The following is a 461,373-nucleotide window of genomic DNA, read 5'->3' on the forward strand; positions in this document are numbered from 1 at the left end:
GGGCCGGGCCCCGCCCGCGGAGCGCTCGGAGTGGTCGGTGAACTCGACCGGCAGCGCGAGGAGGAATGCCGTGAACGCCGCAGCGAGAGCATGTGGTTGCCGGCAGCCGCGGTCGATGCGCACGGCGGGGACTGGGGGCTGACCCCCGCGCTGACCACCTCCGGCGGCTGCAAGGCCTGGGCATTACTCCACCGATGACTTCCTCCGCACCGATCATCCCCCGGACACCCCTCTCCGGCGGTGATGCCGCGCGGCCGTGATGCCGCCACGAAAGCCGCCCCTGCCGGAAGCCCCGTCAGCAGGTTCCGCCGAACAGCTCGGTCAGGCTCCGGTCGAGATCCAGGAACCGGTGCTCTTCGCCGGCCGGTACCAGTTCCTGCGCCCGCGCCAGAAAGCGGCGCAGCTCCGCGGTGTGGACATGCACCATCGCGATCCCCTCGGCGGCATGGAACTCCAGGACCGTACGGTCGTACCCGAACGGCCTGATGCGTACGTCGCCGACACCGGCGGCTCCGTCCACTCCCGCCGCGAGCAGCTCGCGGGAGAACTCCCAGGACACATCGGTGCCCTCCAAGGTCGCCGTCGCGGGGAACGCCATGCGTACGGCGAACGGATCTCCCCGGTCGTACATCAGGGTGGCAGGAAGGGTCTCCATCCGCGGTGCGGACGCGACCATGCGGGCTTGCACGGACTGCTCGATAACGGTGGACAAGACCTGCTCCCTTTCTCGGCCGGACGAACGGTTCGCAGCACTGATGGAGACGACGGAATTCCCTCATCCGTGCACTGGTTGGTGGCGTGAGCTGTATCACCGCACGCCACCGCACCGATCGTGTGCCCGCTGTGCGCCGGTGCACCCTGACGGAGTGCAACGCGTGGGCTGGCTTCCATGCCATGAGGGCCAAGGGGAAGACGAGACGACTGATGTCATGGGGGCTCTGTGCGGCGGCGCTGACCGCGACACCGGCCGCACCGGCAACCGTGGCGACATCGGGGGAGCGAAACCGACCGGGCGAACGACCGTCCTGGACGCCCACCGTGACGGGAACCGACACCCGCTTCCGCGGCCCCGCCGCCGTCAGCCGTCGTACCGCCTGGGTCGCGGGTTCCGGGGGCACGGGTGCTGCACTCCGCCGACCGCGGGCTGACCTGGACCGCGACCGAATCGAAGATCCCGGCCGGAGACCCGGCGCGCGGCGTCTTCGGCCCGGCCTTCCGCGACCGCCTGCACCGCATCGCCGTCGGCGGCGACTACCGGACCGGCCGGCCGTCGCCGAATGCCGCGGCGGTGACGGGCGACGCGGGCCGCAGCCGGCAACAGTCCACAACAGTCCGCCAATCCGCCGGCCGCCTACCGCTCGGGCGTCGCCCGGCTGCCGCACAGCAGGTCGGGCGCGCTGGCGGTCGGCCCGACCGGCACGGACCAGCGGCCCTAGACACGTGGCCGGTATCCCAGCGCCCTGGCGATCTCTCCGGCGTTCGCATACCGGTCGTCCGCGGGAAGTTCTCGCACCGCGTCGACCAGCGTGTCCGGAGCGTACTCATCGGAGAGGGTCCGCACGAGGGACGTGCGGTCCGCAGGGAAGGCCGTGCGGCTCAGGCGACGTGCGAGTTCAGCTCTGACTTCCGCGGCCGCGGCCTCGGCGCGCGCCCGTTCCCGTGCTGCACCGGGTGGCGGGACGGGGCCGCCCGGGTCCACACGAACGTCGTCGTCGGCGGGTGGCTCGGGGTCGTACGCCTCGGTCGTGCGGGTGGTGTGGCCGGACCGGAGGAAGCCCAGCAGTTCGTGTTTCCGCTGGTCGTCCTCATGGGGGCTGACACGGCTGCTTCCTCGCTCCATGGTCGGAACACCTCCTTGTCGGGCGAGTGCGCACCCGCCCGGAGCTGCCGCGGGAGCCCGATGCACCGACGCGCGACCAGGAACCCCGGCCGCCCTCTTCGTAGGGCCGCTCAACGAATACGGCAGATATCCATCGAAACCCGAACGGATACGTCTGTCCAGCGGCGAAGACCCGGGCTGCGCAGGTATTCCCGGAGGCGGACTCCGCCGGGACCCGCAACAGTTGCAGCAGGTGGCCGACGGTGAACGCAGGAGGAATCCGTACCGGGCGGCTGCCTCGGGAGTACCGCGACATCGAGGGAGAGGACATGGCGCGGGTGGTGGTGCAGGGCACCGATATCGTCGTGCGCCTGACCTGGCGCGAGAAGGTGGTGGCACGCCACCGCGATGTGCGGGTTCCGGTGTCGGCGCTGCGCCGGCTGTATGTCGAGCCCGACTGGTGGCGGGCGCTTCGCGGTGGGCGCGGTCGGGGCACCTGGATTCCCGCACGGCTGTGCGCGGGCATTCGCCTGCTTCAGGAGGGACAGGACTTCGAGTGGGTACGGGCCGGCAGGCCGGTGCTGTGCGTGGAACTGCGCAGGGGTGCACCGTTCAGCCGGCTGGCGATCTCTGTTTCCGACCCCGAGGAGACCATGCGGGCGCTGCTGCCGCTGGTCCCTCGGGACCGTCCGGGACGGACGTGAGCGGGCCCGGCGTTCGCTACAGCTGTCCGGGCAACTACTGGCGGTACGGGGCGAGTTCGTCCGAGGTCTTCGTCGCGATGAACTCCGTGATCCGGTATGCGCACACGCCCTGCTCCGTGAACGGATCCTGCGCCACGATCCGCTCGATCCGCCCGCGGTCGTCCCCGACGGCAAGGATCACGCCGCCGTCGCGCGGGTTTTTGCGGCCCGACGCGATGAACACCCCGGCCGCGTACTGCGCGTCCAGCCAGGCGACATGGTCCTGCAGCAGCGCGTCGACGCGCTCGACGGGGGCGGTGTAGGTCAATTCGAGTACGAACATGATCGCCAGGCTACGGGATGAGGGCGAACCGGCCCCGGGCGGATTCCGGCAGGCCCGCCGCCGTCGACGCAACCGTCCCCCAACCATCCCCGCAATCGTCATCGTCCTCGTCATCGCCGAGTCGGCCGTCGTACCCGTTGCCTAGACTTGACTGCACTATGACAACGCTCCCGATGCCTGCCGACGAGGCCGAAGCCCGAGCTGTTCAGGACGCCTTGCGTTCCCGCGTGGTGCTCGACGAGCCCGGCCCGCCGCCCGGCACCGGCCGGGTCACCGGGGTCGATGTCGCCTACGACGACGAGCGCGATGTCGTCGTGGCGGCAGCCGTCGTCCTGGACGAGGCGACGCTCGACGTGGTCGCCGAGACCACCGCCGTCGGCCGGATCAGCTTCCCGTACATCCCCGGCCTCCTCGCCTTCCGGGAGATCCCGACCGTGCTGGCCGCGCTGGAGTCGCTGCCGGTCGACCCCGGACTGGTGATCTGCGACGGATACGGCCTGGCGCACCCGCGCCGCTTCGGGCTCGCCAGCCACCTCGGAGTGCTCACCGGACGCCCGGTGATCGGCGTCGCCAAGAACCCGTTCAGCTTCTCGTACGAGCAACCGGGCCCCCGCCGGGGCGACTGGTCGCCGCTGCTCGACGGCGAGGAGGAGGTGGGCCGGGCACTGCGTACCCAGGACGGCGTCAAGCCGGTGTTCGTCTCCGTCGGACACCGGACCGGCCTGGACAACGCCTGCGCCCACACCCTGCTGCTGGCCCGCGACTTCCGTCAGCCGGAGACCACCCGCAGGGCCGACGCACTCTGCCGCCGGGCCCTGCGGGAAGCGACCGCCTGAGCGATCACCTGAGTATGTGTACGGATAACGTTTGCCGATCACGACCGGCAAACTGGTACGCATGAACGAACACCGAACGTCTACGCGACCTGGAACCGTCTATCTCGCCCAGCGCCGGGTCGCGGTGGGAATGACGCTCGGCATTCTCGCGGGAGCGGCCTGGGTCGTCTCGATGATCTGCACGCTGGTGGCCTGGGCGTTCTGACCCGTCGGGCACCTTCGCCCCGAGAGCGTGCGCCGCCCCGTCACCGACACTACTTGTGCTGGTCCGGGCCCTGGGCGTTGAGCAGCGCGCGCCAGGTGTCCTCGTCCCCGATGCCTGGTCCGGGCAGTTTCCGGGAGGCCTGGAACTTCTTCACCGCCTCCGCCGTGGCCGGTCCGTAGTCCGCGTCGACCTTCACGTCGAAGCCGTTCGCCCGGAGCAGATACTGCACGGTACGGGCCTTCCAGAGCACATGGCCCGTGCGGGCCAACGGCCATTCCGTGCTTTCCGACCGACGGTCCGACACTTTCGCGGTGGCCTTGGCATCGCCCTCTCCCGCGGTCGGAACCACCCACCACGCAAGGCAGCCGAGGACGAGGAGGAGAAACGCCGAGACGGCCAGGGTCGGGGACGCGATGGGGGAGCGGTCCCGCCAACGGGTCCTCGAACTCCGCTCGTCGTTCCGCTCCGAGGCGCGTGCGGCGGGCACGGCGGGCGCGGCGGGTGCGCCGGATCCGGCGGGTTCTGTGGACCCGACACGTTCTGCGGTTACGGGTGGTGGCGTGGCTGCCGGGCGTTTCCGGACCGTCGAGGCCCCCGCCGCGGCGTCGGCCAGGGCGCACGCCCGGACCAGGTCGTCGGCCGGTGCCCGCAGCACGGCATGCAAGTGCTCGACGATCCTGCGCGGCGCGGTGGAGGCGTGAGCGGGATTCAGATAGCGCGACAGGGTGGTCTGGTCGACCCCCAGCCGCTTGGCGAGGGACTGCTGAGTGGGCTTGTCGCGGCCGCCGCGCGCGGACGACTCCCACCAGTTCCTCAGTAACTCGGCGAGCGCTCGCCCCGGATGCTCCTCGTGGCCTGCCACGGTGCTTCCCGTCATCGTTCCTCCCGGACTTGCTGAGTGCATATCCGCAGGTCAGAACCGTGCATTGTGGAAGTGCACAGGTGCATCGACCTGCGGGACGCAGAGCGTAGTGAAAGTCCCGTTCCGTGCTGCACAGTTGAGGAGCGGCGGACCCGTCGGACCGCGCGAACCCACCCCGCTCCCACCCCTTCGAAGGGGGCGCTCCTGCCTGCGCATTCGCGGCGGACGGGGATGCCCGCGTTCCTCTCAGCCGAGGAACAAGGAGAACTGAATATGCCTCAGACATCACCCGTACGAGTGCGCGTCGCCCTGACCGGCACCGTCGTGGGAGCCGCCCTGGTCGCGCTGGGGGTGATCGCTCCTACCGTCGTGGCCGCGCCGCCCTCGTCGTCCGGGGTCAGCGGTGTGGACACCAGTCGCTACAACCACGAGTCGGGGGAGGGGAAGGAGGAGGACACGGCGATCGACCGGAACCATGCTGGTCCCGCTGACCAGAGTCGCAGGAGAAATGACAGAGAAATGACAGGTGCCGGCCACCCCGCCCGGGGCGGCCGGCACCGCCACCCCGACGGCACCGCCCCGTCACGCCGTCGGCACCGCACGCCGTACGCCTTACCGCACGCCCAACCCGCCCGGGCGTCCGAACGCCCGGCGGCCCCGCCCGCTCAGCGCGTCGCCGCGACCCGGAAGCGCAGTCCCGCCGCGCGCAGCCGCTCCAGGAGCGCGTCGCCCATCGCGACGGCAGTGGTGACCTGCCCCGATGTCGCCGGCAGCTCGTCCAGGGCGAGGCAGAGCGCGGACTCGGCCAGCATCTTCGCCGATTCGTCGTAACCGGGGTCGCCGCCCGACACCTCGGTGAAGACCCGTCGCCCGCCGCCCTCGCCGACGAAACGCACGGCGAACCAGCTGCGCCCCCGGCGCTCGGCGCCCGGGCCCTCGCCCGGCTCGTACCGGTCCATCAGCCAGGACCGCGCAGCCGGTACCTGCGCGGCACCCAGAAGAGCGCCCATCGCGGCCGTTCCGCCCAGCGCCACAGGCAGATGCCGCACCGAGGCGAAGTGGCGGTAGCGGAAGTCGGGGCCGTACCGGGCGAGCACCCGCGCCGAACGCTCGACGATCCGCGGGTCCAGCGTGGGCAGTGGCAGCGCCCAGGTACCGGTCTGCGTACTGAAGTGCGGAGCGCCGAGCGGTGCGCGGGCGCGGCGGGCCACCAGACGGGGCTCGTGCAGGCGGCGTTCCCGCGCGGCGCGCAGCATCCGGGGGCCGCGGCCCATCGCGATGAGCGCGGTGGCGAACGTACCGCCGGAGAAGGCGGCGTTGCTGCGGACGAACCCGTCGATGCTCAGCGGCACGTCCCGCGGCAGCTGCCGGACGGTGAAGTACACCCCGAGGTCGTGCGGTACGGAGTCGAATCCGCAGGCGTGCACGAGCCGCGCCCCGGTCTCGCGGGCCCGTGCGTCGTGCTCCAGATACATCCGGTCCACGAACTCCGCCTCGCCGGTGAGGTCCGCGTAGTCCGTTCCGGCCTCGGCGCAGGCCGCGACCAGCTGTTCGCCGTACCAGACGTAGGGGCCCACCGTCGTCGCCACCACATGGGCGGATTCGGCGAGTTCGCGCAGCGCGTGTGCGTCGTCGGCGTCGGCACGCAGCAGCGGGAGATCCGCGCAGCGCGGATCGATCGCGGTGAGGCGTTCGCGCAGCTGTTCCAGTTTGGTCCGGTTGCGTCCGGCCACGGCCCAGCGGAAGCCGGCGGGTGCGTGGGCGGCGAGATATTCGGCGGTGAGGGTGCCCACGAAGCCGGTGGCACCGAAGAGGACCACGTCATAGGGGCGTTGTGCCCCGTTCTGCCTGTTCACGAGTGCCTCCGCAGGGCCCGGCGCCGACATAGCAGGCAGAGGTTAGCGGAGGGGGCCGTGGCGGTATGCGGCCGGGCGGCGATCGTGAGGGAGGATCCGGGAGAAAGTGCTAAGCGCTTGCTCGGCCAAAGGGGTTGCGGAGCGCGGTGCATTCTTAGCATCATCACTGTTACATCAGTTGTGTCATACCGCTGGGGGCTTGATGGCAACGACAGAGCACGGCCCGCTGGCAGGCGTGCGCGTGGTCGAACTGGCAGGCATCGGACCCGGCCCGTTCGCCGCGATGCTCCTCGCGGACCTCGGCGCCGATGTCGTCAGGGTCGACCGGCCCGGCGGCTCCGGGCTCGGCATCGACCCCGCGTACGACCTCACCAACCGCAACAAACGTTCCGTGCTCATCGACCTCAAGGCCGAGGACGGGCCCGCCAAGGCGCTCGATCTGGCCGAGCGCGCCGACATCCTGATCGAGGGCTACCGGCCGGGCGTCGCCGAACGCCTCGGCGTCGGCCCCGACGCCGCCCTCGCCCGTAACCCGCGGCTCGTCTACGGACGGATGACCGGCTGGGGCCAGGACGGACCGCTCGCCGAACGAGCCGGCCACGACATCGCCTACATCGCCCTCACCGGCACCCTTTCCATGATCGGAAAACCCGGGGAGCCGCCCACCGTCCCGGCCAATCTGGTCGGTGACTACGCGGGCGGCTCGCTCTATCTGGTCGTCGGCGTCCTCGCCGCCCTCCAGCACGCCCGCACCCCCGGCGGCCGGGGCCAGGTCGTGGACGCGGCGATCGTCGACGGAGCCGCCCACCTCGCCACGATGATCCACGGAATGCTGGCGGCGGGCGGCTGGCAGGACCGGCGCGGCTCCAACCTCCTGGACGGCGGCTGCCCGTTCTACGGTTCGTACGAGACCGCCGACGGCCAGTACATGGCGGTCGGCCCGCTGGAGCAGCGGTTCTACGACGAGTTCAGCATGCTCCTCGGCATCGGGGAAGGGGCCCCGGACCGGCGCGACATCACCCGCTGGGAGGAGTTGCGCGCGCTCGTCGCCGACCGGTTCAGGACCCGTACGCGCGCGGAATGGACCGAGGTGTTCGAGGGTACGGACGCCTGCGTGGCCCCCGTCCTCTCGCTCCGTGAGGCGCCTCACCATCCGCACATCGCCGCCCGTTCCACCTTCGTCGAGCACGGCGGACTCACCCAGCCCGCCCCCGCACCGCGCTTCTCGGCCACCCCCGTCTCCGTGCGCAGCGGGCCCGCGCGGCCCGGCGCGGACACCGAGGCCGTCGCCGCCGACTGGGACGTACCCGGCATCACCAGGGCCCGGAAGGATGCCACCGGCTGATGGGAGAACCTGCTCGGCGAGCGCGACGGCGCCTTCATCCATCTGATGACCAATCTCGCCCAGGAACGGATGGGCATAGCGGTCGCCGGAATCGCCGCCGCCGAACATCTGCTGGAGATCACCACGCGGTACGTCAAGGAGCGCGAGGCGTTCGGACGGCCGCTCTCCAAGCTCCAGCACATCCGGTTCGAGATCGCCGAGATGGCCACCGAGTGCACCGTCACCCGCACCTTCATCGACCGCTGCATCGTCGACCACTCCGACGGAACCCTCGACGCCGTACACGCCTCGATGGCCAAGTGGTGGGCCACCGAACTGCAGAAGCGCGTCGCCGACCGCTGCCTCCAACTCCATTGCGGCTACGGCTATATGGCGGAGTATCCGGTCGCCAAGGCGTTCACCGACGGCCGTATCCAGACCATCTACGGCGGCACGACCGAGATCATGAAGGAGATCATCGGCCGCTCGCTGCTCGCCTGACCCCTGACGCACCACCACCCTCGAAAGGCTGCTGACTTGAGTACCGAAGCGTTCGTCTACGACGCGATCCGCACCCCGCGCGGCCGCGGTAAGGCCAACGGCGCCCTGCACGGCACCAAGCCGATCGACCTCGTCGTCGGCCTCATCCACGAAATCCGCAGCCGCTTCCCCGGCCTGGACCCGGCGGCCATCGACGACATCGTCCTCGGCGTGGTCAGCCCGCTCGGCGACCAGGGATCCGACATCGCCCGGATCGCCGCCATCGCCGCCGGTCTCCCCGACTCCGTAGCGGGCGTCCAGGAGAACCGCTTCTGCGCGTCGGGCCTGGAAGCCGTCAACCTGGCCGCCGCCAAGGTCCGTTCGGGCTGGGAGGACCTCGTCCTCGCAGGCGGCGTCGAGTCGATGTCCCGCGTCCCGATGGGCTCCGACGGCGGCGCCTGGGCGATGGACCCGATGACCAACTTCGACACCGGATTCGCCCCGCAGGGCGTCGGCGCCGACCTCATCGCCACCATCGAGGGCTTCTCCCGCCGCGACGTCGACGAATTCGCCGCACTCTCCCAGGAACGCGCCGCCGAAGCGTGGAAGGACGGCCGTTTCGCGCGTTCCGTCGTCCCCGTCAAGGACCGCAACGGCCTCGTCGTCCTCGACCACGACGAACACCTGCGGCCCGGCACCACCGCCGACTCGCTCGCCGCGCTCAAGCCGTCCTTCGCCACGATCGGCGAAATGGGCGGCTTCGACGCCGTCGCGCTGCAGAAGTACCACTGGGTCGAGAAGATCGACCACGTCCACCACGCGGGCAACTCCTCCGGCATCGTCGACGGGGCGGCGCTCGTCGCGATCGGCAACAAGGAGACCGGCGAGCGGTACGGACTCACGCCACGCGCCCGGATCGTCTCCGCCGCCGTCTCCGGCTCCGAGCCCACCATCATGCTCACCGGTCCCGCGCCCGCCACCCGCAAGGCCCTCGCCAAGGCCGGGCTGACCATCGACGACATCGACCTCGTCGAGATCAACGAGGCGTTCGCCGGCGTCGTGCTGCGGTTCGCCAGGGACATGGGGCTCTCCCTCGACAAGATCAACGTCAACGGCGGCGCCATCGCGCTCGGCCACCCGCTCGGCGCCACCGGCGCGATGATCCTCGGCACCCTCATCGACGAATTGGAGCGGCGCGACAAGCGGTACGGCCTCGCCACCCTCTGCGTCGGCGGCGGCATGGGCATCGCCACCGTCATCGAGCGTCTCTGACCGTTCCCCGGCCACCCGGGAGGGGCCGGCGGTGGGTGGCGTGGCGTCGCGGGGCCGGGGCACGCGCCTCGCGGCGTTGTCGTCCCTCACCATGTTCCCCGAGCTCTCGGCTTCGCTGGAGCAGGGGAGGCCCCATGCGCCATGGATCGGTCCTCCGCCTTGCGATCCACGCACCCCGGCCCCGCTCCTTCACCCACGCCACCCACCGCCGGCCCCTCACTTACGGAGAAGAAGAGCAATGACCGAGAGCACCACCATCCGCTGGGAACAGGACGAGACCGGCGTCGTCACCCTCGTACTCGACGACCCCGACCAGTCCGCCAACACGATGAACCAGGCATTCAAGGACTCCATCGCGGCCATCGCCGACCGCGCCGAGGCCGAGAAGGACTCCATCCGCGGCATCATCTACACCTCCGCGAAGAAGACCTTCTTCGCGGGCGGCGACCTCAAGGACATGATCAAGGTCGGTCCTTCGAGCGCCCAGCAGGCCTTCGACACCGGCACCGCCATCAAGAACGCGCTGCGCCGCATCGAGACCCTGGGCAAGCCCGTCGTCGCCGCCATCAACGGGGCGGCGCTCGGTGGCGGTTACGAGATCGCCCTCGCCTCGCACCACCGCGTCGCCCTCGACGCACCCGGCTCCCGGATCGGCCTGCCCGAGGTCACCCTCGGTCTGCTGCCCGCGGGCGGCGGCGTCACCCGCACCGTACGCCTCATGGGCATCGCCGACGCGCTGCTGAAGGTCCTCCTCCAGGGCACCCAGTACACCCCGCGGCGCGCCCTGGAGAACGGCCTGGTCCACGAGGTCGCCGCCACCCGGGAGGAGATGCTCGACAAGGCCCGCGCCTTCATCGACGCCAACCCGGAGTCCCAGCAGCCCTGGGACGTCAAGGGATACCGGATCCCCGGCGGCACCCCGTCGAACCCGAAGTTCGCCGCGAATCTGCCCGCCTTCCCGGCCAATCTGAAGAAGCAGATCGCCGGCGCCCCGATGCCCGCGCCCCGCAACATCCTGGCCGCCGCCGTCGAGGGCTCACAGGTCGACTTCGAGACCGCGCTGACCATCGAAGCCCGCTACTTCACCGAACTGGTCACCGGCCAGGTCGCGAAGAACATGATCCAGGCGTTCTTCTTCGACCTCCAGGCCGTCAACTCCGGCGCCGGCCGCCCCAAGGGCATCGAACAGCGCCAGGTCCGCAAGGTCGCCGTGCTCGGCGCCGGGATGATGGGCGCGGGCATCGCCTACTCCTGCGCCCGCGCCGGCATCGAGGTCGTCCTCAAGGACGTCTCGCAGGAGGCCGCAGCCAAGGGCAAGGCGTACAGCGAGAAACTCCTCGACAAGGCGCTCTCCCGGGGCCGTACCACCGAGGCCGAGCGCGACGAGCTGCTGGCCCGCATCACCCCGACCGGCGACCCGGCCGACCTGGCGGGCTGCGACGCCGTCATCGAGGCCGTCTTCGAGGACACCGCGCTCAAGCACAAGGTGTTCCAGGAGGTCCAGGACATCATCGAGCCGGACGCGCTGCTCTGCTCCAACACCTCGACCCTGCCCATCACGGTCCTCGCCGAGGGCGTCTCGCGTCCGGCCGACTTCATCGGGCTGCACTTCTTCTCGCCCGTGGACAAGATGCCGCTCGTCGAGATCATCAAGGGCGAGAAGACCGGCGACGAGGCCCTGGCCCGCGCCTTCGACCTGGTGCGACGGATCAAGAAGACCCCGATCGTCGTCAACGACTCCCGTGGCTTCTTCACCTCGCGCGTCATCGGCCAGTTCATCAACGAGGGCGTCGCCATGGTCGGTGAGGGCGTCGAGCCCGCATCGGTCGAGCAGGCCGCGGCGCAGTCCGGCTACCCGGCCAAGGTGCTCTCCCTGATGGACGAGCTGACCCTCACCCTGCCCCGCAAGATCCGCAACGAGACCAGGCGTGCCGTGGAAGCGGCCGGCGGCACCTGGGCCGAACACCCGGCGGACGCGGTCATCGACCGCATGGTCGACGACTTCGACCGCCCGGGACGCAGCGGCGGCGCGGGCTTCTACGAGTACGACGAGGCGGGCAAGCGCACCCGTCTCTGGCCGGGGCTGCGGGAGCACTTCACGAAGCCGGACACGGACATCCCCTTCATCGACATGAAGGAGCGGATGCTGTTCTCCGAGGCGCTGGACAGCGTCCGCTGCCTGGAGGAGAACGTCCTCGTCTCCGTCGCCGACGCCAACATCGGCTCCATCATGGGCATCGGCTTCCCGCCGTGGACCGGCGGCGTACTCCAGTACATCAACGGCTACGAGGGCGGTCTGCCCGGCTTCGTCGCCCGCGCCCGGGAGCTCGCCGAGCGCTACGGCGACCGGTTCCTGCCGCCCGCGCTGCTCGTGGAGAAGGCCGAGAAGAGCGAGACCTTCCACGACTGACGGCAAGCCCCGCGGGCCGCGTTCACTCCGCCGTGAACGCGGCCCGCAGCTCCTCCTTCAACGACCGCTGGAACGCGGTCACCAGCGCCTGCAGCACCATCGGCTGCATATGGGCCGACAGCGACTTCATCGCCGCCACGTGCTCCGGGTCCGACTCCCGTTCCCGGTACGGACCCCACACCTCGTCCCGGAACAGCCGGGTCAGCTCCTGCGCGGCCGACCGGGAGTGGTCCAGCAAAACCGTGCGCGCGGCCAGAATCGTCTCGTGCGCGATCGGTACGTCGAGCAGTTCGACCCCGAGCCGCAGCAGCCCCGGGTCCACCCGGTAGGTGCCGTCGACCGGCTCCGCGCGCTCCAGCACACCCATCGCGGCCAGCCGCGCCATGTCCTGCCCGGTCAGCGCCCGGCCCGCCCGCCGCTCCAGTTCCGCCCGCGTCGCGTCCTCCGCCGCATCGGGCGCCCAGGACGCCACCAGCGCCCGGTGGATCGCCAGGTCGTGGGCGCTCAGGTCCGGCGGCAGCTGTACCAGATAGCGTTCGATCGCGGCCAGCGTCATGCCCTGGTGCTGAAGCTCCTCGATGAGCGCGAGCCGGGACAGATGTTCATGCCCGTAATGCCCGACACGACGGGGACCGATCACCGGCGGCGGCAGCAGACCCCGGGTGCTGTAGAAACGCACGGTGCGTACGGTGACACCGGCGCGCGCCGCCAGCTCGTCGACGGTGAGCGTCGGGTCCTCGGTCCCGGTCGTCATGTCTGCTCCTCGCGTTCCGACCAGCGGTGAACTGCTGCGTCTGCATCAGTCAGGTGCACCAGTATTGCTGTCTCACCAATGCTGTGAAAGCTCCCGGCGCGGTCCCGCTGTCAGTGGTGGCTCCTACGCTGGTGTCATGTCGGAGATCACGTACGTACGGGGAGACGCGACCACCCCACAGGGCAAGGGCGTCAAGCTGATCGCGCATGTCTGCAACGACCTGGGCGGCTGGGGCAAGGGCTTCGTCCTGGCCGTTTCGCGTCGCTGGCCCGAACCGGAGAAGGCCTACCGTCACTGGCACCGGGAGCGCGCGGACAACGACTTCGGCCTCGGCGCGGCCCAGTTCGTCCAGGTGAGTCCGTACCTCTGGGTGGCGAACATGGTGGGCCAGCGGGGGATGCGTACGGGCAGCAAGGGGGTCCCGGTGCGCTACGAGGCGATCGACACGGCCCTGGGCTCCGTGGCCGACCGGGCGGTCGAGCTGGGGGCTTCGGTCCACATGCCGCGGATCGGCTGCGGACTGGCGGGCGGCACCTGGTCCCGAATCGAGCCGCTGATAGCGAAGCGGCTGCTGAGCCGTGGCATAGCAGTGACGGTGTACGACTACGACCAGGAGGCCTCGCCTGCGCCACCGTCAGGGCGCCCCGGAACGTGAGGCCGCACGCCGCACGGAACTCGCCGAATAGTCTTACTTCCGTCAACGACGTACCAGGAAGGGGTGGGCTCGGTGGCGGGTGTCCAGGCAGCGCGCAAGGTGCGCGAACGTTACGGCGCGGACGGCGGCTGGACGGCGGTGACCGCGCCGGTCAACGGTGTGCGGGACTGCGGCAACGTCCGGCCCGCGTCGTCCGACGCGTTCGCACCCCACCTGAACAGGGCTTGAGCCCTGCACCCCGACGACCGGACGCGCGACCCGATGGACGCGTCGACGAGCACTTCGAGAAGGGATGGCGGCTGAGCGTCTCCGGCGTCGCCGTCGAGGACGAGCCCCCCGTCGCGGCAGTCGACCGGGAGATCGTCGCCCTCCTCCACGTCGGGCTGACCGATGCCGCCATCGCCCGTCAACTGGGCATGGGTCATCGCACCGTTCAGCGACGCCTGCACGCCCTGATGGACGAGGTCGGCGCCGCGACCCGCTTCCAACTCGGGTGGTACGCGGCCCGCGCGGGCTGGCTGGACGACGAATCCGGCAACTCGGTTCCCTCGCAGGTTCCTTGAGGCGTATTTACGCCACGGCATGTTCGCGCCATGCTCACCTCTTGTTAGCGGAACCCCACGTACCGAAACATCGACCCCGTCAACCGGACGGGCGTGCGCGTCTCTCCGGAGAGGTGTGTGATGGGGAGGGTTCTGTGAAGAGAACGAGGATACGGCGGATGCTGGCGACCGGTGTGGTCGTCGCCGCCACCGGATCGGCACTGATGACCGCGCCGGCCTGGGCGGACGACACCACCGCCGCGGCCACCACGGCGACGAGCCCGGTGCCGGTCGCTCCCGCGATGACCCAGGGGCTGGACAAGTCCGCCCGCGCGGGCACGCCCGCCGAGGCCGCCCGGGCCCACCTGAAGGCCCACAAGGACACGTACAAGGTGCCCGTCTCCGACCTGAAGACGGTGCAGACGACCAAGGACGGCAAGCAGTCCTCGGTCCGCTTCCAGCAGAAGCACGACGGCGTCCCGGTCTTCGGCGCCGAGTACGCGGTGCAGACGGAGGCGGCCGACGGCGGCCAGCAGGTCACCTCCGCGACCGGCACGCTCTACACGGACCTCACGGTCTCCACCACACCGAAGGTCGCCGAAGCCACCGCGAAGCAGCGGATGTTCACGCTCGACCGCGGCCTGCGCGGCGTGCAGGGCGCGAAGACCGAGGCGCACGGCCTGTCCGTGCTGCCCGACGCCCACGGCGGCAGGCTGGCCTGGCACTTCACCGTCACCGGCGGCAAGGCGGACGGCAGCCCGGTGCGCCAGGAGGTGTACGTCGACGCGCGCGTGGGCGGCATCGCGCTCTCGTACAACAACATCGACGCGGCCGACGCGTCGCCCGCGGAGGGGACGGGCGTACGCGTCGACGGCGGCGAGGCGAAGCTGAACGTCAACAAGGAGGCGGACGGCTCGTACACGCTCGTCGACTCCACCCGCTCCATGTACGCGCAGACCGGCGGCCAGATCCGCACGTACGACGCCAACCGCAAGCAGTACACGGCCGTCGCGGGAGGTCCGGTCACCGACGACATCCGGCTGGGCACGTCGGCGAGCGACCGCTTCGACGGCGCGAACACCTCGTCGGGCGCGGTCGACGCGCACCTGAACGCGGCGAAGGTCTACGAGTACTACAAGGACCAGATCGGCCGCGACGGTGTCGACGGCAAGGGCGGCACGATCTACTCCGTCGTCAACGTCGCCGCCAACGGCAAGGACTACGCCAACGCCTTCTGGGACGGTTCCAAGATGGTCTACGGCCACATGGACGGCGTGCCGCTGTCCGTGGGCCTGGACGTCGTCGGCCACGAGATGACTCACGGCGTCACCGAGCACTCCGCCGGGCTCGTCTACCTCAATCAGTCGGGTGCGCTCAACGAGGCGATATCCGACTACTTCGGCAACGCCATGGAGACCGCCGACAAGGGCATCGCGATGAGCGACCCGACGTCCGGCCTCATCGGGGAGTACCTCTGCAACGGCACGAAGCCGCTGGAGGACTGCGCCCTGCGCGACCTGAACGACGGACGCAACGCGCAGAAGGACTACCAGCCCATCACGCTCGACATCGACAACGGCGGAGTGCACCACAACTCCACCATCGTCGGCGGTGCGCTGTGGGACATGCGCAAGAACATCGACAGCAAGCTCGCCGACCGGATCATCTACCGGTCCGCGCAGAACTACCTCACACCGCTGTCCGGCTTCACCGACATGCGTAACGCGGTCACCCTCGCGGCCAAGTCCCTGAACGTCTCGAAGGCCGATCTCGCCGTCATCGACAAGGCCTTCGACGACCACGGCATCGAGACCGGCTGGGAGCAGAAGGGCGGCACGCACGACGGCACCACCATCGGCACCGACATCCTGCCCGCGTACGAGGTCTACGGCGGGATCGACGAGCAGGCCGCCCAGATCAACGGCGACGTCTACGCGATCAGCCACGGCGACGCCATCGCCTGGGACCAGGGCAGCGCCGCCTTCGGCATCACCGTGGGCCGCTTCGACAAGAAGCCGCAGCACGAACTGGCCCAGCAGGATGCCTACCTGCTCGACCCGTCCCTGGACGACGACCGGATCGTCTTCACCCGGATCGCCGCCGACGGCATCGGGATCTACCAGGCCGGTGACAAGGGCCAGGGCGCGATCAAGAAGCTGGCCGACCGGCCGGACGCCGACGAGACCGAGCCGGTGACCGACCACGGCGCGCTCGCCTACATCAGCACCACCGCCGACGGCGAGCAGGACGTCATGCTCCGCAAGGCCGACGGCACGACGGTCAACGTCACCCCGGAGGCAGGCACCAAGGCAGCCCGCCTCGCGATGAAGAACGGCACGATCGCCTGGGCCGGCGGCGACGGCACGTACGTCTACGTCTACGACATCGCGAAGGGCACCACGCAGACCAAGCGGATCACCGGCTTCCTCTTCAACTGGGTCTCCGACATCCAGATCACCTCGGACCGCGTCTTCTGGCGCGAGACGGGCGGCTTCCTGATCCCGAGCACGACGTTCATGTCGGCGCCGCTCGACGACCTGTCCAAGGCCGCGAAGCTGCGCTACCCGTCGAGCGCCTACGTCGCCCAGTTCTCGGTGAACGACGACTACTTCGCCTACTCCACCTACGACCTCTGGGGCGCGCTCGGCGCCTGGAACGGTCCGGTGAAGGCGATGGTCTCCAAGACCGCCGACGTGCTCGACGGTCTCAACAACTACACCCGCGTCTCCTGCTCCTCCGGCTCCCAGCTGGCCCCGTCCCTCGGTGACGGCCAGCGCGTCGCGTGGCTCGACACGAGCGCCGCTGCCACCGATGTGGTGACCCGCGAGACGTTCGCCGGGACCTGCGAGTAGTCCTGGGCCGTCCCGCACAGCCGGGCGGGGTGCCCACCGGAGTCCCGCGGACTCCGGTGGGCACCCCGCCCGCGCCCGTGCCGGGGCACTCGAGCCCGGCGTGATCCAGAAGCGGGGCCCCGGGCCTCCCGGGGGTCCTGCGTACCGGCCCGGCAGCGATCGCATACTGGATCACACAAGGGTCGGGCACCGAGCCGCACGCCCCGCCGACCGCCGGGAGCGTCATGAGTACCGAAGCAGTCAGAGGCGAGACCCCCGTCCCGCCGCCGCCCGGCGGCGTGCTCTGGAGCATCTCCGGCGACATCCGGGCCCTGCTTATGCTGCCCGCCGCCCTCACCCTCCAGGTCGCGCACCCGGCGGTCGGCGCGGGCGTCGACGAACACTCCGTGTTCCGTACGGACCCGTGGGGGCGCGGCGAGAGGTCCCTGCGCTCGCTCCAGCTCTGGGTGTACGGGGGTGACGCGGCCACCGAGGAGGGGCGCAGGCTCCGCAGGCTGCACCGCACCATCCAGGGCACCGACACCCGAGGGCGCCGCTACCATGCGCTGTCGCCCGCGAACTACGCGTGGGTGCACGCCACGGGCTTCCCCGTCTATCAGCACGCCGCGCGGTATCTCATCCGGCCGCTCACCGACGCGCAGGAACGGGCCCTGTACCAGGAGTGGCTCCAGGTCGGCCGGGTTCTCGGCATCCACGACCGGGACATGCCGCAGACGATCGAGGAGTTCTGGCCGTGCTTCCGCAAGGTGCTCGCCGACGAGATCGAGCTGACCGTCGTCGTCGAGGAGCTGATCGCCACCGACCGCCCGGTACCGCCGCCGGACCGGGGACCGCTGCCGGTACGGCTGCTGCTGAAGGCGCTCTGGCCGGTGTTGTTCCCGCCGCTGGCCCGGTTCCGCCGCTTCGTCACCATTGGCCTGATGCCGCCGGAGGCGCGGGAGGCGATCGGGCTGGAGTGGACGGACGCGCAGGAGCGGAAGCTGCGACGGTTCTGCGCAGCGGTGCGGCGCGTCGTTCCCGTGCTCCCGGAGCGGCTGCGCTACCTGCCGTACGCGCGCCGGGCGCGGGCGGCGCGTCGCGAGGCCGTCCGGGGCGACGCGCAGCCCGGGCGGACGGGAGGCGCGCCGGCGCGGCCGGCGTGATCACCGATCCGACGTGACCGCCGACGTTGCGGACGCGGCGCCCGGCCGTCCACCGGGCACCGTCGCCCCGCCGAGGAGAGGGGCGACGGCACCGGGAGCCGATCCGCGGACCCGTCAGCGGTGGTCGTGAATCGTGTTCGTCGCCGCGATCTGCTTCCACGACGCGGGCTGCGCGGGCCGAGCGGGAGCGCGCAACGCGTGCGCGTCGGCCGCTGCCGGGGCCTGGGGCCGCGTCGGTTGGTACAGCCAGGTGTCGAAGAAACCGGCGAGCGGCTTGTGCGAGACCCGTTCCGCGTACGTCACGAAGTCCGCCACGCTCGCGTTCCCGTACGCGTGCTCGGCCGGCCAGCCCTTCAGCAACGCGAAGAACGTCTCGTCACCCACCTCGTTGCGCAGCGCCTGGAGCGCCAGCGCACCCCGGTCGTAGACGGCCGCGTCGAACTGGTTGTCCGGGCCGGGGTCGCCGGGCTTCACCGTCCAGAAGGCGTCGTCCGCCGGGTGCTGGGCGTATGTGTAGTCCGCCAGCTCCTGCGCGGTGCCCTCGCCCTCCTTCTCCGACCAGAGCCACTGGCTGTACCGGGCGAAGCCCTCGTTGATCCAGATGTCCTTCCAGCCCTTGAGGGACACGCTGTCGCCGTACCACTGGTGCGCCAGCTCATGGACGACGACGGAGACGTTCGCACCGTTCGCGAACTGCTTCGGGCTGTAGAACGGCCTGGTCTGGGTCTCCAGCGCGAACCCGCTCGTCACATTGGGGGAGTACCCGCCGAGCGCGTCGAAGGGATACGGTCCGAAGACCTCCGTCAGCCACTCGGCGACCTCGGTGGTCCGCTCGATGCTGGCGCGTGCCGCACCGCCGTTGGCGCCGAGATCCCTGCTGTACGCATTGACGACCGGCAGCCCGTCCGACGTGGTGTCGGTGGTGATGTCGAACTTGCCGATGGCCAGCGTCGTCAGATATGTCGCCTGCGGCTTCGTGGAGCGCCAGTTGTAGCGGGTCCAGCCGAGCTTCGAACTCTGCGACTGGAGCGTGCCGTTGCTGATCGCCTGGGTGCCGTCCGGCACGGACACCGAGATGTCGTACGTCGCCTTGTCGAGCGGGTGGTCGTTGCTGGGGAACCACCACGCGGCCGACTCCGGCTCCTGCGCGGCCACCGCGCCGTCCGGCGTACGGACCCAGGAGGTCCAGCCGTTGATCTTCACCTCCGACGGCTTTCCGGCGTACCGCACGACCACCGAGACGGCCTTGCCCTTGGCCAGCGCCGCCGCCGGGGTGATTTCGAGTTCCTGCTCGCCGCTCCTGGCGTAACCGGCCTTCTTGCCGTTCACCCGCACCTCGGAGACGTCCAGCCCGAAGTCGAGGTTGAATCGGGTGAGTTCCTGGGTGGCCGTGGCGAGGATCGTCGCCGTGCCCTCCAGCAGGTCGGTGGCGGGCTGGTACGTCAGCCGCAGGTCGTAGTGGGACACGTCGTAGCCGCCGTTGCCGCTGGCCGGGTAGTAGGGATCGCCGATGCCCGGGGCGCCCGCGGTGCCTTCGGCGGCCGAGGCCGGGATCGCCAGCAGCAGGGAGGCCGCGAGTGCGCTCGGGACGATGAATCTGCGGTGCACGAATGCTCCAATTCGTCGGGGCGAAGGATCTTTCGAACCGTCACGTAGAGACTATTCAGCGACCCCCGCATCAGTCGTGTCCATGACGGCTCCTGTCACACGATCGCCATTCGGCCGACATGACACAGGACAGTCCTTCCCGCATGGACACGTCATATGCATAGGCGATCGCCCCCTGTTGCACAGGAGTTGACCGGGGTACCTTCCGCCCATGCCGACACGTACGCGGGGCACCCGCTTGACGTACAGATCGCTGGTGGTGGCGGCCGTCGCCGCCCTGATGGCAGTCCTGCTTTTACCAGTAGGTGCACAGGGCGCGAGCCCTCGGAAGAGCGGGCCCGTGGCGAGCGGGCCCCTGGAGAGCAGCCCGGTCTATTCGTACGAGAACGCCGTGCGCGAATCCGTCTGGGTCGACACCGGACTGGACGGCGACGGGAACGGCAGGAGCGACCGCGTCGCCGTCGACATCGTCCGGCCGGGCGAACCCGCCCAGCAGGGCCGGAAGATCCCCGTGATCATGGACGCCAGCCCGTACTACTCCTGCTGCGGCCGCGGCAACGAGAGCCAGCTCAAGACGTACGACGCCGACGGCCGGCCGGTCCGGTTCCCCCTGTACTACGACAACTACTTCGTGCCGCGCGGCTACGCGTTCGTCGCCGTCGATCTGGCCGGAACCAATCGCTCCGACGGCTGCGTCGACGTCGGCGGCCGCTCCGACGTGCAGTCCGCCAAGGCCGTCATCGACTGGCTGAACGGCCGCGCCCGCGCTTACACCACCCGCACCGGCGGTGAACGCGCCACAGCCGGCTGGTCCGACGGGCGCACCGGAATGATCGGCAAGAGCTACGACGGCACCATTGCCAACGGTGTGGCCGCGACCGGTGTGGACGGGCTGCGGACCATCGTGCCGATCGGCGCCATCTCCTCCTGGTACGACTACTACTTCGCCCAGGGCGCGCCCCTCTACGACAGCGGCCCCGACTGGCTCTCCGGCTACGTGGAGAGCCCCGGGGCACGCGACCGCTGCGCAGCCGTGCAGCAGCAACTCGTCGACCAGGCGCCGCGCACCGGCGACCTCACGAAGCTGTGGAACGACCGCGACTACGTGAAGGACGCCCGAAAGGTGCGGGCCAGCGTCTTCGCCGTCCACGGCATGCAGGACCTCAACGTCCGCACCAAGCACCTCGGCCAGTGGTGGGACGCCCTCGCGGACCAGGGCGTGGAGCGCAAGATCTGGCTCTCGCAGACCGGACACGTCGACCCGTTCGACTACCGGCGCGCCGAGTGGGTGAAGACGCTGCACCGCTGGTTCGACCACTATCTCCTCGGCTACGACAACGGCATCGACCGCGAACCGATGGCCGACGTCGAACGGCACCCCGATCAGTGGTCCACCGACAGGGTCTGGCCGCCCCGCACCACGCACACCGCTACCGTGCGCCCCGGCCCCGGCGACGCGCCCGGCGTCGGCAGTCTCGGCCTGAAGCCCGCCCGCCCGGGCGCCACCGAGACGTTCACCGACGACCCGGCGCAGAGCGAGACGGAGTGGGCCGCAGACCTGGACCGGGCCACGAGCGCCAAGACGGGATTCCGCACCGCGCCGCTCACCCAGGACCTGCGACTGGCCGGATCCTCCACGGTGACCGTCACCGCCACCCCGACCACATCGACCGCCCATCTCTCCGCGGTCCTCGTGGACATCGGCCCCGACACCATCCGCGACTACGGCTCGTCCGGCGAAGGCATCACCACCCTCACCGACCGCACCTGCTGGGGCGCGAGCACCGCCGGGGACAGCTCCTGCTTCAAGGAGACCCGGGCCGAGGCGGCCGACGTCGACCGAACCGTCCTCAGCCGCGGCTGGGCCGACCTCGGCACCTACGCCTCCGCCGGACACGGCCGCCCCCTCACGCCGGGCAGGGCCTACACGATCACCATCGACCTCGCGGCCACCGACCACGTCGTCCCGGCCGGCCACCGCCTCGCCCTGGTCGTCGCCGGCACCGACCGGGACCTCATCGACCCGCCGGACTCCACGCCGACGCTCACCCTCGACCTGGCCCGTACGTCCGCGAAGCTGCCGTTCACCGGCGGCACCGGAGCCTTCGTACGAGCCACCGCGGGTTCCGCACCCGCGACAGCCACCCCCCGCGCAGTCCACTCCGAGGGCGTGACGCCGCCGCGTCCCGCCCACCGCATCCCGGGAGGCAGCCGCTCATGACACCCCGTATCCCGACCGCCCGCGGCCCGGTCCGCCGCAACCTCGTCCTGACGGCAGCCGCCGCCGTCCTGGCCGTACCCCTGATCACCATGCCCGCCCAGGCCGCGCACACCGAGCCCCGGCCCCGTACCGGCTTCGAGACCAGCAACGGGGCCCGGTGGACCGGCCAGCCGGAGGAACAGTCCTTCCTGGCCGCCGTCGACCGGGGCAGCGACCGGGTCTCCGTCGACCGGATCGGCACGACGAAACAGGGCCGCCCGCTCCAGCTCGTCCGGATCGGAAACCAACACGCCAACGCGAACACGATGCTGCTGATCTGCAGTCAGCACGGCAACGAACCGTCGGGCCGCGAAGCGTGCCTGACGACCATTCGCGATCTGGCCTACGCCCAGGACCCCTCGACTCGCGCCTTCCTCTCCCGTACGAACGTCCTCGTCGTGCCCACCGCCAACCCCGACGGACGCGCCGCGAACACCCGCGGCAACTCCGACGGCGTCGACATCAACCGCGACCACATCGCGCTGCAGACCGCCGAGGGCCGCGCCATGGCGGCGGTCGTCCGCGACCGGAAGCCCGATGTGATCTACGACCTGCACGAGTACGGCGCCACCCCGCCGTACTACGACAAGGACCTCTTCGTCCTGTGGCCCCGTAACCTCAACGTCTCCGACCGGGTGCACGGCGAATCGCAGACCCTCGCCCAGAGCTATGTGCGGCCCACCGCCGCGGAGGCCGGCTACAGCAGTGGCCTCTACGGCATCTGGACCGACCCCGTCACCGGCGACCCGATCAAGCAGACCGCGGGCGACGGACAGGAACGCATCCTGCGCAACACCTCCGGCATCAAGCACGCCGTCGGCCTGCTCATCGAATCCCGCGTCGACGCACTCACCGCCGCCGAGAAGGCCGACCCGGCACTCAACAGCCGACGCCGAGTCAATTCCCAACTCGTCGCGCTCGACGGCCTGTTCGCCTTCACCGACGAACACCGCGGCGCGATCGTCGCCGCCACCGCCGCATCCCGGGCCGCGGGATTCAAGGACCGCGGCCCGGTCTTTCTCGGCGGCGCCGACAACGAGGCACCCGAAGCCGGCCAAGTCCTTCAGGACCCGCCGTGCGGATACCGGCTCACCAAGGACCAGTTCGACGACGTCAAGGACGAACTCGCCCTGCACGGTGTCACCTCCCGGCGCGACGGTGACGGAGCGTACGTACCGCTGCGGCAGTCGGCCCGCAATCTGATCCCGCTCCTCCTGGACGAGCGGGCGACCTATCACCTCACAAGCGGGCAGGCCGATACCTCTTGCTGATTTCATGAGGCGAGCGCCACGTACGGCACCGGCTACGGAGAGTGATGCATCGGTTCCGTGGAAGGTGCCGTCCGTGCCGCTGGCCGCACAGAGAACGGGCGGCCGGGGAGATCTGCCGGTGACGGCGGACCTCCCCTGCCACCCGACGCGGTACCGGTACCAGCGCTGGGCCCGGGACCGCCGCTGGGCCCGGTACCCGCGCCGGTGCTGGTACCGGTGCCGGGCTGATCCCAGGCCGGTCCCGGCGGCCGATTAGGATCGGCACCCTGATGACTGCCACTCTCGTTGCCAAGGACCTCGCCGCCGGACACGGCGACCGCACACTCTTCGCCGGACTCGACCTCGTCGTCGCGCCCGGTGACGTGATCGGTCTCGTCGGAGTCAACGGGGCCGGTAAATCGTCCCTGCTCCGGCTGCTCGCCGGGCTCGACCGGCCGGAGGAGGGCGAGCTGCGGCTCTCCCCGCCCACCGCCACCGTCGGCCACCTCCCGCAGGAGCCGGAGCGGCGTCCGCGGGAGACCGTGCGCGAATTCTTGGCCCGCCGTACCGGCGTCGCCGACGCCCAGTCCGCGATGGACACCGCCACGCAGGCTCTCGTCGACGGGGCGCCGGGCGCGGACGACGCGTACTCCGAGACGCTGGAGCGCTGGCTGGCGCTCGGCGGCGCGGACCTGGACGAGCGCGCCGAGGAGGTTGCCGCCGACCTCGGCCTGACCGTCGGCCTCGACCTGCCGATGACCGCGCTCTCCGGCGGCCAGGCGGCCCGCGCGGGCCTGGCTTCCCTCCTGCTCTCCCGCTACGACGTCTTCCTGCTCGACGAGCCCACCAACGACCTCGACCTGGACGGCCTCGAGCGGCTGGAGCGCTACGTCTGCGGACTGCGCGCGGGCACGGTCGTCATCAGTCACGACCGCGAATTCCTGATGCGTACGGTCACCAAGGTCCTCGAACTGGACCTGGCCCAGCAGCAGATCAACCTCTACGGCGGTGGGTACGCCGCCTACCTGGAGGAGCGAGACAGGGCGCGCAGGCATGCCCGCGAGGACTTCGAGGAGTACGCCGACAAGCGCGCCGCCCTCGAAGGGCGCGCCCACATGCAGCGCTCCTGGATGGACAAGGGTGTCAAGAACGCCCGCCGCAAGGCGACCGACAACGACAAGAACAGCCGCAAGCTCCGCAGCGAGTCCAGCGAGAAACAGGCCGCGAAGGCCAGGCAGACCCAGCGCATGATCGAGCGGCTCGATGTCGTCGACGAGCCGCGCAAGGAGTGGGAACTGCGGATGGAGATCGCCACCGCACCCCGCTCCGGCTCGGTCGTCGCCACCCTGCGCGAAGCCAGGGTCACACGCGGTGACTTCGGCTTCGGCCCGGCCTCGCTGCAGATCGACTGGGCGGACCGGGTCGCCATCACCGGCGCCAACGGTGCGGGCAAGTCCACCCTCCTCGCCGCACTCCTGGGCCGCCTCCCGCTGGACGCCGGGCAGGCGACGCTCGGCTCGGGCGTCGTGGTCGGAGAGGTGGACCAGGCGCGCAAGCTGTTCCACGGCTCCGAATCGCTCCTGGAGGCGTTCTGCGCGGCCGTCCCCGACACCGAACCGGCCGAAGTCCGCACACTGCTCGCCAAGTTCGGCCTGCGCGCGGACCATGTGATGCGTCCCGCGACCACGCTCTCGCCCGGCGAACGCACCAGGGCCGCGCTCGCCCTGCTCCAGGGCCGGGGCGTCAACCTCCTCGTCCTCGACGAGCCGACGAACCACCTCGATCTGCCCGCGATCGAGCAGCTGGAATCGGCGCTGGACTCGTACACGGGGACGCTGCTGCTGGTCACGCACGACCGGCGCATGCTGGAGGCGGTACGGACGACACGGCGCGTCGAGGTGGCGGACGGCAAGGTTACGGAGCTGTGAGGGTGCCGGGGCAGCGCCCCGGACTCCTTCCGGCATGTCCGGCCCGTCCGGCGTTCGAGGACGTCTTTTGAGCCTCTCCGGCGCGTGAGGAGCGGGTTCCGGGGGCGGGGCCCCCGGAACCCGCTCCCGCCCCGACATCAGCCCCTCTTGCCGCCCTGCTTCGGATCCGTCAGCCCGGCCCGCCGCAACGCATCCGCCATCGCACTGTTCACCGGTGCGGGCGCCGGACGAGCGGAGCCGCCCCCACCGCCGCCACCGCGCCGGTCACGCTCCTGACCACCCTGCCCCTGCCCCTGGCGCTGCCGCGGCGGCCGGCCGGCCTTGCCATTTCCTTGACCGCCCCGCTCGCCCCGTTCGGACCGCTCCCGCCTTGGCCCGCCGCCCTGGGGCGTGTCCCCCGTCGACGCCTCGTCGTCCAGCCGCAGCGTGAGCGAGATCCGCTTCCGCGGAATGTCGACGTCCATGACCTTGACCTTCACGATGTCGCCCGGCTTCACGACATCCCTCGGGTCCTTCACGAACGTGCGCGACATCGCCGACACGTGCACCAGACCGTCCTGGTGCACACCGATGTCCACGAACGCGCCGAACGCCGCGACATTGGTGACGACACCCTCCAGGACCATCCCGGACGCCAGATCACCGATCTTCTCGACGCCCTCCTTGAAGGTGGCGGTCTTGAACGCGGGACGCGGGTCGCGTCCCGGCTTCTCCAGCTCCTTCAGGATGTCGGTGACCGTCGGCAGACCGAACTTCTCGTTCACGAACTCGTCGGCCCGCAGCGACCGCAGCACGCTCGTGTTGCCGATCAGTGAGGCGACGTCACCGCCCGTCCGCTTCACCATCGCCCGCACCACCGGGTACGCCTCCGGGTGCACGCTCGACGCGTCCAGCGGGTCGTCGCCCCGGATGCGCAGAAAGCCCGCGCACTGCTCGTACGCCTTCGGGCCCAGCCGCGCCACGTCCTTGAGCGACTTCCGCGAACGGAAGGGCCCGTTCGCGTCACGGTGCGCCACGATGTTCTCGGCGAGCCCCGAGCCGATCCCCGAAACCCGCGAAAGCAGCGGCGCCGACGCGGTGTTGACGTCCACGCCGACACCGTTCACGCAGTCCTCGACGACCGCGTCCAGCGAGCGCGACAGCTTCACCTCGGACAGGTCGTGCTGGTACTGGCCCACACCGATCGACTTCGGGTCGATCTTCACCAGCTCGGCGAGAGGGTCCTGAAGGCGTCGCGCGATCGAGACGGCGCCGCGCAACGACACGTCCATGTCGGGGAGTTCCTGCGACGCGAACGCCGAAGCCGAGTACACCGACGCGCCCGCCTCCGACACCATCACCTTGGTGAGCTTCAACTCGGGGTGTTTGTCGATGAGTTCACCGGCGAGCTTGTCGGTCTCGCGGGAGGCCGTGCCATTGCCGATCGCGATCAGGTCGACGTCGTGGGCCTTCGACAGTTGCTCCAGCCTGGCCAGCGCCTGGTCCCATTTGTTCGCCGGGACGTGCGGGTGGATGACATCCGTCGCGACGACCTTGCCGGTCGCGTCGACGACGGCGACCTTCACACCCGTACGGAAACCGGGGTCGAGCCCCAGCGTGGCCCGCGTCCCGGCCGGCGCGGCGAGCAGCAGATCGCGCAGGTTCGACGCGAAGACCCGTACCGCCTCGTCCTCCGCCGCCGTGCGCAGCCGCAGCCGCAGATCGATGCCGAGATGCACCAGGATCCGGGTCCGCCAGGCCCAGCGCACCGTGTCGGCGAGCCATTTGTCGCCGGGGCGGCCTCGGTCGCTCACCCCGAAGCGCCGGGCGACCATGTTCTCGTACGCCGACGGGCCGGGAGTCTCGGACGGCTCCTCCGGCTCCAGGACCAGGTCGAGGACGTCCTCCTTCTCGCCCCGAAGCATCGCGAGCACCCGGTGCGAGGGCAGCGCGGTGAACGGCTCGGCGAAGTCGAAGTAGTCGGCGAACTTCGCCCCCGCCTCCTCCTTGCCGTCCCGTACCTTGGCGGCCAGCCGCCCGCGCGACCACATGCGTTCACGCAGCTCACCGATCAGATCGGCGTCCTCCGAGAACCGCTCGGTGAGGATGGCGCGGGCCCCCTCCAGCGCCGCCGCACCGTCCGCGACGCCCTTGTCGGCGCCGACGAAGTCGGCGGCAGCGGCCAGCGGTTCCACCGAGGGGTCGCCGAGCAGACCGTCCGCAAGCGGTTCGAGCCCCGCCTCCCTGGCGATCTGCGCCTTCGTGCGCCGCTTGGGCTTGAACGGCAGATAGACGTCCTCAAGGCGCGCCTTCGTGTCGGCGGCCCGGATCTGCGCCTCCAGCGCGTCGTCGAGCTTGCCCTGCTCGCGTACCGAGTCGAGGATCGCCGTACGGCGGTCCTCCAGCTCCCGCAGATACCGCAGCCGCTCCTCGAGCGTGCGCAGCTGCGCGTCGTCGAGCATCTCGGTCGCTTCCTTGCGGTAGCGGGCGATGAACGGCACGGTCGACCCGCCGTCGAGCAGCTCGACGGCCGCCTTCACCTGCCGCTCGCGTACGCCGAGTTCCTCGGCGATCCTGCCTTCGATGGACGTCGTCACGGTTCTACCGACTCGCCTTCTCGTACTGGCTGTACTGGCTCTACTGGCTGTGCTTGCCGGGGCGGGGCCCCTTCGCCTGCATTGTGCCGGGTGGTCGGGCGCCGTGTCGCCCGGCCACCCCACCCGACCGCGAACCGGTGTCGCTCAGCCCTTGCCGATCAGATCGGCCGGGAACGCGCCCGCCGAGGCGGCCGTGAACAGGAATCCGCGCGCCAGTTCGGTCAGCCGTTCCACGCCCTCCGCGCCCAGATGCTCGTACGGGGCACTGTCCATCCGGTCCGTGGCCTCCTCCAGATCCGCCCGCAGCGCCACGCCCGTCTCGGTCAACTCGCCCTCGCCGTCGAGGAGTCCACGCCCGCGCAGCCGCTCGGAAGCCTCCTCCCAGTCACCGCGGAGCCAGCCCCGGGTGGCGAGGACCCAGCGCGGGTTCATCCCCTTGCCGGTCGCGGTGTGGCTGACCAGGGCCTCCACCGGATCGAGACCGGCCGCGAGGAGCGCCGCGAGATGGCCGTCGCCGCGGTGCTCGCGCAGCAGCGTCCCGGCGTGCCAGTACGCCAGGTGCGGCTGCTCGGGCACCGGCAGATCGGCGTGGGCGGCGTAGAGCGGCCGGGCGTGTCGGGTGCACGCCTCGGCGGCGCGCAGCGCCAGCCCGGCCGCCTCGGCCATTTCCGGGGAGGTGATGATCTCCTCACCCAGGAGCCGGCGCAACGTGGCGTCGGCGGCGCGCAGCCGGGCGTCCAGGACCGCCTGCGGCGTGGCGACGGACCACACGGCGGGCAGATGCCGGGCGACGAGATCGTGGTTGAAGTTGTAGAAGGCCGCGGTGACCGTGCCGGGGCCGACGGCGCCCAGCGCCGCCGCGCGCGCGACGAGGTAGGCGGCGTTCGTGTCGTCGATGCCGAGTTTCCCGAGCTCCTCGCCGAGATCGGGGGAGAAGTAGACCGTCGAGTGCAACGGGTTGATGGCGTTGTGGCAGCGGCGTCCGGCGCGCGGCGGCAGAGTACTCATGCAGGCACGTTACCGACTGGTTGGTACGTTCCGTAACCCCGGGACGGCATCCATTCCGCGCGGACCCCGGCATGGCGGAAAAGGTGGGTTCTTCGTCATTGCGGCCATGCTCCCGGCTGCCCAGGATGGAAGCCATGACGCAGCGATCCGTACTCGTCGTCCTCTTCGACGGCGTTCAGAGCCTCGATGTGACCGGCCCCGTGGAGGTCTTCGCCGGGGCCTCCCACTTCCCCGGGGCCGCGTACGGACTGCGCACCGCCTCCCTCGACGGCGCGCCGGTCCGTACGAGCAGCGGTCTGACGCTCGTCCCCGACGGGAGTCTCGCCGACGCCGCGCCGCCGCACACTCTCCTCGTCCCCGGCGGTCAGGGCACCCGCGCCCCCGACCTGGCGCTGATCGACTGGCTGCGCGGCCACGCCCCGCACGCCGAGCGGCTCGTCTCCGTCTGCACGGGGGCGCTGCTGCTCGCCGCGGCCGGCCTGCTGGACGGCCACCGGGTGACCACGCACTGGACGGTCTGCGACCACCTCGCCCGCAGCCACCCGGCCGTCGAGGTCGACCCGGACCCGATTTTCGTACGCGACGGCAGGCTGGCCACCTCCGCCGGCGTCACCGCCGGTATCGATCTCGCCCTCGCCCTTGTCGAGGAGGACCACGGCCGGGACATCGCGCTCACGATCGCACGTCACCTCGTGGTCTTTCTGCGCAGGCCCGGGAACCAGGCGCAGTTCAGCGCCCAGCTCACCGCACAGACCGCCCGCCGCGAACCGCTGCGCGAGGTCCAGCACTGGATCACCGAACACCCCGGCGAGGACCTCACCGTCGAGGCGCTCGCCGCCCGCGCCCGGCTCTCGCCCCGCCACTTCGCCCGCGCCTTCCAGGCCGAGACGGGCCTCACCCCGGGCCGATACGTCGACCGCGTACGTCTCGAACACGCCCGCCGGCTGCTGGAGGACACCACCGACGGCGTCACCGGCATCTCGCGCGCCTGCGGCTACGGCACCCCCGAGGCCATGCGCCGCGCGTTCATCAAGGCCCTCGGCACGGCACCCGCCGAATACCGGCGCCGCTTCCGCGCCCAGCCGGCCACCCACTGACCGGCCGACCCGTAACCCATCGACGACCGACCGAAAGGCAACGCCGTGCAGATCGCCATCGTCCTCTTCGAGCGCTTCACCTCACTCGACGCCGTGGGCCCCTACGAAATGCTCGCCCGCACCCCCGGCGCCGAGACCGTGTTCGTCGCTGAACGGACCGGGCCCGTGCGCAATGACAACGGCAGCCTCGCGCTGGTCGCTGACAGGACCTTCGCCGACGTACCGGCGCCGGACGTGCTGGTCGTCCCCGGCGGCCCCGGCCAGAGCGACCAGATGGAGAACGAGGCGCTGCTCGGCTGGCTGCGCACCGCCGACGCCACCAGCACCTGGACCACCTCCGTCTGCACCGGGTCCCTGCTGCTCGCCGCGGCCGGACTGCTGACGGGTCGGCGCGCCACCTCGCACTGGCTCGCGCTGGACCGCCTGAAGGACTTCGGCGCCGAACCGACCGGTGAACGCGTCGTCGTCGACGGCAAGTACGTCACGGCGGCCGGCGTCTCTTCCGGCATCGACATGGGACTCACCCTGCTCGGCCGCATCGCGGACGACGAGCACGCCATGTCCGTACAGCTGCTGTCCGAGTACGACCCGCAGCCGCCGTACGACGCGGGTTCACCCGCGAAGGCCCCGGCAGCGCTGGTCGAGAAGCTCCGCGCCGGGAGCCGCTTCATCCTCCAGTAGCCGCAGGGGCGTTACGGCCCGGTCGTCCAGGTGAAGCGCGGCGCGCGCCGCTCCAGGAAGGCGGCGACCCCCTCCGCGGTGTCGCCGCTGCGGCGCGCCTGCTCCGCCCAGTGGGCGTCCCGGTCCGCACGCCCGGCGGCGAACTCCTTCGCTGCCGCCTGCGTCAGCTGCGAGCGCGCCGCCAGCGTGCGTACGTACGCGTCGACCCGCTTGTCCAGCTCACCGGCCGGCAGCACCTCGTCCACCAGACCGGTCCGCAGCGCCCGCGCGGTGTCGATCAGCTCGCCGGAGAACAGCAGATGCTTCGCCGTGGCCGGGCCGGTCAGCGCCACCAGCCGCCGGGTCGACGACGCCGGGTACACGATCCCGAGCTTGGCAGGCGTGACGCCGAACGACGCGCCCTCCTCGGCGAACCGCAGATCGCAGGCGGCCGCGAGCTGGCTGCCGCCGCCCACGCAGTAGCCGCGGATCGCCGCGAGTGTCGGACGGGGGAATGCCGCGAGGGACTCCTCGGCGGCCACGGCGAGCGCCTGCGGATCGCCCGCCGGGTCCCGGAGCGAGGAGATGTCCGCCCCGGCGCAGAAGGTGTTCCCGGCGCCCGTCAGCACCAGCACCCGGACCGCGGGGTCGACGGCCAGCCGCTCCAGCAGACCGGGCAGCGCGCTCCACATCGGGGCCGTCATCGCATTGCGCTTGGCGGGATTGCTGATGACGACCGTCGCCACACCGTCCGCGACGGTGTGCTCCAGCCGGGGTTCCGTACGGTCCATGCGCCGGATGCTATCCGTACGGTTCGAACCTATGATCAAGAAGGGGTCGCCGAACAGGCACGCACCGTGAGGAGCATCCCGTGGCCGTTCCCGTAGCCGAGGGCAAGAAGCTGAGCCGCAGTTTCGGCTGGCTGGCACTGCTCGGCACCCTTCTCGTCGTGGCCGGTCTGGTCGGCCTCGTGTACACCGGTGTCGCGACGCTCACCTCGATGCTCCTGTTCGGCTGGCTGCTGCTCATCGGCGGCATCGTCGGGCTGCTCCACGCCGTCGAGTCCCGCGGCACCAACTTCTTCTGGCTGGGCGTCGTGGTCGCCGCGCTGAACATCGCCGCCGGAGTCGTCGTCATCCACCATCCGCACGGCACGGCCGAGGCGCTGACCATGTTCGCCGCGCTGCTCTTCCTGACCGGTGGGTTGTTCCGGCTGGTCGGCAGCGTCGTGGTGCGTGGCCCGCAGTTCGGCTGGACGCTCCTGCAAGGAGCCTTCGGCCTGCTCCTGGGGCTGCTGGTGCTCTTCGACTGGCCGCACAGCAGCCTCTACGTACTCGGCCTGTTCTTCTCGCTGGCGCTGCTCTTCGACGGGCTCGGCCTGATCGCGATCGGGGTCGGCGGCCGCCAAGTGGTCTCCATGGTCTCGGACCAGCAGGCGAGCGGTCAGCCGCCGGGGGCACCCGGCGGAGAGCACCCGAAACGCTCCAGGAGCTGACGCATTCGTCCGTGTCCGGTCAAATCCTGTCGATAGAAGTCGATAGAAGTCGACTTCTGTTCAGTACCACGAGCCGGACCGACTACGCCGCGCACTCTGTACTCGACGTGCAGTCACCACCGAGTGGAGAGCGGGTACCGGACTATGGAGAGCCGCGGGAGTGTCCCCGCCCGGCCCGTGTCGTACGAGGGAGTCTGGCGGTTCACCGCCCCGGCCGTGGACGTCTCCGTACCGCAGGCCAGGCATGCCGTACGCGACCTGCTGAACCGCCAGGGCGTGCCGCTGGACGAGGATGTCGCAGAGGGCCTGCTGCTCATCGTCTCGGAGCTGGTCACCAATGCCGTGAAGCATGCCGCGCTGCTCTCGCCGGAACTCGCCGTCGAGGTGGCCGTCGGAGCGGAATGGGTCAGAGTGTCCGTCGAGGACAACCACCCCTACCGGCCGACGGCCCTGGAGACGGACTACGCGCAGACCGGCGGCCGCGGCCTGCTGCTGGTCCGGGAGATCACCCGGGAAGCGGGCGGCGCCTGCGATGTGGAACACACCGCAGGCGGCGGAAAGATCATCTGGGCGGTGCTGCCGCTGAGCCGGCGGCTCTGAGCACCCGTAACCGCTGCGGCATCCGCTGCCGCCCGCCCGCTACCAGCCGGCGGACGTTCCCGTCAGCTCCCTGATCGCCGGCCGCGCGGCGTCCAGCACCGTCATGAACCAGGCCGAGAACGGCGCCTGTGCGTGCCGCTCGGCCAGTTCGCCGGCCGTCACGAACGCGGTCTCGCCGACCTCGTCCGGGTCCGGGTGCGGCCTGTCCTGTGCCATGCCCACGAAGAGGTGGTTGAACTCCTGCTCCACCAGGCCGGAGGCCGGGTCGGGGTGGTTGTAGCGGACCGTGCCCGCCTCGGCCATCAGCGAGGGCGAGATCCCCAGCTCCTCGTACGTACGCCGGGCGGCGGCGGCGAAGGGCGCCTCGCCCGGGTAGGGGTGGCCGCAGCAGGTGTTCGACCAGACGCCGGGGGAGTGGTACTTGCCGAGCGCCCGGCGCTGCAGGAGCAGTCTGCCCTGCTCGTCGAAGAGGAACACCGAGAAGGCCCGGTGCAGTTGACCGGGCGGCTGATGGGCGGCGAGCTTCTCCGCCGTACCGATGGTGGTGCCGTTCTCATCGACCAGTTCGAGCATGATCGCTTCTGCTGTGCCGTTCGACGAGCTGTTCGCCGCGGTGGCTGGTGTGGTCGGCATACCCATCCTTCGCTATGGTCCCGGCCCCGTGCGCCGGTCCCGTCGAGTCCGTCAAGTCTGCCGTACAAAAGCCGCTTGTCCGCACCTCGGGTCCTGCATGTCCGGTCCCGCCGTGCCTCGTGGCGCGAAGGGACCGGATGGCACGTCAGACGCCGAAGGCCGCCGGGTAGCGGATCGTGCCGTGTGGCACCGGCACGGAGTCGTCGAGCACCAGGGCCATCATCGCCTCGTCCGGGACCTCGAAGCCCGGCCGGATCCCGTAGCGGGACGCCGGTACGAACCCGAACTCCGGGTAGTACTCGGGATGACCGAGTACCAGGACGAGTGACTCGCCGCGCAGCCTGGCCGCGTCGAGCGCGGCCCGCACCACGGCCCGGCCGGCGCCCTGCCGCTGGTGCTCCGGGGCCGTCGCCACCGGGGCCAGCGCGAGCGCCGGTGCGTCCCCTACCCGGCACCGGGTCAGCAGCGCGTACGCAGCCACGGCGCCGTCCGGACCGGCCGCGACGTGACCGAGGCCCGGCAGCCAGGCCTCCGGATCGGTGCGCAACGCGTCGACGAGAGCGGCTTCGTCCGGCGTCGGGAACGCGGCGGTGTTGACCGCGCGCACGGCCGCCACGTCCGCCGCCGTCTCCGGCCGGGTCGGCCAGCGGGGGTCGGCGGGGCGCAGTACATAGCCGGCGCAGCCGTACTCCGTACCGTGATCGCGCCGCATGGCCAACTCCTCGCGGGCCGCCGCGAGCGCCCACTCCATGCCGGGAGCCGACGCGTCGGCGGCCTCGACGCGCTCGGCGAGCGGGACGTCGTACCCGTCCCGGTCGGCGTCGGGCTGCACGCGCACCCCGAGGACGTGATAGCCGGCCGCCACGGCCGCCGCCGCGTTGGCCGCCACAGGGCGCTTCGATGTCTCCTGCCCCCGGAAGGCGCGGGCCACGTCGGTCGGCGCGTCCGTCGTCCGGACGCACTCGGAGACGACGAGGGTGCCGCCCGGCGCGAGCAGCCGCTTCCCGTCACGCAGCGCGGTGTCGAAACCGATGATGTGCGCGGCCCCCTCGGCCCAGACGAGATCGAACGCCCCGGCCGGGAAGCCGGGGCCGGTGAGCTCGGCCATGTCGGCCCGGACCGTACGGATACGGTCGCCGAGTCCGCGAGCAGCCGCCGCTTCGCGCAGTTCGCCGAGGAACGGCTCGTGGAGATCGACGGCGGTCACCTCGGCGCCCGCCTCGGCGGCGAGCAGCAGCGCGGCGCGGCCGGGCCCGCAGCCCAGATCCAGGACGCGCGGACGGCGCGGCAGCGGGCCGGCGAGCTCCAGCAGCTGCCGGGTGGTGGCATCGGAACCGGGACTCTGCCGGGGAAGATCGTGGTAAAGGGAGAAGAACGCCTCGGAACGGACGGCGTGATCGTTGTCGGTCACCGTGGGAAACCCTTGGGTACGAGGGCTCCGGCCGACGTGTCGGCCCGGTGTGAGCCGGCGTGCTAGCCGAGGGCCCGGAAGCTGAGGACGGACCGGATGCTGCGCCGGATGGGCGCCGTCGCGACGGTCATCGGCCTCAGCTCCTCTCGCGCGCACGGGGAGGCCCTCGCCTCGCCGGACACCCTACACGGCGGCGCTGAACCTCGGTTCAGTGGCAGAGCCTGGCCTCGTGCTCGGCATGGCCGCTCGGCTCCAGCTGGAAGGTGCAGTGCTCCACGTCGAAGTGGACCCCGAGGCAGCCCTGCAGCTCATGGAGCAGCTTTTCGTGGCCGATCGAGTCCAGCACGTCCTGGCGCACCACCACATGGGCGGAGAGCACCGGCATCCCCGACGTGATCGTCCAGGCGTGCAGGTCATGGACGTCCAGCACCCCGGGCAGGGCGGTGATGTGGGCCCGTACCTCACCCATGTCGACGCCCTTGGGCGCCGCCTCCAGCAGCACATTGAGGGTCTCCCGGAGCAGCTTCACCGTACGGGGGACGATCATCAGGCCGATCACCAGCGAGGCGATCGGGTCGGCGGCCTGCCAGCCGGTGGCCAGGATGATCCCCGCCGAGATCAGCACGGCGAAGGAGCCGAGTGTGTCCGCGAGCACCTCCAGATAGGCGCCGCGCACATTGATGCTGTCCTTCTGCCCGCGGAGCAGCAGCGACAGGGAGACCATGTTGGCCACCAGGCCGACCAGGGCGAAGACGATCGTCAGCCCGCCCCTCGTCTCGGCCGGGGTGATGAAGCGCTGGACCGCCTCGAAGAGCAGATAGCCGCCCACTCCGAGCAGCAGCAGACAGTTGGCCAGCGCGGCGAGGATCTCGGCGCGTGCGAAGCCGAAGGTGAGGTTGAGCCCGGCCGGCCGGTTGGCGAAGTGGATCGCCAGCAGCGCCATGCCCAGGCCCAGGGCGTCGGTCGCCATGTGGGCCGCGTCGGCGATGAGGGCGAGGGAGCCGGAGAGCAGTCCGCCGGCAACCTCCAGGAGCGTCACGGTGAGCGTGATGCACAGCGCGATCCGCAGCCGTCCCTTGTACGCGGCGGCTGCCGTGCCGGTGGGCGGCGGTCCGCCGTGTGTGTGCCCGTGGTCGTGCCCTGCCCCCATGGGGACGCCTCCCGGTCGTCGCGCGGACTCGGACGCGATCCGCCCGAGCACTGTCAGTCAACTACGGGTGGGGGGTATCGGGCAACACGGCACTGAACACCGTTGTCATATGCTCTGACCTGCGGAAATGGTCGCAGGTCAGAGCGGTGGGGAGCTCACTGACGGCGCAGTCGCCGGGTGCCGGGACGGTGCGGGCACCAGCCTCTGCAGGCCGGTTCGGCCCTCTCCCGCCTCCTGCGCCGGGCCGCCTACCCCTGGAACACCGCAGCCCTCCGGTCCCGATCCGGCCGGAAGGCCCGGGCCCGCGCCTCGCGTTTTGTCAGGTGAGGCCGGGATCGACGATGATGATCGCGGGCGGCGCCGCATCATGCCCGTCCACCCCGAACGGAGCACAAACGGGCAGTGAACTCCCACTTCCGTTCATCCGATAGCCTCTGCCGATGCGCCGACGTGCCGCCGGCCCGTTTCCGGGCCGCACTGTCGCGCGCCGACCCCGTCAGCACCAAGGAGTGAGTTCGTCTGCCGACCGCCATCCTCACCGGTGCACCGGTACCCGGATCGTCGCTCGCGGACGATCTGCGGTCGCTGGGCTTCGACGTACAGATCGCCGCCGATGCGACCGAGGCCGCACGGCTGCTCGCCGACATCCCCGCCGACCGCCGCGTCGCACTGGTCGACCCCCGTTTCGTCGGTCACGTCCACGCCCTGCGGCTCGGACTCACCGACCCGCGCTTCCCCGCCGCCACGGTGCCCGGCGCGCTCACCGCGCAGCCGGAGGCGCGCCCCGCGCTCGTCCGCGCCCTGAGCACCACCGCCGCGGCCGTCGGCGCGGGCGTCCCGGCCGGTCCGGGCGTCACGGCGACGGTCACCGACCGCACCGTCCCGGGCCGCCTCGCCGTCACCATGGACGCCGAAGGCACCCCCGTGCAACGCCCCGAGCTCGGCTCGCTGGTCGCCGCCGTGCCGGCCGGCGAGTCCGCGCGCGCCACCGCGCAGAGCGCCGTTGCCGCGGTCGACGACGAGGCGGTACGACTGCGCAGCGCCGTGAAGGCCCGCGACGGATTCTTCACCACGTTCTTCATCAGCCCGTACTCCCGCTACATCGCCCGCTGGTGCGCCCGCCGCGGCCTCACCCCGAACCAGGTCACCACAGCGTCCCTGCTCATCGCGCTGATCGCGGCGGGCAGCGCGGCCACCGGCACCCGCGACGGCTACATCGCCGCCGGACTGCTGCTGCTCTTCTCGTTCGTCCTGGACTGCACCGACGGGCAGCTCGCCCGCTATTCGCTGCAGTACTCGACGATGGGCGCCTGGCTGGACGCCACCTTCGACCGGGCCAAGGAGTACGCGTACTACGCGGGCCTCGCACTCGGCGCCGCCCGCGGCGGCGACGACGTCTGGGCACTGGCCCTCGGCGCGATGGTGCTCCAGGCCTGCCGCCATGTCATCGACTTCTCGTTCAACGAGGCGAACCACGACGCGGTGGCCAATTCGAGCCCCACGGCAGCCCTCTCCGACCGGCTCGACAGCGTCGGCTGGACGGTGTGGCTGCGCCGGATGATAGTGCTGCCGATCGGCGAGCGCTGGGTGATGATCGCCGTACTGACCGCGGTGACCACGCCCCGGATCGTCTTCTACGCCCTGCTCATCGGCTGCGCCTTCGCCGCCTGCTACACCACGGCGGGCCGTCTGCTGCGCTCGCTGACCCGCAAGGCGGAGCGCACCGACCGAGCGACCCGCGCACTCGCGGACCTGACCGACTCCGGTCCCCTCGCACGGTTCGTGGCGGCACATGGCCCCCGGATCGGGGGTGCCTGGAGCGCACCCGTGATCGCGTTCGTCGGCGCGGGGGCCCTGATCGCCGCCGCGTTGCAGCAGCCGTTCGGCAGCAAGCAGATGATCTTCGCCGCGGTGTTCTACGCGATCTGCTCGGGCATGGCGGTCGCTCACCCCCTCAAGGGCGCCCTCGACTGGCTCGTATCCCCGATATTCAGGGCGGCGGAGTACTGCACCGTCCTCGTCCTCGCCGCCCGCAGCGATGTCCCGGGAGCCCTTCCGGCAGCCTTCGGCCTCGTCTCGGCCGTCGCCTACCATCACTACGACACCGTGTACCGCATCCGCGGCGGCACCGGCGCGCCGCCCCAGTGGCTGGTACGCGCGATCGGTGGGCACGAGGGCCGCACCCTGGTGGTGGCCGTACTCGCCGCCGTATTCACCCGGCATTCAGCTTTCACCCTGGCACTGACCGCGCTCGCAGCGGCTGTGGCACTGGTGGTCCTCGCGGAGTCCATCCGCTTCTGGGTGTCCTCCGGAGCACCCGCCGTTCACGACGAAGGAGAACCCGCATGATCGGCCTCGTACTGGCAGCCGGTGCAGGACGGCGTCTGCGCCCCTATACCGACACGCTCCCTAAGGCCCTCGTGCCGGTCGACGGCGAGAAGACAGTGCTGGACCTCACCTTGGCGAACTTCGCGGAGATCGGTCTCACCGAGGTCGCCGTCGTCGTCGGGTACCGCAAGGAAGCCGTGTACGACCGCAAGGCCGAGCTGGAGGCCAAGTACGGCGTCACCCTCACCCTGATCGACAACGACAAGGCCGAGGAGTGGAACAACGCCTACTCCCTGTGGTGCGCCCGTGACGTCCTGACGCGCGGTGTGATCCTGGCCAACGGCGACACCGTCCACCCGGTCTCCGTCGAGAAGACCCTCCTCGCCGCCCGCGGTGACGGCCGGAAGATAATCCTCGCCCTCGACACGGTGAAGCACCTCGCCGACGAGGAGATGAAGGTCATCACCGAGGGCGACAAGGGTGTGCGGCGCATCACGAAGCTGATGGACCCGGCCACCGCGACCGGTGAGTACATCGGTGTCACCCTCATCGAGCCGGAGGCCGCCGCCGAGCTCGCCGACGCGCTGAAGACCACGTATCTGCGCGACCCCGACCTCTACTACGAGGACGGCTACCAGGAGCTCGTGAACCGCGGCTTCACCGTCGACGTGGCCCCCATCGGCGACGTGACGTGGGTGGAGATCGACAACCACGACGACCTCGCGAAGGGCCGTGAGATCGCGTGCCAGTACTGACCCGTCTCATTCCGTCCCCGGTCGTCGTCGACATCCGTCGCGGCGCCCTGGACGATCTGGCCGGCCTCCTCGCCGACCAGCGGATCTCCGCCTCCGGCATACTCGCCGTCGCGATCAGCGACGGTTCGGGGCGGGCGCTGCGCGAGCGGCTGGCCCCCGCGCTGCCCGGCGCCCACTGGTACCCGGTCACCGACGGCACCCTCGACTCGGCCGTCAAGCTCGCCGACGACATCAGGGGCAACCGTTACGACGCGGTGGTCGGCCTCGGTGGCGGCAAGATCGTCGACGTGGCGAAGTACGCCGCGGCACGCGTCGGCCTGCCCATGGTCGCGGTGGCGACGAACCTCGCGCACGACGGTCTCTGCTCGCCCGTCGCGACCCTGGACAACGACAACGGCCGGGGCTCCTACGGGGTCCCCACTCCGATCGCCGTCGTCATCGACCTCGACGTCGTCCGCGACGCACCGGCCCGTTTCGTGCGCTCCGGCATCGGCGACGCGGTGTCCAACATCTCCTGCGTGGCCGACTGGGAACTCGCCCACGAGGTCAAGGGCGAGGAGATCGACGGACTCGCCGCGGCCATGGCCCGGCAGGCCGGCGAGGCCGTGCTGCGCCACCCCGGCGGGATCGGTGACGACGCCTTCCTCAAGGTGCTGGCCGAGGGCCTTGTGCTGACCGGCATCTCGATGTCGGTCGCCGGGGACTCCCGGCCCGCCTCGGGCGCCTGCCACGAGATCAACCACGCCTTCGACCTGCTGTACCCCAGGCGTGCGGCGAGCCACGGCGAGCAGGTCGGCCTCGGTGCCTGCTTCGCCATGCATCTGCGCGGTGCGCGCGAGGAGTCGCTGCTCATGGTGGCCACCCTGCGCCGCCACGGTCTGCCCGTCCTGCCCGAAGAGATCGGCTTCACCGCCGACGAGTTCGTCCAGGCCGTCGACTACGCCCCGCAGACCCGCCCGGGACGCTTCACGATCCTGGAACACCTCAACCTGTCCACAGACCAGATCAGGGACGCGTACGCCGACTATGCAAAAGCCATCCATAGCTGAACTCCGTCCCGTCGTGCACCCGCCGGGCGTGAAGGACCGGCGCAGCGGCGAACACTGGGCGGGTCGGCTCTACATGCGCGAGATCTCCCTGCGCGTGGACCGGCACCTGGTGAACACCAGGATCACGCCCAACCAGCTGACCTACGTGATGACCGTCGCGGGCGCGCTCGCCGCGCCGGCGCTGCTCGTTCCCGGCATTCCCGGAGCGCTGCTCGGCGTCCTCATGGTCCAGCTCTACCTGCTGTTCGACTGTGTCGACGGCGAGGTGGCCCGCTGGAAGAAGCAGTTCTCACTGGCCGGGGTCTACATGGACCGCGTCGCCGCGTATCTCTGCGACGCCGCCGTGCTGGTCGGCTTCGGCCTGCGCGCCGCCGATCTGTGGGGCTCCGGACGGATCGACTGGCTGTGGGCCTTCCTGGGCACTCTCGCGGCCCTCGGCGCCATCCTGATCAAGGCCGAGACCGACCTCGTCGGCGTCGCACGCCACCAGGGCGGTCTGCCGCCGGTCAAGGAGGCCGCCTCCGAGCCGCGCTCGTCCGGCATGGCGCTCGCCCGCCGGGCCGCCGGCGCGCTCAAGTTCCACCGGCTGATCCTCGGCGTCGAGGCGTCACTGGTGATCCTGGTGGCGGCCGTCCTCGACGCGGTCAGGGACGATCTGTTCTTCACCCGTCTCATGGTCGCGGTGCTGGCCGGCATCGCCCTGCTGCAGACCCTGCTGCACCTCGTGTCGATCCTGGCGTCGAGCAGGCTGAAGTGAGCAATCCGATGAAGCTCGGCGCGGTCGTCATCACGATGGGAAACCGCCCCGCGGAGCTGCGTGCCCTTCTCGATTCGGTCGCCAAGCAGGACGGCGACCGGATCGAAGTGGTGGTCGTCGGCAACGGCGCCCCCGTACCGGACGTCCCCGCGGGCGTACGCACCGTCGAGCTGCCCGAGAACCTGGGCATCCCCGGCGGCCGCAACGTCGGGATCGAGGCTTTCGGCCCGTCCGGTGCCGATGTGGACGCCCTGCTCTTCCTCGACGACGACGGACTGCTGCCGCTCACCGACACCGCCGAGCTGTGCCGACAGGCCTTCGACGCCGATCCCGAGCTGGGCATCATCAGTTTCCGCATCGCCGACCCCGACACCGGTGTCACGCAGCGCCGCCACGTGCCACGGCTGCGGGCCTCCGACCCGATGCGCTCCTCGCGGGTGACGACCTTCCTCGGCGGCGCCAACGCCGTACGCACCAAGGTCATCGCCGACGTCGGACCGCTGCCGGGCCAGTTCTTCTACGCGCACGAGGAGACCGACCTCGCCTGGCGGGCACTGGACGCCGGCTGGATGATCGACTACCGCGCGGACATGGTCCTCGACCACCCGACCACCGCCCCGTCACGGCACGCGGTGTACCACCGCATGGTGGCCCGCAACCGGGTGTGGCTGGCCCGGCGCAACCTGCCCGCCCCGCTGGTCCCCGTCTACCTCGGCGTGTGGCTGCTGCTGACCCTGCTTCGCAAGCCCTCCGGCCCGGCCCTGAAGGCATGGTTCGGCGGCTTCCGGGAAGGCTGGTCCACGCCCTGCGGCACCCGCCGTCCGATGCGATGGCGCACTGTATGGCGGCTGACCAGACTGGGTCGGCCTCCCGTGATCTGAGAGGCTCTCCTCTGAGAGCATGAGACGTACATCTTCTCCACGGGACCTGTCCGCTCCGAGCCGCGCCCGCGACTGGCTGCGCATCTTGAATACGAGAGTTTTATCTGGTGAGTGACACAACCCATGATGGTGCGGTCGCACTGAGCACCCCACCATCCGCCGACGACGGCCTGAGCGCGGCCGAGAGGGCCGCCAAGTACGGCCTGACGGTGAGCGGCGCCCGGCCAGGGCTCTTCGAGTACATCCGGCAGCTCTGGGGCCGACGCCACTTCATCCTGGCGTTCTCCCGAGCGAAGCTGACCGCCCAGTACAGCCAGGCGAAGCTCGGCCAGCTGTGGCAGGTGGCCACGCCGCTGCTCAACGCTCTCGTCTACTACCTGATCTTCGGGCTGATCCTGGGAACCCGGAGGGGAATGACCCAGGAGGTCTTCATCCCTTTCCTGGTGACCGGCGTCTTCGTCTTCACCTTCACCCAGAGCTCGGTGATGGCGGGTGTGCGGGCCATCTCCGGCAACCTGGGGCTGGTCCGTGCGCTGCACTTCCCGCGCGCCTCACTGCCGATCTCGTTCTCGTTGCAGCAGCTCCAGCAGCTGCTGTACTCGATGCTCGTGCTCGCGGTCGTGGCCGTCGCCTTCGGCAGCTACCCGAGTCTCTCCTGGCTGCTGATCATTCCGGCGCTGACCATGCAGTTCTTCTTCAACACCGGGCTGGCGCTGATCATGGCCAGGCTGGGCAGCAAGACCCCCGACCTCGCCCAGCTCATGCCCTTCATCATGCGGACCTGGATGTACGCGTCGGGCGTCATGTTCTCCATCCCGGTGATGCTCGAGAAGAAGCCGGCCTGGATCGCCGATGTGCTGCAGTACAACCCGGCGGCCATCTACATGGACCTGATCCGCTTCGCGCTGATCGACGGCTACGGCTCGGGCAACCTGCCGGCGCACGTCTGGATCGTGGCGCTGGCCTGGGCGGTCCTCATCGGCCTGGTGGGCTTCGTGTACTTCTGGAAGGCAGAGGAACGGTACGGCCGTGGCTGACGACAACACTTCGGGACGCGTCCCCACCGTCATCGCCGACGACGTGCACATCGTGTACCGGGTCAACGGCGCCGGCGGAGGCAAGGGCAGCGCCACCGCGGCGCTGAGCCGGATACTGCGCCGCGGCAAGGGCGAGGCGCGCGGTGTACGGAAGGTGCACGCCGTCCGCGGCGTCTCCTTCACCGCCTACCGCGGCGAGGCCATCGGCCTCATCGGGACGAACGGCTCCGGCAAGTCGACCCTGCTGCGGGCCATCGCCGGACTGCTGCCGACCGAGCAGGGCAAGGTGTACACGGACGGCCAGCCGTCGCTGCTCGGGGTCAACGCGGCGTTGATGAGCGATCTGACCGGCGAGCGCAACGTCGTGCTCGGCGGCCTCGCGATGGGCATGTCGCGCGAGGAGATCCACGAGCGCTACCAGGGGATCGTCGACTTCTCCGGCATCAACGAGAAGGGTGACTTCATCACCCTGCCGATGCGGACGTACTCCTCCGGCATGGCCGCCCGGCTGCGCTTCTCCATCGCGGCCGCGAAGAACCACGACGTCCTCATGATCGACGAGGCGCTGGCCACCGGTGACCGCAAGTTCCAGATCCGCTCCGAGAAGCGCATCAGGGAACTCCGCAAGGAGGCGGGGACCGTCTTCCTGGTCAGCCACAGCAACAAGTCCATCAGGGACACCTGCGACCGGGTGCTCTGGCTGGAAAAGGGTGAGTTGCTGATGGACGGCCCGACGGACGAGGTCCTCAAGGCGTACGAGCGCGAGACCGGCAAGTAGCGCGTCCTTCGGTCCCGTGGCACGGACGCGGCCCCCGCCGGAGAGTTCCGGTGGAGGCCGCGTCCGTGTCCGGACTACGGACCCCGCCGGGCGGCCTGCACGCGCGGCGGTACGCCCCGGACAAGATCTCCTCCCGGCGGATGACGTCAATTTCCTTGCGCACGGGGAAGGTTGGCGGGGCAGGACGCGTTGTTCCTGTGCGCGCAACACCCCGACGTATCGATGAGCGTTGTACAACGTAAGCTGTAGCGGTGCTGATTCGTTGCAAGTGGGGCGATACCGCCTGGCCACACGGCCTGACGGCGCGCTCCGCACTCGGCAGAGCGGGCGGCGTGTCCGGAATGGGATGTTTTGGGTCAGCAGTGTAGAACGGGAGATGTGACGGCTATGACGGAAAATCTCCAGCTCCGAGGTGCTCACGCCGTCCCCGCGCCGGGCGGTCGGTGGTGACCCCTACCCGGCAGGCGCACCACGATGCCGCCGCGCCCAGCACCCTCGACAAGGCCGCTGACGAGAATTTTCCGGTAGCCCCCTTCTTTCTGCCGCGCGCCTGGCGCGACGACCTGATGGCCGTCTACGGCTACGCCCGTCTCGTCGACGACATCGGCGACGGAGACCTCACGCCCGGCGGCGCGGACGCCCGCCATCTCGGCCTCGATCCCGAGCAGACCGACGATCGGCTCGCCATGCTCGATGCCTTCGAGGCCGATCTGCACCGGGTCTTCGACATCGCGGGCGAGGGGCCGCAGCACCCCCTGCTGCGCGCGCTGCGCCCCACCGTGCGGCGCCGCTCGCTCACCCCCGAACCCTTCCTCGGCCTCATCGAGGCGAACCGGCAGGACCAGAAGATCCGCCGCTACGGAACGTACGAGGAGCTCGCCGCCTACTGCGAGCTCTCCGCCAATCCCGTGGGCCGGCTGGTCCTGCAGATCACCGGAACCGCCAGCCCCGAACGCATCCGCCGCTCCGACGCCGTCTGCACGGCCCTGCAGATCGTCGAGCACCTCCAGGACGTCGCCGAGGACCTCGCGGCCGACCGGATCTACCTGCCCGCGGACGACATGGCCCGGTTCCACGTCCGCGAAACCGATCTGACCGCCCCCTCGGGGGGCGCATCGGTGCGTTCGCTGGTTGCGTACGAAGCGGAACGCGCTCGGGAACTGCTGAATGAAGGCACCCCCCTGGTGGGTAGCGTCCACGGCAGGCTCAAGCTGCTTCTCGCCGGATTCGTGGGAGGGGGGCGTGCCGCCCTCACCGCGATCGCGGCCGCCGGGTTCGACGTACTGCCCGGACCGCCCAAGCCCACCAAGCCCAGCCTGCTGCGCGAGGTGGGAGTTGTCTTGCGAAGAGCGCGTAGAGAGGGGTGAGCCGGACCGTGGAGGGACAGACGACGTACATGTCGGCACCGGTACAGGCCGCATACAGTTACTGCGAGGCGGTCACCGGACAGCAGGCGCGTAACTTCGCGTACGGCATCAGACTGCTGCCGGCCGAGAAGCGACAGGCCATGTCGGCGCTGTACGCCTTCTCCCGTCGCGTCGACGACATCGGTGACGGCGAGTTGGAGCCGGAGACCAAGCGGACCCGGCTGGAGAGCACCCGCACCGTCCTGGACCGGATCCGTGACGGCGCGATCGACGAGGACGACACCGACCCGGTGGCCGTCGCGCTCGCCGACGCCGCGCGCAGATTCCCACTCCCGCTCGGCGGACTCGACGAACTCATCGACGGCGTGCTGATGGATGTGCGCGGTGCGACGTACGAGACCTGGGACGACCTCAAGGTCTACTGCCGCTGTGTCGCGGGCGCCATCGGCCGCCTCAGCCTGGGCGTCTTCGGTACGGAACCGGGCGCTCCGGGCGCCGACCGGGCGGCGGAGTACGCCGACACGCTCGGCCTCGCGCTCCAGCTGACCAACATCCTGCGCGACGTCCGCGAGGACGCCGGCAACGGGCGTACGTATCTGCCCGCCGACGACCTCGCCAAGTTCGGCTGCTCGGCCGGGTTCCACCGGGCCACTCCGCCGCCCGGAGCGGACTTCGCGGGACTGGTCCACTTCGAGGTACGGCGCGCCCGCACCCTGTTCGCCGAGGGGTACCGGCTGCTGCCGATGCTGGACCGGCGCAGCGGTGCCTGTGTCGCGGCCATGGCGGGCATCTACCGCCGGCTGCTGGACCGGATCGAGCGCGATCCCGAGGCGGTGCTGCGCGGCCGGGTCTCGCTGCCGGGCCACGAGAAGGCGTACGTCGCGGTGCGCGGACTCTCGGGTCTCGACGCGCGCTACGTGTCCCGCCGGACGGCCAGGGGGCGTGTCTGATGCGCCGTTGGGATATCTCACGCATCATGTGCGGCACGGAAACGCGCTTCCATCGGTGGTCAACCCTCTGGTGTACTGACGCGTCCCTGACTGAAGTGACCCGGCGAAAGGAGGGCGCATGACGAACGACGCCCCGCGTCCCTCCCACGCGGTCGTGATCGGCGGCGGACTCGCCGGCATCACCGCGGCCCTGCGGCTCGCCGACGCCAGGCTTGACGTGACCCTGCTCGAAGGGCGGCCCCGGCTCGGCGGACTCGCCTTCTCCTTCCGGCGCGGCGAACTGACGGTCGACAACGGACAACACGTCTACCTGCGCTGCTGCACCGCCTACCGCTGGTTCCTCGACCGCGTCGACGGAACGCGCCTGGCGCCCCTGCAAAACCGTTTGGACGTGCCCGTTCTCGATGTCGGACGCCCCGCGGGCCCCCGGCTGGGACGGCTGCGCCGCAACGCGCTGCCGGTGCCTTTCCATCTCGCCGCCGGGCTCGTCGGCTACCCGCATCTCTCGCTCAGCGAGCGGGCGAGCGTCGGACGCGCCGCACTGGCGCTGGGCCGCCTGGACCCGGACGACCCCGCGCTCGACGCCGTCGACTTCGGCAGCTGGCTCACCCGGCACGGCCAGTCGCCGCGCACCATCGAGGCCCTCTGGGACCTGGTCGGCGTCGCCACGCTCAACGCCACCGCGCCGAACTCCTCGCTGGCCCTCGCCGCGAAGGTGTTCAAGACCGGACTCCTCTCCGAGCCCGGCGCCGCCGACATCGGCTGGGCGAGCGTGCCGCTCGGCGACATCCACGACACGCTGGCCCGCAAGGCACTCGACTCCGCCGGAGTACGCACCGAGCTGCGCACCAGAGCGTCCTCCGTCACCCGCACGGAGGACGGCCGCTGGGCCGTCGAGGCCGGCGGCGAACGGATCGAGGCGGACACCGTCGTCCTCGCCGTCCCGCAGCGCGAGACCCACGACCTGCTGCCCGCGGGCGCGCTCGACGCGCCGGAGCGGCTGCTCGACATCGGCACCTCGCCGATCCTCAACGTGCACGTCGTCTACGACCGCAAGGTGCTGCGCCGCCCGTTCTTCACCGCGCTCGGTTCCCCGGTCCAGTGGGTCTTCGACCGTACGGACGCCTCGGGCCTCACCGGCCCCGGGCAGTACCTCGCGGTGTCCCAGTCCGCCGCGGACGAGGAGATCGACCTCCCCGTCGCCGAGCTGCGAAGGCGCTACCTGCCCGAGCTGGAGCGGCTCCTTCCGGCCGCCCGCGGGGCCGGGATCAGAGACTTCTTCGTCACCCGGGAGCGCACGGCGACCTTCGCCCCCGCCCCCGGCGTCGGCCGACTGCGGCCCGGAGCCGGCACCCGTGCCCCCGGCCTCAGCCTGGCCGGAGCGTGGACGGCCACCGGCTGGCCCGCGACGATGGAAGGTGCCGTCCGCAGCGGGTTCAGCGCGGCGGACGCCGCGCTCCGGGCGCTCGGCCGCTCCCATGAACATCCGCTGCAGGAGGCGGCATGAGCAGTACCACCGGAACAAGAGGAGAGTCAGTGACCCCGGCGAATCCGGCTTTCGACACCGTGGCCGACACGGACGTCACCGCGCTTCTGGAGCGCGGACGGGCCCTTTCCACGCCGGTGCTACGGGCCGCCGTTGACCGGCTCGCACCGCCCATGGACACCGTCGCCGCTTACCACTTCGGCTGGATCGACGCCCAGGGACGGCCCTCCGTCGGCGACGGCGGCAAGGCCGTCCGCCCGGCGCTCGCCCTGCTGTCCGCGGAGGCGGCCGGCGCCACCGCCGAGGCAGGCGTCCCCGGCGCCGTGGCCGTCGAACTCGTGCACAACTTCTCGCTGCTGCACGACGACCTGATGGACGGCGACGAACAGCGCCGCCACCGCGACACCGTCTGGAAGGTGCACGGCCCCGCCCAGGCGATCCTCGTCGGCGACGCGCTCTTCGCGCTCGCCAACGAGATCCTGCTGGAGCTCGGCACCGTCGAGGCGGGCCGGGCGGCCCGCCGGCTGACCGTCGCCACCCGCAAGCTCATCGACGGTCAGGCCCAGGACATCTCCTACGAGCACCGTGAGCGGGTCACCGTCGAGGAGTGCCTGGAGATGGAGGGCAACAAGACCGGCGCCCTGCTCGCCTGCGCCTGCTCCATCGGCGCGGTCCTCGGCGGCGCCGACGACCGTACCGCCGACACCCTGGAGGCGTACGGTCACCACCTCGGCCTCGCCTTCCAGGCCGTCGATGATCTGCTCGGCATCTGGGGCGACCCCGAGTCCACCGGCAAGCAGACCTGGAGCGATCTGCGCCAGCGCAAGAAGTCGCTGCCGGTCGTCGCCGCGCTCGCCGCGGGCGGACCGGCCTCGGAGCGTCTCGGTGAACTGCTCGCCGCCGACGCCAAGAGCAGTGATTTCGACAGCTTCTCCGAAGAGGAGTTCGCCGCCCGCGCGGCGCTCATCGAGGAGGCGGGCGGCCGTGAATGGACCGCCCAGGAGGCCCGCCGACAGCATGCGGTCGCCATCGAGGCACTGCACCGCGTCGACATGCCGCCCACCGTGCGGGCGCAGCTCACAGCGCTCGCTGACTTCGTCGTCGTACGAAAGAGATGATCACTATCTCCTCCATATGACTCGCAGTCGCCGGCCGGCGCCCGTCCGGGCGCCGGCCGACGGAGACCCCAGCACAGCAGAGGACCAAACTGCACGAAGGGGAAGCCATGACAGCGACGACCGACGGAAGCACCGGGGCTGTGAACCCCCGCGCAGCCTCGGCCAGCAATCCGACCGACACAACCATCGCCGCGGACGACGTACAGGCCGCCGCGCGGCGGGCCGCGGAACGCTCGGTGGAGCATCTCCTCGGCAGGCAGGACGAGCAGGGCTGGTGGAAGGGCGACCTCGCCACCAACGTCACCATGGACGCCGAAGACCTGATGCTCCGGCAATTCCTGGGCATCCAGGACCAGACCGTCGTCCAGGCGGCGGGCCGCTTCATCCGCGGCGAACAGCTCGGCGACGGCACCTGGGCGACTTTCCACGGCGGCCCCGGCGAGCTCTCCACCACCATCGAGGCGTATGTGGCGCTGCGGCTGGCCGGGGACCGACCGGACGAACCGCACATGGCCCGGGCCTCGGGGTGGATCAGGGAACAGGGCGGAATCGCGGCGAGCCGTGTCTTCACCCGGATCTGGCTCGCCCTCTTCGGCTGGTGGAAGTGGGACGACCTGCCTCAGATGCCGCCCGAGCTGATGTTCTTTCCCAAATGGGCTCCCCTCAACATCTATGACTTCGGCTGCTGGGCCCGCCAGACCATCGTGCCGCTCACCATCGTCTCGGCGAAGCGGCCGGTGCGCCCGGCCCCCTTCGCACTCGATGAACTGCACACCGATCCACATCATCCGAACCCGCCCGGACGTACCGCTCCGGCGGTGAGCTGGGACGGTGTCTTCCAGCGCCTCGACAAGGCGCTGCACCTCTACCACCGGATCGCACCGCGCAAGCTGCGCAGGTCCGCCATGAACGCCGCGGCCCGCTGGATCATCGAACGCCAGGAGAACGACGGCTGCTGGGGCGGGATCCAGCCGCCCGCCGTGTACTCCGTCATCGCGCTGCACCTGCTCGGCTACGACCTGGACCACCCGGTGATGCGGGCCGGACTCGAATCGCTCGACCGGTTCGCCGTCTGGCGCGAGGACGGCGCCCGGATGATCGAGGCCTGCCAGTCCCCGGTCTGGGACACCTGCCTCGCCACCATCGCCCTCGCCGACGCCGGGGTCCGCCCCGACCACCCGGCGCTCGTGAAGGCCGCGGACTGGATGCTCGGCGAGGAGATCGTCCGGCCCGGCGACTGGTCCGTACGCCGCCCCCGACTCGCCCCGGGCGGCTGGGCGTTCGAGTTCCACAACGACAACTACCCCGACATCGACGACACCGCGGAAGTGGTCCTCGCGCTGCGCCGGGTCCACCACCCCGACATGGCACGCGTCGAGGCCGCCATCAAGCGCGGAGTGCGCTGGAACCTCGGCATGCAGTCCCGCAACGGGGCCTGGGGAGCCTTCGACGCGGACAACACCAGTCCGTTCCCCAACCGGCTGCCCTTCTCCGACTTCGGTGAGGTCATCGACCCGCCGTCCGCTGACGTCACCGGGCACGTGGTGGAGATGCTCGCCGTCGAGGGGCGGTCCGCGCACCCCGCCACCCGGCGCGGCATCGAGTGGCTGCTGGCCGAACAGGACCCGAACGGCGGCTGGTTCGGCCGCTGGGGCGTCAACTACGTGTACGGGACAGGGTCGGTGGTGCCCGCGCTGGTGGCCGCCGGGCTGCCCGGCACCCATCCGGCGATCCACCGGGCGGTCGGCTGGCTGGAGTCCGTACAGAACGACGACGGTGGCTGGGGCGAGGACCTGCGTTCGTACCACGAGGAGAAGTGGATCGGGCACGGTACCTCGACCGCCTCCCAGACCGCGTGGGCACTGCTCGCGCTGCTCGCCGCGGGGCGACGGGACAGTGTGGCGGTGCAGCGGGGGGTGCGCTGGCTCACCGAGACCCAGCAGGCCGACGGCTCCTGGGACGAGCCGTACTTCACCGGCACCGGCTTCCCCTGGGACTTCTCCATCAATTACCACCTCTACCGGCAGGTCTTCCCGCTCACCGCACTCGGGCGGTACGTGTACGGCGAACCCTTCGCCGATCGCACGGCCACCCGCAAGGGGGCCTGATGGGCGATGGTCCGGGGCCGGCCGGCCCCGCTGCGCCGCTGCTGATCGCCTGTGCGCTCGGCATCGAGCAATTCGCCCTGCGCAGTGGCAAGGGCGCGGCCGGCGCGGCTCCGGGCCCGGTGACCGTACTGCGTACGGGCATGGGCCCCAAGGCCGCCGAGGCGGCCGTGGCACAGGCACTCGGTCGGGACCGGGCACCCGCCATGGCCGTCCTCGCCTCGGGTTTCTGCGCCGGGCTGTCACCCGGCATGCACCCCGGGGACCTGGTGGTCGCCGACGAGACCCGGGGAGCCGGGGATCCGACGGCCTGCACCGGCACGGACCTGCTCGCCGAGGCCCTTGCCCGGACGGTGCCCGGCCGCACCGTCCACACCGGTCCGCTGACCGGCTCCGCCCATGTCGTACGCGGACATGAGCGGGCCGAGCTGCGGGCCACCGGAGCGATCGCGGTGGATATGGAGTCCGCCGCCACCCTTCGCGCCGCCCTGTGGTCCGGGCCGCGCCCGGTTGCCGCCGTACGGGTGGTCGTGGACGCTCCGGAGCACGAGCTCGTCCGCATCGGGACGATACGCGGTGGAATATCAGCTTTCCGTGTTCTCCGTGCCGTCCTACCGGCATTCTATGAATGGCACCGATCTCTGCTGCTCCCCAGGAGGTGAGCTAGATGGCCATGCCGCTCCGTCAGACCATCAAGGTTGCGACGTACCTCATTGAACAGAAGCTCCGCAAGCGGGACAAGTTCCCGCTCATTGTCGAGCTGGAGCCTTTGTTCGCCTGCAATCTGGCGTGCGAGGGCTGCGGGAAGATCCAGCATCCGGCCGGAGTTCTGAAGCAGCGCATGCCGGTTGCCCAGGCTGTCGGCGCGGTACTGGAATCGGGCGCCCCGATGGTTTCCATCGCGGGTGGCGAACCCCTGATGCACCCGCAGATCGACGAAATCGTACGGCAGTTGGTGGCGAGGAAGAAGTTCGTCTTCCTCTGCACCAACGCGATGCTGCTGCGGAAGAAAATCGAGAAATTCACGCCTTCGCCGTACTTCGCCTTTGCTGTGCACATCGACGGGCTGCGGGAGCGGCACGATGAATCCGTTGCCAAGGAAGGCGTGTTCGACGAGGCGGTGGCGGCGATCAAGGAGGCCAAGCGACGCGGCTTCCGGGTCACTACGAACTCCACCTTCTTCAACACCGACACCCCGCAGACCGTCATCGAGGTCCTCAACTACCTCAACGACGACCTGAAGGTCGACGAGATGATGATCTCGCCCGCCTACGCGTACGAGAAGGCACCCGACCAGGAGCACTTCCTCGGCGTCGAGCAGACCCGGGAACTCTTCAAGAAGTCGTTCGCGGGCGGCAACCGGTCCCGCTGGCGGCTGAACCACTCGCCGCTCTTCCTGGACTTCCTGGAGGGCAAGGCGGACTTCCCGTGCACCGCGTGGGCGATCCCGAACTACTCGCTCTTCGGCTGGCAGCGGCCCTGCTACCTGATGAGCGACGGGTACGTCCCCACGTACCGGGAACTCATCGAGGAGACCGACTGGGACAAGTACGGCCGCGGCAAGGACCCGCGCTGCGCCAACTGCATGGCGCACTGCGGCTACGAGCCCACCGCCGTCCTCGCCACCATGGGATCGCTGAAGGAATCCTTGCGCGCCGCACGCGAGACCGTCTCCGGGACCCGGTGACGTCATGACCGCTGGAGAGCCGGTCGCACTGGGTCTCCCCGAGTTGCCGGCCCGGCCGCTCGCGATGCGCCGCCACTCGCGGCGCATCCAGGTCGGGTCGGTTGCGGTGGGCGGGGATGCGCCGGTGTCGGTGCAGTCGATGACGACGACGCGTACGTCGGACATCGGTGCGACGTTGCAGCAGATCGCGGAGTTGACGGCGTCGGGCTGTCAGATCGTGCGGGTGGCGTGTCCGACGCAGGATGACGCGGACGCGTTGGCGACGATTGCGAAGAAGTCGCAGATTCCGGTGATCGCGGATATTCATTTCCAGCCGAAGTATGTGTTCGCGGCGATCGATGCGGGTTGTGCCGCGGTGCGGGTGAATCCGGGGAACATCAAGCAGTTCGACGACAAGGTGAAGGAGATCGCGCGGGCGGCGAAGGATGCGGGTACGCCGATCCGGATCGGTGTGAACGCGGGTTCGCTGGATGCGCGGTTGCTGAAGAAGTACGGGAAGGCGACTCCGGAGGCGTTGGTGGAGTCGGCGCTGTGGGAGGCGTCGCTCTTCGAGGAGCATGACTTCCGGGAGATCAAGATCTCGGTGAAGCACAACGATCCGGTGGTGATGGTCAATGCGTACCGTCAGCTGGCTGCTCGGTGTGACTACCCGTTGCATCTGGGGGTGACGGAGGCGGGGCCGGCGTTCCAGGGGACGATCAAGTCGGCTGTGGCTTTTGGTGCGTTGCTGTCGGAGGGGATCGGGGACACGATCCGGGTGTCGTTGTCGGCGCCGCCGGCGGAGGAGGTCAAGGTCGGTCTGCAGATTCTGGAGTCGTTGAATCTGAAGCAGCGTCGGCTGGAGATCGTTTCGTGTCCGTCGTGCGGGCGGGCGCAGGTGGATGTGTACAAGCTGGCGGATCAGGTCAGTGCGGGGCTTGAGGGCATGGAAGTGCCGTTGCGGGTGGCCGTGATGGGCTGTGTCGTCAATGGTCCGGGTGAGGCCCGTGAGGCGGATCTGGGTGTCGCGTCCGGCAATGGCAAGGGGCAGATCTTCGTGAAGGGCGAGGTCATCAAGACCGTGCCCGAGTCGAAGATCGTCGAGACGCTGATCGAAGAAGCCCAGAAGATCGCCGAGGGCATGGACGGCGCGGGGACACCATCGGGGGTTCCCGCCGTCACCGTGAGCTGAAACAGAACCAGAGAGGGGGCCCGAGCGTGACGATTCTGGAGAGCATCCGGGGGCCGCACGATCTCAAGGCGCTGAGCGGCGCGCAACTCGACGAACTGGCCGAGGACATCAGGCAGTTCCTCGTCCGGGCAGTGGCGAGGACCGGCGGTCATCTGGGCCCGAACCTGGGGGTGGTGGAGCTCTCCATCGCCCTGCACCGGGCCTTCGACTCGCCGGTGGACCGCATCCTGTGGGACACCGGGCACCAGAGTTATGTGCACAAGCTGCTCACCGGGCGGCAGGACTTCTCCAAGCTCCGCGGCAAGGGGGGCCTGTCCGGCTACCCCTCCCGGGAGGAGTCCGAGCACGACGTCATCGAGAACTCGCATGCCTCGACCGTTCTCGGCTGGGCCGACGGCCTCGCCAAGGCCCACCAGGTGCTGGGGCGGAGCGACCATGTGGTGGCCGTCATCGGCGACGGTGCCCTCACCGGCGGCATGGCCTGGGAGGCACTCAACAACATCGCGGCCGCACGGGACCGGCCGCTGATCATCGTCGTCAACGACAACGAGCGTTCGTACGGCCCGACGACCGGCGGCCTCGCCAACCACCTCGCCACCCTCCGTACCACCGACGGATACGAACGCTTCCTCTCCTGGGGCAAGGGAGTGCTCCAGCAGACGCCCGTCATCGGGCAGCCGTTGTACGAGTCGCTGCACGGTGCGAAGAAGGGGTTCAAGGACGCCTTCGCCCCGCAGGGCATGTTCGAGGACCTCGGGCTCAAGTACGTCGGGCCGATCGACGGGCACGACATCGCGGCCGTCGAGTCCGCACTGCACCGGGCGAAGCGCTTCCACGGCCCGGTGCTGGTGCACTGCCTCACCGAGAAGGGCCGCGGCTACCCGCCCGCGCTCCGGGACGAGGCCGACCGCTTCCACACCGTGGGCGCGATGGACCCGCTGACCTGCGCACCGCTCGTCCCGACGGAAGCGCCCTCCTGGACCTCGGTGTTCGGGGACGAGATCGCCGAGATCGGCGCGGAGCGGCCGGATGTCGTGGCCATCACCGCGGCGATGCTGCACCCCGTCGGACTGACCAGGTTCGCCGAGGCGTTCCCCGGCCGGGTCTGGGACGTCGGGATCGCCGAGCAGCACGCCGCGGTCTGTGCGGCGGGACTCGCCACCGCAGGACTGCATCCGGTCGTCGCCGTGTACGCCACCTTCCTCAACCGGGCCTTCGACCCATTGCTGATGGACGTCGCGCTGCACAAGTGCGGGGTGACGTTCGTCCTCGACCGGGCCGGGATCACCGGACCCGACGGGCCCTCGCACAACGGCATGTGGGACATGTCCCTGCTACAGGTCGTCCCCGGACTGCGGATCGCCGCCCCGCGCGACGCCGACGAATTCCGGGCCGAACTCCGCGAGGCCGTCGACATCGACGACGCCCCTACCGTGATCAGGTTCCCCAAGGAGTCGGTGGGGGAGTCGATCCCGGCCATCGACCGGATCGGCGGTATGGACGTACTGCACCGGGCGGACGATCCCGATGTGCTGCTCGTGGCCGTCGGGGTGCTCGCCCCGGTCTGTCTGAAGGCCGCAGACCTGCTGGCGGGCGGCGGCATCCGCTGCACGGTCGTCGACCCGCGCTGGGTCAAGCCCGTCGACGAACAACTGGCCCCACTTGCCGAACGGCACCGGCTCGTCGCCGTCGTCGAGGACAACAGCCGTGCCGGGGGCGTCGGTTCGGCGGTTGGACAGGCGCTGCGGGATGCCGGGGTCGACGTACCGCTGCGTACCTTCGGCATCCCCGAGCAGTTCCTCGCCCACGGCAAGCGCGCCGAGGTGCTGGCCGACATCGGGCTCACCCCGGTCGAGATCGCCGGGCGGATCAGCGCCGCACTGGCCGGCAAGGAAGCAGCGAAAAGGACCGAGGAGAGCGGGGCATGAAGGACGACGGGCCCAAGGGCTTCGATCTGGCGCAGCTCCTCGCGGAGCGCGGCGCGGAACGCTACGAGCTGCACGCGAAACACCTCAATCACCAACTGCCGCGCATGCTGCACACCATTGGCTTCGACAAGGTCTACGAACGGGCCGAGGGCGCACACTTCTGGGACGCGGAAGGCAACGACTACCTCGACATGCTCGCCGGATTCGGCGTGATGGGTCTCGGCCGGCACCACCCCGTCGTACGCAAGGCCCTGCACGACGTCCTCGACGCCTCGCTCGCCGACCTCACCCGCTTCGACTGCCAGCCGCTGCCCGGACTGCTGGCCGAGAAGCTGCTCGTCCACAGCCCGCATCTGGACCGGGTGTTCTTCGGCAACAGCGGTACGGAGGCCGTCGAGACCGCGCTGAAGTTCGCCCGGTACGCCACCGGCAGGCCGAGGATCCTCTACTGCACCCACGCCTTCCACGGGCTGACGACCGGCTCGCTCTCGGTCAACGGGGAGAGCGGCTTCCGGGACGGCTTCGCCCCGCTGCTGCCGGACACCGCCATCGCACTCGGTGATCTCGACGCACTGAGGCGTGAGCTGAAGCGCGGCGATGTGGCGGCACTGGTCGTCGAGCCGATCCAGGGCAAGGGCGTCCACGCCGCGCCGCCCGGCTTCCTTCGCGCCGCGCAGGAGCTGCTGCACAAGCACAAGGCGCTCCTCATCGCCGACGAGGTGCAGACCGGCCTCGGCAGGACCGGGGACTTCTACGCGTACCAGCACGAGGAGGATGTCGAACCCGATCTGGTCTGTGTCGCCAAGGCCCTCTCCGGCGGCTATGTGCCGGTCGGGGCGACCCTCGGCAAGGACTGGATCTTCAGACGCGTCTACTCGTCGATGGACCGGGTCCTGGTCCACTCCGCGAGCTTCGGCTCCAACGCCCAGGCGATGGCTGCCGGGCTCGCGGTCCTCGCCGTGATGGAGGACGAGGAGATCGTCGCGAACGCGCGCCGCACCGGCGATCTGCTGCGCGGGCGGCTGGCCGCACTGGTCGACCGCTACGAACTCCTCCACGAGGTGCGCGGGCGCGGGCTGATGATCGGCATCGAGTTCGGCCGGCCGTCGTCACTGAAGCTGCGCAGCCGCTGGGCCATGCTGCAGGCGGCCCGTAAGGGGCTCTTCGCGCAGATGGTGGTGGTGCCCCTGCTCCAGAAGCACCGCATCCTCACGCAGGTCTCGGGTGACCACCTCGAAGTGATCAAGCTGATTCCGCCGCTGATGATCGGGGAGCCGGAGGCCGACCGGTTCGTCACGGCGTTCACCGCCGTGATGGACGACGCACACAGCGGGGGTGGACTGGTGTGGGACTTCGGCAGGACCCTGGTGAAACAGGCCGTCGCCAACCGCTGATCCGCGGGGCGTGAGGTTTGCCTTTGAGGCAATAAATTTGCCTCAAAGGAAAACTCCTGGCCCAATGGGTACATGAACACTCCAGACGGAGGGGTGGCCGACGAGCTGCCCGGGGTCGCGCCACGTCTGCGCGATCTGCGCCGCAGCCGTGGTCTCACCCTGGAGACCGCCGCTCAACGGGCGGAGCTGTCGCCCGCCCACCTCTCCCGGCTCGAAACGGGCCGTCGGCAGCCCTCGCTGCCGATGCTCCTCGGTCTGGCCAGGATCTACGGTACGACGGTCTCCGAACTGCTCGGCGAGACGCCCCCGGAACGGGAGGCGATCATCCGCGGCGGGAAGTTCGAGGGGGCCGAGGCCGACGGCTGGATGTACCAGCAGGCCGGCGGTTCCGGCCGGGCGATGCAGGCGCTGCGCGTCCGTGTTCCGTACGGCACGCAGGGCGATCTCGTGCGGGTCCATCCCGGCGAGGAGTGGCTGTACGTGCTCCTCGGACACCTCCGGGTCACGCTCGGGGACACCGTGCACGATCTCGCGCCCGGTGACAGCGCGCACTTCGACTCGCTCACCCCGCACCGGATCGCGGCCGTCGACCGCGACGGCGCCGAGCTGCTCTTCGTCCACACCCTGCTGCAGAGCCCCGCCGCCGAGCTGTGTCTCGGCGGCGGCATCCACCGTCGCTGACCGGCCCGTCCGGTCGCCAGAGAGAGGACTGTCATGTCCGATTCCGAGAACTACGACCCGCTCGGGTCCAACAAGAAGTACGAGGCCCAGGAGCGGAAGTTTCCGCGCGGCGTGGTGATCAGGCTGTTCGCCTACCTCATCGCCGGACACATCGTCGCGGGCTTCCTCTACCTGCTCTTCGAGGTGGCCGGCAAGGGCTGACCACCGCGACCGAGCGGTTCGCGCTACGCCTCGTCGAGGAGCCGGCCGCGCAGCCGCTCACGGGTCTCGGGAGCGAGCTTCAGCCCCTCGGAGAAATAGCGGTCCGTGTCGCCCCAGGTCTCGTCGATGGTGGCGAAGGCAGCCGCCAGATAGTCGGCATGGGCGCCGAAGAGCGGATTGAGCAGCTCCATCACCTCGGCCGACATGCCGTCCGCCGAGGTGTCGCTGCGGCGCACCTTGTAGCGGCGGTGGGCGTCGTTGGACTTCAGGTAGTCGGCCTCGATGGCGTCGCGCTCGACGCCGACCGCGAGCAGCGACACCGCGATCGACAGACCGGCCCGGTCCTTGCCCGCGGCGCAGTGCATCAACGCCGGAACGCTGTCCTCGGCCAGGGCGTGCAGGACCCGGCTGTGCTCGGCGGTACGGTCCAGGATGATCGAGCGGTACGAGGCGATCATCCGGTTCGTACCCTTGCCGTCGGCCAGGATCGAGCGCAGCTGGTCGAGGTCGCCGTCGCGGACGAGGCGCCAGAACTCGGCGCCTTCGGCGGGGTCGGAGAGCGGGATGCCGACATTCCGCACGCCGGGCAGCTCGATGTCCGCGCCGTCGAGCCGGTGGTCGGCCTCATTGCGGAAGTCGAAGACCGTGTGCAGACCGAGACCGCTGAGAAAGGCGGAGTCCTCGGCGGTGGCGTGCGCGAGGTGACCACTGCGAAAGAGCCGCCCGTACCGCACCCGCCGGCCGTCGACGGTGGGCAGGCCGCCCACATCGCGGAAGTTCCGGACGCCCGCCAGCTCGGGTTCCGTCGACGGGATCTGCGGCAACTGCTGCGTCACAGTCTCTCCTGGAGTGTCTGGCGTCGACGCGAGTCGCCGACTGGGCCACTTCCGCGACGATACGACATTGGTTCCCCAGGCAATCATCTCGGTCATTCCTTGTCGATACCCCGGCGAACAGCCTTGCTCCGGCGGCGAATCCGTCTGGTGAATTCTTCGTCCGGACCGTTGCCCGCCCGCCCGGCAACGGTCGATGATGTGCGGAACTGTTGGAATGTGGGGGGCGCAATGATCGAGACTGGCGGCAAGGGCCGGACCTGGCTTCTCACCGGGGCGGGCAGCTGCTACGCGCTGCGGCTCACGGAGCGGGACGAGCTGGTCCATCTGCACTGGGGTCCGCGGATCTCCCTGGCCGCGGCACAGGCGCTGGCGGCGGCGCCGGAGCAGTCCGTCCGGAGCTTCGAGTCCCCGCTCGACGGCCGTGAGGAGTACCCGGTGGAGGGCGGCCCCCGGTTCGTCCGCCCGGCGCTCTCGGTACGGACCCCGGAGGTCCGTGGTACCGAGTGGGCCTTCGCCGACGCCACGGTGGACGGGGACGAACTCCGGATCGGCTTCACCGACTCCCTGCACCGGCTCGCCCTGACCCTGCACTACCGGATGCGGGACTCTTCCGACGTCATCGAGCGGTGGGCCACCGTCGCCCACGCCGGGCCGGACGGTGCGCCGCTGGAGCTGCTGCGCGCCGACGCGGCCGCCTGGGCGCTGCCCGCCCGCGACGGCTGGCGGCTGAGCCGGCTGCACGGCCGCTGGGCGGCGGAGTCGCAACTCGCCCGGGCGGAGCTGATGTACGGCGAGAGCGTCATCTCCAGCAGGCGTGGTCACACCGGGCACCAGTCCCTGCCGTGGGTCGCACTCGACGCCGACGGCGCGGCGACCGAGGAGAGCGGCGAGGTGTACGGCTGTGCGCTCGGCTGGTCCGGGTCGTGGCGGATCTCCGTGCAGCGGCTGCCCGACGGGCTCGTGCAGATCACCGGCGGTGCCGGGCACGACGACGCGGGGCTGCTGCTGCTCGCACCGGGAGAGTCGTACGTCACACCCGTCTTCGCCGGTCTGTGGAGCGCGGAGGGGTTCGGCGGGGCGAGCCGGGCCTGGCACGCCTGGCAGCTGGCCCAGGTGATTCCGGACGCGGGGAGTCTGCGGCCGGTGCTCTACAACTCCTGGGAGGCGACGGGCTTCGGCATCGCGCAGGAGCAGCAGCGCGCCCTCGCCGAGCGCGCCGCCGCGATGGGCGTCGAGCTGTTCGTCGTGGACGACGCGTGGTTCGGGCAACGCACCAGCGACCGGGCGGGGCTCGGTGACTGGACGCCGAATCCGGACCGATTTCCCGGCGGGCTGGGGCCGCTCGCCGACGAAGTGCACGGTCTCGGCATGCAGTTCGGTATCTGGGTCGAGCCGGAAATGGTCAATGCCGACAGTGATCTCTATCGTGCGCACCCCGATTGGGTGCAGCACTTCCCCGGGCGGACACGGACCGAGTTCCGTAATCAACTGGTGCTCAATCTGGCCCGCGCCGATGTGCGGGAATATCTCTGGGAACAGCTGGACGCACTGCTCTCCAGTGCGCGCATCGACTATGTGAAATGGGACTTCAACCGCTCCTTCACCGACGCGGGCTGGCCGGGCGAGGGGTATCCGCAGAAGCTCTGGACCGAGCATGTCGACGCCCTGTACGCGCTGATCGACCGGCTCCGGGCCGCGCACCCCGCGGTCGCCTTCGAGTCCTGCTCGGGCGGCGGCGGCCGGATCGATCTGGGGATTCTGTCCCGTACGGACCAGGTGTGGACCTCGGACAACACCGACCCGCTCGACCGCCTCGCCATCCAGGAGGGCTTCGGCCAGATCCATCCGGCCCGGGTGATGGCCGCCTGGGTCACCGACAGCCCCAACGTCCAGCTCAACGGCAGGGTCAGCTCACTGCGCTTCCGTTTCGTGAGCGCGATGGCCGGTGTACTCGGGGTCGGTGGTGACCTCACCGAGTGGAGCGAGGAGGAACTGGCCGAGGCGCGGACCTGGGTGAATCTCTACAAGGAGATCCGGCCGGTGGTGCAGCAGGGCTCGCTGTACCGGCTGCGCGCCCCGCGCGGCGGGCTCAGCGCGGTCCAGTACGTCCACGGGGACGAGGCCGTGGTCCTGATGTGGCTGGAGGCGCAGCGGTACGGGGAGCGGCCCCCGGCCCTGCGGCTGCGCGGACTCGACCCCGCGGCGACGTACGCCTGCCTGGATACGGGGGCGGTGCACCACGGTTCGGTACTGCTTCATCAGGGGCTGCACACCGGGCTTCGGGGGGACCTCGACGCAGGGGTGCTGAGGCTCCGCCGCGAACGATGAGCATGACATGTCCGGAATGGCATGATTTGGAATAACTTGCCCCATGTGTACGGCAGATGGTCGTCCGTTCGTGAGCGGGATCATATCCGTGACGGTGCGTACCGGCGGGGCGGTCGGGTATTCCGTGCGCGGCGCGGAAAGCCAAGATCCTTAATCCACGGAGTGTGACGGGAATTCCGCGCCGAATTCCTGGCGGGGATTCCGGTACGGAACCAGTGGCTTGTTCTCGCCGTCCCGACTCGCTTACGGTCGCCGTCAATCCGGACGGACCGCCTAATCCTGCCGCCGCCCGGAATTCGCATCCACTCATCGTGTGGCAGGAGCGGGGGAACCAGGTAGGCCGCCGATCGGAGAAATCTGGCCGGCTCGGGGTGAAGTCGCGCTCAGCGCGTCCGGGCATCTCCAGCCCGAACCCGACAGCTCACCTCGTAGGCGCCGGAGAGGAAGCACTTCATGCCCATATCGGGTAAGCACCGTCGTACGAAGACCCGCACCATCGCCCGTGGCATTGCCGCCGCAGGCGCCGGCGGCGCTGTCATCGCGCTGCCGCTGCTCGGCGCCACCGGTGCCAACGCCGCCCCGGCCGCCGCCCCGCAGTCGGTCTCCGCCGCCACCACGCACGCCGCTCCGGCCAAGCCGGTCGCGCAGAAGCAGGCCGCCACCACGACGTACTCCGTCGTCTCCGGCGACTGGCTGTCGAAGATCGCCGCCGAGCACAAGATCGAGGGCGGCTGGCAGAAGCTGTACCAGGACAACCGCGAGGTCGTCGGCGACGACCCCAGCCTGATCTTCCCGGGCATGAAGCTGACCCTCGGCGGCAAGGCCTCGGGTGACTCCGCGCCCACCGGCGCCGGTGCGGGCGCGGCCCTCCCGTCGAAGGCCCCCGAGGTTCCCTCGACCGCGAAGAAGTCCGCCCCGGCCAAGTCCGCCCCGGCCAAGGTGTCGACCGTCACGGAGTCCAAGACCTCCGCCCCGGCCGCTCAGAGCAATAGCTCCGGCTACGCCCACCCGGTCCCCGGCAACCACACCACCGGCTACCGCGCCTCCGGCTCCAACTGGTCCAGCGGCAGCCACACCGGGATCGACTTCCCCGTCTTCACCGGCACCAGCGTGAAGTCCATCACCTCCGGCACCGTCGTCGCCGCCGGCTGGGGTGGCGCGTACGGCAACCAGGTCGTCATCAAGCACGCCGACGGCCACTACTCGCAGTACGGCCACCTGTCCTCGATCTCCGTCTCAGCGGGTCAGTCCGTGAGCACCGGTCAGCAGATCGGTCTCTCCGGCGCCACTGGCAACGCCACCGGACCGCACCTGCACTTCGAGGTCCGCACGGGCCCGGCGTACGGCTCGGACATCGACCCGATCGCCTTCCTGGCTTCGCACGGCGTCTACGTCTGAGCCGAACGGACAGGCAGTTGAGCAACACGGCATGACCTGAGTCACACAGTAGGGGCGGTGCGCCGGCGGCGCACCGCCCCTACTGCTTATTCCTCCTTTACCAAAACCTGACCGGGTGGTCTATCTCACCACCCGTCAACCCCTTATTACGGTCGCGTAGGTCACATTCGGCGGTGCAGGATAAGCGTTTGTGGCAGACGATTCGAGAAAAAATCAACGTGGCGTCAACAACCGACACGGCGTCATCGGGTCGTACGCAGCGATTGGCGACAGCTTCACCGAGGGAGTGGGCGACCCCGGTCCGGACGGGACCTTCGTCGGCTGGGCGGACCGGTTCGCGGTACTTCTTGCGGACCAGCTCCCGGACCATGATGCGGAATCGAGCACCGACGGCTCCGCGCACGGGAATTTCAGGTATGCCAATCTCGCCGTACGCGGACGCCTCCTCGACCAGATCGTCGAGGAGCAGGTGCCGCGCGCCAAGGAGCTCGCACCCGACCTGGTGAGCTTCTGCGCGGGCGGCAACGACATCATCAGGCCCGGTACCGACCCCGACGACGTGGCCGAGCGCTTCGAGCGCGCGGTCGCCGAGCTGACCGAATCGGTCGGCGCCGTGATGGTCACCACCGGCTTCGACACCCGTGGCGTTCCCGTGTTGCGCCATCTGCGCGGCAAGATCGCCACCTACACCGCCCATGTGCGGTCCATCGCCGACCGCTACGACTGCCCGGTCCTCGACCTGTGGTCGCTGCGGTCCGTCCAGGACAGGCGCGCCTGGGACGACGACCGGCTCCATCTGTCGCCCGAGGGACACACCAGGGTCGCGTTGCGCGCCGCCCAGGTCCTCGGTCTCGATGTGCCGGCCGACCCCGACCAGGAATGGCCCCCGCAGGCACAGCGCGGCACGCTCGAAGTACGGCGCGACGACATCCACTGGGCGCGCGAGTACCTGGTGCCGTGGATCGGCCGACGGCTGCGTGGTGAGTCCTCCGGCGACCATGTCGAGGCCAAGCGGCCCGACCTGCTGCCGCTCTGACCCTGCCGCCCCGCCAGAGCCTGTCCGGTGACCCACGACCGGAGCCGCGACCGTGGCATCCTCGCCCGCCGGACGGGCCCGAGTGTCAGGCCCGTCCGGCGGATCGCGGCCGTTCGGCGGATGCGGCTTGGGCAGCGGATCCGGCTTGTCCGGCGAGCGACGACAGCGGCGGCGCCGGTATCCGCTCCAGCACGCCGCCCGCGAAGACGTCGTACAGCGGCAGCGTCTCCAGATGCACATAGCCGATGTGGCAGTCGCAGACGGCCAGCGGGCAGGCGCGCGGGCCCAGCGAGCGCCGGTAACTGCCGTCGTAGAGGTTGCCGAGTTCCGCCGGGACGAAATGGCAGCGCCGCACCGTGCCGTCACCGTCCACCGAGACGACCGACTCGCCCGTCCGGCACGGCAGTCCGGCCGAGCGGTGCGGATGCCGGCTGTACGGGAAGAGCGGGTCCAGGGCCGTCCAGCGGTCCGCCTCCTCGTCCGTGTAGGTGTGCCCCTCCGCGGCGTTCACCCAGAGATAGACCTTGTCGGACAGTGCTGCCCGCAGCCGCCGGGCCTCTTCGAGATGGTCGTCGAGCCCGACGACACCGACGCTGTGGCGAATGCCGAGCGCGGTGAGCTCTCCGCACTTGCCGAGGAACCGCTCGTACGGCGTCTGCCCCGGGTGGTACGTGCACCACAGGGCGATCTTCTCGCGGCCGGCCTCACCCGCCTCCGCCAGCCAGCCCGTTCGGCCGCTGAGGTTGGTCTGGATCGCGACCCGGCCGATGTGCGGCAGTCGCGCCAGCTCGACCAGCGCGCGCCGGTACCAGGAGCGGACCAGACCCTCGCCCCAGGGCGTGAACAGGACCGAGATCCGGTCACCGGTCTGCGCCGCGGCCCACGCGGTGAACCGCTCCAGCGCGGCACGGTCGGCACGCAACTGCTCCCGGCTGTCGCGCCGCTTCGCGAACGGGCAGTACGGGCAGTCGTAGTCGCAGGACGCGAGCGGGCCGCGGTAGAGGATGGTCAGGTCCATGGGCGCGCTCACTTCAGTTCGTACGCGGCCATTGCGGCTCGCACACCGGGGGAGAAGAGTTCCGGGCCGAGCGCGTCGGAGTGGGCCAGGCCCTCGGGGGAGAGCCGCAGCAGTCCGGACGCCCCGGCCGTCGCGTCGAGCCAGCCGCGCGCCTCGAACCGGGCCAGTTCGACGGGGAAGTCATCGGCCGGGGAGGTACCGAAGCGCTCCCGGTAGTCGGCCTGCCGCAGCCCCTCGGCCTGGAGGACGGACTGCAGGAGGTGGCGTCGGCGCGCCTCGTCGCCGTCCACGTACCGCCCGACCTCGGCGCGCGAGAAGTCCTCGGTGGCGGTGTAGCCGTCGATGATGGCCCGAACCTCCCGCATCTCCACCGCGTAGTCGAAGGAGTAGTGCAGCTTCGTCGTGTACGAGCGGGCGCCGCAGCCCAGGCCGATCATGCCGTCGGTCTGGCAGGCGTAGTCGTCGGGGCCGTCCGTCCGCGGGGCGTCAGCGCGGCGGAACATCCGCATGGACACCTGCTCGTAGCCGTGGGCGAGGAGATGGTCGCGGCCCGCGCGGTACAGCCGCAGCCGCTGCTCGTCCCAGGCGGCGTCCGCCGCGGTCTCGCCGTCGGCGCCGAGCCGGCCGAGACCGGTCAACGGGCGGACGTACAGCGGGTAGAGGTACAGCTCCTCCGGCCGCCAGCCGAGCGCCGCGTCCAGCGAGGTGCGCCAGCTCTCCTCGGTCTGCCCGTCGATGCCGTAGATCAGGTCGATGTTGAGGACCGGGATGCGGGCATCGCGTATCCGGTCCAGGGCCGCCTCCACGTCGGCGCGCCGCTGCGGTCGCACCGCCGCACGCGCCTCGGCCTCGACGAAGCTCTGCACCCCGATGCTGATCCTGGTCGTACCGCGGTCGGCGAGGACGGCCAGCCGGTCGGCCGTCGCGGTCGACGGCGACGTCTCGACCGACAGTGCAACGGCCCGCAGATCGGCGCCCATCCGCTTCTCCGCGATGTCGCAGAGCCGTTCCAGCTCCGCCGCGGTCAGGAACGTGGGAGTGCCCCCGCCGAACGCCGCCGCGGCGAACCGCACCGGCTCCGCGTCGCCCAGCGCGTCGCGGACGGCGGTGGCCTGCCGGTCCAGCGCGTCGAGATAGCGGGTCGTCAGCTCGTCGGGAGCGCCGATCCGGGTGAAGAGATTGCAGAAGCCGCAGCGGACCTCGCAGAACGGTATGTGGAGATAGAGGGAGAGCGCGTCCTTGCGCTCGGCCGCCCACAACTCGCGCAGCACCGGCCGCTCGGCGAGCGGCCGGTAGGCCGTCTTGTGCGGATAGGCGTACACATAGCTCTGGTACGGGCGGGTGGACCGCGCGACGGTCGTGGTGCGGCTCATGATGCGGTGGCCCCCGGTTCCAGGAAGAAGTGCGCGTACGGAACGGTCCAGACGGACTCGTGGCCGAGCCGGTGACCGGTGTAGCCGTCGTCCCCGTACGCCGTTCCGTGGTCGGAGCAGACGATGGCGAAGCAACGGCGACGGCTGCTCGCGGCGGCGAAGAGCCGGCCGATGTGCGCGTCGACGTACTCCAGGGCGGCGGCATGGGTGGCGCGGGAATCGCCCGCCTCGCGGGTGGCACCCGGCTGGTGGAACCAGTTCGGCTGGTGCAGGGCGGACACATTGACGAAGAGGAACAGCCGCTGCTCGGCGGAGAGGTCGGCGACGACCTGCTCGGCGCGGGCCACCTGCGCCTCGAACGAGGTGGGCGACGCGACACCGAACTCCGGTTCCCAGTGGCTCTCCTGGAACAAGCCGGGCAGTACCGAGCCCAGCGGGCCCTGCCGGTTGAAGAAGCCGACACCGCCGACGCACACCGTGCGGTACCCCGCACCGGCCAGTGCGGACAGCAGATCGGGGGTGTCGAAGACGAAGGTCCCCGAAGCGGTGGACTCGCTGCCCGCGAAACGTGCCGCGAACAGCCGGGGGTGCGGCCCCGGGCCGGCCGGGGTGGGCAGGAACCCCGCGAAGATCGCCTGGTGCGAGGCGTACGTGAAGCTGCCGGGCGCATGCCGCTTCTCCCAGACACCACCCGGCAGATGGCGTGCCAGATGCGGGATGCGACCGGCTGCGGCGAGCTCCGCCGCCACGTCGTAGCGCAGCGTGTCGAGGGTGACGAGCAGCAGGTCGTGGGTGCCCACGATCTCGCTCATGTCCGGGTTCCGGGCCCCCACGAGGGCGGGCGCGGTGTCAGGGAGTGGCGGTTGCACGGTGGTTCCTTGCTCTGTTCAGTACGGCGGCGACCTGCGCCGCGTAGGTGTCCTGGCCCTCGGCGCCGCTGCCGGGGAGTCCGGTCAGTCGCGGAAGCAGATCGCCGAAGGCGTTGACCTCGCCGACGGCGAAGCGCCGCCAGCCGGTCGAGGGCAGCAGATCGACGCCCACGCACAGCGTGTCCGGGAAGCACGCCGCGGCCCGTTCGCACAGGGCCAGGGCCTCGGTCCAGCTGCTGCCCGCGGCCTCGACGGCCGCACGGACGTCGTCGAGGTCTCCGCGCGTGCCGCCGAGGTGAAGATTGGTCATGGGGGAGTCGCTGGTGCGCACGACGGCATGGGTGGCCCGGCCCGCCACCACCACGACCCGCAGATCCGCCGCCCGGCCGCACTGGGTGGCCTTGGGCAGCCAGCGCTCGATGTGCAGCCCGTCCGGCGCGAGGGCGTCGACGATCGCCGCGACCTCCCGCTCCGTCGTGCAGCGACGCACCCGCAATGAGTTGAAGAGCCGGCCGGCCGTGTCCCGCTCCACCGATGTGGTGGCCCTGACCCGGCCGGGCCCGGCCGTCTCGACGGCCAGGACCCCCGAGGCGGACGATCCGTGCGCGAGCTTCACGAAGGCCCTGGGCATGTTGTGGGCCGTCATCCGCTCGCGTACGTCCGCCCAGTCGCGCACCTCGGGCGCCGCGGCGCCCGAGGTCGGCGAGGCAGGTACACGCACTCCGGCGTCGTCCAGCACGGCATGGCAGAGCCGTTTGTCGAAGAGCACCGCGACATCGCCCGGGTCGTCCAGCAACGCGGCACCGGAAGCGGCGGCCGCCTGAGCCACCGCCCGTACGGCATCGGTGAACCGGGCGTACCACAGGGCGGTCCCCTCGACCCTGGTCGGATCGCCGACCGCCCTCAGTAGCCGCTCCACCTCGGCGTCCTCACCGGGCGAGTCCATCCGTACGGTCTCGCCCGGCCGGAAGGCGGCCTCGCCGCGCAGGACGTCCAGCCAGGACACCACACGCGCCGCGGGCAGCCCGGCGGCGCGCACGGCGTCCTGGAAGAGCGCGACCCGGCGGTTCCCGGGCACCCCCACGACGGCGAAGCGCGGCGCCGGGCCGGCCGTATTACTCGCTGACGGCGACATAGCGCTCGTCGTCCTCTTCCGGATCCCAGTACTCGACCTCGTCGATCTCACTGTTCACCCGGTCGGAACCGAGCAGGTTCCCAAGACGCTCCACCAGCGCGTCGCTGATGTAGTGGTGGTGCAGATCCAGCGAGGTGAGATGGGTGAGCGGCTGGCCCGAGAGCAGCGCTTCGGCGCCCGCGTCGCTCAGGGTCCCCATCGCGAGGGAGAGCGACTCCAACTGGGCGACGACCGGTGCGGAGGCCACGGCGGCCGCGATCTCGTCCTGGATCTCGCTGTTCTGCAGCCCCAGATGGCGCAGCGCGGGGAACGCCGCACCGGACAGCAGCGGAGCGAGGTCGTCGACCGTCGCTTCCCCGCCGTACTCGGTGACGCCGAGCCAGAGTTCCAGGTGTTCCAGCGCGGGCAGCTCCGAAGCCCCGACCGCCCGTACGACGCTGGACGGCAGACCGCCGGACTCGAACCGCAGCTTCTTCAACGACGTGTGCCGAACCGGCCGCAGATCGAGTGTCGTCCGGCCCTCGATCCGCTCGCCGCCCCCGCGTACCGTCAGCTCCTCCAGCTGACCGAACGCCTCGATCAGCGGGGTGATATCGGACATGATCAGCCACGACACCTCGCACTCCTCGCTGACCACATCGGCGAGGAAGAGTGCCCGCAAGGCCGGGAAGCGGTCCGCATGACCGGTCAGCAGATCAATGACGGGAGCGACGGACTCGTAGTCCCCCTGCCACCAGGGACCGATCAGCAGGGCCCGGACACGTGAAGTGTCGACCGTGTCCAGGAAGTGCTGCCAGAGCGTGGCGAACGTCGGATCGCCCTCCCAGTCGCTCTCCAGCCGCCACGCGACCGCGTCGGTGGCCGGGAGGGGCTCGGCGCGGGCACCGTCAGGTCCCGGCAGGGTCAGGACCGGAAGACCATGAAACGTCTCGGGGTGTTCGATGTCGGTCATCGCCCATCACTCCGAAACCGCGGGGTAGCGGCCTTCGACGCCGCGGTTGCCCCAGGGCTCCTCGCGTTCCGACAGATCGACGCGCACGCCATGCGGCTCCAGCGCCTGAGCGATCCGGCGCTCCATCTGCTCGGTCATGAAGTGGTGGTGCAGATCGAGCCGTTCGAGATGGGTGAGCGGCTGGCCGTCCAGCAACGCCGCCCCGCCCTCGTCGCCCAGCGTGCCGTTCGACAGGTCGAGGACGCGCAGCTGGGCCACGACCGGGGCGCCCGCGACGGCCGTCGCGATCTCGTTCTGCAGCTCGCTGTTGCGCAGACCGAGGTGGGTGAGCCTGGGGAAACGGGAGCCGGAGAGGAGCGGCGCCAGGTCCGCCACATCGGCGTCGCCCCCGTACGCGGAGACGCCGAGCCAGAGATCGAGCCGCTCCAGCGCGGGCAGCTCGCTGTCCAGAATGCCGCGGATCACACCGACCGGCAGACCACCGGTCTCGATGGTCAGCGAACGCAGCCTCTCGTGCTTCGAGGGTGGGAAGACCAGCTCCGAGCCGCCGCGCACACCCAGTTCCAGCAGTCCTGGGAAGGCCGTCAACAGCGCCGTGACGTCCGACTGCTCGATCCAGGAGATCTCGTTCTGCTCCAGGACCATGTCGCCGACGAACACGGCTTCCAGCGACGTGAACCGGTCGGCCGCGCCGATGACCAGATCGATCGGGTAGGACGAGGTCTCCTCGTACGCCTCGCCCCACTGACCGATGATCAGCGCACGGACTCCGGCCGGGTCGACCGCCGCGAGGAACGCCTGGAACGCCTCTTCCCAGGTCATCTCGGACTCGTCGTCGTACGGATCGACCGAGATGCGCCAGGCCGCCGCATCGGCGGCCTGGGTGGGCACTTCACCCGTCGCGTGCTGGAAGTCGACCACGGGAAGGCCGAGCAACTCGTGCAGATGGTCCACACCGGACATGACCCTGAGCTCCTGGTACTGGGGGACGGCTGATGTCTGCAAGGTGTATCAAGCCGCACTGACAACGGCGCCACCGGGACGGGTCGCACGTGCCCGCCGACTTCAGCGGGAGCCGGTCGCCGGGAACCCGCTACGAGTATCAATGTCAGACCCTTCCCTTAGCGTTTTTCTCGTGGCCGGCACAACGGGTGCGGTCATCGAGGGGAGACGTCTGTGTACCGGCAGGGCGATGTACTGATCGTGTCGTTGGAGGAGTCGGCGGTGCCCGCGCATCTTGTGGACGCGCCGGGCGAACCGAGGGACGGCCGGGGGCGCATGATCCTCGCGCTGGGCGAGGTCACCGGACATGCGCACGCGGTTCAGGGACCTGGCCGGCTGATGCGCGAGGCGGGAGCCTTCGGGCCGATGCTGCTTCACCTTCCCGACGGCGGGCGGGTGGTGCACGAGGAGCACGCGGCGATACCCCTGTCGAAGGGCTGGTACCGCGTGGTGCGCCAGCGGGAGTACGCGCCGGGAGCGGTCCGCATCGTGGCGGACTGAGGCGGGCCGAGGCGAACTGAGTGGGCCTCGGTGAGCCGGAGGGCGCCGGATCGGCGACGCACGCGAACGCTCCGGATCGCTGAAGGGCACAACGCGCAACGCGCAACGCACAACGCGCGAACGCAAGACGCGCGAGCGCACCACACCGAAACGCAGAACGCGCGAGCGCAGACCACCGAACACCGAACACCGAACACCGAATTCAGGGACGGGGAAGACCGATGCAGTACGTGGACTCATGGCGGGGCGTGGCAGCGGCGACCGGCGCGGCGGACCGGGCCGCGGCCGAGGACGGGCTCCGGCTCGCCTACCGCAGCGCAGGACTTGCCGAGCCGGAGCGAATCCTCTGGGTCGACTCACCCAGGGCCGCCGTGGAGGCCGTGGAGAAACTCGTCGACGCCGGACGCTCGGTGCGTGACGAGGTACGGACCCGGCCCTGGGCGGAGGAGCGGCGCAGGATGTACGACGAGCTGGGCCCGGCGGGCTGGTCCGCCCTGTGGTCCGCCACGGGGGCGCAGCTCTGGGAGACCACGGCGGCGCTCGCCGAGCGGATCAGGGCCGGTGTCGTCGCGGAACTCGCGGAGCGCCCCGAGGACGAGTCAGATGTCCGGCTGGTGCTGCTCGACGCGGTCCTCGGCCAGCACGACGCGGCCTGGCTCGCCGCGTTCGACGGCCGGGGTGACCGGCTGGACGGCCTGGCCGAGGTGGCCAGGCACGCGGGCTGGTGGTGGCCCTACGAGCGCGTCGTGGTGATCAGCGAGCGACCGGAAGCGCTGCACCGGGACGAGGCGGGCCGGCTGGACCGCGGGGACGGCCCGGCGCTCGCCTACCGCGACGGCTTCGCGCTCCACGCCTGGCGTGGCATGCCCGTGCCCGCCGAATTCCTCGCGGAACTGAACTCCCTGACTCCCGAACGGATACGTGAGGAGGAGAACGCGGAACTGCGCCGCGTCATGCTGGAGTTCTACGGCTACGACCGATACCTCACCGAGGCGGGCGCCGAGCCGGTCCACCGGGACGAGACGGGAGTCCTGTGGCGGATCGCGCTGGACGGCGACGAGGACGTGGTCATGGTCGAGGTGGTCAACTCCACCCCGGAGCCGGACGGAACCCACCGCACCTACTGGCTGCGGGTCCCGCCGGCCACGAGGACCGCGAAGGAGGGTGTGGCCTGGACGTTCGGACTCCAGGAAGAGGTGTACGCGCCCCTGCGCCAGACCTGACCGTCGTCGGCCGGCCGGGTGGAGCGGCCCTTCGGCCGCCACCTCCCGGCCGGTACCCGAAGAGGAGGCGTTTCAGGCCGTCAGCGTCGCGTGATCGATGCCGAGTTCGCGGGCGAGGGCCTCATCGGTCCAGGTCAGCATCGTGGCCCGGGAGAGCGGGCCCGCGTACGACGTCATCTGCACGGCCAGGCCGTCCAGCAGGGCAGTCAGCCGCCAGGCCACGGACATCGGGTCGTCGCAGTGGAATTCACCGGCGGCCGCGCCCTCCTCGATGACCTCGGCCAGTTCGGCCTTCCACTGCTGGTCGAGATCGCCGGCCACGTTGCGCAGCGCCGGGTCGCGCAGCGAGGCCGCCCAGCCCTCGATCCAGAGCCGCCAGCCCTTGGCCTGGCCCGTCGGCGCGTACCAGCGGACGGCGGTGCGCAGCCGCCGTACCGCACTCGTGCGGCGGCTCAGCAGCTTGCGCAGGTGGGCGAGGTCGGCTTCGGCGGCATGCGCGAAGGCGGCCGCGACCAGCTTCTCCTTGGTCGAGAAGTGGTAGAGGACAAGCGCGTTGCTCACGCCGAGCACGGAGGCCACGTCCGCGATCCGTACCGCCGCGACCCCGCGCACCTCGATCTGCTCGACGGCAGCCCGCAGAAGTTCCTCGCGTCGTTCCGCCACGCTCAGCCGTACTCTCGCCACGGCGTCACCCTAACGAATGCGCGGGGTCCGGACAGGCTCGGGGCGGAGGTTCCTGGGGCCCCTGGCCGCCGCCGTCCCCGGCGAAGACCTGCGCGGCGACCGCGGCACTCTTCGGGGCGGGGGCCCGGTGGTGACCGGTGTGGGGAGCGACGGCGGTGCGGAAGCGGGTGAAGCCGCACGCAGCAGAGGCGAGTGTCGGTTGTCGGCCGTCGGCCGGAACTGCCGTGATCCGGTACGCAGTCGGGATCAGCGGTACCAGCCAAAGCGTTCCGCCATCACCGGCAGCCGGTCCGCGACGATGGCATGTGCGGCGGCCCGCGGCGTGCAGTCGTCGGCCTCGGCGCGGGCCAGCATCAGATCGATCAGGGACCGCATCGAGCGGCGGGTGCGGCCGAACGCCTCGTCGGCGTCCGCGCCGATGTCACCGAACAGGGTCCACCACCACCAGGCGTTCGTACCGGAGTTGACCACCACATCCGGCAACACCGTGATCCCGCGCGCCGCGAGCAGCGCCTCCGCCTCGGGGAGCACCGGCATGTTGGCCGCCTCCACGATCCAACGAGACCGTATCCGGGTCTGGTTGGTGGCATCGATCGTGTACGAGACGGCCGCCGGTACCAGTATCTCGGCGTCCTGCGCCAGCCAGGCTTCGGCGGGCAGCTCCCGGTCCGCGTCCCGGAGCGCGCGGCGGTCCACCGTTCCGTACCCGTCCCTGGCGGCCAGCAGCGCCTCGACGTCCAGGCCGGCCGGATTGGCGATCGTGCCCTTGATGTCGGCCACGGCCACCACCTTCAGCCCGGCCCGTGCCAGGAAGCGCGCCGTCGCCCCGCCCATGGTGCCGAGCCCCTGTACGGAGGCCGTCGCCTCCCGGTACGGAACGCCCGCCCGGTCCAGTGCCGCGAGCGCCGACTCGGCGACCCCGCAGCCGCCGACCAGTTCGTCGAGCCCGATGCCGTCCACCTCGACGGCGAACGCGTCGGCGAGCCGCCGCCGGGCCGCCGTCTCGTCGTCGAGCAGCGGATAGACGGCTTGGACCGTGGAGATCAACCCGGCCTCGGCCGCCGCCCGGTCCACGAGGTCCTGGGTGAGCCCCAGGTCCTCGCCCATCGTCCACACGTTCTCGATGTACGGGCGCACGGCCCGCAGATAGCGCACGAGAATGCCGTACGCCTCCGGGTCGCGCGGGTCGCAGTCGATGCCGCCCTTGGCGCCGCCCAGCGGTATACAGCGGGCGTCCGTGTCATCGGCGTCGAAGTGGAGGGCCTCCTTCATCGTCATGACACGGGCCAGTCCCGTCACCTCGTCCAGCGTGCAGCCCGCCCGCATCCGCAGCCCACCGCTGGCCACCCCCCGCACCAGCCGGTCCACGACCAGATGCCCCTGACGGCCGGTGACGTGATCGGTCCAGGTAAGCGATATCAGCGGCGCCGTGGGTGCGGCGGAGGGGGACACCGGAGGTGTCGTCATGGGGGGCTCTCCTCGGTCACGGTGATCATGGTGGGCCCGGGGTGGGGGCGGGGCATTGCCTCCCGCTTCGGACGGGTCGACACCAACGGGTCGGTCTACTGAATCGCCGGTCAGTATCGGGAGGCGGAGCCACTCATGTCAATGCGGCCACTGCTGAATCGTCGTTCAGTGGCTGGACCGCATCGGTCAGGGGCTCGCGGGGCGCTCCACCTCGCACCGGTCCTTGAAGCCCTGGCTGGTCAGACCAAGGGCGGAATTGGTGCGGGAACGCATGTTCTCCACCGCGACCATGGTCGTCAGCTCGACGAGCGCCGCCTCGCCGAGTGTGGTGCGCAGCCGCTCCACCAGCTCGTCCCCGACTTCGGGCGGGGTGAGGCTCATCGCCTCCGCGTACGCCATGACGTCACGCTCCAGCGGGCTGTACGCCTCGCTCTCGCGCCACACCGGTACGTCACGCAGCTTGCGCGGGTCCATGCCGTGCCGGTGGTTCTCCCAGTAGCCGAAGTCCATGCACCAGCTGCAGCCGATGGTGGTCGCGGACGCCATGACGGCCAGGGCCTTGAGCTGCGGGTCCAGCTTCTTCCAGCGTCCCACCGCCAGTTCGAAGCGGCTCCCGGCCCACAGCACTCCGGTGTGGTGGGCGGTGGCCCGCAGGGGATCGATGACCTTGCCGTATGTACGGTTCGAGTACCACGAAGCGGCGCGGAAGAGGAGGCTGCGGGGCGGGTCGAGCGAGATGCGGGCGGTCATGGCCGGTCTCCTTCGTTACGGCTCGGATGCCGTCCGGCGGTGTCGTGGGACGCCGTCGGCGGGCTGTGTTCACGGGTGTGACGGACGGGGATCTCTCGGATGTGACACGGGAGTACGGCGGATCCGGAATCCTGCGGCGGGTACGGACGTTGGATCCGGCATGACGGGAATCGACGCACAGCAGGAAGCGCTGCTCGGGCTGCTCGGCGAGGAGAGCGGTGGCGTGCTCGTGACGCTCAAGCGCGACGGCAGGCCCCAGCTGTCCAATGTCAACCACTCCTACTATCCCGGGGAGCGCGTCGTCCGCGTCTCGATCACCGAGGACCGCGCGAAGACGAAGAACCTCCGCCGCGACCCACGGGCGAGCTACCACGTCACCAGCGCGGACCGCTGGGCGTGGACGGTGGTGGACGGCACGGCCGAGCTGTCCCCGGTCGCCGCCGATCCGCACGACGCGACGGTGGAGGAGCTGATCACGCTCTACCGCGACGTCCAGGGCGAACACCCCGACTGGGACGACTACCGCAGAGCCATGGTCCGTGACCGCCGGGTCGTGCTGCGACTGCGCATCGAGCACGCGTACGGGCAGCCGCGTGGCTGACGGAGAGCGGTCCGGCGGCCGGTCCGGCGGCCGCTCCGCTCGCACTGTCGTACCCCCCACCCATAATGAGACGACATCGACTCCCTCTGGAGATGCTGTGAACGGCGCTGACTCCTTGCCTCCGCTCCGCACCCGGCTGCGTTCGCTGCGCCCCGCCGCATTCGGCGCCGATCCGGGCGGTGCCCGCATGGAGCGCATCCGCCGCTCACCCAACTTCGCCGACGGCGTCTTTCAGAACCCCGTGGGGGCACGGACCAGACCGTCCGGATCCACCCTGGAGTTCGCGAAGGTCTACTTCCGCAAGGACGAGCGGGCGCGCCGGGCCCCGGCCGGCACCGTGCCGGTGCACGCCACCACCTACGCCGACCTCGCCGAGCCGCCCGCCACCGGGCTGCGGCTCACCTGGATGGGTCATTCCAGCGTGCTCGCCGAGATCGACGGCCGGCGGGTGCTTTTCGACCCGGTGTGGGGCGAGCGTTGTTCGCCCTTCGCCTTCGCCGGTCCCAAGCGGTTGCACCCCGTGCCGCTGCCGCTGGCCGCGCTCGGCCCCGTCGACGCGGTGGTGATCTCTCACGATCATTACGACCACCTCGATCTGCCGACGATCAAGGCCCTCGCGGGCACGGACACGGTGTTCGCCGTCCCGCTCGGCGTCGGCGCCCACCTGGAGCGGTGGGGCGTGCCCACCGACCGGATGCGCGAACTGGACTGGAACGAGACGGCGAAGATCGCCGGGATCAGTCTCACCGCCACCCCGGCCCGGCACTTCTGCGGCCGCGGCCTGCGCAACCAGCAGCACACGCTCTGGGCGTCCTGGGCCGTCGCGGGACCCGAACACCGGATCTACCACAGCGGCGACACCGGCTATTTCCCCGGCTTCAAGGACATCGGCGCCGAACACGGCCCGTTCGACGCGACGATGATCCAGATCGGGGCTTATTCCGAGTACTGGCCCAAGAACCACACGGACTGTACCCCACTCCCCGGTGGGTGGCCCGACATACATATGACGCCCGCTCAGGGGATCCAGGCACACCTTGACCTGCAAGGTGGCAAGCCGCACGGGGTCATGATGCCCATCCACTGGGGCACCTTCACCCTCTCCATGCACCCGTGGGCAGAGCCCGGCGAGTGGACCAAGGATGCCGCCGAGGAGGCCGAGCAGCCGGCCGCATTTCCCCGGCCGGGCGAGCCCTTCGAACCCGCGGGAACGCTTCCTCTCGATCCCTGGTGGCGGTCCGTGGCTGCCCCGATTGCACACCCCTGGCGCCGCAGCGAGGCAACGGACGTTGCTCAGGGTCAGGACAATCGCGATCTTGATCTTGCGGGTGAGCGGTGACTCGGGGAAGGGATGAAAGCCTGAACGCAATGACGCATTCGTTCGCCAAGGTGACGGAGGCCGAACAGAAGCAGGCGATCCAGGCGCTCGACGGTCCCCCTCGACGGGGGGAGGGCTACTGAGGCACGGCGGTCCATCCGTGATCCAGCAAGGGGACGCCCCGCTTTAGCGACCTCCAGGCTGCCCCGGCCGCAGCACCGGGCCGCCCCGTCCCGGGCGTTGCGGAGGTTGCGATCGGACAGATCCGCCCCAGCGCCGGCCGGGCAGCGCAGCGCGGCACGCTCTCCGGCTTGGTGCGGCAGACGCCTATAGCCGCCACACCGGAATGTCTCGACTGCGATCGCGTCCCGTACTTCTTCACCGACCAGTACGACCTGGGCATGGAGTACGCGGGCTACGCCGAGCAAGGTAGTTACGGGGACGTGGTGGTGCGCGGCGATCTCGCAAGCCGGGAGTTTATCGCCTTCTGGCTGGCCGGCGGTCGCGTCCTGGCCGGCATGAACGTCAACATCTGGCACGTCAACGGCGCGATCCAGCACCTGGTCCGCTCCGGCGAGGAGATCAACCGGGACAGGCTAGCCGACCCGGATTTGCCGCTGGAACAGCACGTACAGCCGTGGGCCGGCTCACGGGCTCGTCGGGCGCCCGCCCGCAGGGATGGGCGAGCCGGCGATGCCCCAGCGAGGCTGAGTCCCCTGTTTCATGCCCTCTCGCTCCGGCAGGTCGCAGTGCCTCAGCCAGGTCCGCATCGGTCAGGCCCGACGGATACCGGCGTGCCGATACGGACGGTTGCCCGCGTTCCCCTACACATGCGCGAGGCAATCACGCGATCGGGCAACCGAGTTGGCCCCCACCCGCAGCGGCACGGAGGGCTTCGACACCAGGGTCTCCTGGAACCTCGAACGGCTTCAACAACCTTGAGCTACCAAGACGCCCTTCCTCTATGCGCCGGTCGTCCCACGACCACCCGATCAGAACCGCCTTTCGATCCGCAGCCTCCTCGATCGACACAAAACGGCTTCTTACCGGATCCATTCCCCAACCGATCAAAAGGCGTGAGCGTGCCGAACCGCGTGGCACCTTCCACCCGTGAAAGTAAACAAGCGCTGGTATTCACGAGATCTCCTCCCCCCTCCCCTCCCCACCCGCAAGGAGTGAGCTGACATGACACAGCTACTCCCGACAGACGGCCGCGGCGTCCGCGACGCTCGTCTCCACGCCACATGCCGAAGCGCCCGGCGGACCACGGCCATCAGACTCCGGCGACAACGTCGCAGCCGCGACCCGCACTTTTCGCCGCTCCCCTCGCCCTGCGTTCCGCCGCCAGGTTCACCCTGCCGCCTCCGCGCCTCCGAAGAAGAGCAGAAGCCCATGTTTGCGACCAACTCAACCATCACGAGTCCGCTGCCCCCGCGAGGCTGCCCCCGCGAGGCTGCCGCCGCGAGGCGCTGCTCACCCTGCCGGCGCAGGAAGCACATGTCTCCGCCGCCCGTCACTTCACGGCGGACCTGTTGGAGAACTGGAGCATCCCCCAAAACGAGCGGGACTCCGCCGTCCTCATCGTCGACGAACTCGCCGCCAATGCCGCCCGGTACGGCCACGAGTACATGACGGTGCAGCTGGCCGTCGACCACCACACGCTGCACATCGTGGTCGTCGACTCCGGAACTGCCACAGAACGCCCCCACCATGACGTCGCCCCGGACGAGCACGGCCGCGGCAACGGCATCGTCGAGTGCCTCGCACAATCGACCGAGGTTCATCAAGCTCTGGACGGCCGCGAAGTCCACGCCTGCCTTCAGTGCTCGGCATGACCGAACCCAGTGAGGCTTCGGCTACTACGTCAGCGCGTCGCTCACCTGCCGACCGCGACGATCCGCAGGTCACGACCGTGATCCAGCGGATGCTTCCCACGGACCCCTGGTCATGCGGCCCAGGCGTTTCTGCCAGCGAGAACTCGAAGGTGAAATGCGATCCGTGTGTGTCGAGCAGTGGCCGGGCGACCGCCGGTCCGAGCGTGCACAGCCGCCGTGACCTGCGCATCGTCGTGGAACGTCGTCAGGGTGATCACGCGCGGCGGGGGAGTGTCAGCGCCCCGGTGGCGGCCAGACCGTCCATGCCGGGCGTCCGGATGTCGACCTGGGCGACGTCGGGTGCGGTCTCAGCGGCCCGCCCGTCCGCTACCTGGGTGCATACCGTGATGTCCGGGGTGGAGTAGATGCTCCACGCCAGTCCCCGCCGCGTGATCTCGTTGCCAAGGACGCGGCCCCGGAGCAGCCTTCACGGCCCTGCACGCCTCGACCGAAGGCCAGTCCCTCTTCGCCCGCGCCCTCACGAGCCACGTCATCGACGTCGTCACCCGCGCGCCCGCCTCCCTGACGAACCCGCCTGCCAGGGCACGGGTCGCATCGTTGGACACATACCAGTCCGATGTACTGCGGCTTCTCACCCAGGGGCTCTCCGACACCGACGTCGCCGCCGCGTCCCACGTGACCGAGGGCACCGTCAAAGGCCATCCAATCCAGGTAGTCGTCAGGCTCGGAGCGGAGCGCTGAACGCGCCGAAGCCGTACACATCGCCTTCCGCTCGGGGCTCGGTGGCGACGAGCGCTGACGCGGGCCATCAACGCCGGCCACGTGGGGCCGGCCGGTCGAGGCCTCACGCCGGGATGGTGAGGAGCTTCTGGCCGTTGCCGGCGTAGATGTCGAAGTGACTGATCGTTCCTGGGGACATGGGTACCGTCCCGGAAATCATGGCACCACTCGGGTACCTGCCCGCCTGCCAGGTGGCGGCGGTCGCCGTGGCGCCCGTGACCCCGACCGCTTGCAGCCTGCACGTGATTCCGGGGGGCGCTCCCTTGGCCGAGACCTGCAGGGCGCTGCCCCAGGCAGCGGGCGAGACCTTCACCGAGGCGGAAACGCCGGTGGCGGGGTCGCTTGCGGACAAGGTGCGGGACGGGGCCGGTGACGTCGCTGCGGGCTGTGCCACCTGGCTGCTCGTGGACGCGATGGTAGCCAGCCACGTGCCGCCCGACGCCGCCGCCGCGATGAGCGTCGTGGCCGCGGCGACCGCAGCCAGTTGCCTCCGCCAGACGGTACGACGCCGGGACGCGGCCTGCTGGAGCAACCGGTCGAGCCGGCTTCGCTGCGGTACGGCAGCGGCTGCAGGCTGCGGCTGCGCGGTCGCGGCGGCCCGCCGTACGAGCCGGTCGGCCAGTTCCTCGCTCGCTGCGGGCGCAGCCTCGCCCGCCGCCTCGACCTCGGCCTCGCTGACCTTGGCGAGCAGTGCGGGCAACCCCGCCAGTTCGGCATGCTCGGCCCGGCACTCGTCGCATTCCGCAAGGTGGGCGCGTACCTGCTCCGTCTCCGCCGGGGACAGCGTGCCCAGCACGTACCCGCCCAGGGAGAACCGGATGGCGTCACAGTCGGCATTCATGTTCCGCACCTCCTCCACGCCGCTGTCACGGCTCGATGCCCCGTTCCTGCAGCGCCAGCCGCAGCGCCTTCAAGGCGTAGTACGTCCGCGACTTCGCGGTGCCTACCGGAATGTCGAGCACCTTCGCGGCCTCGACCATCGTCCGGCCCCTGTAGTACGTCTCCAGCAGCACGGCCCGGTGTTCCGGGGACAGGGTCCGGATGGCGTCGGCCACCGCCCAGCTCTGCAGCGCCTGCTCGATCTCGTCTTCCCCGGGCGTCCGCTCCGCGACCCGTTCCAGCGCCTCGCCACCGACCTCGGTCGGCCTGGCCCGGCGGGCCCGGTGGGCGTCGACGACCAGATGCCGGGCAACCGTACACAGCCATGCCCGGGCGGGACCGCGTTCGGGATCGAACGCCGCAGGGTGCTGCCAGGCCCGCAGCAGTGTCTCCTGCACGACATCCTCGGCCCATTGCCAGTCCCCTGAGGTCAATCGCAGGACGAAATGGAACAGCGGCCCGGCATGCTCGGCGTACAGCGTGCGGAGCAGTTCCTCGTCCGCGCGGGAAAGGGTCCCCGTATCAGAGACACGATTCCCGGAGCGGTCCGGTTCACTCGTTGGACCGCGCTTCGGAAGACTCCACGGCATAGCGCGATCATCGCATAGTCCGCAAATCTTGCAAATCTCACAAAAGGTGCTTACGCACCGAACCGCGCGACCCTCGGCGCCCGTGGAACCCGACAAGGACTGATCCCCAGGAACCCTCCTCCATCCCACAGGAGTGAGCCGAGATGACCGAGATGGTTCCACTGCCCCTCGGGGCCTCCCCCGCCGTGCTGAAGATCAAGGCGGGTACGACGGTGACCTGGACCAACAAGGACACCGACGCCCACACCGTGACCAGCTCCGGATCGGGCGGGCCTGTGCGCTCGACACCGCTGACGACCGGCGCCACCTTCCGTCACACGTTCACCAGAGCCGGCACCTATGCCTACTTCTGCTCCATCCATCCCTTCATGACCGCGACCGTAGAGGTGACCCCATGAACCAGTACCCGGACAAGCACGGCGAGGCGCCGGGCGCCGTCCTCGATCAGCCGGCCGGCGACCACGGCATGACAGGACTCGCCTCCGCGAGGCGTCCGGCCTTCGTCATACGCCTGGTCATCGCCGCCACACTCGCCGGGAGCGGCTACATCCATGCCCAGCTCTACCTGGACGGGTATCGCTTCATCCACATCGTCGGCGACCTGTTCCTGCTCCAGGCGAGCGCCGCCTTCGCGGTCGCCGCGCTGATGCTGTTCGCAGCACCGGTGCTGCTCAGGGCCGCGGCTGCCGGCGTCGCGCTCGGTGCTCTCGCCGGGTTCACCGCCTCCCGCACGATCGGTGTGTTCGGGTTCACCGAACACGGTCTGCAGCCTGCCCCGCAAGCCCTGCTCAGCGTCCTGCTGGAATCCGGCACTCTGCTGATCCTTGCAGCCTGGCAGGCAGCCGCGACGGCCCGTCGTCCCGTAGCACCCAACGTCCCGTAGATCTCGACAAAGGGCTCCTCGCCCGTCGGGGCTGAGGGCCTGTCAGGAGCACCGATGAAAGAGTTGTTCACCGCAAAGTGGAGCCACGTCACACGCACAGTGCCCGATGTGAGGCAGTGCCGACTCGGCGCACCGTCCGTGCCGCTCCGCCTCGGCGATCTGGTGGTGACTCAGGTCACCGGCGTCGGAGCCCACGAGCACCTGGAGGACGCACACGGCCGCAGGTTGAAGCTTCACAGGGGCGACCTCGTGGTGGGCGCCTGTGGCAACCGGTATGCAACCGACGTCTACCTCTGATCTTGGCCAGTGCTCCGCCCTTCAGGACTCTGCTGAGGAATGCGTGATTCGGGTGGTCAGGCCGCGAGCATCAGGGCTTCGAGGTGGGAGGTGCGGGTGCCGCCGAGTGGGGTGCCGGTCAGCCATCGGTTGATGCGGATGAGGTTGAGTGCGGTGGCGGCGAAGACGTGGCCGAGGCGGGTCGCGGGTAGATCGCGGTAGCGGGTACGGCGCAGGCCGGTGACACGGACGGCCTGTCGGGTAGCGGCGGCGCGTTGCCGCGCCGCCGCCCCCTGAGAACCGTGCGGGCGGGTTGGCCCCGCACACGGCTCAAGCAGGCCCTATGGCTCACGGGCGGGCAGAAGGCTGGGCCCCTTGCCGGTGGCGGTGACAAGCCGTTGTCGGCAGTGGGCGTGCAGGAGTTGGGCGGGTGGGGCGTCCGGTGTGCCCGGCCCGGTGATGACGATCGCCTTGAGGCTGATCGCTTTGCGGGTCGCCCGCAGCCACTGCTCCCACGCGATGGGGCTGGACGGCGGATGGTCAGCGTGCAGCAGAAGAGCCCCGCAGAGCGGACAGCGGCCGTTCTGGCGGTTGAGCAGGTGCCAGTCGGCCTTGTCGATCAGCGGGATCACGTCCTTGCGCCGCCGCCGGGCCCAGTACTCGGTCAGTGCCGGGTCATCCGGAGACGCCCCGAACTTGACGAGCTGGTGCCGGACGATCTTCGTCCACGCGAACTTGGTGAGGAACCGTCCGCTGCCGCGGTCTCCGAAGACCCACCGGTCACCCCGGCGGGGGTTGAACTCTCCGAAGTAGCGGTGCACGATCCAGTCCTTTGGCTTGTTCGCGTGTTCGTGCTTGGCCCACTTGTAGGCGAGCTGCCACACGTAGAAGTCCAGCGAGCTGAAGACCCTGCTGGACACCCCGATCCGGAAGTAGGCGGACCAGCCCCGGATGATCGGGTTGAGGGTCCTGATCACCGCCTCGGCATTGGACCCGCGCAGGTCCCACATCTCGGCGGCGAGCCGTTTCCGGATCCGTTTCACGGACGCCTTGCTGGGTTTGATCAGCAGTTTCCGGTTGCGATACAGCCGGACGTGGAAGCCCAGGAAGCAGAAGCCCTCGGTGAGGCGCACGATGCGCGTCTTGTCCTCGTTGAAGGCGAGCCCTCTGGGTTCCAGCCAGGCGGCGAGCCGCTGCTTGACCTCCTCGGCCTGCTCACGGCTGTGGCACATCGCCACCAGATCGTCTGCGTACCTCACCAGCACGGGGCTCTTGCGCATCACGCTCCCGGCGTGGATGCCGCTCGCGTGATACCGCACCCCGGCGGCCTCCTCCATTCCGTGCAGAGCCACGTTCATCAGCGCGGGGCTGATCACACCGCCCTGGGGAGTTCCCTCCCCGGTCTCGGTGAGCCGACCGTCCTCGACCACACCGGCCCGCAGCCACTGCGCGACCAGTTCCCGCGCGGGAAACGTGCCGAGCCGCCGGAGCAAGTGATCATGGTCGATCCGGTCGAATGCCGCCGCCAGGTCCGCGTCAAGTACCCATGGCCGACCAGGGTTGGGGCCCCGGCAGGTCAGAAAGATGGACTCGATCGCGTCATGACAGCCACGGCCGGGCCTGAATCCGTAGGACCTCGGCTCGAACCGTGCCTCCCACTCGGGCTCCAGAGCACCAAGGACCACAGCCTGAAGACAGCGGTCCAAGATCACGGGAATGCCGAGCGGACGCCGACGCCCGTCGGGCTTCGGCACATACACCCGTCTGACGGGCCGGGCCGTCCACGACTCGGAGCGGTGCTGCACCCAGTCGGCCACCTCGGCCTTGCCGGGCGCGGTCAGCACCACCTTGCCGTCGACGCCCGCCGTCTCGCGGCCAGCGTTGACCTCCGTCACCCGCCGCACCGCATGCAGTGCGTTGGCGCGGGAACGGAGCATCAGCTTCTGCAAATTGCGGACCCTCTTCAGGTCCCCTGCCTGTGACGCCGTGAAGATCCTCTGCCGCAGCCGCCGTACGTCGTCATCCACCCGCTGCCAGTCGATCGACAGCCAGTCGGTGACATCGTCCTCGGGTCCGTTCACCACCGCGATCACAGCCGGAGCGGCATCTGCCATCCCGGCCTCCTTCACCGCCTTGGTGTCCAACTTGTCCCTCGGTTCCATCGCCTTCGGTCATCGTCACTTCACAGGCCCACCAGACCCACGTCAGCACCCTTTCGGGTCCGGGCAGCTGCCCGTATCCGGCCGGTTATACGAGACGACCGGCGGAGGGGCCGGTCATCGTGTCCCGCTTTCCCGCTGCCTTTCGGCCGCCGGCGTTCGCTTCTTGGGTCCTCCTGTTCCCGCCGGGGAGTTGAGCTCTCCTCGCGGTCGGCCAACCGGGCACCGGATAACCGGCCCCGGACCCCGACGGGGTTTCCGCGTTGCACACGTACGAGATCCGACTGGGGTGGGCGCCCCCTATGCCCCGGGAACAGCGGTGTCCTACGACTGCAACTCACCTCTTACAGTCGCCGCTTGCCGCCTCTCAACGGCCGGTTCCTGGACTCCGGCAGAGCGATCCATCATCCGGAGCTGATACCTGACGAGACATCAACCAGGGGTTCACTCGTCGTTCGCCCGTCCAGTCTTCCCCTTCGCCTGTGGTCCCCGGATGGCACGGGCACCCTTGGGCTTGACCCCCTGAGCTCCGCACCCCGCGGTTACCCGCAACGCACGTCAGGGTGGGGACAGACCCTGGACACTGGCCCGGAACTACACCTTCAACATCGAACCTCCACTCGGTGTGTTCACTCGTATCGTGCGCCCTCGTGTCGCACGGGAGATCGTTCCTTCGACCCCGGCCCGGATCGCGTAACGGTTCTTTCAATTGTCGGTCTCCTGGGCCTGGCGGACGGCTTCGAGGGCCTCGTGCCGTTCGCGGGGCAGGAAGGTGATGCCCCTGCCCCGGCGGCCGGACGGGGGCTTGGTGCATGCCGTCTGCTTCGGGCAGGGGCGGCAGTGCTCGGCGGAGAAGAACACCTTGAGGACCGGAGTGCCGTTGCGGTGGTGTTTCTGTTCCCACCACTCGAAACTTTGGTGCCCGCCTGGACAGGTGGCGCTCTCGTTGTCCCAGTCGATGGTGAAGTCGGCGCGGGAGAAGCCCTGATCCTCTCGGGACTGGCGGCTGCTGTCGTGCGGGGCCGGGCCGAGCAGTTCCATACCCCGCTCGGTCGCGGACAGGAACAGGGCGGCAGTGGTGTAGCCGGCATCCACGACATGCACGTCCGGCAGCAACTCCCGTTCTGCGAGCGTTTGGTGGACCGGTTCGGTCATCTCCGTGTCGGCCACCACGGCATCGGTGGTGGCCACCTGCGTGATCACGTGCGGCGCATCCGGCTCGCAGGTCTCGGTCAGATGCGCCTTGTAGCCGGTCCAGCCCGAGCCGCGCTTGATCCCGTAACGGGCATCGGTGTCATAGGGCGAGCACAACCGGTGATGAACCGGCGGGAGATCCTTGCCCTCCCGCCAGCGCACCCCCTTCTCGTCGCGGTGGTACTGCTGGACCCAGGAGACCCGCAGGACCTGCACCGCCTCGATCTCGCGCAGCCAGTCCGGAGCCGCGGGGGCGTAGACCGCGTCCAGCAGGACGAACCCGTCCCGTCCGACCTGCTCAGACCACTGTTCACGGACCTCTTCGCCCTTGGGGAAGCGGTAGGCGTCCACGCGCGGCCCGTAGCGCTCGGCCCACTCGGGTGTGACCAGGCCGGACAGCCATGCCGGGGCGGCGACCGCCAGCGCTTCCAGTGCGGCCCGCAGCGTCTCGCCGACGAACTCCATCCTGTTCAGCGTCCGCACCGCCGCCAGCACGTGCGTGGAATCGGTCCGCTGCCGGCCACCGGCCTTCAGCAGGTCCAGCCCGCGCAGGCGTTCCAGCACCAGCTCCAGCGTCGTCTGTTCCAGTCCGTGCTCGATGAGACGGGAACGGAATAGGCTCAGCACGGAGGCTTCGAACCCGGGATCGTCCAGCTCCAGGCCGAGCAGAAACTTCCAGTCCATCCGGGCCCGCACCTGGTCAGCGGCCTGCCGATCGGTCAGCCCCTCCGCGTACTGCAACACCGACACCAAAGCCAACGCCCCCGGCGAGACAGCCGGGCGTCCCCGGACGGCGAACGCCTCTGCGAACGCCTCGTCCTCAAACAGCGGGCCCAACGCCTCCCGGATCCGCACCGCCATCGTCCCCTTCGGGAACGCTGCCCGCACCACCCGGGCCGTCAGCTCCGGCACCCCATGATCAGCCCGTGGCTCCAGTGACATCTCTCGGCCCTCCCGCTCACGCCATAACAATCGTGGAGGACCAACGACCCAGCCCTGCTCGAATCACGCATTCCTCAGCAGAGTCCTTCAGGGCGGGGGTGAAGGCCATCTTTGGCCCGGAGGCGCGGAGTGCCGGAGTGCTCTTCGTCTCCGGGGTGAGGGTCAGACGGGACGCTGCTGGTTTTCGATGTACTGCTTGACGACGGTCAGGGGTGCCCCGCCGCATGATCCTGCGAAGTAGGAGCCGGACCAGAAGTGTCCGCCCCACAGGTACCGGCGGACGTGGCTGTCGTACTCCTGGCGGAGCCTGCGGGAACTGACGCCCTTGAGCGAGTTGACCAGTTTGGAGAGCTGGACCTTCGGCGGGTAGTGCACGAGCAGGTGGACGTGGTCCTGTTCGCCGTTGAACTGTTTCAGCTCGGCCTCGAAGTCGGCGCAGACCTCCCGCATGATCTCTTCGGTGCGGGTCAGCATGGCGTCGGTGAACGCTTCACGCCGGTACTTTGTGACAAAAACCAAATGAACATGCAGGTTGTAGACAACATGGCGACCGGTTCTGACATCGGGATGAGGGTTCCAGCGCGGTGACATAAACCAATGCTATGGTCTCGATCGTGAGTCAAGACACCATGGTCAAGCGGCAGTTCGGGCATCGTGCCCGGCTTGCGCTGTCGCCTGCCGAGGCGTTGAGGACTGATAGCCAGGCGCACGCGGCCCGCACCCTGTGGAACCTGCTGCACGCCTGGTGGCAGATGATGCCGAAGGAAAAGCGGACTCTCGGACACGCGGATGCCGCCGTACGACAGGCCCGCAAGGACATCGACTTCCTTGCTGTCCTTCCCGCGCAGGCCGCGCAAGCAGTACTCAAGACGTACTTCCTGGCGTGGAAGAACTGCTGGGACGGCCGCGCCGACGCCCCGAACTTCAAGGGCCGGTTCCGCACGGTGATGTCCGTGGACGTCCCTCAGGGCCGGGACCTGAACATCGTGCGCGTGCACCGCCGCTGGGGCATGGCCAACATTCCCAAGGTGGGCCGGGTCCGCTTCCGGTGGACCAAAGACCTTCCGGTCGGCAAGCGTGCAGGCGCGGAGAACCGGATCACCGGGGCACGGCTGGTCAAGGACGCGCTCGGCTGGCACATCGCCTTCCGCGTCCAGACCTTGGAGGTCAAGCCCGAGCCCCACCAGGGGCCGGAAGTCGGCATCGACGTGGGCGTCACCGTGCCCATCGCCCTCTCAGACGGCGAGACGTACGAGCACGGCGAATGGCTGACGGAGAAGGAGAAGGCCAGGCTTCTGCACCTGGAGCGGCGCGCCGCGCAGCGCAAGCGGCACCGCAAGCCCGGCGAGCGCACCAGCCGCCGGCTGCACCGCACCTACGACCAGATCGCAGGACTCCGCGCGAAAGCCAAGCGCAGGGCCCTGGACTGGCAGCACCAGACGACCACCGCCATCGCCCGCACATACGGCACCGTCGTGGTCGAAGCACTCACCATCACGAACATGGTCAAATCCGCCAGAGGAACCATCGAGGAGCCAGGGAAGAACGTCGCCCAGAAGTCCGGGCTGAACCGCTCCATCAGCAAGGAGACATGGGGCCGCACGGTCACCATGCTGACGTACAAGACCGCCCGGCTCGGCGGCACCCTGCACAAGGTCCCCGCCCCCGGCACCTCCCAACGCTGCTCAGCGTGCGGCTTCACCACGCCCGGCAACCGGGAGAGCCAGGCCGTGTTCGTGTGCAAGAACCCCGACTGCGGCTGGTCGGGCAATGCCGACCACAACGCAGCCCGGAACGTCTTGCACCTGTACCGGATGGGCCTCGCGCTCATCCCGGCTGCCGGGAGGGCAGTCGTCAGACGTGCGAAGCGCGTCAAGCCCGCTGCCGCAAGGTAAGCAGGAATCTCCCGGCTTCAGCCGGGAGAGCACTTCAAGAGGGCTACCACCGGCAGGGGCCGAAGGCGCACCTGCTTACCGCAGGCGGGGTGATCGGCGTCGCCGTCTCCCGGCACACCGGCTGCTCGCCGCCGACCGAGCTCGATGTCCTCGGACCGCTGACGGATGACCACGGGCGTCCCCTGTCACTGGAGCACTTCGCGCGGCCGTGGACGCCGCCTGCGCCGCAGTCGCAGCCACCCATGCAACCGCCGACGGTAGCGGTCGTCGGCTCGTCGATGAACTCGGGGAAGACCACCACAGCGGCCGGGTTGGTCAGCGGCTGGACGCGCGCAGGTCTGGTCGCCGGAGCGGCGAAGGTCACCGGCTCCGGCAGCGGCAAGGACCGCTGGGCCTACATCGACGCCGGTGCCCGGCATGTCGTGGACTTCCTCGACTTCGGGATGTCCTCGACCTTCGGCTATCCGCCCGAGCGGCTGCTGAAGACCATGGGGGCGATGCGCGACGCGCTCGGCCACGACGGTGCCGAAGCGATCGTGCTGGAGATCGCCGACGGCCTGCTGCAGGAGGAGACACGCCGATTGGCCGGCCAACTGTCGACCATCTGTCGTGGGGCGGTACTCGCGGTCGGTGATGCGCTCGCGGCTCGTGCCGGAGTCGATCTGCTCGATGCGGTGCCGGTGCTGGCGGTCAGCGGGCTGATCACGGCAAGCCCCCTGGCATCCCGGGAGGCGGCGGCGGCCACCGGTCTGCCGGTGCTGTCGCCCAGCCAGTTGGCCGACGGCGCGGCTGTGGATCTGCTCGCCGAGAGGATTCCCGCACCATGATAAGGGTCACTGCGTATCTGACGGATCATCACCTCGGCCCGGGCGGTCTTGCCGGACCGGGACGGCCGACCGAAGTCGACCTCGACGCCACCGTGACCGGACCCGCCGAGCTGAGCCTGGCCGGACTGACGGTACGGGACGAGCGCGGCGGCGACCTCTTCCGCCGTCCCGGTGAGCACGGGTACCTCTTCGACCCGGCGGCGGGCGGCGGTCCGCTCGCCGGGCCGGAGGCCCAGTACCAGGCGCGCGGCTTCGGGGTGACCAACACCGCGTACCACGCTGCCCGTGTCCTGGACCTCGCCGCCCGGCTGCTGGACCGGCCGCTGCCGCCCCTGGTGATCCGGATCGGCCCGCACTCCGTACCGGGCCGCGGCTGGGGCGGAGGGCACTACCGGCTGCCCGGAGAAGCATCACCGCCGGAGCCCGAGCCCCCGGCCCGGTCGGGCGAGATCCATCTGGGCGCCGGTCGCCGCTTCACCGAGCGCCCTGATCCCGGGTGTTCCCGCTACTTCCACGCGCCCGCGCACAACCCGGCGATCATCTACCACGAAGTCGGCCACCACATCTGCCACCACACCGCCGACTTCCGGGCGAACCGGCTGCGCCCGCCGCTCGACCAGCACAACGGGAAGGTCGCCCTCGACGAGGGCACGGCCGATTTCCTCGCCGCCGTCCTCCTCGGCACCCCTGACATCTACGGCTGGCACCGCGGCCTCATACCGCCGTGGGACCCGCGCCGCCGACAGCTCGACGCTCGCTGGACCACCGCCTGCATGTGCCCGGGCAACGGCCGGGCACACGCCAACGGCACCGTGTGGGCGTCCGCCTTGTGGACGGCGCACGAGCGCGTACGACAGGCCGGTGGTGCCGGCATCACCCGCACCTTGCTCACCGCGATGACCCGATTCGGCAGCCACGGAGCCGATGCGGCCGAGGAACAGCAACGGCGGAACCGCTTCTCCGAGTTGCTGCGCGAGCTCCTCGCCGCCGATCCGGCCATCGCCCCGGTCGTGGCCGGCGCGATGGCCGACCACGGCATTCTCCCCTACGGCCGCAACTGGGAACTGCGGGCGCGGATGCAGGCCCGAGCCGCATCGCCGGACGCGCAGACGACAGCGCCTGGGACGTCGGAGACCGGACGGTGGCCGAGGACGGCGGCGGTCCGGCCGTGACGGGCACCCGGGGCAGACGGCGCGCGGACCAGCGGCAGGTTCTGTGGCGGTTCCGCGGCTACGGCCTGCTGTACCTAGGCATGCTCTGCCTCGGCCTGGGCCTGCGGATCTGCGAGATGGCCGCCGACCTCGCGGCGCCGTGGCCGATCGCCGCCGTGATCGACCGGGTTCTCGGCGTGGCCTCCGCACACAACCCGCTTGCCCACCTGATCGGCATCTTCGGCGCCGGAAAAGCGACGATGCTCGCCACCGCGGCCGGGGCGGTCATACTGACCGCCGCCGTCTCCGGCGCGTTCGACTACGCCGGCGACCGGGTGATGAACGGGGTCGGCGAACGAATGAGCGTGGCGATCCGCGCGGACGCCTACGGCCATCTGCAGCGGCTGCCGATGAGCTATCACGACCGGCAGGCCGTGGGCGAGTCGACCAGCCGGATCATCACCGACTGCGCCCGTATCAAGGACAGCCTGGTCGCCCTGTTCGCGACGCTCCTCCCCGGCATGCTCTCGGTCGGCAGCTTCGCCATCGCACTGCTGTGGCTGGACTGGCGGTTCGGCCTGATAGGCATCGGCTGTATCCCGCTCGTCTACGTGATCGGGGCGCACAACCGCAGGCTCGGCCACCAGACGGCACGCCGTGAACGCGAGGCCGAGGGCCGGCTTGCCGCACTGGTCACCGAAACCCTGCACGGCATTCGCACGGTGCACTCCTTCGGCCGCCAGGACCTGCACGACCACCGCTTCGCAGCGGAGAGCGAGAGCGCGCTGCAGGCAGGGCTGGCCACGACCCGGGTACAGGCGCTCCGGGTGCCGTTGCTGGAGCTGGCGACGGCGGGCGGCATCGCGCTGCTGGTGTGGATCGGCGGATCGGGGGTGCTGAATCACTGGTGGAGCGTCGGCCAGCTGGTGGTCGCGGTCAGCTACCTCAACAGCATGGTCTCGCCAATCAAGTCGCTCTCCCGTCTCTCCGTCACCTTCGCCCAGGGCCAGGCCTCCGGCGAGCGCATCCTGGGCATCCTCGACGAGCCGCGCAGCCCGGCGCGGAGCGAGGCCGGGCTGCCCGTTCGAGCGGCCGGCCGGATCGACTTCCGGTGCGTCTCGATGGCCTACGGGTCCCGGCCCGCGCTGGGCGCCCTGGACCTGACCGTCCTGCCCGGCGAACGGGTCGCGTTGACCGGCCCGAACGGCGCCGGCAAGTCCACCTCACTTGCTCTGATCGCGGGCCTGTATCCGCCCACCCTCGGTTCGGTGGCGATCGACGGCCGTGCGACCACCGAGCTCCCGGAGCCCTGGCTGCACCGGCAGGTCTCGGTCGTACTCCAGGACACCTACCTGTTCCCCGGCACCCTGGCCGAGAACATCCGCTACGCGCGACCGGACGCCGGCGACGCCGATGTGGCCGTGGCGGCCCGGGCCGCGCTCGTCACCGACTTCGCGCAGCACCTTCCGGACGGTCTCGCCACCCGGGTCGGTGACCGCGGGACCGGCCTGTCGGGTGGCCAGCGCCAGCGGGTGGGCATTGCCCGCGCGCTGCTCGCCGACGCGCCCATCGTCCTGCTGGACGAACCGACGTCCGGCCTGGACGCCGACGCCGAACTGCTGGTGATCGGTGCTCTGCGGCGGCTGGTCGCAAGCCGGACGGTGGTCATGACCACGCACCGCCCAGCACTGCTGGGCATGGCGACCCGCACGGTCCGGCTCACTGCGACGCCGCCCACGTCAGGAGGCCGGAACGAAGTCCCGTGCCGGACGGCCGTCCGCGTCGTCGGCCAGGGGCGCGGCATCGGTGGCACCGCCCCCACCAGTCGCTCCACCAACGACCTCCCCGAGCCGCGGAAACCGGCCGGGGAGCCCCCGTAGCTCCGCTCGGCAACCGCTTCCTGCGCACCCAACAGCCGGGAGGGTGGCACGCCGCGGCTTCCCCGGCGTCGCGGTCGATCGACGCAGTGGATTCGGTTTCGAGAGCGTAGTACGCGCTACTGGTTCGCCCAGCGGCACCACCCGGTCCCTACCCGATGTGAGCCACCGAGTCCTCGGGTCACATGACCGGGGGTGCGTCGGACCGACAGGCGATCGGGGTTCCGGTGCGCATGACGCCACCGGTGCGGGCGTCGGCTGACGGTGCAGCAGGTCTTCGGTCGGGTCGAAGTGCAGTGCTTGTCCGCCTTCGCCTGCGGTCCATTACGGACACCGCGGAAAATCTCCTGACTCCAGGCGTACCGCTACCCGCCGTCACAGTGAAACAACGAAAACTTCGCTGTGGGATTCGTTTTGCTGAATGGAATTACTGTCCGCCCACCTAAAGTAACCCACCGGGTTGCGCCCCTTCAAATACCCCCCCGGGGGGGGCATGACCCGGTCGTCTGTCTGCCTGAAACAGGCCGATCCCGGATCGGTCTTGGATCACACCCGCCCGCGCGGCGAGGAATGCGTAGAAGGAACGATGGCCATGAATGCGAACTCCTCTGTGCTGGTCCGGCGGTCGCGCACGTGCCTGGCCGCTGTCGCCGTTGCCGGAGCACTGGGACTGCTCAGTGCGTGCGGCGGATCATCACAAACCAAACCATCGGGCGCACTGAGTCCCGGCACTGGCCAGACCCTGCCTGGAACGCCCGGTGTCTCCGGAACGGGCGGTACGGTCACCCCACCACCAAGCACGCCCTCGACCTCACCAACCGCCGGCCAATCGTCCGCTCCGGCGGCCGCCAACGCGGTGACGATCAAGAACTTTGCCTTCTCCCCGGCGAAACTGACGGTCAAGGCGGGCACGAAGGTGACCTGGACCAACACCGACCCCGACACGCACACCGTCACCAGCAAACAAGGATCGGGCGGGCCGCTGAAGTCGAAAGGCCTGGCCACCAACGACACCTACAGCTACACCTTCACCAAACCCGGCACCTACGCCTACTACTGCACCATCCACCCGTTCATGACCGCCACCGTGGAGGTGACCCCATGACCGAACCGACACACGACTCCCACGGCGACGGCGAGCACGGTATGACCCGCCGACAGCTCATGCGGCACTCCGCCTGGTTCGGTGGCGCCGTCATCCTGACAGTCACCGGGGGAGAGGTGATCAGCCACATCCCCGGTTCGTCGGACCCCACCCCGGCAGGCAGCGCAGACCTGCGGTTCGTGCAGGTCTCCGACAGCCACATCGGCTTCCATGGCCCGCCCAACATGAATGTCACCGGAACGTTCACCGCAGCGCTCAACCAGGTCAACTCACTCGGATTCCGCCCCGACTTCGTCATGCACAGCGGCGACCTGACACACCTTTCCACCCCCGCCCAGTTCGACCAGGTCAAGCAGATGCTGTCGCAGCTGCGCACCGACCGGATCTTCACCGTTCCGGGCGAACACGACTCGATCGGGGACAACGGACGCGCATATCGACAGGCTTTCGCCAAAAACACTCTCGGCGACGGCTGGTACAGCTTCGACACCCATGGTGTGCACTTCATCGCGCTGGTCAATACTCTGCACCTTGAGCGACTCGGCCACCTGGGCAGCGATCAGATCGACTTCGTCCGCAAGGACATCGCCGGCCTGTCATCGGACACCCCGATCGTCGTCTTCAGCCACATCCCGCTCTTCGCGATGTATCCGAAGTGGGGCTGGGGCACCGACGATGCGGTGAAGGTGCTGTCGATGCTGCGCCGTTTCTCCTCAGTCACGTGCCTCAACGGGCACGTCCACCAGCTGTTCACCAAGACCGAGGGAAACATCACCTTCCACTCGGCCGCCCCCACCTGCTACCCGTTTCCCAAACCCGGCCACGGCCCAGGCCCCATTCCACAGGTGCTGCCCGCCGGACGCCTCAAGGACGCACTCGGCATCCGCACCGTCAACTACCGGCAAGGCGGCCACGCACTGGCGGTCAAGGACGAGAAACTCACATGAACCCCCGGAGCCTGCCCGCCCTCGCACTGCGCTTGGTGCTCGCCGCCACGCTCGCGGCAAGCTGATACATCCACGCCCAGCTCTACATCGACGGATACCGCTTCATCCACGTCATCGGCCCGTTGTTCCATCTGCAGGCCGCCGCCGCCTTCGCAGTTGCCGCCGCCGCACCACGACGAGACCAGCCGAGTGCGACCCGGGCTCCGCACCACTGCACCGGACAGATGAACCAGACGCCGACGCGCCTCCCACACGGCGGACACCACCCGGCGCAGCGGCCCACCCGCGGGCCGACAAGTGGCAGGCCGGCTACGAAGAGGGATGATGGACAGGGATCGTGCGCTTCATGCGCTCGCCGCGTGTCCGCGCGAACGGTAAAATTTTTTAGGAAAGCGCACCTGGCTGAATTACTGGGCTCGAATTTCTTGCACGGGCCACGGGATGCGCGCAGTTTCGGGCTGGCGTGATTTTGTTACCCTGAGACGCGCCCTGACGGTTCGCGAGGCCGACACAATGGGTGGTCACGAGCGAGACCGTGCGTGTCGGTCTAAAACCTGAGCGGTTATCGAGGTTTTGTTTTCGATCGAAGGGCGGACACGTCGATCCCAGGGGACCCCTCGAGGTTTAAGTGCCGGCTGCCGCACTTCGCCACTCCACCTGTAGGGACAGCCGGGACATTCGATCAGAAATGGGGCCTGCGCATGGGATGGCTCACCTTCGGCTACTTCATATCGTATGTTCCGTACGCCATGCTGGTGAAGGCACTGGCCAGCGGAGTGACTCCGCTGTCGGGGAAGCCGGTCAACGGCTTTGAGTTGCTGCCCGCAGCCGTCCTCGGACAGCTCCTGGTGATGCCTGTGTTCGTAGCCCTGTCGGGTTGGTGGCGGCACATGCGACGGGGTGGGATCGGGGGGCGTCGGATTCCAGTGGCGGGTCGGGAAACGTTGGCATCCGGCTTCTTTGCTTCGCTCATTATCGGTGCTACCACGATGAACTACACCTTTTCCGGCGTCTCGATCCTCTTCATGCTGTTGTTGATGCGCGGGGGAGTTCTGGTTGTTTCCCCGTTGGTCGACAAGGCGCGCAAACGGCGGGTGACGGCATCTTCCTGGGTGGGGTTGTGCCTCAGCCTGATCGCGGTTTCAGTGGCACTCGGTGATGTGAACAGCTACCACCTCACGCTGGCTGCCGTGCTGAGCGTCCTGATCTATCTCGTCGGCTACATGGGCCGGTTCGAAATCATGAGCCGGGTGGCCAAGTCGGGAGTTCTCGCAACAGACCGCCGCTTCTTCGTGGAGGAGCATGTCGCCGCACCGGTTTGGCTGGCTCTGCTGCTGGCGGCAGGGGCACTGGCCGGGCAAGCGCAGTTGCGTGCGGGCTTCACCACATTCCTCGGTACCCCTGGCGCGTTGGCGGCGGCGGGCATAGGCGTGGCGTACGAGGTGCTGTTCGTCTTCGCTTCGCTGATCTACCTGGACCGGCGCGAGTACACCTGGGGCGTGCCGGCATGGGCGTTCGCCAGCCTGATGTCCGGTCTGGCCGCCTCCTTCTCGCTGGCGTGGGTGGCCGGGCTCCAAGCTCCGGGGGCCGCTCAGCTCCTCGCGCTCGTCTTCGGCGTCGGCGCGGCGGCGGCGCTGTCCTACCCGTCGGCCGTCACCTGGTGGCGGGTACGCGCCACCGGGGCGGTGTGCCGCGTGCTGTTCGTCTGCGGCGGGAACGCCTCCCGTTCGCCCATGGCCGAGGTCATCGCGTGGGCCCAGGCCGCGGAGGCGGGAGTCGCGTACGCCTTCCGGTTCTCCAGCGCGGGTGTTGCGACGACGCGGCCTGGGGACCCGATGGCTCCCGGCGCCATGTCCGCGCTCGCTGAGCTCGGACTGGACCGAGTGCCGGGCCGGGGGAATCCCCGGCTTCACCGAGCACGCCCGGTCACCCCTGAGCTCTGCCGGGACAGCTCCGTCATCTACTGCATGACCCGGGCCCATCGACATGGGGTGATCGCCATGGCACCCGAGGCCGAGGGCCGCACCCTGTGTCTGGATCCGCGCTGTGACATCCCTAATCCGGAGGGGCAGTCCTCGGAGGTGTACGGCCGGTGCGCCAGGCACATCCAGCGGTCCGTCCGCGTGCGCCTGGACGAACTCCTTCGCTCCGACCTCTTCGCGGCGCACCGTCGAGCCGCAATACCCGGATGTGGCAGGTGAACGCGGTGATCGGCAGATTCCCGGAGGCGTTGGTGGACGCCCTGTGCGAGGCGTTCGACCGCGGTGATCGTCCCACGCCTGATTACGCCAACCGGCCGCCGTCGCTCGACGACGTCGTCGAACGCCGTGCCCGCGCCGCCAGGTCGGGAGCGCTGCCGGCCACGGGGGAAGCCGCCGCGGACACCGCATCCGCACGGGCCCACTTCCGCGACGACCTGCGCTTCTACGGGCCGCCGACCGCCGGCTACGCGGATGTCCTGCGCCTGTGGCTGGGCATCGACTCCGACCGTCCCATCGTATGCACCCCGGCTGTTAATCGGATCGTCCTGCCGCGGGCCCCTCTCGAGGAGTGCGTCCAATGGAGCGGCTGACGAGCAGGTGCGATGACGCCGTCACGCGGCGGGCTCATATCGTCGCAGTGGTCGCCCGACCTGAGGATCTCACCACGCCTTGCCTGCGCGGCCTCGCAGGGGTGGCCGACGCGCTGGAGGTGCGTGCCGACCTGGTCGGCGACCCCGATCCCCACCGGCTGCGCCGACACTTCACCGGGCCGGTGACCTACAGCCTGCGCTCCTCGCGCCACGGCGGTCGCTCGACTGCCGGCCCGGTCGAACGCCGCACCCGGCTCCTGCGCGCGGCGGACCACTATGACGTGGTCGACATGGAGGCCGTGGACGACCTGGTCCCGGAACTGCTGGCGGGCATCCCCGCCCGGCAGCGGCGCGTCTCCTGGCACCAGCCCGAATCCGCACGCCCCGAGCGGAGCGCCGACCGCGGGGCCGGCGTGCTGGGGGCAGCCGCCGAGCTGCGGGAGCGGTTCGCCGCGATGGCCACCACTCCTGCGCTGCTGTACCTCCTCGTGCCGCAGTCGGGAACCCAGTACGGGTCGGCCGCGCCCCTGCTGCTCACCGGGCTCGGGCGCTCCGATGTGACGGCGTTCGCGTCCGGTCCGGCCGGCACCTGGACCCGGGTGCTGGCGCCGTGGCTGGGCGCGCCCCTCGCCTTCGGCCGGGCCGATGCCCCGGGGGCGGACGGAATGCCGAGCGTCGGCCAACTCCTGACTGACTACGGACTGCCCGCGCTGCCACCGATCAGTGCCCTGTTCGGCATTGCCGGCCATGCCCCGGGACGCTCGCTGTCACCGCGGCTGCACAATGCGGCGTTGCGGAAGTTGCAGTTGCCCGCGCTCTACCTGCCCTTCCAGGTGGACACGTTCCCCCGCTTCTGGCACTGGGCCAACGGCTTCGGGACGCTGGCCGGGCTGCCGCTACGCGGGCTGACCGTGACCGCTCCCCACAAGCAGAGCGCGGTCGAAGAGGCCGACATCGTCGGCCCGCAGGCGCTGCGGTGCGGCGCGGCCAACGTTCTGTGGCTCGACGCCGGGCGCTGGCGGGCGGCCACCACCGACACCGCCGCTGCCCTGCACATCCTTGCCCGGGCCGGGGTCGACCCCAGCGGCCGCAGGGCCGCCGTCATAGGTTGCGGCAGCACCGGGCAGGCCGTCGCGCTGGCCCTGCTCCAGGCCGGAGCCCGGGTGACCCTGGTCAACCGGGGGCATGCGCGTGGCCGGGAAGCCTCCTCACGCCTCGGGGCTCCCTACGTACCGCTCTCCCGGTTCTCCCCGGCAGGACACGCTGTGCTCGTCCACGCCACACCCCTGGCGGAAAGGCAACCGTTTCCGGTTGCCGCCGTCGACCCGGACGCGGCGGTGTTGGAAATGGTCTACCGCGATCCTCCGACCGCGCTCATGAGCGCCACCCGCGCCCGCGGGCTGATCGGCATCGACGGCTGGGACGTCCTGCTCGTCGAAGTGAGCGAACAGTTCCAGCTGTTGACAGGCCATCCGTTCCCCGATGCGCTGCCCCTGCGCTCCCTCGGCTTCAGCCAGGCCGAGCGCGCCGACGTCCACGGCCTCACCGAGCCGGGGGAATCGCCCCCGGCGCAACCCACGAGCGGAGAGCAACCATGACGCCCCGGTCGGCCTCCCCCGCCGGACCGGACGCGCCGCGGCCGCCGGACGCCCCCGACGTCTCGGCGCTGCTGGGCGACTGGGTCAACACCGACCAGGACAGTTCGAAGGGCGCCCTACGGCTGAGCGTGACGTGGCACGAGAAGGGCCTGTTCGTCAGAGCTTTCGGCACCGGCAGCCCGCAGCCGCGCGACTGGGGTGAGGTGTCGGCGGTCGTGTACACCGCGCCAGGAACCCCATCGACCGCCTGGTCGTTCTCGGCGATCTACCACTTCGGCTCGCTGCGCACTGTCCTGTGCGCCTACCACAAGACGGGCATCCTGGTGGCCACCACGAGCAGCATCTTCAGCGATGACGGCGGGGGAGCCGACCACTGGGCCCGCTCGTTCTTCCACAGGGCGGAGGGGCGGGCATGACGGCGCGGACGGTCGATCCGGCGCCACTGACCGGTGGCTGGGTCAACTTCGACACCACCGCCACGGGTATCCACCTGGTCGATGCCGCGGTCGACGGCAGCCGGCTCCTGCTGCGGATCACCGAGCGCGGCGATCCGGACCCGTCACAAGAGGCGCTCGTACCGACCGCAACGCCCGTCACCGGCGCCACCCTGCCCGCCGTCCCGCTGGCCGATGACATGGACGCCCCCGAGGCCGTTGCCTTCCTCGCCGAAGGTCCGCTCGGCTCCCGCCAGGTCATCCTCTGCGGCTACCTCAACCGCGGCCTGCTGACCATCGATGTCCACACCGTCCATACCGTCGATCCGCAGATACCGAACGTGATGTACCGCGCCCACTTCTACCGTTCGGAAGGGGCCGTCCTCCTATGACCGACGACCTGGGCCACGGTCCGGCCCGCGATCCGGTGGCCGGGGGCGACCGAACCGTTCTCGACGCCTTGGCGAAGCTGGCCGCGGACAACTTCGCCCCCCGCGCCGAGGAATACGACCGCAGGGCCGCGTTCCCCGCCGAGGACTTCGACGATCTGTTCTCCGGCGGGTTCCTGGCCGCCCCTGTGCCGCGGGAGCACGGCGGCCTGGGCTACGGCCCCCAGCAGCGCAACACCCTGCCCCTGTGGGAGATGACCACCACGCTGGCCAAGGCCGATCTGTCACTGGCCCGCTGCTGGGAGGGGCACGCCAACGCACTCGTCCTCATCGACGCCCTGGCCAGGCCTGAGCAGAAGCGACACTGGTTCACCGGCGTGGTCGAACACGGAGAGAAATGGGCCGCCTGGAGCGGCGAACCCCAGACCCCCAAGCCGGGCGAGAGCGGTCGCTTCGGCACCATGCTGACACCCGTCCGCAGCGGCTGGACCCTCCGCGGAAGCAAGGCGTTCGCCACCAGCGCCACCGGAGCCCAGTGGGCGATCCTGCTCGTCGATCCGGCCGGCCCCGGCGGAGCCCGGCACAGCCGAGAGGCCCACGGAAAACTCCTGCTGCTCGCCTGCGACCTGTCCGACCCGACTGTGACTGTGGACAGTTCGTGGTGGGACCCGATCGGCATGCGCGCGACGGTCAGCCATGTGGTGCGGTTCCACGACACCTTCGTGCCGCGCGAGCATCTCATCGGCCGCCCCGGCGGCTACTTCGAAGGGCACTGGCAGACCGCTTTCATCCCGCACTACGCTGCCAGCTTCCTCGGCGGCGCTCTGGCCGCGAACGAATACGGGCTCGGGTATCTGATGCGGCAGGGCAAGGGCGATGATCCCTTTGTGCAGCAGCGGGTGGGCAGCATGGCGGTCAACATCGACACCGCCCGCCTCTGGTTGCGCTACGTCGCCGGTCTGTGGGACGAAGGCAGGGTCGAGGAGGCGCGGATCGCCGGCAGCAGGGCCTGGCATGTGATCGAGCATGTGGCGGAAGAGACAGTGCACCACGTCATCCGCGCGTGCGGTGCCCGCAGCCTGATCCGCCCGAGCCCCGTGGAGCGGATCCTGCGCGACCTGACCTTCTACGAGCTCCATGACAACGACGACCACGTCCTGGCGACCATCGGGCGGGCCGTACTCGGCGAGCAGCACGACCCGTCGTTCCACAGACCATGACTCCGAACCCTCGAGCCAGGTAAGGGAACACGTCGTCGCGGGGTATCCATCGGCGACGATGCACGGACATGCGAGACCAGCGACCTACGAGTGCTTGGGCGCGCAGCCGTCGCGGCTGAGGCCGGGTCGGCGTGCGGGGCACGTATGGCTCCCGACGGCCTGCGCGCAGGTCACCAGGCTGCGGGCGACGAGCATGGCCGCGTCGGCAGGGGCGTCCGGCGGCGCACCCAAGGGTGACCGATCGTCCGCGCCGGGGGCCCGCTTCGAACGCGGCTGCTTCCCCACCCCTCCTTCAGCTGGGTCGGCATGTCGCTCTCATCGGCCGTCCGGCCCAACCGCTCTCCTTGAATTGCGTGCCTGCTGGCGCGCCGACTGGACCCGGCAGGGAATCTTCGGACGTACTGGCGAGATCGGCCCGCAATTCCTGGAGAACCTGTTGAGAAACCCTCGCCTCGCGACCGCCTGGGTCGCCGTTGACGCCATGCGTGCCATGGTGCACAACGGTTGCTCCGGCGGCAGAAGGACGACGATCGCCGTGAGCCCGCAGCCCGCACCGGCGGCGGTCGCATCCGCCCGCACCGAACCTCACTTTGTCTCCGGGCCGTCGGCCCGAACCGCCCGCACTCCCAGCGCCGCGCTCGGCACCACGTGGTATGCCGTCCAGCTCCAGGGCGGCAAAATCGAGAGCGGGGGCGGCTGATCACGTGGACGGCCTCGCTCCCCCTGCCAACCACCGACGGCTCCACGGCGTCCTGTGGATGCTCCTGCCCGTGGCGGTCACGGTCGGCCTCTACTGGTACGGCCGGGTACACACCCCCGCCTACGAGAACAGCCTCTTCGGGCAGCGCGGCGACGACGCCAGACTACTCAAAGCCCAACTCGGCTCCGCACTGCTGGGTCTGGCGCTGATTCAGCTACTTCTCGCCCTCTGGATGTACGGCCGCCTGCCCGCACTGCGAACCGCACCGCACCGGGTCAACACGACGCACCGCCTCATCGGTCTGACCGCCTTCCTCCTCTCCCTCCCCATCGCTCAGCACTGCATCACCGCCTACGGCGTCCAGCTGACCGACACCCGCCTGGCGCTGCACTCGCTCACCGGCTGCTTCCTCTACGGGGCCTTCGTCGCCAAGGTCATCGTGGTCCGCCACCGCCACTGGCCCGGCTGGGCACTCCCACTGGCTGGAGGCACCCTCGTCACCGCGATCGCCCTGATCTGGTACGCCGCCGCCTTCTGGTACCTGAACGGCTTCCAGGCCCCCGGCCTGTGAGCAGAGCGCGAGACGCCCGACGGCCAATGGCGGCCCCGGCCGGACCGACAACACCGCGGTGAGCGACACCCTGCACCTGGGCGGTGCCTCCCGGTTCGGGCGAGGTCAGGCAGGGCTGGGGACATGAAGTCAGCCCTGCCCGTTGTGCAACGGCGGCTTCGGCTTCCATCCGCTGCTGTGTTTCCGATCGCATTGCGGTGTTGGGCGACGCCCTCGCGCAGATCCCCGACGCTCACCGGCATGGCACCGCAATCCTGGCCCGCGCCGACAGCGCCGGATCCGCGAAAGCCTTCCTGGCCCACATCCGAACCTTGCGCGAGGCTTCGCCGCCTACGCCACCTCCCGCGGCCACGCCCGGGTCGGCCCCGAGCTCTACCTGCCCAGGTCTTGGACCGACGACCGCGAACGCTGTCGGGCCGCCCGTGTCCCCGACGACCGCACCTTCGCCACCAAAAGCGAACTGGTGCAGGCCGTGATCCTGCGGGCCCTCGCCTCATCCCTGCCGCGGCGTAGCGCTCGTAGTCCCAGCCCTTCTTGGCGAGGCGGCGAGGCGAGCCTGAGCCATGGTGCCGTCGCGCCAGGGACATGGGAAAGCGGCCGCAACGGGGATGTCAGAGGCCCGACCACGCCAAGGGCCCGTGGTGACCTGCGCGAATTCCCGGGCGTCAGCTTGGTGAGGGCAACCAATGTCGAATAGCTGGTGCACCCGTAGACGCAACCTCTGGTGCACGAGATGGTGCCACCATTCGGGTAGCGGTGAGGTGTCCAGCGGTCTGTGTCAATCGCTGAATCGTTCGAGCGAGGTGTCCGGGTCAGGGACGGCATGTGACGTGCACGCGAGCCGCGGCGTTGTTGGCGTACCCCCTGGGGTTCCAGACGGTCGCCGGGGACTCAGGCTGCACAGCCGCCGTGGAGTCCCAGGCACGGGCGATGAGCTCGGCCTCGCCCGGGGGCAGCGTAAGCGTGGCGCGCCAGTGCTGCCACGTCCAGGGGTTCTCCGGCGGGTCCAGGTCGGCGTGGGCCCAGGTGACGCCGTCGTCGGCGGAGACATCCACGCGTTCCACGGTTCTGTCGTCCCCGGCGAAGGCGAAGCCGGCGACCTCGGTCGGCCCGGACGGCAGCTGGGCGTTCTTGCCGGGCTGCAGGATGGCACAGTGGATGGCGATCGGGCCGAGGGTGATGCCGTCTGCCTGCCTGGCCTGGTGAGGGTCGGCTTCGGCGGGCAGGATGCTGTATTCGATCTGGAAGTAGTTGTCGGACGGCTCGGCCTGAGCGGTAATGCGCTTGAGCCACTTGACGCTGCGGGCGCCGATCCACCCGGGGACGACCACGCGCAGCGGCGCGCCGTGCGCGGTGGGCAGTGCCTGATCGTTCATGGCCCAGGCCAGCAACACCTCGCTGGAGGTTGCCTTCGCCACCGGTATCGAGCCGCCGAAGGGCTGCGGTGGCTCGGCCTGCTGTGACACGTCGGCACCGGTGAAGGCGATGTGCGCCGCCTCCGGCTGCACTCCGGCCTCGGCCAGCACATCCGCGAGGCTTGCCCCGCTCCAGCACGCGGTGGAGATGGCTCCGGGGCCCCAGGAGACCTGGCCGGGTATCTCGCGGACCTCGATGAGGTCCGCGCGGCGGTTGCCCGCGCACTGCAGTGTTGCCACCACGCTCCGCTCGGGGAAGCGGCGCCGCAGTTCGTCCATCGACAGCTCCAGTGGGCGATCGACCAGACCGTCTACTCGCAGCCGCCAGCTCTCCGGGTCGATGCGGGGGATGGGCGCGTGATTGCGGCCGTAGAAGCTCTCCAGGGGGGTGATCTGACTTGCGAGGGCGCCGGGAGGCGTTTCGGCGTTGTACGGCTCGGTCTGGTGTACTAGCACATTGTTCCACTTGCCCCATATAGCCATATAACTACTGTTCATCATGTCAGGCGCTTACGCCAAGCCGCCCACGAGGAGCGCCTGCGGATGGCTAGTTGTCCTGTCCATAGAGGTTGGTGACAGTGATCGCGGCCGGCGTCGAGAAGTGCACCACCTACAGCGCCACCAAAGCCGCCGTGCGCGCTCGCGGAGAACCGAACCCGCGGCATACGCGGAACATTCCGACGGCTCGGCCCGTCCGGTATGACCGGACGGGCCGAGCCGCTCGCTGTGTCGAGGAGTCGCTTCCGTGGGCCGTTCGGGTGTCCGTCGACCAGGTATCAATGCGGCGCAATCGTCCTCTAGTGCGATGGTTCATACCAGAGCGGGACGGATGGTGGGCAAGTTCGACAACTGCCCGTCGCACCTGCGTGATGGACGACTACCGTGTGTGCGCGGCGATCAACGGTGAGCTCATGTCTTGCGAGCCTGCCGGACCGATGAACCGAGCCTGACCAGAACCGTAGGTGCCACCGCGGGAACGCCGATTCCTGGTGCGCCACGTACCGAGGACACTGATGTCTCAACTTCGCGCACCCGAAGCGCGACCGGAACGCCGAGAGGGCGGACGGCACGGCCGGCCGGGTGCCCGTTCCCACGCGGCCACGGCCAGGCCGCGCGCTGCCCAACCGTCCCCCGAGGCGCGTATCCGCCCCCAACTCCTGCGCACCGCGGTGCTGCCGGCCGTCGCCGCGGTGCTGAGCGGAGCCGCAGCGGTCATCTTCACCGTCCGCTCCACCGGAGCCCGGCCGTCCAGTGAACTGTGGATCGGGCTGGGCGGGGCCGGTGCGCTGGCCCTCGCCGCCGTGCTGGCCGCGTATCTCGCGGCCAACCGCGTCGCCACCACCGTCTTCGGCCGCTGTCTGGCGCTTCGCCGCGCCAGCGTCCACGGCCAGGCCGAACTGCAACGGGTGGTGGAACAGCTCCGCAACGGCGAGTCCGTGCCCGCGCGGCGGCCCGCGCAGCCCGTCGTTCCCGGCAGCGACGCCTTCGAACTGCTCGGGCAGGAACTCAGCCGCCAGCAGGAAGTCGCCGTGGCCGCGATCGTGCAGGCGTCCCGGCTCTCCGACCACACCGGGGAGGACCAGAAGGTCGAAGTCTTCGTCAACCTCGCCCGCCGGCTCCAGTCGCTCGTCCACCGCGAGATCCAACTGCTCGACGAGCTGGAGCACGAGGTCGAGGACCCCGATCTGCTCAAGGGCCTCTTCCACGTCGACCACCTCGCCACCCGCATCCGCAGACACGCGGAGAATCTCGCCGTCCTCGGTGGCGCCGTCTCCAGGCGGCAGTGGAGCAATCCGGTCACCATGACCGAGGTCCTGCGCTCGGCGATCGCCGAGGTCGAGCAGTACCCACGGGTCAAACTGGTTCCGCCGATCGACGGCACACTGCGCGGACACGCCGTCGCCGATGTGATCCATCTGCTGGCCGAACTGGTCGAGAACGCCACGGTGTTCTCGGCCCCGCACACCCAAGTGCTGCTGCGCGCCCAGCAGGTCACCGCCGGGCTGGCCCTGGAGGTCGAGGACCGGGGCCTCGGCATGCCGGGCAACGAGCAGAGGCGGATGAACGCCCTGCTCGCCGACCCCGACCAGGTCAACGTGGCCCATCTGCTCCAGGACGGCCGGATCGGCCTGTTCGTCGTCGCGTCACTGGCCCGACGGCACGGCATCGCCGTCCAGCTGCAGAGCAACATCTACGGCGGTACGCAGGCCGTACTCGTCCTCCCCCAGTCCCTCCTGGGCCTGGACGGTGACGTTCCCGCCGGAGGCGACGCGGCCCCGGTCCCGCCCCCTGGTCCCGTGCACCGGCCACCGGCCGAGGACGCCACCGGGGTCCACCGCAGGCCGAACCCGGACCGGGGACTCGGTCCCGGACCCGACCGGGGCCCCGCCCCGAGTCCGCAGCCGAGCACCAACCGCCAGCCCTACGTCCCCAGCCAGCCGCTGCACCTGCATCAGCCGGCCCAGCAGACAGGACACCAGGGCGAAGCCCCACCGCTCCCCCTGCGCGCGGAGCGCCTCGACCGCTCCGCCCCCGCCGAGGCCGGTCGCGGGAACCGGGGCACCGACGACGCACCCGAAGCGCTTCACCCCGAAGCACTTCACCCCGAGGCGCTTCACCCCGAGCCCGGCGTGGTGCGCGGCACCCTGGGGCGGCCCCAACTCCCGAGGCGGGCCAACCAGGAGCACCTCGTCCCACAGCTCAGGGAGGCACCGGCCCCACGCAGCGACGACGAACAGGCCCTGCACGACCCGGGACTCATGGCGGCATTCCGGCGTGGCATCGAACTCGCGGAGGCCCGTGCCGAATCCGGGGCGGACACCGCCCAGGCGGCGGGCACGAGCCTGGGAACGGCGTCCGCCCCGCAGGCCCGGCAGCCCCGGGCCCCGCTCGAACCGCTGCCGGTACGTGGACTCACGGCAACCGCCGCCCCGCACACCCAGGCCCCGGCCCCGGACACGAACGTGGGCGGGACCACCGACCCCCTCGAATCGAACACCTCCAAGGAGTAGATGCACCATGTCGACCGATATGTCATCCGGTCAGGTCTCGGACCTCGACTGGCTGCTGAGCGGACTGGTCCAGCGCGTCCCGTACACACGCAGTGCAGTCCTTCTCTCCGCCGACGGGCTGGTGAAATCCCTCCACGGCATGGACGCCGACAGCGCCGACCACATGGCAGCGCTGGCCGCCGGCCTGTACTCGCTCGGCCGCAGCGCCGGCGCGCGCTTCGGTGACAGCGGCGACGTACGCCAGGTGGTCGTCGAGCTCGACACGACGCTGCTGTTCGTCTCCACCGCGGGCTCGGGCACCTGCCTCGCCGTCCTCGCCGGCCGGGAGGCGGACGCGGCGGTACTGGGCTACGAGATGACGATGCTGGTCAAGAGCGTCCGGCCCTACCTGATGACTCCGGCAAGACAGGCGGCCGGGGCCCCGAGCACCACGGGGCTGTGAGGGTGTCGGTTCCGCAGGACGCGCCGTTGCTCGACGACGCGGCCGGCCGGCTCATCCGCCCGTACACCGTGAGCAACGGCCGGACCCGTCCGACGGCCGTGCTCGATCTGCTCTCTCTGGTGATGGCCACGGGGACCGAGCCACAGGTCCATCTCGGTCCCGAGCACTCCGTCGCGCTGGGGCTGTGCGGCGGCCCCACCTCGGTGGCCGAGATCGCCGCCCATCTTCGGTTGCCCGCAGTCGTCACCAAGGTGCTCGTCTCCGACCTGGTGGACTGCGGAGCAGTCACCGCGCACGCGCCCGCCTTCCATGACATGCCCACCGACCGATCTCTGCTGGAGGCAGTGCTCGATGGCTTACGACGACAGCTCTGACGGCTTCGGCAGCCCAGCCGCGTACGAGAACAGCGCACGCCACGAAGGCTTCGAAAGTCTCGGAAGCCATGGAGAGCGTGGAAGCCCTGGACGCCCTGGAAGCCCTGGAAGCCGTGGAAGCGACGGAAGCCACGAGAGCCATGGAGACCGCGGCTATCCGGAAGGCTTTGGCGGCTCCGGCGATGCCCACAGCTCCAGCGATGGCTACAGCTCCGGCGGTGCGTACGGCTCCGGCGGTGCGTACGGCTCCGATACTTCCTACGGTTCCGATACTTCCTATGGCTCCGATAGTTCCTATGCCTCGGATGGTTCTCATGATGCCGACGGTTCCTACGGATCCGGCGGGTCCTATGACGTCGGCGGGTCCTATGACGTCGGCGGCGGCTACGACTCCGCCGGGCCCGATGCCTCAGAAGGCTTTCCCGTCGCGCTCAAGGTGCTGGTGGCAGGTGGGTTCGGCGTCGGCAAGACGACCTTCGTCGGCGCGGTCAGCGAAATCGCGCCGCTCAGCACGGAAGAGCTGCTGACCCAGGTCAGCGCCGCGACCGACAGCCTCGACGGCATCGAGTCCAAGACGTCCACCACCGTGGCGATGGACTTCGGCCGCATCACCCTCGACGAGCAGCACGTTCTCTATCTGTTCGGCACCCCCGGCCAGGAACGCTTCTGGTTCATGTGGGACGAGCTCTCCCAGGGCGCGCTGGGAGCGGTCGTGATCGCCGACACCCGCAGGCTCGCGGAGTGCTTCGCCGCCGTCGACTTCTTCGAGCGGCGCGGTATCGGTTTCATCGTCGCGGTGAATGAGTTCGACGGGGCCTACCGCTACGCCCCGGAGGAGGTACGGACCGCACTCGATCTGGGACCGGACGTGCCGGTCGTGCTCTGCGACGCCCGGATCGCCAGCTCCGGTACCGGGGCCCTGGTCACCCTGGTTCAGCACCTGATCAACGTCACCTCCGCCCCGGCCCCGCTGACCGCCTTCGGATCCCACACGTGACCGGGCACGCCGCCGGCCGGCTGCTGCTCACGCCCGTCGACCGGGACGCCCTCGTCCGTACCCAACGGCTGCGGACCCTGGGTCTGGGGGAACGCGCCGATGCCTCGTTCGACAACTTCGACGCATTCGCCGACCGGGTCGCCGAAGTGACCGACGTGCCCTTCTCGATGGTCAACTTCATCGACGGGAACCGGCAGTTCTTCGCCGGTCTGCACACCCCGGCCGGCACGCACAAGGGATCCCACCTGGGCGCCACGGCCGCGGGCAGCGGCCGCGCAAGCCGCTACGTGGCCCTCGACCGCGGCTACTGCCCACATGTCGTCGTACGGCGCAAGGCGCTCGTCCTGGAGGACGTCTGCGACTACCCGCGGTTCGCCGGGAATCCGGTGGTCGACGACATAGGCATCCGCTCCTATCTCGGCGCGCCCCTCATCGACCGCACGGGCATCGCCCTGGGCGCCGTCTGCGCGGTCGACACCGTGCCCCGCCCATGGGGCAGGGCGGGGCTCGACATGATCAAGTCCCTGGCGCGAGAACTGGTCGGGCACATCGACCGGCGGGAGGAGAACAGCATCGGCGGCTGACCGCGGTCAGACCTCGACCGTCGTACCGTCCAGGAACGTCAGCACCACCGACTCCGATCCCGCCCGCACCCGCACCGAGTCGCGCAACGCCGCCGGATGCACGGTGTCCCGGGAGAGGGCGACCAGCGAGACATGGACGCTCCGCCCGCCCGGGTGCGGTCGGCTGCGCAGATACGGGATCGCGGAGCGCGGCCCGTACGCGTTGGACTGGACGTCACGCGCCACAGCGGCCCCTTCGGGACCACCGTCCCAGCCGTGCAGCGCGACCAGGGCGCTGCTCAGACCGTCGGCGGTACGGGCCAGCGCCCAGTCGGGACCCGACAGGGCGAACGGACTCTCCGTGTGAGCGACCGCGTGACCGCCCTCCCGCAGCACCGCACCCTCGGGCGCCTCGACCCGGTGCACCCGGATCTCCCACGGGCCGTGCAGCACACTCGTCGTCTCGATCCGGTACGGATGATCGTCGCCGGGCAGCCGGGCCGCGTACCAGGAGGAGGCCACGCGGTCCTCGCAGCGCAGCGGATGGATCCGGCGGCGCAGCGACGGCGTGCCGTCCGGGGCCACGAGTGCCAGATGGCCGTCGATGGAGCGTGCCACGGCATGCGGAGCGGCTTCGGGGGCCGTCGCCGTCGAGTAGGCCAACTTGGCGTAGTGCGGGTCCTCCGTGCCCTCGGACGGGTCGGCCGTCTCGTCGTACGGCGGATTGTGGTCGCTGCCGTGATTGATCAGCCGCACGATGCCGTCGTCACGGGTGCCGTGCAGCAGCCAGCCGGGGGCCGGCAGCGCGGTGTACCGGTCGGACTCCTCGATGGGCAGCGGGAGTTCGCGCGCCGTCCACACCGGATGGTCCGCCGGGAGCAGCAGCCCGAGGAAACCCTTGCTCGCCCAGTACGGCGAGGCGGGACCGGAGTACGGCTGGGTGCTCGGCAGGAACGTGTCGTACCAGCCCAGTGTCAGCAGCCCCCGCTCGTCCGGCACACCGCGCTCCGCGAAGTGCCGCATCGTGCCCGAGGCGAGCCGGCGCGTCAGCCCCGGTGCGAGCGGGGTGCAGTCGGCCAGTGCCCCCATCCACACCGGTGCGAGCGCGGCGAACCGGTACGTCAGTGAGCGGCCCTGGTGGACCGGTGCCCCGTCGGAGCCGAAGAAGTGCGGGTAGTCCTCCAGAAACCGGCTGAGCCGCTCCCGGTAGACCTCGGTGCGGCCCCCGTCGTCGGGGCCCGCGATCCGGGACCACAGCAGCGGGTACAGATGCATGGCCCAGCCGATGTAGTAGTCGAAGTTCCGGCCGTCCCCGTCGGTGTACCAGCCGTCGCCGACGTACCAGTCCTCGATCCTGTCCAGATTGCTCTCGATGTCGGAGCGGCTGTACGGGGCACCGACCGAGGCGAGGAACTGCTCGGACACCACCTGGAAGAGCCGCCAGTTGTTGTCCCAGGTACGCCCACCGACGAACCCGGAGAACCAGTCGACGACCCGCTCCTGCACCCGGGCGTCCAGCCGGTCCCAGATCCACGGCCGGGTCTCGTGCAGCGCGACCGCGACCGAGGCCGCCTCCACCATCTGCTGCGAACAGTCCGTCAGCCGCGGCCACGCCTCCCCGCTGCCGGGATCCGTGCCCGCGGCCAGGCCCGCCGTGTACCGCTCGATCAGTGCGGGGTCGACCGCCCCGCCCGCGCCCGCTATCCGGCAGGCGGCGAGCAGGAACGACCGCGCGAACCCTTCGAGACCGTCCGAGACGACACCCGACCAGCTGGTGCGGCCCGGCAGCCGGTACTGCGCGAAGCCGGGTGTCGCGTACGGCACCAGTGCGTCCAGCATCCGGTCGGCCGTCGCCTCCCAGTGGGCCCGGGTCCAGCCGGTACGGGACGACAGGAGCCGGTCGGGCGGCGGCAGTTGCAGATGCGGTGTGACGGACATGGTGGTGCTGCTCCTCGGAGGGGGTGCGGAGTGTGGGTTACTGGATGAGTTCGGCTCGGTGGGTGTGGCCGCGGGAGCCGCCGACGGTGACGGTGAGGACGGGCCTTCGGCCCGGGACGAGGCTCACCGTGTCATCGGCGTCCACGACGGACCGTACGTGGAAAGGCAGCTCGACCGAGAGCGTGGTGAGCGTCCGGCCCGGGTCGGCGACCGCGACGCTCACGCGCGCGCCGTGCCGCCGTACGAGCACCGACGCGGGGCCCGATGCGGTGATCCCGGCCGCTGTTCCGGCGCCCCAGAAGTTCACCGCGGTCAGTCCGGCCCGGCGTACCTCCACGGCCTGTGCGGTGGTGTCGTTGGCGACGATCCGGACCGGCCGGGACCGCGACCAGGTGGCGGTCGCCGCCGCCGACGCGCCGGGCAGCAGCACGTAGGCGTAGTGGGCGTCGGTGGGGGAGGAGCCGTGGTCCACCCAGAGCGTCAGATAGCGGCGGGTGACCGGATCGGCGCTGCCGCCCGTGTCCGACCCGGAGTTGATGTCCTGCCAGGTGCCGGTGCGCTGTTCACGCAGGGCGTGCAGGGTGGTCCCGCCGGGGAACACATAGCCGCCCACGCCGTCCGTGTGCGCCCACCGGGCTCCGTCGAACTCATGGGTCCAGCCCTGGTCGACGGGCTGCCGGACGCCGTCGATCAACAGCCGGTGCCCGCCGTCGGCGCCCAGGTTCCGGTTCTCCACGATCGTCTCGACCCGGCGGCCGTCGCCCGCCGTGATGCCGGCACCGAGCGCGATCACCGCGTTGTCCAGCAGGAACCACGACTTCCTGGCCCGCAGGGTGGTGCCCTGCGCACCGGTCACCTCCATCGCGGCCGCCACGTACCTGCCGTCCAGCACGGCACCGCCCGCGACGGCATTGGACGGACAGTAGGTGGACGTGCCCGCGCTCGTGCCGAGATCGGTGCGCTGCCGGGTGTCGACCGTGGTGCCGGGGAGCCGGTACGGGTCGACGGTCGGCCAGAAGCCGTCGTTGTACTGCCGCAGATCGTCGCCGTCGTACAGATACGTCATGCCGTCGCCGGTGTACCAGCCGTGCAGGTTCTCGCCGTTGCCCGCCTCGTACGCCGAGATCCGCTTCGACGACAGCGACAGCGCGCAGGCCCAGCCGGGGCGGCGGTGCACGACGCGGTCCATGTCGGCGAAGACGAGACTGCCGGTCGTACGCGCCTCGGCGGGGACGGTCCCGTCGTTCAGGACGGCCTTGGCCAGGGCGAGTCGGGGCAGGCTCGCGAGGGTCTCGAAAGGGGTGGTGCGGTTGCGGATCAGCCAGCCCTTGACCAGTGCCCGCCAGCGCTTCGCGTACTCGGCGGGTGCACCGGACGCGAGGAGCAGGATCGCCGCGACGGCCGCCGCGCCGTCGCGGTGGTCACCGGCGGCTTGCCGGGAGATCGCCCGGCCGCGCACCGAGTCCATCATCAGTCCGTCGAAGATCACCGGGGTGAAGGTCCGCTCGACGGCCTCGTACATCACCGACACCTCCGGGTCGGCCACCGCCCACTCGGACCCCGCCAGCAGCGCCAGCAGATAGGCGGTGCCGCTGAGCAGCACGACGCCGTACGTACCGGTGTAGGCGACCACATCGTGCTGGACGAACGACCCGTCCTGGTAGAAGCCGTCACCCGACGTCGCGTACCGGAAAAGGCTGTTGCGGCCCACGTCGCGTACGTCGGAGAGTGCGTCACGGGCCGAGACCAGCTTGGCGGCGTCCCGCCCCAGCAGCCCGCGCAGCGCCACGATGACGGCCTTGTCGGTGCGGTTCGCGCCGGTCTCGGACAGTGTGGGGGAGTTGGTACGGCGGTCCGCGTCCGGGCAGAACCGGTCGACGACCGCGAGATAGTCCGTCAGATCGGCTGCGGGCAGCCGGTCGCGCAGGATGACGGCGCAGTCCATCAGCGCGCGCGGGGCGCCGATCTCCCAGAACCACCAGTTGCCCGTCTCGGGCTTGGCTGGGTTGTACGCGATGTCGTGGCTGAAGCGCAGCGCGGCGACGAGGGCGTCCGCCACCTGGATGCTGCCGGTGAGGGAGGTGCCCTCGGTGGCCCAGGCGGTCGCGAGGGTGCGCAGCCGCGTGTAGCTCTGGCCGAAGTTGCCCGGGTCGGTGAGGGGCGCGAGGTCCGGCCAGAGCGCGGTGCGTCCGGCGCCGCGGTCGAGGGTGTCCCACAGGCCGGTGGCCGTGGCGTCCAGTGCCGCGACCGCGGCCGTGAAGTCGGCGTCGGCGGGGTCGAACCCGCCGCCGGTGAGCAGCGTTTCGGCCCGCTGGAGCAGCGTGTCGAAGTCGGCGGTGGCCGCGGCTCCCGCCGATGCGGCCGCGACCGGACGGGCCTGCGCGCCGCCGGCCGATGTCAGGAGTGTTGTCGTGGCCGTGACAGCGGTGGCGCTGCTCGCCGCGAGGAGGGTTCTTCTGCTGAGGTTCACGGTGGACTTTCTTTCGTCGCGGTCAGTCGGCCAGCGCGGACGGGTCGACGGGCGGCTTCGGCAGGTTCAGCGCGGCCAACTCGGCCCTGCCCGTGGCATCGATCGGGAACGCCCAGGTGTTCACGAAGAAGTCCGTGAGGTCGTAGCCCGCGATACGGCTGGAGTACGTGGCGAGGGCCCGGTAGCGCTTGTCGTCCTCCGTGTACTGCGACTGCGGGTTCTCCTCGCGCACCAGCTTGTGCAGTCGGGGCCAGAAGTCGTCGCCGAAGGCCAGCTCCAACTGGCGCAGCGGGACGAGCTTCTCGTACGCGCCGAACGACTTCTCGTAACTCAGCCCGGCCGTACCGAACTTGAGCTGCGCGGACTGGAAGTAGGTGAGCCCCGTCGTCGCATCGACGGTGAGCAGGTTGGACGGTTGCTTCAGGGTGCGCTGTGCAGCCAGCGAGTAGATGTTGACCGTGACCTCGGTCAGACCGCCGGGCTTGTACGCGAACTGCTGGTGCAGATGCCCGAGTTCGTGGTAGAGCCCCCAACCGCGGGTCCGTAGCCCCTCCACCGTCGTGGCCCGGTCGAGATAGGCCCGCGGGAAGCCGTTGTAGCCGTGGGTGGCGTAGGCGCCGACACCGGTCGGCACCTTGCTGACCTCGGTGAAGTGGTACGGCCCCGCCTTGCGCCGGTGTACCGGCTTCGAACCGTCGAGGCCGCTGATCCGGGCATGCGAGTCGGTGATCGTCTCGACCAGACCGAGCAGAGCGGCATGGTCCTCGCCGCGGTACAGCAGCGCACCCTCGCGAGTGAGCGTCATGATCGTGTTCGGGGCGTGCAGTTCGACGTACGGGGAAGCGGTGAGCGTGTCCAGTTGGTTCTGGAAATCGGCCTCCGAGGTGCGGCCCAGGGCGAAGACCGGCATGGGGAGGGCACCGGAGCGGACCAGCACACCGGCCCGCTCGCCGCGGCCCGTCAGGGTGAGATAGACCGGGCCGCCGTGCGGGTCCGTCACGGTGTTCGCGCCCGCGGTCAGTGGATAGCTGCGCGGCTCGGTGATCTCGCCGTAGTAGTCCCAGGCGCCGATCCACAGGGTGGGCAGCAGACCGTCGTGCGGCTGGACGGTGAGGGAGAGGGGTGCGCCGGCCGGCACGTACAGGCCGGTGGGCTGGAACTCCGAGCCGCGCAGGGCCTGTCCGAGCCGCAGCCGCTCGGCCTCGGCGGCGGGCCGGGCCGTCAGGGCCAGCTTGACCGGGCGGGCACCCGGCGCGGCGGTGGCACCGGCCGTCGCGGCCCGGGCCGGGCCGGCACCGGCGCCGAGGGCGAGCGCCGCTCCGGCTCCGGCCGCGGCGGCGAGAACGGAACGCCTGCCCACGGGGGAGGCGTGGGCGGAACGGGCGGTGGAGGAGCCGGCGGAGTCTGCGGAGTCGATGGGCATACGCATGCGGAACTCTCCCTGCGGAAGCGATGAGGGGCGGAAGCGTGCGGAACGGTGCTGCTCGGCGTCAGCATGTAAGCGGTTGCTATCGACCCGCAAGGGGAGTCGGGAAGTTACTGTGATTTTCTATGGCCAACTGTGGACAGGCGGGAAGTAACCGGTCACATGCGGGTGGGGCGTCCCGGCCGTGGCGCAACGGAATCGCGTACCACGATGTGCGTACCGAGCCGCAGCACACCCGTCGTCGGCTCGCGCCAGTCGTCCTCGTCGCCGCCGGTCACGGCGAGCCGTACCGCCTGACGCCCCATCTCCTCCAGCGGCACATGGACGGTGGTCAGCCGAGGCCGCAGCTCCTGGGCCACCGGGATGTCGTCGTACCCCACCAGGGACACGTCCTTCGGTATCTGTACCCCGGCCTCCTCCAGGGCCTGCGCCGCGCCCGCCGCGACCATGTCGTTGGCAGCGAAGACCGCGGTGAAGTCCGGTCCGTCCCGCAGTAGTTCCACCATCCGCCGGTATCCGAAGTTGCGGCTGAAGGCGCCGGACTGGACCAGCTCGGGGGCCGGGGCGATACCGCGCAGCCGCAGGGCTCGTTGGTGCCCGGCCAGCCGGTCGCGGGTGGTGGAGAGCTTGGGCGGGCCGCCGAGATAGAGGATCCGCTCGTGCCCCTGCATCAGCAGGTGGTCGGTGATGGCGAAGGCGCCGCCCTCGTTGTCGTACTCGACCGCGACGGTCGGGGCCTGTTCGCCCAGCGGTGGCCTGCCGCACAGCACGAGTTTCGATCCGCCCGCGTCCAGCTCGCGCGCCCTGCGGGCCAGTTCGCTCATGTAGCCGCGGTCCGCGAGGGAGCCGCCGACCACGACCACCGCGTCCGCCCTGCGCTCGTGCATCAGATCGATGAACGCCAGCTCGCGCTGCGGGTCGCCCTGGGTGCAGCAGACCAGGCAGAGCCGGCCGCCGAGCGCCGCCTCTCGCTCCACGCCGCGCGCGATGTACGCGTAGAACGGGTCGATGACCTCGTTGACGATGATGCCGACGGTGCGGTTGGACACCCCGGCCAGCGCACGGGCGTGGGCGTTGACGACATAGCCGAGCTCGCGCATCGCGGACTCGACACGCTCCCGGGTCGCCTCGGCGACCGGGTAGTTGCGGTTCAGTACGCGGGAGACCGTGGCCGTAGAGACGCCCGCGCGCCGCGCGACATCGGTGACCGTCGCGCGCCGTTGTCCGTCCGCGGCCGTGCTCTGCCGGCGCATCCGGCTCACCCCCTGGTGGCTGTTGTGTGACGCCGAGCCTAGTGCCCCTCCCGGCAAGCTCTGCCCCGTCGCGCCGCCCATCACGCACGCTCGCCGCGTTGGCCAAGAGCCCTGGTGGCTCGGCTACCAGGACGTCCGGCCGCCTTGCGATCGCACGCACCGGACGACGCTCCTTCCGGGCAGGCACGGCCGGCCGCGGCACTGGCCTGTGCCGGGACGGGGCTCATGCGATCCTCCCCAGGTCGGCCCGGTGCACCGGATGGTCGAACGGTGTGCCGTGCGCGTACCGCGTCAGCTCGTCCACGGCGAGCGCCCCGAGTCGCCCCACCTCGTTGCCCTGAGCGCCCGCCAGATGGGGGCTGAGGAAGACGTTCGGGAGGTCCCACAGGGGGTGACCGTCCGGCAGCGGCTCGGGCGAGGTCACATCGAGGACGGCGTCCAGCCGGCCGCTGACCAGGTGCTCGGTCAGCGCCTCGGTGTCCACCAGAGGGCCGCGCGCCGTATTGACGAGCAGGGTGCCGGGGCGCATCAGGCCGATCCGCCGGGCATCGATGATCCCGCGGGTTTCAGGCGTGTCGGGGGCGTGGACGGTCACCACGTCGCAGGTCGCCACCAGGGTGTCCAGGTCGGTCGGGGTGACGCCGAGGAGTTCCGCCTCGGCTTCACCGACATACGGGTCGTACAGCAGGACTTCCGCATCGAGCACCCGGAGCAGCTCGATGACCCGGCGGCCGATCCGGGACGCCCCGACGACGCCGATGGTCAGGCCGTGCGTACCGAGCCAGTGCTGGCGGTCGAGGTCGGCGGCGGTGCGGTGGGTGCGCCGGGCGCGGAAGAGCCCGGCCAGCGGAAAGACGCGTTTGGCGCCCATGATGATCGCCGCCAGGGTGAACTCGGCGACCGGCACGGCATTGGCGGCGGCGGCCGAGGAGACGACGATCCCCCGGTCGAACGCGGCCGGGGTCAGAAACGTCTTCACCGTGCCGGCCGCATGGATGACGGCACGGAGCGCGGGCGCCCGGTCCAGCAGTTCGGCGTCGACGGGTGGGCAGCCCCAGCCGGTGAGCAGGACCTCGGCGGCACTCAGCGCCGCGGCGGCTTCCGGGGAGTCGAACTCGCTGATCACGAACGGGCTGAGGAGGTCGGCCGTCTCCTCCAGACGCGCCCGCACCGGTGGCGGAAAAACGTCGTCGAGCAGTCCGGGGCTCATGGCCAGGACTGTGCGCGGCCGTTGCGGGGGCGGTGCCGCAGCATCGCTACCGGAATGAGCCGGTGCCTCTTCGGTGGTTCGCACCCTGCCTCCGGATAGTAATCGCGTTCTATGGAATGACCGGCACGCTAAGGAGCGCGATGGCCGACCGTCAAGCTCACAGGTGACCCAACCGTCCGCTTGATCAGCTTTTTTGATGTTTCGTTGGGTCTGATTTGATGCGCCGGATGTCGCATCTCAAGGACATTCACCCAGATCTCTTGACGCTTGGGTTAACCGCTTACTAACTTGCGGCCTCAGAAGGCTCAAGTCGCGCCACCCAGCCGAACAGGAAAGACCATGGCTGAAACAGCACCCCCGTTGCCGCGGGAGAAGCGGCGGCAGAAGGCTGAAATACCCTCTCCGCCCGCTGCCCAGGCCGCCGTCGCACAGCACCGGCTGACGCTCTGGCAGCGGATCAAGCGGGACCGGATGATGCTGCTGCTCACTTTGCCCGGTCTGCTGTACTTCGTCGTCTTCCACTACGTACCGCTGCTCGGCTACGTGGTGGCGTTCCAGGACTACCAGCCGTACCTCGGCTACATGCACAGCGTCTGGGTGGGGTTCGCCAACTTCTCCGCGGCGTTCAGTGAGCCGGCCTTCTGGTCCGCGACGTTCAACACCCTGAAGATCGCCCTCGTCCAGCTGGTGTTCTTCTTCCCGATCCCGGTCGCGCTGGCCCTGTTGCTCAACAGCATCGCGAGCGACCGCGTCAGGCGGTTCGTGCAGAGCGTCGTCTACCTGCCGCACTTCATCGGCTGGGTCATCATCGTCTCGATCTTCCAGCAGATCCTGGGCGGCGCGGGCCTCCTGCCCGACGTGCTCGACGGTCTGGGGCTGCCGCGCTACGACATGATGAGCGACCCCGACGCCTTCCCGTGGCTGCTGACCCTCCAGGTGGCCTGGAAGGACGCCGGCTGGGGCACGATCATCATCCTCGCCGCGCTGCTGAACATCGACAAGCAGCAGTACGAGGCCGCCGCGATCGACGGCGCGGGCCCGCGACGCCGCCTGTGGCACGTGACCCTGCCGGGCATCGCCCCCGTACTCATTCTGCTGCTGATCCTCAATCTCGGGCAGATCCTGTCCGTCGGCTTCGAGCAGATCCTGCTCCAGCGCGACGCGGTCGGCCCGGACGCCGGTGAGGTCCTCGACACCTACGTCTACTACCACGGCATCAAGGACAACGACTGGGGCGTCGCAGCCGCCGTCGGTCTCGTCAAGGCGGTCATCGGCACCGCACTCGTCCTGGGCGCGAACAAGTTCGCCCACCGACTCGGCCACGAAGGGGTGTACCGCGGTGCTGATCGCTGAGAAGACGCGCGCCACAACGGAATCCGCCGCACCGGAACCCCCGCCCGCTCCTGCCCGGAAGTCCGACGGCAGGCCCCCGTGGATGGAACGGCCGACCCGTGTCGGGCAGATCGCCAAGGTGGTCGCCATCGTCGTGGTCGTCCTCGCCGTTGCCTACCCGCTGGTCGGCGTCATCGGCACGAGCTTCGCCTCGCAGACCGACATCATCAAGAGCTCCGGTCTCGTCCTGTGGCCGGACCACCCCACCCTGGATGCCTACCGCACCATCTTCACCGGCGGAGTCGTCACCCGGGCGCTGATCGTCTCCGTGGGCATCACCGTCCTCGGCACCCTCGCCAGCCTGCTGGTGACCGTCGGCATGGCGTACGGACTGTCCCGTCGCGACGTCACCGGCTCCCGCTTCATCCTGATGACGGCCCTCTTCACGATGCTCTTCAACGCGGGCATCATCCCGAACTTCCTGCTGGTCAAGGGGCTCGGCCTGTACGACACCTACGCGGCGCTCGTCATGCCCACCCTGGTCAGCGCCTTCAACCTGGTCGTCCTGCGGTCGTTCTTCATGAGCCTTCCGGAGGAGCTGTACGACGCCGCGAAGGTCGACGGCGCCGGAGACTTCCGCATCCTGGTGCGGATCGTCCTGCCACTGTCCAAGGCCGTTCTCGCCGTCATCAGCCTCTTCTACGCGGTGACGTACTGGAACGCGTTCTTCAACTCGCTCCTGTACCTCAACGACTCCGACAAGTGGCCGCTGCCGATGGTGCTGCGCACCTACGTCCTGCAGGGCCAGAGCCTGAACGCGGCCTCGGCCGGTGAGGTGCTCGCCCCACAGCAGGCCGTCCAGATGGCGGTCCTGGTGATCGCCGTCGTACCGATCCTCTGCGTCTACCCGTTCCTCCAGCGCTACTTCACCAAGGGCGTGCTCACAGGCGCCGTCAAGGGCTGAGCGCAGCCACAGACCCCACAGACCCCCACTCCTTCCTTCCCCTTCTCCCAAGGAGATTCAGGTGTCGAGCTCCACCCCCATCAACCGCAGAGCACTGTTCCGCATGGGAGCGGGCGTCGGTCTGGGACTGGCCGCCGCCCCGCTGCTCGCCGCCTGCGGCGACGGCGGCACGACCGCCAAGGCAGAGGTCAAGAGCGCCTCGCTGCTCCCCAACTCCGCGATCCGCAACATCGGCCTCAAGCCCGACCTGCCCGGCACCGCGGCCGGCGTTCCGCAGGGTTTCTTCCGCTATCCGGCCAAGCCGCTGCGCGCCACGAAGAACACCCCGCTCAAGGGTGCCCAGCCGATCAGCGCGACGATGGAGACCTTCTCCCCGCCGCCGCCCGCGCGCGGCAAGAACATCGCCTGGCAGGAGATCGAGAAGCTCCTCGGCGGTCAGGTGAACATCACCGCCGTCCCCGCCGACGACTACGGCACAAAGTTCTCCACCATGGTCGCCAGCGACAGCCTGCCCGACCTCTTCATGTACCCCGAGGCCGGAGGCGTCGACAACAAGGCGGCCTTCCTCCAGGCCAAGTGCGCCGACCTGACCCCGTACCTCGCCGGGGACAAGATCAAGGACTACCCGAACCTGGCCGCGATCCCGAAGGGCGCCTGGCAGGCCGCGATCTTCGGCGGGAAGCTGTTCGGCATCCCGATCGCCCGCACCGGCACCGGCGGCGCCGGCTTCTACCGCCACGACCTGTTCGAGGAGGTCGGCGTCACCAGCCTCGACCAGATCACCGACCTCGACCGGTTCGTCGAGGTCTGCAAGGAACTGACCCGGCCGAAGAAGGACCAGTACGCGATCATCGCGGGCGCCACCACGATGCTCGCGATGTCCGCGGGCGCTCCCTACGCCTGGCGGCTGGACGAGAAGACCGGCAAGTTCACCTCCGACCTGGAGACGCCGGAGTACCGCAAGGCCGTGGAGACCGCCCGGGAGCTGTACAAGGCCGGCTGCTACTACCCGGGCACCCTTCAGATGTCCGGGGCGCAGAAGGCCCAGTACACGGACATGTTCAAGAACGGCAAGGGCGCGTTCGTCTACGACGGCATGCCCACCTACCTGGCCCCCGGCGTCGGGTACATCGCCTCCATGGGAGCGATCGACAAGAAGTACGACCCGCGCCCCTTCGTCCCGATCGGCAAGGACGCCATCTCCTGGATGGACAACCTCAAGCTGGAGAACACCCACGTCAAGAAGGCGTCCGCGGAACGGGTCAAGCAGATCCTCGCACTCGCCGACTTCGCCGCCTCGCCGTTCGGCAGCCAGGAGTACACGCTCATCAACTACGGCGTGGAGGGCAAGGACTTCACCCGCGACGACAAGGGCAACCCGGCGCTCACCAAGCAGGGCACCCAGGACGTCACCGTGCCGTGGAAGTTCATGGCCTCCGCCGTCCCCGCCATCTTCAGCGCCGACTCGGAGCAGGGCGTCCGTCACGTCCACGACGCCTTCACGAAGCTGATTCCGATGATGGAGCCCGACCCGACGCTCCAGTACTCCTCGCCCACCTGGGACTCGAAGGGCTACGGCAGCCTCTACACCCTCAAGCAGGACGCGCTGAAGGACATCGTCGCGGGCCGCAAGCCCATGTCCGCCTACGACCAGCTCGTCAAGGACTACCTGGCCAAGGGCGGCGAGCAGGCCCGCGGCGAATTCGAGGACGCCTTCCAGAAGGGGAAGAAGTGACGACGCGACGCACAGCCCTCAGACTCGGCGGCGCGGCGGTGGCCGCGGCCGTCGTCGTACCCGCCCTCGGCTCGCCCGCCGGAGCGCAGCCGCGCCGCTTCGACCCGAAACCGGGCTCCGACGGCGTCGGCGACCCGCTGTTCCCGACCCTCGGCAACGGTGGTTACCAGGTCGTCCACTACGACCTCACCTTCGACTTCACCCCGGTCACCTACGACTTCACCGCCGTCGTGAAGATCAACGCCAAGGCGACCCAGGACATCTCCGCCTTCAACCTGGACACCGACGGCCACATCATCGAGTCCGTCGCCGTGGCCGGCCGCCCCGCCACCTGGGAGCTCTCGCCGGGCCAGAGCGGCCAGGAGTTGACCGTCACCCCTGCCCGCCCGCTCCACGACAACCAGGCCTTCACCGTCGAGATCCGCTACCGGGGCAACGGCAAGGCGCCCCGACTCGGCCTGAGCGGCTGGAAGTTCGGCACCGACGGCGGCTTCGCGTCTGCCGCCCAGTCCTCCCGCGCCGATACCTTCCTGCCCTGCAACGACACCCCGTCCGACAAGGCGACGTGGACCTTCCACATCAGCGCACCGCAGGGCTACGTCGCCACCGCCAACGGCGAGCTGCTCCACAAGACCCCACGCGCCGACGGCTCCACTGTCTGGCACTTCGCCCTCCGTGAGCGCATGGCGACCGAACTCATCGGCATCGCCGTCGTCAAGGGCACCTATCTGTACGGCACCAGCCACCGCGGACTGCCACTGCGCCACATCGTCCCGCAGGGCCAGGAGGAGAAGTACGCTCCGATCGTCGCCCGTACCGCGGACCATCTCGCGTGGGCGGAGGCGAAGTTCGGCCGCTACCCGTTCTCCGTCTACGGCCTCCACATCTACGACGGCTACACCGACGCCCTGGAGAACCAGACCCTCTCCCTGTTCTCCACCAACTGGTTCAAGCCCGACGCCAACGGCCGGCCCGGCTACGAGACCACCATGGTCCACGAGCTCGTCCACCAGTGGTTCGGCGACTCCGTCACCCCGAACGACTGGCAGCAGGCCTGGCTCAACGAGGGCCCCGCCGTGTACTACGCCGGCCTGTACGGAGACGAACGCGGCTGGTCGGTCTTCGAGGACAAGATGAAGGCCACCTACGAGAAGCTCGACGCCGTCCGCGCCACCGACGGCCCGCCCGGACTCCCGAAGGCGCTCGGCGGCACCAACATCTACGACGGCGGCGCACTCGTCCTGTACGCCCTCAGTCTTCAGATCGGGCAGCGGCAGTTCGACAGGGTCATGCGTGAGTGGGTGAAGCGCTTCAAGGACTCCACGTACACCAGCGAGGCCTTCATCCGGCACACGGTCGACGTCACCGGCGACAAGTCCCTCGACCCGTTCCTGCGCGACTGGCTCTTCGGGGCCGTGAACCCGCCCATGCCCGGCCACCCCGACTGGAAGGCCTCCGCGTGAACCGCCGCAGCGTGGCGCTCTCCCAGGTGCTCGTCCACCCGTAGGGCCGCTCCCCAGGGCCCTACGGCCCCACCCCCCGGACGCCGCCGGTCATCCGACCGGCGGCGTTCCCGTACTCGCCCGCACCACCACCTCGCCCGCCACCCGCACGACCCGGGCCCGCTGCCCCGCCGACCGTTCCCGCAGCGCCAGCGCGATCACGTCCTCGCCCATCGAAGTAAGCGGCAACGCCACCGTGGTGAGCGCCGGTGACAACTCCCGGACCAGCGGGATGTCGTCGAAGCCCGCCAGCGAGACATCCTCCGGCACCCGTAACCCCGCCTCCCGCAGCGCGGCGAGCGCACCGACCGCCATCACATCGGTGACCGCGAACACGCAGGTCGGCCGCGGACGGCCACAGGCCAGCAGCCGGCGGGTCGCCGCGTACCCGCCCTCGCGGGTGAACGCGCCCTCCACGACCCGGTCGAGCCCGATCCCCGCCTCCGCGAGCCCTTCCCGGAAGCCCGCGAGCCGGTCGGAGACCGTGGTCAGCGCGGGCGGCCCGGTGAGCACCGCGAACGTCCGGTGCCCGAGCCGCACCAGCGTCCGGGCGAGCGCGGCCGCCCCCGCCCGGTTCTCCGGCTGTACGGTGTCCACCCGCAGGCTGCGGTGCCGGCTGACGACCGCGACCCGTCCGCCGCCCCGTACGTACGGCGCCAGTTCGGCATCCATGGCCCGCTCCCACGCCCGGTCCTGGAACCCGGAGCCGATGAGCAGGATCGCCCGGGCGCGCTGGGCCCGCAGCATCGAGACGTAGGCGATCTCCCGGGCGGGCTCCCGGAACGTGGAGGCCAGCATCACCAACAGATCCTGTTCGGCGGCGGCCCGCATCACACCACTGGACACGGCGGCGAAGTAGGGGTCGCTGACATCATGGCAGATCACGCCCACCGTGCGGTTGTTGGTGGCGTTCGCGAGTGCCTGTGCGTGAGCGTTGGGGATGTAGCCGAGCCGGTCCGCCGCCGCCCGTACCCGCTCGCGCAGATCGTCGCGCACCCTGGCCGTGCCATTGAGGGCGCGCGAGGCGGTGGCGGGGGAGACGCCGGCCTCCCGGGCCACGGCGTCGAGCGTCACATGCGCCGCCGCGCGAGGGGCGTGGCGCGGTCCGCGGTGGTGCGGTTCCGGGTGGTGCGGTGTTCCCCATTCACTCAAGTCGACCCCCAAGGGCGCGGTGGTGGAAGGCGCGAAACTTGTCGACGACCTATTGACCTTGCGTGCAGGCAGTCATTAGCGTGGCGAAAACCTTATCAGAAAGCGCTTTCTGAAAGCGTCTTCTGAAAGCGCCTTCTCGTCATCGCAGGATCGTACAGCTCTCCACAACTGCTCAAGAAGTGCAGGGAGTTACCAGTGAGTCAGAGTGTGTTGGCCAAAAGCCCACCCGAAGCGGCGGGAGTCGTCCGGCGGGCCGGGCCCTCGGCGGGGGAGCGGTTCGCACGGGCGGCCGAGCAGAGCTGGCGGCCCCTCGCCCTGCTGCTGGCCTGTTTCGCCGTCTGGTGGGTGATCTCGGCGGCGGAGTTGGTGAAGCCCTACCTCGTACCGTCGCCCGGGGCGACCCTCGACGTCCTCACCGGCAAGGCGGGCTATCTCTGGCAGCACACCTGGGTGACCACGTACGAGACGCTGCTCGGCTTCCTGATCGCCGTGGCCGTCGGTGTCCTCGCGGCCGTCGTCATGGTGTACTCCTCGACCGTCGAGCGCACGCTCTATCCGATCCTGCTGTTCGCCCAGGTCGTACCGAAGATCGCGATCGCGCCGCTGTTCATCGTCTGGCTCGGCTTCGGAATCGGACCGAAGATCCTCATCGCCGTGCTCATCGCCTTCTTCCCCGTGGTGATCTCCATGGTCACCGGCCTCAAGGCGGTCGACCCGGAGATGCTCCAACTCTCGGCGACGATGGGCGCCAAGCCGTGGCAGACCTTTCTCAAGATCCGCTTCCCGGCCTCGCTCCCGCATCTCTTCTCGGGACTCAAGGTCGCCGTCACCCTCGCGGTGACCGGCGCGGTCGTCGGCGAGTTCGTCGGCGCCAACGAGGGCCTGGGCTATGTGATCCTCCAGGCCAACGGCAACCTCGACACCCCGATGCTCTTCGCCGGGCTGCTCGTGATGTCACTCATCGGCGTCGTCCTCTTCGTCGCCGTCGAGATCGCGGAAATCCTGCTGCTCCCGTGGCACGCCAGCCGCCGGGACACCTCCGCCACCACCACGTACTGATTCCGTCCGACCGACTCCTTTTTTACTTCGTCGCGGGAAGGCCCAGCCCATGTATGCGCGCAGACTCCTGATCGGTGTCGTACCTCTCGTCCTGGTGGCCACGGCCTGCGGTGGCAACGACGCGTCGACCACCACGAGCCAATCGGGCAAGAAGCTGGACAAGGTCACGCTGACCCTCAACTGGTATCCGTACGGCGAACACGCGCCGTTCTACTACGGCAAGCAGCAGAAGATCTTCGAGAAGCACGGCATCGACCTGAAGATCCAGGCGGGCCAGGGCTCGCAGAAGACGGTGCAGGCCACCGCGGCGGGCCAGACCGACTTCGGTTGGGCCGACACCCCCGCGCTGCTCGCCGGTGTCGACCAGGGCGTTCAGGTGAAGAGCCTCGGAGTCTTCCTCCAGACCACCCCGGCGTCGGTGCAGTCCTTCGACGCCGCGGGCATCCGATCGCCCGCCGACCTCAAGGGCAAGACCATCGCGGGGACCGCGGGGGACGCGCTCTCCAAGACCTTCCCGATCTTCCTGAAGAAGAACGGCCTGGCCGAGTCGGACGTCAAGGTGCAGAACACCGACCCGGCGGGCAAGATCGCCGCGGTGATCTCCGGGAAGACCGACGGACTGCTCGGCTACGCCAGCGACCAGGGCCCCACCATGCAGGACAAGGCGAAGAAGCCCGTCTCGTACCTGCGCTTCTCCGAGAACGGGCTGAACTTCTACTCCAACGGTCTGCTCGCCGGCCAGCAGATCCTCTCCTCGAAGTCCGAACTCGCCGAACGCATGGTGCGGGCGGTCAGCGAGTCGTGGGCGGCCGCCGAGAAGGCCCCCGGACCGGCGGTCGCGGCGATGGACGGAGCCTCGGAGCAACTGCCGCCGGCCACGGTCCTGGCCGAGCAGTTCAAGACGACCCTCACTCTGCTGCACACCACCTCGACCCAGGGCAAGGCGCCCGGCGTGAACGACGAGGCCGACTGGCAGCAGACCATCGACGTCTTCGCCGAGGCCGGCATGGTGAGCAAGCCGAAGGCCGTCGCCGAGTACTGGGACGAGAAGACGGCACTGAAGGGATGACCATGCCGAAGCAGGACACGACACGGACCGAGGTGCCGGTCCCCGCCGCCACGGCGGCAGCAGCGGTCGAATTGTCCGACGTGGCGGTCCGGTTCCGCAGCAGGAAGCGCGATGTCACCGCGTTGCACGAGGTGTCGCTCGATGTGGCCCCCGGTGAGTTCGTGGCCATCGTCGGACCGTCCGGATGCGGCAAGTCGACCCTGCTCAAACTGGTCGCGGGACTGCTGAAGCCGTCCTCGGGCGAGGTCCGGATCGGTGGCGAGCAGGTCAACGGGGTGCGCCACGACATCGGTTACGTGTTCCAGCGCGCCGCCCTCCTGGAGTGGCGCTCGGCGCGCCGCAACATCCTGCTCCAGGCCGAGATCCGGAAGATGCCTCCCGCGCAGGCGCGCGGCCGGGCCGACGAACTGATCCGGATGACGGGACTGGACGGCTTCGAGGACGCGTATCCGCACGAGCTGTCCGGCGGAATGCAACAGCGCGTGGCACTGTGCCGGGCGCTGCTGCACGAACCGCCGGTGCTGTTGATGGACGAGCCGTTCGGCGCGCTCGACGCCCTCACCCGCGAGCAGATGAACATGGAGCTGAACCGCATCTGGCGGGAGACCCGCACCACCGTCCTGCTGGTCACCCACTCCATCTCGGAGGCCGTCTATCTGGCCGACCGGGTGGTGGTGATGAGCCCGCGCCCCGGCAGGGTCTCCGAGATCATCGAGGTGGGGCTGGGCGCGGAACGGGAGTACGGCGAGACGCTCGGCCGCCCGGAGTTCCGGGAGGCGGCCGCCCGTATCCGCGACCTGCTGGGGGCGGCGTCGGCGCACGACTGAAGGTGTCGCCGGCCGCTGGGAACGCAACGGCCCCGGGCTGCGGTTCACGCAACCCGGGGCCGCTCCACGCACCCGCCCGGTCAGTAGCGCAGCCGGGACGGATACGTGTAGCTCGCGAGCGCCGAGGCGAACGGATCGGCCGGTGAGTCGTGCTCCACCAGCCACTGCTTCACACCGCCCCGCCGGTCCGTGTCGTACATCGCCGGGAAGTCCAGCACCTCCGAACCCCGCGCGAGGGCTCCTGCTCCGCTCGGCGACGGTGGAACGCGCCGATGCGCGTCAGCTGTCGGGCGACCTCCGGTCGGAAGGCGTGCGTGCCAGGGCGTGGCCGCCCGACCGGAGGTCGCCCGACCGCCTCTCAGCCGCCGAGGAACGCACCGATGAGTTCCCGCAGCCCCCGCGGATCCAGGCCGTGGGCGGTGAGGTGCTCGTCGATCTCCCCGTACTTGCGCAGCTCGGCCCGCCCCACCCCGAGGCCCAGCACTCGGTGCGGCAGCTCGATGAGCGCGTCATTGGCGACGGCCGTGGAGGTGCCCGCCAGGTAGGGCTCGACGATCACCACATCGGCCGCCCCGCCGCCGACCGCCCGTCGCAGCCCGGCCCCGTCGAACGGGCGCACCGTTGTTGCGTACAGCACGGTCACATCGAGGCCGTCGGTCGCCGCGAGGACGTTGTCGAGCATCGGTCCGACCGCGATCACCACCCCGCCCTTCCCCTCCCGCACCACGGTGAACCCGCTCCCCGCGCCGACCGGCCGCGCCCGCGTGTTCGACTGGAGCGACAGCCGTACGTACACCCGGCCGTCCTCGGCCGCAGCCTGCCGCAACAGCTCCTCGGCCTCGTCGGGATGGCCCGGCACATGGACCGTCCAGTCGTCGAGGGTGTCCATGAGGGCGACATCGCCCGGTGACATGTGGGTGAAGCCGCCGGCGGGCCAGTCGTACGAGCCTCCGGCGCTCACGAGCACCCCGCCCACCCCCTGATGGCCGAAGTCCAGCTTGACCTGCTCGAACGGCCGCTCCACCAGAAAGCTGGCGAAGGTGTGCACGAGGGGCCGCAGTCCGGCGAGCGCCATCCCGGCGCCCGCGCCGATCAGCAGCTGTTCCCTGATCCCCACATTGATGACCCGGTCCGGATGGGCCCGCGCGGCCCGTTCGAAACCGTCCCGGCTGATCTCGGCCAGCACCAGGGCGAGGCGGGGGTCCTCGTCCAGCAGCTGCGACGTGGTCGAGATGAAGCGGTCACGCATCGTGTCCATGTGTCTCTCTCCGTTCCGTTGCCTTCGTCCGTGGGTTCAGTGCTTCGGAGCGACGTGCGCGATCACGGCACGCGGGCGTCCGCCGTGTGGTGCGGTGAAGGCCGCGTACAACGCCTCGTGGTCCCGTCCGTCGACGGAGTCGACCGACCAGCCGGCGGTCTCGAACCGGGCCGCGATCCCGCCGGGCCGGCCGTGCGACGCCGACGCGTTGTCGATCACCACGGTGTGCAGCTGCTCCAGACCGGCCGGGCCCGCGTAGGCGAGCGCCTCGTGATTGCTGCCCTCGTCCAGCTCGGCATCCCCGATCAGCACCCATACCCTCGGGTCGGTCAGCCCCCGCGCCCGCAGACCGAGCGCGGTCCCCACGGCCAGCGGCAGCCCGTGTCCCAGCGACCCGCTGCCGATCTCGACCCCCGGCACCAGGGTCCGGTCCGGGTGGTGCCCGAGCGGGGAGTCGTACGCCCCGAACCCCGACAGCAGCTCCTCGCCGAAGAAGCCGTGCGCGGCCAGGACCGCGTAGTACGCCATCGGCCCGTGCCCCTTGGACAGCAGGAACCGGTCGCGGTCCGGCGCGTCCACGGTGCCGGGCGTCACCCGCAGCACCCGGTCGTACAGCACCCAGAGCGCGTCCAGCGTGGAGGTCGCGGCGGGGCCGTGCTTCTCGTCCCCCGTCATCAGGCTCATCAGGCGGTTCATGTCGCGGTAGCCGCCCGTCGGCGGGGTTGTCGTGTTCGTCATGACCCCAGCGTTGAACATCAACTTTGGTTGAGGTCAAGCCACGGGAAAGGCGTTCGTGACCACCCGTCCGAGTGCGGTATTGTTCTCTTGCGCCGTTCGGCCAGGGGAAGCCCCAGGTCAGGCGGGCATCGGGACGTGGCGCAGCTTGGTAGCGCACTTGACTGGGGGTCAAGGGGTCGCAGGTTCAAATCCTGTCGTCCCGACTCGTGAGAGTCGCAGGTCAAAGGCCGGTTTCGGAGCAATCCGAAACCGGCCTTTGATCATTCTTGGGGACCAGTTGGGGACCGGCGTGCTTGACCGGCGTCATGACGTCGACGACACCCGTCACCTGCCGTCACCACCAACTACGTAACAGAGCCGTTCGTTCGTCCGACAGGCCACTGGTACAGGCCGGGGGCTCCGCCGCATCGATGCTGCGGCGGAGCCCCCGGCAGGGCGGCTTACTACTTCTGCCAGCCGATCAGATCGGGCTGGCCGAAGTTGCCGTAGCTGCCGTAGAACTGGGCCGCCCCATAGTTGGCGAGGCCCTTCTTGACGGCCCAGATGGTGGAGCCGTTGTGGGTCGGCATGATGCCGTAGGTCTTCATGGCTTCCAGCTCGACCTTGTTACCGGCGTCGATTTGCTGGTCCAAGGTCGGCAGGTTGGTGACGGCCTTGGTCTCCTTGTCCATGCTCTTCGGCACCGAGCGGGAGACGTTGAGAGTGGAGTCGGAGCAGTACATCTGGCAGATGAAGAGCATTCCGTTCGGGTCGCTCGAAATGAAGCCCATCCCGAAGATGTCGAAGGCGCGCTTGGTGAACACCTTGTTGAAGTCGGCGGAGGGGTGAGCCTCGATGTCCAGCTTGACGCCGATGTCCTTCATCATCTGGGCGAGGGCAGTGGCACGGGCCTTGGTGGTAGCCCTGTCACCGATGGTGGGGAAGGTCAGCTCCAGCTTCTTGCCGTCCTTGGCACGCACACCGTCCGAGCCGGCCTTCCAGCCGGCGGCGTCCAGGTCCTTCTTCGCCTTCTCGGCGTCGAACTTCACGAGCTTGCCGAAGGTGTCCTGGTACCCCTTCTGGAAGGGGAAGAGGGTGAAGGAGCCGGGCAGTGGCTCGGTGTACCCGAGTCCCTGGAAGGTGATCTTCGCGAGCTGAGCGCGGTCGATCCCTTCCATCACGGCCTTGCGCACCGCCGGGTCCTTCAGCTGCGGCGAGGTGCTGTTGAAGACGAGGAGGTTGTTGGAGGTGGTCGTGCCGCGGCGAAGCTCGGTCCCCTTCACCGACTTCACCTGGTTGACCTGCTCGGCGTCACTTGCCTGTACAGCGTCGATCTGGCCGTTCTTGAAGGCGTTGATACTGGCGGCTTCCTCCATCTGTACGAAGGTGAGCTCGTCCAGATGCGGCGTGGCGCCCCACCACTTGGGGTTGGGCTTGAAGGAGACGGTGCCGCCCTTGGCGTCGAACTTGGAGATGGTGTAAGGACCGGCACCCCACTCCGGGTGGGGGTTGTTCACGTAAGCCTTGTTGAAGGCCTCGGCCTTGGCGATGTGCGGGTTGACGATCTCGTAGAAGAGGGACTTCCAGTACACGAACGGGCCGTCGAAGGTGACGATCGCCTGCTTGGCGTCCTTGCCCTTCTTGACCGAGGCGATGCTGGAGTAGCCGTCGGTGGAGCTGACGTCGTACGCCTTGTCCTTCCCGTTGAGCGCGTTCCAGGTGTCCCGGAACATCGTCCAGTCCATGTCCTGGCCGTCGTTCCACTTGGCCTTCGGGTTGATGTCGTACGTGACCTGAGTGTTGCCGCCCACCGTCGCCTGCTTGACGTCGGTGAGGTAGTCCTCGTTGTAGGTGATGTTGCCCTTGGGGTCGTTGAAGGACAGCTGCGGCGTGTAGAACCAGGCGAGCTTCGCTGTGTACAGCGAAGCGTTGCCCTGCATGTGGTTGAGCTGATCGGGAATCTCCACGATGGGAAGCGTCAGCTTGCCCCCCTGCTGCAGGTTGCTCGCAGGCTGGGGGTTGTACGAGGTCAGCACCTGGTTCTCCGAGGTGGCGCCCTTGGACTTCTCCTGCCCGGAGTCGCCGGAGTCGCTGCTGCACCCGGAGAGGACGAGGGAAGAGGCGGCGGCGAGCGCCACCAGGCTCAGGGAGATCTTTCTCATGACGGCCTTGGCCTTTCTAACTTAGTTGTCGACAGACGTGGTCGTGCCCGCGAAATGGCATGCGTCGCGGTGGTCCGGGTCCCCCCTCTCGGTGAGCAGAGGAGTGACCCCGCGACACTGCTCCTTCTGCGGCTCCGACAACGTCGTGTGGAGCGGACACCTGGAGACGAACCGGCAACCGGGCCGTTCGTCGGTGGGACTGGGAAGGTCGCCTTCCAGGAGGACGCGTTCCCGGGTGCGCTCGGCCACCGGATCGGGCAGGGGGATCGCGGAGAGGAGCGCCTTGGTGTAGGGGTGCCTGGGGTTGTCGAAGACGGAGTCGGTGGCCCCGATTTCGACGATCCGGCCCAGATACATCACCGCCACACGGTCGGAGATGTGGCACACCACCGACAGGTCGTGGGCGACGAAGAGGTAGGACAGGCCCAGCTCGGCCTTGAGGTCGTTGAGCAGGTTGATGACGCCGGCCTGCACCGAGACGTCGAGAGCCGAGACCGGCTCGTCGAGCACGAGCAGCTGGGGCTTGGTGGAGAGCGCCCGGGCGATGCCGATGCGCTGCCGCTGTCCGCCGGAGAATGCGGAGGGGAAGCGGTCACGGTGCTCGGGGTCGAGCCCCACCAGCTCCATGAGGTCCGCGACCTTGGTGCTGAGCACCTTCTTGTCGCGTTCGCCGACCGCGCGGAGCGGTTCCTCGAGGATGTCGAAGACCGTCATACGGGGGTCCAGCGCGCCCATGGGGTCCTGGAACACCATCTGGATGTTGCGGCGGACGGCGCTGATGTCCTGCTTCCGCTTCAGGTCGGCCGTGTCCTGGCCGCAGACGGCGATGCTGCCCTGCTCGGGCGGGTTCAGCCCCATGATCTCCAGCAGAGTGGTGGTCTTCCCGCACCCCGACTCGCCGACCAGCCCGAGCGTCTCTCCCTCGCGGATGTCCAGGTCGATGCCGTTGACCGCGAAGACCGTGCCCACCTTGCGCTTGAGCAGGCCGCCCTTGGCGAGCGGGAAGGTCTTCGTGACACCGGAGAGTTCCAGGACCTTCGGCCGGTCCTCACGGGGGACGTCCGCGACGCGGCTCTCCCGCTCGGCCGGGACGGGGTAGATCGGCTCACCGCCGATGGCGCCGTCACGGATCTCCGCGGCACGCCGGCAGGCCGTCGAGTGCCCCGCACCGGTGTCACTCCCGGCGATGGCCAGCAGCGGCGGCTCGGCCTCCCGGCAGGCGTCCTCGACCGCGGGGCAGCGCGCCGCGAACGGACAGGCGTCGGGAAGGTCCACCAGGAGCGGCGGAGTACCCGGAACCGGGGTCAGCGCTTCCCTGTCGCGGTCGTCCAGGCGGGGGATCGCGCCCATCAGGCCGATGGTGTACGGCATCCGGGGCTGCGCGAAGAGCTCGTCCACCCCGGCGTGCTCGACCGGGCGACCGGCGTACATCACCATGACGTCGTCGGCGGAGCCGGCCACCACCCCGAGGTCGTGGGTGATCATGATGACCGCGGCGCCGGTCTCGCGCTGGGCCGTCTTGAGGACGTCGAGGATCTGGGCCTGCACGGTGACGTCCAGGGCGGTCGTCGGCTCGTCGGCGATGATCAGGTCGGGGTCGTTCGCGATGGCCATGGCGATCACGGCCCGCTGCCGCATGCCGCCCGAGAACTCGTGCGGGAACCCCTTGGCGCGGCGGTCCGGGTTGGGGATGCCGACCAGGTCCAGCAGCTCGACGGCCCGCTTCCAGGCGGCTGCGGACGAGATCTCCTGGTGGATCTGGAGGGACTCGACGATCTGGGCCCCGATGCTGAAGATCGGAGTGAGCGACGAGAGCGGGTCCTGGAAGATCATGCCGATCCGCTGACCGCGGACCTTGGACATCCGCCGGTCGTCCAGGTCGAGGAGGTTCTTCCCGTCGAGCATGATCTCGCCCGTGACCGAGGCGTACTCGGGAAGCAGCCCCATGACGGCCATCGACGTGACGGACTTGCCCGAACCGGATTCGCCCACGATGCCGAGGGTCTTGCCGCGGTGCAGGTCGAAGGAGACACCGCGAACGGCGTCCACCCGGCCGGCCTCCGAGGGGAAGGCGACCTTCAGGTCACGCACGGACAGCAGGGCCCGCTGGGTGCCGGGCTCGGTCGTGACAGCGCGCTGCTCGATCATGCGCGGCCTCCAGACTGCGATGTGGGGTCCAGGGCGTCGCGCAGACCGTCACCGATGAGGGCCATGGCCACGGTGAGCAGCACCACCAGTGCCGCCGGCAGGTAGAACAGCCAGGGAGCGGTGGACAGCGTGTTCTGCCCGTCGGCAAGCATGGAACCCAGGGACACGTCGGGCTGCTTGACGCCGAATCCGATGAAGGAGAGTGCCGTCTCGGACTGCACGGTCGAGGCGACACCGAGGGTGAACGTCACGATCAGCAGGGACCCGATGTTCGGTACGAGGTGGCGGATGATGGTGCGGATCGGGCTGACGCCCATGAAGCGGGCCGCCATCACGTACTCGCGCTCCCGGAGGGACGTGGCCAGGGACCAGATCACCCGGGCGGTGAGCATCCAGCCGAACAGCGTGAGGACCACGACCAGAACCTGCCACTCACCCCGGTAGTGCGTACCGACCAGGGCGATGATGAGGAACGAGGGCAGGATGAGCAGGAAGTGCACGAAACCGAGCATCGCCCGCTCGATCTTCCCGCCGAAGTAGGCGGCGGTGGTGCCGAACAGACCGGCGATGGCGGTGGTCAGGAGCGACACCGTCACGGCGATGATCAGCGACCTGCCGAGGCCGTGCACGAGCTGGGCGTAGACGTCGTTGCCCGCGCCGTTGGTGCCCAGGAGATGGCCCCCGACCCCGGGGGCGACGGAGAGCGCGGTGAAGTCCGCCTCCATGTGGTCCCAGTGGGTCAGATACCGGCCGAACACCGAGAAGAACACGAGCAGGACGAAGAGGATCAGACCGCCGAGCGCGGGCTTGTTGCGCGCGAAGCGCCGCATGTAGAGCCGGGAGGGGGAGAGGCGCTTGCCACCGGTTCCGGTCTTTCCCGGTTCCAGTGCTTCGGCGGTCTCGGGGCGCGCCTCTTCGGGGGCGGTTCCGGCGCCGGGCATGTTGATGGCCACGTCAGCTCACCCTGATCCTGGGGTCGAGGGCCACGACGACGAGGTCGGCCAGGATCGCGCCGATGGCCGTCATGAGGGCACCGAAGGCTGCGACAGCGACGACGCCGTGCACGTCGTTCGTGCTGATGGTCTTGGTGAAGTACTCACCCATGCCGTGCCACGCGAAGACCGTTTCCGTGATGACCGCGCCGGTGAAGAGCGCGGGCATCGCGAACGCGACCTGAGTGGCGACGGGAATGATCGAGGTCCGCAGCCCGTGCCGGTAGATGGCCTGCTTCCGCGTCAGCCCCTTGGACCGTGCGGTACGCACGTAGTCGGAGTTGATGTGGTCCAGCAGCAGAGAGCGCTGCAACAGGTGGTATCCGGCGTACGAGATGAACGTCAGCGAGATCGTGGGAAGAATCGCGTGCATCGCCCGTGACCCCAGGACCGGCCAGAACCCGACGACATCGGGGCTCTGCGCTCCGGCGACGGGCAGCAGCGTGCTGCCGAGGGACTGGTTGAGCGCGATGGCCGCGAGCACCACGCCGAGCGAGGCCACCGCGGAGGGCGTGTTGAAGGAGATCACGGAGATGCCCTGCCACACCCGGTCGCCGGCCTTGTACTGGCGCGACGCGGTGTAGACGCCCAGCCCGACACCGATGATGATGGACAGGATCGTCGAGGCCAGGACGAGTTGGCCGCTGACGAAGATCCGGTAGGAGACCTGGTCGTTGACGCTGCCCCCGGTTGGCGACTGGCCCCAGTCGAAATGAGTCACGATCTGAGTGATCCAGTGCCACCACCGATCCATGATCGGTTTGTCTGGATTGAGATTGTAAAGCGCCAGCGAATGGTTGATCTGGGCTGGAGTTCGAGGCGGTCGCAACGCGGTGTAGTTCGACGCAGGTTTGAGGAATGCGTTAGCGAGGAAGTACGTGAGGTTGGTCGCGATGGCGATCATCAAAAACCAGCCGACTGCTTTGCGGGCGATGTAACGCAGCACTGGTAGCCGGCCTTTCGTGATGTGGGGCGTATCGGCCCGCAAATCCGGTGAGTGACCGGACGCTTGGCCGCGTTGACCGGGCACCGGGTCGCGAGCGCTCGGACAGGACGTGCGGATCCTCGGGGATCAGAAAATGATTTGCGTGAAGCCGTTCCGATGTACGAGCCTGAGGTGTGCTGATGGAGCTGCACAGACGGGCGAAGGTGGAGTGAGCAGTGCGCCGGGCATGAAGCGACAACCTCGCGTGGGGGTAAGCCAATTCAAGGCGGCCGCATGATTCAGCAGCGCCGCTGCTGACGATTTCAACTGCCCGTGTGGCACGTCAAGGCTGGTCAGGTCGCGATCCGGTTAAGCTGAAGCCGCATATCGGTCATTCTTCGCGAAAGTTTTCAACGTCGTGGTGGACGCGCGGTGAACGATGGAGCTCTGGAGGCTCCAAAAGATGCAAAACCAACCTATCGCGCGCATTCGCCGCGTTGTGTTTGATCCAGGACCAGGGTTTCTTCTGTGAAGTCTCGTTCTGGGAGCGGTGTTGGCGGTCTTCGGTGTGACGACGGAGCGTGCCGTGCAGGTGTGGGTGGGTAGTTCGACGACTTCTCCGCCTGTCTGGCGGGGGTGTTCGGGCGGGTCGAGCCGCGTCGGGTGACGATGGCCCACATCAAGGCGTTGATCGCTCCGGTGGAGCGGAAAAAGGGATGGCAGATCGCGGAGCACGCCGCGCATGTCACGCTGGACCGGGTGCAATGGTCCCTGGCCCGCTCCGTGCGGCGTGCGGACCATCTCCATGACCGTGTAGGGAAGTTCGTCGTTGCCCACCTCGGACGGGCGGACTGGTCGTGGACGAGACCGCCTTCCTCAAGAAGGGCGTGAAATCGGCCGGGATGGCAAGGCAGTACGCCGGCAGCACCGGGCCCCTCTCTGTCAGCCTTGGGTGAGACGTCCCGTTCTGCGGGGTTAGGGTGCAGTCCTGCGCCGGGAACGGCTCTACCACTCGCATGTCAAGGAATGGCGGGCCGCCCGGGACGCCGGGGCCCTGGAAAACCTGGTCGACCGCCGGACCAGCCCGGCCCGTGCGAAGAAGTCCGCCGCAGAGGTGGAGAACGAAAAGCTGCGGCAGCAGGTGGAGCGGTTGCAGAAGGACCTGGCACGGAACAAGGCCGCACTCGAGGTGATGGGAAAAGCTTCCGCGCTCTTGGAAATGATCTCCGAGAGCGCGGACTGAAGCCTGCCGCCGACCCTGTCGTAGACGAGGCGTTCACCAGCGTCGAGGCTCAGCTGGGCATCACGGCCGCCTGCCGGCTGACCGGCCGCTCCCGCGCCACGCACTACCGTCCGCTCCGGCCGGCACCACCACGCAGAACCCGTGTAATACGCGATGAACGCGTCGAACCACTCGCGGGCGTGGGCCAGCGAATCGAACCGTTCGGGATAGTCCGACATGTACTTCGTGGTCTTGAACTGGGCTTCGCTGTAAGGGTTGTCGTTGGAGACCTTCGGCCTCGAGTGCGACCGCGTCACCCCCAGATCGATCAGTAGTTGGGAGACCTTCTTCGACGTCATCGAGGTGCCGCGGTCCGCGTGCACGGTCTGGGGCACGATGCCGTTGCGGGCGATGGTCTCGCGGATCAACTCCTCTGCCCCCAGCGCCGACTCGGCTCGCTCGACGGTGTGGCCGACGATGTAGCGGCTGAAGATGTCGATGATCACGTAGGCGTGATACCAGAGGCCCTTGATCGGTCCGGCAGCCTTGGTGATGTCCCAGGTGAACACCTGCGAGGGCCCGGTGGCGACCAGTTCGGGCACCGTCTTGGCGGGATGGGTGGCCTGCCGTCGGCGTTCACCGGACTGGTCCTGCTCGCGCAGGATCCGGTACATCGTCGAGACGGAGCAGTGATAGCGCCCGGCATCCAGCTCGCGGGCCCAGATCTGCGCGGGCGCCAGTTCGGCGTACTCGTCGCCGTTCATCAACTCGAGTACCGCAGCCCGCTCTTCGGCCGTCAGGGCCGACGGCTGCATCTGCGGGGCACGGCCATGAGCACCGGCACTCGGGTATCGGCTGGCACACCCCCGCCTCCGTCCACTTCGGGACCGCCGAGGAAGTCCGCGACCAGCGCGCGGTCACCCTCGCCGAGGCATACGCCAGCCACCCCGAACGCTTCGGCCGCCGCCCCAGACCACCCGAGATACCCCAGACGGCCTGGATCAACAACCCGGCCAAACGCAGGGAACCCACACCAACCCCATAGCGTCACGACCGTCTCACTGGACTTGAAATCTTCCGGTGCCCGACGAGCCCCGCCTTTCGCACTGGGTACGACGGCGAGGTCAAAGCCCTCGGCCCAAACCCCAGCGCCATCGCTGAACAGACCGGACACTGACCCGTAGATGCCTGGCGATCACCGCGTTCGTCTCACCCCGCCCGAACCGTTCGGCCGCCTCCAGCCGTAACCGCCCCCGGAACTCCTGACGTTCAGCGGTCAGCCCGCCCCCTTGTGGATCGGTCGGCCTGCACCCTCTCCTGGGCATCCGCCCGGTCTGGGACGACGCGTCGCGCCGCGTCACCGGTCTGGGGGCGATCCCGGCGGCCGAACCCGGCCGCCCGCGCATCGACGTCATCCTCCGCATCAGCGGCTTCTTCCACGATGCCTTCCCGCACACCATCGGTCTCCTCGATTATGCGGTCCGCCTTGCCGCCTCGCTGGACGAACCCCGCCAAGCGGAACCACGTACGCGCCCACACCCAGGCCGACCTGGCGGTCCACGGCGACGAACGCCGCGCCACCACCCGCATCTTCGGCTCCCGCCCCGGAACGTACGGAGCGGGACTCCTCCAGCTCATCGGCTCCCGCGACTTGCGCACCGACGCCGACCTTGCCGAGGTCTATACCGTCTGGGGCGGCTACGCCTCCGGCCGCGAACTCGACGGACGCTCGTCACGCGTGCGGGCGCGGCCAGCGTCGGTGGTCTTCGCCATGGACACGGGCGCCAGCCGGGACACCACCGTCAATCCGGCCGTGCGCGTCACCGTCATCGACGACGACACCGACGAGGTGGTGGCGGTCGATCTGCTCACCGGTCGGCCGGCACGGCCGCTGGTGACCTGAGCCGAAGTGGGGCGGGGGTGCGCGGGGTGGGGAACCGTGCGTTCCCGCCGCGGTCCGGTGTGCGACCGTGCCCAGGGTTCGCACGCGCACAGGATCATTCTCGCGGCGACTCACGGTGGCCGGAATCCGGTCGGCGATCATCCAGCGGGGCCTTGACCGTCACGGCCGATCGATGCGGCTCCACGACGATACCCCCTTCACAGTCTGACCAGCGTGGACGAGGTTTCTGACGCATAGAGGATCACGCCCGGAATCGTGTTTGCGGGCGGGTCGGGCGCAAGCTGACGAGGACACTGTCCGACATGGGACGAAGTCGACGGAATAAATTATGCTTCGTCAACTGGGACCTGCTGAACACACGAAGGGTTCGGCTGTGTTTCTCCCGAGGGTTGTGCTTTGTTCGCCGAACCGAGGCCAGTTGTGGCCCGATGAGTCCCGGAATGCTCCCCTGGCGGAGCGCGATAATTCCGCAGGTGCAGTGACATGTCGGTCCTGATGCTCCGTCGGCCGGTGGTGAGCCGAAAGTGATCGAATTGCACCTCGTTCGTTGAAGTTGGTACGGAGTATTGACGCCGTCGTTACAGGGGCGACACAATCCTCCCCGGTGGACGCGGGTAGCGATGCCCCACCGTCGATAGGCGTTCGATCCTGTGAAGGGGCGATATGCAAATGATCGACAGTGCACCTCTGATGGAGATAAGACCCCGGTTGCGTAATGACGTGGTATTCCTTCGTGTCGACACCGGTATCTATCTCAGGAGTTCAGAGACTTCTTGCGTCCTCAAAGGCGCCGGCGCATATGAGTGGATGTCCGTCCTCGGTCCTCAAATGACCGGCGAATCCACCATGGCGGAATTATGTGAAGGTCTGGATGAGAGTCGACGCAAAACCGCCGTCGGTCTGATGCGCACCCTGCTCGCCAGAGGTTTCGCCCGTGCCGTCTTGCGCCCTGACGTGCGGATGTTGCCGGCCGGTGTATCGGATCTGTTCGCGCCGCAGATCAACTTCGTAGAACATTTCATGCACACGGACCAGCGGACGCCACAGGAACTCTTCGCCCGATTCCGCTCTTCCCGGGTCCTGGTCAGCGGCCCACCGGGGGGCGTCGCGGCGGCAGCGGTGCGCGGTCTCCTGCGCAACGGGCTGGCCGAGATATCGCTGGAGGATGCCGAGTGGGGACGGGAATTCGACGCGGAGACAGTTCGGCTGGCCGACGCGGACGCGCCGGCGCAGATCGTCGTACTGCCGTCGGCTCCCGAGGACCTGACCCCGTTCGACGTCGTGGTGGCTGTGGTCGACGGCTCCGGCAGTGGTGCGCTGCTCGAATTGACCAGACGACTGCACGGCGTTGCTCAAGGCCCGCGACTGGTCCCGGTGGTGGCCGACCCGAACCGCATGGTGGTGGGTCCCATCTCCGGACCCGCGGAGCAGCCGTGCTGGGTGTGCGCGCAGCTTCGGCTGTCCACCAACTCCGACCCCCGGCTCATGACCGACTTCTGGCGCGGACTGGCCATCGGCCCGACCGGTGCCGAGGCCCCGAGCGGCAGCCAGGTCGCGCAGTCCATGGTCGGCAACGCCGTGGCGTTCGAGATCTTCCGGCTGCGCACCGGCCAGTTGCAGCCGGACGACGAGCGGCACGCCGTGATCCAGGATCTGACCACGCTGGAGTCCCGCCGCGAACGGGTGTTGCCCCACCCCGGATGCCCGATGCGGCACCAGCGGGTGGAACCCGACGAGGCCGTGCGGCCGCCCGCGAACGACAGCGACGCCTACGGGCGCGCGGCTGCTCTGGTCTCTCCGGAATTCGGCGTGCTGTCCGGATGGATCGACGACTCGATCCGGCAGATCCCGCTCAAGACGGGCCGGGTGCGGCTGGGTCCGGCCGGCTCCACGGCCGACGGGCCGCGCGAGATCGTCGGGTTCGACATCGACACGGTCCTGGTCGCTCGCACTCGCGCGGTGGAGGCGGCGGTCGCCTGTTACGTGGGCCGGCTCGGCCCCGTCGGGTTGCCGGACGGGGCACTCCCGGAAGACGCCGAAGTGGTTGCGGCCGAGCAGCTCACCCTGTTCAGCGGCCTGCCCGCATCCGATGAGCGGCCGGCGGGCGGAGGCTTGCCCGCGGTGTCGCTGCACGACGGCAGCCAGTGGCAGGTGCCGGCCGCGGCCGTCCACCCCCTGTCGCCCGCCAACTCCCGGCTGGAGTTCGAGCCGAGCCCGGCGGGTGCGGCGGCCGGCTGGACCGTAGAGGACGTACAGGAACGCGGGCTGTGCTCGGCGCTGGCGCATCGCGGGCTCGTCCGCGCGATACGCGGCGACGAACCGGCCCTCACGCTCACCGAGGAATGGCTGGCCGGCGACGACGTGACGGCGTTCGCGCTGGGCAGCCTGCGGCACATCGGCCGCAGCACCCGGGTCTACGCGCTGCCCGGCGCCGCACCGTCCTTCGCGGTCCTTGCCGTGGTCGAGGGCGCCGACGGCGGGGCGATCGACTGGGCGGCAGGCTCAGCGCTGTCGGTGCGCGACGCGGTATGCGAGGCGGTACGGGGCGCCGTCGGCCTCGCGGTCGGCCGGCACTACGAGGGCGCGCCCCTGGACCTCGGCGACCCGCTGGTGGCGGACTTCGACCCCAGGACTCTCGCCGAGGGCGACGCGAAGGCCGAGTGGTCCTTCGACCAGCCTGGGGTGCCGATGTCCGAAGCGCTCGGCCTGCTGGATGCCAACGGCACGCGCGCCCTGTTCGTCGACACGACCACCATCGACCTGCGCGCGATCCGCGCGATGGTCACAGGAACGATCCTGCTCGCTGAGAAATAGCGGGGCAGCGGGCCGGTCCGTGCCCTTGAGGCGCGCCACGGTTCTCGGAACACCCGTTCCGGGGTGCACATCCGACCAAATGGGAGGATCGCCATGTCCGTTGAGCTCAAGGACGAACTGAGCGTTCTGGAGAGCGCGACGTTCGAGATCGAGGAAATGACGGACGAGTCGGTCGAGTTGGCGTGGTCCAGCTCCTCCTGCTCATGCTCCAGCTGCTGCTCGTGCTCCACCAGCAGCTGCTGCTCCTGCAGCAGCAGCACCAGCTGACGGCTGGTGGCTGATCGGGCCGGTGGGCACCTGCCACCGGCCCGGTTGTCAGGCTGAAAAGTGCGGCTGCCTGGCGCGACGGTCCCCGTGGAACACCGCGGTTCCCGTCGACAAGGCAGGCAGCCGCACCCCCCATCTTCGGAGCGACTGGGTGGACGGATGAATGTGGTGTCGAACGCGGTGACCACCGCGACGGTCTTGGACGAACCTCGGGTGATCGACGTCCTCCGCGGCCATCTGGCCGGGCGCGTCGGCCCGGGCGTCACGGTTGACGTCGGGGTGCTCGGCTTGCCGGCGCGAACCGCGCCGAGCGGGGCGCCGGCGGCCGACGGACTGGTCTACCCGGTGCGCCTGTACGGCGGGACGGTGCTGATGGGGCCGCTGTACCGGGCCGACGGCACGAGTCAGCCGTGCGGACGCTGCCTGGACCGTCGCTGGCTGGCGCTGCGCCCGGTCGAGGAGCGTCGGCCGATCGAGGAGGGCGCGGACGTGTGGATGGCGGGTGACGAATCCTCGCTCACCCCCTTCGCCCTGGAACAGATCGCCCAGATTGTGCACGTGGAGACGGCCGACGGCGACGTCGCCCCCGGCGAACGGCGGGTCGGACGGATCGTGGAACTGCGGACCCGCGACCTGACCGTCAGCCGCCATGACCTGATCGCCGACTCCGAGTGCGAATGGTGCGCCACCCCGGTACCCGACACCGCCGAGGGCGCGACGCTGCCCCTGAGCCCGCGACCGAAGCCGAGTCCGATCACCTACCGGGGCGCGTCGGCGGCGGATCTGACGCTGCCGACCACCGGCCTGGTCAACGAGGTGTGCGGAGCGCTGGCGAGTGCGGCCCGCCGCGTCTACCAGTGCAGCGCCACCCTGCCGGTCAGCGGGTACTTCCGGGTGCGCAGCAAGTACGACTACCACGAGATGTGGTGGAGCGGGCAGTCACAGAGCTCGGCGAGCAGCGAGCGGTACGGCATCCTGGAGGGGTTGGAGCGCTACGCGGGACAGTTCCCACGGGCCAAGCAGCCGAAAGCGTACGCCAGTTACAGCGAGCTGGCGCCGGACGCCCTCGACCCCACGAGCATGGGCTCGTACCGTCCAGAGTTCTACATCGGGCACAACGACTATTACCAGCCCTACCATCCGGACACCCCCACCCACTGGGTGTGGGGCTATTCGTTCAGCGAGCAGCGGCCGCTCCTTGTGCCCGAGCAGTTCGTCTTCTACCTGGACCGCCGCCCGGACCGGAAGTTCGTCCAGGAGTGCTCCAACGGCTGCGCCAGCGGCAGCAGCGTCGAAGAGGCGCTGCTGCACGGCATGCTCGAACTCATCGAGCGCGACGCGTTCTTGCTGTGCTGGTACGGCAGCGCCAAGCTGCCGGAGATCGATCAGGCGACCGTCGTCGACGAGGAGGTCCAGTTCGTACTGGACCGGGTGGCGAGACTCGGCTACCGGATGCGGCTGTTCGATATGCGGGTGGACATCCCAGTGCCCGCCGTGATGGCGGTGGCCGAGCGGCTGGACGGCGGTCTCGGCAGGCTGTGCTTCGCGGCGGGCGCGAGCCTGGACCCCGTGGAGGCGGTGCGCGCGGCGATCGCGGAGACGGCCTCCTACATCCCGGGCATGGACGAACGGGTGGAGGCGAAGCTACCCGACCTGCGCGCGATGGTCACCGACTACAACCGGGTGCACGAACTCACCCACCACGCGCTGCTGTACGGCCTGCCGGAGATGGCGTCGGCGTGCGACTTCCTGCTGGACGCGGCGCCGCCCCGGTCGGTGGACGAGCTGTACGGCTCTTGGCTCGCGCAGCGACCCGAGAGCCTGGACCTCGCGGATGACGCGCGGTTCGTGATGGAGCGGCTGCGCGATGCCGGCAGCGACGTCGTCGCGGTGGACCAGACCTGCCCGGAGCAGGACGGCACCGGCATTCGCACCCTGAGCGTGCTGGCGCCGGGACTCGTGCCGATCGACTTCGGCTGGGAGCGGCAGCGCGCGCTGGCCCACCCCCGGCTGCGGGCCTACCTCGACGGCGAACTGGCCGAGATCCACGCCCGCGACGAGGGGTTCGGTCCCACAGGGCTGAACCGACGGCCGCACCCGTTCCCGTAAGCGTCTGCCCCGTCAGCGCAAGACCCGGCCGTCCATCCCGCCCGCGAGGTCGGCCGCTCCCGGCCGAAGGAGGAGATCCCGTGTCCGAGGACCGAACGCAGGTCGTGAGCGACTATGTGGGGTCGGTGTTCCGGCGCGGCCGGGAGCCGATGGAGCCGATCGGCTTCAGCCCCGACTGGGAGGACCAGCCGTCCCGGCACAAAACCTACCTGGGGGTACGGCGCTTCCCGCTGCCACCGGGCATCGGTCTGCCGCTGGCCGGCGCCGCGGACGTACTCTTCGGCGAACCGCCCGCCGACCAGGGCCCTCCCTGGACCATCGATTCGCTCGCCGCGTTGCTGCGCCTGTCCTACGGCGTTCTCGACCGCAGGCTGCGGGTGAGCTGGAACCAGGACAGCCATGTGCGGGTGCTGTATCCGGAGGCGCTGTGGGGGAGAGGCACTGCCTCCGGGGGCGGAATGTATCCGCTGGAGGTGTACTGGGTCGCGGGAGCGGGCGGCCCGCTGACCCCCGGCGTCTACCACTACTCGACGGCGCACCACAGCTTCGAGCGGCTGCTGGCCGGCGATCTCACCGACGAGGTGCGCGCGGCCTGCGAGTCCGGGGCCGGAGCTGGGGCCGGGCTCGGTGAGGCGGATGGCTTCCTCGTGGTTACCGTGCGCTTCTGGAAGAACTCCTTCAAATACAACAGCTTCTGCTACCACGTGGTGACCCAGGACGCCGGTGCCCTGCTGGGCAGTTGGGAGCTTATCGCACGGGGCATGGGCCGACGCGTCAACCGCGTGCTGTGGTTCGACGACGAGCGGCTCAATCGGCTGCTGGGGCTCGACACCGAGGAGGAGTGCGCGCTGGCCGTGGTTCCGCTGTCCTTCGGGCTGCCGGTCGAGCGTCGGACCGACTCGGCCGATCCGGTGGACCGCGGCGGACTGATCGACCGGCCGAGCTTCGAGAGGTCGGCGCGTACCCGCACCTTCGAGCAGATCGAGCAGGTGCACCGGGCGGTCCTGGCCGACCGCCGCGAGCGCCCGGAACCCGCAGTGGCGCGCGGTCTCGTACCGGTCGCGCGCGCGGGGGGCGAGGATGTCGTACTGCCCGAGCCGCTGATGGACCGGCTGGGCCCGGACGTCGGCGAGACCCTGCGCTCCCGGCGCACCAGCTTCGGCTCGTTCACCCGCTCCCGCCCCCTGCGCCTCGACGAGTTGGCCACCGTACTGGCGGGCACGGTCTCGGGACAGCGGTACTTCTCGGACGTGGTGCCCGAGGAGATCGGGCTGACGGGGCTGTACGTACTGGCGAACCGGGTCAGCGGGCTGCCGAGCGGGACGTACCGCTACGACGGCAGCGGTCACCGGCTGCGGGTGGTGAGCGAGATGCCGCTCGCCGAGAAGCTGCAACGCAGTTACTACCTGAGCAACTACAACCTGGAGCAGGTCGGCGCCGTGCTGGCGATCTCGGGGCGCTGGCGGAGCACGCTCGACGCCTATGGCAGCCGCGGCTATCGGGTGCTCAACTCCGAGGTGGGCGCGGTGGCGCAGACGGCCTACACGGCCGCTGCCGCGCTCGGCGTCGGCTGCGGGGCGGTACTCGGCTTCGACAACATCGCCATCGACGAGTGGGCCGGCCTCGAGGACGGTGACGAGCGAACCTTCCTCTTCGTGCTGCTCGGCCATGAACGCGCGGACAGCGCGGACTTCGACTATCGGCTGGACTGAGAGGGCTGATCCGTGAAATCCAGCGCGATGCAATCCGCGATGCCATCGATGACGCCACGTGCGACGTCGGCCGCGACCCTGCCCGAGCAGCACGAGACCGCGGAGCGCGTGAAGTGGCACCTGGTGCCGAGGTTCATGCTGCGCGTCGGTGGTCTGCCCTTCGAATCCGCCGACGCGCTGGCCACTTCGGCGAGCGCGTCATGGGCGGACGACGTGCTCGGCGCGCGGCTGCGGCTGCGTGAGCGAGGGGCCCGGCTCGCCGACTCCCTGCAGGAACGCGTGGCACGCAGTCTCGACGATCCGGCGGCGCGCCGCACGTTGATCAATCTGCGCCGTGACGTTTTCAACGTCCGCGCTCCGCGAGGCCTGGCGGCGGCCGAGCCGCTGCTGTCAGCCGGCGAACTCGCCGAGCTGCGCGCGTGGTTCGCCGACTGGCAGCGTTACGAGGCGCTGCTGCGGACCGGCTCCGGCATCCTGGCCGAGGAGATCGCCGCGGGCCGACGGGAACTGCGTCGTGCGGCGACGAAGACGGACCTGCGGTACGGCATCCAGCTCTCGTCCCCCTCGCTCGACGAGTATCTAGACGGTTACCTGGAGCGCGCCGACGGCCCGCTCAGCAAGAAGGAACGGCGGATCGAGCGGTCGCTGCTGGAGTACCTGCTGCGCACGGCATGCAAGACCAGCCCGTTCAGCACCCTGACGGCAGTCTCCGCGGGCGCCTTCGCCGAGGCCGACGGGCGGCCGCTCGCCGCGACCGTCAGGGGATGGGACAAGCGGGGCAGCACGCGGCTGAACATCGCCGTACTTGCCAGGCTCTCGGAAATGCTGACCGCCAGCCCTCAGGTCCGCCATGATCTTCCCCTCCGGGCCACCAGCGGACTCCAGGTGCACCGCGACCAGGTCCGCTACCTGCGCAAGCTGCGCGGCGCCGACGGCAACGCGGACGCGGCGGTCACTCTGGACGCGGTGCACGAGAGCCTGTTCTTCCTGCCCGGCGGGGACGCCCTCGCCGATGTGCTCACGCTGTTCGGCGATGGCACGACGCTGCGGTTCGCCGACGCCGTACAGCGGCTGTGCGCGATGGACGCGAAGCGACCGGAACCGGAAGTGGAGCGATATCTCGCCCAGTTGATCAGGCTGGGCCTGCTCGTCGTTCCAGATCTGCACATCGACATCCACGACCCGGACCCGGTCGGCACCTACCGCAGCGGTTTGCGGAAACTGGGAGCGGACTGGACCGACGACATCGCCGTGCTCGTGGAGCGGATGGGCGCGGACGTCACGCGATTCGCCGGAGCCGGACTGCGGCGCAGGCGTGAACTGCTCACGCAGGTCAAGGAGTCCGTGACCGAGACACACCGCCTGCTGGGCCACGACGACATCCCGGTTCTGCGCACCCTGGTCTACGAGGACACCACACTGCCGGGACTCTCGGTGACCGGCGACGCCTCGACCTGGACTCGGCAACTAACCCCGGTGCTGCGCCAACTGGCCCGAATCCTCCCGGCGTTCGATGGAAACGCCGTACGCAGGCTCGTCACCAAGGGGTTCTTCCGGGCGCGTTACGGGGAAGGCGGACGCTGCGAGGACTTCCTCTCCTTCGCCCACCAGTTCAACCAGGACTTCTACGACAACTACAACAAGCGGCTGATGCGTCATCAACGCTTCGACGGCACCGACTTCCGTACGTACGACAACTGGTTCCGGCAGGAGGAGATCGCGGAGATCGATCGCGCCCGGGTCGCCGTGGCCGAAGAAATGAAGCGCCGGTACCTGAGCGCCTCCGCCACCGGAGCCGACGTGGAACTGGACGAGGGCTTCCTGACCACCGTGGAGGATCTGCTGCCGCGGTCGGAGGGCCTGCGGTCGCTGTCGTTCTTCCTCCAACTGGCCGAGAACGGCACCGAGGACCCCCTGGTGGTCGTCAACCGGGTCTACTCCGGACTCACCCTGCTCTTCTCCCGGTTCGCGCACTGCCTCGACGACGGTCTCACCGCATCACTGCGCCGCTCGCTGGACGACGTCGTTCCGGAGGGAGCCGTGTTCGCCGAGCTCAAGGGCGGCTACGACGCGACCAACCTGAACCTGCACCCGGTTGTCACCCCCTACGAGGTGGTCTGCCCCGGAGAGACCAGCTTCCGGCCGCCGCACGAGCAGATCCCGGTGGAGGACCTGGTCGTCGAGCACGACGCGGCGACCGACCGGCTGCGCCTGCGCTCACGCCGGCTGGGCGTCGAGGTGATCCCCGTCTACCTCGGCTTCCTGCTGCCGATGGCGCTGCCCGAGGTGCAGCAGGTGCTGCTGAACTTCTCCTACACCACCATGGTCCAGCTCGACCTGTGGGAAGGCACCGGCATACCGGAGGGCGACAGCGGCGTTCTGCCGCGCGTCCGGCTCGGCAACGTGGTCCTGCAGCGCAAGACGTGGCGGTTCGCCGCCGGTCAGCTGCCGCCGGCGGTGGCCGGACAGGCGGATCACGACTGGTTCCTGGCATGGCGGGAATGGCAGCGCGCCGCTGGGCTGCCGCGCCATGTGTTCGCCTCCCTCGGCGGTGAACACAAGCCGCAGTACGTGGACTTCGACTCGTACGCCTGCGTCCGGCTGCTGGAGACCGCGGTCCGCAAGAGCGAATCAACGGTGGTGCTCACCGAGATGCTGCCGGGGCCCGACCAGCTGTGGCTGCGCGACGGCGGCCACCGGTACGTCACCGAACTCACGGTCCAGCTCGACGGATTCGAGAGACACGACGGGTTCGAGGGACACGACGGACTCGACAGAACGGAGGCGGAGCGGTGATGGACGGCAATGGCGGTGCGAACGACGGCGAGCGCGTCGATACGGATCGGCACGGGGACAGCGGGCGCATCGAGACGCAGTGGGACGGCGACGGCTGGATCAGCCTGCACGTCTTCTACGCCGCGAACGCCAACCCGGTGCTGGTGCACTGCGTGCGGCCGCTGGTGGCCCGACTGCGCGAACAGGGGCTGCTGCGCTCGTGGTTCTTCATCCGCTACTGGCTGGAGGGTCCCCACGTCCGGCTGCGTCTGCTACCGGCCGACGCGTCGGCGGCCGCCGAGGTCGCGCGGACCGCGCGGGGAACGCTCGAGGAGTACCTGCGCGAGCGCCCCGCCCTGTACGAGGAGGACCGCAACTCCAGCGGGGACCTGTACAAGAACATGTTCCTCGCCGAGTACAGCGAGGAGCACTGGAACGAGCTGTACGGGGCGGACGGCGCGATGCCGTTCCGGGACAACAACAGCGTCGCCCACATCCCCTACGAGCGGGAGCTGGACCGCTACGGCGGCCCGGCCGGCATGGAACTGGCCGAATGGCACTTCCAGGAGTCCAGCGAACTGGTGGTCACCCTGCTGGAGACCACCAATGTGCACGTGCGGACCGTCCTGCTCGGCCAGGCCGCGCAGTTGACCGCCTGGCTGTGCTTCGCGCTGCTGCGGGACGAGGAAGCGGTGGCCCAGTTCCTGGTCCGCTACCGCACGATGTGGGAGACCTCGTACCAGGAGCCGAGCGAAAGCCAGCACGAACGCTTCGACCGGAGCTACAAGCGGATGAAGGAACGCCTGGTGCCCCGGCTACGGCATGTGCGCGACAGCACCAGGGACGACTCCGCCGCCTCGCCCACCCCACTGGAGCGGTCCTGGCTCGCCCACTGCACCGAACTCCGCGACAGAGCGCTGAAACTGGCCGATGCGGGAGCCCTCTCCTTCCACGAGGGAGCCGTACCCGACCCGCAGGCCGCGTTGGCCATCGTGCTCAGCTCCTACGTCCACATGACCAACAACCGGATCGGTGTCAGCATCCTCGACGAGATCTACCTGTCCTACGTCATCTGCAAGGCGCTGTCCGACATGGCCCCTCAGGAGGCGCTGCGGTGACCGAAACGGCCTACGACCGGCCCCGGCTCCGGCCGGAGGTAGTACTCGGCCCCGCCCTGCGGTCCGGCCCGAAGACCGTGCACCACGTCAAGGACGCACGCACCGGCTGTTACTACCGCGTCGGCCCCCGGGAGCACTTCATCATGGGCCTGATGGACGGCAGCCACACCCTCACGGACATCGGCCGCAAGTACACCGACACCTACGACCGCAGACTCGGGCCCGCGCACTGGCAGCAGATGTTCACCCTGCTCGGCCGTTACCAACTGCTCGACGGATACGCCGAGGACGCGGCCCTGGACAAGCTCAGACAGGCCCACGAGGCCAAGCAGGCGGCGCGGCAGGGCTGGCTGCGCCGACGGTGGGTGATACTGCGCCCCGACCAGCTGTGCGCCGACCTGGCGGCACGACTCGCGTTCGCCTTTCGGGCGGCCTTCCTGATACCCGCACTCCTCCTGGTCGCCGCTGTCCAGGTGCTCGTCTGGACGCATGTCGCCACCCTGACCCACGAGGCGACGGATCAGAGATCCTGGGCGCTCACCCTGCCACTGTCGGTGGTGCTGCTGTGGGGAATCACCGTGCTGCACGAGTTCGCACACGGTGTGACCTGCCGTCACTTCGGCGGCACAGTGACCGAGATCGGGCTCAGCTGGCGGTTTCCGATGCTGACCCCCTACTGCCGCACGGACGACATCGTGCTGTTCCACCGGCGCAGGGCCCGGGTGGGCACAGCGTTCGCCGGCGTCTTCGTCAGCCTGTTGGCCCTGGTGCCGGTGATGGTCTGGTGGTGGCTGGCCGGTGACGGCGGGCTCGGGCGCTCGCTCGCCGCGGGCCTCCTGCTGTTCGGCAGCGGTGGCGCCGCGATGAGTCTGCTGCCGATTCTGCGATCGGATGGATATGTGATGCTCACGCATGCGCTGAATATTGTTGACCTGCGCCGCGAGTCCTACCGGTTCTGGCGGCTGCGACTGCGCCGGCGCGACCCCACCGTCCGGGAACGGCTCAGCGCCTACCCACCCCGCGACACCCGTGCCTACGCTCTCTACGGAATCGTCGCGCTGCTCCTTCTCGGGCTGGGCTACTGCGCGTTGATGTGGGTGTGGTTCGGCAGCCTGCAGCGCTGGACGGGCCCGGTGTGGGCGGTGGTGATCCTCGCCGCGGAGTCCGCGGTCCTGGTCGGCGTCCTGTTGCTGGCCGCGCGAGGCCGCTCCGGCGAACGGGAGGCCACCGATGCCTGACAGCGGCGACGACATCGCGATCCGCACCAGCGGACTGACCAAACGGTACGGCCCGGAAACCGGCGTGTTCGACCTCGACCTGCTGATCCGCCGGGGGGAGGTCTACGGCTTCCTCGGTCCGAACGGGGCCGGAAAGAGCACCGCCATGCGGATGCTGGTGGGGCTGATCCGGCCCACCTCGGGGACCGCCACGGTGCTGGGTCACCGGGCCGGGACCCGGAGCAGCCTGCGCGGGGTGGGGGCACTGATCGAGTCCCCGGCCCTGTACCCGCATCTGTCCGGCCGGGACAACCTGCGCATCCTCGCCGGATACGCCTCCGTGCCCGCCGCCCGCGTCGAGAAGGCTCTCGAAGAAGTGAGGATGACAGCCAAGGCGGACGTCGCCTTCCGGGCGTACTCGCTCGGCATGAAACAGCGCATCGCGGTGGGCGCCGCACTGCTGAAGGACCCCGCGCTGCTCATCCTCGACGAGCCGACCAACGGCCTCGACCCGGAAGGCGTGGCGAGCATGCGCGACCTGATCACCGGTCTGCGCCGCTCCAACCGCACCGTGCTGCTGTCCAGCCATCAGCTGCCCGAAGTGGAGCACCTGTGCGACCGGGTGGGGGTGATCCGCCAGGGCCGGCTCGTCGCCGACGGCACCGTGGCCGAGCTGCGCCGAGGCATCGGCGAGGGCGAGGTGTCGGTGACCGTGGACTCGCCCGAGCGCGCCGCCGAACTCGTACGGCAGTTGCCGGCCGTCCGCTCGGCGACGGTCGTCGACGGGGAGCTGCGCGTGGCCGTCGACCCGAGCGAGGCGGCCGCCGTCAACCGGCTGCTCGTGGTGAACGGGCTGGAAGTCAGCGAACTGCGCAGACAGGTCCTCTCCCTGGAGGACGTGTTCTTCGACCTAGTCGAGGGCCAACGGCCCACCGGACCGGAACCCGTGGAGGTGGTCAACCGTTGAACGGCGTCCTTCAGGCAGAGCTTCTGTCGACCCGCAAGCGCCCCGGCGTCTGGATCGTCGGCGGGGCGTGGGCCGGCCTGGCAGTGGTCTTCGGCATGGTGGTGCCGTACATCGTCTGGCTGGCCATCAGGAACAAGCCGGTCGGCTCGTCGGGTGATCCCGAGCAACTGATCAATGGCGTGCTGCCGGACAAGTTCCTCTCCGGCACGGTGGACCTGTACCCGATGTTCGGCAGCGCGCTGATGCTGATTCTCGGCGCCGTCCTCGTCGGCGGGGAGTACCGGTGGGGGACCTGGGGCACGCTGCTGGTCCAAGGGCCCGGCCGGATTTCGGCGGTTCTCGGAAAGGCCATGGCGACAGCGGTGGCGGTGCTGTGCGTAACGGTGCTGGTGGTGACGGCGAGCGCGGGGGCGAGCGCGCTCGTCGCGGCGCTCACCGGTCGGCCCGCGCACTGGCCGGGCGCGGCGACGCTGCTCGGCGGAATCGGCGCCGTCTGGCTGATCAGTATGGCCGCGGCGAGCCTCGGCATCCTCCTGTCGATCTTGCTGAGGGGCACCGGGGCCGCCATCGGGGTGGGCCTGCTCTGGCTGCTGGCGGTGGAGAACCTGGTCTCCGGACTGGCCGGCACGCTGCCCGCGCTGAAGTGGTTGCAGCGGTTGCTGATCGGACCGAGCGCGGGATCGCTCGCCACCGCCCTCGACCCGTCGGGCAAGCCGAACACCTCGGTCCCCGGGGTCGTCTCCGTCTCCGGGCCGCTGACCGCGAGCCTGGTGCTGGTGGCGTACGTGGTGGTGTGCCTCGGCCTGTCCTCGCTGCTCGTCTCGCGCCGTGACGTGACGTGACGTGTCCGCGATCCGGTGACCCTGACCCGCGTGACCGGGCGATGCTCCGCTGTCCGTCAGGAGTCCTGTCGTGCGCCCTGTCCACTTCGCGGCCGCTCGCCGCACCCCCATCGGCAAGTTGCGCGGAGCCCTGTCCTCCGTGCGGCCCGACGACCTCGCCGCCACCGTCATCCGCGGCCTGGTCGCCGAACTGCCCGCGCTCGACCCGGCGCGTATCGACGACGTCTACTGGGGCGCCGCCAACCAGGCGGGCGAGGACAACCGCAACGTCGCCCGCATGGCCGCCCTCCTCGCCGGGCTGCCCGAGTCCGTGCCCGGCGCCACCGTCAACCGGCTGTGCGCCTCCGGCCTGGAGGCGGTCACGACGGCGACCTGCGCCATCGCCTCCGGCGAGGCCGACATCGTGCTCGCCGGCGGCTCCGAGTCGATGAGCCGGGCACCCTTCGTACTGGCCCGCCCCGACGAGGCCCTGCCGCACCGCGTCGAGACCGTGGACATCCGGCTCGGCTGGCGCCTGGTCAACCCCGCGATGAAGGAGTTGCACGGGCTGCTGTCGATGGGGGAGACCGCCGAGGAGGTCGCCGAGCGGTCCGGCGTCTCACGCGAGTGCCAGGACCGTGGCGGTGCATGCGGCGAAGAGGACAACCTCTCCCCAGCCCCGGTATTGGTCGTAGGAGGCGGCCACGAGTGCGTCGGCCGGCTCGACGAGCGTCTCCCAGTCGGGAAGGGCCGGCGCTCGCGGGTCAGGGAGCTCGTCCTCGGCCTGCTTGTAGAGCTTCTGCCACCCCGTCACACGGGCCGGGTTGACCTCGGTGATGCCGTCTCGGACCGCCTGCTTCATGACGCGGACAAGGACGGCGATGGTGTTCTTGACGGTCGAACGGCCATGTTCGTCGGCGATCCAGTTCTGGACGGTGCGATCGACGGCGGCATGGGTGATCACCCGGACGGGCAGGTGTCTTTTCGAGACAGCACTCGCCCGCCCGCAGCAGGATCGGCATCCAGCCCGCCCGGGCCAGCCCGAGGGTTGCGTGGGTCAGCATATGGCTCTTGCCCGTCCCTGAATCCCCGGCTACCTGAACATGCCGCCCCGGGCCGCAGCCACGCCGCCAGATCCGCAGGTTCAGAGCAATCTGGAACGGCCTTTTGATCATTTCAAGAGCTTGGCCGTGACACCGAGGCAGACGGAACGGCCAGGTCGCTGAACTCCCGGAGAGGGAGAGCTTCTTCGCGGCTGCGTGGTGGCGCCCAGGGGGCGCCGCCCATCAGGACCCCGCCCGGCAAGGGCTGTTCGACGCCCTGATGCGTCGCCCGCGACCGGACTTGAGGCCGCCGGCGGGCTCTGTGGTCTCCGGGTCGCGTCGGCCGTGCCGGGTCCTGGTGTGCCGGCCGCGGCGCAGGCGCCCCCGTTCGACAGGCCCCGGCGGCGCTCCTCGTCGCGATCCGCCATCTGGACGGCGATGCGCCGGGGTCGCAGATCTCCCCGTGTACGAGGGTTCCCCCTACCTCGTACCGCTGTTACATTCCGGAAAACAAGAATTCATTTCAGTTTACCTGGAGGATTCGCCATGACGGTTGTCGATGTCGCTGCTGCCGTGGACATGCCCGCTCGCCGGGAGCTCCCGCCGTCGATGGTCGAACGCATGACGTTGATCATGGACGCGTTCGAATGCCGCACCGCGCGGCTGTCCCTGGAGGAGGTGGCCCGCAGCACGCGCCTCCCGCGCTCCACGGCCCATCGGATCCTCGACCAGCTCGTACGGCTCCAGTGGCTCGAGCACACCGGGTTCGGCTACGGCCTCGGGCGGCGGGCACTCGGGCTCGGCGGTGGGGACGGCACGAACAGTGAGATCCGTGAAGCCGCCGCGCCCAGACTGCACAGCGTGCAGATCCGCACCGGGCTGGTCGTCCACCTCGCCGTGCTCGACGGCGCCGACGTCCACTACCTCGACAAGGCCGGCGGCCGGTTCGCCGCGTCGGTCCCCTCGCGGGTCGGCGGGCGCGCGCCGGCCCACTCGACGGCACTGGGCAAGGCGATGCTGGCCTGGCTCGAACCGGAGGAGGTCGAGGCCCGGGTGGGTGGCGCCATCGCCCGGCTGACCCACCGCACGATCGCCGACCTGGACACCCTGCACCAGGAGCTCAACCGGATCCGGCAGCGTCGCGGCCTGGCGTTCGAGCGGGGTGAGTGCTTCCCCGGCATCGCCTGCGCCGCGGCGGCGATCCGGGGCCCCGAGGGGCCGGTGGCCGCCATTTCGCTGATCGGCGACGCGCAGACCCCGCTGGAGAAGGTGGCCCCGTTGGTGGTCGACGCCGCGCGACAGGTCTCGTTGGAACTGTTCCCCGGCCTGGAGACCCCTGGGCGGGGGCACCGCGCGCCCGCCTTCCCGGAGCAGACCTGGTCTCCGCAGGCCATGGACCGGCTGCTCGTCGCCGGCCAGAGCGGCGACTGGCTGTAGAGCGTGTCCGGGGGAGCGCAGCCGGACAGGCCCTGGAGCCCGGGGCCGGTCGCCGAACCGTGGTCCGCCGTGCGACGCCCGGCAGTTCGGCGACCGGCGCTCAGCCCCAATGGTCGCCCCAGCCCCAGGGGTCGGGCATGGTGACCGGCTGCTCCTCGACGCCGAACCGTCCGCGGAAGAAGAGCATCGGCCGCCGTTCGGTCACCGTCTCGAGTTCCAGGACCCGCCCGATCACCACATCGTGGTCACCGGCGACGTGCACGTCGTCCACCTCGGCATGGACCCTGATCAGCACGCCGCGCAGGGACGGGGTGTCCCAGCGCGAGAGGTCCCAGTCCAGCCCGTCGAACTTGCTTCCCCTGCTGGAGCCGAAGCGGCCGCAGACATCGGTCTGGTCCTCGGCGAGCACGTTGACGCAGAACCGGCCCGATTCCCTGATCCTCGGCCAGGCACGGCCCTTGTGGTCGGCGCAGAACAGGACGAGGGGCGGCTCCAGCGAAACGGAGGCGAAGGACTGGCACGCGAACCCGACCGGATCTCCCCGGTCCATCCCGGTGACGACGGTGACACCCGTCGCGAACGCTCCCATGGCGCGCCGCATCTCCTGGGGGGTGGGCGCCGTGACCTCACCTGTCGGGGGTGCGGTCAAGGACTCTGCTGACATCGGATTCACCTCGACGGGTCCGGCACTGTGACGTGCTCCTGGCAGGGCATGCCCCGACGGTAGGACCGTCGCACGCGGCACCGGACGGCACGCTCCCGATGAGTGGAACACGACAGGCCGCAGGTCCGCCCCGTACTGCTCCGGCTGTCAGGAACACCCGCGTCCCGCTGATCGGGATGAGTGCGGCGCCCCTGCGGGGGCCCTGGCTACGTTCCAGGAACCGTTGACCACAGGGACGTCGAAGACAGGGATGATGATGGAGCTGAGCCACGACTCCACATTGCGTGAACTCGCAACCGATCAGGGGGTTCTGCGCTATCACGAGGCCGGGGACGGTCCGCCTCTGCTGATGTTGCACGGCTCGGGCCCAGGTGTCACGGGCTGGCGCAACTTCCGCGGCAATCTGGGCCGGTTCTCCGAGCACTTCCGCTGCCTGGTACTGGAGTTCCCCGGGTTCGGGGTCAGCGACCCGGCCGACGGGCACCCCATGGCCACCGCCACCGATGCCGTCGGCCGGTTCCTCGACGGACTCGGGCTGCACCAGGTCGACGTGGTCGGCAACTCCATGGGCGGCTTCGTCGCCACCCGGTTCGCGTTGGACAACCCCGACCGGGTACGCCGCCTGGTGACGATCGGCGGCATGGGCCGGAACCTCTTCAGCCCCGGCCCCGGCGAGGGCATCAACCTGCTGATGGAGTTCACCGAGAACCCCACGCGTGAACGTCTGGTCCAGTGGCTGTACTCCATGGTGTACGACCCGGCCATGGTCACCGAGGAACTGATCGAGGAGCGGTGGGCCCAGGCCACCGAGCCGGACACGCTCGCCGCCGCGCGCAGGATGTACGGGAAGGCCGCGTTCGCCGCCGGCGCCGCCACCGCGGCGACGTCCGAGGATGCGCCGCTCTGGGCGATGCTCCACAGACTGCGGGCCAAGACCCTGATCACCTGGGGCCGGGACGACCGGGTCAGCCCGGTCGACATGTCCATCGTGCCGATGCGGACCATTCCCGACGCCGAACTGCACGTGTTCCCCAACTGCGGTCACTGGGTGATGATCGAACAGAAGGCGGCCTGGGAAAGTGCCGTGCTCGCCTTCCTGACCCGTAAGGACGCGGCATGAGCGCCGGTATGAACGCGGGCGCGAGCACGTCCTGGGACCACGAGTTCGACTTCGTCGTCGTCGGCAGTGGCGGTGGCGGTATGGCGGCCGCACTGACCGCCGTGGACAGCGGCCTGTCCACCGTCGTGATCGAGAAGGGGAAGATGTACGGCGGTTCGACCGGCATCTCCGGCGGCGGCATCTGGATCCCCAACAACCCCACGCTGCGCGCCAAGGGCCACAACGACAGCCGTGCGTCGATCCGGCAGTACCTCGACCGCCTCACCGGGGGCCGCGTCCCGGCCGCCCGCCTCGACACCTACGTCGACCAGGGTCCGGCCGCCATGGAACTGCTCGGCAAGAGCCGGTGGATGCGCTTCTTCTGGGTCAAGGGATACGCCGACTACCACCCCGAGTACGACGGCGGCCGTCCGATGGGCCGCTCCGTCGAGGCGCTCCCCTTCGACACCCGCAAGCTCGGCGAGGACGAGCGGCACCAGCGGCCCAACAACATGAAGGGCCCGCTCGGTCTGTGGATCACCGCCAAGGACTACCGCGACCTCGCGATGGTCAAGCGCACCTGGCGCGGACGCCGGGCGTCCGTCGTCGCCGCCTGGCGGGTCTCGACCAACGTGGTCCGCCGCCGCCACATGGCCACCGGCGGTCGCGCGCTGGTGGCACGGCTCAGGATGGCCCTGAAGGACGCCGGAGTCCCCGTGTGGCTGCGGACCCCGATGACCGGCCTGGTCGTCGGCGACGACGGCACGGTGACCGGCATCGTCGCGCAGCGCGACGGCAAGCAGGTGCGCATCGGGGCACGGCGCGGTGTGCTGCTCGCGACCGGTGGCTTCGACCACAACCAGGAGATGCGCGAGAAGTACCTGCCCGACGGCGGCCGGGAGAACCACAGCGCCGGCGCCCGGGAGAACGTCGGCGACGGCATCGTCGCCGGGCTGGAACTCGGAGCCGCTCTGGACTTCATGGACGACGCGTGGTGGATGCCCTCGGTGCGCCACCCGTCCGGCGCCACGATCCCCCTGGTGTCCGAGCGGTGCATCCCGCCGTCGGTGATCGTCGACTCCCGCGGCAGCCGCTTCACCAACGAGTCCTCCCCGTACGTGAACTTCGTCCACGACCAGTTGGCGGGCAGTCACGTACCGGCCTGGTTCGTGATGGACGCCAAGGCCCGCGCCCGCTACCCGTTCGCGCAGATCCTGCCCGGAATGCCGTTCCCCAAGGAATTCTACGAGAGCGGCCTGGCACACCGGGCGGACGGCATCGCCGAACTCGCCGTCGCCATCGGCGTTCCCCCCGAGGAACTCACCGCGACCGTCGAGCGGTTCAACGGCTTCGCCCGCACCGGCAAGGACACCGAGTTCGGCCGCGGCGACAGCGCCTACGACCGCTACTACGGCGACCCGACCCTGAAGAACCCCAACCTGGACGAGATCGTCAAGGCGCCCTTCTACGCCGTACGCATCGAGGTCGGTGACCTCGGGACGAAGGGCGGGCTGGTCTGCGACGAGCACGGCAGGGTTCTGAGGGAGGACGGTTCGCTCATCGACGGCCTCTACGCGACCGGCAACACCTCCGCGCCGGTGATGGGAGGCGAGTACGCCGGACCAGGCGCCACCATCGGCCCGTCCATCGTCTTCGGCTACGTCGCCGCCCGGCACGCCGCCGGCGAGACGACCGGGGGAGCATCGTGACACCGCCCGGCCCGCTCACCGTCCGCGTCGTCGAAGTCATCCGCGAGACGTCCGACGCCCACTCGCTCGTCCTGGAACCCGCCGACGGGGCGCACGACAAGTTCCGCTACAAGCCCGGCCAGTTCCTCACCGTCAAGGTGCCCTCCGACCGCGAGGGCGGGGCCGCCCGCTGCTACTCGCTGTGCAGCTCCCCGCTGCGCGACGAGAAGCTGAAGGTCACCGTCAAACGCACGGTGAACGGATACGGCTCCAACTGGATCTGCGACAACGTCGTCGAAGGCGACACCCTGGAAGTGCTGCGCCCCGCGGGCACCTTCACCCCGGACTCGCTGGACGAGGACTTCCTGCTCCTCGCCGCGGGCAGCGGGATCACGCCCGTGATGTCGATCCTCACCTCCTGCCTGCACGGCGGGAGCGGATCCGCCACCCTGATCTACGCCAACCGGGACGAGAACTCCGTCATCTTCCGTGACGAACTCGCCACACTGGCCCGGGAGTACGGCGGCCGACTGACGGTCATCCACTGGCTGGAGTCCGTACAGGGCCTGCCGGCGGGTCCCGGTCTGCGGGCGCTGGCCGAGCCGTACGCCGGACGCCAGGCGTTCATCTGCGGCCCGGGTCCCTTCATGGACCTCGCCGCCACGACGCTCAGCGACCTCGGTGTGCCGCCGGGGCGCGTGCACGTCGAACGGTTCACCTCCCTGACCAACGATCCGTTCGCCGCCCCGCAGACCGTCGCCGACCCCACGGGCCCGTCCGGCACGGTGGAGGTCGAGCTCGACGCGCGGACCACGACCGTGCCCTGGCCCCAGGGCAGCAAGCTGCTCGACGTGCTCCTCGCGGCAGGCCTGGACGCGCCGTTCTCCTGCCGGGAGGGCAGCTGCAGCGCGTGCGCCTGTGTGCTGACCGAGGGCGAGGTGGTCATGGAGCGCAACGAGGTCCTCGACGAGCAGGACCTCGCCGACGGACTCATCCTCTCCTGCCAGGCGCTCCCGGTCAGCGAACGCATCAAGGTCACCTACGACGGGTGATCGCCCCCCCAACCCCCTCGATTCGGATGAGGTTTCAACAGTGACCAAGGCGACCGCCGCGATCGTCGGCTCCGGAAACATCGGAACCGACCTGATGTACAAACTGCTCCGGTCCGCAGTGATAGAGCCACGCTGGTTGATCGGGATCGACCCGCAGAGCCCCGGCCTCAAGCGGGCGGCCGAGGAGGGCCTGCTCGCCAGTGCCGAGGGCGTGGACCGGCTGCTCGCCCAGGACGAGCGCCCGGACCTGGTCTTCGAGGCCACCTCGGCGTACGTGCACAAGGTGAACGCCCCCAAATACGCCGAACTCGGCATCCAGGCCGTCGACCTGACGCCCGCCGCGCTGGGCCCCGCCGTCGTCCCGGCCGTCAACCTGGGCGAACATCTGGACGCGCCCAACGTCAGCCTGATCACCTGCGGGGGACAGGCCACCATTCCCGTGGTCCACGCCGTCTCCCGGGTCACCGAGGTGGCCTACGCGGAGATCGTGGCCAGTGTCGCCTCGCCGTCCGCCGGTCCGGGGACCCGGGCCAACATCGACGAGTTCACGATCACCACCAGCCGGGGCATCGAGACCATCGGCGGCGCGGCCAAGGGCAAGGCCATCATCATCCTCAACCCGGCCGAACCGCCCATGCTGATGCGGGACACGGTCTTCTGTTCCATCCCGGCCGACGCCGACCGTGCCGCGATCACCGCGTCGATCCACGAGATCGTCGGACAGGTCGCGTCGTACGTACCCGGCTACCGGCTGCGCGCCGAGCCGCAGTTCGACGAGCCGACCGAGGTGAGCGGTGGCCTCGCCCGTGTCGCGGTGTTCCTCGAAGTGGAGGGCGCGGGGGACTTCCTGCCGCCCTACTCCGGGAACCTCGACATCATGACCGCCGCGGCCACCGAGGTCGGTGAGGGCTTCGCCCGGCGGATCGTCTCCCAGCGCGCCGGATCCTGAGCACCCAAGGAGTTCACCAGCCATGCCCTACAGCGCCGACCTCGACATCCGCGTCACCGACTCGTCCCTGAGAGACGGATCGCACGCCAAGCAGCACCAGTTCACCATCGAGCACGTCCGGTCGATCGTCGGGGCGCTCGACGAGGCCGGGGTCCCGGTCATCGAGGTGACCCACGGCGACGGCCTCGGCGGCTCGTCGTTCAACTACGGCTTCAGCCACACGCCGGAGCAGGAGCTGATCAAGGCGGCCGTGCAGACCGCCCGCCGGGCGAAGATCGCGTTTCTGATGCTGCCCGGTCTCGGCGTCCAGGACGACATCCGCGAGGCGGCCGACAACGGTGCCGCCGTCTGCCGGATCGCCACCCACTGCACCGAGGCCGACATCGCGGTCCAGCACTTCGGGCTGGCCCGCGATCTGGGCCTGGAGACCGTCGGCTTCCTGATGATGTCGCACAGCCAGTCCCCGGAGGTGCTCGCCCGGCAGGCCCGGATCATGGCCGACGCCGGCTGCCAGTGCGTGTACGTCGTCGACTCCGCCGGAGCGCTGGTCATGGAGCAGACCAGCGACCGGATCGCGGCGCTCGTCGCCGAACTCGGCGACGACGCGCAGGTCGGCTTCCACGGCCACGAGAACCTGGGACTCGGCGTCGCCAACTCCGTGCTCGCCGTGCGGGCCGGCGCACAGCAGATCGACGGCTCGACCCGCCGCTTCGGCGCGGGCGCGGGCAACACCCCGGTCGAGGCCTTCGCCGCGGTCGCGGAGAAGCTCGGTATCCGTACCGGAATCGACACCCGGAAGATCATCGACGCCGCCGAGGACGTCGTACGGCCGGTCATGGACGGCGAGTGCCTCCTCGACCGGATGTCGCTGACCATGGGGTACGCCGGGGTCTACTCCAGCTTCCTCAAGCACGCCGACCGGCAGGCCGCGAAGTACGGCGTGTCCGGCGCCGAAATCCTCCTGGAGGCCGGCCGCCGCAAGCTCGTCGGGGGCCAGGAGGACCAGCTCATCGAAATCGCCGTCGCCCTCGCCGAGAACGCCTCCGCACGGAAGTGAGAACAGCCATGCCCAATCCGGTACTTGACGCGATCACCGAGCGTGCGGAGGAGATCCGTGCGCTGGGACCGGCGAACGAGTCGCTCGGCCGACTGGACGACCAGACGGCCAAGGTGCTGCGGGAGACCGGGGCGATCCGGATGCTCCAGCCGAAGACGTACGGCGGCCTGGAACTGCACCCGCGCGAGTTCGCCGAGACCATCATGCGGATCGCCGCCTGCGACGGCGCGACCGGCTGGGTCGCCGGGGTCGTCGGCGTCCACCCGTGGGAAATGGCGATGGCCGACCCCCGGGTCCAGGAGGAGGTGTGGGGCGAGGACAACGACACCTGGATCGCCTCTCCCTACGCGCCGATGGGGGTGCTCCGCCCCGTGGACGGGGGTTACGTCTTCAACGGCCACTGGCAGTTCTCCTCCGGCACCGACCACTGCGACTGGATCTTCCTCGGCGCGTTCCTGGCCGACCAGGACGGCAACAGGCTGAACCCCCCGCGGTCGGTGCACGTCGTCCTGCCGCGCTCGGACTACGAGATCGTCGAGGACTCGTGGGACGTGGTCGGCCTGCGCGGCACCGGCAGCAAGGACATCGTCGTCAAGGACGCGTTCGTCCCGGAGTACCGGGTCATCGAGTACTCCAAGGTGGTGGACGGCACCCTGGCGAAGGAGGCCGGGCTGACCAACCCCACGTACCGCCTGCCGTTCTCCGCCGCCTTCCCGCTCGGCATCACCGCGGCCGTCATCGGCATCTGCGAGGGGGCCCTGGCCCATCACATGGCCTATCAGCGCCACCGCGTCCAGATCACCGGCACGGCCGTCAAGGACGACCCGTACGTCCTCTACGCCGTCAGTGAGGCGGCGGCGGAGATCGCGGCCTCGCGCTCGGCGCTGCTGGACAACATCTCGCAGCTCCACGACATGGTGGCGGCCGGCCGGGAGGTCACCTTCGACCGCAGGGCCGTGGGCCGGCGTACCCAGGCCCGGGCGGCGTGGCGCGCGGTGCGGGCCGTCGACGAGATCGTCGCGCGCTCCGGCGGGAACGCCATGCGGATGGACAACCCGATCCAGCGCTTCTGGCGCGATGCCCACACCGGCCTCGCCCACGCCATCCACGTGCCCGGTTCGGTCTTCCACGCCGCCGCACTGACGCAGCTCGACATCGAGCCGCCGCACGGACCGATGCGCTCGATGATCTGACGACCGTCACGGCACCAGCGCCCGTCCGACGAAGGACCGGCAGACCGAAAGACCGACAGATGAGGGAGGAACACATGACGCAGATACGAGGGCTGGGCTATCTCAGGGTCCAGACGCGCGACATCGAACGCTGGCGCGAACTCACCATTGACGGCCTCGGTTTCGCCGAAGGGTCCGGGCCGGATCCCGACGGTCTCTACCTGCGGATGGACGAGCGTCGGGCACGACTGGCCGTTCTGCCCGGTGACACCGACCGGGTACTGGCCGTCGGGTGGGAGGTGCGCGACCAGTTCGCCATGGCGGCGGTCGGGCGTGCCGTCGAGGCGTCGGGCAGAGCGGTCAAGGAGCTGACGCAGAAGGAGGCCGACGAACGCGGGGTGGAAGCGGGCATCACCTTCGACGACCCCGCCGGCGTCCCCGTCGAGGTCTTCTTCGCGCCGATCCTCGACCACAGCCCCGTGCTCACCGGCTTCGGCCAGGCCTTCGTCACCGGCGGCCAGGGCATGGGCCATGTCGTCCTGCCCACGACCTGCATGGAGGAGACCGTCTCCTTCTACACCGAGGTCCTCGGCTTCCTGCCGCGCGGAGCGATCAGGCTCGCCGGCACGGATCCCGACACCCCGCCCCGCCGCGTGCGCTTCATGGGCGTCAACCAGCGGCACCACAGTCTGGCCGTCTGCCCCGCGCCGCACGGGCAGGAACCGGGCCTGATCCACCTCATGGCCGAGGTCGACAGCCTGGACGCGGTGGGCCGCGCGCTCGACAGCGTGGGGCGGCTCGGCTTCTCGATCTCCTCCACCCTGGGCCGGCACACCAACGACAAGATGGTCTCCTTCTACGTGCGCGCGCCCGGCGGCTGGGACATCGAGTACGGCTGCGAGGGCATGCTCGTCGACGAGACGTACTACACCGCGGAGGAGATCACCGCGGACAGCTACTGGGGCCACGACTGGTCCGGTTCGGAGCCGCTCGCGGCCTTCACCCCGCCCGAGGCGGGGCGGTGAGCACCTCCCGGCCAGGCGGGCCGGTGAGCGCCTCCCGGCCTGTGACACCGGTCCCCGCCTCGTCCGTGTCCCGGTACGACGCCGAGACGGACGTACTCGTCGTCGGCTTCGGCTGCGCGGGCGCCGCCGCGGCCTTCGAAGCGGCTTCGGCCGGCGCCGAGGTCCTCGTACTGGAACGGGCCGGCGGGCCGGGCGGCTCCTCGGCCCTGTCCGGCGGCGAGCTCTACCTCGGCGGCGGCACGCCGGTACAGACCGCGTGCGGCTTCCAGGACACCCCGGACGACATGTTCGCCTATCTGAAGGCGGCGCTGGGCCCGCACGCCGACGAGGAGAAGCTGCGGGTCTACTGCGACGAGAGCACCGGGCACTTTCAGTGGTTCGTCGACCGCGGCCTCACCTTCGAGAAGAGCCTGTGGGACGCCCCCACCTGGATGCCGCTGTCGAAGGACGGCCTCATGTGGCTGGGCGAGAACGCCTGGCCGTACAACACCGTCGCCCGCCCCGCGCCCCGCGGCCACCGCTGCGCCACCGAGTCCTACGGCGGCTGGCTGATCATGGAGAAGCTCGTTGCGGCCGCCGGGGCCGCGGGGGCGCTCACCCACACCGACACCCTGGCCACGGCGTTGATCGTGGACGACGACGGCCGGGTCGTCGGCGTCACCGCCCGGAGTTACGGCGAGGAGCGGGCCTACCGCGCCCGTAAGGGAGTGGTGCTCACCACCGGCGGCTTCGTCGACAACGAGGAGATGCTGGCCGACCACGCGCCGCACCTCGTCGGGCACGGCAGGATCAGCGACGGGCTGGACGACGGCAGCGGCATCCGGATGGCGTCCGCGACCGGCGCGGCCACCCGGCGGATGTCGGTGACCGAGATTGCGCTCACCGCCCTCCCGGCCATGGCCACCCGAGGCATGCTGGTCAACGGCCACGGGCAGCGCTTCATCAACGAGGACGTCTACCCGGGCCTGTACAGCGTGGCCGCGGTGCTGACCCAGCCGGGCCCGTACTGGGTGATCGTCGACGAGGAGGGCTACGAGTCCGTACCCGAGGCGGAACGCTGGGGGGTGCTCCCGCAGTTCGTCGGGGAGACCCTGGCCGAGCTGGAGGAGGAGCTCGGGATGCCGGCGGGCGCGCTGGAGTCGACGGTGGGCACGTACAACACGTACGCCGCGAAGGGCCAGGACCCGTACTTCCACAAGGACGCCCGGTGGCTGCGGCCGCTGAAGGCGCCCTTCGCGGCGATCGACCCCCGCCTCGGCTTCAACCCCGGGGAGAGCGGGAACACGGGCGCCGGTACGGGCATCGCCGGATTCACCCTCGGCGGGCTCCGCACGACCGTCGACGGCGCGGTGCTGAACGTCTCCGGCACCGCCGTTCCCGGGCTGTTCGCGGCCGGCCGGGCGGCCTCCGGCATCCATGGCGAGGGATACATCAGCGGTACGTCGCTGGGTGACGGCACGTTCTTCGGCCGCAGGGCCGGTGTGGCCGCAGCCCGCGGATAGTTCTCCCGTGCAACGGTGAAGGGGTGGTCCTCCCACTCACATGAGCGGGCGGACCACCCCTTCACCGTTGCATGGGGGCGACCCGCTCCCTCACTCCTGGAGCACGGTGATCGCACCGATCAGGGCGGCCTCCCGGATCGTGTCACCGAGCGAACGGCAGCCTTCGAAGGCGCCGCCGTTCGGCCCCTCGCCGGATCCACCGGCCTGCCGCTCCGGGCAGCCCAGCATGGCCTTCGCGTCCCACTGCACGCTCGTCTGCTGCCAGCTGCTCTTGCGCACCCGCACCTGGTTGCCGCACCGCAGGCAGGACAGCGGACGCATCGGCGCACCGTCGGTCAGCCGGTTGTCCTCGCGCGGCATCAGACGGGCCGGCTCTCGGCCGCGGCCTTGCGGGCGAGGTTGGCCTCGACCTCCTTCTGCCAGGCCAAGACGGGACGGGTGGTGTCGAGCTCGAACTCGAAGCGATCCACCATCTCCGGCCCGACGTCGGCGACATCGACGTAGAACTGCTCGTACCAGCGGCGCAGTTGGTAGACCGGGCCGTCCTCCTCGCACAGCAGGGGGTTGTCGATGCGGGTCTTGTTCTTCCAGATCGCGATGTCCTGTTCGAAGCCCAGCCTGATGAAATCGGCCATGTTCGTGGCCAGCTCGTCGGCTTCCGCGCCCTCCAGGCTGTCCGAGCGCTTGACGATGATGCCGTACTGCAGGACGAATCGGTCGGCGCTCACCGGGTAGTGACAGTTGATCAGGACCGACTGCACATCGCCCGTGTCGTAGTGGTAGGTGAGGTCGTCGATCATGAACGACGGGCCGTGGTAGGCCGCCACCGACGTGCTGCCGGTCGTCTTCGGCTGACCGTCCTGCGCCTGCGGGCGCGCGTCCGGTCGGCCCGTGCCCCGCATGAACTGGGTGGCGGTGTGACCCTCGAAGACGTTCTTGAAGAACGTCGGGAACGAGTAGTGCACATAGAAGAAGTGCGCCATGTCCACGACGTTGTCGACGACTTCGCGGCAATTGGCGTCCACGACGGTCTCGTACCAGATCCAGTCGGTCCACGCGTCGCTCGTCGCCCCCTCGATGCGGGGGATCGTGACGTCCGCCGGCGGCGGGTTCCCCTCCGGGTCGTTCCAGACGAAGAGCATCCCGTCCTGGTCCCGTGTCGGCCAGGCCGCCGTGCGGGCCCGGAGCGGCACGCGCCGGGCGTACGGGATCTGCTTGCAGCGGCCGTCCCCGCCCCAGCGCCAGTCGTGGAAGGGGCAGGCCACCTCGTTGCCCTTGACGGTGCCCTGGGAGAGATCGCCTCCCATGTGGCGGCAGTAGGCGTCGAGGACACTGAGCTCGCCGTCGCTGCCGCGGAACACCACGAGCTTCTGGCCGAAGGCCTGAACGGAGTGGGGCTTGCCGTCCTTGAACTTCTCCGACAGCCCCAGGCAGTGCCATCCACGGGCAAACCGGGCCGGTGCGGCCGCTGCCTCGATGGCGCGGACTCCGTCGTGTTCTGACTCGACTGCGGTCACGTTGTTCCCATCCCCTCAAGGACGCAGGGTCTCCAGTGTTCGGACGGTAGGACGGGGCGTTGTCGGCCCACCGGGGCAGTCCCACTGACCGGAACGACGCGCGGCGGATCCCTGGTGAAGGGCGGTTCCGGTGAGCGGGACGGCGCCGACGCCGGTCATCGGAGCCGGGTAACGTCCGCCGCCCTGCCTGCGGTTGTCCGGGAGAAGGGCCGTGATGAAGCGTTTCGAGGGTGTCGATGTCCTGCTCACCGGAGCGGGGTCCGGCATCGGTCGGGCCACGGCGATCCGCCTGGTGCCGAGGGAGCGGCCGTGTTCGCCGTCGACCTCTCGGGCGACGGTCTGCGGGAGACCGCCGAGGCGGCCTCCGGGCCCGGGCGGATCGTGACCCAAGTCACCGATGTCGCCGAGGAGAGCGCCGTCGTGGACGCCGTACGGGCGGCTGCCGGGGAGCTCGGCGGCATCGATGTCCTGATCAATGTGGCGGGCATCCACCGGACGACTCCCATCGACCGGCTGACCGTCGCCGACATGCAGCAGCTGTTCTTCGTCAACGCCGTCGGAACGGCCCTGTTCTGCCGGGAGGCGCTGCGGCACCTGCCCGACCGGACGGGCGTCATCGTCAACGTGGCCTCGTCGTCGGCCGCGCACGGGAATCCGTACATGAGCGCCTACGCGGCGTCGAAGGGCGCGGTGCTGGCGTTCTCCTTGTCCCTGGCCGCCGAGGTGGTGCACCGGGGCATCCGCGTCGTGCCCGTCTCACCCGGCACGGTCGCCACGCCGCTGGTGGGGCCGCACGTCCTGCCGCCGGAACTGGACGCCAGTTACTACGGGCGGATCCGGTCGCTGCTGGGCGCCGCCGAACCGGAGCAGATCGCCGGCGTCATCGCCTTCGCGGCCTCGCGGGACGGGAGCTACCTCACAGGAGCGGAGATCAGGGTCGACGGAGGCTCACACACCTGAGGGGCCGCCCGTCCTGGCCGGCCGGCGACGCGGAGCCATTCAGTGGGACTGGGTATTGCACCGCACGAGAACGAATTCTAGTTTTTGGGTGTGGTGCTGAACGCCGCGAGCCTCCCCGAGGCCGCGGCAGGCGCCGCGACCGACGGACCAGGCCGGTCCGCCGAGCCGTCCGCCAACCGACCCGGCCCGCCAGGGGCCGCCTCACACCCTACGGAGAACCATGCCCGAGGCCGTCATCGTCGAAGCCGCGCGCACACCGGTCGGGCGGCGTCGCGGAGCGCTGTCGGGGCTGCACCCGGCCGAGCTGCTGGGCCTGGCCCAGAAAGGCCTGCTGGACCGCGCCGGAATCGCCCCCGACACGGTGGACCAGGTGATCGGAGGCTGCGTCACCCAGGCCGGCGAGCAGTCCAACAACGTCACCCGCAGCGCCTGGCTGCACACCGGACTGCCGCACGCCACCGCCTGCACCACCATCGACTGCGCCTGCGGCTCGTCCCAGCAGGCCGTGCACCTGATCGCCGGGCTGATCGCCTCCGGTGCGATCGACGCCGGGATCGGCTGCGGCGTCGAGTCGATGAGCCGGGTCTTCCTCGGACAGGCGCTCACCCCCGGCACCGGCAGGCCGGTACCGGAGGACTTCGCGCTGGACATGCCGGACCAGTTCACCGCCGCCGAGCGGATCGCACGGAAACGCGGCATCACACGGGCCGACGCGGACGCCCTCGCTCTCGCCTCCCAGCGCAACGCCGCCCGGGCGTGGGCGGAAGGCCGCTTCGACCGACAGATCATCGAGGCCGAGGCACCGGTGCCCGGCCCCGAGGGCCCGACCGGGCAGACCGCCTCCGTGACCCGCGACGAGGGCCTCCGGGACACCACGACCGAGGGTCTCGCCCAGCTGAAGACGGTGCTGCCCGACGGCATCCACACCGCCGGCAATTCCTCCCAGATCAGCGACGGCGCCGCCGCCGTCCTCCTGATGAGCGCGGAGCGCGCCGACCGCCTCGGACTGCGCCCGCGGGCCCGGATCGTCGCCTCCGGCATGGTCGGCTCCGACCCGTACTACCACCTCGACGGGCCCATCGAGGCGACCGACCACGTGCTGCGCAAGGCCGGCATGACGCTGGCCGACATCGACGTGGTCGAGATCAACGAGGCGTTCGCCTCCGTCGTGCTGTCGTGGGCGCAGGTCCACCGCGCCGACATGGACAAGGTGAACGTCAACGGGGGAGCCATCGCCCTCGGCCACGCGGTGGGCTCGACCGGCGCCCGGCTGATCACCCAGGCCCTCCATGAGCTGGAGCGCGGCGACAAGTCCACCGCGCTGATCACCATGTGTGCCGGCGGAGCGCACTCCACGGCGACGATCATCGAACGGATCTGAGGGACGCCATGACCATCGGACTGACCGAAGAGCACCGCGACCTGCGCGACACCGTACGCACGTTCGCGAACCGGCACATCACCCAGGACGTCGTCCGCAAGGCGGTGAGTGCCGAGCAGGAGATGCTCCCACCGTTCTGGCAGACCCTCGCCGGACAAGGGCTGCTCGGCCTGCACCTGCCCGAAGAGGCGGGCGGCGGCGGATACGGGCTCCTCGAACTCGCCGTCGTCATCGAGGAGCTCGGCCGGGCCATGGCCCCGGGCCCCTTCCTGCCGACGACCCTCGCCGCCGCGGTCCTGCAACGGGCGGGACACCAGGAGCATCTGGCCCGGCTCGCCGACGGCACCACGATCGGCGCGGTGGGCCTGGGAGCCGGCAGCCTCACGCTCTCCCGCGGCGACGACGGCGCCGCGACGGTCTCCGGCGAGTCCGAACTCGTCATCGGCGGCCACCTCGCCGACCTGTTCGTACTGCCCGCCCGCGAGGGCGAGCGCACGACGTGGTTCGTGCTGCCGCGCGCCTCGGCGGACACCACCGACGTGGCCGGCCACGACCTGGCCCGCCGCCCGTCCCGGGTGCGCCTGCGGAACACGGCCGTCCCGGCCACCGCCGTACTGGCGGTCGACCAGCAGCTCCCGCTCGACCTGGCCGCGGTCCTGTTCGCGGCGGAGGCCTCCGGCATCGCCGACCGGGCCGTCGCCGTCTCGGCCGAATACGCCCGGGTGCGCGAGCAGTTCGGCCGCCCCATCGGCCAGTTCCAGGGCGTCAAACACCGCTGCGCACGGATGCTCGCGCTTGCCGAACAGGCCCGCGCCTGCGCCTGGGACGCCGCCCGCGCGGGCGAACCGGGTGCCGTCCAGGACCCGGCGGAGGCGTCCCTCGCCGCCGCCGTCGCCGGGGCGACCAGCGTCGAAGCGGCGTTCACCACCACGAAGGACGCCATCCAGGTCCTCGGCGGCATCGGCTTCACCTGGGAGCACGACGCCCACCTCTGGCTGCGCCGGGTCCAGACCCTGCGCCTCACCCTCGGCCCGACCGCCCGGTGGCGCCGCCGGGTGGCCCGGCTCACCCTGGACGGCGCCCGCCGCCATCTGGGCGTCGAACTGCCGCCCGAGGCAGAAGAGATACGCGCCGGCGTCCGCGCCGAACTGAGCTCCGCGGCCGCCCTGGAAGGCCGGAAACGGCTCGTCCACCTCGCCGACCACGGCTACACCGCACCGCACCTGCCCGCACCCTGGGGGAAGGGCGCCGACGCCGTGACCCAGCTGGTCATCGCGCAGGAGATCCGCACGGCGGGCCTGACCCCCGTCGACATGATCATCGGCGGCTGGGTCGTCCCCACCATCATCACCCACGGCAACGCCGCCCAGCAGGAAAGGTTCCTCGCACCGACCCTGCGCGGCGACATCGTCTGGTGCCAGCTCTTCAGCGAGCCCGGAGCCGGTTCCGACCTCGCGGCCCTGAGCACCCGCGCCCAGAAGACCGACGGCGGGTGGCGGATCACCGGACAGAAGGTGTGGACCTCCATGGCCCGCGACGCCCACTGGGGCATCCTGCTGGCCCGGACCGACGCCGCCGCACCCCAGCACAAGGGACTGTCGTACTTCCTGCTGGACATGACCGCCCCCGGCCTGGACATCCGCCCGCTGCGGCAGATCACCGGCGAGTCGGAGTTCAACGAGATCTTCCTCGACGACGTGTTCGTCCCCGACGACATGCTCGTCGCACAGCCGGGCGACGGCTGGAAACTCGCCCGCACCACGCTCGCCAACGAGCGGGTCGCCCTCTCCCACGACTCGTCGCTGGGGTCCGGCGGCGAGGCGCTGCTCGACATCGCCGCCGCTGCACCCCACGAGATGGACGACGAACGGCTCACCACCCTCGGCGGGATCCTCTGCGACGCGCAGTCCGGCGGCCTGCTCGGCCTGCGCACCACGCTGCGCTCGGTCTCCGGACACCAGCCGGGCGCGGAGGCCAGCATCGCCAAACTCCTCGGCGTCGAGCATCAGCAGCAGGTCTGGGAGACCGCCATGGACTGGCAGGGCAGCGCCGCGCTGACCGGCGAGGGCCGGCGTCACGACGCCACCTGGATGTTCCTCAACTCCCGCTGTCTGTCGATCGCGGGCGGTACGACGGAGGTCCAGCTGAACATCATCGGCGAACGCCTGCTGGGCCTGGACCGCGACCCGAGGCCCACCCCGAAGCGTGCCTGAAGACGCGACCGCGGCGCGGCCGGCCGGGCCGTCCGCGCCACCGGGCCGAAACCCCTCGTGAAGGAAGAACCACCATGCCCATCGACCGCCACAAGGCGCTGAGCGCGGACCCGTCCGTGCGCGAGATCAGCTGGAGCACCCGCGACGTGCTCCTGTACCACCTCAGCCTCGGGGCCGGTTCGGACGCCGCCACCGATCCGGAACTGCACCTGACCTTCGAGCGCGGCCTCCAGGTGCTGCCCACCTTCGCTCTGGTGGCCGGCTCCGGCATCTCGGCCGGAGAGGTGCCCACGATGTCCGTGAACATGCCCGGCATCGATACCGACCTTCGCTCGATCCTCCACGCGGGCCAGGGACTTGAGATCCACCGGCCGCTGCCGCCCTCGGGCTCGGCCACGGTCACCTCGCGAGTCGCCGAGGTGTGGGACAAGGGGAAGGCGGCGGTGATCGTGCTGGAGTCGGCCGCGGCCGGCCCCGACGGCGAGCCGCTGTGGACCACCAACGTGCAGATCTGGGCCCGCGGGGAGGGCGGCTTCGGGGGAGAGGCCGGACCGGAGACCTCCTGGACGGCGCCGCAGCGCCCGGCCGACATCGTGCTCGAAACGCCCACCACCCCGCAGCAGGCGCTGCTGTACCGGCTCAACGGAGACCTCAACCCGCTCCACGCCGACCCCGAGTTCGCCCGGACGGCGGGCTTCGACCGGCCGATCCTGCACGGGCTGGCCTCGTACGGACTCGTCTGCAAGGCGCTCGTCGACGGAGCGCTCGACGGTGACGTGACGCGGCTGAACGGTTTCTCCGTACGGTTCGCGGGCTCGCTGTTCCCGGGCGAGACCATCCGCACCTCGGTGTGGCGAGAAGGAGAACGGCTGGTGCTGCACTCCACCTGCCCCGAACGCGACAACGCCCCGGTACTCACCCACGCGACGGCGAAGGTCACCTCATGAGCACCGGAACCGACACCCGTACCGACGGCGAGGCCGCCGCACGGCCGCCGCTGGTGGCCGAGACCCACGACACCGGACTGGACGCGGCCGTCACCGCGGCCCGCCGGGTGATCGCCGCGCTGCTGCTGGCCGGCGACCGGTCGGACGCCGACATGTCGTGCGTCGCCAAGCAACTTCACGCGGTCGCGGACCACTTGGAGGAGCACGCTCCTGCCCGCGAGGAGCGCCTGGTCGACATGTGGAACGGTGAGGGCGTGACCAGGCACGACCCGGCGACCGGCCCCGAGAACGCCCTCGCGCCCCCGTTGAAGCTGTACGGCCGGGACGACGGCTCCATCGAGGGCACCGTCACCCTCGGCCTGCCCTACCAGGGGCCGCCCGGACACGTGCACGGCGGCATTTCGGCGCTGCTCCTGGACCACACCCTCGGCGTCGCGAACCACTGGGGCGGCCCCTCCGGCATGACGGCGGAACTCACCCTGCGCTACCACCGTCCCACCCCGCTGTTCGAACCGCTGATGGTCACCGGCCGCCAGGTCCATGTGGACGGCGCGAAGATCCGCACCGTCGGGACCATCTCGGCCGGCGGCCGGGACTGCGTGAGCGCGGAGGGACTGTTCATCGCCAAGCACCTGGCCCGCCCGCGCTGAACACCCGGGCCGCAGCACACCAGCACCCGAAGAGCCGGAGCACACCCGCACACGAAGAGAGGCAGACCGGTGGGAAGTCTTGAGGACAAGGTCGCGGTCGTCACCGGGGCCGGACAAGGAGTGGGCCAGGGCATCGCCCTCGCGCTCGCGACCGAGGGCGCGTCGATCGCCGTCCTCGGGCGGACACCGCAGAAGCTCGAAGCGACCTGCGAACTGCTGCGTGCCCGTGGCGTCCGGGCCGAACCCTTCGTCTGCGACGTCAGCGACACCGACCACGTTCCCGAGGTGGTGGACGCGGTCGCCGACCGGTTCGGCGGCATCGACATCCTGGTCAACAACGCGTACACGGGCGCCTACGGCCCGCTGCTGTCGATGAGCGACGCGCAGTTCCGCAAGGGCTTCCACAGCGGCCCCTTCGCGACCTTCGCCTTCATGAAGGCCGCCCACCCGCATCTGAAGCGACGGGGCGGCGGCGTCGTCGTCAACCTGGTCACCTCGGCCATGGTCCGCTGGGACCTGCGCAACTACGGCGCGTACGCCGCCGCCAAGGTGGCCGTCCGCTCCCTGACCCGCAGCGCCGCCGGCGAGTGGGGGCCCGACAACATCCGCGTCAACGCGGTGGCACCGCACGCCACATCGCCCGCCTACGAGAAATGGCAGACCGCCCATCCGGAGGAGGCCGCCGCGTTCTGCGAGTCCATCCCGCTCGGCTACGTCGGCGACTGCGAGCAGGACATCGGACGGGCCGTGGTGATGCTCTGCGGACCGGACGCCCGCTATCTCACCGGCGCGACCGTGCCGCTCGACGGCGGCCAGGCCAACTTCGACTGACGGACCGCTCGTTCTCCCCATCCGCCGGCCTCCCGGTCAGCGGGACGGCCCGCACCAGGGGAAACCCTCCGGGCTAACGTCGCGGTCAGCACCTTGACCGGTGCGCCGGAGGAGGCTCGGAGCGAGGACCGGCCGACGGTTCAGGACCACGCGAACTCTCCGTCGTGCCACGTCCATCGAGGCATCAGCGCAGCACCATTCACGGCGGGCGGCCCGGCGCGCACATCTGCACGCGTCGACGCCCGCACCGACAGCGGGAAACCCCGGTCAACGGGTGAGAGGGACCGACGTTGCCACACGAGACGATTGCCGACCTGCTGCTTGCCCGGGCCGGGGACGACCACGTGGGTCTGCGCACCCGCGAGCGCAGCTGGACCTGGGACGAGGTCGTCCGGGAGAGCGCGGCGCGCGCATCCTGGGCCGGGTCGCTCCGCACCGAGGGGCCGTTCCACATCGGTGTACTGCTGGACAACGTGCCCGAGTTCATCTTCTGGCTGGGCGGTGCCGCCCTCAGCGGCGCGACCGTCGTCGGCATCAACTCCACCCGCCGCGGCGCCCAGCTCGAACAGGAGGTGCGGCATGCCGACTGCGGGCTGCTCGTCACCGACCGCGCCGGCCTCGCACTGCTCGCCGGCCTCGACACCGGCGTGGACCGGGACCGGATCCTGGTCGTCGACGAGCCGGGATTCGCACAGAAGGCGGCCGGGTACGCCGCCGACCCGGTCCGGGACCCGGCCGTCACCGCGGACACCCGGATGCTGCTGCTGTTCACCTCCGGTACGACGGGCGCCTCCAAGGCGGCAATCTGCTCGCAGGGCCGGCTGACCGCGCTCGCCCGCGCCAACTGCGCCAAGTACGACATCGGCCGCGACGCCATCTGCTACTGCCCCATGCCGCTGTTCCACGGGAACGCGCTGATGATGCTGTGGGCTCCCGCCCTGACCGCCGGCGCCACCATCGCCCTCACCCCCAAGTTCTCGGCCTCCGGCTTCCTCCCGGACGTCAAGCACTTCGGAGCAACCTTCTTCACCTACGTCGGCAAGGCGATCGGTTACGTCCTGGCGACACCCGAGCAGGCCGGCGACGGCGACAACCGGCTGACCCACGCCTTCGGCACGGAAGCCTCCCCGGAGGACCAGGCCGCCTTCCTGCGCCGCTTCGGGTGCCGGCTCATCGAGGGCTACGGTTCGAGCGAGGGCGGCGGCATGCTCAAACAGGCACCCGGCGGCCCGGTGGGGGCGCTCGGTGTGCCCGCCCGCGACAGCGTCAGGATCGTCCACCCGGAGAGCCGCGAGCAGTGCCCGCCCGCCGTCCTCGACGAGCACGGCAGGGTGCAGAACCCGGAAGAGGCCATCGGGGAGATCGTCGACACCGAGGGCGCCGCCAGGTTCGAGGGCTACTACAAGAACGACGCCGCGAACGCCGAACGCGTACGCCACGGCTGGTACTGGACCGGTGACCTCGGATACGTCGACGAGTCCGGCTGGTTCTACTTCGCGGGCCGTTCCGGCGACTGGATCCGCGTCGACGGGGAGAACACCTCGGCGCTGCTGACCGAACGGATCCTGCGCAGGCACCCGGCCATCGTCGCCGCCGGAGTCTTCGGTGTGCCCGACCCCCGCTCCGGCGACCAGGTGATGGCCGCGGTCGAGATCCCCGAGGGCACACGCTTCGAGGAGCTGCGGCTGCCGGAGTTCCTGACCCGGCAGGAGGACCTCGGCACCAAGGGCGCACCGCGCTTCGTCCGGGTCTCCCACGCCCTCCCGAGCACCGGCTCCAACAAGCTGCGCAAGAAGGAGATGCAGCTCCAGGGCTGGCGCACAAAGGACCCGGTCTACCGCTGGGCCGGACGCGGGGAGCCGGACTACGTACCCATGACCGACGAGGACAAGACGGCACTGCGTGGCGAGTTCCTCGCCAACGGGCGTGCGCGCTTCCTTCCCTGACCACGCCCGCCGGCGACAACGACAGGAGAACCACATGCAACTGCGCGAGAGTGCCGCACAGCGCGAGCTGCGCAAGGAGTTGCGCAGGTACTTCTCGGGCCTGATGCCCGAGGAGGAGCGCCGCCGGGTCGGCGAGGAGGGCGTAGGCGGTGACCGCTTCCGTGAGGTGGTCAAGCGGCTCGGCTCCGACGGCTGGCTGGGCATCGGCTGGCCGAAGGAGTACGGGGGCCAGGGCCGCTCGATCGAGGAACAGTACGTGTTCTTCGACGAGGTCCAGCGGGCCGGTCTCCCGTTCCCGTTCGTCACCGTGAACACCGTCGGCCCCACGCTCATGGCGTACGGGTCGCAAGAGCACAAGGAACGCTTCCTTCCGGGCATCCTCTCCGGCGACATCGTCTTCGCGATCGGCTACACCGAGCCCGAGGCCGGCACGGACCTGGCGTCGCTGACGACGCGGGCCGTCCGTGACGGCGACGGCTTCGTCGTCGACGGCAGCAAGATCTTCACCAGTGGCGCCAACACCGCCGACCACATCTGGCTGGCCGTCCGGACCGACGCCGACGCCCCCAAGCACCAGGGCATCTCGATCCTGGTCGTCCCGACCGACGCCGAGGGGTTCTCCTGGAGCCCCATCCGGACCGTGGGCGGCATGGTCGTCACCGCCACCTACTACAGCGGTGTCCGGGTGCCGGCCACCGAGGTGGTGGGCGAGGTGAACGGCGGCTGGCGGCTGATCACGGCTCAGCTCAACCACGAGCGCATCGGCCTGGCGGCGCTGGGCGGCCGGATGATCCAGCTGTGGGAGCGCGTCCTGGAGTGGGCCAAGGCCAACGGCACCATCGAACTGCCGTGGGTCCGCCAGGAGTTCGCACGCACCCACGCCCGGCTGGAGGCGATGCGGCTGATGAACTGGAAGATGACCGGCGCGGTCGCCCAGGGCACCCTGACCGGAGCCGAGGCCGGCGCGGCCAAGACGTACGGCACCGAGACCCATATCGAGGTACAGCGGAGCCTGACCCAGATTTTGGGAGCGGCGGGGCGCGTCCGGCCCGAGTCGCCGGGCGCGGTGCTGGCCGGACAGGTGGAGCAGCTCTCGCGCCAGGGCATCGTGAACACCTTCGGCGGCGGCGTCAACGAGGTCCTCCGCGACATGGTCGCCACCCAGGGCCTGGGCCTTCCCCGCAAGGGGCGTGGCGCGTGAACGAGGAGTACGAGGAGCAGCTGCGGGCCTTCGTCGGCCGCGAACTGAAGCCGCTCGCCCCGGGCCAGGACCCCGTCAACCGGCCGATGATCCGGCACTGGGCGGAGGCGATGGGGGACGGCAATCCGGTGTACGTCGACGACGAGGCGGCCCGCGCCACGGGACGCGCCGGTGTGGTGGCCCCTGCGTCGATGGTCCAGGCGTGGACGATGCGGGGCTATGCCGCCACGACGGCCCCGCCGGGTGCGTACAGCGGGTTCGACGAGCTGGTCGAGCTGCTGGACGCGGGCGGTTACACCTCCGTGGTGGCGACCGACTCCGAGCTGGAGTTCCTGCGCGAACTGGAGCCGGGGGACCACGTCGGCGTGCAGGAGGTGGTCGAGTCGATCTCACCGGAGAAACGGACCGGGCTCGGCGTCGGACGGTTCGTCACCACCGTGAAGACCTACCGGGACCAGGACGGGCAGCCGGTCGCCACCCAGCGCTGGCGCACCCTGCGGTTCCGTCCCGCGCAGTCGCAGTCGCAGTCGCAGTCGCAGCCGGAGCCGGAGCCGGAGCGGGAGGCGGTCGCGGAACCGGCCGCGGCGCCGGGGCGGGAACCGGCGGCGCTGCGGCCACGGCCCGCCCTCAACCGCGACAACGTCTTCTGGTTCGAGGCGGCCAAGGAGCACCGCCTGCTGATCCAGCGCTGTTCCTCCTGCGCGACCCTGCGGCACCCGCCGGGGCCCTGCTGCCCGCGGTGCAACTCCCCGGACCGGGACACCGTCGAGGCATCGGGGCGCGGCCACGTCTACAGCTTCACGGTGAACCACCACCCGCGGCATCCGGCCTTCGCGTTCCCGGTGGTCGTCGCGGTCGTCGAACTGGCCGAGGGCACCCGGCTCATCACCAACCTGGCCGGCATCGCGCCCGAGGACGTCGCCATCGGCATGCCCGTCGTCCTCGACTGGCTGGACGCCGACCCCGACCTTTCACTGCCGGTGTTCCGGCCTGTCGCGACGGAGGACCACTAGTGGATTTCTCGCTGGGAGAAGAGCTCGAAGCAGTCCGGGACCTGGCACGTGAGATCTTCACCGACCGGGCCACCCCCGAACGGCTGCGCGAGATCGAGACGTCCGAAACCCGTGTCGACCGTAAGCTCTGGGCCGACCTGGCCGCTGCCGGGCTGCTCGGCACGGCCCTGCCCGAGGAGGCCGGCGGCGCCGGACTCGGGACGGCCGCGCTGTGCGTCCTGCTGGAGGAACAGGGGCGGTGCGTGGCACCTGTCCCGATCTGGCCGGCCGTCGTCGCCGCCCTCGCGGTCGACGCGCACGGCTCCGAGCGGCAGCGCGGTACGCTCCTGCCGGCCGTGGCCGACGGCACGGCCCGGCCGACGCTCGCGCTGGAGGAGTTCGGCCCGGCCGATCCGCTCGCACCGCTGACGACCGCCACGGCCGACGGGGACGACTGGCGGCTCAGCGGCACCAAGGCCGTGGTGCCCTCGCCCGCGGGCGCCGGGCAGGTGCTCGTCACCGCCACGACCGAAGCGGGCACCGGTCTCTTCCTCGTCGCCGCGGACGCCGCCGGGGTCATCTGGGACCACGCCGAGACCACCAGCCACGACCTTGCCGGGCAGCTCACGCTCGACGGTGCGCTCGCCGAGGCGGTCGGCGCCCCGGGCACCGGAACCGTGGAGTGGACCGTCGAACGCGCCGCCGTCGCGCTGGCCGCCGTACAGCTCGGGGTCGCCGAGGGCGCGCTGCGGCACGCCGCGGGCTATCTGGGCGAGCGCCGGCAGTTCGGCCGTCCGCTGGCCACCTTCCAGGCCGTGCAGCACCAGCTCGCCGACTGCTGGATCGACATCGAGGCGATGCGGGTGGCGCTGTGGCAGGCGGTGACCGCGCTCGACGACGGCGAAGGCGCGGCCCGGGCGGCGCTGGTCGCCAAGTGGTGGGCCACCGAGGGCGGACTGAACGTCGTCCACCGGGTCCAGCACGTGCACGGCGGCATCGGCGTGGACACCGACTATCCGGTGCACCGCCACTTCCTGTGGGGCAAACAGATCTCGACGACCCTGGGCGGGGCGGGCGCCGACCTCTCCCGGCTCGGCGCGCTCCTGGCCCGCGAGGCGGTGGCCTCATGACGGCACCGGCCCGAAGCACACCACCGGCCCGAAGCACACCACCGGCCACACGGACGGCGCCGGCCACGCGGACGTACGAGGAGGTGGCCATCGGCGACACTCTCCCCGAGCTGTCGATCCGGCTCACCCGCACGCTCATCGTCGCCACCGCCCTCGCGAGCCGCGACTACCAGGACGTGCACCACGACCCCGAACTGGCGCGGCAGCGCGGCTCGAAGGACATCTTCATGAACATCCTGACCAGCAACGGACTGGTCGACCGGTACATCACGGGATGGGCCGGCCCGGCCGCGGTCGTCAAGGCGATCCGGATCCGGCTCGGCGCGCCCAACCACCCCGGCGACACGATGGTGCTCAGCGGCACCGTCACGGCCAGGACCGACGAGGACCGCGGGCTGGAGATCTCCGTGCGGGGCACCAACAGCCTGGGCACCCATGTCACCGGCACGGTGACCGTGCGACTTCCGGAGGGGGCGGGGCACCGATGACCGTCAGCGCCCTGTCCGGTGCCGCCGCCGTGGTGGGCATCGGGGCCACCGAGTTCTCCAAGTTTTCCGGGCGCAGCGAGCTCCAACTGGCCTGCGAGGCTGTGCTCGCCGCCCTCGCCGACGCCGGGCTGAAGCCGTCCGACGTCGACGGCCTGGTCACCTTCACCGCCGAGACCAACTCCGAGATCCACCTGGCCCGCAACACCGGTATGGGGGAGCTGACGTTCTTCTCCCGCATCGGCTACGGCGGCGGCGCCGGCTGCGGGACCGTGCAGCAGGCGGCCATGGCCGTCGCCACGGGCGCCGCGGAGGTGGTCGTCTGCTACCGCGCGTTCAACGAGCGCTCCGGCGAACGGTACGGGCTCGGGCAGGCCGACCGGCCGATGGACACCACCGCCGACCGTGCCGCGTACGCCTGGATGACCCCGTTCGGACTGAGCACCCCCGCCCAGTGGGTCGCCATGTTCGCCCGCCGGTACATGCATGAATACGGCGCCACCAGTGAGGACTTCGGCCGGGTTGCCGTTGTCGACCGCAAGCACGCCGCGAACAATCCCGCCGCGTGGTTCCACGGGCGGCCCATCACCCTGGAGGACCACCAGAACTCGCGCTGGATCGCCGAACCGCTGCGCCTGCTGGACTGCTGCCAGGAGACCGACGGCGGCCAGGCCCTGGTCGTCGTGTCGGCGGAGCGGGCCCGCGACCTGCCCCACCCGCCCGCGGTGATCCGCGCCGCGGCCCAGGGACTGGGAGCCGACCAGCACATGATGACCAGCTACTACCGGCCGACGATCAGCGGCATTCCGGAAATGGGCCTGGTCGGGCGGCAGTTGTACGGTCAGAGCGGCCTCGGGCCCGACGACATCGACGCCGCGATCCTGTACGACCACTTCACCCCGCTGGTGCTGCCGCAGCTGGAGGAGCTGGGCTTCTGCGGGACGGGCGAGGCCAAGGACTTCATCGCGGAGGGGAACCTGGAGATCGGCGGCCGGCTTCCGGTGAACACCCACGGCGGTCAGCTCGGCGAGGCCTATCTGCACGGCATGAACGGCATCGCGGAGGGCGTCCGGCTGGTCCGCGGCACCTCGGTGAACCAGCCCGACGGAGTCGGCAACGTCCTCGTCACCGCGGGGACCGGGGTACCGACCAGCGGACTCGTCCTGGGAACCGCCCGATGACCGCCTCCCCGTGGCGCGGCCGCGATCTCGGCACCCGTACCGTCTCGTACACCGAACGCGACGCGATCCTGTACGCGCTCGCGGTCGGAGCGCGGGCGAGCGACCTCGATCTGGTGTTCGAGGAACGGTTGCGGGTATTGCCCACGTTCGCGCTGACGCTGGCGCAGTGGGCTCCCGACGCCCTCGGCGCGCTGGGCGCCTTCGACATCAGGACCGCCGTCCACGGAGCCCAGCGGCTGAGGGTGCTGGCTCCGCTGGCGAGGAGCGGCGAGGTGGCGATGACGGCCCGGGTCGCCGAGGTGTGGGACAAGGGTTCCGCCGCCGTCTTCGACGTCGAGGTGGCGAGCGAGTGCTTCGTGGCGACGTGGTCGCTGTTCGCCCCCGGCTGCGGCGGCTTCGGCGGCGGCCGGGGTGCCGGCGCCCCGAAACGGCCGGAGAAACCCGCCGACCAGCGGCTGGCCGTGACCACGCACCCCGACCAGGCGGCGCTCTACCGGCTGCTCGGCGACCGGCACCACATGCACATCGACCCGGAGGCCGCCCGGGCCGCGGGCATGCCCCGGCCGTTCCTGCACGGTCTGTGCACGCTCGCCGCGGTCACCCTTCCCGTGGCCGAGACGCTGGGAGCCCACCCGGCCGACGTGGTGGAGCTCGAAGCCCGGTTCGCCGCGCCGGTGTTCCCGGGCGAGCGGCTCGACGTCCACGGATGGCAGGACGGCGACGCGGGCCTGCGGTTCGAGACGTCGGCACACGAACGCACGGCGATCTCCGGTGGCCGTATCCGTTTCCGTTCCACCCGCCCGACGGGCGGACCCCCGATCCAGGAGGAGGACCACGATGCTTGAGCCGTCGCAGCGTGCCGGAGCCGCAGACCTGTTGTGGGCGGCACAGCGGGACCGGGTACCGGTGGCCCCGCTCACCGAGACGTTCCCCGGTATCGATGTGGTCGATGCCTACGAGATCCAACTGGCGAACATCCGCAGGCAGTTGGCGACGGGGGTCACCGTGAGCGGCCACAAGGTGGGGCTCTCCTCGAAGGTCATGCAGCAGATGATGGGGGTCGACGAGCCGGACTACGGCCATCTGCTCTCGGACATGGTGCTGTCGGAAGAGACCCCCGTCGACACCGGCCGTTACTGCTTCCCCCGGATCGAGGTCGAGATCGGCTACGTACTCGGCGAGAGCCTCCCCGGAGAGGGGTGCACGGGCGAGGACGTCCTCGCCGCGACGGAGTACGTCGTCGCGAGCATCGAACTCATCGACAGCCGCATCCAGGACTGGAAGATCGGACTCGCGGACACCATCGCCGACAACGCCTCCTCGGCGGGAGTGGTCCTGGGGGCCGCCCGGGTCGCCCCGCGCGACCTGGACCTCACCGACATCGGCGCCGTGCTGTACCGGGGCGGCGAGGAGATCGCGCGCGGCAACACCAGTGCGGTGCTCGGGGATCCGACGGAGGCCGTCGCCTGGCTGGCCCGCAAGGTGGCGTCGTTCGGCGTCCGGCTGGAGGCCGGTCACATCGTGCTGCCCGGCTCCTGCACCCGGGCGGTCGACGTGCGGCCCGGAGACGACTTCCGTGCCGAGTTCGCCGGGCTGGGCCCGGTGTCGGTCCGCTTCGCATAGCGACGGGGCCCGCACCGCTCAGCGGGACACCCCATCGGGCGGAACTAGAATTCATACTAGTTTCGGACTCTCGGAACGCATGTCGCACGAGAGGAATGAGGCAGCATGAGCTCGACGAACAGCCTGGTGGGGCGTACCGCCGTCGTCACCGGCGCCGGTGCCGGCCTCGGCCGGAGCGAGGCGCTGGCGCTCGCGGCCCGGGGCGCCAACGTGGTGGTGAACGACGTGGGGCCGGCCGCCGAGGAGGTCGTCGCGGAGATCAAGGCCCTGGGCCGCGAGGCCGTCGCGGTGACCGGCGACGTCGGCGAGTGGTCCATGGGCGACCGGCTGGTGCGGGCCGCGGTGGAGACCTTCGGCAGCCTGGACATCCTCGTCAACAACGCGGGTGTGCTGCGCGACAAGATGCTCTTCAACCTCACCGAGTCCGACTGGGACGACGTCATCCGCGTCCACCTCAAGGGGCACGCCGCCGTCTCGCGCGCGGCGGCGGCGCACTGGCGGGCGGCTGCCAAGGCGGTCGGCGGCCCCGTCTACGGGCGGGTGGTCAACACCTCCTCCGAGGCCTTCCTCTTCGGGGCCCCGGGCCAGCCGAACTACTCCGCGGCCAAGGCCGGCATCACCGCGCTGACCCTGGCCACCGCCCAAGGGCTGTCCCGTTACGGCGTGCGCGCCAACGCGATCTGCCCGCGGGCCCGCACCGGCATGACGGAGGCGGTCTTCGGCGCCGGGGCGAACGCCGACGACGGACTGGACATCCTCGCCCCCGAGCGGGTCGGGACGTTCGTGAGCTATCTGGCCTCACCCGCCGCGGAAGAGATCAACGGCCAGGTGTTCGTCGTCTACGGCGACATGGTGGCTCTCATGGCGGCCCCCACCGTGGAACGGAAGTTCACCGCGGCCGACGGGACCTTCACCCCGGAGGAGCTCGACTCCCAGCTGACGCCCTACTTCAGCGGGCGCAACCCGTACCACAACTACGCGGCCTTCAGCGTCGCCGAACTCGACACCACCGGGGTCGAGAACGTGGCAGCCGCGAACTGACCCCTCGCGGGGCACACGAAGCGGGGGCCGTCTCCTTCCCGGAGACAGCCCCCGCTTCGTGTGCCCCGTACCAGCGCGCTCCGCCCGGACCGGTGCGGATCAACCCGAGCGCGTCTCCAGGGGCGTGGGGCCGGGCGCGAGCAGCAGCTCGCACGCCATGCGCAGGTCGGACTCCGCGTCGGCGGCGGAGATCCGCCCGTTGAGCCGCGACTGCAGGACGCCGTACCAGAGCAGCGTCAGCAACCGGACGCGGGTGAGGTGCTGCTCCGCGGGGTGCTCCACACCCCAGGCTTTCAGCATGAGATCGCGGAAGCCGGTGTCGACGCGCGTCACGTCGGTGACGGTCGCGGCGCTCGCGGAGTTCGCCGACTGGATCATCGCGGTGGCGAGCGTCGGATGGCGCAGCAGGTTGTGCGTGGCGCTGGCCAGCGTCTCGAAGACGGCGTCCACCGCAGAGGTGTCGGCGCCGCGCTCGGGCAGCCGTGCGCCGAAGCCTTCGATCTGCTCGGCCATGACCGCGGTGAACAGGTGGGTCTTCGAAGGGAAGTAGCGGTAGAGCGTGCCGATCGCCACTCCGGCGGCCTTGGCCACCTCATGCATCTGCACCCGGTCCAGGTCCTGCTCGGCGGCGAGCTCCGCGGCCGCGCGGAGGATGCGCAGCTGACGCGCCCGCTGACCGGGAGAGCTGGGTTCGGCACCTGCCCTGGCCTCGGCGATTCTCGGCACCATTCCCCCAAACCCGGCCGGATACAAGAACGACAGCCGAGGATACGCGGCAAGGCGCCGGGACGGGCGGACCGGCATCCCACTCAGTGCGACCGGGCCCGCACCCGGTGGCGGCTTCCCCGGCGGAACCCGGTTCGTTTCCGTACGCAACGGCCTGCCCGAGCAGGGGAGCCGGTCCGTTCAGGCGTCCGGCCGGGCCCTTCTCCTCCCGGTGAACGGGACTGGGCGTACCCGCGACAACGGCACTTGTTCCTACGCTGACCGGCACATCGACGACCGGCCAGGAGGAAACCCCATGTCCATTGCCACAAGCAGCCCGCCCCCAGCCGGAAGTTGGGACGCCGAGTGCGACGTCCTCGTGGTCGGTTCGGGAGGCGGCGGCTGTACCGGCGCCTACACGGCCGCAGCCCATGGACTGGACACGATGCTCATCGAGAAGACGCCGCTCTTCGGCGGCACCACCGCCTACTCCGGCGCCTCCCTGTGGCTGCCGGGCAACCAGGCGCAGCAAAGGTCCGGACTCGACGACAGCGCACAGCAGGCTCTCGGCTACCTGCGCGCCACAGTCGGCGAACGCACCAGGACGTCGCTGCAGGAGTCCTACGTCAACCACAGCGGGGACCTGGTCGCGTTCCTGGAGGAGAGCCGTCACCTGTGCTTTTGCTACGCGGCGTTCCCGGACTACTACGACGCTCCGGGAAGGTTCGACCGGGGACGCTCGATAGTGCCGGAGGAGATCGACGCCGCGGAACTCGGAGACCTGCTGGACCTCCTGCGCCCCTCCTGGGCGGCCGACCGCCTGGGCGCGGACCTGCCCCGGACCCGCCTGGGGGGCGGACAGGCTCTGATCGGGCGCTTCCTGCTGGCCCTGCGGGAGACGTCCCGGGTGCGGCTGAGCCACAGCACCGCCCTGGACGGACTGATCCAGGAGAACGGCCGGGTCGTCGGCGTCCACGCGCTGCGAGACGGCCGCCGGCTGCGTATCCGGGCCCGTGCGGGCGTCATCCTCGCCGCCGGCGGCTTCGAGGGCAGCGACGAACTGCGCCGGACGTATCAGGCCCCCCGGGACGCCCGATGGACCATGGGGCCGACGGGAGCCAACACCGGCGACGCGCTGCGGGCAGGTCTCTCGGCCGGCGCGGGCACCGACCTGCTGGGCGAATGCTGGTGGTGCCCCAGCGTGGCGCTGGACGAATCGACCGCGTCTTTCACCCTCGGTGCCAGGGGCGGCATCTTCGTCAACGCCCAAGGACGCCGGTTCGCCAACGAGTCCCTTCCCTACGACCGGATGGGCCGCGCCCTGCTCGCCCAGGAGGCCACCGGCAACCCCCTGCCCTGCTACTGGATCTACGACGGCACGACCGAGGGCCTGCCGCCCGGTATCGTCAGCGCGAACCCCAAAGATGCCCAGCCGTACCTCGACAGCGGCGTGTGGAAGAGGGCCGACACCCTGGCCGGCCTCGCGGAGCGGATCGGCGTCCCGGCCGCGGAGCTCGCGGCAACGGTCGAGCGGTTCAACGGCTTCGCGGCGGCCGGCGTGGACGAGGACTTCCACCGCGGGGAAGACCCCTACGACCGCTTCTTCGCTACGGGTGAGGGCCCGAACCCCAATCTTGTGCCGCTGGAGAAGGGGCCGTTCCACGCCGTTCCCGTCGTACTCGGCGACCTCGGTACCAAGGGCGGCCTGACCACCGACGACCAGGCCCGCGTGACGACACCCGACGGCGACGTCATCCCGGGCCTGTACGCGGCGGGCAACACCATGGCGTCCGTGAGCGGCCCGGTCTACCCGGGTCCGGGTGTGCCCATCGGCTCGGCGATGGTCTTCGCCTACCTGGCGGCCATGGACATCGCCCGGCAGCAGACGGACTGACCGGACCGCGGCACCGGCCCGCTGCCGGCCGCGAGCAGCCCCCACCCGAGGAAGATCCCGACCAGTGGGATCGTGACAGCCGCGCCCCCGGTGCCCCGGCCTATCGTCCCCGGCACACCGCGTTCCGAAGGACGGCCGTCGCGCCGGGGCAGGAAGGAAGCCGATGATCGACAAGAGCGTGTACGGGCCGTGGGCGGTCGTCGCCGGAGGATCCGAAGGCGTGGGGGCCTCCTTCGCGCACCGGCTCGCCGACGCCGGAATCAACCTGGTCCTCGTCGCACGCAAGCCGGGACCGCTGCGGCAGACCGCCGACGAGGTCCGCGCGAAGGGCGTCGAGGTGCGCACCCTCGAACTCGACCTCCTCGACCCCGGCGCACTGGCGTCGATCCGCAAGGCGACCGATGACGTCGAGGTCGGGCTGCTGATCTTCAACGCGGGCGCCAACAGCTACGGCCACGAGTTCGTGAGCAGCGACCTCGACCGGGTCCAGGGCGTCATCGACCTCAACATCACCGCCCAGCTCGCCCTCTCGCACCACTTCGGCGCGAGCATGAAGGAGCGCGGCCGGGGCGGCATCATGCTGGTCGGCTCGCTCTCCGGCTACCTGGGCCAGGCACAGATCAGCATCTACTCCGCCGCCAAGGCGTTCAGCCGGGTCTTCGTCGAGGGGCTCTGGCTGGAGTTGGAGCCGTACGGCGTGCACGTCCTCGAACTGGTCCTCGGCGTGACCCGCACCCCCGCGATGGAGCGGGCCGGCCTGCGCATGGACCTGCCCGGACTGCGGGTGGCCGAGCCCGACGACGTCGCGGAGGAGGGCCTGGCCCATCTCGCCGACGGACCCGTGTGGGTCGCCGGAGGCAACCAGACGGCGGCCGAGAAGCGCAGCGGCTTCCCCCGCGCCGGACTCGTACGCGGCGCCCACGAGGCGTCCCGGCGCCTGCTCCCCGGCTCATGAGGGGCCCGCTGACGATTCCCGGCGCACTGGACCTCGCCGCGACCACCCATCCGTGGACGGAAGCGGTCGTGGACGACGAAGTGCGGCTGACCTACGCGCAGCTGCGCCACGAGGCCCTTACGGTCACGAGGTCGCTGCTGGCGCTCGGCGTCCGGCGCGGCGACCGGATCGCCCTGTGGGCGCCCAACAGCCACCGCTGGGTGGTGACCGCCCTCGCCGCCGCAGGTGCCGGCGCGATCCTGGTTCCCGTCAACACGCGGTACAAGGGCGACGAGGCGCGCGGGGTGCTCGAAAAGAGCCGGACGCGGCTCCTGCTGGTCGAGAACGGCTTCCTGGGCAACGACTACCTGGCCATGCTCGGCACGGACGCCACCGGGGAGACACCGGTCCCGGGGCTGCCCGATCTCCTCGACGTGGTGACGCTCGGCGGCCCGGCGCATTCCGCCGCGCGGCCGTGGGAGGCGTTCGTGGAGCTCGGCAGCCGGGTCCCGGAGGACGAGGCGGTCGCGCAGTGGGCGTCCGTACGGCCCGACGACGTGTCGGATCTGCTGTTCACCTCCGGGACGACCGGCAGACCCAAGGGAGTGCTGACGAGCCATCAGCAGAATCTCTCGACGTACCGGGCCTGGTGCGGCCGGACCGGCGTCACCGGCGACGACCGCTACCTGATCATCAATCCGCTGTTCCACTGCTTCGGCTACAAGGCAGGGGTCCTGGCCTGCCTGCTGCAGGGCGCGACGATGGTCCTGCAAGCCGTGTTCGACGTGACGAAGGCGATGACCGCCGTCGAGGCGGAGCGTGTCACCGTCCTGCCGGGCCCGCCCACGATCTACACCTCGATCCTGGACGCGCCGGATCGGACCCGGTACGACCTGACCTCCCTGCGCCTGGCCGTGACGGGCTCCGCCGTGGTGCCGATCGCCCTGGTGCAGCGGATGAGAGCCGAACTGTTTCCCGTCGTCCTCACCGCGTACGGACTGACCGAGTGCTGCGGCACCGTGACCGCGTGCGCCGTCGAGGACGACGACGAGACCGTGGCGCTGACTGCCGGCCGGCCGATCGACGGCGTGGAACTGGCCGTCGTCGACGGCGAAGGACGGACCGTGCCCGTGGGGCAGGACGGCGAGGTCCTGGTCCGCGGTTACAACGTCATGCTCGGCTACCTCGACGATCCGCGGGCGAGCGCCGGGACCGTCGACGCTGACGGTTGGCTGGCCACCGGAGACGTGGGACGCGTCGACGAACGCGGCAACCTGACCATCACCGGCCGGTCGAAGGACATGTTCACCGTCGGAGGCTTCAACGTCTACCCGGCGGAGATCGAGCAGGTGCTCAGCCGGCACGACGCCGTCGCCGAGGCCGCGGTCGTCGGCGTCCCGGACGGCCGGCTGGGCGAGGTCGGACGGGCCTATGTGACCCTGCGGCCGGGTGCGGAGGCCGCAGCCGCCGAGCTGATCGGCTTCTGCCGCGACAGGCTGGCGAACTTCAAGGTCCCGCGCGAGGTCGTCGTGCTCCAGGAGTTCCCGCGCAACGCCTCCGGCAAGGTCCACAAGGCCGGGCTCCAGAGCACATGACGACGCACGGACATGGAGGACTGCACGATGGGCAACGAGGTTCTGGAGTCGGTACGCGCCCTGCTCCCCGCGATCGCGGAGCGGGCGCGGAACACCGACGAGTCGCGGCAGGTGCCTGAGAAGACGATCCGCGAACTCGTCGACGCCGGGGTCTTCCGGATGCTCCAGCCCCGGCGCTACGGCGGGCTGGAGGGCGACCCGGTGGACTTCTACGAGGTGGTCCGGGCGATCTCCGCCGTCTGCTGCTCGACCGGCTGGGTGGCCTCGGTTCTGGGCGTGCACCCCTGGCAGCTGGGGCTGTTCGACCGGCAGGCGCAGGACGAGGTGTGGGGCGAGGACCAGGACACCCTGGTCTCGTCGGCCTACGCCCCGGTGGGCAGGCTGACCCCCGTCGAGGGCGGCTACCGGCTCTCCGGCCGGTGGAGTTTCTCCTCCGGCTGCGGGCACGCCGCATGGGCGCTGCTGGGGGCCCTGGTCGTCGGGGCGCACGGCCGTCCCGTCGACTTCATGACGGTGCTGGTACCCCGCTGCGACTACCGGATCGAGGACGTCTGGGACGTGGTGGGACTGCGCGGCACCGCCAGCAACGACATCGTCGTCGAGCCGGTGTTCGTCCCGGCCCACCGGGTGATCCGCAACTACGAGCAGGCGCAGCTGAAGGGACCCGGCCAGAAGGTCAACCCCGGGCCCCTGTACCGGCTGCCGTTCGGGGCCGTCTTCACCAGCGCGATCACCGCTCCGGTCATCGGCGCCGTGGCGGGCGGCTACGACGCGTACATCTCCTCGATGAAGGAGCGGGTCCGGCTCAGCCTGGGCGGCGGCAGGTTCGTCGAGGACCCCTTCGCCCAGGTCGCGATCGCGCGGGCGGCCTCCGACCTCGACGCGACACTGCTGCAGATGGACCGCAACCTGCGCGAGCTGTCGGCCCTGGCGGAGGAGGGGCGCGAGATTCCCATGGAACTGCGCCTGCGCACGCGCCGGGACCAGGTGCGGGGCACCGAGCGGGCCGTCGCCGCGATGGACCTGCTGTTCAAGACGGCGGGCGGCAACTCGCTGCGCCGGGGCAACCCCATCGAGCGCGCCTGGCGGGACGCCCACGCCGGCAGCGTGCACGTGGCCAACGACGTCGAACGGGCGCTGGCGATGTACGGCCGCGGCGCATTCGGGCTCACCGTCGAGGACAATCTGGTCTGAGCTGACGAGGGGCCGCTGCCGGAGTCCGGCAGTGGCCCCTCGTCGCGTCAGGACGCGATGGAAAGTCGCTCACGGCATACGGAAGGTCCGGTCACGGCATACGGAAGGTCCGGTCACGGCGTGACGGAAATCGGGTCACGGCGGTTCGGAAATGAGAAACGGCCGCGCGGCATCCGCGCGGCCGTTTCCGTGCGGGCCCCCTCGGGCCCGCACACAGACCTCAACGGGCCCGTCCGCCCGGCCTCACCCGGTCCCGCCGGACTTCGCGGCGAGATAGCGGGAAGGGAACTCGCCCCCGCCGTGCACCGCCAGGTCGGCGCCGTTGACGTAGGAGGCGAGGCCACCGGCGAGATACAGACAGGCGCCCGCGACATCCTCCGGGAGGGCCATCCGCTCCATCGGGACGACCCGCGCCACCGCGGCCCCGCCGTCCTCGCCGTAGACGGCCGCGGCGCTCTCGGTGCGGATCAGACCGGTGGTGATGTGGTTGACCCGGACCTTCGGCGCCCACTCCAGGGCCAGTGCCCTGGTCAGGGTGAGCAGACCGGCCTTGGCGGCCGAGTAGGCGGCCGTGCCGGGCTGTGGGTCGTGGGCGGAGACACTGCCGATGTTGATGACCGAGCCACCACCGCTCTGGGTCCGCATGACCCGGTTGGCGGCCTGCGCCACGTAGAACGGCGCCAGCAGGTTGAGGGCGACGATCTTCTCGACGAACCGCGGGGAGACCGTGGCCGCTTCGGCGTCGGGGGAGCCGCCCGCGTTGTTCACGAGGACGTCCAGCCGGCCGAAGCGGTCCACGGCGCCGTCGACGAGCCGCGCAGCCGCTGCGGGGTCGCGGACATCGGCCGGGAGGAACACGGCGTGCCGGCCGTTCGCGCCGGGCAGCGCCCCTGGTTCGTTGCGGCCGCAGACGACGACATCCGCGCCCGCGCCGAGGAACGCCTCGGCGATCGCCGCACCGATGCCCTTGGTGCCCCCGGTGACCACCACGACTCGTCCGGTGAAGTCCATCGGGTTGTTGCTGTCCATGCTTCCGCCTTCTGTCAGGCTCCGGTAGGGCTCACTGGAATCCGTGGGTGGAACCACGGACCCGGGTGACCGGGCTGCCGTCCGGCCGGTCACGCCGCGGTCAGCCCCAGGCCGGTGGCGAGCCGGCCCCGGTGCCACGACGGCGGGCCGAAGAGCCGGCCGGAGCCGTGCGCGCGTTTGAAGTAGCGGTGGGCGGTGTGTTCCCAGGTGATGCCGATACCGCCGTGCAGCTGGATCATCTCGCCCGCCACCGCGGAGAACGCCTCCGAGCAGGCGGATTTGGCGACGGCCGCGGACCGGCTCAGCTCCGGTGAGCCCTCGACGGCCGCGAGGGCCGCACCGAGGGCGGCCGAGCGCGCCGACTCCACCAGCACGTACGCGTCCGCGAGCCGGTGCTTCACCGCCTGGAAGGAGCCGATGGGCCGGCCGAACTGGACGCGGTCCTTGGCGTACGCGACCGTGAGTTCGAGACAGCGTTCGGCCGCGCCGACCTGCTCCGCGGCGAGCGCCGCGCACGCCAGGTCCAGTACGTGCCGCAGCACCCGGTCGCCCTCGCCGTCGGCGCCGATGAGCCGGCCCTCGGCACCGTCGAGGACCACGCGCGCCTGTGACCGCGTCAGGTCCATCGTCACCACCGCTTCGCGACGTACTCCCACACCGTCCGGGGCCACCTCGAGGAGCGAGACTCCGGCCGCCGTGCGGGCCGCCACGAGCAGCACATCCGCCTCGGTGCCGTCCAGCACGTGCTCTTTGGTCCCGGTGATCCGCCAGGCACCGCCTCCGGGCCCGGCGACGGCCTCGGCGCGGATCGCCGCCGGGTCCCAGGAACCTTGCTCGGCCCACGCCAGCGTCCCCACCGTGCGGCCTTCGGCGAGCCGCGGAAGCAACCGGGCGCAGGCCGCCCCGTCACCGGAGGCGAGCAGCGCCTGCACCGTGAGCACCGCGGAACCGAGACAGGGGACCGGGCTCAGCTCCCGCCCCAATTCCTCCATCACCACGTGGACTTCCGCCGCTCCGCAGCCCGCGCCGCCGTACTCCTCGGGGACGGCGAGCCCCGCGACGCCGATCTGCCCGGTCAGCGGTCGCCAGGCCGCCGCGCCCTCATGGCGTGCCAGCAACGATCTGACGGCGGACCGCAGTTCCTCCTGTTCCTCCGTCAGTCTCATACGTCTGCGCCCTGGAGAACGCGGGCCCGGCATGCCGCGGGGGTGCCCCAGGCGTCGCGCAGGGGACGGGCCTTGCGGATCCACAACGAGAGGTCGAGTTCGTCGGTGTAGCCGAGGGCGCCGTGCAGTTGCAGGGCCGTGCGGGACGCGGCGTACGCGGCCTCGCCCGCCGTGACCTTGGCCGCAGCTGTCTCGCGGGCCGACGCCCGGCCCGAGGCCAGGGCGAGGGCGGCGGAGTGGACCAGCGGCTGGGCGAATTCGAGGGCGAGGAGGGTGTCCGCCAGGCGGTGCTTCACCGCCTGGAAGGAACCGATGGCCACCCCGAACTGGGTGCGCTGCCGGACGTATTCGATCGTACGTGCCAGCAGGGCGCGGCCCAGCCCGAGGGCCTGGGCGGCGGTGGCCAGCGCCGCGATATCGGCGGCGTACGCGGCTGCGGCGACCACCTCGGGCCCCCGCGCCAGCACGGTTCCCCCGACCGGCCGGGCCGGCCGTCGGGCCGGGTCGGCGGACGGCTGGACGGGGCCCGCCGACGCCGCCAGGCGCAGGGTGTCGCCGTCCACGACGAAGACGGCGTCGGCGGCGTCGGCGTCCAGGGCGTAGGGGCTGTCGGGGGAGAGCAGGCAGAGCGAGGCGACCGTCTTGCCGGAGGCGATCACGGGCAGCCAATCGGCGGCAGCGGCCTCGTCGCCGAGCCGGTCCAGGAGCGCGGCGGCGGCCACGGTCTCGACCAGCGGTCCGGGGACGGCGTGCCGTCCCAGTTCCGTGAAGGCGACGGCCAGTTCGAGCGGGAGCGGGCCGAGGCCGTCGTGCTGCTCCGGTACGGCGAGGGCGAAGACCCCGGCCTGCGCGAGCCGGTCCCACAGCGCGCGCCCGGGTCCGTGGTCGCCGGACGCCCAGGCCCGTACGGCACCCGTGGTGTCGTACGAGCCGAGCATGCCGTCCAGGGTGCGGGCGAACTCCCGCTGTTCGTCGTCCAGGAGGAACCGCATCACCGGCGTCCCTTCGGCAGGCCGAGCAGCCGCTCGGCGATGATGTCGCGCTGGATCTCGTTCGTGCCGGCGTAGATCGGCCCGGCGAGGGAGAAGGTGTAGCCCTCGGCCCAACTGCCGTGTCCGGGCGCCTCCTCGGCGCCGTCGGCCAGCTCGCCGTACGGACCGAGGAGGTCCAGGGCGGTCTCGTGCAGGGCGATGTCGAGCTCGGACCAGAAGATCTTGTTGAGGCTGGACTCGGCGCCGATCGAGCCGCCGCGGGCCAGGCGCGAGGCGCCCGCGTATGTGAACAGCTGGTAGGCGCGGGCACCGATCACCGCATCGGCGACCCGGTCGCGCAGAGCCGTGTCGGCCGGGTCGGCCCGCTCTCGCCACAGCGCGGTCAGGCGGTCGGCGGCCGCGGTGAAGCGGCCGGGGCTGCGCAGGGTCAGGCCGCGCTCGTTGCCTGCGGTGCTCATGGCCACCCGCCAGCCCTGTCCGGGCTCGCCGATGACGTCCTCGTCGGGCACGAACACGTCGTCGAGGAAGAGTTCGGCGAAGGCGGGCTTGCCGTCGAGCCGGCCGATGGGGCGTACGGTCACGCCGTCGGCGTCCAGCGGGAACATCAGATACGTCAGGCCCTGGTGCGGCCTGCCGGCGTCCGGGTCGCTGCGGAAGAGGCCGAAGGCCCGGTCGGCGAAGGCGGCCCGCGAGGACCAGGCCTTCTGGCCGCCCAGCAGCCAGCCGCCGTCGGTGCGCACGGCCGTCGCGTTCAGCGAGGCGAGGTCGGAGCCGGACTCCGGCTCCGACCAGGCCTGGGCCCAGATGACCTCGCCGCTCGCCATGCGGGGCAGGATGCGGGTGCACTGCTCCTGCGTACCGTGCTCGAAGAGGGTGGGGGCGAGCAGGTTGATGCCGTTCTGGCTGACCCGGCCGGGCGCGCCGGCCGCGTAGTACTCCTCCTCGAAGATCAGCCATCGAAGGATCGAACTGCCGCGTCCGCCGTACTCCTCGGGCCAGGAGACCACCGACCAGCGGTCCGTGAAGAGGGTGCGTTCCCACTGCCGGTGGGCGGCGAAGCCCTCGGCGGTCTCCAGGGAGGGCAGCGGAGTGCCGGGGACGTGCGCGGCGAGCCAGTCCCTGGCCTCGGCGCGGAAGGCGTCCTCCTGCTCGGTGAAATCGAGGTCCATCAGGATCCCGCCTTCTTCATCGCGCGGATGTCCATGCCGCCCAGCGCGTCGGGGGCGGTCTCGGCGTTGTGCGCGTGTGCGAGGTGATGCAGTCCGAAGACCGAGTCCATGCCGGTGTGCAGACCCTGCAGGTCCTCGGCCTGGTTGACCGCGCGTTTGGTCAGGGCGAGCCCCATGCGCGGCATCTCGGCGATCCGGGTCGCCAACTCCGTGACCCGTTCGGCCAGTTCGGCGCGCGGGACGATACGGTTGATCATGCCGACCTCGTACGCCCGCTGGGCGCTCATCCGGTCGCCGGTGTACAGGAACTCCTTGGCGATGCGCGGCGGCATCACCCAGGGGTGCGCGAAGTACTCGACGCCCGGGATGCCCATGCGGACCACCGGGTCGGCGAAGAACGCGTCGTCGGAGGCGATGATCAGGTCGCAGACCCAGGCGAGCATCAGCCCGCCCGCGACGCAGGCACCCTGCACCGAGGCGATGACGGGCTTGGGCAGTTCGCGCCAGCGGCGGCACATGCCCAGGTAGACCTCGGACTCGCGGGCGAAGCGGCTTTCGGCTCCGGCCTTGTCCGAGTGGTCCCACCACAGTCCGGCCTTGCGGTCGAACGGCAGGTGGGCGTCCCGTTCCGGCGTGCCGATGTCGTGGCCCGCGGAGAAGTGCTTCCCCGCTCCGGCCAGGACGACGACCTTGACCTCGTCGTCGGCGGCGGCGCGGTAGAAGGCCCGGTCCAGGGCGTAGGTCATCGCGGAGTTCTGGGCGTTGCGGTAGTCGGGCCGGTTCATGGTGACGGTCGCGACCGGGCCTTGCCTCTCATAGCGCACCGGTTCGTCGTGGGCAGTGGTCATCGAGCCCCCTCCTTCCCTAACAAGTGTTTGGTAGACTACCGTACGGCCATGAGCAGCGTCGAGGAGTTCCGCACCGAGTTCCGTAACTGGCTGGCCGCCCACCTCACGGGAGAGTTCGCGAGCCTGCGTGGCCGCGGCGGCCCGGGCCGGGAGCACGAGGCATTCGCCGAACGGCTCGGCTGGGAACGGCACATGGCGGCCGAGGGCTGGACGTGCGTGGGCTGGCCGAAGGAGTACGGCGGCCGGGGCGCGACCCTGGAGCAACAGGTCGCCTTCCACGAGGAGTACGCCCTGGCCGACGCCCCCGCCCGGGTGGGCCACATCGGGGAACAACTGCTCGGCCCCACCCTCATCGCCTTCGGCACGCCCCAGCAGCAGGAGCGGTTCCTGCCACCGATCGTGGCGGCCCGGGAGCTGTGGTGCCAGGGCTACAGCGAGCCGGACGCCGGTTCCGACCTGGCGAACGTACGCACCCGCGCCGAGCGGGACGAGGGGGGCACCTCCCGCTCGAGCGGAGCCGGGAGTGGGGGAGACTGGGTCGTCACCGGGCAGAAGATCTGGACCTCACTGGCCCACGAGTCCGACTGGTGCTTCGTCGTCGCCCGCACCGAAGCCGGATCGACCCGCCACCAGGGCCTGTCCTACCTCCTGGTGCCGCTGGACCAGCCCGGCGTCGAGATCCGGCCGATCAACCAGCTGACCGGCACCTCGGAGTTCAACGAGGTGTTCTTCGACGGTGCGCGCACCCGCGCGGAACACGTCGTCGGCGCCCCCGGAGAGGGCTGGAAGGTGGCCATGGCCACCCTCGGCTTCGAGCGCGGGGTCTCCACCCTCGGCCAGCAGGTCGGCTTCCGCCGCGAACTGGAGTCCCTCATCGAACTGGCCCGGCACAACGGCGCCGCCGACGACCCGCTGATCCGCGACCGGCTCGCCCGCGCCTGGGTCGGCCTGGAGACCATCCGCTGCAACGCCCTGCGGATGCTCGACCAGGTCGCCGCGGGCGCCCCCGGCCCCGAGGCCTCCATCGGCAAGATCTTCTGGGCGACCTGGCACCGGGAACTGGGCGAGCTCGCCATGGACGTCTGCGGCGCCGACGGAATGCTGGCCGCCGGGCAGCCGTACGACCTCACCGACTGGCAGCGGCTGTTCCTCTTCTCCCGCTCCGACACCATCTACGCCGGCTCCAACGAGATCCAGCGCAACATCATCGCCGAGCGCGTCCTCGGCCTGCCCAAGGAGGCCCGCCCATGACCACACCGCCGCCCTACGTGCCCGGTCACGCCCTGCTCGACGGACGCACCGCCGTGATCACCGCCGCCGCCGGTGCGGGCATCGGCGGGGCCACCGCCCGCCGATTCCTGGAGGAAGGCGCCCGGATCGTCATCGGCGACGCCCACGCGCGCCGGCTGAAGGAGAGCGCCGAAGCGCTCGCCGAGGAGTTCGGCGCCGACCGGGTCGCCGCACTCCCGTGCGACGTCACGGACGAACAGCAGGTCGCGGCCCTCTTCGACCTCGCTCAGGAGCAGCACGGCCACCTCGACATCGTCGTCAACAACGCCGGACTCGGCGGCACCGCCGACCTGGTCGAGATGACCGACGAGCAGTGGTCCGCGGTTCTCGACGTCACCCTGAACGGCACCTTCCGCTGCACCCGCGCCGCGCTGCGGCGCATGAAGGAGCGGGAGCGCGGGGGCATCGTCGTCAACAACGCCTCGGTGATCGGCTGGCGCGCCCAGCGCGGCCAGGCGCACTACGCCGCCGCCAAGGCCGGCGTGATGGCGCTCACCCGCTGCGCGGCCGTCGAGGCCGCCGAGTACGGCGTGCGCGTCAACGCCGTCGCGCCGAGCCTCGCAATGCACCCGCACCTGGTGAAGGTGACCACCCCCGAACTGCTGGCCGAGCTCACCGAGCGCGAGGCGTTCGGCCGGTACGCCGAGCCCTGGGAGGTCGCCAACGTGATCGTCTTCCTGGCCAGTGGCTACTCCTCCTACATGACGGGCGAGACGGTCTCGGTCAGCAGCCAGCGGGCGTGACGAGTGATGACCGGATACCGAAGCGCAGCGCGCCGGGCAAAGGCGAGAAGACCACGATGAGCCCGTCCCCCGAGCGGCACAGCGAACTCCTGGCCACCGCCGCGGAGGTGTTCGCCGCACAGGGATACAACGCCACCACCGTCCGCAAGATCGCCGACGCCGCCGGAATGCTCGCGGGAAGCCTCTACTACCACTTCGACTCCAAGGAGTCGATGGTCGACGAGATCCTCTCCACCTTCCTGGACGAGCTGTGGGCCGGGTACGACGCCGTACTCGCCGCCGGACTCGGCCCGCGGGAGACCATCGAGGCCCTCGTCACCGAATCCTTCCGGGAGATCGACCGGCACCGCGCCGCGGTCGACATCTACCAGAAGGAGTCCAAGCACCTCTCCTCCCAGCCCCGGTTCCACTATCTCGCCGACTCGCAGGTGAAATTCGAGAAGGCGTGGCTGGCAACCCTTGAACGCGGCGTCGCCGCCGAGATCTTCCGTGCCGACCTGGACATCCGGCTCACCTACCGCTTCGTGCGCGACACCGTCTGGGTCGCCGCGTCGTGGTACCGGCCGGGCGGACAGCACAGCCCCGAGGAGATCGCCCGCCAGTACCTGTCCATGGTGCTGGAGGGCATCGCCCTGCGGGGCTGACATGTCACTGTGAATACAGAGAAGGAGCAGTCATGGCCGAGGCCTATATCGTCGAAGCAGTCCGCACCCCGGTGGGCAGGCGCAACGGCGGGCTCGCCGCCGCACACCCGGCCGACCTGGGGGCGCATGTGCTCACCGCCCTCGTCGAGCGCACGGGTATCGACCCGGCGGCCGTCGAGGACGTCGTCTTCGGCTGCCTGGACACCGTCGGCCCGCAGGCCGGGGACATCGCCCGCACCTGCTGGCTGGCCGCCGGGCTGCCGGAGGAAGTGCCGGGCGTCACCGTGGACCGGCAGTGCGGTTCCTCCCAGCAGGCCGTGCACTTCGCGGCCCAGGGGGTGCTCTCCGGCACCCAGGACCTGGTCGTCGCCGGCGGCACCCAGAACATGTCGCAGATCCCGATCGCCTTCGCCAGCCGCCAGGCCGCCGAACCGCTCGGACTCACCGAGGGGCCGTACGCCGGCTCCGCGGGCTGGCGGGCGCGCTACGGCGACCAGCCGGTCAACCAATTCCACGGCGCCGAGCTGATCGCCGAGAAGTGGGGCATCACCCGGGAGCAGATGGAGGAGTTCGCGCTGCGCTCGCACCAGCGGGCGATCCGGGCCATCGACGAGGGCCGTTTCGACCGGGAGACCGTCGCCTACGGCGACGTGACGTGCGACGAGGGCCCACGCCGGGACACCTCGCTGGAGAAGATGGCAGGCCTGAAGCCGCTGGTCGAGGGCGGCCGGCTGACCGCCGCCGTCTCCTCGCAGGTCTCGGACGGCGCCGCCGCGATGCTCATCGCCTCCGAACGGGCCGTCCGCGAGCACGGCCTGACCCCGCGGGCCCGCATCCACCACCTCTCGGTGCGTGGCGAGGACCCGATCCGGATGCTGTCCGCGCCGATCCCGGCGACGGCGTACGCGCTGAAGAAGACCGGGCTCTGCCTCGACGACATCGACCTGGTCGAGATCAACGAGGCGTTCGCCTCGGTCGTCCTGGCCTGGCTGAAGGAGACCGGAGCCGACCCGGAGAAGGTCAATGTCAACGGCGGTGCCATCGCCCTCGGCCACCCCCTGGGCGCCACCGGCACGAAGCTGATGACCACACTGCTGCACGAACTCGACCGCACCGGCGGCCGGTACGGCCTGCAGACCATGTGCGAGGGCGGCGGCCAGGCCAACGTCACCATCATCGAGCGCCTCTGACGCATCGCCGGGTAACCATCCGTGCGGGGTGCGGTTCCCGGTCCGGGACGCCGCACCCCGCACGGCGTCGCCCAGGGGTCCGGCGCACCGAAGCGCGAGTGCCCGCGGCCGTCAAGGCCGCGGGCACTCGCGCTTCGGTACGCGCGCCTCAGCGCGCCAGGGGAAGGGGCAGGGCACGGAGCGTGGCGTCCGCCTCAGCCATGACGCGGTCGACGAGTTCGGCGCACGACGGCAGATCGTCGATCAGCCCCGCGACCTGGCCGGACGCCATCACCCCGAGATCGGTGCGTCCTTCGACCATCGAGGCCTTGAGCAGCATCGGGGTGTTGGCGGCCAGCAGGACCTGGCTCCACGTCAGTTCCTTGCCGTGCTTCATCGCCAGGCCGTCGCGGATCATCCGCGCCCAGCCCAGGCCCGATTCCTTCTTGAAGGCCGCGGCGTGCCGGACCGCCCGCAGCAGCGAGGCGGACCGGCCCGACCGCTCCAGCGCGTCCACCAGCTCGGTGCGCAGCATCCGGTGCGGGAGGCCGTCCACGGCGGTGGTGACGGTCACGTCCGTCACGGCTGCGGCCAGGTACTTCGCCTTGACCGCCGCGGGGACGGTGCTGTCGGAGGTGAGCAGGAAGCGGGTGCCCATGGCGATCCCGGCCGCGCCGTAGGACAGCGCGGCGACCAGACCGCGACCGTCGTGGAAGCCGCCCGCCGCGATGACCGGGATGTCCACCGCGTCGACGACCTGGGGGAGCAGGACGGTGGTCGCGATGTTCCCGGTGTGGCCGCCCCCCTCGCCGCCCTGTACCACCACCGCGTCGGCGCCCCACGCAGCGACCTTCTCCGCATGCCTTCTGGCGCCGACGGACGGGATGACCACCACCCCGGCGTCCTTCAGCCGCGCGATCAGCTCGCGGGAGGGCGCCAGCGCGAACGAGGCGACCTTGACGCCCTCGTCGATGATGATCCGTACCCGCTCGGCCGCGTCCCCCGCGTCCGCCCGCAGATTGACGCCGAACGGCGCGTCCGTACGGGAGGTGACCTCACGGACGGCGGAGCGGAGCTGCTCGACGGTCATCGTGGCAGAGGCGAGGATGCCGAGCGCGCCCGCGTCGGCGGCCGCCGTGACCAGACGGGGGCCCGCCACCCACCCCATGCCGGTCTGCACGATGGGGTGGCGGACTCCGACCAACTCGGTGAGGGGGGTGGCGATCGTGACGCCGCTCACGCGGGGACCTCGCGGTCGCGCAGGCCCTTCGGGTCGATGACCTCGCGGATCAGCCGCAGCTCCTCGGCGGTGGGCTCACGGGTGTACGGCACCTCGTCGGGGATCGGGAGCGCGAACCCGGTGGCCTCGGCGACCTCTTCGGGCGTGACGCCGGGGTGCAGGGAGCGCAGCCGCATCGTACGGTCCGGGGTCTCGAAGTCGAAGACGCCGAGGTTGCTGATGACGTCCGGGATGCGGTGGTACCGGGCCGCGGCGGGACCGGCCGCCGCGGCGCGGTCGTAGCCGACGCCGCAGACCATGTCGACCCGCTCGACGAACACCCGCGCCGAGTGCCTGGGGATCCAGTAACTCGTCGGGTTGTTCAGCGTGTTGTTCGGGGCGCCGCGCACCCCCAGCAGCTGCCGCTTGGGGGCGGCCCAGTCACCGATGCAGGAGATGTTCTGATTGCCGTGGCGGTCGATCTGGGTGGCGCCCATCATCACGTGCCGCCGTCCCGTGGCGGTCATGGACAGATGCTGACGGTACGGCAGCCATCCCTCCACCACCTGGGACTTCGCACCGACCGCCGGCACGTCGCCGATGAGCAGGGCCTCGCCGTCGGTCAGCAGCAGATCGGGGGAGAAGCTGAGCTTCGCCAGCCGGGCCCCGATGGTGGGGACGGTACCCATCGGGCTGGCCAGGACCTCGCTCGCGCCCCGCCATGCCTCGGCGCAGGCCACCACGCAGTATTCGGCCCGCGTCGCCGTCGTCGTCCCGGTGCTGCCGCTCATTTTTCCTCCTCGTGGAACGCCGCCACCGCGGCCTGGTACGCGGCCTCGTCCCCGGACAGGTACCGCTCGGTGAACGCCTGCCACGCCTCGGGGTCGCGGGCGGCCTGGGCGTAGGCCCGTTGGAACGTCTCGTCGCGGTCGTGGTCGGGCACGCAGGACGTGAAGTGCGCTCCGTTCGGCGTCTCGACGACACCGTTCACGAACGCGCGCTTGACCAGCAGCGTCTGCGGTCCGTTCTCCTTGAGCAGGTCCGCGGTGTCCACGATCCGCTCGCAGGAGACGTACGCGGTGTCGGCGGCCTCGCAGAAGAGGTCGTCGAAGTACGGGTCGGGGCCGAGGTACTGGGCGTTGCCGTGCACATCGGCGCGGTTGAGGTGGACGAGCGCGGCGTCCAGCCGCAGCGCCGGGACCGCGACGAGCTCCTCGCCGTCCTCGTACGGTGAAGTGACCGTCCGCAGCTGCGGGTTGACGCGCATCACGTCCGAGGCGAGCCCCGCCCGCACCGGCATGAAGGGCAGCCGCTGCCCGGCGGCCGTCAGCCCCCACATGAACATGGCCTCGTCCAGCTCCACCATCTGGAACGCGCCCCGCTGCCGTGCCGCACCGAAGTGCGGTTCGAGGGGGATGGAGTCGAGCGTGGCGAAGGCCGCGACCAGCTTGCGGATCCGTCCGGCGGCGGCGAGCAGCCCGACGTCGGGACCGCCGTAGGAGACGACGGTCAGGTCGGTGACGTCCGAGCGCAGCAGCGCGCGGACCAGGGCCATCGGCTTGCGCCGGGAGCCCCAGCCGCCGATGCCGATCGTCATGCCGCTCTCCAGCCGGCCGACGACCTCGTCGGCGGTCATGGTTTTGTCCCTGCTCACGACTGCTGCTCCTTTTCCGTGCCGAAGGTGTCGCGGACGCGGTCGGCCACGCCGCTGAGGTTGGCCTCGAAGGTGAAGCCCTGCTCGAAGCGGTAGCTGCGGCGTACGTCGACCGGATCGATGCCGTTGATCGCGGCCTTGGCGAGGCGGATCAGCGTCCCGTCCTTGGCGGCGATCTCGCGGGCCAGCTCCAGCGCCGCGTCCGGCAGTTGCTCGCGCGGTACGACCCGCCACACGGAGCCGTGCTGGTGCAGCTCCTGCGCGGTGGCGGTCCGCGAGGTGTAGTACAGGGCCCGCATCAGGTGCTGGGGGACCAGTCGGGCCAGGTGGGTGGCCGCGCCGAGCGCGCCGCGGTCCAGCTCGGGCAGGCCGAAGGTCGCGTCGTCGCTGGCGACGATGGCGTCCGCGTTGCCGACCAGGCCGATACCGCCGCCCAGACAGAAGCCGTGCACGGCGGCGACCACCGGGACCTCGCAGTCGTAGACCGCGGCGAACGCCTCGTAGCAGCCGCGGTTGGCGCCGATGAGGGCGTCGTGGCCGGCCGTGCGCTGCATCTCCTTGATGTCGACGCCGGCGTTGAAGCCGCGGCCCGTGGCGCTGAGCACCACGCATCGCACCGACGGATCGGCCCCCGCGGCGCGTACCGCGGCGGCCAGGTCGTACCAGCCCTGCACGGGGAGGGCGTTGACCGGGGGATAGTCCACGGAGACGAGGGCGATGCCCTCTTCCGGGGCGGAGGTGGAGACACCCATGAGCAGATCAGCTACCTTTCCACCAAGCGTTTGTTAGGTTGCAAGCTAGCAGTGATCGGTGTGCGGCGGGAGATGTCCATGGGCAGCGATCGCCGAACCGACCGGATGCGCCGCTTCCGACACGGCCGGCGGGTTCTGGCCGCAGACCTCGATTCGCTCACCGAAAGGACACACACCCATGACCGGACTGTGCACGGGACGCGTCGCCGTCATCACCGGGGCGGGCCGCGGGCTCGGGCGCGCGCACGCCCTCGCCCACGCCGCCGAGGGCGCCAAGGTCGTCGTCAACGACCTCGGAGTGGGCCTCGACGGCACCGGAGGGGCCACCGGGCCCGCCCAGCAGGTCGTCGAGGAGATCCGCGCACTCGGCGGCGAGGCGGTGGCACACGGCGGCGACATCACCACCACCGAGGGCGCGGCCTCACTGATCGCCACCGCCCTCGATGCCTTCGGCCGCCTCGACACCCTCGTCAACAACGCCGGATTCCTGCGCGACCGCATGCTCGTCAACCTGGACGACGACGACTGGGACGCGGTGATGCGCGTCCACCTCAAGGGCCACTTCCTGCCGCTCAAGCACGCCGCCGCGCACTGGCGCGCCGAGGCGAAGGCCGGCCGTACGCCCGAGGCGCGGGTCGTCAACACCAGCTCCGGGGCGGGCCTCCTGGGCAGCGTCGGGCAGGGCAACTACTCCGCCGCCAAGGCAGGGATCATCGGTCTGACCCTGGTCGCCGCCGCCGAGATGGGCCGCTACGGCGTCCAGGTCAACGCCATCGCCCCGGCCGCCCGGACCCGGATGACCGAACAGACCTTCGCCGAAACCATGGCGGCCCCCGAGGACAGCGGATTCGACGCCATGGCCCCGGAGAACGTCTCGCCCCTCGTTGTCTGGCTGGGCTCCGCCGCCTCCGCCGGGGTGAGCGGCCGGGTCTTCGAGGCCGAGGCCGGCCGGATCACCGTCATGGAGGGCTGGCGGCCGGGGCCCACCGCGGACAAGGGAGCCCGCTGGACGCCGGCGGAGGCGGGGGAGGCCACGCTCAAGCTGCTCGCCGACTCCGAGCCCCCGCAGCCGGTGTACGGGGCACGCTGACACACTGTCCGCTCCGCGGCGCGGTGCCACCTGTCCGGCCGGACGGGTGGCACCGCGCCGCGGAGCTGCTCGTCCGGATCACGGGATCACGAGGCGTCGATGCCGTCACCGGAGCCGGTGACGGCATCGACGCGTACGTTCAGCCGTGTGCCTTCTCGCCCCGCACGCCGTTGTTCAGCAGTTCGGGGGAGTCGGGGCGCCCGTCGAGGATGCGGTTGGTGCGGGTGGTGACCCGCCAGCCGGTCCCGGTGCGCCGCAGCTGCCAGTGATTGGCCGTGGCCCGGCGGACGACGTACCGGCCCTCCTCGTGCACGACCATCAGTGAGTGGCACACCGCGACCGCCTCGTCGCCGTCGACCGTGATGTGCGGGGGACCCACCACGTGCGCGCAACCTCCTCGGATCCAGCTCCGGTGGGCATCGGAGCGGACCATCGCCCGGATCTGCTCCTGACCGGCGAGGTACACCTCGTCGATGTCGTACACGCCGTCCGGCTCCCAGAGCGCGGCGACCTCGTCCGCCGCCCCGCTGTCGACGAGCGGCCCGTACGACGCCATCAGGCGGGCGATCTCCCGTTCGTCCTCCAGCTGCCGCAGCCGTGCCTCGAGCGTGGCGATCCGGTCATCCATCATGTTTCTCCTGTCGGAACGGGGGCGGAGATCCGCGGAGTTCAGGTGAGATCGGCGGCGATCGCGGCCAGCGCCTCGACCTGCTCGACGTAATGGGCCGCCGACCCGGCGGCGAGGGAGACGCTCACCAGCGTGGCGCCGGCTTCGGCGACCTTCCGCAGTGCCACCGCCGTACGCTCCCCGTCCCCGGCCGGATCGAGCGGACGGCCGGCGCTGAGGACGACCTCGAAGCCCTCGGGCAGATCGGCCGCGTCGACCATCTCCCGCAGCTTCTCCAGCGAGAGACCGAAGGGGACCCATCCGTCGCCGTACGTCGTGGCACGGCGCAGCGAGCGCGGTGTGCGGCCACCGATCCACAGCGGCACCCGCTCCTGCACGGCATGCGGCTCCACCATGAAGCCCTCGAAGTCGAAGTGCTTGCCGTGGTACGCCGGTTCGCGATGCGACAGACCGGCCCGCAGCGCCGCGATGGCGTCGTCGGCGATCGCGCCCCGGCCTTCGAAGGCCGCGCCGAGAAGGGCGAACTCCTCCTCCAGGCTGCCGACACCGAGCCCCAGGACGAGGCGGCCGCCCGAGATCCGGTCGAGCGTGCCGTAGCGCTTCGCGATGGCCAGCGGATGGTGGTAGCCGAGCACCAGGACCTGGGTGGCGAAGCGGATGCGGCTGGTGCGGGCGGCGAGGTAGCCGAACGTGGCGAGCGGGTCCCAGTAGGTCCCCCCGCGCTGCTCGGCGATGCCGGTGGGGACGGCCACGTGCTCGGAACAGGTCAGGTGGTGAAAGCCGAAGCGGTCCGCGGCCTCGGCGATCGCCCCGAGCTCCTCGATGCCGGCGGTGCGCTCCCAGGGGGAGTGGGCGCCGGGGACGGCCGTGACGACGGGACTGGTGATTCCGAGTCGCATGGGCACCTCTTTCGTACGGTACGGGAGCTCACATCCAAACCGGTGAGGCGGGAACCGGGCGGGCCTCGTCCCGGTGGGCGGGAGGCGTTCGCCGCCGTCCCGCCCGCTTCCCGGTCACCGGGAACGGGTGTCCCCGCTCCCGCACGCTCCCCGTAGCGTCGGATGCGGACCCGAGTCCCGGACGAACGGTTCCTCCGGTCCGGCCCGCTCCGGTCGGACGGCGGTCCGCACGTCCGACCCTGCGATCTTTCGATGTGAGGAGATGCCATGACCCGCTGCGTCGTCGTGACCGGAGCCGGCTCCGGGATCGGAGCGGCCCTCGCCGCACTGCTACGGGCGCGGGGCGACCGTGTGATCGGGGTCGACCTGCGGGGTGCGGAGATCGAGGCCGACCTGGCCACGCCGGACGGCCGCGCCGCGGCGGCCGAGGCCGCGGCTCGGGCGGCCGGCGGAGTCGTGGACGCCGTGGTCACCTGCGCCGGCACCTCGGTGCCCGGCGAGGCCATGGTGACCGTGAACTACTTCGGCAGCACCGGGTTCGTGACGGCCATGCGGCCCGCCCTCACCGCATCATCGGCCCCGCGCGTGGTGCTGATCGGGTCCATCTCCGGCACCCAGCCGGCGGACCCGGCCGTCGTGGCGGCCTGCCTCGCCGACGACGAGGAGACCGCCCTGGTCCACGCCCGGGCAGCGATCGCGGACGGGCGGGAGCGGCAGCTCTACCCCTCGTCGAAGTCGGCACTGGCCCAGTGGGCCCGGCGGACCGCCGTCGCCGAAGGGTGGGCCGATGCCGGAATCCCGCTGAACGTGGTGGCCCCCGGCGTGGTGCTCACCCCGATGAGCGCGGGACTCTTCGACGATCCGGCGATGAAGCGGGCGATGGACACCGCCGTCCCGATGCCGCTGGGCGGCTACATGGAACCCGAGGCCGTGGCCCGGACGGTGGCGTTCCTGGCCTCGGCCGAGAACACCCACATCACCGGACAGGTGCTCTACACCGACGGCGGAGCCGAGGCGACGCTGCGCGGACCGTCGGTGTTCTGAGCGCCCACGTCGCCGAGGCCCCGCGCCGCCCCGGACCGTGCGGGACCGGGACGGCGGGCAGACCCCGGCGCCGGAGCCGGCCGGGTCAGGGCCGCACGGACGCGCGGATCACCTTGCCCGTCGCGTTACGGGGCAGGCTCTCGGTGGTGAGCCGCCAGCGCGTCGGGACCTTGAAGTAGGCCAGCTCGCCGGCGGCGTACGCGCGCAGGGCCTCCTCGGTGACCGCGGACCCGGCCCTGGTCACCACGACGGCCGCCACTTCCTGGCCCAGGTCGGGGTGCGGGGCGCCGAGCACGATGCACTCCAAGACGTCGGGGTACGCGCTCAGCACCCCCTCGATCTCGGCGGGGTAGACGTTCTCCCCACCGCGGATGATCAGGTCGGATCGGCGCGTGGTCAGATACAGCCGCCCCTCCCGCAGGCAGCCGATGTCGCCGGTGCGCAGCCAGCGGTCCTCGCCGATCGCGTTCCCGGTGGCCTCCGCGTCGCCCCAGTACCCCAGCATGTTGAAGGCGCTGCGGACGCACACCTCGCCCTCCTCCCCCTCCGGGAGCGCTTCGCCGAGGGGGTCGCGGATCTCCAACTGGACACCGGTGACCGGCCGGCCGAGCGATCCGGGTGCCTCCACGAGATCCTGGGAGGTGGCCACGGCGATCGCGGTACAGGACTCCGTCAGGCCGTAACTGTCCACGAGCGAGTCCTTCGCGAACGGCAGTTGCTTGCGCAGCTGCTCCTTGAACCGGGTCGAGGAGGGTGCGGAGGCCAGCGAGAATGCGGTCAGCGAGGACGTGTCGTACGCGCTGACGTCGCCGTGTTCCAGGAGCCGGTTGGCCATCGTGGGGACGGCGCCCCAGTTCGTGATCCGCTCACGCTCCACCATGCGCAGCACGGTATCCGCCTCGAAGGCGCCTTCGTACAGGGCGATCTTGCTGCCCGTCGCCAGGCGCGGCACGACCAGATTGTGCAGGCCGGCGATGTGGAAAAGCGGCAGCGCGAGAAGGTGGACACGGTCCATCGGGTCCAGCGGATCGCCGAACGTCGTCAGCAGGGCGTCGTTCAGCCGGTGGTACTCCACGACGGACAGCAGGTTGCGGTGGGTGTGGACCGCGCCCTTGGGACGGCCGGACGTGCCGGAGGTGTAGAGGATGACGGCCGGGTCGTCCTCGGCGACGTCCACGGAGGGCAGCGGCTCGTCGCCGTACGCGGTGGCGAAGCGGGAGATGTCCTTGGTGACCGAGAGCACGGGCACCTCGACCCCGGCGAGCAGGGCGGCCCGCTTGGCGTCGGCCACGACCAGGGAGGGGGCCGCGTGCCCGACGCCGTACTCCAGCTCGCGCGCCGACCACCAGGCGTTGAAACCGACCACCACGGCGCCGATCGACACGGTGGCCCAGAACGTCTGGATCCACTCGACCGAGTTGGCGGCGGCGATGGCGACCCGGTCGCCCTTGGCGACGCCGTGCTCCTCGCGCAGCACCCGTGCCAGCGAGGCCACCTGGGCGGCGTGCTCGGCGAACGTCAGCCTTCGGTCCGCCGTGACGACGTACTCCCGGTCGGCGAACCGGACGGACTCGTGGAGCACCTCGTGCAGCGCACGGCGGCGATGAGTGAAGACCGGGAGACGGGTGCCCAGGACGTCGTCCTCGGCGAGTTCGAACCGGCCACCGGGGGCGGTGAGCCCGGCCATCACGGCGAGGGCGTCGGAGCGGGCGTCGGTGTCGCTGGTCATCGGGGACTCCTCCGGGGGCATCGGGACTCCACTGGGATCGCGGTCGGGCCAGTGTCGGCCAGAGTTCGGCCTCCGTTGCCCGTGTGGTTCCGGTCACTGGGACACCTCGACACGACTATGCGGGAACTGCTGACGACGGCCCGGTCGGGCATCGGAGCAGAGCGACCTGCATCTCCACCAGTTCCCGGACGGTCCGGGCGAGCGCCCCGGGTTGCGACCCGTCGTCGTGGTGACGGCGCTTGTGCTCCGCGAGCAGGCGCACGCTGACCATCGCGGACCACTCCAGGCGGCGCTCGACGTCGTCGCGGGGGAGATCCCCGAGCAGGGCATGGATCCGGCGGTGCACGAGATGGACCGAGGCGGGGGTGGTGGCGGTAGCGCCAGGCCGCGCGCACGGACGGCTCGTCGAGGGCCCGCGCCAGGAAACGCAGATAGTACGCGCTGCCCCCGGCGCCCTCGATGGTCTCGGCCAGCGGCCGGCCGAGCAGGGTGACCAGGGTCCGCAGGTCCGGAGGGGGGCGTGGCGCCCTGCGCCCGTGCTACGAGCTCGGCCGGCCGCGCGTCCACCGGCCCCGAGCGCGCCGCGATGATGGCGTCGAGAAGGCCCATGCCGGGAATCGAAGTGGTACTGCGCCGCCGACTTGTTGCGCTGCCTCGCCTCCGCACCCACGGTCCGCAGGGAGACGGCGTCGATCCCGCGCTCGGCGAAGAGCCGCTCGGCGACGTCGATGAGAAGGGCGCGGGTATGCGCCCTGGGGTCTGCCACGGGCTCCTCCGGTGAGTGGCACGGATCGTCGACCACGTCAAGGCGTGCCCAAGAAGGTCCAGCGGTACGCCGAGGAATGGGCCGACGCGGCCGAGGAGACGGCCGCGCTGCGCCCCTCGGCGATCACCCCGGCCACGGTGACCCGGGCACCGGGACGGAAGCCGTCGCTCGTGGCGCGGGCCCGGGAGCCGGCCGCCACGGACCTGCGACTGGCCTGCCACGTCGCGGAGTAGGCCTTCCTCGCCGACCGGTCCGACGAGGACGCCCGGACCTGCTACCGCGAGGTGCTGGAGGCGCGGGCCGCGAGCGAGCCCTCGCTGATGGCGCAGGTGAACCTCAGAATCAGCGCCCGCTGGGTGCGTGCCGCTGAAGGTGCGGAATGAGCCCCCGCCCGAACGTCGTCGTCGTACATCGGTCTCAACACCGGTTCCCCGGTCGGCGACTACCCGGTGATCCACCCGTTCCGGGGCGGCACCCTCGCACGCGTCGGCATCGAACTCGACGGCTGACCCGGGCCCACTGGCCCGCCGGACCGAGGTCTGGCGACACCCGCGAGCCGGCACACCGGAACCCCTGATTCCGGAGTGCCGGCGGCGCCGCTTCCGACGGTTCCCGGTGAGTGGGATGCGTCACGTCGGGCGGATTTCGCGAACCGTAGCCTCCCCCCACCCCGATCCGCTCCCCGCTCCCCGCTCTCCGCTCCACCCGAAAACTGGAGGAAGAAATGAAGCGAGCACCACGGGTTCGCACCCGCCTCGCGGTCGCCCTGATTGCCGGAGCGATGCTCACTTCGGCCTGCGCGTCCGCTGACGACAGCGACAGCGGCAGCGGCAAGAACACGGCGGCCGAGCGCGGCCGTTACCAGTTCGGGCTCATCGGCAAGCAGTCCGACGCGGGGGAGCCGGTCAGCGGTGGCACGCTGAACTTCGCCGACTACGCCGAGGCCCGCAGTCTCAGCCCGGCGGTCACCTACGCCACGGGTGCTTCGGGCGGCTCCGCGATGGCGGCCGTCTACGACGTGCTGGTGCGCTACAACACCGAGACCAGGAAGTACGAGCCCTGGCTCGCCCAGTCGCTGGAGAGCAACAAGGACGCCACGACCTGGACGCTCAAGCTCCGCAAGGGCGTCAACTTCTCCGACGGCACGCCGCTGAACGCGAAAGCCGTCGTCGACAGCATCACCTGGTACCAGAAGAACAAGGGCGCGGACACCGCGCTGCTCGCGCCGAACATCGCGGGGATGAAGGCGGCCGACGACCTCACCGTGGTCTTCACCATGCGCACCTCCTGGGCCAAGTTCCCCGCGATGCTCGCCCAGGCCGCCGGCATGATCGTGGCCCCGGCCGCCTACGCGGGCAAGGAGTTCAAGCCGATCGGCGCCGGTCCCTTCACCCTCGACCGGTACGCGCCCCAGGAGGAGATGATCCTCAAGGCCAACACGAAGTACTGGAAGGGCAGGCCGCACCTCGACGCGCTCCGGTTCTACTGGCCGCAGTCGGACGAGGCCAAGCTCGACGCCCTCAACGACGGCACCGCGGACGTGACCTACATGCGCGGCCCCGACGTGGTCGACAAGGCCGTCAAGCAGGGTCACCCGGGCGAGTTGACGCTGACCGCCATGGGCAACGTGATCAACATCAACAGCAGCGCGGGCCGCCCCGGGCACGACGTCCGGGTGCGCAAGGCGATCGCCCTGGCCCTCGACCCGCAACTCGACGCCCAGCGGAGCTACAACGGCAAGGGCCTTCCGGGCAAGGAGCTGTTCCCGCCCGAGTCGCAGTGGCACTCGACGGTCAAGCCCCTCGGCGTCGACCTCGACGAGGCGAAGAAACTCGTGACGGAGGCGAAGAAGGACGGCTTCGACGGCACCGTCAGCTACATGGACGGCACCGACCCCGTCTCCCGGGCCAAGGCGGTCACCCTCAAGGCCATGCTCGAACGCGTCGGGTTCACCGTGAAGCTCGACCTCGAGGCCTCGATCGCGGACCGGGTGAAGAAGACCTACGTCGACCACGACTTCGACCTCAGCCGCGGGGCACTCAGCGTCTCCGAGGGCAACCCGTACCACCGCCTCCAGAGCGCCCTGAACTCGAAGAGCTTCGGGAACCCCGGAAGCTACGCCGACCCGAAGATGGACGCACTGCTCGCGGAACTGCACGCCGCGGTGACCGACGAGCAGACGCAGAAGGCCCTCGACGGCATCCAGACCCTCGTCAACGAGACGGTGCCGCTGGCGAATCTGGGCGCCAGCGCCGGGTTCACCGCCTGGGGCAAGAAGGTGCACGGCATCGTGCCCACCGAGGAGTACATGGCGCTGTTCGGCGAGGCCTGGATCAGCAAGTGATCCCCGCGCCACGCCAGTGGGCGGGCCGCGGGGCCACGACGGCCTCCCGGCCCGCCCGTACCACCGACGCACCCGTCGACGACGGCCGGACCGGGCCCGGCGGACGGTCCCTGACCGGGCGACGGCCACAGGATCCCGGTCACCGGGACGCGCCCCGATCCGCCGGCCACCGCGCCCCTAGCGTCACCTTGATGTGGTGCGGCTCTCATCGGCCGGGCCGCAGGCACCACGCAGATCAGGAGGAAGTATGAGTCTCGCCGCGGTGTGCAGGCTGGCCGTGAGGGCCGCCGAGCTGGTGGGCGTACTGCTCATCGTGAGCATCGGGGTCTTCTCCCTGGTGACCCTGCTGCCCGGTGACCCCGCGGTCGACATCCTCGGAGCCGGGCACCCGCCCTCGGCCTACGCCGAGCTTCGCCACGACCTCGGCCTCGACCAGCCGCTCCTCACCCGCTACTTCGACTGGCTGGGCGGTGTCCTCCACGGAGACCTGGGCCGGTCGGTCGTACCGCCGCAGAGCGAGGTGGCCTCCCGGGTGATCTCCGCGCTGCCCGTGAGCGTCGAGATCGCGGTGCTGGGGCTGCTGATCGCGCTTGTCGTCGCCGTCCCGCTGGCCATGTGGTCGGCCTACCGCGAAGGCGGCCGGGCCGACCGGATCATCAGCGCCGGTACGTTCGGTGTGCTGTCGGTGCCCAGCTTCCTGGCCGGACTCCTGCTGGTCCTGGTGATGGTCACCTCGCTCGGCTGGTTCCCGCGGTCCGAATGGGTGCGGCTGGGCGACGGGGACCTCCTCGGTAATCTGCACCACGCCTTCCTCCCGGCACTGACCGTCGCCCTGGCGGAGCTCGCGATGTTCACCCGGGTCCTGCGCGGGGACCTGATCGTCACCCTGCGCGAGGAGTACATCCTCGCGGCCCGGGCCAAGGGGATGGCGCCGCTGCGCATCCTGGTCTCCGACGCCCTGCGCCCCTCGTCGTTCTCCCTGGTGACCCTGCTCGGCCTGAGCCTGGGCCGGCTGATCGGCAGCACCGTGATCGTGGAGTACCTCTTCTCCCTGCCCGGCATGGGGTCCCTCGTGGTCAACGCCGCGAACCAGGGCGACTACCCGATGGTGCAGGGTGCCGTACTCGTCATCGCCGCCATCTACGTGGTGATCAACGCCGGCATCGACTTCTCCTACGGCTATCTCGACCCGAGGACGCGACGTGTCCATGTCTGACATCGTTCCGCGCACGCGGACCGCCTTCCCGCTGCCCCTGCTGCCCGCGGTGGCGCTCGTCGTCATCGGCCTCGGCCTGACGGTGTTCGGCGCCACGACCACCACACTGATCGCACCCGTGAAGGCGGTGCTGGCGCTGGCAGGCGTCGGCCTCCTGCTGAACGGTGTCTCACGCCTGGGCAAGGCCTGGGCCGGGCCGCAATTCGACGTGGTGTTCTGGTCCGCCGCGAGCTGGCTCGTACTGCTCGGCCTGGCGATCCTCCTCACCCCCTGGCTGCCGCTCGCCGAGAACCGGGACGTGGCGGCCACCGTCGCCGAACCGACCTTCGCGACCCCGGCGTTCACCGGACCCCACCCGCTCGGCACCAACGGTTTCGGGCTCGACCTGCTCGCCCGGTCCCTCTACGGCGCCCGGTCCTCGCTGCTGATCTCCCTGTCCGCGGTCCTCGTCGGTACCGTCGTCGGCGCCGTGATCGGGCTGGTGGCCGGATACTTCCAGAAGACGGTGGACCGGGTGGTCGCCATCGCGACCAACTCGCTGCTCGCCGTGCCCCCGCTCATCCTGCTCATCGCGCTGGCGACCGTGCTGGAACCGAGCCTGCGCAACGTCGCGCTCTCCCTGGCCCTGCTCACCGTGCCGGGCATGGTGCGGCTCAGCCGCGCCACCACGGTGGCCTACACCAACAGGGAGTTCGTGATCGCGGCACGCGCGATGGGCGCGAAGCATTCGCGGATCATGGTGCGCGAGCTGCTGCCCAACGTACTGCTGCCGATCATGTCCCTGGCCATCGTGATGATCTCGGTCCTGATCGTCGCCGAGGCATCCCTCAGCTTCCTCGGGCTGGGCATCCAGCCGCCCGAGCCGACCTGGGGAAACATGATCGCCGAGGGTGAGGGGCACGTCTTCGAAGATCATCCGCACATCGTGCTGGTGCCCGGGGTCTTCCTGTTCCTCACCGTTTTCGCCTTCAACATCGTCGGTGAGAAGGCTCGCCGGCGGTGGGACCCCCGGAGCGTGAAGCTGTGACCACCCCACCCCTGCTCGACGTCACCGACCTGCGCACGGTCTTCCACACCCCGCACGGAGAGATGCGGGCCGTCGACGGCGTCTCCCTGTCCCTGTCCCCGGGGGAGACCCTCGGCATCATCGGGGAGTCCGGATCGGGCAAGTCCGTCCTCGGACGCACCGTCATGGGCCTGATCAGCAACGGGCCCGCCACCTCGGTCTCCGGATCCGTGCTCATCGGCGGCAAGGACGTCCACGCGCTCACGCCGCAGCGGCGGCGTGAGCTGTGGGGCACCGAGGTGGCCATGGTCTTCCAGGACCCGATGACATCGCTGAACCCGGTGAAGAAGGTCGGTACGCATCTGTCCGAGAGCGTGCGCCTGCACCTCGGCCTGAGCCGCGCCTACGCCCGGGACCGGGCCGTCGACCTGCTCCGGCAGGTCGGCATCCCCGAACCCTCCCGGCGTGCCGGGCAGTACCCGCACGAACTCTCGGGCGGCATGCGGCAGCGGGTCGTCATCGCGATGGCGCTGGCCTGCGGTCCGCGCCTGCTCATCGCCGACGAGCCGACCACGGCACTCGACGTCACGGTCCAGAAGCAGATCCTCGACCTGCTGCAGGCGCTCGGCGAGCAGCTGCGCATGGCGACGATCCTGATCAGCCACGACCTCGGCACCGTCGCCGGACGGGCGGACCGGGTCGCGGTGATGTACGCCGGCCGCATCGTCGAGCACTCCGGCACCGCGTCGGTGTTCGAGAGCCCCCGACACCCGTACAGCCAGGCCCTGATCGCCTCGATCCCGCAGCTGGACACGCCCCCGCACACCCTGTTGCCGACCATCGAGGGCCGGCCCCCGAACCTGTTGAGTCCGCCGGCCGGCTGCCGCTTCGCCGCCCGGTGCGGCTTCGCCACCGACCGGTGCGCAAACGAGGCCCCCGAACTCGTCCCGCACAAAAGCACCGACGGCGTCGGCGTCGTCGCCTGCCATTACCCGCTGGGTGTCGCCACTGCCGAGGAGGCCACGGTATGACCGCGAACGGTGCCGTCGTGGAGACGCCGCGGCGGCGCGCGCTCACCGCCGAGAACCTGGTCGTGGAGTTCCCGGTCGGCGGCGGTCAGAAGGTGCACGCCGTCTCCGGGGTCAGCCTCGAACTGGCGGCGGGGGAGACGCTCGGGATCCTCGGCGAGTCCGGCTGCGGCAAATCCACCGTCGGCCGCGCCCTGATCCAGCTCCCGCCCCCCGATTCGGGCACCGTCAGCCTCGGGGACGTCCGGCTCGGCGGGCTCCGGCCGGAGGAGCTGCGCAAGGCACGGGCCCGGATGCAGATCATCATGCAGGACCCGGTTTCCGCGCTGAACCCGCGCCGGAAGGTGAAGGACCTGGTGTGGGAGGGCCCCGCCATCTGGGGACACGACGGCTCCGACAAGGACGCCAGGGTCGACGAGGCGCTGCGGGCCGTCGGACTGGATCCGGAGACCGTGCGGGACCGCCGGCCCCACGAGCTCTCCGGCGGACAGTGCCAGCGGGTGTGCATCGCCCGCGCGCTGATGCTGGACCCGGAGGTCCTGATCTGCGACGAACCCGTCTCCAGCCTGGACGTCTCCGTGCAGGCCCAGATCCTCAACCTGCTGGAAACAACCACCCGACGCCACGGTCTGAGCATGGTGTTCATCGCCCACGACGTCTCCGTCGTGAAGAACATCAGTGACCGGGTGATGGTGATGTACCTCGGCAGGACGTGCGAGGTCCTGCCGTCGGACGGGATGCACCTGGAAGCCGTCCATCCCTACACCCGCCTTCTGCTCGCGTCCCTTCCCGAGGCACAGCGCAGCGCCCACACTGGCGACGCGGTCGAGGTGAAGGGGGCGGCCGAGCTGCCCTCGCCGCTCGACCCGCCATCGGGTTGTCGGTTCCGTACCCGGTGTCCGCTCGCCACCGGGCAGTGCGCGGACGAGGTGCCCCGGCTGCGGGAGATCGGGACCGGGCACCGGGTCGCCTGCCACCACGTCGAGTCAAGGAGGAACACCAAGTGACGAACACCGAGACCACCGGGGCCGAGGCCCCCGAGGCCCCCGAGGTTCTCGCCCCTGCCACTCTGGGGCCCATCCAGCTGCGCAACCGGATCATCAAGGCCGCGACGTACGAAGGTCTCAGCCACAAGTCCCTGGTCACGCGGGACCTGGTGGACTTCCATGTCGCTTACGCCCGCGGCGGCGTCGGCATGACCACCGTGGCCTACTGCGCGGTCGCCCGGGAGGGACGCACCGACCGGCACCAGATCCACTGGACCGACGAGGCGATGCCCGGCCTGCGCAAGCTCACCGACGCGGTGCACGCCGAGGGCGCCGCGGTGTCGGCCCAGATCGGCCACGGCGGTCCCGTTGCCAGCCCCAAGGGGAACGGGCTGCCGGCCCTGGCACCGACGAAGCACTTCCACGCCACGACGCTGAGCTGGGCCAAGGAGACGACGCTCGACGACATCGCGCGCATCACCGAGGCCCACGCCGAGGCCGCCCGCCGCGCCATCCAGGCCGGCTTCGACGCCGTCGAGGTGCACCTGGGCCACAACTACCTGGCCAGTTCGTTCCTCAGCCCCCGGATCAACAAGCGCACGGACACCTACGGCGGCAACCTGGAGAACCGTGCCCGGTTCGCCCGGGAGATCATGCGGGCGGTCCGCGACGCGGTCGGCGACCGCATCGCGATCATCGCCAAGATGAACATGGACGACGGCGTGCCCGGCGGATTCTGGCTCGACGAGGCGATCCCGGTGGCCCAGTGGCTCGAACAGGACGGCACCGTCGACGCCCTGGAGATGACCGCCGGCAGCTCGCTGCTCAACCCGATGTACCTCTTCAAGGGAGACGCACCGCTCAAGGAGTTCGCCGACGTCATGCCGCAGCCGATCAAGCTCGGTGTCAAGCTGGTCGGCAAGCAGAAGCTGCGCAGTTACCCCTACACCGACGCGTATCTGCTGGAGGACGCCCGCTAGATCCGGGCCGCGGTGAAACTGCCGATGATCCTGCTCGGCGGGATCACCGGCAAGCCGGTCATGGACCTCGCGATGCGGGAGGGCTTCGAGTTCGTGGCGATGGCCCGGGCACTGCTGCGGGAGCCCGACCTGGTGAACCGCATCCAGGCCGACGCCACCACCCCGTCCCTGTGCATCCACTGCAACAAGTGCATGCCGACCAACTTCACGGGCACCCGCTGCGTCCTGGTCGACCGCAGCACCACCCGGCGTCAGGACTGGGGCCGGCCCGCCGGTTACGTGTCGTAAGGCGCGCCGCCCGGGGACGGGCGCCTTGACCGGCGAGCGCGAGGGCTCGGACGAACAACAGCTGAGGAGAGGCCGATGACCGGCAGTCGGGACGCCGTGGGGACCGCAGCGGCGGTCAGGAGCGGTGAGGTGGACGCCCGCGCCGTGGTGGAGGACGCGATCGCGTGCATCGAGCGGCTCAACCCCGAGTACAACGCGGTGATCCACACCCGGTTCGACCGGGCCCTGGAGGAAGTGGACGCGGGATTGCCCGACGGGCCGCTGCGCGGCGTGCCGGTCCTGATCAAGGATCTCGGCACGGACGTCGCCGGCCTGCCGTCGACCGGCGGCAGCCGCCTCTTCGCCGAGGGCCTCGCCGCCCGCGACAGCGAGCTCGTGACCCGGTACCGGCGCGCCGGGATGGTCGTGCTCGGCTCCACCAACACCCCCGAACTGGGGCTCAACGCCAGTACCGAGCCCGCGTTGTTCGGCCCGACCCGCAATCCGTGGAGCACCGCCCACTCGCCGGGCGGCTCCAGCGGCGGTTCGGCCGTCGCGGTGGCCTCGGGGATGGTCCCGGTCGCGCACGCCAGCGACGGCGGAGGGTCCATCCGCATCCCGTCGGCGGCCTGCGGTCTGTTCGGTCTCAAGCCCAGCCGTGGCCGGGTGTCCCCCGCGCCGCGGCCCACCACGCTGTCGGGGCTGGTCTCCGTGCACCACGCCGTCACCACCACGGTGCGGGACAGCGCCCTGCTCCTCGACATCGCCGCGGGACCGCTCCCGGGGGACGCCTATGCCGCCCCCACGCCCGCCGACTCCTTCGCCGCCCTCGCACGGCGGGAGCCCGGACGTCTGCGGATCGGACTGATCACCGCCCTGCCGGACGGCCCCGAGGTGCATCCGGAGCCGGCCGCCGCAGCGATCGCGGCGGCCCGGCTGTGCGAGAGCCTCGGACACGAGGTCGAGGAGGCGACGGCCGCCTACCGGCCGGCGGATGTCGCCGGTGCCTCGGCCGTGCTGATGGGCAGCGGCCTGGTCGCCCAGATCGACGCCCGCCTCGAACAGCTCGGCCGGCCGCTGGCCGACGACGACCTCGAACCGTTCACACGGGTGCTCTACGACAGCTACCGGGCCCTCACCGCCGCGGACGTCAGCCGGGCCCTCGGACGCATGCAGGAGATCGGCTGGGCAGTCGGCGCGGCGTTCTCGACGTACGACGTGCTGCTGAGCCCGACGCTCGCCCGGCCGACGCCCCGGCTCGGCACGCTCGACACCAACCGGCCGGAATCGATCTACGAACACGCCTCGGTCTACTCCGCGTTCACCAGCGTCCACAACGTCACCGGCATGCCGGCGATGTCCGTCCCGCTCGGCCGGGACGGCGACGGGCTGCCGCTGGGCGTCCAGTTCGCCGCCGATCTCGGGGGCGAGGGGCTGCTGCTCTCCCTGGCCGCGCAACTGGAACAGGCCGCGCCCTGGCCGGCGGCGCGGGTCCAGGAGGGGCCGGTCACCTGACGACCCGGTATCGAGACAAACAAAAGCAATACGTCACACATCCCTACCGTTTCCGGCTCGGACGGCACCGTTTGATTGATCAAAAAGGCGGCGGGTTAGCATATGAGCGCCGCCTAGCTCGAAAGATAAATCTGTGACTGTCAATGACGACTCGTTCACCAATTGGAACAACCGCGAGGAGATTGCGGAGTCGATGATCCCGATCATCGGGAAGATGCACCGGGAGCGGGACGTGACGGTCCTGCTGCACAGCCGCTCCTTGGTGAACAAGTCGGTGGTCAGCATCCTCAAGACCCACCGGTTCGCCCGGCAGATCGCCGGTGAGGAGCTCTCGGTCACCGAGACCATGCCCTTCCTGCAGGCCCTCACCACGCTGGATCTCGGCCCCTCCCAGATCGACATCGGCATGCTCGCCGCGACCTTCAAGAGCGACGACCGCGGTCTCTCGGTCGAGGAGTTCACCGCCAAGGCCGTCGCCGGCGCCACGGGTGCCAACAAGATCGAGCGTCCCCAGGGCCGCGACGTCGTCCTCTACGGCTTCGGCCGCATCGGCCGCCTCGTCGCCCGCCTGCTCATCGAGAAGGCCGGCTCCGGCAACGGGCTGCGGCTGCGCGCCATCGTCGTCCGCGGGGGCGGCGGCCGGGCCGACGAGGACCTCGTCAAGCGTGCCTCGCTGCTGCGCCGCGACTCGATCCACGGCCAGTTCCAGGGCACGATCACCGTCGACGAGGCGACCAGCACCATCGTCGCCAACGGCAACGAGATCAAGGTGATCTACGCCAACGACCCGTCGGAGGTCGACTACACGGCGTACGGCATCAAGGACGCCATCCTCATTGACAACACCGGCAAGTGGCGCGACCGCGAGGGCCTGTCGCAGCACCTGCGCCCCGGCATCGACAAGGTCGTCCTGACCGCTCCGGGCAAGGGCGACGTCCCCAACATCGTGCACGGCGTCAACCACGATGCGATCAAGCCGGACGAGCAGATCCTGTCCTGCGCCTCCTGCACCACCAACGCGATCGTCCCGCCGCTGAAGGCGATGGCGGACGAGTACGGCGTGCTCCGCGGCCACGTGGAGACCGTCCACTCGTTCACCAACGACCAGAACCTGCTGGACAATTACCACAAGGCCGACCGGCGCGGCCGCTCGGCGCCGCTCAACATGGTCATCACCGAGACCGGTGCAGCGTCCGCCGTCGCCAAGGCGCTGCCCGACCTCAAGGCGCCGATCACCGGCAGCTCGATCCGCGTCCCGGTGCCGGACGTCTCGATCGCGATCCTCAGCCTGCGGCTGGGCCGTGAGGCCACCCGCGAAGAGGTCCTCGACTACCTCCGCGATGTGTCGCTGACCTCGCCGCTCAAGCGCCAGATCGACTTCACCACCGCCCCCGACGCGGTGTCGAGCGACTTCATCGGCTCGCGACACGCCTCGATCGTCGATGCCGGTGCCACCAAGGTCGAGGGCGACAACGCGATCCTCTACCTCTGGTACGACAACGAGTTCGGCTACTCCTGCCAGGTCATCCGGGTCGTCCAGCACGTGTCCGGCGTGGAGTACCCGACCTACCCGGTCCCGCGGGTCTGATCCCGACGTGTAGGTTCCGCGTTCTGATGGACACTGTCCATGCAAGATGGACAGCGATTGGGCACTTTCGCCATTCCGTGGGCACTGACTGCGGTCAGTGAGGTCTTCTCGGCAACGTGACAGTTGCGGAGTGTGACGGGGTGCGGGTGCCCGCTCGCGGCCTAGTTCTGCGGTGCCAGGGTGCGCAGGACGTCGAACTCGTTGCCCTCGGGGTCTGCCATGACCACCCAGTTTCGGTCTGAGCCCTGGCCCACATCAGTCTTGGTGGCGCCGAGGCCGAGCAATCTGGTCACCTCGTCCTCGGTGCTACCGTCGATCGGGCTGACGTCGAGGTGAAGCCGGTTCTTCACGGTCTTGCCCTCGGGCACCTGGATGAACAGCAGGGTGGGCGGCATCTGGCGGGCCCGAACATCCTCGACGGTCGGCACCCAGGAGCCGATCTCGACCTTGCCCTCGCTCCGGTCGATCACCTTGAAGTCCAGGACCTCGCACCAAAAGGCCGCGAGCCTCTCCGGATCGTGGCAGTCAACGGCCAACTCGGTGAACCTACTTGTCATGACTCTCCCAGATAGTGCGGACAGGGCTCAGAGTATGCCGCCCGTCCGACAGATCCGAGATCTTCCTGACTAGGGTGCGTTTCAGAAGTGGATCTCGATGTGTCAAGATCCACTTCATGGGGAGGCATGATCTGACGAATGCACAGTGGGCGAAGCTGGAGCCGCTGCTCCCGGTCGGAAGCAAGCCTGGACGGCCGCCGGTCCGCACCAAGCGACAGTTGATAGACGGCATACGCTGGCGCACTCGCGCCGGTGCTCCCTGGCGGGACGTGCCTGAGCGGTATGGCCCGTGGGAGACGGTGTACGGACTGTTCCGGCGTTGGCAGCGGGACGGCACCTGGCATCGCATCTTCGAGCAACTGCAGGCCCGGGCCGACGCCGAGGGGCTGATCACCTGGGACGTCTCGGTGGACTCGACTATCGCCCGTGCCCACCAGCATGCGGCGGGTGCCCGCAAAAAGGGGATCTGCAGGTCGAGCCGCCGGGTGGCGTCTTCACCGAGCCTGACGACCATGGGCTCGGACGTTCCCGGGGCGGCCTGACGACCAAGCTCCACCTGGCGGTCGAGCAGGCGCAGAAGCCGATGTCACTGGTGATCACGGCCGGGCAGCGCGGTGACTCCCCGCAGTTCCAGGTGGTCCTGGACCGTATCCGGGTGCCCAGGCTCGGGCCGGGCCGGCCTCGCACCCGGCCGGACAAGGTTCGTGCCGACAAGGCGTACGGCTCCCGCGCGAACCGCGCCTACCTGCGCAAGCGCGGTATCCGCTGCACGATCCCGGAGAAGCGTGACCAGATCGCCAACCGCAAGAAACGCGGCCCTCACGGCGGTCGGCCGCCGAAGTTCGACAAGGCCGACTACAAAGAGCGCCACGCGGTGGAGTGCGGAATCAACCGCCTCAAGCGGCACCGCGCGGTCGCCACGAGATACGACAAGCTCGCCGTCCGCTACGAAGCGACCGTTCTGGTCGCAGCTATCAACGAGTGGCTGTGACCAGCATCCTCATGCTCGTCCTGGTGGCTTTCACTGGTCTTCGGTGTCGAATGCCTGGGCCACGGCGAGGCTGTCCTCGTAGATATGGTGCCGGGTGACCAAGCCGTCTTCGAAGGTGAGGTGCATAGCAAACCGCGCGCGATACGCACGTCCGGTGGACCGAGCGGTCTGGCGAATCTCGCCGATCACGACTGCGTCGTTTCCGTCGATGAGGATGCGCTCAACCTCAGTCGCCACCTGCTCCGGCACGTGGTGCTCGGCAAGTTCGCGATAGTGGGCGGCCGCGTCGGCCCGGGTGGACCGATGACGGATCCAGGGCGTGGCAGTACGACCGTGCTCGGCCTCCGGCCAGTTCAGCTTCCAATCGCCCCGCTCGGCGTACAGCTCGGCGATGCGCTCGGGGTCGCCCTCACCAATCCTGCGCAGTAACTCCTCAACCGCGGTCCGTGTGTTCGTAGATGTGGCTACGCACATGATTGGCCCCTCCGTATGGTCCGCGTCCTGCTCACGCGGCGAGATCACCAACCTAGCCCGCACAGTCCGGGCGAGACGATTACCTCCTGAGTAAGGCAACGCATCATAAAGATCCACTTTCGAAACGCACCCTAGGGACATCAGACGGGCTTGACCCGGCATCAGATACGCGAGAAGCCCGTGGTAGGAACAGGTCTGCGGAGAACAGGTTCCGGGGTCCGAGAGGCTTCACGCGTTGACCAGTGTCACCTACACCGGCGTGCTCGATGTCAGCCGGGCCACTGCTGAGGCCCTCGCGAAGCTGCTGCTCGAACACCGTGAGCGTCTCGGGACCCGCAAGGGCACCCGCGCCCTGGGTCCGTTCAAACAGAGCGTGTTGATCCTGCGCTGGTTCCTGGACGGTGCCCGGCTGACTCAACTTGCCCGCGACAACCGGATCTCCGTCCCGACGGCCTACCGCTACCTCCACGAAGGGCTGACCGTGCTCGCCGACCAAGCCCCGGACCTGTCCACCGCACTGGAGCGCGCGGCCGCAGCCGGCTTTACACACCTCAACCTCGACGGCACCGTCATCCGTACCGATCGCGTCGCCGCCCCCGGCCCGAACAAGGCCGACCTGTGGTGGTCGGGCAAGCACAAGCACCACGGCGGCAACGTCCAGGTCATTTCCGCACCCGACGGCTGGCCGCTCTGGGTCTCGCCGGTCCGGCCCGGCCGCGAGCACGACACCACCTGCGCCCGTACCCACGGCCTGATCGCCGCCCTGAACCGGCTCGCCGACACCCTCGACATCCCCACCCTGACCGACCTCGGCTACCAGAACGCCGGGGCCGGCCTCCGCCACCCGGTCAAAAAGCCCAAGGGCGGCGAACTCACCGATGACGCCAAGGCGTTCAACTCCGTCATCCGAGGCGTCCACGGCGTGGCCGAACGCGCCAACGCCCTGCTCAAGGTGACCTTCAAGGCTCTGCGCAGGGTCAGCCTCGACCCCAAGGCGATCACCCGGATCACCCGCGCTGCCCTCGTCCTGCTCCAGATGGAACACGGCCGCACCATCTGAACGAAGATCACGAACCGTCACGAGACGTTACCGAGAAGGGCTCAATCTCGGACATCTCTGGTTTCGCAGCGCTGCAACCTCACCGTCGGCGAACTCGCCTACTACCGCGTTGCTGCTCACCTGAGCCGCCACCTCTGACAGCCTTGAGTCGAGATGGGGTGCGGAACCCACATGGAGGGTCGAATGGTGGACAAGTCCAGCAGGATAGAGCCGCCTCTCTTGTCACTCGCCGTGACGGCGAACCTTCAGCCATTGCGGCGATTGCTCACGGAAGCACTACGCATCCGGTGCTCATTTCGCGCGGAAGACCCTGTTTCTGCAGGTCTCTGTGCTCACGAGGTCGCGGATCCTACACCGGTGTAGGTTCCGCGTTTCGATGGACAAGGTCCCATGAAATGGGCAACGGATGAGCAATTTCACGGTTCTGCGGTCACTGACTACTCTCAGTAACTGCTGTCGTCCATATGGCGATCAAGAGTCCAGCCGCTTCCAGCAGGAAGCGCGCGTTGGCCATGACATCGATCCGGTACGACGATGCCTCGGTGCGTGAAGTCACGTGAATCGTCGCCGGGCTGACGACCGCCGCGGCGAAGAAGGCATCCGGGATGTCTACGCCCCGATCCTGGAGGCACGGGAGCCTGACGGCTACCGCGCATCCGACGTGTGACATAGGCGGTTAGAGGGTTACAGCACAGATCTGGTTGCCTGCCTGAGACAGGTTGTGTCTGGAAACACCCCAACCCTCTTGTCGCGTGAGGTAGATCACCGCTCACACCGGGTAACTGGCGCCTACTTTCTCACAGTTGCCCCGAGTTTGGGCTTTCCTCCCTCGATGTGTTCATGACTTCACCATCACTTGGTGTAGCTGTGAATAATGGGAGGGGAAACCGTGACCGATCCTTTGTCCGTGCCGCGGCGCGGGCGGGTGCGGCCCGTAGGAAGAACCCTGCGCTGGGTAGCGGGAACTCTCAGCCTGGCGGTGTCCGCCGCTCTGCTCAACGGCGTGAGCTCCGCGGCTGAAGCGCCGGACCATCCTGCTGCTGAGAACGAAGCTCCGGTGACGCAGGCGGCAGACCTCGCTTCCGCGCGTGCTGCTGCGCGTCTGTCGGGAAAGCGAGTGGAGGCCCTGTCGGAGCGCACGGAGGCGTCTACGACGTGGGTGAACAAGGACGGGTCGCTGACAACTGAGGTTTCCGCGGGTCCTGTTCGGTTCTATGACCAGGATGCCGGCTCGTGGCGTGGCATCGATGTGAATCTTGCCCGCGGTTCCGATGGTTCCGTTGAGGCCAAGGCGCACCCCCACGGTCTGAAGCTTTCAGGGGGAGCCGGCCGTCCGGCTGCGTCGCTCGAGGCGGCGCAGCAGGCCGCGGCCACGGACCTGGTGACGCTGGGCGAGGATGATCAGCGGATCACCCTGCAGTGGAAGGGCGGGCTGCCTGCGCCGGACCCGTGCCGAGTACGTGAACGCGGTGCCGGGCGCGGACGTGGTGGTCGAGGCGACACGTACCGGGTTCGAGCAGTTCGTCGAGATCAAGCAGCGTCCCGAGGTCGACAACTACAGCTACACGTTGCCGTTGAAGGCCAAGGGTCTGAAGGCGAAGCAACTCACTGACGGCAGCGTGCTGTTCACCGACAACAAGAACAAGAAGCGGGCCGTCATGCCAGCCCCGGTGATGTGGGACGCCGGCGTCGACCAGCGGTCGGGTGAGCACACGCACACGGCCAGGGTCGGTCTGACGGTGGTGCAGAAGGGCTCGTCCGTCGACCTGCTGGTCACCCCGGACGTCGAGTTCCTCTCCGACCCCGCAACCCAGTACCCGGTCACCATTGACCCGTCCACATCGGCGCTGTCCAACGTCTTCGCCACCTATGTGCAGCAGGGGGTGACGGTCGACCAGTCGACAGACAAGGAGCTGGACTTCGGCAACCCGGGCACGAAGAACGCGGACGGCACCCCGCGCACCGCGCAGACCTTCATCTCCTGGAACACCACGCCGTTTCAGGACGCGCTGGTCCTGAACGCGAAGCTGTCCTTGTACAACTTCCACTCGGGCAACACCGACTGCAAGGCCTACCCGTGGGAGGTGTGGGCCTCCGGGGCCGCTTCCACCTCCAGCCGGTGGACCAACCGCCCGACGATGACGGCGAAGAAGGCTACCTCCACCGAGACGCGCGGCAATTCGGCGTGCACGAGCACCCAGCCGACGGGCTGGATCAACGCCGATGTGACCACGCTGGCGCAGGAATGGGCGTCGGCCAAGGCCACCCGCGGCCACATGGGCATCAGGGCCTCCGACGAGTCGGTGGTGGCGCAGTGGAAGCGCGTCAACTCCGCCAACGCGGCCTCGAACCCGCCGAAGCTGGTGGTCAACTACAACTACCGGCCTCGTACGGGCACCAAGCAGCAGGCGGGCCCGCCGTACACGCAGGACAAGACGGGCACCTGGCGCGTCGACACGACGACCCCCACCTTGAGGGACACGTTCACCGACCCGGACGGTGACAAGGTCAACGGCACCTTCCAGATCTTCGATGACGCGACCAACAAACAGGTCGGAGAAGTCCTGGTCTCCCCGTTCGTGGCCAGCGGAACGCCGGCAGAAGTCAAGGTGCCGGCCGGGCAGCTCCAGCACGGGCGCACTTACCGGTTCCGGACGAATCCCTACGACGGTACGCACTACAACCTGGAATGGTCGCCGTGGGCGAAATTCAGTGTGAGTCCTCTGCCCGGTATCCCGCAGGACCTGCAGGCCGGGGCCGAGCAGACACTGACCCCGATCCTGTCGGCCGTGGTCACCGACCCCGCCCAGGGAAGGGTGAGCAGTGAGTTCACGCTGAAGGATGCTGCGGGGGCTCCGATTCCGGGGCTCACCCTGAAGCCGGTGTGGACGGACAGCGGATACCGGTCCGCCGTGCAGATCCCCGACGGGGTACTCACCGACGGTGCCACGTACTACTGGAACGTCCGAGCCTGCACATCGGTCGGCTGCTCACCATGGTCGGCGCTGCAGAAGCTCACCGTGCGTGTGCGGACCCTGCCCGTCCCCGAGTCCAAGACCCTGACCCTCACCGATGGCCGGCTCGCCGCCTCATCCGCTGCTACGGACTGCGACGACGCGTGCCCTGCCATCCTTGATGGGAAGATCCTCGCTGGCCGGGCCGACGGGCACGACTGGGCCACGTGGATCAAGGCGGACCTGTCGTCCCTGCCCCGCGGGTCCTTTGTGACCGCGGCCAAGCTGTCCCTCACACGCGCCGACTGCACCACCGGGTGCACGGCCCAGAAGTTCGACCTGTTCGAGCTCGCCACTGCGTGGTCTCCGTCGCAGAGCGGGAAGGAGCTGCTCGCCGCCGCAAGCGTCGACAGCTACAGCTCCGGTGAAGAACTCACCGCCACCGAACTGGGCCCCCTGGTGCAGTCATGGACCGAACTGGAGGACAACACCGGTCTGCTGCTACGAGCAGTAGGCGAAGCACCGGGTGCGGCTTACTACTCGGCCTCGGCCGGCGACGCGACGAAGCGGCCTCAGCTCACCATCGAGTACGTCCTGCCGTCCGCTCCGGGCCCGGTCGAGGACATCGCCGTCAGTGCCGGCGACAAGGGGCTGCTGGCCCGGTGGAACCCGCCGCTCAGCGGTGGGGCCGCTGGTGAGGAGACCGGCTACACGGTGAAGGTGGAGACAACGGAGGGCTGGTCGTGGCCGAGGTCGAGAGCACCGTGCCCCGCGCGGTAGTCACCGGCCTGGACAACTCCCGCGCCTACCGGGTCGCGGTCACGGCACACAACACCTTCGGCAACGGGCCTGTTTCGCGCTCCGCGCTCTCCCAGCCGACTGCGGTCTCCGGCGGCCCGGACCTATACAAGACGTACGTGCAGGACTACCTCAAGGCACGCGGGCGAATCAAGACCGGGGCAAGCCTCAGGGCCGGGGACGCCGCTGCCGAGTCCGCCCACGGCGGAGCCTTCCGTGAGCTCCTCCAGGCCCAGGAGGAAGGCCTCGTCGGCGCACGAGAGGCCCTGGAGAAGCGCGGCCAGAGCTACAGCTCGGCGTCCGCCGAACTGAGCGACGTGCTGGTGCGCCGTGGCGAGAACACCGCCGAAGTGATCGTGCATGCGACCGTGACGGAGTCGGAGACGGTACGCACGGACGGCGTCGACGACAAAACCGAGGCCCGCAGTGACAAGCGGTTCACCTTCGCCGTCAAGGACGGTGCCGTCGTGCTGCTTACGGAAGCCGATGACGCCTCTGCTGGTCTGACGCTGTCCCCGACCGCCGCCGCCGAGGCTCAGGTGGAATCAGAGGGACCGGAAGATGCCGATCTTCCGGCTGACGACGACGCCCTGGACCTGGACGACGACGGGTTCCCGGTCACCGACGGCGTACCGCTGGTTACCGCTCTCGCCAGCGTCGTCGACGGGAACGGAACCGCGAACTGGGCGTACAAGAACCGTGGTACCAAGTGGGAGTACAAGCAGGACTGCACCAACTTCGTCTCCAAGGCCCTCTACTACGGTGGCCACATGAAGTTCCGGAATGGTGGCCGCAAGGCCGACCACTCCTGGTGGCAGGAGTACTACCTCTTCGGCACGATCAAGAACAAGACCTACACATGGTCCGGGGCTGAAAATCTGCGCCGCCACGTCACCAAGTACCGCCACTCGCAGACCATCTCGAAGGCGAGCTCGGCCAAGGTCGGTGACGTCATCTTCTTCAAGTGGAAGTCGGAGAAGGTCTACAACCATGCTGCGGTGGTACGGGCCAACTCACGCGGTGAGCTCCACCTCGTCCAGCACGGGATCAAGACGTTGACTACGCTCAGCGACGTGATCGCTCGCTACAAGAAGAAGGATCCGATCGAGAAGATCCTGATCGTTCGCGTCAAGGACAGGTGACAGTGTGAGACGCAAGGTCATATGCGGATCCGTGGCAGCCCTGCTGCTGAGCTTGTCGGCGTGCTCGCTGCTCGGACCCGACCTCCAGTACGAAACGGATTACGCCAACCACGAACCGCTGCACGTGTTCGGCTATCCGTCCACCGGCTCCCTGCAGGTGGTCCAGGAGGTCGTGTGGCGCATCGCCGACGGCAAGGCCGGGGATCTGGAGAAGCTGGCGACCAGCGACAGCACCGACAGCGAGACCCGGAAGACGGCCGCAAACTGGATCAAGAGCTTCCAGAAAGGGGCCACGGGAAAGGTCGCGGCCGACTTCTACGACGAGGCATCCGAACGCCAGGTCGTGGTGCTGTACTTCCAGGACACCCGCCAGGTCAAGGAGATCAACGTTCGGCCCGACGGCCTCGCCGGTGAGGACGGTTGGCGAGTCCTGATGAACGAAACCAGCTTGAAGGAAGCCACCAGCGCGCCTACTTGGGCTCCTAAGGAGCCCGGCGGGGATGGATCGGTCTCCACAGGCTGAGCCCGGATCCGGGTACAGCAGGCAAGGGGCCCGGCAACGCCGGGCCCCTTCGCCGTGGTTCGCCGCCAGAGACAGCCGGGCCTGATCCGGGGCGTGTGTCGCGGGCCGCGACCGGGGTTCGGACTAGCCGTTTGGTCGCGGCTGCGAACTCCGCCCTCACAGCGTTCGACTGTTTCCCCATCACGCCCTCTCTGAGCTGGAATCCTGGTAGGACGCCCAGGTCTTGGCGGCGTCTCTTACGATCCCGCGACAACCCGAGACCCGGCGGAGGCACCACCGCCGGGATCGGCACCGCCGGGCATCGGTCAAGACTCCCACGCTGCACTGCCAGGCCCCTGCGGCTATCACGGGTACCTCACTCGCTGTTACCGACCCGATCGTGGAGAATCAGCGATTGCTCAAATTTCCCCGACACTCTCACTGCTCAGCGCGCCCGGATTCTGGCATTGGCGCAGGGGCCAGTGCTCACGAAGTCAAGGACCCTACACGACGGGAACCTCCGGTCCGGCGTTCCGGCAGGCGGGGCGGCGGTGGGGCGGCCACCGGTTCCGATCGGTATCCGGCAGCACTCCCACCGCCACCCGCCACCGCTGCTGACCGCGTTGCTCCGGCGGTCGGCAGTGCCGTCGGCGCGAACTGTCCGGTGTGTGCGTGACGCGGCCCCGCCCGCGTACGGACGGGGCCGCGCCCCGGGGCTACCGGCCCGTCGTCCCGTGGGGTACCGCGGCCGGCGCCGGGGCGTAACCGGTGGCCCGGGTGGTGAAGGTTCCCCGGCCCTGCGTCCGGCTGCGCAGCCGGGTCGCGTAGCCGAAGAGCTCCGCCAGCGGCACGGTCGCGGTGACCACCGACGTGCCGGCCCGCGCGGTCGAGCCCGAGACCCGGCCGCGCCGTGCCGCCAGGTCGCCGAGCACTCCGCCCACGGCGTCGTCGGGCACGGTGACGGTGACCTCCACCACCGGCTCCAGCAGCACCATCGCGCTGTTGCGCAGCGCCTCACGCAGCGCGAGCCGCCCGGCCGTCCGGAACGCCATCTCCGAGGAGTCCTTGGAGTGGGTCGCCCCGTCGGTCAGCGTGACCCGCAGCCCGGTCACCGGGTGACCGCCGAGCGGGCCCTCGGTCAGGGCGTCCCGGCAGCCGGCCTCGACCGCCCGCACGTACTCCTGCGGCACCCGGCCCCCGACGACGGACGACCGGAACACGAAGTCTGCCCCGCCGCCGGCATCGTGGTCACCGGCGGCCTCCAACGGCTCCACGTCGACGACGACATGAGCGAACTGCCCGGCGCCGCCGTCCTGCTTGACATGCCGGTACACCAGTCCGGACACGCCACGGACGACCGTCTCCCGGTGGGCCACCTGCGGCCGGCCGACGCCGACCTCCAGCCCGTGAGCACGACGGATCTTCTCCACCGCGACCTCCAGATGCAGTTCCCCCATCCCCGAAAGCACCGTCTGACCCGTTTCGGGGTCGGTCCGGACCGTCAACGAAGGATCCTCCTCGACCAGCCGCGCCAGCGCCGGCACCAACCGGTCGGTGTCGATGCTCCTGCGGGTCTCGACCGCCACGGAGACGACCGGATCGGCCACGGAAGGCGGTTCGAGAACCAAGGGCGCCGCCGGTGCGCACAGCGTCGCCCCGGCACGTGCCGCCTTGAGCCCGATCACCGCGACGATGTCCCCGGCCACCGCCCGGTCCACGTCCGAGTGCTGTCCGGCCCGGACCCGCAGGATCCGGCCGATCCGCTCGCTGCGCCGCGCGCCCACGTCCAGCACCGCGTCCCCCTTCCGGATCGTTCCCGAGTACACACGCAGGTACGTCAGCCGCCCCGTCGCGGTCGCGTTCACCTTGAACACCAGCGCGGCGAACGGCGCGGCCGGGTCGGCGGGCCGCTCCTGCTCCGCGCCGTCCAGGGTGCCGCGCACTGCCGGCACATCCAGCGGCGAGGGCAGATAGGCAACGACGGCCTCCAGCAGCGGCTCGATCCCGCGGTTGCGGTAGGCCGAACCGCACAGCACCACGACGCCCTCACCGGCACGGGTCAGGTCACGCAGCGCGGCGGCCAGCGTCCCTGCGGAGACCGTCGACTGCGCGCAGAACTCCTCCAACGCCACCGGATGGAGTTCCGCCACGGTCTCCGCCAGCAGCCGACGACGCCGAAGTGCCTCTTCCCGCAGGTCGTCCGGCACCTCGCCCTCCTCGTACGTGCCCTGACCGTCGGCCCAGACCAGCGACCGCATACGCAGCAGATCCACCACTCCGGTGAACCCGTCCTCCTTCCCGATGGGCAACTGCACCACCAGCGGGACCGCGTGCAGCCTCTCGCGTATCGACGCGACCGCCGCGTCGAGGTCGGCCCCGGCACGGTCCAGCTTGTTGACGAAGGCGATCCGGGGAACCCCGTGCCGATCGGCCTGCCGCCACACCGACTCGCTCTGCGGCTCGACCCCCGCGACGGCGTCGAACACCGCGATCGCGCCGTCGAGCACCCGCAGCGAGCGCTCCACCTCGTCGGAGAAGTCGACGTGGCCCGGGGTGTCGATCAGGTTGATCCGGTGACCGTCCCAGTCACAACTCACCGCCGCGGCAAAGATGGTGATGCCGCGGTCGCGTTCCTGGGGATCGAAGTCGGTGACGGTCGTGCCGTCATGGACCTCGCCCCGCTTGTGGGTGGTGCCGGTGAGGTAGAGGATCCGTTCGGTGACGGTGGTCTTGCCGGCATCGACGTGGGCGAGGATGCCCAGATTGCGAACGCCGGTCAGTGCACTGGTGAGTTGACGGTGCAGTTCGGTACGCACGGCCCATGGCCTTTCGGGGTGATCCGGATGCGGGACGGCGCGATTCCCGGACGAACAGGCCTGCGCTCAGGCCACGCATGAACCCCTTATGCGGCGGACCGCATCGGTGCACGGTCGCACCGAAGGCCCAACACTGCGGGAAAGAGGGTCAGTTGCTCGTCGCGGCAATCCGGTACCGGCCGCGCGGCGGGCACCGGAAGCACGAAGACACCAGGATCACCTCGTACCGTGACCGGGGGGCGACGACGGCGGTGCGGTAACGCATGGCCGGTCTCCCCTCACTCGTCGCGGTGCACGCCGCGATGATGTCGCTGCGGGCGGTTCGTGGCGAGTGTAGTGATCCCGGTGCGGGCAGGTCACCGGATTTTCCGCCTGACGCCGTGTCCGGCGACGGCCCCGTGCGTCGGCCGCCGCGGGCACCACCCCCGGCGCCGACAGGGCCGTACTCGACGGCGCGATCGCCATGGCATGGACGGCGGTCGGACTCGCCACCGACCCGGGCCGGCGCCACCGGCTCCTGGCCGGGGTCCGTGACCGGGCCACGGCGGTCACCCGGCACCGGGGACGTTGCTCCTCGCTCGTCCACACCGGGTGCCCCGATTCCCCATGTGGCGGGCCCGGGTGGGGCGTTGAAGGCCGCAGCGAATGGTGAAACGATCCCGGGGACCTGCCGGGACATGGGAAGGATGCGCATCGATGGACGAAGAGCACGGCCTTCCGGCCGCGAGGGTGTTCGATGCTCTGGGCGCCGAGTACGAGCGGGCGTTCGCCGACTCGATCCCCCACCACGCCTCGTTGCTCCGGCTGTTGGAGCACATCCCACCGCACAGCCGAGTCCTGGACGTGGGCAGCGGAACGGGCCGTCCCACTGCGCAGACCCTGGCCGACGCCGGTCATCAGGTGCTGGGCGTCGATGTCTCGCCCGTCATGGTCGACCTGGCGGCCCGGCACGTGCCCGGTGCGACCTTCGTATGCGCCGATATCCGCGAACTTCCCCTGGAAGAGCGGAGTTTCGACGTGGTGTGCTCGTACTTCTCGTTGCTGCAGATGTCCCGCGACGATCAGTCCCGGCTCCTGCGGAGACTGGGACGACTGCTGCTCCCCGGCGGAGTCCTGGCCGTCGCCACAGTTCCGCTGGACGTGGAGGACGCCGATGTCGTCTTCATGGGGCAGAAGGTGCAGGCGACCAGTTTCGGTGCCGAAGCGTTCACCGAATTGGTCGCCGGGGCCGGATTCACGATCCTGTGGGAGCAGAGCGGTCCGTTCACCCCGGCGTACGAAGGAGCGGTGGCCGAACCCCAGTTGTTCCTGCACTGCGAGCGGGTCTGACGCGGCGGGCCGGCCCGGTACTCAGCGCTCGCGCAGCAACGCCCCGGGCCGGCGCGGCCGACGTACCGCAGCGCGCCGCGGCACCAGAGTGCCCGGGTGTCTGCAGGCGTTCAGCGGGGCCTTCCAACTGCGAAGCGCCTGTCTGCCGCAGCGGCGCCACTGCGCGGGCGAGATCGGCACGGGCTGCCCGCCCCTGGTGACCATCGCGTTGACCGGACCCATCGGATCCGCCGCCATGGTCTTGGCCAGCAGTACGCCGATCACCAGCGGCGCCAATGTCACGGCCAGGGCCGTACCGGCGGTGGTGACGTGCTGCATGCGGGGGCGGGGAGACGCGTCAGGAACCATGGTTGTCATTCGACCATCCATGGCCCGATGAGGAATCGGACCACGTACTCAGTCCGGTCGTCCTCTCGTACTCACACCGGTGCTGGGCGTCCTCCCCGCAGACGCGATCGTCCGCCACGCTCCTATGCGGTGGTGCCCGGACCGGAGCCCGTTCCCGACGCCGCCTTGATGCCCTTGGTGATCTCGTCCATGACGGAGAGCTCCGGCGCCTTGGAGTTGATGTCGAAGCCGGAACGGACGACGACCAGCATGTCCTTGGAACGGGGGGACGGGAAGGCCAGCGACTGGACGTACCCGTCGTCGCCGTTCTTCGTCACCACCTTCCAGCGCACCAGATAGCCCTGCTGTCCGGCCACGGTGACGGGCCCGGACCTGAGCTCCTGGTGCGAGGTGATGCCTCCGTAGATCTTTTCGCCGTAGGACTCCGTCGCGTTGGCGGAGATGTCCTTCGTCGCCGTGGCCTTCGCCGTCGTGGTGTCGAGCTTCAGGGCCTTCGCGGGTGTGGACGACACCCCGCCGCGCACGCACTGCTCGGACGTGGCGCCGGGGCACGCGTACTCGCCCGTGCTCACCCACGCGCCCGTGATCCCCGAGTTGCCCGTCCATCCGTCGGGCACCGGGAGACTGATTCCACTGGTCAGGTCCGTGGCGTAGCCGTCTTCGGTCCCCGGCAGCCGCTGCTCGGGTGCCCCGCTCCCGCCGCCCTCGCGGCCACCGCCTCCGGGCGCCCCCGGCCCGCGCCCGGGCGCGCCGGAAGGTGCGGGTGACGGGGCTGCGGCCGCGCCCTTCACCGAGCCGGAGGAATCGTCCGACAGCAGGAAGAGACCGCCGCCGACGGCGGCGAGCACCACCACACCGGCGGTGACGCCGATGCCGATACGCAGCCGGCGGCGCCGGGCCGCGGCCGGCGGCACGCGGAGGTGGTCGGTCCACCGGTCCCCGTCCCACCAGCGCTCGTGAACGGGGCCAATTCCTGTATACCCGGGGTCTGGATGCCAGCCGGGCGGGCTCGTCTGGGTCACGCGGCTCAGAGTAGAACAGCTGCGTGAGAATCAGATGAATCCACCGACCGGGCCGGGCGTCTCACGGGGCGATCGCGTCGGGCTGCCGCACGTGGTGTGCGGCGGCGCGGCCGTCGTCCTCGACGGCATCGACCCGGCTTCTGCAACCCCCTGTGGGAGGGCGAACGATGAACGAGGAACCAGCGGTACGGATCGAGCGCGACGGCCCCGTGTTCACGGTGATCCTCAGCCGCCCCGGGGTCCGTAACGCCGTGGACGGTCCAACAGCCGCCCGACTCGCCGACGCCTTCCGCGAGTTCGATGCCGACGCCGATGCGGCCGTCGCCGTGCTGTGGGGCGAGGGCGGTACGTTCTGTGCCGGTGCCGACCTGAACGGCATCGGTACGGAACGCGGCAACAAGGTCCTGCCCGAGGGCGACGGGCCGATGGGGCCGACCCGGATGAGCCTGAGCAAGCCCGTCATCGCGGCGGTCTCGGGTCACGCGGTGGCCGGGGGGCTGGAGCTGGCCATCTGGTGCGATCTGCGGGTGGCCGAGGACGACGCGGTGTTCGGTGTGTACTGCCGCCGCTGGGGAGTGCCGCTGGTCGACGGCGGAACCGTACGGCTGCCGCGCCTGATCGGCGAGAGCAGGGCCATGGACATGATCCTCACCGGGCGCCCCGTCCCGGCCCCGGAGGCGTACGCCATGGGGCTCGCCAACCGGATCGTTCCGACCGGTGAGGCTCGGCGCGCGGCGGAGCAACTCGCCCGGGAAATCGCCGCGTTCCCGCAACTGTGCCTGCGCCACGACCGGCTCTCGGCGCGCGAGCAGCACGGCCTGAGCGAGCTGGACGCCCTGGCTGCGGAGTACCACCACGGCCTGGTGCCGCTCACCGCGGGAGAGACGCAGGCGGGTGCCGACCGCTTCGGGGGCGGTGCGGGCCGTCACGGGTCCTTCGACGACTGAACGATCCATCCTTTGGTCCGACCATACGTGTTGTGTGACATAGTGGAAGATCGGGCAGCGGACACTACGGCAACCAGGCGATTCCGGCCGAGGCAGGGGGTGACGGATGCCCGTCGAATGGCAACCCGTACGGCAGTCCCGTACGCATGAACTCGTGCTCCAGAGCATCGAGGAGCGGGTGTTCTCCGGTGAGCTGAGGGCGGGCGACCGATTGCCGCCCGAGCGTGAGCTCGCGCCGGTGCTCGGGGTCAGCCGGTCCGCGCTGCGCGAGGCGCTGCGGGTGCTGGAGACCATCGGTGTGCTGGTCGCACAGCCGGGCCGGGGGCCGGATGCCGGGGCGCGGATCGTACGCAACCCCGACGACGCGCTCGGGCGGCTGCTGCGACTCCACTTCGCGCTGGGCAGCTACAGCCTGGAGGACGTCCTGGAGGCGCGCGTCGTGCTGGAGAGGTCCAGTTTCGAGGCGGCCGCACGGCATGCATCCCCGGAGGGCCTCGACGAGGCGGAGGCGCTGGTCGTGCGGATGGGGGAGCCCGATGTCGGGGTGTCGGAGTTCAACGACCTGGACACCCGGTTCCATGTGCACATCGCCCGAAGCTCCGGCAATGAACTGACCTCCACGCTCACCTCCGCCGTTCGCGAGTCGGTGCGACCGCTGATCCTGCGGGCGCTGGAGGAGGCCGAGGACTGGCCGGCCACGGCCGCCGCGCTCAACGCGGAGCACACCGGGCTGCTCGGGCTGGTACGCGCCGGCGAGGGCGTGAAGGCCGCAGACCTCGTCGAGCGGCACATTCGCAGCCTCCACGGCACGCTGGTCGATGAGAACTCCGACCGCGCGCGAGGGGATTCCTGACAGGTGGGCGCGGGCTCCGGCCGGTTGGGCCGGGGTCTGGGGTGTAGATCGATCTGACCTTGTCAGGTGCATGCCTATACGGCTCGTGGTGTCGCAGCCTTCACGTTCCGGACCGAGGCTAGTATGGTCAGACCATTAAATGGAGAATCGATCGGAGAGACCCATGCGCATCGGACTCTTCGCCACCTGTCTGGGAGACACGCTCTTCCCCGAGGCGGTGAAATCGACCGCGGTCCTGCTCGCCCGACTGGGCCACGACGTGGTGTTCCCGCCCGGGCAGACCTGCTGCGGCCAGATGCACGTCAACACCGGATACCAGCGCGAACCCGTGCCCCTGGTGCGGAACTTCGCCGAGCAGTTCGGTGACGCGTCGATCGACGCCGTCGTCATGCCGTCCGGCTCGTGCGCGGGCTCGGTCCGGCATCAGCACGAGATCGTCGCCGAGCGGTACGGGGACGCGGCGCTGCGCGCGGGGGTCGCCACCGTCAAGGCCAAGACGTACGAGTTGTCGGAGCTCCTCGTCGACGTCCTGGACGTCACCGATGTCGGCGCGTACTTCCCGCACCGTGTGACGTACCACCCCACCTGCCACTCCCTGCGCATGCTCCGCGTCGGTGAGAAGCCACTGAAGCTGCTCCGCGCCGTCGAATCCATCGACCTCGTCGAGCTCCCCGAGGCCGACGCCTGCTGCGGATTCGGCGGCACCTTCGCCATCAAGAATGCCGAGACGTCGACGGCGATGCTCCAGGACAAGATGCGCAACATCGCCACCACGGGAGCCGAGGTCTGCACCGCGGGCGACTCGTCCTGTCTGATGCACATCGGCGGCGGACTCTCCCGTATCTCTTCGGGCACCCGCACCCTGCACCTCGCGCAGATCCTCTCCTCCACCCGCACCTCGCCGTACGTCCCGACGGAGGCCGTCCGATGAGCAGCACCTTCCTCGGCATGCCCGCCACCCCGCCCCGTTCCCCGTACGGGACCGGCAATCTGCGCGGCGACCGGACGTTCCCCGCCGCCGCCCACGACGAACTCCGCAACGAACAACTGCGCCGCAATCTCGGCAGGGCGACCCACACGATCCGCGCCAAACGCCTGAACGTCACCGGCGAACTGCCCGACTGGGAGCAGCTGCGCGACGCAGGTTCGGCCATCAAGACCGACACCATGAACCGGCTCCCCGAACTCCTGGAACAACTGGAGCGGAAAGTCACCGAGCACGGCGGCACCGTCCACTGGGCGCGCGACGGAGTCGAGGCCAACGAGATCGTCACGCGGCTCGTCAAGGCGACGGGCAGCACCGACGTCATCAAGGTCAAGTCGATGGCCACCCAGGAGATCGGCCTCAACGAGCATCTCGAATCGGCCGGCATCACCCCGTACGAGACGGACCTCGCCGAACTGATCGTGCAGCTCGCGCACGACAAGCCGTCGCACATCCTGGTCCCTGCGATCCACCGCAACCGCGACGAGATCCGGCAGATCTTCCTCAAGGAGATCCCGGGCGTCGACCCGGGCCTCGACAACGTCCCCGCGCATCTCGCCGCCGCGGCCCGCACCTATCTGCGCGAGAAGTTCATGACGACCAAGGTGGCGGTCTCCGGCGCCAACTTCGGCATCGCCGAGACCGGCACCCTCTGTGTCGTCGAGTCGGAGGGCAACGGGCGCATGTGCCTGACCCTGCCCGACACCCTGATCACCGTCATGGGTATCGAGAAGGTGCTGCCGCACCATCAGGACCTCGAAGTCTTCCTGCAGTTGCTGCCGCGCTCCTCCACCGGCGAACGGATGAACCCGTACACCTCGATGTGGACCGGGGTGACACCCGGCGACGGACCACAGGACTTCCACCTGGTCCTGCTCGACAACGGGCGCACCGCGGCGCTCGCCGACCGGATCGGGCGCGAGGCCCTCAACTGCATCCGCTGCTCGGCCTGCCTCAACGTCTGTCCGGTGTACGAACGGGCGGGCGGCCATGCGTACGGATCGACGTACCCCGGACCGATCGGTGCGGTCCTCACCCCGCAGCTCGCCGGGATGCACGCGGCCAAGGACGATCCCAACAGCTCGCTGCCGTACGCCTCCAGCCTCTGCGGCGCCTGCTTCGACGCCTGCCCGGTCAAGATCGACATTCCGTCGCTGCTGGTCGAGCTGCGCCACCAGCACACCGAGCAGTCCGGCACGACGGCGGAGAAACTGGTGATGAAGGCGGCGGCCGGAGTGATGAAGCGACCGAAGCTGTTCACGGCCGCACAGAAGGGGGCGGCGATCGGCCGCGTCATCGCCGGGCGGGACGGGAAGATCTCGCATCTGCCACCGCCGTTCAACGGCTGGAGCGACAGCCGCGACACAGCCGCCCCGCCGAAGCAGTCCTTCCGCTCCTGGCTGGCGTCGGCCGAGGGCGCCGCGACGATGCGCGCCGCCGCCGACGAGCACAAGAAGAACGCCGCCGACGAGCACGAGAAGAGCAAGAAGAACGAGAAGGAGGGGAAGTGACGACCGCTCGCGACACGGTACTGGGCAGGATCAAGGACGCCCTGGCCCTCGCCCCCACCCCGGACACCACCGTCCCGCGCACCTACCGCACCGGCCGTACCCTCCCCGACGACGAACGACTGGCCCTCTTCACCGACCGGCTCGTCGACTACAAGGCACACGTCCACACCTGCACCGCCGACCGCACGGCCGCGACCGTCGCCGAAGTGCTGCGGGAGCGCGGCGCCCGGCGGATCGGAGTGCCGGCCGGACTCGACCCGGCGTGGCTCGGCGTCTACGACGGTGAGGTCCAGCAGGACTCCGACACCATCCCGGCGCCCCGGCTCGACGCTTTGGACGGGGTCGTCACCGCCTCGGCCGTCAGCTGCGCCGAGACCGGGACGATCTTCCTGGACGGCTCGCCCGACCAGGGGCGGCGGGCGCTGTCCCTCGTCCCCGATCTGCATGTGTGCGTCGTCGACCTGTCGAGCGTCGAGGTCGGGGTACCGGAGGCGGTGGCCCGGCTCGTTCCGGAGCGTCCTACGACGTTGATCAGCGGCCCCTCGGCCACGTCCGACATCGAGTTGGAACGAGTGGAGGGTGTGCACGGTCCGCGCACTCTGGTGGTGGTGATCCGGACCGACGCGTAGGGGCGGGGCGGGGTCGCGCGACCTCCCGGCCGCGCGACCCCGGTGCTCAGCCGTGCGTGACCGTCACCGTCGGCGCGAAGCCGATACGTGTCGTCGCCGCGTCCTGCGCCCAGCGGACGTCCACCGAGTTCCCGTCCACCTGAACCCCACTCACCACCGCGTCCAGCGGCGGTGCGGCGGGCTCCGCGGTCAGCGAGGCGAGCGCCACCAGCACCACCGTGCCCTCCGCGGCCGTGGACAGCCGGGGCACCACCGCCCAGCGCGTGTACGCCGTACCCTGCGGGGCCCGTACCGCATCCCGCGTCTCCCAGCCGTGCAGGCCGTGCAGCTCGGACGTCACGGTGCCGTCCGGGCCGGTCGCCCAGCCCGTCTGCTCCACCCGGGCCCCGGCCGGCGCGCCGACCACCCGGTGCACCCGCAGCTCGTAACGGCCACGCACCACGGTGACGCTCTCCACCCGCATCCCCGGCACCATCGGTGCACCGGACGTGAACACCGGGCGGTGCCAGGACGCGGCCCACCCCCACCCGTCGCCGCCACCCGCGCCCAGCGCGCGGACCACTCGGCGTCCGCTGCGCACCCCGGCGACGACCACCGCCAGATGGTTGTCCGCCGTGTTCGCGCTCGACGTCGGGCCGGTCACGGTGGAGTACGACTGACGGCTGTACAGCGGATCGTCCGTCACCCCCGACTCGCCCTCGTGCGGGCGCACGTGATCGCTGCCGTGGTTGTGCAGCCGTACGATCCCGTCCGCCCGGGTGGACTGGACGAGCAGACCGGGCGCGGGCAGCGCGAGCACCCGGTCGGGACCCTCGCTGGGCGCGTGCTCCTCGGCCGCCGTCCACAGCGGATGGCCCTCGGGGGCGAGCAGCGAGACGAAGGCCTTGGACGCCCAGTACGGCGAGGCGGGGGCCGAGTAGTTCTGCAGCGTCGCCTCGTGCGGACCGTGCCAGCCCAGGTTCAGCAGCCCGTCCGTACCCGTCGCCCCACGGTCCAGGAAGTAGCGCAGCGACCCGTTGATCACCCGACGCGAGGCGCCCGGCGTGAGCGGGGTGTGCCCGGTGACGGCGCCGAGCGCGACCGACGAGGCGGCCGCGAAGCGGTACGTGAGCGAGCGCCCGAAGTGGATCGGTGCACCGTCGCCGCCGAACAGCAGCGAGAAGCCCTCCAGGTGCTCGCGCAGCCGGCCGCCGTAGTGCGCGGACAGCTCGGCGTCGCCCGACAGATGCGCGTCCAGGACGGGATAGAGGTGCAGCGCCCAGCCGTTGTAGTGGTCGAAGGCCCGGCCGTCGCCGTCCGCGTACCAGCCGTCCCCGCGGTACCAGCCCTCCAGCAGGTCGAGGGCACGCTCCTTCGCGCGTGCCGTCTCCGCGTCGCCGCGGCCCACGGATTCGAGGAACGCGGCCACGGAGTAGGGGAACAGGTACCAGTTGTTGGGGGAGGGGATGTGCCGCAGCGCGTCGCGCAGCCACTCCTCGGTGCGGTCCCGCACACCGGACTCCAGGCGGTCCCAGAGCCACGGCCGGGTGAGCCGCAGTCCGATGGCGACCGACGCGGACTCGACCATCGGCTGGCCGAAGACGGAGTGGTCGCGGATCAGCGGCCATGATTCGGCATCGTCCCGGCCGGGCGTACGGGTGCCGGCCGTGAGGCCGTCGGCGTACCGGTCGAGCCAGCCGTGCGGGTCCTCGCCGTCCGCGCCCGCCACCCGGAAGGCGGCGGCGAGGAAGGTGCGCGCGTACCCCTCCAGACCGTCGGAGCGCACCCCGGACGCGGACGGCCTGCCCGGCAGGTCCAGCAGCGCACCGCCCGGAGTGGCCCACTTCCAGGCGGCCTTGAGCAGCCCGTCGGCCGCGGCCTCCCAGTGCGCCCGGGTGTAGCCGGTTTGCGGGCTCAACACCCGGTCTTCGGCGGGGAGTTCGAGGGATGAGGTCGGGTGGGGTGCGGTCATGCGAGGAATGCCGGCCTTTCGCGTCGTACGGGATGGGCGAATCCGTCACCCGCGGCCCAGCGGCCGGTCTCGCCGACCGCCAGATCGACCAGCCGCCGCCGTTCGTTGCCCTGGGAGCCTGCGAGGTGCGGGGTGATCAATGCGTTGTCGCACTCCCGGAGCGGGCGTGCGGCGGGCAGTGTGCCGGGTTCCGTGACGTCGAGGATCGCCCGGATCCGGTGCTGCCGTCGCAGGCGCCGAGCGCGCCGGTCAGAGGCAGGGCGGCGATCGTGGCGAGCACGGAACGACGGCTCCGGCGACCGGGCATGTGTGCCTCCCGCGGCTCCTGAATCGGGTCACGGGGAATCATGATCGACTGATCGGTTCTGGTCAATAGATCGCTTAGAGGAAAATCAAAGCGGTCAAACGCTCACTCGGTGGCAGGGGTCGCCCCCTGTGCCGATCCGCGCACCTCAAGCGTGGGCAGCAGCTCCGTCCGGCGCACCGGGCCGCTCGCTCCGGCGGCCCCGGAAAGCCGGTGGAGCAGCAGCTCGGCGGCGGCCCGGCCGATCTCCGCCTTCGGCGGCGCCACGGCCGTCAGCGGTGTGCTGCCGAGGGCCGCGACCACGTCGTCGTACGCCACCACCGAGCAGTCCCGCGGCACGTCGACACCGTTCTCCGCCAGCCGCTGCACCAGCATCAGCGCGTCCACGTCTCCGTGCAGCACGGCCGCCGTCGCGCCCCTCTCCCGCAGGACAGCGGCGAGATCGAGTGCGGTGCGGGCGTCGGACGCGGGGAAGGCCGGGCCGGCGGCTCCCGCGGCCGGCGCGTCGGGAGCGGGGCCGGGAACCGCGTCCGGGGAGCTCAGCACGACCGTCCAGTCCTCCACCTCGGGACGGGCCGCGGCGATCTCGGCGAACGCCGTCCGGATGCTGCGCGCCGTCGGACTGTCGTCGCGGGCGGCCAGCACGATGCGCCGGTGCCCCAGCGACACCAGATGCTCCACGGCCAGATGCGTCCCGTACCAGTGATCGGAACAGACGGAATCCAGGGCGTGCAGCGCGCTGCCCGGCCGGGGGCGTCGTTCCATCAGTACGGTCGGCACCCCCAGGCCCGCCAGCCAGCCGTAATCCAGCTCCTCCGAGCGCGCGTTGCGCCAGCGGGGTGCGATCAGCAGCCCGCGCGCCCCATCCGCCAGGGCCCGCTCCACCAGCGCACGTTCCGCGCCGGCCGACTGGTGCGCGATGTGCAGCGCGATCCGTATCCCGGACTCCTCCAGGACGGTCCGGGCACCGTGCAGCGTCTCGTGCAGGTACGTGTGGCGGTCCGGGACGACCAGGGCGACCGCCCCGCCCCTCCCGGCGGGTTCGTCGCCCCGCGGCGCCGGGACGACGGTGGCCGGCCGCGCCTCCCTCCATGGCCGGGCCACCCCGTGCCCGCGCCGCAGCCGTCCGACCCGGGCCAGTTCCTCGACGTCCCGCCGGACCGTGACCACCGAGACGTCCAGCTCGGCCGCGAGCGCACTGACCTTGACGGCGCCGCGCGACTCCACCACCGCCAGGATTCGCTGTCGCCTGATCTCGACCGGCTCCCGCATCGCTGTGGCCCCCTCGCCGTACCGCCGCGTGTTGTGCGTTTGAACGCTTCCTGTGAGCGCTTGGGCCGCAGCATAGCGATCACCGCTCCGCTCGCCGTCTTCCTCGTTCCCGGCGCCTGGCTGGGATTCGGCTTTCCGGCGCTGCTCGCGTACCAGTTCCTCTTCGGCCTTTCGGTCACGATCCGGTCCGTCTCCATGCCCTTCGCCTTGCCCTCACCAGTTCGCCGAGGGAGTCCCGCTCCGCGGAGCAGCTTCCCGGGATCTTCGAGGGTCACGGGGCGCGCGTAACCGAGCCTGCTGTGGAATCCGATGCTTGCAATGCCGCCTGTATGGTCAAGACTTCAGGCGCCTCGACTTTCGCTGTTCTGACCAACTGTCAGGTAGGTAGCTCGCGCGGGTGACCTGTGGCCGTTGTTCCGCCTTGGGAGTGGACAGCAAGGAAGCATCGGCGGTGCTTGTGTCGCCTGCTGTGAGGGACCCGCCGATGCTTCCGGATCCGACCGTACCCGCATCTCTGCTCGCCGTGTTGGGTGCTTTGCGCGGCAGTTTCACCTCGCCGACCTTCTCCACGTTCGCCGCGCTGGTCACCGGGCTGATCGCGAACACCGGCCGGGGCACGGTCACCGGGATGCTGTTGGGCGCGAACTTGACGCATCACTGGTCCCACGACCGGGCGCACTCCTTCTTCGCTCGCGCCCGCTGGGACCCGCAGACGCTTGGCGCGTCGCTGTCCCACCTCGTGGTGCGCTCGCTGGTGCCCGACGGCGCCGTCTTGACGGTGGCGGTGGACGACACGCTGTTCAAACGGCGCGGGAAGAAGGTCTTCGGCGCCGCCTGGCAGCACGACGGCTCCGCCGCCGGCCGCGACGGAATCGGCTACGGCACCTGCTTCGTCGTGATCGGCCTGATCGTGGACCTGCCGTTCCTGTCCCGGCCGGTGTGCCTGCCGGTGGCCGCCCGGCTGCACCGCCCGAAGGGCGAGAAGACCAAGGTCGAGTTGGCCGCGGCGATGATCCGGTTCCTGGCCGCCTGTCACTGGGGTCGGCGTATCGATGTGGTCGCCGACGCTGCCTACCACGGCCGTGCGCTGCGTGACCTGCCGGTATCCGTCACCTTCACCACCCGGGTGCCGTCCAACGCCGTGCTCTACGCTCTCGCCCCGCCGCCGACCGGGCGGCGTGGGCGGCCCCGCCTGAAGGGCGACCGGCTCGGCACGCCGGCCGAGCTGGCCGCCACGCTGGTGTTCACCCCGCAGGCGGTGACCCGCTACGGCCGCACCGAAACCGTGTTCGCCACCGAGACCACCTGCCTGTGGTACGGCTCCTTCCACACCCAGCCGGTGAAGGTGGTACTGCTGCGTGAGGACACCACCGATACCGGCTACGACCTGGCGCTGATATCCACCGATCTGACCGCGTCGGCCGGGCAGTTGGTGGCCCGCTATGCCGCGCGGTGGTCGATCGAGGTGACCTTCGGCGAAGCCCGCAGCGTCCTCGGCGTCGGGCAGGCCCACCACCGGACCCGGCACGCAGTCCAGCGAGGGGTGCCGTTCGGCCTGTACTGCTACACGATCACCGTCATCTGGTACGCGCTGCACGGTCACCACCCCGCCGATGCCGCCGAACGCCGCGAGCGAGCCCCGTGGTACACCACCAAGACCACCCCGGCATTCGCCGACATGACCGCCAAGCTCCGCCGCACCATCATCGCGGCCCGATTTACGCCCACCACCCCAGGTCGGCCCACGGATGCAGAAATCCGGGAGGTCCAGCACGCCTGGGCCGCCGCCGACGGTGACCAGGCAGCCTGACCCCGGAACAGGCACTGACGACTGGTCAGGACAGCGAAACTCGAGAGGCGCACAACTGGGCATTAAATATAAGGCACTTGAAGGTGATTCGATCTGTTGTCATGCCAATTCATCCGATGATTTGGTGAAATGGTGGCTACCTGGAGGCGGGCGCGACGCAGGCTTGGTAACACGTGGGTCTACCATCTGTTCCTGGCATGGACACCCTCGCACTCTGGCAACTGGCCGCGCTCGCCGCGGCATCCGCACTCGTCGGCTTTTCGAAGTCGGCCGTCAGCGGCGCCAATACGATCAGTCTGGCAGTCTTCGCGGCCGTACTCCCGGCCCGCGAGTCCACCGGAGTACTGCTCCCGATCCTCATCGCAGGCGACGTACTCGCCGTTCTCATCTACCGGCGGCACGCCCACTGGCCGACTCTGCTGCGGCTCTTCCCCGCCGTGGCCGTCGGCGTGGTGGCGGGAACGGCCTTCATGATGTGGGCCGACGACGCGGCCGTACGGACATCGATCGGCGCGATCCTGCTGTTCATGGCAGGTGTGACCATCTGGCGGCGCAGGCCCGCGGTCACGGGCGGGGAGAAGCGTGAGGAGTCCGGTGAACCCTCGGTGAGTGGCAGGATCAAGGCCCGCTCGTACGGGGTGCTGGGTGGCTTCACCACCATGGTCGCCAACGCGGGCGGTCCCGTCATGTCGCTCTATCTGCTTTCCGCCGGCTTCCGGAAACTCGGCTTCCTGGGGACGTCGGCGTGGTTCTTCCTCATCGTCAACACGTCCAAGGTGCCGTTCAGTGTGGGCCTGGGCCTCATCGACGCGCAGTCGCTGCTGCTGGACGCCTGCATGCTGCTGTTCGTCCTCCCCGGCGCCTACATCGGCCGCATGTGCGTGGACCGCATCAACCAGAAGCTCTTCGAGCGGCTGGTGATCGGCGCGACGGTCCTCGGCGGACTCCAGCTGCTGCTGGGCTGATCGCACACGGTGTTCCGTACCGCCACCGCACCGCCCGCCTCGTACCCGGCACGCGCCCACCCGGCGTCTACACCACCGGCGAACTCCAGCAGGCCGTCCATCTCCACCGGCAGCCGATCGGCACCCGCGCTGTCGTCATCGGCAACGAACCCGTCAGCCGCGCTGCTCGTCGTCCGTCAGGACGGCCGGGTGCCCCACCGGCAGCGGCTGCTTCTGCCGGCCGTACCGGGCCGCCCGTTCCGGCTGCGCGCCGACTGGCTCGACCGGGTCGATCCGCACGGTGCGACCGCGCGGATCCGGATGCGCTGACCGTACGTCAGGGAATCAGTAGCCAGTCGGAACCGATCGCCGCCAGCAGACCGATCCCCAACAGCCAACTGCCCAGCCGCGTACGGCCGTTCCTGCTGAGTTCGATCACGATCCCGCACAGGATCAGCGCGAGCCCGTACACCCCGACCACGAGCACGGACGACCGGCTGGCGATCCGCAACGCGAGGACGACCGCCATCGCCGCCATGCCGACGGACGAGAGGACGATGCGCAGCCGTCTCGCCTGACGCGGCGTCAATCGTCTTTCGTCGGCCTCGGAGTCGGCCTGGGAGCCGGCCTTGGGGGCGGTCTGGGAGTCGGCCTCGTGGGCGGTCTCCGGAACTGCCGCGGGCGCGGTCTCGGGAGTGGCCCCGGAAGCGGCCTCGGAGGTGGTCTCCGCGACGGCATCGGTGCCGCCCTCGGCCTCGGAAGCCGCCTTGGGAACCATCGCGGAAGCCGCCTCGGAAGCGGCCTCGGGAGCGGCTATCGGGGTGTCCACGGCCTGGTCCTGGTCAGAAGTGCTCATGACGCCGGATCGTAATGGCTGCGAGCGGCCCTGTTCACCGCTCCGTACGTCCGGTGGCGAAAGTGACGTAGATGGTGACGGAGGCGGTGACATAGGTTCGGGTCATGCCCGGCCACCTTTTGATCCTCGGCGGAACGACCGAGGCCCGACAGCTCGCCGCCGAGCTGACCGGGCCCGGCGGCGACGCGACGACGCGCGTCACCACCTCGCTGGCCGGCCGGGTCGCCCGGCCCCGGATGCCCGCCGGCGACGTACGCGTCGGCGGCTTCGGCGGGCCCGAGGGCCTCGCCGACTGGCTGCGCACCCACGGCGTGGACACCGTCATCGACGCCACCCACCCGTTCGCCGACACCATCAGCGCCAACGCCGCCATGGCCGCGAAGGCCACCGGCACCCGGTTGTTCGCGCTGCGCCGCCCGGGCTGGACGGCGGGCCCCGGCGACCGCTGGCACCCGGCCGACGACCTCACGCACGCCGCCGCACGACTGCCCGCCCTGGGCCGCCGGATCTTCCTTACCACCGGCCGCCTGGGCCTGGCCGCCTTCGTCACCGCCCCCGGAGCGGACCGGCTCCACTTCCTCGTACGGTCCGTGGAACCCCCCGAGCCCCCGCTGCCCCGGCACACCGACGTCCTCCTCGACCGAGGCCCGTACACCGTCGAAGGGGAGACGGCGCTGCTGCGTGACCACGCCATCGGCGTCCTCGTCACCAAGGACAGCGGAGGCCCCGCCACCGCGGCGAAACTCACCGCGGCCAGGAACCTCGGTCTGCCCGTGGTCGTGGTCCGCCGCCCGCCGCCGCCCGACGGTGTGCCCGTCGTGCACGACGTGCCGTCCGCGCTCCAACTGCTGGGCCGGGAAAGCCTACTCAGCCGCGACGCAGCAGATAAGTATCCATGATCCAGCCCTTGCGGGCGCGCGCCTCGGCCCGCAGCTCCTCGATCCGGTCCGACACTTCGGCGAGGCGACCGGAGACCAGGATCTCGTCCTCGGTCCCCACGTACGCGCCCCAGTAGATGAAGAGGTCCTGATCGAGATGGCGGGTGAACGCCTGCCGCGCGTCGAGCATCACCACCACGTCGTCGACCCCCTCGGGCCAGCCCTCGGCCAGCCGCCGGCCCGTCGTGATCTGCACCGGACGCGCCACCCGGTTCAGCCCCGTCCGGTGCTTGGCCAGCAGCGCGGAGACACTGCTGATCCCGGGAACCACCTCGTGGTCGAAGGCGACCGCACCCCGGTCGAGGATCTCCTCGAGGATGCCCAGCGTGGAGTCGTACAGCGCGGGATCGCCCCACACGAGGAACGCCCCGCACTCGTCCTCGCCGAGGTCCTCCGCGATGAACCGCTCGTACAGATTCGCGCGGCGCCGACGCCAGTCGTCCACCGCGGGTGAGTAGTCCGACGTCCTGCGGTCCCGCTCCGGATCCCGCGCCTCGACGAGCCGGTACGCGGAGTTGGCCACGTGCACATCGAGGATGTCCCGCCGCAGCCCGGTCAGATCGGACTTCTCCTCACCCTTGTCGAGGATGAAGAACGCATCCGCCCTGTTCAGCGCCTTGACGGCCTGCAAGGTCAGATGGCCGGGGTCGCCCGCGCCGATGCCGATGACATAGATCTTTCTCACCGCACCGAGTCTGCCCCACCGCCCCCACCGCCCCCGGCGCCGGGGGCGGTGGGGGCGGTGGGGCCTCACCCGGCGGACCGGCCCTACCGGTCCCCGGGCCGCAGACAGGGCGCCTCCTCGGCCGCGTCGACGGGCCGCACACCGGGCACCGGTCCGCCGGCCGCGCTCCGGCCCCCGCCGCGTGCCACTGAGCCGTCGGTTGTGCGTCCGCCCCCGCCGTGTGTCACCGATCCGTCGGCCGCGCTCCCGTCTCGGGGCTGCTCCACCCGCGCCGCCAGCTCCCGGGCCCAGGAGATCAGCCCGTCGACCCCGATCCCATGGGGCCGGGTGGCAGCGAACGCCGTGAGCGCCGCTGCGCCCCGCCGCAACAGCCGGGCCCCGCCCGTCGCGTTGCCCCGGGCCGCATGCGTGAGCCCGACGGCCAGCTGCGCAAGCCCGCGCCACAACTCCCGTTCCGCCACCGGCCCCGACTTCCACGCGTCCTCGAACACCTCGTGCGCGTGGAACGGCATCCCCGCGTCCAGCAGCCGCTGCGCCTCCCGCAAGGTCTCCTCGGGGGTACGGACCACCCCCTCCGGCTGCCGCTCCACTCCCGGTGTCCCGTACGGCAGCGGGCGTCCCAGCCCGTCACGGGGACGCGCGTTGCGCGCCCGGCCCTCCGCGTCGCGATCCCTGCGAGTCTCGTCCACCCCTCGATTGTGCCCCGCACCTGCGGCGAACCGTCCGAACCACTGTCCGTCGACCCCCGTGCCCGACTAGTGTCGACAGGCATCCGCACCACTTTGGGGAGGGCAGGGATGAAGCAGTCCCGGCCGCTGTACGAGCGCGAACCGGAACTCGCCGCTGCCGCACACGCCGTGGCCGCCCTGTGCGACGCCCAGGCATTCGGCGGGCTGCTGATCTTCAGCGGCGAGGCGGGCATCGGCAAGACGGCGCTGCTCGCCGAGATCCGGGCGATGGCCGCCGACCGCTGCTCGGTCTGGTCCGCACGCGGCGGTGAAACGGTCACATCCGTGCCGTTCCACGTCGTGCGCCAACTGCTGCAACCCGCCCTCGACCAGTTCCCGCCCGACGAGGTGCGGACCCTGTTCGGGCCCTGGTACGAAATTGCCGCGCCCGCACTCGGACTCGCCGAACCGAGCGGTCCCCAGCCGGATCCGCAAGGTGTACGGGACGGCCTCGACTTCGTCGTCTCCCGGCTCGCGTCCCGACTGAGCCACCGCCCGCTGCTGCTCGTCATCGACGACGCACACTGGGCGGACGGCGAATCCCTCGCCTGGCTCGCCTCGTTCACCGCCCGCCTCGGCGAACTGCCCGTCCTGGTCGTCCAGGCCCACCGGCCGGAAGAACTGGCGGCGCGGCAGGAGGGGAGCGGATCGGGCGGCGCCAACCCCTCCCAGGTCCGGGTGGCCCTGCGCGCCCTCACTCCGGACGCCACCGCGGTACTGGTCCGCGCGGCCCTCGGCGAACACGCCGACGACCCGTTCTGCCGCGAGGTGTGGGCCGTCACGGGAGGCAACCCCTACGAGGCGGTCGAACTCGTCGCCAAGGTCCAGGACCGCGAACTGGTGCCGCTGGAGGAGTCGGCCGGGCTGCTGCGCGAACTCGGCGAGTCCGCCCGCGGCAGCGGCCTCGTCGCCCGGCTCGAACGGCTCGGCACCCATGCCACCCGGTTCGCCTGGGCCGCCGCCGTCCTCGGCACGGACATCTCGCAGGATCTCGCCGCCACCCTCGCCGGAATGAGCCCCGCCGAGGCCGCCGACTGCACGGCGCGGCTACGCGAAGCCCGTATCGTCACCGGCTCCGACCCGCTGGAGTTCGTCCACCCGCTGATCGCCACCGCGGTGTACCGCTCCATCCCGCCGGCCACCCGCACCGCCTTTCACGGCCGGGCGGCGTGGGCGATCACCCGCGCGGGACTCGGCCCCGCGGCAGCCTCTCGCCACCTCCTCGAAGTGCACCGGGACAACGACCAGGATCTGGTCGGCCAACTCCGCGAAGCAGCCGGACAACACCTCGCGGTCGGTGCCCCGGAGGCCGCCCGCCGCTGCCTCGAACGCGCGCTGGAAGAACCACCGAGCCAACGCGACAAGGCCACCCTGCTGTACGAACTGGGCTGCGCCACTCTCCTCAGCTCGCCCGCCACCACCGTCCGGCATCTGCGCGCCGCCCTCGACATGCCCGGACTCTCCGACGACCAGCGCGTCGATGCCACCTACCGGCTCGCGGCCGCGCATTCCCACAACAACCAGCTGAAGGAAGCGGCGCGCGCCCTCGCCGCGGAGGCCGCGCGCACCGCCCCGGGCCCCGGCCTGATGCGGCTTCAGGCCGCCCACTTCCTCTGGGAGGGCATGCAGGCGTCCGAGGACGATGGACCCGCCCGTTCCGACCGGCTCGCCCGGAACGCCGACCACCTGTCCGGCCGCGACAACGCCGAGCGCGCCCTGCTCACCATTCGCGCCTTCGACGCCATGATGCGGGGCGAGAACTCCCAGCTCGTCGTCGACCTCTGCGAACGCGCCCTGATCGACGGCCATCCCGCACGCGGACTCGGCTGGACCGATACCGAGTGGGGCTTCGAACTCCCGACGCTCGTCGGCATCACCTACGCCTTCACCGACCAGCTCGACCACGCCGAGGAACTGTTCGGCGAGGCCGTCCGCGCCTTCGAGATCTCCGGCTGGAGCGGTGCGCACCTGGCGTTCGCGCACACCCTGCTCGGGCTGGTCCACCGCCGCCGCGGCCGGCTCGCCGAGGCGGAGGGCTTCCTCCGCGAAGGGCTGCGCCTCGCCGACCGTGTCGGCAGCGGACTGCCCGTCCACTGGGACGCGGCCTGTCTGCTCATCGACACCCTGGTCGCCCGCGGCCGGGTCACCGAGGCCCGTCAGATCGCCGACCGCTACGACTTCGGCTCGCCCTACCCCAGCGCGATGGTGCTGCCCGACGCCCCGTGCGTACGCGGCCGGCTGCTGCTGGCCGAAGGCCGCACCGAGGAAGCGGTCACGGAACTCGAAGCGGCCGGTCAGGCACTTGAACCCCGTGGCAGGTTCAACGGCGTCTGGGCTCCCTGGGCGGGCGACCTCGCCCACGCCCTGGCCGAGGAGGACCCGGACCGTGCGGCCCAGCTCGCCGCCTCGGCCCGGGCACATGCCGAACGCTTCGGTACGGACACCGCGATCGGTGAGGCCCTGCGCTGTGTCGCCTTGTTCGCGCGCTCCGAGGACGCCACGCATCTGCTCGCCGAGTCGGTCCGCCACCTGGAGGCGTCCCCGTCCGCGTACGAACACGCCCTGGCCCTCGTCGACTACGGCATCGCGATCCGCTCCCCGCGCGAACTCGCCAGGGCCCACAAACTGGCCACCGCCTGCGGCGCCGAATCCCTGGCAAACCGCGCCCACCAGGCACGGGCGTCGATCAGGGCCGCGGAGTGAGGTAATGTTTGTCCTGCACAGCCACCCGGGAACACCGGGAGGAATTGCATCGGGACGTGGCGCAGCTTGGTAGCGCACTTGACTGGGGGTCAAGGGGTCGCAGGTTCAAATCCTGTCGTCCCGACTGGAGACAGTCGCAGGTCAGGGCCGGTTTCGGAGAAATTCGAAACCGGCCCTTGGCCATTCTTGGGGAGCAGTTGGGGACCGGCGCCCTTGACTGGCCTCAGCGGGTCATGACGATCGGGCTCGGCAGGGAACGCGGTGCGCGGAGCACACTGAGGTGGGCGGAGAGCGTTGCCCCGGCGGGCATCCGGAGACCTCGCCGATCCGTGCGGCGGTGCATGCGGCAAAGAGAACGACGTCTCCCCAGCCGCGGTAGTGCTCGTGGGAGGCGGCCACGAGCGCGTCGGCCGGACGGACAAGGGTTTTCCAGTCGGGCAAGGCCAGGGCGCGTGGGTCGAGGAGTTCGTCTTCGGCTTGTTTGCAGAGCTTCTGCCGGCCGGTGACCCGGGCGGAGTTGACCTTGACGATGCCGTCCCGGACCGCCTGTTCCATGACGCGGACCAGGACGGCGACAGTGTTCTTCACCGTCGAGCGGCTGTACTCGTCGGCGATCCAGTTCTGCACGGTGCGGTCGACGACGCCGTTGGTGATCACCCGCGATGTGAGGTGGCTGCGTGTGGCGATGGGCCGTACCGTGCGGTGTTCCACGACACGACGAAGCCCCGCCCGGCGCTCTCCTCTTGGCGGGGCTTCGTCGTGCCGGGCACGGGAGCAGCTCTGGGCTCCCTGTTCGTCACCCGCTTTGCTCTGCCGTACTGCCCTGCGGCTAGTTTGTGTACAGGACAGGTACGCAGACCCGTGACGGCAGAGGTGCACGGGGGACGGGAGGTCGGGAAGAGTGTCGCTGCGCGGAGGTGATCCAGCCGAGATCGGCGGTTATCCGCTTGAGGCGCGGCTTGGCTCGGGGGGCATGGGCACGGTCTTTCTGGCCCGTACGAGCTCGGGGCGACCTGTCGCTATCAAACTGATCCACCAGCAGTTCGCGGGGGACGACGAGTTCCGCATCCGTTTCCGGCAGGAGGTGGCGGCGGCGAGGCGGGTGAGCGGCGCGTTCACCGCCGCCGTGGTCGACGCTGCCCCTGAGGCCGAGCAGCCGTGGATGGCGACGACCTATATCGAGGGGCACACGCTCGCCCAGCGCATCGCGGCTGAAGGCCCGCTGAACGGAACGGAGCTGAGGAGGCTCGCCATCGGGCTGGCGGAGGCACTGCGCGACATCCACCGGGTGGGGGTCGTCCACCGTGACCTGAAGCCCTCGAACGTCGTGCTCTCGCCCGAGGGCCCACGCGTCATCGACTTCGGCATTTCGCGCGCCGTGGACCAGCAGACGCTGACGATGACAGGGCGGGTCATCGGTACGCCGCCCTTCATGTCGCCGGAGCAGTTGCAGGCGCCGCGTGGTGTGGGGCCGCGGTCCGATGTCTTCTCGCTGGGGACGCTGCTGGTGTACGCAGCGACGGGCCACGGGCCCTTCGACGCGGACAGCCCATACATGACGGCGTATCAGGTGGTGCACGAGGAGCCGTCGCTGGGTGCCGTGCCGGTGGCATTGCGCGCGGTCGTCGAGTCGTGCCTGGACAAGGAGCCGAAGGGGCGCCCCTCGGCGGACGAACTCCTCGTGCTGCTGCGGGACCTGCCGGCCGACCTCGGTGGGACCGACGCGAACAGGGTCGCAGCGGGCCGCACCCGCGACGTGATCACCCAGCATCACTTCGCGACGCGGGCCACCCCGGCGCCGACCACCGCCCCGGCCGGTCCCGATACAGGGAGCGCCGGCACCATCGGCCGCCGTCTGCGTCGTCGATGGCGTCCTGTGCTCGCGGCCGCGGTCGCGGTGGCAGCGATCGGCGGGGGAGCCGCCGCACTGAAGGCGGGCGGCCTCGGGGGGAACAGCGGCAGCGACAAGGGCAACAGCGTTGCGGCGCCGGGTGCCGCACTTCCGGACGGCTTCGAGCCGTGGCGCAGGACTGTGCAGGGCGGTAGCGAGGACATCTCCGACGAGCTGCGTTGCGTCGCGCGCGGCGACGCGCTGTTCTGCGGGGGCGGCGGCGTTGTCGCGACCCGTATCAGGGCCCTGGACGGCTCGCGGGTGTGGACGGCGAAGAGTCCGGGCGTCCCCGTCCAGGGCATGCACCTGGTGGGCGCCACCGACGATACGGTGCTCGGTTACCGCTTCGCCGCCCAGAACGCTCCGCAGGACCCTCCCAGCGAGGTGGTGGCCATCGACGCGAACAACGGCCGGGAGCTGTGGTCCGTGCCGTCCGGCGCCCAGTCGCAGGCCGTCACGGGTCGGACTCAGGACGCCCTTGTGGTCGGCTCCGCCGTCGTGACGGTCGACGCTTCCAACTCCCGCTTCGAGGCCCGGGACGCGCACAGCGGTGAGGTCACCTGGACGACGTCGTTCCCCGCGGGTTCGCAGTGCGCTCCCGTCCCGGTGGGCCCGCAGCTCTTCGCGATGTGCGCGACGGATGCGGAGGTGGATGCCTCAGAGGTGCGCCACCCCACCCTGTATACGGTCGACCGCGCCTCGGGGACACTGGGCAGGCCCGTCGCGGTTGACGGCCCCGCCGTGCCGATGGGCGTCGCCAACGGCAAACTCGTACTCTTTCAGGGGCACATGGAGGGAACGGCGCTGGCCGGCTACGACGGGGTGGCGCGGGTCGACCTGGCCTCGCGGAAGGTCACGTACTCCCGGCTGGCCAAGACATACGCGGGGACGCCCGGCATGGCGGACGGCACCCTCTACGTGAGCAGGCAGACCGGTCTCGTCACAGCGCTCGACCCCGCGACCGGCCGGATGAAGTGGTCCCGGCAGACGGGCGTGGAGGGCGCGTCGGGTCCCGTGGCGGGAGCCGACGCGCTGTATTTCAGCTCGGCCACCGGCCGGGTGGTCGCGCTGTCGCCGTACAATGGCAAACCCCTGTGGACAACAGATCCGCAGGCCGATGGTTTGACGGGCGAGCAGGGCGCAAGCCCGCGCGTGACCGTCGCGGGGCGTGCAGTGATCGTGGCCGCGGCCAAGAACACTCTCTTCGCCTTCGACGCGCAGAAGCCGCCGAAGTCGGGCTGACCCGGCCGGAACCGGCCGCCGGCCGCCTTCTTTGCCGTGCGGACACTTCAGCGGCCCACTCGGTCGCCCGCGCAGCGAGGCCGCGTCTTGTGCGAGTGCGCCGCGCCCGTAGCGTTTCTGGTGCTGGAGCCGCATCAGGCAACGTGTGCCCTGTCGACGACGGCTTGTAGGCACTGGTCGTCGGCATGCCGGTTTCGCCAGACATCCGATGCAGTTGATCTGTCAAGCTGCCTCGGCGCGAACGGGTTCGGTGTGTGTGCCGGCGCTGCCACCGCTGGAGGTGGCGACCGCGAAAGGGCACCCGGAGGGGGTTGCCGGTGCCCTGATACGCCTTGTCGGCCCAGCACTTGAGGCCGGTCTCGGTGAGTGCTTCGACAATGCCGTGGGCGCGGCCCGGCGCGGGCAGGTCGTGGCGGAGCCGGGCAGCGCGGGTGAGGCCCAGAGCCGCCGTCCGAAGGGACTGGTGAGGACTTGGACGTTCATGCCGCGACGCCGGCCTCCAGTCGCACCTGTTCACGAAACGCCCGCCGCTCGCAGATGTTCCACGAGGAGGCCGACTATGTCGGCCGTGTGGTCGTTCAGGAAGAAGTGGCCTCCCGGGTAGACGGTGAGCGAGTGCGAGCCGGTGGTGTGGTGCCGCCAGTCCATCAGCTCGTCCGTCGTGGTGCGGGCGTCGTCCCGGCCCGCGAGAACAGCGATGGGGCAACTCGGTTCGGGGCCGGAGCGGTGGCGGTACGTCTCGATCGCCCGGTAGTCGCCGCGGATGGCGGGCAGCACGGTCCGCATCAGGTGCTTGTCGGCGAGGATCTCGGCGTCCGTGCCGTCGAGGGTGCGCAGGTCGTCGATGAGCCCCGCGTCGTCCTTGAGGTGCGTCCACTCGTCGCGCAGCCTGGACGGTGCTCTGCGACCGGAGGCGAAGAGCACCGCCGGCACCGTGGCCGAGTCGTGTTCGAGCAGCCGGGCCACCTCGTAGGCGACGACCGCGCCCATGCTGTGGCCGAACAGGGCGAGCGGCCGGCCGTCCAGGACGGGCAGCAGTTCCCGGTGGACCTGTGCGGCGAGCGCGTGCACGTCGTCGATCAGCGGCTCGTTCCTGCGGTCCTGGCGGCCCGGGTACTGGACGGCGAGTACGTTCAATGATGGTTCCAGACACGTGAGTTGCCGTGAGAGGGGGAAGTATGTCGTGGCTGAGCCGCCTGCGTGCGGGAAGCAGACGAGGTGGGCGCGGTGGTCCGGCGTCGGGTGGAAGCGCTTGAAGCAGCGGGAGCCGGTGGCGAGGTCGAGCACGTTCATCGGGCGACCTCCGGCAGCTGCTCGGGCGAGGCGATCCGCGGGGGACGTGACCAGCTGTCCGGTTGAGCGGCCAGCTCCTCCAGAAGCGCCCCGTAGGCGTCGAGCATGGTGTCGATGAGCCCCTCGGGAAACAGTTCGTCGACCGCGTCCCAGGCGAGCACCACCTCGTCGCCGACCTTGTACACCTGGTGGTCGAGCCAGACCTGCGGCGTCTGCGACAGCATCCAGGTCCACTCCCCGAGGGCCGCCTCGAACTCGGGGCCGACCCACTGCGAGTCGAGGTTGCAGGCGAACACCACGGGGGCACCGACCCGCTTGTCGCGGCGGGCTCTGCGCAGGTCCCGCAGCACGTTGAGGGTGGAGTACTCGGCGTGCGAGGCGTTCTGCTGAAGCTGGCGCTGCAAGACGCGGGCCCGATCGGCGAACGGCATCGGGTGTGCCGCGTCCACCCGCAGCAGTACGAGATTGGTGAAGTCGGCGACCATGCCGGGCACTTCGGGGGCGAGGGGCTGCCGGTCGAAGAGCGGCACGTTGAGCAGGAAGTCGTCCGTCTCGCTCCAGGCGGCGAGCACCTGCGCGTACGCGGTCGCGAGGACCATCGCGGGGGTCAGGCTGTATTCCCTGGCCCGCTCAGTGATCGACTCCCACGTGGCCTTGCCGAGGGTGAGGCGACGGCGGCTGAACCGCGACCGCGTCACCTGCTCGGGCCGCACCGCGAGGGGCAGCGCGGGCCCTTGCGCGGGCAGCTGCGGCAACTGCTCCTGCCAGTAGGCGCGCGCCCGGCCCGCCGGGCTGTCCGGGGCGGTGAGCGGACCGCACCAGGACCGGTGGTCCTCCAGGTACTGGCCGAAGTCGTAGGCGGGGGCGGCGGGCAGCGGCGTCCCGGTGTAGGCCGTCGCCAGGTCGGCGAGGACGAGCTCGATGCTCGCTACGTCCGCCACCAGCAGATCGATGTTGAAGTGGATCCGGGTGCGGCCCGCGGGCAGCAGGGACAGCTGCACGTCCAGCGTCTCGGCGGCGGCGACGTCGAGCACGCGGTGCGACAGCCCCTCGCGCACCTCCTCGGCCCGGCGCCGCGCGTCCTTGTCCTCGTACGAGGTGAAGTCGTGCACGGTCAGCCCGGTCCACCCGCTGTCGGCGAGGATCTGCTGGCGTCCGTCGTCGAGGAAGCGGGCCCGCAGCATCGGGTGCCGGGCGATCACCGCGCGCACGGCCGACTCCAGGCGGCCGCGGTCCACGCCCTGACCGTCGAACTCCAGGTACGCGTGGCAGGCGACGGACCCGAGGGTCATGCCCTGGCCCCGGCCGATCCAGTACGCCTGCTGCACGGGGGTCAGCGCGAACGGGTCCCCGGCCGAGCGCCGTGCCGGCCGCTGCGCGGGCACCACGGACGCCGGCGTCGCCGGTCCCGCGGTGAGCAGCGCGTGCCAGCGCTCCACCGTGGGCTCCTCCGCGAGATCGCGGAACGTGGTGGTGGCACCGGCCTTACGCCAGGCCCCGGCGAGGCGCATCATGCGCATCGAGTCCATGCCGTACGAGATCAGGTTCCGCTCGTGGTCGATGGCCTCGGGCGTCATGCCGAGGATGTCAGCGACGGCCTGGCGGACGTCGTCTGGGGTGAGGCCGAGGACCGCGGCGTCGGTGGCGGTGTGGGTCACGGCAGCTCCTTGGTGAGGGGGGTGCGGGCGGCGAGTGCGCCCGCCCACGCCTGGACGCGTTCGGCGACGGCGGTGAGCCGGTCGCCCGCGACGATCGAGTAGTGGTCCTCGGGGTGGACGTCCGCCTCCAGGCGGGGGCAGAGGTTCAGCCAGGCCGGTACCGGATCCGGGCGCTCCACCTGTCCTGCCACAAACAGCAGGACCGGTGCGTCGAGCTTCTGCGGCCGATGGGCGTCGAGGGTCGCCAGATGGTGAGCGTGGACGTTCTTCAGCAGTGCGTACTGGTCGGCGCCCGACTCCGGCGGCAGCAACCCGTGTTCGACCGCCGCCCGCACGGCCGCCTCCGCCAGGTCGTCCTCCGGCGCGGCGCGCACGACCGCTTCGAGGGAGGCCGGCAGACGCCCCCCGGCCAGGTCGGTCAGGAACTCCGTGTGCCGCTCGCGCTCGGTGCGGGTGCCGCGGACCTCGGTGAGGTCGCTGTCGATCATGAACGCCGCGACCTCGTGGCCCTGTTCGGCAAGTTGCGCCGCGACCTCGTGGGCCAGGATGCCGCCCATCGACCAGCCGCCGAGCAGATACGGCCCTTCGGGACGCAGCGCCTGCAGTTCCGCACGGTAGGCCCGCGCCATCTCCGGCACGCCGGCCGGCAGCGCCCGTGCCGTGCCCCGCGCGAGGGCCGCGCTCTGGAAGGCGTGCACGGGGCCGTCCCAGGCCCGGGCGAGCGGCGTGTAGGCCGCCACCGAGCCGCCCACCGGATGGAACAGGAACAGCTCCCGCCCACCGGACCGGCCGCCGCCGGGCAGCGGGACGAGACTTCCGGTCCCCTCGCCCGGGCTCTCGTCCTGTGCGATGCGTGCCGCGAGCGCCCGCACCGTCGGCGCCTCGAAGACCTGGCCGAAGGAGAGCCCGGCGCCGAGATCGGTCCGGATCCGGTTGACGAGGCGCAGGGCGAGCAGCGAATTGCCGCCCAGCGAGAAGAAGTCGCTGTCCGCGTCCACCGACGGCACCTCGAGCAGCTCCGACCACAGGGCGCAGAGCCGCTGCACCGGACCGTCGTCGCGCGGTGTCGCGGGCTGTGCGTCGTCCGCGGCCGTCGGGGCCGTGGCGGCGAGTGCGGCGAGGGCGCCCTGGACGTCCACCTTGCCGTTCGGGGTCAGCGGCAGGGAGTCGACCACCTGGAGCCGGCCGGGTACCAGATAGTGCGGCAGCCGCGCCCGCAGATGGGCGAGCAGCTCCCGGGGCTCGGGCCGTGCGCCCTCGGCCGGGACGACCAGGGCGGCCAGGCGCCGCTGACCACCGGCCGTGCTCACCGCGTCGACCGCGCTGCGCCGCACCGCCGGGTGGTCGAGGAGCGCCGCCTCGACCTCGCCGGGTTCCACGCGAAATCCCTGGATCTTCAGCTGCCGGTCCTCACGGCCCAGGAACTCGATGGTGCCGTCCGGCCGGTAGCAGCCCAGGTCCCCGGTCGCGTAGAGCCGCTCGCCGGTGACCGGGTGCGGTACGAAGCGGTCGGCGGTGCGGTCCGCGTCCCGCCAGTAGCCCCGGCTCAGGCCGGCCCCGCCGATGTGGATGCGGCCCACGGCCCAGGGCGGGCGCACGTCGTAGCGGTGGTCGAGCACCCGCATCGTCTGGTTGCGCAGCGGCACACCGTACGGGACGCTGCGCCACGCGGGGTCCGGCTCCTCGATCTCGTGGATGTTCGACCAGATCGAGGCCTCGGTGGCGCCGCCCAACGCGATGAGCCGCACCTGGGGCCACCGTTCCCGCAGCAGGTCCGGCAGGGTAGTCGGGATCCAGTCGCCGCTCATCAGGAACGCCCGGATCGGTGGCGTGCCCGCCCAGGGGGCCGCGCCGTCCGCTTCGGCCATCATCTGCGCCAGGGCGGGCACGGAATTCCACACCGTCGCGCCGAACGCGGCGGCCGTTTCGGCCCAGCCCAGCGGGTCAGGATGGGCGCTCGCCCGCGGCAGCACCAGGGCGGCCCCCGCGGCGAGGGTGCCGAACACGTCCCACACGGACAGGTCGAAGCTGAGCGAGGAGATACAGAAGACCCGGTCGTCCGGGCCGAGTCCGACCCGCTCGTTGATGTCCACCACCGTGTTGAGGGCGGGGCCGTGCTCGATCATCACGCCCTTGGGCAGCCCGGTGGAGCCCGAGGTGTAGATGATGTACGCGAGATCCTCCGGCCCGCTCCCGGGCGCGGTGGACGGCGCCGGTGCCACCGGGGCCGCGTCGACGCACAGCACCGGCCGGTCCCCGAGTTCGCTCATCCGCTCCACAGCCGCGGGCTGCACCAGAACGGCGGGCGCGGAGCAGCCGTCCAGCAGATGGGCGATGCGCTCGTCCGGCAGGGCCGAATCGATCGGGCAGTACGCGGCCCCGGTGCGCAGCACGCCGAGCACGCCGACGATCTGCTCCCAGCCCTTGGCCATGACGACCGGCACGACGTCACCGCTGCCGACGCCGTGCCCGGTGAGCGCGTGCGCCAACGACCTTGAGCGCAGCTCCAGTTCGCCGTAGGTCAGGGTCCGTTCGGTGGTCAGGACGGCGGGCGCGTCGGGGCGCAGCGCCGCCTGCTTCAGGAATCCGTCCTCCAGACGCCCGGCCGGGGGGTCCGAAGGCGCCGGGTTGAGGGCCGCGACGACGGCCCGGTGGGCCTCGGGCACCGGGTCGGGCCGTGCCGCGGCACCGTCGGGGGCCGTCAGGGTGTCGAGCATCCGGGCGTACGCCGCGAACATGAGGTCCGGCAGGCCGGGCGGGAACGCGTCGTCGACGGTGTCCCAGATGCAGTCGACACCGCCGTCGGCCCCGTCGTGCAGCTGGTTGTCGATCAGGACCTGCGGCGTGCGCAGATCGCTGTGCACCTCGCGGCAGGCGAGGCGTCCGTGCCGGGCCTCGGGTGTCTCGCCGCGCTGCCGTCCGTGGGCGGATGCCGGCGAGAGCATGCTCGTGAACACGTACGGCAGCGCGGCGCGCGAGGTCCAGCCGCGGCGTGCGGCCAGCTCACGGGTGATGCGCACGCCGGCCACATCGGAGTTCTGGAGGTCCTTGACCACCTGACGCTGCAGGTTCTGGGCGCGGGCGAAGAAGTCGTCGCCGGCCTGCAGGTCGACCTCGACCGGGAGCGTGGCACCGAACTGGCCCATGACCCCGGCCGCCTCCGGCCGGGCGGACGCCCAGTTCTGGTGCAGCATGTTCAGGCAGAAGTGCGGAGCCGACGCCCATGCGCCGATCGCTTCCGCGAACACGTGCAGCATCGCCGAGGTGGCGAGCACGCGGTGCTTGCGGAACGTCGCGGACAGGGCCGTCCACTGGGCGCGGCTGAGCCGGTGGACGCGCCGGGTGAAGCGCACCGGGCGGATGGCCGACGTCTGGACGGCGAGGGGCAGTCGGGGCGCGTCCGGCAGGGTGTCGAGGCGCTGTTCCCAGTACTGCCACTGGGTGCGGTAGGCGTCGCTGTTCTCGTGGTCGAGCAGGGCGAGGAGGCAGTCGCGGTAGGTGTGCTCCGGGCGGTCCGGCGTCAGGTCCGGATCGTGGTAGTACGCGCGCCACTCGTCCATCGTCTGCCGGATGCCGCGCCCGTCGAGCAGCAGTAGGCTCATGGCGATGTGAGCGCGCACCCGGCCGGGCCGCAGCCGCTGCACGACCACGTCGAACAGGGGCCAGCGCGTCGGGTCGACGCCCTCCTCGCACATCCGCCGCCGCGTCCGGGCGAGCGCGTCCTCCTGCTGCGGCACGTCGAGGCCGGTCAGATCCGTGACCGTGAACCGGTACGGGCCGGTCTCCCCCTCGGTGAGCACCCGCTGTGTCCCGGACGCGTCCACCACCACCCGCAGGTGGTTGTGGCGGCGGATCAGCCGGTCGACGGCAGCCTGGGCACGGGCCACATCGAGGTCGACCAGGTCGAGTTCGACGTAGTAGCCGGGTTGGAAGCCACCGAGTTCCACCAGGTCGGACGTGCCCACCAGATACGCCTCCTGAAGAGGCGTGAGCGGGAACGGCGCGTGCCGGCTCATGCGCCGATCTCCGCGCGCGCGGCCAGCACCCGGGCGAGTTCGGCGATCGTGGGGGCGTCGAAGAACATGTCGATGGCCTCGTCGCCCACCTCGTTCAGGCCCAGTTCGGTACGGAACCTGCCGACGATGCGGACCGCGTGCAGCGAGTCGCCGCCCAGGTCGAAGAAGTTGTCGTCGATGCCGAAGTCGTCCCTGCCGAGCGCGTCGCTCCAGATTTCGTGCAGGCGGCGCTCCAGATCGGTGTGCGGCGCCGTGTGGTCCTGCGTGGACGACTCGCGCCACGGTGAGGGCAGTGCCGCGCGGTCCACCTTGCCGTTGGCGCTCAGCGGCAGCGCGTCGAGGGTGACGAAGTGGTGCGGGACCATGTACTCCGGCAGCAGCTCGCCGAGCGCCTCGCCGAGCCGTGACACGTCGAGGACGTTGCCGTCGTCCGGTGCCCTCGCGACGATCACGTGCTGGGCGAGCGCGTCCACGGCCGGGGGACCGTCCGGCACCGACGCGGCCCGCCGGAATCCGGCGGCCGCCAGCTCCTCGCGCCACTCGCGTACCGAGAGCAGGGTCGCGGACCGCTGGTCCTGGTAGTTCCCGAACCCTTCCAGGAACGCGAAACTGATCATGTTCAGGGGGGAGTTGACCGTGCCCTCGACGAGGACGAGCAGGCCGCCGGGGGCGAGCAGGGAGCGCACGTGCTTCAGGGTCCGGCCGAGGTTCTTCGCGTCGTGCAGCACGTTCGCGGCGACGACGACGTCGAACGCGCCCAACGCCAGGCCCTGTTCCACCGGGACGCCGTCGATGTCGTACAGGCCGTAGTCGACGAAGGGGTGCGCGGACGCGTACCGGCTGCGGGCCGACTCGGTGAACGCCGTGGACAGGTCCGTGAAGAGGTACTCGACACGGTCGGCGGGGAGCGCGGGCAGCACCTGGTCCGCGGTGGCGCCCGTGCCCGCGCCGAGTTCGACGATGCGCACCTTGCGCCCGCCGGTGAATTCGTCGACGAAGCGGCGCACGGCCTTCGCCGCGACGCGGTTCTGCAGCAGGGCCGCGGGATTGTCCGCGTACAGGGCCTTGGTGACGCGCCAGTCGCCGTCGGGCAGCAGCAGCTGCAGCGGCCGCACGGCGCCGGTCAGCAGATCGAGCTGGCGGCGGATGCAGCCGGTGAAGTACGCGCTCAGCTGCCGGTCCGCGTCGGCCGGTGACAGGGCGTCGAGTTCCGCGTCGATCCGGGCGTCGAGCGCATCGGCGTCGAGCGCGTCGGCGCAGCGGTACTCGCCCGGTCGGGCGGTGCGGCCGAGGACGCCGGCGTCGGCGAGCACGGCCAGCCACTGGTCGACCAGTCCGCGGTAGTGCGGGCGTACGCCGCACCCCTCGACGACCGAGTCGGCGGTGGCCGTGGCGCCGGCCGCGGTGAGGACGCCGAGCCGGGCCAGGTTGCGGGCCATCACGGTGGGCGCGAGTGCCGCGAGACGGTGCCACATGTCCCGGAACGTCGCGACGGCGGGCGCGAGTTCACCGGTCGCGGCCGTCAGCTCCTGGCCCGCCGCGTCGAGGGCCCCGGTCCAGGCGCGGTCCGCGTCGAAGTCGGGGGCGGGCCGCTCGGCGGTGTGCTGTTCGCCGCCGCCGGGCTGCTCGGGCACCACGTAGGCGACGAGCTGGCCCCGGTCCGTGACGGGGTTGGTGGCGACGGTGACGAGGGCCTCGTGGACGCCGGGGCGGCGGCGAAGCACGGCGGCGATCTCGTCGAGCTCGATGCGGTACCCGTTGACCTTGACCTGGGTGTCCTCACGGCCGAGGAACTCGATGTCGGCGCCCGGCAGGTACCGGCCCACGTCGCCGGTCCGGTACAGGCGCTCCCCGGTCACCGGGTGGGTGACGAACCGCTCGCGCGTCTTGTCCGCGTCCGCCCAGTAGCCCTTGGCCACGCCGACGCCGCCGATCCAGATCTCGCCGGTGGCCCACACCGGGCACGGGTCGAGGCGGTCGTCGAGCACATGCATCGTCTGGTTGGCCAGGGGCTTGCCGTACGGAATGCGGCTCCACTCTGCAGGGACCTCCTCGATGGGGTGGTGGATCGACCAGACCGACGCCTCGGTCGCACCTCCCAGGCTGATCACACGCGCCGTCGGGAACACCGAGCGCAGCGCGTCGGGCAGCGTCACCGGGATCCAGTCCCCGCTGAGCATCACCAGGCGCAGCGGAGCCGTGGCGGGCACGGGCGCGGGGGCCTCCAGCCAGACGCGCAGCAGCGCGGGCACCGAGTTCCACACGCTCACGTCGTGCCGCCGGACCAGTTCCGACCAGTGCTCCGGGTCGTGGGCGCGGCCCGGCGCGGGCATCACCACGGCGGCACCGGCGGCCAGCGCGCCGAAGACGTCGTACACGGACAGGTCGAAGCTGAGCGAGGACAGGGCGAGGATCCGGTCGTCGGGGCCGACGCCGAAGCGTTCGTTGATGTCCTGGATGGTGTTGACGGCGCCGCGGTGGTCGATCACCACGCCCTTGGGCCGGCCCGTCGAACCCGAGGTGAAGATGACGTACGCGAGGTCGGCGGGGCCGGGCCGGGTGGCGAGGGGGCCGTTGGCCTCGGCGCGGACCTCGGCGTCATCGAGGGTGATGAGACGGATGTCCTCGGGCCACTCCAGTTCGTCGCGCAGGCGGGGCGTGGTGACCACGGTCCGCACGAGGCCCTGCTCGATGATCTGGGCGCGGCGCGCGGCCGGCCACTGCGGGTCGATCGGCAGATAGGCGGCGCCGGCGAGGGTTACGCCGAGGACCGCGGGGACCTGGGCGAGGCCCTTGTCGATCACCACGGCGACCAGCCGGCCCGGCGGCGTGCCGAGAGCGGTCAGGCGGCGGGCGAGGCGGCGGGCGTCGGAGACGACCTCGCGGTAGGTGAGCCGGGTGCCGTCGTGGGCGATCACGGCGGGGGCGTCGGGGCACTGGACGGCACGGTCCTCGACGAGTCCGCACAGGGTGGCCGCGGGCAGGTCGGCAGTGGTGTCGTTGGCGGCGGCGCGCTCGGCGAGCTGCCAGGCCGGAAGGTCGGCGATCCGTCCGGTGCGGTCCCAGGCGGTGGGGTCGTCCGCGAGGAGTTCGAGCAGCCGCTCGCAGACGGAGGTGAGTTCGGCGTCGATTCCGTGCGGGAGCGACCCCTTGGGTATCTCCCATACGACGGTCAGGCCGGCCTCGCCCACGGCCGTGTGCCAGACGGGGCCGGTGCGCAGCGCCGGGTCGCCGGCCTCGTCCGCCTCGCGGCCCAGCTGCTCGTGCATGTGTTGTGCGCGGTCGGCGAACGAGGCGCCGTCCGGCAGGTCGCACAGGACCTCGCGGGGCGTGGCGGTGCCGGGGCGGGTGACGGCGAGTGCGAAGGCGCAGTGGCGGGCCCACAGCCGCACCGCGTCGGCCGTCGCGGTGATCAGGACGGCCGACACGCCGATACATCGCTCGGCCGCACTCCGCTCGATGCGGTCAAGCGCTGCGGACGTTATTCGGGACTCGATCTGCACCCGGGGGGCATCGCTGGGGGACGCCGTTCCGACGACGGGAATTTCCGGAGCAGAGTTCTTTGAAAAGTGAATTACTAGGCCGTTTGCTGTGACACTTCTCTGCGTCACGTCAAGGCGGTATTCAGTCATGATGAATCTCCTTGGGGAGCTGTTTCCGCGTAACGGTGAGCCGCCCTTCGGCCTGTGGGGCGGGCCGGGGCAGGTGGGGCGGAAATGGGGCAGAGGTGGTGTCAGACGGCCGCGCTGTCGGTGCTGTCGAGATCGAGCAGCCCGCTGCGCAGTGCGACGGCTACCGCGGAGGCGCGGTTCTGGCAGTTCAACTTGCTCATAACATTGGCCAGATGCCGTTTCACGCCGTGCTCGGTGATGCCCATACGACGGGCGATACGGCGGTTGCTCAGTCCCTGGGACACCGCCCGGAGCGTCTCGTGTTCCCGTTCCGTCAGGCGCGGACGTGCGGCCTCGTTGCCCGAAACCCCTGATGCGAGGCGGACGACCTGGTGAAACGCCTCGGAGGACACGGTGATCGTCCCGCGGGAGCGCGGCGTGAGCACCTCGCGCGCCGAGGTCTCCTTGAGGTCCTCCAGGCGCAGTACCGCATGGGCGAGCACCCACTGCGCGGTGTCGAGCTGATCCTGCATCAGCGAGCGCAGGACCAGGACGACATGGGTCGCCGGGTGGAGCAGGAGCGGGCTGAGCAGCGGCAGGTCGCGCACACCCAGCGATGACGGCAGCACCAGGGTGACCGGACCGGTCACCGAGTCCGACGGGATGTCAGCGGCGCAGGCGGCCGCGAGTACGGACTGGGACAGCCCGCTGTCCAGGGCGAACTGCCTGAGCAGCAGTCTGGAAGAGGGGTCGGGATCGATGATCAGAATGCGTCGACAGTCCGCATCCTCTGTTTCGGCCTCCCCCTCGGCTCTACCGATTTTCTCGAACCCCTTCTGCAAGTGCCCTCCCCGTGTCGTCGCTTTCAGTCAAACGGCGGCCATAACTATTCGACAGAGAAGTGACGGAGTCAAGTGGGTATCGAAATGAGAGTTTGCTCCTTTGTTCATCAAAAAGGCATGTCAAATCGCCCCACCGGATTTTCTCCGGAAGGGCGATTTTCGCGACTCATGGGGCCGCGCCTGGCGGGCGCGGCGTCTTGGGTCAGTGGGCCATAATCGGTCCCGCCGACGGGTCGGGGCGCTCCTTGGGCAGCAGCGTCAGACCGCCCACGGCCGCGACGGCCGAGATGACCGCACAGGCCACGAAGGCGTTGTCGAAGCCGTCGAGCGAGGGGGCGCCGGCGCCTTCCAGGCCGGCCCCCGCGACGGCCGCGACCACTGCGATGCCCAGCGAGGCGCCGAGTTCGTGCGCGGTGTTCACCAGGCCGGAACCGAGTCCCGCGTCCAAGTGACCCACGCCGTGCATGGCGCTGGTGATGGCGCAGACGAAGCCGATCCCGAGGCCGAAGGAGAGCAGGGCGAACCCGGGCAGCACCTCGGCCCAGGCGTTCCCGCGGTCGACGCCGGACAGCAGCAGACCGCCGACCGCAGCGATGACCAGGCCCGAGGCGGACGTCACGCGCCAGCCGATCCGGGCCACCGCCTGGGAGGCCAGGTGCGCGCCGATGGTGGTGGCCAGCGCCGCCGGGAGGAACATCAGACCGGTGCGCAGGGCGCTGTAGCCCAGCACGTGCTGGAGGTAGAGCGAGCACAGGAAGAACCCGGAGATCAGCACGCCCGCAGAGGCCAGCATGACCAGGCAGCCACCGGCCATGGAGCGCCGTGCCAGGAAGGACAGCCGCACGAGGGGGGAGGCCGTGGAGCGCTCCGCCAGCACGAACAGGGCCGCGCAGAGCGCCGCGGCGAGCAGCGGGCCCCAGGCGGCGGCGTCGCCGAAGCCGTGGTCGCGCGCCTGCACCAGGCCGTAGATGAGCAGAGCGGGCGCCGCCGTCATGGTGAGCGCGCCGGGCAGGTCGATGCCCTTGTGGCGGCCGCCGGGCCCGGTGGTCGGACCGTCCTCCTTGACCAGGACGGGCACCAGGAGGAGCACGATGAGGCCGATCGGCACGTTGATGAAGAACGCCCACTCCCAGCCCGGCCCCGAGGTCAGCACGCCGCCGAGGAGCACGCCGAACGCCGCGCCCGTGCCGCCGATCGCCGCCCAGACGCCCAGGGCGCGATTGCGCTCGGGGCCCTGGAACGTGGCCATCACCGTGGCCATGGCGGCCGGGGAGAGGAAGGCGGCGCCGACACCCTGGGCGGCGCGGGCGGCGATCAGGGTGCCGCTGCTTTCGGCCAGTCCTGAGAACAGCGACGCCACGGTGAACAGGGCGAGGCCGCCGAGGAACGTACGCCGGCGGCCGAGGAAGTCGCCCAGCCGCCCCCCGAGCAGCAGCAGACTGCCGAAGAGCAGCGTGTACGCGGTGACCACCCAGGTCATCGCGGCCGGCGAGAGGGTGAGGTCGTCACCGATCGACGGCAGCGCGACGTTCACCACGGTCACGTCGACGATGAGCATGAACTGGGCCATGCACAGGAGCGTCAGGATCACCCAGCGGCGCGGGTTCGGCGCTGGTGGGGCCGGGTGTCCGTGCCCGTGGCCCTCGGGCTCCTCCGCGTGTTGGGCGTGCGGCTCGTCGCTCGGCTGCCCGTGTGCAGTGATCCGGGCTTGGCTCTCCGGTGTCACCGGACGCTCCTTAAGTTGAACACCACTGTCATGGTTACTGTAGGGCTTCAACTCGAATTTGAACAGCGGTGTTCAATTTATGTGGTGGGCGAGGCGGCGCGCGGTGGGGTGCTCGAAGACGTCCTTGGGGCGCAGGATCAGGCCATGTGTGCGGGCCTGTGCCGCCACCTGGTTGGCGAGCACCGAGTCGCCGCCGAGGTCGAAGAACCCGTCGTCGGGCCCGACGTGGGGAACGCCGAGCACCGCTGTGAGGATGCCGGTCAGGATGCGTACGGCGTCGGGTGTGGCGGCCGGATCGTCCTGCACCGGGGGCACCGCCGCCCCCGGCGTGTCCGCCTCGTCCTGCACCGGGGGCACCGCCGCCCCCGGCGTGTCCGCCTCGTCCTGCACCGGGGGCGCCGCCGCCCCCGGCGTGTCCGCCTCGTCGGTGAAGTCGTCCCGCGTCCAGGCGGCTTCCGTCCAGTGCCGCACACGTCGGAACGGATACCCGGGGAGCGGGACGGGGCCCTCGGCGCCGTGGCGGGCCGGCGTCCAGTCGACGTCCACGCCGGACTCCCACAGCAGGCCCAGCGCCCGTCCCCACGTCTCGGCCGCCGCCGCGGACTCCCGCGCATGCGGCAGCATGCTCACCGCGCGGTGCTGCCGCGACCACCGGTCGCTGCCCCGCAAGGTCGGGCCGAGCACGCGGCCGGGGCCGGCCTCGGCCACCATGCGCCCCTCCCCGGTGAGCAGGGTTCGGACGCAGTCCGCCCAGCGCACCGTGGCACGCAACTGCCTTGCCCAGTACAGCGGATCGACCGCCTCGGCGTCCGACAGCCAGGTGCCGGACACATTCGACACGAGGGGCAGCGACGGCACGTGGAAGGCGACCGTGCGGGCCACGTCGGCGAACCGCTCGGCGGCCTCGTCCATGGCGGCGCTGTGGAAGGCGTGCGCCGTGCGCACCGCGGTCACCCGCACTCCGCTCTCTTCCAGCCGCCGGGCGAGACGGCCGGCCGCGTTGTGCGGGCCAGCCACGACGCACGCCTCGGGGGAATTCACCGCGGCCAACTCCAGGCCGCTGCCGACCAGGTGCTCGCGCGTGCGCTCCTCGTTGAGCGGCACCGCCAGCATCGTGCCCGGCGGTGCGGAGTGCATCAGGCGGCCACGTGTCGCCACGAGCCGTACCGCGTCGGCGAGTTCGACCACACCGGCCAGGCAGGCCGCAGCGTACTCGCCGATGCTGTGACCGCCCACGGCGTCCGGTCGCACCCCGTACCGTTCCAGCGTGCGGGCCAGGGCGTACTCGACGGCGAACAGCGCGGGCTGCGCCCTGTCCGTACGGCGCAGCTCCGCCTCGTCGGAGCCGAACAGGACGTCCCGGATGTCCGAGCCCGCCGGCTCCGCCGCGAACAGCCATGCGCATCGGTCGAGTTCACTCCGGAACACCTCGTCGTCGCGGTACAGGTCCGCACCCATCCCGGGGTACTGCGCGCCTTGCCCCGGAAACACCAGGACAGGGCTCAGCGGGCGGCGCGGCACGGGCAGCACCGTACGGTCCTCCCGCAGGAGCCGGGCGGCGTGGTCGGGCGTGCGCGCCGCCACCGCCGCCCGGTACGCGAACCGGGCCCGGCCCTCGGTGAGCGTGTAGGCGACGTCGCCGAGGCCGGGGGTGCGGCCTTGCCGCCCGTCGAGGGCGTCGGCGAGCTGGAGCCGGGCATCGCGCAAGGCCTCCGCGGTGCGGGCGCTCAGCGTCAGCACCGGCACCGCGCCCGTACCGTCGGCGGGCGCGGACCGGGCCGGAGCGGGCGGCGCCTGCTCGACGATCACGTGGGCGTTGGTGCCGCCGACGCCGAGCGAGCTGACACCCGCGATACGCGGCCCGGGGGCCGGCCACGGCCGGGTGCGTACCGCCACCTCGAACGGGGTTCCCGCCAGGCCGAGTTCGGGGTTCGGGGCGGTGAAGTGGGCGGTGCCCGGGACTGTGGCCGACTCGAGCGCGAGCACCGTCTTGATCAGGCCGACGACACCCGAAGCGGCCTCCAGGTGACCGATGTTGCCCTTGACCGAGCCGATCAGACAGGGGGACGTGCGGTTGCCGTGCGGGTCGAGGGCCTGCCGCAGGGCGGCCATCTCCATCGGATCACCCAGCGCCGTCCCCGTGCCGTGCGCCTCGACGTGGCCCACCGCGTGCGGATCGACACCGGCCACGGAGAGGGCCTCCGCGACTACCGCCGCCTGCATCTTCACACTGGGAGCGGTGAACCCCATCTTCAAGGAGCCGTCGTTGTTCACCGCGGTGCCCCGCACCACGGCGCGGATCCGGTCACCGTCCGCCAGCGCGTCCGTGAGCCGCTTGAGGACGACGACCCCACCGCCGCTGCCGAACACCGTGCCGCCGGCCGCCGCGTCGAACGGGCGGCACCGCCCGTCCGCGGACATCATCGAGTCCGGCTCGTACAGATAGCCCGTGCGGTGCGGCACCTTCACCGTCATGCCACCCGCCAGTGCCACGTCGGACTCCCCGCACAGCAGGCTCTGGCAGGCGAGATGCACCGCCACCAGGGAACCGGAGCATGCCGTCTGCACAGTCAGGGCGGGCCCGCGCAGATCGAGCGCGTGGGCGACCCGGGTGGCGAAGAAGTTCGGGTCGGTCAGGGTCAACGCGTGGATGAGCGCGGGCGACGTGCCCGCCCCCAGGAACTCCTGGGGGCGGTGCCGGGAGAGCAGGTTGTACCCGAAGTAGCCGCTGAACGACGGCGCGCCGAACACGCCGACCGAGCCGTCCCGCCGGGCCGGGTCGTGCCCGGCGTCCTCGAGGGCGTGCCAGCAGCACTCCAGGAACAGGCGCTGCTGCGGGTCCATGGCCGCGGCGGTGGCGGGCGGCAGCCCGAAGAACGCCGCGTCGAACTCCTGGTACCCGTCGAGCACCCCCGCCCGGCGGACGTACCCCGGGTGGTCGAGCACCGACCTCGGTACGCCACCGGCCAGCAGCTCCTCGTCCGAGAGGTCGACCAGGCCCTCTCGCCCCGCGCAGATGTCCGCCCAGAACGCGTCGAGGTCCGCGGCGCCGGGGAACCGCCCCGCGATGCCGACAACGGCCACCGCCTCGTCGTCCGGACGCCCGTCCTGTGATGTGCTCACTGGTCTGTCCCCCTCTGTCGTCCCTTGCCCCGCCGGGCTCGTGCGGCGTGCAGCCGGGCGGCCCGTCCGTCGGTCCGGAGCGCAGCGTCGCGCACGCCGTCGGCGACGACCAGGCGCGGCCCGGCGCCCGCGGCCCGCGGCCACAGCGCGGCCGCCACCTGCTCGGCCAGCTCGTCGGCGCTCGCGCCCTGCAGCAGCCGGGTCACCGGGATGTCCACGGCGAAGTCCGCGCGCAGCGTGTTCTTGATCCGTACCGCTGTCAGCGAGTCGAGGCCGAGATGGACCAACGGCCGTCCGGCGACGTGCTCCGCCTCGGTGAAGCCGAGGACGCGCGCCACGCCCAGCAGCGTCCTCGCGCGCACGGCGGCGGCCCGCTGCCGCGGCTCCAGGGCGTCGAGGGCCGCCCGGTCGAACGCGTCCGGCCCGCCCTCGGCCCCGGCGAACAGTTCACCGAAGAACGATGAGGTGCGCGCCTGCGGATGGACGCGGGCGAACTCGGCGCCGCTGAGCCGGACCACACCGGTCCGCGGCGCGTCCCGCGTGAGCAGGACCTCCAGCGCGGCGAACCCCTCGCGCGCGGTGAGCGCGCCGACGCCCTCCACGGCCTTGCCGCGCACCGCGCCGATGTCGCTCCACGGGCCCCAGTTGACGGCGAGGGCCCGCTGCCCCGAGGCCCGGCGCAGGGAGACGACGCCGTCGAGGAACGCGTTGGCCGCGGCGTACGCGCTCTGCCCGGCCGAGCCCACCAGCGAGGCGAGCGACGAGTAGCCGACCCACCAGTCGAGGTCTGTCGCCACGGTCGCCTCGTGCAGCCGCCAGGCGCCCATGGCCTTGGGCGCCCACACCCCGTCGAGACGCTCGGCGTCCTCCTCGGTGACCAGGGCGTCGTCGAGCACGGCTGCCGCGTGCACCACACCGCGCAGCCTGGCCCCGGTCGCCTCGACCGCCGCGACCAGGCGCGCGGCCGTGCCGGGCTGCGCCACGTCGCCGTTGACCAGCTCGACGCGGGTGCCCATGGCGCGCAGCGCCGCGAGTTCCCGCTGCGCCTTGTCGCCGAGCGGACCGCGGCCGCCGAGCACCACGGCGCCCGCCCCGCGTTCGGCGAGCCAGCGGGCGGTGGCCAGGCCCAGGCCCCGGGTGCCGCCGCTGACGAGGTAGCCGCCGCCGGGCCTGACCGCGATGTGCGGCCGGGCGTCGGGAGCGTCGGGAGCCACGACGAGCCGTGCCGCGTACCGTTGCCCGGCGCGCCAGGCCACCTCGTCCGGGCCGTCGGTGGCGAGGATTTCGGCGGCCGTCCGGTGCGGATCGGTGGCCTCGTCCACGTCCACGGTCCTGGGCCGCAGTTCGGGCCGCTCCTGGTGCAGCGAGCGCACCGCGCCGCGCAGCGCGGTCTGCGCCGGGTCCGGCCGGTCGCCGGCGAGCACGGCCTGGGCGCCGGCCGTCACCACGGTCAGTGCGGGCGGCGCCGTGCCCGACTCCTCGTGGGTGCGTAGCAGAGCGGCGGCGGTCCGCAGCAGCGCCGCCACCGCGCGCCTGCCCGCGTCCGGCACCGGCTCGGCGTCACCTCTGGCGGGCCACGCCGAGAGGACCACCAGGTCCGCCGTGCCGGCGGGGGGCGGCGGGCCGCTGTCGGGCCGCACCGTGCAGCGCGCTCCGGCGGCGGTGAGGGCGGCGACGAGGGCGGTCAGGCGCGGGTCGCCGTCGGCGGGCGCGTCGGGGTGCAGTACCAGCACGCTGCATCCGTCGCCGAACGGGGCGTGGGGCGCGGGCAGTTGATCCCACCGCACCTCGTGCAGCAGCGGTGCGACATCGACCGGCAACGTGTCCTCGCCGACCGGGCTGAGTCGTACCCCCGTCAGGGACGCCACTTCGGTGCCGTCCTCGGCGTACACCCGTACGTCGGCGAGCAGCCCGCCGTGCACGGGTCCCGGGCTCAGCCGGGCCCGGCTCACGAGCGTGTCACCCGGAGTGCCGGTCACCCTCAACTCGCCCACTCCAGTGGGTAGATGAGTGCCTTCGATGTCAGGCGGCAGGAGCGCGCCGAGCCCGTGCAGACACGCGTCGAGGAGCGCCGGGTGGAACACGAACCGTCGGTCGCGCGGCAGCCCGGCGGGCCGCTCCACCCGACAGACGACCGTGCCGTCGGCCACTTCCACCTCGGTGACCGCCGCGAAGGCCGGGCCGTGTTCCTGGCCGAGGGCGCGCAGCGCCGCGTACACGTCGGCGGGCTCGCGGCGCTCGCCTTCGCCGGGGGCCGGTGCGCCGGGCGCGGGGACCGGGGCGGTGGCGTGGCGGACCCGGGCGGTGGCGACGACGTGCGCGGACGAGGCGGCGCCCGCGGAGACGGTGACCGTCCCGGCGTCGGCGTCCGGGTCCTCGTCGAATGCGGTCGTGACCGTTGCCACCGGCGCCAGCGGCAGCACCCGCCGGAACTCCAGGTCGCTCACCGCTACCTGCCCGGGTGCGGCGCCGAAAGCCTCGCAGGCGGCGGCCAGCACCAGCTCCGCGTAGCCCGTGCCGGGCAGCACCGGGGCTCCGTGCACCTGGTGGTCCGCCGCCCACGGCACCGTGTCGCGGCTGATGCGGCTCTGCCACACATGGCGCACCGGCACGCCCGGCAGCACGATGTGCCGTCCGAGCAGCGGGTGCTCGGCGGGTGCGGGCAGGGTGCGGCGGCGCGGCGGGAAGTCCTGGCGCTGCCAGGCGTACGAGGGCAGGTCGGCCAGGCGTCCGGTGGGCACCGTCTGCCGCGGCAGCGGGAAGCCGGCGCAGTGCAGTGCGGCGAGCGCCTCGCCGAACGCGGTGGACAACTGCGCACCGCGCTGCAGCGTGCCGATCACGGTGCTGCCGTCCGGGCGGCCCCCGCCGGCGTCGAGCAGTGTCTCCAGGACCGACTGGGCCACGACCGGGTGCGGCGACACCTCGAGGAACACCCGCAGTCCGTCGTCGGCGGCGGCGCGCACGGCCTCCGTGAGCCGCACGGGCCTGCGCAGGTTCTGTGCCCAGTACGCGGCGTCGAGCGCGGGCCGCTGACGGGGGTCCTCCGAGGTGGCGCTGTAGTACGGGAGCCGGAGTTCACCCGCCACCAGGTCGGCGAGGCCCTCGTGCAGATCCGCGAGCAGCGGATCGACCAGGGGGCTGTGCGCCCCGATCCGGACCCCCGGCACCAAGCGGGCAAGGAGTTCCTCGGACTGGCACTCGGTCACGAACTCCGCGACCGCGTCGGGGCGCCCCGCCACGACGCAGGCGCGGGGCGACGAGTGGACCGCCACGGAGATCCCGGTGCGGCCCGCGAGCCTGGCGCGGGCGGTCGCGGCATCCAGCTCCACGAGGGCGGTGGCCCCGGTCCCGGCGAGCCGCCGCTCCATCAGCCGGGAGCGGCGGCAGATCACGCGCGCGCCGTCCTCGGCGCTCAGGGCGCCCGCGACGACGGCAGCGGCGACCTCGCCCATCGAGTGGCCGATCACTGCGGCGGGCTCGACGCACGCCCCGCGCCACATCTCGGCGAGCCCCACCTGCATCGCATACACGGCCGGCTGTACGTGGTCCATGCCCGAGCCCACGAGGCCCGGTGCTGCCAGCAGGGACCGCAGCGAGATGCCGCTCTCGGCCCGGACCACGGGTTCGATGCGGTCCACGAGTGCGGCGAACTCCTGGTTCCCGGCCAGGAGTTGGCGACCCATGCCGTCCCATTGCGAGCCGTGCCCGGAGAACACGAAGACCGGGGCGCTGGCGGCCCCTTCGGCCGCCCGGCCGCGCTGCGCGCGCGGCCCGGTCCCCGCCCCGTCGGCCACGGCGCGCAGCAGCCCGACGAGGGTCGTCCGGTCCGGTGCGCGGAGCACCAGGCGCTCCCTGAGGTGCGCGCGGCGCAGCGCCAGGGTGTGCGCCACATCGGTGAGCGGAGTCTGTGCGCCCCCGTCGGTCAGCCAGTCGGCGAGCCGGCCCGCGCCCGCGCGCAGCGCGTCGGCCGAACGGGCCGAGAGTGCGAACAGCAGGTCTTCTCCGTGTACTTCGGTGTCCAGGGCTGAGTGGTTCATACGAAGCTGTGCTCCTGCTCGGTGGCCGGTGCCTCGACCAGTACGGCGTGGGCGTTGGTGCCGCCGAAGCCGAACGAGCTGACACCGGCCGTGCGCGGCTGTGCGCCGCGCGGCCATGGGGTGGGGTGGTCCACCACGGAAAGGCCCAACTCGTCCAGGCGAATACGGTCGTTGGGCTCGGTGTGGTGCAGGGTCGGCGGAATGAGTCCGTGGTGCAGGGCGAGCACGCACTTGGCGAACCCGGCGAGCCCCGCGGCGCCCTCCAGGTGACCGAGGTTGGACTTGACCGAGCCGATGCGCAGCGGATCGCCGGGGGCACGGTGCCGGCCGAGCGCCGCGCCGAGCGCGGACGCCTCGATGGGGTCACCGAGCGGTGTGCCGGTGCCGTGCGCCTCCACGTACCCGCTCTGCGCCGGGTCGAGCCCGCACTCGCGCCACACGGAGCCGATCAGCTCCTCCTGGGCGGCGGGGTTGGGCGCCATGAGGCCGTTGGAGCGGCCGTCCTGGTTGACACCGGTGGCCCGCACCACGGCGAGGATCCGGTCCCCGTCGCGCTGTGCGTCGGCGAGCCGGCGCACCACGGCCACCACACAACCCTCGCCTCGTACATAGCCGTTGGCTCCTGCCGAGAACGGGCGGCAGCGTCCGTCCGGGGACAGCGCCCCGCTCTCCATGAAGTTGAGCGTCACGCCCGGCGACAGGAGCAGGTTGACGCCGCCGACCAGGGCCGTGTCGCACTCCCCGGACAGCAGCCCCTGCCGCGCCAGGTGCAGTGCGACCAGCGACGAGGAGCACGCGGTGTCCACCGTCAGGCTGGGCCCGCGCAGGTCGAGCACGTACGACAGGCGGGCCGCGAGGACGCTCAGGGCCGCGCCGGTGCCGGTGCGGGCGGTGATCGAGGGCAGGTCCTCCAGGGCGCCGCGGCCGTGGTCCTCGCTGCAGGCGCCGACGTACACGCCGGTGCGTCCGAGCGCCCCGGATGCGGGCGGCAGGCCCGCGTGTTCCAGCGCCTCCCAGGACACTTCGAGCAGCAGCCGCTGCTGCGGGTCCATCTCGGCGGCCTCGGCCGGGGCGATCCCGAAGAACTCGGTGTCGAACCCGGTGACATCGGACAGGAACCCGCCGTGCGGATTGACCCGGTCGACGACCTCGGCATGCGCCGGGGACAGCGCGCGGTACGTGTCCCAGCGCCCCTGCGGGACCGTGCCCACCGCGTCGGTGCCGGTGCTGAGCAGGTGCCACAGGCCGGCGGCGGAGTTGGCGCCGCCGGGCAGTCGGCAGCCGAGGCCCACGACGGCGAGGTCGTCCGACGGTGCGGCGGCCCCCGTCGTGGCGTTCAACTGCTCGGCCCCATCTTCCATATGTGCCCCGTCCGACGTGGAACGGCCGAGGAACGAAACCAGTTGACGGATCGTCGGATACTGCCACAGCAGGGTCGGTGCGAGCGTGCGGTCGAGCAGTTCCTCCAGTTCGCCCGAGAGAGCCACGGCGTCGCGCGAGGCGAATCCGTACGCGTCGAACGGCGCGTCGGGGTCCACGGCGGTGTCGGGGATGCCGGCCCGCTGAGCGACGCGCCGGATCAACAGACGGGTCAGGTCCTCGGTCACCGCGCACCGTCCACGGTGGCGCCGGAGAGCGCGCCCGACAGGTACAGCTCGCGGCAGGCGGCCCGGCGGATCTTTCCGCTGGTCGTCTTCGGGATGGTGCCGCGGCGTACCAGGAACACGTCCGGCACGTCCAGGGAGTGCCGGCTGAGCAGGGCCGTCCGTACGGCGGCGCGCACCTGCCGCGGGTCCTCGACCTCCCGGGGCCGGTCCAGCTCCGCGATGACGACGGCGCGTTCGGCGCCGTCGCCGGGCAGGGTCGCGCAGAACGCGGCGACATGCCCGCGCCGCACGGCCAAGTCGGCCTCCTGCACGGTCAGTTCGAGATCGGGTGGGTGATGGTTGCGCCCGTCCACCACGATCAGGTCCTTCAGCCGGCCCGTCAGATACAGCTCGCCGCCGTGCAGGAAACCCAGGTCACCGGTGCGCAGCCAGGAGCCCCCGGCGTCGCCCGACCCGTCGGCGAGGGCCGCGCCGAACACCTCCGCGGTGCGCTCCGGGCGGCCCCAGTACCCGTCGCACACATTGGCGCCGCGCACCCACACCTCCCCGGTGCGGCCGTCCGGCACTGTCGTACGGGTCTGTGGCGCGACGATCCGTACGTCCTGGTCGGCGGGGACGCCGCATGCCACCACGGGATATCCGGCGGCGTCGGACTCCGGCAGGATCTGCACGCGCTCCTCGGCGAGCGCGGCCCGGTCCAGAGTGAGCACGCGGGGCGCGGCGGGCGTGCCAATGGTCACGGCGAGCGTCGCCTCGGCCAGCCCGTAGCTGGGGCAGTGCGCCTCGTGCCGGAAGCCGTGCACGGCGAATCGGTCGGTGAAGCGGCGCAGGGACGAGCCGCGCACCGGCTCCGAGCCGTTGACGACGGTGCGCAGCGCGGAGAGGTCGAGGCCCTCGCTGCCGCGCTCGGTGACGCGGTCCACACACAGATCGAGTCCGAAGTTGGGTGAGACGGTGTGGGTGCTTTGATGCGCCGACATCAGGCGCAGCCAGCGCGCGGGCTGCTGCACGAAGGCGAACGGCGGCATCAGCACGGCGGGCACCTGCGCGATCAGCGGCACGGCGATCATCAGCAGGAGGCCCATGTCGTGGAAGAACGGCAGCCACCCGGCGATCCGCGCCCCCTCGTCGATGCCGAGCCCGGCCCGCAGCTGGGCGGCCCCGGTGGCGAGATTGCGGTGCGTGACCTCGATGCCCGCCGGGCTCCGGGTGGAGCCCGACGTGTACTGGAGGTACGCCGTGGCGTCGGGGTGCTCCACGACGGGCAGCAGCACCGAGCGGACCAGGGCGGGCTCGACGCGGTCCACGCACACCACCCGGGGCGCCCGGTCGCCGGGCAGCTTGCCGCTCAGGGCCCGCGTCTCCTCCTCGTAGGGCGTGGTGGTCAGGACCACGGCGGGCGCGCAGTCGGCCATGGCGAGCTGGAGCCGCTCGTCGGTGCGGAAGCCGTCCGGCGCGTACAGCGGCACGGCGAGCATCCCGGTGTACAGACAGCCGAGCAGCGCCGCGACATAGTCCGCGGTGTGCGGGCACAGGATCGCGGCGCGGTCGCCCGGTGTGCCGAAGGCGCTGAGCGCTCCGGCCACGGCCCTGGCCCGGGTGTGGAGTTGGCCGTACGTCAGCTCCTGCCGGGTGCCGGCGCGGTCGGTGGAGTAGTCGACGAAGGTCATCGCCACGGTGTCCGGGCGGTGCCGTGCGGCCTCACGGACCGCGGCCACCAGACCCGGCGGGGCGCTCGGGGTACTCACTCGCCTGTCACCTGCTGTTCCTTCGGCCGCGCGCTGCCGCGCGCGTACGGCGTGTTGGTGGGGTAGCGCGGCCAGGGGCGGACGAACTCGTGCACCTGGACGTCGTATCCGGCGTCGCGCAGCGCGCTGAGCAGCCTGCGGTTGGCGTGGCAGCCGCCCGCGACCCGGCGCCACAGCGGCGCGAGCACGTCCTGGAGCAGTCCCACCGCCCCGTGCGCCCGTACGTGCTCGAAGAAGATCAGCCGGCCGCCGGGCCTGAGGACGCGTCGGATCTCGGCGAGCGCGGCGTCCAGGTCGACGACCGTGCACAGCACGAGCGTGCACACGGCGGTGTCGAACTCATCGTCGGGCAGCGGAAGTTGCTCGGCCCAGGCGTCCACGACGGTCACGTCGAGGGGGAGCGCGGCGGCCTGACGCTCCAGCTTGGCCCGCATCTCGCTGGCGGGTTCCACCGCGACGAGCGAGTCGGCCGACGTGTAGTAGGGAAGGTTGGCACCGGTGCCGGCACCGATCTCCAGGACCCGGCCGGTGAGGCCGCCGCACATCAGGGTGCGCAGCGGCCGGCCCCAGGTCTCCTCGGCGCGGCGGGTCATGGCGTCGTAGTAGCGGGCGAAGAACCGGCCGCTGCGGCTCTCCAACTGTGGATTGAGGTCCGTGGTGGTGCTCATGATCGAAATCTCCTGCGGAGGTCGTAAGCCGTAAGGGGAGGGAGCCGTGGGAGCGCAGGGCTCAGGGGCACGAGGGCTCGGGGACGCGGGCGTCCTCGTGGGCGAGCCAGCGCTCGAAGGCGGCGAGGTCCGGGACGATGGCGTCGGAGCAGGACAGCACCGCGAGGTTCTGCCGCATGCCGGTGACAGCGACGACGGTGCGGCCGGCCCGGTGCGCGCTCAGCATCTCCGCAGCCGTGCCCATGCTCGGCTCATGGCCGGGAAGCCAGGCCACGCACACGTCGCTGTCCCCGGCGAGCACGGTCAGCCGGTGGAAGGTCTCGGTGAGCAGCCGGACCGCCGGGTCCAGGCTCGCCCGCCGCACTTCGGGCGTGGCGGCCAGCGCCGCGTGGCCGGTGAGGATCGCCGTCTCGTGCTCGCCGATCCACTCCCGCATCAGGAGCCCGGGGTCGTGCACGACGGCGTCGGGCCGGTGGGCGAGGATCGCGCGACGCAGCACGTCCCGGTACCCCTGGTCGGCGAGGTCGGCCCCGCCCCTGGCACCCTGCATCAGTCCGGCGAGGAAGTACGAGCGCGGTCGCGCCGCCGCGGTGGTGGTGGTCACGCGTCCTCCAGGGAGTACTCGGGTACGTCCAGACCGGTGGGAGCCGCGGCGTCGTACAGGGCGGCGGCGGAGAGCAGGTGGTCGACGATCTCCTCCGTGGTGGCGAGCAGCGCGTCGGCGACGCGCTCGAGCTCACCGTCGAAGGCGGCCTCGCCCCAGCGGCTCACCACGCCCTGGTTGTCGCGGGTGATCAGGGCCTGCGGGTCGGCGAGGCGGCTGCGCCGGTCCGCGGTGAACGGCAGGGCGATCTCGCACAGGCCGTCGTCGGGGTGCACGGCCCGGATCGACAGGTTGTTCTGCTCGGGGTGCAGCAGCAGTTCGCGCACCAGCGGCGCGGGCACGGGGAGTTCACCGACGGTCTCCTCGGGCCGCATCGTGTACGCGCGGTGCGTGACGGTCTCGCCCAGGCGCGGGCTGTAGCGCAGGTACTGCAGGCGCAGCACCCCGCTGTCGGGCTCCCACGCGGCGCGCAGCGTGGACGGCGCGGGCGAACCGTCCGGGCGGCGGCGTACCGGATAGGCGTCGGCGTCGGCGTGGACGGTGCCGTCCACCGCGTCGCCCCGGTCCAGGCGCAGCGGGGCGCGGTGCATCAGATACGGGTCGAGGACGGTCAGGGCGTCGCCGTCGTCGTGCAGCGCGCACACGTGCCGCCCGCCGACGCGGTACTCGACCTCGACGCCCGTGCGGTGGCCGACGCGCTCGCCGATGGCGAAGGTCTGCCAGGCGCAGGCCGTGCCGAAGCGCTCCGGCGACGAGCCTTCCCCGTAGTGGATGTGGTACTGCGCGGCACTGTTGTAGGGGATCTGGGTGAGGACCTCCGTGTGGACTTCCTGGAGCATCTGCGGGTCCAGGGGTGTGCGGTGCGGGGCGGGCGCCGTCATGGGCTGCCTCCTCGGATCCGAGTGGGAGTGGTCGTGGGGCTCGTCGCGGTGGGCGGGCTCAGCGGGCGGCACCGGCCAGGCCGAGGCCGGTGAGCAGGAAGGCGATCAGCTCGGTGCTGCGCATGAGGGCCGGCCCGTCGCCCCGCAGGGCGCGCAGGGTGAACGGGCCGGTGGTGCACGGCCGCCAGCCCTGCGCGTGCCACGTGGTGACGATCCGGTCGTGGGCGCCCACGAGAGCGGTCACGGGGCACCGCAACGGTGGGCCCGGCCGGTAGCGGGCCCGGTACCGCTCCGCGAGCCGGATGTCGGCCTGTGCCGTGGCGAGCGGCACCCCGTGCGCGGGGCTTGCCGCGCCCTCGTCGGGAGGGCCGGGAGGGGGGTCCTGGTGCGTGGGCGCGGCTTGCGCGCAGACGTACAGGGCGCGCGGCGCCGCGCGGTGCGCGGTCTGGAGCAGACGGGCCGTCTCAAAGGCGACGCAGGCTCCCATGCCGTGCCCGAAGAGCACCACGGGCGGGTCCGTGGCGTCGGCTGCGGTCAGTTCGGCGGCGATCGGCTCTGCGAGTTCCCCGAGATGCCGCGGCAGCGGATCGCCGAGGCGCTCGGCGCGCCCCGGGTACTGCACGCGCGTCAGCGCGACGGAGCGGGGCAGCAGATTCGGCCACTGTGCGAAGAGCTCCGTCGTGCCGCCCGCGCCGGGGAAGCACACCAGGCGGAGGGCCGGGCTGTGCTGGAACAAGGGAACGCGCCCCCTGGCGATGGTGGGATGTCCGGATACGAGGCCGACGGATCGTCGTACAGAAAATGATGCCCGCGGAATTAATGTCGAGATATCTCTCGTTGCCTCTTCCGTGGCGCCGATATTGGGCGGTCCATCGCCTTCGCCCACAGAATTTACGCCGGTCGGCGCCGCCCATAAAGGGGTGATAGTCGAACGGGTAATACCCCTCCCGGGTAATGGGATGCATTTCCCTATATGTCCCCTTCTGGGGAGCTGCGGGAGAAGGCTGTCTCGTGTCATGATGCCCGAGAAAATAAACAGGAAAGTCAATTGCGGTGTCCTCGTCGATTTTCCTGCGCGTCGTGAACCTATCGATGAGCGGAGCCCTTCGTGGATGTTATTGGGTGGCCCGATGCGTATGCCCGGCGATATCGGGAGGCCGGTTACTGGCAGGATCGTCCGCTGGGCGACTTCCTCGCGGAGCACGCCCGCACACTGGGCGACAGAACGGCACTCGTGACGGAGCGCGGCAGCGTCGGCTATGCCGAACTCGACCGTCGGGCCGCCGTGCTCGCCCGCGGTCTTGCGGACCTGGGCCTTGCGCGAGGCGACCGCGTCGTCGTCCAACTGCCCAACACTGAGGACTTCTTCGCCGTTCTGTTCGCGGTGGTGCGGATCGGCGCCGTGCCCGTCCTCGGACTGCCCGCCTACCGCCGCAGCGAGGCCGTGCACCTGGCGCGGCACAGCTCGGCCGCGGCCTACGTGCTGCCCGATACCGACCCCTCGTCCGGCTACGACTACCGCAAGCTCGCCGACGAGGTGACCGCCGAGGTCCCCACGCTGCGCCACGTTCTGGTGGCCGGCGCCCCGGGGCCGCACACCGCCCTCGCCGACGTGGAGCGGGCGGGCGAGCAGGCACCGGAGCCGACCGGTGCCGGAGCCGACCCGACGGCGCCCGCGGTCCTCCTGGTTTCCGGCGGCACCACGGGCCTGCCCAAGCTGATCCCGCGGACGCACAACGACTACGCGTACAACATCCGGGCCAGTGTGCAGGTGTGCGGCTTCGGTCCCGACACTGTCTATCTGGCGGCACTGCCCGTCGCGCACAACTTCGCGCTCGCCTGCCCCGGCGCCCTCGGCACGCTCCTGGCCGGCGGCACCGTGGTGCTCGCGCCGTCACCCGACCCGGACACCGTGTTCCCGCTCATCGAACGCCACAAGGTGACGGCCACGGCCGTCGTGCCCCCGCTGGCCGCGCTGTGGTCACAGGCCGCCGAGTGGGCCCCCGAGGACCTCGGTAGCCTGGCGCTGCTCCAGGTCGGCGGCGCCAGGCTCAGCCCGGACGTCGCGCGCCGGGTCCGGACCGGGCTCGGCTGCGAACTCCAGCAAGTGTTCGGTATGGCCGAGGGCCTGCTGTGCCTGACCCGCCCCGGCTACGCGCCCGAACGCGTCGACACCACCCAGGGCCGGCCGTTGTGCCCGGACGACGAACTGAGGGTCGTCGACGAGGACGACCACGACGTTCTGCCCGGCGGGACCGGCGAGCTGCTGACCCGTGGGCCCTACACGCTGCGCGGCTACTACCGTGCGCCGGAGCACAACAGAACTGCCTTCACCGCCGACGGCTTCTACCGGACCGGCGACCTGGTCCGGCTCACCGCCGACGGCGACATCGTCGTCGAAGGACGCAAGAAGGACCTCGTGAACCGGGGCGGTGACAAGGTGTCCGCGGACGAGCTCGAAGGGCATCTGCGCGCCCACCCCGACATCCTCGACGCCGCGGTCGTGCCCGTGCCCGACGAGTACCTGGGCGAGCGCACCTGCGCCTGGGTCGTCCCGCGCGGGGGCCGCGCGGACCTCGAGGTGGGCACGCTCGATGCCTTCCTGGAGGAGCGCGGCGTCGCCCAGTACAAGAAACCGGACCTCGTCCGCCTCGTCGACGCCCTGCCCGTGACCAGCGTGGGCAAGGTCGACAAGCGGTCGCTCGCCCGCCGTGCGGCCGAAGCCGGTGACCGTCCACAGCTCTGAGACCCCCCGGGCCGCACCCCTCGCCCCGGGCCCGCTCCTGCGTTCCACCGTGATCCCGCGCACACCACGCGCGCGCCGCACCGAGGAGACAGCCATGCCCACGGCTCTGCCGTCGCACACCCGCGCCCCGTTCACCGGAACCCCCGTCCAGGCCGCTGTCCGGCTCGCCGAACACGGACCGCACGACCAGTACGTGGTCTACGAGCAGGAAGGCGCCTGGTGGTACGCGGGTGGGGTACGCGCCTCGCTCGTGGTCGACCGGGAGCACGTCACGCTCGACCGCGGCGACGAGCGGATACGCGTTCCGTGGCAGGGCGATCCGCTGGCGGCGGTGAGAGAGCTGCTCGCCCAGCTGCCGCAGCAGGAGTGGCGGGTCTACGGCTGGGCGGCCTTCGAGCTGTCGTACGCCCTGGCCGGTGAGACGGAGGGGCTGGGCGAGGCCCCGCTGATGCACCTGGTCCTGCCGTGCAGCGAGGTGCGGATCGGGGAGGACGGCGCCCGGTTGCGATGTACGGACGAGGCGGACGCGGCCGCGATCGGCGCGCTCCTCGCGGCCGAGCCCGCCGCGCCCACCGCCGAACACGTCCCGCTCGGCGTCGATCTCGCCGAGCCGGTCGGCGAGTCGTACCAAGAAGGGGTCAAGCGGGCCGTGGCCGCCATCCGGGACGGCGACCTGCAGAAGGTGATCCTTTCGCGCGCTGTACCCGTCGCCGCCGAACTCGACCTGCCCGCGACCTACCTGGCGGGTCGCGCGGCCAACTCCCCGGCCCGCTCCTTCCTGTTGCGGATCGCCGGAGTCGAGGCCGCGGGCTTCAGCCCCGAGACCGTCGTCGAGGTCGCCGCGGACGGCAACGTCTCCACGCAGCCGCTGGCCGGGACCCGGGCGCTGACCGGGGACGGCGCCGCGGACGCGGCACGCCGGGCCGAACTGCTCGTGGACCCCAAAGAAATCTACGAGCATGCCATCTCCGTCCAGGTGGCCTGGGACGAGATGACCGCCGTGTGTGCCGAGGGCTCGGTGCGGGTCGATGAGTTCATGACCGTCAAGGCGCGCGGCAGCGTGCAGCACCTGGCGTCCCGGGTCGCGGGGCGGCTGCCGCAGGGCGAGCACGGGCCGTGGCCGGCGCTTGCGGCCGTCTTCCCCGCCGTCACCGCGTCCGGCGTGCCCAAGGCCGCCGCCTACCGCGCCATCCGGGAGCTGGAGGACGGGCCGCGCGGCCTGTACAGCGGCGCGGTCCTCGCGGTGGGCAGCGACGGCTCGCTGGACGCGGCGCTCACGCTGCGCACGGTGTTCCGCGCGCAGGGCCGCACCTGGCTGCGGGCCGGCGCGGGCATCGTCGGACAGTCCACGCCGGAGCGGGAGTTCGAGGAGACCTGCGAGAAGATGCGCAGCGTTTCGCGCACCCTCGTGCAGGCGCGCACGGCCGGCCAGAGCGAGTGAATCTTTACAGACGTGTTCGACTTATGGGGGTGGCCCGGGATACGCTCGCCCTTGACAGTGTTGTTCAATTTTAGGAGTGCTCCGTGCCGTCCCCGCCTCGCACCGCCGCTCCCCGCTCTCCAGGCGGACACCCCATGCGTTGGCCGATCCTGGCCGTGCTCTGCCTGAGCCTGCTCATCGTCGGCCTCGACGTCACCGTGCTGAACGTCGCCCTGCCGACGCTCGTCGACGAACTCGGCGCCTCCACCAGCCAGTTGCAGTGGTTGGTCGACATCTACAGCCTGATGGCGGCCGGCCTGATGCTCTTCGCGGGCAGCGTGGCCGACCGGTTCGGCCGCAAACCCCTCTTCCTCTGCGGACTGCTGCTGTTCACGGGCGCGTCGGCGGCCGCCGCGTACTCCGGCTCCGCCACGCAGCTCATGGTGGCCCGGGGGGTCATGGGTGTCGGCGAGGCGCTGATCATGCCCGCGACCCTCTCCATCATCGGCGTGGTGTTCACGGAGCCGGCCGAGCGGATGAAGGCGATCGGCCTGTGGTCCGCGATGATCGGCGTCGGGCTCGCGCTCGGCCCGCTCATCGGCGGCTGGCTCCTCGGCAACTTCTGGTGGGGATCGGTCTTCCTGATCAACGTGCCCATCGGCGTCATCGCCCTGATCGTCGCCCTGAAGATCGTGCCCGACTCCCGAGCGGCTGCCCGCGGTCTGGACCTCGTCGGAGCGGTGCTGTCCGTCCTCGGCGTCGGCGCGCTGCTCTGGGCCATCATCGAAGGACCGGTCAAGGGCTGGACGAGCGGCCCGGTACTGATCGCGTTCGGCGCGGCCGTCGTGCTCCTTGCCGCCTTCCTGGTCCGGGAGCGGACGGCCCGCGATCCCATGCTGCCGCTCGGCATCTTCGCCCACCGCCGGCTCGCCGTCGGCAACATCCTGGTCTTCCTCGGTCTGCTGTCGCTGCTCGGCGCCCTGTTCGTCATGGTGCAGTACCTCCAGTTCGTCCTGGGATACGACGCCGGGGAGACGGGTCTGCGGATCGCGCCGACCGCGCTCATCATCCTGGTCGCGGCACCGCTCGCCTCCTTCCTCGGGCAGCACCTCGACACGCGTTGGCTCGCCGCGATCGGCCTCGCGTTCGCCACGGCGTCCCTGCTCATCCTGGCCACTACCCAGGACCAGGACGGGTACGGGCAGGTGCTCGCCGCGATGCTCTGCCTCGGCGTCGGCGCCGGATTCATCATCGGCCCCACGAGCGACGCGATCGTCGGCTCGCTCTCCGACGACGACCTCGGCGTCGGCTCGGCCACCAACAGTGCCTCCGTGCAGCTCGGCTCGGCGCTCGGCGTGGCCGTCCTCGGCAGCCTGCTCTCCGGCGCCTACCGCGACGACCTCGCGGACAGCGCGTCCGCCGCGCACCTTCCCGAGGGGGCCCTCGACGCCGCGGGCGACTCCGTCGGCGCGGCCCTCGCCGTTGCGGGGGAGCTGCCGGGGCAGGCCGGGCAGGCGTTCGCCGAAGCGGCGCGCTCGGCGTACGTCTCGGGGATGGCGCCTGCCATGTTCACCGGGGCCGCGGTCGCCGCGACGGGCATCCTCGTGGCCGTCCTGCTGTTCCCCAAGGGGAAGGCCGGCGACACCGCGGCACCGGCGGGGGGCGACGCCGCGCGCCCCCTGGCCGAGCGCCCCGATTCCACGGTCGTCGGCCGGTGATCACGTTCCCCGGGCGGCCGTGCCACGTCGGCGACGTCGCCTCGGCGTCTGGCACCACGGCTAGGAGGTGACATACGCTCCGCTCCATGCCCACGTCGCCACAACGAGTCCGCAAGTCTCCGACCGCAACGTCAGCGACCAAGGCCCCGGCGAAGACCGCCGGCACCAGGCGTCGCGCCGACGCGGAGCGGAGCATCGCCGCCATCGTCACCGCCGCGCTCGACTGCTTGCGCAAGGATCCAGGAGTGAGCCTGACCGCGGTGGCGAGCGCCGCCGGGGTCAGCCGCGTGACGCTGTACGCGCACTTTCCGTCCCGGGAGACCCTCCTCGAGGCCGTGCTGGCGCATTCCCTCGAACGCGCCGACGCGGCCCTGGCCGCACAGCGGCTCGAGGAGGGGCACGCGGGCGAGGCGTTCTCGCGGCTGGTGCAGTCCAGTTGGGGCATTTTGGAACAGCATGCGTTTCTGCTCGCCATCTCAGAGGGCACCGTTCCGGCGGGCCAGTTGCGCAAGTACCACGCCAAGGTTCTCGGCCGCGTCGAAGCCGTCCTCAGGCGCGGCCAGGAGGAGGGCGCCTTCCGTACCGACCTCCCCACGAGCTGGCTGGTCACCACGTTCTACAGCCTGCTGCACGCGGCGGCGCTCGAAGGCCAGCAACGGCACCTGAAGAAGAAGGACATCCCCGGGATCCTCGACCGCACACTCGCCTCGATCCTCAGAGCGGACACTGCCTGACGGTGGTGTGCGGCCCGGCTCTCGCCCCCCGGGGCCGCACACCACGAGAAAGCAGTCAGACATGCATGCTCACGAATCGCTCGTCCGCCGCTGCCTGTCGGCGATCAGCACCGCCGACGCGGACGGTTGGCTGGCGTGCTACACGCCCGACGCCGTCTCGCAGGACGTTCCCCTCGGTTCGGTCTGGAAGGGGCACGCGGAGCTCGCCGTGGGAGTCCGCGGCTGGGTCACGGCGATCCCCGACACGCGCATGGAGATACGTTCCCTGTTCGCCGACGACCGGCACGGCACCTGCGAGTGGACCATGGCGGGCACCCTGAAAGGAGCCATGGACGGACTCCCCGCGCCGATCGTCGAGGCGGCGCGCGGCAAGAGCTTCACCATCCAGGGGGTGACCGTCTACGAGTTCTCCGCCGACGGCCGCATCAGCCGCGAGGCCCTCTACTGGGATCTGGCCCTCGTGCTCGGCCAGTTCGGGCTTCTCCCTCCCCTGTGACGTGCCTTTGTGACAGGCCCGTCGGCCGGAAGGGAAAATGATGCCAGCTGTCCATGTGTACCTTGAACGATCCTGCTCCGTCGAAGGAGAGCGGGTGATAGCGCACAGGGTCGCCGCGGTGGTCGCCCGGGTCGTGGGGTGCGCTGTCAACGACGTACGCCTCACCTTCACGGACAGCGGTCCGGTGGGCCGGCCTGCAGCGGACCCTTCCGCCGTGCCGACCCCTGTGCCTACGAGCTGAGGAATGCCAGGACTGTGAGGACGCGGCGGTGGGTGTCGTCGGTCCGGGGGCAGGTCGAGTTCTCGGCCCAACCGGAGCGGCGAGGTCAACGCCGCCGCGCTCACCACACAGATTGTTGGCCGGCTCCGCCCGATCACAGGTCCTGCCCGCCGGTGACCTGTGGTCTCCGGCGGGCAGAACAGCCGGTACGGGGGTGCGGGAATGCGCCCGTCCGGGCGTGGTCAGATGCGCACCGCGGCCTGGAAGCCACCGATGGTGTTCATCGACTCGTAGCGGACGTAGGTGCCCGAGTACGGGGCGTGCAGCACGGTGTTGTTGCCCGCGTAGAGGCCCACGTGCGTCGTGTTGTTGAAGAAGACCAGGTCGCCCGGCTTCAACTGGCTGCGCGCGATGCGGGTGCCCTGGTTGATCTGGGTGTACGTGGTACGTGTGATCTGGGCACCGGCCTGGGCGTAGGCCCACTGGGTCAGGCCCGAGCAGTCGAAAGAGCCGGGGCCGGTGGCGGAGGGGGAGTACGGCATGCCCAACCGGGTGTGCGCGGCCTGGAGGGCGGCGGCGCCGAGGCCGGAGGCGGGGGCTTCGTTACCGAGGCCGGGGGCGGGGGCCCCGTTGCCGAGGCCGGAGGCGGGGGCCCCGTTGCCGAGGCCGGAGGCGGGGGCCCCGTTGCCGAGGTCGACCCGGTTACCGGCGGCGCGGCTGGCGCGGAGGTCGTCCGCGCGCATCTTGTCGCGCTCGGCCTGGGTGAGGGTGTTGAGCACCTCGCGCGCCTCGGCGAGCTTGGCCTGCTGCTTCTTCTTCTTCTCGCCGAGCGTCTTGCGGACGTCCGCGAGGTTGCCGAGCTTGTCCTGGGCCTCCTTGCGCTCCTGCGCGAGGACCCGCTGCTTCTCCTGGATCTTCGCCAGGGAATCGGTCTGCTTGGCCGTCAGCTGGTCGAGGGCCGAGGCCTGGTCGAGGAAGCTGTCCGGGTCCGAGGCGAGAAAGAGCTGCACGGAGGGGTCGATGCCTCCGGAGCGGTACTGCGCGGCGGCGAGCGAACCGAGGCCGGAACGGAGCGTGTTGATCTCCTGCTGACCGCGGGCCACCTTGTCCTGCAGGGCGCTGACTTCCTTCTCCAGCTTCTTCTGCTTCTCCTTGGCCCCGTTGTACTGCTCGGTGGCCGCCTCCGCCTCGTGGTAGAGCTTGTCGACCTTCGCCTTGACCTCGCTCTTGGTCGGCTTGGGGTCGGCGTGGGCGGCCTGGGAGGTCAGGGCCACGGCTGCGGCGGCGGTCGCGGTGAGCACGGTCACGCGGGTGCGGCTCGGCTGCTTGGGACGACGGTGGGACGCCATGAAGGCGAGCTCCTTCTTCCTCGAGCCGCCTACCGGGCTATGGGGGGAAGCGAATCCCCGGCTCCGTGCACGTCACGGACTCGGCGGTGTCTTCGCTGTCACCCCGATTGGGTGATCAATCGTGCGAAGGTTCGAGGCTCGACCTTAGTGACCATCCTGTGATCAATTCAAATCCTCACAGGAAGAATCTCGTCCCACGAGGTACTTCTTTACTCGCATCACACGGTCTGTAGCGGCGACTTGACGGTCCGTTCCGTGATTTCCGGCAAGTCGCAACAAGTCTCACTGGACGCGCGAAAGCCGCTTCGGGAGCAAGATGGATGCAACGGGCCTGGCCCCCGCCTTCATCGGATTCCTCCGTGGATACTCCGCCCTTCGGGGTGGAGAGGAAACGGACTCCTGCGGAGCAGGGCAAGGAGCGGAGTTTCGCCCCCAGGGCGGAAGGCCGTGTTGTGACCCGCAGATTTGATCTTAACTCGCAGCGCCGCTAGTTTGTGAGCGTGACCACGAGCCGTGTGAAGCGGGCGTTCAAGTACCGCTTCTATCCGACTGATGCGCAGGCAGCCGAGCTGTCGCGCACGTTCGGTTGCGTGCGGAAGGTCTACAACCTGGCGCTCGCCGCCCGCACGGAGGCATGGGTGCGGCAGGAGCGGGTCAACTACAACGCCACGTCGGCGATGCTGACGGCGTGGAAGAAGACCGAGGAGCTGGCGTTCCTCAACCAGGTCTCGTCGGTGCCGCTCCAGCAGACGCTGCGGCACCTGCAGAGCGCGTTCACCAATTTCTTCGGCAAGCGGGCGAAGTACCCGCGCTTCAAGTCGCGGAAGAAGTCGCGGAAGTCGGCGGAGTACACCACCAGCGGGTTCCGCTTCCGTGACGGGGAGCTGACCCTGGCGAAGATGACCGAACCGCTGGACATCGTGTGGTCCCGGCCGCTCCCCGAGGGGGCGAGGCCGTCCACGGTGACCGTTTCCCAGGACGCGGCGGGACGCTGGTTCGTCTCGCTGCTGTGCGACGACCCGTCCGTCCAGCCCCTCCCCGCCACCGACATGGCGGTCGGAATCGATGTCGGCCTGGACCACCTGCTGACCCTGTCCACCGGGGAGAAGATCGCCAACCCCCGGCACGAACGCCAAGACCGCGACCGGCTCGCCAAAGCTCAGCGGAACCTGTCCCGCAAGGCCAGGGGCGAGGGCGCCAACCGGGCCAGGGCCCGGCGCAAGGTCGCCAAGATCCACGCGAGGATCGCCGACCGTCGCCGTGACCTGCTCCACAAGCTGACCACTCGGCTCGTGCGTGAAAACCAAACGCTCGTGATCGAGGACCTGACCGTGCGCAACATGGTCAAGAACCACACGCTCGCCCGAGCCATCTCGGACGCGAGCTGGAGCGAGTTCCGCTCCATGCTGGAGTACAAGGCCGCCTGGTACGGGCGCGAGGTGATCGCCGTCGACCGATGGTTCCCCTCGTCCAAGCTGTGCTCCGCCTGCGGCACCCTCACCGAGAAGATGCCGCTGCACGTCCGTACCTGGACGTGCGACTGCGGAACGACCCACGACCGGGACGTGAACGCAGCGAAGAACCTTCTGGCCGCCGGGCTGGCGGTGACAGTCTGTGGAGCTGGTGTAAGACCTCAACGGAGTTCTCCGGGCGGGCAGTCGGCGACGAAGCAGAAACCCCCACGGCGCGAGCCGTAGGAACCCCCCTCGCTCGCGAGGGGGGGAAGTCAATCCCTGGGCACTGTTCTGGGGCCTGATGATGCTGTAGTTGACGCACTCCAGGACAGCTCGGCGGGCAGTACAAGCGCACGACACCCCGCCCCGGCACAGGACTTGATCGTCTCGTACGCAGCAGACAGCCGTGTCGACGGCTTGAGGCGGACAACTTCGCACGACGCGGCACGGATACAGGTGAATCCTCGGTGTCCGGCGCGACAACGGAGTTGTGTCGCCAAGGTGAAGACCGGTTCGCTCAGGAACCGGCGAACTCCCCTGTGACGAGAGGGTGTTAGGGCGTTCGGGTGACTTCCGGGCCCATGCGGGTGGTGCGGGCCGAAGGCGACACCGCCGCCGACGGTGCTCACGGCAGCCAGGAAGGTGATCGACGGACCGCCGTGCACGACCCGCCGAGTGGGGCTCGGGCCGTCGTCCCTCCGATGGCGCCCCCATCCCTCTACGCTGGGACATATCACCGTTAATATCTCAAACACGTACGAAGAGGTGTGATGCCCCATGGGAGGCGTGATGAGCCGGCAACCGGTCCTCCTGCCCTATACCGACCCGGCCTTCGTGGCGGATCCCTTTCCGCTCTACCGGCAACTGCGCGAGGACGGCCCGGTACGGCGCGCCGTCATCGCGGGAGGGCTGGAAGCCTGGGTGGTCACGCGGTACGAAGACGGTCTCATGGCGCTGTCCCACCCGCAGCTGAGCAGCGATGTCCGCGATGCGTCGGATCCCCGGCTCATCGAGCGGCTGCCCGCCGCCGACCAGGAGTCCGTGCTGCGCAATATGCTGCGTACCGACCCACCCGACCACACCCGCCTGCGTCGCCTGGTCTCCAAGGCGTTCACCGCGCGCAGGGTGGCGGAGCTGCGGCCCCGGGTCCAGGAGATCGCCGACCGGCTGCTCGACGAGATCGTGCCGGCCGGCCGTGCCGATCTCGTCGAGAGCTTCGCGCTGCCGCTCCCGGTCACCGTGATCAGCGAACTGCTCGGGGTGCCCGTGGCCGACCGGTACGACTTCCAGCGGTGGACCGACGACATGATCCTGCAGGGGGCCGAGCCACCGGACCGGGCCCGGGTGGACGAAGCGTGGCGGCACATGCGCGCCTACCTGACCGGACTCCTGGAGGCCAAGCGGGCCCGCCCCGGTGACGACCTGCTCGGCGCGCTGATCGTCGCCCGGGACGAGGAGCAGCGGCTGGACGAGGAGGAGCTGATCGCCATGGCCTTCCTGCTGCTCGTCGCCGGATACATCACCACGGTCAACCTGATCGGCAGCGGCATCGCCGCGCTGCTCGCCCACCCCGACCAGTTGCGGATGCTGCGCACCGATCCGGCGCTGCTGCCGGGTGCGATCGAGGAGTTCCTGCGGTACGACGGACCGGTCAACCCCGGCATCGCCCGGTTCGCGCGCGAGGACGTCACCCTTGCCGGGGTGGACATCCCCCGCGGCGCGACCGTGCTGGTGGCCTCGGCCATCGCCGACCGCGACCCGGAACGCTTCCCCGAACCCGACCGCCTCGACATCACCCGGCAGGACAACGCCCACCTCGCCTTCGGGCACGGCATCCACTACTGCCTGGGCGCGCCGCTGGCCCGGCTGGAGGGGCAGATCGCCATCGGCACCGCCCTGCGCCGACTGCCCCGTCTCACCCTGGCCGTGCCGCCCGGGGAGCTGCGGTGGCGGCCGGGCGGGCTGCGCGGCCCCGAACACCTGCCGGTCACCTTCGCCGCCGGTGCCCGGGACCGTTAGCGCACACCGCCGGCGCCGACGGCGTCGTGCGCCGGCGCCCCCGGCTCACCGCGATCGGGCGAGCCGGAATCCGAGGTCGTCGATGCGGAAGGTCGGGTGACTCTTGCGGCGGCAGGAGGCCCGGCATCCGCGTGGGTGGTCATAGCCGCCTCCACCACGGAACACCCGGTACGGGCCGTAGACCGCGGGATCGTAGACGTCCCAGCACCACTCCCACACGTTGCCGATCATGTCGTGGAGACCCCACGCGTTCGGCGCCCTGGTCGCGACGTCGTGCACCGCGCCGCCGGAGTTCCCGCGGTGCCAGGCGATCTCGTCCAGCTCTCCGTAGCGGTCGCCGGAGGTCCCGGCCCGGCATGCGTACTCCCACTCCGCCTCGGACGGGAGGCGGTAGCCGTCGGCCGCCCAGTCGCAGACCACGTCCTGCCCGTCGGCGTCGTGACCGACCGAGTAGCAGGGTTCGAGTCCTGTCGCCTGTGAGAGCAGATTGCAGAATTGAACGGCGTCCTTCCAGGAGACCTCGGTCACCGGCGTCCGCGGCCCCGCCGAGCCCACGGGCGGCTCGCCCCGTACGGCGCGATACAGCTCATGGGTCACGGGATACGGCGCCAGCCGGAAGGCCCCGACCTCGACTTTCCAGTTCGTCCTCGTGCCCTCGTCCCGCAGGACGATCTCCCCGGCACAGATGTCCCTCATGCCCTCGGTACTCGGGTCCCGGAACAAGGAAAAAGGGCTCATCGCAGCTCCTCATGTGCTCCGGCGCATCGGACCGACGCTGCTGACCCCAGTGGCACCGGAGGGCTGACCCGCCGGTGGCACCGGAGGTCGGTCGGTCCGTGTCGCCGGACTTTCGGACAGGTGACGATTATGCCCATGGAGCGTACGAGCGCCTGCCGTGCTCACCAACGGCAGGATCGGCGGCGAACGTACCGGCCTCACAGCACCCCGACCCGGGCATATGGGGATATTTAGGGTGATACTTTCAAGCCTGGGAGCCCGACGAGGGAGCGACAGGGAGCACAGGTGAAGGAGAGCCGGCGCGGAGCGGCATGGGCGGGCTGGCTGCTCGTTGCGCCGGCCCTGGTGGCGGGCGTACTGCTGAACCTGCTCGCGCCGCAGCCGTACACGGGGCTGCCCCTGCTGGCCGCGGCGCCGCTGGTCGCCGGGGCGATGCTGCCGTTCCGGGCCTGCGTCCTCGTCGCGAGCCTCGCCTGCGGGGTTTCGTTGTCGCTGGATGTCTTCCAGGGGCGTTCCGCGTCGGCGAGCCTCGTCGACTTCGCCTTGATCGCTCTCATCGGGATTCTGGCCCTGGGGGTCAATCTTCTGTTGCGGCGTCAGGGCAGGGACCTGGCCCGGGCGCGGGTCATCGCGGAGGCGGTGCAACTGGCGGTTCTCCCGGACCCGCCGTCCCGGGCCGGGCCGCTGGCCGTCGCCGCCGGATACACCGCCGCGCAGGTCGAGGCGAGAATCGGCGGCGACCTCTTCGCCGTGCAGGAGACGCCCTACGGTGTGCGCATGATCATCGGGGACGTGAAGGGCAAGGGGCTCCAGGCGGTCGCATCGGTCTCGGTCGCGATCGGTGCGTTCCGGCAGGAGGCCGAGAATGCCCCCACCCTGGCCGAGCTGGCCCAGCGCCTGGACGACGCGCTGAGCAGGGAGTCGAGCCGATGCGGGAACGCGACGTACGGCGAGGACTTCACCACAGCCGTGCTGGCCGAAGTGCCCGGCGACGGTGAACTGCTGCGCCTGGTCAACCGCGGTCACCCGAGCCCGTATCTGATCCACGACGGCGTGATCGAACGGCTCGACGCCACCCGCCCGCAGCTGCCCCTGGGCATGGGGCTGGGGGCGCTCGCGGCACTGGACCACGACGAGCTCACCGATGTCGTCCGGCTGCCGTCCGGCGCACTGCTGCTCATGATCACCGACGGTGTCACCGAGGCGCGCAACCGGACGGGCACCTTCTACGACCCCTGCGCGTCCACCACGCTCACCGGTGCCCACCACCTGGAACCCGGCGACCTGGTCCGGGCGGTGACCGCGGACGTCGCACGTTGGACCTGCGACGGCCATCAGGACGACATGGCCATTCTCGCCGTCGCCCGGCACGGCGGCCGTCGAATCGAACGGGACCTGTCCGGCTGATCATGAGGGTCGCGGGGGAGCGTGTGGACGCGTAGCGCGGTGGGTGTCATGATCACGCGGGCGTCCGGCGCGGGTCCGGTGCGCAGGGAGGGACCGTGAAGCTCTACGTCGCTGTGCCTGTTGTTCTGCTGGCGTTGCTCATCGCCGCCTCCGGCGTGGCGGGGATCACGCGTGGCTGGGTGCTGCCCACGAACCGGCGGCCGGTCCACCGCCCTCGCCTCTTTGGCTGGGGCCAGTTGGTGGGTGCCTTCGCCCTGTGCTGGCAACAGGTCTTCTTCTGGGTGCTCAGCGACCCCGACATCCGCCAGTGGGGGACCCTGGCCGGCAGCGTGCTTCTGCTGACCGGCCTCATCATGATGGCGGTGAGCCGGCGCACGCGTGGTCGTCGGCAGGGCAGCGGCACGCCCTGAGCGGGTGTCCCGTCAGCGGGTCGCGCCCGCTCCGTCTCCGGTGGCCGAGACAGTCAGCAGGTGCGCCGGAGGGTGCTCGATCGAGAGATCCGGGCGCCAGGCCGCGAGTACTTGTGCCGAGGGACCGAACAACGGCCGCGGCAGCGAGTCCGGCGCGATCCACTGCCAGGTGCTGATCAGATGGGGTTCGGTCACTCGCGGGTTCCCGGACTCCAGGGTCACCACAGCAGCCATCGACACCCGGTTGATCCCCGCGATCACGTCATGAAGCATGGCGAAAACCGTCACGTCGGCCACCTCGACCTCGAGGCCCGTCTCCTCGCGGAGCTCACGGACGGCCGCCGCGGCGATCGACTCGTGGGTCGGGTCGACCTTGCCGCCGGGAAGCTCCCAGGTCCCACCGCGGTGCTTGCCCAGCAGCACGCGCCCCTGGGGGTCCTGCACGATGACGCCCACGCCGAGCGCCGCCTGCGCCAACGGCGGACGGGCGTTGCGGGAGAGGGCGTCCGTGGGCGTGGTGTTCATGCTGCTCCTTGCGGGTGGGCGTGGGGTGCCAGGGGCGCGGGGCCCCGGCAGTCCGGTGTACGCGGGGAAAGCCTACGTACGGTCGATTCTTCGCTGCGGCCGGTCCGCTGCCGTAGTGACCGTCACCGACTCTCCCTCTCGGCGGACGTCACGGCGGCCTCGCCTTCCGCCTCGGCCGTCAGACGGTCAGTCGCAGCGAGGTCGCCGAGATGCCGAGCCGTACGGTCTGGCCCCATGTCAGTTCCAGTGCGTCCGCCTCCATTCCATCGCCGAAGGCCACCAACCGGTCGGACTCGACGGCGAGTTTCAGCCTTTGTCCGTGCCGCAGTTCGCCCTCGACCAGCGAGGTGCCGGTCGTGGGCGACGGCCAGGCCTCGCGGACGAACCAGAGCAGCCGCGGGTCGGTGGGGAACGGGAGCCGCAGGGCGCTGTGGCGTTCCTGCCACAGGGAGCGGAGCCAGCCCGTGGCGCCGGTGCCCGTGCCGACCAGGACGCCGGACGAGGCCTGCGGTTCGGCGGGGGCGCCATCGGGTTGGTCGGGGCCGAGCCGGTAGCGGGCGGTCTGGTGGCCGGGCGGGCCGAGATAGATCTCGTTGAGGGCGAGGAGGCGCTGGGTGTCGTCGGCGACGGCCTCGACCATGGTGAGTTCCTCCGCCGGGCCGCCGGGGGACGCGGCCGCCCGGAGCAGGGCGGCCGCGTCGGACGGCCGGTGGCGTACGAGCACGCCCGGATTGCGTCCGGGGTCGGTGTCGACGCCGACGACGGGCTGGCCGGACAGGTACTTGGCGGCGTTGGCGACCAGCCCGTCCTGTCCGACGACGACCACCACATCCTCGGGCGCGAACAGGAAGCGGTCGAGATCGGCGCGCTCCACCCGGGACTGCCGCCACTGGAGCGGTACGGCCGCCGCGACATCGGCGAGCGCCTGCCGGGTGTGCCGGTGCCGCCGGGCCACCTCGTCGATGGACCGGCCGCGGCTGGACAGGAAGAACGCGGCCTGGCCGTGGGTGCCGTGCCGGGCCAGCAACTCCTCGTACTCCGTGGTGCGGTGGACCAGGACCGCGCGCGGGGCGAGGCTCATGCCCGGGACTCCGGGGTGGCCCGGCCGAGCTTGCTGAGCAGGCCGGTGAGGACGTCGGGGGAGACGGTGAGGCTGTCGATGTGCGGCAGGTTCTCGGCCAGGGTGGTCGCTGCCAGGGCATGCAGGGTTGCGGCGTCCACGTCGCCGTGTACCCGCAGCCAGGCCGCCTGGGACTGCGCGCGTGCGGCGCCGACCTCGCGTGCCGCTTCGGCCTCGGCCCGGGCCAGCCGCACCTTGCGGGCTGCCTCGGCCTCGGCGCGCACCCCGTCGGCCGCCGCGTTCTCCTCGGCCTCGCGGCGGGTGTTGGTGCCCCGTTGCTCGACCAACTGCTCCTCGCGGCGCGCCAGTTCGATCTGGCTGGCCAACTCGTTCTCGGCGATGGCCCGTTCCCGCTCCACGGCCACGGCACGGCGCTCGTAGGTGGCCCGGTCCGCCTCCTGCTGGATCTGCTCACGGGCGGGGGTGCGCAGGGCCCGCTCCACCTCGGCCTCGGGGCGGATGGCGACGACCCGCACCGCGACCACGTCGATGCCGGTGGCGGGAAGCCGGGGTTCGGCGGCGAGCCCTGTCGCGACCCGGTGGCGTACCGATGCGACACCGTCGACCAGCGCCTCTGCGAGCGCCGTACGGGCCAGTACGTCCAGCGTGTGCTGCTGGGCGGTCTCGGTGAGCAGCGTGGCGATCTGCTCCAGCGGCGCGCCACGCCAGACCCCGGTGTCCGGGTCCACGGAGAAGTCGAGGCGGGCGGCGGCCTCGGCCGGGTCGCTGATCCGGTACGTCACGGTGGCCTGCACGGTGACGTCCTGGAAGTCGGACGTACGGGCGTGGAAGGCCATCGCCAATTCGCGGTCGCTGACCGGTACTTCGGAGAGCGCGGCAGTCAGCGACCGATACCAGAAGCTCAGTCCCGGTCCGTCGTGGGCGAGCCGGCCACGCTTGTGGTGGCGGATGTGGGCGGTGGGCGCGGAGCGCAGATGGCGCCAGCCGAAGCGCCTGGTGATATCGGCCATGCCGGGATCCCCCTTGTTCTCGTCATGGGGACGATAAGGGGAGGCGGTCTATATCGTCAAGAGGACGAGAATGAGCGCTTGTGCGTTGCCCGACTTCGGCACCCCGGCCTCGCGGCATCACCCGTCGCTGCCGACCTCGGCTGCGCCGCCACTTTGGGGCCGGTGCGGCAGCGAAACGCGGACGGCCGGTGGCTCTCGAAGGAGTCACCGGCCGCCCGGGTGGTACGCCGCCCCCGTCCCCACGGTGCGGCGCGAGCGGGTCGTCGTCATCCGCTCGGACGGCGACCCACGTTTCTCGGGACTACGGCGCGGGTGCGCCCAGTCCAAGTGCGGGAAGGACGGCACTCTCCACGAAGCGGGTGAGGTATGCCTCGTCCGCGTACTTCCCCTCCAGCATCGGCCTGGCACGCATCACGCCCAGCAGCTGCACGGAGACGAACTCCGCCGCGGGAGTGTCCGCCGGAATCTCGCCGCGCTCCGCGCCGCGCCGGACCATCGCATCGATCGCCGCGATCTCCGGCACGATCAGTGCCTCGCGCAGCGCACACAGCAGCTCGGGGCTCTGCAGCGCGGCATGGCTGAGCGCGTGCATCAGTGGGGTGTCGCGGCGCGCGGCCGTACCGATGGCCCGGGCCGCCTCGCGCAGATCCCCCGCCAGTGTGCCGGTGTCGATCTTCGGCAGCAGCACTCGCCGGGTGCCGTGCAGCGCCGCCACGACCAGCTCGGGCTTCGAGCCCCACTGCCGGTAGAGCGTGGACTTGCCGCAGCGCGTCCGTGAGGCGACCCCCTCCATGGTGAGGGCCTCGTAGCCGCACTCTCTCAGGATGTCGAGCACGGCCGCGTAGAGCTCCTGCGCCCGCTCGGGCGTGATCTTCGAGCGGCGTGGCGTGTGTGCCTGTTCCCGCGCGGCTTCCTGCGGCGACATGTGCTTTCCCTCTCAGTGACTCTGCGACGAGGTCCATCGATACGCCAGTGTACCGAAACGCATGTGTACCGATACGTTCGCGTATCGGTACACTGTCGTATCGATATGGCGCGGGGCGGACCGTGCCGCCGCAACACCGTTTCGTCAGCAAAGGGGCACCGGATGAGGCACGCCGGTAGCGGGCCCGCAGATCGGGAGCCGGACAGTTCTGCCCGACCGCCCCTCGTCCGCGAGCTACTTCTCGTCGTGGGACTCTTCGTGATCTACAAGCTCGGCCGGCAGGCCGCGACCGGTCACGTCGAGGAGGCATACCGCAACGCCGGAAACGTCTGGGACTTCGAACGGTCCGTGCACCTGCCGGGCGAGGGCGCGGTACAGAGCCTGCTCCTGCACAACGAGACGCTGATCCACCTCGCGAACACCTACTACGCGATCGTGCACTTCCCGGCCACGCTGCTCTTCCTCGTGTGGCTCTACTGGCGCCGCCCGCGCCACTACGTGTGGTCGCGCCGCATCCTCGCCGCGCTCACCGGTGCCGCGCTCGCCCTCCACCTGCTGTTCCCGCTCGCCCCGCCGCGGCTGCTGGCCGCCACCGGACTGGTCGACACCGGCCAGGTGTACGGGCCGACGGTGTACGGAGCGGCGCCGGCGACCGACTCGATGGCGAACCAGTTCGCTGCGATGCCCTCGCTGCACTTCGGCTGGGCGGTGATGGTCGCCGTGGGGCTGATCGTCGCCACCCGCAGCCGGTGGCGCTGGCTGTGGCTGCTGCATCCGCTCGTCACCCTGCTCGTGATAGTCGGCACGGCCAACCACTACTGGCTCGACTCGATCGTGGTCTCCGCGCTTCTCGCCCTGGCGTTCGCGGCGTTGCCGCTCCGGCGGACGGAGCCGGTACGCGCACACGTTCCGTGGCCGTCCTCGGCGAGCGCGCCCGCGCCGGCGGCCGTGCCCCGGCCCGCCGAGCCCGTCGCGGCGACCGCCTACGCCGCACCGCGGGCGCGCCCCGCGTCCTCGTACGCCTCGTCCGGGGCCCGGCAATGAACGCCACTTCGATCGCCGTCGCGCTGTCCCTCGTCTCCGCCGCCGCGTACGCCTCGGCCGCGGTGGCGCAGGCCCGCCTCGCCGAGCGCACCGAACCCGGCGCGGGATTCCTGAGACTGCTCGGGCGCGGCGCCTGGTGGTGGTCGGTCGGTCTGAACGCGGGTGGTGCGCTGCTGCACGTCGCGGCTCTCAAGTACGGCCCGCTCACGCTCGTCCAGCCGCTCGGCGCCCTCACCCTGGTCGCCGCCGTCCCGCTGGGAGCCAGGGCCGCAGGACGCCGGGTCACCCGGATCGAATGGCGCGGCACGATCCTCACCCTGCTGGGTCTCGGCGCCCTGCTGATGACCGCGGGCGGCACTGCCCCGCACGAGACACTCAGCCTCCCCGAAGCGCTGGCCGTCGGAGCCGGGACCATGGCCGTCGTCGCTGGACTCGGCCGCCCGGGAGCGCGGCCCGGTCTGCGGCACGCGGCGGCGTCCGGTATCACCTCCGGTGTCGCTTCCGCGCTCACCCAGACCCTTACCGTGTCCGTCACCGACCACACCGGCCCGCTGCTCAGCTGGCGTGTGCTGATCGTCGCGGTCCTGGTCTCCGCGTTCGCGATGAGCGGGCTGCTGCTGGCCCAGACCGCCTACCGGGGCGGACTGGGCGCGCCGCTGGCCGTCGTCACCCTCGCCAATCCGGTTGCCGCGGCGGCCATCGGCCTGGCCCTGCTCGGCGAACGACTCCAGGGCGGCACGATCAGCCTGGTCCTGGCGCTGCTGGGCACGGCTGCGGCGGTACGGGGCGTGATCCTGCTCAGCCGCGCACAGACGGCGGCCCCGGCCGCCACCGACCGGGCCGTGGCCGAGCGGGGGACCGGTTCACCGACACGGCTCGTGATCGGGAGCCTGGGACCGTTGGACCAGCCGGCGCTGCACCCGGAATCGGTCCGGACCCCGGTGGGCGGGCCGTAAGGCGTGGAGGCGACTCCTGGCCCGGAGACGTTTCGCGAAGACGTGACACTCACCGGCCGAAGTGTCACGTACAAGAACAACCCACCCGCTGACCCGAGCCGTGCGAACCCCCACCTGGTCACCCGCCGGCCGGTGGTGCCGTCCTCAGCAGCCAGGCGAGCTCGGCTCCTCGGTCCCATCCTCGGCCAGTGCCCGCGTCAGCCAGCCGATCCAGAAGTTCTCCAGATCGATGCCGCCACGCAGCACCAGATGCCGTAGCCGGTCCTCCTCGGACTTCCGCTCAGGAGGGAAGTCACGTTGCTCGATCTCCAGATAGTCCGCCAGTTGACGACGGTGCAGCCCCAGATGCCGGCGCAGCTCCGCGTTCAGCCCGGGCGCGCCGACGACCGCTGCCGCCCGCATGCGCAGCAGCAGCGGATCCCGGATCTGCTTGGGGTCCTCCGAGCGGGCCACCCATGCGGACAGCGCCTCCCGGCCCGCGGGCAGCACCTCGTACTCCTTCTTCTGCCCACGGGCGGGGTGCTTCGAGGGCAGTACCCGGATCTGCCCGGTCTGCTCCAGCTTCCCCAGCTCGCGGTAGATCTGCTGATGCGTGGCGGACCAGAAATAGCCGATCGACCGGTCGAACCTACGGGTCAGCTCCAGCCCCGACGACGGCTTTTCGAGCAGGGCGGTGAGGATCGCGTACGGCAGTGACATGGGGTGCATCCTAGGGACGGCCGGGCCGTGGCCCCATGACGGAGGGGCCGGGCCGGCCGTGAACCCCCGGGCCGGGGTTGCACGGTTCCGTCACAGCGAAGCCGCGAGCTCCGTGCCCTGGCGGATCGCGCGCTTGGCATCCAGCTCGGCGGCCACATCGGCGCCGCCGATCAAATGGGCGGGACGCCCCGCCGCGAGCAACTCCTCGTGGAGCTCGCGGCGCGGTTCCTGGCCCGCGCAGAGCACCACCGTGTCGACCGGCAGGAGATGCTGTTCGCCGTCGACCGTGAGGTGCAGTCCGTCGTCGTCGATCCGGTCGTAGGCGGCGCCCGCGATCATCGTCACGCCGCGGTGACGCAACTCGGTGCGGTGGATCCAGCCGGTCGTCTTCCCCAGTCCCGTACCGACCTTGCCCGTCCTGCGCTGGATCAGGTGGACGGTGCGCGGCGTCTTCGGACGCTCCGGGGCGCGGAGACCACCCCGGTCGCGGTAGCCGGTGTCGACGCCCCACTGCCGGAAGAACACCTCGGGGTCGAGGCTCGCCGCATCGCCCGAGTCGGTCAGGAATTCGGCGACGTCGAAACCGATCCCGCCCGCTCCGATGATCGCGACCCGGTCACCGACCTGCGCCCCGTCGCGCAGGACATCGAGGTAGCCGACCACGCTGGGGTGGTCCAGGCCCGTTATCGCGGGGGAGCGGGGCGTGACACCGGTGGCGAGGACGACCTCGTCGAAGCCCGCGAGGACATCCACCGTGGCCCGCGTGCCGAGCCGCAGCTCGACGTTCTCCTCCGCGAGCCGGGTACGGAAGTAGCGCAGCGTCTCGTTGAACTCCTCCTTGCCGGGAACCCTGCGCGCCACGTTCAGCTGCCCGCCGATCTCCTGGGCCGTGTCGAAGAGAGTCACCTCGTGCCCGCGCTCGGACGCCGAGACCGCGCACGCGAGACCGGCGGGCCCGGCGCCCACGACCGCGACCCGCTTGACGGTACGGGTCGGTGACAGGGTGAGTTCGGTCTCGTGGCAGGCGCGCGGATTGACCAGACAGGAGGTGACCCGGCCGCTGAAGACGTGGTCCAGGCAGGCCTGGTTGCAGCCGATGCAGGTGTTGATCGCGTCGGCACGGCCCTCGGCCGCCTTGACGACGAAGTCCGGGTCGGCGAGGAACGGCCGGGCCATCGACACCATGTCCGCCCGGCCCGACGCGAGGATCTCCTCGGCGACCTCGGGTGTGTTGATGCGGTTGCTCGTCACCAGCGGTACGGAAACGGCACCGCGCACCCGCGCGGTGACCCAGGTGTAGGCGCCGCGAGGCACGGACGTGGCGATGGTGGGGATACGGGCCTCGTGCCAGCCGATACCCGTATTGATGATCGTCGCGCCGGCGGATTCGATCTCGCGGGCGAGCCGCACGACCTCCTCCAGTGAAGAACCGCCGGGCACCAGATCCAGCATGGAGAGCCGGTAGATCAGGATGAAATCGCTGCCGACCCGCTCACGGACCCGGCGCACGATCTCGACGGGAAACCGGATGCGGTTCTCGTACGAGCCGCCCCAGCGGTCGGTGCGCCGATTGGTGGCGGCGGCGATGAACTCATTGATCAGATAGCCCTCGGAGCCCATGATCTCGACACCGTCGTACCCGGCACGACGCGCGAGCTCCGCGGCCCTGGCGAAGTCCTCGATGGTCTCCTCGACCTCGTCGTCGTCGAGGGCGTGCGGAGTGAAGGCGCTGATCGGTGCCTGGATCGCGCTGGGCGCGACCAGATCGGGATGGTGCGCGTACCGGCCGAAATGCAGGATCTGCATGGCGATCCGGCCGCCCGCCCCATGCACGGCGGCGGTGACCTGTGCGTGCTGCTCGGCCTCCGCCTCGGTGGTCATCTTGGCGCCGCCGGGAAAGGAGCAGGCCCGGGCGTTCGGGGCGATCCCGCCGGTGACCATCAGGCCGACACCGCCCCGCGCACGTTCCGCGTAGAAGGCGGCCATCCGCTCGAAGCCGCGCTCGACCTCCTCCAGACCGATGTGCATGGATCCCATCAGCACCCGGTTGGGGAGAGTGGTGAACCCGAGGTCGAGCGGGCTCAGCAGATTCGGGTACGGGCTCATGCGGCGGCTCCTCACGCAGTGTCGTTGCGCCAGTTGTAGACCAGGGGAACACCATTGTGCAACAAGTTGCATAATGGTGTTCGTCGCAGAGCCGCGCGTGCGGTCGTCCCCCGGACGGCGTAACACCAGGGCCCGTCGGCACCTCGCGTCACGGAGAGTGGAACCGCGGCACCCGCCCGCCACGGCGCATCGGGTGGCGTGTCCGGCTCCCACGCACGGCCCCGGACCCCTGCCCCACTCGCCCCCGAACCCCGCGGAGACTCCCATGGCCTGCCTCGACCGGCGTGACCTCGGCCTGCTCGTCCTGCGCGTCGGCACCGGCGCGGTACTGGCCGCGCACGGCACCCAGAAGCTGGCCGGCTGGTTCGGCGGCGGAGGCATCGAAGGAACCACCGCCGCGATGGAGGCCATGGGCTTCCACCCGCCGAAGCACAGTGCGGTCGCCGCCGGGCTCGGCGAGGCGGGCGGCGGTGCACTGCTGGCACTCGGCCTCGCCACCCCGGCGGCCGGTGCGGCCGCGGCCGGGGCGATGGCGGGTGCCGTGGCCGTCCACGCGCCCGCCGGATTCTTCGCCCAGGGCGGTGGCTACGAGTACCCGGCCTTCCTCGGCTTCACCGCCGCGGCGGTCGGCCTGATCGGACCCGGCCGGTACTCCGTCGACCACGCGACCCGGCACGTTTTCAACAAGCCATGGATGGTCGCCCTCGCCTTCGCGGGCAGCGCGGTCGCGGCTGCGGCCGTTGTCGGCCGGCGCGCCAAGGGCCGGGCCGTGATCGACCCCGACACGACCTGACCACCCGACAGGACAGGGACCGGACGGCACCCCAGGGAGGGAGCCGCCCGGTCCCGACCGCACTACTTGCGGAACGTCGGTCCCGGTCGCACTCAGGGGCGCGGTCGGGGACGGGCGATGAGTATGGCCACGTCGTCGTGATCGTCCGGATCGCGCAGCGTGTCCAGGAGCCGGTCGCAGATTTCGTCCAACGAGCGGCCGGGGCCGTCGAGCACGTCGAGCAGGACGTTCAGGCGCTCGTCGATGGCAACACGGCGTGTTTCGACCAACCCATCGGTATAGAGAACCAGTTGATCACCGGGATGCAGGGGGACGGTGGCCGCCTCGAAGGGGACGCCGCCGACCCCGAGAGGCGCACCCGTGGGCAGGTCGAGCAGTTCGGGGCGCTGACCGGTGCGGGTCAGCGCGGGGGGCAGGTGTCCGGCCGCGGCAATGTGGCACCGGTCGCTGTGCGGGTCGTATTCCGCGTAGACGCAGGTGGCGATGTACGGCTCCAGACCCGCGGTGATCCTGTCGAGGTGCCGCAACACCTCGGCGGGCGGCAGGTCGAGGCCGGCCAGAGTGGCGGTGGCGGTGCGCAGGCGGCCCATCGCGGCGGCCGCGTCGATGCCGCTGCCCATCACGTCGCCCACCACGAGCGCGGTCCTGTCCCTCGCGAGCGGAATGACGTCGAACCAGTCGCCGCCGACCTCCGTCGAGGTTCCGGCCGGTTCGTAGCGGGTGGCGACCTCCAGAAGCTCGGGCGGCGCAGGCTGCGGCAGCAGGCTGCGCTGGAGCGTCACCGCGGTGTTGCGGACGCTCTGGTACAGGCGGGCGTTGTCGAGGGACACCGCGGTCCGGCCGGCCAGCTCGCCCGCCAGAGTGACGTCGTCCTCGGTGAAGGAGGCCGGATTGCGGCCGCGCATCAGGCTCAGGACGCCGAACGCCCCGCCCAGGGTGGCCAGGGGGATCGCGAGATACGAATGGATCCCGGCGCCGGCCAGGACCGCGGCAGATCCGGGGTCACGGGCGATGCGTGCCAGATCCCAGTCGTCGACGTGCTTCACGACGACGGGGCGGCCGGTCCGTACGCACTGGGTGGGCAGCCGATTGGCGTCGTAGCTGACCAGGTCGTCGGGCCTCCCCACGGCGGCGGCCGCCTCGGTGAGGCAGCCGGCCTCCACGGCGAGGGTGCGAAAGAGCACCGGGCCGTTGGCAGGTGTCGCGGGGCGGCGGTCGTCCAGGGCGGAGTCGAGTACGTCCACGACCGCGACGTCCGCGAGTTCGGGCACCGCGACATCGGCCAGCTCGCGGGCCGTCTGTTCCATCTCCAGGCTGGTGCCGATACGGGCGGAGCCCTCGGCGACCAGGGCCAGACGCTGCCGGGCCTGGGCCGCCGCCGTGATCGCGCCGTACCGATCGGTGACTTCCACCACCGACGTGGCGACGCCCAGCACTTCGCCGTGGGGATCCTCCAGCCGGTAGACGGAGACGGACCAGGCACGATCGGTATCGGGGTCGGCCGGGGTGCGGCCAATGGTGTACTTGTCGACTTGCGGGATTCCGGTCTTGAGCACTTCCCTGACAGCCGCCTCGGACGCGTCGACACTGACCGAGGGCAGGACTTCGCGGAATCCCCGGCCGAGGTGGTCCTTGGCGGACAGGCCGTGCAACCGTTCCATCGCCGGATTGACGGCGACATACCGTAGATCGGTGTCCAGCAACTCCAACCCGATCGGCGACTGGGCGATCAGCTGCGTGGACAACGCCACGTCCCGTTCCACTTCACGCAGCTTCGACGCGTCCGTGACGATGCCCAGGGTGTAGAACTCCCCCTGTCCCACCGGTAGTCGTGCGCAGCGGAATTCGACCGACCGCGTACCACCGTCCTTGTGCCGGACGGGAAAGACACCGACCCAGCCCTCGCCGGTTTCCACCATCTGCTCGCACTTGCCGGCCACCAGATCCATGTACGCCTCATGGACCAGCAGCAATGCCGCGTTTCGGCCCTGCACCTCCTGTGCGGAGTAGCCGAACAGTTTCTCGGCCTGCGGGCCCCACAACACGATCCGCCCGGCGGCGTCCAGTGCCACCACCGCCGCACGGACCGCGTCCAGTACGCCGGTCGGCTGCTCAAACCGGGCGTCGGGCGCGTCGTTGCCGGCGCCGAAGGATTCCGCTTGGCTCATACCGAGCGCTCCTTTCATCCGCCGGCACCGCGGGGCTACGCGGCGGAGTCGGGCCCTGTCACCGCCACCTGGGCCGGTCTCAGGAGGTGGTCGCCGACCCGGTAGCCGTGCCGCAGCACCTCGGTGCATACGGCCTCACGGGCCCCGCCGCAGGCGTAGTACGTGATCGCCTCGTGGGCATGGGGGTCGAAGGGCTCACCCGCCGCACCGACGGTCCGCAGGCCCAGGGCGGCGAGCCGGTCCTGGAGCGTGCCGGAGAGAACAGCCGCCGCGCCGTGGTCGTCGCCCTGCCGGCGGACCTCTTCCACGACATCCAGGACCGGAAGCAGACCGGTGAGGACATTGACCACGGCGATCTCCCGTATCGCCAGGCGGTCGCGGCGCACCCGCTTGCGGTAGTTGTCGTACTCGGCTTTCAGCCGCTGCAGGTCCGCGGTCAACTCCGCGATCTGCTCACGCGGTCGTGCCTCGTCCAGCCGTGCGTCATGCATGCGTGCCTCGTCCGGCCGTGCACCTTCGGCTCCCGCTCGCGCCCGATCGGTCCCCGCGTCCCGGCGGCGCCGGGACGGAAGGGTGACCGGGGCGGGCCCGCGCCAGTCGCGCACCAGCACAAGTGGCCGCTCGCTCTGATGCCGGAGGTGCGGGTTCTTGTTCATCCGGTGCCTCCCTTCTTCTCGTCGTCGACGATCTCCGCATCGACGACCTCCTCCTCACCGGTGCCCGTGCCTCCGGGCGTGCCGCTGCCGGCCGTACCGCCTCCAGTGGATTGGCTGCCCTGCGCCTGCGCGTACAGGGCGGTCCCGATCCGCTGCGCGGCCGCCGCCGCCTTCTCGGTGGCGGTACGGATCTCGGCTGTATTGTCGCCCTCGGCGGACTCGACCTTGAGCTTTTCCTTGAGCTCGGCCACAGCGGCCTCGGTCTCGGAACGCACATCCGCCGGGATCTTGTCGGCGTTGTCCCGCAGCAGTTGCTCGGTCTGGTAGACCAGGCCCTCCGCCTGGTTGCGGGTCTCGGCGGCCTCCTTGCGCCGACGGTCCTCCTCCGCGTGCTGCTCGGCCTCGCGCATCATGCGGTCGATGTCGTCCTTCGGTAGCGAGGAGCCGCCGGTGACGGTCATCTTCTGCTCCTTGCCGGTGCCGAGGTCCTTGGCGGTGACGTGCATGATGCCGTTCGCGTCGATGTCGAACGCGACCTCGATCTGCGGGACGCCACGCGGGGCCGGCGGCAGGCCGGTCAGCTCGAACATTCCGAGCTTCTTGTTGTACGCCGCGATCTCGCGCTCGCCCTGGTAGACCTGGATCTGGACGGACGGCTGGTTGTCCTCGGCCGTCGTGAAGATCTCGGAGCGCTTGGTCGGGATCGTGGTGTTGCGCTCGATGAGCTTCGTCATGATGCCGCCCTTGGTCTCGATGCCGAGGGACAGCGGGGTGACGTCGAGCAGCAGGACGTCCTTGACCTCGCCCTTGAGGACACCGGCCTGGAGCGAGGCACCGATGGCGACGACCTCGTCCGGGTTCACACCCTTGTGCGGGTCCTTGCCGGTCAGCTCCCTCACCAGCTCGGTCACCGCCGGCATCCGCGTCGAACCGCCCACCAGAATCACGTGATCGATGTCCGACACCTTGATCCCGGCGTCCTTGACCGCGTTGTGGAACGGACCCTTGCAGCGCTCCAGCAGAGGCGCCGTGAGCTGCTCGAACTGTGCACGCGTCAGCTTCTCTTCCAGATGCAGCGGGCCCTCGGCCGACGCCGTGATGTAGGGCAGGTTGATCGTCGTCTCGGTCGCCGACGACAGCTCGATCTTCGCCTTCTCCGCGGCCTCGCGCAGACGCTGGAGCGCCATCTTGTCCTTGGACAGGTCCACGCCGTAACCGTTCTTGAACTGCTTCACCAGGTGGTCGACGACCTGTTGGTCCCAGTCGTCACCACCGAGGTGGGTGTCACCGTTGGTCGCCTTCACCTCCACCAGGCCCTCGCCGATCTCCAGCAGCGATACGTCGAACGTGCCGCCACCGAGGTCGAAGACGAGGATCGTCTGGTCGTTCTCCTTGTCCAGGCCGTACGCCAGTGCGGCGGACGTCGGCTCGTTGATGATCCGCAGCACCTTCAGGCCCGCGATCTGTCCCGCTTCCTTGGTCGCGGTGCGCTGAGCGTCGTTGAAGTACGCCGGGACGGTGATCACCGCGTCGGTGACGTCCTCCCCGAGATGCGCCTCGGCATCCCGTTTCAGCTTCTGCAGCACCCGGGCGGAGAGCTCCTGCGCGGTGTACTGCTTGCCGTCGATGTCGCCGGACTCGGGGAAACGCCAATGAGCGTCCCCCATGTGCCGCTTGACCGACCGCGCCGTGCGCTCGACGTTCGTCACCGCCTGCCGCTTGGCGACCTCGCCGACCAGCACCTCGCCGTTCTTCGCGAAGGCGACCACCGACGGAGTGGTCCGCGCTCCCTCGGTGTTCGCGATGACCGTCGGCTCGCCGGCCTCGAGCGCGGACACCACGGAGTTCGTCGTTCCCAGGTCAATGCCCACTGCCCGCGCCATCGCTGCCTCCTTTGCCCGTCATCGTCCGCATGACATAGCATTTGTCATCCTTTGGACGACATTTTACAACCGGATGGAGCCGAAGCGCATGGGCGGATCGAGTCGGTGACGATGTCCGCGGTACGGGTGAGGCGGTCGGCGGCTCCCGCCGTTCGGCAGGCGTCGACAGGGTGTCGAGCCGGTGGCCGCGGCGTGCGGGCGGCAATGCGGGATCGGGCGTGGACGCAGCGGCTCCGGAGTGCGGTGATGTTGCGCCGGGTACACGGTGAGGGCATGAGCCCGACCTGAGATTCGTCCTCCACAGCCCCTCGTCGGCCGAGTGGCGAAGGCGCACGGCCGGCTACGGGAACGGACCGAAGCACCCGCACCCCGCGCCGAGGCGCGACGAACCCGACCTGAGAAAGGGACCGTCATGGTCCACAGCGGCAACGTGATCGCCGAACTCACGGCCGATCACCGTGAGGTGGAGGAGTTCTTCGCCCGGATCGAGGCACAGCCGGTCGATCATCCCCAGCGGCGTGTACTGGCGAACCGGCTGACGGCGGAGCTGGTGCGGCACTCGGTGGCCGAGGAGATGCACCTGTTCCCGGCCCTTCGTGGAAACGTCCGCGACGGAAAGGGACTGGCGGCCGAGGAACTCGACGAACACGCCCAGGTCGAGCAGCTGCTCAAGGACCTCGAAGGCATGCACGCCAATGATCCGCAGTTCGACGACACCGTCGCGCAGCTGAAGGCGGAGGTCACCTCCCACATCGACGAGGAGGAGCACGACCTGTTTCCGAAGCTCGAGGCGTCCTGTTCCCCCGAGAAGCTGGACGAGCTGGGAGAGCTGGTGCGCCGGTCCAAGGGGACGGCTCCCACCCGCCCGCACCCCTTGCTCCCCGACACCCCGCCCGCCAACAAACTGCTCGCCCCCGGCGCGGGGCTGGTGGACCGCGTACGGGACCTGCTGAGCGGCCGCACCACCAAAGCCTGAAGTCCGGGCCACGCCTCGCCACCCGTGACCCGGACGAATTGTTCACCGGAAGGAGCATCGAATGCCGGCCCTCGAACGGATCATGCCGGTCGCCGGGGCGCCCTGCTGGGTGAACCTGATGGCACGCGACCTGCACGCGGCGCAGTCCTTCTACACCGAGGTCATGGACTGGGAATTCCGTGCCAGCACCCTCGGGAACAACTTCTCCGTCGCCATGGCGCACGGCGAACCCGTCGCCGGAATCGGAGCCTGCTCACCCGGCGGCCCTCCCACCGTCTGGACCCCGTACTTCGCCGTCCGGGACGCCGACGAGACGGCCGACCGGGTCCGGGAACGCGGCGCCACGCTCGCGATCGGTCCGCTCAAGATCGGCGCGGGGCGCGCCGCTCTCGCCGCCGACCGGGACGGGGCCATCTTCGGTTTCTGGGAGGGCCCGGCCCTGGCCTGGTCAGTGGGGCGGGGCAGCGCCGCCGCCCGGCTCGACCTGCAGACCCGCCACGCGTTCGAGGCTGCCATCTTCTACGCCGAGGTCTTCGACTGGGCCCAGCCGCCGGGCGGCTGCACGGTCGACTACGCGCAGGACCACGTCCTCGTCCAGCTCGCGGGACACACCGTCGCGACTCTGCGCGGCGGAGGCATCGAAACTGCCCCGGACCCGAAGATCAGGCCCCGTTGGATCGTCGACTTCCACGTCCAGGACGGCAAAAAGGCCGCCGCGGCCGCCATCGAGGCCGGGGGCGACTCCTCACCGGTTGCCTCGCTCGCCGGTTCCGCGAAGGACGCCTTCCTCATCCGCGACCCGGATGGCGGCTTCTTCACGGTGTCCGACGACTGACGCGGTGGGAGCATCGACTCCGGGACACCGACTCCGGCAGCACCGACCTCCCGCCTCTGTCCCCCGGACGGCGGTCCGGCGTACTCCCACGGTGCCCGGCGCGACCATGGGCGATACGTCGGGACCTTCGGGGCCCGAGACTCCCAGAACCCCGGGACGGGACTCTCAGGCCCGCGCGGCGGATTCGTAGAGGTCGAGCAGCCGACCGCGCGTCGCGTGCAGTCGTTGGGTGAGTACCAGGCCGACCCATTGACTGATCGCGAATCCGAACTCGGGGTCGGACCGGCAGAGCGCGCGGATCTGGGATGCGTCGAATTGGTAAGCGCGAACGGGGCTCACCGTCTCGGCTCCGAGCTCCCACTCGAAGGGCGGGAAGAGCCAGGACAGCCCGATCAGCTCGCCCGGCCCCAGGGACTCGATTTCCGTGCGACGCCGGTGCGGAAGCTGTGAGTCGAGGGTCACGGTGCCCGTCTTCATGATCCAGAAGTGGTCGGCAGTCATGGTTCCTCGAAGAGCCGGTGCCCGGCGGGGAAGAAGACGTTTTCGGCAAGGCTCAGGAGATGGTCGCGGTGTGCGGGCGACAGAGACGTGACTTTGAATGTGGTGGTCATCGGAGAACTCCTCCGAGGAACGGCTCTGCGGAGGGCGGAACCTCCGGCTGCCGTACGGCGTGCCCGGCATGACATCGCGTGGACCCGTGGGACGCGGCGTGCGATGGACATGGTCCGAGCGCGTCGGCTCGTGCGGTCACGAGGTTCTGCCGACCTCTCGTAGAGGAGTTGTTCCCCATCACGGCCGAAGTACGCGACCGGCCGCCCGCGAGACCAGCCTGTCCTGTACCGCTGCCGTGATCGCGTCGGGCGACTCCGTCACGGTGTGTGGCGGGTGTTGGGCCAAGCGTGGCCGGGCCGGCCGGGCGTGGTCGGGCCGGCCGAGGGCGGCCGGTCCGGCCACGCTCACCCGGCGGGACCTGCCGCCCCGGCGGACGGACACCGGGGCCTTGACGCTCAGACGGTCGGTGCTCCTTCGATTCGCCGGTTGCCGCCGTTGTACGCCTGCACAGCTGGTGGACGTCGACGGCGGAGTCCTGCGGGTCGTAGCGCACAGGCAGCCGGCGCTGTCCGTAGTCCTTGGCGAACTCGTCGTAGACGGTGTCGAGTTCGAAGTACTTGCGGTCGTCGACGTAGTGCGGCTTGTATGCGTCGCGGGTGGTGAGGAAGACGACCTCGTCGGGGGAGCAGTAGTACAGCGAACCCAGGCACATGGGGCACGGATGGGCGAGCACATAGAGGGTGATGCCGACCAGGTGCTCGGTGCCGAGCTTGGTGCAGGCCTCGCGGATGGCCGCCGTCTCGTGTGCCCGGCCCGGTCCGCGGCGTGCCCCCGGAGTCACGACGATGGCACGGAGCCCATCTTTCGGCCGGCTCGTGAGCTACCAGGGTATCGAGCCGGACTGGAGTACTCCAGCCGAACTTCTTCATCAGCGCTGGTCAGCGGCTTGGGTGTGGAGAATGTAGCGGGCTGGAGCCGTGGAAGTGAACTCCCTTGCATCTGTGAGGTGCTGAGGTCATGCCCTCGGCCTACTGCTGGGCGCTGATGACGTCCTCCGGGCGTCCGCCGAGTGCGACGCGGCCAGGGACCAGCGTTGCCACCGCGGTGAGCACCGCGGCGAAGCCGAGGGCCCCGAGGAACATCGGCAGGTCGACAGACGGCTGGGCGACGCCCGTCATCCCGACGCTGAAGGCGGTGAGCACCGCGAGCGAGATGGCCGTGCCGAGCACCGCGGCGACCAGAACGATCAGGGCGGACTCGATCCTGAGCATCGACATCACCTGGCGACGGGTCGTGCCGACGAGCCGCAGCAGGGCGAACTCACGGGTGCGGTCCGAGACCGACATGGCCAGGGTGTTGACCACGGCGATTGCGGTGAACGCGATGATCAGGCCCATCGCGAGGTAGTTGACCTCGGCGTTGGATTGCTGCACGTCGGCCTGGAGGTCGTCGACCTGGGTGCGGTCGAGGACGCCGATACCCGGGAATCGCTTGAGGGCGCCGGTCAACTGCTCGCGGCCCGCCTTGCCGTCACCGGCCGTCTTGACGAGGACGGAGGAGGCGAGTGGGTTGTCGACGTGCCGGGCGACCAGGTCGTGCGACATGGTCAGGTCGCCGAATCCCAGACCCCGTTCGTAGACGGCAGCGACCTTCAGTTCGGCCACGGTGGCGTCGCCGAGCGTCACCTTGAGCGTGTCGCCGGGCTTCTTGCCGAGGTGGTCGGCGGAGACGTCGCTCATCGCGATGCTGTTGTCCCCGAAGCCCTTGAGGCTGCCCCGGGAGACGTCCGGGTCCCAGTTCGTGGTGAGGCCCTGCGCGGAGATGCCCTGCGCGGAGTACTTGTCGAGGCCGACGCGGACCTGGGTCCGGACGATCTCGGTGACCTGGGTGACGCCCGGTACGGCGCGCAGCGCGTCCGTCGCCTCGGCGGGGACGCCGGGGCCGTTCGAAGCGACCACCCAGTCCGCCTTGTTGCCCGCCTCGGCCTGGGCCGTGGCGGCGTCGCCCATGGTGGTCTGCACGAACAGGACGGTGCAGGCCATGCCGATGAGCAGGACCAGTGGGGTGACGGCAGCGGCCATCCGCTTGGCGTTGGCCCGGGCGTTGGCGGTCGCAAGGTGACCACCGACGCGCGAGAACTTCAGAGGGATCCCGAGGATCGCGACGGCGACGCGGACGATGACCGGGCCGAGCAGCGAGACCGCGACGGCGAGGACCACGACGGACAGGAACGTGACGGGCTGCGAGGCCGGTTCGGTGCGCAGGAAGCCCAGCAGGACGACCACACCGATGCCGAGCGCCAGGACGAGCATCCCCATGCCGAGCCGCCCCCACGCGAAGTGGTGCTGTTCCATGGACGCCTCGGACAGGGCCTCGGCCGGGCGGATGCGGGCGGTGCGGCGTGCGGCGATGCGGGCCGCGACCCACGCCCCGAGCAGGGCCGCGCCGACGGCGGCGGTGAACGGCACGAAGCTGAAGGTGAGTTCGAGGGTGTCGGGGATGGCCTTGAAGTCGATGAACTTGCCGTGCAGCCAGTACGCGATGGGCAGACCCGCGACCGAGCCGAGTCCGCCCGCGAGGCCGCCGATGATCAGGGCCTCGCGGCCGATCAGCTGACGGACCTGCTTGGGGGTCGCGGCGATGGCGCGCAGCAGGGCGAGTTCGCGGTAGCGCTGCTGGATGGAGAGCGCGAACGTGCCGACGACGACGAGGATCGCGACGAGCAGCGACGTACCGCCCATGGCGCCGCCCATGGAGACGAGTTTGACCCGGGCGTTGCCCGCGTCGAGGAACTCGATGGGGCCGCGCTCGCCACCGGTGGCGACGGCATACCTGCGGCCGTTGCCGACGAGGGCCTTCTTGGCCTGGTCCGCGAGTTCGCTCGCCGAGACGCCGGGCTTGGGCAGCAGGCCGACGGTCGCGACCTGGCCGGCCCGTCCGGAGAGGTCGCGGGCTGTCACGTCGGAGAAGAACAGCGAGGACTGCTGGTGCAGGTCGCCGTCTTTGGCCGCCGCGATGCCGCTGACCTTGTACGTCGTCGGGGCACCGGTCGACTGGACGACGAGGCTGCTGCCGGTCTTGAGGCCGGTGCGGGCCGCGAGTTCCCGGTCGAGGACGACCTCGTCGGCGCCCGTGGGCGCCCTGCCGTCCGTCAGCTCGAACGGCGTCAGTGCGGCGGAGGACCAGGCGTGGCCGTAGGACGGCTTGCCGTCGATGCCCGGCACGATCTGGCCCTGGGGGCCGACCGCGTACGCCGGGAAGTTCGTCTCGGGCACCGCCTTGCGTACACCGGGCAGGCCGGCGAGGACCTCGGTGGTCCCCGCTGGGAGCCAGACCCGCTCGGCCAGCGGCTTCGCCTTGTGCTTCTCCTTGATCTTGTCTTTCTTCTTCTTGATGGTGGTCTGGTGGACGTTCTGGTCGGCGCCGACGATGACCGGGGCGGCGGCGTAGCGCTCGGTGGCGATGGTGCCGCGCAGACCGGTCTCCAGGAGGATGCCGCAGGCGGTGACCAGGGCGGCGGCGCAGAACAGGGCGAGGAAGGCGCCGATGAAGCCGCCCTTCCTGGCCTTGAGCGTCTGCAGTGCGTAGCGCAGCATCACGCCCACGCTCCCAGGTGTGTCATGCGCTCGGCGACGAGGTCGGCGGTCGGGGCGTCCAGCTGTCCGGCGATCTTGCCGTCGGCCAGGAAGAGGACGGTGTCGGCGTGCGAGGCGGCCACCGGGTCGTGGGTGACCATGACGACGGTCTGGCCGGTCTCGTTCACGCAGGCGCGCAGCAGGGAGAGGATCTCCTTGGCGGTCACGGTGTCGAGGGCGCCGGTCGGCTCGTCGCCGAAGATGACGTCGGGCCGGGTGATGAGGGCGCGGGCGATGGCGACGCGCTGCTGCTGGCCGCCGGAGAGTTCGGCGGGCCGGTGGGCGGCCCGGCCGCCCAGGCCGACGCGGCCGAGGATCTCGTCGAGCCAGTCCTCGTCGAGGCTCTCGCCCGCGAGGCGCAGTGGCAGCTCGACGTTCTGACGGACCGACAGGGACGGGATGAGGTTGAACGCCTGGAAGACGAAACCGATGCGCCGGCGGCGCAGCTTCGTCAGCTGGGTCTCGTCCATGTCGTTGAGTTGAGTGTCCCCGATGTAGGACCGGCCCGTGGTCGGCTTGTCGAGGCCCGCCGCGCAGTGCAGGAACGTCGACTTGCCGGAGCCCGACGGGCCCATCACCGCGGTGAAGGAGCCGCGCTCGATCCCCACGGAGACCCCGTCCAGGGCGCGGACGCCGCGGCCGTTCCTGCCGTACACCTTGGTCACGTCGGCCAGACGAAGGGCATGCCCCTGGTCGACCGTGTTGTGGCCGTTGTCGAGGGAAGGGCGGCTCGTCTCGGTCACCATGTTGCGACCTGTCCTCTCCATAGCGCGGTTCGGGGTCTCAGGGGGGGGTGATCTCCGAGCGTATAGGGCATCGAGTCGAGCGTGGTCCGTAGTTCAATTTCCGATCTGCACAACGTCCACCTGCAGGGTCAGCGGTTCCGTGTGATCGCCCACGACGGCACTCCCGTCGACCGGATCTGGACGGCCGACTCCCTCCTCCTCGCGGCGGGCGCCCGAAGGACCTTCCGCGCAACCGGCGGCCCTGCCCTCGGCGTTCGCGCCGGTCGTGGACCTGAGCCGCTCGGCGATCGCCACCCGGCGCACCGTCGTGTTCTCCGAGAGCAAGGACGGCAGCAAGGACTACATCAACGGCAGACGGTTCGCCCCGAACCGGGTGGACATCCGGTCCAAGCCGAACACGGTCGAGGAGTGGACCGTGCGCAACGACACCAACGAGGAACACTCGTTCCACGTGCATGTCAACAAGTTCCCATTGATGAGCATCAACGGCCGACCGCACCACGGTCACGGTCTGCAGGACACAGCGAGCGTGCCCGCCAAGGGGCAACTCGTCGTCCGGATCCACTTCAGGAACTACACCGGCAAGACCGTCCATCACTGCCACATCCTCATCCACGAGGACGCGGGCATGATGGCGGTGCTGGAGATCGTCAAGTAAACACCGGGTGCCCGAACCATCACCCAAATAGCGCACATGTTCGAATGAGGGGTACGCTGCATACATGGCATCGCACCAGCTCCAGGGGTCTCTGTTCGATCAGGGCGACGACGTGCGGCTACGCCCACTGCACGGACTCCGCAGAACAGAGCTTGGCGACGGCGCCTGGATCGACCTCCTGCCGGGCTGGCTGACCGGCGCCGACGCCCTGTTCGAACAACTGGCCACGGACGTCCCCTGGAAGGCCGAACGACGACAGATGTACGAGCGGGTCGTGGACGTCCCGCGCCTGCTCGCCTTCTACCGCGTCGGCGAACCGCTGCCCCACCCCGTCCTCGACGAGGCGCGGCAGGCGCTGTCCGCGCACTACGCCGCCGAGCTCGGCGAACCCTTCGCGACAGCAGGCCTGTGCCACTACCGCGACGGACGCGACAGCGTGGCCTGGCACGGCGACCGCATCGGCCGGGGGGCCCGCGAGGACACGATGGTCGCCATCCTCTCCGTAGGAACGCCCCGGGACCTGCTGCTGCGCCCGTGCCGCGGCGGCGATGTCGTCCGGCGGCCGCTCGGACACGGCGACCTGATCGTGATGGGCGGATCCTGCCAGCGGACCTGGGAGCACGCCATCCCCAAGGCCGCGCGGGTCGCGGGAGGGCGAATCAGTATCCAGTTCCGGCCGCACGGGGTGCAGTGATCCCGGGACACGCGGGGGAACTCACTCACAGGACGGACACCCCATCGCCCTTGGTCGCAGTCGGCTGAACCCGGACAAGGAATCGGCGCACGCACCTCAGTAACCCCGCGGCCCTTCCGGGCAAGTAGCAGATCAAGCTTTACGCGGCAGGTCACCTGGCGCTCCGGTCGGCGGTACTGAACGCCGCCGTGGGCGCGGTGTACTCGCGCGTCGAATGCGGACGCGTTGTCCTGGCCCGAGGCGGGGCGAACCGGTGCCGGAGTGGCAGGTGTGCCTCTCGGGGCCGGACTCCGCTCCGAGTGGCGTCGGTGCACCGGCCGGGGCGATTCTGGTGGAGACGGCCGGGCGGTGACCGAGGACGTGCCCAGTAGGACGAGGAATGCCTCTGCTGCCGTGAGTTCTGGGACCGCATTACCCGCATGCGGCATGACCGCCGGATTCCCGTGGACGGGAGAGGACCGATGAGCGGAAAGCTGACCGGCAGGAAGGCCCTGGTCACCGGCGGCGCACGAGGGATCGGCGCGGCCGTGGCCCGCAGGCTCGCCGCTGACGGAGCCGACGTGGCGATCAACTACCGGAGCAGCGGCGACGCGGCCGAAGCACTCGCCACCGAGATCGCGGCCGACGGCCGCCGCGCGGTCGCGATCAAGGCGGATGTCAGCGAACCGGACGAGATCCGCCGGCTGACCGATCAGGCCGCCGAGGCTCTTGGCGGACTGGACATTCTCGCCAGCAACGCCGGAATCGAGTACTTCGGCAAGCTGGACGATGTCACCCCAGCCGACTTCGACCGTGTCTTCGCCATCAACACCCGAGCTCAGTTCTTCGCCGTACAGAACGCGGTGCGGCATATGGGCGAGGGAGGGAGGATCGTACTGACGTCATCGCAGAGTGCGCACAAGGCCGTTTTCTACCACGCCCTCTATGCGTCGAGTAAGGCCGCCGTCGAATGTATCGCGCTCAACCTCAGCCCCGAACTCGGCCGGCGCGGCATCACCATCAACGCCATCGCGCCCGGGGGAACCGTCACCGACATGTCGGCTCAGGCGGCTTCCCAGTACGTCCATCCCGACGTCGACACTGATTTCCGCGACCTCATTCGCACCGCCAGTTCGCTCGGGCGGATGGCCCAGCCCGCCGAAATCGCCGCGGTGGTCTCGTTCCTGGTGTCGGACGATGCCTCGTTCATCACCGGCCGGACCATCCAGGCCGACGGCGGCTGGTTCTGACGTCACCGTGTCCGGCAGGGCGGGACTAACCGTGCAAGCGCATGCCGAGGAGGCCGTCGTCTGTCGGTTGAAGGCCACCGGCCGGCCGGTGAGCCGCAGAGCCGCATTACTTGAGTCGCCTTCCAGGATTGAGGTAGCGGAATGACGTATGCCGCCCAGGACCGCCCACGTATCGGCTGGATCGGTGTCGGCCGGATGGGCTTCCAACTCGCCACCCGGCTGCTGGACGCCGGGCACGACGTAGCCGTCTACAACAGGACCCGCTCCAAGGCCGAACCGCTCGCGGAGCAGGGAGCGACGCTCGTCGACCGGCCGTCAGATCTGTCCGACCGGGATGTCGTCTTCACCATGGTCGCCGCCGCGCCCGCCCTGGAGGCGGTCACCACCGGCCCCGACGGCGTGCTGACCTCGCCGGATGTCGCTCCGGGGGTGCTGATCGACAGCTCGACGGTCTCAACCCGGATGTCAGCGCTGATCCGGAGCGCATCTGCCGACCGTGGGACCGACTTCCTGGCCGCCCCGGTGAGTGGGAACCCGAAGGCGATCGCCGCAGGGAAGCTGACTGTCGCGGTCTCCGGCTCGCGCGAGGTGTTCGGCCAGGTCGAGCCATTGCTGGCACTGCTCGGGCGCGGGGTGACCTACGTCGGCGAGGACGAAGTCGCCCGTCTCGTCAAGATTGCGCACAACGTCTTCCTCGGTGTCGTCACCCAGTCGCTCGCCGAAATCATGATTCTCACAGAGAAGGGTGGTGTCAGCCGTGCCGCCTTCCTCGCATTCCTCAACGACTCCGTGATGGGCTCGGTCTACACCCGTTACAAGTCGCCCGCGCTGGTCAACCTGGACTTCACACCGACGTTCACCATGCCGCTGCTGCGCAAGGACCTCGACCTGGGATTGTCCGCGGCCCACGAGCTGGAAGTCCCGATGCCGCTCGCGGCCGCCACCGCTCAGCTCGTCATGGGCGCCATCGGCGCGGGGCACGTCGAGGACGACTTCGCCACGTTGATCCTCGAACAGGCCAGGAGCTCCGGCATCACGCTGACGCCTGAGAACGTGCCCGTGGGCGACGGTCTCTCGCCACAGCCATGACCTCCGTGATCAACCACCGCAGCAGATGCTGCATCGCGTCCGGGGCCGCATCGCCGGCGTGCTCGGCCAGGGGCCGGCAGTTCTTCCTCGGCAGGTCCGACAGCGGGCCCAGCACCAACGCCCGTGCCCGGTAGTGCGGTTCGACCCGGGCGACCCGGCCTGCGATCCGCTCCATCGCATGGTCGGACGCCACCGGGTAGGGGCTGCGTTGCACCCCGCGGCCACCGACTGATCTTCGTTCGTCCATACAGCTCACGACGATCACTGGTGGCCGTACCTGTTGCCGCACCGGCCCTGACTCGCCAGCCGCACCAGAGCCGATCTGCGGCTTCCGCGATACTCCGCTCGGACCTGGAAGCCGCCCCGGAGAATGGTGTGAACTGGACGCTGGGATGCGGTTGTTGCCACGACCCGGCCCTCGGCATGATGGCTGGCGCACGCCGTGAACCGCCATTGACCATCGTCTCTCCGTGATGAGACCCAGCCGGGACCCCCATCGCGATATGGCGTTAGTCTTCCACTTGCGCCGCTGCCTGCGTCGCGCGGAGACGTTCGACTGGACCAGGACGGAAGCATGTCAGGAGAGATTTCGCCCACCGGGAAGCGCTCCGGCCCCGACTCGTCGCCCGAGCTGCGAGCCTCTCATGCCGACCGGGACCGGGTGGTGGATGTGCTGCGTATCGCGGCGGGGGAGGGCCTGCTGACCATGGACGAGTTGGACGAGCGCCTGGAAACTGCTCTGTCGGCGCGGACTCTGAGGGAACTGACCACGCTCATCGCTGACCTGCCGCCCGTATCGGCCACGCTCGGCGCGACCGGAGCAGAGGGCAAGGACATCGTTCGGATCCAACAGGCCCACAGCGGCGCGGTCGAGCGCGTGGGGCGCTGGGTGGTACCGCGGAGGCTGGAGCTCATGGTGACGTTCTGCAAGGTGACGCTCGACTTCACTGACGCAGTGATCACGCACGACACCTTGCGGATCGACGTGGGCATGACGGGGAAGACCCTGACACTGGTCACGAGGCCGGGCATCGTGGTCGATACCGATGGTCTGCAGCTGGTACACAGCAGAGTCAAGTACCGTCAGACTCCGACGAATCCCGATACGCCGGTCACTTTGCGAGTGGAGTTGGTCGGTCGGAAGGCCCACGGCCGCGTAGTGGTACGGCCCCCGCGTCGGACGTTCGGGCAGTGGCTGCTGCGCAGGCACACGTCCCTTTCTGCGGGCGCTTGACTCCACCACCCACGAAGGGCTCGCCCTGTCCCGGGGAAGAACGTAGGACCCATTGAGTGCATCTCACCGGTCTTTGGCGGACGTGCGAGTCCGTGTCGCCGAAGCTTGCGCGTGAGGTGCCGGCCGGCCGCAGCCCCGGGGCTGAACGACACCACCCCTTCCTGATCGTCCGAGCCGTGCCGGGGAGGGGCGGCGCCCGGGTGAAACCACTGCTGGAGCACCGACGGAACTTCGTGGCCTCGGCCGATGCCTCTCCCCCGGAGATCGGTTCCTGCGTTGGGCGAAGGGCCGTAGAAGCATTGAGTGCCGGGCGGAAGGCCGCGATACTGACGACCGGCCTACGGGGGATCAAGGGAGGACACATGAGCCAGGTTGTCACGGGGACCATGGTGCGCGTCGAGAACGTCCACAAGTCGTACGGCCAGGGAGCCGCCGCCGTCCATGCCCTGCGCGGCGTCTCCTTCGACATCCCCCGCGGTGAGCTCGTTGCGCTCAAGGGGCGCTCGGGCTCCGGGAAGACCACCCTGCTGAACGTCGTCGGAGGGCTCGATGCACCGGACCGGGGCCGGGTCACCGTGGACGGCCTGGACCTTTCGGAGCTCGGCGAGGACGGCCTGCTGGCGCTGCGCCGGGACCGGATCGGCTTCGTCTTCCAGTCCTTCGGCCTCATCCCGATCCTGACGGCCGCGGAGAACGTGGGCGTGCCGATGCGCATGCGCCGGGCCGACATACGGGAGCGCGAGGAGCGAGTCGAGCTGCTGCTGTCCCTGGTGGGCCTCGCCGACCACGCGGCCCAGCGGCCCGGCGAGCTCTCCGGCGGCCAGCAGCAGCGGGTCGCCATCGCCCGCGCCCTGGCCAACAACCCTTCGTTGCTGATTGCCGACGAGCCCACCGGCCAGCTGGACGCGGAGACCGGCCATGCCGTGATGGAACTGCTGCGGGCGGTCGTGCACAGCGAACAGGTCACCGCCCTGGTGGCCACGCATGACGCGACGCTCCTCGACCTGGCCGACCGGGTGCTGGAACTGCGCGACGGGGAGATACGGGACGAGACGGGGGAGTAGACCAAGCCGTCGCCTGTCAGGATTGCGTCATGTTCCCCGACCTGCGCCTCGTCACATAGGTCGGGATCGTCGGCCGTGAGGCCGATGCTGTGCAATCAGCAGGGACCGGAAGACAATGAGGGGCAAGGAGCGCAGGTACGAGGCGGACGTTGCCCACGACGGTGCCGACGCGCTCCAAGGGCCGCCCGCGACCCGGACGTGGTCGTCCTTGACCTGGGGCCGGCAAACACTCCTCGGACGAGAAAGTGGAGGCGCTGTGCGCGGGCGCCGACGACTACGTCACCGAGTCGTTCGGCATGGACGAGCTGCCGACCCGCCTGCGGGCCGCCGTGCACCGGGCCGAGCCGGCCGGAAGCAAAGAGGACAACGTGCTGGCCGGGACCGACGGGTTCACCGTCGACCTGGCCGCCGAGGCGCGTTGATGTGGCGAGCAGCCCGCGCACCCGCTGTTCGGTCACGGCCGGCGATCAGCTGCGCCCGCTGTCGTCCGGCCATACGGTGATGTGGTCCTCCTCCAGGTCCAGCGCCACTCGGTCGCGCATGCCCAGCGCCCTCGTGTACTCGGCCGGCAGCTGGAGGCGGCCGGCCCGGTCGAGCATGGCGTACTCGCGGGCCACCAGCGTCTCGTGGCCAGTGGTCTCGTCGACCTCGCTGCGGCGCAGGACCTCCGTGGAGGTGCGGCCGTCGCGGATGGCGACCGTGCGGCGGACCTCGGTGGCCACGGCGCGGTCATGGGTGACGATGACGATTGTGGTGCCCAGCTCCTCGTTCGCCGTGCGGAAGGCGGCGAAGATCTGCTGGGCGGTGTGGGAGTCGAGCTCGCCGGTGGGTTCGTCGGCGAACAGCACCGCCGGGTCGCAGGCGAGGGCCACGGCGATCGCGACCCGCTGCTGCTGACCGCCGGACATCTCATGCGGGCGGCGGTCCCGGCAGTCGGCGACCTGGAGCAACTCCATCAGTTCCAGGGCACGTTCGACGCGGGCCCGGGACCGACGCCGCCCGCCCGCCAGCTGGAGGGGCAGGGTGACGTTCTGGGCCGCGGTGAGATACGGCAGCAGGTTGCGGGAGGTCTGCTGCCAGATGAAGCCGACCACCTTGCGCCGGTAGTGCAGACGGTCCTTCGCGGTCATGGCCAGCAGGTTGTGGCCGGCCACCTCGGCCGCCCCGGCGGAGGGGGTGTCCAGGCCGGCCAGGATGTTCATCAGGGTGGACTTGCCGCTGCCCGAGGCGCCCACCAGGGCTAGGAGTTCGCCCTCGCGGACGAGCAGGTCGAGGCCCTGGAGGGCCTGCACCTCCACGCCGTCCGCCGAGAAGATACGGACCAGACGGTCGCAGGTGATGAGGGCGTCGTGGCCGTAGGCGGGCCGCGCGCGGGTGGCGGTCGCCTTGTCGGCCAGTTCGGCGAGGGTGGGATTCGTCGTCATCGGGCTCCTTGTTCAATGGGGGGCCGCGGCCGGCCGGGTGCGCGCCGGGGCTGCCGCGTGCGGGCGAGGCCGCCAGAGTAGGGGCCCGGGCCGCCGAGGCTGCCGTGGTCCGGGGCCGGGGCCGCCGAGCCCGCCGGGGTCAGGGGACGGAGTCGCCGGAGCCCCCAGGGTCTGGCGCCGGGGCCGCCGGGGACGGGGTGCGCTGCCCCTCTCACTTCGTGTCACCGGCTCTCAACTCCCGCACCGCTCCTCTCCGCCCCGCCCACCACGCCTGTACGCCGGCGATTCCCACCGTCACCGCCACCACGGCCAGCGCCGGTACCGTCAGTGACCAGGCGTCGGTGTGCAGCGGGGTCTGCTCCAGAGGAGCGACCGAGGGCGGCAGGGCCACTGCGGTCAGGTCCATGCCGGGGGAAAGCAGGCGGATCGCGGCCCAGCCGGTCAGGACGCCGCCCGCCGCGGCGAGCACGGCCTGGGGCAGGGACTCCAGGACGAGCAGGCGGCGGCCCTGCCGACGGGTGAGGCCCATGGTGCGCAGACGGGCGAGCAGCGCGATGCGCTCGGGGGCGGCGCGCAGGAGTGACAGGAGCAGCGCGAGCACGGCGTAGCCGGCGCCTGCCGCCACCGCCGCCGTGTAGAGGTGCTCCACGCCGGACTGGAGGGGGGAGTCGACGTACTGGGCTCTCTCGTCGGCGCGGAGGCGGACCGACACCGCGTCCCCGGCCGCCTCGCGCAGGGCACGGCCGTCCGCTTCCGGGCCCGTCACCAGCAGCGTCGTCGGCCTGGCCGCCGTGGCGCCGAGGCCGGCGCGGTCCACCACCAGGAAGTCGGCGCCCATCACGGCCGGAGTGATGTCCCGGACGAGGACGATGCGGACGCTGACACTGCTGCCGTCCTCCATGCTGACGGGGAACGGAGCCGAGCCGTGGACGTCCGCCACGCTCGGGGAGGCCACGGCGGGCAGCACGGCGCCGGTCCCCGGGCCGCCCCGGCCCTTCTTCAACACTCCTTCGGAGAAGGCACCGAGCCCCGTCCGCCTCGTCAGCTCCGCGTAGCCGCCGGGATCCACGCCCACCACTGGCACCGACTGGCGCCCGTCGTTCGGCTTCGCCCGGTACGCGACGCTCACCGCCGCCACGTCCCGCACGCCGGAGACCCGGCGCACCCGGTCGGTGAGCCCCGTGGGCAGGGAATCCACCGTCGCATCCAGTCGGGCGTCGGCCCCGACGGCGAGGAGCGCCGAGTGGTCCCGGGCCTCGCCGATGCCCGCCAGGACCGAGCCGCCGAACGAGGCCGTGGTGAGGGCGGTGAGCAGGGCGAGCAGCGGCAGCACCGCGGACGCGGAACTGCGACCGGCCCGGGCCAGGGACAGATGGGTCACCACACCGCGCAGCCGCCCGGCCGGGCCGGCCATGCCACGCAGGGGAAGGGGGTAGAGGCGGACCAGCAGCAGCGCGGCGATCACCCCCACCAGCACGGGCGCCGCCGAGATCAGCTGATCGTCGGACCCGTCGGACGTGCCCTGCCGGCGCAGCGTCACCACCGCGCCGGCGGCCACCGCCACCAGCGTCAGCTCCGCGACCGTACGTCGCCGGGACGGTCGTACGGACGTCACGTCCTGGCGGAGCGCGGGGATACGGACGAGCCGGTGGGCGGCCGCCGCGCGCAGGGGGAGGGCGGCGCAGGCGACGACCGTGACCGCGAGGGCGGCCAGTACGGCGGGCAGGGCCCGGGCGCCGGGGAGGGCCCGCACCGCCACGACCAGGCCGAGCGCCCCGGCCGGGACGGCGACCACCGCCGTCTCCGCGAGCAGGCGGGCGGCGAGGCCCGGCAGCGAGGCGCCGCGGGCGCGCAGCAGGGCCAGTTCGGTGCGGCGACGGTCGGCCGTGAGGCCGCCCGCCATCGCCAGGACGACGGCGGCGACCGTACCGCTGCCGAACGCCGCGACCGAGATCAGCGCAGAGACGCCGGAGTGCAGGCGGGAGTAGGAGGCGAGCACGTCGTCGAGGTCGGTTTGGGCGTCCGTGAAGGGGTCGATGGCCGTGCGCACCTGCTGGAGGCCGGGGCCCGACTCCAGGGCGGCGAGCGCGGACTTGAGCGCGCCCAGGTCACGGTGGTGCAGAGTGTTCGGGTCGGGGGCCAGCCGCCAGTAGCGGTAGGGCAGCCCCTCGGTGCCCAGAAGCGCGGGAGCGGCCTCGGACGGCAGCAGCAGGGCACCGAGCCAGTACCGGGGAGATTCCGGGTCCGCGGGCGTTACCCGCATCAGCGCGGGCGTGCGCAGCAGGGTGTCTGTCGCCCAGTAGGCGCCGTCCCGGTCGCGCGGGGCAACGATGCCGGTGACCCGGACGGCGAGCGCGTCCCGACCCGCGCCGGGGACGTGCAGGACCGACCCCACCTCGATGCGCAGGCTCTTGGCGGTGTCCGCGCTGACCGCCGCCTCCACCTCGGGCGTCGTCGCGGTGACCGTGCCGGACGCGCGTGGCAGACGGCCCTCGCTCAGCCGGGCGTGGTCGGCCAGGCTCGCCTGCGCGACGAGGGCGACCCGGGCGGGCAGCCCGCTCGGCCGGGGCAGCCAGGGTTCGGGCACCGCCTGGTTGACGGACGTGGCCACGCCGTACGACGACTGGCCGGGGTCGGGGACGAAGGGGCGCCGGACCGTGCCGAGGATGCTGGCGTACTGGCGCTTCACGGTGGCGGGGAGCAGCGCCTGCTCGCGCTGGTCCTGCGGCAGGTCCGGCAGGGGCACCGGGGCGGACAGACCGACGACGCTCCGGGAGTGGGGCACCTGTTCGACGGAGCGGCGCAGGCCCGCGTCCTCGTACCGCTCCAGCGCGCGCGGGAACGCGGCGGCCAGGCAGGCGGTCACCGCCACCAGCAGCGCGAGGGCCAGAGCGGCAGCGGGGGCCGACCGCAGACGGGTGCGGACCCAGGGGGCGGCGGCACGTTCCACACGCCTGAACGGGATTACCATGTCACTCCCCCTCCCGCAGTACCTGCACCGGATCGGCCTGTCGCACCGCCAGCAGCGCCACGACGACGACCGGGACGGCGGCCACGGCCGCCAGCAGGGCGGCCACCCGCAGCGGTGGCAGTTCCACCAGCAGATCCGGCACCGGGCGGGTGGCCTCGCCGGTCAGGACGATGAGCGGCAGCACCGCGCGGGTCAGGGCGATGCCCAGGCCCGTGCCCACGGCCAGCGCCAGCGCGATCAGGACGCCGTGCTCGGCGGCGACGGCACGGGCCAGCCGGCGGCGTGGGGCGCCCAGGGCACGCAGGATCGCGAACTCGGCGTTCCGCTCCCGCAGCGCCCCGGTCGCGCTCACCGCGAACCCGAGCGCGGCCAGCACCGCCGCCGCCCCGGCCGCCGCGGTGAACGCGGCCTCCGGGCCCGCCCCGAACGGGTCGTCGCGCAGCTCGGCGGCGATCTCGTCACGCACGACGATCTGCCAGGGATCGAGGTCGGGCCGGGCGCGCAGAGCGGTGGCGACAGCCGCGCTGTTCGACGGCGAGTCCGGCCGCAGCCACCACTCGGTAGGCGCGAGGGCGGCCCCGTAGCGCGCCTGGAGGACCCGGTTCACGGCGTGCAGATCGAGGAGCACGCCGCCGCCGTCGCCGTCGCCGTCTCCCTCCCCGCCCTGGGCCGTCGGTAGCTGCCGTACGGCGCGCACGATCCGCACAGGCACGTTCTGCCCCTGGAAGGCTATGTCCATCGTCTGACCGGGGCGGGCACCGGCGGAGGCGAGGAAGCGGTCGGTGGCGAGGGCGGCCACCGCGGTGGTCTTGGGCTGTGTCACCTGCATGCGCAGCGTCAGTGACGGGCCGAGCCAGGGCTGGTAGGACGGGACGTAGCCCGTGCCGTACACCACGGTCGGGTGCGCGGCGGGGCGGACGCGCGCGCGGGTCGGCGAGGTTCTGTGGTTGCCCGAGTCCTGTCCGTCGGTGCCGGAGACCGCCGTCCAGGACGCCGGCAGGGGCACTCGCTGTGCCGTGCCGGCGGCGGTTGTCGCGGTCAGGGCGTCGAGGGTCAGGGTGTGCTGTTCGGCGTGGTGGGACGGCATGGGCAGCACGAGCTGTACCCCGGTGAGCTTCAACGGTCCGTGGATGCTCGGCAGTTCGACAGACAGCGTGTGCGGGCGCCCGTCGGCGGGGAGGTCGCCGGACGGCAACGTGTAGGGGACGCCGTGGTCGTCCTCCAGCGTCTGGGTCACGGTCGCCGCGCTCTTTGTGTCCCGCACCGAACTGAGCAGGGTCGCAGTCAGCGTCAGCCGGGTCGCCCCGGCGGGCACGCGCGCGCCCGCCGACTCACCCGACGGGCCCAGCCCCGCCAGCAGCTTCTTCATCGGGGCGGGCGCCAGGTCGGGGCGCAGCAGGACGGTATCTGCCGCGTGCGCGGTGTCCAGCGCCAGCACCGTCGCCGTGCGTCCGGCGGGCAGCGTCAGGGTCGTCCGCATGGCGGGGACGGCCTCGCGCACGTGGGGCACGGCCGCGTAATCCTGCGTGCGGCCGAGCTCGCCGTCGCCGGCGCCCAGGACCCGCACCGGCGCGCCCGCCGCGAAGTCGGCCTGGTCGTCCTGCGAGCGCCCCCAGGAGGAACCCTGGCCGATCGCCAGTACGCCGAGTGCGACGGCCAGGACGAGCAGCAGTACGGGTCCGGCGCCGCCCCCCGGGCGGCGGCTGAGCTGCCAGCCGGCCAGCGCCCCGGCCAGCCCCCGCCCGCCCGTCGCCCGGCGCTCGGCGAGCCGGGCGGCCAACGGCAGCAGACGCAGCGTCAGGACCGCGCCGGCCAGCAGCGCGAGGGCGGGCGCGGCGACCAGCAGCGGGTCGATGCCCAGCGCGCCGGTCGTGTCCGCGCTCACCCCGCCCGACGTGCGGCGGTGCAGCTGCCAGTAGGCGACCCCGGCCACCGCCACCAGCCCCAGGTCCGCCCCGGCCCGCAGCGGAGCGGGCAGGGCGCGGGCGCGGGACGTGCGGAACCCGGCCGACGCGACCGCCGGCAGGGTCACCGCCAGCGCGCACCCCAGTGCCACGCCGGCCGCCGTCAGCCACACCCCGAGCCGTCCGCCGGCCGGCACCTCCAGCTCCAGTCCGAGCCGGGCCAGCGCCCCCTGCCCGGCCAGCAGCCGGACCAGCGGGCCTGCCAGCAGCGGGGCGATCAGCAGCGCGGGCCCGGCCAGCAGCAGCGCCTCCCGGGCGGCAAGGCCGGCGAGGGTGGCGCGGGAGGCGCCGCGGGCGCGCAGCAGCTGGGTCTCGCCGGTGCGTTCGGCGGCGAGCAGCCGGGCCACGAGCAGCAGCGCGCAGGTCGCGAGCAGGGCGAGCTGGAGGGCGACGATCAGGAGGGTGGAGCGGGAGACGAGCAGGGAGCGCTCGACCCGGTCGAGGACCTCGGGGAGGGCGGTGCTCGCGGTCGTTTTGCCGGCCGTACCGCCCTTGCTGTCGTCCCCGGTGGACAGTTTGAGCAGGGTGGCAGGCCCGGTGCGCGCGGAGGTGCGCAGGGCGCCGATGCGGTCGGCGGTGAGGCGGGCGAAGTCGGCGGAGGCGAGCCACGCCGACCCTCCGCCGCTCACCCGGCCGCCGGTGACGACGGAGGGCGCCGTCAGCAGGGGGCCGTAGGTGGTGAAGGTGGACGTCCGTACGCCCCGACCGCCCAGTTCGTCCAGCAGCCAGTAGGGGGAGGCCGGCTCGGCGGCCCGGTACACGCCCGTGACGAGGATCCGCACGGGCGGCCCGTCGAGCCGGTCGGTGACGGTGAGGCGGGCGCCCGGCGCCAGCCGCAGCCGCCGCGCGGCGGTCTCGGGCATCGCCACCTCGACGTCCGGCGTGCCCGCGCGTGGCAGGCGCCCCTTGCTGAGCCGCACCTGCGTGGAGTCGAGCGCCGCGAAGTGTGTGAGGTCGGGCTTGTCGCCGGGCCGGGTGGCTGCGGCCCGGGTGGTTGCGGGCAGGGCGTACGGGCCGGAGCGCACCAGCGTCCGCACGGTCACCGGCAGCCCGTCGAAAGTGCGGCGCGCTGCGTCGCGTACGGCGGTGTCGGTGGCCCGGCGACGATCGGGCGCCACCTCGGCCCTGACGACCAGCGCGGCATCGGCAGCATTGCGCGGCTCGGCCAGCGAGTGGCGCAGGGCCGCGTCGCCGATCGCGGTCGAGTAGGCGGCCAGGGCCGCCAGCACGGACGTGGTCAGCAGGACGGCGACGAGCGCAGCGGCGATCAGTGGGCGATGCGCCTGCGCCCTCGCCAGGACGAGCGTGGCACGCCCCGAACGCCCCCCGAAACGCCCCCCGTGCGTCGTCACTCGGCTTCCCCCAAGCCTCAGTTGTCACCGTTGCCAGATCTCCCGGTGATGTTGTCAGACCGGATGCGGTGGCGTAAGTGATGATGAAGCGGGCTTGATCGGATCGTGACCGGAATTCGGCGTTCTATGAAGAGTCTTCAATATCTGACCGGTGACTTGTCAGACCTGATGCACGACGCCGTCTCCGACGCGCAGGAGGCCACCCGCGTCGCGGCCCGGGACCTGAACAAGTGGGCCGCCGAGGCACGGCCAGGGAAGATGGAGACCAGCGAACTCACCGCCGTCGACAAGCTGATGCTCGCTGACACCGGCGTCGCGGGCGCCGGTACCGAGCTGAACGAGATCCTCACCGCCGGCGACCTGGCGTGCGCGTCGATGCGTATGGACCCGCTGAGCCTCGACGACGAAACGGCCATGGAGCGGATGTTGGCGAAGTCGGACACCCCACAGGGGCGGGCCTACCTGATGAAGGCCCTGGTCGCCGGCCACAGCGTCGCCGAGATCGGTACATTCCAGGACAAGATCCACGGCAAGGGCCCCGACTGGCTGCGCCGACGGTCCTCACCGAAGTCGAGAAGTCGGTGGCGCAGGGGCGGCCGGTGCCGGTCGGTGTTTCGGGCAAGGAGGGCGCGCATGCGATGACCATCATCGCCCAGGAGGGTGACATGCTTCAGGTGTACAACCCTTGGGGCTCGACCACCTGGGTCAGCGAGGACGACTTCATCAACGGCCGCATGGGCAAGGCTTCCAACAGTGATCTCCCCAACGCGTACAGCGTCTGTCTTCCGCAGTAGCAGGGGCGGTGCCGCGATCTCGGCGGCCGCGCTCCTCGCTCTCGCCACGGGCTGCGGCTCGGGCACCGACGAACCGGCCGGCGGCTCCACGAGCCGCCCGACGAGCCACTCGGTGAAGGACACCAGCGTCACCGCCGAGCCGGGCGAGCGCTTCACGCTCACCGTCGACCAGAACGCCTCCACCCGCGAGTACTGGTACCTGGTCGACACCGAGCCCGACAGCTCGGTGCTCGTCAGCCGCGGCCAGGACTACGCGTCGGACTCCGGCGACGAGCCGGTGGCCGGTGCCGGCGGCAGGCTCACCTTCACCTTCGAGGCCAAGGGCAAGGGGACCACCCGGTTCACGCTGCTGCACTGCACCTTCACCACGTGCCAGGGCAACAACTCCACGCTGCCCCCCGAGACGACCGGACTCTCCGCCACCCCGACCACGGGGGCGGGGTCCCCCTCCCAGGCTCCCGAGCGCATCACCTACACCGTCACCGTCAACTGAGCTCCAGCGGACCAGTCGGACGAGACACCAGAGGTCCCGCCATGAACGACGACGCCCCGTACCCGCCGAGAGGCGGCCGTCGTGGTACGGGAGTGGCTGCGAGCCGGCACCGAACTCATGGGCGGGATCGCCGCCGACGACACCGCGGCCACCTGGCTGCGCGCCGTCGTGACCATTGTCGAACTGAAGCAGCTGACCCGGGCGCGGAGCCAAAGTACGCGATCCGAGCTGCGTCATGAGCCGTCGGGTGGGTGCTGATCAAGGACCATGTCATCGGGGCCCAGGCGGCGATGGCGTTGTCGCTGCCACCGGCGAGGAACACCAGCCGACCGTGCAGGCGGGCGACGGCGAGGGCCTCGATGCTTCCTGTGTGTCCGGCGAACGCCTGCCCATGGCCTGCCCCCGGGCCACGGCCCACACTGGGACCGTCCAGTCGGCACCGGCCGTGACCGCCACGGGACGCCGGCCGAGGCGGTTGAGCAGCAGTGCCGTGATTCCCGGTCGGCCACCGGCGAGGCGGCGAACCACACGGCACGCGGCGACTTCCCTGGCCCACACCTCGTCGCCCGTCGCGCTCACCCACACGCGGCGACCGCCGACGACACCGGCCGCCACGGCCGTCACGGCACCGGAATGCCGTTCGCGGGCGGGCTGAAAACCCGGGGGTCCACGTCCCACACCCGTACGGTGCCGTCGGCGCTGCCACCGACCAACAGGCACTGGTCGCCGACCACGGCCGACCCCAGGGCGGTGAGAGGGCGTGCGGAGCCGCTGAGGATGTGCTCCGAGCCGTCGGCGTCGCTCACTGCGCTCAACCGCACGGTCCCTCCGTCCGTGACGGTGGCCAGGCCGGATTCCCCCGCGGTGCCCGGTACCAACGCCACTACGCCATTGCCGTCGGGCCCGTGCCCATCGCCGTGGGGCAGCCGTGACGTCACGGACGCTGCCGTCGTCGGTATGGCCGTGACTGACGAGGCGGACGACGAGGCTGTGCTCCCGGGAGAGCGCGTTCAGGGACATTGCGTGATTGGGATTGGTCCCGTTCATCGGTCTCGTGAGTGACGTGGCGTCATGTCCGTTGTGCGGCAAGGGACCCGGGAGAGCGGAGCAGGTGCGGTGCTGGTGATCACGTGGTTGTCGAGACCCATGAGAACCGAGCGAGACCGTGCCTGCCCGGAACACGGACGTGCGCAGGTCATTGCGGAGGTGGCCCGTGCCGTGCTCGGCGACGCGTTCCGGGACGCCCTCGCCCTTGGTAACAGCCAGCCACGAGTTCTGGGGCGGACGTACGACGCGGTACCCCAGAATGCTCTCCCGAGTTGAGTAGCAGTACGGATAGCAGGCGATCAGCCGGCAGGAAGACGATCGTGCTCATGACGTATCTGGTGCGGGCTGCGAAAGCAACTTCCGTAGCTGCCGCAGCCACGCTCGCCGCATGGTGGCTGTTCCGCAGCATGTACACACTGATCAACCACGCCACCGAAGCCGACAGCGAACGCAACCCTCTCGCGGGAGTCCCCTATTACCTGGCCGCCAACGCGGCAGGCATCGCCTTCCAACCCTTCGCCCTGTGGGCCGGCCTCAGACTGTCCAGAGTCCACGGCAACCATTTAGCGATCACCATCAGCGCCTACGTGTGGTCCACGATGACCGCAGGACACCTCGTGGACTCCACCCCCGGCCCATGGGAAGCCCTCCTGTGGGTGGCCGTCCAGTCCGCCGTTACGACCGGCTCCTCGCTCCTGCAAGCCAGGCTCATGCCCACCAGCACACAGCGGTCCTCATGACCCGGCGCCCGGTGAAGATACTCGTGCTGCGCGCTATGACGTGGCCGATCCTCGTCACTTTCAATGTCGTGGCCCGTGTATGGACGCTCCTTGGCTCGACCAGCCGCCGCGGAGCCCGCCGACTCGCAGACAGTGGCACCGCCCGGCAGGCTCGGCAGGCTGCCGAGGTCCGGCTGCGTGCCATCGCCCATGCGTACGCGGAGAGCACACCGCTGGTGTTACGTCTCCTGGTCATCGAGGACTACTGCACCCGCGGAATGGTCGGCTGGGATCTGTTCACTCCGGTAAGGCCCGCCCACCGGGTGTCCTGCTGGATGCGTTTGACGGCCTACTACAGTTCCCCGCTGCCGCCGACCGAGACCATCAGCCGGATCCTCGACGCGGGGAAGCAGCCCCTTTCCGGTATCCCCATTACCCACGAAACGGCCCGCGAGGACGGCCGGGGCGAACTTACTCACGCCGGTCACACTTTCACCTGGGGTCAGCCAGGCTCGCCGGTTTCCGAGCCCGAACGACCGGCGAACGCCTACCGGTTCGTGTGCGAGCCCCCGACGGCGAGCGTGGGCAGCATCCGTCGCCGGTACGGCACGGTGTTCGTGCTGACCCTGCCGTCGGACAGCTACTACCGGATCCCATGATGACAGGACCTCGCAGGCCCGTGTGGCTGTCGGCCTCCGCCGGTCATCCAACTGCTTACGCCCCGGATAAGGGGTGCGACGCTCGACCATCAGCAGCAGCGGATGTGGACACAACTCCGGCTGACGGCCTGTCATTCCAAGGAAACAACCGTTCATTTTGCTAGGAGTCCTAGGGTGCGTATGGAGTCGTGATCATGTGGTTCGTGTGAGGTCCTTGATCCAGATCATGGAGGCGCGGAGATGAAGGCCGGCGAGGTAGCTCTCGGGGGGCTTGTCGTAACGGGTAGCGATGCCTCGCCAGGCTTTCAACTTGTTGATCAGGCGCTCGACGGTGTTCCTCTCCTTGTAGAGGTCGGTGTCATGGCCGACGGGCCGGCCGCCCCTGCTGCCCTTCTTCTTCCGGTTGGCGGCCTGGTCCTTCTTCTCCGGGATGACCGCCTTGATCTGACGTTTGCGCAGGTAGGCGCGGTTGTCTCGGGAGGAGTACGTCTTGTCCCCGGCGACCGCGTCGGGCCGGGTGCGGGGGCGGCCGACCGGCCCGCGGACGCGGACCTTGGCCAGCACGGGGAGGAACTGCGGACTGTCAGCGGCCTGCCCGGCGGTCAGCACGAGCGCCAGCGGGCGGCACTTCCGGTCGGCGGCGAGATGGACCTTGCTGGTCTGCCCGCCTCTCGATCGTCCGAGCAGGGCGGCCTTCAGCCGGAGTTTGCGTCGGCGTCGGACGCGGCGCCGCTCTTCGTGGGCGGGATCGCTTTCGGCGGATCGCCCGTCTTGTCCTTCCGCCTCGCCCCCTTTTGCCGGGCCTTCTCCTCCTCCGCGGCGGCCTTCTCCAAGGCGGTGAGGACGCCCTCGGCCAGGTGCATTCCGGCGGCATCGTGGTGGGCGCGAGCGGTGGTGGAGTCCACGCTGACCAGGGACATGTCCACCTCGCCCCGCCTCGCGGCTTCGGCGATCATGCCCTCCAGCAGGGCCTCGAAGACGCCGGCGTCCCGCCACTGCCGGAAGCGGTTGTGGACGGTCGGCCAGGCCCCGAACTCCGCCGGCATCTCCCGCCACTGCCCGCCTGTCTTGAACTTCCAGATTACGCCCTCGAACTGCTGCCGCAGCCGCTCGGGATACGGGCCGTACCTTCCGATCGGCAGGTACGGCTCGATGAACTGCCATTCTTCGTCTACCAGTTGCGCCCGCGTCATGAATGACGATCTACCAGATCGCGTCACTGGAGACGGGCGAGTCCCACAGATTGATCACACCCAGATACGCGCCTAGAACCTACTTCTGCTCCATGAGCGTCCCCTCCGTACTCACCACTATTCCCCGGCCCAGTACGCGGCCCGCACCTCCCCCTCCGCGAAGTCCCGACGCGGCAGCCGCAGGCCGAGGGACTCCTCCAAGGCGTGGAAGTACAGCTCGAACGTGCTGGTCAGTTCGGGGTGGTCCAGCTCGGCACGGCGCACGGCACGGTTGAGGAAGTCCAGCTCGCCGCCCCGCAGATAGGGGGCACGGCCACGCTCGTACCAGATCAGCTCCAGGACGCCCCAGTCGTCGTCGACGCGGCGACCGTTCCTCATGTAGTCGAAGGTGTAGATGGCCTTCGCGGAGGTGGCGGTCAGCCATACGCTCTCCTTGATCCCGAGCGCCGCGTACGCCTCCTTGTCGGCGAAGGACCCCGGCGGCGTGTCGTGGTACAGCAGGAACGTCCACCCGCCTGCCTGCCCGAAACAGCAGCTCTCCCACTGGCGGTCCCAGTGGGCCCGGCCGCTGTCCACGGCCTGCAGGTCCTTCAGGCGCGTACCGGCCGCGACCTGCGCGGGATCGGCCCCGTACAGCAGGGCCAGCCGCTCGGCGTCGATGGTTCGCCCGGGCGCCGAGCGGAAGAAGGCAAGGGTCGTATAGGGGTCCTGCTCACGCCAGGGGCCAGCTATCCAGGCGAGCCCCTCCAGCGGGTCGCGCCCGCACGCCTCAACCGTCCCCGTGTCGTCCAGGCCTCCACTGCGGAACCGTCTGCCCCACACCGGATCGATCCGGTCCAGCGCGTCGGCCACCTCCTCGAGGCTGCTGCCGCGCCGACGCATCGCGGCCTCGGCGATCAGGTAAAGCGCCTGTTCGAGGTCGCGGGTGGCAAAGACCTCCCGGTAGGGACCGTGATGGCCGCGCACCGTGCCGTCCTCGTCCAGCAGCAGGCACAGGCCGCCGTCCTCCGCCTCCTCAGCGCGCCCGGCCCACTCCTCCAGCTCGTCCTCCGACAGCGCCACGGGCGGCAGCCCGACCTCGTCGAGCAGGGCGTGTCCGGCGGCCGTCCGCTGCCAGGCCTCCGCAAGTGTCCGCTTGGTGATCTCCATGGCGTCAGCATAAGAAGAGTCACTGACAACCGGCCGACCCCCGCGTCGTATGCCTGCCCCGTCGTCCGCGCCCGGTCTCACGCGTGCACCGTCAGATCGACCAGCGCCATGGAGCCGACCAGCCGCGCCTGCATGTTCATCCCCTCGCTCGGCCCCGTCCTCGGCACCGGGCCTCGGTGATCTGGATTGAGGCCTCACCCGTCCCTCGTGATCACGACTCGATACGCGCCCTAAGGGCCAGGTTCGAGCGGGGCCAGACGCAGTGAAGGCCCGGTATCCACCGGGCCTTCACGTTTGAGTAGCGGGGACAGGATTTGAACCTGCGACCTCTGGGTTATGAGCCCAGCGAGCTACCGAGCTGCTCCACCCCGCGTCGGTACGGTGAACTGTACGGCATCGACCCGGCTCGGCCGAATCGGCTTTCGCTTGGAGGTGGTGCCAGCGCATCTGTGGTCGCTGTCGGCGCCGGATTCACCGAGTTGATCCGGCGCCTTGCCGGGAATGCGGTCTGGAGATGCCGACATCATCTTCTCCGGCGGTTCCATCGTGACGGTTACCGACGAGAGGTCGGCGGCGCCCGAGGCGGTGGCAGTCAAGGACGGCCGGGTCGTCTTCGTCGGCAACCTGTCCCAGGCGCAGGCCGAGTGGCGGGGGCCGGACACGCGGCTGTACGACCTGCTGCCGGACCAGGCCCTGCTGCCGGGGTTCATCGATGCGCACGGCCACGTGGTCGGCACCGGCCTGCAGGCCACGATCGCCAACCTGCTGGCCGCTCCCGACGGCAACGTCACCAACATCGCGTCCCTCCAGGGCAAGCTGTGCGAGTTCGCCGAAAGTGCGGTGGGGAAACGCTCGGATTGGATCGTCGGTTTCGGTTATGACGACTCCATGCTCACCGAGGGCAAGCACCCCACCCGCCAGGACCTGGACGTGGTATCCACCGAGAAGCCTGTCCTGGCGATCCACCAGTCCTTCCATCTGGGAGCGGTCAACAGCCTGGGACTCGAACGGCTCCAGTACACCGCCATGACACCGGACCCGGAGGGCGGGGTGATCCGGCGGAGGCTGGAGCGTGGGACCGAATCCGGGCCCGTGTACGGGGAGCCGAACGGGGTGCTGGAGGAGACTGCGTTCAACCCCGCCGCCGACCTGGCCGTCGCCGGAATGGACCCCGTCGACAGCGGGCAGTTCCTGCCCGTGGGCCTCCTGTCGGCGGCGAGTTTCGGCTTCACGACCGTACAGGAGGGGGCAGCGAGCTTGGAGGTCCTGGGCCTCCTGCGGCAGGTCGCGGACGCCCACCCCGCCGGCCTGCCCACCGATGTGGCCGTCTACGTAAAGGCTGACCAGGCCATGAAATCCCCTGACAAGGTCCGGGCGAGCCGGGAGTACACCAAGGGCCTGCGCGCGGCCGGGGTGAAGTTGGTCCTGGATGGCTCGCCGCAGGGGCGCACCGCCTGGCTCACCGAGCCCTACCTCACGCCGCCCAACGGTCAGGACGAGGACTACCGCGGCTATGCGACCCTGCCGGACAAGGACGTCCTGGCCCAGGTCCGGGCGGGTTTCGCCAACAACTGGCACATCATCGCGCACGTGAACGGCGACGCCGCCATCGACCAACTCCTCCAGTGCGTGCGCGCGGCCACCAAGGAAGCTGGGCAGGACCGGCGTACGACGGCCATCCACTGCCAGACCGCCCGCGAGGACCAGATCGAGGCGTTTCGGGAACTCGGCATCATCCCGTCGTTCTTCTCCATGCACACCTACTACTGGGGCGACTGGTACCGCAAGACCGTGCTCGGCCCCGAACGGGCTGTCAACATCTCGCCGGCCCGGTGGGCGGTGGACCGCGGGATGGCGTACACCTCACACCACGACGCCCCCGTCGCCCTGCCCAACTCGATCGCCATCCTGTCCAGCCAGGTCACCCGTGTCACCCGGACATCAGGAAGCGTCCTGGGCCCGGACCAGTGCGTGTCGGTCCTGGATGCGGTGAAGTCCATCACCATCAACGCCGCCCGCCAGTACTTCGAAGAGGACACCAAGGGCAGCATCGAGGTTGGCAAGCTCGCCGACTTTGTGATCCTCAGCCACAACCCGCTGACGATTCCCGAGCGAAAGATCAAGGACATCACCGTCGTGGAGACCATCAAGGAGGGCAGGACCGTCTACCCGCCCTCTCCCGCACGCCCGGAGCCCGCCCCCGTCCTGCACAAGGCAATGTCCGCAGCCTTTGCCAACCACTGCTGACGCCCCGGGACGTCACCCCGTTGAGGGGCTGAGCGCCAGCAGACCAGATCGACTGAGCTCGTTCTTCAACCTCGCCTGCGTTCCTGCTGGTTGAGGGCGTGCTCTTGATCGGGCAGCAAGAACGACTGACCTCTGACACAAGATCTTGACCCTTTGCCAAGCGATCTTGACGGTCAACCGAGCAGGTCTGGCCCATGTGGGCGATTCAGTGCATGGATCCATTCGTGCTTCCGTGCGCCCCGTCGTACGGCCTCACTGCGCGGCCGTTCCGGGGAAGTAGTGGAGGTCTGTATGGCCTGACCATGGGCGACAGCATGCACCTGGGCATGTGGACCGACGGCGTGCGGACGCAGACGGGGGAGCCGACAGCCGACGAGATGTGGGAGGAACTGACCCGGGCCCAGGACTCCTGGACCGGCAGCCTCATCAACGAGGTCGGGCTGCTGCCGGGACAGCGGATGCTGGACGTCGGCTGCGGCACCGGCCGGCCCACCGTGCGAATCGGTGCCGAGTCGGGCGCGAGCGTGCTCGGCGTGACGGTCAGCGCCGCGCAGGTCCGGGCCGGCCGCGACCGCGCCTCGAAGGCGGGACTGTCCGACCGCGTCGCCTTCGAACAGGCGGACGCCATGGCCCTGCCCCAGGAGTCCGAGATCTTCGACGCCGCGTGGGCCATCGAGTCGTTCGCGCACTTCTCCGACCGCCCCGCCGCGATCCGCGAGGTTCGGCGGGTGCTGCGGCCCGGGGGCCGCTTCGTTCTCGCGGACTGCTACGAAGCCGAACCCTTCACACCTGAGGAAGTCCAGCTCTTCCAGGCCGCGTTCGCCCTCTCCCGACTTCCCGCCGGACCCCGACGTCGCAGGCCCCGGCGATTACCGCCGGGGCCTGAGGGCTGTCCCAGCGGGCGGGTCAGCGCCTCAGGCGACCGGCGGCGACCAGCAGACCGGTCAGGGCGAGGACCATCCAGGCCGCAAGGTAGGTGAAGGCGGCCGTCGGAGAGACGACGGTCCACAAGGCACCGGCGACGGTGGAGGCGGCGAGGTTACCCAGCGACTGGACGGTCGCGAGCATCCCGAAGGCGGAGCCGCGCAGGTCCTTCGGCGCGAGCGTGGCGACCGCGGAGTGCTGGGCGGTCTCCACCGCGCCGATCCCCACGCCGGCCAGCACGAAGGGCACCGCGAGGACGGTGATGACGGCGCCGGTCACCGCGAACATCCCGTACGCCACGGCGAACGCCGCCACGCCTGCGGCCAGCACGAGTACCGGGCGGCGGGCCCCGAGCCGGTCGGACAGCCGCCCGGACGGGACCGAGGCGAGGGTGGCGGCAACGTTGTACGCGGTGTAGAGGCCGAGCGCGATGGTCGTCGCGGTCTTCGTGCCGTGCTCGGGCGCCAGCAGGTCCGAAGCCCGCAGGATCAGCAGGGTCGCGGCGACGTTGCCGACCTCGAACGCGGCGACCGCGCCCAGCAGCCTGCCGAGATCGCCCTTCAGCACCGGCCGGATACGAATCTTCAGCGGCACCTTGTCCCGGCTGGCCGGGCGCGGGGTGTGCCGGATCGCGTAGACGATCGCTGCAGCGGCCAGCAGCCCGGGGATGACAGAAAAGCCGATCGCCCACTGGACGCCCACCCAGGCGACGAGGCCGAGAGCGAGGAGCGGTCCGAAGATCGCGCCGAGGTTGTCCATCATCCGTTCGAACCCGTACGCCCGCCCGTACGCCTTCGCCGGCACGATGTCCGCCAGCAGCGCGTTGCGGGCCGGAACCCGCAGGCCGCGGGCGGTCCAGGCGGCCGCTCGCAGCACGCCGACCTGCCACACCGCGGTGGCTCCGGCGGTCGCGGCACCGAGGACTGCGGTCGTCGCGTAACCGCCGACCGCTACCTTCCGGCGGCGGGCTGGGTCGTCGGCGAGCACGCCGTCGCCGAACCGGGCGGCGCCCGCCAGGGCGTCGGAGATCCCCTCGATCGCTCCTAGAGCAGCGGCGGGAGCACCGAGGGTGGAGGTCAGCAGGGACGGCAGCAGCGCGGTGGGGATCTCATGGCCGACATCGGCGAGGAGACTCGCCGAACCGATCCCGCGCACCCCTGGCGTCAGCCACTGCTTCTGATCGAGAGGGGGCTGGTCTGTGGGCGGCGTGGTCTCAGTCATACCCGGCAGTCTGGCCCAGCGTCCTGGTGGTCCGGCAGTGGCGGATCTGCCGATTCCGCGCCGTTCAGAGCGAGGATTACAACGAGTTGGATCCGCCGGGCGACCATGTAAGAACACTCTCGGTGCCAACACGGTACCAATGTCCCCGAGCGAGCCAAGAAGGCCGGCATCAGTACCAGGGACGGTCACCGGCCGGGCCCCTGCACCCAGTCGATCGACGGCTCGGGGAACCAGGTGTGGCCGTGGCGGCGCCAGGCAGAAGCCCGGGCGGCGAGACGGGCGCGCAGGTCTTCCCAGTTGCGGGCCGGGCCGGCCGTCCAGGCGCGTTCGGCAAGGCCGGGGAGCCGGGGCAGGAGCAGGAACGACAAGTCGTCGGAGTCGTTCACGGTCTCGCACCAGATCGTTGTCTCGAACCCGGCGACATCGAAGCCGGGACCGTCGTCGATGCCCGTGATCGGCGCGGTACAGGACTCGCGGATCGTGAGCGGCGGGTAGCCCGGACGGCCGAGCCGACGGCGGCGTTCCTCGGCCTCGCCGGCGATGGCATCCGCATACGGACGGTCGAGGTAGGCGCGGACGCGTGTGGAGATGACGACGCGCGCGCGTTGCTCGCCCATCCGGTCAGTGTCTTCGACAGCCTCTTGGAACGCCGCGAGGAACATGTCGACCACCTGGGGCGGGAGCATCGCTACGAAGGGATGCTTCGGGTTCGGTGCCAGCTCTTCGTCGATCCACTGCTGGGCGATTTGGCCGGTTCTGCGGGCACCCGAGCCGTCTCCTGCCAGCCCATCGGCTCCTTGCCGTGGGCGCGTACGAGTTCACGTGCGCGCGCCACGAAGTCACCGTGGTCCTTGGCCGGCATCCCGAATGCCCCGTCGCCACCGACGTGGATGAACCGTACGGGAGTGAGTGCCGCGACCTCTGCGATCACGTCGTCGACGAACCGCCACACCTCCGCGCGCCCGGGTTCCAGCCGGAGCGGCCGGATCTCTCCGGCGATGAGCTTCGCAAGCATCTCCTCGCTCGACTGCGCAAGGGCGCTTGTTTCCTGCGAGGTCAGTTCGGGGCAGACGGCGATCGCGGCGGTGCTGTGGCCGGGCATGTCGATCTCCGGCACCACGGTGATGAACCGCGCCGCCGCAGAGTCGACGAGGTTGCGATACCGCGCCTGTGTGAAGAAGGACCCCGGGGGCGCGTCGCGGGTCAGTTCCGGCCGCGACGTGATCCCACAGGGGTGCGGTTGTATCCGGCGCTCTGCCCTCAATGACGAACCAGGCAGAACGGATGCCCTTCCGGATCGGCATAGATACGCCAACTCCGCCCGTCGGAACCGCCATCCAATATCGTCGCTCCCTGGGCCAGCACCTGCTCCTGGGCTCGGTCCAGGTCCGCAACACCGAAATCCAGATGGAACTGCTGGGGCCGGGCCGGGTCGGGCCACAGCGGCGGCCGATACTCTGCTGCCCTCTGGAAGGCGAGGACGAGACCGGACGGTGTGTGCAGTGTCGCCCAGCCATCGCCAAGTGCCCACCGCCTGTCCTGCTGGTTGACGGTCCCACCGAGCAGCGACTGGTAGAACGCGGCGAGTTCCGCCGGATCCGAGCAGTCCAGCACCATGCATTGCAGGTCAGCGATCACGAACAGATCCTAAGCTTGTTCTTTATCTACCAAGATCTTCCGGATTCGCGGATGGCCTTGAGAGTAACGAGGCGTCTGACGGTCTTGCCCCTGGCCTGGGGCTATAGGCGGTTTACTACAGTCGCCAGCAGGGGCCGGGACGGCCCCGATGCCACGGCTGCGGTCCCGCTCGCTCTGTCGTTCCTCAGCCCAGTGACAGGCCGCCCTGATCGTCCTTGATCTTCACCTTGACCCAGGCATGGCCGCTTCTGCTGCCGTCGCCGACGCCGACGCCGTCGACCTTGCACTCGAACTCCCGACCCGCCTCGACGGGGATGGAAGCGGGGCAACTGACATCGTCGATGGTCGGGGGCTTGGCGAAGTCGGCGGAATTGACGTTGTTGAGCACGGCCCGCGCCAGCGCGTCCTGATCCAGGACGCGCTGCGGCTGCACGGCGGGACTCCCGGCCAGCAGCATGATGATGAAAGTGAGCGCACAACAGGCGATCACGGCCAGGGAGAGCGCGATGACGGTACGGGCGAAGCTGCGTTGATCAGTCACGCGGAGAGTCCTATCCGGCTGTCCGTGCTCATACAACCGTTCCTAAACAGTGTCCAGGACTGAGCCTTGTACCCACGTCCCGGAACTGCGCGCATCCCGAACGGTTTTGGATGCGCTGGTCCCCCGCGTTCTCGTTGTCCCTGTCCGGCGACGCGCATCGTGTGCACGCTCCGCGACAGGGCGGCGGGTTTCCTCACGCCCTCGGTCACCATGATCGGCCTGGACGGTCCGATGCCCAGCACCATCACTCTGGTGATGCTGGGGCGGTGCCGTCCGTCGCCGGATCAGGTGCCCGAGGGCGCGTCTGCCAATGGCCACCGAGGCGGCGTCATGGCGAGTCATGCTGCGAGTCTTGCTGATCAGGGGCTTGCGCCAGTGCTGGTCGCCCCACATCGAGGTGTATGCCGGGTCGACGGCGACGATGGCGATGCCGTGTTCGGCGGCCATGGAGACGATGCGGGCCTTGAGCTTGCCGGTAGGCATACCGGAGATGAGTTGCCGGAACCGCTTCTTGCGGCCGTGCTTCTCGCGGGTCTTCTCGGCGGCGAAGTCCAGGTTCTCGATGCCGATCGCCTGCGCGCCGGTCTGCTTGGTCCAGTGCAGGAGGCGGGTGAGGGCGTGCCGGATCTGGGCGTCGCGGTGGTCGGCGGTGCCGGACAGGTCGTAGGGGAAGCGGCGCGGGTCGCCGACCGGGTTGCCGTGCCGGTCGAGCCGGTAGGCGGCGAAGTGGTCGGCGTTCGTGTCGACGCCGACCATGCCCTTGGCGCAGGCGGTGGCTGGCGGCATCGTCTGCACGGCGGGCCTGGTCCACGACGCGGTCAGGTACCAGCGGCCCCGCTCAACGTGGTAGTGGATGCGGTAGGCGACGGCACGGTTGGCCTCGGTGCGGTCGCGCCACTCGTCCCCACGGTGCGCGAACGCGACCTTGGAGGCAAGAACGTACCGGCCATGCTTGCTGTTGGCCAGGTGGGCGAGCGGGGCGGGCATCTTGATCGACACTTCGCCGTCAGGGGTGACGCGGATCGTCTCGTTCCCGAAGCGTTTTCCGGACTCGCCGTCTGCGGCGAGGAACCAGCGCTCAGCCTCCCAACGCTGACGCCATTCGTGCTCGGTGAGCTGCGCGGCCTGAAGGTTGTGCCGGTTCTTGAGCAGCCGCCGGCCGCCGCGAACGACACGGACGTGTCCGGTCTTCCAGTCGTCGCGGGCCACGTCGAGGCGGTGTTCCAGGGTGGCCAGGCGGCGGGACTTGTGGAACCACTCGCCCTTGGACCGGTACCCGCCCGGCACCCGCTTGCTGCCTTTCTCCCCGATCGGGAGGGACAGGCGGTGTCGCAGCGTGCGGATACCGGCCTCAAGGTTCTGGACATGGGCGAGCAGGCAGCGTCGGGCCAGGCCGTACTGGTCGTGCGTGGCCTTCGTGATCGCACCCGCGATGCGCGACGACGACTGCTCGGTCAGGTCACGCTTCCGGGATGCCCACGCGTCGTTGTCGTGCTTGTGCCCGGCTTCGCAACGGGCCTTGAGATCGAGAGAGGCCAGGCGGCCTTGGTGCTCGCCGACCAGACGCAACACCTTCTCGTCCTTGGGCGTGAGGTGCTTGAGGCGGTCGCGTAACGCCACACCGGACGGGCCGACAGCAACGAACGGCGGGTCGATGGTACGGAGCTGCTTCTTGTCAGCCATCGGCAGCCGCCGCTTCCAGTGCCTTCTTGGCACGGTTCTTCGCACTGCGGCGGCCGTACAGGCGAGCACAGAACGAGATCAGAACCTCCACCATGTCGCGCACCAGGTCGTCTTCGACCTCGCCGTCATCCAGCACAACGAGTCGACGGCCGGTTGCAGCCAGAGCGGCCTCAACGAGTTCGACGTTCATACGGCCCAACCGGTCTTTGTGCTCCACCACTACGGTGGTCACCGCCGGGTCGGCCAGCAGGCGACGGGCCTTGGCGCGGGCGCCGTTCATGCCCGAAGCGATCTCGGATTCGACGCGCACGACCTTATGCCCGGCCTTCGCGGCCCAGGCCGACAAGCGTGCGGTCTGCCGCTCCAGGTCGGCCTTCTGGTCGTGGGAGGAGACACGGGCGTACAGGCCCACGCCACCGGTCACGGACGGTGACGTGTTCGCGTCGATGTTCACCAGGATCGTGCGCGGCCCCACTCGTTCCGCAGGGACCGGCAGCGTGCCCTCACGGAACCAGCGGTACGCAGTACGCGGGGCGACCCCCTGCGCACGCGCCCATTCCGTCAGGTTCATACACCAGATCATACGACACTCGCGACACCTGAAGGACACTCATGGACACTTAGGCGAGAGCAGTTCCTGACCCCCTGTGGTGACGTGAAGTCACCTCGGTCCCTGCGGAGTGCTCCCGCACCACTGCCTGCGCGGCCGGAGAGGCGCTTGTGCTTCTCTGCACTTCACCGAAACGAGTGCGATCCGAGGGCGTGATCCGTCGTCGCGGGCTTCGCCGCTGGGTACCGTGTGTACATGTCCACTCGCGCGGAGTTGCGTCGGATGCGCCGTATCGACCGTTGGATGAAAATCATTCTGCCGAGGGTGGTCCGACGCGTGGTCAACGGCGAGGTGTCGCAGCCCAGTTGGTTGCCTCGCCGATGGCTCACCCTGGTGTCGGGTGACGTCGACCTGGACGCGGGTGTCGGCGCAGTCTGGCTCGTCTGGCGTCCCGGGAATGCGAAGGCGGAGACGCACACCGCACTGATTGAGCGCTGCGGCGAGAAATGGCACTACACAGGCGGAGGCAGTAGGTCGGACGCTGACCTGCCTGCCGAGAGACTGGCGGCGGGCCGGCCGGGGCAGGTCGGCGTGATCGAGCTTGGCGGAGGCGCAGGTTGCCTGAGTTATGCCTACCGCCGGCAGCTTCGTCATCCGGACTTCACGGGGACGGGATCGTGGGTCGGGTCCAACGAACTTCAGGTGGCGGCGGAAGTGGATCACCTCCTCGTCGGCGACCGACGGATTGAGGTGCCCGGGTACGGCAGGCTCATCGTGGTCTGGAAGTCCACGTCCACAGGCCACGTGGGGATCCGACCGGTCATTGTGGCGGTGGGAAGCGATGGTTCGGAACTCTCCAGGATCGGCCCTCACGACGGTATGGACAGCTACACCTGGACAGAGCTGAACGGCCAGACGGAGCAATAGCTGCGAACCCTCCGTATTTCCTTGCAGCGGACAGCGCCCCTGGCAAGTGCCATCGCTGCAGCTCAGCAGCACTCTCCGCCTATGTGATCAAGACCCGCACAAGTCCGCTCGTGAAAGCCCGTGGCTAAACCCAATACCGGTAACTTAGGGCGCTTTGGTCCGCTTGACCCGTTTGGGTTTGGTGGCGTTGACGATGGTGAGAGTCGGGATAGCTGGACGGTCCGTAACACGGTGGGCGGCGCGTTTGAGGGGCCAGGCGAGGACTTTGCGTTTGATGACGCGGGGGTTGGATCTGCGGCGTCGCGGTGGCAGGAGACGCTCGATGAGTTCAGCGTGGGTCGCTTTGACCGCGCGGGTGACTCTGGTGCGCAATTCTCTGCGGCTGCTTGACCGGTAGGTGATGATCGTTCCTGCGGTCGTTACGTGTCGTCCGGCCGTGGAGGGTGGGTTGTGATGTCGTTGCGGCCGATGGGGCTGCCGCCGGTGCCGGAGCAGACGGTGCGGGTCGCGCGGGCGGCGTTCCCGCAGGGGAGTTTGGCGATCCGGGTGCGGGACCGGCTCGGGGAGGTCTTCACCGATGAGCCGTTCGCCGAGGCGTTCGGGGTGCGTGGGGCGCCGGGTCTGTCGCCGGGGATGCTGTCGCTGGTCACGGTGTTGCAGTTCGCGGAGAATTTGACTGATCGGCAGGCCGCGGCGATGGCGATACGGGCCATCGACTGGAAGTACGCCCTCGGCCTGGAGCTGACGGACACCGGCTTCGACCACAGTGTGCTGCCCCGGTTCCGGGCCCGCCTGGTCGGCAACGGCATGGAGCGTGTCGTCTTCGACCGGCTCCTTGAGTACTGCGTGGACGCCGGGCTGGTGGCCGCGGGAGGAAAGCAGCGCACCGATTCCACCCATGTGGTCAGCGCGGTACGGGACTTGAACCGGTTGGAGCTGGCCGGGGAGAGCGTGCGGGCTGCGCTGGAGGCGCTGTCGGTCGCGGCACCGGACTGGCTGGCCCGGGCCGTGGACGTGCCGGAGTTCGCCCACCGCTACGGACCTCGGGTCGACAGCTGGAAACTGCCCGGCTCCAAGGTCAAGCGCGACCAGTTGTCCCAGGTCTACGGACAGGACGCGTTGCGGCTGTGCCGGGCCGTCTGGTCGCCCGACGCGCCGGCCTGGCTGCGGGAGATCGGGGCCGTGGACATCATGCGCCAAGTCCTCGTGCAGACCTACACCGTCCGCACCAGCAGCCGGGGCAAGGAGGTGGTCAGCAAGCGGGAAGCCGACGAGGACGGTGTCCCGCCCGGCCATCTCCGCCTCGCCTCGCCCTACGACACCGACGCCCGCTGGTCCGCCAAGGGCGACGACCTGTTCTGGCTCGGCTACAAGGTCCATCTCACCGAGAGCTGCGACAACACTCCCCCCGAAGCCGAAGCCGAAGCCGAAGTCCGGGGACGGCCGAACCTGATCACGGATGTGACCACCACCCTGTCGACGGTGCCGGACGTGAAGGCCACCGCGCCGATCCAGCAACAACTCGCCGACCGCGGCCTGCCGCCCGCCGAGCACTACCTGGACTCCGGTTACCCCTCCGCCGAACTGATCGAGACCGCCCGCAGCCGCGGAACCGTCATGGTCACTCCCGTCCTCCTCGACCGATCCGCCCAGGCCAAGAGCCACGCCGGCTACGACAAGAGCGCCTTCCGGATCGACTGGAAAGCCCGACGGGTCCGCTGCCCCCAGGGCAACACCAGCACCGGATGGCACCCGGTGCGACAACGCGAACGAGACGCCATCGTCGTCGAGTTCGCTAAGACGGACTGCCAAGCATGCCCCGTCCGACCCGAGTGCACCTCGGCCCGGCGCGGCAACCGCATGCTCACCCTCTACCCCGAGCACCTGCACACCGTCCTCGCCGCCGCCCGCGCCGAACAGAAGACCAAGACCTGGAAGGACAAGTACGCCCTGCGGGCCGGAGTGGAAGGAACCATCAACCAGGCACTCGACATCACCGGCATCCGCCGGGCCCGCTACCGCGGGCTGCCGAAAGTCCGCCTCCAGCACGCCTTCTCCGCCACCGCGATCAACGTCGTCCGCCTAGACGCCCACTGGACCGAGCATCCACTGGACCGCAGCCGCACCAGCAACCTCACCCGCCTCAGCTACCGACTCACAGCCTGACCACCCACCCGGAATTGCGCACCAGAGTCGCGGGTGAGTCTGCCGGGGGGAAAATGCCGCCTGGTCGGTGACCTGGCGGCGCACGACGCGCACTGAACGGATGAAGGAGATGCGGTCGGGATCCTGACCGGCTTGGTTCGCGGCCTGGTGCATCAGGTGCCGGATAGCGTGGTGGACGAGCAGGAAGCCGTAAAGTTCCTGCTCGGCTCCGTCAGGGTGTTGTGAACGCAGCACCAGGTGCGACCCGCCGAGGTGGGTCTTGATCTCGTCGAGGGTGGACTCGAACTCCCATCGCTGGGCGTAAAGGGCTGCCAGTTCCGCGGCTGGGGCCATGGACGGGTCGAGGATGGTGGTGAGGAGCCGGTAGACACCCTCGTGGCCGGCGATGGTGTACTCCACCGCGCGCACCCGCACCCCACGACGAGTGTGGTGGATGTCGCTCCGATCGAAAATTTCGGTGAGGTAGGAGCCGTCCGGCAGTTGCTCCACCACCGGCAGCACCAGGTCCTTGCGCACGCGCCACAACAGGTCCGCCCCGGTGGCTGCCGCTTTGCACCACAGGTCCACGCCGTAGAAACCGCGGTCGGCCAGGAGCAGCATCCCCGGCCGCAGGGACCCCAGCACCGCCCGGGCCAGTGTCTGCTCTCCGGCGCGCAGACCTCCGACCGCAGCGTCGAAAACGACGTGGGTGCCGCATTCCACCAGGCCGACCATGCGCAACTGCGGGCGGCCGACCTCAAGTTCGCCCCGCCCGGAGCGGGGCGGGCGGCCGAACGCTTCCATGTTCGCTTTCGTGTCCGGCAGGTCAAACGTGGTGCCGTCGATCGCGGTCAGCCGCCAGACGCCGTAGAAGGCGCCCTGCGTGTCGGGTGTGGCGACCGGACAGCACACGCGCGCGAACAGCCGCCGCAGAGGCGCCACACCCAGCCGGGACCTGGCTTTCCAGATCGCAGCCGTACTCGGCACCACCCACGTCCCACGCCAACGCCGCTCGTCCTGCAGACCAGCTGTCAGCAGCCGGGCGACTTCCTCATAGCTCTGCCCGGAGAACAAACACATCGCCAGCACGAAATAGACCACCAACCGGGCCGGCAGCAACCGGTTCCGCAGTTGCATCCGGCCCGTCTCCACCAGTACCTCGTCCACCAGCGACCGAGGAAACGCCTGCGTCAGCACTCCGACCGCAACCCGGTCCGACAACCGCTCACCAGATGACTTCAGTTGGCCCGCTCTTGGCATACCAACAACAACGAGCAGAATCTCCGTAAGTTACCGGTATTGTGGCTAAACCGGGTGCTTACTCGGTTGCCCGTTCGTGTCAGCGGGACAACGGCATGCGGGCGGTGGTGAGGTGGCGCAGGCGGCGGGGACAGGGGCCGCTGGTGTGATGTCTTCCGGTCCACGTCGAGTTGGGGAACATTTATGCACGGCGTTGCAGTGGCAGCCGGCGCGGTCTGCGCGCTACTGGGTCCGGTGATGGCTCCGGCGGGCTCCGCTGCTGTGCCTCATCCCGCGCGGGCTGCCACGGACGCGCGCGGCGGGGGAGACGGCAGCCTGATCACACGCCTGCACACACCCCCCACCGGCACGTCGATCGCATCCCCCGCCCGCAACACCCTCTACGCCTGCCAAGGGGGGACCCTCATCCGGCCCGACCGCCCGTGGATCGACGCGCACGGTGTGATCGACGTGCTCAAGCGCCCTTTCGTGTCGGGGACCAAGCACTGGCACAGCAAACTGCGGGTGACGACGACCGCGGCCAAGAGGCACTTCAAGGGCAACGGGCTCCCGGATCATTCCACCGGGCAATTCCCCGTCCAGAAGGGCACCCCCGCCGACAAGTACTACGCGGAGATTCCCGCGCACGGGTACCCCAACGCCGCCGCGATCCCCATCAAGCCGTGGAACCTCGACGTCACCATTCCGCGCAATCCATCCGCCGCGGCGAAGCCCACGTGCGTCGACCAGCTGACGACCGGGATGGCTCTGGCCGGCGGCACCTTTCACCTGGAGGTGGCCACCGACGCGCAGGACCGCCCGGTCGACCCCAACGCGGCCCTGCCTCTCGACCGCTGCTGGGGCCATCCGTATCAGACGCAGTACCACTACCACGGCCCCTCACAGACCTGCTTCGGCAAGGCTTCAAGGGGGCCCGCGAACGTCCGCACCCGGCACTCACCGCTCGTGGGATACGCCATCGACGGCTTCGGGATCTACGGGCCGCGCGGTGAGGACGGAAAGATCGTCAGGAACAGGAATCTGGACGTCTGCCACGGTCACACACACGCGATCATGTGGGACGGCAAGAAGGTCGTCATGTACCACTACCACCTCAACGGAGAGTATCCGTACTCCATCGGATGCTTCCGAGGGAAGCCGGTGACGGTCCCCGGTTCCGGGCACGGCTGGTGCCACCGGTGGAAACCGACTCCGGCCGCGGCCGGATCCGCCGTGGAAAGCCCCGGCAGACGGAGACGTCACTGACCCACGGAACCTCTCGTCGTCGAGGACGCAGAAGACTCCAGGGGCGTGAGCCAGGTCATCCACGGAGGAATGCTGCCGTGGTTGCCACGAACCAGTCGGCGTCGTCGAGCCTCGGATAGTGGCCCGCTCCCGGTTGCACTACGAGCGTGACGTCAGGGGGCACTTCCGCGAACCCGACAGCGGACACAGGCGGGCTGTTCAAGTCGAACTCTCCGGAGAGCAGCAGAACGGGGGCCTCGCAGGCGGCGAGCGGCGCCTTCGGGGGCAGGATGTCCGCCGGGGCGGCTCCGGGCAGCGTCAGCCGCCGGCCGGGTAGAGCGCCGACAGTCTGCCTGATGAGGTCATGCGTTAGCTTCCGCGACGGCTTTCAGCGGGCTCGGGGCGGCTGCCCTGCGGGCCGGGAGGGGCTCGACCCCCAGATGCGGGTGCTCGTCAACGAGCGCCGTCACCTGGGCCGGGTCGGGTCGAGCTGGGCCGCGAAAAAAGCCGAGGCCGTCCGCAGGACCTCATTCGCACGCTTGAGCTGGGCGTTCTCCTTGCGCAGGGCGGCAAGCTCCTCACGCTCGGCGGTGGTGAGCAGGTCGTCGCGTTCGCCGGCGTCGGCCTCGGCCTGGCGGATCCAGTTGCGCAGGGCCTCATGGTGCACGCCGAGTTCCTCGGCCATGCGGCGGATCACGGGCTTCGGCTCGGCGGTCCGGTACATCCGTACCGCACGCTCACGCAACTCCAGCGGGTACTTCCAATGCCGCGTAGTTAGCCTGATGACGGGTCTGTCAAGCGGATCTGTGGGATTCGGGCAAGTGTTGATCATGAGGACGGGACCCCTGGTAGAGCGAGGAAGCCGACCAAGGTCTTCCTGCTCGAAGGGGTCCCGTTGTCCGACCAGTCTGCCATCACTCAGCTCATCCGCACGGTCATCGTTGCCGACGGTCTCTATGCCCCCGGACACCTCGGGGAGTTGACCCAGCAGGTCCCCTTCGAGCTTGTCGACGACGTCCTGGAGCGGACCGGGACCACGCAGACGAGGCTGCGGATGCTGCCCTCACGGGTCGGCATCTACTTCGTGCTGGCCATGGCTCTGTTCCCGCGCCTTGGGTACATGCGGGTATGGGACAAACTCACGGCCGGACTGCAGCAGGTATGCCCATGCAGACCGTCGGAGAAGGCCCTGCGGGACATACGCCGCCGACTGGGGCCGGCCCCACTGGAGCTGCTCTTCACCATTCTGGCTGGCCCGGTGGCCCGGCCAGAGACTCCCGGAGTGCGTTACCGACGCTGGAGGACGGTCGCCTTCGACGGCTGCAGTTCCGCCAAGGCCCCCGACCGGCCCCGCGTCTGCGGCTGGCTCGGCAAGATCAAGCACCGTTACGGTCAGGAGGGCTACCCCATGCTGAAACTCGTGGCCCTTTGCGAGACCGGCACCCGCGCTCTGCTCGGCGCCGCCTTCGGTCCCGTGGCGCCTGCGGAGTCCGTCTACGCCGAGCAACTGCTGCCGTTGCTGGACGACACCATGCTGCTACTCAACGACCGGGGCTTTGACTCCGATGACTTCCTGGCCAAATGCGCCAGCACCGGCGCCCAGTTGCTGGTGCGTCTCAAAGGCACCCGCACTCCAGCCACATGGGCCGTCCTGCCCGACGGCTCCTACCTGACACGAATCCGCGGAGTACGCCTGCGCATCATCGACGCCCAGGTCACCGTCACGACCGATGACGGTATCCGAACCACCGGAAACTACCGCCTGGCGACGACCCTGCTGGACCACCGCCACCACCCGGCCGACGAGTTCGTCGCGCTCTACCATGAACGATGGGAGATCGAATCGGCTTTCTACTCCCTGCGCCACACACTGCTCGACGGTCTCGTCCTGCGCTCGCACGACCCCCGCGGCGTCCAGCAGGAAATCTGGGCTCAACTGACGGCCTATCAGATTCTCCGTCGCGCCATGGTCGAGGCTGCGGAGTCCGTGCCCGGGACCGATCCTGACCGTGCCTCCTTCACCGTCGCCCTCGAAGCAGCCCGGGAACAGGTCATCACCGCCCAAGGTGTACTGCCCGACCCGGCACAGCCCGCACTCATCGGCGTCATCGGCCGCACCGTGCTGGAGAACCTGCTGCCCAGACGCCGTCCGCGCATCGCACCACGCAGGGTCAAATGCCCGATCTCCCGCTACGCGACCCCTCGGGATGAAACGCGCGGCCACCCCGCGGTCCGCATCACCGCCATCGAGGTCGCTGTGCACCACGCATCCGAACGCGCCCCCGAGGGGCGGCGGGACCGAACACTCCAGCTCATGCGCACTGTCCCGGAGCGTTCCTGGCGCGCCTGCGAGATCGCAAGGGGCATCGGTCTGAACGATGCCCGAGGACTGCGTGCCGAACTCGGTCGCTGGGTCAACGAGGGCGTCCTTCAACGAACTGCCCGCGGTGTCTACGTCCTGGCCCGCGAATGGACCACGCCCGGCCTCCAACAACAAGCCAACCACCTGGTGTTGACACCTGCGGAATCGCCTTAACTACGCGGCATTGGGGTACTTCCTCGGCGCAGGCATCGTCTGGGTTCCTCTCATGAGACCCATCTGACCTTCTGTCACCCATCCCCGCATCTCGGGGGAACCTCACATCGAGAACCCGCGTGGCCGCTGCGGGCCCCACTCATGGGCCGAAATCCTATAGAGGTAACCTGCGTTGGCGCACTTCCGCGTGTGGCCGAAGCCAGCGAGCCCAGATCTCAGACAGCCGTGCGGGTCCAAGCCGCGAGCAGGTGCGGCTCCCTGGGCAGAGAGCCGACATCACCGCACGACCCGGCCTGGCCGTGCCGGCACAGATCCGCGACATGCATGAAAGAAGCGAGGTTTCGCGTGAACACGAGCCCTGAACTCGAAGCCCAGATCCGTAGTGGCGTACCCCACTCAGCCCGAGTCTGGAACTACTGGATCGGAGGCAAGGACCACTACCCCGTTGACCAGGAACTGGGAGATCAGGTCATTGCAACCTATCCTCAGACGCGAGAGCTCGCCCTGGCGTCGCGGGCCTTCCAGGCCCGTGCCGTGCGGCACTTGGCAGGCGAAGCGGGGATTACCCAGTTCCTCGATATCGGAACCGGTCTCCCTGTCCAGAACAGCACCCACGAGGTCGCACAGAGCATCGAGCCGAAGGCGCGCATCGTCTACGTCGACAACGACCCCCTGGTCCTGGCTCACGCCCGCGCCCTCCTGACGAGCGCGCCGGACGGCATGACGAACTATGTGCACGCCGACATGCTCGATGCCGGACGGGTACTCCAGGAAGCGGCACAGACTCTGGACCTGACACAGCCGATAGCCGTCATGGTGCTGTCCACCCTGGGGCACGTCGATCCCCAGTCCGGCATCGACCTCATGCGCCAATACATGGCCGGCGTGGCCGATGGCAGCTATCTGGTTCTCTGCGACACGATCGCCACTCCACAGACGCTGGCCGCACAGGAGGCGTACGCCTCAGGGGACACCCCGCCCTATCTGGTGCGCCAGCCCGAGGAGATCCTCGCGAGCGCGGACGGGATGGAACTGGTCGCTCCGGGGTTCGGGTCCATCTCCCTGTGGCGTTCGAGCCTGGTTGAAGAGGGTGCTGAGCCCGTCGACCAGTGGGGGTTCGTCGCCCGCAAGTGATATGCGGCCCTCCCGGTCCGGAGGCCACGGTGGACGGCCCCGGACCGGCAGGTGCCTCATGAACCGACATCCGCTGCTTGAGCCAAGGCGATGCGGCGTATTCGGCCAGTACAACGACCTCTCCTGCGCCAGCAGACCAGTCCGAGAAAGCGGGTTTCCCATGCCTCGGGTCAATTGGTGGAGAGGTGGTTGGCGACCGAGGTGCGCACATAGAGGTAGGCGGCGGTGTAGAGCCGCCCTAGGCCGGGCCAGGTCCGGGAGCGCAGGACGCGTCGGCCGAGTATCGATTTCTTGATCTCGAAGTAGGCCGATTCCACTTCCCATCGTTCGTGATACAGCCTGACCAGGCCGAATGCCGGGTGGGTGCGGTGGTCAAGGAGCGTGGTGGCCAGCCGATGGGCGCCGGTGCGGCGGCCCGCGCTGGTGGCGATGGTGATCTCACAGATGACGATGCGGACCTCGACGTCACCGATCCTGGACAGGAACGAGCCATCCGGGTAGGTGGCCAGGACGGGCGGTTTGCGTCCCGAGGAGAGACGCGAAGCAGGTCGAACAGGGCACGCACCGGGTGGACACCGAGCCGGCAGCGGGCGTGCCACAGTGCGGTCCGCGCTGTGCGAGGCGGCGGCGGACCTGCGCGCGCGTCTCGCCGCACGCGAGGGAGACAACCGATGAAGGTCACGCTCAACGTGAACGGCACCGACCACCTCCTCGACGTGGAGCCCCGGCGCCTGCTCGCCGACGTCCTCCGCGACGACCTGGGCCTCACCGGTACGCACCTCGGCTGCGAACACGGCATCTGCGGGGCCTGCACCGTCCTCATGGACGGCGCGCCGGTCCGCTCGTGCCTGGTGCTGGCCGTGCAGTGCGACGGCAGCTCCGTCCGTACGGTCGAGGGCCTCACGGGACCCGACGGCGAACCCCACCTGCTGCAACGGGCGTTCTCGGCCGAACACGCCCTCCAGTGCGGCTTCTGCATACCGGACTTCCTCATGGTGGCCGCGGGAGCGCTCGAAACCGATCCCGACCTCGCAGAAAAGCCCGACGCCGTCGCGGGCGCGGTCGCCTCCAACATCTGCCGGTGCACCGGCTACGAACCCATCCGGCGCGCCATCACGCGTGCCGCCCGGGAGCAGCGGGGAGGAACACCATGAACGGTGACATCCGGGCCGGAGCCATCGATGTCCACGCCCACTGGCTGCCGCGCGACCTGCTCGCCCTCCCACCGGGGAGTCCGCTCGGGGGCATGCACGACCGCGACGGCGAACTCTTCCTCGGGGATGTCCCGTTGTCGTTCCCGACGGCGGCGATGACCGACATCGACGCCGTCGTCGCCGACACGCTCAAGGCCGGACTCGGCGCGCGCGTCATCTCCGCACCGCCCTTCGCCTTCCCCGTCCCGCCGAGGCGGACGCCTATGTCGCCGCCTTCAACAAGCAGCTCGCCGACGCCGTGTCCCGCACGGACGGACTGCATCAACCCGCGTTGTCGCCTACCGGCTTCCGTGCTTCGGCGATCCGGTCCAGGTGCCGGTAGAGGGGCGACGCGGTCACGGCGATGAAGAGCGCGAACAGGGTGAACGGCAGCAGCCCGAGGGGCCGGAGCAGGTAGTCCGGGTGTTGTGAGATCTGCGGCCAGTTGACGTAGTAGTTGGCGGACACGTCCACGGTCATGACCGCGCTCGCCATAGTCACGGCGATTGGTCGGACTCGTACCAGCAGAACGGCTACCAGAGGGTCGAGCAGGACCAGAGCGACGAAGTAGACCCGGATGGGAGCCGGTGCGGGAGAGGCGTAGCTGTTGTGACCGCCGCCTGCCAGGTCCACGAGATGTATGGCGGTTCCCCAGAGGAAACAGACGACGTACACCGTCACGACGAGCAGCACCCGGCGCGGCAGGTGACGCGGCCGCCCTTCCCCGCCCTGGGCGAGCGGACCTGTCGATACCTGCTGCGTCATGCTGCCCCCGGTTGGTTGGCGGCACCCTACTTCACCTGTCTCAGCGCCTTTCGGGAAATCCTGCCGGCCCGGCATGTCCACCACGCATCGGATGAGACGGGTCATTCCGGCTTCGAACGGCGTCTCGAACTGGGTCGCTCTCAGAAAAGTCAGCAAAGGGTCAGTGGGAGTCCTGAGACGCCCGGCGACAGCTGACCGAATATGCGAATGGTTGTACGCTGCGGGCACCGCCCTTGACCTGCACAGCAGGCAGGGAGCAGACGAATCGGGAGTTTCTTCATGTTTCGTACCGTGTTCAAGTCCAAGATCCACCGGGCCACCGTGACCCGGGCCGACCTGCACTACGTCGGTTCTGTCACCGTCGATGCCGAGCTGATGGAAGCGGCGGATCTGCTGCCCGGCGAGTTGGTGCACATCGTCGACATCGACAACGGCGCCCGCCTGGAGACGTACGTCATCGAGGGCGAACGCGGCTCCGGTGTCATCGGCATCAACGGCGCTGCCGCCCACCTCGTCCACCCCGGTGACCTGGTCATCCTGATCAGCTACGCCCAGGTCGACGACGCCGAGGCGCGCGGCCTGATCCCGCGTATCGTGCATGTCGACGCCGGCAACCGGATCGTCGCGCTCGGCGCCGACGCCTCCGAGCCCGTACCCGGCACCGCGACCGAACGGAGCCCGCACGCCGTCCCCGCGGCGTGCTGACCCCGGCTCGACCCCCGAGGGAGCACCCGTCATGGCAGAACAGACCGGCCGGATCGAACTCGACATCCGCGACGACCGCCCGAGCGGCAACCTCCTCGCGTACGAGAACGGCAAGGCCGCCGGAGTCATCGCGTACTTCGTGATGGACGGCGACCCCGCCGCGCTTGTCGCCGTGCACACCGTCGTCGAGCCCGGCCACGAGGGCAAGGGCATCGCGGGCGCCCTCGTCCAGGAGTTCTACGCCATGGCGGGCCGCGAGGGTGTCCCCGTCGTCCCCCTCTGCCCGTACGCCGCGAAGTGGGCGGAGCGTCACCCCGACCAGGCTCCCGAGGCGCCGGCCGAACTGGTGGAGCGGGCGAAGGCACAGCTCGCGTCCCATCCCGAGCTGTAGTGATCAACACGGCGGGCTGCACCGATCCACTCGGCCGATGACCGGAACCGGGCCGCGGAGTTGTACGTTCGGCCGATGACACTCGCACTGCTGCACACCTCCCCGGTCCACGTCCCGGTCTTCGACGCGCTCCGGGACACGGATCATCCCGGACTCGCCCTGCGCCATCTCGTGTCCGAGGACCTGCTCGCCCGGGCCAGGGACGAGGGCCCGGAAGCGGTGTCGGACGAGATCCGGGCGCTGCTCGCGGGCGCGGTCGCCGAGGGTGCGTCCGCTGTTCTCTGCACGTGTTCGACGATCGGCGGGGTCGCGGAGTCGGCCGGGGCGACGGCCGGAGCTCCCGTGCTGCGTGTCGACCGTCCCATGGCGGCCGCTGCCGCGGAACGGAATCGCGTGGTGGTCCTCGCGGCGCTGGGCGACACCCTGGCGCCGACCCTCGCCCTGCTCGACGAAGAGGTGGCGGACCGGCCCGTCGAGGTTCGCACCGTCCTCGTCGAGGGGGCCTGGGCGCGCTTCGAGGCCGGGGACCGCGACGGCTTTCTGGACCTGGTCGCGGCGGCGGCCGATGCGGTGACGGACGCCGATGTCATCGTGCTGGCGCAGGCGTCGATGGCCGACGCGGCCACCCGTACAGTCACCCGGATCCCGGTGCTCGCCAGCCCCCGGACGGGCCTCGCAGCCGCGGCCGCTGCCGCCGCGCGCTGACCCGCCGCAAGGACGGTGCACCCGGACAGGTCATCCGGAACCCGTACGCATGGGCTCACCAGGCGCGGGCAGCCGCTCCGGGGGACGGTGGAAGGAGATCCACCCCGAACCGCTCGGAGGCCTCCGATGACCAACCCGTACCCCGACCCCGTGCCACCGGCGCCCACGCCCGGACCGATGCCCGAGCCGCCGTCGCCGCTGCCGGAGCCGCCGCCTCCGCCGCCCGGACCCGTCCCGCCCGGCCCGTCGCCGGATCCGATTCCGCAGCCGCCCAGCCCGAACCCCGAGCCGGTACCGGAACCGGAGCCGTCACCCCATCCGACCGGCTGACCGCACGGTCCGTCTCGCGGGCTCCGGCCCCTCGGACGGCGCGCCTCATGGCGCGCCGTCCGCCCGCGCCGTGACATCGACGGCCGAGCCCCGCCCGTGGCTCGATGCGCCCACCGGTTGCCCCGGACCGTCGAGGCGGTCAGGCGATGATCGGGATCACGGCCTCCGGCGTCAGCATCCGGAAGGTGAACGACTGATGGAAGTAGAGCCGGATGCTGGTCGCGTCGTGGTCCTGATAGCCGATCGACAGATCCTGGCCCAGGCGCAGTTCGAAGTCGCCGCCCCGGGTGGACAGCAGGACGCCGCCCGTGACGGCGGGCGCCCACAGGATCTGATCGTCCAGCAGCCGGGCCAGGTGGGTGGCCACCGGATATCCGTGGTCGGAGGTCTCCGTCGCTTCGGTGAAGGCGTCGGCGCCGAGCAGCAGCCGGTACGGGCCGTCGACCCCGGCCAGCCGCAGCTGGGTCAGCGCCTGGCTGACGGTGGCCGGATAGTCGCGGGCGTCGGCCGGAAGCGGCAGCGGGGTGTGAGAGGAGCCGTCCCGGAGGCCGGTGATGCCGGCCGACGCGTACCCGTCGATGAGGGCCATGTCCTCGGCGAACGCACAGGTGCGGGCCGCCTCCTTGACGGGCTGCCAGTCGCTGTCGTCGGAACCGCGCTCGACGTCGTCCACGGCCGACCGGGTCACCGTGAACGGCACCCGCCAGTCGATCACGGGCACCGAAGTGCGGGCCCGGGCGATCACGTCCGGTGTGGGCGGGTCGATCGTGCGCAGATGACCGTCGCCGATGGCTGCGAGTCCCGGGCCCTCCGGCCCGGTGACATCGACGACACGGCGGCCCGCCAGGTGGCGGCTGAAGGTGCGCCGGGCCTCTTCTTCGATCTGGTCCCAGGCGGCTTCCGTGACGGGGGCGAGTTCGCGGTGAAGGTTGTTCATCACTGGGTGCTTTCTTGCAGGCTGCCGATCTGCAGCGAGCCGTCGTCCGACCGGACCGGGACCGGGGCCTGCGCCACCGCGGGCGCGGACGCCGGCTCCGGCGGGGCCTCGGCCGCGGTCATGGCGGGCGACGGCGGCGGGGCGTCGAAGAAGTCGGCGCGGGGGGTGTAGAAGAGTGTGCCGGTGACCGCCGTGGAGAAGTCGAGGATGCGGTCGTGCGTGCCGGGCGGATTGCCGAGGAACATGTTGCGGAGCATCTGTTCGGTCACGCCCGGATCGGCGGCGTAACCGATGAAGTACGTGCCGAACTCGCCCTGCTCGAAGCTGCCGAACGGCATGTTGGCCCGCAGGATCTCGCGCGACGTGCCGTCCGGTTCGTTGATCGTGTTGAGGGCGACATGCGAGTCGGCGGGTTTGACGTCGTCGGGGAACTCGATGTCGGTGAACTTCGTACGGCCGATGACGTGTTCCTGCGCCTCGGTGCTCAGCGCGTTCCAGGACGCGAGGTCGTGCAGATACTTCTGCACGATGACGTAGCTGCCGCCCGCGAACTCCGGATCCTCCGCGCCGACCAGGGCCGCCGACCGTGCGTCCGCCCCCACGGGGTTCTCCGTGCCGTCGACGAAGCCGAGCAGATCCCGGTGGTCGAAGTAGCGGAACCCCTGCGTCTCGTCCACGACCTTCACCGCCGTGCCGAGCCGGTCGAGCAGCTGGGCCGCCCACTCGTAACAGACGTCCATCCGCTCGGCCCGGATGTGGAACAGCAGATCGCCCGGCGTGGCGGGGGCCCGGTGGCGGGCACCGTGCAGTTCCTGGAACGGGTGGAGCCCCGCCGGGCGCGGCCCGGCGAACAGCCGGTCCCAGGCGTCGGAGCCGAAGGAGGTCACCGCGACCAGGCCGGCGCCCGGGAACCGGAACCCGATGGAACGGGCGATCGCCGCCAGATCCGGCAGCACCTCGCGGACGACGGGCTCACCACCGGGCTCGATCGTGGCGACCAGGATCAGGGCGGCGCTGGTCAACGGCGCGACGACGGGCTGGGCCGCGACCGGTTCCGGCATGGCGTCGGGCATACGGGGGCTCCATGGGACGTCAGCGGTACGGAGTGCAGCGGGCCCTCGGATCGGGAGAGCAAGAAGACCCGTTGCTACTTACGCACACGTACGACGACGCCGCACCCCGGCTCACCCGACCGGGCGACGGTGGGCCGGGTCCTTCACCCACCAGCTCCTCGACGCACTTTCGGACGTCACATGAGGCGACGACCAGCGCGACCTCCCGGCGAAGACAGGACGACGGGGTAGACGGCGACGGCGGGGACGACGATTGCGGCAAACGGGCGCGTAAAGGGCGCGTAGAGCCGTCCACCTCGCGCGCTGGCGCATCGGCAGGGCTGCCGAACGCCGCGCGCCGCTGTGGGCTCGGAGCGCCCGCCGGCATCCCGTGTATCAGCCGGCTTTGGCCTCGGACCGGTCGCCGCCCCAGAGCGTGTGGAAGGAGCCCTCGCGGTCCGTACGCCGATATGTGTGCGCGCCGAAGAAGTCGCGCTGCCCCTGGGTCAGCGCCGCGGGCAGCCGGTCCGCGCGCAGTCCGTCGTAGTACGAGAGCGCGGCCGCGAAACCCGGCGTCGGCACGCCCTGCCGCACCGCCTCCGCGACGACTGCGCGCCAGTCGTCCTGGGCCGCGCCGATCTCCGTGGCGAACTGCTCGTCCGAGAGCAGGCTCAGCAGGTCCGGGCGGGTGTCGTAGGCCGCTCGGATCCGGTCCAGGAACGCGGCCCGGATGATGCACCCGGCCCGCCAGATCGCCGCTACCGCGCCGAGGTCGATGTTCCAGTCGTACGCCTCGCTGCCCGCCCGGATCTGGTGGAACCCCTGCGTGTACGAGACGATCTTGGACGCGTACAGCGCCTGCTCCACCCGGTCGGCGAAAGCCGCGCCGGCCGATGCGTCGAGCACCGTGGCCGACGGGCCCGCCAGGTCCTTCGCCGCCTCGCGCAGATCCGCATGGCCGGACAGCGAGCGGGCGAAGACGGCCTCCGCGATACCGGAGACCGGCACTCCGAGATCCAGCGCGATCTGCACCGTCCAGCGCCCCGTGCCCTTCTGCTCCGCCCGGTCCTGCACGATGTCGACGAAGGGCTTTCCGGTGGCCGCGTCGGTGTGGGCGAGTACCTCCGCCGTGATCTCGATCAGATAGGAATCGAGGCGGCCGGTGTTCCAGCCGCGGAACGTCTCGGCGATCTTCGCGGGGGAGTAGCCCGCCACCTTGCGCAGCAGGTCGTACGCCTCCGCGATCAGCTGCATGTCCGCGTACTCGATGCCGTTGTGGACCATCTTCACGAAGTGTCCGGCCCCGTCGGGACCGATGTGAGTGGTGCACGGGGCGCCGTCCTTCGCCTTGGCGGCGATCTTCTCCAGCAGCGGCCCCAGCGATTCGTACGACTGCGACGAGCCGCCGGGCATGATGCTCGGCCCGTTCAGCGCGCCCTCCTCGCCGCCCGAGATGCCGACGCCCACGAAGTGGACGCCACGCTCGCGCAGCTTTCGTTCGCGGCGGCGGGTGTCCTCGAAGTGCGCGTTGCCGCCGTCGATGATGACGTCGCCCTCCTCCAGGAGCGGCGCGAACTCCTGGATCACGGCATCCGTCGGATCGCCCGCCTTCACCATGATGACCAGCCGCCGCGGACGTTCCAGCGCCGCGACGAACTCCTGTGGGGTACGCGCGGCCACGAAGGAACCCTCGTCGCCGAACTCCTCGACGAGGGCGTCCGTCTTCGCGGTCGTCCGGTTGTGCACGGCGACCGTGAAGCCGTTGCGGGCGAAGTTGCGGGCGAGATTGCGGCCCATGACCGCCAGTCCTGTGATGCCGATCTGCGCGGTGCCGCTCATCCGTGTGCTCTGCAATCTGTTGGGGGATGCCGGGGTCTTCAGTATGGATACGGGGCGGGGCAACGGCTTTTCAGCGTGGGCCGTATGGCTCCGTCCGCGACATCCCCATGCCGCTGACATTCCTCCCCTTCCTCGGCCGTGCCATCCTCCCGCCGGATCCATGCCCACCGGGCTGCGCCGGTTCGCCGCATACCAGCCGTTCACACCGGTACACCGATCACCGAGACGCTGCGCGGCGGACCGCACCGGACACGAATCGCGGTGGCTGTCCGGCCCAGACCGTCCGGGCCGTCCGCGAGGGGTGGGCAGGGCCTTGCTCTCTTGTCACCAGCCTTTGTCTGCCCATAAGTTGGGCGCTTGCGACGTGTCCTACTGCCTGTGGGGGAGCCAAGTCATGGCCGCGAACGGACGGCACCGCAGATATCAGCCCAGCCGGCTCAACCGCGCCTCGCTCACGGTCACGGCCGGAGGCGCGGGCATCGCTCTGCCGCTCGTCGCGGCGACCTCGGCGGGCGCTGCGCCGACGGATGTCTGGGAGAAGGTCGCCGCCTGTGAGTCCACCAGCAACTGGCACATCAACAGCGGCAACGGCTACTTCGGTGGCCTGCAGTTCACCCGGTCGACCTGGGCGGCCTACGGGGGCACGGTGTACACCCCGCGCGCCGATCTCGCGACCAGGGACCAGCAGATAACCGTTGCGGAAAAGGTGCTCGAAGGGCAGGGGCCCGGTGCCTGGCCTGGCTGCTCGACACGGGCGGGGCTGACGAGCGGCGGGGACGCCCCCGACGTCAACACCCAGTCCGCGCGGACCAGTCGGGTGAAGACGCCCGGGAAGGCCGCCGCCGGAAAGCCGGAGACGAAGCGGACGGCCACGCCCGCCACGCCGACCACCGTGCACGGCAAGCGCGAGTCGTACACCGTTGCATCAGGCGACTCGCTCTCCGCGATCGCGGCGACCGAGCGCGTACGGGGCGGCTGGCAGCACCTGTACGCAACAAACCGCAAGGTCGTGGGGGACGACCCGGACCTCATCTTTCCCGGGCAGCGCCTGAGCCTCGACGCGGCCCGGGCATCGAGAACGGATGCCAAGGCGGGCTCGACCGCTTCGAAACCGACGAGGAAGCCGAAGGCGACGGCCGCGCCGCACGAAAAGGCAAAGCCGCAGCAGCGGACGGCCGAGCCGAAGCAGCAAGCGGCCACGTCCTCGCACCCAACGGCGAAGCCGCAGCACCCAACGGCGAAGCCGCAGCACCCAACGGCGAAGCCGCAGCACGAAGCAGCGAAGCCCCAGCACCCAACGGCGAAGCCGCACCACCGGATCGCGAAGCCGAAGACCCACCCGAAGAAGACCGAGAGCCACAAGCAGGAGCGGGCGGAGAAGCACGCCGGCCTCGTCGCGCCGGTCGCGGCGGGTATCGGCACCCCGTACCACCAGACAGGTTCCTGGGCCAGCGGCTACCACACCGGTGTGGACTTCCCCGTTCCGACCGGCACGTCGGTGAAGGCGGTCGACTCCGGCACGGTCGTCTCGGCGGGCTGGGGCGGAGCGTACGGATACCAGATCGTCATCCGGCACAGCGACGGGAAGTACAGTCAGTACGCGCACCTGTCCGCGCTTCACGTGCGCGAGGGCCGGCACGTCTCCGCGGGCCAGCGGATTGCCCGCTCGGGCTCTACCGGGAACGTCACGGGTCCGCACCTGCACTTCGAGATCCGCACCGGCCCCGGCTACGGCTCCGACGTCGATCCGCTGGCCTATCTCAGAGCGGGCGGCGTCAGCGTCTGAACGGCCTTCGGCGGTCCTGCGGCTTCATCGGCTGCGCCGGACCCCGTGGACGGCATGTCGTCCCGCCGTGCGGCGGGGCGGGTGTCCGACGGCCGCCCGGGCCCGAACTCCACCTGCCCGAGCCGACGCTTCAACGGCCTGAGCGGAGGCAGTGCAGGGGCTACCGAGAAGGCCTCCGCGACGGCTTCGTCGGCCGCGGCGGGCCTCACGGGCGTCATCGCCGCCGGTACGGCGGTGGCGGGCTCGCAAGGAGCGACAACCGTCCGCGTCCCGACCGGCCGGGACAGACCGGCCGCCGGCTCCGCGACGCCGTCGGCGCCCTGCTTCCCGTCCCGGCCCGCCGCGTCCGCCCCGACCGTCCCGTCCCCCGCAACGACCGGGTGTTCGCTTCCCGCACTCCGTCCGGCGAGGTGCTCCGCACCCAGCCGCTCCGTCGTGAGCAGGATCAGCCCGCCCGCGGCGACCACCCCGCACGCCAGCGCGAGCACGGTGCCCGCCGTACCGTGCCGGAACTCCTCGTCGAACATGGTGATGCCGACGGCCGCGGCTATCACCGGGTTCACCACGGTCACCGTGGCCAGCGGCGCGGTCAGCCCGGCACCCCGGTACGCGATCTGGGACAGGAGCAGCCCGGCGGCCGCGAACGCGGCGATCGCCAGCAGCGCCGGCATCCCGGCCCCCGCGTCACCGGACGTCCACCGCACCGCCACCGTCTTCGTGAACACCGAGGCGATACCGAAAGCCACACCCGCAGCCCCTGCCACGATCACGCTCCGCACCACCGGCCTGTGCACACCCTTGGAGGCCAGGAAGAGCGCCGCGACCCCACCGAGGGTCACCCCGGAGAGCATCAGCTGATCCGGGCCGCTCAGCGACCGCGACTCGCCGTTCCCGGTGAGCGCGAGCAGGCCCGCCAGACCGACGGTTGCCATGATCGCGCCGCGCCATGCGGTGGCCCGTGCCCGGCGGCGTACGAAGAGCGCCGCCATCGGCAGGGCGAAGACGATGGTCAGCGCACCGAGCGGCTGGACAAGACTCAGCGGACCGTATGCCAGCGCTACGACATGCAGCACCGCGCCCGCCCCGTTCAGCGCCACGGCGGCCCACCAGACGCGGTTGCGCAAGGGTGCGAGCGAACGGCCGTCGCCGGCCGCGGCCACGCGCTCCTGGACGATCGCCCCGGCCGCGTAGGCGACCGCGGAGACCAGTGACAGAAGCACGGACAGCGCAAGGGAACTCATGTACACCACGATGTCCCTCCGAGGCAGCCGTGTCGTCGTCCTTGAGGGGGCGATCCGTCGTACTGCCTTGGTAGTACGGGAGTGGTCCCGAGGTCCTCCTACCGACGGTAGTCCTCCCTCTTGAGGACTCCGAGTGGATCAACCGGAGGGGATACGGTGAACGCCGGGTCACGCGGCTCGCGGCACTCCGGATGCCCGCGGTCCGGGGAGGTGGGTCACCGGTCGCGGCGACCGCGGAACCGAGAGGGAGCAACGCGATGGACGAGCCCGCAGGGCCCTTTGTGGGTGGGTTCTTCGCCCTGCGCACCACCGCACCGCCCGAGGGTGCGTACCGCCCGCTGGCCCTGCTGTACGCGGGGGAATCCGCACCGCTCACGGCCCGCATCGACACAGTCGCCGACCGGCTCCGTACCTCCGAGCGCAGAGTCGCAGCCTCCGTCGCGCACCTGGGGCTGGCCGCCCGCCTCTGGTCGGTCGCGCTCGGCCCGGCGGCCCTGACGGGGCGCTTGCCCGGTCTCTCGCCCGATGCCCTGTACTGGGGCCCGGGGCACACCGCCCCGGACGATCTGTGGTTGAGCACCTCCGACACGCTGCCCGCCACCGCCGACCGGATCCGGGAGGTCGTCCAGTTCGGCCACCTCGTGCCCCTCGCCGAGGCGATCCACCGGGACGGCTCCCTGTCGAACCGGCTGTTGTGGGGCAACGCGGGGTCGGCGCTGGCTGGAGCCCTGCGCGAACTGGTCGCCTGGGCACGAAGTCACGGCCGCCCCGACGTGTCCGCACGGGCCCGCGCACTGGTCGCCGAACTCTTCGACCACCCGGATCTGCGGAACACCGGAGCCCCGCACGACACGGCGTTCCGCCGCCGCAGTTGCTGCCTGTACTACCGCTGCCCGGCCGGTGGCCTGTGCGGTGACTGCGTCTTCGAGAGCGTCTGACACACGGACGCGCCGGAGCCGGGCGCGGAGCCGGGTCACCCGCCGGGCACCACCTCGACGGAGCCGATGTACTCCTGGGTCTCCTCGTCCGGGAGCCGGACGGCCTGGGCCCAGAAGTAGATCACCAGGCTGAACGCCGCGATGAGCGCGATGTCCCACCACAACGGCAGGGCATCCGTTGCGCCGCACGACGCCTTGGACGCCGGGCCCGTGCTGCAGAATCCGCCTTGCCAGGAGATCAGCCCCATGCCCACGAGGTACACCGGCAGCCACTGCGCGGACCACCAGTCCATGTGCGGCACCCTGGGATTGAGCTTGAGCAGCGCGGAGCCGCCCAGCAGCAGATAGCCGAGCACGATGGCCACGCCGAGCCGCCACAGGGTGTCCCAGCCCGCCCAGTAGATGATCAGGTTCGAGACGATGAAGGCCACGGGCGCCCAGAACATCCCGCCGGGCAACCGGTACGGACGAGCCCGGTCCGGGTCCTGCTTGCGCAGGCACCCGAAGGCGAGCGGCGCCCCCGCGTACATCAGCACACTCGCGGATGTGACGAAGCCGACCAGCTTCTGCCACGTGGGGAACGGCAGGAACACGATGAGCCCGACCACGAACGCGAAGAGCAGGCTGAACCACGGGACGCCGCGCCTGGTGGTGCGTTCGAAGACCGCCGGGACGTAGCCGTTGCGGGACAGGCCGTAGGAGACCCGAGAGGTGGCGGTCGTGTAGATCAGGCCCGTACCGGACGGTGACACGACCGCGTCGATGTACAGCAGCGTGGCGAGCCAGCCGAGTCCGACGGAGGTGGCGAGCCCGGCGAACGGGCCGGCCTTTCCGCTGAAGGAGAGGTCGGCCCAGCCGTGGGCGAACGCGCTGTGCGGCAGGGCGGCGATGAAGACCACCTGAAGTGCCACGTAGACCAGGACGCCGATGAGGATGGAGCCGATGACCGCCCGCGGGATGTCCCTGGCCGGATTGCGGCTCTCGCCCGCCAACTGGTCGGCCTGCTCGAAGCCGAGCAGCGCGAAGATGATGCCGCTCGTGCTGATGGCGGAGAGTACGCCCTTGGCGCCGAAGGGGGCGAAGCCCTGGTAGCCGAAGTTGCTGCCGTGAAAGGTGGTGGCGGCCAGCACGATGATGGTGAAGACGGGGACGGCCACCTTCCACCACGTCGCCAGGCTGTTGGTGTGGGCGAGCCATTTGATGCCGAAGAAATTGACGACGACGAAGAACGCCATGAACGCGACGGCCAGCCCGTACCCCGCGGGTGTCAGGTGATTCTTGCCGGTCTGCACCCAAGGGGCGTGGACGCTGAGATAGTTCAGCGACGCCATGACCTCGATCGGCGCCACGGTGACGGCCTGCAGCCACGAGAACCATCCGAAGGACGCGCCGGCGGCACTGCCGAAGGCATAGTGCGGAAAGCGGGCGGTGCCGCCCGCGACCGGGTACATGGCCCCCAGCTCGGCATGCACGAACGCCAGCACGATGATGGCGAGCGCCCCGATGCCCCAGGAGATGAGCGCCGCCGTGCCGGCCGCCTGAGCGGCGAACAGCGCGCCGAACAGCCAGCCTGACCCGATGATGGACCCCTCCGAGGTCCAGATGAGACCGATCAGCCCGATTTCCCGCTTGAGGCCCGGATTCGTGGGCGCCGTGGGTGCGGCCGGCTTGGACATCTGCATGCTGGATGCACCCCTTGTTCCGGTGGGGGATGAGGCGTGAGGTGTCTGTCCGCATCCACGGGACCCCCACTAGATGCCCCGATCCGTGTGCATCGTTCCCGGAGCACGGGGAAGTTGCGCCAGTCGGGTCGCGCATGAAGCCGTCGCCCGAACGAGGTCCGGGTGGCCGGCCGTGGTCGTGGGGCGGGCGGCGTCCCGCCCGCCCCACAGGTCAGGTGCTCAAGCCGAACTCGGCCCGGATGCGCTTGCCCACCGGTACGCGCTCGGCGGTCAGCCGGTCGCACAGCGCCACCACGATCTCCATGCCGTGGCCGCCGGGGCGCGCCGGGTCGGGTGAGTAGAACAGCGGGAGAGCCGTGCTGCTGTCGTACACCGTGACGCTGACGCGCTCCGCGGTGCCCTCCAGTTCCAGCAGGTACGGGCCCTGGCTGTAGCGGTCCGCGTTGGTGACCAGTTCGCTCACGGCCAGCATCAGATCGCTGCGGGTGTGCTCGCCGAACACCGCGAGCCACTCGGCGGCCAGCCGGACCAGAAAGCGGTCGGCCAGGTCCCGGGCCTGCGCGATGCAGCCGGGTTCGCCGTCGAACACCTCGGCGCTGTGCAGAACCTCCGTGGACCGGTCCGGGCAGGGATGGCCGGGCGGTCGCGAGGTGACCTGTTCGTTCATGTGCTCCAGCCAGGGCGACGCAGGGGTGTTCGATGACAGCTTCTCGACGTTCGCCTACCCGCGACGAACGGTCCCACTCCGGGGAAAACCCGGCAGATCTCAGCCATGTCCGAGTCCTTCGACGGCGGCGTCCGGGCCGGGCGGCCGTACCGCGGTGTGCGCGGGTGCGGCGGGGGCGACCGGCAGCGTGAAACGGATGCAGGTGCCCTCGGTGGTTTCCGGATCCAGCCAGATCCGGCCCCCGTGGAACTCCACGATCTTCCGGCACAGGGCCAGACCGATGCCCGTTCCCTCGTACTCCTCCCGGCCGTGCAGACGCTGGAAGATGACGAAGACGTTCTGCGCGGACTCCGGCGCGATGCCGATGCCGTTGTCCGCCACCCGGAAGTGCCAGTCGTCGCCCTCCCGCACACAGCCCACCGTGATCCGGCACGGCACGCCGGGGCGGCGGAACTTCACCGCGTTGCCGATCAGGTTCTGCCAGACCATGGACAGTGCCGTGGCGTCCCCCGTCAGCGACGGCAGCGGGGCCTCCCGTACGACCGTGGCACCGGACTCCTCGACGACCAGCGCGAGGTTGGCCAGGGCGCGGTCCAGGGACCGGTCCAGGTCGACCGGCTTCCACCGTTCATGTACCCGTCCCATGCGGGAGAAGGTGAGCAGATCGTTGATCAGCACCTGCATCCGCCCGGCGCCGTCGACCGCGTAGTCGATGTACTGCCGCGCCCGGTCGTCGAGCTCCGCGCCGTACCGTTTCTCCAGCAGACCGCAGAACGAGGCGACCTTGCGCAGCGGCTCCTGCAGATCGTGCGAGGCGACGTACGCGAACTGCTCCAGCTCGGCATTGGACCTGCGCAGCTCCCGCGTCTGTTCCGCCAGCAGCGTCTCGCGTTCCCGGGACTCGGCGAGTTCCTCGACGATGCGGCGGCGCATGTCCTCCACGGCCGCCGCCACCGCCCGCACATCGGACGGCCCGTCGACCTCGATCCGCTTACGGAACGCCCCCGAGCTGACCGTCTCGGAGGCGGCGGTCAGTCGGTCCAGCGGCCGGCCGACCATCCGGTGCAGCAGCAGACTCAGCGAGCCCACGGCGAGCAGAAAGCCGACGACCAGCGAGATGAGCACCTGGTCACGGGTGGTGCGGGCGTTGCTCAGATCGGTGCGGGCCCGGTCGCGAGCCACGTCGAGATGTGCCTGCTGAGCCGTGTACAGGCGGCGCAGGGTGGCGAATTCGTCCGTGCTCCGCCGGATCGGGGCGGAGGTCTCGGACGCCGGGCCGCCCCGGCGGACGGCGGCGACGAGCGGCTCGGCATGCCCGCTGCGCCATTCCCGGGAGGCCGCGGCGATCCGGTCGAGATCGCCGGCGAAGGGCTGTTCGTCCCCGACGAGGGCGCGTACGCGGGCCATCCGCAGTTTCTCGTCCCGCATCCCCGCCTCGTACGGCCGCAGGAAGGCCGGGTCGCCGGTGAGCGCGAATCCGCGGACCCCGGTCTCCTGTTCCAGCAGCGCGTTCTGCAACTGGAACGACGAGGAGCGGGCGGGCTGGATGCGGTCCACCAGCTCGGTCGTGCGGTCGGATATCCGGGACAGCACGAGGCCCCCGACGGTCAGGCCCGCGCAGACGACGAGCACGAAGACGGCGAGGATCAGATGGACCCAGTTCTGGACGGACAGTCGCGAGGTCAGGCCGCGCCCGGGCGCCGGCGATGCGTCCCGGCCGTTCATCGCGGCGTCTCCCGGCCCCAGCCCAGATGGAGCACGGCCACGTCGTCGGCGAGACCGCCGTACGGGGACGCCGCCTCGGCGGCCTCGTCGACCAGGGTGTCCACGAACGCGCGGGCCGGCAGGGCCCCGCGACTGCGGGCCAGGGCGAGCAGCCTGTCCTCGCCGAGCCGGGAGCTTGGCCCCGTACGCCCCTCGAAGAGGCCGTCCGTGAAGAGGACGATCCGGCCGTCATCGGGCAGGGCCAGCTCCGAGACACTCCACCGTCCCGTCCCCGGCAGCAGCCCCAGGGCCATCCCAGGCTCGGGCTCGACCCAGCTCACCCGGTCACCGCTGCGCAGCAACAGCCCGGGGTGACCGGCCCGCACCACCTGCACCCGGCGCCGGTCCGGGGAGAAGGAGAGTGAGGTGAAGGTGGCGAAGACATGCGGGTCGGAGCGTTCGGCGACCAGGATCTCCTCCAGCAGCCGGACCTGTTCGAGCCGGCCGGTCGCGCACAGCACCGCAGTGCGCCAGGCGACCCGCAGGCAGACACCCAGCGCCGCCTCCGCGGCCCCGTGCCCCGACACATCGCCGATCACCGCGTGCACCGTGCCGTCGGAGGTCTGCACCACGTCGTAGAAATCACCGCTGAGCAGGGCGTGCGCCCGGCCCGGCGCGTACCGTGCCACCGCCTCGAAGGAGTCGTCGTGCAGCAGGGGCACGGGCAGCAGCCCGCGTTCGAGGCGGGCGTTCTCCCGCGCCATCAGCCGGTTGGCGCGCAGCGCCGCCGCGGCCTGCTCGACCTGCTTGCGCTGGAGGGCGTAACGGACCGAGCGGCCCAGCGCCTCCGGATCGAGCCGTCCCTTGACGAGATAGTCCTGGGCGCCGGTCGCCACGGCCGACAGGCCCGTATCTGCCTCGGCCCTGCCGGTCAGCACGACGATGGCCGCATCGGGCGCCGACTCGACGATCCGGGTCACGGCGTCCAGGCCGTACACATCGGGCAGATGCAGATCGAGCAGTACGCAGCACGGGGTGCGGCAGCCGGCCAGGAACCGGCGCGCCTCCGCGAGCGTCCTGCACCAGGTCAGCGCGGAATCCAGCTCACTGTCCGCGAGCATCTCCTCGACGAGGAGGGCGTCACCGGCGTCGTCCTCGACCAGCAGGATCACGGCGTCGACCTTCCACACCGAACCGTGGCCGGTTTCGCTTGCGGACTCGTTGCCGGTGCCGGTTTCGCTTGTGGACTCGTTGCCGGCCGTGGCGGGACCGTTCTGTACGGTGACGGCGTCCGGGCGCACGGAGGCGCCGGCGGGAGAGCTGCCCGCCGGGAGTTCGGCCACGGTCCACCCCCTTGTACGGACGGCACGGCTCGACCCCGGCCGTATCGCAAGGAAGCATAGGTGACCGAACCGTGGAGGAGCCGTCGGGGCGGAGCGCCTCCGTGCCACGCGCGTCATGCACGAGACATCACACGAACGGAGCAGCATCCCGTGCATGGCAGACTTGACCGGGGCGTTCGGCCCGGCAGGAACAGGTACGGCGGTCGGCGCCACGAGGGACAAGCGACAGAGGAACGGCAATGACGGTGACACAGGACAGCCCGGAGCTCGCTTCCGGTACTGAGGAGTTCGGTCCCGGTATCGACCCGGAGCGGCTGGCCGTCTGCCTGAGCGTGCTCGACGAACTCGACACCATCGAGATCGACCACCCCGACGCCATCGCCGTGCGCCGTGCCACGGCCGGGATCTACCGGACCGTGAAGCAGCGCCGCCGTCAGGAGCGCCGCGCCGCCAAGACCGCGCACGACAAGGCCGTCACCGAGGCCACCGCGACCGGTTCGGCCGACCGCATCGACGACGAGACCCAGGGGGTCCTGCCGTCGTCCTCGTCCCGTGCCGAGATCGCGGGCGTCCTCCAGCGCCCCCGCTCCTGCTACATCTGCAAGACCCGGTACGTCGAGGTCGACGCGTTCTACCACCAGCTCTGCCCGCAGTGCGCCAAGGAGAACCGCTCGCGTCGCGACGCCCGGACCGACCTCACCGGCCGGCGCGCGCTCCTCACCGGCGGCCGCGCGAAGATCGGCATGTACATCGCGCTGCGGCTGCTGCGCGACGGTGCGCACACCACCATCACCACTCGCTTCCCCAACGACGCGATCCGCCGCTTCAAGGCGATGCCGGACAGTGACGAGTGGATCCACCGGCTGAAGATCGTCGGCATCGATCTGCGTGACCCCGCGCAGGTCGTCGCGCTCGCCGACTCGGTCGCGGCCGAGGGCCCGCTGGACATCCTGATCAACAACGCGGCGCAGACCGTGCGCCGGTCCGCGAACGCGTACAGCGAACTGGTCAACGCCGAGGCCGCCCCGCTTCCGGCGGGTGAGCTGCCCGCCGCCGAGGTCATCGGCACCTTCGGCAGCGGCACCGTCGACCGCGTCGCCGCTCTCCCGGCCGCCCGCAGGGAAGGCCTGAGTGCGCAGGACGTCACCGAACTCGCCCTGGTCACCGGGTCCGCCTCGCTGGAGCGGATCGCCGCCGGAACGGCGATCGACGCGGGCGGTCTCGTGCCCGACCTGCATGACACCAACAGCTGGATCCAGACGGTCGAGGAGGTCGAACCGATCGAGCTGCTGGAGGTCCAGCTCTGCAACTCCACAGCGCCGTTCATCCTGATCAGCCGGCTCCGTCCGGCAATGGCCGCGACCGCCGCCAAGCGCTCCTACGTGGTCAACGTGTCCGCCATGGAAGGGGTGTTCAGCCGCGGCTACAAGGGCGCGGGCCACCCGCACACCAACATGGCGAAGGCCGCGCTGAACATGCTCACCCGCACCAGCGCCCAGGAGATGTTCGAGAAGGACGGCATCCTGATGACGGCCGTCGACACCGGCTGGATCACCGACGAGCGGCCACACCCCGACAAGATCCGCCTCGCCGAGGAGGGCTTCCACGCCCCGCTCGACCTGGTCGACGGCGCCGCCCGCGTCTACGACCCGATCGTGCGCGGCGAGGAGGGCGAGGACCTGTACGGCTGCTTCCTCAAGGACTACGCGCCCGCCAACTGGTAGCCGACCGGTCGTCCCGTGGGGGCGATGCCATCGGTAGCGCCGTCGCGTGCTGCGCCGTGGGCCCGGCCGGGACATCGCTCCTGGCCGGGTCTTTTCCGTGCGAGGTGGCCGAAAGTGACCCATGACACAGGTTCCATCGAGCGGGAACGCGCTCATTTGGTTAATCTGATCCGAACGGACGTCACCGGGGAGTCCACAAACCCTCCTCGGCCGTCCTGGGACAGGCTTGTCAACCGAGTCGCCGTCCCGCCCCGTATCCGGCGCCACCGCGACCGAACTGTTCCTTCCCCTGCCCTCGCGGGCGGTCGACGCCCGGTTCTGAGACCGGGGCGTCGGTGACGCCCGGGGTTACGCGACACAAAGGAGTGCGCGGTGACGACACCAGAACTGACGAAGAACGAGAAGCGACCGGCCGAACGCCACGGAGAGCGGGCCCGCGGTCCCGAGAAACTCCGGAACATCGAAGTCTGGGCCAGGTCCGCACCGATCCGGCTGGCCGGCTACGAGGACGACCTCGCCGAGCCGCACATCCTGCCCGGCATCGACTGAGCGCTTCTCGCCTTCACACCCGAACTCCGGCCCACCCCTCAACGGGTGGGCCGGAGTTCGGCCGTTGCGGGGCGTTCGCCGGTCAGAACACCGCCTTCGCCACCGCGGCCCCGGCGAACGAGAGCCCGACCCCCGCGCCGACGCCGAGCAGCAGATAGCCGGCCGCGGTGGCCAGGCGGCGGGCCGATGTGAAGGTCAGCAGCTCGTACGAGAACGTCGACCAGGTCGACAGGGCGCCGCAGAAACCGGTGGCGAGCAGGAGTTGGAGGCGGGGGCCGATGTCTCCGCCGGTCGCCGCCTCGGAGAGGAATCCGAGGAGCAGGGACGCACCGGCGTTCGCCGCGAAGGTGCCCCACGGGAATACGGTGTGGAGGCGGAACTTGGCGTCCACCCCGATCAGATACCGCAGGGGCGCGCCGACCAGCCCACCCGCGAGCACCAGCAGCCAGTCGAGCATCACGTGCCCTCCTGGGCCCGGTGATCGCGCCCGAACGCGAGGTGCGTGAGGAAGGCCCCCGTCGTCACCGCGGCCAGCGCCGCCACGACGGTCAGGAGCAGATAGCCGACCGCATAGCCCGGCCGGTCGTGCTCGAACAGCTGCCGCACTTTGTTCGTGTAGTACGAGAAGGAGGTGAACCCGCCGAGCAGGCCGGTGCCCAGGAACGGGCTGATCAGCCGGGGCGCGCCCGGGAAGCGCAGCTTCACGGTGACCATCAGGACACCCATCAGGAAGCAGCCCACCGCGTTGACCAGCAGAGTCGTCCAGGGGAACGCGGTGGGGCCGATGGGCCAGAGGAGTTCGGCACCATAGCGGGCCGCTGCTCCCGCGGCGCCGCCGATCGCGACGACCGCTACGACGGTGAGCTGCACCCCGGGGTGGTGATCGGGGTGCGTGAAGCGGTGCAGCTGCATCTTCGGGGGCATCCGGCGACCGTAACGAGCGGCGGCGGACGCCGGGCACACAGCGCACTGATCCACCCCGGGCGAAACCCGAACGGGTCAGTGGAACGCCCCACAACGAGAAGAGGCATGCCGTATGTGTCTGTATGGCAGAGAGCAACATTCCGGCCTCTCTGCGGAGTCATGGGAGCGGTCTTCCGCCGATCGTTGGAGTCCGCCGTGCCCCTCGCCGAGCCGGGTGTCGTCCGGAGACTCGAAAGCCGGCAGCCGATGGCCTACCTCGTGGCCTCGGTGCGCGGAGTCGGGCAGGTCGACCTCCAACCCAACACCGTTGCGTTTGGCCCCTGAGCTGTACGTCAAGCCCTGCTGAACAGCGCAACGGGACCACCTGATAGATCAACGATCGGCGAAGAAAGTCGGTCAAGATCAGGGGTCCCGTTGCAGGAGAAGTCTGTCATCACGTCCACGATCGAGACAGCCCGGGGTGTGTTCGCGCCGGGTCATCTGGGAGAGTTGACCCAGGTCGTGGACTTCGCGCTGGTGGACGCGGTGCTGGAGGAGACCGGCCGGCGCGAGAAGCGCCTGCGGCTGCTGCCTTCGCGGGTGGTGGTGTACTTCGTGCTCGCTCTCGCACTGTTCGAACACCGCTCGTACCGCACGGTGTGGTCCAAGCTGACCGCCGCCCTGACCCCGCTGGCCCTGGTGCATCCTGCGGTCTCCTCGCTGACGCGGGCCAGGCGCAGGGTGGGGGCCGCACCTCTGCGGCGTCTGTTCGAGACGCTTGCCGGGCCCGTCGCCCGCCCCGGGCAGGCCGGGTCCTTCTACCGGGGCCTGCGCACGGTGGCCGTCGACGGGACCCTGCTGCACACCCCCGACGACGAGACGCTCACCTGGCGCTACCCCAAACGGGCCGGGGAGGGTCTGGAGTTCGGCTATCCGCTCCTGCGGCTGCTGGCCCTGGTCGAGTGCGGCACCCGCGCGCTCATAGCCGCCGCCTTCGGACCGGAGTCCGAGGGCGAACTCCCCTATGCCAAGCGGCTTCTGACCGCCCTGGACAAGACGATGCTCCTGCTGGCCGACGCGGCCTTCGACGGCAGCGAGTTCCTTGATGCCGTCCATCAGAGCGGGGCGCGGTTCCTGGTGCGCTCCGGGGCCCGCCGCGTCCCCACCCCCGCCGAGCACCTGGGCGACGGCTCCTACATCGCCCGCATCGGCTACGGTGTCCTGCGGGTACTGCTGCCGGTGCGCGTGATCGAGGCGACCCTCATCGTCACCTTGGCCGATGGCACCGTCCGCACCGAGCGGTGGCGGCTGATCACCAACCTGCTGGACCCCGTCCGTTATCCGGCCGCCGAGCTCGTTGATCTCTATCACCGCAGGTGGCAGGCGGAAACTACGTATTTTTCGATCAAGGCCACGATGCTTGACGGCCGCGTCCTGCGCTCCCGCAGTATCGATGGCCTCGACCAGGAGGTCTACGCCCTGCTCACCGCCTACCAGGCTCTGATCCGTGCCGGCGACGACGCCCTGACCGGTCGGCCGGAAGTACCCATGGAACGGATCAGTTTCACCGTCCTGTTGGCCGCCGCAACCGACACCGTCACTGCCGGCCATGGAATCTTCCCCAACACCCTCGTCGACCTGGTCGGCAGGATCGGCCACGCGGCCCTGGACGCCCTCCTGCCCGCCCACCGACGGCAACGAGTGAAGGCCCGCACACGCAAGAACCCCACCAGCAAGTACGGCCCGAACGCCGGACAGCACCCCCAGAAGGCCCAGAACTACACCGTCCACACCACCGTTGCATTCTTCGCCCACGGCCTCAGTAGCCGCTCACGGCCCTAACGCAACGGTGTTGACCTCCAACCCGGGATCTGGACAGGCGCGTTCATCCTCGCCGGGCTGTGGGTGGCGGGCTGGCGGATCGGCCTCTTCGCCACCCTCGGCACGCTGATCTCCACGGCGACCGCCTATGCCCTGGGCGTCGACCGGTCGGGCATCGCCCTCGGACTCCAGGGCTACAGTGGCTGCCTCACCGGCATCGCCCTGGTCACCTCGCTCGGCCACCACCCCGCCACCTATGTGCTCGCCGTCGGCGGCGCGATCATGTGCACCCTGCTGATGGCGACGCTGACCACGCTGCTCGCCCCCTACCGGCTGACCGCGCTCACCGCGCCGTTCTGCCTCGTCTCCGGCGTCATGGTGGTCGGTGCGCCGTCCTTCGACCGGATCTGGCACGGCGCCCCGAAGACGGTCGCCAGCACCACCCGCGGCGACACCGGCATCTCCTGGGACGACCTGTGGCACGCCTTCTGCACCAACGTGTCGCAGATCTTCCTGGTCGGTGAGTGGTACGTCGGGCTCATCATGCTCGTCGGGCTGGCCTTCGCCGGAGTGCGCGTGGTGCTGTTCGCGGCGGCGGGCAGCATCGTGGGCATCGTCGCGGCCTGGGCGCTCGGCGCCCCCACGGCACTGATCGCCGGGGGCATCTACGGATACAACGCCGTTCTCGTCGCCATCGCCGTCGGCGCGGTCTTCCTGACCGGCACGGTGTGGAACGGCGCGTACGCGCTCTTCGGCTGCGCGGCCACCACCGCCTTGACGGGCTCGCTGACCTCGTTCTTCAAACCGTTCGGCGGCCACACCTTCACCTGGCCGTTCATCCTCACGACCTGGGTGCTCATGGCGGCCGTCCCGCTGCTGCCACGGCTCCGCCGGAGCGACTGACCCCTGCCCGCCCACAAAACCGCCCCGTTCTCCCGTACACCCCGAGGAAGGTACCGACGATGAACCTCGCCCCCCGCGAGATCGACAAGCTGCTCGTGTACGTAGTGGCCGACCTGGCCCGCAAGCGCCAGGGCCGCGGTCTCAAGCTCAACTACAGCGAGTCCGTGGCTCTGATCACCGAGGCGATCCTGGAGGCCGCCCGGGACGGCAGGAGTGTCGCCGACTGCATGGAACTCGGCCGCCAGATCGTCAGCGAGGACGACACCATGCCGGGGGTACGGGACATGCTCGGGCTGCTCCAGGTCGAGGCATCCTTCGTGGACGGCACCAAGCTGGTGTCCTGCCACGACCCCATCGGCGGCTGAGCCCCGTGTCCGACCACTGCCGGGTGATCGCCGTGTGCGGCCACGAAGCCGCGCACGGGAAAGCGCTGCACGGCCTGGTGGACCCGGCGGTGATCGTCGTGCCGAGCGGGCGTGAGCTCTACCGGAGCATCGCCGGGCTGACGCGCGGCGGCGAACAGGGCTGCGTCGTCCCGATGACGCTGGGCCGCGACCCGGAACTCGTCGCGGATACCGCCCGTACGCTGCGCGCGCTGCCCGCCGCCGAACGCTCCGCGACCGTACTCGCCGAGCCTTTCGGCACCTCCCAGTACCTCATCGGCTGGCTGCGGGCGGCGGCCGGCCGCGTCCCCGCCACATCGGCGCTGCTCGTCACCGCCCCGGCCGGCGACCCCTTCGACGACGCCGAGCTGTACCGGGTCGCGAGCCTGGTCCGCCGTTACGGCAGCCACCCGCTGGTCGAGGTCGCGTTCAGCGGCGGCGATCCCGACCCGGCCGAAGGGGTGCGGCGCTGCCGGCTGCTCGGCGCCTCCCGCGTGGTGCTGCTCCCGGCCGCCTTCGCCCTGCCGGAGGTACCCGACGTACCCGGCACGCACGTCGAACGAGCCGGTCCGCCGGTGCCACCCGCCGCGCTGGCCCGGATCCTCGCCGAGCGCGTGGCCGCTGCCCGGCGGCGGTGGAACGAGCGTGGTGACGACGGCATCGCAACCGGGCTGACCGCCGCCGACGACCACGGCCACTCCCACACCCACCCGCCGGGCGAGGACCACGGCCATGGGCTCGGACATCTGCACACGCATCAGCACCCGCACGTCCATGGTGCGGGCCAAGTCATCAGGAGCACCGCATGACGTTCCGTCAGAAATATCTCTACGGCAAGGACCCGGTCGAGATCAACGCCGGTCGCCGCACGGTCCGGCTCACCGTCAGCAACACCGGCGACCGCGCGGTCCAGGTCGGGTCGCACTACCACTTCTTCGAGGTGAACTCGGCGCTGTCGTTCGACCGGCAGAAGGCGCTCGGCATGCACCTCAACATTCCCGCCGGCACCTCCGTACGCATCGAGCCCGGCGGATCGCGCGAGGTGGAGCTGTGCGCGTACGCCGGCACGGGCCGCCTCGTCGGTTTCAGCGGACTGCTCAACGGCAGCCTCGCCTCGCACCCCGCCAAGGTCGAGGCCGTGCGCAAGGCGATCGAGCAGGGCTTCCAGGGCGCCGCCTCCGGCGCACCGGCGAAGAGCGCCAAGGACACCAAGAGCACCAAGGACACCAAGGATTCGGCCAAGACCGCCAAGGACTCGAAGGACTCCAAGGCGAAGAAGAAGGGTTCGCGCTGATGCCCATCCTGCCGCGCAAGCAATACACCGACATGTACGGCCCGACGGTCGGCGACCGCTTCCACCTCGCCGACACCAACCTCGTCGTCGAGGTCGAGAAGGACTTCAGCGAGGGCCAGTACGGGGACGAGATCCTCTACGGCGGCGGCAAGACCATGCGTGACGGCATGGGCTCCGACCCGCAGGCCACCAGCGGCCAGGGCGCACTCGACACCGTCATTACCAATGTCGTGGTCATCGACGCCATCGTCGGCGTCGTCAAGTGCGACATCGGCATCAAGGACGGCTTCATCGCGGGGATCGGCAAGTCCGGCAATCCGCAGACCCAGAACAACGTCCACCCCGACCTGGTCATCGGGCCCGGCACGGAGGCCATCGCCGGTGAGCACCTCATCGCCACCGCGGGCGCCATCGACAGCCACGTCCACCTGATCGCCCCGCAACAGGCCGAGCAGGCACTCACCAACGGCATCACCACTCTCATCGGCGGCGGCACCGGTCCCTCCGACGGCACGAACGGCACCACCTGCACACCCGGCCCGTACAACATCGCCCGGTTCCTCCAGGCGGCCGAGACCTTCCCGGTCAACCTCGGCATCATGGGCAAGGGGAACGGCAGTCTGCCGGAAGCGCTCAACGAGCAAGTCGAAGCCGGGGCCTGTGCCCTGAAGGTCCACGAGGACTGGGGCGCCACCCCCGCCGTGATCGACAACGCGCTGAGCGTCGCGGACCGGTACGACGTCCAGGTGACCATCCACACCGACAGCCTCAACGAGGGCGGCTTCTTCGAGGACACCCGCTCCGCGTTCGACGGCCGCACCATCCACACCTTCCACAGCGAGGGTGCCGGCGGCGGCCACGCCCCGGACATCCTGCGGGTTGCGGGCGAGCCGAACGTGCTGCCGTCCTCCACCAACCCGACGCTGCCGTACACCAAGAACTCGGTGGACGAACTGCTCGACATGGTCATGGTCTGTCACCACCTCAGCCACGACATCCCCGAGGACGTCTCCTTCGCCGACAGCCGCGTCCGCGCCGAGACGATCGCCGCCGAGTCGGTCCTGCACGACCTCGGCGTGATCAGCATGGTCTCCTCCGACTCGCAGGCCATGGGCCGGGTCGGCGAGTCCGTCACCCGGACCTTCCAGATTGCCCACCACTGCAAGGACAAGCTGGGCACGATGGAGGGCGACTCCGCCCGCAACGACAACCAGCGGGTGCTGCGCTACCTTGCGAAGGTCACCATCAACCCGGCCATCGCCACCGGCATCTCCGACCACGTCGGCTCGATCGAGAAGGGCAAGCTCGCCGACATCGTGCTCTGGCCCATCCACTCCTTCGGCGCCAAGCCGAAGATGGTGATCAAGGGCGGCATCATCTCCTGGGCACAGATGGGCGACCCCAACGCCTCCCTGCCGACCCCGCAGCCGGTGATCTACCGCCCGATGTTCGGGCAGTACGGCAAGGCCCTGCAGGCGACGCACGTCACCTTCATGTCCCAGACCGGTATCGCCGCCGGGGTTCCGGCCGAACTGGGCCTGGAGCGCAAGATCCTGCCGGTCAGCCGGACCCGGACCATCGGCAAACACAACATGGTCCGCAACGACGTGCTGCCGGACATCAAGGTCGACCCGGAGACGTTCAAGGTCACTCTCAACGGCAAGGTTGCCACCATCGACCCGGCCGAGAAACTGCCCCTCAACCACCTGTACTTCCTGGTCTAGCGCCGATGTACCGCGACGAGAACGACAACCTGGGGGACCGCCCGGCCCCGGCGGCAGCACAAGCCGCCGGGGCGGGGGCCGGGACATGCGAGCCCGCGCTCGGGCCGCTGCTGGTCAGCCTCCAGCTGACCGACTCGTCCTTCCCCAGCGGCTTCTACACGCTGTCGCACAGCCTCGAAGGCTTCGCCCAGGCCGGCGCGATCGGGCCCGACAGCCTGCCGCTGCTGCTCGAAGACCTGCTGCTGCACGGCGTCGGTCCGGCCGACGCCACCGCGCTCGCGCTCGCCCACCGGGCGACACGGGCGGGCGAACCGGAGAACGTCGTCGCCATCGACGAGCACCTGTTCGCCACGAAGCTGGGCCGGGAGATGCGCCGGGCCGCCACCCGTACCGGACGGCAACTCCTCGACCTGGCCCGGGAGGTCTTCGACCGCCCGGAGATCGGTGACTACTTCGAACGCGTCGTACGCCGGGAGGCGCCCGGCACCCAGGCGGTCGCCGCGGGGGTCATCCACGCGGCGGCCGGTGTGCCGGTCCGTCAGGCCGTCGCCTCGGACCTGTTCGCGTTCTGCGCGAGCTTCGCGGGCGCGGCCCTGCGCCTGCGGCTGACCGACCACCGCGGGGCGCAGACCCTGCTGCGGGGCGCCGCACCCGTCATCGAGGAGGCCGCCGAGGACGCGCTGCGACGCGAACTCGACGACGTCGGAGCGACCGTCTTCGCCTCGGACGTCATGTCGGGCCGTCATGAACGCGCCGAGGCCCGGCTCTTCGCCAGCTGATCCACCCCCACACACGAGTCAGGAAGCACCATGGACGACAAGGTACTGCGGGTCGGCATCGGCGGACCGGTCGGATCCGGCAAGACCGCGCTTATCGAAGCGTTGGTACCGGCACTGATCGAGCGCGGTCACCGCCCCTGCGTCATCACCAACGACATCTACACGCAGGAGGACGCCCAGCACGTCCGCCGCACCCTCGACGGGATCCTCGAACCGGAGCGCGTCGTCGGCGTCGAGACGGGTGCCTGCCCGCACACGGCCGTACGGGACGACCCCACGATGAACCTGGCGGCGGGCGCCGAAATGCTGGAGCGCTTCCCCGACACCGACACGCTGCTCTACGAGTCCGGCGGCGACAACCTCACCCTCACCTTCAGCCCGGCCCTCGTCGATCTCTTCCTCTTCGTCCTGGACACCGCCGAGGGCGAGAAGATGCCCCGTAAACGAGGCCCGGGCATCACCGACTCCGATCTGCTCGTCATCAACAAGATCGATATCGCGAAGTACGTACGCACCGACATCGGCGTCATGGAGTCCGACGCCCACCGGGTCCGCGACAACCGCCCCGTCGTCCTCACCGACTGCCTCACCGGCGTCGGCATCGAGGACATCGCGGTCTATCTCGAATCGCGGCGCAAGGTGCTGATCTGACATGCCGCTCACCCCACCCCGGCCCGCACCCGACCGGCTTGCGCCCGCGTACTACACCGCGGTGCGTGTCCCGCCGGAGGTGGCGGCGCTGGCGTCCGTACCCGACACGCTCGCCGCCGGCTCCCCGGCCAAGGTCGGCATCCTCGATCTGGCGTTCGCGGTACGGGGCGGGCGCACCGAACTCGTCGAGCGCTACCAGAAGACGCCGTTGCAGATCATGCGGCCGCTGTGGATCGACCCCGCCATGCCGGGGATGAGTTACGTCTACCTGATGGCGACCGGCGGCGGGATCGCCCAGGCCGACCGCTACCGGATGGACTTCCGCTGCGGCCCCGGCACCGAGGTGCATCTGACCACCCAGGCGGCCACCAAGATCTTCCGGATGGAACACGACTACGCGAGCCAGCGCGTCCATCTGACGGCGCAGGCCGGCGCCTACGTCGAGTACCTGCCCGATCCGCTGATCCCGTTCAAGGACGCGCGGTTCTACCAGCGCACCGAGGTCACCGTCGCGAGCGGCGCCACCGTGGTCGTCGGTGACACCCTCACCGCCGGGCGGCTCGCCCGGGGCGAGCGTCACGCCTACCGGGCCTTCGCCGCCGATCTGCGGATCGCCCGGCCCGACGGAACCCTCCTCGCCATCGACACCCTGCGCCTGGACCCGGGCGCGAGGGGGGCCCGGCACGGCGTCGTGGGGCCCGGCGTGTTCGCCGGGCACGATCACGTGGCCTCGCTCTTCGTCGTCACCGACCGCGTGCCCGCCGACGAGGTGGCCGACACCCTGCACGAGGCGCTGGCCGGGCTCGGCGTCCTGTACGGCGTCAGTGTGCTGCCCCGCGACTGCGGCGCCTGGGTCCGGCTCCTGGACGACAGACCCGTCCGGGTCGCCGCCGCACACACCGCCGCCCGGCACGCCGTCCACTTGCTCCTCACCGGCAATCCGGCGCCCGACCTGCGCAAACCGTAGCCCCCGCCAGTCCCTGACACCCCTATGAGGTACCCGCCGATGAACACCGCTCCCGCGCCGATGCCACCCGCCTACGACTCCGGTGACACCGCCTGGCTGCTCGCCTCCACCGCGATGGTGCTGCTGATGACGCCTGGGCTGGCGTTCTTCTACGGCGGCATGGTGCGTACCAAGCACATCCTGATGATGATCAAGATGAGCTTCGCCGCGCTCGCCTTCGGCACGCTCGTCTGGTGGGTGATCGGATACACTCTGGCCTTCGGCCCCGATGCCGGCGGCGTGGGACTCATCGGCAACCTCGACCACGTTTTCATGCACGACATCGGGCTGACCACGCTGTCCGGTCACATCCCCACGTACGTCTACAGCACCTTCCAGATGGGCTTCGCGATCATCACCGTGGCGTTGATCAGCGGTTCGATCGCGGACCGCGCCACGATGAAGGGCTGGCTCGTCTTCGTCGTGCTGTGGCTGCTGATCGTGTACGTCCCGCTGGCGCATTGGGTGTTCGACAAGGACGGCTGGATCGTGAAGCACCTCGGCGCGCTCGACTTCGCGGGCGGTCTGCCGGTGGAACTCAACTCCGGCGTCGCCGGACTCGCTGTCGCGCTCGTGCTGCGGGCGCCGCGTGATTTCGCCCGCCGCGAGGAACGGCCCAACAACATCCCGCTCGTCGTGATCGGTGTCGGACTGCTCTGGTTCGGCTGGTTCGGCTTCAACTCCGGTTCCGCGCTGACCGACCAGGGCACGGCGGCCGCCGCGTTCATCAACACCCAGCTCGGCGCGGCGGGCGCGATGATCACCTGGCCGCTGGTCGAGAAGTGGCGCACCGGCAGGGTCTCCACCATGGGCGTCGTCTCCTCGGCCGTCGCGGGCATGGTGGCCATCACCCCGGCCTGCGGTGAGATCAACACCCTCGGTGCCGTCATCACCGGCCTGGTCGTGGGCGCGGTCTGCGCCTACGCGATCACCCTCAAGTTCCGCTTCGACGTCGACGACACACTCGATGTGGTGGGCGTGCACGGCGTCGGCGGACTGGTCGGGCTGATCATGGTCGGCCTCTTCGCCACCGCTCGGATCAGCGGCAGGAAGGGGCTCTTCTACGGCGGCGGCTGGGGACTGCTGGGTAAGCAGCTCGTCGCGATCGTCTCCGTGATCGCGTTCTCCTTCATCCTCACCTGGCTCATCGCGAAGGTGGTCCAGCTGACCGTCGGGTTCCGTGCCGAGGACGAGTACGACAGCGTTCCCGGCTCGGAAGTGGAACGCGCCTACGACTTCCAGACCGCGGAGCGGCTCGGCGCCCTGATCTCCGGCAAGGCCGTGACCAGCGACGACGAACTCGTCAGACAGATCACCAAACTGCTGCGGGCCCGCGAGGAATCCAAATGAGTATCCGGTCCGGAGCCTCCGGCCGATCGTGCGGTCCCGACCGCAATTCCGCCCAGCCATCGGATGGTTGAGGGAAAGAAGAACGGCAACTTCCTGCTCGGCATCGGACCGAAGCCCGACGGCACCATCCCGGACATCATGCAGCGCAGGCTGCGCGAGACGGGGGAGTGGCTGCGGACCAACGGGGAGGCGATCTACGACCCCACGTACGGGGCGCGGATGCCGCAGCTCGGCGAGGACCTGCGGTTCATCGTGCGGCCCGACAAGGCCTTCTGCATCCACTCCCCGGCGCGGCCCGGCTCGACCCTCACCGTCGAGGCCCCCGTGCCGATTCATAGCGGTGACCGGGTCACCCTGCTCGGCCACGACCGGCCGCTCGGCCGGCGCACCACGGGCGGCTCGCTGGTGATCGACGTACCGGCAGCGGCGCGCCGGACCGGACAGTACGCCTGGGTGTTCAAGGTCGCCTGGTCGGGCTGAGCCAGGCCGGGCCGAGCGAGACGGGAGGCATGAAGTCCCGCACGTAGGTGCGGTGCCACCAGCGTCCGGTGGCCCGCAGTTCGCGCCAGGTCGTGAACCGGTAGCGGTACACCCTGGCGCGGACATGCGTGGGCGGGGCCTCGGGGAACGGGTTGTGACGCAGCAGCCGCAGCGTGTCCCGGTCGTTCTCCAGCAGTCGTTCCACGAACTGGCCGAACCAGGGGCCCGCGTACGCGGGGGAGAGCGCCGCGAACCACATCAGCCAGTCGAGCCGCAGATGGTACGGGGCGAACTGGCGCGGCAGCCGGCGCGGATCGCCCGGCTTGCCGCGGAAGCCGTACTCCCGCCAGACCGTGCCCTCGTGGAGCACCGGCTCGTCCGTGCCCTCGACCGCGACCTCCAGCCGGACCCGGCTGATGCTGCCGAACGCGCCGTAGGTGTTGACCAGGTGCAGCGGGTCGAACGAGCGGTTCATCACCTGGCGGCGGGAGACCAGATTGCGTGCCGGGCGGTAGCTGAGGGACACCACCAGCGCGGTGACGGCGATGACGACGATCTCGTACCAGAGGGGCGGCGCGGACTGTGCCGGCGGTTCGGTGAACAGGGACCAGTCGACGGCGGACAGCGCGAGGGTGATCGTCACCCAGTTCAGCCAGGCGAAGTTCCCCGACAGGACCAGCCACAGCTGGGTGACGATCATCAGCCCCGCGGCCGCGCTCGCCACCGGCTGCGGAGTGAACAGGAGCACCGGCACCAGGAGTTGCGTGACGTGGTTGGCCGCCACCTCGACCCGGTGGACGGGCTTCGGTAGCCGGTGGAAGAACCAGCTCAGCGGACCCGGCATCGGCTGGGTCTCGTGGTGGTAGTACAGACACGTCAGCTTGCGCCAGCACTCGTCGCCGCGGATCTTGATCATCCCGGCGCCGAACTCCACCCGGAACAGCACCCAGCGCAGCAGCCACAGCACCAGCACCGGCGGCGCCGTGTGCGCGTTGCCGAGGAACACGGCGAGGAATCCGGTCTCCAGCAGCAACGACTCCCAGCCGAAGCTGTACCAGGTCTGACCGACCTGGACGATCGACAGATAGAGCGCCCAGGGCAGCGCCCAGAGCAGCATCGCCGCCCAGAGCGGAACGTACGAGTCCACCCCCGCGAGCAGGGCGACGGCGAGCGCGCAGCCGGTCCAGGAGACGAACGCGAAGAACCGGTCGGAGTAGTGGAGCCGGAAGAGGCCGGGCGCGCTGTGCCAGTCCGTGCGCCGCAGGAAGTCGGGCACGGGCAGCATGCCGCGTTCACCGATCAGCGCCCGGAACTGGAGCACGGCGGTGAGGAAGGCGAAGAGATAGACGCCGGCGAGAGCCCGCTGGAAGATCAGCCGGCTGAGCCAGTACCCGTCTGCGGTGAACCAGTCCATCACTTCCAGTATCGGCCCGGTGGCCCGGCTCAGCCCTTCGGGCGGGGCCCGGTTCCGGTCAGACGGGCCCGTTTTGGCCTTCGGTGACGATGCGGCGCAGCGTGGTGCCGAGCCTGCGGGCGTACCAGTGCTGGAGAACCGGTACGACGGGCCCCGCGAGGCGCGCGTACCAGGCGGCCGGGCGGCTGAACGCCATGACGGTGAACCACACCGTCCCGTCGTCCGCGAGCTCCACGACGAAGGACTCCTCGCCGCGTTCCGGGTGCCGGAGCTCGGTCCCGTAGGCGAATCCGATGCGGTCGTCCTCGTAGGCGGCCCAGACGACCCGGCAGGGTGCCGTGAACCGGAACGGGCCGACGCCCAGCGACACACGCACCGAGACCCCGGTCTCGGCGCGGGCCGCCGACGCGTGGACCCGGGCACCGCTGGTGCGATGCATGCGCCAGCCGGTGACCGCCGCGCCCGCCGCCGCCAGGTCGGCCCGGCCGCGCCCGACCCGGGTCCGGTGGTGGAGGTGGTGGTAGCCGTCGGGGAGCGGGCCGAGGCGGGTGGCTCCGACCTCGGGGTAGGTGAGGGCGCTCATACGGTCCTGCCTTCGTGATCGGTGGGATTCTGGAGCCTTCGCCAGGCGAGCACCGAGCAGAGTGCGAAGCCCAGGGCGTTGCCGAGGCCGTGGGTGGCGGCCATCCAGGTCAGTGTGGGGTGGGGAGCCCGGTGGCCTCGCCGAGCGCCCAGCTCAGTGCGAGCACCATGGTGACCGCGAGCACGGCGGACGAGGTGGCGAGCAGCAGCCGGGTGATGCGGTCCTGCTGCCCGGCGCGGACCGAGTGCCAGGTGAGCAGGGCAACGGTCCACATGCCCGCGGTCAGCACCACCGCTCCGGCCAGTTCGGCCCGGTCCCCGATGAAGTAGCCGATCAGGACGAGCAGGGTGCCCAGCGGCACGCTCAGCGCGGCGAACCTTCCCGCGGTGCTGTCGGCGACCCGGCAGACGAGTCCCGCGATCAGCGCGGCGGCGAATCCCGCGAAGTGGAAGTGCGGCACGGTCAGCGCGAGGATGCCGAGCCCGAAGCCGAAGAGCGGGTGCCCCGAGCGTTCGGCGACCAGTGCGGTGGCGGCGATCGACGGGGTGACCAGGGCGGTGAGCAGGGCGACCTCGGCGGGTGTCACGGCGTGGATTCGGGACGTCGCGAGGTTGCGGAACAGCCGTGGTGGGGCGTGCAGGGCGAGGAGTACGGCCCCGAGTGCGTAGCAGGACGCCAGGGCGGTGGCGGGCACGCCGCGCGGCAGCCACAGGGCCACGGAGCCGGGCACGGCGAAGAGCGGCCACAGCTGCCGCATCCGGTCCAGCTCGGGAGCACCGGCCAGCCGCAGCCCCGCGGGGACCACCACCAGCATGCCCAGCATGACGATCAGATTGACCAGTACAGACATCGAGCCCCCGACTTGAACGTGTTCAAGTGTGTTCGGCGACGACTCTACGGCCTCCCTTGAACGCGTTCAAGAGAGGCCGTGGCGATGTGACCCGTTCAGCTGCTTCAGCGGCGGGCGGCAGCCCCGCAGGTACTCACAGGATTCCCCGGCGCCACTCCCGTATCAGCAGCCAGCCGAGGTACGCGCCTCCGATGGCCATCGTGTAGATGCCGACGGGCAGGTTGTCGAACAGCGGCAGTTGCTGGGCGCAGAGATCCGCGAGTACCAGCAGCAGTGCGCCGGTCAGTGTGGACAGCAGCAGGTGCGGGCCGGAGACCCGGGTGATCCGCTTGGCGATCTGCGGGGCCGTCAGCGAGATGAACGCGATGGGCCCGGCGACACCGACGGCGCCCGCCGAGAGGACGATCGCGAGCACGACGGCGATCGTCTTCGTGCCGCGGGGGCCGGACCCGAGCGCGCCCGCGATGTCGTCGCCCATCTCCTCGATGTCCAGCCGCCGGGCGATCAGCGCGGTGAGCGGGGCGACGACCAGCAGCACCAGCCAGATCGTGCCGGCGTCGTCCCAGGACCGCGCCGACAGGCTGCCGTTGACGTAGGCGCTGAGAACGGCGGCCCGGTCCCGCTCCATGGCGTAGACGACGTACTGGGTGACCGCCGCGCCGATCGCGGAGACCCCGATCCCGGCGATGACGAGCCGGGCCGGGTTACGGAATCCGGTGCCGGTGGACACATGGACCAGCACCATGGCGAGGAGGGCCCCGAGCAGCGCGCCGAGCCCCACCGGCACCGTGTCCGGGAACATCAGGGCGACGATCGCGGCGCCCGCCCCCGCGCCGGCCCCCAGCCCGATCACATCGGGGCTGCCGAGCGGATTGCGGGTGACGGACTGGAACAGCGCCCCGGACAGGCCGAGGGCCCCGCCGGTGCCCACGGCGACCGTAAGCCGCGGGCCGCGCAGCCGTTCCAGCACGAACGCGTCCCTGCCCTCGGCCCCGCCGGTCATCGCTCCGGCGAGATCGGCGAGCGGAATGCCCAGCCGGCCGAGCGACAGCGTGGCGACCGCGGCCACCACCAGCAGCACGACCAGGACGAGCGCCGTCAGCACCGACACCCGCCGCACCGGCACCGCCACACTCCGGCCGATCGTCAGGAACCCTCTGGGTGACGCCGTGCGGAATCCGGTCTGATGCGACGTCATGCGGTGCCCCTCATTCTGCGTACGGCGATGAGCAGTGCGGGCGCCCCGATGAACGCGGTCACGACACCGACCATCAGTTCCTGCGGGCGCATGACCACCCGGCCCACCACGTCCGCGAGGAGCAGCAGCGCGGCACCGGCCGGCGCCGAGAAAAGGATCTGCATACGGAAGTCGACACCGACCAGGGCGCGCACCACATGCGGAACGGCCAGCCCGACGAAGGCGATCGGGCCGACGGCCGCCGTCGCCGCGGCGCTCAGCAGCGTGGCCGAGAGCAGCCCGCCCGCCCGCACCAGGGCCGGATTCGCCCCGAGGGAGGCCGCGGTCGAGTCACCGAGTGCGAGCGTGTTGAGGCCCGGCCCCAGCAGGGCCGCGATCAGCAGACCGGCCACCGCGAACGGCAGGACCGACCAGAAGACGTCGAAGTCCCGGCCGCCGAGCGCGCCGACGACCCAGTACCGGTAGCTGTCGAAGACCTTGGGCCGGCTCAGTGTCACCGCCTGGATGAACGCCATCAGTACGGCGCAGAGCACCGCACCGGCGAGCACGAGCCGCACCGGACCGCCGCCCGGCCCCGCCGATCCGATCGCATGGACGAGCAGACCGGCGATCAGCGCACCGGGCAGCGCCCACCACATGGTGTCCGTACTGCCCGACGCCCCCAGGAAGGCCGTCGCGGCGACGATGCTCGCACAGGCGCCGGCGTTGATCCCGAGGAGACCGGGATCGGCCAGCGGATTACGGGTCACGCCCTGCATGAGCGTGCCCGCGATGGCCAGGCAGAGACCGGCGAGCACACCGAGCGCGGTCCGCGGGTAGCGGCTCTCGACGATGGCGGTGACATTCGGATCGGCGGTGCCGGACAGAACGTGCAGCACATCGTTGAACGACGTGGTCCGGCTGCCGAACATGACACTCGCGAACACGGCGAGCACGAGGACGACGCCTGCGATGACGACGGAATACACCCGCCGAGCGGTGCCGGTCCCCGGGGTTCCGGCACCGCTCGGCGGTGCGTGTGTGGTGGTGGCCATGTGCGGGATGGTCCGCCTCAGCCCTGGTCGGCGGCCTTGACGGCCTTGTCGATCAACGGCAGGTAACGGTCGATCACCCACGGCACGGTGAGCGGGTTGATGATTGAGGAGGCCGTGACGAAGGAGTTGTCCTTGCTCGCGACCACGGCGCCGCTCCTGACCGCGGGAATCGCCGCGTACAGTGGCTGCGCCTCGATCTCCTTGCGGGACTTGTCGTCGGAGTAGAAGGTGAAGACGAGGTCGCTGTCCTTCAGCTTCTCGGCGTTCTCCAGCCCGATCAGCGCCGAGTCGGTGCCCTTTGTCTCCTTGAAGGTGTTCACCACCGGGTCGACGGTGAGACCGAGCGAGGAGACCATCTTGACGCGCTGCTCGTTCGGCTTGAACACACCGAGGGTGCCGGGGCCGGTGTTGTAGATGTACGAGAACGTGTGCTTCGTGTAGTTGGGCCGGGTCGCCGCCGCGTCGGACAGCTGCTTCTCGGTCTTGGAGATGAGGGTCTTCGCCTTGTCCGGCTGTCCCAGCGCCTTGGCGATGATGTCTATCTGCTCGTCCCAGTCCGTGCTCCAGGCCAGATCGGGATAGGCGACCGTGGGGGCGATGTCCTTGAGGATGTCGTAATCCTTCTGCGTGATCCCGGACCACGGCGCGAGGATGACATCCGGCTCCAGCTCGGTGATGGTCTCGAAGTCGATGTCCTCACCGCCGGTGAACTGGGTCGGCAGCTTGTCGCCCTTCTTCTCCACCGCTTCGTGGATCCAGGGCAGATAGCCCGACTTGTCGCTTCCCCACTCGTAACTCTCGATGCCCACCGGCGTGTGGCCGAGCGCGATGGCCGTCTCCGCCGAGCCCTGGCCGAGGGTGACGACCCGTTCGGGCTGCTTCTTGATCTCCGCGGTGCCGAGCGCGCTCTTGATGGAGACGGGGAACGCTCCGCCGCTCTTCCCTGATGCGCCGGAGGTCTCCATTCCGTCGTCGCTCGACGAACAACCACCGAGAACGAGAACGAACGCTGCGGCGGTGGCAGTTGCGGCGAGCGTCCGGCGACGCACGCGGGTGAACCGGGACATGGGTGTTCCTCATGGGTAGGTGGACGGGGCGGGTGAATCCCACGCGGAGTGCGTGAAGTTAGGTAAGCCTAAGCTAAGTGGACTTCCGGTTACAAGCGGCCTCCGGGTATCGGAGTTCGCCTTCGGTTGGGGCCATTGACGAAAGGTCTGGACCAATCTAGGTGGGGTGCGTCGCGGCGCGCGGAAGCTCGCGGTGTCGGCGAAGATTGTCAGGATCATGACAGTCACCCCCACTTCGTCCGGAAGGGAGCGCAACATGATCGGTAGGACATCACGCCTGCTGGGGCTCGGCCTCGCGGCGGCTTGTGCCGTGCAGATGCTGGTAGGCGCGACGCCGAGCGTCGCGCAGGAGGACACGTGCGCGGTCACGTCGAAGCCCTCGGGAAAGGTGCTCCAGGGATACTGGGAGAACTGGGACGGCGCGTCCAACGGTGTGCACCCGCCGCTCGGTTGGATCCCGGTGACCGACAGCCGTATCACGGGCCACGGCTACAACGTGATCAACGCGGCCTTCCCCGTCATCCTCCCGGACGGCACCGTCCTGTGGGAGGACGGGATGGACTCCACCGTGAAGGTCCCGACCCCGGCCGAGATGTGCGCGGCGAAGGACGCCGGACTCACCACCCTGATGTCCATCGGCGGCGCGGCCGCCGGTATCGACCTCGGCTCCAGCACCGTCGCCGACCGGTTCGTCGAGACAGTGGTCCCGATCCTGAAGAAGTACAACTTCGACGGCATCGACATCGACATCGAGACCGGTCTGACCGGCAGCGGCAACATCAGCCAGCTGTCGGCCTCGCAGGCCAATCTCATCCGCATCATCGACGGTGTGCTCGCGCGGATGCCTTCGAACTTCGGCCTGACGATGGCCCCGGAGACGGCCTATGTCACCGGCGGGAGCATCACCTACGGCTCGATCTGGGGCGCCTACCTGCCGATCGTGAAGAAGTACGCGGACAACGGCCGCCTGTGGTGGCTCAACATGCAGTACTACAACGGCAGCATGTACGGGTGCGCGGGTGACTCGTACTCCGCCGGCACGGTCGAAGGGTTCACCGCGCAGACGGACTGTCTCGACAAGGGGCTCGTCGTCCAGGGCACCACCATCAAGGTCCCCTACGACAAGCAGGTTCCGGGACTTCCGGCCCAACCCGGCGCCGGAGGCGGCTACATGAGCACCGGTCAGGTCTCACAGCGTGGAACCATTACGGCAACAGCCTCAAGGGCCTGATGACCTGGTCCCTCAACTGGGACGGGTCGAAGGGATGGGCGTTCGGGGACAACGTCAGGTCGCTGCAAGGCCGTTGAGTGAAATCGCGGGCCGGGCAACTCCGCCGAGGCGGACGGAGCTGCCCATCCGGTCGGCCGCCGTCGGCGGCCGACCGGGCCATCGGCGCGTACTTCAGGAACGGGGCTCGGAAGCGTCCAGCATGGCGTCGCGCTCCACGACCTTGATCCGCTCGCGCCCCTGCTCCGCACCCAACGCCCGCTCGTGCGCGTCCAGGCGGTACCAGCCCTCGCGGGTGGTGTACCGGACGCCGCGCTCCTCCAGGAACGCGGTGACGGCCTCGGGCTCGGGCTGTGCCGGGACGGCCAGCCGACCCGTGGCCTGGTCCTCCAGGAGGCAGGCGACCGTCTCGTTGGCGTCGCCCTTGGTGTGGCCGATCAGGCCGATCGGACCGCGCTTGATCCACCCCGTGACGTACACCGAGGCCATGGGCTCCGCGCCGTCGACGACGCGCCCAGCGGCGTGCGGGACGGTGCCGGAGGCCACGTCGAACGGGAGCTTCGGGAGCTCCTGCGAGTAGTAGCCGACCGCGCGGTAGACGCTCTGCACGTCCCAGTCGGTGAAGCGTCCGGTGCCCTTGACGTTCCCGGTGCCGTCCAGCTCGGTCCGCTCGGTGCGCAGACCGACGACCCGGCCGTCCTCGCCGAGGATCTCCGCCGGGGATTCGAAGAAGTGCAGGAACAGCTTGTGCGGCCGCTCGCCCACGTCGCGGATGGCCCAGTTCTCCAGCGTGGAGGCGACCATATTGGCCTGCTTGTTGCCGCGCCGGGTCTCGATCGAACCCTGGTCGTACTCGATGTCCTCGGGGTTGACGATGACCTCGATGTTCGGCGAGTGGTCCAGCTCCCGCAGCTCCATCGGGCTGAACTTGGCCTGTGCGGGACCACGGCGCCCGAAGACATGCACTTCCAGGGCCTTGTTGGCCTTCAGGCCCTCGTAGACGTTCGCGGGTATCTCGGTCGGCAGCAGTTCGTCCGCCGTCTTGGCGAGCATGCGCGCCACGTCCAGGGCCACATTGCCCACCCCGAGCACGGCGACCTTCTCCGCCTCCAGGGGCCAGGTGCGCGCCACGTCGGGGTGTCCGTCGTACCAGGAGACGAAGTCGGCCGCACCGTGGGAGCCGTCCAGGCCGCTGCCGGGGATGTCGAGCGCGCGGTCCGCGTCGGCGCCGGTGGAGAAGATCACTGCGTCGTAGAAGGACCGCAGATCGTCCAGGCCGATGTCGGCGGGGTAGTCGACGTTGCCGAACAGCCGCAGCTGCGGCTTGTCGAGCACCTGGTGCAGGGCCTGGACGATGCCCTTGATCCGCGGGTGGTCGGGGGCCACCCCGTAGCGGATCAGGCCGAAGGGGGCGGGCATCCGCTCGAACAGGTCGATCGAAACCCCCGGGTCCTGTGCGGCCTCGGATTTCAGCAGCGCGTCCGCAGCGTAGATTCCGGCGGGGCCGGCTCCGACTATGGCGACGCGGACGGGGCGGGTCATGGAGTTGCAGGTCCTTAGAACGGGCTGACGCGGGCGGTGCGGCGGCGAGGCTGGGCTTACCGTGCTCCACGGGACACGGTAACCGTTGCTGACCTGCGCTCTCCGGGCGGGCGGTGCTCCGGGCGCTCCCGAACGGTGTCCTGCGGTGTCCGGTTCGGGGCCGGGAACCGCCCCCGAACGCCTGACGCCGGAACGCGCCATCCGTGCGGAGTTCGCTCGAAGATCCGGACAAATAATGACAGAGTGACCCACATGGATGATCGGGTAGCGGGTGCCCTGTCACTCCCGGACGACTGGCCCGCCCACCCGGATCTCAGTCTCGCCCTGAACCGTATGGGCAGCTTCGACTGGGACCTCGACAGTGGCCTCATGCACATGGACCGTGCCGCACTCGACGTGTTCGACCTGCGGGACGAGGAATACGACAACCGGCCGGAGTCGATCGCCGTGCGGGTGCCGCCCGACGAGGGCGTCCGGCTCGACGCGATGGTCGCGCACGCCCTCAAGAGCGGGCAGCGGAACTACGGCGCGTACTTCAGGATCCTGCGGCGCGACGGCACGCTGCGCTGGACCCACACCCAGGGCTTCATCCAGCGCGACGGGAGCGGCCGTCCCCATCGCATCATCGGCATCGTCCGCGACGCCACCCAGGAGCTGGCCGACTCGACGGCCCGCCGGGACCTGGACATGGCGCGGCGGCGCCGCACCAGCCTGGTGGAGGGCACCACGGCCGCACTCGCCCATGCCCGGACGGTCCGGGACGTCATCGAGGTGCTGAAGAACTCCCAGGGGCTGGCGCATCTCGGCGCGACCAGCCTGGTCGTCGGGCTGATCGAGGCCGGACGCATCCATCTCGTGGCGGACGGCCCGGAGGGCTCGTTCGTCCCCGGTACGCGGTACACCCGGACGGACGAGGGGTACCCGATGAGCGAAGTCGTACGCACCCTCGCGCCCCGCTTCATCGACTCCGCCACGGACTTCGCCACCTCGTACCCGATCCTCTGGCCGCACATCAGCCACCTCGGCATCACATCCGCCGCGTATCTGCCGCTGATCGCCCAGGCCCGGCCCGTTGGCGCCATGGGGCTGCTCTACAGCGACAAGGCGGGCTTCACCGGCGACGAACGCAATCTGCTCGTCGCGCTCGGCAGCTCCATCGCCCAGAGCCTGCAGCGGGCCATGCTGTACGAGCAGGAGCACGATCTCGCCGAGGGCCTCCAGCAGGCCATGCTGCCGCGCCGGATCCCCGACGTGCCGGGGGCGCAGGTTGCCGTCCGGTACCGGTCGGCCCGGCTGGGCCGGGACATCGGGGGCGACTGGTACGACGTCATCCCGCTGCCCGGCGGCCGGGTCGGGGCCGTCATCGGGGACGTACAGGGCCATGACACGCATGCCGCGGCGGTCATGGGGCAGCTGCGCATCGTGCTGCGGGCCTACGCGGCCGAGGGACACAGCCCCGCCACGGTGATGGCCCGCGCCTCCGTCTTCCTTCACGAACTGGACACCGACCGCTTCGCGACCTGCACCTACGCCGAGGTCGACCTGACGACCGGAGTGGTGCAGCTCGTCCGGGCCGGTCACGTCGATCCACTGCTGCGCGACGTCGACGGCAACTGCCACAGGCTCGTCGCGGAGGGCGGGCTGCCGCTGGGGCTCTCCGCCGAGTTCGGACAGCTCGAATATCCGGTCGGCACGGTCGAGCTGGACCCCGGTCAGACGCTTCTGCTGTTCACCGACGGGCTGGTGGAGATGCCCGGCGCCGATCTCGACGAGGGCATCCAACTGCTGACGTCCATGGTGCGCAACGGCCCGCAGGACCTGCAGAAGCTGGCCGACCGGCTCTGCGAAGAGGTCGACGAGCGCGGCGGCGAGGACGATGTGGCGGTCCTGCTGCTGGGCCGAAAGGTCGCTCACGCGCCCCAGCCGGGCGGCAGGCTCCAGCAGCATGTCGCCCAGGGCGACCCGGAGGCGCTGAGCTCCGCGCGGCACATGATCCGGGCGGCGGTACGGGCCTGGGGTGCCAAGACGCGGGCCGACGGGGTCGAGCTGGCGGCCGACGAGCTGATCACCAACGCGCTGATGCACACCGACGGCGGGGCGATCGTCACGATCCGGGTGCTCACCGGGACCGAGCGGCGCCTGCGGGTCGATGTCGAGGACCGTTCCAGCGCGCTGCCCCGACGCCGGGACGCGGGGGAGACCGGGGTCTCCGGACGCGGGCTGATGCTGGTGGACCGGTTGGCGGACCTCTGGGGTGTGGAGTCGCGGGGCGTCGGCAAGTGCGTGTGGTGTGAATTCGTCATTCCGGAAGACGGATGAGATGGATGAGGCGGATGAAGCGGGTGGCCCGGTCGGTCCGGTCGGTCCGGATGGCGCGGATGACGGACATGCCGAGCGCCGGCCCGAGGGGACACCGTGTACGGGCCCGACAGGCGCTGAGCACTACCCGACAGTAACAGAACGTAACATGTCTATGCTTGACCGTAACCGACCGCAAGCGATTGACTGCCCTTCCGTCAGTCCTGTCTTTCGATGACATGAGGATCCGTTGGGCACTGAGCTGCTGGCACCCCTCGACCTGGCCTTCTGGCACCTCGAATCCGATGCCCACCCCATGCACCTCGGCGCGCTCGCCGTCTTCTCGCCGGCCCCCGACCCGGCGCACGGCGTGAGCACCGAGACCGTGCCGGAACTGCTGGGCACCCGCGCCGCCGCGATTCCACGGCTGCGGATGCGGGTCCGGGATGTACTGCTGCCGGTCGGCGGCGCGGCCTGGTTCGTGGACAAGGACTTCGACGTGCGGCGGCACATCGCGCGGGTGCGGCTGACCGAGGCGGAGTCGCTCGACGGGGACGACGGATTCATGGCGGGCGCCACCCGGTTGGCGGGCGAACTGATGGAACGGCCGCTCGAACGGGGCCTGCCCCCCTGGCAGATGTACGTGATCGGCGGCGCCGACGACGGCCCCTTCGCCGTGCTCGTCAAGCTCCACCACGCGCTCGCCGACGGAATGCGCGCGGTCGCCATCGGCGCCGGGATCTTCGACGAGATCGCGTCGGCCGCCGGCCGGGCCCGCAGCGGCACCCCCACCCGCCGGGCGCGCGCGGTCCCGCCCCGGTCCTGGATGCCGGGCCCGCGCCAGGTCGCCGGCCTCGCGCTGGGCCGGATCGAGGACCTCGGCCGGGCCTTCGGAGTCGGTGCCTCCATGGTGCGGGCCAGCCGCCTCGATCTGCGCGGCGCGCCCGCGCTCACCGCGAGCTCCAGCGGTACCCGGCGGCTCGCTACCGCCGACCTGGACCTCGACGCGGTCCAGCGGATCCGCCGCGCCGCCGGAGGCACGACCAACGATGTCCTCCTCGCGGTCGTCGCCGGGGCCCTGCGTCGCTGGATGCTGGAGCGCGGAGAGGCGCTGCCGGCCGAGGACCCGCGCGCCCTGGTGCCGGTCTCCCGCCGCAGACCGGGCCAGGCCGCCGCGACCGGGAACAAGCTCTCCGCCTATCTCCTCGGACTCCCCGTCCGCGAACCCGACCCCTGGAAGCGGCTCCGTACCGTCCGCACCGCCATGGACCGCAACAAGTCCGCGGGGCCCTTCCGCGGTGCCGGCGCGGTCGCCGTGCTCGCCGACCAACTGCCCTCGCTGGCCCACCGCTTCGGCGCGCCCATCGCGGGGAGCGCGGCCAGGATGCTCTTCGACGTCCTGGTCACCAGCGTGCCCCTGCCGCGCTCGGCGCTCTCGCTCGGCGGCTGCCCGCTGCGCGCCGTCTACCCGATGGCGCCGCTGGCCCGCGGCCAGTCCCTGGCCATCGCCCTGTCCACGTACGGCGGCCGGGTGCGGGTGGGGCTGGTGGCCGACGGCAAGGCGCTGCCCGATCTGGAGCGGCTGGCGAGCTGCGCCCACGATGAGGTGGCGCACCTGCTCGACCTGCTGCCGACCAGCTGAATCGTCCGCACTGGATCAGTAATAGATCGGACAGATCTCTGGAAAAGTGCCGCAGATCGTGGTGCCCGAAGTGTTGACGCGCCCAAGTGATCCGATGAATATTCGCTATGTGCAGGAAGCGATCACCGGGGAGGGCGACGGAAGCATGCGGCGCAACAGGCTGGGCAACAGCACGGTCGAGGTCACTGAACTGTCCTTCGGAGCCGCCGCCATCGGCAATCTCTTCAGCGCCGTCGACCCCGCGCAGGCGACGGCCGCCGTGGACGCCGCATGGGGCGAGGGCATCCGCTACTTCGACACCGCGCCGCACTACGGACTCGGCCTCTCCGAACGACGGCTCGGCGAGGCCCTGCGCGGCAGACCCCGCGACTCCTACGTGCTGTCCACCAAGGTGGGGCGGGTGCTCGACCCGCTGCCCGCCGGCACCGCCTCCGAGTACATGTCCGACGGGCTGTCCGAGGGCTTCGCCGTGCCCGCCACGCACCGCCGCCGCTGGGACTTCAGCGCCGACGGCGTGCGCCGCAGCATCGAGGACAGCCTGGAACGGCTCGGACTCGACCGCATCGACATCGCCTATCTGCACGACCCGGACGACCACGCGGAGGCCGCGTTCCGCGCCGCCTACCCGGCGCTGGAGAAGCTGCGCGCACAGGGCGTCGTCGGAGCCATCGGCGCCGGGATGAACCAGACCGCCATGCTCACCCGCTTCCTGCGCGACACCGACGTCGACGTCGTGCTCTGCGCGGGCCGGTACACCCTCCTCGACCAGTCCGCCCTCACCGAGCTGCTGCCCGAGGCCGCCGCGCGCGGCCGCAGCGTCGTCGTCGGCGGGGTCTTCAACTCCGGGCTGCTCGCCGACCCGCGCCCCGGTGCCACGTACGACTACGCGGCCGCGCCCCTGACCCTCCTGGACCGGGCCCTGCGGATCAAAGCCGTCACCGAGGGCCACGGCGTCCCGCTGCGGGCCGCCGCCCTCCACTACCCGCTCGCGCACCCGGCCGTCGCCGGAGTGCTCGTCGGCACCCGCTCCCCGGACGAGGTGCGCGACGCCGCCGCCCTGCTCCGCCGCGAGATCCCGGACGGACTCTGGGACGACCTGCGCGCCGAGGGCCTGCTCACCGAGGACGGACACTGACATGAGAATCGCCCTGCACACCAAGGTCCGCGCCGACCGCATCGAGGAGTACGAGGCCGCGCACCGCGAAGTGCCCGCGGAGCTCACCACCGCGATCCGCGCGGCGGGCGCCACCTCCTGGACGATCTGGCGCAGCGGCACCGACCTCTTCCACGTCATCGACTGCGAGGACTACGCCGCACTCCTCGCCGAACTGGAGAAACTCCCGGTCAACGTCGCTTGGCAGGCCAGGATGGCCGAGCTGCTCGACGTCGCGCACGACTACTCCTCGGACGGTGCCGAAGCCGGTCTCCCGGTCGCCTGGGAGCTGTGACATGAGCGGTCAGGAACGGATCGTCGACGCCCACCACCATGTGTGGGACCTGTCGGTACGCGACCAGGACTGGATCACCGGCGACGAACTCGCCCCGCTCCGGCGCACCTTCACCCTCGCCGACCTGGAGCCCGAAGCACGCGCCGCCGGGGTGTACGCCACCGTCCTCGTCCAGACCGTCACCGTCCCCGCGGAAACCCCCGAGTTCCTGGCCCTCGCCCATGAGAACGACCTCGTCGCGGGCGTCGTCGGCTGGTGCGACCTCACCGCCCCGGACATCGCCGACACCCTGGCCGCGCTGCGCGAACTCCCCGGCGGCGACCGGCTCGTCGGCATCCGCCACCAGGTCCAGGGTGAACCCGACCCCGAGTGGCTGCTGCGCCCCGACGTCCGGCGCGGACTCGCCGCCGTCTCCGACGCGGGACTCGTCTACGACCTCGTCGTCCAGGCCCGCCAACTGCCCGCCACCGTCCGGGCCGCCGCCCTGCTCCCCGGGCTGACCTTCGTACTCGACCACGCCGGCAAACCGCCCGTCGCCACCGGTGGACTGCACCCCTGGGCCGACGACCTCCGGGCCCTCGCCGCCCGTCCCAACACCGTGTGCAAACTCTCCGGCCTGGTCACCGAGGCCGATGTGCACTCCTGGACCGTGAGCGATCTGCGCCCGTACGCCGACACCGTCCTCGACGCCTTCGGGCCCGACCGGCTGATGTTCGGCTCGGACTGGCCGGTGTGCCGGCTCGCCGCCACGTACCCGGAGGTCGTCGACACGGCACGCACCCTGACCGACGCCCTCACCGAGGACGAGCGCCACCGCGTCCTCGCCACCACGGCCGAGCGCGTGTACGGCCTCTGACGGGCGACCGGCCGACGCTTTTGGCGGTCTGGAACCATGCCCGAACCGCCGGAAGGCGAAGCCCTGCGGGTCTTCCTCGACGACCACCTCGTCGGCAGGGAAATCGACCGCGTCCTGCCGCTCGCCGTCAGCGTCCTCAAGACGTACGACCCGCCGCTCACCGCGCTGCGCGGCTCCACGGTCACGGCCATCGCCCGGCGCGGCAGGTTCCTGGACATCGCCGCCGGCCCGCTCCACCTGATCACCCGAGCCCGGTCCGGCGGGTGCCCCGCACGACGGCCCGGTACCCCCACGCGCGTTCTACACTCCGCCCATGCTGCGCGTACTCGCCGTCGACGACGAAGAACCCGCCCTGGAGGAGCTCCTCTACCTCCTGCGCGCCGATCCCCGCATCCGCAGCGCCGAGGGCGCCACCGGGGCCACCGAGGCACTGCGCCGCATCGGCAGCGCCGTCGAGGCAGGTCCCGACGACCCGTCCGCCATCGACGTCGTCTTCCTCGACATCCACATGGCGGGCCTCACCGGCCTCGACGTCGCCCAGCTGCTGGCCGGGTTCGCCGCGCCCCCGCTCATCGTCTTCGTCACCGCGCACGAGGGATTCGCCGTCCACGCCTTCGACCTGAAAGCCGTGGACTACGTCCTCAAGCCGGTCCGCCGCGAACGCCTCGCCGAAGCGGTCCGCCGCGTGGCCGAACAGGTCGGCGACCGCTCCGCACCCGTGCTCGACACCGCGGGCGACCAGATACCGGTGGAGCTCGGCGGAGTGACCCGGTTCATCCCGATCGACGACATCACCTACGCCGAGGCCCAGGGCGACTACGCCCGGCTGCACACCGCCACCGGCAGCCACCTCGTCCGCGTCCCCCTCACCACCCTGGAGGAACGCTGGGGCACCCGCGGCTTCGTACGCATCCACCGGCGCCATCTCGTCGCGCTGGGCCGGATCGACGAACTCCGCCTCGACGCGGGCAGCATGAGCGTGCGCGTCGGCACCGCCGAGCTCGCCGTGAGCCGTCGCCACGCCCGCGCGCTGCGCGATCTGCTGATGCGCCGGACCGGCCGCTGACCAGGGGCTACCCGGACCCGAACCCCTTCCCACGAGGGTCCCGTGCTGCGTACACTCCGGGCCCATGTCCGCAGAGCCAACACCCCGGCGCGAAGTGGTGACGGGGGAGCCCCGGCGGGTGCGCCCGCTGCCGCGATACCGCACCCAGTCGGAGATCGACGAGCAGACCGCACTGGGCGGCGCGTACGTCCGTTCGCTGATGCGCGGCCAGTTGCGCGCCGGACTCTCCGCCTTCATCGTCCTCGCGGTGGTCGTCGGCACACTGCCCCTGGTCTTCGAGGCCCTGCACAGCGCCGCGCTCGTCTGGGCGGTCCTCGGGTTCGCCGCCTATCCGCCCCTGACCCTGACCGCCTGGTGGTACGTGCGAAGAGCCGAGCGCAACGAACGCGACTTCGCCCGGCTCGTCGAAGGCCGCCCCGCACCGTGAGCCGCGCGTACGCGGTCGCGGCCGTCGGCACCGTCGTGGTCGCGACCGTCCTCGTCGGCGGCTTCGGGCTGCGCATCTCCCGTACCACCTCCGACTTCTACGTCGCCTCGCGCACCGTACGGCCGCGGCTCAACGCCGCGGCGATCAGCGGCGAATACCTCTCCGCGGCCTCCTTCCTCGGCATCGCGGGCCTGGTCCTCGTGCACGGCCCGGACATGCTCTGGTACCCGGTCGGCTACACCGCGGGCTATCTGGTGCTGCTGGTCTTCGTCGCCGCGCCACTGCGCCGCTCGGGGGCGTACACCCTGCCCGACTTCGCCGAGGGACGGCTGGAATCACGGCAGGTGCGCAGGCTGGTGAGCGTCTTCGTCGTCGCGGCGGGCTGGCTCTACCTCGTACCGCAGCTCCAGGGCGCGGGGCTGACGCTCAAGATCCTGACCGGGGCGCCCGGCTGGCTCGGCGACGTGCTCGTGGCGTCCGTCGTCGTCATCGCCGTCGCCGCGGGCGGCATGCGGTCCATCACCTTCGTACAGGTCTTCCAGTACTGGCTGAAACTGACCGCACTCCTCGTCCCCGCGATCTTCCTGGTGCTCGCCTGGCAGGGCGACGGGCAACCCCGCGTCAACTTCGACGAACAGCTCTCCGTCTTCCGTGCCGACCATCCGCTGTACGCCACCTACGGACTGATCGTCGCCACATTCCTCGGCACCATGGGCCTGCCCCATGTCGTCGTCCGCTTCTACACCAGCCCCAACGGCCGCGACGCCCGCCGCACGACGGTCGCCGTCCTCGCCCTCATCAGCGTGTTCTACCTGCTGCCGCCGGTCTACGGCGCACTGGGCAGGCTGTACGCCCCGGAACTGATCCACGGCGGGGACGCGGACGCCGCCGTACTGCTGCTGCCCGGCCGGGTCATCGACGGGCTCGGCGGGGACCTGCTCGGCGCGCTCATCGCGGGCGGCGCCTTCGCCGCGTTCCTGTCGACCGCCTCCGGCCTCACGATGGCCGTCGCGGGCGTCATCACCCAGGACGTCCTCCCGTCGCGCGGGGTACGGCACTTCCGGCTCGCCACCGTCCTCGCCATGTGCGTACCGCTGGCCGGTTCGCTACTGGTCAGCCGGGTCCCGGTGGCCGACTCGGTGGGGATGGCGTTCGCCGTCTCCGCGTCCTCCTTCTGCCCGCTGCTGGTCCTCGGCATCTGGTGGCGTCGGCTCACCCCGCCCGGCGCGATCGCCGGACTGCTGCTCGGCGGCGGCTCCGCGTTCCTGTCCGTCGCCATCACCGTCAGCGGAGCCGTACGCCCGCCCGGCTGGCCGCACGCCCTGCTCGCCTGGCCCGCCGTCTGGTCGGTGCCGGTCGGCTTCCTCGCCATGGTCCTGGTGTCCCTCGCCACGCCCGGCCGGATACCCCCCGGCACCAACACCGCCATGACCCGCTTCCACCTGCCGGAAGCGCTGACTTCGGGGAGACACCGATGACCGGGGCCGGATACGCCGCAGTCGTCCTGCTCGTCCTTCTGCTGCTCGGCGCGGGCTTCCTGCTCGGCCGCCGCACCGCCCGCCCCGTCCGCACCAGCGACGTCGGAACCCCCGTCGAGCACGCCACCTTCGAGACCCTGCACACCGCCTCGCTCGCCGCGCCCCCGCTGCGCGCCGGACTCACCGAGGAGAGCGCCCGCAAATCCGCTCGCGGACTCCGCTCCCTCCTCGGCACCGACGCCCTCTGCCTCACCGACCGCGACCGGGTGCTCGTCTGGGACGGCGCGGGCGAACACCACGGCCGGCACGTCATGGACCAGGTGCGGGGCCTCCTCGCCAGCGGCCGCGACACCGCCTTCGCCAGCGACTGCGACGACCTCGACTGCCCGCTGCGCTGGGCCGTGGCCGTGCCGCTCACCGTCGACCACCGGGTCCTCGGCACCCTCATCGCCTACGCCCCACGCGAATCCGCGGTGCTCGCGCGCGCGGCCGGAGAAGTGGCCCGCTGGGTCTGCGTACAGCTGGAACTCGCCGAACTCGACCGCTCCCGCACCCAGCTCATCGAGGCCGAGATCAGGGCGCTGCGGGCCCAGATCTCCCCGCACTTCATCTTCAACTCACTCGCCGCCATCGCCTCGTTCGTCCGCACCGACCCCGAGCAGGCCCGCGAACTCCTCCTGGAATTCGCCGACTTCACCCGCTACTCGTTCCGCAGCCACGGCGACTTCACCACCCTCGCCGATGAACTCCACTCCATCGACCAGTACCTGGCACTGGTACGTGCCCGCTTCGGCGACCGGCTCGCCGTCACCCTCCAGGTCGCCCCTGAAGTGCTGCCCGTCGCCCTGCCGTTCCTCTGCCTCCAGCCGCTCGTCGAGAACGCCGTCAAACACGGCCTCGAAGGAGCCGTCACCAGCAGCCGCATCACCATCAGCGCACTCGACGCCGGCTCCGAGGCCGAGGTCGTCATCGAGGACGACGGCACCGGAATGGACCCGGAACGACTGCGGCACATCCTGCGCGGCGAGGGCGGCAAATCCACCGGAATCGGCCTGCTGAACGTCGACGAACGGCTGCGCCAGGTGTATGGGGACGACTACGGGCTCGTCATCGAGACCGGCATCGGCGCCGGGATGAAGATCACGGTACGGCTGCCCAAGTACCGTGCGGGGGTGCACGGTTCCTGACCGGCGGTCGCGGCGTGGATCAGTGGAGGTGGACCGCCAGATGCCCCAGCGGCAGCCCCAGCTGCCAGGCCGGCGTCCACACCTGGGCCGCTTCCTCCGCGTCCGCCCCGTCGCCCGCCGGCTCCCGGGGCGGCGGGCCGAGGGCGTCGAGATCGGCCGCGAGCAGTTCGGTCTCCTCCAGCCACCGCCAGGCGGCACGGGCCAGCGCCAGATCGGGATCCGCGGCGCCGGGCACGGGCTCCGGCACCGCGTCCGGTGCGTGGAGGCGGTCACGGACCCAGCCCGCCCAGGCCGCCCCGTACGCCGTCAACAGCCGCAGCTCGTCCAGCCGGGCAGCGTGCAGCGCGGCGTCCGCCCCGTCGTCGGAGAGGAAGATGGTGAGCGCGAGCGCGTCGCGGCCCGCGCGGTACTCCAGCGTGGACGGCTCCATCAGATCGCCGGTCCGCAGCAGCTCGTCGGCGATGTACTCGGCGTACATCCAGGCCATCGGGACCAGCAGCCCGCCCCCACTGGTTCCATCCTGACGTTCCGGGTGCATCCCGTCTCGCCTCTTTCTCTTCTCGGCACCGGGCTTCACGGAGCATTGAACCGGGGGAGCGCGCCCCGCGTGGCCAGAAGAACAGGATCCGTCCCGACCGGATCCGTCCACGACACGAGGATGCGATGACCGCCGAACCCGGGGAGGGCCCGCACGTGCGGCAGTTGCTCGGCGCCTATGTGCTCGACGCGCTCACGGCCTGCGAGACCCGCGCGGTCTGCAGCCATCTGCTGTCCTGCGACTGTTGCACGGCCGACTACGTGGAGGTCGCGGAGGCCGTCGCGGCCCTCTCCCTGCTGAGGGAGGAGGACCTGCTGGAGTAGCCCGGCAGACTGCGGGAGAGCTGGCGCAGCGCGTAGTAGGAACGGGACTTGACGGTGCCCGCCGGAATATCGAGTGCCCGCGCCGTCTCGCCCACGCTCAGTCCTCGGAAATATATCTGGACGAGTACGGCACGGTGTTCCGGGCTGAGGGCGCGCATCGCCTCGCGTACGTCGAGGGCCGAGACCGTGGCCTCCGCGGTGTCCTGCGCACCCGCGGCGGCCTCCAGCACGACATCGCTGACCTCGGCCGGCCGGGCCTGCCTGGACCGGCGCGCGTCGATGGCCAGACGCCGTGCGACGGTGAAGAGCCAGGGCCGCATCGACTCGTACGGGGCGTCGAAGGCCTCCGGATGCTGCCAGGCCCGCACCAGCGTCTCCTGGAGCAGGTCCTCGGCCCGCTGCCGGTCGCCGAAGGTCAGCCCGAGCAGGAAGTGGAACAGGGCGGGGCCGTGCTCCCGCTGGAGATCCGCGAGGGTCCGCTCATCGGTCGTCGTGGTGGTCATCGTGAACGCCCTTCTCCGCCGAGGCCCCTGTCGCTTCGCTGCCGACTGCCGTATACGAACGCATCGGGGCGCCGGGGAACAGGCGATGGGCGGCTCCGTGCGACGAGCGGTCGCACAGTGCGGCGAATGGTGCGGTGAACGGTCGGGCGGTTGCCGGGGCGGGTGCCCGTACGGCGGGCGGGCGACGGGCGGTGCGGTGTCGGTGTCCGTACGGGCGTCGAGCGGTGTGTGTCCGTACGGGCGTCGGGTCAGCCCGTTCCGGCTCCCGTGCCCGGTTCCGGTGTCTGCGCCATCTCCGACTTCCGGTACGAGTAGCCGAAGTAGATCACCAGACCGACCAGGAACCACACCACGAACCGCACCCACGTCTGCCACTGCAGGAAGGTGATCAGCCAGATCGAGAACACCACCCCGAGAGCCGGCACGAACGGCATGCCGGGCGTGCGGAACGTACGCGGCAGATCGGGTTGCTTGTAACGCAGCACGATCACCGCGATGCACACCACCACGAACGCCAGCAGAATGCCGATGTTCGTCAGCTCGGCGGCCTCGCCGATCGGCAGGAATCCGGCGATCACGGCCGAGGCCGCGCCGACGATCCAGGTCACCCGGGTCGGCACGTGCCGGGTCGGGTGGGTCTTGGCGAACCATTTGGGCAGCAGCCCGTCGCGGCTCATCGAGAACCACACCCGGGTCACACCGAGCATGAAGGTGAACATCACGGTGAGAATGCCGATGATCGCGCCCACCGCGATCAGATCGGCGAGCCTGCTCAGCCCCACCGACTTGAATGCCGTGGAGAAGCCGGACTCGGGGTCGATCTCCTTGTAGCTCTGCATCCCCGTCAGCACCAGACACGCCGCCACATACAGCACCATGGAGATCCCCAGCGAATACAGGATCGCCTTGGGCATGTGCCGCTGCGCGTCCTTGGACTCCTCGGCGGCCGTCGACATGGCGTCGTACCCGAACACCGCGAAGAACACCGTGGCCGCACCGGTGAAGGCGCCGCTCACCCCGAACGGGAAGAAGGGGTGGTAATTGGTGGTGTTGATGTGGAACACGCCGACGCCGATGACCAGCAGGACGACCAGGACCTTCAGGACGACCACGATCGTTTCGAAGCGGGCCGCGTTCTTGATGCCGAGAGTCAGCAGGTACGCCACGAGCAGACAGAGCAGCGCGGCGAACAGGTCCACCCGATGGCCGTCCCCGGTGCCGGGCGCGCCCAGCATCCACTTCGGTACGTCCAGCCCCATCTCCCCGAGCAGGAAGCTGAAGTAGCCGGAGATGCCGATCGCGACGACGGCGACGATCGCCGTGTACTCCAGCAGCAGGTCCCAGCCGATGAACCAGCCCACCAGCTCGCCGAGCACCGCGTATCCGTAGGTGTAGGCGGAGCCGGCCTTCGGGATCAGGCCCGCGAACTCCGCGTAGCTGAACGCGGCCGCCGCGCTCGCCACACCCGCGATCAGGAAGGAGATGAGCACCGCGGGTCCGGCGGTGCCGTTCGCCACGGTGCCGGCGAGGGTGAAGATGCCTGCGCCGATGATCCCGCCCACACCGATCGCCGTGAGCTGCCACAGGCCGAGCGTTCGGGTGAGCTGAGTGGTGACGTCCCCCGCCGGCCCTTTCTCGTCGATCTGCTCGATCGGCTTGCGGCGCAGTACACCCTCGCCCAATCGGAGCCTGGCCATGAGTCACCTCTCCACTGACGGCTGTCCCTGACGGGCGCTCATGATGACCCAGGCGGGGCCGGTGCGGAAGACGGCGTGCCGTCCGGCGGAGGTGAGGATTCCGCGACGGTTACGGGACTACCGTGACGGGCCAACGGCCCGCCTTCACCAGCCGGATCGCCACCGAACCGATGAACCGGTGCCCGGCCGACTCCGACGCGCCCACCACGACCGCATCGGCCTTCAGTTTGTCCGCAGCCGTCACGAGCCCGTTGTAGGGGTCACCGCGGAAGGTGTGGAACTCCCAGCGCACATCCCATATGTCCTTTATCCGCTCCGTCGCCTCGCGGATCTCGTTCACGAGGCCCTCCGCGACCTCGCTGGTCGTATCGGCGACGGGCGCCCCGAGCGCGGCGCCCGCGGGCAGCACGGGCTGGACGTAGACGAGGGCGAGCATCGCTCCCTGCCGACGGGCGAGCCCCGCCGCGTACGCCGCGGCACGCATGGAGGAATCGGATCCGTCGAGGCCGGAGACGATCACTTTCGGGCCGTCTGTGCCACGTTCGAACTGGTGGGGCTGCTGGTCTGTCACGGCAGTGAGGCTATCCGCTCCCCGCGCCGGCCCCGCCCCGGGCCGCTCCCGGCGGCTACCGGATCACTGTGCCCCGGCGGCGGTGGACGTGCGGTCATCGCTCGGAGGCAGTTGCACCGCCGGGTGCGGCCGGACAGCGACGCCCGCGACATCCGCTCCGGGGGCTGCCACCTGCCCGCCGGCCGAGGCGGCGGCGACCGGCCGGGGAGGGCCCAGTGAGAAGTCCGCGCCGTTGCACGCCACGGCCAGAGCGGTGAGCAGCACCAGGGCGACGGCGCCCCACGGTGAGTGCCTGGTCCGTTCGGCGCGCCAGCTGGCCCGGCCCATGGATTTCCCTTCGTCGCGACGCCTGGAACGCTAGGCGCCGGAGGTCCGGTCGGCGATCGGGGAAGGGCGAACGGGTGGCACCGGCCTGATACGCCCGTCGCCCCGAGTCCTGCGAACAGGACCCGGGGCGACGGGCGTAACGGGCCGCACTGCCCTGCTCTCAGTAGGGGCGGCTCTCCTCGTGCAGATGAACGTCACCTCTTGAAGCTCTCTCCCGGCTGAAGCCGGGAGATTCCGTCCTGCCTTGCGATGGCGGGTTTGGCTGGTGACCGTGTCGAACACTCCGGAGCCGGCCGTGGCGGTTGTGGAGCACCCCCGGGCGGCCAGGGCGACCTGGCTCCCGGCACGATCACCGACGGAGTGACGGTGTATCCGGTCGCGGACGACGCGCCTCCCGACGTCCCGGCCCACGCGGTCGCGGCCGGAGAGGTCAGGGGGAGAACGGCGACGCCGAGCAGGGCGACGGGTGCGACGCCTATGGCACGCATGGGTGATTCCTCCGGTTCCCCGAGGAGCAGTTGCGGAATGGTTTTCCACAAAGCGTCAGAAATGCACCTCGACCCGTCAAACGCTAGAAGTCGCACGTTTCACCGGCGATCGGGGTGCGCCGCCCGGGGCACCGGATTCCCCCGAGCGGCGCACTCCGGCGGGACCGCTATCCGCCCACCGCGCCGGGGAACAGATCGAGGAACGGAGCGGCGGTGGCCGAGATGCCCCGGCCGAAGGGGGAGTCGAAGTCCCAGATCAGGAAGAGCAGAAAGGCGATCAGGACGCTGAAGAGACCGGCCAGCAGCAGTTCGCGGAAGGTTCTGCGGATCTGCAGCGTGAAGATCAGTCCCACGGTCACCAGCGCCCCGGTGATCAGGCCGAACCAGACCACGCCCGGCATGGTCGCACCGGCGCTCTGCCCGCGTCCGCTGCGGGCGTCGTCGACCGCGGCGACCTCATCGACCAGCGGCTGATATGCCTGCCCCTCATGATCGTTCTTCGGCCGGTAGTCGGTGACATCGGCGCGCACCCGGCCGAGGAGCCGGGCCCCTTCGTCGTCGAGGGAGCCGTGCTCGGTCATCGACCGCCACTCGTCGTGGACCACGTAACGCACGTAGGCGTCGACGTCGGCGCGGATGCGCGTACGCACCTCGGCCGGGTAGACGGCGGAGCGAACGCTCACCTCGTGCAGTGCCTGGGCCTCCTGGCGTACGTACTCCTGAGCGGCGCTGCGGCCCTCCCAGACGCCCGCGATGGCGAGCCCCAGCACGATCGCGTAGACCACGCCGATCATCATCGTCATGTACTCGATGACGTCAGGGGTCTCGGACGGGTCGTCATCCTCTCCGATCCGGCGGTTGTTGAGTACGGCGATGGTCAGGACGACGGCGCTGGCCGCGACCATAGCGAGGGTGAGAACAAGCCATTCCGACATGGGTATCTCCGGAGGTCATCGGGAGCGGGGACGCAGCACGGCGACGGCGAACACCGCGGGCGCCGTGATCAGCAGGGTGAGGGTGACCAGGGAGGTGCCGCGCCGTGGGACCTTGCGTGGCGGCTTGCGGTAGGTGGGGAACGCCACGGGCCGGGGCGCGGGAGGCGTGGGGCGTGCGGACGGCGAGGGCGGGGGTGTGGGTGAAGGGGGCGGTGGTACGGGCTTCCGTTCCGGTTCGGGGGGTGCGGGCGGCGGCGGGGGAGGTGGTGGAGGAGGCGGGGGAGGTGGTGGAGGCGGTGGAGGTGGTGGTGCGGGGGGCCGGGGTGGTGGCGCGGGCCGTCGGGTCGGTTCGGGCGCCGGGCCCGCGTGACAGTGGCCGTCGCCCGACACGGCGACCGCGGAATTCCCGCCGCTCTCACCGATGGAGGCATACGCGCAGTTGTCCGCCACGGCGGGCGCCGGGGCGGACAGCAGCCAGAGAAGTACGACGGCTGCCGTGAGCCGCCCTATGAGTGATCCGTACACGACGGGAGCATGTTCCGGCCCGTCGCGGGGCACGCCCGGGACGGCCCGGATTCCCCTGATGGTGGGGACCTGGGGTGCCGGGTGTTTGCGGCTCGGAGAATTCATCGGTCACAACTGACCGCAGTGGCGGGGGATTTACGCACCGCCGTCGCCCATTGGCAAGAAATGCCGTCAAAGGCACCGCCACCAGGGCTTTGTCGCCTTCGATCGGACCGAGGAAACTCAAGAACCGGGCCAATGACTGCCGACAGGTCCAACGTCCGGGCTCTTGGGGGCACATGATACGCGGCGCCCCCGGAGCCGAACCGGTTGGTGCCGCTGCAGAACGCCGGAACACCTCTCGGGGCCGTTCCGTCGCCGGATGTCACCCGTAGCGACGGGACGGTTGCACATGCCAGTGGTGTGTGACCAATAACGGACGGCTAATTTCCGTTTCCGCTCGCCCTCTTGGCGGACGATCAGTAGCCTCTGGTCAACACTGACCATGAACATGGCCGGATCGCCGTGGCGACTTGTTGGAGACATCGATGGAGCGTCCCGCCTGGGCACCGCAGGGCATTGACATCACGGTGCCGAGCGTGTCTCGCATGTACGACTTCTATCTGGGCGGATCGCACAATTTCGAGGTGGACCGGGAAGCGGCTCGCAAGGCCATGGAGTTCATGCCGGGGCTCCCCAAGATCATGCAGGCGAATCGGGCCTTTATGCGCAGGGCTGTGCGTTACGCGGTGAGCGAGGGCGTCAACCAGTTCCTGGACATCGGCTCCGGAATACCGACTTTCGGCAATGTGCACGAAGTCGCCCAGGCGGCCGACCCGGAAGCCCGCGTCGCGTATGTCGATCACGACCCCGTCGCGGTCGCGCACAGCCGGGTCGTACTCGAAGGAAACGAGCGGGCGGTGATCGCCGCCGCGGATCTCCGTAACCCGCAAGGCATCGTGAAGAGCCCGGAGATCACCGGACTGCTCGACCTGGACCGCCCGGTGGCCCTGCTGCTCGTCGCCGTACTCCACTTCATCGAGGACTCCGACGACCCGCACACCGCCGTCGCCGAACTGCGCGAAGCCCTCGCCCCCGGCAGCCTCATCGTCGTCACCCACGCCTCGTACGAGGGGATTCCGCTCGCCCCGGAGGAGGCGGGCGGCACGGTCGATGTCTACCGGGACATCCGCAGCCCCCTGGTCATGCGGACGCGCGACGAGGTCACCCGGTTCTTCGAGGGGTACGCGATGGTCGAGCCCGGACTCGTATCGATGCCGAACTGGCGCCCCGAAACCCCCCTGGCACCGGAGCACGAGGACCCATTCGCCTTCTCGGGCTTCGCAGGAGTGGGACGCAAGGCGTGAGCATCCCCGCCCAATCGTCCGGAGCGCCCGACACGGAGCCCGACGGCCCCGAGGACCGGCTCCGGAGATTCGCCACGATCTGGAGCCGGGCCATCTTCCCCTCGACGGCCACCTCCATGACGCGCACGGAGTTCGAACAGCATCTGCTGCCGCTGGCCCGTGGGCTCAGCGACATCCTGCACGCACGGCCCTTCGACGCGGCGCCCGCGAGCGAGGTCGGCGCCGCTCTCGTCGCCGCGCACTGCACGGACCCGGACGCGCTCAGCAGCACGCTCGGCGTCATCGACTCGTACCTCGTGCTCTATTGCGGCGGCAACGGTGCGACGGCGCTGTCGACCGAGGACGGCAGAGCCCGCTGCGCCCGGATACAGCACGCCCTCGCGGGCGGGTTCACCCAGGCCCTGCGCGAGCGGACCCTCGCAGAGCAGGAGGCCATCGCCCGCTCCGCGCTCATCGCCCGTTCGGACGCCGAGCAGGCCCTGCACGCCACCGAGGCACGCTTCCGCGCCGTCTTCAAGGACGCGGCCATCGGTATCGGGATCGCCGATCTGGACGGCAATGTGCTGGAGATCAACGACACCCTCACCCGGATGTTCGGCGGCCTCGAACACCATGTGCGCAGCCACAAGGTCAACGAGTGGGTGCACCCCGAGGACTCGCCGCAGGTCTGGAAGTACTACAACGAGCTGGTACGCGGCGAACGCGAGCACTACCGGGTCGAAAAGCCGTACTACCGCAACGACGGCACGGTGCTGTGGACCAATCTGACGGTGTCCCTGCTGCGCGACTCCGAGGGCCGGCCCGAGTATCAGCTGGCCCTGATGGAGGACACCACGGAGCGCCGGCTGCTCAACCTGCGGCTGCGGTACGAGGCCACCCATGACGCGCTCACCGGCCTGCCCAACCGGACGCTGTTCTTCGAACGGCTGGAGAAGGCGCTCGCCGCCGACGACGGCAGCCGCTTCGGCCTCTGCTACCTCGACCTCGACGGCTTCAAGGCGATCAACGACAGCCTCGGCCACGCGTCGGGGGACCGGCTGCTGGTCGAGGTGGCCGACAGGCTGCAGACCTGCGCGACCGCGCCCGGCGAGATGGTGGCGCGGCTCGGCGGCGACGAGTTCGTGGCCCTGACCACCGGCCCCGACACCCAGAAGGAGGTCGACGAGCTGGCCGGCCGCATCCTCGGCGTGCTCGGCACCCCGATCCGCCTGGACGGCCGTGAGCTGACCGTACGCGGATCCATCGGGATCGTCGAAGGGGCGGCCGGTGAACGGAGCGCCGCCGAGGTGCTGCGCAGCGCCGACATCACCATGTACCGGGCCAAGTCGGCGGGCGGCAACCGCTTCGAGCTCGCCGACGCCGAGGCGGACGCCCGCGCCATCACCCGGCACGGCCTGACCACCGCGCTGCCGGCCGCCCTGGACCGGGGCGAGTTCTTCATCGAGTACCAGCCCCTCGTGCACCTCGGCGACGGTACGGTGCACGGCGCGGAGGCGCTGGTGCGCTGGTGCCACCCGCAGCACGGGGTGCTCGGTCCCGACCGGTTCATCCCGCTCGCCGAGCACACCGGGCTGATCGTGCCGCTCGGCCGCTGGGTGCTGGAGGAGTCCGTGCGCCAGGCCAACTTCTGGCAGGAGCGGCACAGCGATGGCGGCCCGCTGCGGATCAATGTCAACCTCTCGCCCACCCAGTTGCATCATCCGCGGCTGGTCGCCGAGACGGTGGACGTACTGGAGCGGTCGGGGCTCGAACCCGGGGCGCTGTGTCTGGAGGTCACCGAGTCCGCCCTCATCGGCGCGGACGACGATCTGCTCAAGCCGCTGCGGCAACTGGCGGACATGGGCGTCGACATAGCGCTCGACGACTTCGGCACCGGGTACTCGAACCTGGCGAACCTGCGCAGGCTTCCGGTGAGCGTGCTCAAACTGGACCGCTCCTTCACACAGGGCATGCAGCGGCATCCGGCGGACTCGGTCGATCTGAAGATCGTCGAGGGCATCGTCTCGCTGGCACACAGCCTGGACCTCGCGGTCACGGTGGAAGGCGTGGAGACCGCGGCCCAGGCGGAGCAGCTGCGGGACCTGGGGTGCGACACGGCCCAGGGGTGGTACTACGCCCGGCCCGGCGCCCCCGACCGGATCCACTCGCTGCTGCTGGCCGACGCGGTGTGAGGACCGGACGGGCTCGATCGGCGGACGATCGAGCCCGTCCGGCACCCGCGGAAGAAGGGCCGGGCCGGGGCAATTCAACCCCGTCCGGCGATCGAGGGCGCAGCGCGGCCGCAGGTCGCGCGACCCGCTACGCCCGCTCCGGACGGTTCTCCAGCAGCATCCGCTGCAACTCGCGGGCCGCACGCGGCGGCGCCACATCCGTGCGATGCGCGAGCGCGATCGTGCGCCGCAGGCCGGGAGAGGCCAGCGGCGTGGTCCGCAGGTCGTGGCCGGCCCGGGTGGCGACCATGCTGGGCACCACCGCGATCCCGAGCCCCGCCCGGACGAAGCCGAGCACCGCGTCCATCTCGCCGCCCTCCACCGTGAACGACGGCTCGAAGCCCTCCGCACGGCAGGCGGTCACCGTCAGTTCGCGCAGGTCGTAGCCGTGCCGGAACATCACGAGGGATTCGTCCTGAAGGTCGGCGATCCGTACGCGGCCGCCCCGGCCGGGCCGTGGCGCGCGCGCCGACGACACCACGACCAGGTCTTCCTGGAGCAGCTCGACCGTGGTGAGCGCGGGCGACGCTGCGGGCAGCGGCAGCACGACCAGGGCGAGATCGAGAGCCCCGCGCGCCAGCTCCCGTACGAGGTCGAGCGAACCGCCCTCCTCCAGCAGCAGCTGGATCCCCGGATGCCGGTCGTGGAAGGCGCGCAGCACGTCGGGGAGCAGGCCGGTGCAGAGGCTGGGCGTCGCTCCGAGCCGGACCCGGCCCCGGCGCAGCTGAGCCAGCTCCTGCACCTCGTGGCGTGCCGTGTCGGCGTCCGCGAGGATGCGGCGGGCCAGCGGCAGCAGGGCCTCGCCCGCGTCGGTGAGGGTGATGTTGCCCCGGGCCCGGCTGAACAGCTCCGCTCCCAGCTCGTTCTCCAGCGCCCTGATCTGCTGGGACAGCGAGGGCTGCGAGACATGCACGTCCTCGGCGGCGCGGGTGAAGTGACGGCTCTCGGCCACGGCCACGAAGTACGTCAGCTGCTGGAACTGCATACACACAGCATAGCGACCATGATAGGGAGCGCCTATGAAGATCAGCTGTTCCATGTCTTGGACTGATGGGGTCCTTCGGCCCTAGCGTCGTGTCCATGGCATTGGCAACACGGACGGACCGACGGCCGTCCATGACGCGTACGCTCTGGGACTCGTCCGTCGGCAAGAAGACGATCATGGCCGTGAGTGGCCTGATCATGCTCCTCTACTTGGTTGTCCATATGATCGGCAACCTGAAGATCTTCTTCGGGGCCGGCGAGTTCAACCATTACGCGCACTGGCTGCGGACCATGGGGGAGCCCTTCCTGCACTACGAGTGGGCCCTGTGGATCGTCCGGGTCGTGCTCGTCGCCGCCGTGGTGCTGCACGCCACCTCCGCGTACCAACTGAGCAGGCGCGACATCAGGGCGCGCCCCGCCAAGTACGTGCACAAGAAGCCGCGCGCCAGTTATGCCACCCGTACCATGCGCTGGGGCGGGATCATCCTCGCCCTGTTCATCGTCTGGCACATCCTCGACCTGACGACGGGCACCGTGCACTCGGGCGGATTCCAGTCCGGGCACCCGTACCAGAACGTCGTCGACACCTTCTCCACCTGGTACGGCAACACGATCTACATCGTCGCCATGCTCGCCCTCGGACTCCACGTCCAGCACGGCTTCTGGAGCGCCGCCCAGACCCTCGGCGCGGGCAACGCGACCCGTGACCGGGTCCTCAAGACCACCGCCAACGCCCTCGCCCTGGTGCTGACCGTGGGCTTCATCTCCGTACCCGTCGCCGTCATGACCGGAGTCGTGAGCTGACATGACCGACTACTCGCACTACGAGACGGGCGCGCCCGTCGTCGACACCAAGGCCCCCGAAGGCCCCGTCGCCGAACGCTGGGACACCCGTCGCTTCCAGGCCAAGTTGGTCAACCCGGCCAACCGGCGCAAGCACACCGTCATCGTCGTCGGCACCGGCCTGGCCGGCGGTTCGGCGGGTGCGACGCTGGCCGAACAGGGCTACCACGTCGTCCAGTTCTGCTTCCAGGACTCGCCCCGCCGCGCCCACTCCGTCGCCGCCCAGGGCGGCATCAACGCCGCGAAGAACTACCGCAACGACGGCGACTCGGTCCACCGGCTCTTCTACGACACGGTCAAGGGCGGCGACTTCCGGGCCCGCGAGTCCAACGTCCACCGGCTCGCCCAGATCTCCGTCGAGATCATCGACCAGTGCGTCGCCCAGGGCGTCCCCTTCGCCCGTGAGTACGGCGGCCTCCTCGACAACCGCTCCTTCGGCGGCGTCCAGGTCTCCCGCACGTTCTACGCCCGCGGCCAGACGGGACAGCAACTCCTCCTCGGCGCCTACCAGGCACTGTCGAGGCAGATCGCCGCCGGCAACGTCGAACTGCACGCCCGCACCGAGATGCTCGACCTGATCATCGTCGACGGCAAGGCCCGCGGCATCGTCGCCCGCGACCTCGTCACCGGTAAGATCGACACCTACTTCGCCGACGCGGTCGTCCTGGCCAGCGGTGGTTACGGCAACGTCTTCTACCTGTCGACGAACGCCATGAACTCCAACGCCACCGCCATCTGGCGCGCCCACCGCCGCGGCGCCTACTTCGCCAACCCGTGCTTCACCCAGATCCACCCCACCTGCATCCCGCGCACCGGCGACCACCAGTCCAAGCTGACGCTGATGAGCGAGTCGCTGCGCAACGACGGCCGGATCTGGGTACCGAAGGCCAAGGGCGACAACCGGCCCGCGAACGAGATCCCCGAGGACGAGCGCGACTACTACCTGGAGCGCATCTACCCCGCTTTCGGTAACCTCGTGCCCCGCGACATCGCCTCCCGCGCCGCGAAGAACGTCTGCGACGAGGGGCGCGGCGTCGGCACCGGCGGCCAGGGCGTCTACCTCGACTTCGCCGAGGCCATCCAGCGGATGGGCCGGGCCGAGGTCGAGGAGAAGTACGGCAACCTCTTCGACATGTACGCGCGGATCACCGCGGAGAACCCGTACGAGACCCCGATGCGGATCTATCCGGCCGTGCACTACACGATGGGCGGGCTCTGGGTCGACTACGACCTCCAGACCACCATCCCCGGCCTCTTCGCGATCGGCGAGGCCAACTTCTCCGACCACGGCGCCAACCGGCTCGGCGCCTCCGCGCTGATGCAGGGCCTCGCCGACGGCTACTTCGTCCTGCCGTCGACCATCAACGACTACCTGGCCCGCAATCCGCACCACGACGAGGTCGACGACGCGCACCCCGCCGTCGAAGAGGTCGTCGCCGACACCGAGGACCGGCTGAACCTGCTGCTCTCCGTCGACGGCGACCGCACCCCCGACTCCTTCCACCGCGAGATCGGTGAACTCATGTGGGAGTACTGCGGCATGGCCCGCACCGAAGAGGGGCTGCGCGAGGCGCTCGACCGGATCCCGCAGATCCGCGAGGAGTTCTGGCGCCGCATCAAGGTGCCCGGCACCGGTGACGAGTTCAACCAGTCGCTGGAGAAGGCCAACCGCGTCGTCGACTACCTGGAGCTCGCCGAGCTGATGTGCCTCGACGCCCTGCACCGCGCCGAGTCCTGCGGAGGCCACTTCCGCGAGGAGTCGCAGACCCCGGACGGCGAAGCCGCCCGCCGGGACGAGGAGTTCTCCTACGCCGCCGCCTGGGAGTTCTCCGGCACCGGCGAGGCCCCCGTCCTGCACAAGGAAGACCTCGTCTTCGAGTACGTCCACCCCACTCAGCGGAGCTACGCATGAAGCTCACCCTGCGCGTCTGGCGCCAGAAGAATGCCGACGCCCCCGGCGCCATGTCCACCTACGAAGTGGACGGCATCTCGCAGGACATGTCGTTCCTGGAAATGCTCGACACCCTCAACGAGGAACTCATCCTCGCCGGCGACGACCCCGTCGCCTTCGACCACGACTGCCGCGAAGGCATCTGCGGCGCCTGCAGCCTCGTCATCAACGGCGACGCCCACGGCCCCGAACGCACCACCACCTGCCAGCTCCACATGCGGTCGTTCCGGGACGGCGACACCATCGACATCGAGCCCTGGCGCGCCTCGGCCTTCCCGGTCGTCAAGGACCTGGTCGTGGACCGCTCGGCCTTCGACCGGATCATCCAGGCGGGCGGCTACATCTCCGCACCCACCGGCACCGCCCCCGAGGCACACGCCACCCCGGTGCCCAAGCCGGACGCCGACTTCGCCTTCGAACACGCCGAGTGCATCGGCTGCGGCGCCTGCGTCGCGGCCTGCCCCAACGGCTCCGCGATGCTCTTCACCTCGGCGAAGATCAACCACCTCAACGTCCTGCCGCAGGGCGCTCCCGAGCGGGAGACCCGGGTCCTCGACATGGTCGGACAGATGGACAGCGAGGGCTTCGGCGGCTGCACCCTCACCGGGGAGTGCGCCACCGCCTGCCCGAAGGGCATTCCGCTGCCGTCGATCTCGGCCATGAACAAGGAGTGGCTGCGGGCGACCCGGAAGGTCCGACGCTAGGGCCTGTTCCGACGCCGGTCGGCACAGCCGGTGATGAGACCGGCTGTGCCGACGACCCGTGCCGCGCTGCTTCGGCCGGCGGACGGCCGACGTCAGGGCTTGATCGGCTTCACCTTCGTGTCGACGCCGTTCACCCGCACGGTGACGTTCCCCTGGTTCCGTGCCCGGTCGGCCACGATCCTGTAGGACGTGACCTTCCCGTCGCGCCATTCACAGCTGACCTCGTAGCCGCCGCGGGCGCGGAGCCCGGTGAAGGACCCCTTGGCCTTCCATTCGTCCGGCAGGGCGGGCAGCAGGTGGATGACGCCGTCGTGGCTCTGCAGGAGCATCTCTGCCACGGCGCCGGAGATGCCGAAGTTGCCGTCCATCTGGAAGGGCGGGTGGTTGCAGAACATGTTGGGCAGAGTGTTGTAGGTCAGCAGTCCGCGCAGCATGACCTGGGCGCGGTGCCCGTCACCGAGGCGGGCGAAGAGGGCTGCCCGCCAGGGCCAGGTCCACGAGCGGCGGCTGTCGCCCGACACCGTCGCGGCCGTGAACGGGACGCCTTCCTTCTCGCCGCACCGTGCCTTGAGCGAGACGAGGGCGGCGGCCGCGAAGCCGGGCGTCTTCGGGGTGATCTGGCGGCCCGGGTAGACCGCGAAGAGGTGCGACGTGTGGCGGTGGATGTCGCTGGGGCTGTCGATGTCCTCCTGCCACTCCTGCAGCTGACCCCACCGGCCGATCTTGTTCGGCGCGAGGCGCGCCTGCATGTCCTTGACCTTGGCCCGGTAGTCGGCATCCGCCTCGAGCGCCGCCTCGCAGTCGAGGTAGTTCTGGAACAAGTCCCAGATGATCTGCTGGTCGTACATGACGCCGTCCTCGCGCGGCCCGTGCTCGGGGGACCAGCCGTCCGGCGAGACGAGGAGTCCGTCCTCGCGCTCCTTGAGACGGTCCTCCCAGAACTCGCAGATCTCCTTGATCATCGGGTAGGCGACTTTGCGGAGGTAGACCAGGTCCTGGGTGAACGCCCAGTGCTCGTAAAGGTGCTGCGCGTACCAGGCGCTCGCGACGGTGTTCCACTCCCACGCGTTGCCGCCGAAGATGCTCTGGCTGGTGCGGGCGGTCCAGCCGCGTGTGTCCTTGCCGAAGGCGTTGCGGGTCGCCACGCGGCTGGGCACCGCCACCTGCTTGATGAACCCGACGAGTGCCTCGTGGCACTCCGGCAGGTTCGTCGTCTCGGCTCCCCAGTAGTTCATCTGGACATTGATGTTGGTGTGGTAGTCGGAGGCCCACGCCGGCGAGTTGCTGTCGTTCCAGAGACCCTGGAGGTTGGCGGGCAGACCCTTCGGGCGCGAGGAACTGATCAGCAGGTATCGGCTGAGGTCGAACATCGTCTGCTCAAGGGTCGGGTCCTCCCCGCCCGCCGCGTAACGCGCCAGCCGGGCGTTGGTCGGCAGGGCGACGACGGCGTCGTCGGAGGTGCCCCAGGCGACGGAGACGCGGTTCATGAGGGCGCGTATCTCGGCGGTGTGCTCGTCGCGCATCTTGTCGTAGGACCGGGCGGCCGCCTTGCCGAGCGCCGCGGCGACGGCCGCGTTCGGATCGGCTCCGCGCCACCCGGCGGCGGCATCGAGCTTGTAGTCGGTGCGGGCGTCGAGGAGCAGGGTCAGGGTCGTGCAGCCGGTGAACCGGAGCACCGACCCGTCGGTGCTGAAGTCGCCGTCGGTGTGTACGACCTGGACGGCGCACGCGTGCTTGAGGCCATTGCCCATGACACCGCTGAAGGCCATCCGCCGGGCGCCGGCGTCGACGGTCGTCGGGGCCTGATCCTGTCCGGACGTCAACGAGATCGCTCCGGAGAGTCCCCGGTTGCTGTCCGACGTGTACCGGAAGACCATGACGTCCGCGGACCGGCTGGCGAAGGCCTCCCGCAGGACGCGCCGCCCCGGCTCGCCGAAACGGGTGACATGGACACCCTCGAAGAAGTCCAGGGCGCGCTGGTAGTCGACGAACGTTGACTGCATGCGCGTGTCGAACCCCTTGCCTTCCAGGACGACCTCCGCGATCTGGAAGCCGGTGGACGACTCGCCGGGGGTGAACGTGAGCCGGTAGGTGCGGTAGGCCGTGCTGTTGGTGATCCGGAAGGTCCGGGTCTCGCCGCGGCCGGCGAAGGGCGCGCCGGGGTTCTGCGTGTCGAGGGTCACCCAGGCCTGCCCGTCCTGCGACGCCTCCAGCGCCCATCGCCGGGGGTCGTCGTGCGGACGGTCCGGGGCCGCCGTCAGCGAGTACGAGGTGACGGCGGTCGTGTTGGACAGGTCGGCCTGCCAGACGACCGCCGGTGCGACGGCGTCGACCCGCCAGACCGTGGCCGGATCGCGGTCCACCGAACTCGAGATGTCCGTGGCCCGGGACCCGGTCCCGGAACCGGATCCCTCGGAGTGCCCGCTTGGCGACGACAGGTACATCGAACCGGCCCCGCCGAGATCGACGCCGGACAGACCGATCTCGCTCACCTGGAAGTGGCTGACCCCTGCTTCGGGAACGAAGTCGAACCGGTAGAAGCGGTAGGCCGCGGTGTCGGCACAGGCGAATTCCTTCGTCTGGCACCGGCTCTCGAAGGGCGTCTCCAGAGCGCGGCTGTCCAGCCTGGCCCAGGTGGCGCCGTCGGCGGAACCGGAGAACGTCCACTCCTGCGGGTCGCGTTGCGGCACGTCGTTGGCACTCGTCAGACGGTAGGACGCGACCTCGACGGGTTCAGGAAGCTCGACCTGCCACTGCACCTTCGATCCGGGCGCCTCGATGCACCACTTGGTGCTCGAGTTACCGTCGTACGTCTTGTCGACACCCTCCGTCGAGGAGGTCCGGTACGGTCCCCCCGGGGCCGTCACCTTCGCACTGCGACCGAAGGTGACGACGACGTCACCGAAGTTCCGGTACGAGCCGAAGCCGGTCATGCTGGTGTCGAAAGCGCCGTCCGGCTGGCCCGCGAGGGCGTTGTCGTAGTTGTTGACGCCACCCCAGAGACTCTGCTCGTTGAACTGGACACGCTCCTCGGAGGGGTTGGCGAAGAGCATGCCGCCGAGCCGGCCGTTGCCGATCGGCAGGGCCTGCGACTGCCAGTCCTTGGCGGGGACCGAATACTTCAGCGCCTTGCGCGACAGGGTCGGCCACTGGACGGACGCCGGTGCGGCGGCCCCGGCGGCAACGGCCTGACCCACAGGGATTCCCCCGGTCAGCTGAGTGATCAGCGGTGTGAGGGCGAGGGCACCGCCGAACTTGAGGATGCTTCGTCTCTGCGGTTGGGGTTCATTGGTCACGAGAGACCTCCTGGCCCATTGATCGGTTCTTTAATGGAGAGATGGAGGGGATGCGCCGACGTATGCCGAGGGCGAGGCCATTTCATCGGATGACAGATCGGATGTCTAGAGTGTGCGGCACTGTCTCTGCTGATCGCCCCTTCCCCAGGAGGTCTCCGGATGACCGGCCGGTCAGGAGGTGACAGAGATGTCGTCGCCGCAGGCAGGGCCCTGTGCGCACCAGGCGTGCAGACAGACCGTCACCGCACCCGTGGCGGTGGTGAGGTGAGTGTTTGCGTGCACTCGCCGGTCTGCGACGCGGTGGCCGCGGCCGCCAGTGCGTGCGCGCCGCCGTACGCCGGGTTGGAGACGACCGCGCCGCCGTTCTCACAGCTCCAGGGAGCGAGCGAACGGTCTCGACGTCGCCGTTCACCAGGGCGCCCGTACCACCGGCCGGACTGGATACCGTGCCGGGCCGTAGTTGTGGAAACCGGGCCAGTTGGACCTGATTGGCTGTCAGGCCGACCTGAGGGCGGCCGCCAGGTACGCCCCAGTCCGGCTGTCCGCCGCCCCGGCCACCTCCGCGGGCATCCCCACCGCGACGATCCGGCCACCCCGGTCGCCGCCTCCGGGCCCGAGGTCGATCACCCAGTCGGCACCCGCGACCACGGCCATGTCGTGCTCGACGACCACCACGGTGTTACCGGCGTCGACGAGGCCGTGCAACTGCCGCATCAGCACCTCGACGTCCGCGGGATGCAGCCCGGTCGTCGGCTCGTCCAGCAGATACAGGGTGTGGCCCCGACGGGTGCGCTGGAGCTCGGCGGCCAGCTTGATCCGCTGGGCCTCGCCGCCCGAAAGCTCCGTGGCGGGCTGACCGAGCCGCAGATAGCCGAGCCCGACATCGAGCAGCGTCCGCAGGCTGCGCTCGGCGGCGGGCGTACCGGCGAAGAACCCGGCCGCCGACTCCACCGTCAGATCCAGCACCTGTGCGATGTCGAGACCGCGCAGGGTGACCTCCAGGGTCTGCGGGTTGTACCGCGCACCGTGACAGTCCGGGCAGGGCGCGTACGTACTGGGCAGGAAGAGCAGTTCCACGGAGACGAAGCCCTCGCCCTGGCAGGTCTCGCAGCGTCCGCCCGCCACGTTGAAGGAGAACCGTCCGGCCTTGTAGCCGCGCTCACGCGCCGTGTCCGTCTCGGTGAACAGCTTCCGTACGACGTCGAAGAGCCCGGTGTACGTGGCCAGATTGGACCGCGGGGTACGGCCGATCGGCTTCTGGTCGACCTGCACGAGCCGGTCCACCGCCTCCAGCCCCTGCGCCGACGCGCACCCGGGCGTGGGACGCGCCGCGGGCAGACCGGCGGAGGCCGAGGCCTGCCGGTCGGCGAGGACACCGGCCAGCACCTGACCCACCAGCGTGGACTTCCCCGACCCCGACACCCCGGTGACGGCCGTGAACACCCCGAGCGGGAACTCGGCGTCCACACCCCGCACATTGTGACGGTCGACCCCGTTCAGCCGCAGCCACCCCGACGGCGCACGCGCCTCGCGCACCGGAGCGGGCCCGTCGTCGAAGAGGAAGCGCCGGGTGGCCGACTCCGCCACCTCGGCGAGCCCGGCCGGGGGCCCGCTGTGCAGCACCCGCCCCCCGTGCTCACCCGCCAGCGGTCCCACATCGACCAGCCAGTCCGCCCGGCGCACCACATCCATCTGATGCTCCACGACGAAGACCGAGTTCCCGGCCTCCTTCAGCCGGCCGAGCACCCCCAGCAGCGACTCGGTGTCCGCCGGGTGCAGACCGGCCGACGGCTCGTCCAGCACATAGACGACACCGAACAGACCGGAGCGCAACTGGGTGGCGAGCCGCAGCCGTTGCAGCTCACCGGAGGACAGCGTCGGAGCGGTCCGGTCGAGGCTGAGATAGCCGAGACCGAGCTCGGTGACCGTCTCGATCCGGGCGAGCAGATCCGTTGTCAGCACCCGCGCCGTGTCACTGCCGCCCGCCGTGCGCAGCACCTCGGCGAGCGAGGTGAGCGGAAGCGCGGCGAGTTCGGCGATCGAGCGGCCGGCGAAGGTGACGGCCATCGCCTCCGGACGCAGCCGGCTGCCGCCGCAAACCGGGCAGGGGGCACTGGTCAGGAAGCGCTCGGCCTTGGCCCGAAGGGTGCGGCTCTTGGAGTCCGCGAAGGTGTGCATCACATAGCGGCGGGCGCTCATGTACGTACCCTGGTACGGGCGTTGGATGCGCCCCGCGTCACGCACCGGATGGACCGTCACCACCGGCTGCTCGTCAGTGAACAGGATCCATTCCCGGTCCCCGGCGTCCAGCTCGCGCCACGGACGGTCGATGTCGTAGCCCAGCGCGTCCAGCACGTCGCGCAGGTTCTTGCCCTGCCAGGCCCCTGGCCAGGCGGCGATCGCACCGTCCCGGATCGACAGCGAGGGGTCGGGGACGAGCAGTTCCTCGGTGGTGCGGTGGATGCGGCCGAGACCGTGGCACTCCGGACACGCCCCGGCGGCGGTGTTCGGCGAGAAGGCGTCGGAGTCCAGCCGTTCGGCACCGGCCGGATAGTCCCCGGCGCGCGAGAACAGCATGCGCAGGGAGTTGGACAGCGTGGTGACCGTCCCTACGGACGAACGGGCACCGGGCGTCGAGCGGCGCTGCTCCAGCGAGACGGCGGGCGGCAGTCCGGTGACCTCACCGACCGCGGGCGCGCCGACCTGGTGGATCAGCCGGCGGGCGTAAGGGGCGACGGACTCGAAGTAGCGGCGTTGCGCCTCGGCGTAGATCGTGCCGAACGCGAGGGAGGACTTCCCGGAGCCCGACACCCCGGTGAACACGGTGAGGGTGTCGCGCGGGATGTCGACCGAGACGTCCTGGAGGTTGTGCTCCCGGGCGCCGCGCACCCGGACGTACGGATCGTGGGGGGTGGACATGCGCGAGGAACTCCGTACGGATCGGGGCAGGCCGACAGCCTGGGGATAAACACCCCGATTCTAGGCGCCAGGAGCGGCGGGGGTCGGTCGGTCGGGGCCCCGGCCCCCGGCCCCCGGCCCCCGGCCCCCGGCCCCCAGCCCCCGGCCCCCGGCCCCCGGCCCCCAGCCCCCGGCCCCCGGCCCCCGGCCCCCAGCCCCCGGGCAGACTTCGGACGGCTCCTGGCGCGAGGGGCGCAGGGCGCGCTTGACGGGACGTCCCACGATGCTGCGGGCCCGCTGGTAGGTGGAGCGCCGGGAGGCGGCGCAGAGCCCTTCGAGAGCTTCCGCCGGAGCTGGGTGTTCTGGGCGGTGAGCTCCGCCGGCTGGGACTGGAGTCAGTTTGGGACTGGAGTCAGTTGAGGCGGTCACTCATCGTGGCGGCATCGGTGGAGACCCAGGAGTGGATGACCGGAGGGAAGGCCGGTTTGTCATCCGTGCCTCGAAGGCCGCGCGCCGTCGCCGTGGGTGAGGGTGTTCTCCAGGCCGCTTCTTGTCGAGGAAGTTCGTGAACCGGTCGAACCGTTCCCGGCGACCGCGCGTCAGTGGCCCGAAGTCAGCCTCGGCGTAGAGGTCGGCGGGGCCGAGGTCATAGGGGGCCTTGGCGGGCATCCGGTGCGGGATGTCGAAGTAGCGGCACGGCTCCAGCGTCCGGGAGTCGCCGCAGAGCACGCTGGCGGGCGTCCCGGCCGGCAGCGCCGCGATGCTGCCGTGGATGCGGGAGCCGAGGGAGAAGTCGACTGACGGCTCCCGGAGGCGGCCCGTGTGAGGTGGTGCGACGCCCTCGCGACGCCCTCTTGAGCGCCGGACCGCTCCGCCCGTACGCTGCGTCCGGCGCGTGGGCGCGCCCGACCGGGAGGTGGAAGCGCCGTCATGGCCGACGCACTGTCCGATGCCGACATCCTCGAAGCGATCGCCCGGCACATCGGCCGGCCCGGCCAGGGGCCCCGGCTGACCGGTGCCGACATCGCCCGGCAACCGATGCTCGACCTGCGCATCGTCCGGTGCCTGGAGACCCGTACCACGCGGGAGGAGTCCAGGCCCGGTACGTACGACACGTCGGGACGGCCCATGTACGAAGGCGACCTGCGCGACCACCCCGTCGAGCCGCCGAAGGATCCGGCGGTGTCACGGACGGTGGAGCTGGTGCTCCGCGGCTCGGTGCGCACGGTGCCCTGCGGCTGCGACGGCGGGCGTCAGCCCTGCTCGCGGTGCCGCGCCACGGGCAAGCTGCGCTGCGACATCGGCCCCGTATGCCCGGCCTGCAAGGGCGTCGATCCCTGCACCTGGTGTGACGGCACGGGCAAGCGCCGCAAGGACCGTGTGGGGGTCGAGCCGGCGCGGGAGGATCCGGCTGCCGGGCGGACCGCCTGCGTGAAGTGTCGTAAGCCTCGCACCGCTTGTCCGGAATGTCAGGGGTGGGGCGCCAAAAAGTGTCCGCGGTGTGACGACACGGGCTTCAGGCCCTGCCCGGTCTGCGAGGGCGAACGGACGGCGGCGCACACCCCGTGCGACGGCACCGGCCTGATCACGCTGTGGACCGCGGGATCCGTCAAGCAGGCGCCCGACCGGGCCCTGCTGAAGCTGCCGGACCCGGCGCCCCCGCTGCGCGTCCGGCAGCAGACCGGACGCGCAGACGTGTGGGAACGGGTCACCCTGGTTTCGGCCGGTGACCCGCTCCCCGAGGGGCTGGACCCCGCACACATCAAGGCCGTCGGATCGGCCCTCGTGCCACGACAGCGCGAGGTGGCCCGACGCGTCGACATCCGTTGGCTGCCCCTGGCCGCGGTCACGATCCCCGACGATCCCGACCACGTCTTCTACGTCTTTCCCGGACGTGAGGGTGCGGAGGTCCTGCCGATCTGGTCGCGGCGCCGCTCCCTGCGGGTGGCGGCGGTGGTGGCCGTGGTTGTCGTGCTGGTGCTCCTGGTGGTGGCGCTCGTGTGATGTGCTGGTGGGGTGAGAAGCGACCACCGGCCCCTGGCCTTATTCGACTTGGACGGCACGCTCGCGGACAGCGGCCATCGCCAGTACTTCCTGGAGGGGCGGCGGCGTGACTGGAACGGCTTCTTCTCCGCCGCCGTCGACGACCCGCCGCTTCTCGAAGGCGTACGGCTGGTGCTGAGCAGCGCCGTGGAGTGCGAGGTCCGGTATCTCACCGGACGGCCCGAGCGGTGCCGCCGGGACACCGTGGCCTGGCTGGGGGAACAGGGGCTGCCCGAGGGGCGGTTGTACATGCGCCGCAACGACGACCGCAGGCCGGCCCGGCACACCAAGCTGGAAATCCTGGAGCGGCTGGGCCGGGAGCGTGAGGTGCGGATGCTGGTCGACGACGACGAACTCGTCTGCGATGCGGCGGAGCTGGCCGGCTTCGCCGTGGTCCGGGCCCGCTGGGCGCAGGCGTCGCCCGTACTCAGGGACGCGCAGGGGCGCGAGGGCCGTACCTGAATGCGGCGTGGGGCCGGTCGCGACCGAGGTGCGGCGGGTCGCGCCGGATCAGCTCGGCTCGTCGAGCCGGAAGCCCACTTTCAGGCCCACCTGGAAGTGCTCGATTCGGCCATCCTTGATCTCTCCGCGAACCTGTGTGATCTCGAACCAATCGAGATTGTGCAACGTTTCCGAAGCTCTTGCGATGCCTCTGCGGATGGCGTCGTCGACGCCTTCGTGGGAGCTTCCCACGATTTCGGTGACTCGGTAGGTGTGATTTGACATCTTATGTCTCCTCTCGTCCCTACCACGGTGCCCCACCTGGCCCGGGTACGCGAGAGGTCGGTGTGCAGAATGTGTGGCGAACAGGCCTTGACCGGAGCAATGGTCCATACCAAAATCCAGCCACGCCCGTGCGAGCACCGCCCGCAGTCCCCCACACCGGGTTCTGGAATTCGTCGTGCTGTTTCACAGAAGGTGAACCTGGTGAAGAACCGCATACTTGTCGGAGCCGTCGCGCTCGTTTCCACCTGTGCGCTGGGCGGGTGCGGATTCGTCCCGGGCTCGGATTCGTCCGGCAGCAAAACGGTCACGATCTGGCTGATGAAGAACAGCGTGTCCGCCGATTTCCTCAAGCGCTTCACGAAGGCCTACGAGGACGAGCACCCGGCCGTCCGGCTCGACTTCAAGATCCAGAGCTGGACCGGCATCGGACCGAAGGTCATCGATGCGCTCCAGGGCAAGGACACCCCGGACGTCATCGAGGTCGGAAACACCCAGGTCGCCCAGTACGCGGAGAGCGGCGGGCTGCGCGACCTCACCCTGGAGTCCGTGCGCGACCTCGGCAGCGAGGACTGGCTGCCCGGTCTTGCCGAGCCGGGCAGCGTCGGCGGCGTCCAGTACGGAGTCCCGTGGTACGCGGCCAATCGAGTGGTGATCTACAACAAGGACCTCTTCGAACAGGCCGGAATCAAGGCCCCGCCGAAGACCCGGGACGAATGGATCGCGGACAGCGAACAGCTGAACCGGAACGGCAACCAGGGCATCTACCTCGCGGGCCAGAACTGGTACGTCCTCTCCGGATTCATCTGGGACGAGGGGGGCCAACTGGCCGACGACAGGGGCGGCGAGTGGGAAGGCGCCCTGGGCAGCCCCGGCGCACTGCGAGGCATGAGCTTCTACAAGGAACTCCAGGCGCTCGGTGACGGCCCCAAGAACGCGGACGAGGAAGAGCCCCCGCAGGCCAAGGTCTTCGCCAAGGGCGATGTCGCTCAGATCATTTCGGTGCCCGGCGCCGCCGCGCAGATCGAGCAGCTGAACCCCGAACTCAAGGGAAAACTGGGCTACTTTCCGATCCCCGGAAAGACCGCCAAGGCGCCCGGTTCCGTTTTCATCGGCGGATCCGATCTGATTGTCCCCGAGAAGGCGGGACAGCGCGCCGCGGGCATCGACGTGATCAAGGCACTGGCCGGCCGGAAGTGGCAGGAAGAACTCGCCATGGTCATGAGCTACGTGCCCAACAAGCCTGACCTCGCGCGTGCCATCGTGGGCCAGGAGGGCACGGCAGCGATGGCCCGGGGAGCCACCAAGGGGCGCGCGACGCCCAACTCGCCGCAGTGGGCGAGTGTCGAGGCCGACAACCCGATCAAGCCGTACATGACGGCGGTCCTTCAGGGCGGCGACCCGCGGAAGGAGGCGAAGGCGGCCTCGGAGAAGATCACCGCACTGCTCGCGGGCAGCTGAACCGGGCGGTCCCGCGGCGCGGCGGGCAGCTGGACCGGGTGTGCCTGGCGCGGCAGACACTTGCTGCCGCGCCGGGGTACACCCATCGCACTGCTCTGGGCCGGACTCGCCCTCTGCATGCAACGCACCGGACGCAACTGGCCGGCCGGCTGCTGCTCGATACCGTTCCTGGGCAGTGAGCAGGAGTGCGTCCTGTCTCACCGGCACGCCCCGAACGGTCTTGGGCGCACTGGTCCTCCGCTTTCTCGTCCTGGTCGGCGACGCATATCACGTACGCGATCCGTCCCAGGCGGGCGGAATCCCTACGACCTGGCCATGTGGGTGTGGCCAGAGGCGACGGGGAGGCCCCGAACCATCATCCCGACTTCGACGTCGCCGACCTGTACGTGCTGCTGTCGCTGCGCCGCGCCGACCCCCGCTATCTGCGCCACTTCCTCGCACTCACCGAACTGCGGTGAACCCATGGACCCATGGACCCATGGACCCATGGGCAGATGTCGGGACGGGCGCCTCTGTTCCGATCCCGGCAGGCGTCCGGCCCGGGGTGCCCCGAGCCACCCCGGGCCGCCCCGCTCAGATTGCCGTCGCCAGCGATAGCGCGAACCGGTCTGCGGAATCCGTCCACCACTGGTCCAACCGCATTCCGGCCGCAGCCAGTTCGGCCCGGACTCCCTCCTTGCGGAACTTGGCCGATACCTCCGTGCGCAACTCCTCACCGGCCTCGAAGGGCACCACCAGATCCAGATCCGGGATCTTCACCGTGAGCGCCGCACGGGCCCGCAGCCGCATCTCGATCCACTCCTGTTCCGGGTCCCACAGTGCCACGTGATCGAAGTCGGCCGGGTCGAAGTCCGCCCCCAACTCCCGGTCGACGACCCTCAGTACGTTCTTGTTGAACTCCGCAGTCACCCCGGCCCCATCGTCGTACGCGGCGACCAGCACCTCCTCGTCCTTCACCAGATCCGTGCCGAGCAGCAGCCCGTCGCCGGGAGAGAGCAACGACCGCACCGACTTCAGGAACACCGACCGCTCGTCGGGGAGGAGATTGCCGATCGTGCCCCCGAGGAACGCGATCAGCCGCGGCCCCGGCGTGCCCGGCAGCGCGAGACCGCCGGTGAAGTCGGCGATCAGCGCGTGGACGGAGAGATCCGGCCGGTGCGCGAGCAGGGCCTCGGCGGCGCCGCGCAGTGCGCTCTCGCTGACATCGACCGGTACGTAACTGTGCAGCTCGGGCAGCGCGTCCAACAGGTGCCGGGTCTTCTCCGACGATCCCGATCCCAGCTCGATCAGGGTCCGCGCCCCGGACGCCGCCGCGATCTCCTCGGCGCGGTCGATCAGGATCTCGCGCTCGGCCCGGGTCGGGTAGTACTCGGGAAGCCGGGTGATCTCCTCGAACAGTTCGCTGCCGTGCGCGTCGTAGAACCACTTGGGCGGCAGCGTCTTCGGATGCCGGGTCAGGCCGTGCAGCACATCGGCGCGCAGCGCCGCGTCCGTCGCGTCCACCGGCAGGGTGCGGGTCAGCAGAAAGGGACTCACTCCGTGGGCTCCTTGAGCGGGGTCAGCAGGACTTCCGTGCGGGTCGCGGTCAGCAACGTCCGGTCGGGGACCGAGCGCCAGCGTGGATCGTCGTCGTACGGCTCCGAGGCCACGACCGTGCGCAGTCCCGGCTCGGTGAGGTACCACAGGGTGTCGCCCCAGGCCGTCGCCACGATCGTGGCGCCGTCGACGAGCAGCAGATTCAGCCGCGACCGAGGCGCCGCGGCCGCCACGTCCTGCACGGTGTCGGCGACGGCCTGTGGCAGTTCGTCACCGTCGGCGAGACGGTGACGTACGAGGGCCCAGACCAGGGCCGAGTCGCAGCGGGCGGTCAGGGCCAGCAGCTCCGCCGCAGGCAGCGCATCGGCGAGCGGCGCCAGGGAATCCGGCCAGCCCCGCACCATGCCGTTGTGACTGAACAGCAGCCGTCCGGCGGCGAACGGCGCGGCCGCCGCCTCACCGTCCGCGCCCGCCTCGGTGGCATCACGTACCGCCGCGAGCAGTGCCGTACTGCGCACCACTCGGGCCAGATCGGCGAACGTCTGGTCGCCCCAGACGGGGCCCTCGCGCCGGTAGCGTCCCGGCACGGGGTCACCGTCCGCGTACCAGCCGACGCCGAAGCCGTCGGCGTTGACGGTCCCGTGCTGCTGGTGTCTGGGCGCCCAGGACTGGCGCACCAGACTGTGCGGCGGTCGCGTCAGCACTTCACCGAGAGCCACCGATTGCCCCAGATAAGCGATATGACGGCACATCAGAGATCCCTCGCGGTGCGGAAGCCGGAGAAGATCTGGCGCCGCACCGGCAGGTCCCAATTGCGGAACGTTCCCCTGCACGCCACGGGATCCACGGCGAACGAACCGCCGCGCAGCACCTTGTGGGCCGGCCCGAAGAAGACCTCGGAATACTCGCGGTACGGGAACGCCGAAAAGCCCGGATAGGGCTCGAAGTCGCTCGACGTCCACTCCCACACGTCACCGATCAACTGCCGTACGCCGAACGGCGACCGGCCCGCGGCGTACGCTCCCGCTCTCGCGGGCCGCAGATGGCGCTGGCCCAGGTTGGCCCGCTCGGGGCTCGGGTCCTCGTCGCCCCACGGATAGCGCAGCGAACGACCCGACACGGGGTCGTGGCGAGCCGCCTTCTCCCACTCCGCCTCCGAGGGCAGCCGGCGCCCGGCCCAGCGCGCGTACGCGTCCGCCTCGTACCAGCTGACATGAAGCACCGGTTCGTTGTCGGGCACCGTCTCGGTCACTCCGAAGCGGCGGCGCAGCCACTGACCGGCATCCCGGTGCCAGAACAGCGGAGCGTTCAGCTCGTGCTCACGGACCATCGCCCATCCCTCGGGGGCCCACCAGCGCCGCTCGGTGTAGCCGCCGTCCTCGATGAACCGCTGGTACGCGCCGCAGGTGACGGGTGTCGTGTCGAGGAAGAAGCCCGGTACGTCGCGCACATGCGCGGGACGCTCGTTGTCCAGGGCCCACGGCTCGGTGGACGTTCCCATGGTGAACGGTCCGGCCGGGACCAGGACTTCGGCGGGCAGACCGGCCGTGTCGGTGGCGCCGGGCGGAACGGGCGCGGTCAGAACCGCAGGACCGGACCGCAGCTGATGGGTGATCAGCATCGTTTCGTCGTGCTGTTGTTCGTGCTGGGCGATCATACCGAAGGCGAATCCGTCCCGCACCAGCCGGCGGTCACCGCGCAGTGCCGTGCCGTTGAGCACGTCCAGCGCCCGGTCGCGTACCTCCGCTGCGTAGACCCGGGCCTCGGCGGGTGCCAGCAACGGCAGCGAGGGGCGGGCCGCGCGGGGATGCTCGAAGGCGTCGTACAGCCCGTCGATCTCCGGGCGCATCGCCTCCCGCCCGGCCACCCCGCGCAGCAGCCACAGCTCTTCCTGATTGCCGATGTGCGCGAGGTCCCAGACCAGCGGGGACATCAACGGCGAGTGCTGAGCGGTCAGTTCGTGGTCGTCCACACTTTCGGTGAGAAGCGTCGTGCGTTTCCGAGCGGTGAGCAGCGCGGCGAGGGCGCGCCGGCGGAGCGCCTCGGGGTCCATCTCGTCCGGTCCGGTCGGACCGCCCGGACCGGATGCGTCGGGTGCGGGGGAGTCGGTCACGAGCGGGGCCCCTCGAAGTGGTGGTCCGAACCGCCGGCCGAGTCGAGCGCGAGCAGTTCGGAAAGATCGTCGGCCGGGCATCGGCCCCGGGCGACGAATCGGTCGTTGAAGTCCGCCACCGCTTCCTGCACGGCCGTGGTCGCTCCCATCCGGGGCAGCGCCTCCAGCGCGAGTGCGAAACAGGTGGTGGCGGCCGCCCGCAGTTCGGGATCGGTCAGGCCGTCGCGAGCGGCGCCCTCCCAGAGCCGATTGCGCGGTGCCGGGCCCGGCCCGGCCGTCTCGGCCAGTGGTTTGACGGTGCGGTACACGGTCTCGGCGGCCTCCGGATCGTCGAACAGGGCGGTGGTGACGGCGAGCGGAACCAGCCATCCGTCCGCGCCGTGCTGCGCGTCGATCATGCGCAGCTCAAGGTGTCCGCGCGGGCGCACGGGCGGAAAGAGGGTGCTGATGTGGTAGTCGAGATCGGAGCGCACCGGTGCTCTGGGCGCGCCGGTACGGATCCAGTCGCGGAAGGTCAGCCCGTCCGGCACGGCCCACGGCCCGTCGTCGTCCCGGATGCACATCACCGGGGTGTCCAGAACATGCGCGGCCCAGGCGTCGCGGGGCGGCAGATGGCCGGGCGGTGCCAGGGACCGGCACGGATCGAGGCCGGCCCACAGCGACTGCCGGGTGGACCGCCACGGTGTCGGGCGACCGTACTGGAAGGGCGAGTTGGCGAAGACCGCGACCAGCACGGCGCCCAGCAGATGGGACAGCTGCCAGCGCCGCCCGTAGCCGAGCGGACCGGGTTCCTCCTCTCCGGCGTCCAGACAGACCTGGACGGACGCGGTGGTGCACATCATGGCGCGGCCCGCCGGTCCCGACCGGTCGAGCGAGACCTCCATGGCGTCGTAGCGGGGCTCGTGCAGCAGACGGCGCGGCGGATGCCACGGATCGACGCCGAGACCGGCCGGTGCGAGCCCCACCCGGTCGAGGGTGTCCCGTACGGCGGTGAGATCGGCGGCCGTGGCATCGATGCACGCCATCAGGGAGTCGGCGGGGCGCGAGCTGAGCTCCAGCTGGCCGCCGGGTTCGAAGGTGAGCACCGCGCTCAGGGGCAGGGCCCGCAGGAGGGCGGCGGCCGCGTCGAGACGGTGGTGGGGGACCGGGACGCGGGGCCGATCCCGGTGGTGGATGAGCCATTCGAGTTCGACGCCGACCGTGCGGGGCGGACCGGTCTTGAAGCAGATGCAGCGCAGTAAATCCTCGGCTTCGGCCTCGCCCAGGGGCGGGGGCAGGCCGGGCGGACCGTGGTCGCCGGGTGTGTCGGATGACATGCCGGGGCCTCCTTCTGCTCGGTTCGTCCTTACCACCCAAACCCCCGCGAGGGGATCGCACAAGAGTGCCCCTGTGCGTCGGAAATCCGGTTGCATCCATGCCGCTGGAGGGCCGAGCATGCCCCGTATGCACCACACGGAGGAGTGCCGATGAGTGCACGGCTGCGCGGCATCGCGCGAGAGACGGAGGCCATTGTCGAGGCCGGCCGCTATCGCACGCCCGAGGGGCGCGAGGTGAGCATCGAACGAGCGCTGACCGCCGCACTCTCGGGCACCAGGCTGTACGGCCCCGAGCCGGTGCCCGTCGCCGCACTCGACTCCGACCGCACACCGGTCATCGAGGTCACCGACGAGAGCAGCCTGCGGGCGGCGCACCGGATGACCGGTGAGGGGCCCGGCAAGGTCGCCGTCCTGAACTACGCCTCCGCCCGCAATCCCGGCGGCGGATACCTCAACGGCGCACAGGCCCAGGAAGAGGCGCTGTGCCGGGGCTCTGCGCTGTACGCCACGCTGCTGCGCGCTCCCGACTACTACGCCCACCACCGCGCGGAACGCAGCGCCTTCTACACCGACCGGGTGATTCACTCACCCGGGGTGCCGGTGTTCCGGGACGACCGGGGGCGGCTGCTCGACACCCCGTACACCGCGGGCTTCCTCACCTCCCCGGCACCCAATGCCGTAGTCATCCGCGGCCACACCCCCGAGGACGCCCACCGCATCCCCGCCGCGCTCACGTCCCGTGCCGAGCGGGTGCTGGAGGTCGCGGCGGTTCGCGGGTACCGCAGGCTGGTGCTGGGCGCCTGGGGCTGCGGCGTGTTCCGCAACGACCCGGCGCAGGTGGCCCGGGTGTTCCGGGCGCTGCTGCTGGACGGCGGCCGGTTCGCCGGACACTTCGAGCAGATCGTCTTCGGCATCCTCGACCGCAGCCCCGATTCCGCCACCCGGTCCGCCTTCGACCGGACGTTCGACGGTCAGCTCCAGCCGTAGCGCTCCCGCAGCCGGCCGACGACCAGATCGAACCGGTCCCGGTCCAGCGCGCACGCCTCACGCCGCATCCCGTCCTCGTGCAACCGCAGCACCCGGTCCAGATCGACCCACGACGGACGGCCCGAGCTGTCCCACGGACCGGCCCCGAGCGCGACCCACTCGTGGTCCCCGTCGTGCTGCTTGCTCGACAACTGCACGGCGAGCAGCGTGCCCACGGCTTCCCGCGCCACCACCAGTACCGGACGGTCCTTGCCACGCCCGTCGTTCTCCTCGAACGGCACATAGGTCCAGACGATCTCGCCGGGGTCCGGGTCGCCGTCCCGGTCTGGGGCGTACGCGGTGCGGACCGGGCCCACGTCGCGCGGGTCGGCCTCGGAGGTCGCGCAGGGTCCGGTTCGGCCGGGGAATCCGGCCGGGCTGTCGGTGCTTCGGTCACGGTGCTGGATGCTCATCCCCACACCGTAGGACCTGTACGGCCCATTTCGTGGAGCGGGTCCGGTGAACGGGCCGCAGGGCCGGGCACCTCACCCGCACCGTACACACCTGACACGGCCTCACCCTGAAGCTCTGCCAGAGTTTCGCATCGAGGTTCACGGTCCGGTTCGCAACGGGCGTCCGCGCGCCGTTCCCGTCCGGCAGCCGTACTCGACACGGCCCTGCGGCCGCTCGACTCGGAGACCGGAGCGGTGGCCGGTGCCCGCCCCAGGCCGAGGGGCGCGCACCGGCCACGGCCGCCCAGACCCGTCAGGAAGGCGTACCGTCCGCGTGACCGGCGTGACCGGCGTGACCGGCGTGACCGGCGTGACCGGCGTGACCGGCGTGACCGGCGTGACCGGCCTGCCCCATGAAGAGGGCGAAGCCCCTCCTGCGGCATCCTCAACTGCCGTACGCGCGCGCCACATACACCGTGCGGGGCGGCAGATGCTCGATCACCGCCACCACCGTGTCCACCTCGATGCGGTCCTTCGCCGAGGCAGGATGCGCGAGGAAGTGCTCGGCGCCGCCCCGGATCTGGACGATCACCTCGCCGACCAGCCCCGGCCCCACCGTTCCGGTCACCCGAGGGAGCAGTCCCGCCATCGAGGAGCCATCCATGACCCGGAGCGTACCCACGCCGCACAGGTCTGGAAGACTGCCCGACGCCATGAGCCAGTTACCGAACCAGTCCACCGAGGGCCCCGTGCCGACCAGTGCCGACGTGGCACGGCTCGCCGGAGTCTCCCGGGCAACCGTGTCCTACGTACTGAACGACATCGCGACCGTGCGGATCAGCGAGCCCACCCGGCGCAGGGTCAGGGAGGCCGCCGCCGAACTGGGGTACGTACCGCATGCGGCGGCCCGCAGCCTGCGCGCGGGACACACCCGCATGGTGGTGCTGCCCACCGTGAACTTCCCGGCCGACCCGCTCCACCAACGCTTTTTCCACGAACTGGAAACCGGCCTGCGCCGCCTCGACTACACGGTGGTCCAGTACGGCAGCACCGGCCTCGACGCCGACGAGGCACCCCGCGCCTGGGCCGAACTCCGTCCCGTCGCCGTCATCGCACCCGGCACGATCGCCCTCACCCCGCAGGGCATATCCGTCCTCAGACGAGCCGGAGCCAAGGCCGTCATCACCCTCGGCCCGCGACCGGTGGACGGCGCCCACGCGCTGCTCATGGACCAGCGGAAGGTCGGCAGCGTCGCGATCGGGCATCTGCTGGCGCGCGGCCGGCGTCGCATCGGCGTGATCATGCCCGAGGAAGACGGCCTCGGCCTGCTCGCCGAACCCCGGCTGACCGGGGCCCGGCAGGCCGCGCAGAGCCACGGGGCCGTCATCGAACCGTTGCCGCTGCGGTACGAGGAGGAGTCGGCCGACCGGCTGGCCGCCCGGTGGCGCACCCTGGGCCTCGACGCGGTCTTCGCGTACAACGACGCATACGCGATGCTCCTCATGCGGGCCCTTCAGGACGCGGGCATCGAGGTGCCCCGCGAGACGGCCGTGATCGGCGCCGACGACCTGATGCTCGGCAGGCTGCTGCGTCCCCGGCTCAGCAGCGTACGGCTGGAGATGGCCGCCGCACAGCCGCTGGCGGATCTCGTCCACCGGCTGGTGCGGCACACCGGCGGCGCCCCCGAGCACCACGACCTGCTGCGGGCCAGGACGGTCCACCGCGAGTCCAGCTGAGCCGCCCGGTCCGCACGGCACGGCAGCGCGGCAACGTGCGCACCGCGCGCCGCCTGCCTAGCGTCATGACCATGAGCCATCCGCAGAGTTACGAGATCCTGCTGGTCCCCGGACACGTCGAGGACACCACCGAGGCCGCCGGGAGCAGTGGCGCCATCCGTTCGGCGGTCGTGGCGGCGACCGGCGAGACGGGAGCGTCGGGTTACCCCCGCTATTCGGGTGAAGGCATCGTGGCGGACATCGACCCGGCGACGCACGCGGTCGAGGCCCTGCTGGTCGACGGCGCCGAGCTGGACTACGGCCTGTCGGTCCGGATCAAGGAGAAGAACGCCGACGGTGACGCAGGCAGCAGCGCCGACACCGGTGCCGACCGCAGCGCAGGTGGCTGAGGCCGCGCAGGCCGCCGACGTCACGGAAAAGTGGCCCGCCCGGACCGCGGACGCGGACCGGGCGGGCCACTCACCCCGCTCATGCGCGCGTGGAGCCTACTGCTCCTTCTGCTGGTTCTCGATGGACTTGCGGACCTCGTCCATGTCCAGCTTCCTGGCCTGTCCGATGACATCCTCCAGCGCCGCCTCCGGCAGCGCCCCCGGCTGAGCGAACACCGCCACATTGTCCCGGACGATCATCAGCGTGGGAATGGAACGGATCTCGAAGGCCGCCGCCAACTCCTGCTGCGCCTCGGTGTCGACCTTGGCGAAGACCAGGTCGTCGTGGCGCTCCGACGCCGCGTCGTAGACCGGTGCGAACTGCCGGCACGGGCCGCACCAGGAAGCCCAGAAGTCGATCAGGACGAAGTCGTTGTCACTGACGACCTGATCGAAGTTTTCCTTGGTGAGCTCAACGGTGCTCATACTCTGCTACCTCTTCCTCTGCCCGTTCGGACCTGTCCGGCTCAACCGTGCCGGTACATGCGCTATTCCGCCTGCCCATGTGGCCGCCGCGCACACCCGCGATCAGACTGTTCCCATGACAGCAGCTTCCCTGAACACCGAATACGACGTAGTGGTCATCGGAGCAGGTCCGGTCGGCGAGAACGTCGCCGACCGGGCACGTGCCGCCGGGCTGAGCACGGCGGTCGTCGAGACGGAACTCATCGGCGGCGAGTGCTCCTACTGGGCCTGCATGCCCAGCAAGGCCCTGCTGCGGCCGGTCGTCGCCCGCGCCGACGCCCGCCGCCTGCCCGGCCTGAGCGACGCCGTCCAGGGACCGCTCGACGTGGCGGCGGTCCTCGCCCGCCGCGACGCGTTCGCCTCGCACTGGAAGGACGACGGACAGGTCGCCTGGCTGGACGGCATCGGAGCGGACATCTACCGCGGCCGGGGCCGGCTCACCGGCGAGAAGGCCGTCTCCGTCACCGCCCCCGACGGCACGGTGCACCGGCTCACCGCCCGGCAGGCCGTCGCCGTCTGCACCGGCAGCCGCGCCGTCGTCCCCGCCCTGCCCGGCATCGACGGGGCCCGTCCTTGGACCAGCCGGGAGGCGACGAGCGCCAAGAAGGTGCCCGGCCGCCTCGTGATCGTCGGGGGCGGCGTGGTCGGGGCGGAGATGGCCACCGTCTGGCAGGCCCTCGGCGCCCGGGTGACGATGCTGATCCGCGGCAAGGGACTCCTCCCGAAGATGGAACCCTTCGCGGGCGAACTGGTCGCGCAGGCGCTCACCGAGGCGGGCGCCGACATCCGTACCGGAGTCTCGGCGACCTCCGTTCGGCGTACGGTCCCGGACGGGCCGGTCGTCGCGGAACTGGACAATGGCGAGCGCATCGAGGCCGACGAGATCCTCTTCGCCACCGGCCGCGCCCCGCGCACCGACGACGTGGGCCTGGAGACGGTGGGCCTCACGCCCGGCTCCTGGCTCACCGTCGACGACAGCTGCCTCGTCGAAGGCACCACCTGGCTCTACGCCGTCGGCGACGTCAACCACCGGGCGCTCCTCACCCACCAGGGCAAGTACCAGGCACGCATCGCGGGCGCCGCGATCGCCGCCCGCGCCGCGGGAGTGCCGCAGCTGGAGACCGACCGCTGGGGCGCCCACGTGGCCACCGCCGACCACGCGGCCGTCCCCCAGGTCGTCTTCACCGACCCCGAGGCCGCCTCGGTCGGCCTCACCCTCGCCGGTGCCGAACAGGCCGGCCACCGCGTACGCGCCGTCGATCACGACCTCGCGGCGGTGGCGGGCGCGGGCCTGTACGCGGACGGCTACCGCGGGCGCGCCCGCATGATCGTGGACCTCGACCGGGAGGTCCTGCTCGGTGTCACCTTCGTCGGGCCGGGCATCGGTGAGCTGCTGCACTCGGCGACGGTCGCGGTGGCGGGCGAGGTCCCCATCGGCCGGCTGTGGCACGCCGTCCCCGCCTACCCGACGATCAGCGAGATCTGGCTGCGCCTGCTGGAGGCATACCGCGACGCATAGGGTCGCCCCGTCCCGGGCGAACAGCGGTGAGGCGGCGGGGGCACGAGGGGCCGAGCCCGCGAAACAGAGGCCGACGGAGTGCCGTGACCCGGCGGTCGGTCCGCAGGGTGACGCGGAACCGGCGTGCAGGGCGGCCCGCCGGATGCCACCCTCCGGTGGATGCGGCCTGACCTCCTTGGGCGGCACCCGACAGGGCGCGACCCAGCCGGCTCCGTGCCGCAACCTCGCTTCCCGGAGCCCGTGTCGGATCCAGTGCTCGATGACGGCTGTCGTTCCCACTCACCGCTGTGGGGCAGTCCCGGATTCCCACCGGGTTCCCTCTTACGACGCGTCTGTCGGTGGACCGGGCGAACCAGCTGCACCACCGGACCAGGTGCTGACCGCGGTCCCTGGCCCCTCAGTTGGGCCACGGCATGGCGGCGGACCGAGAAGGCCCGGTACCCGGAGCCGGGGACAGCGGCTGACCGCAGCGCAGGTTCCACCGTCCGGACCGGCCGCTGAGACCGGTCAGCGTCAGCGGGGCGACATCCAGCCGCCAGAAGGCCTCCGCCGGCAGAGCGAGTGCCCGTACGATCACCGCCCGCACCACCGCGGGCTCGACGACCCCCAGCACTCGGCCGCCCCTGTTGCCGTCCCGGGACTCAAGGGAGTCCAGCAGGCGGCCGATCCTGGCGCAGAACTCCAGCAACGATTCGCCGCCGTGCGGAGCCGCCGAAGGATCGGTCATCCAGGCCGCCACCGCGTCGGGCTCACTCCCGCATACTGTTGCTAGCCGCTGTCCGCTCCACCGGCCCATGTCCCAGCCGCGCAGAGCGAGTTCGGGCTCGGCGCGCAACCCCAACGCGTCGGCCGTCCCGGCGCACCGCTCGGACGGCCCGCGCACGCACCGGTCGGCCTCGGGCACCGCAGCCGCCGCGGCCCGGGCCTGCAGGACCCCGGCCGCGTCGAGCGGAGCGTCGCCGTCGAAACGGGCCTCGCGCAGCGCGGCGTTGAACGCCGGTGAGATCAACATCACCTGTACCGTCATGAGCGGATCAACTCCTCGAACCATGGCCCCTCGTGTGCGCACACCATGGCATCCGGGCGTTCCGGCCCCGCCGACGGCGCCATGGCCGCGTCCGCTTCCAGGAGGTATCGTCCGACGAACACGACGAAGGTGTGACGGAAGTCCGGTGAGAATCCGGCACGGTCGCGCCACTGTGAACCCGTACCTGTACGGGAAGTCAGACCCAGCACCTTCGTCTCAGGCACCACGATCGGGACGCGTGTTCCCTCAGGAGGTTCTGCCATGGCACAGAGTGCTGCCCCCGCCACCGCCGTACCGGCGATCACCCCCATCTCCCTGAAGGCCATTGCCCCTTGGGCGGTCTTCTTCGGCATCATCATGCTCGTACTGCTCTACTTCGTCGGCGCCGAGCAGGGCGCCACCGCGGTCATCTCCGGCGAAGGTGTCCATGAGTGGGTCCACGACGGTCGCCACCTCCTCGGTTTTCCCTGCCACTGACGTACCGTCCGATCCAGGGGAATCCTCATGAACTCCATATCTGTCAGAGCCCTGCTCGTGCGCGGCATGCTGGCCGGCCTTGCCGCGGGCGCGCTCGCTCTGGTCGTCGCCTACTTCCTCGGCGAGTCCCGGGTGGACGCGGCCATCGCTCTCGAAGAGACGCACAGTCATGATCACGGCGGCGGCGGGGAACTCGTCAGCCGCACGATGCAGTCCACCGCCGGCCTTGCCACCGGTGTGCTCGTCTTCGGTGTGGCGATCGGCGGCGTCGCCGCCCTCGTCTTCTGTTTCGCTCTCGGCCGGATCGGCAGATTCGGCCCACGGGCCACGGCCGCCCTGATCGCGGGTGCGGCCCTGCTGACGGTGTACGTCGTGCCGTTCCTGAAGTACCCGGCCAACCCGCCGGCCGTCGGCAACCCCGACACCATCGGCCGACGCACCACCCTGTTCTTCCTGATGGTCGCCCTCAGCGTGCTGCTGGCCGTCGCCGCCGTCATCCTCGGCAGGCGGCTGGCTTCCCGCCTGGGCAACTGGAACGCGACGATCGCCGCGTCCGCCGCCTACGTCGTCGTGATCGGACTCGCCTACGCGTTCCTGCCCTCGTTCAATGAGGTCGGAAGGGACTTCCCGGCCGCCCTGCTGTGGGAGTTCCGCCTCGCCACCCTCGCCGTACAGGCCACCCTCTGGATCACCTTCGGTCTCGTCTTCGGCCACCTGACGGAACGGCTCCTCGTACCGAGGACCGACACCATCAGGACCGGCAACGGCACGGCGAACCGTGCGGCCACGGCAGCCGGTTGACCGACGCACCACGCACCACGCACCACGCAGCACGCTTCACGCACCACGCAGCACCAGAAGACATCGGAACCCGCCGGGAGCCTCCCCGGCGGGTTCCGCCGTCCTGCCCCGCGCAGCCGCGCCAGGAGGGACCGACGGGCACGGACTCACTGCTCCCCGGCCCGCTGTCCCCAGTCGATCCGGTAGTGCTTCAGCTGCGCGTCCTCCTTCACCAGGCGCATGCCGATGGCTGTCATGACGTGCTGGGACGCGAGGTTGTCCAGGTCGGTGTCACCGTGCACGCAGCTCACCCCTTGATCGCGGGCGAACAGCAGCAGCGCGCGCAGCGCCTCGGAGGCGTAACCCATTCCCTGCGCCGAGGGAACGAGGCCGTAGCCGATCGTGACGTGTCCGTTCTCGTCCGGGGCGCCATGGAACCCCAGCCCGCCGATCACCACTCCGTCCTCGCGCCGGCATATCTCGTACGAACCGAAGGGGCTGGGATCACCCGTCGTCGCGCAGGCGCCGAGGAAGCGCTCGGCCGCGGCCATCTCGCCGGGGGACGGGTATCCGGGCGCCCAGCGGGCACCGTCTCCGGGTTTGCCGGCCATCACGTGCAGGGCGTCGGAGGCACTCAGGAGGCGGAGCAGGAGGCGGGGAGTCTCAAGGTCGGTCATGACCGAGTGAAGTATCACGCGGGGCGGGCGGACGGCATTTGGATTGTTCAGAGGAGTGTCGGGTGCGCGGCGGGACGGGATCGGTTGCGGGGTTCCGGGGCCTTCCGGGCCTGGGGGAGCGCTGTGCGTGGCGCTGCTACCGAGGGTGGGTAGTGCTGCCGGCGCACCGTTGCCAGCGCTGCACTCATCGGGTTATGGAGCGCACCGGCCCGAGCACGGCAAGCGACCGTTTCGCGCACACGTGGACCTGGCGGACGACGGCAGCGAGGCGATCGGCGCCGTCGCGGACCGTCCGCGCCGAGTTCCTCACCCGGATCGGCCCCGACGATCTGCTAGCCCCCAAGGCCGGTGTCCGACACCCGTCGGGGCGCGCGGCCGAGGGCGCTCTCCTGGCGGAATGGCTGAATCGCCTGTCGAGCACCCCTCGCGACCGCTGAGGCCCCTCGCGTCCGTCAGCCGTCGGTACTCCGGCCCGCGTCCGTCAGCCGTCGGTACTCCGGTCCGCGTCGACGTCGAAGTCCCCGGAGAACGCCGCCGCCATCCGAAGATGACCCGTCGCCTCCGCGCTCCGCCCCTGGCGCTCGAGCGTCCGGCCGAGCATCAGCCGGGCATACGGCTCCACCGGGTCGCGCTCCAGAACCGCCCGCAGCTCCGTCTCGGCCCTGCCGAGCCGGGCCGAGTGGTAGTAGGTCCGCGCCAGCAGCAGCCGCGGGGAGATCTGCTCCGGTACTTCCTCGACGAGCCCTTCCAGGATCCGGGCCGCGGTCATGTACTCCTTCGCCTCGAAGAACATCTGCGCACGGTCCCACCGGTCGGCGGCCGTGCCGAACTCGAAATAGGTGTCGCTCACTTGACCTCTGACCTCCTCGTTCGCGGATTGCCCCGGATCGTTCCGGGACCCGCCCTGCCACTGACCTGGCCACACACTCGGCCGCGCTGTCGTCTCAGCCATGCTCCAGTCACCGGAACATGGCACACTGGTTGAATATTCCACTAAATAATCGGCGTGGGTACCGGCACCCCGGACCCCCACGGGAATAGGTTGAGCGTCATGAGCAATCTCGATCGCCAGGCCGCACTCTCCGTCTGCGGAGGACGGGGCTTCGTCGTCGCCGAGCCCGTACGCGAACTTCTCACCCCTCGCCGTGTCCAGCTGGGTGAGTCCACCGAGGTCCGCAGACTGCTGCCCAATCTGGGCCGCCGGATGGTCGGCGCATGGGCCTTCGTCGATCATTACGGTCCCGACGACATCGCCGGCGAACCCGGGATGCAAGTGCCGCCCCACCCTCACATGGGCCTCCAGACGGTCAGCTGGCTCCACGACGGCGAGGTCCTGCACCGGGACAGCCTCGGGAGCCTGCGTACGATCCGCCCGCGCGAGCTGGGACTGATGACCTCCGGCCGGGCCATCAGTCACTCCGAGGAGAGCCCGAAGTCCCACGCGAGGTTTCTGCACGGCGCCCAGCTCTGGGTGGCCCTGCCGGAAGCCCACCGACACGTCGAACCGCACTTCCAGCACCACACCGAACTGCCGACCGTCACCGCCGCCGGCCTCGCCGCCACCCTGATCCTGGGTGAACTCGACGGCGCCACCTCGCCCGGCACCGCGTACACCCCGATCGTCGGCGCCGACCTGTCCCTCTCCGCCGACGCCGAGGCCCGTCTGCCGCTCGACCCCGACTTCGAGTACGCGGTGCTCTCGATGTCCGGCCAGGCCGAGGTCGACGGCGTACCCATGCTTCCCGGCTCCATGCTCTACCTCGGTTGCGGCCGCACCGAGCTCCCCTTGCGTGCGGACACCGACGCCGGCCTCATGCTCCTCGGCGGCGAGCCCTTCGAGGAGGAGATCGTTATGTGGTGGAACTTCATCGGGCGGTCCCACGAGGATATCGCACAGGCGCGTGCGGACTGGGCGGACGGTGCCCGGTTCGGGGAAGTGTATGGCTACGACGGAGGCCGACTCCCCGCTCCTGAACTGCCGCCTGTGGCGCTGAAACCGCGGGGAAGGGTGCGCTGAGCTGCACTGATGTGGCCGGGCTCGGGCGCGCTCCTGGTCGCGGCAGCTCGGTCCCATGCTCAGAAGCGGAATCGGTCCAGCGCTTCTCCGGAAGCTTCCGCCGCACGTGCCCGGGATTCCAAAGTGTGGTCGTGTGTGAGTAGCTTTAGTAGACCTAATGCTGACCCAATGCTGACTTTACTGACGAGGTGTCAGGCGCTGTCGGGTCATGACCTGGCTGGTCTGCCGTCTGTGATGAGCAGGCTGGGCCCTTGGGGCTGGGGCCCAGCCTGACTCCTGGCGGTGGAGCGAGCGCGCGGGTGCTTGTGCGCGGCCTACCAGGGGCGGGGGTTTCGCCTAGAGGAAGCAGGGCGTTGTGGTGATCCCATAATGCTGACCCGTCTGGTACCCCGGGGTCATAGGTGATGACGGGGCGGTCGTGAAGTCACTACCCATGCCGCCCAACGCGTCGTTGGTGATGTCGGAGTGAAGTGGATTCTTAGTCTGCCGGTGGCTCAGGTTCGTACCTACACTGACCAAACGGCTGTCGCGCCGACCAGTTCGTTGACTCTGGACCGTGAGTGTTCCGGATCTTTCTGTTCGGTCTGCACGGATTCGTCCAGGCCGACCTCCTTGAACCGGTGGATCACGTCATGAAGTTGTCTACCACGTCGCGCTGACCTGGAGCGATGCAGCTTCAGTCGCCTCTGACCAGCGCAGATGAATCTTTCAGGGTCTTTCAGGGGCGTGCCGTCTTATGTAGTCGATTCTCCCCAGACGCTCCCCAGCAGCGCTGATCCTCCCCAGATTCTCCCCAAGGAGGGCCGCCGTGACGGACGGCGGGAGACGAAACTTGGCGCTTCCGCAGGCACGCTGAGTGACTGTAGCGGGCGCTCAGTCGGCATCCCAGGGTTGATCTCGGCTCCAAGATCTCCGCCCTGTGCGTACCCATCCCTTCGAAGGCGCTGCGTCCGGCCACTGATAGGGAGACGGCTGTCCGCCCTGGGCCGTGACCGTCCCACCTGGCACATGCCGTAGAAACCGCCCATAAGGGTCCAGCTGGACCAGGACAATCGCTTAAGTCCAGGTCAGGGCCCTGCGGTGTGAGAGCGTCTACAGGGTTGGTGATATGCGTGTGACACCGCGTGAGAGGTGGCGATGCTCGGCGGGCTGTTCTGGGCTGACAGCGTGTTCCAGCTGCGGAGTGTTCGGGCCTGCGGCGGCCGAGGTTCAGGGAGAACAGGGGACCGTTCGCGACAGCACGCGTGCGGAACGTACGTCCGAACCGTGGGGCAGGCAGTTCGCTTTCGCGTTTCGTGATTCGTGAGAATGTCGGCTTGGCCTCAAACGCTACGCGGCCCGGGCGGTCTTCCATCTGGGCGGACAGTTGCGGCCAGGACCCCGCTCGTAGGGGCTGTGGACCCCCGTCGGCGCGTTCCGGCGGGGGTCTCTGCGTTCGGGGATAGGTGTCGGCAACGGGTGAAATGGGTTCAGGCACGGATTCCGTGAAGTCGATCGTGCTTCTGTGCGCCGGTGACGCTCCGTCATCTTCGGGCGGATGCTGGCCGCGTGTGAAGAACTCTTCCTTCTGCTTCCGCATCTCGCCGGGATACAGGTCGAGTGCATGGAGGTGCGGGACGGCCGCGTGGTGATCGAAGCGTCGACGCCGGAAGACGTCCCCGTACTCTGCCCGGGCTGCCAGGCGCCGTCTGGCCGGGTGCACAGCCGGTACGGACGGCGCCTGGCGGACGCGCCGTGCGGCGGGCGGGGCGTGGTGATTGAACTGTCGGTGCGCCGGCTGTTCTGCGACAACGGCGAGTGCCGGCGGGTGACGTTCGCCGAGCAGATAGACGGGCTGACCAGCCGCTACGGCCGGCGAACGCCCGTCCTGCAGCGGATGCTCGCCGCGCTGGGCGTCGTCCTGGCCGCCCGTGCCGTGGCCCGTCTGGCGCTGCTACTCGGCGTCGTGGTCAGCCGGACGACCGTCCTGCGCCTGGTCATGGCGTTGCCGGACCCGGCCTGGACGACCCCGCGCGTGCTGGGCATCGACGAGTTCGCCACCAGGAAGGGCCACCGGTACGGCACCATCCTGGTCGACTGCGAGTCCCACCAGCCCCTGGACCTGCTGCCCGACCGCGACGCGGACAGCGTCGCCGCCTGGCTACGCGAGCCCCCTGGCATCGAGATCATCTGCCGCGACCGCGCGCAGGTCTTCGCCGACGGAGCCCGCACAGGCGCCCCAAACGCCCAGCACTGCGCGGACAAATGGCACGTCTGGCACAACCTCGCCGAGGCCGTCGAACGCCTCGTCTCCCGCCACCGCGCCCTACTGCGCGACCTGGTCGAAACCTCCCCTGAACCCGAGCGACCGGAACCAGAGCCCGCACAGGTCGAGACGGTCAAAGCGGCCGAGGAACCGTCCGAGCCCTACCCGCAGGGGAAGTTCCTCGACCGGCTCCGCGACACCCACGCCGCCGTCCGGGCCCAGGTAGAGCAGGGCCTGAGTCTGCGCGAGATCGCCAGACGCCTCGGTCTCGGGCGCAACACCGTCCGCAAGTACGCCCGCGCGGCCAGTCCAGAGGCGATGCTGCACGGCCAGTGGCAGAACCGGACCAGCAAGCTCGACGCCTTCAAGCCCTACCTCGATCAGCGCATCGCCGAGGGCTGCACGAACGTGTCCCGGCTCCATCGCGAGCTGCAAGAACGCGGCGCACGCTGCAGTTACAGCACCCTGCGCGACTACGTCCGGCCGCTATGTTCCGACCGTCGGGCTGCCGGGAGCCCACCACCGATCGCGAGACCGCCCTCACCCCGCGAGGCCACCGGCTGGATCATGCGCCACCCGGACCACCTACGCCAAGACGACCAGCAGCAGCTCAAGAACCTGCTGGCCCGCTCACTCGAGCTCACGGCCGCCGCAGGCCACGTCCGCACCTTCGCGACCATCATGACCAACCGCGAAGAAGACCGGCTGCGGCACTGGATCGCCGACGTCTGCGCGGACGAACAGTGCGGCCTGGCCGGCTTCGCCGCCGGACTGATCCCCGACCTCGACGCCGTCGTTTACGGCATGAGCACCGACTGGTCCTCCGGGCCCGTCGAGGGCCGCGTCAACGACCTGAAAGCCCTCAAGCGCAGCATGTTCGGCAGAGCGAAACCACCGCTGCTGCGCAAGCGGCTCCTCCTGATCGCGGCCAGCCGCCGACCCTAACCTCTGCCGCCTCGGGCCTGGCGGTCCAGGAACTCGATCACTCGCGTTTCCGAACGTAGAAGCCGCTCTCGCTGCTCAGGAGGAAGAGAGGCGAGGAGGTCGACCAGGACTCGCTTCCGCGGGACGTACACCATGTTGCCGGAGTAGATCCTGCAACCTGCACACCAGGCGAGTCCGATGCAGCGCTCGAACATGGAGGACTCGGGCGGATGGAAGCGATACTGGTACGAGCAGGCGGACGTTCGGCAGGCGGCGCAGACCCGTCGATACACCACGCCACCGGACGTGACCCTCGGTACGTGTGGCCTGCACGTCCCACGATGTCGTCCTGGTAGAAGTTTGCGTCACCGCGCAGCGCCGGCAGAAGCCGGTGTCGACCTCGAGACCTTCGCCTCTGCGACACCGCAGCTGACGTTGCCGGTTTGCTGAGCTGAAGTGAGTGGTGGCGAGCGGGAGTGAGTCCTGCTGGTGGGTTGGTGGGGGTGGAACGGGGGTTCCGGGGTCGAATGGGTGACCTTGATGGCTGGAGCGATCGAGGTCAAAGACCTTGTGCGAGCAGTTGATGTGTCCATAGCATCCTCTCAACTTTCGCCGAGAGAGGGACAAAGATGGACTCCGCTCAAGGAAAGTCACGCAGTCGCCGTCAATTCCTCCGTGGAGCAGCGGTCTCCGCCGCCGTTCTGGCCGCTGGATCGCAGGCGCCGAACACACGGCAACTACCGCATCTCAGCCCGGATCCACCGGCTTGATTCCGGAGTGATCGTTTCGGGGTTGTCTTGGCGGTTGGCGAGATGATCTGGCTGTTCGGGCAGGGAGTATCCGCTGGTCTGTCCAGCTCTTCCACGTGTTCGGCGGTCTCGGGCCCTTGCGGGCGGGGTGGTCAGGGCTTCTCAGGCTGTGGGTGGTGGCGCGTGCACGAGGTCGAAGAGCTGGGTGAAGTCGTCGGCCCAGGGCCAGTGTTCGGGCAGGTGGAGGGTGAGGCGCCGGGCGGAGCGGGCCGGGCGGGCGGGCACGTTGATCAGGTGGTCGCGGATCGTTGCGGTGGTGGCCTTGGCGTGGAAGGCGGACGCCAGGGCGCCGGCGGCGCGGGTCAGATTGTGCGCGAGAGCGGCCAGCGCGAGCCAGGCGGCGTTCGCCTGGAAGTGCCCGGAGGGGGCGTGGGCGAACGGGCCGTTCTTCAAGTCCGCGATCACCTGTTCCACGACAGCGTGCCGCCTGTGCTCACGTTCGGCATCGGACAGGGAGAGCGGAGAGTCGGTGAACGCGGCGTGGTAGCGCCAGGTATCGAAGAGTGCGCCCTGTCCCTCGGGCACCGCTGCCGGGTTGAGCCGTTTGACGCGGCGCACGATCAGACGGGCGGTGGCCTGCTGCTTCTTCGGCTTGGAGGTGAAGGCGGTGTAGGTGGTCTCGGCTATCTCGGCGTCCGAGATCCAGCACTGCCCCTCCTCGTCCCACACGGCCTTGGGGTACTTGATCGCCTTCCACGCGGCTTCGTCGATGCCCGCGATCGCGGCCTTGACCGAGGCGTTCATCCGCACGGTGACCGAGAACCGGACGCCCAGGGCCCGGCAGGCGTTCACGACATTGGCGCCGTAGAACGCGGAGTCGGCCCGCACGACCAGCAGCCCGCTCGCGCCGCACGCTCTTGCGGTGCGGATCGATTCGGCGACGAACGCGGCCGCACCTCGGGCGGAGTTGGACGGTCCCTTGCGCAGGCGGGTGGCGACGATCACCGGAGCGGCCAGCGGGGTGGAGACGATCCCGATCAGCGCGTTCAAGCCCTTGACCTTGCTGTATCCGTAGCCGGCGCCCTGCTTGGCGTAGCCGTAGGTGCGACGGATCGTGTCGTCGATGTCCACGTAGGCCACTTGGTCGGCGCCGGGCAGCAGCGGGGTGTGCGCGGCCAGTTCGGGTAGGAACCGGCGGGCCACCGCGTGCAGTTGCTTCACGTGTCCGTGGCTGAAGGAGCGCAGGTACGAGCCCAGCGTGGACGGCGCCCGCACCCCGCTGAACAGCCGCGGCAGCCCACCGTGCCGCAGCCGGTCCATGTCATCGATGCTGTCCGCCCCGGCGACCATGCCGCCGACCAGCGACATCAGCTTCGCCGCGGGGAAGGCCCCGGTGCCGTCCGTCGAGGCCGGCAGCCGGACGTGCTCGTCGACGAGTGCGGGCAGTCCGCACCGCTCGGCCAGCCGCACCACCGGGGCCAGCCCGCCGTAGCCGACCAGATTCGGATCATCAAACCGTGCGGAGACCCTCGCTGCGGCATGGGAAGATTGCATCTCGGAAGTGCCCTCGTGGTCGTGCGTGCTGGAAGCGTGAAGAACTCCCATCATCGCAGGTCACAGGGCACTTCCTCGTTTCCGGAGAGGCTATCCACAGGCATCGAGCCGGTGGATCCGGGCTGATACGGCAGCTGTAGATAGCCCTGCCGCTGCTCGTCGCTGCTGTTCAGCGGCTTGAGGGGGGTGGGTGCGGGCATGAGGACGGCCGCCTTGATCATGACGTGGTGTGACGCAACATCGGCCCGCAGCTCCGCCTCGTGACGTCCGTCGGCGGCTCGCTCGACGACGGCGAGGGCGGGCCACGATGGGGACGCGGTGGTGACGTGCGCCAGTAGTCGGCCCCTGGGGGCAAGTTGCTCGACGAGGGCGGCTGGCACGCGCTCCACCGTGTACGAGACGAAGACACGGTCGAAGGGCGCACGGGCCGGACAGCCCTCGTCCCCCCGCCCGCACACCACCTCCGGCCGGAAGCCGATGTCGGCCAGCCGTGCCGCGGCCGCCTGCGCGAGGTGCCGGTCCCGGTCGAGGGTGACGACCCCCTGGTCGCCGCAGACTTGGCAGGCCACCGCGGCGGTCACCCCCGCGCCCGTGCCGACATCCAGGACCCGCTGACCGGGCTGGAGATCCAGCTCGTCCAACAGCGAGGCGGTCAGGCCCATCACCGTGGACATCGACGTGATCGACGCCCCCGACCGAGCCCCGTACGCCCGGCCGAGGAGAGGCTCCCCGTCGTGCTGGACGAGCACACTGGCACCGCCGTAGAGCACCCCTTGGAGTTCCTCACGGTCCTGTGGCGCCGCCCAGTCCAGCAAGTCCCAGCGCGGCGGCTTCTCTCCGTCAGCGGTGCGCCGCACATAGGCCTGCGGCATCAGCACCTCCCGGGGCAGCGCCAGTAGCGCCTCGCGCACGGGTCCTCGCTGGAGATCGCCCGATGCCTCAAGGCGTGCCACCATCTCCGCTCGCGCGGCGGCACAGTCCGCCGTCACAGATGTGGCATGCCGTGCCGAGGAGGGTGGAACCGGGCACCCTTCGGCACGGGCGCCTGTCTTCTCCCGGCGGCCGGCTGCCGCGGTGTGCGCCCGGTTCATGCTGCTCCTCTCAGCAGTCGTCGCAGGGCTGCGGCGTCGCGCTGGAGCAGAGCCTCGTCCTGGCGGCCGTGGTCGAGCAGGGCGAAGGGCATCGGCCCGCCCGGAGCCGGGTCCTGGGTCGCTTCACGGCGCGGTACCAGATGTCAGTGTGCGTGCGGGATCGCGTTGCCGAGCAGCAGGTAGTTCATCTTCAGCACCGGCTGGTAGTGATCTTCGATCGTGCGGCCCACGGCGAGGGCGTCGCGCCAGAAGGCGGCCGCTTCCCTTTCCGACATCTCAGTGGGTTCGGCGACGTGTCGTGCGGTGAAGATCACGACGGCGTAGCCCCGGACTTGGCCGGAGCGCCACAGGTAGGAGTGGGCCACCTCGCCGCGGTGCAGTAGCAGTCCCCAGCCGATGTCGTTGGCCTGCCAGTCGTTGGTGCACATCGGACAGCCGTGCGCGGCGCGGTGTGCGGGGAAGTGTTCGGGCCAGGAAGCGGCCGGCTGTGGAGCCGTCATCGGTGCTCACCAGCCCATCTCGGTGTAGAGGCTGCCTGCGCCGATGGCCTCGATGGCCGCTCGGGTGTACGGCACGACTTCGGCCGGAAGATCCTTCGGGTTCCACCAGCGCCATTCCACGCACCGGTCGGGCTCCAGGACCTGCGGAACACCGGACCAGGATCGGGCTCGGAAGACGAGCCCGATCCTGGGACGCGCGACCGGCGAGTCGACGAGGTGGAACAGGTGCACGAGTTCCACGTCGGTTGGCTCGATGATCAGGCCGGCCCCTTCCTCGGTTTCTCGTACCAGGCAGCGGATCGCGGCTTCTCGCTCGCAGTGTCCGGCGATTCTCTAGGCTCCTCAGGGTTGTCGGTTCAGGCTGTCTCAGGAGGGGCTCGTGAGCGTACTGGAGCACTGGAGTGTGGACTTTTACGACTTCACCGTCCCGCCCCCACCCACCGACGATCCTGACATTTTGAGGTTCGGTGATCTGCTCGCCAGAGCGGCCCGCAACGGCGCATGCCACGGAACTCCTGTGATCATCTCTCCGTCAGGTCGGCCGGACCCTCGCATCAACCTGTTCTTCCGTACGGGGCGAATGGCGGCACACGAAGCAAGCACCTGGCATCGGTATGCGTACGCGCTGATCGTGTGGCTGGACTTCCTGGATGCCATCGGCAGTTCGTGGGACTGCGCGAGCGTACGCGATGTCGAAGCGTTCAAGGACTGGCGAATCACGGACCTGCGCAATGATGAACGAATCCGGCCGACTTCGTTCGATACGGATCGCGCCGCCTTGAACTCCTTCTACACATGGGCGAGTTCGCGCTACGCAATCTTCAACCCGGTGCTGACCGTCCAGGCGGAGGACTCGGACGAAACGGGTTGGAGGCCCGGACCGGGTTACACGCAGCATCGCCGGGATCCGCTGCGGCCGGCGGGCTCGAGACGCCGCCAAGTGAAGTGGCTGCTGCGGACTGCGCTGGAGCAGTGGCGGAACATCGGTCTGCGCGGATTCGACTTCGATGGTCTGCGCCGGGATGGATGGCAGGGGTTCAACGAGGACCGGGACTGTGCCTTCGTGGACGGTCTCTACGGCACGGGACTGCGAGTTCGGGAGTGGGCCAGCGTCCTCGATGTCGAACTTCCCGCCTCCGGCGCGGAGCGGATGGGCGAGGCTTGGCTGGCGGCGAAGTGCATCAAGGGCGGCGAAGAAGGCCGAAAGTACTGGATCCCGCGACGTGTGCTGCAGTCGGTGGAAGGTTACGCGGACCCCCTGGAGGGCTCCAGGGCGGAGGTGGTCCGCCGAGCCCAGAGGCGGGGACGATACGACCGGCTGCGAGGCGTGCGGATTGTCACCGGCCACAACCCCAGGACCGGCGAGCTCTACATTGAGGGGAGCAGCGGGCCGACAACCTTGGCACTGGACGTGCTGTCGCCCGACGAACGCCGCACGCTGTTCCGTCGGGCCCCCGGGGGGCTGGAGCCGCTATGCCTGTGGCTGTCGGTGAGCGGGCTGCCGAAGAAGGTTCACAGCTGGGAAGACACCTTCGACGATGCGAACAAGCGCATCGCGGAGGCATGGGTGCGCAGGGCCGATCCGAACGGACGCCTGTCCGAGGAGGAGCGTGAGCGGATCCGCGGTGAATGCCCGCTGTGGGCGACCGCTCACATGTGCCGGCATTCTTTCGCCTTGAAATGGTTTTCCATCCTGTCCCTGCTGGAAGAGCGACGGCTGGAGGGGTTCACCGCAGAGGAGATCGAAGACTTCCGAGAGCAACTCGGGGACATCTGGCTACAGTTGGCGATCTTGCTCGGTCACAAACACCCGGATACCACCCGGGAACACTACCTGGAACCCTTCACGGGGCTGCAGTTGTCCTACCTGATGTCGCTGCTCGATGACGACGAACAGGCCGGCGTCGACTCGCTGGTGCGCATCTTCGCCCGGCACGGCGGCTCCACCATCATGCCCATTGCAGCGGCGGCCGGTCCAGGAGGTGCCCTGTGAGCGGGCGCGGGCGAGGCGGTCAACGAGCAGCCCAGCCACCCCCGGGCTGGCAGCCTCCTGAGAGGCTGCCCAGCGACGGGGGCCAGACCGCAGTGGTCTTCTACGAGGAACGGAGCGGGAAGAGCCACATCCTTGACTTCTCTTCCTTCCCGGCACCGCTCGCGATGCAGCAGTGGATGGCCGTGTTGCTGGCGGCCCGGTGCGGTGCGCGCGGTGGCAGCAAGCGCCTGGCCACGGCGAAGAGATACCACTGGATACTGCACCGCTTCACGGTGGTGCTGTCCGAGGCCGGCCGTGTGCCAGCGACGCCGGGCGAATTGGCGCCCGAGCACTTCCAGATATTTCGGGACCGGTACGAGGACCATTCGACGAGCTTGCGGGTACATCTGCAGTCTCTTCGGCGGCTCATGTGCAAGCGCGAAGAGCTGACGGAAGAAGCCCTCCGTGATCTCCTGCGCACACGGCTTCCCGCCGCCACGACGGCGGCGCAGGTCATGGCGTACAGCGACTACGAGTGGCAGCAGATCATGACCGCGCTGCGTCGCGATGTCCGTATCAGCCGGGACCGCATCCGTGCGGGAGTGCGCCTGCTGGCCGGCTTCCGGGACGGAGCACTCATGCCGGGCAGCAAGGAGGAAGCCCTGGGAAGGATGCTGGAGGAGTTCGCCACAACGGGGGATCTGCCCCGAAACGAATCCGGTGCCCTGCGGGACGAGGTGTCCCGGCTCGGCGGCGCTACTGCCATCAGCAGCATGCTGACCCTCACCCGCGATGAGTCGACGGCCTTCGCGATGCTGCTGAGCGCGCTGACCGCGGAGAACTTCGGCACCGTCAAGACGTGGCCGGCTCTGCACACCCGGCCCGACGGCGGTGTGACGACGCAGGCCGTAGTCTTGATTGAGGGGACCAAACCACGCCGCGGCCCCGACCGCGAGCACATGGTCGCCGCGCTCGAGGACCTCCCAGCCTCCCTGCGTGAGCTGGCCGAATCGGAGGACACCGATCCCCGGCTCTTCCACTCGCCGCTGAGGATGTATCAGCTGCTGCTGGAACTGACCGAGATCGCTCGTCGCCTGAGTAGAGAGACCTGCGCGTTCATCAGCTACAGCCCCAAGCGGCGTTCCGCCGTCGGTAGGGACATGTGGAACACCCAGGTGCACGTCAAGCACTGGAGCCAGACGCGGGGCTTCCCCTCTATGCGCAAAGCGGTTGCCGGAGGGCCGCCCGCCGTCCAGGTGAGGCGGATCCGCCAGAGTGCGCTGGAACTGAAGCGGCGCCCGGTCGCCCACAGCCGCGAAACGTTGCGGGACCACTACCTCAAACGCAGCCGCACCGTGCAGGAGCAGAGCCGCACGGTAATCGGCACGGCACTGCGCGAACAGGTCGCGAAGGCACGCACGGCAAAGGAAGTCCCGGTGTTCACACCGGGCTTCATCGAGCGCGCGGAACAGGACCCGGAAGCGGCAGCGGCTGAGGCCGGGCTCGACCCGGAAATCCTGAAAGGGCTGTTGGCCGGGGAACAGGACACGGTGCTGACCGGATGCGTAGATCACTTGTCCGGGCCCGACACGCCGCCGGGGACACCGTGCACGGCCTCGTTCTTCGTATGCCTTGGGTGCGAGAACGCCCGCGCTCTCCCAAACCAGTTGCCCGTTCAGATCACTGTCCGCGACCGACTTCTCGCCACCCGCCCCAACTCCGATCCCCGGACCTGGCGCGCGAAATACCAAGCGGCCACCGACCGGCTCGAGGACGTTCTGCGTCACTACACCCCTGCCGAACGAGAGCAGGCCCGCGCCAAGCTGAGCGACGGGCAAAGCGAACTGGTTGACGACCTGCTGAGCGGAAGGCTGGATCTCCGATGACCACCACCTCGACCTCCTCGGCCGCCCCCGCGTCGGGAAACAACAGTCTTCCGGGCCAGGTGCTCTGGCCTGCCGACGACGTCCTCATCCTCCGCGGTCGGCCTGTTCGGATCGGCACTCCGCCCTCGCGCATGTCGCGATTCGGAGACAAAATATGGCATGTCCAGCCGGCCCACCGCGACGCGCACGTTCAGATCTCGGCCATCTCCTGGTCCAGCTTTCCCGCCGTACTGCGCCAGCATTTTCGCACGTTCTTCCTGGCAGCCCTTGATCACCCCGTCCCAGTCGAGCCGGGCGGGCGGCAACGCCCCGCCGAGCAGGCCAGCATCGGCAGCCTCCCCTACTGGGTCATCGACATGCGTGTCCTGGCGCTATGGCTGGATGAACAGGGCATCCGCGACCTTTCCGAGGTGCGTGACGCCGATCTGGAAACTTTCCGCACCTACGTGCTGAGCCTCGACCGCAACGGTCGCCGAAAGTCCGACCTGATCAGCGCGCTGCGCACGCTGTGGCTCTTCAGCGAGCACATGCCCACCCAGTGCCGCCTCGACTGCGACTTCCCCTGGCCCGGCCAGACCGCCAAAGAGGTCGTCGGGGCACCGGCGGGAACGGGACGGGAGAACAAGATCCCTCGCATCGCCGACGGCACCATGGAGGCCCTCTTGGCCTGGGTCCTGGTGATGATCGAGGACGTCGGTCCTGACATTCGGGACGCCTGGCACGAGTACCAGCAACTGGAGGCCGGGAACCACCACTCGCAGGCCCGGTACACCGGCACACGTGAGGAACGGCTTCGCACATACCTCTCGCACTGCCGTCAACAGGGCGTCGCCCTGCCGGGCCACGAAGAAGGAGGTTGCGTCAACCAGGGGCACATCAAACGACTCATAGACATCCCGAAGGGACTTCGCCAAGCGATGACTGTGCCCATGTTGAGTCTCCTTGCCGACAGCGGTCTGCCGACCGAGCCCTTTACCGGCATCGGCCGCATCACCGGACGGGTCCATGGCCGCCCCTGGCCCGAGCGCCCCATCACCGTCGCAGAACTGCCGACCCTGGTAAGACTGTTGTCTGCCGCACTGTTCACGGCGGTCTGTTACCTCTCCGGCATGCGCCCGGGTGAGGTCCTCAATCTCCGCCGGGGATGCCGTGATACGGACGAAGAGACGGGTGAGCTCTTGGTCCACGGCTTCCGCGGTAAGGGCTTCGACCGTGTCCCCGACCAGCCGGACGTATCCGAGCCCCTGCGCCCGTGGGTTGTTGTGGATGTGGTGCACGCCGCCATCGGCCTCCTGGAAGAACTGCATGATCTGCCGATGCTCTTTCCTTCGAGCCTGATCCACGCCCACGACCAGCGTCCCGCTACGGTCAACGCGCGCAGACGCAGCGCGATGAACGACGACATCCAGGATCTGATCTCCTGGATCAACTCCACCTACCACAGAGCGGATAGCGACGCCCCCATCCCTGCCGATCCCGCTGGCCGCATCTACGCCGCCCGCTACCGTCGCACGCTCGCCCGCTTCATCGTTCGCAAGCCGCGAGGATTGATCGCAACTGCACTCCAATATGGCCATATCCATACAAAAGTAACCCTGAGCTACGCCGGGTACGCCGACCCCTCCTGGCTGCATGACATCGCCGTGGAGAAACTCGAGCTCATCATCGACCAGGTCGAACAGGACAGCCAGCACCTTGCGGCCGGTGAGCACGTCAGTGGTCCCTCTGCCGACGAATACCGGGCCCGCGTGGAGCGGACCGCGTCGTTCGAGGGCAGGGTGGTGACGAGCGCCGGCAGCGCGGAACGCCTCCTGGAGCAGATGGATCCCGCGATCTATCACGGACAGGGCATGACTTGCGTATGGCGCGCGGCCACGGCCGCATGCCGTAAGGCCAAACTCGCACTCGGGCTGCCGGACGATGACACACCGGACGAGTCGGAGTGCCGATCCTCGTGCGCCAACCTTGCCTACACCGACCGCGACATCGAAGACGTACAGCGACGTCGCGAGCGGCATCGGGCCGACGCGACCGACCCGCTGGCCCCCAAGCCGCGGCGCGACCGCGCGGCGGCCCAGGCCGCGCAGCTGTCGGGGATCATCGACCGCCACCACGTACAGGGTGTCCTTGGCGCCGAGGAGCGGACCGTATGAGCCGTCGCCCCCGGGACCTGGAAGCCGAACGCACCGCGCTTCGAGCCGCAGCCGATCGCCTCCTGGCCGGCACGCCCCTGCGCTCAGCCTCCGGGAGACTCACTGCCTCCGAGCTGCTGCGCGAGTCCGGTCTCCGGCGAGATGTCGCCTACGGCGACCACAAGGACCTCGTCGAGGAGTTCCAGGCGCGGGTGAAGGCGCAACACTGCACTCCCTCCGCGATGCAAGAACTCGCGGAACGGAACGCCCAGCTGAAGGGCCAGCTGGCCGACGCCACCAAGGCGCTGGCCAGCGAGCGGAAAGCCAGCGCCGCGCTCCGGCGGATCATTGCCGAGCTTGATCTGGAGCTCCACCAGGCTCAGAACGGCCTCGAACATGAAGGAAACGTCACTCGCCTTCCGGCTCCGCGGCGATCAACACCACGTCGATGACGGATCCTGCAGCGTCAGCTTCCAGGCGATGAGGCCCCGCCCCTCGCTCCGTCACCCTGCCAGCAGTGCCTACGCCGGCTTCTCCGGACGCACAGGCTCGCCAGAAGGTACACCGCCAGCTGCCAACATCCGCACAGTAGGAGCAAAATTGAGGTGTCATTCAACAGAACCTGGGTAGGCGGCCAGATTTGGGGCGAGGTAGTGGCCGATGTCACATGGCGGCCCTCCGTCGCGCTGTCGATCTTGAACCCTCTTGTCACACTTCCTCGTCTTTTCCTTGTCGGTACCTTCACGTATGCATCACATAAGTGATGTGCACACAGCAAGAGACCGAGGGATGATGACGGTTCATATACCCGCGAGATCAGGGCGCGGTCGGCCATGGTCCAGCAGGAGTCTGCGTTTCATAGCGGGCACGCTCACGCTGGCCCTGTCGGTCACGCTGGTCGACGGTGCGAGTCCTGCGGATGCCGCGGCGTCCAAGGCACCTGCGGCGCCGAAGAAGTCGGCGGCCACGCAAGCAGCGGATATCCCATCTGCGCGGGTTGCCGCGCGGCTGTCCGGTAAGCGTGTGGAGGCGCTCTCGGAGCGGACCGAGACGTCCACGACCTGGGCCAACAAGGACGGTTCGCTCACTACCGAGCTCACCGCCGGCCCGGTCCGGTTCGAAGACGAAACCACTGGCGGGTGGCGGGATGTTGATCTAGAACTCGTGCAGGGCTCTGACGGCTCGGTCGAGCCTACGGCCCACCCCCGCGGACTGAAGCTCGCGGGCAAGACCGGCACTCCGGCCAAGTCGCTCAAGGCGGCGCAGGCATCCACCGCTACCGACCTGGTGACGCTCGGTGAGGGCGAGCAGCAGATCGCGCTGCAGTGGAAGGGCGGCCTGCCCGCGCCGAAGCTGGAGGGCACCCGGGCTGAGTACGTCAATGCCTTACCTGGCGCCGACGTGGTGGTCGAGGCCACCCGTACCGGATTCGAGCAGTTCGTCGAGATCAAGCAGAAGCCTGCTACCGACGGCTACACGTACACCCTGCCTCTGAAGGCCAAGGGCCTGAAGGCCACGCAGCAGGTCGACGGCAGCGTCCTGTTCACGGACAAGAAGAACAAGAAGCAGGCACTCATGCCTGCGCCGGTGATGTGGGACTCCACCGTCGACGAGCGTTCCGGCGAACGCACCCGTCGGGTTCCGGTCGCCATGAAAGTGGTGACCAAGGGCTCCAGCGTCGACTTGGTGATCACCCCGGATGCGGAGTTCCTCGCCGACCCGGCCACGAAGTACCCGGTCACGGTGGACCCCTCCACCTCGGCCCTCTCCAACGTCTTCGACACCTACGTCCAGCAGGGCGAGACCCGCGACTGGTCCACCGACACCGAGCTCGACCTGGGCAACCCCGGCACCAAGAACGCCGACGGCACCCCGCGTACCGCCCGGTCATTCATCACGTGGAACACCGCGCCGATCTCCGACGCCCTGGTGACCAGCGCGAAGCTGAGCCTGTGGAACTTCCACTCCGGCAGGGCCGACTGCGTCGCCCAGCCATGGGAGGTGTGGTCGGCCGGCAAGGCGACCACCGCATCCCGGTGGACCGCGCAGCCCGCCTGGATGCAGACGAAGGCGACCTCGGTGGAGACCAAGGGCGGCCCAGGGTGCCCGTCCCACCCGGCCAACTGGATCAACGCCGACGTCACCACCTTGGTCCAGGAATGGGCCTCGGCGAAGAACGCCACCTCCGGTATGGGCCTGCGCGCGGCCGACGAGAGTGTCGTTGCGCAGTGGAAGCGGATGAACTCAGCCAACGCCGCCACCAACCCCCCCAAACTGGTCGTCACCTACAACTACCGGCCCCGCACCGGCACCAAGCAGGAAGCCGGCCCGCCGTACTTCTCCTATGGCGGCGCCTACGTCGTCAACACGATGCGCCCCACCCTGCGGGACACCTTCGTCGACCCCAACGGTGACAAGATCCAGGGCGCGTACCAGATCTTCGACTCCGCCACCAACACCCAGGTCGGCGACGTCCTGCGCTCGGCGTTCGTACCATCCGGACAGCCCGCTCCGGTGGTAGTACCGGCCGGCGTGCTGACCGGCGGCAAGACGTACAAGTTCCGCAGCAGCCCCTACGACGGCACCCACTACAACCTGGGCTGGTCGGAGTGGAAGACCTTCACCGTCGACACCACGCCCCCGTCCGCGCCCACCGGCATCTCCTCGACGGACTATCCGCCGGCCGCGTGGGTCAAGGGCGCCGGGCAGGCCGGAACCTTTACCGTCACCCCGCCTACAGCCGATCACAACTGGTTCGAGTGGTCCCTGGACGGTGTGACCTGGACCAAGTTCGCTACCGGCGGCACCTCGGGTGCCAAGGCCATCTCGATCACCCCGCCCAAGGACGGCACCCATACCCTCCAGGTGCGGACCGTGGACAAGGCGGACAACAAGTCCGAGCCGATCGAGTACACCTTCCATGCCGGACCCGGGGGATTCATCCAGCCCGGTGAAGGCGAGCGCACCGCGCGCCGTCTGCCCCTGGTCGCCGAGGCCGAGGCCGCCAAGTACGACAAGGTGTCATTCTCCTGGCGCCGTTCGGAGGCCGACCCCTGGGTGAAGATCCCGGCAGGTGACGTGACCTCCAGCGGTACAGCGCTGTCCGCGTGGCCGGTCCCCATGACGGGCGGCAAGAACGCTCCGCTCGTATGGAATGCCACCAGCACAGTCGACCCGGACGGCAGCGTGCAGATCAAGGCCGACTTCACCGGGCCCAGCTCTGCTTCAGGCAGCACCGAGCCCTTGACCGTGATCGTGGACCGCAACGCCGACGGCGCCGCCGGCAGCGAGGCGGGGCCGGGTTCGGTGAACCTGTTGACCGGCGACTACACCCTGTCCGCCTCCGACGCCTCCGCATTCGGTCTGTCGGTGTCACGCACGGCCACCTCGCGCACACCGGACAAGGCGATCAAGCAGGAGGGCCAGGCGCCGATCTTCGGTAAGGAATGGGTGGCCGGAACCGGTGGCGAGCTCACGGATTCCGACTACTCGCACATTCGCCGGACCTCCGACACCGCTGTGGCCGTCGTCGACTCCGAAGGCGAGGAAACCCACTTCACCGCCAACGCCGGCAAGACCGGCTGGATATCTGAGCCCGGCTCCGAGGATCTGACGCTCAAGGGCAGCGTGAGCGGCAGCTTCACACTCACCGACACCGAGGGCACGGTAACCCAGTTCGCCAAGGCCGATGCGGCAGCGACGACCTGGCAGGTTTCCAGCACCCTGCTGGACGGTCTCGCGAACTCCACCACCACCGTGATCTCCGAAACGGTCACCGTGGACGGCAAAAAGCTGGCCCGCCCCAAGCGGGTCATCGCGCCGACCTCGGCCGCTACCGCCGCCGCCTGCACCACCGACTCGGCGACCAAGGGCTGCCGCGTCATGGAGTACGTCTACGCCACCTCCACCACCGCCACGGACGCCGCATTCGGTGACGTCAGCGGCCAGGTGAAGGAAGTCCGCCTGTGGTCCACCGCACCCGGAGCGGCAGCGGCGACGTCCAAGTCCGTACAGATGTACCTGTACGACGGCACCGGGCGTCTGCGCCAGACCTGGGACCCACAGATCACCCCGTCGCTGAAGACGGAATACGCCTACGACACGGCCGGCCGGGTCATCCAGCAGACCACGCCCGGCGAGCTGCCCTGGACCTTCACCTACGGCAAGGCCGGTAACGCCGCCACAGCTGGAGAGGGCATGCTCCTCAAGGCCACTCGGCCCGGCCTTCAGCAGGGCACGACCAGCACCGAAGCAGGGACCGCCGCCACAAGCGTCGTCTACGACGTTCCGCTGACCGGCAGCGCCGCCCCCTACAAGATGGGCGCCGCGGATGTGAAGGCATGGGGACAGCTGGACGCGCCGACCGACGCGACCGCAGTCTTCCCCGCCGACTCCGTGCCATCCTCCAACTCAGGCAGCGCGCTCACCGCAGCCGACTACAAGCGCGCCAGCGTCCAGTACCTGGGCGTCTCCGGCCGCGAAGTCAACTCCGTCACTCCCGGCGGGCACATCTCCAGCACCGAATACGACCGGTTCGGCAACACGATCCGTGAACTCTCGGCCGCCAACCGCGCTGTCGCGCTCGGCCTCACAACGGATGACAAGGCAGCCCAGGCAGAACTCGGCATCGGCCAGATCACCGGCGCCGAGCGAGCCGACCTGCTGTCCACCCGATCCGTCTACGACGAGACCGGAACCCGCGAGACGGAGGAGTTCGGCCCGCTGCGACGGATCGACCTCACCGCCGACCTCAAGTCCGGCACCACCACCCTGGTCCCATCCGGGACATCCGTGACCGCCCGTACCTGGACGGTAAATGAATACGACGCCGGACGTCCGACCGACGGAACAGCCAAGGTCAAGGACCAGGTCACCAAGGTCACCACAGGTGCTCAGGTGCGGGAGCACTCGAGCATCCAGGGCGAGACCCGGGTGACGCAGACGGTCTACGACTGGGCCAAGGGCCTGCCGACCAAGACGATCAAGGACCCGGGCGGCCTCGCGATCACCGAGACCACTGAATACGACACCCAGGGCCGGGTCATCAAACAGCTCCTGCCAGGAGCCACCGGCACCGACGCCGCGACCCGGGTGACCACCTACTGGTCCGCGACCGGCAGTGGCACCTGCGCCGGACGCCCGGAGTGGGCGGACCTGCAATGCTCCACCAGCGCAGCCGGCGCGATCACCGGCGGCGGCTCCAACCCGGCCGCACTGCCGACCACCACCACCGAGTACGACTGGTGGGGCAAGGCAGCCAAGGTCACCGACACCGCCAACGGCATCACCCGCACCACCACGACGACGTTCGACGGTGCCGGCCGTCCCACCAAGGTCGCCGTCACCGGCGGCACCGGACAAGCAGTCCCGGAATCCACCACCGAGTACGACCCGGCCACCGGCCAGGCCGTGAAGAAGGTCTCACCGACCGGCGGGACGATCACCACGGCGTACGACAAGCTCGGCCGCCAGACCTCCTACACAGACGCAGACGGCGGCAAAACCACCACTGAGTACGACCTGCTCGACCGCCCCGTCAAGGTCACCGACACCTCACCCTCCACCGTCACCTACACCTACGACCACACCGCCGAGCCGCGCGGCCTGGTCACCAAGACCACCGACTCCATCGCAGGCACCTTCTCCGCCGCCTACGACGCCGACGGCTCCGTCAGCAGCGAGAAGCTGCCGGGCGGATACACGCTCAAGCAGACCGAGGACACCACCGGATCGGCTGCCGACCGCACCTACACCCGCGACAGCGACGGTGCGATCGTCTACTCCGACACCGTGACCGAATCGATCCACAGCCAGGTCACCAACCACGCGGGCTGGTCCGACCAGACCTACCGCTACGACAACGTCGGACGGCTCACCACCGTCGAGGACACCTCCGAGACGGTATGCACCCGCCGGGCGTACGCCTTCGACACACGCACCAACCGCAAGTCGCTCACCACGACGACAGCCGCACCCGGCCTCGACTGCGCCACCACCGGCGGCACCACCACCAACCACACCTACGACAGCGCCGACCGGCTCGTCGACACGGGCTACACCTACGACGCCTTCGGCCGCACCACCGCCCTGCCCGCCAGCACCATCGGCTACTACGCCAACGACCTCGCCTACCAGCAGACATCGGGCGGCAAGCGCCAGACCTGGCAGCTCGACGCCAACCTGCGCTTCCGCTCCTGGAAGGTCGAGACCGGCAGCGGCACCACCTGGACCCAGACACAGTCCAAGCTCAACCACTACGACAGTGACGGCGACAACCCCCGCTGGATCACCGAGGACACCGCCACCGGCGCACTGACCCGGAACGTCGACTCCGCTTCCGGAGACCTCGCCGCGACGACCAGCAAGACCGGCGACACCGTCCTCCAGCTCACCACCATCCACGGCGACGTCGCCCTCCAGCTCCCGCTGGACACCAGCAAGGCCCCCGTCGCGCTGGACTCGGACGAGTACGGCAACGCCCGCCCTGGCCAGGCAGTCACCCGCTACAACTGGCTCGGCGCCAAGCAGCGCTCTGCCGAAACCCTCACCGGCCTCACCCTCATGGGCGTGCGCCTCTACAACCCCACCACCGGCCGCTTCCTTTCCATGGACCCGGTCTACGGCGGCAACGCCAACGCCTACGACTACGTCCACGCCGACCCGCTCAACCGCTACGACCTCGACGGCAAGTGGGGCTGGTTCAAGAAGAAGTGGAAGCGGTTCAAGCGCAGTGGCGTCGGCCGATGGGTCAAACGGCACCGGGTGGGCCTGGCCGCAGGAGCCGCCGGAATCGGCTGCGGCCTGATATCCATGGGACTCGCCGGCACTGCCTGCGCCGTAGCCGCCGGAATGCTGGCCGCTGGAGCTGCGAAGAAGTTGGGCAACCGGAGAGCCTCCTGGGGATCCGTGGGCCGCGCAGCCCTGTACGGCGGAGGAGTAGCCTCACTTGGCTGGGGACTCAGCGCAGGCGCCCGCTACGGTGCCGGCCGGGCAGCAGTCCGCTGGGCCCCACGCGGCGGTCGCCACGCCAAGCGCTTCTACAATCACAGGAGATCCCGGTCATGGCGCTGGTGACGCGCACCTGAAGAATCCGAAACACGCCCCCGGGGCTGGCCCCACAACATGAACGGCCAGCCCCGGACCGGGAGGAACTATGACAAACAAAGCAAAGCAAACCTCACGAGCGATGTTCTGGACCGGGGGACTCGTCTTCGCCCTAGGGATCACCGCATCCCTGCTCTACGGGCACATGGACGGCGAGCGGCTCTTCTTCTGCTCGACGATCATCCTCGGAGTCGGCTGGGTGGTCGAAAGGACATCAAACGACTGAACAGCACACCCGCCTCAGCGACAGGGCTGTCCTGTTAGCGAGCAACCGAACGGAACTGTGGAAACGAGGACCGTTCCCGCTCGATAGCGACAGCCCTGAGCACGGGGAAGCCGGGTGCAGCTAACCCGTTGCAGGCGCTACCGGCCGTAAGTCTGGCCGGTAGCGCCTTCCGCGTTCCGTGTGCGGGATGCGAATGTTTGTCTGCGGTGAGGCGAAGCCAGGGCGCCGGTCTTCCTGGGCGTAGGGACCGGCAGGAAGGAAGCTGAGGGCGTTAACCTCGCTGACTGCCGACGCTGCGGAGGCGGTTCTGGCGGCGCCGTTCCGACAGAGCAGTCAAGCCGAAGATCGAGCCCATGACGAGCCCTGCGCTCGGGGGCAGCAAGAGATCGCCAAGGAAC

Annotated in this window: 382 protein-coding genes, 3 tRNA genes, 28 pseudogenes and 3 riboswitches; of the genes and pseudogenes, 247 read left to right on the forward strand and 166 right to left on the reverse strand. The window is 70.2% G+C overall.

Features of this window, described 5'->3' with window-relative positions:
• Positions 1-30: 30 nt before the first annotated feature.
• Complete coding sequence (locus OG306_RS34905) at positions 31-198, forward strand: hypothetical protein (RefSeq protein ID WP_266750289.1); 168 nt, start codon at positions 31-33, stop codon at positions 196-198.
• Between the two features lie 97 nt (positions 199-295).
• Here OG306_RS34905 and OG306_RS34910 read toward each other — a convergent pair whose 3' ends face one another.
• On the reverse strand, positions 296-712 hold the full coding sequence (locus OG306_RS34910; protein WP_266750291.1) for an SsgA family sporulation/cell division regulator: 417 nt from the start codon (positions 710-712) through the stop codon (positions 296-298).
• A gap of 402 nt (positions 713-1,114) precedes the next feature.
• Between OG306_RS34910 and OG306_RS34915 the strand changes: the two are divergent.
• Positions 1,115-1,424: pseudogene (locus OG306_RS34915) on the forward strand (oxidoreductase); the annotation flags it as partial.
• Between the two features lie 8 nt (positions 1,425-1,432).
• Here OG306_RS34915 and OG306_RS34920 read toward each other — a convergent pair.
• The gene (locus tag OG306_RS34920; protein WP_266750292.1) at positions 1,433-1,840 is read right to left on the reverse strand and encodes a DUF2795 domain-containing protein; all 408 of its coding nucleotides are present in this window, start codon (positions 1,838-1,840) and stop codon (positions 1,433-1,435) included.
• A 242-nt stretch (positions 1,841-2,082) separates the two neighbouring features.
• On the opposite strand from OG306_RS34920, the gene OG306_RS34925 reads away from it, so the two are divergent.
• Positions 2,083-2,523, forward strand: a complete 441-nt coding sequence (locus OG306_RS34925; protein WP_266750293.1) for a hypothetical protein — start codon at positions 2,083-2,085, stop codon at positions 2,521-2,523.
• Between the two features lie 34 nt (positions 2,524-2,557).
• Here the strand turns inward: OG306_RS34925 and OG306_RS34930 are convergent, their stop codons facing one another.
• Positions 2,558-2,845, reverse strand: coding sequence for a YciI family protein (locus OG306_RS34930; RefSeq protein WP_266750295.1), 288 nt, complete (start codon positions 2,843-2,845; stop codon positions 2,558-2,560).
• Here OG306_RS34930 and OG306_RS40995 point away from each other — a divergent pair.
• The 3 genes from OG306_RS40995 to mmpA all read left to right on the forward strand — a co-directional run bounded on the left by OG306_RS40995 (position 2,844) and on the right by mmpA (position 3,886).
• The gene (locus OG306_RS40995; RefSeq protein ID WP_266750296.1) at positions 2,844-2,990 is read left to right on the forward strand and encodes a hypothetical protein; all 147 of its coding nucleotides are present in this window, start codon (positions 2,844-2,846) and stop codon (positions 2,988-2,990) included. The two genes, OG306_RS34930 and OG306_RS40995, sit on opposite strands and share 2 nt — an antisense overlap.
• Before the next feature lie 13 nt (positions 2,991-3,003).
• Positions 3,004-3,681, forward strand: a complete 678-nt coding sequence (locus OG306_RS34935) for an endonuclease V (RefSeq protein WP_266750298.1) — start codon at positions 3,004-3,006, stop codon at positions 3,679-3,681.
• A gap of 61 nt (positions 3,682-3,742) precedes the next feature.
• Positions 3,743-3,886, forward strand: coding sequence for a morphogenic membrane protein MmpA (gene mmpA / locus OG306_RS34940; RefSeq protein ID WP_266750300.1), 144 nt, complete (start codon positions 3,743-3,745; stop codon positions 3,884-3,886).
• 49 nt (positions 3,887-3,935) lie between these two features.
• Here mmpA and OG306_RS34945 read toward each other — a convergent pair whose 3' ends face one another.
• Positions 3,936-4,763, reverse strand: a complete 828-nt coding sequence (locus tag OG306_RS34945) for a peptidoglycan-binding protein (protein WP_371666060.1) — start codon at positions 4,761-4,763, stop codon at positions 3,936-3,938.
• Between the two features lie 650 nt (positions 4,764-5,413).
• A complete protein-coding gene (locus OG306_RS34950; RefSeq protein ID WP_266750304.1) occupies positions 5,414-6,604 on the reverse strand; it encodes a saccharopine dehydrogenase family protein in 1,191 nt (396 codons plus the stop codon).
• A gap of 202 nt (positions 6,605-6,806) precedes the next feature.
• Here OG306_RS34950 and OG306_RS34955 point away from each other — a divergent pair, with 202 nt between their 5' ends.
• From OG306_RS34955 to OG306_RS34970, 4 genes and pseudogenes are all read left to right on the forward strand, one after another.
• Positions 6,807-7,949 (forward strand): CaiB/BaiF CoA transferase family protein, encoded by a 1,143-nt coding sequence (locus OG306_RS34955; protein ID WP_266750306.1) that lies wholly within the window; start codon positions 6,807-6,809, stop codon positions 7,947-7,949.
• A gap of 3 nt (positions 7,950-7,952) precedes the next feature.
• Positions 7,953-8,429, forward strand: a pseudogene (locus OG306_RS34960) (acyl-CoA dehydrogenase family protein); the annotation flags it as partial.
• A gap of 36 nt (positions 8,430-8,465) precedes the next feature.
• Positions 8,466-9,680 (forward strand): acetyl-CoA C-acetyltransferase, encoded by a 1,215-nt coding sequence (locus tag OG306_RS34965; RefSeq protein WP_266750308.1) that lies wholly within the window; start codon positions 8,466-8,468, stop codon positions 9,678-9,680.
• 238 nt (positions 9,681-9,918) lie between these two features.
• Positions 9,919-12,090 (forward strand): 3-hydroxyacyl-CoA dehydrogenase NAD-binding domain-containing protein, encoded by a 2,172-nt coding sequence (locus OG306_RS34970; protein WP_266750309.1) that lies wholly within the window; start codon positions 9,919-9,921, stop codon positions 12,088-12,090.
• 22 nt (positions 12,091-12,112) lie between these two features.
• Here the strand turns inward: OG306_RS34970 and OG306_RS34975 are convergent, their stop codons facing one another.
• Positions 12,113-12,844 carry a MerR family transcriptional regulator gene (locus OG306_RS34975; protein WP_266750311.1) on the reverse strand — a complete coding sequence of 244 codons (732 nt, stop codon included), beginning with the start codon at positions 12,842-12,844 and terminating at the stop codon, positions 12,113-12,115.
• Positions 12,845-12,980: 136 nt separating this feature from the next.
• On the opposite strand from OG306_RS34975, the gene OG306_RS34980 reads away from it, so the two are divergent.
• The 5 genes from OG306_RS34980 to OG306_RS35000 all read left to right on the forward strand — a co-directional run bounded on the left by OG306_RS34980 (position 12,981) and on the right by OG306_RS35000 (position 18,035).
• Complete coding sequence (locus OG306_RS34980; RefSeq protein WP_266750312.1) at positions 12,981-13,499, forward strand: macro domain-containing protein; 519 nt, start codon at positions 12,981-12,983, stop codon at positions 13,497-13,499.
• Between the two features lie 72 nt (positions 13,500-13,571).
• A complete protein-coding gene (locus tag OG306_RS34985) occupies positions 13,572-13,727 on the forward strand; it encodes a hypothetical protein (RefSeq protein ID WP_266750314.1) in 156 nt (51 codons plus the stop codon).
• Entirely contained in the window at positions 13,724-14,062 is a 339-nt protein-coding gene (locus OG306_RS34990) for a helix-turn-helix domain-containing protein (protein WP_266750315.1), read from the forward strand. Before OG306_RS34985 ends, OG306_RS34990 begins: the two co-directional genes overlap by 4 nt.
• A gap of 158 nt (positions 14,063-14,220) precedes the next feature.
• Positions 14,221-16,893: a M4 family metallopeptidase gene (locus OG306_RS34995; protein ID WP_371666061.1), complete on the forward strand. Its 2,673-nt coding sequence runs from the start codon at positions 14,221-14,223 to the stop codon at positions 16,891-16,893.
• Between the two features lie 224 nt (positions 16,894-17,117).
• Positions 17,118-18,035 (forward strand): oxygenase MpaB family protein, encoded by a 918-nt coding sequence (locus tag OG306_RS35000; protein WP_327258500.1) that lies wholly within the window; start codon positions 17,118-17,120, stop codon positions 18,033-18,035.
• A gap of 114 nt (positions 18,036-18,149) precedes the next feature.
• On the opposite strand, the gene OG306_RS35005 is transcribed toward OG306_RS35000, so the two are convergent.
• Entirely contained in the window at positions 18,150-19,643 is a 1,494-nt protein-coding gene (locus OG306_RS35005; RefSeq protein WP_266750320.1) for a M1 family metallopeptidase, read from the reverse strand.
• 211 nt (positions 19,644-19,854) lie between these two features.
• Here OG306_RS35005 and OG306_RS35010 point away from each other — a divergent pair, with 211 nt between their 5' ends.
• The 3 genes from OG306_RS35010 to OG306_RS35020 all read left to right on the forward strand — a co-directional run bounded on the left by OG306_RS35010 (position 19,855) and on the right by OG306_RS35020 (position 25,081).
• Positions 19,855-21,864, forward strand: a complete 2,010-nt coding sequence (locus OG306_RS35010) for a Xaa-Pro dipeptidyl-peptidase (protein ID WP_371666062.1) — start codon at positions 19,855-19,857, stop codon at positions 21,862-21,864.
• Positions 21,861-23,174, forward strand: a complete 1,314-nt coding sequence (locus OG306_RS35015; RefSeq protein WP_266904729.1) for a M14 family metallopeptidase — start codon at positions 21,861-21,863, stop codon at positions 23,172-23,174. Before OG306_RS35010 ends, OG306_RS35015 begins: the two co-directional genes overlap by 4 nt.
• Before the next feature lie 269 nt (positions 23,175-23,443).
• On the forward strand, positions 23,444-25,081 hold the full coding sequence (locus OG306_RS35020; protein ID WP_266904727.1) for an ABC-F family ATP-binding cassette domain-containing protein: 1,638 nt from the start codon (positions 23,444-23,446) through the stop codon (positions 25,079-25,081).
• A gap of 137 nt (positions 25,082-25,218) precedes the next feature.
• Here OG306_RS35020 and OG306_RS35025 read toward each other — a convergent pair whose 3' ends face one another.
• Positions 25,219-27,657: a Tex family protein gene (locus tag OG306_RS35025; protein ID WP_266750326.1), complete on the reverse strand. Its 2,439-nt coding sequence runs from the start codon at positions 27,655-27,657 to the stop codon at positions 25,219-25,221.
• Positions 27,658-27,801: 144 nt separating this feature from the next.
• Positions 27,802-28,665, reverse strand: a complete 864-nt coding sequence (locus OG306_RS35030; RefSeq protein WP_266750327.1) for an SCO6745 family protein — start codon at positions 28,663-28,665, stop codon at positions 27,802-27,804.
• Positions 28,666-28,799: 134 nt separating this feature from the next.
• Here OG306_RS35030 and OG306_RS35035 point away from each other — a divergent pair, with 134 nt between their 5' ends.
• Together OG306_RS35035 and OG306_RS35040 are read left to right on the forward strand one after the other, a co-directional pair.
• Positions 28,800-29,762 (forward strand): GlxA family transcriptional regulator, encoded by a 963-nt coding sequence (locus OG306_RS35035; RefSeq protein ID WP_266750328.1) that lies wholly within the window; start codon positions 28,800-28,802, stop codon positions 29,760-29,762.
• Between the two features lie 45 nt (positions 29,763-29,807).
• Complete coding sequence (locus OG306_RS35040; RefSeq protein WP_266750330.1) at positions 29,808-30,443, forward strand: DJ-1/PfpI family protein; 636 nt, start codon at positions 29,808-29,810, stop codon at positions 30,441-30,443.
• Positions 30,444-30,454: 11 nt separating this feature from the next.
• On the opposite strand, the gene OG306_RS35045 is transcribed toward OG306_RS35040, so the two are convergent.
• Positions 30,455-31,213 carry an enoyl-CoA hydratase/isomerase family protein gene (locus OG306_RS35045; RefSeq protein WP_266750331.1) on the reverse strand — a complete coding sequence of 253 codons (759 nt, stop codon included), beginning with the start codon at positions 31,211-31,213 and terminating at the stop codon, positions 30,455-30,457.
• Positions 31,214-31,293: 80 nt separating this feature from the next.
• Here OG306_RS35045 and OG306_RS35050 point away from each other — a divergent pair, with 80 nt between their 5' ends.
• Entirely contained in the window at positions 31,294-31,917 is a 624-nt protein-coding gene (locus tag OG306_RS35050) for an HdeD family acid-resistance protein (protein ID WP_266750333.1), read from the forward strand.
• A gap of 144 nt (positions 31,918-32,061) precedes the next feature.
• Positions 32,062-32,517 (forward strand): ATP-binding protein, encoded by a 456-nt coding sequence (locus tag OG306_RS35055; RefSeq protein WP_266750335.1) that lies wholly within the window; start codon positions 32,062-32,064, stop codon positions 32,515-32,517.
• Positions 32,518-32,556: 39 nt separating this feature from the next.
• Here OG306_RS35055 and idi read toward each other — a convergent pair whose 3' ends face one another.
• The 3 genes from idi to OG306_RS35070 all read right to left on the reverse strand — a co-directional run bounded on the left by idi (position 32,557) and on the right by OG306_RS35070 (position 35,711).
• Entirely contained in the window at positions 32,557-33,150 is a 594-nt protein-coding gene (idi, locus tag OG306_RS35060; RefSeq protein ID WP_266750336.1) for an isopentenyl-diphosphate Delta-isomerase, read from the reverse strand.
• A 145-nt stretch (positions 33,151-33,295) separates the two neighbouring features.
• Positions 33,296-34,561, reverse strand: a complete 1,266-nt coding sequence (locus OG306_RS35065; RefSeq protein WP_266750338.1) for a bifunctional class I SAM-dependent methyltransferase/N-acetyltransferase — start codon at positions 34,559-34,561, stop codon at positions 33,296-33,298.
• Positions 34,562-34,769: 208 nt separating this feature from the next.
• A complete protein-coding gene (locus OG306_RS35070) occupies positions 34,770-35,711 on the reverse strand; it encodes a cation diffusion facilitator family transporter (protein ID WP_266750339.1) in 942 nt (313 codons plus the stop codon).
• Positions 35,712-36,287: 576 nt separating this feature from the next.
• Between OG306_RS35070 and OG306_RS35075 the strand changes: the two genes are divergently transcribed.
• The 19 genes from OG306_RS35075 to OG306_RS35165 all read left to right on the forward strand — a co-directional run bounded on the left by OG306_RS35075 (position 36,288) and on the right by OG306_RS35165 (position 57,384).
• Positions 36,288-38,060, forward strand: a complete 1,773-nt coding sequence (locus OG306_RS35075) for a DUF5941 domain-containing protein (RefSeq protein WP_266752597.1) — start codon at positions 36,288-36,290, stop codon at positions 38,058-38,060.
• Positions 38,057-38,794, forward strand: a complete 738-nt coding sequence (locus tag OG306_RS35080) for a phosphocholine cytidylyltransferase family protein (RefSeq protein WP_266750340.1) — start codon at positions 38,057-38,059, stop codon at positions 38,792-38,794. Before OG306_RS35075 ends, OG306_RS35080 begins: the two co-directional genes overlap by 4 nt.
• Positions 38,782-39,843 (forward strand): iron-containing alcohol dehydrogenase family protein, encoded by a 1,062-nt coding sequence (locus tag OG306_RS35085; protein ID WP_266750342.1) that lies wholly within the window; start codon positions 38,782-38,784, stop codon positions 39,841-39,843. Before OG306_RS35080 ends, OG306_RS35085 begins: the two co-directional genes overlap by 13 nt.
• On the forward strand, positions 39,821-40,600 hold the full coding sequence (locus OG306_RS35090) for a CDP-alcohol phosphatidyltransferase family protein (RefSeq protein WP_266750344.1): 780 nt from the start codon (positions 39,821-39,823) through the stop codon (positions 40,598-40,600). The genes OG306_RS35085 and OG306_RS35090 overlap by 23 nt, the downstream gene beginning before the upstream one ends.
• Before the next feature lie 8 nt (positions 40,601-40,608).
• Positions 40,609-41,481, forward strand: a complete 873-nt coding sequence (locus tag OG306_RS35095) for a glycosyltransferase family 2 protein (protein WP_266752599.1) — start codon at positions 40,609-40,611, stop codon at positions 41,479-41,481.
• Positions 41,482-41,588: 107 nt separating this feature from the next.
• The gene (locus tag OG306_RS35100; protein ID WP_266750345.1) at positions 41,589-42,518 is read left to right on the forward strand and encodes an ABC transporter permease; all 930 of its coding nucleotides are present in this window, start codon (positions 41,589-41,591) and stop codon (positions 42,516-42,518) included.
• Positions 42,511-43,296 (forward strand): ABC transporter ATP-binding protein, encoded by a 786-nt coding sequence (locus tag OG306_RS35105; protein WP_266750347.1) that lies wholly within the window; start codon positions 42,511-42,513, stop codon positions 43,294-43,296. Before OG306_RS35100 ends, OG306_RS35105 begins: the two co-directional genes overlap by 8 nt.
• Before the next feature lie 446 nt (positions 43,297-43,742).
• Entirely contained in the window at positions 43,743-44,663 is a 921-nt protein-coding gene (gene hpnC, locus OG306_RS35110; protein ID WP_266750348.1) for a squalene synthase HpnC, read from the forward strand.
• 29 nt (positions 44,664-44,692) lie between these two features.
• Positions 44,693-45,613, forward strand: a complete 921-nt coding sequence (gene hpnD, locus OG306_RS35115; protein WP_266750350.1) for a presqualene diphosphate synthase HpnD — start codon at positions 44,693-44,695, stop codon at positions 45,611-45,613.
• A gap of 118 nt (positions 45,614-45,731) precedes the next feature.
• Positions 45,732-47,120, forward strand: coding sequence for a hydroxysqualene dehydroxylase HpnE (gene hpnE / locus OG306_RS35120; RefSeq protein WP_266750352.1), 1,389 nt, complete (start codon positions 45,732-45,734; stop codon positions 47,118-47,120).
• On the forward strand, positions 47,117-48,217 hold the full coding sequence (locus tag OG306_RS35125; RefSeq protein WP_266750353.1) for a polyprenyl synthetase family protein: 1,101 nt from the start codon (positions 47,117-47,119) through the stop codon (positions 48,215-48,217). Before hpnE ends, OG306_RS35125 begins: the two co-directional genes overlap by 4 nt.
• A gap of 107 nt (positions 48,218-48,324) precedes the next feature.
• Positions 48,325-50,325 carry a squalene--hopene cyclase gene (gene shc / locus OG306_RS35130; protein ID WP_266750355.1) on the forward strand — a complete coding sequence of 667 codons (2,001 nt, stop codon included), beginning with the start codon at positions 48,325-48,327 and terminating at the stop codon, positions 50,323-50,325.
• Positions 50,325-50,984 carry a 1-hydroxy-2-methyl-2-butenyl 4-diphosphate reductase gene (locus OG306_RS35135; protein WP_266750356.1) on the forward strand — a complete coding sequence of 220 codons (660 nt, stop codon included), beginning with the start codon at positions 50,325-50,327 and terminating at the stop codon, positions 50,982-50,984. The genes shc and OG306_RS35135 overlap by 1 nt, the downstream gene beginning before the upstream one ends.
• Positions 50,985-50,989: 5 nt before the next feature.
• A complete protein-coding gene (hpnH, locus tag OG306_RS35140; protein WP_266750358.1) occupies positions 50,990-52,009 on the forward strand; it encodes an adenosyl-hopene transferase HpnH in 1,020 nt (339 codons plus the stop codon).
• A gap of 4 nt (positions 52,010-52,013) precedes the next feature.
• Entirely contained in the window at positions 52,014-53,180 is a 1,167-nt protein-coding gene (gene ispG, locus OG306_RS35145) for a flavodoxin-dependent (E)-4-hydroxy-3-methylbut-2-enyl-diphosphate synthase (RefSeq protein ID WP_266750359.1), read from the forward strand.
• A 26-nt stretch (positions 53,181-53,206) separates the two neighbouring features.
• Positions 53,207-55,108, forward strand: coding sequence for a 1-deoxy-D-xylulose-5-phosphate synthase (dxs, locus tag OG306_RS35150; RefSeq protein ID WP_266750361.1), 1,902 nt, complete (start codon positions 53,207-53,209; stop codon positions 55,106-55,108).
• Complete coding sequence (locus OG306_RS35155; RefSeq protein WP_371666063.1) at positions 55,105-56,502, forward strand: aspartate aminotransferase family protein; 1,398 nt, start codon at positions 55,105-55,107, stop codon at positions 56,500-56,502. Before dxs ends, OG306_RS35155 begins: the two co-directional genes overlap by 4 nt.
• Before the next feature lie 72 nt (positions 56,503-56,574).
• Entirely contained in the window at positions 56,575-57,183 is a 609-nt protein-coding gene (locus OG306_RS35160; RefSeq protein ID WP_266750364.1) for a helix-turn-helix domain-containing protein, read from the forward strand.
• 33 nt (positions 57,184-57,216) lie between these two features.
• Entirely contained in the window at positions 57,217-57,384 is a 168-nt protein-coding gene (locus tag OG306_RS35165) for a DUF6126 family protein (RefSeq protein ID WP_266750366.1), read from the forward strand.
• A 23-nt stretch (positions 57,385-57,407) separates the two neighbouring features.
• Here OG306_RS35165 and OG306_RS35170 read toward each other — a convergent pair whose 3' ends face one another.
• The gene (locus tag OG306_RS35170; protein WP_371666064.1) at positions 57,408-58,220 is read right to left on the reverse strand and encodes a tyrosine-protein phosphatase; all 813 of its coding nucleotides are present in this window, start codon (positions 58,218-58,220) and stop codon (positions 57,408-57,410) included.
• Between the two features lie 228 nt (positions 58,221-58,448).
• Between OG306_RS35170 and OG306_RS35175 the strand changes: the two genes are divergently transcribed.
• The 3 genes from OG306_RS35175 (at position 58,449) to OG306_RS35185 (ending at position 62,982) form a co-directional block, all read left to right on the forward strand.
• The gene (locus tag OG306_RS35175; protein WP_371666065.1) at positions 58,449-60,548 is read left to right on the forward strand and encodes an alpha-galactosidase; all 2,100 of its coding nucleotides are present in this window, start codon (positions 58,449-58,451) and stop codon (positions 60,546-60,548) included.
• Positions 60,549-60,841: 293 nt separating this feature from the next.
• A riboswitch (cyclic di-AMP (ydaO/yuaA leader) is annotated at positions 60,842-60,998 on the forward strand.
• Between the two features lie 3 nt (positions 60,999-61,001).
• Positions 61,002-61,946 (forward strand): M23 family metallopeptidase, encoded by a 945-nt coding sequence (locus OG306_RS35180; RefSeq protein ID WP_327258496.1) that lies wholly within the window; start codon positions 61,002-61,004, stop codon positions 61,944-61,946.
• Between the two features lie 190 nt (positions 61,947-62,136).
• On the forward strand, positions 62,137-62,982 hold the full coding sequence (locus OG306_RS35185; protein WP_327258495.1) for an SGNH/GDSL hydrolase family protein: 846 nt from the start codon (positions 62,137-62,139) through the stop codon (positions 62,980-62,982).
• A gap of 85 nt (positions 62,983-63,067) precedes the next feature.
• Here the strand turns inward: OG306_RS35185 and OG306_RS35190 are convergent, their stop codons facing one another.
• From OG306_RS35190 to OG306_RS35215, 6 genes are read right to left on the reverse strand one after another with little or no spacing between them, the layout of a single operon-like run.
• Entirely contained in the window at positions 63,068-64,000 is a 933-nt protein-coding gene (locus tag OG306_RS35190) for an STM4011 family radical SAM protein (protein ID WP_266750374.1), read from the reverse strand.
• An 8-nt stretch (positions 64,001-64,008) separates the two neighbouring features.
• Entirely contained in the window at positions 64,009-65,373 is a 1,365-nt protein-coding gene (locus OG306_RS35195) for an STM4012 family radical SAM protein (RefSeq protein WP_266750375.1), read from the reverse strand.
• Positions 65,370-66,185 (reverse strand): STM4013/SEN3800 family hydrolase, encoded by an 816-nt coding sequence (locus OG306_RS35200; protein ID WP_371666293.1) that lies wholly within the window; start codon positions 66,183-66,185, stop codon positions 65,370-65,372. Before OG306_RS35200 ends, OG306_RS35195 begins: the two co-directional genes overlap by 4 nt.
• A gap of 37 nt (positions 66,186-66,222) precedes the next feature.
• The gene (locus OG306_RS35205; protein WP_266750379.1) at positions 66,223-67,377 is read right to left on the reverse strand and encodes an STM4014 family protein; all 1,155 of its coding nucleotides are present in this window, start codon (positions 67,375-67,377) and stop codon (positions 66,223-66,225) included.
• Positions 67,358-68,329, reverse strand: coding sequence for an STM4015 family protein (locus OG306_RS35210; RefSeq protein ID WP_266750380.1), 972 nt, complete (start codon positions 68,327-68,329; stop codon positions 67,358-67,360). The genes OG306_RS35205 and OG306_RS35210 overlap by 20 nt, the downstream gene beginning before the upstream one ends.
• Before the next feature lie 6 nt (positions 68,330-68,335).
• Complete coding sequence (locus tag OG306_RS35215; protein ID WP_371666066.1) at positions 68,336-69,292, reverse strand: STM4015 family protein; 957 nt, start codon at positions 69,290-69,292, stop codon at positions 68,336-68,338.
• A gap of 213 nt (positions 69,293-69,505) precedes the next feature.
• Between OG306_RS35215 and OG306_RS35220 the strand changes: the two genes are divergently transcribed.
• Both OG306_RS35220 and OG306_RS35225 read left to right on the forward strand, forming a co-directional pair.
• Positions 69,506-69,832: a hypothetical protein gene (locus OG306_RS35220; protein ID WP_266904720.1), complete on the forward strand. Its 327-nt coding sequence runs from the start codon at positions 69,506-69,508 to the stop codon at positions 69,830-69,832.
• Between the two features lie 221 nt (positions 69,833-70,053).
• On the forward strand, positions 70,054-71,055 hold the full coding sequence (locus OG306_RS35225; protein ID WP_266750387.1) for a DUF6745 domain-containing protein: 1,002 nt from the start codon (positions 70,054-70,056) through the stop codon (positions 71,053-71,055).
• A gap of 72 nt (positions 71,056-71,127) precedes the next feature.
• On the opposite strand, the gene OG306_RS35230 is transcribed toward OG306_RS35225, so the two are convergent.
• The 3 genes from OG306_RS35230 to OG306_RS35240 form a co-directional block, all read right to left on the reverse strand.
• Positions 71,128-71,739, reverse strand: coding sequence for a TetR/AcrR family transcriptional regulator (locus tag OG306_RS35230; protein ID WP_266750389.1), 612 nt, complete (start codon positions 71,737-71,739; stop codon positions 71,128-71,130).
• Positions 71,740-71,985: 246 nt separating this feature from the next.
• Positions 71,986-73,206: a glutamate dehydrogenase gene (locus tag OG306_RS35235; RefSeq protein ID WP_266750390.1), complete on the reverse strand. Its 1,221-nt coding sequence runs from the start codon at positions 73,204-73,206 to the stop codon at positions 71,986-71,988.
• Between the two features lie 186 nt (positions 73,207-73,392).
• On the reverse strand, positions 73,393-73,956 hold the full coding sequence (locus OG306_RS35240) for a carboxymuconolactone decarboxylase family protein (protein ID WP_266750392.1): 564 nt from the start codon (positions 73,954-73,956) through the stop codon (positions 73,393-73,395).
• Between the two features lie 160 nt (positions 73,957-74,116).
• Here OG306_RS35240 and OG306_RS35245 point away from each other — a divergent pair, with 160 nt between their 5' ends.
• From OG306_RS35245 to OG306_RS35265, 5 genes and pseudogenes are all read left to right on the forward strand, one after another.
• A complete protein-coding gene (locus OG306_RS35245; protein ID WP_266750394.1) occupies positions 74,117-74,557 on the forward strand; it encodes a PPOX class F420-dependent oxidoreductase in 441 nt (146 codons plus the stop codon).
• A 97-nt stretch (positions 74,558-74,654) separates the two neighbouring features.
• Complete coding sequence (locus OG306_RS35250; protein ID WP_266750395.1) at positions 74,655-75,896, forward strand: MBL fold metallo-hydrolase; 1,242 nt, start codon at positions 74,655-74,657, stop codon at positions 75,894-75,896.
• Between the two features lie 338 nt (positions 75,897-76,234).
• Positions 76,235-76,498: pseudogene (locus OG306_RS35255) on the forward strand (oxidoreductase C-terminal domain-containing protein); the annotation flags it as partial.
• A gap of 621 nt (positions 76,499-77,119) precedes the next feature.
• A complete protein-coding gene (locus OG306_RS35260) occupies positions 77,120-77,710 on the forward strand; it encodes an ATP-binding protein (RefSeq protein WP_371666067.1) in 591 nt (196 codons plus the stop codon).
• Positions 77,711-78,307: 597 nt separating this feature from the next.
• Positions 78,308-78,451 (forward strand): LuxR C-terminal-related transcriptional regulator, encoded by a 144-nt coding sequence (locus OG306_RS35265; RefSeq protein WP_327258491.1) that lies wholly within the window; start codon positions 78,308-78,310, stop codon positions 78,449-78,451.
• A 103-nt stretch (positions 78,452-78,554) separates the two neighbouring features.
• Here the strand turns inward: OG306_RS35265 and OG306_RS35270 are convergent, their stop codons facing one another.
• The gene (locus OG306_RS35270; protein WP_266750400.1) at positions 78,555-79,331 is read right to left on the reverse strand and encodes a zf-HC2 domain-containing protein; all 777 of its coding nucleotides are present in this window, start codon (positions 79,329-79,331) and stop codon (positions 78,555-78,557) included.
• A gap of 25 nt (positions 79,332-79,356) precedes the next feature.
• Entirely contained in the window at positions 79,357-79,959 is a 603-nt protein-coding gene (locus OG306_RS35275; protein WP_266750401.1) for a sigma-70 family RNA polymerase sigma factor, read from the reverse strand.
• A 143-nt stretch (positions 79,960-80,102) separates the two neighbouring features.
• Here OG306_RS35275 and OG306_RS35280 point away from each other — a divergent pair, with 143 nt between their 5' ends.
• Genes OG306_RS35280 through OG306_RS35290 form a run of 3 tightly spaced genes read left to right on the forward strand, consistent with a single transcriptional unit; the run spans position 80,103 to position 81,139 of the window.
• Positions 80,103-80,357 carry a cupredoxin domain-containing protein gene (locus OG306_RS35280; RefSeq protein ID WP_371666068.1) on the forward strand — a complete coding sequence of 85 codons (255 nt, stop codon included), beginning with the start codon at positions 80,103-80,105 and terminating at the stop codon, positions 80,355-80,357.
• Complete coding sequence (locus OG306_RS35285; RefSeq protein ID WP_266750404.1) at positions 80,354-80,842, forward strand: hypothetical protein; 489 nt, start codon at positions 80,354-80,356, stop codon at positions 80,840-80,842. Before OG306_RS35280 ends, OG306_RS35285 begins: the two co-directional genes overlap by 4 nt.
• 54 nt (positions 80,843-80,896) lie before the next feature.
• Entirely contained in the window at positions 80,897-81,139 is a 243-nt protein-coding gene (locus OG306_RS35290; protein WP_266750406.1) for a hypothetical protein, read from the forward strand.
• A gap of 320 nt (positions 81,140-81,459) precedes the next feature.
• Here the strand turns inward: OG306_RS35290 and ltrA are convergent, their stop codons facing one another.
• The 3 genes from ltrA to tnpA form a co-directional block, all read right to left on the reverse strand.
• Positions 81,460-83,280: a group II intron reverse transcriptase/maturase gene (ltrA, locus tag OG306_RS35295; RefSeq protein ID WP_371666069.1), complete on the reverse strand. Its 1,821-nt coding sequence runs from the start codon at positions 83,278-83,280 to the stop codon at positions 81,460-81,462.
• A gap of 702 nt (positions 83,281-83,982) precedes the next feature.
• The gene (locus OG306_RS35300) at positions 83,983-85,413 is read right to left on the reverse strand and encodes an IS1182 family transposase (RefSeq protein WP_371666070.1); all 1,431 of its coding nucleotides are present in this window, start codon (positions 85,411-85,413) and stop codon (positions 83,983-83,985) included.
• Positions 85,414-85,575: 162 nt separating this feature from the next.
• Positions 85,576-86,004 carry an IS200/IS605 family transposase gene (gene tnpA, locus OG306_RS35305; protein ID WP_079130620.1) on the reverse strand — a complete coding sequence of 143 codons (429 nt, stop codon included), beginning with the start codon at positions 86,002-86,004 and terminating at the stop codon, positions 85,576-85,578.
• 23 nt (positions 86,005-86,027) lie between these two features.
• Here tnpA and OG306_RS35310 point away from each other — a divergent pair, with 23 nt between their 5' ends.
• The 15 genes and pseudogenes from OG306_RS35310 to OG306_RS35380 form a co-directional block, all read left to right on the forward strand.
• The gene (locus OG306_RS35310) at positions 86,028-87,308 is read left to right on the forward strand and encodes an RNA-guided endonuclease InsQ/TnpB family protein (RefSeq protein WP_371666071.1); all 1,281 of its coding nucleotides are present in this window, start codon (positions 86,028-86,030) and stop codon (positions 87,306-87,308) included.
• 89 nt (positions 87,309-87,397) lie between these two features.
• Positions 87,398-88,135: a hypothetical protein gene (locus OG306_RS35315; RefSeq protein ID WP_266750413.1), complete on the forward strand. Its 738-nt coding sequence runs from the start codon at positions 87,398-87,400 to the stop codon at positions 88,133-88,135.
• Positions 88,132-89,307 (forward strand): hypothetical protein, encoded by a 1,176-nt coding sequence (locus OG306_RS35320; protein ID WP_266750415.1) that lies wholly within the window; start codon positions 88,132-88,134, stop codon positions 89,305-89,307. The genes OG306_RS35315 and OG306_RS35320 overlap by 4 nt, the downstream gene beginning before the upstream one ends.
• The gene (locus OG306_RS35325; RefSeq protein WP_371666072.1) at positions 89,277-91,166 is read left to right on the forward strand and encodes an ABC transporter ATP-binding protein; all 1,890 of its coding nucleotides are present in this window, start codon (positions 89,277-89,279) and stop codon (positions 91,164-91,166) included. Before OG306_RS35320 ends, OG306_RS35325 begins: the two co-directional genes overlap by 31 nt.
• A gap of 853 nt (positions 91,167-92,019) precedes the next feature.
• Positions 92,020-92,268 (forward strand): cupredoxin domain-containing protein, encoded by a 249-nt coding sequence (locus OG306_RS41000; RefSeq protein ID WP_405680386.1) that lies wholly within the window; start codon positions 92,020-92,022, stop codon positions 92,266-92,268.
• Positions 92,265-93,215 (forward strand): metallophosphoesterase family protein, encoded by a 951-nt coding sequence (locus tag OG306_RS35335; RefSeq protein ID WP_266904708.1) that lies wholly within the window; start codon positions 92,265-92,267, stop codon positions 93,213-93,215. Before OG306_RS41000 ends, OG306_RS35335 begins: the two co-directional genes overlap by 4 nt.
• A gap of 989 nt (positions 93,216-94,204) precedes the next feature.
• Positions 94,205-95,416 (forward strand): hypothetical protein, encoded by a 1,212-nt coding sequence (locus OG306_RS35340; RefSeq protein WP_266750421.1) that lies wholly within the window; start codon positions 94,205-94,207, stop codon positions 95,414-95,416.
• A gap of 5 nt (positions 95,417-95,421) precedes the next feature.
• Complete coding sequence (locus tag OG306_RS35345; protein ID WP_266750422.1) at positions 95,422-95,787, forward strand: hypothetical protein; 366 nt, start codon at positions 95,422-95,424, stop codon at positions 95,785-95,787.
• 47 nt (positions 95,788-95,834) lie between these two features.
• Complete coding sequence (locus OG306_RS35350) at positions 95,835-97,385, forward strand: type I 3-dehydroquinate dehydratase (RefSeq protein ID WP_266750424.1); 1,551 nt, start codon at positions 95,835-95,837, stop codon at positions 97,383-97,385.
• Complete coding sequence (locus tag OG306_RS35355) at positions 97,382-97,801, forward strand: hypothetical protein (RefSeq protein WP_266750425.1); 420 nt, start codon at positions 97,382-97,384, stop codon at positions 97,799-97,801. The genes OG306_RS35350 and OG306_RS35355 overlap by 4 nt, the downstream gene beginning before the upstream one ends.
• The gene (locus tag OG306_RS35360; RefSeq protein WP_266750427.1) at positions 97,798-98,211 is read left to right on the forward strand and encodes a hypothetical protein; all 414 of its coding nucleotides are present in this window, start codon (positions 97,798-97,800) and stop codon (positions 98,209-98,211) included. Before OG306_RS35355 ends, OG306_RS35360 begins: the two co-directional genes overlap by 4 nt.
• Positions 98,208-99,428, forward strand: coding sequence for an acyl-CoA dehydrogenase family protein (locus OG306_RS35365; protein WP_266750429.1), 1,221 nt, complete (start codon positions 98,208-98,210; stop codon positions 99,426-99,428). Before OG306_RS35360 ends, OG306_RS35365 begins: the two co-directional genes overlap by 4 nt.
• A 436-nt stretch (positions 99,429-99,864) precedes the next feature.
• Positions 99,865-100,128: a hypothetical protein gene (locus OG306_RS35370; protein ID WP_266750431.1), complete on the forward strand. Its 264-nt coding sequence runs from the start codon at positions 99,865-99,867 to the stop codon at positions 100,126-100,128.
• A 58-nt stretch (positions 100,129-100,186) separates the two neighbouring features.
• A complete protein-coding gene (locus OG306_RS35375; RefSeq protein ID WP_266750432.1) occupies positions 100,187-100,699 on the forward strand; it encodes a DUF6529 family protein in 513 nt (170 codons plus the stop codon).
• Positions 100,700-101,021: 322 nt separating this feature from the next.
• Positions 101,022-101,204, forward strand: a pseudogene (locus OG306_RS35380) (transposase); the annotation flags it as partial.
• A 307-nt stretch (positions 101,205-101,511) separates the two neighbouring features.
• On the opposite strand, the gene OG306_RS35385 reads toward OG306_RS35380, so the two are convergent.
• Complete coding sequence (locus OG306_RS35385; protein ID WP_266750434.1) at positions 101,512-102,597, reverse strand: sulfite oxidase; 1,086 nt, start codon at positions 102,595-102,597, stop codon at positions 101,512-101,514.
• Positions 102,598-103,127: 530 nt separating this feature from the next.
• Between OG306_RS35385 and OG306_RS35390 the strand changes: the two genes are divergently transcribed.
• The 5 genes from OG306_RS35390 to OG306_RS35410 all read left to right on the forward strand — a co-directional run bounded on the left by OG306_RS35390 (position 103,128) and on the right by OG306_RS35410 (position 107,522).
• On the forward strand, positions 103,128-105,125 hold the full coding sequence (locus OG306_RS35390) for a sensor histidine kinase (protein ID WP_266750435.1): 1,998 nt from the start codon (positions 103,128-103,130) through the stop codon (positions 105,123-105,125).
• Between the two features lie 7 nt (positions 105,126-105,132).
• Complete coding sequence (locus OG306_RS35395; protein WP_266750437.1) at positions 105,133-105,567, forward strand: roadblock/LC7 domain-containing protein; 435 nt, start codon at positions 105,133-105,135, stop codon at positions 105,565-105,567.
• 2 nt (positions 105,568-105,569) lie between these two features.
• Positions 105,570-105,941, forward strand: coding sequence for a DUF742 domain-containing protein (locus tag OG306_RS35400; protein WP_266750438.1), 372 nt, complete (start codon positions 105,570-105,572; stop codon positions 105,939-105,941).
• Between the two features lie 436 nt (positions 105,942-106,377).
• The gene (locus OG306_RS35405) at positions 106,378-106,938 is read left to right on the forward strand and encodes a GTP-binding protein (RefSeq protein WP_266750440.1); all 561 of its coding nucleotides are present in this window, start codon (positions 106,378-106,380) and stop codon (positions 106,936-106,938) included.
• Positions 106,935-107,522 (forward strand): GAF domain-containing protein, encoded by a 588-nt coding sequence (locus OG306_RS35410; protein ID WP_266750441.1) that lies wholly within the window; start codon positions 106,935-106,937, stop codon positions 107,520-107,522. The genes OG306_RS35405 and OG306_RS35410 overlap by 4 nt, the downstream gene beginning before the upstream one ends.
• A gap of 6 nt (positions 107,523-107,528) precedes the next feature.
• On the opposite strand, the gene OG306_RS35415 is transcribed toward OG306_RS35410, so the two are convergent.
• From OG306_RS35415 to OG306_RS35435, 5 genes are all read right to left on the reverse strand, one after another.
• A complete protein-coding gene (locus OG306_RS35415; RefSeq protein WP_266750443.1) occupies positions 107,529-109,439 on the reverse strand; it encodes a DUF2264 domain-containing protein in 1,911 nt (636 codons plus the stop codon).
• A gap of 37 nt (positions 109,440-109,476) precedes the next feature.
• A complete protein-coding gene (locus OG306_RS35420; protein ID WP_327258482.1) occupies positions 109,477-111,909 on the reverse strand; it encodes a polysaccharide lyase 8 family protein in 2,433 nt (810 codons plus the stop codon).
• Positions 111,910-111,931: 22 nt separating this feature from the next.
• Complete coding sequence (locus OG306_RS35425) at positions 111,932-113,332, reverse strand: M60 family metallopeptidase (RefSeq protein ID WP_371666294.1); 1,401 nt, start codon at positions 113,330-113,332, stop codon at positions 111,932-111,934.
• 161 nt (positions 113,333-113,493) lie between these two features.
• Positions 113,494-114,588: a LacI family DNA-binding transcriptional regulator gene (locus OG306_RS35430; protein WP_266750447.1), complete on the reverse strand. Its 1,095-nt coding sequence runs from the start codon at positions 114,586-114,588 to the stop codon at positions 113,494-113,496.
• 223 nt (positions 114,589-114,811) lie between these two features.
• On the reverse strand, positions 114,812-115,798 hold the full coding sequence (locus OG306_RS35435; RefSeq protein ID WP_266750449.1) for a hydroxyacid dehydrogenase: 987 nt from the start codon (positions 115,796-115,798) through the stop codon (positions 114,812-114,814).
• A gap of 339 nt (positions 115,799-116,137) precedes the next feature.
• Between OG306_RS35435 and OG306_RS35440 the strand changes: the two genes are divergently transcribed.
• The 4 genes from OG306_RS35440 to OG306_RS35455 all read left to right on the forward strand — a co-directional run bounded on the left by OG306_RS35440 (position 116,138) and on the right by OG306_RS35455 (position 121,292).
• Positions 116,138-117,151, forward strand: coding sequence for an ABC transporter permease (locus OG306_RS35440; RefSeq protein WP_266750450.1), 1,014 nt, complete (start codon positions 116,138-116,140; stop codon positions 117,149-117,151).
• A gap of 82 nt (positions 117,152-117,233) precedes the next feature.
• A complete protein-coding gene (locus OG306_RS35445) occupies positions 117,234-118,094 on the forward strand; it encodes a carbohydrate ABC transporter permease (protein WP_371666074.1) in 861 nt (286 codons plus the stop codon).
• Positions 118,095-118,155: 61 nt separating this feature from the next.
• A complete protein-coding gene (locus tag OG306_RS35450) occupies positions 118,156-119,829 on the forward strand; it encodes an extracellular solute-binding protein (RefSeq protein WP_327258480.1) in 1,674 nt (557 codons plus the stop codon).
• The gene (locus OG306_RS35455; RefSeq protein ID WP_327349190.1) at positions 119,826-121,292 is read left to right on the forward strand and encodes a M1 family metallopeptidase; all 1,467 of its coding nucleotides are present in this window, start codon (positions 119,826-119,828) and stop codon (positions 121,290-121,292) included. The genes OG306_RS35450 and OG306_RS35455 overlap by 4 nt, the downstream gene beginning before the upstream one ends.
• A 90-nt stretch (positions 121,293-121,382) precedes the next feature.
• Here OG306_RS35455 and OG306_RS35460 read toward each other — a convergent pair whose 3' ends face one another.
• Entirely contained in the window at positions 121,383-122,405 is a 1,023-nt protein-coding gene (locus tag OG306_RS35460; RefSeq protein WP_323184065.1) for a LacI family DNA-binding transcriptional regulator, read from the reverse strand.
• Positions 122,406-122,678: 273 nt separating this feature from the next.
• On the opposite strand from OG306_RS35460, the gene OG306_RS35465 reads away from it, so the two are divergent.
• From OG306_RS35465 to OG306_RS35475, 3 genes are read left to right on the forward strand one after another with little or no spacing between them, the layout of a single operon-like run.
• Entirely contained in the window at positions 122,679-123,542 is an 864-nt protein-coding gene (locus tag OG306_RS35465) for an ABC transporter permease (protein ID WP_266750458.1), read from the forward strand.
• 49 nt (positions 123,543-123,591) lie between these two features.
• Complete coding sequence (locus OG306_RS35470; RefSeq protein WP_266750459.1) at positions 123,592-124,611, forward strand: ABC transporter substrate-binding protein; 1,020 nt, start codon at positions 123,592-123,594, stop codon at positions 124,609-124,611.
• On the forward strand, positions 124,608-125,438 hold the full coding sequence (locus OG306_RS35475; protein ID WP_266750461.1) for an ABC transporter ATP-binding protein: 831 nt from the start codon (positions 124,608-124,610) through the stop codon (positions 125,436-125,438). The genes OG306_RS35470 and OG306_RS35475 overlap by 4 nt, the downstream gene beginning before the upstream one ends.
• An 80-nt stretch (positions 125,439-125,518) precedes the next feature.
• On the opposite strand, the pseudogene OG306_RS35480 reads toward OG306_RS35475, so the two are convergent.
• The 3 genes and pseudogenes from OG306_RS35480 to OG306_RS35490 form a co-directional block, all read right to left on the reverse strand.
• Positions 125,519-125,665: pseudogene (locus OG306_RS35480) on the reverse strand (sugar phosphate isomerase/epimerase); the annotation flags it as partial.
• 131 nt (positions 125,666-125,796) lie between these two features.
• On the reverse strand, positions 125,797-126,696 hold the full coding sequence (locus tag OG306_RS35485) for a transketolase family protein (RefSeq protein WP_327349189.1): 900 nt from the start codon (positions 126,694-126,696) through the stop codon (positions 125,797-125,799).
• Between the two features lie 36 nt (positions 126,697-126,732).
• A complete protein-coding gene (locus tag OG306_RS35490) occupies positions 126,733-127,434 on the reverse strand; it encodes a transketolase (RefSeq protein ID WP_266750465.1) in 702 nt (233 codons plus the stop codon).
• 129 nt (positions 127,435-127,563) lie between these two features.
• On the opposite strand from OG306_RS35490, the gene OG306_RS35495 reads away from it, so the two are divergent.
• Positions 127,564-127,637, forward strand: a tRNA-Pro gene (locus tag OG306_RS35495).
• Positions 127,638-127,877: 240 nt separating this feature from the next.
• Here the strand turns inward: OG306_RS35495 and OG306_RS35500 are convergent.
• From OG306_RS35500 to OG306_RS35515, 4 genes are read right to left on the reverse strand one after another with little or no spacing between them, the layout of a single operon-like run.
• Positions 127,878-129,575: an ABC transporter family substrate-binding protein gene (locus OG306_RS35500; RefSeq protein ID WP_266750466.1), complete on the reverse strand. Its 1,698-nt coding sequence runs from the start codon at positions 129,573-129,575 to the stop codon at positions 127,878-127,880.
• Between the two features lie 21 nt (positions 129,576-129,596).
• Positions 129,597-131,723 (reverse strand): ABC transporter ATP-binding protein, encoded by a 2,127-nt coding sequence (locus OG306_RS35505; protein ID WP_266750468.1) that lies wholly within the window; start codon positions 131,721-131,723, stop codon positions 129,597-129,599.
• A complete protein-coding gene (locus OG306_RS35510; RefSeq protein ID WP_371666075.1) occupies positions 131,720-132,676 on the reverse strand; it encodes an ABC transporter permease in 957 nt (318 codons plus the stop codon). Before OG306_RS35510 ends, OG306_RS35505 begins: the two co-directional genes overlap by 4 nt.
• Position 132,677: 1 nt before the next feature.
• Positions 132,678-133,436, reverse strand: a complete 759-nt coding sequence (locus OG306_RS35515) for an ABC transporter permease (protein WP_266750469.1) — start codon at positions 133,434-133,436, stop codon at positions 132,678-132,680.
• Positions 133,437-134,497: 1,061 nt separating this feature from the next.
• Between OG306_RS35515 and OG306_RS35520 the strand changes: the two genes are divergently transcribed.
• Positions 134,498-134,596, forward strand: a complete 99-nt coding sequence (locus OG306_RS35520) for a hypothetical protein (RefSeq protein WP_432762244.1) — start codon at positions 134,498-134,500, stop codon at positions 134,594-134,596.
• A 49-nt stretch (positions 134,597-134,645) separates the two neighbouring features.
• On the opposite strand, the gene OG306_RS35525 is transcribed toward OG306_RS35520, so the two are convergent.
• Positions 134,646-135,626: a DDE-type integrase/transposase/recombinase gene (locus OG306_RS35525; protein WP_266750470.1), complete on the reverse strand. Its 981-nt coding sequence runs from the start codon at positions 135,624-135,626 to the stop codon at positions 134,646-134,648.
• A 59-nt stretch (positions 135,627-135,685) separates the two neighbouring features.
• On the opposite strand from OG306_RS35525, the pseudogene OG306_RS35530 reads away from it, so the two are divergent.
• A pseudogene (locus OG306_RS35530) lies at positions 135,686-135,907 on the forward strand (IS3-like element ISAar44 family transposase); the annotation flags it as partial.
• 103 nt (positions 135,908-136,010) lie between these two features.
• Here the strand turns inward: OG306_RS35530 and OG306_RS41005 are convergent.
• Positions 136,011-136,187: pseudogene (locus OG306_RS41005) on the reverse strand (helix-turn-helix domain-containing protein); the annotation flags it as partial.
• Here OG306_RS41005 and OG306_RS35540 point away from each other — a divergent pair.
• From OG306_RS35540 to OG306_RS35585, 10 genes and pseudogenes are all read left to right on the forward strand, one after another.
• Positions 136,177-136,600: pseudogene (locus tag OG306_RS35540) on the forward strand (cobaltochelatase subunit CobN); the annotation flags it as partial. The pseudogenes OG306_RS41005 and OG306_RS35540 overlap by 11 nt on opposite strands.
• Before the next feature lie 834 nt (positions 136,601-137,434).
• A complete protein-coding gene (locus OG306_RS35545; protein ID WP_371666076.1) occupies positions 137,435-139,579 on the forward strand; it encodes a TOMM precursor leader peptide-binding protein in 2,145 nt (714 codons plus the stop codon).
• A gap of 435 nt (positions 139,580-140,014) precedes the next feature.
• Entirely contained in the window at positions 140,015-141,955 is a 1,941-nt protein-coding gene (locus OG306_RS35550; RefSeq protein WP_371666077.1) for a TOMM precursor leader peptide-binding protein, read from the forward strand.
• 80 nt (positions 141,956-142,035) lie between these two features.
• Positions 142,036-143,667, forward strand: a complete 1,632-nt coding sequence (locus OG306_RS35555; protein ID WP_266750475.1) for a SagB family peptide dehydrogenase — start codon at positions 142,036-142,038, stop codon at positions 143,665-143,667.
• Between the two features lie 48 nt (positions 143,668-143,715).
• Positions 143,716-146,463, forward strand: coding sequence for a lantibiotic dehydratase (locus OG306_RS35560; RefSeq protein ID WP_371666078.1), 2,748 nt, complete (start codon positions 143,716-143,718; stop codon positions 146,461-146,463).
• Positions 146,463-147,560 carry a thiopeptide-type bacteriocin biosynthesis protein gene (locus OG306_RS35565; RefSeq protein ID WP_266752602.1) on the forward strand — a complete coding sequence of 366 codons (1,098 nt, stop codon included), beginning with the start codon at positions 146,463-146,465 and terminating at the stop codon, positions 147,558-147,560. The genes OG306_RS35560 and OG306_RS35565 overlap by 1 nt, the downstream gene beginning before the upstream one ends.
• Complete coding sequence (locus OG306_RS35570) at positions 147,557-148,798, forward strand: M50 family metallopeptidase (RefSeq protein WP_266750479.1); 1,242 nt, start codon at positions 147,557-147,559, stop codon at positions 148,796-148,798. The genes OG306_RS35565 and OG306_RS35570 overlap by 4 nt, the downstream gene beginning before the upstream one ends.
• Positions 148,791-149,744, forward strand: coding sequence for an ABC transporter ATP-binding protein (locus OG306_RS35575; RefSeq protein ID WP_266750481.1), 954 nt, complete (start codon positions 148,791-148,793; stop codon positions 149,742-149,744). The genes OG306_RS35570 and OG306_RS35575 overlap by 8 nt, the downstream gene beginning before the upstream one ends.
• Positions 149,741-150,586 (forward strand): ABC transporter permease subunit, encoded by an 846-nt coding sequence (locus OG306_RS35580; protein WP_266750483.1) that lies wholly within the window; start codon positions 149,741-149,743, stop codon positions 150,584-150,586. The genes OG306_RS35575 and OG306_RS35580 overlap by 4 nt, the downstream gene beginning before the upstream one ends.
• Positions 150,587-150,656: 70 nt before the next feature.
• Positions 150,657-151,202: pseudogene (locus OG306_RS35585) on the forward strand (beta-ketoacyl synthase N-terminal-like domain-containing protein); the annotation flags it as partial.
• A gap of 3 nt (positions 151,203-151,205) precedes the next feature.
• On the opposite strand, the pseudogene OG306_RS35590 reads toward OG306_RS35585, so the two are convergent.
• A pseudogene (locus OG306_RS35590) lies at positions 151,206-151,544 on the reverse strand (site-specific integrase); the annotation flags it as partial.
• 610 nt (positions 151,545-152,154) lie between these two features.
• Here OG306_RS35590 and OG306_RS35595 point away from each other — a divergent pair.
• Positions 152,155-153,045 (forward strand): IclR family transcriptional regulator, encoded by an 891-nt coding sequence (locus OG306_RS35595; protein WP_368082240.1) that lies wholly within the window; start codon positions 152,155-152,157, stop codon positions 153,043-153,045.
• Between the two features lie 100 nt (positions 153,046-153,145).
• Here the strand turns inward: OG306_RS35595 and OG306_RS35600 are convergent, their stop codons facing one another.
• Positions 153,146-153,709, reverse strand: a complete 564-nt coding sequence (locus OG306_RS35600; RefSeq protein ID WP_266750484.1) for a flavin reductase family protein — start codon at positions 153,707-153,709, stop codon at positions 153,146-153,148.
• A gap of 223 nt (positions 153,710-153,932) precedes the next feature.
• On the opposite strand from OG306_RS35600, the gene OG306_RS35605 reads away from it, so the two are divergent.
• From OG306_RS35605 to OG306_RS35640, 8 genes are all read left to right on the forward strand, one after another.
• On the forward strand, positions 153,933-154,829 hold the full coding sequence (locus OG306_RS35605) for an alpha/beta fold hydrolase (protein WP_327349186.1): 897 nt from the start codon (positions 153,933-153,935) through the stop codon (positions 154,827-154,829).
• Entirely contained in the window at positions 154,826-156,517 is a 1,692-nt protein-coding gene (locus OG306_RS35610; protein ID WP_371666079.1) for an FAD-binding protein, read from the forward strand. The genes OG306_RS35605 and OG306_RS35610 overlap by 4 nt, the downstream gene beginning before the upstream one ends.
• Complete coding sequence (locus OG306_RS35615; RefSeq protein ID WP_266750489.1) at positions 156,514-157,548, forward strand: ferredoxin--NADP reductase; 1,035 nt, start codon at positions 156,514-156,516, stop codon at positions 157,546-157,548. Before OG306_RS35610 ends, OG306_RS35615 begins: the two co-directional genes overlap by 4 nt.
• Before the next feature lie 40 nt (positions 157,549-157,588).
• The gene (locus OG306_RS35620) at positions 157,589-158,497 is read left to right on the forward strand and encodes an acetaldehyde dehydrogenase (acetylating) (RefSeq protein WP_371666080.1); all 909 of its coding nucleotides are present in this window, start codon (positions 157,589-157,591) and stop codon (positions 158,495-158,497) included.
• A 22-nt stretch (positions 158,498-158,519) separates the two neighbouring features.
• Complete coding sequence (gene dmpG / locus OG306_RS35625) at positions 158,520-159,554, forward strand: 4-hydroxy-2-oxovalerate aldolase (protein WP_266750493.1); 1,035 nt, start codon at positions 158,520-158,522, stop codon at positions 159,552-159,554.
• 8 nt (positions 159,555-159,562) lie between these two features.
• Positions 159,563-160,747: an acyl-CoA dehydrogenase family protein gene (locus OG306_RS35630; protein ID WP_266750495.1), complete on the forward strand. Its 1,185-nt coding sequence runs from the start codon at positions 159,563-159,565 to the stop codon at positions 160,745-160,747.
• Between the two features lie 74 nt (positions 160,748-160,821).
• Entirely contained in the window at positions 160,822-161,751 is a 930-nt protein-coding gene (locus tag OG306_RS35635; protein WP_327258472.1) for a VOC family protein, read from the forward strand.
• A gap of 23 nt (positions 161,752-161,774) precedes the next feature.
• A complete protein-coding gene (locus OG306_RS35640; protein ID WP_266750498.1) occupies positions 161,775-163,253 on the forward strand; it encodes an FAD-dependent oxidoreductase in 1,479 nt (492 codons plus the stop codon).
• Positions 163,254-163,343: 90 nt separating this feature from the next.
• Here OG306_RS35640 and OG306_RS35645 read toward each other — a convergent pair whose 3' ends face one another.
• Positions 163,344-163,613, reverse strand: a complete 270-nt coding sequence (locus tag OG306_RS35645) for a ferredoxin (protein WP_266750500.1) — start codon at positions 163,611-163,613, stop codon at positions 163,344-163,346.
• A complete protein-coding gene (locus OG306_RS35650; RefSeq protein ID WP_371666081.1) occupies positions 163,613-164,770 on the reverse strand; it encodes a Rieske 2Fe-2S domain-containing protein in 1,158 nt (385 codons plus the stop codon). Before OG306_RS35650 ends, OG306_RS35645 begins: the two co-directional genes overlap by 1 nt.
• A 114-nt stretch (positions 164,771-164,884) precedes the next feature.
• On the opposite strand from OG306_RS35650, the gene OG306_RS35655 reads away from it, so the two are divergent.
• The 15 genes from OG306_RS35655 (at position 164,885) to OG306_RS35725 (ending at position 181,351) form a co-directional block, all read left to right on the forward strand.
• Positions 164,885-165,730 carry an SDR family NAD(P)-dependent oxidoreductase gene (locus tag OG306_RS35655; protein WP_371666082.1) on the forward strand — a complete coding sequence of 282 codons (846 nt, stop codon included), beginning with the start codon at positions 164,885-164,887 and terminating at the stop codon, positions 165,728-165,730.
• 220 nt (positions 165,731-165,950) lie between these two features.
• A complete protein-coding gene (locus OG306_RS35660) occupies positions 165,951-167,111 on the forward strand; it encodes a steroid 3-ketoacyl-CoA thiolase (protein WP_371666083.1) in 1,161 nt (386 codons plus the stop codon).
• Between the two features lie 8 nt (positions 167,112-167,119).
• Complete coding sequence (locus tag OG306_RS35665; protein WP_371666084.1) at positions 167,120-169,324, forward strand: acyl-CoA dehydrogenase; 2,205 nt, start codon at positions 167,120-167,122, stop codon at positions 169,322-169,324.
• A gap of 74 nt (positions 169,325-169,398) precedes the next feature.
• Positions 169,399-170,271, forward strand: a complete 873-nt coding sequence (locus tag OG306_RS35670; protein WP_371666085.1) for a MaoC/PaaZ C-terminal domain-containing protein — start codon at positions 169,399-169,401, stop codon at positions 170,269-170,271.
• On the forward strand, positions 170,268-170,921 hold the full coding sequence (locus OG306_RS35675) for a PaaI family thioesterase (RefSeq protein ID WP_371666086.1): 654 nt from the start codon (positions 170,268-170,270) through the stop codon (positions 170,919-170,921). Before OG306_RS35670 ends, OG306_RS35675 begins: the two co-directional genes overlap by 4 nt.
• 69 nt (positions 170,922-170,990) lie before the next feature.
• The gene (locus tag OG306_RS35680; protein ID WP_266750510.1) at positions 170,991-171,752 is read left to right on the forward strand and encodes an SDR family NAD(P)-dependent oxidoreductase; all 762 of its coding nucleotides are present in this window, start codon (positions 170,991-170,993) and stop codon (positions 171,750-171,752) included.
• A gap of 290 nt (positions 171,753-172,042) precedes the next feature.
• On the forward strand, positions 172,043-173,698 hold the full coding sequence (locus OG306_RS35685) for an AMP-binding protein (RefSeq protein ID WP_371666087.1): 1,656 nt from the start codon (positions 172,043-172,045) through the stop codon (positions 173,696-173,698).
• 34 nt (positions 173,699-173,732) lie between these two features.
• Positions 173,733-174,899 carry an acyl-CoA dehydrogenase family protein gene (locus tag OG306_RS35690; protein WP_266750514.1) on the forward strand — a complete coding sequence of 389 codons (1,167 nt, stop codon included), beginning with the start codon at positions 173,733-173,735 and terminating at the stop codon, positions 174,897-174,899.
• The gene (locus tag OG306_RS35695) at positions 174,896-175,912 is read left to right on the forward strand and encodes a bifunctional MaoC family dehydratase N-terminal/OB-fold nucleic acid binding domain-containing protein (protein ID WP_371666088.1); all 1,017 of its coding nucleotides are present in this window, start codon (positions 174,896-174,898) and stop codon (positions 175,910-175,912) included. The genes OG306_RS35690 and OG306_RS35695 overlap by 4 nt, the downstream gene beginning before the upstream one ends.
• Positions 175,912-177,021 carry an acyl-CoA dehydrogenase family protein gene (locus tag OG306_RS35700; protein ID WP_371666089.1) on the forward strand — a complete coding sequence of 370 codons (1,110 nt, stop codon included), beginning with the start codon at positions 175,912-175,914 and terminating at the stop codon, positions 177,019-177,021. The genes OG306_RS35695 and OG306_RS35700 overlap by 1 nt, the downstream gene beginning before the upstream one ends.
• A gap of 83 nt (positions 177,022-177,104) precedes the next feature.
• The gene (locus OG306_RS35705) at positions 177,105-177,509 is read left to right on the forward strand and encodes a MaoC family dehydratase (protein ID WP_327349179.1); all 405 of its coding nucleotides are present in this window, start codon (positions 177,105-177,107) and stop codon (positions 177,507-177,509) included.
• Positions 177,506-178,687, forward strand: coding sequence for a lipid-transfer protein (locus OG306_RS35710; RefSeq protein ID WP_371666090.1), 1,182 nt, complete (start codon positions 177,506-177,508; stop codon positions 178,685-178,687). Before OG306_RS35705 ends, OG306_RS35710 begins: the two co-directional genes overlap by 4 nt.
• Positions 178,684-179,532, forward strand: coding sequence for a MaoC/PaaZ C-terminal domain-containing protein (locus OG306_RS35715; RefSeq protein ID WP_327349178.1), 849 nt, complete (start codon positions 178,684-178,686; stop codon positions 179,530-179,532). The genes OG306_RS35710 and OG306_RS35715 overlap by 4 nt, the downstream gene beginning before the upstream one ends.
• A complete protein-coding gene (locus OG306_RS35720; protein WP_266750523.1) occupies positions 179,525-180,310 on the forward strand; it encodes a 2-keto-4-pentenoate hydratase in 786 nt (261 codons plus the stop codon). Before OG306_RS35715 ends, OG306_RS35720 begins: the two co-directional genes overlap by 8 nt.
• A gap of 105 nt (positions 180,311-180,415) precedes the next feature.
• Positions 180,416-181,351: a 3-oxoacyl-ACP reductase gene (locus OG306_RS35725; protein ID WP_266750524.1), complete on the forward strand. Its 936-nt coding sequence runs from the start codon at positions 180,416-180,418 to the stop codon at positions 181,349-181,351.
• Positions 181,352-181,450: 99 nt separating this feature from the next.
• On the opposite strand, the gene OG306_RS35730 is transcribed toward OG306_RS35725, so the two are convergent.
• Complete coding sequence (locus OG306_RS35730; RefSeq protein ID WP_266750526.1) at positions 181,451-182,080, reverse strand: TetR family transcriptional regulator; 630 nt, start codon at positions 182,078-182,080, stop codon at positions 181,451-181,453.
• Positions 182,081-182,372: 292 nt separating this feature from the next.
• Between OG306_RS35730 and OG306_RS35735 the strand changes: the two genes are divergently transcribed.
• From OG306_RS35735 to hsaA, 4 genes are all read left to right on the forward strand, one after another.
• Entirely contained in the window at positions 182,373-183,950 is a 1,578-nt protein-coding gene (locus OG306_RS35735; protein ID WP_266750527.1) for an FAD-dependent oxidoreductase, read from the forward strand.
• A 163-nt stretch (positions 183,951-184,113) separates the two neighbouring features.
• Positions 184,114-184,905 carry an SDR family NAD(P)-dependent oxidoreductase gene (locus OG306_RS35740; RefSeq protein ID WP_266750529.1) on the forward strand — a complete coding sequence of 264 codons (792 nt, stop codon included), beginning with the start codon at positions 184,114-184,116 and terminating at the stop codon, positions 184,903-184,905.
• A complete protein-coding gene (locus tag OG306_RS35745) occupies positions 184,902-186,479 on the forward strand; it encodes a FadD3 family acyl-CoA ligase (protein ID WP_266750530.1) in 1,578 nt (525 codons plus the stop codon). The genes OG306_RS35740 and OG306_RS35745 overlap by 4 nt, the downstream gene beginning before the upstream one ends.
• 27 nt (positions 186,480-186,506) lie before the next feature.
• Positions 186,507-187,673 (forward strand): 3-hydroxy-9,10-secoandrosta-1,3,5(10)-triene-9,17-dione monooxygenase oxygenase subunit, encoded by a 1,167-nt coding sequence (gene hsaA, locus OG306_RS35750; RefSeq protein WP_266750532.1) that lies wholly within the window; start codon positions 186,507-186,509, stop codon positions 187,671-187,673.
• Positions 187,674-187,916: 243 nt separating this feature from the next.
• On the opposite strand, the gene OG306_RS35755 is transcribed toward hsaA, so the two are convergent.
• From OG306_RS35755 to OG306_RS35775, 5 genes are all read right to left on the reverse strand, one after another.
• Entirely contained in the window at positions 187,917-188,702 is a 786-nt protein-coding gene (locus OG306_RS35755) for an SDR family oxidoreductase (protein WP_266750533.1), read from the reverse strand.
• An 89-nt stretch (positions 188,703-188,791) separates the two neighbouring features.
• Positions 188,792-189,868, reverse strand: coding sequence for an acyl-CoA dehydrogenase family protein (locus OG306_RS35760; RefSeq protein WP_266750535.1), 1,077 nt, complete (start codon positions 189,866-189,868; stop codon positions 188,792-188,794).
• Positions 189,865-190,860: an acyl-CoA dehydrogenase family protein gene (locus OG306_RS35765; protein ID WP_266750537.1), complete on the reverse strand. Its 996-nt coding sequence runs from the start codon at positions 190,858-190,860 to the stop codon at positions 189,865-189,867. The genes OG306_RS35760 and OG306_RS35765 overlap by 4 nt, the downstream gene beginning before the upstream one ends.
• Positions 190,860-192,029, reverse strand: a complete 1,170-nt coding sequence (locus tag OG306_RS35770) for an acyl-CoA dehydrogenase family protein (protein ID WP_371666091.1) — start codon at positions 192,027-192,029, stop codon at positions 190,860-190,862. The genes OG306_RS35765 and OG306_RS35770 overlap by 1 nt, the downstream gene beginning before the upstream one ends.
• Positions 192,029-192,877, reverse strand: coding sequence for an enoyl-CoA hydratase (locus OG306_RS35775; RefSeq protein WP_266750540.1), 849 nt, complete (start codon positions 192,875-192,877; stop codon positions 192,029-192,031). The genes OG306_RS35770 and OG306_RS35775 overlap by 1 nt, the downstream gene beginning before the upstream one ends.
• A gap of 48 nt (positions 192,878-192,925) precedes the next feature.
• Between OG306_RS35775 and OG306_RS35780 the strand changes: the two genes are divergently transcribed.
• The 4 genes from OG306_RS35780 to OG306_RS35795 are packed head-to-tail and all read left to right on the forward strand — an operon-like array spanning position 192,926 to position 196,744.
• The gene (locus OG306_RS35780; protein WP_266904669.1) at positions 192,926-194,128 is read left to right on the forward strand and encodes an acyl-CoA dehydrogenase family protein; all 1,203 of its coding nucleotides are present in this window, start codon (positions 192,926-192,928) and stop codon (positions 194,126-194,128) included.
• Positions 194,125-194,910 carry an SDR family oxidoreductase gene (locus tag OG306_RS35785; protein WP_266750542.1) on the forward strand — a complete coding sequence of 262 codons (786 nt, stop codon included), beginning with the start codon at positions 194,125-194,127 and terminating at the stop codon, positions 194,908-194,910. Before OG306_RS35780 ends, OG306_RS35785 begins: the two co-directional genes overlap by 4 nt.
• Before the next feature lie 56 nt (positions 194,911-194,966).
• Positions 194,967-195,554, forward strand: a complete 588-nt coding sequence (locus OG306_RS35790) for a TetR/AcrR family transcriptional regulator (protein WP_266752606.1) — start codon at positions 194,967-194,969, stop codon at positions 195,552-195,554.
• A 32-nt stretch (positions 195,555-195,586) separates the two neighbouring features.
• Entirely contained in the window at positions 195,587-196,744 is a 1,158-nt protein-coding gene (locus OG306_RS35795; RefSeq protein ID WP_266750543.1) for an acetyl-CoA C-acetyltransferase, read from the forward strand.
• A 148-nt stretch (positions 196,745-196,892) separates the two neighbouring features.
• On the opposite strand, the gene OG306_RS35800 is transcribed toward OG306_RS35795, so the two are convergent.
• The 4 genes from OG306_RS35800 to OG306_RS35815 are packed head-to-tail and all read right to left on the reverse strand — an operon-like array spanning position 196,893 to position 200,348.
• Complete coding sequence (locus tag OG306_RS35800) at positions 196,893-197,948, reverse strand: NAD(P)H-dependent flavin oxidoreductase (protein WP_327350162.1); 1,056 nt, start codon at positions 197,946-197,948, stop codon at positions 196,893-196,895.
• Between the two features lie 11 nt (positions 197,949-197,959).
• Positions 197,960-198,733, reverse strand: coding sequence for a CoA-transferase subunit beta (locus OG306_RS35805; RefSeq protein WP_327349172.1), 774 nt, complete (start codon positions 198,731-198,733; stop codon positions 197,960-197,962).
• On the reverse strand, positions 198,730-199,578 hold the full coding sequence (locus OG306_RS35810; RefSeq protein WP_327350161.1) for a CoA transferase subunit A: 849 nt from the start codon (positions 199,576-199,578) through the stop codon (positions 198,730-198,732). Before OG306_RS35810 ends, OG306_RS35805 begins: the two co-directional genes overlap by 4 nt.
• A 14-nt stretch (positions 199,579-199,592) precedes the next feature.
• Positions 199,593-200,348 (reverse strand): enoyl-CoA hydratase family protein, encoded by a 756-nt coding sequence (locus OG306_RS35815; RefSeq protein WP_266750547.1) that lies wholly within the window; start codon positions 200,346-200,348, stop codon positions 199,593-199,595.
• A gap of 178 nt (positions 200,349-200,526) precedes the next feature.
• On the opposite strand from OG306_RS35815, the gene OG306_RS35820 reads away from it, so the two are divergent.
• A complete protein-coding gene (locus tag OG306_RS35820) occupies positions 200,527-201,438 on the forward strand; it encodes an SDR family oxidoreductase (protein WP_266750548.1) in 912 nt (303 codons plus the stop codon).
• 139 nt (positions 201,439-201,577) lie between these two features.
• On the opposite strand, the gene OG306_RS35825 is transcribed toward OG306_RS35820, so the two are convergent.
• Both OG306_RS35825 and OG306_RS35830 read right to left on the reverse strand, forming a co-directional pair.
• The gene (locus OG306_RS35825) at positions 201,578-202,069 is read right to left on the reverse strand and encodes a nuclear transport factor 2 family protein (RefSeq protein WP_266750550.1); all 492 of its coding nucleotides are present in this window, start codon (positions 202,067-202,069) and stop codon (positions 201,578-201,580) included.
• 38 nt (positions 202,070-202,107) lie between these two features.
• Complete coding sequence (locus OG306_RS35830; protein WP_266750552.1) at positions 202,108-202,965, reverse strand: TIGR03619 family F420-dependent LLM class oxidoreductase; 858 nt, start codon at positions 202,963-202,965, stop codon at positions 202,108-202,110.
• A 267-nt stretch (positions 202,966-203,232) separates the two neighbouring features.
• Between OG306_RS35830 and OG306_RS35835 the strand changes: the two genes are divergently transcribed.
• Positions 203,233-204,009 carry an SDR family oxidoreductase gene (locus OG306_RS35835; protein ID WP_266750553.1) on the forward strand — a complete coding sequence of 259 codons (777 nt, stop codon included), beginning with the start codon at positions 203,233-203,235 and terminating at the stop codon, positions 204,007-204,009.
• An 85-nt stretch (positions 204,010-204,094) separates the two neighbouring features.
• Here the strand turns inward: OG306_RS35835 and OG306_RS35840 are convergent, their stop codons facing one another.
• The 3 genes and pseudogenes from OG306_RS35840 to OG306_RS35850 form a co-directional block, all read right to left on the reverse strand.
• Positions 204,095-205,738: a class I adenylate-forming enzyme family protein gene (locus tag OG306_RS35840; RefSeq protein WP_266904662.1), complete on the reverse strand. Its 1,644-nt coding sequence runs from the start codon at positions 205,736-205,738 to the stop codon at positions 204,095-204,097.
• 115 nt (positions 205,739-205,853) lie between these two features.
• The gene (locus OG306_RS35845; protein WP_371666316.1) at positions 205,854-206,084 is read right to left on the reverse strand and encodes a hypothetical protein; all 231 of its coding nucleotides are present in this window, start codon (positions 206,082-206,084) and stop codon (positions 205,854-205,856) included.
• Positions 206,085-206,363: 279 nt separating this feature from the next.
• Positions 206,364-206,540: pseudogene (locus OG306_RS35850) on the reverse strand (TetR family transcriptional regulator); the annotation flags it as partial.
• An 8-nt stretch (positions 206,541-206,548) separates the two neighbouring features.
• Between OG306_RS35850 and OG306_RS35855 the strand changes: the two are divergent.
• The 10 genes from OG306_RS35855 (at position 206,549) to OG306_RS35895 (ending at position 217,434) form a co-directional block, all read left to right on the forward strand.
• Entirely contained in the window at positions 206,549-206,737 is a 189-nt protein-coding gene (locus OG306_RS35855; protein WP_266750558.1) for a hypothetical protein, read from the forward strand.
• 491 nt (positions 206,738-207,228) lie between these two features.
• Positions 207,229-208,848: an ABC transporter substrate-binding protein gene (locus tag OG306_RS35860; RefSeq protein ID WP_266750560.1), complete on the forward strand. Its 1,620-nt coding sequence runs from the start codon at positions 207,229-207,231 to the stop codon at positions 208,846-208,848.
• 247 nt (positions 208,849-209,095) lie between these two features.
• Positions 209,096-210,064, forward strand: coding sequence for an ABC transporter permease (locus OG306_RS35865; RefSeq protein WP_371666092.1), 969 nt, complete (start codon positions 209,096-209,098; stop codon positions 210,062-210,064).
• Positions 210,057-211,091 (forward strand): ABC transporter permease, encoded by a 1,035-nt coding sequence (locus OG306_RS35870; RefSeq protein ID WP_266750562.1) that lies wholly within the window; start codon positions 210,057-210,059, stop codon positions 211,089-211,091. Before OG306_RS35865 ends, OG306_RS35870 begins: the two co-directional genes overlap by 8 nt.
• Complete coding sequence (locus OG306_RS35875) at positions 211,088-212,101, forward strand: ABC transporter ATP-binding protein (protein WP_371666093.1); 1,014 nt, start codon at positions 211,088-211,090, stop codon at positions 212,099-212,101. Before OG306_RS35870 ends, OG306_RS35875 begins: the two co-directional genes overlap by 4 nt.
• The gene (locus tag OG306_RS35880; protein WP_266750565.1) at positions 212,098-213,105 is read left to right on the forward strand and encodes an ABC transporter ATP-binding protein; all 1,008 of its coding nucleotides are present in this window, start codon (positions 212,098-212,100) and stop codon (positions 213,103-213,105) included. Before OG306_RS35875 ends, OG306_RS35880 begins: the two co-directional genes overlap by 4 nt.
• A complete protein-coding gene (locus OG306_RS35885) occupies positions 213,102-214,064 on the forward strand; it encodes an NADH:flavin oxidoreductase (protein WP_432762245.1) in 963 nt (320 codons plus the stop codon). The genes OG306_RS35880 and OG306_RS35885 overlap by 4 nt, the downstream gene beginning before the upstream one ends.
• A 12-nt stretch (positions 214,065-214,076) precedes the next feature.
• Positions 214,077-214,352, forward strand: a complete 276-nt coding sequence (locus OG306_RS41010) for a hypothetical protein (RefSeq protein ID WP_432762246.1) — start codon at positions 214,077-214,079, stop codon at positions 214,350-214,352.
• A gap of 75 nt (positions 214,353-214,427) precedes the next feature.
• The gene (locus OG306_RS35890; protein ID WP_266750568.1) at positions 214,428-215,846 is read left to right on the forward strand and encodes an amidase; all 1,419 of its coding nucleotides are present in this window, start codon (positions 214,428-214,430) and stop codon (positions 215,844-215,846) included.
• 133 nt (positions 215,847-215,979) lie between these two features.
• Positions 215,980-217,434, forward strand: a complete 1,455-nt coding sequence (locus tag OG306_RS35895) for a glyceraldehyde-3-phosphate dehydrogenase (RefSeq protein ID WP_266750569.1) — start codon at positions 215,980-215,982, stop codon at positions 217,432-217,434.
• A 161-nt stretch (positions 217,435-217,595) separates the two neighbouring features.
• Here OG306_RS35895 and OG306_RS35900 read toward each other — a convergent pair whose 3' ends face one another.
• Positions 217,596-217,991, reverse strand: coding sequence for a VOC family protein (locus OG306_RS35900; protein ID WP_266360597.1), 396 nt, complete (start codon positions 217,989-217,991; stop codon positions 217,596-217,598).
• 116 nt (positions 217,992-218,107) lie between these two features.
• Here OG306_RS35900 and OG306_RS35905 point away from each other — a divergent pair.
• Positions 218,108-218,982, forward strand: a protein-coding gene (locus OG306_RS35905; protein ID WP_371665075.1) for an IS5 family transposase whose coding sequence is annotated in 2 segments (ribosomal slippage) — positions 218,108-218,489 and positions 218,489-218,982 — 876 coding nt in all. Because the reading frame shifts where the segments join, the coding sequence is not laid out codon by codon here.
• 30 nt (positions 218,983-219,012) lie between these two features.
• On the opposite strand, the gene OG306_RS35910 is transcribed toward OG306_RS35905, so the two are convergent.
• Positions 219,013-219,456: a nuclear transport factor 2 family protein gene (locus OG306_RS35910; RefSeq protein WP_266750573.1), complete on the reverse strand. Its 444-nt coding sequence runs from the start codon at positions 219,454-219,456 to the stop codon at positions 219,013-219,015.
• A 235-nt stretch (positions 219,457-219,691) separates the two neighbouring features.
• Between OG306_RS35910 and OG306_RS35915 the strand changes: the two genes are divergently transcribed.
• From OG306_RS35915 to OG306_RS35935, 5 genes and pseudogenes are all read left to right on the forward strand, one after another.
• Positions 219,692-220,516: an HARBI1 family protein gene (locus OG306_RS35915; protein WP_266750574.1), complete on the forward strand. Its 825-nt coding sequence runs from the start codon at positions 219,692-219,694 to the stop codon at positions 220,514-220,516.
• 874 nt (positions 220,517-221,390) lie between these two features.
• Positions 221,391-223,233, forward strand: a pseudogene (locus OG306_RS35920) (DNRLRE domain-containing protein); the annotation flags it as partial.
• A gap of 459 nt (positions 223,234-223,692) precedes the next feature.
• Positions 223,693-224,250: pseudogene (locus OG306_RS35925) on the forward strand (DNRLRE domain-containing protein); the annotation flags it as partial.
• Positions 224,214-225,410 (forward strand): amidase domain-containing protein, encoded by a 1,197-nt coding sequence (locus OG306_RS35930; RefSeq protein ID WP_266750575.1) that lies wholly within the window; start codon positions 224,214-224,216, stop codon positions 225,408-225,410. The pseudogene OG306_RS35925 and the gene OG306_RS35930, both read left to right, overlap by 37 nt.
• A 4-nt stretch (positions 225,411-225,414) precedes the next feature.
• Positions 225,415-225,933, forward strand: a complete 519-nt coding sequence (locus OG306_RS35935; RefSeq protein ID WP_266750577.1) for a hypothetical protein — start codon at positions 225,415-225,417, stop codon at positions 225,931-225,933.
• Positions 225,934-226,628: 695 nt separating this feature from the next.
• Here the strand turns inward: OG306_RS35935 and fusA are convergent.
• A complete protein-coding gene (gene fusA, locus OG306_RS35940) occupies positions 226,629-228,728 on the reverse strand; it encodes an elongation factor G (protein ID WP_266750579.1) in 2,100 nt (699 codons plus the stop codon).
• Between the two features lie 696 nt (positions 228,729-229,424).
• On the opposite strand from fusA, the gene OG306_RS35945 reads away from it, so the two are divergent.
• Complete coding sequence (locus OG306_RS35945; RefSeq protein WP_266750580.1) at positions 229,425-230,057, forward strand: class I SAM-dependent methyltransferase; 633 nt, start codon at positions 229,425-229,427, stop codon at positions 230,055-230,057.
• Positions 230,058-230,078: 21 nt separating this feature from the next.
• Here OG306_RS35945 and OG306_RS35950 read toward each other — a convergent pair whose 3' ends face one another.
• Positions 230,079-230,414: a hypothetical protein gene (locus tag OG306_RS35950; protein WP_371666094.1), complete on the reverse strand. Its 336-nt coding sequence runs from the start codon at positions 230,412-230,414 to the stop codon at positions 230,079-230,081.
• Positions 230,415-230,527: 113 nt separating this feature from the next.
• Positions 230,528-231,427, reverse strand: coding sequence for a DUF2510 domain-containing protein (locus tag OG306_RS35955; RefSeq protein ID WP_266750581.1), 900 nt, complete (start codon positions 231,425-231,427; stop codon positions 230,528-230,530).
• Between the two features lie 167 nt (positions 231,428-231,594).
• Here OG306_RS35955 and OG306_RS35960 point away from each other — a divergent pair, with 167 nt between their 5' ends.
• From OG306_RS35960 to OG306_RS35980, 5 genes are all read left to right on the forward strand, one after another.
• On the forward strand, positions 231,595-232,374 hold the full coding sequence (locus OG306_RS35960; RefSeq protein WP_266750582.1) for a crotonase/enoyl-CoA hydratase family protein: 780 nt from the start codon (positions 231,595-231,597) through the stop codon (positions 232,372-232,374).
• Between the two features lie 106 nt (positions 232,375-232,480).
• Positions 232,481-233,227, forward strand: a complete 747-nt coding sequence (locus OG306_RS35965; protein ID WP_266750584.1) for a FadR/GntR family transcriptional regulator — start codon at positions 232,481-232,483, stop codon at positions 233,225-233,227.
• A gap of 163 nt (positions 233,228-233,390) precedes the next feature.
• Positions 233,391-234,158, forward strand: coding sequence for a (Fe-S)-binding protein (locus tag OG306_RS35970; RefSeq protein WP_266750585.1), 768 nt, complete (start codon positions 233,391-233,393; stop codon positions 234,156-234,158).
• A complete protein-coding gene (locus OG306_RS35975; protein WP_266750587.1) occupies positions 234,155-235,723 on the forward strand; it encodes a lactate utilization protein B in 1,569 nt (522 codons plus the stop codon). Before OG306_RS35970 ends, OG306_RS35975 begins: the two co-directional genes overlap by 4 nt.
• Positions 235,720-236,352: a LutC/YkgG family protein gene (locus tag OG306_RS35980; RefSeq protein WP_266750588.1), complete on the forward strand. Its 633-nt coding sequence runs from the start codon at positions 235,720-235,722 to the stop codon at positions 236,350-236,352. The genes OG306_RS35975 and OG306_RS35980 overlap by 4 nt, the downstream gene beginning before the upstream one ends.
• A gap of 46 nt (positions 236,353-236,398) precedes the next feature.
• Here the strand turns inward: OG306_RS35980 and OG306_RS35985 are convergent, their stop codons facing one another.
• The 3 genes and pseudogenes from OG306_RS35985 to OG306_RS35995 all read right to left on the reverse strand — a co-directional run bounded on the left by OG306_RS35985 (position 236,399) and on the right by OG306_RS35995 (position 239,879).
• A complete protein-coding gene (locus tag OG306_RS35985) occupies positions 236,399-238,303 on the reverse strand; it encodes a DUF2264 domain-containing protein (RefSeq protein WP_266750590.1) in 1,905 nt (634 codons plus the stop codon).
• Positions 238,300-238,527 (reverse strand): annotated as a pseudogene (locus OG306_RS35990) (hydroxyacid dehydrogenase); the annotation flags it as partial. The gene OG306_RS35985 and the pseudogene OG306_RS35990, both read right to left, overlap by 4 nt.
• 185 nt (positions 238,528-238,712) lie before the next feature.
• Positions 238,713-239,879 carry a substrate-binding domain-containing protein gene (locus tag OG306_RS35995; protein WP_266750591.1) on the reverse strand — a complete coding sequence of 389 codons (1,167 nt, stop codon included), beginning with the start codon at positions 239,877-239,879 and terminating at the stop codon, positions 238,713-238,715.
• 484 nt (positions 239,880-240,363) lie between these two features.
• On the opposite strand from OG306_RS35995, the gene OG306_RS36000 reads away from it, so the two are divergent.
• The 3 genes from OG306_RS36000 to OG306_RS36010 all read left to right on the forward strand — a co-directional run bounded on the left by OG306_RS36000 (position 240,364) and on the right by OG306_RS36010 (position 242,963).
• Positions 240,364-241,689, forward strand: a complete 1,326-nt coding sequence (locus tag OG306_RS36000; protein ID WP_266750593.1) for an IS701 family transposase — start codon at positions 240,364-240,366, stop codon at positions 241,687-241,689.
• Positions 241,690-241,886: 197 nt separating this feature from the next.
• Positions 241,887-242,654 carry a sulfite exporter TauE/SafE family protein gene (locus tag OG306_RS36005; RefSeq protein WP_266750594.1) on the forward strand — a complete coding sequence of 256 codons (768 nt, stop codon included), beginning with the start codon at positions 241,887-241,889 and terminating at the stop codon, positions 242,652-242,654.
• Positions 242,655-242,663: 9 nt separating this feature from the next.
• Entirely contained in the window at positions 242,664-242,963 is a 300-nt protein-coding gene (locus OG306_RS36010; protein ID WP_371666095.1) for a hypothetical protein, read from the forward strand.
• Between the two features lie 7 nt (positions 242,964-242,970).
• On the opposite strand, the gene OG306_RS36015 is transcribed toward OG306_RS36010, so the two are convergent.
• Complete coding sequence (locus OG306_RS36015; protein WP_266750596.1) at positions 242,971-243,489, reverse strand: hypothetical protein; 519 nt, start codon at positions 243,487-243,489, stop codon at positions 242,971-242,973.
• A gap of 104 nt (positions 243,490-243,593) precedes the next feature.
• On the opposite strand from OG306_RS36015, the gene OG306_RS36020 reads away from it, so the two are divergent.
• A complete protein-coding gene (locus tag OG306_RS36020) occupies positions 243,594-244,388 on the forward strand; it encodes a cobalt-precorrin-6A reductase (protein WP_266750598.1) in 795 nt (264 codons plus the stop codon).
• Here the strand turns inward: OG306_RS36020 and cobF are convergent.
• Entirely contained in the window at positions 244,357-245,112 is a 756-nt protein-coding gene (gene cobF, locus OG306_RS36025) for a precorrin-6A synthase (deacetylating) (RefSeq protein ID WP_266750600.1), read from the reverse strand. The genes OG306_RS36020 and cobF overlap by 32 nt on opposite strands.
• 245 nt (positions 245,113-245,357) lie before the next feature.
• Positions 245,358-245,801: pseudogene (locus OG306_RS36030) on the reverse strand (DUF309 domain-containing protein); the annotation flags it as partial.
• 108 nt (positions 245,802-245,909) lie between these two features.
• Between OG306_RS36030 and OG306_RS36035 the strand changes: the two are divergent.
• Positions 245,910-248,543 carry an ATP-binding protein gene (locus OG306_RS36035; RefSeq protein WP_266750602.1) on the forward strand — a complete coding sequence of 878 codons (2,634 nt, stop codon included), beginning with the start codon at positions 245,910-245,912 and terminating at the stop codon, positions 248,541-248,543.
• Between the two features lie 50 nt (positions 248,544-248,593).
• Positions 248,594-248,667 (forward strand) — tRNA-Pro (locus OG306_RS36040).
• Positions 248,668-248,840: 173 nt separating this feature from the next.
• On the opposite strand, the pseudogene OG306_RS36045 reads toward OG306_RS36040, so the two are convergent.
• Positions 248,841-249,254 (reverse strand): annotated as a pseudogene (locus OG306_RS36045) (site-specific integrase); the annotation flags it as partial.
• A 190-nt stretch (positions 249,255-249,444) separates the two neighbouring features.
• Here OG306_RS36045 and OG306_RS36050 point away from each other — a divergent pair.
• The gene (locus OG306_RS36050) at positions 249,445-251,676 is read left to right on the forward strand and encodes a protein kinase domain-containing protein (RefSeq protein WP_266750605.1); all 2,232 of its coding nucleotides are present in this window, start codon (positions 249,445-249,447) and stop codon (positions 251,674-251,676) included.
• Between the two features lie 283 nt (positions 251,677-251,959).
• Here OG306_RS36050 and OG306_RS36055 read toward each other — a convergent pair.
• The 15 genes and pseudogenes from OG306_RS36055 to OG306_RS36125 form a co-directional block, all read right to left on the reverse strand.
• A pseudogene (locus tag OG306_RS36055) lies at positions 251,960-252,171 on the reverse strand (transposase family protein); the annotation flags it as partial.
• 18 nt (positions 252,172-252,189) lie between these two features.
• Positions 252,190-252,969: a thioesterase II family protein gene (locus OG306_RS36060; RefSeq protein ID WP_371666096.1), complete on the reverse strand. Its 780-nt coding sequence runs from the start codon at positions 252,967-252,969 to the stop codon at positions 252,190-252,192.
• Positions 252,966-254,627, reverse strand: coding sequence for a condensation domain-containing protein (locus tag OG306_RS36065; RefSeq protein WP_327258450.1), 1,662 nt, complete (start codon positions 254,625-254,627; stop codon positions 252,966-252,968). Before OG306_RS36065 ends, OG306_RS36060 begins: the two co-directional genes overlap by 4 nt.
• A complete protein-coding gene (locus tag OG306_RS36070; protein WP_371666097.1) occupies positions 254,624-258,643 on the reverse strand; it encodes a non-ribosomal peptide synthetase in 4,020 nt (1,339 codons plus the stop codon). Before OG306_RS36070 ends, OG306_RS36065 begins: the two co-directional genes overlap by 4 nt.
• The gene (locus tag OG306_RS36075; RefSeq protein WP_266750611.1) at positions 258,640-262,071 is read right to left on the reverse strand and encodes an amino acid adenylation domain-containing protein; all 3,432 of its coding nucleotides are present in this window, start codon (positions 262,069-262,071) and stop codon (positions 258,640-258,642) included. Before OG306_RS36075 ends, OG306_RS36070 begins: the two co-directional genes overlap by 4 nt.
• A gap of 305 nt (positions 262,072-262,376) precedes the next feature.
• Complete coding sequence (locus OG306_RS36080) at positions 262,377-263,096, reverse strand: response regulator transcription factor (RefSeq protein WP_266750613.1); 720 nt, start codon at positions 263,094-263,096, stop codon at positions 262,377-262,379.
• A 202-nt stretch (positions 263,097-263,298) separates the two neighbouring features.
• A complete protein-coding gene (locus OG306_RS36085; protein WP_266750614.1) occupies positions 263,299-264,822 on the reverse strand; it encodes an MFS transporter in 1,524 nt (507 codons plus the stop codon).
• A 72-nt stretch (positions 264,823-264,894) separates the two neighbouring features.
• Entirely contained in the window at positions 264,895-267,945 is a 3,051-nt protein-coding gene (locus OG306_RS36090) for a type I polyketide synthase (RefSeq protein ID WP_266750616.1), read from the reverse strand.
• Positions 267,942-271,982 carry an SDR family oxidoreductase gene (locus tag OG306_RS36095; protein WP_371666098.1) on the reverse strand — a complete coding sequence of 1,347 codons (4,041 nt, stop codon included), beginning with the start codon at positions 271,980-271,982 and terminating at the stop codon, positions 267,942-267,944. The genes OG306_RS36090 and OG306_RS36095 overlap by 4 nt, the downstream gene beginning before the upstream one ends.
• Complete coding sequence (locus tag OG306_RS36100; protein ID WP_371666099.1) at positions 271,979-273,589, reverse strand: type I polyketide synthase; 1,611 nt, start codon at positions 273,587-273,589, stop codon at positions 271,979-271,981. Before OG306_RS36100 ends, OG306_RS36095 begins: the two co-directional genes overlap by 4 nt.
• Positions 273,586-275,337, reverse strand: coding sequence for a fatty acyl-AMP ligase (locus OG306_RS36105; RefSeq protein ID WP_266750620.1), 1,752 nt, complete (start codon positions 275,335-275,337; stop codon positions 273,586-273,588). Before OG306_RS36105 ends, OG306_RS36100 begins: the two co-directional genes overlap by 4 nt.
• Positions 275,334-276,005, reverse strand: coding sequence for a class I SAM-dependent methyltransferase (locus tag OG306_RS36110; RefSeq protein ID WP_266750622.1), 672 nt, complete (start codon positions 276,003-276,005; stop codon positions 275,334-275,336). The genes OG306_RS36105 and OG306_RS36110 overlap by 4 nt, the downstream gene beginning before the upstream one ends.
• Before the next feature lie 61 nt (positions 276,006-276,066).
• Positions 276,067-276,609, reverse strand: coding sequence for a hypothetical protein (locus OG306_RS36115; RefSeq protein ID WP_266750623.1), 543 nt, complete (start codon positions 276,607-276,609; stop codon positions 276,067-276,069).
• Positions 276,606-277,490, reverse strand: coding sequence for a hypothetical protein (locus OG306_RS36120; RefSeq protein ID WP_266750625.1), 885 nt, complete (start codon positions 277,488-277,490; stop codon positions 276,606-276,608). The genes OG306_RS36115 and OG306_RS36120 overlap by 4 nt, the downstream gene beginning before the upstream one ends.
• Positions 277,491-277,548: 58 nt before the next feature.
• Positions 277,549-278,226: a thioesterase II family protein gene (locus tag OG306_RS36125; protein ID WP_371666100.1), complete on the reverse strand. Its 678-nt coding sequence runs from the start codon at positions 278,224-278,226 to the stop codon at positions 277,549-277,551.
• A gap of 372 nt (positions 278,227-278,598) precedes the next feature.
• Here OG306_RS36125 and OG306_RS36130 point away from each other — a divergent pair, with 372 nt between their 5' ends.
• The 5 genes from OG306_RS36130 (at position 278,599) to OG306_RS36150 (ending at position 284,604) form a co-directional block, all read left to right on the forward strand.
• Positions 278,599-280,236 (forward strand): (2,3-dihydroxybenzoyl)adenylate synthase, encoded by a 1,638-nt coding sequence (locus tag OG306_RS36130; RefSeq protein ID WP_266750627.1) that lies wholly within the window; start codon positions 278,599-278,601, stop codon positions 280,234-280,236.
• Positions 280,237-280,330: 94 nt separating this feature from the next.
• Positions 280,331-281,677 (forward strand): salicylate synthase, encoded by a 1,347-nt coding sequence (locus OG306_RS36135; RefSeq protein ID WP_266750628.1) that lies wholly within the window; start codon positions 280,331-280,333, stop codon positions 281,675-281,677.
• Between the two features lie 134 nt (positions 281,678-281,811).
• Positions 281,812-283,374 carry a DHA2 family efflux MFS transporter permease subunit gene (locus OG306_RS36140; RefSeq protein WP_266750629.1) on the forward strand — a complete coding sequence of 521 codons (1,563 nt, stop codon included), beginning with the start codon at positions 281,812-281,814 and terminating at the stop codon, positions 283,372-283,374.
• Between the two features lie 86 nt (positions 283,375-283,460).
• Positions 283,461-284,108 carry a TetR/AcrR family transcriptional regulator gene (locus tag OG306_RS36145; protein WP_266750630.1) on the forward strand — a complete coding sequence of 216 codons (648 nt, stop codon included), beginning with the start codon at positions 283,461-283,463 and terminating at the stop codon, positions 284,106-284,108.
• 61 nt (positions 284,109-284,169) lie between these two features.
• On the forward strand, positions 284,170-284,604 hold the full coding sequence (locus OG306_RS36150) for an ester cyclase (RefSeq protein ID WP_371666101.1): 435 nt from the start codon (positions 284,170-284,172) through the stop codon (positions 284,602-284,604).
• A gap of 462 nt (positions 284,605-285,066) precedes the next feature.
• Here OG306_RS36150 and OG306_RS36155 read toward each other — a convergent pair whose 3' ends face one another.
• A complete protein-coding gene (locus OG306_RS36155) occupies positions 285,067-286,173 on the reverse strand; it encodes a C40 family peptidase (RefSeq protein ID WP_371666102.1) in 1,107 nt (368 codons plus the stop codon).
• A gap of 494 nt (positions 286,174-286,667) precedes the next feature.
• On the opposite strand from OG306_RS36155, the gene OG306_RS36160 reads away from it, so the two are divergent.
• Positions 286,668-287,870 (forward strand): RNA-guided endonuclease InsQ/TnpB family protein, encoded by a 1,203-nt coding sequence (locus OG306_RS36160; RefSeq protein WP_327258442.1) that lies wholly within the window; start codon positions 286,668-286,670, stop codon positions 287,868-287,870.
• Between the two features lie 546 nt (positions 287,871-288,416).
• Positions 288,417-289,646, forward strand: a complete 1,230-nt coding sequence (locus OG306_RS36165; RefSeq protein ID WP_266750635.1) for a cytochrome P450 family protein — start codon at positions 288,417-288,419, stop codon at positions 289,644-289,646.
• A 45-nt stretch (positions 289,647-289,691) separates the two neighbouring features.
• On the opposite strand, the gene OG306_RS36170 is transcribed toward OG306_RS36165, so the two are convergent.
• Entirely contained in the window at positions 289,692-290,384 is a 693-nt protein-coding gene (locus tag OG306_RS36170; protein ID WP_266750637.1) for a formylglycine-generating enzyme family protein, read from the reverse strand.
• Positions 290,385-290,669: 285 nt separating this feature from the next.
• Between OG306_RS36170 and OG306_RS36175 the strand changes: the two genes are divergently transcribed.
• Positions 290,670-291,791, forward strand: a complete 1,122-nt coding sequence (locus OG306_RS36175; protein WP_266750639.1) for a PP2C family protein-serine/threonine phosphatase — start codon at positions 290,670-290,672, stop codon at positions 291,789-291,791.
• Positions 291,792-291,886: 95 nt separating this feature from the next.
• Positions 291,887-292,201, forward strand: a complete 315-nt coding sequence (locus OG306_RS36180) for a hypothetical protein (protein WP_266750640.1) — start codon at positions 291,887-291,889, stop codon at positions 292,199-292,201.
• Positions 292,202-292,213: 12 nt separating this feature from the next.
• On the opposite strand, the gene OG306_RS36185 is transcribed toward OG306_RS36180, so the two are convergent.
• The 4 genes from OG306_RS36185 to OG306_RS36200 all read right to left on the reverse strand — a co-directional run bounded on the left by OG306_RS36185 (position 292,214) and on the right by OG306_RS36200 (position 295,742).
• Positions 292,214-292,726 (reverse strand): nucleotide triphosphate diphosphatase NUDT15, encoded by a 513-nt coding sequence (locus tag OG306_RS36185; protein WP_266750642.1) that lies wholly within the window; start codon positions 292,724-292,726, stop codon positions 292,214-292,216.
• Positions 292,727-292,904: 178 nt separating this feature from the next.
• Positions 292,905-293,807, reverse strand: a complete 903-nt coding sequence (locus tag OG306_RS36190) for a hypothetical protein (RefSeq protein WP_266750643.1) — start codon at positions 293,805-293,807, stop codon at positions 292,905-292,907.
• The gene (locus OG306_RS36195; RefSeq protein ID WP_266750645.1) at positions 293,804-294,817 is read right to left on the reverse strand and encodes an SPFH domain-containing protein; all 1,014 of its coding nucleotides are present in this window, start codon (positions 294,815-294,817) and stop codon (positions 293,804-293,806) included. Before OG306_RS36195 ends, OG306_RS36190 begins: the two co-directional genes overlap by 4 nt.
• Before the next feature lie 301 nt (positions 294,818-295,118).
• On the reverse strand, positions 295,119-295,742 hold the full coding sequence (locus OG306_RS36200; RefSeq protein ID WP_266750647.1) for a TetR/AcrR family transcriptional regulator: 624 nt from the start codon (positions 295,740-295,742) through the stop codon (positions 295,119-295,121).
• A gap of 162 nt (positions 295,743-295,904) precedes the next feature.
• Between OG306_RS36200 and OG306_RS36205 the strand changes: the two genes are divergently transcribed.
• The gene (locus OG306_RS36205; protein ID WP_266750649.1) at positions 295,905-296,786 is read left to right on the forward strand and encodes a phosphatase PAP2 family protein; all 882 of its coding nucleotides are present in this window, start codon (positions 295,905-295,907) and stop codon (positions 296,784-296,786) included.
• A complete protein-coding gene (locus OG306_RS36210; RefSeq protein WP_266750650.1) occupies positions 296,783-297,742 on the forward strand; it encodes a DMT family transporter in 960 nt (319 codons plus the stop codon). The genes OG306_RS36205 and OG306_RS36210 overlap by 4 nt, the downstream gene beginning before the upstream one ends.
• A 144-nt stretch (positions 297,743-297,886) precedes the next feature.
• Here OG306_RS36210 and OG306_RS36215 read toward each other — a convergent pair whose 3' ends face one another.
• Positions 297,887-298,441, reverse strand: a complete 555-nt coding sequence (locus OG306_RS36215) for a PadR family transcriptional regulator (protein ID WP_266750651.1) — start codon at positions 298,439-298,441, stop codon at positions 297,887-297,889.
• Positions 298,442-298,531: 90 nt separating this feature from the next.
• Positions 298,532-300,547 carry an NADPH-dependent 2,4-dienoyl-CoA reductase gene (locus tag OG306_RS36220; protein ID WP_266750652.1) on the reverse strand — a complete coding sequence of 672 codons (2,016 nt, stop codon included), beginning with the start codon at positions 300,545-300,547 and terminating at the stop codon, positions 298,532-298,534.
• A gap of 265 nt (positions 300,548-300,812) precedes the next feature.
• Between OG306_RS36220 and OG306_RS36225 the strand changes: the two genes are divergently transcribed.
• Positions 300,813-301,340 carry a DoxX family protein gene (locus OG306_RS36225; RefSeq protein ID WP_266750653.1) on the forward strand — a complete coding sequence of 176 codons (528 nt, stop codon included), beginning with the start codon at positions 300,813-300,815 and terminating at the stop codon, positions 301,338-301,340.
• Between the two features lie 92 nt (positions 301,341-301,432).
• On the opposite strand, the gene OG306_RS36230 is transcribed toward OG306_RS36225, so the two are convergent.
• The 3 genes from OG306_RS36230 to dnaK are packed head-to-tail and all read right to left on the reverse strand — an operon-like array spanning position 301,433 to position 306,047.
• Entirely contained in the window at positions 301,433-303,508 is a 2,076-nt protein-coding gene (locus tag OG306_RS36230) for a SpoIIE family protein phosphatase (RefSeq protein WP_371666103.1), read from the reverse strand.
• 35 nt (positions 303,509-303,543) lie between these two features.
• Positions 303,544-304,164 (reverse strand): nucleotide exchange factor GrpE, encoded by a 621-nt coding sequence (gene grpE, locus OG306_RS36235; RefSeq protein WP_266750656.1) that lies wholly within the window; start codon positions 304,162-304,164, stop codon positions 303,544-303,546.
• Positions 304,161-306,047 (reverse strand): molecular chaperone DnaK, encoded by a 1,887-nt coding sequence (dnaK, locus tag OG306_RS36240; RefSeq protein WP_266750657.1) that lies wholly within the window; start codon positions 306,045-306,047, stop codon positions 304,161-304,163. The genes grpE and dnaK overlap by 4 nt, the downstream gene beginning before the upstream one ends.
• A 412-nt stretch (positions 306,048-306,459) precedes the next feature.
• On the opposite strand from dnaK, the gene OG306_RS36245 reads away from it, so the two are divergent.
• Together OG306_RS36245 and OG306_RS36250 are read left to right on the forward strand one after the other, a co-directional pair.
• Positions 306,460-307,023, forward strand: coding sequence for a hemerythrin domain-containing protein (locus OG306_RS36245; RefSeq protein ID WP_266750658.1), 564 nt, complete (start codon positions 306,460-306,462; stop codon positions 307,021-307,023).
• 61 nt (positions 307,024-307,084) lie between these two features.
• Positions 307,085-307,858: a VOC family protein gene (locus OG306_RS36250; RefSeq protein WP_266750659.1), complete on the forward strand. Its 774-nt coding sequence runs from the start codon at positions 307,085-307,087 to the stop codon at positions 307,856-307,858.
• 165 nt (positions 307,859-308,023) lie between these two features.
• Here the strand turns inward: OG306_RS36250 and OG306_RS36255 are convergent.
• The 4 genes and pseudogenes from OG306_RS36255 to OG306_RS36270 all read right to left on the reverse strand — a co-directional run bounded on the left by OG306_RS36255 (position 308,024) and on the right by OG306_RS36270 (position 312,791).
• Positions 308,024-308,469 (reverse strand): annotated as a pseudogene (locus OG306_RS36255) (Crp/Fnr family transcriptional regulator).
• Positions 308,466-309,251, reverse strand: coding sequence for a deaminase (locus OG306_RS36260; protein ID WP_327349162.1), 786 nt, complete (start codon positions 309,249-309,251; stop codon positions 308,466-308,468). Before OG306_RS36260 ends, OG306_RS36255 begins: the two are co-directional and overlap by 4 nt.
• 187 nt (positions 309,252-309,438) lie before the next feature.
• Entirely contained in the window at positions 309,439-312,006 is a 2,568-nt protein-coding gene (locus tag OG306_RS36265) for an ABC transporter permease (RefSeq protein WP_371666104.1), read from the reverse strand.
• Positions 312,006-312,791 carry an ABC transporter ATP-binding protein gene (locus tag OG306_RS36270; RefSeq protein WP_266750663.1) on the reverse strand — a complete coding sequence of 262 codons (786 nt, stop codon included), beginning with the start codon at positions 312,789-312,791 and terminating at the stop codon, positions 312,006-312,008. The genes OG306_RS36265 and OG306_RS36270 overlap by 1 nt, the downstream gene beginning before the upstream one ends.
• Positions 312,792-313,056: 265 nt before the next feature.
• On the opposite strand from OG306_RS36270, the gene OG306_RS36275 reads away from it, so the two are divergent.
• The 4 genes from OG306_RS36275 (at position 313,057) to OG306_RS36290 (ending at position 316,461) form a co-directional block, all read left to right on the forward strand.
• A complete protein-coding gene (locus tag OG306_RS36275; protein ID WP_266750665.1) occupies positions 313,057-313,449 on the forward strand; it encodes a multicopper oxidase domain-containing protein in 393 nt (130 codons plus the stop codon).
• Between the two features lie 64 nt (positions 313,450-313,513).
• Positions 313,514-314,143 carry an alpha-ketoglutarate-dependent dioxygenase AlkB gene (locus tag OG306_RS36280; protein WP_327349159.1) on the forward strand — a complete coding sequence of 210 codons (630 nt, stop codon included), beginning with the start codon at positions 313,514-313,516 and terminating at the stop codon, positions 314,141-314,143.
• A 461-nt stretch (positions 314,144-314,604) separates the two neighbouring features.
• A complete protein-coding gene (locus OG306_RS36285) occupies positions 314,605-315,372 on the forward strand; it encodes an SDR family NAD(P)-dependent oxidoreductase (protein ID WP_266750668.1) in 768 nt (255 codons plus the stop codon).
• A 141-nt stretch (positions 315,373-315,513) separates the two neighbouring features.
• Entirely contained in the window at positions 315,514-316,461 is a 948-nt protein-coding gene (locus OG306_RS36290; RefSeq protein ID WP_266750670.1) for an NAD(P)-dependent oxidoreductase, read from the forward strand.
• A gap of 19 nt (positions 316,462-316,480) precedes the next feature.
• On the opposite strand, the pseudogene OG306_RS36295 reads toward OG306_RS36290, so the two are convergent.
• Positions 316,481-316,636: pseudogene (locus OG306_RS36295) on the reverse strand (IS701 family transposase); the annotation flags it as partial.
• A gap of 399 nt (positions 316,637-317,035) precedes the next feature.
• Here OG306_RS36295 and OG306_RS36300 point away from each other — a divergent pair.
• From OG306_RS36300 to OG306_RS36310, 3 genes and pseudogenes are all read left to right on the forward strand, one after another.
• Entirely contained in the window at positions 317,036-317,695 is a 660-nt protein-coding gene (locus OG306_RS36300) for a DUF1707 SHOCT-like domain-containing protein (RefSeq protein ID WP_266750672.1), read from the forward strand.
• 362 nt (positions 317,696-318,057) lie between these two features.
• Entirely contained in the window at positions 318,058-318,759 is a 702-nt protein-coding gene (locus tag OG306_RS36305) for an ABC transporter ATP-binding protein (RefSeq protein ID WP_266750673.1), read from the forward strand.
• Positions 318,760-318,874: 115 nt separating this feature from the next.
• Positions 318,875-319,172, forward strand: a pseudogene (locus OG306_RS36310) (DNA-binding response regulator); the annotation flags it as partial.
• A gap of 54 nt (positions 319,173-319,226) precedes the next feature.
• Here the strand turns inward: OG306_RS36310 and OG306_RS36315 are convergent.
• The 3 genes from OG306_RS36315 to OG306_RS36325 all read right to left on the reverse strand — a co-directional run bounded on the left by OG306_RS36315 (position 319,227) and on the right by OG306_RS36325 (position 326,470).
• Positions 319,227-320,183 (reverse strand): ABC transporter ATP-binding protein, encoded by a 957-nt coding sequence (locus tag OG306_RS36315; protein WP_266750674.1) that lies wholly within the window; start codon positions 320,181-320,183, stop codon positions 319,227-319,229.
• A gap of 211 nt (positions 320,184-320,394) precedes the next feature.
• Positions 320,395-323,154: an FtsX-like permease family protein gene (locus OG306_RS36320; protein WP_371666105.1), complete on the reverse strand. Its 2,760-nt coding sequence runs from the start codon at positions 323,152-323,154 to the stop codon at positions 320,395-320,397.
• 1 nt (position 323,155) lies between these two features.
• Entirely contained in the window at positions 323,156-326,470 is a 3,315-nt protein-coding gene (locus tag OG306_RS36325) for an FtsX-like permease family protein (protein WP_266750678.1), read from the reverse strand.
• 126 nt (positions 326,471-326,596) lie between these two features.
• Here OG306_RS36325 and OG306_RS36330 point away from each other — a divergent pair, with 126 nt between their 5' ends.
• The 4 genes from OG306_RS36330 to OG306_RS36345 all read left to right on the forward strand — a co-directional run bounded on the left by OG306_RS36330 (position 326,597) and on the right by OG306_RS36345 (position 328,015).
• Positions 326,597-327,112, forward strand: a complete 516-nt coding sequence (locus OG306_RS36330; RefSeq protein ID WP_266750679.1) for a hypothetical protein — start codon at positions 326,597-326,599, stop codon at positions 327,110-327,112.
• A complete protein-coding gene (locus OG306_RS36335) occupies positions 327,109-327,264 on the forward strand; it encodes a hypothetical protein (RefSeq protein WP_266750680.1) in 156 nt (51 codons plus the stop codon). The genes OG306_RS36330 and OG306_RS36335 overlap by 4 nt, the downstream gene beginning before the upstream one ends.
• A gap of 112 nt (positions 327,265-327,376) precedes the next feature.
• Positions 327,377-327,757, forward strand: coding sequence for a protease inhibitor I42 family protein (locus OG306_RS36340; RefSeq protein WP_266750682.1), 381 nt, complete (start codon positions 327,377-327,379; stop codon positions 327,755-327,757).
• A gap of 81 nt (positions 327,758-327,838) precedes the next feature.
• Complete coding sequence (locus tag OG306_RS36345) at positions 327,839-328,015, forward strand: hypothetical protein (RefSeq protein WP_266750684.1); 177 nt, start codon at positions 327,839-327,841, stop codon at positions 328,013-328,015.
• 362 nt (positions 328,016-328,377) lie between these two features.
• On the opposite strand, the gene OG306_RS36350 is transcribed toward OG306_RS36345, so the two are convergent.
• Positions 328,378-328,572, reverse strand: coding sequence for a WD40 repeat domain-containing protein (locus OG306_RS36350; RefSeq protein WP_266904615.1), 195 nt, complete (start codon positions 328,570-328,572; stop codon positions 328,378-328,380).
• A 558-nt stretch (positions 328,573-329,130) separates the two neighbouring features.
• Here OG306_RS36350 and OG306_RS36355 point away from each other — a divergent pair.
• Together OG306_RS36355 and OG306_RS36360 are read left to right on the forward strand one after the other, a co-directional pair.
• A complete protein-coding gene (locus OG306_RS36355; RefSeq protein WP_266750687.1) occupies positions 329,131-329,544 on the forward strand; it encodes a hypothetical protein in 414 nt (137 codons plus the stop codon).
• A gap of 11 nt (positions 329,545-329,555) precedes the next feature.
• Positions 329,556-330,182: a hypothetical protein gene (locus OG306_RS36360; RefSeq protein WP_266750689.1), complete on the forward strand. Its 627-nt coding sequence runs from the start codon at positions 329,556-329,558 to the stop codon at positions 330,180-330,182.
• A 192-nt stretch (positions 330,183-330,374) separates the two neighbouring features.
• On the opposite strand, the pseudogene OG306_RS36365 reads toward OG306_RS36360, so the two are convergent.
• From OG306_RS36365 to OG306_RS36375, 3 genes and pseudogenes are all read right to left on the reverse strand, one after another.
• Positions 330,375-331,375, reverse strand: a pseudogene (locus tag OG306_RS36365) (IS5 family transposase).
• 117 nt (positions 331,376-331,492) lie between these two features.
• Positions 331,493-332,524 (reverse strand): hypothetical protein, encoded by a 1,032-nt coding sequence (locus OG306_RS36370; protein WP_266750691.1) that lies wholly within the window; start codon positions 332,522-332,524, stop codon positions 331,493-331,495.
• A gap of 299 nt (positions 332,525-332,823) precedes the next feature.
• A tRNA-Met gene (locus tag OG306_RS36375) sits at positions 332,824-332,897 on the reverse strand.
• A gap of 128 nt (positions 332,898-333,025) precedes the next feature.
• Between OG306_RS36375 and OG306_RS36380 the strand changes: the two genes are divergently transcribed.
• On the forward strand, positions 333,026-334,771 hold the full coding sequence (locus tag OG306_RS36380) for an amidohydrolase (RefSeq protein WP_266904613.1): 1,746 nt from the start codon (positions 333,026-333,028) through the stop codon (positions 334,769-334,771).
• A gap of 302 nt (positions 334,772-335,073) precedes the next feature.
• The gene (locus OG306_RS36385; RefSeq protein WP_327349157.1) at positions 335,074-335,751 is read left to right on the forward strand and encodes a class I SAM-dependent methyltransferase; all 678 of its coding nucleotides are present in this window, start codon (positions 335,074-335,076) and stop codon (positions 335,749-335,751) included.
• Here OG306_RS36385 and OG306_RS36390 read toward each other — a convergent pair.
• From OG306_RS36390 to OG306_RS36420, 7 genes are all read right to left on the reverse strand, one after another.
• Positions 335,678-336,916, reverse strand: a complete 1,239-nt coding sequence (locus OG306_RS36390) for an MFS transporter (protein ID WP_266750696.1) — start codon at positions 336,914-336,916, stop codon at positions 335,678-335,680. The two genes, OG306_RS36385 and OG306_RS36390, sit on opposite strands and share 74 nt — an antisense overlap.
• A gap of 185 nt (positions 336,917-337,101) precedes the next feature.
• Positions 337,102-337,602, reverse strand: a complete 501-nt coding sequence (locus OG306_RS36395) for a family 20 glycosylhydrolase (protein ID WP_323184001.1) — start codon at positions 337,600-337,602, stop codon at positions 337,102-337,104.
• Positions 337,603-337,604: 2 nt separating this feature from the next.
• On the reverse strand, positions 337,605-338,231 hold the full coding sequence (locus OG306_RS36400) for a family 20 glycosylhydrolase (protein ID WP_266750699.1): 627 nt from the start codon (positions 338,229-338,231) through the stop codon (positions 337,605-337,607).
• Entirely contained in the window at positions 338,177-338,554 is a 378-nt protein-coding gene (locus tag OG306_RS36405; RefSeq protein ID WP_266750700.1) for a VOC family protein, read from the reverse strand. The genes OG306_RS36400 and OG306_RS36405 overlap by 55 nt, the downstream gene beginning before the upstream one ends.
• Positions 338,555-338,738: 184 nt before the next feature.
• A complete protein-coding gene (locus OG306_RS36410; RefSeq protein WP_266750701.1) occupies positions 338,739-339,095 on the reverse strand; it encodes a DUF4333 domain-containing protein in 357 nt (118 codons plus the stop codon).
• 42 nt (positions 339,096-339,137) lie between these two features.
• Positions 339,138-340,778, reverse strand: coding sequence for an IS200/IS605 family accessory protein TnpB-related protein (locus OG306_RS36415; protein ID WP_266750702.1), 1,641 nt, complete (start codon positions 340,776-340,778; stop codon positions 339,138-339,140).
• Complete coding sequence (locus tag OG306_RS36420; RefSeq protein WP_266750704.1) at positions 340,771-341,349, reverse strand: IS607 family transposase; 579 nt, start codon at positions 341,347-341,349, stop codon at positions 340,771-340,773. Before OG306_RS36420 ends, OG306_RS36415 begins: the two co-directional genes overlap by 8 nt.
• A 234-nt stretch (positions 341,350-341,583) precedes the next feature.
• On the opposite strand from OG306_RS36420, the gene OG306_RS36425 reads away from it, so the two are divergent.
• Together OG306_RS36425 and OG306_RS36430 are read left to right on the forward strand one after the other, a co-directional pair.
• Positions 341,584-342,255, forward strand: coding sequence for a hypothetical protein (locus tag OG306_RS36425; RefSeq protein WP_266750705.1), 672 nt, complete (start codon positions 341,584-341,586; stop codon positions 342,253-342,255).
• Positions 342,256-342,708: 453 nt separating this feature from the next.
• Positions 342,709-344,421, forward strand: coding sequence for an IS1182 family transposase (locus OG306_RS36430; protein WP_371666106.1), 1,713 nt, complete (start codon positions 342,709-342,711; stop codon positions 344,419-344,421).
• Positions 344,422-344,466: 45 nt separating this feature from the next.
• Here the strand turns inward: OG306_RS36430 and OG306_RS36435 are convergent.
• A pseudogene (locus OG306_RS36435) lies at positions 344,467-345,660 on the reverse strand (IS4 family transposase); the annotation flags it as partial.
• 183 nt (positions 345,661-345,843) lie between these two features.
• Here OG306_RS36435 and OG306_RS36440 point away from each other — a divergent pair.
• The gene (locus tag OG306_RS36440) at positions 345,844-346,905 is read left to right on the forward strand and encodes a YHYH protein (protein ID WP_266750707.1); all 1,062 of its coding nucleotides are present in this window, start codon (positions 345,844-345,846) and stop codon (positions 346,903-346,905) included.
• A 445-nt stretch (positions 346,906-347,350) separates the two neighbouring features.
• Here OG306_RS36440 and OG306_RS36445 read toward each other — a convergent pair whose 3' ends face one another.
• Positions 347,351-347,716, reverse strand: a complete 366-nt coding sequence (locus tag OG306_RS36445) for a transposase (protein ID WP_371666107.1) — start codon at positions 347,714-347,716, stop codon at positions 347,351-347,353.
• Positions 347,717-347,779: 63 nt separating this feature from the next.
• Between OG306_RS36445 and OG306_RS36450 the strand changes: the two genes are divergently transcribed.
• Positions 347,780-349,420, forward strand: coding sequence for an IS4 family transposase (locus OG306_RS36450; protein ID WP_371666108.1), 1,641 nt, complete (start codon positions 347,780-347,782; stop codon positions 349,418-349,420).
• A gap of 345 nt (positions 349,421-349,765) precedes the next feature.
• The gene (locus OG306_RS36455; RefSeq protein ID WP_266750710.1) at positions 349,766-350,554 is read left to right on the forward strand and encodes an SAM-dependent methyltransferase; all 789 of its coding nucleotides are present in this window, start codon (positions 349,766-349,768) and stop codon (positions 350,552-350,554) included.
• Positions 350,555-350,724: 170 nt separating this feature from the next.
• Here OG306_RS36455 and OG306_RS36460 read toward each other — a convergent pair whose 3' ends face one another.
• Positions 350,725-351,153, reverse strand: coding sequence for a hypothetical protein (locus OG306_RS36460; RefSeq protein ID WP_266750712.1), 429 nt, complete (start codon positions 351,151-351,153; stop codon positions 350,725-350,727).
• Between the two features lie 72 nt (positions 351,154-351,225).
• Here OG306_RS36460 and OG306_RS36465 point away from each other — a divergent pair, with 72 nt between their 5' ends.
• A complete protein-coding gene (locus OG306_RS36465; RefSeq protein ID WP_266750713.1) occupies positions 351,226-351,708 on the forward strand; it encodes a (2Fe-2S)-binding protein in 483 nt (160 codons plus the stop codon).
• A 321-nt stretch (positions 351,709-352,029) separates the two neighbouring features.
• On the opposite strand, the gene OG306_RS36470 is transcribed toward OG306_RS36465, so the two are convergent.
• Positions 352,030-352,512: a hypothetical protein gene (locus tag OG306_RS36470; protein ID WP_266750714.1), complete on the reverse strand. Its 483-nt coding sequence runs from the start codon at positions 352,510-352,512 to the stop codon at positions 352,030-352,032.
• Positions 352,513-352,791: 279 nt separating this feature from the next.
• Between OG306_RS36470 and panD the strand changes: the two genes are divergently transcribed.
• The 3 genes from panD to OG306_RS36485 all read left to right on the forward strand — a co-directional run bounded on the left by panD (position 352,792) and on the right by OG306_RS36485 (position 354,313).
• Complete coding sequence (gene panD, locus OG306_RS36475; RefSeq protein WP_266750716.1) at positions 352,792-353,217, forward strand: aspartate 1-decarboxylase; 426 nt, start codon at positions 352,792-352,794, stop codon at positions 353,215-353,217.
• A 31-nt stretch (positions 353,218-353,248) separates the two neighbouring features.
• Complete coding sequence (locus OG306_RS36480; RefSeq protein WP_266904591.1) at positions 353,249-353,608, forward strand: GNAT family N-acetyltransferase; 360 nt, start codon at positions 353,249-353,251, stop codon at positions 353,606-353,608.
• Between the two features lie 75 nt (positions 353,609-353,683).
• The gene (locus OG306_RS36485; protein WP_266750720.1) at positions 353,684-354,313 is read left to right on the forward strand and encodes an arylsulfatase; all 630 of its coding nucleotides are present in this window, start codon (positions 353,684-353,686) and stop codon (positions 354,311-354,313) included.
• 469 nt (positions 354,314-354,782) lie between these two features.
• Here the strand turns inward: OG306_RS36485 and OG306_RS36490 are convergent, their stop codons facing one another.
• The 3 genes from OG306_RS36490 to gndA form a co-directional block, all read right to left on the reverse strand.
• Positions 354,783-355,580 carry a family 1 encapsulin nanocompartment shell protein gene (locus OG306_RS36490; RefSeq protein ID WP_266750721.1) on the reverse strand — a complete coding sequence of 266 codons (798 nt, stop codon included), beginning with the start codon at positions 355,578-355,580 and terminating at the stop codon, positions 354,783-354,785.
• Positions 355,580-356,653, reverse strand: a complete 1,074-nt coding sequence (locus OG306_RS36495; RefSeq protein ID WP_266750723.1) for a Dyp-type peroxidase — start codon at positions 356,651-356,653, stop codon at positions 355,580-355,582. Before OG306_RS36495 ends, OG306_RS36490 begins: the two co-directional genes overlap by 1 nt.
• Before the next feature lie 375 nt (positions 356,654-357,028).
• The gene (gene gndA, locus OG306_RS36500; RefSeq protein WP_266750724.1) at positions 357,029-358,471 is read right to left on the reverse strand and encodes an NADP-dependent phosphogluconate dehydrogenase; all 1,443 of its coding nucleotides are present in this window, start codon (positions 358,469-358,471) and stop codon (positions 357,029-357,031) included.
• A gap of 394 nt (positions 358,472-358,865) precedes the next feature.
• Here gndA and OG306_RS36505 point away from each other — a divergent pair, with 394 nt between their 5' ends.
• Positions 358,866-360,257 (forward strand): transglycosylase family protein, encoded by a 1,392-nt coding sequence (locus OG306_RS36505; RefSeq protein ID WP_266750726.1) that lies wholly within the window; start codon positions 358,866-358,868, stop codon positions 360,255-360,257.
• Here the strand turns inward: OG306_RS36505 and OG306_RS36510 are convergent.
• Positions 360,227-361,507, reverse strand: a complete 1,281-nt coding sequence (locus OG306_RS36510) for a DMT family transporter (RefSeq protein WP_266750727.1) — start codon at positions 361,505-361,507, stop codon at positions 360,227-360,229. The genes OG306_RS36505 and OG306_RS36510 overlap by 31 nt on opposite strands.
• Before the next feature lie 248 nt (positions 361,508-361,755).
• On the opposite strand from OG306_RS36510, the gene OG306_RS36515 reads away from it, so the two are divergent.
• Entirely contained in the window at positions 361,756-362,436 is a 681-nt protein-coding gene (locus OG306_RS36515) for a (2Fe-2S)-binding protein (RefSeq protein ID WP_266750729.1), read from the forward strand.
• A gap of 35 nt (positions 362,437-362,471) precedes the next feature.
• On the opposite strand, the gene OG306_RS36520 is transcribed toward OG306_RS36515, so the two are convergent.
• The 4 genes from OG306_RS36520 to OG306_RS36535 all read right to left on the reverse strand — a co-directional run bounded on the left by OG306_RS36520 (position 362,472) and on the right by OG306_RS36535 (position 367,679).
• A complete protein-coding gene (locus OG306_RS36520; RefSeq protein ID WP_266750731.1) occupies positions 362,472-364,118 on the reverse strand; it encodes an APC family permease in 1,647 nt (548 codons plus the stop codon).
• A 211-nt stretch (positions 364,119-364,329) separates the two neighbouring features.
• Positions 364,330-364,785, reverse strand: coding sequence for an ATP-binding protein (locus OG306_RS36525; RefSeq protein ID WP_266750732.1), 456 nt, complete (start codon positions 364,783-364,785; stop codon positions 364,330-364,332).
• Positions 364,786-364,884: 99 nt separating this feature from the next.
• On the reverse strand, positions 364,885-366,510 hold the full coding sequence (locus tag OG306_RS36530; protein ID WP_266750733.1) for a sensor histidine kinase: 1,626 nt from the start codon (positions 366,508-366,510) through the stop codon (positions 364,885-364,887).
• Positions 366,507-367,679 carry a PP2C family protein-serine/threonine phosphatase gene (locus OG306_RS36535; protein ID WP_266752614.1) on the reverse strand — a complete coding sequence of 391 codons (1,173 nt, stop codon included), beginning with the start codon at positions 367,677-367,679 and terminating at the stop codon, positions 366,507-366,509. The genes OG306_RS36530 and OG306_RS36535 overlap by 4 nt, the downstream gene beginning before the upstream one ends.
• Before the next feature lie 392 nt (positions 367,680-368,071).
• Between OG306_RS36535 and OG306_RS36540 the strand changes: the two genes are divergently transcribed.
• Together OG306_RS36540 and OG306_RS36545 are read left to right on the forward strand one after the other, a co-directional pair.
• Entirely contained in the window at positions 368,072-369,556 is a 1,485-nt protein-coding gene (locus OG306_RS36540) for an SDR family NAD(P)-dependent oxidoreductase (protein ID WP_266750735.1), read from the forward strand.
• Positions 369,557-369,928: 372 nt separating this feature from the next.
• On the forward strand, positions 369,929-370,105 hold the full coding sequence (locus OG306_RS36545) for a hypothetical protein (protein WP_266750736.1): 177 nt from the start codon (positions 369,929-369,931) through the stop codon (positions 370,103-370,105).
• An 82-nt stretch (positions 370,106-370,187) separates the two neighbouring features.
• Here OG306_RS36545 and OG306_RS36550 read toward each other — a convergent pair whose 3' ends face one another.
• Both OG306_RS36550 and OG306_RS36555 read right to left on the reverse strand, forming a co-directional pair.
• A complete protein-coding gene (locus tag OG306_RS36550; RefSeq protein ID WP_266750738.1) occupies positions 370,188-370,562 on the reverse strand; it encodes a fluoride efflux transporter FluC in 375 nt (124 codons plus the stop codon).
• Complete coding sequence (locus OG306_RS36555; RefSeq protein WP_266750739.1) at positions 370,562-371,029, reverse strand: fluoride efflux transporter FluC; 468 nt, start codon at positions 371,027-371,029, stop codon at positions 370,562-370,564. The genes OG306_RS36550 and OG306_RS36555 overlap by 1 nt, the downstream gene beginning before the upstream one ends.
• Before the next feature lie 414 nt (positions 371,030-371,443).
• On the opposite strand from OG306_RS36555, the gene OG306_RS36560 reads away from it, so the two are divergent.
• The 11 genes and pseudogenes from OG306_RS36560 (at position 371,444) to OG306_RS36610 (ending at position 381,399) form a co-directional block, all read left to right on the forward strand.
• Positions 371,444-372,850: an IS4 family transposase gene (locus tag OG306_RS36560; RefSeq protein WP_371666109.1), complete on the forward strand. Its 1,407-nt coding sequence runs from the start codon at positions 371,444-371,446 to the stop codon at positions 372,848-372,850.
• A 9-nt stretch (positions 372,851-372,859) separates the two neighbouring features.
• Positions 372,860-373,732, forward strand: a pseudogene (locus OG306_RS36565) (urea transporter); the annotation flags it as partial.
• A 59-nt stretch (positions 373,733-373,791) separates the two neighbouring features.
• A complete protein-coding gene (locus OG306_RS36570) occupies positions 373,792-374,097 on the forward strand; it encodes an urease subunit gamma (RefSeq protein WP_266750742.1) in 306 nt (101 codons plus the stop codon).
• A gap of 5 nt (positions 374,098-374,102) precedes the next feature.
• Positions 374,103-374,924: a cobalamin biosynthesis protein CbiX gene (locus OG306_RS36575; RefSeq protein ID WP_266750744.1), complete on the forward strand. Its 822-nt coding sequence runs from the start codon at positions 374,103-374,105 to the stop codon at positions 374,922-374,924.
• The gene (locus OG306_RS36580; protein WP_266750745.1) at positions 374,921-375,409 is read left to right on the forward strand and encodes an urease subunit beta; all 489 of its coding nucleotides are present in this window, start codon (positions 374,921-374,923) and stop codon (positions 375,407-375,409) included. Before OG306_RS36575 ends, OG306_RS36580 begins: the two co-directional genes overlap by 4 nt.
• Positions 375,409-377,133, forward strand: a complete 1,725-nt coding sequence (ureC, locus tag OG306_RS36585) for an urease subunit alpha (protein WP_266750747.1) — start codon at positions 375,409-375,411, stop codon at positions 377,131-377,133. Before OG306_RS36580 ends, ureC begins: the two co-directional genes overlap by 1 nt.
• A 5-nt stretch (positions 377,134-377,138) precedes the next feature.
• Positions 377,139-377,912: an urease accessory protein UreF gene (locus OG306_RS36590; RefSeq protein WP_266904584.1), complete on the forward strand. Its 774-nt coding sequence runs from the start codon at positions 377,139-377,141 to the stop codon at positions 377,910-377,912.
• A 30-nt stretch (positions 377,913-377,942) separates the two neighbouring features.
• Positions 377,943-378,563 carry an urease accessory protein UreG gene (ureG, locus tag OG306_RS36595; RefSeq protein WP_266750750.1) on the forward strand — a complete coding sequence of 207 codons (621 nt, stop codon included), beginning with the start codon at positions 377,943-377,945 and terminating at the stop codon, positions 378,561-378,563.
• A gap of 1 nt (position 378,564) precedes the next feature.
• On the forward strand, positions 378,565-379,530 hold the full coding sequence (locus OG306_RS36600) for an urease accessory protein UreD (RefSeq protein WP_266750751.1): 966 nt from the start codon (positions 378,565-378,567) through the stop codon (positions 379,528-379,530).
• 39 nt (positions 379,531-379,569) lie between these two features.
• The gene (locus OG306_RS36605; protein ID WP_266750753.1) at positions 379,570-380,919 is read left to right on the forward strand and encodes an ammonium transporter; all 1,350 of its coding nucleotides are present in this window, start codon (positions 379,570-379,572) and stop codon (positions 380,917-380,919) included.
• Positions 380,920-380,982: 63 nt separating this feature from the next.
• Complete coding sequence (locus tag OG306_RS36610; protein ID WP_266904583.1) at positions 380,983-381,399, forward strand: alpha-L-fucosidase; 417 nt, start codon at positions 380,983-380,985, stop codon at positions 381,397-381,399.
• On the opposite strand, the gene OG306_RS36615 is transcribed toward OG306_RS36610, so the two are convergent.
• The 6 genes and pseudogenes from OG306_RS36615 to OG306_RS36640 form a co-directional block, all read right to left on the reverse strand.
• On the reverse strand, positions 381,377-382,813 hold the full coding sequence (locus tag OG306_RS36615) for a lipase maturation factor family protein (RefSeq protein WP_266750756.1): 1,437 nt from the start codon (positions 382,811-382,813) through the stop codon (positions 381,377-381,379). The two genes, OG306_RS36610 and OG306_RS36615, sit on opposite strands and share 23 nt — an antisense overlap.
• Before the next feature lie 58 nt (positions 382,814-382,871).
• Positions 382,872-383,396: a DUF1990 family protein gene (locus OG306_RS36620; RefSeq protein ID WP_266904582.1), complete on the reverse strand. Its 525-nt coding sequence runs from the start codon at positions 383,394-383,396 to the stop codon at positions 382,872-382,874.
• Positions 383,393-384,246 (reverse strand): annotated as a pseudogene (locus OG306_RS36625) (YndJ family protein). Before OG306_RS36625 ends, OG306_RS36620 begins: the two are co-directional and overlap by 4 nt.
• A gap of 133 nt (positions 384,247-384,379) precedes the next feature.
• Positions 384,380-385,444: a FecCD family ABC transporter permease gene (locus OG306_RS36630; protein WP_266750760.1), complete on the reverse strand. Its 1,065-nt coding sequence runs from the start codon at positions 385,442-385,444 to the stop codon at positions 384,380-384,382.
• Positions 385,441-386,478, reverse strand: a complete 1,038-nt coding sequence (locus tag OG306_RS36635) for a FecCD family ABC transporter permease (RefSeq protein WP_327258421.1) — start codon at positions 386,476-386,478, stop codon at positions 385,441-385,443. Before OG306_RS36635 ends, OG306_RS36630 begins: the two co-directional genes overlap by 4 nt.
• Before the next feature lie 17 nt (positions 386,479-386,495).
• The gene (locus OG306_RS36640; RefSeq protein WP_327258420.1) at positions 386,496-387,545 is read right to left on the reverse strand and encodes an iron-siderophore ABC transporter substrate-binding protein; all 1,050 of its coding nucleotides are present in this window, start codon (positions 387,543-387,545) and stop codon (positions 386,496-386,498) included.
• 256 nt (positions 387,546-387,801) lie between these two features.
• Here OG306_RS36640 and OG306_RS36645 point away from each other — a divergent pair.
• A pseudogene (locus OG306_RS36645) lies at positions 387,802-388,853 on the forward strand (chitinase).
• Between the two features lie 94 nt (positions 388,854-388,947).
• On the opposite strand, the gene OG306_RS36650 reads toward OG306_RS36645, so the two are convergent.
• Positions 388,948-390,315 (reverse strand): FAD-dependent oxidoreductase, encoded by a 1,368-nt coding sequence (locus OG306_RS36650; RefSeq protein WP_371666110.1) that lies wholly within the window; start codon positions 390,313-390,315, stop codon positions 388,948-388,950.
• A gap of 252 nt (positions 390,316-390,567) precedes the next feature.
• Here OG306_RS36650 and OG306_RS36655 point away from each other — a divergent pair, with 252 nt between their 5' ends.
• From OG306_RS36655 to OG306_RS36700, 10 genes and pseudogenes are all read left to right on the forward strand, one after another.
• Positions 390,568-392,634, forward strand: a complete 2,067-nt coding sequence (locus OG306_RS36655) for a SpoIIE family protein phosphatase (protein WP_371666111.1) — start codon at positions 390,568-390,570, stop codon at positions 392,632-392,634.
• 229 nt (positions 392,635-392,863) lie between these two features.
• Positions 392,864-394,255: a wax ester/triacylglycerol synthase family O-acyltransferase gene (locus tag OG306_RS36660; protein ID WP_266750767.1), complete on the forward strand. Its 1,392-nt coding sequence runs from the start codon at positions 392,864-392,866 to the stop codon at positions 394,253-394,255.
• A gap of 145 nt (positions 394,256-394,400) precedes the next feature.
• Complete coding sequence (locus tag OG306_RS36665) at positions 394,401-395,390, forward strand: aldo/keto reductase (protein WP_266752615.1); 990 nt, start codon at positions 394,401-394,403, stop codon at positions 395,388-395,390.
• A gap of 1 nt (position 395,391) precedes the next feature.
• Entirely contained in the window at positions 395,392-395,703 is a 312-nt protein-coding gene (locus tag OG306_RS36670) for an L-rhamnose mutarotase (protein ID WP_266750769.1), read from the forward strand.
• 1 nt (position 395,704) lies between these two features.
• Positions 395,705-396,559, forward strand: a complete 855-nt coding sequence (locus OG306_RS36675) for an amidohydrolase family protein (protein WP_266750770.1) — start codon at positions 395,705-395,707, stop codon at positions 396,557-396,559.
• A gap of 36 nt (positions 396,560-396,595) precedes the next feature.
• A pseudogene (locus OG306_RS36680) lies at positions 396,596-396,820 on the forward strand (DNA-formamidopyrimidine glycosylase family protein); the annotation flags it as partial.
• A gap of 52 nt (positions 396,821-396,872) precedes the next feature.
• Positions 396,873-397,625, forward strand: coding sequence for a LytR/AlgR family response regulator transcription factor (locus OG306_RS36685; protein ID WP_266750772.1), 753 nt, complete (start codon positions 396,873-396,875; stop codon positions 397,623-397,625).
• Between the two features lie 64 nt (positions 397,626-397,689).
• Positions 397,690-398,052, forward strand: a complete 363-nt coding sequence (locus tag OG306_RS36690) for a hypothetical protein (protein ID WP_266750773.1) — start codon at positions 397,690-397,692, stop codon at positions 398,050-398,052.
• The gene (locus OG306_RS36695) at positions 398,049-399,530 is read left to right on the forward strand and encodes a cation acetate symporter (protein ID WP_266750775.1); all 1,482 of its coding nucleotides are present in this window, start codon (positions 398,049-398,051) and stop codon (positions 399,528-399,530) included. Before OG306_RS36690 ends, OG306_RS36695 begins: the two co-directional genes overlap by 4 nt.
• On the forward strand, positions 399,527-400,717 hold the full coding sequence (locus OG306_RS36700; RefSeq protein WP_266750777.1) for a sensor histidine kinase: 1,191 nt from the start codon (positions 399,527-399,529) through the stop codon (positions 400,715-400,717). Before OG306_RS36695 ends, OG306_RS36700 begins: the two co-directional genes overlap by 4 nt.
• Positions 400,718-400,736: 19 nt before the next feature.
• Here OG306_RS36700 and OG306_RS36705 read toward each other — a convergent pair whose 3' ends face one another.
• Positions 400,737-401,255 (reverse strand): hypothetical protein, encoded by a 519-nt coding sequence (locus OG306_RS36705; RefSeq protein WP_266750778.1) that lies wholly within the window; start codon positions 401,253-401,255, stop codon positions 400,737-400,739.
• 125 nt (positions 401,256-401,380) lie between these two features.
• Between OG306_RS36705 and OG306_RS36710 the strand changes: the two genes are divergently transcribed.
• Complete coding sequence (locus tag OG306_RS36710) at positions 401,381-401,578, forward strand: zf-HC2 domain-containing protein (RefSeq protein ID WP_266750779.1); 198 nt, start codon at positions 401,381-401,383, stop codon at positions 401,576-401,578.
• Here the strand turns inward: OG306_RS36710 and OG306_RS36715 are convergent.
• From OG306_RS36715 to OG306_RS36740, 6 genes are all read right to left on the reverse strand, one after another.
• Complete coding sequence (locus tag OG306_RS36715; RefSeq protein WP_266750780.1) at positions 401,512-402,081, reverse strand: sigma-70 family RNA polymerase sigma factor; 570 nt, start codon at positions 402,079-402,081, stop codon at positions 401,512-401,514. The genes OG306_RS36710 and OG306_RS36715 overlap by 67 nt on opposite strands.
• A 248-nt stretch (positions 402,082-402,329) precedes the next feature.
• Complete coding sequence (locus OG306_RS36720; protein ID WP_266750782.1) at positions 402,330-403,778, reverse strand: amino acid permease; 1,449 nt, start codon at positions 403,776-403,778, stop codon at positions 402,330-402,332.
• A gap of 109 nt (positions 403,779-403,887) precedes the next feature.
• Entirely contained in the window at positions 403,888-404,349 is a 462-nt protein-coding gene (locus tag OG306_RS36725) for a universal stress protein (protein WP_266750783.1), read from the reverse strand.
• 63 nt (positions 404,350-404,412) lie between these two features.
• Positions 404,413-404,676, reverse strand: a complete 264-nt coding sequence (locus OG306_RS36730) for a hypothetical protein (RefSeq protein ID WP_371666112.1) — start codon at positions 404,674-404,676, stop codon at positions 404,413-404,415.
• Positions 404,677-405,331: 655 nt separating this feature from the next.
• Positions 405,332-406,099 carry a hypothetical protein gene (locus tag OG306_RS36735; protein WP_327258418.1) on the reverse strand — a complete coding sequence of 256 codons (768 nt, stop codon included), beginning with the start codon at positions 406,097-406,099 and terminating at the stop codon, positions 405,332-405,334.
• A 15-nt stretch (positions 406,100-406,114) separates the two neighbouring features.
• Positions 406,115-406,246 carry a hypothetical protein gene (locus OG306_RS36740; RefSeq protein WP_266750787.1) on the reverse strand — a complete coding sequence of 44 codons (132 nt, stop codon included), beginning with the start codon at positions 406,244-406,246 and terminating at the stop codon, positions 406,115-406,117.
• Between the two features lie 905 nt (positions 406,247-407,151).
• Between OG306_RS36740 and OG306_RS36745 the strand changes: the two genes are divergently transcribed.
• Both OG306_RS36745 and OG306_RS36750 read left to right on the forward strand, forming a co-directional pair.
• A complete protein-coding gene (locus tag OG306_RS36745; RefSeq protein ID WP_266750789.1) occupies positions 407,152-407,970 on the forward strand; it encodes an SAM-dependent methyltransferase in 819 nt (272 codons plus the stop codon).
• Positions 407,967-410,141: a putative bifunctional diguanylate cyclase/phosphodiesterase gene (locus OG306_RS36750; RefSeq protein WP_266750791.1), complete on the forward strand. Its 2,175-nt coding sequence runs from the start codon at positions 407,967-407,969 to the stop codon at positions 410,139-410,141. The genes OG306_RS36745 and OG306_RS36750 overlap by 4 nt, the downstream gene beginning before the upstream one ends.
• A gap of 127 nt (positions 410,142-410,268) precedes the next feature.
• Here the strand turns inward: OG306_RS36750 and OG306_RS36755 are convergent, their stop codons facing one another.
• Positions 410,269-411,165: a LysR family transcriptional regulator gene (locus OG306_RS36755; protein ID WP_266750792.1), complete on the reverse strand. Its 897-nt coding sequence runs from the start codon at positions 411,163-411,165 to the stop codon at positions 410,269-410,271.
• 95 nt (positions 411,166-411,260) lie between these two features.
• On the opposite strand from OG306_RS36755, the gene OG306_RS36760 reads away from it, so the two are divergent.
• From OG306_RS36760 to OG306_RS36770, 3 genes are read left to right on the forward strand one after another with little or no spacing between them, the layout of a single operon-like run.
• Entirely contained in the window at positions 411,261-411,968 is a 708-nt protein-coding gene (locus OG306_RS36760; protein ID WP_266750794.1) for a succinate dehydrogenase, read from the forward strand.
• A gap of 1 nt (position 411,969) precedes the next feature.
• The gene (locus tag OG306_RS36765) at positions 411,970-413,919 is read left to right on the forward strand and encodes a fumarate reductase/succinate dehydrogenase flavoprotein subunit (protein WP_266750795.1); all 1,950 of its coding nucleotides are present in this window, start codon (positions 411,970-411,972) and stop codon (positions 413,917-413,919) included.
• Positions 413,916-414,662: a succinate dehydrogenase/fumarate reductase iron-sulfur subunit gene (locus tag OG306_RS36770; protein ID WP_266750796.1), complete on the forward strand. Its 747-nt coding sequence runs from the start codon at positions 413,916-413,918 to the stop codon at positions 414,660-414,662. Before OG306_RS36765 ends, OG306_RS36770 begins: the two co-directional genes overlap by 4 nt.
• 92 nt (positions 414,663-414,754) lie before the next feature.
• Here OG306_RS36770 and OG306_RS36775 read toward each other — a convergent pair whose 3' ends face one another.
• Together OG306_RS36775 and uvrA are read right to left on the reverse strand one after the other, a co-directional pair.
• Positions 414,755-417,958 carry a glycosyl hydrolase family 95 catalytic domain-containing protein gene (locus tag OG306_RS36775; protein WP_266904580.1) on the reverse strand — a complete coding sequence of 1,068 codons (3,204 nt, stop codon included), beginning with the start codon at positions 417,956-417,958 and terminating at the stop codon, positions 414,755-414,757.
• 495 nt (positions 417,959-418,453) lie between these two features.
• Positions 418,454-420,877 carry an excinuclease ABC subunit UvrA gene (uvrA, locus tag OG306_RS36780; RefSeq protein WP_266904579.1) on the reverse strand — a complete coding sequence of 808 codons (2,424 nt, stop codon included), beginning with the start codon at positions 420,875-420,877 and terminating at the stop codon, positions 418,454-418,456.
• 909 nt (positions 420,878-421,786) lie between these two features.
• Here uvrA and OG306_RS36785 point away from each other — a divergent pair.
• Entirely contained in the window at positions 421,787-422,860 is a 1,074-nt protein-coding gene (locus OG306_RS36785; protein WP_266750799.1) for a hypothetical protein, read from the forward strand.
• Positions 422,861-422,872: 12 nt separating this feature from the next.
• Positions 422,873-423,361 (forward strand): hypothetical protein, encoded by a 489-nt coding sequence (locus OG306_RS36790; protein WP_266750801.1) that lies wholly within the window; start codon positions 422,873-422,875, stop codon positions 423,359-423,361.
• A gap of 48 nt (positions 423,362-423,409) precedes the next feature.
• On the opposite strand, the gene OG306_RS36795 is transcribed toward OG306_RS36790, so the two are convergent.
• Entirely contained in the window at positions 423,410-423,625 is a 216-nt protein-coding gene (locus OG306_RS36795; RefSeq protein ID WP_266750802.1) for a dodecin, read from the reverse strand.
• A 201-nt stretch (positions 423,626-423,826) separates the two neighbouring features.
• On the opposite strand from OG306_RS36795, the gene OG306_RS36800 reads away from it, so the two are divergent.
• The 3 genes and pseudogenes from OG306_RS36800 to OG306_RS36810 all read left to right on the forward strand — a co-directional run.
• A complete protein-coding gene (locus tag OG306_RS36800) occupies positions 423,827-425,083 on the forward strand; it encodes an extracellular solute-binding protein (protein WP_266750804.1) in 1,257 nt (418 codons plus the stop codon).
• Positions 425,084-425,158: 75 nt separating this feature from the next.
• Positions 425,159-425,248 (forward strand): annotated as a pseudogene (locus OG306_RS36805) (GNAT family N-acetyltransferase); the annotation flags it as partial.
• A gap of 179 nt (positions 425,249-425,427) precedes the next feature.
• Positions 425,428-425,541: pseudogene (locus OG306_RS36810) on the forward strand (GNAT family N-acetyltransferase); the annotation flags it as partial.
• Positions 425,542-425,656: 115 nt separating this feature from the next.
• Here the strand turns inward: OG306_RS36810 and egtD are convergent.
• The 4 genes from egtD to egtA are packed head-to-tail and all read right to left on the reverse strand — an operon-like array spanning position 425,657 to position 430,048.
• Positions 425,657-426,619: an L-histidine N(alpha)-methyltransferase gene (egtD, locus tag OG306_RS36815; protein ID WP_266750807.1), complete on the reverse strand. Its 963-nt coding sequence runs from the start codon at positions 426,617-426,619 to the stop codon at positions 425,657-425,659.
• The gene (gene egtC, locus OG306_RS36820) at positions 426,616-427,371 is read right to left on the reverse strand and encodes an ergothioneine biosynthesis protein EgtC (RefSeq protein ID WP_266750808.1); all 756 of its coding nucleotides are present in this window, start codon (positions 427,369-427,371) and stop codon (positions 426,616-426,618) included. The genes egtD and egtC overlap by 4 nt, the downstream gene beginning before the upstream one ends.
• Entirely contained in the window at positions 427,371-428,732 is a 1,362-nt protein-coding gene (gene egtB / locus OG306_RS36825) for an ergothioneine biosynthesis protein EgtB (RefSeq protein WP_371666113.1), read from the reverse strand. Before egtB ends, egtC begins: the two co-directional genes overlap by 1 nt.
• A complete protein-coding gene (egtA, locus tag OG306_RS36830) occupies positions 428,729-430,048 on the reverse strand; it encodes an ergothioneine biosynthesis glutamate--cysteine ligase EgtA (protein ID WP_266750810.1) in 1,320 nt (439 codons plus the stop codon). The genes egtB and egtA overlap by 4 nt, the downstream gene beginning before the upstream one ends.
• Positions 430,049-430,198: 150 nt before the next feature.
• Between egtA and OG306_RS36835 the strand changes: the two genes are divergently transcribed.
• On the forward strand, positions 430,199-431,035 hold the full coding sequence (locus OG306_RS36835) for a TIGR02452 family protein (RefSeq protein WP_266750812.1): 837 nt from the start codon (positions 430,199-430,201) through the stop codon (positions 431,033-431,035).
• Here OG306_RS36835 and OG306_RS36840 read toward each other — a convergent pair.
• Together OG306_RS36840 and OG306_RS36845 are read right to left on the reverse strand one after the other, a co-directional pair.
• Entirely contained in the window at positions 431,020-431,487 is a 468-nt protein-coding gene (locus OG306_RS36840; RefSeq protein WP_266750814.1) for a type II toxin-antitoxin system PemK/MazF family toxin, read from the reverse strand. The two genes, OG306_RS36835 and OG306_RS36840, sit on opposite strands and share 16 nt — an antisense overlap.
• Before the next feature lie 424 nt (positions 431,488-431,911).
• A complete protein-coding gene (locus OG306_RS36845; protein ID WP_266750815.1) occupies positions 431,912-432,130 on the reverse strand; it encodes a hypothetical protein in 219 nt (72 codons plus the stop codon).
• A 49-nt stretch (positions 432,131-432,179) separates the two neighbouring features.
• On the opposite strand from OG306_RS36845, the gene OG306_RS36850 reads away from it, so the two are divergent.
• Both OG306_RS36850 and OG306_RS36855 read left to right on the forward strand, forming a co-directional pair.
• Positions 432,180-433,202, forward strand: coding sequence for a LacI family DNA-binding transcriptional regulator (locus OG306_RS36850; RefSeq protein WP_266750817.1), 1,023 nt, complete (start codon positions 432,180-432,182; stop codon positions 433,200-433,202).
• 71 nt (positions 433,203-433,273) lie between these two features.
• A complete protein-coding gene (locus OG306_RS36855) occupies positions 433,274-433,591 on the forward strand; it encodes a hypothetical protein (RefSeq protein WP_266750819.1) in 318 nt (105 codons plus the stop codon).
• A gap of 96 nt (positions 433,592-433,687) precedes the next feature.
• Here OG306_RS36855 and trxA read toward each other — a convergent pair whose 3' ends face one another.
• The gene (trxA, locus tag OG306_RS36860; RefSeq protein WP_266750821.1) at positions 433,688-434,056 is read right to left on the reverse strand and encodes a thioredoxin; all 369 of its coding nucleotides are present in this window, start codon (positions 434,054-434,056) and stop codon (positions 433,688-433,690) included.
• 115 nt (positions 434,057-434,171) lie between these two features.
• Here trxA and OG306_RS36865 point away from each other — a divergent pair, with 115 nt between their 5' ends.
• Positions 434,172-435,614: a dihydrolipoyl dehydrogenase family protein gene (locus OG306_RS36865; RefSeq protein WP_266750823.1), complete on the forward strand. Its 1,443-nt coding sequence runs from the start codon at positions 434,172-434,174 to the stop codon at positions 435,612-435,614.
• 171 nt (positions 435,615-435,785) lie between these two features.
• A riboswitch (cobalamin riboswitch) is annotated at positions 435,786-435,977 on the reverse strand.
• A 34-nt stretch (positions 435,978-436,011) separates the two neighbouring features.
• Here the strand turns inward: OG306_RS36865 and OG306_RS36870 are convergent.
• Positions 436,012-436,641: a histidine phosphatase family protein gene (locus OG306_RS36870; RefSeq protein WP_266750825.1), complete on the reverse strand. Its 630-nt coding sequence runs from the start codon at positions 436,639-436,641 to the stop codon at positions 436,012-436,014.
• 109 nt (positions 436,642-436,750) lie between these two features.
• Positions 436,751-436,899, forward strand: a riboswitch (adenosylcobalamin (AdoCbl) riboswitch).
• Between the two features lie 3 nt (positions 436,900-436,902).
• Here OG306_RS36870 and OG306_RS36875 point away from each other — a divergent pair.
• Together OG306_RS36875 and OG306_RS36880 are read left to right on the forward strand one after the other, a co-directional pair.
• A complete protein-coding gene (locus OG306_RS36875) occupies positions 436,903-437,118 on the forward strand; it encodes a CbtB domain-containing protein (protein ID WP_266750829.1) in 216 nt (71 codons plus the stop codon).
• A gap of 27 nt (positions 437,119-437,145) precedes the next feature.
• Positions 437,146-437,919 carry a CbtA family protein gene (locus OG306_RS36880; RefSeq protein ID WP_266750830.1) on the forward strand — a complete coding sequence of 258 codons (774 nt, stop codon included), beginning with the start codon at positions 437,146-437,148 and terminating at the stop codon, positions 437,917-437,919.
• Positions 437,920-438,065: 146 nt separating this feature from the next.
• Here the strand turns inward: OG306_RS36880 and OG306_RS36885 are convergent, their stop codons facing one another.
• Complete coding sequence (locus tag OG306_RS36885; protein WP_371666114.1) at positions 438,066-438,575, reverse strand: GNAT family N-acetyltransferase; 510 nt, start codon at positions 438,573-438,575, stop codon at positions 438,066-438,068.
• Between the two features lie 481 nt (positions 438,576-439,056).
• Complete coding sequence (locus OG306_RS36890) at positions 439,057-439,425, reverse strand: tetratricopeptide repeat protein (RefSeq protein ID WP_266904577.1); 369 nt, start codon at positions 439,423-439,425, stop codon at positions 439,057-439,059.
• Between the two features lie 201 nt (positions 439,426-439,626).
• On the opposite strand from OG306_RS36890, the gene OG306_RS36895 reads away from it, so the two are divergent.
• The 3 genes from OG306_RS36895 (at position 439,627) to OG306_RS36905 (ending at position 444,531) form a co-directional block, all read left to right on the forward strand.
• Positions 439,627-440,592: a pirin family protein gene (locus OG306_RS36895; protein ID WP_266750834.1), complete on the forward strand. Its 966-nt coding sequence runs from the start codon at positions 439,627-439,629 to the stop codon at positions 440,590-440,592.
• A gap of 1,537 nt (positions 440,593-442,129) precedes the next feature.
• Complete coding sequence (locus OG306_RS36900; protein ID WP_371666115.1) at positions 442,130-443,782, forward strand: ISL3 family transposase; 1,653 nt, start codon at positions 442,130-442,132, stop codon at positions 443,780-443,782.
• Between the two features lie 608 nt (positions 443,783-444,390).
• Positions 444,391-444,531: a twin-arginine translocation signal domain-containing protein gene (locus tag OG306_RS36905; RefSeq protein ID WP_353962452.1), complete on the forward strand. Its 141-nt coding sequence runs from the start codon at positions 444,391-444,393 to the stop codon at positions 444,529-444,531.
• Between the two features lie 141 nt (positions 444,532-444,672).
• Here OG306_RS36905 and OG306_RS36910 read toward each other — a convergent pair whose 3' ends face one another.
• The 4 genes from OG306_RS36910 to OG306_RS36925 all read right to left on the reverse strand — a co-directional run bounded on the left by OG306_RS36910 (position 444,673) and on the right by OG306_RS36925 (position 447,985).
• The gene (locus OG306_RS36910) at positions 444,673-446,064 is read right to left on the reverse strand and encodes an IS1380 family transposase (protein WP_266753026.1); all 1,392 of its coding nucleotides are present in this window, start codon (positions 446,062-446,064) and stop codon (positions 444,673-444,675) included.
• A gap of 50 nt (positions 446,065-446,114) precedes the next feature.
• Positions 446,115-447,020 carry a protein-L-isoaspartate O-methyltransferase family protein gene (locus tag OG306_RS36915; RefSeq protein ID WP_266750837.1) on the reverse strand — a complete coding sequence of 302 codons (906 nt, stop codon included), beginning with the start codon at positions 447,018-447,020 and terminating at the stop codon, positions 446,115-446,117.
• Between the two features lie 278 nt (positions 447,021-447,298).
• Positions 447,299-447,655 (reverse strand): hypothetical protein, encoded by a 357-nt coding sequence (locus OG306_RS36920; protein WP_266904574.1) that lies wholly within the window; start codon positions 447,653-447,655, stop codon positions 447,299-447,301.
• Between the two features lie 6 nt (positions 447,656-447,661).
• On the reverse strand, positions 447,662-447,985 hold the full coding sequence (locus OG306_RS36925) for an NUDIX domain-containing protein (protein WP_266752618.1): 324 nt from the start codon (positions 447,983-447,985) through the stop codon (positions 447,662-447,664).
• Between the two features lie 49 nt (positions 447,986-448,034).
• Here OG306_RS36925 and OG306_RS36930 point away from each other — a divergent pair, with 49 nt between their 5' ends.
• From OG306_RS36930 to OG306_RS36955, 6 genes are all read left to right on the forward strand, one after another.
• Positions 448,035-449,648 carry an integrase gene (locus OG306_RS36930; protein WP_371666116.1) on the forward strand — a complete coding sequence of 538 codons (1,614 nt, stop codon included), beginning with the start codon at positions 448,035-448,037 and terminating at the stop codon, positions 449,646-449,648.
• Between the two features lie 92 nt (positions 449,649-449,740).
• Complete coding sequence (locus tag OG306_RS36935; protein ID WP_266750840.1) at positions 449,741-451,513, forward strand: hypothetical protein; 1,773 nt, start codon at positions 449,741-449,743, stop codon at positions 451,511-451,513.
• A complete protein-coding gene (locus OG306_RS36940; protein WP_266904572.1) occupies positions 451,510-453,666 on the forward strand; it encodes an integrase in 2,157 nt (718 codons plus the stop codon). The genes OG306_RS36935 and OG306_RS36940 overlap by 4 nt, the downstream gene beginning before the upstream one ends.
• Entirely contained in the window at positions 453,663-454,097 is a 435-nt protein-coding gene (locus OG306_RS36945; protein WP_266750843.1) for a hypothetical protein, read from the forward strand. The genes OG306_RS36940 and OG306_RS36945 overlap by 4 nt, the downstream gene beginning before the upstream one ends.
• Before the next feature lie 430 nt (positions 454,098-454,527).
• Positions 454,528-460,719: a DNRLRE domain-containing protein gene (locus tag OG306_RS36950; protein WP_266752619.1), complete on the forward strand. Its 6,192-nt coding sequence runs from the start codon at positions 454,528-454,530 to the stop codon at positions 460,717-460,719.
• A gap of 79 nt (positions 460,720-460,798) precedes the next feature.
• Positions 460,799-460,975, forward strand: a complete 177-nt coding sequence (locus OG306_RS36955) for a hypothetical protein (protein WP_266750845.1) — start codon at positions 460,799-460,801, stop codon at positions 460,973-460,975.
• Positions 460,976-461,373: the final 398 nt, after the last annotated feature.

It is taken from the genome of Streptomyces sp. NBC_01241 (genome assembly GCF_041435435.1).
In the GTDB taxonomy this organism is placed as follows: Bacteria; Actinomycetota; Actinomycetes; order Streptomycetales; family Streptomycetaceae; genus Streptomyces.

What these genes read in the sequence shown, in the direction of transcription:
- OG306_RS34920 (WP_266750292.1), bottom strand. Translation starts at nt 1,840, where the DNA reads ATGGAGCGAGGAAGCAGCCGTGTCAGCCCCCATGAGGACGACCAGCGG.
- OG306_RS40995 (WP_266750296.1), top strand. Translation starts at nt 2,844, where the DNA reads ATGATCGCCAGGCTACGGGATGAGGGCGAACCGGCCCCGGGCGGATTC.
- OG306_RS34930 (WP_266750295.1), bottom strand. Translation starts at nt 2,845, where the DNA reads ATGTTCGTACTCGAATTGACCTACACCGCCCCCGTCGAGCGCGTCGAC.
- OG306_RS34935 (WP_266750298.1), top strand. Translation starts at nt 3,004, where the DNA reads ATGACAACGCTCCCGATGCCTGCCGACGAGGCCGAAGCCCGAGCTGTT.
- mmpA (WP_266750300.1), top strand. Translation starts at nt 3,743, where the DNA reads ATGAACGAACACCGAACGTCTACGCGACCTGGAACCGTCTATCTCGCC.
- OG306_RS34945 (WP_371666060.1), bottom strand. Translation starts at nt 4,763, where the DNA reads ATGACGGGAAGCACCGTGGCAGGCCACGAGGAGCATCCGGGGCGAGCG.
- OG306_RS34955 (WP_266750306.1), top strand. Translation starts at nt 6,807, where the DNA reads ATGGCAACGACAGAGCACGGCCCGCTGGCAGGCGTGCGCGTGGTCGAA.
- OG306_RS34970 (WP_266750309.1), top strand. Translation starts at nt 9,919, where the DNA reads ATGACCGAGAGCACCACCATCCGCTGGGAACAGGACGAGACCGGCGTC.
- OG306_RS34975 (WP_266750311.1), bottom strand. Translation starts at nt 12,844, where the DNA reads ATGACGACCGGGACCGAGGACCCGACGCTCACCGTCGACGAGCTGGCG.
- OG306_RS34980 (WP_266750312.1), top strand. Translation starts at nt 12,981, where the DNA reads ATGTCGGAGATCACGTACGTACGGGGAGACGCGACCACCCCACAGGGC.
- OG306_RS34995 (WP_371666061.1), top strand. Translation starts at nt 14,221, where the DNA reads ATGCTGGCGACCGGTGTGGTCGTCGCCGCCACCGGATCGGCACTGATG.
- OG306_RS35000 (WP_327258500.1), top strand. Translation starts at nt 17,118, where the DNA reads ATGAGTACCGAAGCAGTCAGAGGCGAGACCCCCGTCCCGCCGCCGCCC.
- OG306_RS35010 (WP_371666062.1), top strand. Translation starts at nt 19,855, where the DNA reads ATGCCGACACGTACGCGGGGCACCCGCTTGACGTACAGATCGCTGGTG.
- OG306_RS35015 (WP_266904729.1), top strand. Translation starts at nt 21,861, where the DNA reads ATGACACCCCGTATCCCGACCGCCCGCGGCCCGGTCCGCCGCAACCTC.
- OG306_RS35020 (WP_266904727.1), top strand. Translation starts at nt 23,444, where the DNA reads ATGACTGCCACTCTCGTTGCCAAGGACCTCGCCGCCGGACACGGCGAC.
- OG306_RS35030 (WP_266750327.1), bottom strand. Translation starts at nt 28,665, where the DNA reads ATGAGTACTCTGCCGCCGCGCGCCGGACGCCGCTGCCACAACGCCATC.
- OG306_RS35035 (WP_266750328.1), top strand. Translation starts at nt 28,800, where the DNA reads ATGACGCAGCGATCCGTACTCGTCGTCCTCTTCGACGGCGTTCAGAGC.
- OG306_RS35045 (WP_266750331.1), bottom strand. Translation starts at nt 31,213, where the DNA reads ATGGACCGTACGGAACCCCGGCTGGAGCACACCGTCGCGGACGGTGTG.
- OG306_RS35055 (WP_266750335.1), top strand. Translation starts at nt 32,062, where the DNA reads ATGGAGAGCCGCGGGAGTGTCCCCGCCCGGCCCGTGTCGTACGAGGGA.
- idi (WP_266750336.1), bottom strand. Translation starts at nt 33,150, where the DNA reads ATGCCGACCACACCAGCCACCGCGGCGAACAGCTCGTCGAACGGCACA.
- OG306_RS35070 (WP_266750339.1), bottom strand. Translation starts at nt 35,711, where the DNA reads ATGGGGGCAGGGCACGACCACGGGCACACACACGGCGGACCGCCGCCC.
- OG306_RS35080 (WP_266750340.1), top strand. Translation starts at nt 38,057, where the DNA reads ATGATCGGCCTCGTACTGGCAGCCGGTGCAGGACGGCGTCTGCGCCCC.
- OG306_RS35090 (WP_266750344.1), top strand. Translation starts at nt 39,821, where the DNA reads ATGCAAAAGCCATCCATAGCTGAACTCCGTCCCGTCGTGCACCCGCCG.
- OG306_RS35095 (WP_266752599.1), top strand. Translation starts at nt 40,609, where the DNA reads ATGAAGCTCGGCGCGGTCGTCATCACGATGGGAAACCGCCCCGCGGAG.
- hpnD (WP_266750350.1), top strand. Translation starts at nt 44,693, where the DNA reads ATGTCGGCACCGGTACAGGCCGCATACAGTTACTGCGAGGCGGTCACC.
- hpnE (WP_266750352.1), top strand. Translation starts at nt 45,732, where the DNA reads ATGACGAACGACGCCCCGCGTCCCTCCCACGCGGTCGTGATCGGCGGC.
- OG306_RS35125 (WP_266750353.1), top strand. Translation starts at nt 47,117, where the DNA reads ATGAGCAGTACCACCGGAACAAGAGGAGAGTCAGTGACCCCGGCGAAT.
- shc (WP_266750355.1), top strand. Translation starts at nt 48,325, where the DNA reads ATGACAGCGACGACCGACGGAAGCACCGGGGCTGTGAACCCCCGCGCA.
- OG306_RS35135 (WP_266750356.1), top strand. Translation starts at nt 50,325, where the DNA reads ATGGGCGATGGTCCGGGGCCGGCCGGCCCCGCTGCGCCGCTGCTGATC.
- hpnH (WP_266750358.1), top strand. Translation starts at nt 50,990, where the DNA reads ATGGCCATGCCGCTCCGTCAGACCATCAAGGTTGCGACGTACCTCATT.
- ispG (WP_266750359.1), top strand. Translation starts at nt 52,014, where the DNA reads ATGACCGCTGGAGAGCCGGTCGCACTGGGTCTCCCCGAGTTGCCGGCC.
- OG306_RS35155 (WP_371666063.1), top strand. Translation starts at nt 55,105, where the DNA reads ATGAAGGACGACGGGCCCAAGGGCTTCGATCTGGCGCAGCTCCTCGCG.
- OG306_RS35160 (WP_266750364.1), top strand. Translation starts at nt 56,575, where the DNA reads ATGAACACTCCAGACGGAGGGGTGGCCGACGAGCTGCCCGGGGTCGCG.
- OG306_RS35165 (WP_266750366.1), top strand. Translation starts at nt 57,217, where the DNA reads ATGTCCGATTCCGAGAACTACGACCCGCTCGGGTCCAACAAGAAGTAC.
- OG306_RS35175 (WP_371666065.1), top strand. Translation starts at nt 58,449, where the DNA reads ATGATCGAGACTGGCGGCAAGGGCCGGACCTGGCTTCTCACCGGGGCG.
- OG306_RS35180 (WP_327258496.1), top strand. Translation starts at nt 61,002, where the DNA reads ATGCCCATATCGGGTAAGCACCGTCGTACGAAGACCCGCACCATCGCC.
- OG306_RS35190 (WP_266750374.1), bottom strand. Translation starts at nt 64,000, where the DNA reads ATGGACCTGACCATCCTCTACCGCGGCCCGCTCGCGTCCTGCGACTAC.
- OG306_RS35195 (WP_266750375.1), bottom strand. Translation starts at nt 65,373, where the DNA reads ATGAGCCGCACCACGACCGTCGCGCGGTCCACCCGCCCGTACCAGAGC.
- OG306_RS35200 (WP_371666293.1), bottom strand. Translation starts at nt 66,185, where the DNA reads ATGAGCGAGATCGTGGGCACCCACGACCTGCTGCTCGTCACCCTCGAC.
- OG306_RS35205 (WP_266750379.1), bottom strand. Translation starts at nt 67,377, where the DNA reads ATGTCGCCGTCAGCGAGTAATACGGCCGGCCCGGCGCCGCGCTTCGCC.
- OG306_RS35210 (WP_266750380.1), bottom strand. Translation starts at nt 68,329, where the DNA reads ATGACCGACATCGAACACCCCGAGACGTTTCATGGTCTTCCGGTCCTG.
- OG306_RS35215 (WP_371666066.1), bottom strand. Translation starts at nt 69,292, where the DNA reads ATGTCCGGTGTGGACCATCTGCACGAGTTGCTCGGCCTTCCCGTGGTC.
- OG306_RS35225 (WP_266750387.1), top strand. Translation starts at nt 70,054, where the DNA reads ATGCAGTACGTGGACTCATGGCGGGGCGTGGCAGCGGCGACCGGCGCG.
- OG306_RS35235 (WP_266750390.1), bottom strand. Translation starts at nt 73,206, where the DNA reads ATGACGACACCTCCGGTGTCCCCCTCCGCCGCACCCACGGCGCCGCTG.
- OG306_RS35240 (WP_266750392.1), bottom strand. Translation starts at nt 73,956, where the DNA reads ATGACCGCCCGCATCTCGCTCGACCCGCCCCGCAGCCTCCTCTTCCGC.
- OG306_RS35245 (WP_266750394.1), top strand. Translation starts at nt 74,117, where the DNA reads ATGACGGGAATCGACGCACAGCAGGAAGCGCTGCTCGGGCTGCTCGGC.
- OG306_RS35260 (WP_371666067.1), top strand. Translation starts at nt 77,120, where the DNA reads ATGCCGAAGCGCCCGGCGGACCACGGCCATCAGACTCCGGCGACAACG.
- OG306_RS35270 (WP_266750400.1), bottom strand. Translation starts at nt 79,331, where the DNA reads ATGAATGCCGACTGTGACGCCATCCGGTTCTCCCTGGGCGGGTACGTG.
- OG306_RS35275 (WP_266750401.1), bottom strand. Translation starts at nt 79,959, where the DNA reads ATGCCGTGGAGTCTTCCGAAGCGCGGTCCAACGAGTGAACCGGACCGC.
- OG306_RS35280 (WP_371666068.1), top strand. Translation starts at nt 80,103, where the DNA reads ATGACCGAGATGGTTCCACTGCCCCTCGGGGCCTCCCCCGCCGTGCTG.
- OG306_RS35285 (WP_266750404.1), top strand. Translation starts at nt 80,354, where the DNA reads ATGAACCAGTACCCGGACAAGCACGGCGAGGCGCCGGGCGCCGTCCTC.
- OG306_RS35290 (WP_266750406.1), top strand. Translation starts at nt 80,897, where the DNA reads ATGAAAGAGTTGTTCACCGCAAAGTGGAGCCACGTCACACGCACAGTG.
- ltrA (WP_371666069.1), bottom strand. Translation starts at nt 83,280, where the DNA reads ATGGAACCGAGGGACAAGTTGGACACCAAGGCGGTGAAGGAGGCCGGG.
- OG306_RS35300 (WP_371666070.1), bottom strand. Translation starts at nt 85,413, where the DNA reads ATGTCACTGGAGCCACGGGCTGATCATGGGGTGCCGGAGCTGACGGCC.
- tnpA (WP_079130620.1), bottom strand. Translation starts at nt 86,004, where the DNA reads ATGTCACCGCGCTGGAACCCTCATCCCGATGTCAGAACCGGTCGCCAT.
- OG306_RS35320 (WP_266750415.1), top strand. Translation starts at nt 88,132, where the DNA reads ATGATAAGGGTCACTGCGTATCTGACGGATCATCACCTCGGCCCGGGC.
- OG306_RS35335 (WP_266904708.1), top strand. Translation starts at nt 92,265, where the DNA reads ATGACCGAACCGACACACGACTCCCACGGCGACGGCGAGCACGGTATG.
- OG306_RS35340 (WP_266750421.1), top strand. Translation starts at nt 94,205, where the DNA reads ATGAACTACACCTTTTCCGGCGTCTCGATCCTCTTCATGCTGTTGTTG.
- OG306_RS35355 (WP_266750425.1), top strand. Translation starts at nt 97,382, where the DNA reads ATGACGCCCCGGTCGGCCTCCCCCGCCGGACCGGACGCGCCGCGGCCG.
- OG306_RS35360 (WP_266750427.1), top strand. Translation starts at nt 97,798, where the DNA reads ATGACGGCGCGGACGGTCGATCCGGCGCCACTGACCGGTGGCTGGGTC.
- OG306_RS35365 (WP_266750429.1), top strand. Translation starts at nt 98,208, where the DNA reads ATGACCGACGACCTGGGCCACGGTCCGGCCCGCGATCCGGTGGCCGGG.
- OG306_RS35375 (WP_266750432.1), top strand. Translation starts at nt 100,187, where the DNA reads ATGCTCCTGCCCGTGGCGGTCACGGTCGGCCTCTACTGGTACGGCCGG.
- OG306_RS35385 (WP_266750434.1), bottom strand. Translation starts at nt 102,597, where the DNA reads ATGGCTATATGGGGCAAGTGGAACAATGTGCTAGTACACCAGACCGAG.
- OG306_RS35390 (WP_266750435.1), top strand. Translation starts at nt 103,128, where the DNA reads ATGTCTCAACTTCGCGCACCCGAAGCGCGACCGGAACGCCGAGAGGGC.
- OG306_RS35395 (WP_266750437.1), top strand. Translation starts at nt 105,133, where the DNA reads ATGTCGACCGATATGTCATCCGGTCAGGTCTCGGACCTCGACTGGCTG.
- OG306_RS35415 (WP_266750443.1), bottom strand. Translation starts at nt 109,439, where the DNA reads ATGTCCGTCACACCGCATCTGCAACTGCCGCCGCCCGACCGGCTCCTG.
- OG306_RS35425 (WP_371666294.1), bottom strand. Translation starts at nt 113,332, where the DNA reads ATGCCCATCGACTCCGCAGACTCCGCCGGCTCCTCCACCGCCCGTTCC.
- OG306_RS35430 (WP_266750447.1), bottom strand. Translation starts at nt 114,588, where the DNA reads ATGCGCCGGCAGAGCACGGCCGCGGACGGACAACGGCGCGCGACGGTC.
- OG306_RS35435 (WP_266750449.1), bottom strand. Translation starts at nt 115,798, where the DNA reads ATGAGCCCCGGACTGCTCGACGACGTTTTTCCGCCACCGGTGCGGGCG.
- OG306_RS35440 (WP_266750450.1), top strand. Translation starts at nt 116,138, where the DNA reads ATGGCTGAAACAGCACCCCCGTTGCCGCGGGAGAAGCGGCGGCAGAAG.
- OG306_RS35445 (WP_371666074.1), top strand. Translation starts at nt 117,234, where the DNA reads ATGGAACGGCCGACCCGTGTCGGGCAGATCGCCAAGGTGGTCGCCATC.
- OG306_RS35470 (WP_266750459.1), top strand. Translation starts at nt 123,592, where the DNA reads ATGTATGCGCGCAGACTCCTGATCGGTGTCGTACCTCTCGTCCTGGTG.
- OG306_RS35475 (WP_266750461.1), top strand. Translation starts at nt 124,608, where the DNA reads ATGACCATGCCGAAGCAGGACACGACACGGACCGAGGTGCCGGTCCCC.
- OG306_RS35485 (WP_327349189.1), bottom strand. Translation starts at nt 126,696, where the DNA reads ATGGACACGATGCGTGACCGCTTCATCTCGACCACGTCGCAGCTGCTG.
- OG306_RS35490 (WP_266750465.1), bottom strand. Translation starts at nt 127,434, where the DNA reads ATGACGAACACGACAACCCCGCCGACGGGCGGCTACCGCGACATGAAC.
- OG306_RS35500 (WP_266750466.1), bottom strand. Translation starts at nt 129,575, where the DNA reads ATGAGAAAGATCTCCCTGAGCCTGGTGGCGCTCGCCGCCGCCTCTTCC.
- OG306_RS35505 (WP_266750468.1), bottom strand. Translation starts at nt 131,723, where the DNA reads ATGATCGAGCAGCGCGCTGTCACGACCGAGCCCGGCACCCAGCGGGCC.
- OG306_RS35525 (WP_266750470.1), bottom strand. Translation starts at nt 135,626, where the DNA reads ATGAACGGCGACGAGTACGCCGAACTGGCGCCCGCGCAGATCTGGGCC.
- OG306_RS35545 (WP_371666076.1), top strand. Translation starts at nt 137,435, where the DNA reads ATGATCGACAGTGCACCTCTGATGGAGATAAGACCCCGGTTGCGTAAT.
- OG306_RS35560 (WP_371666078.1), top strand. Translation starts at nt 143,716, where the DNA reads ATGACGCCACGTGCGACGTCGGCCGCGACCCTGCCCGAGCAGCACGAG.
- OG306_RS35565 (WP_266752602.1), top strand. Translation starts at nt 146,463, where the DNA reads ATGGACGGCAATGGCGGTGCGAACGACGGCGAGCGCGTCGATACGGAT.
- OG306_RS35575 (WP_266750481.1), top strand. Translation starts at nt 148,791, where the DNA reads ATGCCTGACAGCGGCGACGACATCGCGATCCGCACCAGCGGACTGACC.
- OG306_RS35595 (WP_368082240.1), top strand. Translation starts at nt 152,155, where the DNA reads ATGACGGTTGTCGATGTCGCTGCTGCCGTGGACATGCCCGCTCGCCGG.
- OG306_RS35600 (WP_266750484.1), bottom strand. Translation starts at nt 153,709, where the DNA reads ATGTCAGCAGAGTCCTTGACCGCACCCCCGACAGGTGAGGTCACGGCG.
- OG306_RS35610 (WP_371666079.1), top strand. Translation starts at nt 154,826, where the DNA reads ATGAGCGCCGGTATGAACGCGGGCGCGAGCACGTCCTGGGACCACGAG.
- dmpG (WP_266750493.1), top strand. Translation starts at nt 158,520, where the DNA reads ATGCCCTACAGCGCCGACCTCGACATCCGCGTCACCGACTCGTCCCTG.
- OG306_RS35630 (WP_266750495.1), top strand. Translation starts at nt 159,563, where the DNA reads ATGCCCAATCCGGTACTTGACGCGATCACCGAGCGTGCGGAGGAGATC.
- OG306_RS35635 (WP_327258472.1), top strand. Translation starts at nt 160,822, where the DNA reads ATGACGCAGATACGAGGGCTGGGCTATCTCAGGGTCCAGACGCGCGAC.
- OG306_RS35645 (WP_266750500.1), bottom strand. Translation starts at nt 163,613, where the DNA reads ATGCCGCGCGAGGACAACCGGCTGACCGACGGTGCGCCGATGCGTCCG.
- OG306_RS35660 (WP_371666083.1), top strand. Translation starts at nt 165,951, where the DNA reads ATGCCCGAGGCCGTCATCGTCGAAGCCGCGCGCACACCGGTCGGGCGG.
- OG306_RS35665 (WP_371666084.1), top strand. Translation starts at nt 167,120, where the DNA reads ATGACCATCGGACTGACCGAAGAGCACCGCGACCTGCGCGACACCGTA.
- OG306_RS35670 (WP_371666085.1), top strand. Translation starts at nt 169,399, where the DNA reads ATGCCCATCGACCGCCACAAGGCGCTGAGCGCGGACCCGTCCGTGCGC.
- OG306_RS35675 (WP_371666086.1), top strand. Translation starts at nt 170,268, where the DNA reads ATGAGCACCGGAACCGACACCCGTACCGACGGCGAGGCCGCCGCACGG.
- OG306_RS35690 (WP_266750514.1), top strand. Translation starts at nt 173,733, where the DNA reads ATGCAACTGCGCGAGAGTGCCGCACAGCGCGAGCTGCGCAAGGAGTTG.
- OG306_RS35710 (WP_371666090.1), top strand. Translation starts at nt 177,506, where the DNA reads ATGACCGTCAGCGCCCTGTCCGGTGCCGCCGCCGTGGTGGGCATCGGG.
- OG306_RS35715 (WP_327349178.1), top strand. Translation starts at nt 178,684, where the DNA reads ATGACCGCCTCCCCGTGGCGCGGCCGCGATCTCGGCACCCGTACCGTC.
- OG306_RS35720 (WP_266750523.1), top strand. Translation starts at nt 179,525, where the DNA reads ATGCTTGAGCCGTCGCAGCGTGCCGGAGCCGCAGACCTGTTGTGGGCG.
- OG306_RS35725 (WP_266750524.1), top strand. Translation starts at nt 180,416, where the DNA reads ATGAGCTCGACGAACAGCCTGGTGGGGCGTACCGCCGTCGTCACCGGC.
- OG306_RS35730 (WP_266750526.1), bottom strand. Translation starts at nt 182,080, where the DNA reads ATGGTGCCGAGAATCGCCGAGGCCAGGGCAGGTGCCGAACCCAGCTCT.
- OG306_RS35735 (WP_266750527.1), top strand. Translation starts at nt 182,373, where the DNA reads ATGTCCATTGCCACAAGCAGCCCGCCCCCAGCCGGAAGTTGGGACGCC.
- OG306_RS35740 (WP_266750529.1), top strand. Translation starts at nt 184,114, where the DNA reads ATGATCGACAAGAGCGTGTACGGGCCGTGGGCGGTCGTCGCCGGAGGA.
- OG306_RS35745 (WP_266750530.1), top strand. Translation starts at nt 184,902, where the DNA reads ATGAGGGGCCCGCTGACGATTCCCGGCGCACTGGACCTCGCCGCGACC.
- hsaA (WP_266750532.1), top strand. Translation starts at nt 186,507, where the DNA reads ATGGGCAACGAGGTTCTGGAGTCGGTACGCGCCCTGCTCCCCGCGATC.
- OG306_RS35755 (WP_266750533.1), bottom strand. Translation starts at nt 188,702, where the DNA reads ATGGACAGCAACAACCCGATGGACTTCACCGGACGAGTCGTGGTGGTC.
- OG306_RS35760 (WP_266750535.1), bottom strand. Translation starts at nt 189,868, where the DNA reads ATGAGACTGACGGAGGAACAGGAGGAACTGCGGTCCGCCGTCAGATCG.
- OG306_RS35765 (WP_266750537.1), bottom strand. Translation starts at nt 190,860, where the DNA reads ATGCGGTTCCTCCTGGACGACGAACAGCGGGAGTTCGCCCGCACCCTG.
- OG306_RS35770 (WP_371666091.1), bottom strand. Translation starts at nt 192,029, where the DNA reads ATGGACCTCGATTTCACCGAGCAGGAGGACGCCTTCCGCGCCGAGGCC.
- OG306_RS35775 (WP_266750540.1), bottom strand. Translation starts at nt 192,877, where the DNA reads ATGACCACTGCCCACGACGAACCGGTGCGCTATGAGAGGCAAGGCCCG.
- OG306_RS35780 (WP_266904669.1), top strand. Translation starts at nt 192,926, where the DNA reads ATGAGCAGCGTCGAGGAGTTCCGCACCGAGTTCCGTAACTGGCTGGCC.
- OG306_RS35785 (WP_266750542.1), top strand. Translation starts at nt 194,125, where the DNA reads ATGACCACACCGCCGCCCTACGTGCCCGGTCACGCCCTGCTCGACGGA.
- OG306_RS35790 (WP_266752606.1), top strand. Translation starts at nt 194,967, where the DNA reads ATGAGCCCGTCCCCCGAGCGGCACAGCGAACTCCTGGCCACCGCCGCG.
- OG306_RS35795 (WP_266750543.1), top strand. Translation starts at nt 195,587, where the DNA reads ATGGCCGAGGCCTATATCGTCGAAGCAGTCCGCACCCCGGTGGGCAGG.
- OG306_RS35805 (WP_327349172.1), bottom strand. Translation starts at nt 198,733, where the DNA reads ATGAGCGGCAGCACCGGGACGACGACGGCGACGCGGGCCGAATACTGC.
- OG306_RS35810 (WP_327350161.1), bottom strand. Translation starts at nt 199,578, where the DNA reads ATGACCGCCGACGAGGTCGTCGGCCGGCTGGAGAGCGGCATGACGATC.
- OG306_RS35815 (WP_266750547.1), bottom strand. Translation starts at nt 200,348, where the DNA reads ATGGGTGTCTCCACCTCCGCCCCGGAAGAGGGCATCGCCCTCGTCTCC.
- OG306_RS35820 (WP_266750548.1), top strand. Translation starts at nt 200,527, where the DNA reads ATGACCGGACTGTGCACGGGACGCGTCGCCGTCATCACCGGGGCGGGC.
- OG306_RS35825 (WP_266750550.1), bottom strand. Translation starts at nt 202,069, where the DNA reads ATGATGGATGACCGGATCGCCACGCTCGAGGCACGGCTGCGGCAGCTG.
- OG306_RS35830 (WP_266750552.1), bottom strand. Translation starts at nt 202,965, where the DNA reads ATGCGACTCGGAATCACCAGTCCCGTCGTCACGGCCGTCCCCGGCGCC.
- OG306_RS35835 (WP_266750553.1), top strand. Translation starts at nt 203,233, where the DNA reads ATGACCCGCTGCGTCGTCGTGACCGGAGCCGGCTCCGGGATCGGAGCG.
- OG306_RS35840 (WP_266904662.1), bottom strand. Translation starts at nt 205,738, where the DNA reads ATGACCAGCGACACCGACGCCCGCTCCGACGCCCTCGCCGTGATGGCC.
- OG306_RS35860 (WP_266750560.1), top strand. Translation starts at nt 207,229, where the DNA reads ATGAAGCGAGCACCACGGGTTCGCACCCGCCTCGCGGTCGCCCTGATT.
- OG306_RS35865 (WP_371666092.1), top strand. Translation starts at nt 209,096, where the DNA reads ATGAGTCTCGCCGCGGTGTGCAGGCTGGCCGTGAGGGCCGCCGAGCTG.
- OG306_RS35870 (WP_266750562.1), top strand. Translation starts at nt 210,057, where the DNA reads ATGTCTGACATCGTTCCGCGCACGCGGACCGCCTTCCCGCTGCCCCTG.
- OG306_RS35880 (WP_266750565.1), top strand. Translation starts at nt 212,098, where the DNA reads ATGACCGCGAACGGTGCCGTCGTGGAGACGCCGCGGCGGCGCGCGCTC.
- OG306_RS35890 (WP_266750568.1), top strand. Translation starts at nt 214,428, where the DNA reads ATGACCGGCAGTCGGGACGCCGTGGGGACCGCAGCGGCGGTCAGGAGC.
- OG306_RS35900 (WP_266360597.1), bottom strand. Translation starts at nt 217,991, where the DNA reads ATGACAAGTAGGTTCACCGAGTTGGCCGTTGACTGCCACGATCCGGAG.
- OG306_RS35910 (WP_266750573.1), bottom strand. Translation starts at nt 219,456, where the DNA reads ATGTGCGTAGCCACATCTACGAACACACGGACCGCGGTTGAGGAGTTA.
- OG306_RS35945 (WP_266750580.1), top strand. Translation starts at nt 229,425, where the DNA reads ATGGACGAAGAGCACGGCCTTCCGGCCGCGAGGGTGTTCGATGCTCTG.
- OG306_RS35950 (WP_371666094.1), bottom strand. Translation starts at nt 230,414, where the DNA reads ATGACAACCATGGTTCCTGACGCGTCTCCCCGCCCCCGCATGCAGCAC.
- OG306_RS35960 (WP_266750582.1), top strand. Translation starts at nt 231,595, where the DNA reads ATGAACGAGGAACCAGCGGTACGGATCGAGCGCGACGGCCCCGTGTTC.
- OG306_RS35965 (WP_266750584.1), top strand. Translation starts at nt 232,481, where the DNA reads ATGCCCGTCGAATGGCAACCCGTACGGCAGTCCCGTACGCATGAACTC.
- OG306_RS35970 (WP_266750585.1), top strand. Translation starts at nt 233,391, where the DNA reads ATGCGCATCGGACTCTTCGCCACCTGTCTGGGAGACACGCTCTTCCCC.
- OG306_RS35975 (WP_266750587.1), top strand. Translation starts at nt 234,155, where the DNA reads ATGAGCAGCACCTTCCTCGGCATGCCCGCCACCCCGCCCCGTTCCCCG.
- OG306_RS35985 (WP_266750590.1), bottom strand. Translation starts at nt 238,303, where the DNA reads ATGACCGCACCCCACCCGACCTCATCCCTCGAACTCCCCGCCGAAGAC.
- OG306_RS35995 (WP_266750591.1), bottom strand. Translation starts at nt 239,879, where the DNA reads ATGCGGGAGCCGGTCGAGATCAGGCGACAGCGAATCCTGGCGGTGGTG.
- OG306_RS36000 (WP_266750593.1), top strand. Translation starts at nt 240,364, where the DNA reads ATGCTTCCGGATCCGACCGTACCCGCATCTCTGCTCGCCGTGTTGGGT.
- OG306_RS36005 (WP_266750594.1), top strand. Translation starts at nt 241,887, where the DNA reads ATGGACACCCTCGCACTCTGGCAACTGGCCGCGCTCGCCGCGGCATCC.
- OG306_RS36015 (WP_266750596.1), bottom strand. Translation starts at nt 243,489, where the DNA reads ATGAGCACTTCTGACCAGGACCAGGCCGTGGACACCCCGATAGCCGCT.
- OG306_RS36020 (WP_266750598.1), top strand. Translation starts at nt 243,594, where the DNA reads ATGCCCGGCCACCTTTTGATCCTCGGCGGAACGACCGAGGCCCGACAG.
- OG306_RS36035 (WP_266750602.1), top strand. Translation starts at nt 245,910, where the DNA reads ATGAAGCAGTCCCGGCCGCTGTACGAGCGCGAACCGGAACTCGCCGCT.
- OG306_RS36060 (WP_371666096.1), bottom strand. Translation starts at nt 252,969, where the DNA reads ATGAACGTGCTCGACCTCGCCACCGGCTCCCGCTGCTTCAAGCGCTTC.
- OG306_RS36070 (WP_371666097.1), bottom strand. Translation starts at nt 258,643, where the DNA reads ATGAGCCGGCACGCGCCGTTCCCGCTCACGCCTCTTCAGGAGGCGTAT.
- OG306_RS36095 (WP_371666098.1), bottom strand. Translation starts at nt 271,982, where the DNA reads ATGAACCACTCAGCCCTGGACACCGAAGTACACGGAGAAGACCTGCTG.
- OG306_RS36110 (WP_266750622.1), bottom strand. Translation starts at nt 276,005, where the DNA reads ATGAGCACCACCACGGACCTCAATCCACAGTTGGAGAGCCGCAGCGGC.
- OG306_RS36120 (WP_266750625.1), bottom strand. Translation starts at nt 277,490, where the DNA reads ATGACGGCGCCCGCCCCGCACCGCACACCCCTGGACCCGCAGATGCTC.
- OG306_RS36135 (WP_266750628.1), top strand. Translation starts at nt 280,331, where the DNA reads ATGCCCACGGCTCTGCCGTCGCACACCCGCGCCCCGTTCACCGGAACC.
- OG306_RS36140 (WP_266750629.1), top strand. Translation starts at nt 281,812, where the DNA reads ATGCGTTGGCCGATCCTGGCCGTGCTCTGCCTGAGCCTGCTCATCGTC.
- OG306_RS36145 (WP_266750630.1), top strand. Translation starts at nt 283,461, where the DNA reads ATGCCCACGTCGCCACAACGAGTCCGCAAGTCTCCGACCGCAACGTCA.
- OG306_RS36150 (WP_371666101.1), top strand. Translation starts at nt 284,170, where the DNA reads ATGCATGCTCACGAATCGCTCGTCCGCCGCTGCCTGTCGGCGATCAGC.
- OG306_RS36155 (WP_371666102.1), bottom strand. Translation starts at nt 286,173, where the DNA reads ATGGCGTCCCACCGTCGTCCCAAGCAGCCGAGCCGCACCCGCGTGACC.
- OG306_RS36165 (WP_266750635.1), top strand. Translation starts at nt 288,417, where the DNA reads ATGAGCCGGCAACCGGTCCTCCTGCCCTATACCGACCCGGCCTTCGTG.
- OG306_RS36170 (WP_266750637.1), bottom strand. Translation starts at nt 290,384, where the DNA reads ATGAGCCCTTTTTCCTTGTTCCGGGACCCGAGTACCGAGGGCATGAGG.
- OG306_RS36185 (WP_266750642.1), bottom strand. Translation starts at nt 292,726, where the DNA reads ATGAACACCACGCCCACGGACGCCCTCTCCCGCAACGCCCGTCCGCCG.
- OG306_RS36190 (WP_266750643.1), bottom strand. Translation starts at nt 293,807, where the DNA reads ATGAGCCTCGCCCCGCGCGCGGTCCTGGTCCACCGCACCACGGAGTAC.
- OG306_RS36195 (WP_266750645.1), bottom strand. Translation starts at nt 294,817, where the DNA reads ATGGCCGATATCACCAGGCGCTTCGGCTGGCGCCATCTGCGCTCCGCG.
- OG306_RS36200 (WP_266750647.1), bottom strand. Translation starts at nt 295,742, where the DNA reads ATGTCGCCGCAGGAAGCCGCGCGGGAACAGGCACACACGCCACGCCGC.
- OG306_RS36205 (WP_266750649.1), top strand. Translation starts at nt 295,905, where the DNA reads ATGAGGCACGCCGGTAGCGGGCCCGCAGATCGGGAGCCGGACAGTTCT.
- OG306_RS36210 (WP_266750650.1), top strand. Translation starts at nt 296,783, where the DNA reads ATGAACGCCACTTCGATCGCCGTCGCGCTGTCCCTCGTCTCCGCCGCC.
- OG306_RS36215 (WP_266750651.1), bottom strand. Translation starts at nt 298,441, where the DNA reads ATGTCACTGCCGTACGCGATCCTCACCGCCCTGCTCGAAAAGCCGTCG.
- OG306_RS36220 (WP_266750652.1), bottom strand. Translation starts at nt 300,547, where the DNA reads ATGAGCCCGTACCCGAATCTGCTGAGCCCGCTCGACCTCGGGTTCACC.
- OG306_RS36225 (WP_266750653.1), top strand. Translation starts at nt 300,813, where the DNA reads ATGGCCTGCCTCGACCGGCGTGACCTCGGCCTGCTCGTCCTGCGCGTC.
- OG306_RS36230 (WP_371666103.1), bottom strand. Translation starts at nt 303,508, where the DNA reads ATGAGCCAAGCGGAATCCTTCGGCGCCGGCAACGACGCGCCCGACGCC.
- grpE (WP_266750656.1), bottom strand. Translation starts at nt 304,164, where the DNA reads ATGAACAAGAACCCGCACCTCCGGCATCAGAGCGAGCGGCCACTTGTG.
- dnaK (WP_266750657.1), bottom strand. Translation starts at nt 306,047, where the DNA reads ATGGCGCGGGCAGTGGGCATTGACCTGGGAACGACGAACTCCGTGGTG.
- OG306_RS36245 (WP_266750658.1), top strand. Translation starts at nt 306,460, where the DNA reads ATGGTCCACAGCGGCAACGTGATCGCCGAACTCACGGCCGATCACCGT.
- OG306_RS36250 (WP_266750659.1), top strand. Translation starts at nt 307,085, where the DNA reads ATGCCGGCCCTCGAACGGATCATGCCGGTCGCCGGGGCGCCCTGCTGG.
- OG306_RS36265 (WP_371666104.1), bottom strand. Translation starts at nt 312,006, where the DNA reads ATGCTGCGCTACGCACTGCAGACGCTCAAGGCCAGGAAGGGCGGCTTC.
- OG306_RS36270 (WP_266750663.1), bottom strand. Translation starts at nt 312,791, where the DNA reads ATGGTGACCGAGACGAGCCGCCCTTCCCTCGACAACGGCCACAACACG.
- OG306_RS36280 (WP_327349159.1), top strand. Translation starts at nt 313,514, where the DNA reads ATGGCATCGCACCAGCTCCAGGGGTCTCTGTTCGATCAGGGCGACGAC.
- OG306_RS36285 (WP_266750668.1), top strand. Translation starts at nt 314,605, where the DNA reads ATGAGCGGAAAGCTGACCGGCAGGAAGGCCCTGGTCACCGGCGGCGCA.
- OG306_RS36290 (WP_266750670.1), top strand. Translation starts at nt 315,514, where the DNA reads ATGACGTATGCCGCCCAGGACCGCCCACGTATCGGCTGGATCGGTGTC.
- OG306_RS36300 (WP_266750672.1), top strand. Translation starts at nt 317,036, where the DNA reads ATGTCAGGAGAGATTTCGCCCACCGGGAAGCGCTCCGGCCCCGACTCG.
- OG306_RS36305 (WP_266750673.1), top strand. Translation starts at nt 318,058, where the DNA reads ATGAGCCAGGTTGTCACGGGGACCATGGTGCGCGTCGAGAACGTCCAC.
- OG306_RS36315 (WP_266750674.1), bottom strand. Translation starts at nt 320,183, where the DNA reads ATGACGACGAATCCCACCCTCGCCGAACTGGCCGACAAGGCGACCGCC.
- OG306_RS36320 (WP_371666105.1), bottom strand. Translation starts at nt 323,154, where the DNA reads ATGGTAATCCCGTTCAGGCGTGTGGAACGTGCCGCCGCCCCCTGGGTC.
- OG306_RS36330 (WP_266750679.1), top strand. Translation starts at nt 326,597, where the DNA reads ATGAAGAGTCTTCAATATCTGACCGGTGACTTGTCAGACCTGATGCAC.
- OG306_RS36335 (WP_266750680.1), top strand. Translation starts at nt 327,109, where the DNA reads ATGACCATCATCGCCCAGGAGGGTGACATGCTTCAGGTGTACAACCCT.
- OG306_RS36355 (WP_266750687.1), top strand. Translation starts at nt 329,131, where the DNA reads ATGACGTATCTGGTGCGGGCTGCGAAAGCAACTTCCGTAGCTGCCGCA.
- OG306_RS36370 (WP_266750691.1), bottom strand. Translation starts at nt 332,524, where the DNA reads ATGGAGATCACCAAGCGGACACTTGCGGAGGCCTGGCAGCGGACGGCC.
- OG306_RS36380 (WP_266904613.1), top strand. Translation starts at nt 333,026, where the DNA reads ATGCGGTCTGGAGATGCCGACATCATCTTCTCCGGCGGTTCCATCGTG.
- OG306_RS36385 (WP_327349157.1), top strand. Translation starts at nt 335,074, where the DNA reads ATGGGCGACAGCATGCACCTGGGCATGTGGACCGACGGCGTGCGGACG.
- OG306_RS36390 (WP_266750696.1), bottom strand. Translation starts at nt 336,916, where the DNA reads ATGACTGAGACCACGCCGCCCACAGACCAGCCCCCTCTCGATCAGAAG.
- OG306_RS36395 (WP_323184001.1), bottom strand. Translation starts at nt 337,602, where the DNA reads ATGCTCCCGCCCCAGGTGGTCGACATGTTCCTCGCGGCGTTCCAAGAG.
- OG306_RS36415 (WP_266750702.1), bottom strand. Translation starts at nt 340,778, where the DNA reads ATGGCTGACAAGAAGCAGCTCCGTACCATCGACCCGCCGTTCGTTGCT.
- OG306_RS36420 (WP_266750704.1), bottom strand. Translation starts at nt 341,349, where the DNA reads ATGAACCTGACGGAATGGGCGCGTGCGCAGGGGGTCGCCCCGCGTACT.
- OG306_RS36425 (WP_266750705.1), top strand. Translation starts at nt 341,584, where the DNA reads ATGTCCACTCGCGCGGAGTTGCGTCGGATGCGCCGTATCGACCGTTGG.
- OG306_RS36430 (WP_371666106.1), top strand. Translation starts at nt 342,709, where the DNA reads ATGTCGTTGCGGCCGATGGGGCTGCCGCCGGTGCCGGAGCAGACGGTG.
- OG306_RS36440 (WP_266750707.1), top strand. Translation starts at nt 345,844, where the DNA reads ATGCACGGCGTTGCAGTGGCAGCCGGCGCGGTCTGCGCGCTACTGGGT.
- OG306_RS36445 (WP_371666107.1), bottom strand. Translation starts at nt 347,716, where the DNA reads ATGATCAACACTTGCCCGAATCCCACAGATCCGCTTGACAGACCCGTC.
- OG306_RS36465 (WP_266750713.1), top strand. Translation starts at nt 351,226, where the DNA reads ATGAAGGTCACGCTCAACGTGAACGGCACCGACCACCTCCTCGACGTG.
- OG306_RS36470 (WP_266750714.1), bottom strand. Translation starts at nt 352,512, where the DNA reads ATGACGCAGCAGGTATCGACAGGTCCGCTCGCCCAGGGCGGGGAAGGG.
- panD (WP_266750716.1), top strand. Translation starts at nt 352,792, where the DNA reads ATGTTTCGTACCGTGTTCAAGTCCAAGATCCACCGGGCCACCGTGACC.
- OG306_RS36480 (WP_266904591.1), top strand. Translation starts at nt 353,249, where the DNA reads ATGGCAGAACAGACCGGCCGGATCGAACTCGACATCCGCGACGACCGC.
- OG306_RS36485 (WP_266750720.1), top strand. Translation starts at nt 353,684, where the DNA reads ATGACACTCGCACTGCTGCACACCTCCCCGGTCCACGTCCCGGTCTTC.
- OG306_RS36490 (WP_266750721.1), bottom strand. Translation starts at nt 355,580, where the DNA reads ATGAACAACCTTCACCGCGAACTCGCCCCCGTCACGGAAGCCGCCTGG.
- OG306_RS36495 (WP_266750723.1), bottom strand. Translation starts at nt 356,653, where the DNA reads ATGCCCGACGCCATGCCGGAACCGGTCGCGGCCCAGCCCGTCGTCGCG.
- gndA (WP_266750724.1), bottom strand. Translation starts at nt 358,471, where the DNA reads ATGAGCGGCACCGCGCAGATCGGCATCACAGGACTGGCGGTCATGGGC.
- OG306_RS36505 (WP_266750726.1), top strand. Translation starts at nt 358,866, where the DNA reads ATGGCCGCGAACGGACGGCACCGCAGATATCAGCCCAGCCGGCTCAAC.
- OG306_RS36515 (WP_266750729.1), top strand. Translation starts at nt 361,756, where the DNA reads ATGGACGAGCCCGCAGGGCCCTTTGTGGGTGGGTTCTTCGCCCTGCGC.
- OG306_RS36520 (WP_266750731.1), bottom strand. Translation starts at nt 364,118, where the DNA reads ATGCAGATGTCCAAGCCGGCCGCACCCACGGCGCCCACGAATCCGGGC.
- OG306_RS36525 (WP_266750732.1), bottom strand. Translation starts at nt 364,785, where the DNA reads ATGAACGAACAGGTCACCTCGCGACCGCCCGGCCATCCCTGCCCGGAC.
- OG306_RS36530 (WP_266750733.1), bottom strand. Translation starts at nt 366,510, where the DNA reads ATGAACGGCCGGGACGCATCGCCGGCGCCCGGGCGCGGCCTGACCTCG.
- OG306_RS36540 (WP_266750735.1), top strand. Translation starts at nt 368,072, where the DNA reads ATGACGGTGACACAGGACAGCCCGGAGCTCGCTTCCGGTACTGAGGAG.
- OG306_RS36550 (WP_266750738.1), bottom strand. Translation starts at nt 370,562, where the DNA reads ATGCTCGACTGGCTGCTGGTGCTCGCGGGTGGGCTGGTCGGCGCGCCC.
- OG306_RS36555 (WP_266750739.1), bottom strand. Translation starts at nt 371,029, where the DNA reads ATGCCCCCGAAGATGCAGCTGCACCGCTTCACGCACCCCGATCACCAC.
- OG306_RS36570 (WP_266750742.1), top strand. Translation starts at nt 373,792, where the DNA reads ATGAACCTCGCCCCCCGCGAGATCGACAAGCTGCTCGTGTACGTAGTG.
- OG306_RS36580 (WP_266750745.1), top strand. Translation starts at nt 374,921, where the DNA reads ATGACGTTCCGTCAGAAATATCTCTACGGCAAGGACCCGGTCGAGATC.
- ureC (WP_266750747.1), top strand. Translation starts at nt 375,409, where the DNA reads ATGCCCATCCTGCCGCGCAAGCAATACACCGACATGTACGGCCCGACG.
- OG306_RS36590 (WP_266904584.1), top strand. Translation starts at nt 377,139, where the DNA reads ATGTACCGCGACGAGAACGACAACCTGGGGGACCGCCCGGCCCCGGCG.
- ureG (WP_266750750.1), top strand. Translation starts at nt 377,943, where the DNA reads ATGGACGACAAGGTACTGCGGGTCGGCATCGGCGGACCGGTCGGATCC.
- OG306_RS36600 (WP_266750751.1), top strand. Translation starts at nt 378,565, where the DNA reads ATGCCGCTCACCCCACCCCGGCCCGCACCCGACCGGCTTGCGCCCGCG.
- OG306_RS36605 (WP_266750753.1), top strand. Translation starts at nt 379,570, where the DNA reads ATGAACACCGCTCCCGCGCCGATGCCACCCGCCTACGACTCCGGTGAC.
- OG306_RS36610 (WP_266904583.1), top strand. Translation starts at nt 380,983, where the DNA reads ATGGTTGAGGGAAAGAAGAACGGCAACTTCCTGCTCGGCATCGGACCG.
- OG306_RS36615 (WP_266750756.1), bottom strand. Translation starts at nt 382,813, where the DNA reads ATGGACTGGTTCACCGCAGACGGGTACTGGCTCAGCCGGCTGATCTTC.
- OG306_RS36620 (WP_266904582.1), bottom strand. Translation starts at nt 383,396, where the DNA reads ATGAGCGCCCTCACCTACCCCGAGGTCGGAGCCACCCGCCTCGGCCCG.
- OG306_RS36630 (WP_266750760.1), bottom strand. Translation starts at nt 385,444, where the DNA reads ATGACGTCGCATCAGACCGGATTCCGCACGGCGTCACCCAGAGGGTTC.
- OG306_RS36635 (WP_327258421.1), bottom strand. Translation starts at nt 386,478, where the DNA reads ATGGCCACCACCACACACGCACCGCCGAGCGGTGCCGGAACCCCGGGG.
- OG306_RS36640 (WP_327258420.1), bottom strand. Translation starts at nt 387,545, where the DNA reads ATGTCCCGGTTCACCCGCGTGCGTCGCCGGACGCTCGCCGCAACTGCC.
- OG306_RS36650 (WP_371666110.1), bottom strand. Translation starts at nt 390,315, where the DNA reads ATGACCCGCCCCGTCCGCGTCGCCATAGTCGGAGCCGGCCCCGCCGGA.
- OG306_RS36655 (WP_371666111.1), top strand. Translation starts at nt 390,568, where the DNA reads ATGGATGATCGGGTAGCGGGTGCCCTGTCACTCCCGGACGACTGGCCC.
- OG306_RS36665 (WP_266752615.1), top strand. Translation starts at nt 394,401, where the DNA reads ATGCGGCGCAACAGGCTGGGCAACAGCACGGTCGAGGTCACTGAACTG.
- OG306_RS36670 (WP_266750769.1), top strand. Translation starts at nt 395,392, where the DNA reads ATGAGAATCGCCCTGCACACCAAGGTCCGCGCCGACCGCATCGAGGAG.
- OG306_RS36675 (WP_266750770.1), top strand. Translation starts at nt 395,705, where the DNA reads ATGAGCGGTCAGGAACGGATCGTCGACGCCCACCACCATGTGTGGGAC.
- OG306_RS36685 (WP_266750772.1), top strand. Translation starts at nt 396,873, where the DNA reads ATGCTGCGCGTACTCGCCGTCGACGACGAAGAACCCGCCCTGGAGGAG.
- OG306_RS36690 (WP_266750773.1), top strand. Translation starts at nt 397,690, where the DNA reads ATGTCCGCAGAGCCAACACCCCGGCGCGAAGTGGTGACGGGGGAGCCC.
- OG306_RS36700 (WP_266750777.1), top strand. Translation starts at nt 399,527, where the DNA reads ATGACCGGGGCCGGATACGCCGCAGTCGTCCTGCTCGTCCTTCTGCTG.
- OG306_RS36705 (WP_266750778.1), bottom strand. Translation starts at nt 401,255, where the DNA reads ATGCACCCGGAACGTCAGGATGGAACCAGTGGGGGCGGGCTGCTGGTC.
- OG306_RS36710 (WP_266750779.1), top strand. Translation starts at nt 401,381, where the DNA reads ATGACCGCCGAACCCGGGGAGGGCCCGCACGTGCGGCAGTTGCTCGGC.
- OG306_RS36715 (WP_266750780.1), bottom strand. Translation starts at nt 402,081, where the DNA reads ATGACCACCACGACGACCGATGAGCGGACCCTCGCGGATCTCCAGCGG.
- OG306_RS36720 (WP_266750782.1), bottom strand. Translation starts at nt 403,778, where the DNA reads ATGGCCAGGCTCCGATTGGGCGAGGGTGTACTGCGCCGCAAGCCGATC.
- OG306_RS36730 (WP_371666112.1), bottom strand. Translation starts at nt 404,676, where the DNA reads ATGGGCCGGGCCAGCTGGCGCGCCGAACGGACCAGGCACTCACCGTGG.
- OG306_RS36735 (WP_327258418.1), bottom strand. Translation starts at nt 406,099, where the DNA reads ATGTCGGAATGGCTTGTTCTCACCCTCGCTATGGTCGCGGCCAGCGCC.
- OG306_RS36745 (WP_266750789.1), top strand. Translation starts at nt 407,152, where the DNA reads ATGGAGCGTCCCGCCTGGGCACCGCAGGGCATTGACATCACGGTGCCG.
- OG306_RS36755 (WP_266750792.1), bottom strand. Translation starts at nt 411,165, where the DNA reads ATGCAGTTCCAGCAGCTGACGTACTTCGTGGCCGTGGCCGAGAGCCGT.
- OG306_RS36760 (WP_266750794.1), top strand. Translation starts at nt 411,261, where the DNA reads ATGGCATTGGCAACACGGACGGACCGACGGCCGTCCATGACGCGTACG.
- OG306_RS36765 (WP_266750795.1), top strand. Translation starts at nt 411,970, where the DNA reads ATGACCGACTACTCGCACTACGAGACGGGCGCGCCCGTCGTCGACACC.
- OG306_RS36770 (WP_266750796.1), top strand. Translation starts at nt 413,916, where the DNA reads ATGAAGCTCACCCTGCGCGTCTGGCGCCAGAAGAATGCCGACGCCCCC.
- uvrA (WP_266904579.1), bottom strand. Translation starts at nt 420,877, where the DNA reads ATGTCCACCCCCCACGATCCGTACGTCCGGGTGCGCGGCGCCCGGGAG.
- OG306_RS36785 (WP_266750799.1), top strand. Translation starts at nt 421,787, where the DNA reads ATGGCCGACGCACTGTCCGATGCCGACATCCTCGAAGCGATCGCCCGG.
- OG306_RS36795 (WP_266750802.1), bottom strand. Translation starts at nt 423,625, where the DNA reads ATGTCAAATCACACCTACCGAGTCACCGAAATCGTGGGAAGCTCCCAC.
- egtC (WP_266750808.1), bottom strand. Translation starts at nt 427,371, where the DNA reads ATGTGCCGTCATATCGCTTATCTGGGGCAATCGGTGGCTCTCGGTGAA.
- egtA (WP_266750810.1), bottom strand. Translation starts at nt 430,048, where the DNA reads ATGTCATCCGACACACCCGGCGACCACGGTCCGCCCGGCCTGCCCCCG.
- OG306_RS36835 (WP_266750812.1), top strand. Translation starts at nt 430,199, where the DNA reads ATGAGTGCACGGCTGCGCGGCATCGCGCGAGAGACGGAGGCCATTGTC.
- OG306_RS36840 (WP_266750814.1), bottom strand. Translation starts at nt 431,487, where the DNA reads ATGAGCATCCAGCACCGTGACCGAAGCACCGACAGCCCGGCCGGATTC.
- OG306_RS36845 (WP_266750815.1), bottom strand. Translation starts at nt 432,130, where the DNA reads ATGGATGGCTCCTCGATGGCGGGACTGCTCCCTCGGGTGACCGGAACG.
- OG306_RS36850 (WP_266750817.1), top strand. Translation starts at nt 432,180, where the DNA reads ATGAGCCAGTTACCGAACCAGTCCACCGAGGGCCCCGTGCCGACCAGT.
- OG306_RS36855 (WP_266750819.1), top strand. Translation starts at nt 433,274, where the DNA reads ATGAGCCATCCGCAGAGTTACGAGATCCTGCTGGTCCCCGGACACGTC.
- trxA (WP_266750821.1), bottom strand. Translation starts at nt 434,056, where the DNA reads ATGAGCACCGTTGAGCTCACCAAGGAAAACTTCGATCAGGTCGTCAGT.
- OG306_RS36865 (WP_266750823.1), top strand. Translation starts at nt 434,172, where the DNA reads ATGACAGCAGCTTCCCTGAACACCGAATACGACGTAGTGGTCATCGGA.
- OG306_RS36870 (WP_266750825.1), bottom strand. Translation starts at nt 436,641, where the DNA reads ATGACGGTACAGGTGATGTTGATCTCACCGGCGTTCAACGCCGCGCTG.
- OG306_RS36875 (WP_266750829.1), top strand. Translation starts at nt 436,903, where the DNA reads ATGGCACAGAGTGCTGCCCCCGCCACCGCCGTACCGGCGATCACCCCC.
- OG306_RS36880 (WP_266750830.1), top strand. Translation starts at nt 437,146, where the DNA reads ATGAACTCCATATCTGTCAGAGCCCTGCTCGTGCGCGGCATGCTGGCC.
- OG306_RS36885 (WP_371666114.1), bottom strand. Translation starts at nt 438,575, where the DNA reads ATGACCGACCTTGAGACTCCCCGCCTCCTGCTCCGCCTCCTGAGTGCC.
- OG306_RS36895 (WP_266750834.1), top strand. Translation starts at nt 439,627, where the DNA reads ATGAGCAATCTCGATCGCCAGGCCGCACTCTCCGTCTGCGGAGGACGG.
- OG306_RS36900 (WP_371666115.1), top strand. Translation starts at nt 442,130, where the DNA reads ATGCTGGCCGCGTGTGAAGAACTCTTCCTTCTGCTTCCGCATCTCGCC.
- OG306_RS36905 (WP_353962452.1), top strand. Translation starts at nt 444,391, where the DNA reads ATGGACTCCGCTCAAGGAAAGTCACGCAGTCGCCGTCAATTCCTCCGT.
- OG306_RS36910 (WP_266753026.1), bottom strand. Translation starts at nt 446,064, where the DNA reads ATGCAATCTTCCCATGCCGCAGCGAGGGTCTCCGCACGGTTTGATGAT.
- OG306_RS36915 (WP_266750837.1), bottom strand. Translation starts at nt 447,020, where the DNA reads ATGGTGGCACGCCTTGAGGCATCGGGCGATCTCCAGCGAGGACCCGTG.
- OG306_RS36920 (WP_266904574.1), bottom strand. Translation starts at nt 447,655, where the DNA reads ATGACGGCTCCACAGCCGGCCGCTTCCTGGCCCGAACACTTCCCCGCA.
- OG306_RS36940 (WP_266904572.1), top strand. Translation starts at nt 451,510, where the DNA reads ATGACCACCACCTCGACCTCCTCGGCCGCCCCCGCGTCGGGAAACAAC.
- OG306_RS36945 (WP_266750843.1), top strand. Translation starts at nt 453,663, where the DNA reads ATGAGCCGTCGCCCCCGGGACCTGGAAGCCGAACGCACCGCGCTTCGA.
- OG306_RS36955 (WP_266750845.1), top strand. Translation starts at nt 460,799, where the DNA reads ATGACAAACAAAGCAAAGCAAACCTCACGAGCGATGTTCTGGACCGGG.